At 67.2% G+C, this 452,670-nt stretch carries 432 protein-coding genes, 8 tRNA genes, 1 other RNA gene and 1 pseudogene; 203 read left to right on the plus strand and 239 right to left on the minus strand.

All coding sequences use genetic code 11. The features are described from left to right. The first annotated feature begins 476 nt into the window (after nucleotides 1–476). From ASD42_RS24870 to ASD42_RS24880, 3 genes are all read left to right on the plus strand, one after another. Entirely contained in the window at nucleotides 477–1,100 is a 624-nt protein-coding gene (locus ASD42_RS24870; protein ID WP_056821026.1) for a SanA/YdcF family protein, read from the plus strand. 85 nt (nucleotides 1,101–1,185) lie between these two features. Then, complete coding sequence (locus ASD42_RS35425) at nucleotides 1,186–1,671, plus strand: hypothetical protein (RefSeq protein WP_056821028.1); 486 nt, start codon at nucleotides 1,186–1,188, stop codon at nucleotides 1,669–1,671. 411 nt (nucleotides 1,672–2,082) lie between these two features. Continuing rightward, complete coding sequence (locus ASD42_RS24880) at nucleotides 2,083–5,373, plus strand: DEAD/DEAH box helicase (RefSeq protein WP_056821030.1); 3,291 nt, start codon at nucleotides 2,083–2,085, stop codon at nucleotides 5,371–5,373. On the opposite strand, the gene ASD42_RS24885 is transcribed toward ASD42_RS24880, so the two are convergent. From ASD42_RS24885 to ASD42_RS24900, 3 genes are all read right to left on the minus strand, one after another. Beyond that, on the minus strand, nucleotides 5,355–6,413 hold the full coding sequence (locus tag ASD42_RS24885) for a class I SAM-dependent methyltransferase (protein WP_056821032.1): 1,059 nt from the start codon (nucleotides 6,411–6,413) through the stop codon (nucleotides 5,355–5,357). The two genes, ASD42_RS24880 and ASD42_RS24885, sit on opposite strands and share 19 nt — an antisense overlap. Before the next feature lie 496 nt (nucleotides 6,414–6,909). After that, nucleotides 6,910–7,365: a PTS sugar transporter subunit IIA gene (locus tag ASD42_RS24895; protein WP_056821034.1), complete on the minus strand. Its 456-nt coding sequence runs from the start codon at nucleotides 7,363–7,365 to the stop codon at nucleotides 6,910–6,912. After that, complete coding sequence (locus ASD42_RS24900) at nucleotides 7,362–7,592, minus strand: glucose PTS transporter subunit EIIB (protein ID WP_056821036.1); 231 nt, start codon at nucleotides 7,590–7,592, stop codon at nucleotides 7,362–7,364. Before ASD42_RS24900 ends, ASD42_RS24895 begins: the two co-directional genes overlap by 4 nt. A 228-nt stretch (nucleotides 7,593–7,820) precedes the next feature. Here ASD42_RS24900 and ASD42_RS24905 point away from each other — a divergent pair, with 228 nt between their 5' ends. The 6 genes from ASD42_RS24905 to ASD42_RS24930 all read left to right on the plus strand — a co-directional run bounded on the left by ASD42_RS24905 (nucleotide 7,821) and on the right by ASD42_RS24930 (nucleotide 14,022). Further along, complete coding sequence (locus tag ASD42_RS24905; RefSeq protein WP_056821038.1) at nucleotides 7,821–9,167, plus strand: PTS transporter subunit EIIC; 1,347 nt, start codon at nucleotides 7,821–7,823, stop codon at nucleotides 9,165–9,167. A gap of 4 nt (nucleotides 9,168–9,171) precedes the next feature. Continuing rightward, nucleotides 9,172–9,435 (plus strand): HPr family phosphocarrier protein, encoded by a 264-nt coding sequence (locus tag ASD42_RS24910; protein ID WP_056821040.1) that lies wholly within the window; start codon nucleotides 9,172–9,174, stop codon nucleotides 9,433–9,435. Continuing rightward, the gene (ptsP, locus tag ASD42_RS24915; RefSeq protein ID WP_056821042.1) at nucleotides 9,435–11,099 is read left to right on the plus strand and encodes a phosphoenolpyruvate--protein phosphotransferase; all 1,665 of its coding nucleotides are present in this window, start codon (nucleotides 9,435–9,437) and stop codon (nucleotides 11,097–11,099) included. Before ASD42_RS24910 ends, ptsP begins: the two co-directional genes overlap by 1 nt. 214 nt (nucleotides 11,100–11,313) lie before the next feature. Continuing rightward, on the plus strand, nucleotides 11,314–12,480 hold the full coding sequence (locus ASD42_RS24920; RefSeq protein WP_056821045.1) for an N-acetylglucosamine-6-phosphate deacetylase: 1,167 nt from the start codon (nucleotides 11,314–11,316) through the stop codon (nucleotides 12,478–12,480). Next, a complete protein-coding gene (nagB, locus tag ASD42_RS24925) occupies nucleotides 12,480–13,259 on the plus strand; it encodes a glucosamine-6-phosphate deaminase (RefSeq protein WP_056821047.1) in 780 nt (259 codons plus the stop codon). The genes ASD42_RS24920 and nagB overlap by 1 nt, the downstream gene beginning before the upstream one ends. Before the next feature lies 1 nt (nucleotide 13,260). Next, the gene (locus ASD42_RS24930; RefSeq protein ID WP_056821050.1) at nucleotides 13,261–14,022 is read left to right on the plus strand and encodes a copper homeostasis protein CutC; all 762 of its coding nucleotides are present in this window, start codon (nucleotides 13,261–13,263) and stop codon (nucleotides 14,020–14,022) included. 116 nt (nucleotides 14,023–14,138) lie between these two features. On the opposite strand, the gene ASD42_RS24935 is transcribed toward ASD42_RS24930, so the two are convergent. Both ASD42_RS24935 and ASD42_RS24940 read right to left on the minus strand, forming a co-directional pair. Next, on the minus strand, nucleotides 14,139–14,780 hold the full coding sequence (locus ASD42_RS24935) for an HD domain-containing protein (protein ID WP_056821053.1): 642 nt from the start codon (nucleotides 14,778–14,780) through the stop codon (nucleotides 14,139–14,141). A 73-nt stretch (nucleotides 14,781–14,853) separates the two neighbouring features. Beyond that, nucleotides 14,854–15,522 (minus strand): methyltransferase domain-containing protein, encoded by a 669-nt coding sequence (locus tag ASD42_RS24940; RefSeq protein ID WP_235569817.1) that lies wholly within the window; start codon nucleotides 15,520–15,522, stop codon nucleotides 14,854–14,856. Between the two features lie 99 nt (nucleotides 15,523–15,621). On the opposite strand from ASD42_RS24940, the gene ASD42_RS24945 reads away from it, so the two are divergent. After that, entirely contained in the window at nucleotides 15,622–16,200 is a 579-nt protein-coding gene (locus ASD42_RS24945; RefSeq protein WP_056821055.1) for a TetR/AcrR family transcriptional regulator, read from the plus strand. Here ASD42_RS24945 and ASD42_RS34010 read toward each other — a convergent pair. Beyond that, on the minus strand, nucleotides 16,136–16,438 hold the full coding sequence (locus ASD42_RS34010; protein WP_063006120.1) for a hypothetical protein: 303 nt from the start codon (nucleotides 16,436–16,438) through the stop codon (nucleotides 16,136–16,138). The genes ASD42_RS24945 and ASD42_RS34010 overlap by 65 nt on opposite strands. Nucleotides 16,439–16,546: 108 nt before the next feature. Here ASD42_RS34010 and ASD42_RS24950 point away from each other — a divergent pair, with 108 nt between their 5' ends. From ASD42_RS24950 to ASD42_RS24960, 3 genes are all read left to right on the plus strand, one after another. Further along, a complete protein-coding gene (locus ASD42_RS24950; RefSeq protein ID WP_056821784.1) occupies nucleotides 16,547–17,497 on the plus strand; it encodes an NAD(P)H-dependent flavin oxidoreductase in 951 nt (316 codons plus the stop codon). A gap of 90 nt (nucleotides 17,498–17,587) precedes the next feature. Beyond that, on the plus strand, nucleotides 17,588–18,142 hold the full coding sequence (locus ASD42_RS24955) for a TetR/AcrR family transcriptional regulator (RefSeq protein WP_056821056.1): 555 nt from the start codon (nucleotides 17,588–17,590) through the stop codon (nucleotides 18,140–18,142). Nucleotides 18,143–18,212: 70 nt separating this feature from the next. Continuing rightward, the gene (locus ASD42_RS24960) at nucleotides 18,213–19,949 is read left to right on the plus strand and encodes an alpha/beta fold hydrolase (protein ID WP_056821058.1); all 1,737 of its coding nucleotides are present in this window, start codon (nucleotides 18,213–18,215) and stop codon (nucleotides 19,947–19,949) included. 52 nt (nucleotides 19,950–20,001) lie between these two features. Here the strand turns inward: ASD42_RS24960 and ASD42_RS24965 are convergent, their stop codons facing one another. Further along, a complete protein-coding gene (locus tag ASD42_RS24965) occupies nucleotides 20,002–21,648 on the minus strand; it encodes a CocE/NonD family hydrolase (RefSeq protein ID WP_235569818.1) in 1,647 nt (548 codons plus the stop codon). 7 nt (nucleotides 21,649–21,655) lie between these two features. After that, a complete protein-coding gene (locus tag ASD42_RS24970; protein ID WP_056821060.1) occupies nucleotides 21,656–22,612 on the minus strand; it encodes an SDR family NAD(P)-dependent oxidoreductase in 957 nt (318 codons plus the stop codon). 44 nt (nucleotides 22,613–22,656) lie between these two features. Between ASD42_RS24970 and ASD42_RS35750 the strand changes: the two genes are divergently transcribed. Continuing rightward, nucleotides 22,657–23,244, plus strand: a complete 588-nt coding sequence (locus ASD42_RS35750) for a TetR family transcriptional regulator (RefSeq protein WP_056821063.1) — start codon at nucleotides 22,657–22,659, stop codon at nucleotides 23,242–23,244. A gap of 194 nt (nucleotides 23,245–23,438) precedes the next feature. Beyond that, a complete protein-coding gene (locus ASD42_RS24980) occupies nucleotides 23,439–24,698 on the plus strand; it encodes a lipase family protein (protein ID WP_235569819.1) in 1,260 nt (419 codons plus the stop codon). Nucleotides 24,699–24,854: 156 nt separating this feature from the next. Here the strand turns inward: ASD42_RS24980 and glnA (ASD42_RS24985) are convergent, their stop codons facing one another. Beyond that, the gene (glnA, locus tag ASD42_RS24985; RefSeq protein WP_056821065.1) at nucleotides 24,855–26,291 is read right to left on the minus strand and encodes a type I glutamate--ammonia ligase; all 1,437 of its coding nucleotides are present in this window, start codon (nucleotides 26,289–26,291) and stop codon (nucleotides 24,855–24,857) included. A 288-nt stretch (nucleotides 26,292–26,579) separates the two neighbouring features. Here glnA (ASD42_RS24985) and ASD42_RS24990 point away from each other — a divergent pair, with 288 nt between their 5' ends. Beyond that, on the plus strand, nucleotides 26,580–27,035 hold the full coding sequence (locus tag ASD42_RS24990) for an RDD family protein (protein WP_056821067.1): 456 nt from the start codon (nucleotides 26,580–26,582) through the stop codon (nucleotides 27,033–27,035). 46 nt (nucleotides 27,036–27,081) lie between these two features. Then, the gene (locus ASD42_RS24995) at nucleotides 27,082–27,465 is read left to right on the plus strand and encodes a YrdB family protein (protein WP_082844365.1); all 384 of its coding nucleotides are present in this window, start codon (nucleotides 27,082–27,084) and stop codon (nucleotides 27,463–27,465) included. Nucleotides 27,466–27,518: 53 nt separating this feature from the next. Here ASD42_RS24995 and ASD42_RS25000 read toward each other — a convergent pair whose 3' ends face one another. After that, a complete protein-coding gene (locus ASD42_RS25000; RefSeq protein ID WP_056821069.1) occupies nucleotides 27,519–28,262 on the minus strand; it encodes a DUF4191 domain-containing protein in 744 nt (247 codons plus the stop codon). A 119-nt stretch (nucleotides 28,263–28,381) separates the two neighbouring features. Here ASD42_RS25000 and ASD42_RS25005 point away from each other — a divergent pair, with 119 nt between their 5' ends. Genes ASD42_RS25005 through ASD42_RS25015 form a run of 3 tightly spaced genes read left to right on the plus strand, consistent with a single transcriptional unit; the run spans nucleotide 28,382 to nucleotide 31,128 of the window. Continuing rightward, nucleotides 28,382–29,800 carry a M20/M25/M40 family metallo-hydrolase gene (locus tag ASD42_RS25005; protein WP_056821071.1) on the plus strand — a complete coding sequence of 473 codons (1,419 nt, stop codon included), beginning with the start codon at nucleotides 28,382–28,384 and terminating at the stop codon, nucleotides 29,798–29,800. After that, complete coding sequence (locus ASD42_RS25010; RefSeq protein ID WP_056821073.1) at nucleotides 29,797–30,633, plus strand: alpha/beta hydrolase; 837 nt, start codon at nucleotides 29,797–29,799, stop codon at nucleotides 30,631–30,633. Before ASD42_RS25005 ends, ASD42_RS25010 begins: the two co-directional genes overlap by 4 nt. Before the next feature lie 33 nt (nucleotides 30,634–30,666). Then, the gene (locus tag ASD42_RS25015; protein ID WP_056821074.1) at nucleotides 30,667–31,128 is read left to right on the plus strand and encodes a 6,7-dimethyl-8-ribityllumazine synthase; all 462 of its coding nucleotides are present in this window, start codon (nucleotides 30,667–30,669) and stop codon (nucleotides 31,126–31,128) included. Between the two features lies 1 nt (nucleotide 31,129). Here the strand turns inward: ASD42_RS25015 and ASD42_RS25020 are convergent, their stop codons facing one another. Together ASD42_RS25020 and ASD42_RS25025 are read right to left on the minus strand one after the other, a co-directional pair. Then, nucleotides 31,130–32,575, minus strand: a complete 1,446-nt coding sequence (locus ASD42_RS25020; protein WP_056821075.1) for a metallopeptidase — start codon at nucleotides 32,573–32,575, stop codon at nucleotides 31,130–31,132. A 74-nt stretch (nucleotides 32,576–32,649) separates the two neighbouring features. Continuing rightward, nucleotides 32,650–33,600, minus strand: coding sequence for an endonuclease/exonuclease/phosphatase family protein (locus ASD42_RS25025; RefSeq protein ID WP_063893736.1), 951 nt, complete (start codon nucleotides 33,598–33,600; stop codon nucleotides 32,650–32,652). A 61-nt stretch (nucleotides 33,601–33,661) separates the two neighbouring features. Here ASD42_RS25025 and ASD42_RS25030 point away from each other — a divergent pair, with 61 nt between their 5' ends. Then, nucleotides 33,662–33,943 carry a hypothetical protein gene (locus ASD42_RS25030; protein WP_131816891.1) on the plus strand — a complete coding sequence of 94 codons (282 nt, stop codon included), beginning with the start codon at nucleotides 33,662–33,664 and terminating at the stop codon, nucleotides 33,941–33,943. Here ASD42_RS25030 and ASD42_RS25035 read toward each other — a convergent pair. Continuing rightward, nucleotides 33,940–36,453 (minus strand): GmrSD restriction endonuclease domain-containing protein, encoded by a 2,514-nt coding sequence (locus tag ASD42_RS25035; RefSeq protein WP_056821078.1) that lies wholly within the window; start codon nucleotides 36,451–36,453, stop codon nucleotides 33,940–33,942. The two genes, ASD42_RS25030 and ASD42_RS25035, sit on opposite strands and share 4 nt — an antisense overlap. Nucleotides 36,454–36,556: 103 nt before the next feature. Continuing rightward, complete coding sequence (locus ASD42_RS25040) at nucleotides 36,557–37,579, minus strand: hypothetical protein (protein ID WP_056821079.1); 1,023 nt, start codon at nucleotides 37,577–37,579, stop codon at nucleotides 36,557–36,559. Nucleotides 37,580–37,800: 221 nt separating this feature from the next. Here ASD42_RS25040 and ASD42_RS25045 point away from each other — a divergent pair, with 221 nt between their 5' ends. The 11 genes from ASD42_RS25045 (at nucleotide 37,801) to ASD42_RS25095 (ending at nucleotide 47,374) form a co-directional block, all read left to right on the plus strand. Next, nucleotides 37,801–38,004, plus strand: coding sequence for a cold-shock protein (locus tag ASD42_RS25045; protein ID WP_056821080.1), 204 nt, complete (start codon nucleotides 37,801–37,803; stop codon nucleotides 38,002–38,004). 190 nt (nucleotides 38,005–38,194) lie between these two features. Continuing rightward, on the plus strand, nucleotides 38,195–39,001 hold the full coding sequence (locus ASD42_RS25050; RefSeq protein ID WP_056821081.1) for an ABC transporter ATP-binding protein: 807 nt from the start codon (nucleotides 38,195–38,197) through the stop codon (nucleotides 38,999–39,001). Then, nucleotides 38,998–39,756, plus strand: a complete 759-nt coding sequence (locus ASD42_RS25055) for an ABC transporter permease (protein WP_056821083.1) — start codon at nucleotides 38,998–39,000, stop codon at nucleotides 39,754–39,756. Before ASD42_RS25050 ends, ASD42_RS25055 begins: the two co-directional genes overlap by 4 nt. Further along, nucleotides 39,753–40,547: an ABC transporter permease gene (locus tag ASD42_RS25060; protein ID WP_063893746.1), complete on the plus strand. Its 795-nt coding sequence runs from the start codon at nucleotides 39,753–39,755 to the stop codon at nucleotides 40,545–40,547. The genes ASD42_RS25055 and ASD42_RS25060 overlap by 4 nt, the downstream gene beginning before the upstream one ends. Nucleotides 40,548–40,585: 38 nt before the next feature. Beyond that, complete coding sequence (locus tag ASD42_RS25065; protein ID WP_056821085.1) at nucleotides 40,586–41,641, plus strand: ABC transporter substrate-binding protein; 1,056 nt, start codon at nucleotides 40,586–40,588, stop codon at nucleotides 41,639–41,641. A 31-nt stretch (nucleotides 41,642–41,672) separates the two neighbouring features. Further along, nucleotides 41,673–43,046 (plus strand): allantoinase AllB, encoded by a 1,374-nt coding sequence (allB, locus tag ASD42_RS25070; RefSeq protein ID WP_056821087.1) that lies wholly within the window; start codon nucleotides 41,673–41,675, stop codon nucleotides 43,044–43,046. 40 nt (nucleotides 43,047–43,086) lie between these two features. Next, nucleotides 43,087–43,968 carry a hypothetical protein gene (locus tag ASD42_RS25075; RefSeq protein ID WP_056821089.1) on the plus strand — a complete coding sequence of 294 codons (882 nt, stop codon included), beginning with the start codon at nucleotides 43,087–43,089 and terminating at the stop codon, nucleotides 43,966–43,968. Continuing rightward, nucleotides 43,965–44,615, plus strand: a complete 651-nt coding sequence (locus tag ASD42_RS25080; protein ID WP_056821090.1) for a GntR family transcriptional regulator — start codon at nucleotides 43,965–43,967, stop codon at nucleotides 44,613–44,615. The genes ASD42_RS25075 and ASD42_RS25080 overlap by 4 nt, the downstream gene beginning before the upstream one ends. Nucleotides 44,616–44,630: 15 nt before the next feature. Next, entirely contained in the window at nucleotides 44,631–45,032 is a 402-nt protein-coding gene (locus ASD42_RS25085; RefSeq protein ID WP_200950515.1) for an allophanate hydrolase-related protein, read from the plus strand. Then, entirely contained in the window at nucleotides 45,029–46,096 is a 1,068-nt protein-coding gene (locus ASD42_RS25090; RefSeq protein ID WP_056821094.1) for an acetamidase/formamidase family protein, read from the plus strand. The genes ASD42_RS25085 and ASD42_RS25090 overlap by 4 nt, the downstream gene beginning before the upstream one ends. A gap of 15 nt (nucleotides 46,097–46,111) precedes the next feature. Continuing rightward, nucleotides 46,112–47,374 (plus strand): amidohydrolase family protein, encoded by a 1,263-nt coding sequence (locus tag ASD42_RS25095; protein ID WP_056821096.1) that lies wholly within the window; start codon nucleotides 46,112–46,114, stop codon nucleotides 47,372–47,374. A 62-nt stretch (nucleotides 47,375–47,436) separates the two neighbouring features. Here the strand turns inward: ASD42_RS25095 and ASD42_RS25100 are convergent, their stop codons facing one another. From ASD42_RS25100 to ASD42_RS25110, 3 genes are all read right to left on the minus strand, one after another. Next, complete coding sequence (locus ASD42_RS25100) at nucleotides 47,437–50,448, minus strand: bifunctional [glutamine synthetase] adenylyltransferase/[glutamine synthetase]-adenylyl-L-tyrosine phosphorylase (RefSeq protein ID WP_056821098.1); 3,012 nt, start codon at nucleotides 50,446–50,448, stop codon at nucleotides 47,437–47,439. A 132-nt stretch (nucleotides 50,449–50,580) separates the two neighbouring features. Next, nucleotides 50,581–51,921: a type I glutamate--ammonia ligase gene (gene glnA / locus ASD42_RS25105; protein WP_056821100.1), complete on the minus strand. Its 1,341-nt coding sequence runs from the start codon at nucleotides 51,919–51,921 to the stop codon at nucleotides 50,581–50,583. Nucleotides 51,922–52,042: 121 nt separating this feature from the next. Beyond that, entirely contained in the window at nucleotides 52,043–53,575 is a 1,533-nt protein-coding gene (locus ASD42_RS25110; RefSeq protein ID WP_056821102.1) for an alpha/beta hydrolase, read from the minus strand. Nucleotides 53,576–53,774: 199 nt separating this feature from the next. On the opposite strand from ASD42_RS25110, the gene panB reads away from it, so the two are divergent. From panB to ASD42_RS25130, 4 genes are all read left to right on the plus strand, one after another. Next, nucleotides 53,775–54,641, plus strand: a complete 867-nt coding sequence (panB, locus tag ASD42_RS25115) for a 3-methyl-2-oxobutanoate hydroxymethyltransferase (RefSeq protein WP_056821790.1) — start codon at nucleotides 53,775–53,777, stop codon at nucleotides 54,639–54,641. 142 nt (nucleotides 54,642–54,783) lie between these two features. Next, the gene (locus ASD42_RS25120) at nucleotides 54,784–55,188 is read left to right on the plus strand and encodes a hypothetical protein (RefSeq protein ID WP_235569820.1); all 405 of its coding nucleotides are present in this window, start codon (nucleotides 54,784–54,786) and stop codon (nucleotides 55,186–55,188) included. After that, nucleotides 55,188–56,150: a prolyl aminopeptidase gene (gene pip / locus ASD42_RS25125; RefSeq protein WP_056821106.1), complete on the plus strand. Its 963-nt coding sequence runs from the start codon at nucleotides 55,188–55,190 to the stop codon at nucleotides 56,148–56,150. Before ASD42_RS25120 ends, pip begins: the two co-directional genes overlap by 1 nt. 3 nt (nucleotides 56,151–56,153) lie before the next feature. Continuing rightward, nucleotides 56,154–57,011: a CHAD domain-containing protein gene (locus tag ASD42_RS25130; protein WP_056821108.1), complete on the plus strand. Its 858-nt coding sequence runs from the start codon at nucleotides 56,154–56,156 to the stop codon at nucleotides 57,009–57,011. Between the two features lie 13 nt (nucleotides 57,012–57,024). Here ASD42_RS25130 and ASD42_RS25135 read toward each other — a convergent pair whose 3' ends face one another. Both ASD42_RS25135 and ASD42_RS25140 read right to left on the minus strand, forming a co-directional pair. Then, a complete protein-coding gene (locus ASD42_RS25135; RefSeq protein ID WP_056821110.1) occupies nucleotides 57,025–58,461 on the minus strand; it encodes an RNB domain-containing ribonuclease in 1,437 nt (478 codons plus the stop codon). A 68-nt stretch (nucleotides 58,462–58,529) separates the two neighbouring features. Beyond that, complete coding sequence (locus ASD42_RS25140; RefSeq protein ID WP_056821111.1) at nucleotides 58,530–58,862, minus strand: hypothetical protein; 333 nt, start codon at nucleotides 58,860–58,862, stop codon at nucleotides 58,530–58,532. A 414-nt stretch (nucleotides 58,863–59,276) separates the two neighbouring features. On the opposite strand from ASD42_RS25140, the gene ASD42_RS25145 reads away from it, so the two are divergent. Beyond that, nucleotides 59,277–59,648 (plus strand): hypothetical protein, encoded by a 372-nt coding sequence (locus ASD42_RS25145; protein ID WP_056821114.1) that lies wholly within the window; start codon nucleotides 59,277–59,279, stop codon nucleotides 59,646–59,648. A gap of 63 nt (nucleotides 59,649–59,711) precedes the next feature. Here the strand turns inward: ASD42_RS25145 and rnpB are convergent. After that, nucleotides 59,712–60,119, minus strand: an RNA gene (rnpB, locus tag ASD42_RS27655) — RNase P RNA component class A. Between the two features lie 36 nt (nucleotides 60,120–60,155). Between rnpB and ASD42_RS25150 the strand changes: the two genes are divergently transcribed. Further along, a complete protein-coding gene (locus ASD42_RS25150) occupies nucleotides 60,156–61,043 on the plus strand; it encodes an alpha/beta hydrolase (RefSeq protein ID WP_056821116.1) in 888 nt (295 codons plus the stop codon). A gap of 40 nt (nucleotides 61,044–61,083) precedes the next feature. Then, a complete protein-coding gene (locus tag ASD42_RS25155; RefSeq protein WP_056821117.1) occupies nucleotides 61,084–61,620 on the plus strand; it encodes an NUDIX domain-containing protein in 537 nt (178 codons plus the stop codon). An 82-nt stretch (nucleotides 61,621–61,702) separates the two neighbouring features. Here the strand turns inward: ASD42_RS25155 and ASD42_RS25160 are convergent, their stop codons facing one another. The 3 genes from ASD42_RS25160 to ASD42_RS25170 all read right to left on the minus strand — a co-directional run bounded on the left by ASD42_RS25160 (nucleotide 61,703) and on the right by ASD42_RS25170 (nucleotide 64,417). Next, nucleotides 61,703–62,392, minus strand: a complete 690-nt coding sequence (locus tag ASD42_RS25160) for a S1 family peptidase (protein ID WP_056821118.1) — start codon at nucleotides 62,390–62,392, stop codon at nucleotides 61,703–61,705. Between the two features lie 140 nt (nucleotides 62,393–62,532). Next, the gene (locus tag ASD42_RS25165) at nucleotides 62,533–63,663 is read right to left on the minus strand and encodes a bifunctional RNase H/acid phosphatase (protein ID WP_056821119.1); all 1,131 of its coding nucleotides are present in this window, start codon (nucleotides 63,661–63,663) and stop codon (nucleotides 62,533–62,535) included. Between the two features lie 16 nt (nucleotides 63,664–63,679). Then, nucleotides 63,680–64,417, minus strand: coding sequence for a zinc ribbon domain-containing protein (locus ASD42_RS25170; RefSeq protein ID WP_056821121.1), 738 nt, complete (start codon nucleotides 64,415–64,417; stop codon nucleotides 63,680–63,682). A 134-nt stretch (nucleotides 64,418–64,551) separates the two neighbouring features. Between ASD42_RS25170 and ASD42_RS25175 the strand changes: the two genes are divergently transcribed. Then, nucleotides 64,552–65,154: a hypothetical protein gene (locus tag ASD42_RS25175; RefSeq protein ID WP_056821123.1), complete on the plus strand. Its 603-nt coding sequence runs from the start codon at nucleotides 64,552–64,554 to the stop codon at nucleotides 65,152–65,154. Nucleotides 65,155–65,160: 6 nt separating this feature from the next. On the opposite strand, the gene ASD42_RS25180 is transcribed toward ASD42_RS25175, so the two are convergent. Next, the gene (locus ASD42_RS25180) at nucleotides 65,161–66,276 is read right to left on the minus strand and encodes a Nif3-like dinuclear metal center hexameric protein (protein ID WP_056821126.1); all 1,116 of its coding nucleotides are present in this window, start codon (nucleotides 66,274–66,276) and stop codon (nucleotides 65,161–65,163) included. Nucleotides 66,277–66,321: 45 nt separating this feature from the next. Continuing rightward, on the minus strand, nucleotides 66,322–67,401 hold the full coding sequence (gene cobC, locus ASD42_RS25185) for an Rv2231c family pyridoxal phosphate-dependent protein CobC (protein ID WP_084787302.1): 1,080 nt from the start codon (nucleotides 67,399–67,401) through the stop codon (nucleotides 66,322–66,324). Nucleotides 67,402–67,454: 53 nt separating this feature from the next. On the opposite strand from cobC, the gene ASD42_RS25190 reads away from it, so the two are divergent. Together ASD42_RS25190 and ASD42_RS25195 are read left to right on the plus strand one after the other, a co-directional pair. Then, nucleotides 67,455–67,949: a low molecular weight protein-tyrosine-phosphatase gene (locus ASD42_RS25190; protein WP_084466101.1), complete on the plus strand. Its 495-nt coding sequence runs from the start codon at nucleotides 67,455–67,457 to the stop codon at nucleotides 67,947–67,949. Further along, on the plus strand, nucleotides 67,949–68,815 hold the full coding sequence (locus ASD42_RS25195) for an SURF1 family cytochrome oxidase biogenesis protein (RefSeq protein WP_056821132.1): 867 nt from the start codon (nucleotides 67,949–67,951) through the stop codon (nucleotides 68,813–68,815). The genes ASD42_RS25190 and ASD42_RS25195 overlap by 1 nt, the downstream gene beginning before the upstream one ends. Nucleotides 68,816–69,528: 713 nt before the next feature. Here the strand turns inward: ASD42_RS25195 and ASD42_RS34015 are convergent. Continuing rightward, nucleotides 69,529–70,470 carry a cobalamin biosynthesis protein gene (locus ASD42_RS34015; RefSeq protein ID WP_084787303.1) on the minus strand — a complete coding sequence of 314 codons (942 nt, stop codon included), beginning with the start codon at nucleotides 70,468–70,470 and terminating at the stop codon, nucleotides 69,529–69,531. A 117-nt stretch (nucleotides 70,471–70,587) separates the two neighbouring features. Between ASD42_RS34015 and sigJ the strand changes: the two genes are divergently transcribed. After that, nucleotides 70,588–71,514: an RNA polymerase sigma factor SigJ gene (gene sigJ / locus ASD42_RS25205; protein ID WP_056821136.1), complete on the plus strand. Its 927-nt coding sequence runs from the start codon at nucleotides 70,588–70,590 to the stop codon at nucleotides 71,512–71,514. 10 nt (nucleotides 71,515–71,524) lie between these two features. On the opposite strand, the gene ald is transcribed toward sigJ, so the two are convergent. Continuing rightward, entirely contained in the window at nucleotides 71,525–72,637 is a 1,113-nt protein-coding gene (gene ald / locus ASD42_RS25210) for an alanine dehydrogenase (RefSeq protein WP_056821137.1), read from the minus strand. Between the two features lie 745 nt (nucleotides 72,638–73,382). Further along, nucleotides 73,383–74,153, minus strand: coding sequence for an MBL fold metallo-hydrolase (locus ASD42_RS25220; protein ID WP_056821140.1), 771 nt, complete (start codon nucleotides 74,151–74,153; stop codon nucleotides 73,383–73,385). 71 nt (nucleotides 74,154–74,224) lie between these two features. Here ASD42_RS25220 and ASD42_RS25225 point away from each other — a divergent pair, with 71 nt between their 5' ends. The 4 genes from ASD42_RS25225 (at nucleotide 74,225) to ASD42_RS25240 (ending at nucleotide 76,630) form a co-directional block, all read left to right on the plus strand. Then, complete coding sequence (locus ASD42_RS25225) at nucleotides 74,225–75,181, plus strand: GlxA family transcriptional regulator (protein WP_056821142.1); 957 nt, start codon at nucleotides 74,225–74,227, stop codon at nucleotides 75,179–75,181. 8 nt (nucleotides 75,182–75,189) lie between these two features. Beyond that, a complete protein-coding gene (locus tag ASD42_RS25230) occupies nucleotides 75,190–75,705 on the plus strand; it encodes a gamma carbonic anhydrase family protein (RefSeq protein ID WP_056821791.1) in 516 nt (171 codons plus the stop codon). Between the two features lie 117 nt (nucleotides 75,706–75,822). Then, the gene (locus tag ASD42_RS25235) at nucleotides 75,823–76,005 is read left to right on the plus strand and encodes a hypothetical protein (RefSeq protein WP_056821792.1); all 183 of its coding nucleotides are present in this window, start codon (nucleotides 75,823–75,825) and stop codon (nucleotides 76,003–76,005) included. A gap of 13 nt (nucleotides 76,006–76,018) precedes the next feature. Next, nucleotides 76,019–76,630, plus strand: coding sequence for a TetR/AcrR family transcriptional regulator (locus ASD42_RS25240; protein ID WP_056821144.1), 612 nt, complete (start codon nucleotides 76,019–76,021; stop codon nucleotides 76,628–76,630). On the opposite strand, the gene ASD42_RS25245 is transcribed toward ASD42_RS25240, so the two are convergent. Next, on the minus strand, nucleotides 76,598–78,358 hold the full coding sequence (locus ASD42_RS25245; RefSeq protein ID WP_056821146.1) for an Eco57I restriction-modification methylase domain-containing protein: 1,761 nt from the start codon (nucleotides 78,356–78,358) through the stop codon (nucleotides 76,598–76,600). The genes ASD42_RS25240 and ASD42_RS25245 overlap by 33 nt on opposite strands. Nucleotides 78,359–78,552: 194 nt before the next feature. Here ASD42_RS25245 and ASD42_RS25250 point away from each other — a divergent pair, with 194 nt between their 5' ends. Further along, nucleotides 78,553–80,388 carry a vWA domain-containing protein gene (locus tag ASD42_RS25250; protein WP_056821148.1) on the plus strand — a complete coding sequence of 612 codons (1,836 nt, stop codon included), beginning with the start codon at nucleotides 78,553–78,555 and terminating at the stop codon, nucleotides 80,386–80,388. A gap of 114 nt (nucleotides 80,389–80,502) precedes the next feature. Continuing rightward, on the plus strand, nucleotides 80,503–81,195 hold the full coding sequence (locus ASD42_RS25255; protein ID WP_056821150.1) for a nitroreductase: 693 nt from the start codon (nucleotides 80,503–80,505) through the stop codon (nucleotides 81,193–81,195). A 1-nt stretch (nucleotide 81,196) separates the two neighbouring features. Here ASD42_RS25255 and ASD42_RS25260 read toward each other — a convergent pair whose 3' ends face one another. From ASD42_RS25260 to aceE, 7 genes are all read right to left on the minus strand, one after another. Continuing rightward, nucleotides 81,197–81,661 carry a winged helix-turn-helix transcriptional regulator gene (locus ASD42_RS25260; RefSeq protein WP_056821152.1) on the minus strand — a complete coding sequence of 155 codons (465 nt, stop codon included), beginning with the start codon at nucleotides 81,659–81,661 and terminating at the stop codon, nucleotides 81,197–81,199. Nucleotides 81,662–81,733: 72 nt separating this feature from the next. Next, entirely contained in the window at nucleotides 81,734–83,164 is a 1,431-nt protein-coding gene (locus ASD42_RS25265) for an acyl-CoA carboxylase subunit beta (RefSeq protein WP_056821154.1), read from the minus strand. Between the two features lie 118 nt (nucleotides 83,165–83,282). Next, a complete protein-coding gene (locus ASD42_RS25270; RefSeq protein WP_056821156.1) occupies nucleotides 83,283–84,539 on the minus strand; it encodes a KasA/KasB family beta-ketoacyl-ACP synthase in 1,257 nt (418 codons plus the stop codon). Nucleotides 84,540–84,548: 9 nt separating this feature from the next. Next, nucleotides 84,549–84,854: a meromycolate extension acyl carrier protein AcpM gene (acpM, locus tag ASD42_RS25275; protein WP_056821158.1), complete on the minus strand. Its 306-nt coding sequence runs from the start codon at nucleotides 84,852–84,854 to the stop codon at nucleotides 84,549–84,551. Nucleotides 84,855–84,935: 81 nt separating this feature from the next. Then, nucleotides 84,936–85,850 (minus strand): ACP S-malonyltransferase, encoded by a 915-nt coding sequence (locus tag ASD42_RS25280; protein ID WP_056821160.1) that lies wholly within the window; start codon nucleotides 85,848–85,850, stop codon nucleotides 84,936–84,938. A gap of 127 nt (nucleotides 85,851–85,977) precedes the next feature. After that, nucleotides 85,978–87,279, minus strand: a complete 1,302-nt coding sequence (locus ASD42_RS25285) for a PucR family transcriptional regulator (protein WP_174551937.1) — start codon at nucleotides 87,277–87,279, stop codon at nucleotides 85,978–85,980. A gap of 44 nt (nucleotides 87,280–87,323) precedes the next feature. Continuing rightward, entirely contained in the window at nucleotides 87,324–90,206 is a 2,883-nt protein-coding gene (aceE, locus tag ASD42_RS25290) for a pyruvate dehydrogenase (acetyl-transferring), homodimeric type (RefSeq protein ID WP_056821164.1), read from the minus strand. A 214-nt stretch (nucleotides 90,207–90,420) separates the two neighbouring features. Here aceE and ASD42_RS25295 point away from each other — a divergent pair, with 214 nt between their 5' ends. The 4 genes from ASD42_RS25295 (at nucleotide 90,421) to ASD42_RS25310 (ending at nucleotide 92,161) form a co-directional block, all read left to right on the plus strand. Continuing rightward, nucleotides 90,421–90,969 carry a hypothetical protein gene (locus ASD42_RS25295; RefSeq protein WP_056821167.1) on the plus strand — a complete coding sequence of 183 codons (549 nt, stop codon included), beginning with the start codon at nucleotides 90,421–90,423 and terminating at the stop codon, nucleotides 90,967–90,969. A 127-nt stretch (nucleotides 90,970–91,096) separates the two neighbouring features. Further along, entirely contained in the window at nucleotides 91,097–91,519 is a 423-nt protein-coding gene (locus tag ASD42_RS25300) for a DUF3052 domain-containing protein (RefSeq protein WP_056821168.1), read from the plus strand. Nucleotides 91,520–91,592: 73 nt separating this feature from the next. Continuing rightward, nucleotides 91,593–92,057 (plus strand): peroxiredoxin, encoded by a 465-nt coding sequence (locus ASD42_RS25305; RefSeq protein ID WP_056821170.1) that lies wholly within the window; start codon nucleotides 91,593–91,595, stop codon nucleotides 92,055–92,057. A 32-nt stretch (nucleotides 92,058–92,089) separates the two neighbouring features. Next, nucleotides 92,090–92,161, plus strand: a tRNA-Val gene (locus tag ASD42_RS25310). Nucleotides 92,162–92,424: 263 nt separating this feature from the next. On the opposite strand, the gene ASD42_RS25315 is transcribed toward ASD42_RS25310, so the two are convergent. Together ASD42_RS25315 and ASD42_RS25320 are read right to left on the minus strand one after the other, a co-directional pair. Then, entirely contained in the window at nucleotides 92,425–93,429 is a 1,005-nt protein-coding gene (locus ASD42_RS25315; protein ID WP_056821173.1) for an NAD(P)H-dependent flavin oxidoreductase, read from the minus strand. Nucleotides 93,430–93,472: 43 nt separating this feature from the next. Beyond that, on the minus strand, nucleotides 93,473–95,029 hold the full coding sequence (locus ASD42_RS25320) for a class I adenylate-forming enzyme family protein (RefSeq protein WP_056821176.1): 1,557 nt from the start codon (nucleotides 95,027–95,029) through the stop codon (nucleotides 93,473–93,475). 94 nt (nucleotides 95,030–95,123) lie between these two features. Between ASD42_RS25320 and ASD42_RS25325 the strand changes: the two genes are divergently transcribed. The 7 genes from ASD42_RS25325 (at nucleotide 95,124) to ASD42_RS25355 (ending at nucleotide 104,130) form a co-directional block, all read left to right on the plus strand. Then, the gene (locus tag ASD42_RS25325) at nucleotides 95,124–96,317 is read left to right on the plus strand and encodes a thiolase family protein (RefSeq protein ID WP_056821178.1); all 1,194 of its coding nucleotides are present in this window, start codon (nucleotides 95,124–95,126) and stop codon (nucleotides 96,315–96,317) included. Nucleotides 96,318–96,370: 53 nt separating this feature from the next. Further along, complete coding sequence (locus tag ASD42_RS25330; RefSeq protein WP_056821793.1) at nucleotides 96,371–97,312, plus strand: winged helix-turn-helix transcriptional regulator; 942 nt, start codon at nucleotides 96,371–96,373, stop codon at nucleotides 97,310–97,312. A 169-nt stretch (nucleotides 97,313–97,481) separates the two neighbouring features. Beyond that, nucleotides 97,482–99,143: an aldehyde dehydrogenase family protein gene (locus ASD42_RS25335; RefSeq protein WP_056821180.1), complete on the plus strand. Its 1,662-nt coding sequence runs from the start codon at nucleotides 97,482–97,484 to the stop codon at nucleotides 99,141–99,143. A 2-nt stretch (nucleotides 99,144–99,145) separates the two neighbouring features. Continuing rightward, nucleotides 99,146–100,342, plus strand: a complete 1,197-nt coding sequence (locus ASD42_RS25340) for a thiolase family protein (protein ID WP_056821182.1) — start codon at nucleotides 99,146–99,148, stop codon at nucleotides 100,340–100,342. 35 nt (nucleotides 100,343–100,377) lie between these two features. Then, complete coding sequence (locus ASD42_RS25345; RefSeq protein WP_056821183.1) at nucleotides 100,378–102,117, plus strand: class I adenylate-forming enzyme family protein; 1,740 nt, start codon at nucleotides 100,378–100,380, stop codon at nucleotides 102,115–102,117. Between the two features lies 1 nt (nucleotide 102,118). Further along, on the plus strand, nucleotides 102,119–102,652 hold the full coding sequence (locus ASD42_RS25350) for a PaaI family thioesterase (protein ID WP_235569821.1): 534 nt from the start codon (nucleotides 102,119–102,121) through the stop codon (nucleotides 102,650–102,652). Further along, complete coding sequence (locus ASD42_RS25355; protein WP_056821185.1) at nucleotides 102,649–104,130, plus strand: carotenoid oxygenase family protein; 1,482 nt, start codon at nucleotides 102,649–102,651, stop codon at nucleotides 104,128–104,130. The genes ASD42_RS25350 and ASD42_RS25355 overlap by 4 nt, the downstream gene beginning before the upstream one ends. A 112-nt stretch (nucleotides 104,131–104,242) precedes the next feature. Here ASD42_RS25355 and ASD42_RS25360 read toward each other — a convergent pair whose 3' ends face one another. Continuing rightward, nucleotides 104,243–105,481 (minus strand): acetyl-CoA acetyltransferase, encoded by a 1,239-nt coding sequence (locus ASD42_RS25360; protein ID WP_056821187.1) that lies wholly within the window; start codon nucleotides 105,479–105,481, stop codon nucleotides 104,243–104,245. Between the two features lie 253 nt (nucleotides 105,482–105,734). On the opposite strand from ASD42_RS25360, the gene ASD42_RS25365 reads away from it, so the two are divergent. Together ASD42_RS25365 and ligD (ASD42_RS25370) are read left to right on the plus strand one after the other, a co-directional pair. Beyond that, nucleotides 105,735–106,661, plus strand: coding sequence for a winged helix-turn-helix transcriptional regulator (locus ASD42_RS25365; RefSeq protein ID WP_056821189.1), 927 nt, complete (start codon nucleotides 105,735–105,737; stop codon nucleotides 106,659–106,661). Between the two features lie 222 nt (nucleotides 106,662–106,883). Next, the gene (ligD, locus tag ASD42_RS25370; protein WP_084465321.1) at nucleotides 106,884–107,867 is read left to right on the plus strand and encodes a non-homologous end-joining DNA ligase; all 984 of its coding nucleotides are present in this window, start codon (nucleotides 106,884–106,886) and stop codon (nucleotides 107,865–107,867) included. Nucleotides 107,868–107,913: 46 nt separating this feature from the next. On the opposite strand, the gene ASD42_RS25375 is transcribed toward ligD (ASD42_RS25370), so the two are convergent. Then, nucleotides 107,914–109,056 (minus strand): serine hydrolase domain-containing protein, encoded by a 1,143-nt coding sequence (locus ASD42_RS25375; RefSeq protein ID WP_084465322.1) that lies wholly within the window; start codon nucleotides 109,054–109,056, stop codon nucleotides 107,914–107,916. 648 nt (nucleotides 109,057–109,704) lie between these two features. Between ASD42_RS25375 and ASD42_RS25380 the strand changes: the two genes are divergently transcribed. Then, entirely contained in the window at nucleotides 109,705–110,328 is a 624-nt protein-coding gene (locus tag ASD42_RS25380) for a hypothetical protein (protein ID WP_156677582.1), read from the plus strand. A 126-nt stretch (nucleotides 110,329–110,454) separates the two neighbouring features. After that, on the plus strand, nucleotides 110,455–110,667 hold the full coding sequence (locus ASD42_RS25385; protein ID WP_056821195.1) for a hypothetical protein: 213 nt from the start codon (nucleotides 110,455–110,457) through the stop codon (nucleotides 110,665–110,667). A 379-nt stretch (nucleotides 110,668–111,046) separates the two neighbouring features. Here the strand turns inward: ASD42_RS25385 and ASD42_RS25390 are convergent, their stop codons facing one another. After that, entirely contained in the window at nucleotides 111,047–111,787 is a 741-nt protein-coding gene (locus ASD42_RS25390) for a GTP-binding protein (protein ID WP_056821197.1), read from the minus strand. Nucleotides 111,788–111,906: 119 nt separating this feature from the next. On the opposite strand from ASD42_RS25390, the gene ASD42_RS25395 reads away from it, so the two are divergent. Then, a complete protein-coding gene (locus tag ASD42_RS25395; RefSeq protein ID WP_371852098.1) occupies nucleotides 111,907–112,353 on the plus strand; it encodes a Zn-ribbon domain-containing OB-fold protein in 447 nt (148 codons plus the stop codon). Next, complete coding sequence (locus ASD42_RS25400) at nucleotides 112,346–113,545, plus strand: lipid-transfer protein (RefSeq protein WP_056821198.1); 1,200 nt, start codon at nucleotides 112,346–112,348, stop codon at nucleotides 113,543–113,545. Before ASD42_RS25395 ends, ASD42_RS25400 begins: the two co-directional genes overlap by 8 nt. 67 nt (nucleotides 113,546–113,612) lie before the next feature. On the opposite strand, the gene ASD42_RS25405 is transcribed toward ASD42_RS25400, so the two are convergent. After that, nucleotides 113,613–114,266, minus strand: coding sequence for an FMN-dependent NADH-azoreductase (locus tag ASD42_RS25405; protein WP_056821199.1), 654 nt, complete (start codon nucleotides 114,264–114,266; stop codon nucleotides 113,613–113,615). 134 nt (nucleotides 114,267–114,400) lie between these two features. Between ASD42_RS25405 and ASD42_RS35445 the strand changes: the two genes are divergently transcribed. The 6 genes from ASD42_RS35445 to ASD42_RS25435 all read left to right on the plus strand — a co-directional run bounded on the left by ASD42_RS35445 (nucleotide 114,401) and on the right by ASD42_RS25435 (nucleotide 119,312). Further along, a complete protein-coding gene (locus ASD42_RS35445) occupies nucleotides 114,401–114,742 on the plus strand; it encodes a winged helix-turn-helix transcriptional regulator (protein ID WP_252366969.1) in 342 nt (113 codons plus the stop codon). A 146-nt stretch (nucleotides 114,743–114,888) separates the two neighbouring features. Then, on the plus strand, nucleotides 114,889–116,736 hold the full coding sequence (locus tag ASD42_RS25415; protein ID WP_056821200.1) for a hypothetical protein: 1,848 nt from the start codon (nucleotides 114,889–114,891) through the stop codon (nucleotides 116,734–116,736). Beyond that, the gene (locus tag ASD42_RS25420) at nucleotides 116,733–116,921 is read left to right on the plus strand and encodes a hypothetical protein (RefSeq protein WP_165610175.1); all 189 of its coding nucleotides are present in this window, start codon (nucleotides 116,733–116,735) and stop codon (nucleotides 116,919–116,921) included. Before ASD42_RS25415 ends, ASD42_RS25420 begins: the two co-directional genes overlap by 4 nt. Nucleotides 116,922–116,971: 50 nt before the next feature. Further along, a complete protein-coding gene (locus tag ASD42_RS25425; protein WP_056821801.1) occupies nucleotides 116,972–117,286 on the plus strand; it encodes a hypothetical protein in 315 nt (104 codons plus the stop codon). After that, nucleotides 117,283–118,611 (plus strand): hypothetical protein, encoded by a 1,329-nt coding sequence (locus ASD42_RS25430; RefSeq protein WP_056821202.1) that lies wholly within the window; start codon nucleotides 117,283–117,285, stop codon nucleotides 118,609–118,611. The genes ASD42_RS25425 and ASD42_RS25430 overlap by 4 nt, the downstream gene beginning before the upstream one ends. A 56-nt stretch (nucleotides 118,612–118,667) precedes the next feature. Further along, nucleotides 118,668–119,312, plus strand: coding sequence for a GNAT family N-acetyltransferase (locus ASD42_RS25435; protein ID WP_056821203.1), 645 nt, complete (start codon nucleotides 118,668–118,670; stop codon nucleotides 119,310–119,312). A 51-nt stretch (nucleotides 119,313–119,363) separates the two neighbouring features. Here ASD42_RS25435 and ASD42_RS25440 read toward each other — a convergent pair whose 3' ends face one another. From ASD42_RS25440 to ASD42_RS25450, 3 genes are all read right to left on the minus strand, one after another. Continuing rightward, entirely contained in the window at nucleotides 119,364–119,636 is a 273-nt protein-coding gene (locus ASD42_RS25440) for a hypothetical protein (RefSeq protein ID WP_235569823.1), read from the minus strand. Beyond that, nucleotides 119,629–120,135: an RNA polymerase sigma factor gene (locus tag ASD42_RS25445; RefSeq protein WP_235569824.1), complete on the minus strand. Its 507-nt coding sequence runs from the start codon at nucleotides 120,133–120,135 to the stop codon at nucleotides 119,629–119,631. The genes ASD42_RS25440 and ASD42_RS25445 overlap by 8 nt, the downstream gene beginning before the upstream one ends. Nucleotides 120,136–120,369: 234 nt before the next feature. Further along, a complete protein-coding gene (locus tag ASD42_RS25450; RefSeq protein WP_156677583.1) occupies nucleotides 120,370–121,836 on the minus strand; it encodes a PucR family transcriptional regulator in 1,467 nt (488 codons plus the stop codon). A 364-nt stretch (nucleotides 121,837–122,200) separates the two neighbouring features. Here ASD42_RS25450 and ASD42_RS25455 point away from each other — a divergent pair, with 364 nt between their 5' ends. Beyond that, nucleotides 122,201–123,019, plus strand: a complete 819-nt coding sequence (locus tag ASD42_RS25455; RefSeq protein ID WP_056821208.1) for an alpha/beta hydrolase family esterase — start codon at nucleotides 122,201–122,203, stop codon at nucleotides 123,017–123,019. A gap of 61 nt (nucleotides 123,020–123,080) precedes the next feature. Further along, entirely contained in the window at nucleotides 123,081–123,776 is a 696-nt protein-coding gene (locus ASD42_RS25460) for a histidine phosphatase family protein (RefSeq protein WP_156677584.1), read from the plus strand. Between the two features lie 51 nt (nucleotides 123,777–123,827). Here ASD42_RS25460 and ASD42_RS25465 read toward each other — a convergent pair whose 3' ends face one another. Further along, nucleotides 123,828–124,589 carry a class I SAM-dependent methyltransferase gene (locus ASD42_RS25465; RefSeq protein WP_056821210.1) on the minus strand — a complete coding sequence of 254 codons (762 nt, stop codon included), beginning with the start codon at nucleotides 124,587–124,589 and terminating at the stop codon, nucleotides 123,828–123,830. A 126-nt stretch (nucleotides 124,590–124,715) separates the two neighbouring features. On the opposite strand from ASD42_RS25465, the gene ASD42_RS25470 reads away from it, so the two are divergent. Next, the gene (locus ASD42_RS25470) at nucleotides 124,716–125,606 is read left to right on the plus strand and encodes a ribonuclease Z (protein WP_056821211.1); all 891 of its coding nucleotides are present in this window, start codon (nucleotides 124,716–124,718) and stop codon (nucleotides 125,604–125,606) included. A gap of 40 nt (nucleotides 125,607–125,646) precedes the next feature. On the opposite strand, the gene ASD42_RS25475 is transcribed toward ASD42_RS25470, so the two are convergent. After that, complete coding sequence (locus ASD42_RS25475) at nucleotides 125,647–126,063, minus strand: hypothetical protein (protein WP_056821212.1); 417 nt, start codon at nucleotides 126,061–126,063, stop codon at nucleotides 125,647–125,649. 73 nt (nucleotides 126,064–126,136) lie between these two features. After that, nucleotides 126,137–126,790, minus strand: a complete 654-nt coding sequence (locus ASD42_RS25480; protein ID WP_056821214.1) for a TetR/AcrR family transcriptional regulator — start codon at nucleotides 126,788–126,790, stop codon at nucleotides 126,137–126,139. 93 nt (nucleotides 126,791–126,883) lie between these two features. Between ASD42_RS25480 and ASD42_RS25485 the strand changes: the two genes are divergently transcribed. Further along, nucleotides 126,884–127,255, plus strand: coding sequence for a nitroreductase family deazaflavin-dependent oxidoreductase (locus tag ASD42_RS25485; RefSeq protein WP_056821215.1), 372 nt, complete (start codon nucleotides 126,884–126,886; stop codon nucleotides 127,253–127,255). Nucleotides 127,256–127,301: 46 nt separating this feature from the next. On the opposite strand, the gene ASD42_RS25490 is transcribed toward ASD42_RS25485, so the two are convergent. Together ASD42_RS25490 and ASD42_RS25495 are read right to left on the minus strand one after the other, a co-directional pair. Next, nucleotides 127,302–127,838: a DUF3145 domain-containing protein gene (locus ASD42_RS25490; protein ID WP_056821216.1), complete on the minus strand. Its 537-nt coding sequence runs from the start codon at nucleotides 127,836–127,838 to the stop codon at nucleotides 127,302–127,304. A gap of 103 nt (nucleotides 127,839–127,941) precedes the next feature. Beyond that, nucleotides 127,942–128,757, minus strand: a complete 816-nt coding sequence (locus tag ASD42_RS25495; protein ID WP_056821217.1) for a serine hydrolase domain-containing protein — start codon at nucleotides 128,755–128,757, stop codon at nucleotides 127,942–127,944. Between the two features lie 39 nt (nucleotides 128,758–128,796). Between ASD42_RS25495 and ASD42_RS25500 the strand changes: the two genes are divergently transcribed. Further along, nucleotides 128,797–129,993: a serine hydrolase domain-containing protein gene (locus ASD42_RS25500; protein WP_056821218.1), complete on the plus strand. Its 1,197-nt coding sequence runs from the start codon at nucleotides 128,797–128,799 to the stop codon at nucleotides 129,991–129,993. A gap of 81 nt (nucleotides 129,994–130,074) precedes the next feature. Here the strand turns inward: ASD42_RS25500 and aztD are convergent, their stop codons facing one another. The 3 genes from aztD to aztB all read right to left on the minus strand — a co-directional run bounded on the left by aztD (nucleotide 130,075) and on the right by aztB (nucleotide 134,295). Continuing rightward, the gene (gene aztD / locus ASD42_RS25505) at nucleotides 130,075–131,235 is read right to left on the minus strand and encodes a zinc metallochaperone AztD (RefSeq protein WP_056821802.1); all 1,161 of its coding nucleotides are present in this window, start codon (nucleotides 131,233–131,235) and stop codon (nucleotides 130,075–130,077) included. 25 nt (nucleotides 131,236–131,260) lie between these two features. Continuing rightward, nucleotides 131,261–132,163, minus strand: coding sequence for a zinc ABC transporter substrate-binding protein AztC (gene aztC, locus ASD42_RS25510; RefSeq protein ID WP_084787332.1), 903 nt, complete (start codon nucleotides 132,161–132,163; stop codon nucleotides 131,261–131,263). Nucleotides 132,164–132,225: 62 nt separating this feature from the next. Continuing rightward, on the minus strand, nucleotides 132,226–134,295 hold the full coding sequence (gene aztB / locus ASD42_RS25515; RefSeq protein ID WP_056821220.1) for a zinc ABC transporter permease AztB: 2,070 nt from the start codon (nucleotides 134,293–134,295) through the stop codon (nucleotides 132,226–132,228). 48 nt (nucleotides 134,296–134,343) lie between these two features. Between aztB and aztA the strand changes: the two genes are divergently transcribed. Both aztA and ASD42_RS25525 read left to right on the plus strand, forming a co-directional pair. Beyond that, the gene (gene aztA / locus ASD42_RS25520) at nucleotides 134,344–135,021 is read left to right on the plus strand and encodes a zinc ABC transporter ATP-binding protein AztA (protein ID WP_056821221.1); all 678 of its coding nucleotides are present in this window, start codon (nucleotides 134,344–134,346) and stop codon (nucleotides 135,019–135,021) included. 10 nt (nucleotides 135,022–135,031) lie between these two features. After that, nucleotides 135,032–135,388, plus strand: coding sequence for an iron chaperone (locus tag ASD42_RS25525; RefSeq protein ID WP_056821222.1), 357 nt, complete (start codon nucleotides 135,032–135,034; stop codon nucleotides 135,386–135,388). On the opposite strand, the gene ASD42_RS25530 is transcribed toward ASD42_RS25525, so the two are convergent. The 3 genes from ASD42_RS25530 to ASD42_RS25540 all read right to left on the minus strand — a co-directional run bounded on the left by ASD42_RS25530 (nucleotide 135,389) and on the right by ASD42_RS25540 (nucleotide 138,284). Further along, nucleotides 135,389–136,519 carry an NDMA-dependent alcohol dehydrogenase gene (locus ASD42_RS25530; RefSeq protein WP_056821223.1) on the minus strand — a complete coding sequence of 377 codons (1,131 nt, stop codon included), beginning with the start codon at nucleotides 136,517–136,519 and terminating at the stop codon, nucleotides 135,389–135,391. It abuts the gene before it with no gap. A 104-nt stretch (nucleotides 136,520–136,623) separates the two neighbouring features. Further along, entirely contained in the window at nucleotides 136,624–137,148 is a 525-nt protein-coding gene (locus ASD42_RS25535; RefSeq protein ID WP_056821224.1) for a DinB family protein, read from the minus strand. Between the two features lie 71 nt (nucleotides 137,149–137,219). Further along, nucleotides 137,220–138,284 carry a phosphotransferase family protein gene (locus ASD42_RS25540; protein ID WP_084787306.1) on the minus strand — a complete coding sequence of 355 codons (1,065 nt, stop codon included), beginning with the start codon at nucleotides 138,282–138,284 and terminating at the stop codon, nucleotides 137,220–137,222. 70 nt (nucleotides 138,285–138,354) lie between these two features. On the opposite strand from ASD42_RS25540, the gene pabB reads away from it, so the two are divergent. Beyond that, the gene (gene pabB, locus ASD42_RS25545) at nucleotides 138,355–140,415 is read left to right on the plus strand and encodes an aminodeoxychorismate synthase component I (RefSeq protein ID WP_056821227.1); all 2,061 of its coding nucleotides are present in this window, start codon (nucleotides 138,355–138,357) and stop codon (nucleotides 140,413–140,415) included. Nucleotides 140,416–140,418: 3 nt separating this feature from the next. Here the strand turns inward: pabB and ASD42_RS25550 are convergent, their stop codons facing one another. Beyond that, a complete protein-coding gene (locus ASD42_RS25550; RefSeq protein WP_056821804.1) occupies nucleotides 140,419–140,913 on the minus strand; it encodes a hypothetical protein in 495 nt (164 codons plus the stop codon). A gap of 357 nt (nucleotides 140,914–141,270) precedes the next feature. On the opposite strand from ASD42_RS25550, the gene ASD42_RS25555 reads away from it, so the two are divergent. Then, nucleotides 141,271–143,037, plus strand: coding sequence for a TerD family protein (locus ASD42_RS25555; protein ID WP_056821228.1), 1,767 nt, complete (start codon nucleotides 141,271–141,273; stop codon nucleotides 143,035–143,037). Here ASD42_RS25555 and ASD42_RS25560 read toward each other — a convergent pair. Continuing rightward, nucleotides 143,034–143,324 (minus strand): hypothetical protein, encoded by a 291-nt coding sequence (locus ASD42_RS25560; RefSeq protein ID WP_056821229.1) that lies wholly within the window; start codon nucleotides 143,322–143,324, stop codon nucleotides 143,034–143,036. The genes ASD42_RS25555 and ASD42_RS25560 overlap by 4 nt on opposite strands. Nucleotides 143,325–143,529: 205 nt before the next feature. On the opposite strand from ASD42_RS25560, the gene ASD42_RS25565 reads away from it, so the two are divergent. Beyond that, nucleotides 143,530–143,802 (plus strand): hypothetical protein, encoded by a 273-nt coding sequence (locus ASD42_RS25565; RefSeq protein WP_056821231.1) that lies wholly within the window; start codon nucleotides 143,530–143,532, stop codon nucleotides 143,800–143,802. A 164-nt stretch (nucleotides 143,803–143,966) separates the two neighbouring features. Here the strand turns inward: ASD42_RS25565 and ASD42_RS25570 are convergent, their stop codons facing one another. The 6 genes from ASD42_RS25570 to ASD42_RS25595 all read right to left on the minus strand — a co-directional run bounded on the left by ASD42_RS25570 (nucleotide 143,967) and on the right by ASD42_RS25595 (nucleotide 149,346). Next, nucleotides 143,967–144,455: an FBP domain-containing protein gene (locus tag ASD42_RS25570; protein WP_056821232.1), complete on the minus strand. Its 489-nt coding sequence runs from the start codon at nucleotides 144,453–144,455 to the stop codon at nucleotides 143,967–143,969. A 106-nt stretch (nucleotides 144,456–144,561) separates the two neighbouring features. Further along, a complete protein-coding gene (locus ASD42_RS25575) occupies nucleotides 144,562–145,791 on the minus strand; it encodes a vWA domain-containing protein (protein ID WP_056821233.1) in 1,230 nt (409 codons plus the stop codon). Between the two features lie 60 nt (nucleotides 145,792–145,851). Beyond that, entirely contained in the window at nucleotides 145,852–146,472 is a 621-nt protein-coding gene (locus ASD42_RS25580) for a response regulator transcription factor (RefSeq protein WP_084465328.1), read from the minus strand. Then, nucleotides 146,469–147,611: a sensor histidine kinase gene (locus tag ASD42_RS25585; RefSeq protein WP_056821234.1), complete on the minus strand. Its 1,143-nt coding sequence runs from the start codon at nucleotides 147,609–147,611 to the stop codon at nucleotides 146,469–146,471. The genes ASD42_RS25580 and ASD42_RS25585 overlap by 4 nt, the downstream gene beginning before the upstream one ends. After that, nucleotides 147,611–148,423 carry an ABC transporter permease gene (locus ASD42_RS25590; protein ID WP_056821235.1) on the minus strand — a complete coding sequence of 271 codons (813 nt, stop codon included), beginning with the start codon at nucleotides 148,421–148,423 and terminating at the stop codon, nucleotides 147,611–147,613. The genes ASD42_RS25585 and ASD42_RS25590 overlap by 1 nt, the downstream gene beginning before the upstream one ends. Next, complete coding sequence (locus tag ASD42_RS25595; protein WP_056821236.1) at nucleotides 148,420–149,346, minus strand: ABC transporter ATP-binding protein; 927 nt, start codon at nucleotides 149,344–149,346, stop codon at nucleotides 148,420–148,422. The genes ASD42_RS25590 and ASD42_RS25595 overlap by 4 nt, the downstream gene beginning before the upstream one ends. Nucleotides 149,347–149,616: 270 nt before the next feature. On the opposite strand from ASD42_RS25595, the gene ASD42_RS25600 reads away from it, so the two are divergent. Beyond that, on the plus strand, nucleotides 149,617–150,078 hold the full coding sequence (locus tag ASD42_RS25600) for a nitroreductase family deazaflavin-dependent oxidoreductase (protein WP_235569825.1): 462 nt from the start codon (nucleotides 149,617–149,619) through the stop codon (nucleotides 150,076–150,078). Here ASD42_RS25600 and ASD42_RS25605 read toward each other — a convergent pair. After that, nucleotides 150,065–150,646: a hypothetical protein gene (locus ASD42_RS25605; RefSeq protein WP_156677585.1), complete on the minus strand. Its 582-nt coding sequence runs from the start codon at nucleotides 150,644–150,646 to the stop codon at nucleotides 150,065–150,067. The two genes, ASD42_RS25600 and ASD42_RS25605, sit on opposite strands and share 14 nt — an antisense overlap. A gap of 77 nt (nucleotides 150,647–150,723) precedes the next feature. Then, nucleotides 150,724–151,743, minus strand: a complete 1,020-nt coding sequence (locus tag ASD42_RS25610) for an aldo/keto reductase (protein WP_056821240.1) — start codon at nucleotides 151,741–151,743, stop codon at nucleotides 150,724–150,726. Nucleotides 151,744–151,867: 124 nt separating this feature from the next. Between ASD42_RS25610 and ASD42_RS25615 the strand changes: the two genes are divergently transcribed. From ASD42_RS25615 to ASD42_RS25625, 3 genes are all read left to right on the plus strand, one after another. Beyond that, nucleotides 151,868–152,440, plus strand: a complete 573-nt coding sequence (locus ASD42_RS25615; protein WP_056821241.1) for a TetR/AcrR family transcriptional regulator — start codon at nucleotides 151,868–151,870, stop codon at nucleotides 152,438–152,440. A gap of 115 nt (nucleotides 152,441–152,555) precedes the next feature. Continuing rightward, nucleotides 152,556–153,032: a hypothetical protein gene (locus ASD42_RS25620; RefSeq protein ID WP_056821242.1), complete on the plus strand. Its 477-nt coding sequence runs from the start codon at nucleotides 152,556–152,558 to the stop codon at nucleotides 153,030–153,032. 48 nt (nucleotides 153,033–153,080) lie between these two features. Continuing rightward, entirely contained in the window at nucleotides 153,081–153,608 is a 528-nt protein-coding gene (locus ASD42_RS25625) for an isochorismatase family cysteine hydrolase (protein WP_200950517.1), read from the plus strand. A 107-nt stretch (nucleotides 153,609–153,715) separates the two neighbouring features. Here the strand turns inward: ASD42_RS25625 and ASD42_RS25630 are convergent. Further along, nucleotides 153,716–153,789, minus strand: a tRNA-Ile gene (locus ASD42_RS25630). Nucleotides 153,790–154,151: 362 nt separating this feature from the next. Next, nucleotides 154,152–155,156 carry a zinc-binding dehydrogenase gene (locus ASD42_RS25635; RefSeq protein WP_056821245.1) on the minus strand — a complete coding sequence of 335 codons (1,005 nt, stop codon included), beginning with the start codon at nucleotides 155,154–155,156 and terminating at the stop codon, nucleotides 154,152–154,154. Nucleotides 155,157–155,676: 520 nt separating this feature from the next. Between ASD42_RS25635 and ASD42_RS25640 the strand changes: the two genes are divergently transcribed. Next, the gene (locus tag ASD42_RS25640) at nucleotides 155,677–156,180 is read left to right on the plus strand and encodes a hypothetical protein (protein WP_056821246.1); all 504 of its coding nucleotides are present in this window, start codon (nucleotides 155,677–155,679) and stop codon (nucleotides 156,178–156,180) included. Between the two features lie 5 nt (nucleotides 156,181–156,185). Here ASD42_RS25640 and ASD42_RS25645 read toward each other — a convergent pair whose 3' ends face one another. The 5 genes from ASD42_RS25645 to ASD42_RS25665 all read right to left on the minus strand — a co-directional run bounded on the left by ASD42_RS25645 (nucleotide 156,186) and on the right by ASD42_RS25665 (nucleotide 161,873). Continuing rightward, a complete protein-coding gene (locus ASD42_RS25645; RefSeq protein ID WP_056821247.1) occupies nucleotides 156,186–157,958 on the minus strand; it encodes an SDR family oxidoreductase in 1,773 nt (590 codons plus the stop codon). A 43-nt stretch (nucleotides 157,959–158,001) separates the two neighbouring features. Then, nucleotides 158,002–159,096 (minus strand): PDR/VanB family oxidoreductase, encoded by a 1,095-nt coding sequence (locus tag ASD42_RS25650; protein WP_056821248.1) that lies wholly within the window; start codon nucleotides 159,094–159,096, stop codon nucleotides 158,002–158,004. Next, on the minus strand, nucleotides 159,093–159,992 hold the full coding sequence (locus ASD42_RS25655) for a metal-dependent hydrolase (protein WP_056821249.1): 900 nt from the start codon (nucleotides 159,990–159,992) through the stop codon (nucleotides 159,093–159,095). The genes ASD42_RS25650 and ASD42_RS25655 overlap by 4 nt, the downstream gene beginning before the upstream one ends. Before the next feature lie 115 nt (nucleotides 159,993–160,107). After that, nucleotides 160,108–161,106 carry a YdcF family protein gene (locus ASD42_RS25660; RefSeq protein WP_056821251.1) on the minus strand — a complete coding sequence of 333 codons (999 nt, stop codon included), beginning with the start codon at nucleotides 161,104–161,106 and terminating at the stop codon, nucleotides 160,108–160,110. A 101-nt stretch (nucleotides 161,107–161,207) separates the two neighbouring features. After that, nucleotides 161,208–161,873: a rhomboid-like protein gene (locus tag ASD42_RS25665; RefSeq protein ID WP_327153527.1), complete on the minus strand. Its 666-nt coding sequence runs from the start codon at nucleotides 161,871–161,873 to the stop codon at nucleotides 161,208–161,210. Between the two features lie 117 nt (nucleotides 161,874–161,990). Between ASD42_RS25665 and ASD42_RS25670 the strand changes: the two genes are divergently transcribed. From ASD42_RS25670 to ASD42_RS25680, 3 genes are read left to right on the plus strand one after another with little or no spacing between them, the layout of a single operon-like run. Further along, a complete protein-coding gene (locus ASD42_RS25670; RefSeq protein WP_056821252.1) occupies nucleotides 161,991–162,275 on the plus strand; it encodes a plasmid stabilization protein in 285 nt (94 codons plus the stop codon). A gap of 21 nt (nucleotides 162,276–162,296) precedes the next feature. Further along, nucleotides 162,297–163,256: a TIGR03557 family F420-dependent LLM class oxidoreductase gene (locus ASD42_RS25675; protein WP_056821253.1), complete on the plus strand. Its 960-nt coding sequence runs from the start codon at nucleotides 162,297–162,299 to the stop codon at nucleotides 163,254–163,256. A gap of 27 nt (nucleotides 163,257–163,283) precedes the next feature. Then, the gene (locus ASD42_RS25680; RefSeq protein WP_056821254.1) at nucleotides 163,284–164,057 is read left to right on the plus strand and encodes a DUF72 domain-containing protein; all 774 of its coding nucleotides are present in this window, start codon (nucleotides 163,284–163,286) and stop codon (nucleotides 164,055–164,057) included. Between the two features lie 71 nt (nucleotides 164,058–164,128). Here ASD42_RS25680 and ASD42_RS25685 read toward each other — a convergent pair whose 3' ends face one another. After that, on the minus strand, nucleotides 164,129–166,162 hold the full coding sequence (locus ASD42_RS25685; RefSeq protein ID WP_056821255.1) for a CocE/NonD family hydrolase: 2,034 nt from the start codon (nucleotides 166,160–166,162) through the stop codon (nucleotides 164,129–164,131). Between the two features lie 156 nt (nucleotides 166,163–166,318). On the opposite strand from ASD42_RS25685, the gene ASD42_RS25690 reads away from it, so the two are divergent. Further along, the gene (locus tag ASD42_RS25690) at nucleotides 166,319–166,999 is read left to right on the plus strand and encodes a TetR/AcrR family transcriptional regulator (protein ID WP_056821256.1); all 681 of its coding nucleotides are present in this window, start codon (nucleotides 166,319–166,321) and stop codon (nucleotides 166,997–166,999) included. A 3-nt stretch (nucleotides 167,000–167,002) separates the two neighbouring features. Here the strand turns inward: ASD42_RS25690 and ASD42_RS25695 are convergent, their stop codons facing one another. Further along, nucleotides 167,003–167,920, minus strand: a complete 918-nt coding sequence (locus ASD42_RS25695; RefSeq protein ID WP_056821257.1) for an alpha/beta fold hydrolase — start codon at nucleotides 167,918–167,920, stop codon at nucleotides 167,003–167,005. Nucleotides 167,921–168,097: 177 nt separating this feature from the next. Between ASD42_RS25695 and ASD42_RS25700 the strand changes: the two genes are divergently transcribed. From ASD42_RS25700 to ASD42_RS25710, 3 genes are read left to right on the plus strand one after another with little or no spacing between them, the layout of a single operon-like run. Next, the gene (locus ASD42_RS25700) at nucleotides 168,098–168,316 is read left to right on the plus strand and encodes a three-helix bundle dimerization domain-containing protein (RefSeq protein WP_056821259.1); all 219 of its coding nucleotides are present in this window, start codon (nucleotides 168,098–168,100) and stop codon (nucleotides 168,314–168,316) included. A gap of 57 nt (nucleotides 168,317–168,373) precedes the next feature. Further along, complete coding sequence (locus ASD42_RS25705; RefSeq protein WP_056821260.1) at nucleotides 168,374–169,459, plus strand: S-(hydroxymethyl)mycothiol dehydrogenase; 1,086 nt, start codon at nucleotides 168,374–168,376, stop codon at nucleotides 169,457–169,459. Continuing rightward, nucleotides 169,453–170,079, plus strand: a complete 627-nt coding sequence (locus ASD42_RS25710; RefSeq protein WP_056821261.1) for an MBL fold metallo-hydrolase — start codon at nucleotides 169,453–169,455, stop codon at nucleotides 170,077–170,079. Before ASD42_RS25705 ends, ASD42_RS25710 begins: the two co-directional genes overlap by 7 nt. A gap of 12 nt (nucleotides 170,080–170,091) precedes the next feature. On the opposite strand, the gene ASD42_RS25715 is transcribed toward ASD42_RS25710, so the two are convergent. Then, entirely contained in the window at nucleotides 170,092–170,430 is a 339-nt protein-coding gene (locus ASD42_RS25715) for a DUF6223 family protein (RefSeq protein WP_056821262.1), read from the minus strand. 246 nt (nucleotides 170,431–170,676) lie between these two features. Between ASD42_RS25715 and ASD42_RS25720 the strand changes: the two genes are divergently transcribed. Beyond that, the gene (locus tag ASD42_RS25720; protein WP_056821264.1) at nucleotides 170,677–171,774 is read left to right on the plus strand and encodes a sensor histidine kinase; all 1,098 of its coding nucleotides are present in this window, start codon (nucleotides 170,677–170,679) and stop codon (nucleotides 171,772–171,774) included. Then, nucleotides 171,771–172,433: a response regulator gene (locus ASD42_RS25725; protein WP_056821265.1), complete on the plus strand. Its 663-nt coding sequence runs from the start codon at nucleotides 171,771–171,773 to the stop codon at nucleotides 172,431–172,433. Before ASD42_RS25720 ends, ASD42_RS25725 begins: the two co-directional genes overlap by 4 nt. 3 nt (nucleotides 172,434–172,436) lie before the next feature. Here ASD42_RS25725 and ASD42_RS25730 read toward each other — a convergent pair whose 3' ends face one another. Further along, a complete protein-coding gene (locus ASD42_RS25730) occupies nucleotides 172,437–172,880 on the minus strand; it encodes a MarR family winged helix-turn-helix transcriptional regulator (RefSeq protein WP_056821266.1) in 444 nt (147 codons plus the stop codon). 168 nt (nucleotides 172,881–173,048) lie between these two features. On the opposite strand from ASD42_RS25730, the gene ASD42_RS25735 reads away from it, so the two are divergent. The 3 genes from ASD42_RS25735 (at nucleotide 173,049) to ASD42_RS25745 (ending at nucleotide 177,296) form a co-directional block, all read left to right on the plus strand. Further along, the gene (locus ASD42_RS25735) at nucleotides 173,049–174,323 is read left to right on the plus strand and encodes an acyl-CoA dehydrogenase family protein (protein ID WP_084787334.1); all 1,275 of its coding nucleotides are present in this window, start codon (nucleotides 173,049–173,051) and stop codon (nucleotides 174,321–174,323) included. Beyond that, complete coding sequence (locus tag ASD42_RS25740; RefSeq protein WP_056821267.1) at nucleotides 174,320–175,753, plus strand: LLM class flavin-dependent oxidoreductase; 1,434 nt, start codon at nucleotides 174,320–174,322, stop codon at nucleotides 175,751–175,753. Before ASD42_RS25735 ends, ASD42_RS25740 begins: the two co-directional genes overlap by 4 nt. Nucleotides 175,754–175,913: 160 nt before the next feature. Continuing rightward, nucleotides 175,914–177,296 carry a styrene monooxygenase/indole monooxygenase family protein gene (locus ASD42_RS25745; protein WP_056821268.1) on the plus strand — a complete coding sequence of 461 codons (1,383 nt, stop codon included), beginning with the start codon at nucleotides 175,914–175,916 and terminating at the stop codon, nucleotides 177,294–177,296. A gap of 73 nt (nucleotides 177,297–177,369) precedes the next feature. On the opposite strand, the gene ASD42_RS25750 is transcribed toward ASD42_RS25745, so the two are convergent. Then, complete coding sequence (locus ASD42_RS25750; protein ID WP_056821270.1) at nucleotides 177,370–177,957, minus strand: TetR/AcrR family transcriptional regulator; 588 nt, start codon at nucleotides 177,955–177,957, stop codon at nucleotides 177,370–177,372. 86 nt (nucleotides 177,958–178,043) lie between these two features. On the opposite strand from ASD42_RS25750, the gene ASD42_RS25755 reads away from it, so the two are divergent. From ASD42_RS25755 to ASD42_RS25770, 4 genes are all read left to right on the plus strand, one after another. Beyond that, nucleotides 178,044–178,937, plus strand: a complete 894-nt coding sequence (locus ASD42_RS25755; protein WP_056821271.1) for an NADP-dependent oxidoreductase — start codon at nucleotides 178,044–178,046, stop codon at nucleotides 178,935–178,937. Nucleotides 178,938–179,086: 149 nt separating this feature from the next. Beyond that, nucleotides 179,087–180,754, plus strand: coding sequence for a fatty acyl-AMP ligase (locus ASD42_RS25760; protein ID WP_056821272.1), 1,668 nt, complete (start codon nucleotides 179,087–179,089; stop codon nucleotides 180,752–180,754). A gap of 11 nt (nucleotides 180,755–180,765) precedes the next feature. Then, nucleotides 180,766–181,032 carry an acyl carrier protein gene (locus ASD42_RS25765; RefSeq protein ID WP_056821273.1) on the plus strand — a complete coding sequence of 89 codons (267 nt, stop codon included), beginning with the start codon at nucleotides 180,766–180,768 and terminating at the stop codon, nucleotides 181,030–181,032. Next, on the plus strand, nucleotides 181,029–185,351 hold the full coding sequence (locus tag ASD42_RS25770; protein ID WP_056821275.1) for a type I polyketide synthase: 4,323 nt from the start codon (nucleotides 181,029–181,031) through the stop codon (nucleotides 185,349–185,351). The genes ASD42_RS25765 and ASD42_RS25770 overlap by 4 nt, the downstream gene beginning before the upstream one ends. 22 nt (nucleotides 185,352–185,373) lie before the next feature. On the opposite strand, the gene ASD42_RS25775 is transcribed toward ASD42_RS25770, so the two are convergent. Continuing rightward, nucleotides 185,374–186,630: a reverse transcriptase family protein gene (locus tag ASD42_RS25775; RefSeq protein WP_056821276.1), complete on the minus strand. Its 1,257-nt coding sequence runs from the start codon at nucleotides 186,628–186,630 to the stop codon at nucleotides 185,374–185,376. A gap of 288 nt (nucleotides 186,631–186,918) precedes the next feature. Here ASD42_RS25775 and ASD42_RS25780 point away from each other — a divergent pair, with 288 nt between their 5' ends. Beyond that, nucleotides 186,919–188,064 carry a DUF2254 family protein gene (locus tag ASD42_RS25780; protein WP_056821277.1) on the plus strand — a complete coding sequence of 382 codons (1,146 nt, stop codon included), beginning with the start codon at nucleotides 186,919–186,921 and terminating at the stop codon, nucleotides 188,062–188,064. On the opposite strand, the gene ASD42_RS25785 is transcribed toward ASD42_RS25780, so the two are convergent. The 7 genes from ASD42_RS25785 to ASD42_RS25815 all read right to left on the minus strand — a co-directional run bounded on the left by ASD42_RS25785 (nucleotide 188,059) and on the right by ASD42_RS25815 (nucleotide 198,978). Next, on the minus strand, nucleotides 188,059–189,375 hold the full coding sequence (locus tag ASD42_RS25785; protein ID WP_056821278.1) for a diacylglycerol/lipid kinase family protein: 1,317 nt from the start codon (nucleotides 189,373–189,375) through the stop codon (nucleotides 188,059–188,061). The genes ASD42_RS25780 and ASD42_RS25785 overlap by 6 nt on opposite strands. 9 nt (nucleotides 189,376–189,384) lie before the next feature. Further along, nucleotides 189,385–189,759 carry an amphi-Trp domain-containing protein gene (locus ASD42_RS25790; protein ID WP_056821279.1) on the minus strand — a complete coding sequence of 125 codons (375 nt, stop codon included), beginning with the start codon at nucleotides 189,757–189,759 and terminating at the stop codon, nucleotides 189,385–189,387. Nucleotides 189,760–189,863: 104 nt separating this feature from the next. Then, nucleotides 189,864–191,498, minus strand: a complete 1,635-nt coding sequence (locus tag ASD42_RS25795) for a serine/threonine-protein kinase (protein WP_084787307.1) — start codon at nucleotides 191,496–191,498, stop codon at nucleotides 189,864–189,866. Between the two features lie 114 nt (nucleotides 191,499–191,612). Continuing rightward, nucleotides 191,613–192,512, minus strand: a complete 900-nt coding sequence (locus ASD42_RS25800) for a DUF4231 domain-containing protein (protein ID WP_156677587.1) — start codon at nucleotides 192,510–192,512, stop codon at nucleotides 191,613–191,615. Between the two features lie 2 nt (nucleotides 192,513–192,514). After that, nucleotides 192,515–196,786: an nSTAND1 domain-containing NTPase gene (locus ASD42_RS25805; protein WP_056821283.1), complete on the minus strand. Its 4,272-nt coding sequence runs from the start codon at nucleotides 196,784–196,786 to the stop codon at nucleotides 192,515–192,517. 5 nt (nucleotides 196,787–196,791) lie between these two features. Continuing rightward, a complete protein-coding gene (locus ASD42_RS25810; protein WP_056821286.1) occupies nucleotides 196,792–197,946 on the minus strand; it encodes a S8 family peptidase in 1,155 nt (384 codons plus the stop codon). A 12-nt stretch (nucleotides 197,947–197,958) separates the two neighbouring features. Beyond that, nucleotides 197,959–198,978 (minus strand): trypsin-like serine peptidase, encoded by a 1,020-nt coding sequence (locus ASD42_RS25815; protein ID WP_131816491.1) that lies wholly within the window; start codon nucleotides 198,976–198,978, stop codon nucleotides 197,959–197,961. Nucleotides 198,979–199,388: 410 nt separating this feature from the next. Between ASD42_RS25815 and ASD42_RS25820 the strand changes: the two genes are divergently transcribed. Then, nucleotides 199,389–199,889 carry a hypothetical protein gene (locus tag ASD42_RS25820; protein ID WP_156677588.1) on the plus strand — a complete coding sequence of 167 codons (501 nt, stop codon included), beginning with the start codon at nucleotides 199,389–199,391 and terminating at the stop codon, nucleotides 199,887–199,889. A gap of 27 nt (nucleotides 199,890–199,916) precedes the next feature. Here the strand turns inward: ASD42_RS25820 and ASD42_RS34570 are convergent, their stop codons facing one another. Together ASD42_RS34570 and ASD42_RS25825 are read right to left on the minus strand one after the other, a co-directional pair. Next, on the minus strand, nucleotides 199,917–200,072 hold the full coding sequence (locus ASD42_RS34570; protein ID WP_156677589.1) for a hypothetical protein: 156 nt from the start codon (nucleotides 200,070–200,072) through the stop codon (nucleotides 199,917–199,919). 324 nt (nucleotides 200,073–200,396) lie between these two features. Further along, nucleotides 200,397–200,642, minus strand: coding sequence for a hypothetical protein (locus ASD42_RS25825; protein ID WP_056821808.1), 246 nt, complete (start codon nucleotides 200,640–200,642; stop codon nucleotides 200,397–200,399). A 210-nt stretch (nucleotides 200,643–200,852) separates the two neighbouring features. On the opposite strand from ASD42_RS25825, the gene ASD42_RS25830 reads away from it, so the two are divergent. Further along, nucleotides 200,853–200,925: transfer RNA gene (locus ASD42_RS25830), tRNA-Asn, on the plus strand. 57 nt (nucleotides 200,926–200,982) lie between these two features. On the opposite strand, the gene ASD42_RS25835 is transcribed toward ASD42_RS25830, so the two are convergent. The 12 genes and pseudogenes from ASD42_RS25835 to ASD42_RS25880 form a co-directional block, all read right to left on the minus strand. Beyond that, on the minus strand, nucleotides 200,983–202,149 hold the full coding sequence (locus ASD42_RS25835; protein ID WP_200950518.1) for a site-specific integrase: 1,167 nt from the start codon (nucleotides 202,147–202,149) through the stop codon (nucleotides 200,983–200,985). 466 nt (nucleotides 202,150–202,615) lie between these two features. Continuing rightward, the gene (locus ASD42_RS35755; RefSeq protein WP_442938674.1) at nucleotides 202,616–203,392 is read right to left on the minus strand and encodes a replication initiator; all 777 of its coding nucleotides are present in this window, start codon (nucleotides 203,390–203,392) and stop codon (nucleotides 202,616–202,618) included. A gap of 149 nt (nucleotides 203,393–203,541) precedes the next feature. Further along, nucleotides 203,542–204,484: pseudogene (locus ASD42_RS35910) on the minus strand (replication initiator); the annotation flags it as partial. After that, on the minus strand, nucleotides 204,481–205,083 hold the full coding sequence (locus tag ASD42_RS25845) for a hypothetical protein (RefSeq protein ID WP_056821294.1): 603 nt from the start codon (nucleotides 205,081–205,083) through the stop codon (nucleotides 204,481–204,483). The gene ASD42_RS25845 and the pseudogene ASD42_RS35910, both read right to left, overlap by 4 nt. After that, the gene (locus tag ASD42_RS34580) at nucleotides 205,080–205,304 is read right to left on the minus strand and encodes a hypothetical protein (RefSeq protein ID WP_156677591.1); all 225 of its coding nucleotides are present in this window, start codon (nucleotides 205,302–205,304) and stop codon (nucleotides 205,080–205,082) included. The genes ASD42_RS25845 and ASD42_RS34580 overlap by 4 nt, the downstream gene beginning before the upstream one ends. Continuing rightward, complete coding sequence (locus ASD42_RS25850; RefSeq protein WP_056821296.1) at nucleotides 205,301–205,492, minus strand: hypothetical protein; 192 nt, start codon at nucleotides 205,490–205,492, stop codon at nucleotides 205,301–205,303. The genes ASD42_RS34580 and ASD42_RS25850 overlap by 4 nt, the downstream gene beginning before the upstream one ends. 207 nt (nucleotides 205,493–205,699) lie before the next feature. Beyond that, the gene (locus tag ASD42_RS25855) at nucleotides 205,700–207,064 is read right to left on the minus strand and encodes an FtsK/SpoIIIE domain-containing protein (RefSeq protein WP_056821298.1); all 1,365 of its coding nucleotides are present in this window, start codon (nucleotides 207,062–207,064) and stop codon (nucleotides 205,700–205,702) included. Beyond that, complete coding sequence (locus ASD42_RS25860; protein WP_056821300.1) at nucleotides 207,064–207,453, minus strand: hypothetical protein; 390 nt, start codon at nucleotides 207,451–207,453, stop codon at nucleotides 207,064–207,066. Before ASD42_RS25860 ends, ASD42_RS25855 begins: the two co-directional genes overlap by 1 nt. Then, nucleotides 207,453–207,677, minus strand: coding sequence for a hypothetical protein (locus tag ASD42_RS25865; RefSeq protein ID WP_056821302.1), 225 nt, complete (start codon nucleotides 207,675–207,677; stop codon nucleotides 207,453–207,455). Before ASD42_RS25865 ends, ASD42_RS25860 begins: the two co-directional genes overlap by 1 nt. 1 nt (nucleotide 207,678) lies before the next feature. After that, nucleotides 207,679–208,290 carry a DUF2637 domain-containing protein gene (locus tag ASD42_RS25870; RefSeq protein ID WP_084787336.1) on the minus strand — a complete coding sequence of 204 codons (612 nt, stop codon included), beginning with the start codon at nucleotides 208,288–208,290 and terminating at the stop codon, nucleotides 207,679–207,681. A 2-nt stretch (nucleotides 208,291–208,292) separates the two neighbouring features. Next, nucleotides 208,293–208,574, minus strand: coding sequence for a hypothetical protein (locus ASD42_RS25875; protein WP_156677592.1), 282 nt, complete (start codon nucleotides 208,572–208,574; stop codon nucleotides 208,293–208,295). Between the two features lie 5 nt (nucleotides 208,575–208,579). Beyond that, nucleotides 208,580–209,023, minus strand: a complete 444-nt coding sequence (locus tag ASD42_RS25880; RefSeq protein ID WP_056821309.1) for a hypothetical protein — start codon at nucleotides 209,021–209,023, stop codon at nucleotides 208,580–208,582. A 231-nt stretch (nucleotides 209,024–209,254) separates the two neighbouring features. Here ASD42_RS25880 and ASD42_RS25885 point away from each other — a divergent pair, with 231 nt between their 5' ends. Continuing rightward, nucleotides 209,255–209,953, plus strand: coding sequence for a GntR family transcriptional regulator (locus ASD42_RS25885; protein WP_056821311.1), 699 nt, complete (start codon nucleotides 209,255–209,257; stop codon nucleotides 209,951–209,953). 67 nt (nucleotides 209,954–210,020) lie between these two features. On the opposite strand, the gene ASD42_RS25890 is transcribed toward ASD42_RS25885, so the two are convergent. Both ASD42_RS25890 and ASD42_RS35640 read right to left on the minus strand, forming a co-directional pair. Beyond that, nucleotides 210,021–210,851, minus strand: coding sequence for a hypothetical protein (locus tag ASD42_RS25890; RefSeq protein ID WP_056821314.1), 831 nt, complete (start codon nucleotides 210,849–210,851; stop codon nucleotides 210,021–210,023). A 1,101-nt stretch (nucleotides 210,852–211,952) separates the two neighbouring features. After that, on the minus strand, nucleotides 211,953–212,087 hold the full coding sequence (locus tag ASD42_RS35640; protein WP_268793552.1) for a hypothetical protein: 135 nt from the start codon (nucleotides 212,085–212,087) through the stop codon (nucleotides 211,953–211,955). Between the two features lie 507 nt (nucleotides 212,088–212,594). Between ASD42_RS35640 and ASD42_RS35450 the strand changes: the two genes are divergently transcribed. Further along, the gene (locus ASD42_RS35450) at nucleotides 212,595–212,762 is read left to right on the plus strand and encodes a hypothetical protein (RefSeq protein WP_235569826.1); all 168 of its coding nucleotides are present in this window, start codon (nucleotides 212,595–212,597) and stop codon (nucleotides 212,760–212,762) included. 323 nt (nucleotides 212,763–213,085) lie between these two features. Here the strand turns inward: ASD42_RS35450 and ASD42_RS25900 are convergent, their stop codons facing one another. Next, nucleotides 213,086–213,598 (minus strand): hypothetical protein, encoded by a 513-nt coding sequence (locus ASD42_RS25900; RefSeq protein WP_156677593.1) that lies wholly within the window; start codon nucleotides 213,596–213,598, stop codon nucleotides 213,086–213,088. A 282-nt stretch (nucleotides 213,599–213,880) separates the two neighbouring features. Here ASD42_RS25900 and ASD42_RS25905 point away from each other — a divergent pair, with 282 nt between their 5' ends. Continuing rightward, a complete protein-coding gene (locus ASD42_RS25905; protein ID WP_056821320.1) occupies nucleotides 213,881–214,468 on the plus strand; it encodes a hypothetical protein in 588 nt (195 codons plus the stop codon). A 177-nt stretch (nucleotides 214,469–214,645) separates the two neighbouring features. Here ASD42_RS25905 and ASD42_RS25910 read toward each other — a convergent pair whose 3' ends face one another. Beyond that, on the minus strand, nucleotides 214,646–214,999 hold the full coding sequence (locus ASD42_RS25910) for a hypothetical protein (protein ID WP_056821321.1): 354 nt from the start codon (nucleotides 214,997–214,999) through the stop codon (nucleotides 214,646–214,648). A gap of 1,072 nt (nucleotides 215,000–216,071) precedes the next feature. On the opposite strand from ASD42_RS25910, the gene ASD42_RS25920 reads away from it, so the two are divergent. Continuing rightward, nucleotides 216,072–216,602 carry a hypothetical protein gene (locus ASD42_RS25920; RefSeq protein ID WP_056821323.1) on the plus strand — a complete coding sequence of 177 codons (531 nt, stop codon included), beginning with the start codon at nucleotides 216,072–216,074 and terminating at the stop codon, nucleotides 216,600–216,602. 243 nt (nucleotides 216,603–216,845) lie between these two features. Here ASD42_RS25920 and ASD42_RS34585 read toward each other — a convergent pair whose 3' ends face one another. The 3 genes from ASD42_RS34585 to ASD42_RS25930 all read right to left on the minus strand — a co-directional run bounded on the left by ASD42_RS34585 (nucleotide 216,846) and on the right by ASD42_RS25930 (nucleotide 220,154). After that, entirely contained in the window at nucleotides 216,846–218,054 is a 1,209-nt protein-coding gene (locus ASD42_RS34585) for a hypothetical protein (protein ID WP_156677594.1), read from the minus strand. Then, entirely contained in the window at nucleotides 218,051–218,596 is a 546-nt protein-coding gene (locus ASD42_RS25925; protein WP_162256234.1) for a DUF4365 domain-containing protein, read from the minus strand. The genes ASD42_RS34585 and ASD42_RS25925 overlap by 4 nt, the downstream gene beginning before the upstream one ends. A gap of 652 nt (nucleotides 218,597–219,248) precedes the next feature. Then, on the minus strand, nucleotides 219,249–220,154 hold the full coding sequence (locus ASD42_RS25930; RefSeq protein ID WP_056821325.1) for an HNH endonuclease: 906 nt from the start codon (nucleotides 220,152–220,154) through the stop codon (nucleotides 219,249–219,251). A 499-nt stretch (nucleotides 220,155–220,653) separates the two neighbouring features. Here ASD42_RS25930 and ASD42_RS25935 point away from each other — a divergent pair, with 499 nt between their 5' ends. Together ASD42_RS25935 and ASD42_RS25940 are read left to right on the plus strand one after the other, a co-directional pair. After that, nucleotides 220,654–221,667 carry a protein NO VEIN domain-containing protein gene (locus ASD42_RS25935; protein ID WP_056821327.1) on the plus strand — a complete coding sequence of 338 codons (1,014 nt, stop codon included), beginning with the start codon at nucleotides 220,654–220,656 and terminating at the stop codon, nucleotides 221,665–221,667. Between the two features lie 25 nt (nucleotides 221,668–221,692). Continuing rightward, entirely contained in the window at nucleotides 221,693–222,055 is a 363-nt protein-coding gene (locus ASD42_RS25940; protein ID WP_056821328.1) for a nucleotide pyrophosphohydrolase, read from the plus strand. A gap of 642 nt (nucleotides 222,056–222,697) precedes the next feature. Here the strand turns inward: ASD42_RS25940 and ASD42_RS25945 are convergent. Together ASD42_RS25945 and ASD42_RS25950 are read right to left on the minus strand one after the other, a co-directional pair. After that, entirely contained in the window at nucleotides 222,698–223,282 is a 585-nt protein-coding gene (locus tag ASD42_RS25945) for a maleylpyruvate isomerase family mycothiol-dependent enzyme (protein ID WP_056821810.1), read from the minus strand. A gap of 64 nt (nucleotides 223,283–223,346) precedes the next feature. After that, nucleotides 223,347–224,363 carry an RNA polymerase subunit sigma-70 gene (locus ASD42_RS25950; RefSeq protein WP_084787311.1) on the minus strand — a complete coding sequence of 339 codons (1,017 nt, stop codon included), beginning with the start codon at nucleotides 224,361–224,363 and terminating at the stop codon, nucleotides 223,347–223,349. A 63-nt stretch (nucleotides 224,364–224,426) separates the two neighbouring features. Here ASD42_RS25950 and ASD42_RS25955 point away from each other — a divergent pair, with 63 nt between their 5' ends. Beyond that, entirely contained in the window at nucleotides 224,427–225,695 is a 1,269-nt protein-coding gene (locus tag ASD42_RS25955) for a glycosyltransferase family 87 protein (RefSeq protein ID WP_156677595.1), read from the plus strand. Between the two features lie 344 nt (nucleotides 225,696–226,039). Here the strand turns inward: ASD42_RS25955 and ASD42_RS25960 are convergent, their stop codons facing one another. From ASD42_RS25960 to ASD42_RS25975, 4 genes are read right to left on the minus strand one after another with little or no spacing between them, the layout of a single operon-like run. Beyond that, entirely contained in the window at nucleotides 226,040–226,408 is a 369-nt protein-coding gene (locus ASD42_RS25960) for a hypothetical protein (protein ID WP_056821332.1), read from the minus strand. 26 nt (nucleotides 226,409–226,434) lie between these two features. Further along, entirely contained in the window at nucleotides 226,435–227,715 is a 1,281-nt protein-coding gene (locus ASD42_RS25965) for a hypothetical protein (protein WP_056821333.1), read from the minus strand. A 6-nt stretch (nucleotides 227,716–227,721) separates the two neighbouring features. Then, nucleotides 227,722–228,000 (minus strand): WXG100 family type VII secretion target, encoded by a 279-nt coding sequence (locus tag ASD42_RS25970; protein ID WP_162256235.1) that lies wholly within the window; start codon nucleotides 227,998–228,000, stop codon nucleotides 227,722–227,724. A gap of 26 nt (nucleotides 228,001–228,026) precedes the next feature. Further along, a complete protein-coding gene (locus tag ASD42_RS25975) occupies nucleotides 228,027–228,371 on the minus strand; it encodes a WXG100 family type VII secretion target (RefSeq protein ID WP_056821336.1) in 345 nt (114 codons plus the stop codon). A gap of 266 nt (nucleotides 228,372–228,637) precedes the next feature. Between ASD42_RS25975 and ASD42_RS25980 the strand changes: the two genes are divergently transcribed. Beyond that, nucleotides 228,638–228,991 (plus strand): DUF4870 domain-containing protein, encoded by a 354-nt coding sequence (locus ASD42_RS25980; RefSeq protein ID WP_235569827.1) that lies wholly within the window; start codon nucleotides 228,638–228,640, stop codon nucleotides 228,989–228,991. A gap of 168 nt (nucleotides 228,992–229,159) precedes the next feature. After that, entirely contained in the window at nucleotides 229,160–229,915 is a 756-nt protein-coding gene (locus ASD42_RS25985) for a class I SAM-dependent methyltransferase (RefSeq protein WP_056821338.1), read from the plus strand. A 12-nt stretch (nucleotides 229,916–229,927) separates the two neighbouring features. On the opposite strand, the gene dnaG is transcribed toward ASD42_RS25985, so the two are convergent. The 4 genes from dnaG to ASD42_RS26005 all read right to left on the minus strand — a co-directional run bounded on the left by dnaG (nucleotide 229,928) and on the right by ASD42_RS26005 (nucleotide 234,755). After that, complete coding sequence (dnaG, locus tag ASD42_RS25990) at nucleotides 229,928–231,853, minus strand: DNA primase (protein WP_056821339.1); 1,926 nt, start codon at nucleotides 231,851–231,853, stop codon at nucleotides 229,928–229,930. Nucleotides 231,854–231,878: 25 nt separating this feature from the next. Beyond that, nucleotides 231,879–233,132: a deoxyguanosinetriphosphate triphosphohydrolase gene (locus tag ASD42_RS25995; protein WP_056821340.1), complete on the minus strand. Its 1,254-nt coding sequence runs from the start codon at nucleotides 233,130–233,132 to the stop codon at nucleotides 231,879–231,881. Between the two features lies 1 nt (nucleotide 233,133). After that, the gene (locus ASD42_RS26000; protein WP_235569851.1) at nucleotides 233,134–233,712 is read right to left on the minus strand and encodes a YdcF family protein; all 579 of its coding nucleotides are present in this window, start codon (nucleotides 233,710–233,712) and stop codon (nucleotides 233,134–233,136) included. 119 nt (nucleotides 233,713–233,831) lie between these two features. Next, nucleotides 233,832–234,755, minus strand: a complete 924-nt coding sequence (locus tag ASD42_RS26005) for a LysR family transcriptional regulator (protein WP_084787337.1) — start codon at nucleotides 234,753–234,755, stop codon at nucleotides 233,832–233,834. Nucleotides 234,756–234,838: 83 nt separating this feature from the next. On the opposite strand from ASD42_RS26005, the gene ASD42_RS26010 reads away from it, so the two are divergent. Next, nucleotides 234,839–235,255, plus strand: a complete 417-nt coding sequence (locus tag ASD42_RS26010; RefSeq protein ID WP_056821812.1) for a DoxX family protein — start codon at nucleotides 234,839–234,841, stop codon at nucleotides 235,253–235,255. A 14-nt stretch (nucleotides 235,256–235,269) separates the two neighbouring features. Here ASD42_RS26010 and ASD42_RS26015 read toward each other — a convergent pair whose 3' ends face one another. After that, nucleotides 235,270–235,947, minus strand: coding sequence for an MBL fold metallo-hydrolase (locus ASD42_RS26015; RefSeq protein WP_056821814.1), 678 nt, complete (start codon nucleotides 235,945–235,947; stop codon nucleotides 235,270–235,272). Between the two features lie 69 nt (nucleotides 235,948–236,016). Between ASD42_RS26015 and ASD42_RS26020 the strand changes: the two genes are divergently transcribed. Together ASD42_RS26020 and ASD42_RS26025 are read left to right on the plus strand one after the other, a co-directional pair. Continuing rightward, nucleotides 236,017–238,002 carry a TPM domain-containing protein gene (locus tag ASD42_RS26020; RefSeq protein WP_056821342.1) on the plus strand — a complete coding sequence of 662 codons (1,986 nt, stop codon included), beginning with the start codon at nucleotides 236,017–236,019 and terminating at the stop codon, nucleotides 238,000–238,002. 45 nt (nucleotides 238,003–238,047) lie between these two features. Beyond that, complete coding sequence (locus tag ASD42_RS26025) at nucleotides 238,048–238,866, plus strand: MerR family transcriptional regulator (protein WP_056821343.1); 819 nt, start codon at nucleotides 238,048–238,050, stop codon at nucleotides 238,864–238,866. A gap of 13 nt (nucleotides 238,867–238,879) precedes the next feature. On the opposite strand, the gene ASD42_RS26030 is transcribed toward ASD42_RS26025, so the two are convergent. Next, nucleotides 238,880–240,202 carry a phthiocerol/phthiodiolone dimycocerosyl transferase family protein gene (locus tag ASD42_RS26030; RefSeq protein ID WP_056821344.1) on the minus strand — a complete coding sequence of 441 codons (1,323 nt, stop codon included), beginning with the start codon at nucleotides 240,200–240,202 and terminating at the stop codon, nucleotides 238,880–238,882. A 102-nt stretch (nucleotides 240,203–240,304) separates the two neighbouring features. Continuing rightward, nucleotides 240,305–241,705 (minus strand): glycine--tRNA ligase, encoded by a 1,401-nt coding sequence (locus tag ASD42_RS26035; protein ID WP_174551939.1) that lies wholly within the window; start codon nucleotides 241,703–241,705, stop codon nucleotides 240,305–240,307. Nucleotides 241,706–241,894: 189 nt separating this feature from the next. On the opposite strand from ASD42_RS26035, the gene ASD42_RS26040 reads away from it, so the two are divergent. From ASD42_RS26040 to ASD42_RS26080, 9 genes are all read left to right on the plus strand, one after another. Beyond that, complete coding sequence (locus tag ASD42_RS26040; protein ID WP_056821345.1) at nucleotides 241,895–242,245, plus strand: ArsR/SmtB family transcription factor; 351 nt, start codon at nucleotides 241,895–241,897, stop codon at nucleotides 242,243–242,245. Continuing rightward, nucleotides 242,229–242,699, plus strand: a complete 471-nt coding sequence (locus tag ASD42_RS26045) for a Fur family transcriptional regulator (RefSeq protein WP_056821346.1) — start codon at nucleotides 242,229–242,231, stop codon at nucleotides 242,697–242,699. Before ASD42_RS26040 ends, ASD42_RS26045 begins: the two co-directional genes overlap by 17 nt. A gap of 106 nt (nucleotides 242,700–242,805) precedes the next feature. Then, on the plus strand, nucleotides 242,806–243,099 hold the full coding sequence (locus ASD42_RS26050) for a type VII secretion target (protein WP_235569828.1): 294 nt from the start codon (nucleotides 242,806–242,808) through the stop codon (nucleotides 243,097–243,099). Beyond that, complete coding sequence (locus tag ASD42_RS26055; protein ID WP_056821347.1) at nucleotides 243,099–244,958, plus strand: alpha/beta hydrolase; 1,860 nt, start codon at nucleotides 243,099–243,101, stop codon at nucleotides 244,956–244,958. The genes ASD42_RS26050 and ASD42_RS26055 overlap by 1 nt, the downstream gene beginning before the upstream one ends. A gap of 5 nt (nucleotides 244,959–244,963) precedes the next feature. Continuing rightward, nucleotides 244,964–245,461, plus strand: coding sequence for a hypothetical protein (locus ASD42_RS26060; RefSeq protein ID WP_156677596.1), 498 nt, complete (start codon nucleotides 244,964–244,966; stop codon nucleotides 245,459–245,461). Between the two features lie 56 nt (nucleotides 245,462–245,517). Beyond that, the gene (locus ASD42_RS26065; protein ID WP_056821350.1) at nucleotides 245,518–246,132 is read left to right on the plus strand and encodes a DUF3558 domain-containing protein; all 615 of its coding nucleotides are present in this window, start codon (nucleotides 245,518–245,520) and stop codon (nucleotides 246,130–246,132) included. A 47-nt stretch (nucleotides 246,133–246,179) separates the two neighbouring features. After that, complete coding sequence (locus ASD42_RS26070) at nucleotides 246,180–246,524, plus strand: hypothetical protein (RefSeq protein ID WP_235569829.1); 345 nt, start codon at nucleotides 246,180–246,182, stop codon at nucleotides 246,522–246,524. Next, nucleotides 246,521–247,837, plus strand: coding sequence for a hypothetical protein (locus ASD42_RS26075; RefSeq protein ID WP_056821353.1), 1,317 nt, complete (start codon nucleotides 246,521–246,523; stop codon nucleotides 247,835–247,837). The genes ASD42_RS26070 and ASD42_RS26075 overlap by 4 nt, the downstream gene beginning before the upstream one ends. After that, nucleotides 247,824–248,594 carry an ESX secretion-associated protein EspG gene (locus tag ASD42_RS26080; protein ID WP_056821355.1) on the plus strand — a complete coding sequence of 257 codons (771 nt, stop codon included), beginning with the start codon at nucleotides 247,824–247,826 and terminating at the stop codon, nucleotides 248,592–248,594. The genes ASD42_RS26075 and ASD42_RS26080 overlap by 14 nt, the downstream gene beginning before the upstream one ends. Nucleotides 248,595–248,678: 84 nt before the next feature. Here ASD42_RS26080 and ASD42_RS26085 read toward each other — a convergent pair whose 3' ends face one another. Both ASD42_RS26085 and ASD42_RS26090 read right to left on the minus strand, forming a co-directional pair. Further along, on the minus strand, nucleotides 248,679–249,782 hold the full coding sequence (locus tag ASD42_RS26085) for a DUF1152 domain-containing protein (RefSeq protein ID WP_200950519.1): 1,104 nt from the start codon (nucleotides 249,780–249,782) through the stop codon (nucleotides 248,679–248,681). A 36-nt stretch (nucleotides 249,783–249,818) separates the two neighbouring features. Beyond that, nucleotides 249,819–250,793, minus strand: coding sequence for a hypothetical protein (locus ASD42_RS26090; protein ID WP_056821359.1), 975 nt, complete (start codon nucleotides 250,791–250,793; stop codon nucleotides 249,819–249,821). Between the two features lie 103 nt (nucleotides 250,794–250,896). On the opposite strand from ASD42_RS26090, the gene ASD42_RS26095 reads away from it, so the two are divergent. Both ASD42_RS26095 and ASD42_RS26100 read left to right on the plus strand, forming a co-directional pair. Then, entirely contained in the window at nucleotides 250,897–251,505 is a 609-nt protein-coding gene (locus ASD42_RS26095; protein WP_056821360.1) for a TetR/AcrR family transcriptional regulator, read from the plus strand. A gap of 109 nt (nucleotides 251,506–251,614) precedes the next feature. Continuing rightward, nucleotides 251,615–252,367: an LGFP repeat-containing protein gene (locus tag ASD42_RS26100; protein WP_307592861.1), complete on the plus strand. Its 753-nt coding sequence runs from the start codon at nucleotides 251,615–251,617 to the stop codon at nucleotides 252,365–252,367. Between the two features lies 1 nt (nucleotide 252,368). On the opposite strand, the gene ASD42_RS26105 is transcribed toward ASD42_RS26100, so the two are convergent. The 9 genes from ASD42_RS26105 to ASD42_RS26145 form a co-directional block, all read right to left on the minus strand. Beyond that, complete coding sequence (locus ASD42_RS26105) at nucleotides 252,369–252,974, minus strand: response regulator transcription factor (protein ID WP_056821362.1); 606 nt, start codon at nucleotides 252,972–252,974, stop codon at nucleotides 252,369–252,371. After that, nucleotides 252,971–254,140, minus strand: a complete 1,170-nt coding sequence (locus ASD42_RS26110) for a sensor histidine kinase (protein WP_056821364.1) — start codon at nucleotides 254,138–254,140, stop codon at nucleotides 252,971–252,973. Before ASD42_RS26110 ends, ASD42_RS26105 begins: the two co-directional genes overlap by 4 nt. 82 nt (nucleotides 254,141–254,222) lie before the next feature. Further along, entirely contained in the window at nucleotides 254,223–255,008 is a 786-nt protein-coding gene (locus ASD42_RS26115; protein ID WP_056821366.1) for an ABC transporter permease, read from the minus strand. 1 nt (nucleotide 255,009) lies between these two features. Continuing rightward, nucleotides 255,010–255,933, minus strand: coding sequence for an ABC transporter ATP-binding protein (locus ASD42_RS26120; RefSeq protein WP_056821368.1), 924 nt, complete (start codon nucleotides 255,931–255,933; stop codon nucleotides 255,010–255,012). 75 nt (nucleotides 255,934–256,008) lie between these two features. After that, entirely contained in the window at nucleotides 256,009–256,362 is a 354-nt protein-coding gene (locus ASD42_RS26125) for a YbjN domain-containing protein (RefSeq protein ID WP_235569852.1), read from the minus strand. Between the two features lie 83 nt (nucleotides 256,363–256,445). Then, entirely contained in the window at nucleotides 256,446–257,267 is an 822-nt protein-coding gene (locus tag ASD42_RS26130) for an isoprenyl transferase (protein WP_174551932.1), read from the minus strand. A gap of 78 nt (nucleotides 257,268–257,345) precedes the next feature. Then, a complete protein-coding gene (gene recO / locus ASD42_RS26135; protein ID WP_056821370.1) occupies nucleotides 257,346–258,134 on the minus strand; it encodes a DNA repair protein RecO in 789 nt (262 codons plus the stop codon). 47 nt (nucleotides 258,135–258,181) lie between these two features. Further along, nucleotides 258,182–258,781, minus strand: a complete 600-nt coding sequence (locus tag ASD42_RS26140) for a TetR/AcrR family transcriptional regulator (protein ID WP_056821372.1) — start codon at nucleotides 258,779–258,781, stop codon at nucleotides 258,182–258,184. After that, complete coding sequence (locus ASD42_RS26145) at nucleotides 258,768–259,634, minus strand: alpha/beta fold hydrolase (protein ID WP_056821373.1); 867 nt, start codon at nucleotides 259,632–259,634, stop codon at nucleotides 258,768–258,770. The genes ASD42_RS26140 and ASD42_RS26145 overlap by 14 nt, the downstream gene beginning before the upstream one ends. A gap of 141 nt (nucleotides 259,635–259,775) precedes the next feature. Here ASD42_RS26145 and ASD42_RS26150 point away from each other — a divergent pair, with 141 nt between their 5' ends. Further along, nucleotides 259,776–261,203, plus strand: coding sequence for an amidase (locus ASD42_RS26150; protein ID WP_056821375.1), 1,428 nt, complete (start codon nucleotides 259,776–259,778; stop codon nucleotides 261,201–261,203). Between the two features lie 13 nt (nucleotides 261,204–261,216). Here ASD42_RS26150 and ASD42_RS26155 read toward each other — a convergent pair whose 3' ends face one another. The 9 genes from ASD42_RS26155 to hrcA form a co-directional block, all read right to left on the minus strand. Further along, the gene (locus ASD42_RS26155) at nucleotides 261,217–264,063 is read right to left on the minus strand and encodes an ABC transporter substrate-binding protein (protein ID WP_235569831.1); all 2,847 of its coding nucleotides are present in this window, start codon (nucleotides 264,061–264,063) and stop codon (nucleotides 261,217–261,219) included. A gap of 85 nt (nucleotides 264,064–264,148) precedes the next feature. Continuing rightward, nucleotides 264,149–265,060, minus strand: coding sequence for a GTPase Era (gene era / locus ASD42_RS26160; RefSeq protein ID WP_056821377.1), 912 nt, complete (start codon nucleotides 265,058–265,060; stop codon nucleotides 264,149–264,151). Further along, entirely contained in the window at nucleotides 265,053–265,388 is a 336-nt protein-coding gene (locus ASD42_RS26165) for a hypothetical protein (RefSeq protein WP_056821379.1), read from the minus strand. Before ASD42_RS26165 ends, era begins: the two co-directional genes overlap by 8 nt. Then, complete coding sequence (locus ASD42_RS26170; RefSeq protein ID WP_056821382.1) at nucleotides 265,381–266,742, minus strand: hemolysin family protein; 1,362 nt, start codon at nucleotides 266,740–266,742, stop codon at nucleotides 265,381–265,383. The genes ASD42_RS26165 and ASD42_RS26170 overlap by 8 nt, the downstream gene beginning before the upstream one ends. Next, on the minus strand, nucleotides 266,739–267,287 hold the full coding sequence (gene ybeY / locus ASD42_RS26175) for an rRNA maturation RNase YbeY (RefSeq protein ID WP_056821384.1): 549 nt from the start codon (nucleotides 267,285–267,287) through the stop codon (nucleotides 266,739–266,741). Before ybeY ends, ASD42_RS26170 begins: the two co-directional genes overlap by 4 nt. Before the next feature lie 82 nt (nucleotides 267,288–267,369). Continuing rightward, nucleotides 267,370–268,434 (minus strand): PhoH family protein, encoded by a 1,065-nt coding sequence (locus tag ASD42_RS26180; protein WP_056821830.1) that lies wholly within the window; start codon nucleotides 268,432–268,434, stop codon nucleotides 267,370–267,372. Nucleotides 268,435–268,602: 168 nt separating this feature from the next. Beyond that, entirely contained in the window at nucleotides 268,603–269,343 is a 741-nt protein-coding gene (locus tag ASD42_RS26185; RefSeq protein WP_056821386.1) for a 16S rRNA (uracil(1498)-N(3))-methyltransferase, read from the minus strand. Between the two features lie 4 nt (nucleotides 269,344–269,347). Continuing rightward, nucleotides 269,348–270,502, minus strand: coding sequence for a molecular chaperone DnaJ (dnaJ, locus tag ASD42_RS26190; RefSeq protein WP_056821388.1), 1,155 nt, complete (start codon nucleotides 270,500–270,502; stop codon nucleotides 269,348–269,350). A gap of 130 nt (nucleotides 270,503–270,632) precedes the next feature. Further along, a complete protein-coding gene (hrcA, locus tag ASD42_RS26195) occupies nucleotides 270,633–271,667 on the minus strand; it encodes a heat-inducible transcriptional repressor HrcA (RefSeq protein ID WP_056821832.1) in 1,035 nt (344 codons plus the stop codon). A gap of 294 nt (nucleotides 271,668–271,961) precedes the next feature. On the opposite strand from hrcA, the gene ASD42_RS26200 reads away from it, so the two are divergent. Together ASD42_RS26200 and ASD42_RS26205 are read left to right on the plus strand one after the other, a co-directional pair. Further along, a complete protein-coding gene (locus ASD42_RS26200; RefSeq protein WP_156677597.1) occupies nucleotides 271,962–272,435 on the plus strand; it encodes a hypothetical protein in 474 nt (157 codons plus the stop codon). Nucleotides 272,436–272,596: 161 nt separating this feature from the next. After that, on the plus strand, nucleotides 272,597–273,877 hold the full coding sequence (locus ASD42_RS26205) for a hypothetical protein (protein WP_156677598.1): 1,281 nt from the start codon (nucleotides 272,597–272,599) through the stop codon (nucleotides 273,875–273,877). 66 nt (nucleotides 273,878–273,943) lie between these two features. Here ASD42_RS26205 and ASD42_RS26210 read toward each other — a convergent pair whose 3' ends face one another. From ASD42_RS26210 to ASD42_RS26220, 3 genes are all read right to left on the minus strand, one after another. Continuing rightward, complete coding sequence (locus ASD42_RS26210; protein ID WP_056821395.1) at nucleotides 273,944–274,186, minus strand: hypothetical protein; 243 nt, start codon at nucleotides 274,184–274,186, stop codon at nucleotides 273,944–273,946. Nucleotides 274,187–274,418: 232 nt separating this feature from the next. Next, nucleotides 274,419–275,639, minus strand: a complete 1,221-nt coding sequence (gene hemW / locus ASD42_RS26215; protein WP_082844048.1) for a radical SAM family heme chaperone HemW — start codon at nucleotides 275,637–275,639, stop codon at nucleotides 274,419–274,421. A gap of 51 nt (nucleotides 275,640–275,690) precedes the next feature. Then, nucleotides 275,691–276,119 carry an SgcJ/EcaC family oxidoreductase gene (locus ASD42_RS26220; protein WP_056821397.1) on the minus strand — a complete coding sequence of 143 codons (429 nt, stop codon included), beginning with the start codon at nucleotides 276,117–276,119 and terminating at the stop codon, nucleotides 275,691–275,693. A gap of 435 nt (nucleotides 276,120–276,554) precedes the next feature. Between ASD42_RS26220 and ASD42_RS26225 the strand changes: the two genes are divergently transcribed. The 6 genes from ASD42_RS26225 to ASD42_RS26250 all read left to right on the plus strand — a co-directional run bounded on the left by ASD42_RS26225 (nucleotide 276,555) and on the right by ASD42_RS26250 (nucleotide 283,509). After that, nucleotides 276,555–278,339, plus strand: a complete 1,785-nt coding sequence (locus ASD42_RS26225) for a nitrite/sulfite reductase (protein ID WP_056821398.1) — start codon at nucleotides 276,555–276,557, stop codon at nucleotides 278,337–278,339. 44 nt (nucleotides 278,340–278,383) lie between these two features. After that, nucleotides 278,384–279,079 carry a phosphoadenylyl-sulfate reductase gene (locus tag ASD42_RS26230; RefSeq protein WP_056821400.1) on the plus strand — a complete coding sequence of 232 codons (696 nt, stop codon included), beginning with the start codon at nucleotides 278,384–278,386 and terminating at the stop codon, nucleotides 279,077–279,079. After that, nucleotides 279,058–280,035 carry a sulfate adenylyltransferase subunit CysD gene (gene cysD / locus ASD42_RS26235; RefSeq protein ID WP_228537684.1) on the plus strand — a complete coding sequence of 326 codons (978 nt, stop codon included), beginning with the start codon at nucleotides 279,058–279,060 and terminating at the stop codon, nucleotides 280,033–280,035. The genes ASD42_RS26230 and cysD overlap by 22 nt, the downstream gene beginning before the upstream one ends. Continuing rightward, nucleotides 280,035–281,330 carry a sulfate adenylyltransferase subunit 1 gene (locus tag ASD42_RS26240; protein WP_056821403.1) on the plus strand — a complete coding sequence of 432 codons (1,296 nt, stop codon included), beginning with the start codon at nucleotides 280,035–280,037 and terminating at the stop codon, nucleotides 281,328–281,330. The genes cysD and ASD42_RS26240 overlap by 1 nt, the downstream gene beginning before the upstream one ends. Beyond that, nucleotides 281,330–282,259, plus strand: coding sequence for a sirohydrochlorin chelatase (locus ASD42_RS26245; protein WP_056821405.1), 930 nt, complete (start codon nucleotides 281,330–281,332; stop codon nucleotides 282,257–282,259). Before ASD42_RS26240 ends, ASD42_RS26245 begins: the two co-directional genes overlap by 1 nt. 314 nt (nucleotides 282,260–282,573) lie before the next feature. Next, nucleotides 282,574–283,509: a hypothetical protein gene (locus ASD42_RS26250; protein WP_056821406.1), complete on the plus strand. Its 936-nt coding sequence runs from the start codon at nucleotides 282,574–282,576 to the stop codon at nucleotides 283,507–283,509. A 344-nt stretch (nucleotides 283,510–283,853) separates the two neighbouring features. On the opposite strand, the gene ASD42_RS26255 is transcribed toward ASD42_RS26250, so the two are convergent. Beyond that, a complete protein-coding gene (locus tag ASD42_RS26255) occupies nucleotides 283,854–284,477 on the minus strand; it encodes a TetR/AcrR family transcriptional regulator (RefSeq protein ID WP_056821408.1) in 624 nt (207 codons plus the stop codon). A gap of 103 nt (nucleotides 284,478–284,580) precedes the next feature. On the opposite strand from ASD42_RS26255, the gene ASD42_RS26260 reads away from it, so the two are divergent. Then, nucleotides 284,581–285,999: an MFS transporter gene (locus ASD42_RS26260; RefSeq protein WP_056821410.1), complete on the plus strand. Its 1,419-nt coding sequence runs from the start codon at nucleotides 284,581–284,583 to the stop codon at nucleotides 285,997–285,999. A gap of 14 nt (nucleotides 286,000–286,013) precedes the next feature. Beyond that, the gene (locus ASD42_RS26265) at nucleotides 286,014–286,709 is read left to right on the plus strand and encodes an SGNH/GDSL hydrolase family protein (protein WP_056821411.1); all 696 of its coding nucleotides are present in this window, start codon (nucleotides 286,014–286,016) and stop codon (nucleotides 286,707–286,709) included. 19 nt (nucleotides 286,710–286,728) lie between these two features. Here ASD42_RS26265 and ASD42_RS26270 read toward each other — a convergent pair whose 3' ends face one another. Beyond that, nucleotides 286,729–287,667, minus strand: a complete 939-nt coding sequence (locus tag ASD42_RS26270; RefSeq protein WP_056821413.1) for a helix-turn-helix transcriptional regulator — start codon at nucleotides 287,665–287,667, stop codon at nucleotides 286,729–286,731. 94 nt (nucleotides 287,668–287,761) lie between these two features. Between ASD42_RS26270 and ASD42_RS26275 the strand changes: the two genes are divergently transcribed. Then, nucleotides 287,762–288,160, plus strand: coding sequence for a VOC family protein (locus tag ASD42_RS26275; protein WP_056821415.1), 399 nt, complete (start codon nucleotides 287,762–287,764; stop codon nucleotides 288,158–288,160). Between the two features lie 4 nt (nucleotides 288,161–288,164). Here the strand turns inward: ASD42_RS26275 and ASD42_RS26280 are convergent, their stop codons facing one another. Together ASD42_RS26280 and ASD42_RS26285 are read right to left on the minus strand one after the other, a co-directional pair. Beyond that, complete coding sequence (locus ASD42_RS26280) at nucleotides 288,165–288,962, minus strand: HAD family hydrolase (protein ID WP_056821417.1); 798 nt, start codon at nucleotides 288,960–288,962, stop codon at nucleotides 288,165–288,167. A 488-nt stretch (nucleotides 288,963–289,450) separates the two neighbouring features. After that, nucleotides 289,451–291,694 carry an Hsp70 family protein gene (locus ASD42_RS26285; protein ID WP_056821419.1) on the minus strand — a complete coding sequence of 748 codons (2,244 nt, stop codon included), beginning with the start codon at nucleotides 291,692–291,694 and terminating at the stop codon, nucleotides 289,451–289,453. 526 nt (nucleotides 291,695–292,220) lie between these two features. Here ASD42_RS26285 and ASD42_RS26290 point away from each other — a divergent pair. Continuing rightward, entirely contained in the window at nucleotides 292,221–292,982 is a 762-nt protein-coding gene (locus tag ASD42_RS26290) for a glucose 1-dehydrogenase (protein WP_056821422.1), read from the plus strand. A 54-nt stretch (nucleotides 292,983–293,036) separates the two neighbouring features. On the opposite strand, the gene ASD42_RS26295 is transcribed toward ASD42_RS26290, so the two are convergent. From ASD42_RS26295 to ASD42_RS35760, 7 genes are all read right to left on the minus strand, one after another. After that, nucleotides 293,037–294,623 carry an FAD-dependent oxidoreductase gene (locus tag ASD42_RS26295; protein ID WP_063893741.1) on the minus strand — a complete coding sequence of 529 codons (1,587 nt, stop codon included), beginning with the start codon at nucleotides 294,621–294,623 and terminating at the stop codon, nucleotides 293,037–293,039. A 12-nt stretch (nucleotides 294,624–294,635) separates the two neighbouring features. Next, the gene (locus ASD42_RS26300; RefSeq protein ID WP_056821428.1) at nucleotides 294,636–295,640 is read right to left on the minus strand and encodes an AurF N-oxygenase family protein; all 1,005 of its coding nucleotides are present in this window, start codon (nucleotides 295,638–295,640) and stop codon (nucleotides 294,636–294,638) included. Nucleotides 295,641–296,010: 370 nt separating this feature from the next. Then, entirely contained in the window at nucleotides 296,011–297,006 is a 996-nt protein-coding gene (locus ASD42_RS26305; protein ID WP_056821431.1) for a sulfate/molybdate ABC transporter ATP-binding protein, read from the minus strand. Then, nucleotides 297,003–297,809, minus strand: a complete 807-nt coding sequence (gene cysW / locus ASD42_RS26310) for a sulfate ABC transporter permease subunit CysW (RefSeq protein WP_056821435.1) — start codon at nucleotides 297,807–297,809, stop codon at nucleotides 297,003–297,005. Before cysW ends, ASD42_RS26305 begins: the two co-directional genes overlap by 4 nt. After that, complete coding sequence (gene cysT, locus ASD42_RS26315; RefSeq protein ID WP_056821834.1) at nucleotides 297,806–298,651, minus strand: sulfate ABC transporter permease subunit CysT; 846 nt, start codon at nucleotides 298,649–298,651, stop codon at nucleotides 297,806–297,808. The genes cysW and cysT overlap by 4 nt, the downstream gene beginning before the upstream one ends. A gap of 98 nt (nucleotides 298,652–298,749) precedes the next feature. Then, the gene (locus ASD42_RS26320; protein ID WP_056821438.1) at nucleotides 298,750–299,799 is read right to left on the minus strand and encodes a sulfate ABC transporter substrate-binding protein; all 1,050 of its coding nucleotides are present in this window, start codon (nucleotides 299,797–299,799) and stop codon (nucleotides 298,750–298,752) included. Nucleotides 299,800–300,011: 212 nt separating this feature from the next. Beyond that, nucleotides 300,012–300,101: an Ms4533A family Cys-rich leader peptide gene (locus tag ASD42_RS35760; protein WP_019045829.1), complete on the minus strand. Its 90-nt coding sequence runs from the start codon at nucleotides 300,099–300,101 to the stop codon at nucleotides 300,012–300,014. 74 nt (nucleotides 300,102–300,175) lie between these two features. Between ASD42_RS35760 and ASD42_RS26325 the strand changes: the two genes are divergently transcribed. Continuing rightward, nucleotides 300,176–301,225, plus strand: a complete 1,050-nt coding sequence (locus ASD42_RS26325; protein ID WP_056821440.1) for a M48 family metallopeptidase — start codon at nucleotides 300,176–300,178, stop codon at nucleotides 301,223–301,225. A 111-nt stretch (nucleotides 301,226–301,336) separates the two neighbouring features. Here the strand turns inward: ASD42_RS26325 and ASD42_RS26330 are convergent, their stop codons facing one another. Beyond that, nucleotides 301,337–301,573: a hypothetical protein gene (locus ASD42_RS26330; protein ID WP_056821441.1), complete on the minus strand. Its 237-nt coding sequence runs from the start codon at nucleotides 301,571–301,573 to the stop codon at nucleotides 301,337–301,339. 141 nt (nucleotides 301,574–301,714) lie between these two features. On the opposite strand from ASD42_RS26330, the gene ASD42_RS26335 reads away from it, so the two are divergent. Then, complete coding sequence (locus tag ASD42_RS26335) at nucleotides 301,715–303,682, plus strand: glycoside hydrolase family 15 protein (RefSeq protein WP_056821443.1); 1,968 nt, start codon at nucleotides 301,715–301,717, stop codon at nucleotides 303,680–303,682. Nucleotides 303,683–303,685: 3 nt separating this feature from the next. Here ASD42_RS26335 and ASD42_RS26340 read toward each other — a convergent pair whose 3' ends face one another. Continuing rightward, nucleotides 303,686–305,488 carry a GTPase gene (locus ASD42_RS26340; protein ID WP_056821445.1) on the minus strand — a complete coding sequence of 601 codons (1,803 nt, stop codon included), beginning with the start codon at nucleotides 305,486–305,488 and terminating at the stop codon, nucleotides 303,686–303,688. 44 nt (nucleotides 305,489–305,532) lie between these two features. Then, nucleotides 305,533–307,575 carry a hypothetical protein gene (locus ASD42_RS26345; protein WP_056821447.1) on the minus strand — a complete coding sequence of 681 codons (2,043 nt, stop codon included), beginning with the start codon at nucleotides 307,573–307,575 and terminating at the stop codon, nucleotides 305,533–305,535. Nucleotides 307,576–307,852: 277 nt separating this feature from the next. On the opposite strand from ASD42_RS26345, the gene ASD42_RS26350 reads away from it, so the two are divergent. The 3 genes from ASD42_RS26350 to ASD42_RS26360 are packed head-to-tail and all read left to right on the plus strand — an operon-like array spanning nucleotide 307,853 to nucleotide 310,300. Further along, nucleotides 307,853–308,311, plus strand: a complete 459-nt coding sequence (locus ASD42_RS26350) for a hypothetical protein (RefSeq protein WP_056821448.1) — start codon at nucleotides 307,853–307,855, stop codon at nucleotides 308,309–308,311. A gap of 19 nt (nucleotides 308,312–308,330) precedes the next feature. After that, nucleotides 308,331–309,023, plus strand: a complete 693-nt coding sequence (locus tag ASD42_RS26355; RefSeq protein ID WP_056821450.1) for a response regulator transcription factor — start codon at nucleotides 308,331–308,333, stop codon at nucleotides 309,021–309,023. After that, complete coding sequence (locus ASD42_RS26360; RefSeq protein ID WP_056821452.1) at nucleotides 309,020–310,300, plus strand: HAMP domain-containing sensor histidine kinase; 1,281 nt, start codon at nucleotides 309,020–309,022, stop codon at nucleotides 310,298–310,300. The genes ASD42_RS26355 and ASD42_RS26360 overlap by 4 nt, the downstream gene beginning before the upstream one ends. 23 nt (nucleotides 310,301–310,323) lie before the next feature. On the opposite strand, the gene lepA is transcribed toward ASD42_RS26360, so the two are convergent. Beyond that, entirely contained in the window at nucleotides 310,324–312,198 is a 1,875-nt protein-coding gene (gene lepA, locus ASD42_RS26365) for a translation elongation factor 4 (RefSeq protein ID WP_056821454.1), read from the minus strand. A gap of 70 nt (nucleotides 312,199–312,268) precedes the next feature. Between lepA and ASD42_RS26370 the strand changes: the two genes are divergently transcribed. Continuing rightward, complete coding sequence (locus ASD42_RS26370; RefSeq protein ID WP_056821455.1) at nucleotides 312,269–312,820, plus strand: type II toxin-antitoxin system PemK/MazF family toxin; 552 nt, start codon at nucleotides 312,269–312,271, stop codon at nucleotides 312,818–312,820. A 55-nt stretch (nucleotides 312,821–312,875) separates the two neighbouring features. Here ASD42_RS26370 and ASD42_RS26375 read toward each other — a convergent pair whose 3' ends face one another. The 4 genes from ASD42_RS26375 to ASD42_RS26390 all read right to left on the minus strand — a co-directional run bounded on the left by ASD42_RS26375 (nucleotide 312,876) and on the right by ASD42_RS26390 (nucleotide 317,165). Beyond that, nucleotides 312,876–313,652 carry an aquaporin gene (locus ASD42_RS26375; protein WP_056821457.1) on the minus strand — a complete coding sequence of 259 codons (777 nt, stop codon included), beginning with the start codon at nucleotides 313,650–313,652 and terminating at the stop codon, nucleotides 312,876–312,878. Between the two features lie 66 nt (nucleotides 313,653–313,718). After that, nucleotides 313,719–314,561, minus strand: a complete 843-nt coding sequence (locus tag ASD42_RS26380) for a transglutaminase family protein (RefSeq protein ID WP_056821458.1) — start codon at nucleotides 314,559–314,561, stop codon at nucleotides 313,719–313,721. Next, complete coding sequence (locus ASD42_RS26385) at nucleotides 314,558–315,535, minus strand: alpha-E domain-containing protein (protein ID WP_056821459.1); 978 nt, start codon at nucleotides 315,533–315,535, stop codon at nucleotides 314,558–314,560. Before ASD42_RS26385 ends, ASD42_RS26380 begins: the two co-directional genes overlap by 4 nt. Before the next feature lie 4 nt (nucleotides 315,536–315,539). Further along, nucleotides 315,540–317,165 (minus strand): circularly permuted type 2 ATP-grasp protein, encoded by a 1,626-nt coding sequence (locus ASD42_RS26390; protein WP_056821460.1) that lies wholly within the window; start codon nucleotides 317,163–317,165, stop codon nucleotides 315,540–315,542. A 310-nt stretch (nucleotides 317,166–317,475) separates the two neighbouring features. On the opposite strand from ASD42_RS26390, the gene rpsT reads away from it, so the two are divergent. Further along, nucleotides 317,476–317,736 (plus strand): 30S ribosomal protein S20, encoded by a 261-nt coding sequence (gene rpsT / locus ASD42_RS26395; protein WP_056821462.1) that lies wholly within the window; start codon nucleotides 317,476–317,478, stop codon nucleotides 317,734–317,736. Between the two features lie 110 nt (nucleotides 317,737–317,846). Then, a complete protein-coding gene (locus ASD42_RS26400; RefSeq protein WP_056821463.1) occupies nucleotides 317,847–318,107 on the plus strand; it encodes a hypothetical protein in 261 nt (86 codons plus the stop codon). Here the strand turns inward: ASD42_RS26400 and ASD42_RS26405 are convergent, their stop codons facing one another. The 5 genes from ASD42_RS26405 to ASD42_RS26425 form a co-directional block, all read right to left on the minus strand. Next, nucleotides 318,108–319,337, minus strand: a complete 1,230-nt coding sequence (locus ASD42_RS26405) for an LCP family protein (protein WP_056821464.1) — start codon at nucleotides 319,335–319,337, stop codon at nucleotides 318,108–318,110. 144 nt (nucleotides 319,338–319,481) lie between these two features. Further along, complete coding sequence (locus ASD42_RS26410) at nucleotides 319,482–319,892, minus strand: bleomycin resistance protein (RefSeq protein ID WP_084787315.1); 411 nt, start codon at nucleotides 319,890–319,892, stop codon at nucleotides 319,482–319,484. Between the two features lie 6 nt (nucleotides 319,893–319,898). Next, nucleotides 319,899–320,870 carry a DNA polymerase III subunit delta gene (gene holA, locus ASD42_RS26415; RefSeq protein ID WP_056821465.1) on the minus strand — a complete coding sequence of 324 codons (972 nt, stop codon included), beginning with the start codon at nucleotides 320,868–320,870 and terminating at the stop codon, nucleotides 319,899–319,901. Nucleotides 320,871–320,925: 55 nt separating this feature from the next. Next, a complete protein-coding gene (locus tag ASD42_RS33515; RefSeq protein WP_063893742.1) occupies nucleotides 320,926–323,637 on the minus strand; it encodes a ComEC/Rec2 family competence protein in 2,712 nt (903 codons plus the stop codon). A 444-nt stretch (nucleotides 323,638–324,081) separates the two neighbouring features. Continuing rightward, on the minus strand, nucleotides 324,082–325,080 hold the full coding sequence (locus ASD42_RS26425) for a ComEA family DNA-binding protein (RefSeq protein WP_084787316.1): 999 nt from the start codon (nucleotides 325,078–325,080) through the stop codon (nucleotides 324,082–324,084). Nucleotides 325,081–325,258: 178 nt separating this feature from the next. Between ASD42_RS26425 and ASD42_RS26430 the strand changes: the two genes are divergently transcribed. Next, nucleotides 325,259–326,221, plus strand: a complete 963-nt coding sequence (locus ASD42_RS26430) for a DUF2332 domain-containing protein (protein WP_056821467.1) — start codon at nucleotides 325,259–325,261, stop codon at nucleotides 326,219–326,221. Between the two features lie 5 nt (nucleotides 326,222–326,226). Here ASD42_RS26430 and lexA read toward each other — a convergent pair whose 3' ends face one another. The 12 genes from lexA to ASD42_RS26490 form a co-directional block, all read right to left on the minus strand. Continuing rightward, complete coding sequence (lexA, locus tag ASD42_RS26435) at nucleotides 326,227–326,877, minus strand: transcriptional repressor LexA (RefSeq protein ID WP_056821840.1); 651 nt, start codon at nucleotides 326,875–326,877, stop codon at nucleotides 326,227–326,229. Nucleotides 326,878–326,910: 33 nt separating this feature from the next. Further along, entirely contained in the window at nucleotides 326,911–327,405 is a 495-nt protein-coding gene (locus tag ASD42_RS26440; protein WP_056821468.1) for a GNAT family N-acetyltransferase, read from the minus strand. A gap of 72 nt (nucleotides 327,406–327,477) precedes the next feature. Next, nucleotides 327,478–328,320 carry a DegV family protein gene (locus tag ASD42_RS26445; RefSeq protein WP_056821469.1) on the minus strand — a complete coding sequence of 281 codons (843 nt, stop codon included), beginning with the start codon at nucleotides 328,318–328,320 and terminating at the stop codon, nucleotides 327,478–327,480. 3 nt (nucleotides 328,321–328,323) lie between these two features. Then, entirely contained in the window at nucleotides 328,324–329,961 is a 1,638-nt protein-coding gene (octT, locus tag ASD42_RS35455) for a diglucosylglycerate octanoyltransferase (protein WP_235569832.1), read from the minus strand. Further along, nucleotides 329,951–330,610: a histidine phosphatase family protein gene (locus ASD42_RS26455; protein WP_056821470.1), complete on the minus strand. Its 660-nt coding sequence runs from the start codon at nucleotides 330,608–330,610 to the stop codon at nucleotides 329,951–329,953. Before ASD42_RS26455 ends, octT begins: the two co-directional genes overlap by 11 nt. Next, entirely contained in the window at nucleotides 330,607–331,023 is a 417-nt protein-coding gene (gene rsfS / locus ASD42_RS26460; protein ID WP_056821472.1) for a ribosome silencing factor, read from the minus strand. The genes ASD42_RS26455 and rsfS overlap by 4 nt, the downstream gene beginning before the upstream one ends. Nucleotides 331,024–331,069: 46 nt before the next feature. Next, a complete protein-coding gene (gene nadD / locus ASD42_RS26465; protein ID WP_056821473.1) occupies nucleotides 331,070–331,711 on the minus strand; it encodes a nicotinate-nucleotide adenylyltransferase in 642 nt (213 codons plus the stop codon). Between the two features lie 11 nt (nucleotides 331,712–331,722). Then, nucleotides 331,723–332,706, minus strand: coding sequence for a hypothetical protein (locus ASD42_RS26470; RefSeq protein WP_131817164.1), 984 nt, complete (start codon nucleotides 332,704–332,706; stop codon nucleotides 331,723–331,725). 281 nt (nucleotides 332,707–332,987) lie between these two features. After that, nucleotides 332,988–333,329 (minus strand): MmcQ/YjbR family DNA-binding protein, encoded by a 342-nt coding sequence (locus ASD42_RS26475; RefSeq protein ID WP_056821475.1) that lies wholly within the window; start codon nucleotides 333,327–333,329, stop codon nucleotides 332,988–332,990. An 11-nt stretch (nucleotides 333,330–333,340) separates the two neighbouring features. Then, a complete protein-coding gene (locus ASD42_RS26480; RefSeq protein ID WP_056821477.1) occupies nucleotides 333,341–334,732 on the minus strand; it encodes a vWA domain-containing protein in 1,392 nt (463 codons plus the stop codon). A 2-nt stretch (nucleotides 334,733–334,734) separates the two neighbouring features. After that, a complete protein-coding gene (locus ASD42_RS26485) occupies nucleotides 334,735–335,607 on the minus strand; it encodes an AAA family ATPase (RefSeq protein ID WP_056821846.1) in 873 nt (290 codons plus the stop codon). 2 nt (nucleotides 335,608–335,609) lie between these two features. Further along, complete coding sequence (locus tag ASD42_RS26490) at nucleotides 335,610–336,875, minus strand: glutamate-5-semialdehyde dehydrogenase (RefSeq protein WP_056821479.1); 1,266 nt, start codon at nucleotides 336,873–336,875, stop codon at nucleotides 335,610–335,612. A 173-nt stretch (nucleotides 336,876–337,048) separates the two neighbouring features. Between ASD42_RS26490 and ASD42_RS26495 the strand changes: the two genes are divergently transcribed. Further along, a complete protein-coding gene (locus ASD42_RS26495; RefSeq protein WP_056821480.1) occupies nucleotides 337,049–337,924 on the plus strand; it encodes a ribokinase in 876 nt (291 codons plus the stop codon). 18 nt (nucleotides 337,925–337,942) lie between these two features. Here ASD42_RS26495 and ASD42_RS26500 read toward each other — a convergent pair whose 3' ends face one another. Then, nucleotides 337,943–338,815 (minus strand): hypothetical protein, encoded by an 873-nt coding sequence (locus tag ASD42_RS26500; RefSeq protein WP_156677599.1) that lies wholly within the window; start codon nucleotides 338,813–338,815, stop codon nucleotides 337,943–337,945. 74 nt (nucleotides 338,816–338,889) lie between these two features. Here ASD42_RS26500 and ASD42_RS26505 point away from each other — a divergent pair, with 74 nt between their 5' ends. The 9 genes from ASD42_RS26505 (at nucleotide 338,890) to ASD42_RS35645 (ending at nucleotide 349,241) form a co-directional block, all read left to right on the plus strand. Further along, nucleotides 338,890–341,013: a RecQ family ATP-dependent DNA helicase gene (locus ASD42_RS26505; protein WP_056821484.1), complete on the plus strand. Its 2,124-nt coding sequence runs from the start codon at nucleotides 338,890–338,892 to the stop codon at nucleotides 341,011–341,013. 75 nt (nucleotides 341,014–341,088) lie between these two features. Further along, on the plus strand, nucleotides 341,089–341,478 hold the full coding sequence (locus tag ASD42_RS26510; RefSeq protein ID WP_235569833.1) for a hypothetical protein: 390 nt from the start codon (nucleotides 341,089–341,091) through the stop codon (nucleotides 341,476–341,478). 209 nt (nucleotides 341,479–341,687) lie between these two features. Beyond that, complete coding sequence (locus ASD42_RS26515) at nucleotides 341,688–342,149, plus strand: EXLDI protein (RefSeq protein ID WP_056821487.1); 462 nt, start codon at nucleotides 341,688–341,690, stop codon at nucleotides 342,147–342,149. 28 nt (nucleotides 342,150–342,177) lie between these two features. Then, entirely contained in the window at nucleotides 342,178–344,349 is a 2,172-nt protein-coding gene (locus tag ASD42_RS26520) for an MMPL family transporter (protein ID WP_084787318.1), read from the plus strand. Nucleotides 344,350–344,428: 79 nt separating this feature from the next. Continuing rightward, complete coding sequence (ligD, locus tag ASD42_RS26525) at nucleotides 344,429–345,388, plus strand: non-homologous end-joining DNA ligase (RefSeq protein ID WP_084787319.1); 960 nt, start codon at nucleotides 344,429–344,431, stop codon at nucleotides 345,386–345,388. A 142-nt stretch (nucleotides 345,389–345,530) separates the two neighbouring features. After that, a complete protein-coding gene (locus tag ASD42_RS26530; RefSeq protein WP_056821488.1) occupies nucleotides 345,531–346,481 on the plus strand; it encodes a D-isomer specific 2-hydroxyacid dehydrogenase family protein in 951 nt (316 codons plus the stop codon). Between the two features lie 107 nt (nucleotides 346,482–346,588). After that, a complete protein-coding gene (locus tag ASD42_RS26535) occupies nucleotides 346,589–347,320 on the plus strand; it encodes an ESX secretion-associated protein EspG (protein ID WP_056821489.1) in 732 nt (243 codons plus the stop codon). A 35-nt stretch (nucleotides 347,321–347,355) separates the two neighbouring features. Next, nucleotides 347,356–347,730 (plus strand): hypothetical protein, encoded by a 375-nt coding sequence (locus tag ASD42_RS26540; RefSeq protein WP_056821490.1) that lies wholly within the window; start codon nucleotides 347,356–347,358, stop codon nucleotides 347,728–347,730. Further along, on the plus strand, nucleotides 347,727–349,241 hold the full coding sequence (locus ASD42_RS35645) for a hypothetical protein (RefSeq protein ID WP_084787320.1): 1,515 nt from the start codon (nucleotides 347,727–347,729) through the stop codon (nucleotides 349,239–349,241). Before ASD42_RS26540 ends, ASD42_RS35645 begins: the two co-directional genes overlap by 4 nt. 14 nt (nucleotides 349,242–349,255) lie before the next feature. On the opposite strand, the gene proB is transcribed toward ASD42_RS35645, so the two are convergent. From proB to ASD42_RS26595, 9 genes are all read right to left on the minus strand, one after another. Further along, nucleotides 349,256–350,371, minus strand: a complete 1,116-nt coding sequence (proB, locus tag ASD42_RS26555) for a glutamate 5-kinase (protein WP_056821494.1) — start codon at nucleotides 350,369–350,371, stop codon at nucleotides 349,256–349,258. 106 nt (nucleotides 350,372–350,477) lie between these two features. Further along, nucleotides 350,478–351,941: a GTPase ObgE gene (obgE, locus tag ASD42_RS26560; RefSeq protein ID WP_056821496.1), complete on the minus strand. Its 1,464-nt coding sequence runs from the start codon at nucleotides 351,939–351,941 to the stop codon at nucleotides 350,478–350,480. A 118-nt stretch (nucleotides 351,942–352,059) separates the two neighbouring features. Beyond that, complete coding sequence (gene rpmA, locus ASD42_RS26565) at nucleotides 352,060–352,326, minus strand: 50S ribosomal protein L27 (RefSeq protein ID WP_056821498.1); 267 nt, start codon at nucleotides 352,324–352,326, stop codon at nucleotides 352,060–352,062. Nucleotides 352,327–352,350: 24 nt separating this feature from the next. Beyond that, nucleotides 352,351–352,662: a 50S ribosomal protein L21 gene (gene rplU, locus ASD42_RS26570; protein WP_056821499.1), complete on the minus strand. Its 312-nt coding sequence runs from the start codon at nucleotides 352,660–352,662 to the stop codon at nucleotides 352,351–352,353. Nucleotides 352,663–352,923: 261 nt separating this feature from the next. Then, entirely contained in the window at nucleotides 352,924–356,103 is a 3,180-nt protein-coding gene (locus ASD42_RS26575) for a translation initiation factor IF-2 N-terminal domain-containing protein (RefSeq protein ID WP_056821501.1), read from the minus strand. Nucleotides 356,104–356,636: 533 nt separating this feature from the next. Continuing rightward, entirely contained in the window at nucleotides 356,637–357,053 is a 417-nt protein-coding gene (gene ndk / locus ASD42_RS26580) for a nucleoside-diphosphate kinase (RefSeq protein ID WP_056821502.1), read from the minus strand. A 162-nt stretch (nucleotides 357,054–357,215) separates the two neighbouring features. Further along, entirely contained in the window at nucleotides 357,216–357,611 is a 396-nt protein-coding gene (locus ASD42_RS26585) for a DUF4233 domain-containing protein (RefSeq protein WP_056821503.1), read from the minus strand. Next, entirely contained in the window at nucleotides 357,608–358,978 is a 1,371-nt protein-coding gene (folC, locus tag ASD42_RS26590; RefSeq protein ID WP_056821848.1) for a bifunctional tetrahydrofolate synthase/dihydrofolate synthase, read from the minus strand. The genes ASD42_RS26585 and folC overlap by 4 nt, the downstream gene beginning before the upstream one ends. A gap of 107 nt (nucleotides 358,979–359,085) precedes the next feature. After that, entirely contained in the window at nucleotides 359,086–361,764 is a 2,679-nt protein-coding gene (locus ASD42_RS26595) for a valine--tRNA ligase (protein ID WP_056821504.1), read from the minus strand. Nucleotides 361,765–362,064: 300 nt separating this feature from the next. On the opposite strand from ASD42_RS26595, the gene ASD42_RS26600 reads away from it, so the two are divergent. Then, a complete protein-coding gene (locus ASD42_RS26600; RefSeq protein ID WP_235569834.1) occupies nucleotides 362,065–362,757 on the plus strand; it encodes an AAA family ATPase in 693 nt (230 codons plus the stop codon). Here ASD42_RS26600 and ASD42_RS26605 read toward each other — a convergent pair whose 3' ends face one another. Continuing rightward, the gene (locus ASD42_RS26605; RefSeq protein WP_056821505.1) at nucleotides 362,758–363,705 is read right to left on the minus strand and encodes a diacylglycerol kinase family protein; all 948 of its coding nucleotides are present in this window, start codon (nucleotides 363,703–363,705) and stop codon (nucleotides 362,758–362,760) included. It lies immediately after the preceding gene. Next, nucleotides 363,702–365,330, minus strand: a complete 1,629-nt coding sequence (locus ASD42_RS26610; protein WP_056821507.1) for an FAD-binding oxidoreductase — start codon at nucleotides 365,328–365,330, stop codon at nucleotides 363,702–363,704. The genes ASD42_RS26605 and ASD42_RS26610 overlap by 4 nt, the downstream gene beginning before the upstream one ends. Before the next feature lie 197 nt (nucleotides 365,331–365,527). Between ASD42_RS26610 and ASD42_RS26615 the strand changes: the two genes are divergently transcribed. Next, complete coding sequence (locus ASD42_RS26615) at nucleotides 365,528–366,145, plus strand: TetR/AcrR family transcriptional regulator (RefSeq protein WP_056821509.1); 618 nt, start codon at nucleotides 365,528–365,530, stop codon at nucleotides 366,143–366,145. After that, nucleotides 366,135–367,694, plus strand: a complete 1,560-nt coding sequence (locus ASD42_RS26620; RefSeq protein ID WP_056821511.1) for a glycerol-3-phosphate dehydrogenase/oxidase — start codon at nucleotides 366,135–366,137, stop codon at nucleotides 367,692–367,694. Before ASD42_RS26615 ends, ASD42_RS26620 begins: the two co-directional genes overlap by 11 nt. 28 nt (nucleotides 367,695–367,722) lie before the next feature. On the opposite strand, the gene ASD42_RS34030 is transcribed toward ASD42_RS26620, so the two are convergent. Then, entirely contained in the window at nucleotides 367,723–368,805 is a 1,083-nt protein-coding gene (locus ASD42_RS34030) for a GNAT family N-acetyltransferase (RefSeq protein WP_084787322.1), read from the minus strand. A gap of 181 nt (nucleotides 368,806–368,986) precedes the next feature. Here ASD42_RS34030 and ASD42_RS26635 point away from each other — a divergent pair, with 181 nt between their 5' ends. After that, a complete protein-coding gene (locus ASD42_RS26635) occupies nucleotides 368,987–370,171 on the plus strand; it encodes an FHA domain-containing protein (protein WP_056821513.1) in 1,185 nt (394 codons plus the stop codon). Nucleotides 370,172–370,249: 78 nt separating this feature from the next. On the opposite strand, the gene mihF is transcribed toward ASD42_RS26635, so the two are convergent. Beyond that, the gene (mihF, locus tag ASD42_RS26640; protein ID WP_019045768.1) at nucleotides 370,250–370,564 is read right to left on the minus strand and encodes an integration host factor, actinobacterial type; all 315 of its coding nucleotides are present in this window, start codon (nucleotides 370,562–370,564) and stop codon (nucleotides 370,250–370,252) included. A gap of 476 nt (nucleotides 370,565–371,040) precedes the next feature. On the opposite strand from mihF, the gene ASD42_RS26645 reads away from it, so the two are divergent. Beyond that, on the plus strand, nucleotides 371,041–371,856 hold the full coding sequence (locus ASD42_RS26645) for a hypothetical protein (RefSeq protein ID WP_056821515.1): 816 nt from the start codon (nucleotides 371,041–371,043) through the stop codon (nucleotides 371,854–371,856). Between the two features lie 67 nt (nucleotides 371,857–371,923). Here the strand turns inward: ASD42_RS26645 and clpX are convergent, their stop codons facing one another. From clpX to ASD42_RS26670, 5 genes are all read right to left on the minus strand, one after another. Beyond that, nucleotides 371,924–373,204 carry an ATP-dependent Clp protease ATP-binding subunit ClpX gene (gene clpX, locus ASD42_RS26650; RefSeq protein WP_056821517.1) on the minus strand — a complete coding sequence of 427 codons (1,281 nt, stop codon included), beginning with the start codon at nucleotides 373,202–373,204 and terminating at the stop codon, nucleotides 371,924–371,926. Between the two features lie 241 nt (nucleotides 373,205–373,445). After that, nucleotides 373,446–374,111 (minus strand): ATP-dependent Clp protease proteolytic subunit, encoded by a 666-nt coding sequence (locus ASD42_RS26655; protein ID WP_056821519.1) that lies wholly within the window; start codon nucleotides 374,109–374,111, stop codon nucleotides 373,446–373,448. Nucleotides 374,112–374,157: 46 nt separating this feature from the next. After that, a complete protein-coding gene (locus ASD42_RS26660; RefSeq protein ID WP_056821854.1) occupies nucleotides 374,158–374,733 on the minus strand; it encodes an ATP-dependent Clp protease proteolytic subunit in 576 nt (191 codons plus the stop codon). 167 nt (nucleotides 374,734–374,900) lie between these two features. After that, complete coding sequence (gene tig, locus ASD42_RS26665; RefSeq protein WP_056821855.1) at nucleotides 374,901–376,265, minus strand: trigger factor; 1,365 nt, start codon at nucleotides 376,263–376,265, stop codon at nucleotides 374,901–374,903. Nucleotides 376,266–376,424: 159 nt separating this feature from the next. Continuing rightward, entirely contained in the window at nucleotides 376,425–376,973 is a 549-nt protein-coding gene (locus ASD42_RS26670; protein ID WP_056821521.1) for an FKBP-type peptidyl-prolyl cis-trans isomerase, read from the minus strand. A gap of 164 nt (nucleotides 376,974–377,137) precedes the next feature. On the opposite strand from ASD42_RS26670, the gene ASD42_RS26675 reads away from it, so the two are divergent. Together ASD42_RS26675 and ASD42_RS26680 are read left to right on the plus strand one after the other, a co-directional pair. Beyond that, the gene (locus ASD42_RS26675) at nucleotides 377,138–379,606 is read left to right on the plus strand and encodes a phosphoketolase family protein (RefSeq protein ID WP_084787323.1); all 2,469 of its coding nucleotides are present in this window, start codon (nucleotides 377,138–377,140) and stop codon (nucleotides 379,604–379,606) included. A 44-nt stretch (nucleotides 379,607–379,650) separates the two neighbouring features. Further along, entirely contained in the window at nucleotides 379,651–380,451 is an 801-nt protein-coding gene (locus tag ASD42_RS26680; protein ID WP_056821523.1) for a metallophosphoesterase, read from the plus strand. Between the two features lie 12 nt (nucleotides 380,452–380,463). Here the strand turns inward: ASD42_RS26680 and ASD42_RS26685 are convergent, their stop codons facing one another. Beyond that, the gene (locus ASD42_RS26685) at nucleotides 380,464–380,868 is read right to left on the minus strand and encodes a DUF1801 domain-containing protein (protein ID WP_056821524.1); all 405 of its coding nucleotides are present in this window, start codon (nucleotides 380,866–380,868) and stop codon (nucleotides 380,464–380,466) included. Between the two features lie 193 nt (nucleotides 380,869–381,061). Here ASD42_RS26685 and ASD42_RS26690 point away from each other — a divergent pair, with 193 nt between their 5' ends. Beyond that, nucleotides 381,062–381,421 carry a hypothetical protein gene (locus ASD42_RS26690; RefSeq protein WP_056821525.1) on the plus strand — a complete coding sequence of 120 codons (360 nt, stop codon included), beginning with the start codon at nucleotides 381,062–381,064 and terminating at the stop codon, nucleotides 381,419–381,421. 7 nt (nucleotides 381,422–381,428) lie between these two features. Here ASD42_RS26690 and fabG read toward each other — a convergent pair whose 3' ends face one another. From fabG to ASD42_RS26705, 3 genes are all read right to left on the minus strand, one after another. Beyond that, nucleotides 381,429–382,187: a 3-oxoacyl-ACP reductase FabG gene (gene fabG / locus ASD42_RS26695; RefSeq protein WP_056821526.1), complete on the minus strand. Its 759-nt coding sequence runs from the start codon at nucleotides 382,185–382,187 to the stop codon at nucleotides 381,429–381,431. A 35-nt stretch (nucleotides 382,188–382,222) separates the two neighbouring features. Next, nucleotides 382,223–382,299, minus strand: a tRNA-Pro gene (locus ASD42_RS26700). A gap of 42 nt (nucleotides 382,300–382,341) precedes the next feature. Continuing rightward, nucleotides 382,342–382,412 (minus strand) — tRNA-Gly (locus ASD42_RS26705). 684 nt (nucleotides 382,413–383,096) lie between these two features. Here ASD42_RS26705 and ASD42_RS26710 point away from each other — a divergent pair. Further along, nucleotides 383,097–384,050 (plus strand): GGDEF domain-containing protein, encoded by a 954-nt coding sequence (locus ASD42_RS26710; protein ID WP_056821857.1) that lies wholly within the window; start codon nucleotides 383,097–383,099, stop codon nucleotides 384,048–384,050. Between the two features lie 42 nt (nucleotides 384,051–384,092). Here ASD42_RS26710 and ASD42_RS26715 read toward each other — a convergent pair whose 3' ends face one another. Next, nucleotides 384,093–384,899, minus strand: a complete 807-nt coding sequence (locus ASD42_RS26715; protein ID WP_056821527.1) for an Fpg/Nei family DNA glycosylase — start codon at nucleotides 384,897–384,899, stop codon at nucleotides 384,093–384,095. A gap of 4 nt (nucleotides 384,900–384,903) precedes the next feature. Then, on the minus strand, nucleotides 384,904–385,377 hold the full coding sequence (locus ASD42_RS26720; protein ID WP_056821528.1) for a ribose-5-phosphate isomerase: 474 nt from the start codon (nucleotides 385,375–385,377) through the stop codon (nucleotides 384,904–384,906). A 36-nt stretch (nucleotides 385,378–385,413) separates the two neighbouring features. On the opposite strand from ASD42_RS26720, the gene ASD42_RS26725 reads away from it, so the two are divergent. Beyond that, nucleotides 385,414–386,631 (plus strand): M48 family metallopeptidase, encoded by a 1,218-nt coding sequence (locus ASD42_RS26725; RefSeq protein ID WP_371852095.1) that lies wholly within the window; start codon nucleotides 385,414–385,416, stop codon nucleotides 386,629–386,631. Between the two features lie 41 nt (nucleotides 386,632–386,672). Here the strand turns inward: ASD42_RS26725 and ASD42_RS26730 are convergent, their stop codons facing one another. Further along, nucleotides 386,673–387,317, minus strand: a complete 645-nt coding sequence (locus ASD42_RS26730) for a mycothiol-dependent nitroreductase Rv2466c family protein (protein ID WP_056821530.1) — start codon at nucleotides 387,315–387,317, stop codon at nucleotides 386,673–386,675. Between the two features lie 151 nt (nucleotides 387,318–387,468). Here ASD42_RS26730 and ASD42_RS26735 point away from each other — a divergent pair, with 151 nt between their 5' ends. From ASD42_RS26735 to ASD42_RS26755, 5 genes are all read left to right on the plus strand, one after another. Continuing rightward, on the plus strand, nucleotides 387,469–388,689 hold the full coding sequence (locus ASD42_RS26735; protein WP_056821531.1) for an NAD(P)/FAD-dependent oxidoreductase: 1,221 nt from the start codon (nucleotides 387,469–387,471) through the stop codon (nucleotides 388,687–388,689). Between the two features lie 94 nt (nucleotides 388,690–388,783). Beyond that, nucleotides 388,784–389,182, plus strand: coding sequence for a YciI family protein (locus ASD42_RS26740; protein ID WP_062985225.1), 399 nt, complete (start codon nucleotides 388,784–388,786; stop codon nucleotides 389,180–389,182). Next, nucleotides 389,179–390,396, plus strand: coding sequence for an RNA polymerase sigma factor (locus tag ASD42_RS26745; protein WP_056821532.1), 1,218 nt, complete (start codon nucleotides 389,179–389,181; stop codon nucleotides 390,394–390,396). Before ASD42_RS26740 ends, ASD42_RS26745 begins: the two co-directional genes overlap by 4 nt. 54 nt (nucleotides 390,397–390,450) lie before the next feature. Continuing rightward, nucleotides 390,451–390,927, plus strand: coding sequence for an NUDIX domain-containing protein (locus ASD42_RS26750; RefSeq protein ID WP_056821533.1), 477 nt, complete (start codon nucleotides 390,451–390,453; stop codon nucleotides 390,925–390,927). 20 nt (nucleotides 390,928–390,947) lie between these two features. Next, nucleotides 390,948–391,379 carry a nitroreductase family deazaflavin-dependent oxidoreductase gene (locus ASD42_RS26755; RefSeq protein ID WP_056821534.1) on the plus strand — a complete coding sequence of 144 codons (432 nt, stop codon included), beginning with the start codon at nucleotides 390,948–390,950 and terminating at the stop codon, nucleotides 391,377–391,379. Here the strand turns inward: ASD42_RS26755 and ASD42_RS26760 are convergent. Then, nucleotides 391,363–392,319 (minus strand): AraC family transcriptional regulator, encoded by a 957-nt coding sequence (locus ASD42_RS26760; protein WP_056821535.1) that lies wholly within the window; start codon nucleotides 392,317–392,319, stop codon nucleotides 391,363–391,365. The two genes, ASD42_RS26755 and ASD42_RS26760, sit on opposite strands and share 17 nt — an antisense overlap. 123 nt (nucleotides 392,320–392,442) lie before the next feature. On the opposite strand from ASD42_RS26760, the gene ASD42_RS26765 reads away from it, so the two are divergent. Then, nucleotides 392,443–393,183, plus strand: a complete 741-nt coding sequence (locus tag ASD42_RS26765; protein ID WP_082844017.1) for an NAD(P)H oxidoreductase — start codon at nucleotides 392,443–392,445, stop codon at nucleotides 393,181–393,183. A 92-nt stretch (nucleotides 393,184–393,275) separates the two neighbouring features. Here the strand turns inward: ASD42_RS26765 and ASD42_RS26770 are convergent, their stop codons facing one another. Further along, complete coding sequence (locus tag ASD42_RS26770) at nucleotides 393,276–394,094, minus strand: NAD(P)-dependent oxidoreductase (RefSeq protein ID WP_084465352.1); 819 nt, start codon at nucleotides 394,092–394,094, stop codon at nucleotides 393,276–393,278. 126 nt (nucleotides 394,095–394,220) lie between these two features. Here ASD42_RS26770 and ASD42_RS26775 point away from each other — a divergent pair, with 126 nt between their 5' ends. Further along, a complete protein-coding gene (locus ASD42_RS26775; RefSeq protein ID WP_056821537.1) occupies nucleotides 394,221–394,577 on the plus strand; it encodes a winged helix-turn-helix transcriptional regulator in 357 nt (118 codons plus the stop codon). A 59-nt stretch (nucleotides 394,578–394,636) separates the two neighbouring features. On the opposite strand, the gene ASD42_RS26780 is transcribed toward ASD42_RS26775, so the two are convergent. Beyond that, nucleotides 394,637–395,473 carry a phosphoribosylaminoimidazolesuccinocarboxamide synthase gene (locus ASD42_RS26780; protein ID WP_056821538.1) on the minus strand — a complete coding sequence of 279 codons (837 nt, stop codon included), beginning with the start codon at nucleotides 395,471–395,473 and terminating at the stop codon, nucleotides 394,637–394,639. Nucleotides 395,474–395,658: 185 nt separating this feature from the next. On the opposite strand from ASD42_RS26780, the gene pepN reads away from it, so the two are divergent. The 3 genes from pepN to ASD42_RS26795 all read left to right on the plus strand — a co-directional run bounded on the left by pepN (nucleotide 395,659) and on the right by ASD42_RS26795 (nucleotide 399,651). Then, nucleotides 395,659–398,250: an aminopeptidase N gene (gene pepN, locus ASD42_RS26785; protein WP_056821540.1), complete on the plus strand. Its 2,592-nt coding sequence runs from the start codon at nucleotides 395,659–395,661 to the stop codon at nucleotides 398,248–398,250. A 164-nt stretch (nucleotides 398,251–398,414) separates the two neighbouring features. After that, a complete protein-coding gene (locus ASD42_RS26790) occupies nucleotides 398,415–399,020 on the plus strand; it encodes a ClpP family protease (RefSeq protein WP_056821541.1) in 606 nt (201 codons plus the stop codon). Nucleotides 399,021–399,060: 40 nt separating this feature from the next. Further along, nucleotides 399,061–399,651 (plus strand): ClpP family protease, encoded by a 591-nt coding sequence (locus ASD42_RS26795; protein WP_056821542.1) that lies wholly within the window; start codon nucleotides 399,061–399,063, stop codon nucleotides 399,649–399,651. A 113-nt stretch (nucleotides 399,652–399,764) separates the two neighbouring features. On the opposite strand, the gene ASD42_RS26800 is transcribed toward ASD42_RS26795, so the two are convergent. From ASD42_RS26800 to ASD42_RS26810, 3 genes are all read right to left on the minus strand, one after another. Further along, complete coding sequence (locus tag ASD42_RS26800) at nucleotides 399,765–400,598, minus strand: SDR family oxidoreductase (protein WP_056821543.1); 834 nt, start codon at nucleotides 400,596–400,598, stop codon at nucleotides 399,765–399,767. A gap of 76 nt (nucleotides 400,599–400,674) precedes the next feature. After that, on the minus strand, nucleotides 400,675–402,147 hold the full coding sequence (locus ASD42_RS26805) for a flavin-containing monooxygenase (protein WP_056821544.1): 1,473 nt from the start codon (nucleotides 402,145–402,147) through the stop codon (nucleotides 400,675–400,677). Between the two features lie 187 nt (nucleotides 402,148–402,334). Continuing rightward, nucleotides 402,335–403,327 (minus strand): patatin-like phospholipase family protein, encoded by a 993-nt coding sequence (locus tag ASD42_RS26810; protein WP_056821546.1) that lies wholly within the window; start codon nucleotides 403,325–403,327, stop codon nucleotides 402,335–402,337. 60 nt (nucleotides 403,328–403,387) lie between these two features. On the opposite strand from ASD42_RS26810, the gene ASD42_RS26815 reads away from it, so the two are divergent. Then, nucleotides 403,388–404,002 (plus strand): TetR/AcrR family transcriptional regulator, encoded by a 615-nt coding sequence (locus tag ASD42_RS26815; protein ID WP_056821547.1) that lies wholly within the window; start codon nucleotides 403,388–403,390, stop codon nucleotides 404,000–404,002. Nucleotides 404,003–404,070: 68 nt separating this feature from the next. On the opposite strand, the gene ASD42_RS26820 is transcribed toward ASD42_RS26815, so the two are convergent. The 8 genes from ASD42_RS26820 to ASD42_RS26855 all read right to left on the minus strand — a co-directional run bounded on the left by ASD42_RS26820 (nucleotide 404,071) and on the right by ASD42_RS26855 (nucleotide 411,400). Continuing rightward, a complete protein-coding gene (locus ASD42_RS26820) occupies nucleotides 404,071–404,472 on the minus strand; it encodes a helix-turn-helix domain-containing protein (protein WP_056821548.1) in 402 nt (133 codons plus the stop codon). Nucleotides 404,473–404,662: 190 nt separating this feature from the next. Beyond that, on the minus strand, nucleotides 404,663–405,862 hold the full coding sequence (locus tag ASD42_RS26825) for an alpha/beta hydrolase family protein (RefSeq protein WP_162256236.1): 1,200 nt from the start codon (nucleotides 405,860–405,862) through the stop codon (nucleotides 404,663–404,665). Nucleotides 405,863–405,972: 110 nt separating this feature from the next. Continuing rightward, the gene (locus ASD42_RS26830; RefSeq protein WP_056821551.1) at nucleotides 405,973–406,839 is read right to left on the minus strand and encodes an alpha/beta fold hydrolase; all 867 of its coding nucleotides are present in this window, start codon (nucleotides 406,837–406,839) and stop codon (nucleotides 405,973–405,975) included. A gap of 70 nt (nucleotides 406,840–406,909) precedes the next feature. Further along, nucleotides 406,910–408,016 (minus strand): MFS transporter, encoded by a 1,107-nt coding sequence (locus tag ASD42_RS26835; protein WP_162256237.1) that lies wholly within the window; start codon nucleotides 408,014–408,016, stop codon nucleotides 406,910–406,912. Nucleotides 408,017–408,261: 245 nt separating this feature from the next. Then, nucleotides 408,262–408,726: a DUF5130 domain-containing protein gene (locus ASD42_RS26840; protein ID WP_056821553.1), complete on the minus strand. Its 465-nt coding sequence runs from the start codon at nucleotides 408,724–408,726 to the stop codon at nucleotides 408,262–408,264. Further along, nucleotides 408,713–408,991: an aa3-type cytochrome oxidase subunit CtaJ gene (gene ctaJ / locus ASD42_RS26845; RefSeq protein ID WP_056821554.1), complete on the minus strand. Its 279-nt coding sequence runs from the start codon at nucleotides 408,989–408,991 to the stop codon at nucleotides 408,713–408,715. The genes ASD42_RS26840 and ctaJ overlap by 14 nt, the downstream gene beginning before the upstream one ends. A gap of 74 nt (nucleotides 408,992–409,065) precedes the next feature. Further along, nucleotides 409,066–410,667, minus strand: coding sequence for a glycoside hydrolase family 13 protein (locus ASD42_RS26850; protein ID WP_056821555.1), 1,602 nt, complete (start codon nucleotides 410,665–410,667; stop codon nucleotides 409,066–409,068). A 319-nt stretch (nucleotides 410,668–410,986) separates the two neighbouring features. Further along, on the minus strand, nucleotides 410,987–411,400 hold the full coding sequence (locus ASD42_RS26855) for a globin (protein ID WP_056821556.1): 414 nt from the start codon (nucleotides 411,398–411,400) through the stop codon (nucleotides 410,987–410,989). Nucleotides 411,401–411,564: 164 nt separating this feature from the next. On the opposite strand from ASD42_RS26855, the gene ASD42_RS26860 reads away from it, so the two are divergent. After that, nucleotides 411,565–412,278 carry an HNH endonuclease gene (locus ASD42_RS26860; protein WP_235569835.1) on the plus strand — a complete coding sequence of 238 codons (714 nt, stop codon included), beginning with the start codon at nucleotides 411,565–411,567 and terminating at the stop codon, nucleotides 412,276–412,278. A gap of 19 nt (nucleotides 412,279–412,297) precedes the next feature. Here ASD42_RS26860 and ASD42_RS26865 read toward each other — a convergent pair whose 3' ends face one another. Further along, nucleotides 412,298–412,867, minus strand: coding sequence for a helix-turn-helix domain-containing protein (locus ASD42_RS26865; RefSeq protein ID WP_056821558.1), 570 nt, complete (start codon nucleotides 412,865–412,867; stop codon nucleotides 412,298–412,300). A gap of 67 nt (nucleotides 412,868–412,934) precedes the next feature. On the opposite strand from ASD42_RS26865, the gene ASD42_RS26870 reads away from it, so the two are divergent. After that, nucleotides 412,935–413,627: an AzlC family ABC transporter permease gene (locus ASD42_RS26870; RefSeq protein WP_056821559.1), complete on the plus strand. Its 693-nt coding sequence runs from the start codon at nucleotides 412,935–412,937 to the stop codon at nucleotides 413,625–413,627. Then, on the plus strand, nucleotides 413,624–413,944 hold the full coding sequence (locus ASD42_RS26875) for an AzlD domain-containing protein (protein WP_056821560.1): 321 nt from the start codon (nucleotides 413,624–413,626) through the stop codon (nucleotides 413,942–413,944). The genes ASD42_RS26870 and ASD42_RS26875 overlap by 4 nt, the downstream gene beginning before the upstream one ends. Nucleotides 413,945–413,959: 15 nt before the next feature. Here ASD42_RS26875 and ASD42_RS26880 read toward each other — a convergent pair whose 3' ends face one another. The 7 genes from ASD42_RS26880 to ASD42_RS26910 all read right to left on the minus strand — a co-directional run bounded on the left by ASD42_RS26880 (nucleotide 413,960) and on the right by ASD42_RS26910 (nucleotide 425,683). Further along, nucleotides 413,960–414,631: a hypothetical protein gene (locus tag ASD42_RS26880; RefSeq protein WP_056821561.1), complete on the minus strand. Its 672-nt coding sequence runs from the start codon at nucleotides 414,629–414,631 to the stop codon at nucleotides 413,960–413,962. A 4-nt stretch (nucleotides 414,632–414,635) separates the two neighbouring features. Then, nucleotides 414,636–415,010: an acyl-CoA thioesterase gene (locus tag ASD42_RS26885; protein WP_235569853.1), complete on the minus strand. Its 375-nt coding sequence runs from the start codon at nucleotides 415,008–415,010 to the stop codon at nucleotides 414,636–414,638. Nucleotides 415,011–415,102: 92 nt separating this feature from the next. Beyond that, nucleotides 415,103–419,989 (minus strand): NAD-glutamate dehydrogenase, encoded by a 4,887-nt coding sequence (locus tag ASD42_RS26890; RefSeq protein WP_056821562.1) that lies wholly within the window; start codon nucleotides 419,987–419,989, stop codon nucleotides 415,103–415,105. 232 nt (nucleotides 419,990–420,221) lie between these two features. Then, on the minus strand, nucleotides 420,222–421,898 hold the full coding sequence (gene ettA / locus ASD42_RS26895) for an energy-dependent translational throttle protein EttA (RefSeq protein ID WP_056821564.1): 1,677 nt from the start codon (nucleotides 421,896–421,898) through the stop codon (nucleotides 420,222–420,224). Nucleotides 421,899–421,967: 69 nt separating this feature from the next. Further along, nucleotides 421,968–422,534, minus strand: coding sequence for a single-stranded DNA-binding protein (locus ASD42_RS34035; RefSeq protein WP_084787324.1), 567 nt, complete (start codon nucleotides 422,532–422,534; stop codon nucleotides 421,968–421,970). Between the two features lie 126 nt (nucleotides 422,535–422,660). Continuing rightward, nucleotides 422,661–423,638, minus strand: coding sequence for a serine/threonine dehydratase (locus ASD42_RS26905; protein ID WP_235569836.1), 978 nt, complete (start codon nucleotides 423,636–423,638; stop codon nucleotides 422,661–422,663). Then, on the minus strand, nucleotides 423,635–425,683 hold the full coding sequence (locus ASD42_RS26910) for a cytochrome c oxidase assembly protein (protein ID WP_056821565.1): 2,049 nt from the start codon (nucleotides 425,681–425,683) through the stop codon (nucleotides 423,635–423,637). The genes ASD42_RS26905 and ASD42_RS26910 overlap by 4 nt, the downstream gene beginning before the upstream one ends. Nucleotides 425,684–425,820: 137 nt before the next feature. On the opposite strand from ASD42_RS26910, the gene ASD42_RS26915 reads away from it, so the two are divergent. Next, nucleotides 425,821–425,894 (plus strand) — tRNA-Arg (locus ASD42_RS26915). 99 nt (nucleotides 425,895–425,993) lie between these two features. Here ASD42_RS26915 and ASD42_RS26920 read toward each other — a convergent pair. Together ASD42_RS26920 and ASD42_RS26925 are read right to left on the minus strand one after the other, a co-directional pair. Further along, complete coding sequence (locus ASD42_RS26920; protein ID WP_056821566.1) at nucleotides 425,994–426,965, minus strand: antibiotic biosynthesis monooxygenase; 972 nt, start codon at nucleotides 426,963–426,965, stop codon at nucleotides 425,994–425,996. A 1-nt stretch (nucleotide 426,966) separates the two neighbouring features. Further along, a complete protein-coding gene (locus ASD42_RS26925; RefSeq protein WP_056821567.1) occupies nucleotides 426,967–427,533 on the minus strand; it encodes a nucleoside deaminase in 567 nt (188 codons plus the stop codon). 278 nt (nucleotides 427,534–427,811) lie between these two features. Here ASD42_RS26925 and ASD42_RS26930 point away from each other — a divergent pair, with 278 nt between their 5' ends. The 5 genes from ASD42_RS26930 to ASD42_RS26950 all read left to right on the plus strand — a co-directional run bounded on the left by ASD42_RS26930 (nucleotide 427,812) and on the right by ASD42_RS26950 (nucleotide 433,016). Next, a complete protein-coding gene (locus ASD42_RS26930; RefSeq protein WP_056821569.1) occupies nucleotides 427,812–429,455 on the plus strand; it encodes an MFS transporter in 1,644 nt (547 codons plus the stop codon). A 59-nt stretch (nucleotides 429,456–429,514) separates the two neighbouring features. Then, nucleotides 429,515–430,054 carry an OmpA family protein gene (locus ASD42_RS26935; protein WP_056821570.1) on the plus strand — a complete coding sequence of 180 codons (540 nt, stop codon included), beginning with the start codon at nucleotides 429,515–429,517 and terminating at the stop codon, nucleotides 430,052–430,054. Between the two features lie 351 nt (nucleotides 430,055–430,405). Continuing rightward, nucleotides 430,406–431,194: an ABC transporter permease gene (locus tag ASD42_RS26940; RefSeq protein ID WP_063893743.1), complete on the plus strand. Its 789-nt coding sequence runs from the start codon at nucleotides 430,406–430,408 to the stop codon at nucleotides 431,192–431,194. Beyond that, complete coding sequence (locus ASD42_RS26945) at nucleotides 431,187–432,020, plus strand: ABC transporter permease (RefSeq protein ID WP_056821572.1); 834 nt, start codon at nucleotides 431,187–431,189, stop codon at nucleotides 432,018–432,020. The genes ASD42_RS26940 and ASD42_RS26945 overlap by 8 nt, the downstream gene beginning before the upstream one ends. 3 nt (nucleotides 432,021–432,023) lie before the next feature. Continuing rightward, nucleotides 432,024–433,016: an ABC transporter ATP-binding protein gene (locus tag ASD42_RS26950; RefSeq protein ID WP_056821873.1), complete on the plus strand. Its 993-nt coding sequence runs from the start codon at nucleotides 432,024–432,026 to the stop codon at nucleotides 433,014–433,016. A 2-nt stretch (nucleotides 433,017–433,018) separates the two neighbouring features. Here the strand turns inward: ASD42_RS26950 and ASD42_RS26955 are convergent, their stop codons facing one another. Continuing rightward, nucleotides 433,019–433,339, minus strand: coding sequence for a hypothetical protein (locus ASD42_RS26955; protein ID WP_056821573.1), 321 nt, complete (start codon nucleotides 433,337–433,339; stop codon nucleotides 433,019–433,021). Nucleotides 433,340–433,667: 328 nt separating this feature from the next. Between ASD42_RS26955 and ASD42_RS26960 the strand changes: the two genes are divergently transcribed. Then, the gene (locus ASD42_RS26960; protein WP_056821874.1) at nucleotides 433,668–434,198 is read left to right on the plus strand and encodes a DUF4254 domain-containing protein; all 531 of its coding nucleotides are present in this window, start codon (nucleotides 433,668–433,670) and stop codon (nucleotides 434,196–434,198) included. Between the two features lie 3 nt (nucleotides 434,199–434,201). On the opposite strand, the gene ASD42_RS35470 is transcribed toward ASD42_RS26960, so the two are convergent. The 3 genes from ASD42_RS35470 to ASD42_RS26975 are packed head-to-tail and all read right to left on the minus strand — an operon-like array spanning nucleotide 434,202 to nucleotide 436,870. Beyond that, entirely contained in the window at nucleotides 434,202–434,588 is a 387-nt protein-coding gene (locus tag ASD42_RS35470; RefSeq protein WP_056821574.1) for a hypothetical protein, read from the minus strand. Beyond that, complete coding sequence (locus tag ASD42_RS26970; protein WP_056821575.1) at nucleotides 434,589–435,740, minus strand: fatty acid desaturase family protein; 1,152 nt, start codon at nucleotides 435,738–435,740, stop codon at nucleotides 434,589–434,591. 38 nt (nucleotides 435,741–435,778) lie between these two features. Continuing rightward, nucleotides 435,779–436,870, minus strand: a complete 1,092-nt coding sequence (locus tag ASD42_RS26975; protein WP_056821577.1) for a ferredoxin reductase — start codon at nucleotides 436,868–436,870, stop codon at nucleotides 435,779–435,781. A gap of 143 nt (nucleotides 436,871–437,013) precedes the next feature. Here ASD42_RS26975 and ASD42_RS26980 point away from each other — a divergent pair, with 143 nt between their 5' ends. Further along, complete coding sequence (locus ASD42_RS26980; RefSeq protein ID WP_056821578.1) at nucleotides 437,014–437,661, plus strand: TetR family transcriptional regulator; 648 nt, start codon at nucleotides 437,014–437,016, stop codon at nucleotides 437,659–437,661. 52 nt (nucleotides 437,662–437,713) lie between these two features. Here the strand turns inward: ASD42_RS26980 and ASD42_RS26985 are convergent, their stop codons facing one another. After that, nucleotides 437,714–439,051, minus strand: a complete 1,338-nt coding sequence (locus ASD42_RS26985) for an MFS transporter (RefSeq protein WP_056821579.1) — start codon at nucleotides 439,049–439,051, stop codon at nucleotides 437,714–437,716. A 161-nt stretch (nucleotides 439,052–439,212) separates the two neighbouring features. On the opposite strand from ASD42_RS26985, the gene ASD42_RS26990 reads away from it, so the two are divergent. Continuing rightward, entirely contained in the window at nucleotides 439,213–439,767 is a 555-nt protein-coding gene (locus ASD42_RS26990) for a PadR family transcriptional regulator (RefSeq protein WP_056821580.1), read from the plus strand. Next, a complete protein-coding gene (locus ASD42_RS26995) occupies nucleotides 439,764–441,794 on the plus strand; it encodes an NADPH-dependent 2,4-dienoyl-CoA reductase (RefSeq protein WP_056821581.1) in 2,031 nt (676 codons plus the stop codon). The genes ASD42_RS26990 and ASD42_RS26995 overlap by 4 nt, the downstream gene beginning before the upstream one ends. Nucleotides 441,795–441,961: 167 nt before the next feature. Here ASD42_RS26995 and ASD42_RS27000 read toward each other — a convergent pair whose 3' ends face one another. Next, nucleotides 441,962–443,086, minus strand: a complete 1,125-nt coding sequence (locus ASD42_RS27000) for a phosphotransferase enzyme family protein (RefSeq protein ID WP_162256238.1) — start codon at nucleotides 443,084–443,086, stop codon at nucleotides 441,962–441,964. Between the two features lie 98 nt (nucleotides 443,087–443,184). Between ASD42_RS27000 and cmrA the strand changes: the two genes are divergently transcribed. Together cmrA and ASD42_RS27010 are read left to right on the plus strand one after the other, a co-directional pair. After that, on the plus strand, nucleotides 443,185–443,988 hold the full coding sequence (cmrA, locus tag ASD42_RS27005) for a mycolate reductase (protein ID WP_056821584.1): 804 nt from the start codon (nucleotides 443,185–443,187) through the stop codon (nucleotides 443,986–443,988). A gap of 155 nt (nucleotides 443,989–444,143) precedes the next feature. Beyond that, a complete protein-coding gene (locus tag ASD42_RS27010) occupies nucleotides 444,144–445,448 on the plus strand; it encodes a diaminopimelate decarboxylase family protein (protein WP_056821585.1) in 1,305 nt (434 codons plus the stop codon). Nucleotides 445,449–445,469: 21 nt separating this feature from the next. Here the strand turns inward: ASD42_RS27010 and ASD42_RS27015 are convergent, their stop codons facing one another. Continuing rightward, entirely contained in the window at nucleotides 445,470–447,155 is a 1,686-nt protein-coding gene (locus ASD42_RS27015; protein WP_056821587.1) for a helicase HerA-like domain-containing protein, read from the minus strand. 197 nt (nucleotides 447,156–447,352) lie between these two features. Between ASD42_RS27015 and orn the strand changes: the two genes are divergently transcribed. Then, on the plus strand, nucleotides 447,353–447,991 hold the full coding sequence (gene orn, locus ASD42_RS27020; protein WP_056821589.1) for an oligoribonuclease: 639 nt from the start codon (nucleotides 447,353–447,355) through the stop codon (nucleotides 447,989–447,991). Nucleotides 447,992–448,046: 55 nt separating this feature from the next. Further along, nucleotides 448,047–448,119, plus strand: a tRNA-His gene (locus ASD42_RS27025). Nucleotides 448,120–448,159: 40 nt separating this feature from the next. On the opposite strand, the gene ASD42_RS27030 is transcribed toward ASD42_RS27025, so the two are convergent. After that, nucleotides 448,160–448,687, minus strand: coding sequence for a CGNR zinc finger domain-containing protein (locus tag ASD42_RS27030; protein WP_056821591.1), 528 nt, complete (start codon nucleotides 448,685–448,687; stop codon nucleotides 448,160–448,162). Nucleotides 448,688–448,712: 25 nt separating this feature from the next. On the opposite strand from ASD42_RS27030, the gene ASD42_RS34975 reads away from it, so the two are divergent. Together ASD42_RS34975 and ASD42_RS27040 are read left to right on the plus strand one after the other, a co-directional pair. After that, nucleotides 448,713–448,883, plus strand: a complete 171-nt coding sequence (locus ASD42_RS34975) for a hypothetical protein (RefSeq protein ID WP_165610186.1) — start codon at nucleotides 448,713–448,715, stop codon at nucleotides 448,881–448,883. A gap of 109 nt (nucleotides 448,884–448,992) precedes the next feature. After that, on the plus strand, nucleotides 448,993–449,334 hold the full coding sequence (locus tag ASD42_RS27040) for a hypothetical protein (protein WP_056821595.1): 342 nt from the start codon (nucleotides 448,993–448,995) through the stop codon (nucleotides 449,332–449,334). A 70-nt stretch (nucleotides 449,335–449,404) separates the two neighbouring features. Here ASD42_RS27040 and ASD42_RS27045 read toward each other — a convergent pair whose 3' ends face one another. Next, nucleotides 449,405–450,613 carry a L,D-transpeptidase gene (locus tag ASD42_RS27045; protein WP_056821597.1) on the minus strand — a complete coding sequence of 403 codons (1,209 nt, stop codon included), beginning with the start codon at nucleotides 450,611–450,613 and terminating at the stop codon, nucleotides 449,405–449,407. A 315-nt stretch (nucleotides 450,614–450,928) separates the two neighbouring features. On the opposite strand from ASD42_RS27045, the gene ASD42_RS27050 reads away from it, so the two are divergent. Further along, nucleotides 450,929–451,004, plus strand: a tRNA-Lys gene (locus tag ASD42_RS27050). Nucleotides 451,005–451,140: 136 nt separating this feature from the next. Continuing rightward, a complete protein-coding gene (locus ASD42_RS27055) occupies nucleotides 451,141–451,737 on the plus strand; it encodes a TetR/AcrR family transcriptional regulator (RefSeq protein ID WP_063893754.1) in 597 nt (198 codons plus the stop codon). Here ASD42_RS27055 and ASD42_RS27060 read toward each other — a convergent pair. Continuing rightward, nucleotides 451,704–452,195 carry a hypothetical protein gene (locus ASD42_RS27060; protein ID WP_056821600.1) on the minus strand — a complete coding sequence of 164 codons (492 nt, stop codon included), beginning with the start codon at nucleotides 452,193–452,195 and terminating at the stop codon, nucleotides 451,704–451,706. The two genes, ASD42_RS27055 and ASD42_RS27060, sit on opposite strands and share 34 nt — an antisense overlap. Nucleotides 452,196–452,670 lie beyond the last annotated feature (475 nt).

Consider the following 452,670-nt stretch of genomic DNA (forward strand, 5'->3'; position numbering starts at 1 on the left):
ATCGACACACTATTGAGTTCTCAAAGAACACACGCACACACTTCTACCAACAACATGTCGTCGGGGTTTCGGTGAGGCAAGGGTTCAAACTTAGCTCAGACAACCAGCCGGAAGCAAATCCGATCCGAGTTGTACTGAACACGCAATCAGTCAGGCGCTCATCGTACTACCTCGTGTCCCGGCCGCTGGGCGGCTGAGTCGGTGTCCGTGTCGCTCTGACTCGAATAAAGTTACGTGCCGACAANAGGCAAGGGTTCAAACTTAGCTCAGACAACCAGTCGGAAGCAAATCCGATCCGAGTTGCACTGAACACGCAATCAGTCAGGCGCTCATCGTACTACCTCGTGTCCCGGCCGCTGGGCGGCTGAGTCGGTGTCCGTGTCGCTCTGACTCGAATAAAGTTACGTGCCGACAATTGCAATGTCAAATCCCCTAGTCAGGGGATATTTTCGCAGTGTTCATGTATGAAAGTGCGCATGGCGGAGGAACATAGCGGGACGCGTCGGCGGTTGCGTCGCATCGCGAAGGCCGGACTTGTCGTGGCGGGTGGCCTGGTGTTGGTGACGGCTGGGGCGAACATCGCTATGTGGACTTTGTCGTCCGGCCATAGAAGTGATGTGGCAGCCGCGACCGGTGCACCTGTCGTGATCATCCCGGGTGCCAAGGTCGCGCCGGACGGAACTCCGATGGCCTACTTACGGGGACGTCTCGATGTGGCGATCGAGTTGGTCGAGGCGGGCAAGGCCGCGGAGATTCTGCTGTCCGGGGATGCCGGCGGCTCGTCGGGCGACGAGATCGCGTCGATGACGCGCTATCTACTCGACCACGGTATCGATCCGGCCATTGTCCGGTCAGATCGTGCTGGGCTCTCCACACGGGAGACCTGTGAGCGGGCCAGGTCGATGTTCGGCATCGATCGGGCGATCATCGTGAGCCAGTATCAGCATCTCCCCCGTGCGGTGGCGTTGTGCCGGGCAGCGGGGATCGAGGCCGACGGGGTGGTGGCCTATTGCGAGTGCAGGCAGATCACCGAGGTACGCAACAACGTTCGTGAATGGCTTGCAGCACCGAAGGCCGTGGTGGAGATGATTCTGCGCTGATCGCGCGCCTCGACCGCAGAGAGGCGACCAATCGGCGCCATCTCGCAGGTCGTGCCGGCTGCTGCCCGGGAGGCGCAGTGACTATGTGCGCGTTCACCAGCGCGTAAGGCGGGCCCGCCAGGAGGTTGCGGCACCCCTGTCGAATCTGCTCTCGGATCATTGCCGGGTCGACGAACTCCAGGTACTCGGACAGCACCTCGAACTCTCTGGCGAGGTCTTCCAATTCCGGTGCGGGCGGATCCGGGTATCCAGCGAGCTCCATGAGTTGCACTGTGATCTCACCCAGGTGGGAGGCCGACGCGCCCTCGTCGGCCAGCAGAGCTGTCGCGTGATCTCGGGCCAGCCTGAGCCGGACATCTACTTCCCTCGCCCGCCAGTCGGTCACGACGTCCAGTTCGGCCATGGCGGTGCGGAAGAGTTCGGGGGCTCCACCGCAGTCCGTTCGGTGAAGGCAGGCGAGCTCGACCAATGCCGGACTCTCGAATCCACGCGCGAGTGCCTCGGCAGCGGCCATGGACAGGTCTGCACCGTTGAGCTCACCGAGCACGAACAGGTCTGCGGCGTGGGCTAAGTCGTCCATTATTCCAGCGTGCGCGGCCGAAGGTACACGGGTCAAAGGGTTTTCCGAACGGGCGGTAGAAGCTTCCGGGGGCTCAGGGCGGTCAACCTTGTTCGTCGGTGTGGACGGCGCTGATCGAGGAGCACGGACGGGAATCGTCAAGGCAGCTGGGATCACGGTGGCCGTGATAGCCGGGACGGTTGTTGGGGCGGGTTCTGCTGTGGCGGAATCGGAACCGAAGGAGAACATCGTCATCGACATCACCGTGCTGCGGGCGGCGGGGTGCTTGCCGCAACGGTAGGACCAGCATCGATGGTCTCGCCACGACCGACGCGACCGTCGGGGTGGCGTGCCAGCGGAATCCTGATCGCGTACCGTGATCGGGGTTGTCTGCAATGATCGCCGACCGGATTGGGGTGCATCGTGGGCGGTTCCGAGCACGCGGCGCGGCTCGTGCGTTTCTGGCAGACCGTGGAGTTGTTCGGTCCACAACTTGTACCGGACGCCGAGACCGACGGACTGGTGGTCGATCTCGCGGCGGATGAACGCGCGCCGTGGGAAAACCTTGCCGCCCTGCCCCCGTTGAAAACCGGGCGGGTGTGGCAGTTCGTCGTGTACGGCGGGTTGTTCCAGCTGGGGCGCGCGCGGGAATCGCTGGTGCGCACTTTCGGCGAGGATCAGCTCGAGGCCGACGCCCGACGGGCCGGGACCACAGCGGCTTTCGCGGTGACGCTCACCGACAGCGGGGTGGTTGTCGGGGGCTCGGCGACCCTGTCGGGGTTGGCGTGGGCCGTGAATCGGCTGCGAGCGCCGGGGCCCGACGATGTCGGCTGGGCCGACGGGTTCGACCACGACTCGGCGGCATTCACTGCCGCGCTCGACACGCTCACGCGAGACGCCCAGTCCGACAACGAACAGATGGGTCCGGCGCCGCGGTGGCGTGCGCTGGATGTGGCAGGCCGTGGTGTGGCGGCTTCGGTGATGGCGGCGGGGGCGGATGGAGTCATCTCGCCCGGGCTCGCCGGGATGTCGGCGTTGGCCTTCGCCGAACGGTTCGCCACCGCCGACGACGAGGATATCGCCGAGGCGCCCCGGTTGACCGGGCGCGACCTGCAAATATTCACCGGCGAACTGTGTGCCGCGCTGGGTATTCGATCGGAATTGCGGGCCGGTGGCGTGCGGGTGGCGTGCGTCCAGGTCGCGGCGCGTGACGCCGATAGCGATGCCGCCGAGGATCGGCTGAACAGCGGGCTGGGTCCCGATCTGGCCGAACTCGCGAAGGCGGTGGAACGCGGCGATATCGGCGCGGCGCTGCGGAGCTACCTCATGGCGGCGGAAGGGCTGGCTGTCGACGACCGGATCGATGTGCGTCGACGACAGGACGCAGTGGTCGAAGGACTACTCCCCCAGCTCGTTCCGGACGGTCGCTGGCCGGGTGACCCGCTGGTGTCGGGTCAGCAGTTCGCGGTCGACCGCGCGCTGTCTGAATTACGTGATGGTGCCGGGATTTTCGCCGTGCACGGCGCTCCCGGAACCGGAACGACAACGATGCTGCGAGACCTGCTGGCCGGGATTCTGGTCGAGCGGGCCGCGCAGCTGGCGGCATTCGACGATCCGATGGCGGTGTTCGCGGGGGTCACCGAGCAGGTCCAGGTGGCGAAGAACTACACGGTGGGCGCGCACCGGTTGGCGAACAGCGTGACCGGGTTCGAAGTGGTGCTCGCGACGGGCAGCGATGCCACCGCGGCCGATGTGGTCGCCGAGGTCCAGCATCGTGGCGCGATCGACGGCGAGCTCAATCACTTCACCGACCTGGCCGAACTCGTCGGCGGTGCACCCGCGTGGGGATTGGTCGCCGCGGCACTGGGCGGAACGCGACGAACATTCGCCGAACAGTTCTGGTTCGGAGATCGGTTCGCCGCCGAGCGGAAGACCGGGGCACCGAACGGTGGGATGCTCGACATCCTCAAACAGGCCGAGGCCGACCCGGATTCGATTCCGGATTGGTCGACCGCGGTGCGCGACTTCACCACGCGTCGGGCCGAGGTGCGCAGGCTCGCGCAAGACCGGCAGAACGTCGCCGATGCGGTTGCCGACTTGCCCACGATGAACACGGGGTTGCAGTCGACGGCGGTCGAGATCACCAATGCCGATGACGCACACGCGCATTGGCGAGAGCGTCATCAGCTGGCGACCGAACATCTGCGGGCCGCGCAAGCCGCCCATCATCGGGCAGGCAAGTTCCTCACCGAGCACGGTGGGCGCAAGCCCGGGTTCGTGGCATCGCTGTCGACCGGTTTCCGAGCGGGGCGGCGATGGAGTGCGCGCAGCAATGAGTTGCTGCGCGAACGACATATCGCCGAGGCGGAGATGCGGCGACGCCAGACCGAAGTCGAATACACGCGCGAACAGTGGGCGGGGGCGGCCGAGAACGGCCGCACGCTCATTCGCGAGCACGTCGAGTTGACCGAGCGGCGGGCGGCGGCGCTGGACATCATCGAGCGTGGGCGCGAGAACTGGGCGCGCACTATCCCGTTCGGTGATGTCGCGGGTGACGACGAGCAGTTCCAGCTGTGCAATCCCTGGGCGGACGAACAGTACGCGAGCGCGCGGCGCGAGTTGTTCCTGTCGGCGTTGAAGTTGCATCGCGCGTTCCTGCTCAACGCGGCGCCCCGGATTCGCGACAATCTGATCGTCGCCATCGCGTTGATCCGTGGTGAGCTCGCGGTCGCGCCGAAACCGGAAACCGTCGCGGCGGCGTGGCAGACGCTGTTCTTCGCGGTACCGATGATCACGACGACCTTCACCGCGCTGCCTCGACTGTTCGCCGGGCTCGGTCCCGAGGCGCTCGGATGGTTGTTCGTCGACGATGCCGGGCAGGCTGCGCCGCAGTCGGTGGCCGGCGGGTTGTGGCGGGCTCGGCGTGCGGTGATCGTCGGTGATTATCGTTCACTGGGACCTGTTGGCGTGCTGCCTACTTCGGCGCAGGAAGCGTTGGTGCAGCAGTACGGACTCGATGCGGAGTGGATGCCGGACCAGGCATCGGCGCGCCAGGCGGCTGATCGTGGGGCGCGGTTCGGAACGTGGCTGATGCCCTCGGATTCGGTCGCGCCGGTGTGGGTCGGTACGCCGTTGCGGGTCCATCGGCGCAGCGATCGGCCGATTTTCGAACTCACCCATCACATTGCCTATGGCGATGATCTGCTGGTGTTCGCCACCCCGGATCGGCCGGAATTCCCCGGGCACGATCGGTGGATCGATGTCAGATCCGTACGCGCCGAGGGTAATTGGATTCCCGGTGAGGGTGAAGCGCTCGCCGCGCTGCTCGCGCGGTTGACCGAGGACGGGGTGGCCGCGGCCGATATCCGGGTGGTCAGCCCGTTCCGTGACGTCGCCGGTGGCGCGCAGGAGGTCGCCCGTGAGGTGCTCGGTGCGGAGTTCGCGCAGCGGCAGGTGAGTACTGTCCACGCGATGCACGGCAGTTCGGCCGAGGTCGTGGTGCTGATCCTGGGGACATCGCCTGCCGCGGGCGGATCGCGACGGTGGGCGGCGACGAATCCGAATGTGCTCAATACGGCGGTGTCGCGGGCACGGCGGCGGGTCTACGTGATCGGCAACTACCGATTGTGGAGCAGCCAGCGGTATTTCGACGACCTCGCCAGGCGCTGGACGGTCGAGACCGAGCAGTTGGTCGATCAGACCGTGAGCCGGTAGAAGCGCCAGAATCCGAAGTCCTCGATCGGGAGCACGTCCACGGCGGTGAAACCGGCCTTCTCTGCATACTCCCCCAGCTTCGCCGAGCGCATCACTGTGCCGGTACCTGCCGAGCCGGGATGTGCCATGCCGTCGGGCAGGCAGACCAGCAGGCTGAACCCGTACATCAGGCGGTCGATATCGCTCGCGGGTGCGGTGAATTCCGGGGCGACGGCCTCATCCATGATGATCACCGAACCTCCTGGACGCAGGGCTTTGCGCATCGAGGTCAGCACCTCGACGGGGTGCGGCATGTCGTGCAGGCATTCGAAGGCGAACAGCGCGTCGTAGGTGGATCCGGGGAGGTCGGTGGCGGCGTCGGCGTGGTGGAAGCGGACGCGGTTGCCGAGCTCGGCGGCGTTGTCGGTGGCCATCCGCACCGAGGGTTGGTCGATGTCGTAGCCGTCGACCGCCAGCTCGGGGTAGGCGCGGGCAAGGGCGATCGCGGACCAGCCGCCGCCGGAGCCGATGTCGGCCGCCTTGGCATTCGGGCGCGAAAGCAGCGCGTGGATGTCGGGAACCCCCGCCAGATCGGTGGCGAGACGTTGTTCGAACCAGGGCCGGTTCATGTCGGACTGGGATTCGCGCATGTCAGCGCCGTATTCGGACCAGCCGACACCACCGCCGTCGCGGTAGGCGCGCACGAGCGCGGGCATCTGGGCGGCGGCGCCCGCCAGCATACGAGCAAGTGGCGCAAGATAATTGAGACTGGTCGGGTCGGTGAGAACTTCCGCAGCGCCGGCGGGCAGCGCGAACCGCCCGTCCGCGGTCACCGTCAGAATCTCGGTCGCCGCCTGCTGCTCGAGCCACTCCTGCGCATACCGGCGATCCCCACCCGCCCGCGCGATCAGCTCACCCGCATCCGCGGGACCACCCTCGGCCAACGCCCGATACCAGCCGAGCCGATCCCCGAGATGCACCGCGAGAATGTCGATCGCCCCGAGCGCGGCACCGAACAACCGGTCGGCGAACTGCTCACTGGTCTGATCCGCTCCACTCACCGGTCGTCCTCCTGTTGATGCGACACGAATCGGCATCGACCCGCTGGTACGGACTACGCGCCGCCGAGACCAACGGTTCACCCGCCCAACGATTCGATCTCCAACCTATCCGTTGCGGGAGGTTAGCGAGACAATGATCGATGAGCTTCTAATGATCGGATCAGTTATGAGAACAGTGCAATTACTCGGATCAGCCAGTTGCGCTGCCGTAGCTATCGCCATCGCGATGTCGCCGTCAGCCACCACTGAACCGATCACCGACGTACTTCGCAACAGTGAATCGAGCCAGTTCCGTGCAGCACCGGATCGCGACTGTCACTCGTCCTATGAACCTTGCGTCCCGATCGTCAGCGACGTGGACTGCGAGGGTGTCGGCGATGGGCCGGTGTACACCGGGCCCGTTCGCGTGATCGGGCCCGATGAGTACGGGCTCGACCGCGACGGTAACGGATTGGGGTGTGAACCTAGCTGATTCGCCGGTGTACAGCCATGCACCCTACGGCGAATCGAACAGAAGGGCTCCGGCTTCCACAGTGGTGCCGATGGTGTCGGTGTGGACGGAGTTCTTCGCTGAGTCCATGACTACGACGGGGCAGATGATCGAGTAGCCGGTGGCGGCGGTTTTCGTCGGGTCGAAGGTGACGATGGGGGCGCCTGCTTCTACCGTGTCGCCTTCGGTAGCGAGGAGGTCGAAGCCTTCGCCCTCGAGTTTCACCGTGTCGATGCCCAGGTGGACCAGGACGCCGACGCCTTGGCCGAGGATGACGAAGGCGTGGGGGTGGAGTTTGAGGATCTTGCCTGCGATGGGGGCCGTCACCATCAGGGGGCCGCGGGTGCGGTCGGGGTCGAGGGCGACGCCGGAGCCGACGATTTGTTCGGCGAAGACCTGATCGGGGACCTCGGACAGGGCAACGACCGTGCCGGGGAGCGGGGCGAGGACCGGGATGCTCACAGGATGTCCTCGATGTCGTCGGCCAAGGTGTCGGCTTCGGGGCCGACGACGACCTGCACGACCGAGCCCGACTTGAGCACACCGTGAGCGCCCGCGGCCTTGAGCGCGGCCTCGTCGACCTTGCTTCCGTCCTTCACCTCGGTGCGCAACCGGGTGATACAGGCCTCGATCTCGACGATGTTGTCGGCGCCGCCGAGGCCCGCAACGATCGCTTCCGCTTTGGACATGTGTTCTCCCTTTCCACGGTGGTTGCCGGTACCAGTATGGGAGCCTCGAATGTGCGCCACGTCATATTCAGCGGTTGACATCCGACCTCCACCTGGTCAAACTGGCAACTGGTTATGACCGGACAGTACCCGTCAGGTACACCGGTTCACAACAGTTAACCCGGATCGGCAGGCAAGCCGCTCCTCCCTCGCCGAGACCGCCGGGAAGCCGGCACGAAGAAGGTCGACATGACTGCCGTTACCGACACACCCAAACAAGAATCGAAGGTGTTCGCGGGATTGCAGCGCCTCGGTCGCAGCCTCATGCTGCCGATCGCGGTGCTCCCCGCAGCGGGCATCCTGCTGCGCATCGGCCAGGACGATCTCCTCGGCCGCTTCTCCGCGCTGGAGAGCACCGCCTCGGTCATCTCGGCAGCCGGGCAGGCCGTGTTCACCTGGCTGCCACTGATCTTCGCCGTCGGTATCGCGATCGGCTGGGCCAAGAAGTCCGACGGGTCGACGGCGCTGGCCGCGGTGGTCGGTTACATGGTGATCAACGGCGTCTTCGACGCGATGTCACCGATCGTGCTCGCGGGAAAGACCGACCCCAAGGGCGCGCAGGCGCTGATCAACTACGGCGTCCTCGCCGGCATCGTGATGGGTCTGCTGTCGGCGATCCTGTGGCAGCGGTTCTATCGCACGAAGCTGCCCGATTTCCTCGGCTTCTTCAACGGCAGGCGGCTGGTCCCGATCCTGACGGCGTTCACCGGCCTGATCGTCGGCGTCGGCATGGCGTTTCTGTACCCGGCGTTCAACTCCGCGCTCACCTGGGTGGGTGAGGCCGTCGCGGACAACGCGGTCGTCGGTGGCGGCATCTACGGCACGGCCAACCGACTGCTCATCCCGACCGGTCTGCACCACATCCTGAACTCCACGGTCTGGTTCCTCGTCGGCGATTACAACGATGCCTCCGGCCAGGTCGTGCGCGGCGACCTCAACCGCTTCTTCGCCGGTGATCCGACCGCGGGCACGTTCATGACGGGCTTCTTCCCGATCATGATGTTCGCGCTTCCCGCTGCCGCGCTTGCCATTTGGCGCAATGCGAGGCCGTCGCAGAAGAAGCTGGTGGGCGGCATCATGCTGTCGACCGGTCTGACCGCGTTCGTCACCGGTATCACCGAGCCGCTGGAGTTCTCGTTCATGTTCGTGGCGTGGCCACTGTATGTGGTGCACGCGATCTTGACGGGCACGTCGATGGCGCTGGTGAACGCGCTCGGCATCCATGACGGATTCACGTTCTCCGCCGGCGCGATCGACTACCTGCTGAATTTCGGCAAGGCGACCGACGCGTGGCTGCTGATCCCGATCGGGCTCGGCTACGCGGTGATCTACTACGCGCTGTTCAGCTTCGTGATCAAGAAGTGGAACCTGCGGACCCCCGGTCGCGAGTCGGAAACCGACGTCGAGGCCGGCGTGCCCGACACGGCCGCGGTCGAGGCGCAGGCCGCGCTGACCGCCACGGGCGATACTCGAACCGATGCGCCATCGGTCGCCGAAGTCGAATCGAAGTTGGACAAGAAACTGGAAGGTGAGTGAGGCCATGAGCACCCGCACCGTCATCGTCGGATCCGAGGTGGGGCTGCACGCGCGGCCCGCCGCGAAACTCACCAGGGCCGTGCAGGCCACGGGGGTGCCGGTGCGGATTTCGGTGGGAGGTGGCGAGCCGGTCGACGCGGCCAGCGTGCTCGCGGTGATGACACTGGGCGCCGACCACGGGGCCGAGGTGACCCTGCACGCCGAGGGTGCCGACGCGGTCTTGGACCAGTTGGCCGAACTCATCGCCTCGGACCTGGACGCCGCCTGATGCCGGAACAGGTGATCCGTGGGCTCGGTGTGAGTCCGGGCGTGGTGTGCGCACCGTGGTTGCGGTTCGGATCGCAGTTCGAGACCTCGGCGCACGATCCTGTCGGCGGCTCGCCCGCCGAGGAGCTGGCACGGGTCGAGGACGCGCTCGGTCGCGTCTCCGACGAGATGGCCGCGCGGGCCGCGCGGGTGACCGGTGTTGCGGCGGAGATCCTTTCGATGTCGGCGACGATGGCCCGTGATCCCGGCATCGTCGCCGCCACGCAGAAGGAACTCGAGGCCGGAATGCCGACGGCACACGCGGTGCACCTGGCGTTCGAGGGATTCTGCGCGAAGCTGGAAGCGCTCGGCGGGTACATGGCGGAGCGGGCGACCGATCTGCGCGATATCGGCGGACGCACTGTCGCGGTGCTGCTCGGGCTGCCGATGCCGGGTATTCCGGAGCCGGGGTATCCGTTCGTGCTGGTCGCGCGGGATCTCGCACCTGCCGATACGGCAATGCTGGGCGACAGTGATGTGGTCGGGTTGCTCACCACCGAGGGCGGGCCGACCAGCCATACCGCCATTCTCGCGAAGTCGCTCGCCTTGCCCGCGGTGGTGAGCTGTCCCGACACCGATCGGCTCGTCGAGGGTGTGCCGGTGCTGCTCGACGGCACGACCGGCGAGGTCGTGATCGATCCCAGTCCTGAGCATCAGCGGGCCGCTGTCGAGCAGGCCGCCGCGGACAAGGCGCGGATCGCGGCGGCCAGCGGGCCGGGACACACCGCTGACGGGACGCCGGTGCAGCTGCTGGTGAATATCGGCACCGTCGATGACGCGGTGAAGGCGGGCCCGGTCGACAGTGAGGGCGTGGGGCTCTTCCGCACCGAGTTCATGTATCTCGGGAAGGCGTCCGCGCCGTCGCTGGACGAGCAGACCGCTTCCTACACTGCGGTTCTCGAACAGTTCGCCGGACGGCGCGTGGTGGTGCGGACTCTCGATGCCGGGTCGGACAAGCCGCTGCCGTTTCTCGATCTCGGTAGCGAGGAGAATCCGGCGCTCGGTGTGCGCGGGCTGCGGATCGGCACGGTGTTCCCGGAGACGCTTGCCACGCAACTCACGGCGCTTGCCCGCGCGGGCAAGGCGACCGGGGCCGACCTGTGGGTGATGGCGCCGATGGTCGCCACCGCGGACGAGGCTGCCGGATTCGCCGCGCTGGCACGGGAATCCGGGTTGACGAAGGTCGGGGCGATGATCGAGATCCCGGCGGCCGCGTTGCGCGCCGCCGATCTGCTCGCGCATCTCGACTTCGTGAGCATCGGGACGAACGACCTGAGCCAGTACACGTGTGCGGTCGACCGGATGGCGGGCGGGCTCGCACAGCTGCTCGATCCGTGGCAGCCCGCGGTGCTCGATCTGATCGCTATGGTCGGTGCTGCCGGTGCGGCTGCGGGTAAGTCGGTCGGGGTGTGTGGTGAGGCGGCGTCGGATCCGACGTTGGCGCCGGTGCTGGTGGGGCTCGGGGTGACGAGTTTGTCGATGTCGGTGCCCGCTTTGCCCTCCGTGCGGGCGGCGCTGGCCGCGGTGGATATGCAGCGGTGCCAGGACGCGGCGGATGCGGCGTGTGCGGCACGGAATCCGCAGGTGGCGCGTGAGGTTGTTGCGGCGATCATCGGGCGGTCGTGAAAACGGTTGTTGTGTGTGGGGTCCGGCCGTCGGTCGGACCACGGTGTGGCTTCCGTCGTCGGTCGTCGAAGACGGTGGGGGCCACCCCTCTGTCGGCCATTGTCGTGCGGACCGAGCGTGCGTTTCCGGTGGTCGGTTTCGCGTCCACCTCCTCCTGGCGCTCGGGAGCTGCCAGCCGCTCCGGTGTCAGGCGTGGCCGGAAGGGTTGGTTGTAATGGGGGTTCTGCGCGGTCGACTCGTAGGAACGGCCGAGGGTGAGATCGCGGACGGGATCGTCGAATTCGATGACAATCGGATCACCTGGGTCGGCCCTGTCGCGAATCATCCTGACCCCGAGCAACTTCCGGCACCGAGCAATGAGCTTGTGCTTCCTGGGTTGATCGACCTGCACTGCCACGGTGGCGCCGGGTTCGGTTTTCCGAATGCTGATGCGCGGGGTGCTCGGGTCGCGGCGGCGCATCATCGAGGTCAGGGCACTACCGGGTTGATGGGGAGCCTGGTGTCGGATCAACCGGACGTGTTGGTCGCGCAGGCGGCGATTCTGGCTGATCTCGTCGAGGACGGGGCGTTGCTCGGGGTGCATCTCGAGGGGCCGTTCATCAATGCGAGCCGTTGTGGGGCACAGGATCCCGCGGCGATCATTCCCGGCGACCCCGCGCTGTTCGAGCGGATCTACGCGGCGGCGCGCGGCACCGTGCGGTCGATGACATTGGCTCCCGAGACCGCGCATTTCGATGAGCTGCTCGCCGCGATGCGCCGTCACGATGTGCTGCCGAGCCTCGGGCATACCGATGCCGATGCCGCGACCACCGTGGCGCGCATCGCCGATGCACGTGGCGGGCCGATCACCGCTACCCACCTGTTCAACGGGATGCCCGCACTGCACCACCGCTCCCCCGGTCCCGTCGCCGCCTGCCTGGCCGCGGCCGGGCGGGGCGAGATGGTGGTCGAATTGATCGCGGACGGTGTGCATTTGGCATCCGAGACGGTGGCGATGGTGTTCGATACCGTCGGGCCGGATCAGATCGCGCTGGTGTCCGACGCGATGGCGGCGGCGGGGATGAGCGACGGTGACTACCGGCTGGGCGCCCTCGATGTTCAGGTGCACGACGGTGTCGCCCGGCTCGCCACCGACGACGGTTCACCCGGGGCGATCGCGGGCGGCACGGCACGACTCATCGATGTGCTGCGCTGGACCGTCCTCGATGTGGGCATACCGCTGTCGGACGCGGTCATCTCCGCGACACGCACCCCTGCTCGCGTCCTCGGCCTCGAGGGCGAACACGGCAGTCTCATAGTCGGCGCACGTGCCGACATCCTTGTCACCGACCAGTCATTGCGGCCGCGGCGGGTCTTCGTCGCCGGAACGGAAGGAATCTGATGGAAATCGTGATCCGGGCTGATGAGAACGAGGTGGCGAGCACGGTCGCCGATATCGTCGGCGGCTATGTGACAGGCGGCAACGCGATCCTCGGGTTGGCTACCGGGTCGTCGCCGCTGGGGAGCTATCAGGAGCTCGCACGCCGCTATCGCGAGGGTGAGCTGGACTTCACGACCGCGAGCGCCTTCCTGCTCGACGAATACGTGGGGCTGCCGAAAGATCATCCGCAGTCGTACTTCTCGGTGATCCGGTCGGAGTTCGTCGACCATGTGAACCTCGATCCCGCCCGGGTGCTGAGCCCGAACGGCGAGGCAGGCGACGTCGCGGGGGAAGGCCGACGGTATGACGCGGCCATCGCCGCGGCGGGTGGGGTCGACGTGCAGCTGCTCGGCATCGGTACCGACGGGCATATCGGGTTCAACGAACCCGGGTCGGCGTTGACCTCGCGCACGCGGGTGAAGACGCTCACCGAGCAGACCCGTCAGGACAACGCGCGCTTTTTCGACGGACCGGAGGATGTGCCGCATCACGTGCTCACCCAGGGTCTCGGCACCATCAACGAGGCCGGACATCTGGTGATGATCGCGCTCGGCGCGGGCAAGGCCGATGCGATCGCCGCCGCCGCCGAAGGGCCGTTGTCGGCATTCTGCCCGGCTTCGGTCATGCAGTGGCATCGCCATGTCACCGTGGTGATCGACGAAGCCGCGGCGAGCAAGTTGAAATTGGCGGACTACTACAAGTACGCGCTGGCGAACAAGCCCGCCTGGCAGTCGTTCTGACGTGACCGCGCTCGAGTTCGCGGTGCAGGACGTGGCGGGTGCGCTCGGCGCTCGCCGCGCCGGGGCGGATCGGGTGGAATTGTGTGCGGCGCTGGGCGGTACGGGTGGGCTGACGCCGAGTATCGGGACGATCGAGGCGGTGGTGGGAACCGGGGTTCCCGTCCACGTGTTGATCCGGTGCCGGGCCGGCGGTTTCGTGTACTCCGACGCTGCTGAACTCGCGGTGATGAACGCTGATGCGCGCGCGGCGGTTTCGGCCGGCGCGTCCGGTCTGGTGATCGGTGCGCTCACCCCCGCCCACCAGGTCGATGACGAGGGTCTACGCCGTGTTCTCGATGGTGTCGATGTCGACGACATAGAGCTGACCTTTCATCGTGGGATAGATCAGATCCGCGACCGCGAGGCGGCGCTGGACACGCTCATCACCGAAGGCATGACCAGGGTGCTCACGTCCGGCGGGGCAGCCACCTGCGCCGAGGGCCTCGACGGACTCGCCGCACTGGTCGATCACGCCGCAGGGCGGATCCAGATCATGGCGGGTGGCGGAATCGCCGTCGGCGACATCCCGGCACTGCTTCGGACCGGCGTCGACGGGATCCACCTGTCGGCCCGACGTGTCATCGCTGACGACGGCGGACCCGGCGGGGGCGGCAAGACCGGCCACGAACAACTGGACGAAGAGCTCGCAGTCGCCGCTGCTCGTCAGCTACTCGCTGTAGACCGGCCGACTACCCCGAATCCCCGACCTGATTCAGGCTGCTGAACCACCCGCACGCGACGACCAGAAGGGCCAGCAGGAGTTCGGATTCCGCAGGCCACAATCGCGGTCGACATCTGCCCGAACCACTGCGGCGCCCGCCACGCCGTCAGCGACGCGTTTCAGGCGCGCTCGGCGAGGATCAACTCCGCTTCGCCGGGATTGCAGTCGAAGGCCGCTTGAACGGCCGCGACGGCCTTCTCGTGTTCGCCGGCCGCAACGAGCTGGTCGATCTCGGCCCACTGATCGGTGGGCGGGACCACGGAGGGGTCGAGGCGACGGTCGAGGCGTTCCCACATGCGGGCCACGGTGGGGTCGTCGGCGAGGAGTTCGCCGAGGTGGGCCTTGAAGGTGGGGTGCTCGGTCCGGTACATGCCCATCCAGCTGCTGGCGAGCGGACTGGCCTCGGCATTGGCGGTGCGGTCGGCGAGTTTGAGGATCACGGCCCTCGGGTGTGCGGCGATCTTGGTGTAGGCGTTCTGGTTTCGCGCCTTGCGGTCGGGGCCGATGCCGGTGACCGCCCAGACCAGGTCGAGAACCTCACGACCGAAACGCGATTCGACGTCCTCGGCCGTGATCGGAGTGTCTTCGACGACGTCGTGGAGCCAGGCGGCGAGGCCGAGTTCACCGCCGTAACCGAAATCGTCGAGGACACCACGAACGGCCGCGAGATGGGTGACGTAGGGATGCTCGCCATAGCGCTGATCGCTGTGTGCCGCGATGGCGAACTCCCGTGCTTCGATTTCGCGCTGATCGAACTCCATGCCGCACCCCCGTGCTCGATTGGTGATCGTGTCGAGATCGACCCTAACCGAGGGCACCGACAAGGTGCCGAGATCAGTGGTGGGCGACCGGCTTCAGCGCGGTCAGGATGCCCGTCTGATCGCGGCTCTGGGTGTAGCTGAGATCGGTGAAGCCGACCGCCTCGACCTGGCCGGTGTAGTGGCGGATATCGGCGTCGGCGAACGGATCGCCGCCGCGGCCGAGGAACAGCGAGAGCACTTTCCGCATGCGGGGTGATGGTGACGCGTCGGCGAGCAGGAGTCGTCCGCCCGGTCGCAACACCCGCCACATCTCGGCGATCGCGGCGTCACGGTGTGACTCGGGGATGTGGTGCATGACGAAAGTGCAGATAACTACGTCGAATTCGGCATCGGGTAGGGGCAGCGACTGCGCCGGGCCGACCACGTACCGATGGTGGGTGGCACGATCCCTGTCGCTGTTGTCGGCGACCGCGGTGGCCGAGGGGTCGACGCCGACGGCAGCGCCGCTCGGTCCGACCGCGTCGCCAAGCGCTCGGACGAGTTTGCCGGGACCACAACCGATATCGAGTGCGCGAGCACCCGGGTACGCACCGGAGCGCGTGACGAATTCGGCGAGCAGCCGACGGTGTCTGCCGAGGAAGAACACCGAGGTGAACAGGTTGTAGCGACGCAGGCCTGCGATGACGAGGCCCGTGTCGGCGTCGTCGACGAACATGGGGGTGAGAAGCTGATTTCGGGACATGAGTTCATGGTCGGACGCCGCCGCGCGCGTCACCAGGAGCAGAATCGCCGGAGGTGTCCGTTATCGAACAGATCCGGGGAAACCGTGCAGGAGGAAGCGATGGCCGAGCGCCCTGATCGCCGGGTTCGACGCACCAGGGACACACTGCACAAGGCGTTGATCGAGCTGATGATCGAGCGCGGCTACGACAAGGTGACCGTGAGCGACATCATCGCTCGCGCCGACGTCGGGCGGTCCACGTTCTACGCGCACTATCGCGACAAGGACGACCTGCTGCTGGTGAGCTGCACCGAATTCCTGCGTCGCGAGATCGTCCGCACCACCACGCCGGGTTCCCCGCTCCTGCCGCTGCGCGTGATGTTCCATCTCGCCGCGCAGTATCCCGAGGTGTACGGCCCGCTGATCGGGCCGAAAGCGACCGCCACCGTTGTGCGCGCCTACCAGCAATGCGTCACCGAACTGGTCGGTGAGCTCCTCGGCGAGCAGCCCGCGGGCACGATCGCGTTCGTGTCGTGTGGGTTGATCGGCGTGCTCGGCACAGTGATCGAACCGAGCGCGCCGACACCACCCGCGCAGGCATGGCAGCGATTCGAGACGCTCGCGCTCTACGGGCTCAGTGGGTCCGGCGGCCCAGATCCGGCCACGGCGGGCGGCGCAGAATCGCCAGTGCCGCAATGACCGCGGCGAGCAGGCCGATCCACTCACCCAATTGAGCGATGCGATTGGTGTCCATCGCGGGCGTCCAGTGCACACGTCCCTCGTGGACGACGAACAACCCGACCGGACGGGCGTGGCGCAGGACACCACTCCCGCGCGAGACGGTGATGATGGTCGTGCCGTCGGCCGTGTCGATCGGCTCGCCGAAGACCATCGGCGGCTCCACCACCATCTGTTCGAGGCGATCTCTGATCGTCATCGCATCCCCGTCTCGTCGTTCAGCAGTGCCGTCGAAGATACGCGCCTCGAGGATCCGCCGTCGGCTGCCATGATGATGAGTGTCACAGCCATGGCGAAAGGTGCACCGATGTCAGAGCAGTCATTGTCGACACCGTGGTCTCGATCGTTGGGTCTGCGCGTGCCGGTCGTGAACGCGCCGATGGGTGGCGCCGCGGGGGGACGGCTCGCGGCGGCGGTCAGCGCGGCGGGTGGGCTCGGGATGATCGGGATGGGCAGCGCGGGGTCGGTCGCGGCGTTGCGGCGCGAGGTGGCCATCGCGGGTACGCCGGACGGGATCGGGCTCGTCGACTGGGTCCGCGCCCGCGAAACCGGCCTGCTCGAAGCCGCGATCGCCGCACGTCCACGGCTGATCTCGGTCAGTTTCGGCACCGATTTCGCCTGGGTGCCGCAGGTACAGGACGCGGGCATCCTTACCGTCACCCAGGTGTACGACGCCCCCGGCGCGCACCGGGCTCAGGATGCGGGCATCGACGTTCTCGTGGCGCGCGGTAGCGAAGGCGGCGGTCACGGCGCCGACCGACTCGGCCTGCTGCCGTTGCTCGACGCAGTTCTCGAGATCGCTACCGTGCCGGTCCTGGCCGCCGGGGGTATCGGCTCCGGGCGCACGCTCGCCGCCGTGCTCGCAGCGGGAGCGGCAGGAGCGTGGCTCGGGACCTGCCTGGCCGCCGCCGAGGAATCACTGCTGCCCGAATCCGCCCGCCTGGCGATGCTCGCCGCGGACTCCAGCAGCACCACCGTCACCACCGCTTTCGACGAGGCGCTCGATCTGCCCTGGCCGCCGATCTATCCGGCGCGTGTCTTGCGCAACGAGTTCACCGACCCGTGGGTCCGACCCGACGCCGACGACCTACCCGACGCCGAACGCCTTCGCGCGGCGATCGCGGTCGACGATCCCAAGCTCGCGCCCGTGGACGCGGGCCAGAGCGTCGGCTTGGTAACCCATATCGAACCTGCCGCCACTGTCATCGACAGACTGTGCGGGGACGCGGCCGAACTTCTGGCATCACGCCACACGTAGTCGACTCGGCGCCCGCTGGTTGCGACAAACCAACCGACGCCGAGGTTCGCCACGGTTGCAAAAATATATAGATCGGTCTAGTTTTAGCGGGTGGGTAAAAAGGGAGCCGAAACCCGGTGCAAGTTGATCAGGGCGACGCGGTCGCTGATCGAGTCGCATGGTTACTTCGGCGCCGGGCTCAATCAGATCGTGCAGGAGAGCGGGGCGCCGCGCGGGTCCCTGTACTTCCACTTCCCCGGCGGCAAGGACGAATTGGTGGCCGCGGCGCTTGCCGAGAGCGGTAGCGACATCGCGGGGATCATCCGCACGATCGAGGCGACGGACGCACGAGATTTCGCGCGCAAGATGATGAACCTGCTGGGCGATCAGCTGGAAGCATCGGACTGGACCATCGGTTGCCCCGTGGCGGCTGTCGCCCTGGACACCGCGTCTACCAATGACGCCGTGCAGCAGGCTTGTTCAGCGACATATCGACTCTGGGAAGAGGCGATCCGGGAACGATTGATCGGATTCGGTCATCCCGAGCCCGAACGGATCACCACGGTCGCGCTCGCCCTGATCGAAGGCGGACTGGTGCTCGCACGCACCCACCGCTCACGCCAACCGCTGCGACACCTCGCCGACACCATCGACATTCTGGTCTGAACTCCTCCCGCCTCCACTCCGGACTTACGTCTCCAAAATATGTAAATCGGTCTACTGAAAGTAGGACACCATGGCACACCCCGACTCGATTGTTTTCGGCGCCGCCGGATTCATCGGCCGCTCGTTGGTCGCCGAGCTGCTGCGAACCGGGCACACCGTCGCCGCCGCGGTGCGTGCGGGCAGTCAGGATCGGCTGCGGACCTGGCTCGACACGCAGAGTGTCGACACGGCCGGATTGACCATCACCACCACCGATATCGCCGAACCGGATCTCGCGCTGGGCGACACGATCGACGGGGTGCGCGATGTGTACAACGCGGCCGCGTTGATGAAGTTCGGGCTGGATGCGGAGGTGGCGCGTCGGGTCAATCTCGACGGGGCGGTGCACGTACTGGAATGGGCCGCACGGCAACCGGATCTGCGGCGCGTCGTGCACATCACCGGCTATCGCGCCGCCGAGGACGGCGGCGAGCAGGACTACGGCAACGGCGCGTACGAGGCGTCGAAAGTCGAGGCCGATCTGCTGCTGCGGCGCATCGCGGCCGACCGTGACATCCCGCTGACCATGGCGAATCCCTCCGGAGTCCTCGGACCCGGCCAGTATTTCGGGCTCTCCGACATCATCGACAATCTCTGGCAGGGTCGTCTGCCCGCACTGCCGGGCTCCGCCGATACCTTCGTCCCGGTCGTCGATCTCGACTACGTGGCCCGGTTCATGGTCGGGCTGCCCACGCAACCCGATACGGTCGGCAAGTCCTATCCGCTGCTGGATGCCGCGACTCCCGCACTGCCCGAACTGATTCGGCTCGTCGCCGATCATCTGCACGTCGCCGCACCGCGCTTCACGTTGCCGACCGCGCTGGTCCGGCGACTGCCACGGGCGGTGACCCATGCCGATCCCGAAGCGCTGTCCTTCATCAGCAGCGACCGCTACGACACCGGCGACAGCGATATCGTCGCGCGACGGCTCGGCGTCGCTCATCCGCCGGTCGGCGAACTGCTGCGCACCTACGCCGACGGGATCGTCGCCAGTCGCAACGGCACCGTCACACCCGCGCCCGAATCCGGATTCCGCGACGGTACGTGGGTGGTAGGCGAGCAGGTCGAGCCGGAATATGTGCTACTGCACGGCATTCCGGTCGACAGTGATTCGTGGGCCGAGGTAGTGCGCGAATTGGATGGACCGGTACTGGCGGCCGATCTGCCCGGGCTGGGCCGTTCGGCGGCTACTTCGCAGTCGACCGGTGACTGGATGGCGGAGCTGATGGCGCCGGTGCGGACTCGACCGGTCATCGTGGGTCATTCGTTCGGTACCTGGCCCGCCATCGAATTCGCGCTTCGCCATCCCGATCGGGTGTCACGACTCGTGCTCATCGCCCCCGCATTTCTGCAACAGCCCGCCTCCTGGCTCACGGGTTCGCCCATCGCCGCCGAGGTCGTCAAGCGGATGTCTCCTGCGACATTGGCTGCGCGACTGAGCATTCCGGATGGACCCGCCGTCGCCTCCGCTGTGGCGAATCTGCGGCGGCCCGGCGTCGCCCAGCGGACCTTCGCGGCCTTGCGCGCCGCGGGTTCCTCGCGAGACGAGCTCGCCGCCAAGCTTGCGCGGGTCACGGTTCCGGTCGACATCATCGTGGGTGCGGACGATCCGCTGATCGAGCCGACCGATCGGCCGGTCACCACGATCGTCGGCACCGGGCACTACCCGCAGCTGACCCATCCTGATCTGGTCGCGCGTGTCGTGCGAGGCGAAGATGCCAGCGCCGCACCGCGATACGTGGAGAACAGCCCGACGATGAACCGTTAGCCAGGATGACCGCATCCGTGGAGACTCGGCCGTGCCACCGCGCGGATCACACTCACTCGGCACCGAGTTCGACGCGAAGTGCGGGGTCGTTCACCATCTCCGGCGGAAGTGCGATGGTCTCCTCGGTTCGCCACCGCGCGTGCCAAATGGGGACGCCGCCGGGCAGGTCCAGCTCGCGCGGGGTGGTGAGCAAGGGCAGGTCCAGGCGGGCGGAGGCGACGGTGACGGTCGCGTTCGTCGGCGTGTGCGACCACACGTCGTCGACCGCGTTGGTGATCCGGACGCCGAGGCGGTGGCCGGTGGCCAGGCGGGCGTCCTGCCAGAGCAACCGGATCTCGGATTCGGGGCGGACCGGGGCGATGCCACGGGTGATGACCGTGGCACGGCCGTCGGGGGCGATGTCGTAAAGCTCCAGTGCGACAGTCGCTTCGGGCGGGCCGGAGAGGGTCAGCGCAGCAGTGGCCCGGCCCGCCAGATGAACGGGCTCGGTGACCGGCGCCGAGATCGACCAGATTTCCCGGTCCGCGCCGGGCAACAGACCACGATCGTTGTAGTTCCCGGTGCGCAAGGCGACCGACGCCCGCCGGGAATCCGTAGGCGGCCACACGGTTTCACCGCGCCAACCGCCGTCGAACTGGCCGACGGTCACCGGAGGACCCGGCACCTCCACATCGGCGCCCGCCACGTGTTTGTCCAGGAATGCGTAGAGCTCCGAGCCGAATTGGGGTGTGCCGCACTTTTCCCGGCAGTCCGAGTGGCCCCATTGGCCGAACCAGGCGCGATGTTCGCCGGGGCCTCTGGCTTCCCATGCCTCGATGATGCGGTCGGCTCGGGTGTTGGAGTCGAGGAAGCTCTGGCCGAGGAACATCGGGGTGGTGTTGCCGCGGACGGCCTCGACCATGTCGCGCTCGCGCCAGTCCGGGTTGGCGGCGTTGTGGTCGGTGGTGAGGGCGAGGTAGCGGGCGGCGCAGTCCTGGGTCATCTGGATCGCATTGGCTTTGTACTCGTCGCCGTCGTCGGGGTGGCCCGGGGTCGAAGCGATGGCCAGGTGTTCCGCGCCCGCGGTGTCGGCGGGGCGAATCCCGTCCTCGGTCAACGGTTTTCCACCGAATTTCCACGCAGTGCCCTGCATGTAGAGGTACGAGTACGGATCGACCACCGGCTCGAACGCCGCCACCGCGGCCAGCCCCTTCGGCTTCGCGGCCAGCGCCATCATCCCGGTCCACCCCTCGTAGGACGTCCCGACCACACCGACCCGACCCGTCGACCACGGCCTGCTCGCCGCCCACTCCACCGCCGCCGCCACATCCGACCGCTCCCCCGGGCCACCGAAATCCGGGCATCCGTTGGACCCACCGAACCCGCGCAGATCGACGATCACATACGTGTATCCGGCCCGCAGCGCCCACTCGACCGGCAGGTTATCGGTCGACGGCCCACCACCGGGCCTAGGCTGGGACAGGTAGGCCAGATGGGCCCGGTACGGACTCGCCGTCAACAACACCGGAGTCCGCGCGTCAGCCGCCACACCCGGCGGCCGAAGGACATCAGCGTGCAGCCGAGTCCCGTCCGGCGCGGTGAAATACTCCTGCGTCCACGTGAACGCCACATTCACCGGCTCGGCCGTGACCGGCGCTGCCATCCCGAGCACCAACGCCACTCCGGCCACCGCCCGCGCCACCACAACACCCAATCGCACCCCCGGACTATTGCCGGTCGTCGCCTCGCCGTCCAGCCCCGATTATCCGGGGCGTGTCGCCCGGGTCACCCGCATCCAACTCGGTGAGCAACTCCAGGCTGTCTCGATACAGCGCCCGCTGCTCAGGTTCGTCATAGGACGCCGCAGAGGATCGGACCGGTGTACGCCGCACCAGATATTGACCAGTGATCCCCTCGCGGGCCGGCGCCGCGGCCAGCCATACGAGGTCCGCGCCGGATCCTTGCGGCGTGCGGACACCGGGGAGTACGACGAGGGCGCGGGCGATCGTCTTCCAGGCCAGCCGCTGGAAAGCGCCCGCGTCTCTGGCCAATCCGGTTCCAGGCATCAGACCTGGGTCGAACGCGTTCACCGTGATGTCACGCGGGGCCAACTCGCGAGCGAGGTGGTAGGCGGTTCGCAGGTTCGCCAGCTTCGAGGTGGTGTAGCGGCGACGAGCGTCGCGCTGTGCGGATTCGGTCGGCGGCGGCGGGTAGGCCAATTCGTGTGCTGTGGCGTGCAGTGGGTGCGGCATCCCGGTGAACTGGTCGGGGTCATGGGTTCCCGAGGACACCAGGAGAATTCGCGCCGGTGCGGTGAAGTGGTCGAGCAGATCGAGGATGAGGCCGAGATGGCCGAGGTGATTGGTGGCGAAGGTCGCTTCCATACCGTCTGCGGTGAGGGTCCGACGAGTGAACTGCACGCCCGCGTTGCACACCAGGCCGGCCAGCGGTGGCAGGTCGGCGGAGACGAGTTCGGCGACGAACGCGCCGACCGACGATCGCGAGGACAGGTCGAGCGCCATACCGTGCGCACCGATCGTCGCGGCCAGCTCCCGAGTTCGAGTCGCGTCGCGACCGGTGATCACCACCGTGTTGAGCGGGTCGAGCGCGAGGATCCTGGCGCATTCGTAGCCGAGCCCGCTCGTGCCGCCGGTGACGACGAATGTTCTGTCACTTGATGTCATATGGCACAGTCTGCCATATATGGCTGTCGTGCGACACTGTCTCGATGTCGCTGCGGGAACTCAAACGGGAACGGACCAGGCAGTCCATCGTCGACACCGCGTTCCGCCTGTTCGCCGAACGTGGCTTCGACGGCGTCACCGTCGCCGAGATCGCGGCAGCTGCGGAAGTCGGCACCCGCACCCTGCACCGCTACTTCACCAGCAAAGAAGAGCTGGTCTTCCCCGAAGACGATGACCTGCGCGCCGACCTGGCCCGACTCCTCGCCGAACGCCCCGAAGGCGAACACCCCGAAACCACCCTCGCCGTCGTCATCACCCCACTGATCAGCAGATTCGGCGGCGAACAACTCGCCCAGGCGCGCACCCGCGACGCCCTGATCACCAGCACGCCGGCGCTACAGGCCCGCGACCTGGCCAAACAGGCCGCCGTGGAAAAGCTCATCGAACACCACCTGGCCCGCCAACTGGGCGTCGCTGTCGACAGCGACGTGCGGCCTGCCCTGTGGGCGAAGATCGGGATGGCGTGCTTCTTCTCCGCGTACCGAGTCTGGCTCCACGAAGGCGGCGACCTCGACCGACACCTGATCGATGCCCGCGCGGCGTTGGCCGAATCCGTTCCCCGACGCACGTGACGCGCCACCAACCCGGCCAGATCGCTCGCTGCGGGCGAACTGATCGAGGGACCAACTTCGTCGTCGGTTCGGGCATTCATCCGGATCAGGGGATGTAATCTGGCTGCCTTCAGGGGGATTCGGAGCGGTCCCCTCCAGGGAGGGAAGTCCGAATGGTGGGCAGTGTCGTATCAGCCTGTGGTGCAAGGCGTTCAGTGGTCAAGCGCGGTCAGCTGCGCTCGGTTCTGATCGCAGTTTCGGCCGTGCTGTGCTTGACCGGTACTCCCACGGCGGTCGGTAGTGCGGATCCGCTGACCACTCCGCAGAACGACCCGTTCTACACCCCGCCGTCGGGCTGGGACTCGCAGGTACCGGGCGCCATCCTGAATTCGCGACCCGTCGAGGTGGCCTCGCTGACGCCACAGGCGCAGGACGCCGACGCCTGGCAGTTGCTGTATCGAACGACCGATACCGACGGCCGACCCATGGCGACCGTGACGACGGTGCTGCGCCCGCGAACCGGTCAGGTCAAAGGATTGATCACCTATCAGGCTGCCACGGATGCCTCGGCCCCACAGTGCGCACCCTCCTACGTGCTCCGGCAAGGAGCGCCGGACAAGTACGACTCCTCGTTGGATCTCATTCAGATCGAGCAGATGTTGTCGTCCGGTCATGCGATTTCCGTACCCGACTGGGAGGGGCCGAAGGGGACGCTGTTCGCCCCGAGACAGCCGGGTTACGCCGCGCTCGACGGAGTGCGCGCGGCCCAGGGATTCGCGCCGCTCGGCCTGTCCGGCACCGATACTCCGGTTGCCGCGATGGGCTACTCCGGCGGAGCGTACGGCACCAGCTGGGTCGCGCACGTGCAGCCGACCTACGCTCCCGAAATACGACTGGTCGGCGTCGCCATGGGTGGAGGGACAGCGCCCATCGGCAGTTACATGGGGACGCTCGATGCCGGTCCGTTCTCCGGTTTCCTGCCGTCGCTCCTGCCGGGCATGCTGCGCGCCGATCCACGTCTGGCGGCGGCCTTCGACAAATACCTGACGCCTGCCGGGCAAGCGCTGATGGCCGCCGGGGACAGCAAATGCGTGACGCCGAACGTGGCTCAGCACGCGTTCCTGCGCATGGACGACTACCTGACGATCCCTTTTTCGCAACTCATCGAGCAGATACAAGAGTCGTTGGCCGAGTTGGACTTCAGCCCCTCGTCGCAGACCGCGCCGCTGTTCCTCTACAACGCCGTGCACGACGAGATCGTCACCATCGCGGGGCCCGACAGGGCGGTGGCACAGTGGTGCGCATCGGGGGCCCGAATCACCTATACGCGGGACCAATTGAGCGAGCACGTCAGTCTCGCGATCAGCGCGACTCCCGCGGTCCTGCGTTGGATCGATGAGCGTCTGGCAGGGCAGCCCGCGCCGGACGGTTGCCCGACGCGCACGGTGACGTCCATGTCGCTCGGTGGTTCATAGCGCGCTACCTCGCCGGGCATCTGTGCCCGGATACAGACGAGTCCACCCGCCGCGTGATCGCGTTCTGTGATCACGGGGCGGGTGGACTCGACACCGTTTACTGCATACCCACTGCGTACGGAACGGGCCGATCAGGCCCGTTCCCACAGGTCAGGATCACACGTCGTAGTAGAGCTCGAACTCGTACGGGTGCGGGCGCAGGTTGACCGGGGCGATCTCGTGCTCGCGCTTGATGTTGATCCAGGTCTCGATGAGGTCAGGCGTGAAGACGTTGCCCTCGGTGAGGTAGTCGTGGTCCGCCTCGAGGCGATCGATGACCGTGGCCAGGCTGGTGGGGGCCTGGGGGATGTTCTTGGCCTCCTCCGGCGGGAGCTCGTAGAGGTCCTTGTCGACGGGGGCCATCGGCTCGATCTTGTTCTTGATGCCGTCCAGGCCCGCCATCATCATGGCGGCGAAGGCCAGGTACGGGTTGCCCGAGGAGTCAGGCGCGCGGAACTCGATGCGCTTGGCCTTCGGGTTGTTGCCGGTCACCGGGATACGCACGGCAGCCGAGCGGTTGCGCTGCGAGTACACCAGGTTGATGGGGGCCTCGTAGCCCGGCACCAGACGGTGGTACGAGTTCACGGTCGGGTTGGTGAACGCCAGCAGCGACGGGGCGTGGTGCAGGATGCCGCCGATGTAGTGACGCGCCAGATCCGAGAGGCCACCGTAGCCGGCCTCGTCGTGGAACAGCGGCTTGCCGTCCTTCCACAGCGACTGGTGCACGTGCATGCCCGAGCCGTTGTCACCGAAGAGGGGCTTCGGCATGAAGGTGACCGACTTGCCGGCCTTCCACGCGGTGTTCTTCACGATGTACTTGAACAGCTGCAGGTCGTCCGCCGCCGAGAGCAGCGTGCCGAACTTGTAGTTGATCTCGGCCTGACCGGCGGTGCCGACCTCGTGGTGCCCGCGCTCGAGCTCGAAGCCCGCGTTCTGCAGGTTGGTCGAGATCTCGTCGCGCAGGTCGACGTAGTGGTCGTACGGTGCGACGGGGAAGTAGCCGCCCTTGTTGCGGACCTTGTAGCCGAGGTTGCGGCTGCCGTCCGGGTTGAACTCCTTGCCGGTGTTCCACGAGCCCGAGACGGACTCGATCTCGTAGAACGAGCTGTTCATCTGCGAGCCGTAGCGAATGCCGTCGAAGATGTAGAACTCGGCCTCGGCACCGAAGTACGCGGTGTCGGCGATACCGGTCGAACGCAGGTACTCCTCCGCCTTACGCGCGATGTTGCGCGGGTCGCGGGAGTACGCCTCACGGGTGAACGGGTCGTGCACGAAGAAGTTCAGGTTGAGCGTCTTCGCGGCACGGAACGGGTCGATCCGGGCGGTGCTGAAGTCGGGGAGCAGGAGCATGTCCGACTCGTCGATCGACTGGAAGCCACGCACCGAGGAGCCGTCGAACGCCAGACCCTCTTCCGCCAGGTCAGCGGTGAACGCCTTGGCCGGGATCGAGAAGTGCTGCTGGACGCCGGGCAGGTCGGAGAAGCGGATATCGACGTATTCGATGTCCTCTTCCTTGATGTACTGGATGACCTCTTCGGCCGTGCTGAACGTCACTTGCTCTCCTTACGAATCGGTTCCCAGCCAGTCGCGATGCTGGCCCTTTCGAACGACCTGCGCGCAGTCGCCACGAAGGGGTTCGTCGCGACCTGACGCTAAGGACGCGGTGTTTCCCAACAGTCAAGGCTGTGTTTCGCCAGTGTTACGCGAGCCGGATACCTGGGTGATGTCAGCCATCCGGGCGCGACCTTCACGCTAATCCTGCCATCCGCGTGATCCCGCGCTGACGTGACCTCCATTAATGCGGTCGTGGGCGGCCGATCGCGCGCCACTATCCTGGGAGCCATGGCGCGTATTACCGGCACATGGCTATCCGGATCCCCGGGCGAACCCGGCGACTCGGACATCTCCGGCTACCCCGGTGAGCTGTACGGGTTGCCGCGCGAAGGAGCGGGCTCCCTCGCCCCCACTTGGCGCCGAGTCGTCGCGCTGTTCATCGACTGGTTCATCGCGGTCGGGATCGCCGCGGTGATCACCCGCAGCTTCGTATCGTCGTCGGTGCCGCTGCTGGTGTGGTTCGTGGTCGGCGTGGCCGCGGTGACGCTGTTCGGGTTCACCCCTGGCCAGTACTTCATGAAGTTGCGGGTGCTGCGCATCGACGCACCGGTGGCGGTGGGATTCGTGCGCGCGCTGGCCAGGCAGGTGCTGCTGGTGTTCGTGGTGCCCGCGCTGTTCACCGATGCCGACGGCCGCGGCATGCACGACCGGGCGACCGGGACGGCACTGGTCAACGCTCGCTGAGCTGTTTGGACCTGCTCGTAGTCGCGCACAGCAATACGATCAGGCCGTGTCACTGAATCCGGCCATGTTGGCCGTGCGTTTTCTGCTCGAATTGATCGCCATCGCCTCGTTCGGCGTCTACGGATGGCGCGCTTTCGACTCACCGTGGCGGTACCTGCTCGTGGTGGTGCTGCCGATCGCGGCCGCGACGCTGTGGGGTGTGTTCACCCTCCCCGACGATCCGGGACGCGGCGGCGGTTCGCCGGTGCCCGTCTCCGGCCCGGTCCGGTTGCTCGTCGAGTTCGCTGTGCTCTTCGGTGGCGCCGCGGCACTGTGGGCCGCTGCGCTGCCGCGCCTCGCCTTGATCTCGGCGGCAGTTCTCGTCGGTTACCACCTACTGGCGTACGACCGGGTTCTGTGGCTGCTGACCGGCCGCTCACCCAACGCCTGAAACGTCGCGAGCCCGTCACCTTCGCAAGGTGACGGGCTCGTGGCGGGAGTGGGTCAGCGGCGACGGATCGCGCGCTGCATGCCCTTCATTTTCGCGCCGGGGGGCATCGGGCCCTTCGGCATCGCGGGACCACTGCGCGAACTCAGGGCCGAGAGCCTGCCCTCGATCTGGTCGATCCGCTTGACGTCGATGTTGCGCGGCAGCTTGGTGAGGTATTTCTGCAGCTCCTTGAGGGGAGTCTGGCCTTCCTCGTTGCCGACGATCACTTCGTAGATGGGGGTGTCACCGACCAGGCGGGCGGTGCGCTTCTTCTCCTGCTGAATGAGCGATTTGACCCGCTGCGGCGAACCCTCGGCGACGAAGATCACCCCGGGCAGGCCGATGACGCGGTGCACGGCGTCGAGCTGGGTGGTCGCGGCGACGCCGTTGGCGACCCGCCACTTGCCCTGCAGGTTCTCCAGCACCCACGCCGCGGCGCCCGCCTGACCCTCGGCCTTGCGGTACACGTTCTTCTGCACGCGGCGCCCGAACAGGATGAATGCCAGCAGCACACCCAGCAGCAGACCCAGCGGCAGCAGGAACCACTGCATGTCGAAGATCAGCCCGATGAGGAAGAAGACCACCGTGGTGCCGACCAGTGCGCCGATCATCAGCGGCAGCAGCGCCTTGTCTTCCTTGCGCTGCATGTTGAACGCCTGCCACAACTGCTGACGTCGCTCGCGTGATGCCTGCTTACGGGCCGCTTTAGCCGCGGCCCTGGCTTCCTTCGACGGCTTGCCGCCCTTGCCTCCTGCCATGGTGCCAGCTTAGATGGCGCGTCGCCGGACCGTCTGACCGCATCACACCGCGCCACCATCTCGGCGGTTCGGACGCCTTTGCTGGGCGAAGGGCCTCGCCACGGGCCACAATGACTGAGATGCGCCCGATCACCGAGAACACCGCCATGTCCCCCGTCACCGAGGGCGTCGACGACGAGGTCGCACAGCGGCTGGCCGTCGCGTTGCAGTGCGCGACGGTGTCGACCGAGGATCCCGCGCACACCGCCGACGCGGAGTTCGTCCGCCTGGCCACCCACCTGGAGACCTCGTTCCCCCGCGTGCACGCCGAGCTGGCGTTGACGAGGTTCGGCCACAGCAGGCTCTACCGCTGGGACGGCGCCGAGCCGGGCGCGGTGTCGGCCATCCTGCTCGCCCACCAGGACGTGGTGCCCGCCGACGACGCGCAACGCTGGACCCATCCCCCGTTCGCCGGTGTCGTCGACGACGACTTCATCTGGGGCCGTGGCGCGATCGACGACAAGAGCCGCGTGCTCGCCGTCCTGGAGGCGGTCGAGGGGGCATTGGCGGCCGGAATTCGCCCGCGCCACACCATGTTCCTCGCCTTCGGTCACGACGAAGAGGTCTTCGGCGACGGCGGCGCGGTCCGGATGGCCGAGCACCTGCGCAAGGAGAACGTGCGCGCGGAGTTGCTGCTCGACGAGGGCGGGGTGATCACCGACGGCGTCGCCGACGGGGTCGACCGGCCGGTGGCCAGCATCATGCTCGGCGAGAAAGGCTATGCGACGATCCGGCTTTCGGTCACCGAGACCGGCGGTCACTCCTCGATGCCGGGCAAGCAGACCGCGGTGGGACGACTGGCACGTGCGGTCGCGCGCGTGCAGGATCATCCGATGCCGCTGCGGCTGACGCCGGTGATCAGCGACATGCTCGCCCGCATGCGCGAGGCAATGCCCGAACCACGGCGCAGACTGCTCGAACTCACCGACACGCGCGTACTGGCGACACTGGCCGGCCCGCTCGTCGCCCGGATCATGGCGGCGGGCCCGACCACCGAGGCCCTGGTCCGCACCACCACCGCACCCACGGTGATCAGCGGCGGAGTGAAGGCCAATGTGCTCCCACAGAGCGCCGAGGCGCTGGTGAACTTCCGTATCCTGCCCGGTGATTCGGTGGCGGCGGTGCTGGCGCACTGCGCCCGGGTGATCCGCGATATCGGCGTGGCGATCGACCTCGTCGGACCGACGTCGGAGCCCTCCCGGTTCACCGAGCCGGGTCCGGCTTACGACCTGGTCGCCGAACTGGCCTCCAGCGTGGTGCCCGGAATCGTGACCACCACCGGAATCGTGCCCGGCGCCACCGATTCACGCCACTACGACGGCTTGGCCGTGACTCGGTGCAACTTCGCGCCGATCGTGGTGAACGCGGCGGATCTGGAACGTATCCACGGAACCGACGAGCGGATCTCGCGGCTCAACTACGCTCGGCTGATCGAGTTCAACCGGCGTCTCATCGAGCGGCTCGCCGCGGCGCCCGGAGCAGGAGGAGCGCCACGATGACGACCGACACCGGCGAGTTCGCGGGGCACGGCGGCAAGATCGCTTGGCGCGCATGGCAACCCGAGACGGCGCCGCGCGCGGTGGTGGTGCTGGTGCACGGCGTCGCCGAACACTCGGGCCGCTACGAATACGTCAGCACCACACTGACCGACGCGGGTTTCGCCGTCTACGCGCTCGACCACATCGGGCACGGCCTGTCCGAGGGTGCGGCGGCCAATATCGGTTCGATGCAGGGCGCCGCCGACAATGTCGCGACTCTGCTCGGTCTCGCGAGCGCCGCCCATCCCGGTGTCCCCCGGTTCCTGCTGGGGCATTCGATGGGCAGCCTGGTGGTGCTGCACCTGGCGACTCGCGGGCCGCTCGACGTGGCGGGCGTCATCGTGTCCGCGCCACCCCTCGACATCCCGCTCGGCAATCCGATCCAGCGCCTGGCCGCTCCGCTGCTCACCCGGCTCGCGCCGAATCTCGGTGTGCTGACTCTGGATTCGTCCACGATCAGCCGCGATCCCGCAGTGGTTCGCGCCTACGACGACGACCCGCTGGTCTTCCGCGGCAAGCTGCCCGCGCGCACCGCGGTGGAGATCCTGCAACACACCGCACTGGTGAAACAGCGCCTCGGCGCGCTCACCGCGCCACTGCTGGTGCTGCACGGCACCGCCGACGTGATCGCGTCTCCGTCGAGCGCCGACCTTCTCGAACGTGACGCGGGCTCGACCGACGTGACAGTGCTGCGCTACCCCGGGCTCTACCACGAGGTGTTCAACGAACCCGAGCGCGCGCAGGTGCTCGGCGATGTCACCGACTGGCTGTCAGCCCATGTTACCGGTCAGTAAGTTCCCGTGCGGGTGACCTAGTAGACTCTGCTCATGACCACGTCTTCCGGCGCCGTTGCCTTCATCCGCGCGAGCTGGCACAGCTCCATCGTCAACAAGGCGCACGAGGGCTTCCTCGCCGAATACACGGGCTTCGGGTTCGATCCCGAGGTCGTCGAGGTGTTCGACGTCCCCGGAGCCTTCGAGATCCCCCTGCACGCCCAGCGCCTGGCCCGCACCGGCCGCTACGACGCCATCGTCGCCGCGGCCCTGGTCGTCGACGGCGGCATCTACCGCCACGACTTCGTCGCCTCCGCGGTGATCGACGGCCTGATGCGCGTGCAGCTCGACACCGATGTGCCGGTGTTCTCGGTGGTGCTCACCCCGCACCACTTCCACGAGCACAGCGAGCACGTGGACTACTACACCAACCACTTCGTGACAAAGGGAGCCGAGGCTGCCCGCGCGGTGGCGAACACCCTCAGCTCCCTGCGGTCACTGCCCGCTTCGCACTGACCTACTTGAACTGGTTCAGGCAGGCCTGTTCGCCGCTGAGGACGCCGGTGCGGAACGCCTCCAGGCGCTGATATCCGCTCGGCACCACCTTGCCGTTGACGTCGGAGGCCGCGAGGCCGTCGGCGAGCAGGCCCGAGACCGCTTCGTCGAGGTCACCGGCCGACAGGCGCGGATCACTGCTCGGCTCACTGAGTTTCGTGGTCAGCACGCCCGTCAGGCACGCGGTGCGCAGGCCCGCGGAATCGGCACCCGACAGTGAGAGCTTGCGATCCTGCTGCACCGCGAGGGCATAGCGGGACACGAACACCGCCGCCGCGTTGTAGTCGCCGGTGACGACCGCCGACAGCGGCTCCTCCTTGGTGCTGGAGCCCTCTCCCGCGCGCTTGGCCATGGCGGGAATGTCGGTGCCGATGGTGTTGGAACCCGGGCAGTAGGAGACCGGCTCGGTGGTGGTCGTCGAGGAGCAGTTGCGGGTGACGCCGACGTAGTCGAATTTCGGCGCGTTCTTCACCGGCATCGACTTGCCCAGCTGGGCGGCCAAGGTGGTCAACGTCTCCTTGTTCACCGGCAGCTGCTTGTCTCGTTCATCCTCCTCGAAGGTGACGGGCAGACCGGCGCGACGCTTCTCGATCTCGTCCTCGTTGATGTCCTTGCAGGACTTGGCGCCCTGGGTGTAACCCATCTGTACCGCGGTGACCCGCTCGAACGCCGAACCGTGGACGGCGTCGGGATCATTGGGGTCGCGGTCGCGTACGGCGACGGTGGCGCCGAGTACACCGTTGAGGCCGTCGGTGGTGTTGAGCGTGAAGTGCTTCGAATTGCCTTCTGCCACATGGCGAAGGAACACACCGGCCAGGCAGTCGGCCTGCTGCTCCTTGACCAGCGCGTCGGTGAGGAACCCGCGCAGCAGGTCGGCCTGAGACTGGATGGCGTGCCCGTATTCGTGGGCGAGCACCATCACCACCGACATCTCCTTGTACTTGTCGACCAGCAGCGGCAGCAGGACGGTACGGTCCCAGCCGATGGTGTGGTCGAGCGGGCAGTAGGCGGCGTTGACCAGCTTGTAGGTGCTGCTCTTGCAGAACTGCACCGACTCCGACTCCGGCGCTTTCGCTGACCACGAGATGTACTTCGAGGCGGGCTTGAAGTTGCCCCGGAAAGTCTTGGAATACTCGGTCTGCCAGTACTCTTCGATGTCGGCGATGGCATTGAGAGCCAGCTTGTCGATCTTGCCGTTGTCGCCGTTGTCGGCCTTCTTGTCCGTGTCGGGCACACCGGGACGCGACCCGCTGGGACCGGTGGACGACGCCGCCCCCGCCACCTCCCACGGGTTGTCCATCACCGGCTGCGCCTGGTCGCTGGCGACTGTTGTCGCGCCGCAACCGGATACGAGCACGCCGATGCTCACCAAAGCCGCCATGGTCGCGCCGAACCGATGTCTTCTCATGCGCTGTCCTCCCCGGAAAAGACGCGGACGCCGTGCGGTCCGCGATCGAGCGATCACATGGTAAACGACTACTGTCACAAGCCCATTCGGATCGTCGCCAGCACCGCGCGATGGTCGGAGCCGGGGATGGTGAGCGTGCGGATCTGTTCTGCCACCCCACCTGCGACGAGGATGTGATCGATCCCGATCACCGGTCCCCAGCGGCGATCCGCCGGATAGGTGAGCAGCACACCGTCACCGGTCTGGGCGGCGGCCGAGGCGAACGCGCCGTCGAGCAGCGCTCGGTAGGCCGAATGATCTTGTGTCGCATTGAAATCCGCGCCGACGATCGCGGGTGCGCTGGTCGCCGCGAGGATCTCGTCGACCTCGCGCATCTCCGCCGACCAGGCTCCGAAGTCGATGTTGGGCGGGATCGGATGGAAGGCGAACACCGGCATCGGGCCACGCTGCGGGTGTTCCATGATCGCGGAGATATTGCTCATGATGAAGCCGTCGTATTTCTTGGTGTCGCGCAACGGGTATCGGCTGTAGATGCCGGTGCCGCCACCGCCCGACTGCGCCGGTTCGAGATAGAAGTAGGGCAGCCGCTCTTCGAGTCCGGCCCCGCGCAGACCCACGATCGAGTCGACGGTCAATTCCTCGACGGTGAGTACGTCGACGTTGTTGTCACGCACCGCACCGACCACGGCGCCCGGGTCGGCCTTGCCGAAGAGGATATTCGACTGCATCACCACCAGTTCCGGCCCTTGCGCCGCCCTGGCCTCCGGAATGTAGGACGGCACCACCAGCCACGCTGCGCCCGCGAGCACCAGGACCGCGGCCCCCGAACTGCGCCATCCCCGCGCGAGCAGCATCAGCACCAGCCCCACGACCGCACCGAGCATCAACCACATCGCCCCCGACGCCAACAACACCATCGACTTCTGGCGCCAGTCCACGACGTGCAACACGATCCCGACGACCGCCGCGACCACCGCGCCCCACCCCAGGACGAGCAACGCTCGTTCCACCCATTTACGCATCATGGCGCCACCCTAAGCGGCCCCACTTGTCACTCCCTTGTGAGCGTCTTGAAGAGTGGAGGCCGTGTACATCGAAGAATTCACCGCCGCGGGACCGCTCACCGAGCAGGCGGTCGAGGCGCTGATGACCGTCGCGAACAGATACACCTCGGCGCTCACCCTGACCGTCGGCGAGCGCACCGTACAGCTACCGGTGCTGCCGGTGTGCTGGGACGAGCTGCCCGTGCGCGCGGGCACCACGATCACCGTCGAAGCCGATCGCGGTTACCGGCCCGCCGACCTCGAAGATCGCACCGCGCTGACCGACTTCGTCTCGACCTTCCAGCGCGCGACCGGGCAACCCTAGAGCGGCAGTCCTGCCTCGATCCAGTTGTAGGCCTGGATCTTTCGGGACTCGGGGTCGTTGACCACCTGGTTGATCAGGTCGTTGATCTGGTCGTTGGACAGGGGGTAGCCGTAGTGCTCGGCCGCGCCCGCCGACGCCCACAGGGACGCGAAGAGTCCCGGACCGCCGAGGATATGGGCCAGGGCGGTGGCGACCTCTTCGACGGTCTCGATGACGCCGTGCACGAGCGCGATCGCGATGTCCTCGTCGCCGGGCGGCATGCCGGGGGCCAGCGCACCGGATTCGACGGCGCGCTGGGCCAGCCAGGCGCGCGGAACCAGGGGGCTCGGGCCGATGGCGTCACCGAGGTAGTAGCGCCATTCGCCCGGGTTGCCCTGGTCGAAGGCGTGGATGTAGAAGGTGCGGGTGAGCGCCCACAGGGCGATGTAGCGCAGGGCGAGCTGTTCGGCGCCGAGCAGTGAATCGGGGCCGTCGGCGCGGTCGTGCTCCAGCTGATTCCAGGCGAAGCGGAACCAGACCTGTTCGGAGTTGCCGACCCAGGTGGCGGGCAGACGGTCGGCCAGTACGGCCAGGTCGCCTACCGGGCCGTCGACGGAGGTATCACCGGAGGCCTCCACGCGCAGGTTGTCGACGTACCCGCGCAGGGCGTCGACGGAGGTGAACACCGCGTAGCCCAGCTGGGCGAAGCGGGTGAGGTCGGCATTGGACGGTTCGAGCACGAGTACCACCGGCATGCCGACGCCCGGCTGCAGACCTTCGGGCCAAAAAGCCTCGGCGACAGCGAGTTCGCGCCCGGTGACCGGGTCGGAGACCTCGCTGTCGAGCAGCGGGAAGCCGAAGCCGTCGGCGACGAGGTCGTCGACGAGAGCGTTGACCTGGTCCACCGCGGGATCGCCGACGGTCACCCCGGCCACACCCACCGTCAGCAGGGTCGGGCGGTGCAGCTTGCCGGTGCGCAGCTTTTCGAGGAAGGCATCGGCCGAGGCAGAGAGCAGTTTGCGGCGGGCGCGCAGGAACTCGCGATAGTTCTCCACCCGCCACAGCGACGGGTCGGTCGGAATCCACTGCGAGGCGAGCGCACCCGGGTTGCGGCGCTCCACCTCGGCGAAGTATTCGGCGGGCTCGCGCTCGCCGAGCTCGGCCTCGGACCCGGGGCCGAGGAAGCAGAAGTTGGCGATCGCGTTGATTTCGTTGCGTTCGTAACCGGCATCGCGCAGCAGCGTTTTCGGGAACAGGTAGTGCACCTGCACGGGCGTGCGCTCACCGAACTGCTCGATACCGAGTTCCGAGCCGCTGCCGAGATCGCGCGAACCGTCGACGCGGGTCAGCATGTAGAGCAGCGGATAGAACCGGGACCCGCGGGTGGCGCCGGCGAAATCGTCGGCGCACAGGTCGAGCGAGCCGCCGCGCAGCCGTTCCAGCGAGCCGATCAGCGCGTCGATGCCGCCGCGCTCGAGCGTGTCGTAGTCCTGCTGCAGGAAGGTCTCGGTGGAGCCGCTGAACCGGCCCCACAGCGCCGAATGCACGTACCAGTACAGCACCCGGTCGCGGTGCAGATCGTTGTCGAATCGGCCGCCGTTGAGAAACAGCAGCCGAGTGATCACCGGAATCGCGTAGCGCCCCATCAGGACTCGGTCGTGGTCGAGTCCGAGCCTGCCCGCCACGGTGTCGAGGAAGGTATCGACCTGCTCGGTGGTGTCCACCAGCGCCTGTTCGAATTCCGCGGGCGCGAGATCACCGAGCGCGTCGAAGTGCGCGCGCCCGTTGCCGACCGCGATCACATTGCGCAGCAACCAGTCCAGGGTGAAGGTGTAGCCGTCTTTGTCCCAGCGGATCAGGTGGTCGCGCAGGTTGCCCCTGGCCTGCGGCCACTGCGCGCACAGCGTGGCCAGCGCGAGGTCGCCCTTGGACAGCTTGGTGCCGCCGGAGTTGACCCGGTTGAAGATGTCGACCACCTCGTCGACCGTGCGATCCGATCCGGTGATGGTCTCGACATTGAACTCGCGGTTGGCGACCTCGCGAACCTTGTTCAGCCGATCGAGATAGAGCGCAAGGGTTTCCGGCGACTCGTCCGGGAACCTGGACAGGTAGTGCATCGGGCCCTGGGCGAACAGTTCGGTGATGTCGATCCAGGCCGGCGCGGTATCGCGGCCGGGCACCTGGAATTCGAAAAGCTCACGCTCGACATCGAAATGCAAACCGGTGAAAGCGATCTCGTCGCCTTCGAAGAACGACGGCGCCGTCCCGCGCATGATCCCGTAGAGGGTGGTGATGCGCTGTTGCCCGTCGAGCAGCAACTGGCGCAGCCCCGAGCCGGTCGTCGACCCGCGGACCGCGATGTCCTCGGACCCGGTCTCCCACACCAGCAACCCACCGACCGGATACCCCAGGTACAGCGACCGCATGAGTCCGCGCACCTGATCGCGGTTCCACACGTAGCCACGCTGGAATTCGGGCAGCAGCACAGCACCGGAGTCGATCTGGTCGAGCAGGGAGGACAGACGTGTCACGGCAGCCTTTCGATCGAGATCCGGTGGCAGGCAAGCGCCCCATCGTTGCACGAATCGTACCGACACATCCCGACATGCCAGCGGCCGAATGGAACTGGTGCGGTCACTCCATCCCGGACACAGCGGCCCGGAAGGCGTCGGAGGCGTAGAACGGGGCCAGCCTGCGGCGCAGCACGGTATCGAGATAGCCACGCTCGTCGAGTGTTTCCAGGACCGGCGGGCCGAAACGCAGCGCCTCTTCGAGCATCTCCGCGCGCCCTACGCCCAGCTCAGCCAGCAATTCGGCAAGGGGGGTGTCGCCGTATTTGTCGAAGACGTGGTCGACGCCTTCGTCGAGCAGGGCGCGGAAGTAGTCGGTATCGCGGAAGGTGCGCCAGAATTCGAAGACGAGCACCACGATGTCTTCGACATCGGTGGCCGAGACCAGATCACGGAACGAGCCGACCGCGTCGCCGGTGTGTTTGCGCCAGGTCTCGCGGGCGCTGTCGAGCAGCACCTCGTCGACGTCACTGCTGTTGCCGCGCAACACGAATCGCGCGCCGGTGCGGGTGAGCCTGCCGACGCCGCTCTCGATCGCGGGCATCGCGGGTTCGGCCAACCGTGACAGCGCGCCGCGCAACGATCGGACCAGCCCTCCCCCTTCGGGGTGCAGGCCCTCGTCGACCGCGGTGACCACCGCGCGCTGGACCGCCTCGACGCACGCGTCGACGGTCACCGGGCTGTCGAGCACCAGCCGCACCAGACGGTGGGTGAGGTCCAGGTCGGCGACGGCGTCGACCAGCTCGTCGAAGCGGCGGTTGTCGACGAGCTCGCCGACTTCGATCTCGTCGTTGGCGCGATGGTTGTACAAGCGCGTCGCGATCTCGCCGACGAGTTCGGGAATCGCCCCCTCCACCGGAACCTGCACGGCGAACTTGTGCGCGACCGCCTTGATCTGCTCGCGGGTGACCGCCTCGGCCAGCGTCAGCTCCGCGGCCTCGTCGAGCGCACCGTCGATCTCCTCGGTGACGAACTCGAGGAACCCGGCGGGCTCACGCAGCTGCTGCTTGGTGAACGCCACATGCGCGTCGAGCACCCGCATGGCCAGGTCGACGTGCCCGCCACGCCCCGCGTTCGTCTCACCCATACCGCCCAGATTGGCACAGTCCGCGACGCGGTGGGAAAGGGGCACTCACATTGGTTGCCGAGCGACGCGACACGCCGGTTTTCCACCCCAGACTCCGCCCAGATCGCGTTGCGAGAAAGCGCTAGGCGCGGTTTGCTGGCGAGTATGGCATACTGGGTTGCTGAGACTGGGCTGATCGCAAGTGATCGCCATGGCTCACCTACGGAAAAGACTTTTAAAACATGACTCAAGGCACCGTCAAGTGGTTCAACGGCGAAAAGGGCTTCGGCTTCATCGCCCAAGACGGAGGCGGCCCCGACGTCTTCGTTCACTACTCGGCTATCGGCGGCTCGGGCTTCAAGTCCCTCGAAGAGGGACAGCGGGTGGAGTTCGAGGTCGGCCAGGGCCAGAAGGGCCCGCAGGCCCAGGACGTCCGCGCCATCTGATTTCGGCGTGAACTGAAAAAGCCCCGCACCACTGGTGCGGGGCTTTTTCATGTCCGGACCCGGTGAGCGGACGGTAACCCAGTCGTGTCAGCACGTCACTCCACGGAAATAAACGAGCTCTAGATTCCTGGATACGAGTTTGGATCCAAACTTGGATACAGATTCGACTTCCTTCCCTCTAGGAGCTCGCATGGTCCCGCCCACCGCGCCAGGAATCCATATCGGCAGCCTCACGAAGACCTTCGAGGTCGGCCGCAAGGAGGTCACCGCCCTCGACGGCGTAGACATCCATTCCGACGAAGGAGAATTCGTCACTCTGCTCGGCCCGTCCGGATGCGGCAAGAGCACCATCCTGCGCATTCTTGCCGGACTGGAGACCCAGACCGCGGGGACCGCACTCGTCCACGGCGAAACCCCTGTCGATATGCGCAAACACCATCATCTCGGCATCGCCTTCCAGGACGCCGCGCTGCTGCCGTGGCGGTCGGTGCGCACGAACATCCGGCTGCCACTGGAGGTCGCCGGTCACCGCTCCGACGACCTCGCCATTCAGGATCTGATCGACCTGGTCGGCCTCACCGGGTTCGAGAATGCCCGTCCCACACAGCTTTCCGGCGGAATGCGCCAGCGCGTCGCGATCGCGCGAGCACTGGTCGTCAAACCGAGGGTGCTGCTGCTGGACGAGCCCTTCGGCGCGCTCGACGACATGACCCGCCAGAACCTCAACATCGAACTGCTGCGGATCTGGACCGAGCGACCGGCCACCACGCTGATGGTCACCCACGGCATCTCCGAGGCGGTATTCCTCTCGGACAAGGTCGTCGTGATGAGTGCGAGGCCGGGTCGCGTCCAGAAAGTCGTCGATATCGACCTGCCACGCCCACGCACGCCCGCCATGATGCGCACGACGGCATTTCACGAATACGTGGATCTGCTGTCCTCGATCCTGTTCGGCACCGACATGGCCGCAGGGGACAACCTGGAGCCGGCCCGATGAGCGCCAGGCGGTATCTCGGACCGCTCGGCACGGCGATCGTGCTGGCGGTCTGGCAGCTCGTCGGCATGACCGGCGTTCTCGGGCCCGCCATCGCCGCTCCGGTGGCGATCGTCGGTGGACTCGTCGCCGACGGCACGGCCTTTTACAGCACCCATTTGCCCGTCACGCTCACCTCGGCGACCGTCGGGTACTTCTGGGGGAATCTCGCCGCGATCGCCTGTGCGGCGCTGGTGATGACCGTGCCCGCGCTGGAGAAGCTGGTGCTGCAGATCGGGATCGCGTCAGCCTGTATCCCGCTGATCGCGATCGCGCCGATCCTCGCGGCCTGCTTCAACGGGCCGGCCACCTCGGCGATCATGGCGGCGGTGTCGGTGTTCTTCGCGACGCTGGTCGGCACGGTCAACGGGCTGCGCCGGGCCGACCCCGCGGGCGAGGATCTGATCCGGGCCTACGGCGGCGGCCGCGTGCTGATCCTGCGCAAGGTCCAGTTCCTGTCCGCGCTCCCCTACATCCTGACCTCGCTGAAGATCGCGGTACCCGCTGCGGTGCTCGGCACCATCATCGGCGAATTCATGGGCCAGGAACGCGGACTCGGCGCCGCGCTGGTCGTCGCGCAGCAGTCGAGTGAGGTCGTGCGGGCCTGGGGCATCACGTTGGTGTGCAGCCTGCTCGCCGGTATCGCCTTCGCCCTCGTCGCCGGTGTCGAACGCCTGGCGACCCCATGGGCGCCCAGCTCCTCGGGAGGTACCCGATGACCTCGAACGTCATCGCGCGCAGCCTCGCGCGCACGCTGATCACCTTCGCAGGCGCGGGCGTAGCCATCGTGGCTGTCTGGACAGTGTTTCTGCGGCTGGTGAACGTGAGCCCGTTCGTCGCCAAATCGCCCAGCGATGTCTGGCACTACCTGTTCACCGAATCCGAAGCGGCGGCGAATCGTTCGGCGATCACCGCCGACCTCGCGCGGACCCTGATCGATGCCTCCTACGGCTTCGTCCTCGGGATGTTCCTCGCCGCGGTGATCTCGCTGGTCTTCTACTTCTCGCGCACCGTCGAGTCGATGTTCGTGCCGACCGTGACGGCGATGCATGCCGTCCCGATGGTCACCGTCGGCCCGATCCTGGTGTTGATCTTCGGACGCGGCGCGCTCGGCACCGCCGTCGTCGGCGCCGCGATCGTGGTGGTCCCCGCACTGCTGACGATGCTGCACGGCATCCGGTCGACCCCGCGCACCGACCTGGACATGATCACCGCGTTCGGCGGCTCACGGATCGCGACATTCTTCAAAGTGTCTCTGCCGCATGCTGTTCCGACGTGGTTCACGGCGGGTCGGGTCGCGGTCACCACCTCGGTGGTCGGTGCGCTGCTCGCCGAGTGGCTGGCGACCGGCGAGGGTCTCGGCGGCCAGATGCTCAGGGACGCCAACGAATTCCAGTTCGCGCGCCTGTGGTCCTCGGTCGTCGTCCTGACCGTGGTGTGCGTCGTCCTCTACCAGCTCGTCTCCGTCGTCGAAGACGCCGTCGGATCCCGTATGCGCGCGGCCCGCTGACCGCGCCCTCCCGTCACCTTCTCGACCATCGGAGCACCATGTCCTCTCAGTTCGACCGCCGAAAGTTCCTCACCCGTGGCCTCGCCGTCGGCGGATTCGCCCTCGCGGCGCCGACCGTGCTGTCGGCCTGTGTGTCCAGCGGTGCCGAGACCGGTTCCGGCGCCGGCTTCGGCGTCGCGTCCCAGCGCCTGGCCTGGATCAAGAACACCCAGTTCGCGGGCAGCTACTTCGCCGACAAGTTCGGCTACTACACCCAGGCCGGCTTCTCCGGCGCTGAACTCGTCGCCGGTGGGCCGACGGCGCCGCCCATCGAATCCGACGTGCTTTCCAGGACTTTCGCCGGTGTCTCACAGGTGCCGATCGTCGGCTCGGCGGTCGCCAAGGGCGCGCCACTGAAGATCGTCGGCGCGGTGTATCAGCGCTACGCGGGCTGCGTGATGTCGATGGGCACCAAGCCGATCAACACCCCGGAAGACCTGTACGGCAAAACTATCGGCTGCGCGTCGTCCAGCGAACCGGTGTGGCGCAACTTCGTCGCCGCACTCGGCCTCGACAGCTCACGCATCAAAACAGTTCCGGTGCAAGGCGATCCCATCGGAATGACCGCAGGCGAGATCGACGGCTACCTCGGGTTCATCAACAGCCAGGTCGTCGACTTGCGCGCCAAGGGATTCGACATCAGGACAATGCTGCTCGCCGACGTCGGCTTCCCCCTTGTCGGTCAGGTCTACATCACCACCCAGGACAACATCGACAACAACCGCGCCAAGCTGAAGGCGTTCCTGAAGGCCGAGATCCGTGGGTGGACCGACGTTCTCGCCGATCCGCAGCGCGCCGCCGACCTCACCGTCACCGAGTACGGCAAGACCCTGAACCTCAACCCGCAGAGCACCTACCAGTGCTGTCTGGCGGGCAACGAACTCATCCGCAACGGCAAACCGGGCCAGCAGATCCTCACCGTCTCCGACGAAGCCGCCGCCGCGAACATCGCCGCCATCGCCGCGGGTGGACTGAAACTGTCCGCCGACGACCTGTTCGAGCTGGGGCCGATCCGCGAGGTGTACCAGGAGAACCCCGAGCTCACCCTCGCCTGACCCTCGATCCACCGAACCGAAAGGACAACGAATGTCCACACCCGCCCCCTTCGACTGCGTCGTCACCGGCGCGACCGTCGTCTCCCACGACGGCAGGCGCCGCCACGATGTGGCCATCCGCGACGGCCGGATCGCCGCGGTCGGCGAACAACTCGCCACCGATGGCGTCCGCACCGTGGACGCGACGGGTCTGCTTCTGCTGCCCGGCCTGGTCGACATGCACGTCCACCTGCGCGAGCCGGGAATGACCGAGAAGGAAGACTTCGCCAGCGGCACCCGGGCCGCCGCCGCCGGCGGTGTGACCACGGTTGTCGACATGCCCAATACCAAGCCGCCGGTCGCTACCGCCGAGCGCTACCGCCAGAAGCTGGAACTGGTGCGCGACAAGGCCTATGTCGACTTCGGGCTCTACGGGATGCTCGACCACGACAACGCCGACGAGATCGCGGGCATGGCCGAACTCGGCGCCATGGGGTTCAAGCTGTTCATGGGCCAGACCACCGGTGACAATCGCTGCCCGAACGACGCGGCCATCTTCCGTGGTCTCGAAGCCGCGGCGGCAATGGATCTGGTCGTCGGGGTGCACGCCGAGAACGACCACTTGCTGCGAATGTTCGGCGAGCGCCTCCAGGCTTCGGGACGCAAGGACCCGCGCGCGCACCTGGAGGGCAGACCCGCGTTCGTCGAGGTCGAAGCCGTCACCCGGATCATCACCATGGCGACCGAGGCGGGCACGAAGCTGCACATCCACCACCTGTCCACTGCGGTCGGCCTGCAGCGAGTGATGGATCTGCGTGCCCAGGGCCACGAGGTGAGCGTCGAAGCGCTTGTCGCGCATCTGTTCATCGACGACGAGGGGTACGAGACCTACGGCAACCTGATCAAGCTCAACCCGCCCATCCGCCCCGCCCGTGACGTCGACGCGCTATGGGCAGGCATCGCGCGCGGTGACGTCGACATCATCGCCACCGACCACGCACCACACACCGCCGCCGAACAGGCCGAGGAAGACGTGTGGAAGGCCTACGGTGGCTTCATCGGGGTCGAAACGATGCTGCCGCTGCTGCTCACGGCCGCCGCCGAGGGCAAACTCACCGTCGAGGACATCGTGCGGCTGTGCTCATACCGGCCCGCCCAGCGGTGGTCGATGGCGAACAAGGGCCAGATCGCGCCGGGTTTCGACGCCGATTTCGTGCTGGTCGATCCAACCGCGGAATCCGTGCTCGACGCGGCGGCCCTGCATTCCAAGCACAATGTCAGCCCGTACCACGGGTGGCCGCTGGTCGGGTCGGTGATCGCCACGTACCTGCGCGGCCGGTTGGTCTTCGAGAAGGGTGACATCATCGGAACGCCGACCGGGCGCCAGGTCGTCCCCGTCCGGGCCGCGCACACCGTCGCGCCGTGACCGCACGACTTTTCCGCACACACATGACCGAGGGAGACGCGTGAGCGATCATCAGACAACCCTGCTCAGCGAGGGCGGCGACGGGGCGGCCACCCTGCGCAACGCCGTGACGCACTGCCTTGCCGAAGTGCCGACGCCATCGACCGCGGCCACCTCGCCCGCGGTGATCGCGGGCATCGGGACCACGGCGCCGCACGCGTTGCGGGGCACCTTGCTACTCGACGCGCTGGCACGTTACGAAGTCGCGGTCGACCGGACGCTGCCGTTCGCGAATCCGACCGAGCTGGTCGGCGACGATTCCTGGGATCTGGCATTGGTCCTGAGCCCGTGGAAACAGCAGCTGGGCGCGCACCTGACCGAGCTCACCGCTTCGGCCACCCGCACCGGCGTTGTCGACACGGTGGTGCGTGGCGGCGGCGCGACGGTCGGGGTGAACACCAACAGCTGGGCCGCGCAGGCGGCGATGGAAACCCTGCTCGGCGGGCAGGTTCCGACCTCGATCGTGGTGCTCGGTTCGGGTGGCTCGTCGAATTCGGTGGCACTGGCGGCCCGACGTGCTTGGCCGACAACACGATTGGTCGGCAGCGCCCGCAATGCCGACGCGTCGGCAGGCTGGGCCGACCGCTTCGCCGCGGAGACCGTGGCCCCCGGCGAACTCGCCGGGCTCTTCGCGAAAGACGCGCCGACCCTGCTCGTCAACACCACCACCTGGGGTGAGACCGACGTGTCGGAGGACCGACCGTTCGCGTTCGACTTCGCCGCGCTCACCGCGCCGGGGAACAGCTACTTCGATCTGAACAACCGGGTCTCGGCCCTGCAGATCGCCGCCCTGCAGGCCGGTATGAACGTGATGTCGGGAACGTTCATGCAGCGGGCCACCAACGCCTGCCGGGCGGCGCTGCTGAAGGCGAGGTCGCAGTGACGACCTTCGGCACGGCACGCGGCAGCGAGCCGACCAGTCTGCGCGAACGCGTGTATCGCTATCTGCGCCAACAGATCACGACGGGCGAGTACGCGGGCGGCATCCGGCTGACCGAGGAACAGATCGCCGACGAGCTCCAGGTGAGTCGTACCCCGATCCGGGAAGCGTTGCAGCGCTTGACCAGTGAGGGTCTCGTGGAGCGGGTGCGCCGCGGGCAACTCGTCGTCGTCGAGGTCGACGCGGCCGCGAGAGCCGAACTGCACGAACTCCGTGTCGCGTTCGACCAGGTGGCCGCCAGGATGATCAGCGCGAAAACCGAGACCGTCGACTGGGATTCGCTCTACGGCCTCCTCGACCCGCTGGCCGAAGCGCTGCGCGAACACGGTGTCGGGAGTGCACAGTATTCGATGGCCCATCTCGCCTTCCACATGGCCGTCAATCGGGCCGCGTTCACGCCGGTCACCTCGTCGTTCCTGGAGCGCCAGGCGTTCCTCTACCCGACCGACGACTATGTCCAGCAGCCAGGGCACGAGCCGATTTCACAGCACCGCACGCTGCTGGATGACCTGTCCAGCGGTGATGTCGAGCGCGCCATCACCGCCGCGCGAATCCACGCGCTGCGTGGGCCCGGCAACACCACTCTGTAGATGAGGAGCTCCACCATGTCCGATGACACCGTCCGCATGTTCGTCAACGGCCAGGCCATGCGCGGTGGGCAACTGCACGATGCGCTCGCCTCCGCCCGCTTCGTCGGCCGGGTCCGCACCGCGCCGGTCTACCGATTCTTCGACTTCGATGACGTATTCCCCGGTCTCGCACCGGTTTCCGAGGGTGGCTGGTGCGTTCCCGGCGAGATCTACGAGGTGTCCTACCGGGAACTGCGCGATCAACTGCTGCCGCGCGAGCCCGCCGAGCTCGAACTGTCGGTCATCGAACTGGAGGACGGCCGCGGCTCGCTGAGCATGGTGTGCAGGCGCCTGCCGGCTGGCGACGATTCCGTGCGCGAGATCACCGCGGCGGGCGGCTGGCACGAGCACCGCGCCGCCTCGGCCGACCGCCTATGAGCGAAATACTCACGGCGGGTATCGATCCTGGCTCCGCGGACCACTATCTGTGGTGCACGCCGGACACCGTCAGCTGGGGAACCCTGCCCACGCCGAACTCCCCCGCCGTGCTCACCATCGACAGCGGCGACACGGTCACCTTCGACACCGTCTCCCAGGAGGGGTTGATGGAGGACCAGGGTCGGGACCCGATTGCCTATTTCGAGCAGTACGGTATCGCCGCGGACGCGGTACTGCCCGACGCCGTCGAGCTGGCTAGGTCGGACCTACACCGGATGGCCGTGCCGCTCGGTCCGCATATCGTGCTCGGCCCGATCCACGTTCGCGGGGCGCGACCGGGTGACTGGCTGCGCGTCGATTTCCTCGATCTCACTCCCCGCGTTCCCTACGGCATCATTTCGAGCCGCCACCAACGTGGGGCGTTGCCGGAACTGTTGCCGCGCAGTGCCGATGGGGGCGCGGTGGCGGTGCTGAGCAAGTTCTGCGCGCTCGACGAGCCCGGCACCTCCGCGGTGTTCGGATTCGACGGCGGGCAGGCCTCGATCGAACTCGCGCCCTTTATGGGCCTGTGCGGGGTAACTCCCTCGGGCAGTGCGGCATTGAGCACAATTCCGCCCGGGCCATTCGGCGGGAACATCGATATCCGCGAGATCGTCGCCGGAACATCGCTGTTCCTGCCGGTGCAGGTCGACGGCGCGGGCTTCTATCTCGGCGACCCGCACTTCGCGCAGGGCAACGGCGAGATCGCCCTCACCGCCCTGGAGGGGTCGCTGCGGGCGACCGCCCGGCTCACGGTCGTGAATTCGGGCCTGCCCCAGCATGCCTCGTTCCCGTTCGTCGAAACGGACGACCACTGGGTGGTGCTCGGGATGGACGCCGACCTCGACGTCGCCATGCGGCACTGCGCCCGGCTCGCCGTCGAGTTCCTCTCCTCCTACACCGGGATGACACCGACCGACGCGTACCTGTATCTCAGTGCCGCGGGCGACTTCTCGGTGACGCAGGTCGTCGACCTCGTCAAGGGCGTGCACTGCTCGATCAGAAAGCGCGACTTCACCCACTAGCCACCGGAGCCATCCATGCTCGACACCGCTCTACAGCCCTGGTCCGGCACCCTGCGTCGCGCCGACGGCCTGCCCGTCCCCGCGCTGCGCAACGCGCGACTACCCGACGGTCACGTCGTCGACGTCGAACTCGCCGACGGCGTCGTCACCGCGGTGACATCCGCGACCGCGGCGACGCCCGGCGACCGCGACCTCGATCTCACCGGCCATCTGCTGCTCACCGCACCGGCCGAACCACACGCCCACCTGGACAAGGCACTGTCGTTCGACGAGATCCGGCCGCCCATGGGTGATCTCGGCGCAGCGATCCGCGCGTGGGAGGAGCACACCCCGCACCTGACGGTCGAGAGCATCGCCGATCGCGCGCGCCGTGCGGCGTTGCGCCTGCTCGCCAACGGGACAACGGCCGTGCGCACCCACGTCAACCTGCTGCGCGGTGACGACCCACTGCGCGGCGTACGCGCGCTCGTCTCGGTGCGCGACGAACTCGCCGATCTGATGGACATCCAGCTCGTCGCGCTGACGCCCTATGTGGTCGGCGACGATGCCCTGCACGAGGCGATCGATCTCGGCGTCGACTTCGTCGGCGGGCATCCGCACCAGACACCGGACCCCAGCGGAAATCTTCAGCGCCTGCTCGCGGTCGCTCTGGCTCGCGGGGTCGGTGTCGACATGCACACCGACGAACGGCTCGACCCCACCATGCTGACGCTGGAGGAACTGGCTCATACGGTCCGGGACTGGACATTGCCGGTCACCGCCGGCCACTGTGTGAGTCTCGGGATGCTCGACCCCGAAACCCTTGCGCGAGTTGTTGCTTCGGTCGAGGCTGCGGGCATCGGGATCGTCACGCTGCCGATCACCAACCTCTACCTGCAAGGTCGCGACCACGCCACCGCGACTCCACGCGGCATCACCGCGGCGCGCGCGCTGCTCGACGCAGGTGTCAGGCTCGCCGCAGGTGCCGACAACGTTCGCGACCCCTACAATCCGATGGGGCGCAGCGACGCGATGGAGACGGCGATGTTGCTGGTGACGGCCGCGCACCTCACTCCGTGGGAGGCCTACCGCGCGGTGAGTACGGGCGCCCGCGATGTCATGGGTCTTCCGGTCGCCGGTATCGAGGTCGGCGCGCAGGCCGATCTGCTGGCGATTCGCGCGGTGAACCTCGAGGACGCGATAGCCTGCGCACCGGTCGACCGCGTCGTCCTGCATCACGGCAGGCTCGTCTCGGTCAGCCGTTCCGAACTGTCGACGGCCGCGCCGCGTAGAGCCTGAGCCGCGCGGAACCAGGCAGGCGATCCGAGATACCTCGCCCGCACCCGCCGACGCCGCTGCTCCTATCCTCCGAAAACGCGCTCGACGACCGCTTTGGCGCGCCGGGTGATGCGCATGTAAGTGTCGAGGAATTCGCTGCCGTCGTCGTTGGGCCAGCCCGCTACCCGGGCGACCGCCGACAGCAGTTTGCCGGGACCGGGAAGCTGGTCGGTCGGTTTGCCCTTGACCAGGACGAGGGCGTTGCGGGCGGCGGTCGCGGTGATCCAGGATTCGCGCAGCAACGCGACGTCCTCGGATTCGAGGATCCCTTCGGCCTCGATCACGTCGAGCGCCTGCAGGGTCGAGGTGTTGTGCAGTGCGGGGACCTCGTGCGCGTGGCGCAGTTGCAGCAGCTGGACGGTCCATTCGATGTCGGCCAGACCACCGCGACCCAGTTTGGTGTGGGTGGACGGATTGGCGCCGCGCGGCAGGCGTTCGGCGTCGACGCGGGCCTTGATGCGGCGGATCTCGCGCACCGATTCCTCCGACACCCCACCGGTCGGATAGCGGATCGGGTCGATCACGTGCAGGAAGCGCACGCCCAGATCCTGATCGCCCGCCACCTGGTGGGCGCGCAGCAGCGCCTGCACCTCCCACGGCTGAGCCCATTGCGCGTAGTAAGCCTGATAAGCGGCCAGCGTGCGAACCAGGGGCCCGTTGCGGCCCTCGGGGCGCAGGCCCGCGTCCACCTGCAACGGCGGGTCGACACTCGGTGCGCCGAGCAGCCGCTGGACCTGCTCGGCGATCCCGTTGGCCCATTTCACGGCGGTGGCCTCGTCCTCGCCGGGGCGCGGATCGCAGACGAACAGCACGTCGGCGTCGGACCCGTAGCCCAGTTCCATGCCGCCGAGCCTGCCCATGCCGATCACCGCGAAGTCGGCGGGCGCAGGCCCACCACGTTCGGCCTCCGAAGCGCGAATGACCGCGCTCAGTGCTGCCTCGAGCACCGCGACCCAGACCGACGACAGCGCCGCGCACACCTGCGGCACGTCGAGCATGCCGAGCACGTCGGCCGAGGCGACCCGGGCGAGTTCGTGGCGACGCAGTGAACGTGCCGCCGCGACAGCGCGTTTCGGGTCGTCGTAGCGAGCGGCCGCGGTCTGCATGCCGCGCGCGACGTCTTCGGGGTTGGTGCTGAGCAGCTGCGAGCCACCGGGCCCGTCGGCGTACATGCGGATGGTGTCGGGCGCGTTGATCAGCAGGTCGGGCAGGTACTCCGAGGAGCCGAGCACGATCATCAGGCGCTGGGCGACGGCGCCTTCGTCACGCAGTTCACGCAGGAACCAGATCTGGTCGTCGAGCCCCTCGGAGACCCGGCGGTACGCGAGCAGGCCCGCGTCGGGATTCGGTGTGTCACCGAGCCATTCGAGCAGGGTCGGCAGCAACAACGCCTGGATGCGGCCCTTGCGCGAGACCCCGCCGGTGAGGGCTTTGAGGTGGCCGAGCGCGTTGGCCGGGGCGCCGTAGCCGAGGGCGGCGAGCTGGCGGACGGCGGCATCGGGGCTCAGGCGCAGGGCGTCGGAGTCCATCCGGGCGACCGCGTCCAGCAGCGGGCGGTAGAACAGTTTGGCGTGCAGGCGGCGCACCCGCACGGCGTTGCGGCGGATGTCGGTGTCGAGCACGCCGACCGCGTCCTGGCGGCCGTCGGGGCGAATGTGGGCGGCGCGGGCGAGCCAGCGCATGCCCTCCTCGTCGTCGGCGGCGGGCAGGGTGTGGGTGCGCTTGAGCCGCTGCAGCTGCAGGCGGTGTTCGAGCAGGCGCAGGAATTCGTAGGAGGCGGTGAGGTTGGCGGCGTCCTCGCGGCCGACGTAGCCGCGCGCGGCGAGCGCGGCCAGCGCCTCGACGGTGTTGGTGACGTGCAGTGCGTCGTCGACCCGGCCGTGCACCAATTGCAGTAGCTGCACGGCGAATTCGACATCGCGCAGGCTGCCCGCACCGAGCTTGAGCTCGCGCTCGCGCATGTCGGCGGGGACCAGGTCCTCCACGCGGCGACGCATCGCCTGGACGTCGGCGACGAAGTCGGGGCGTTCGGAGGCGGTCCACACCATCGGCATCAGGGCGTCGCGGTACTGGCGGCCGAGTTCCATGTCGCCGGTCATCGGCCGGTTCTTCAGCAGCGCCTGGAACTCCCAGGTACGCGCCCACCGCTTGTAGTAGGCGAGGTGGGAATCGAGGGTACGCACCAGGGCGCCCGCTTTGCCCTCGGGGCGCAGGGCGGCGTCGACCTCGAAGAAGGCCGAGCTGGCCACGCTCATCATCTCGGCGGCCAGCCGGGTCGCGGTGGCGTCGGCCGGTTCGGCGACGAACACCACGTCGACATCGCTGACGTAATTCAGTTCTCGCGCACCGCATTTGCCCATCGCGATCACCGCGAGCCGGACCGGCAGCTCGCCGTTCTTGCACACCCGCGCGACCGCGACCGACAGTGCGGCCGTGAGCGCGGCGTCGGCCAGATCCGACAGATGCTTGCCGACCACCAGGTACGGCGGGACCGGCTCGTTCTCGACGGTGGAGGCGAGGTCGACGGCGGCCAGCAGCATCAGCTGATCGCGATACCTGCTGCGCAACAGCGCCACCGCCTCGGGACCGGCGATGCCGGCGCGGAACAGCATCGGCCCCGCGTTCGGACCGGTCTCCGGGGCCGCGTCGACAGCGTCGAGCAGATCGGCGATCAGCTCGTCCCGGCTGGGAAGCTCCTTCTTGCGCAGCACTTTCCACGCGGCCGGGACAGCGACCAGGTGGTCGCCGAACGCCGTCGACGACCCGAGCAAACCGAACAGCCTGCCGCGCAACGTGGTGTCGGATCGGATCGCCGAATCCAGTTCGGGCCATGCGTCTTCGAGCGATTCGTGAAGCCGCACGAGCGTGCACAGGGCCAGATCGGCATCGGGCGAACGCGACAGGGCCCAGAGCACGGGCACCCCGTCGACGTTGTCCCAGCCGAGCTGACGCAGTGAAGCCGTCGCCGTCGGTTCGAGTAAACCGAGCCGGCCGACGCCGGGTACAGCGGAGCGGGCAGTCGGTGGCCGGACCATAGCTGTAACTCTAGCGGCTGGCGCCGCCGGGTTTTCGGCCTGGGAACCTTGATCTTCCCTCCCTACGGGCACTCCTTCGTCGCACCCTTCGGTCAGTCCAGATCAAGGCGGCCGAAAACCACCATGGAACGCTTAGAGACTCAGGTATTCCTTCAGCTCCCAGGGGGTGACCTGCGAGCGGTAGTCGGCCCATTCGCGGCGCTTGTTGCGCAGGAAGAAGTCGAAGACGTGTTCGCCGAGAGTCTCGGCGACCAGCTCCGAGCGCTCCATCGCCTGCAGCGCCTCGTCGAGGGTGCCGGGCAGGGTGCGGAAGCCCATCGCGCGACGCTCGGCGTCGGTCAGCGACCAGACGTCGTCTTCGGCCTCTGGGGGCAGGGTGTAGCCCTTTTCGATGCCGCGCAGACCGGCGGCCAGCAGCACCGCGAAGGTCAGGTACGGGTTGCAGGCCGAGTCTGGGCTACGGATCTCGACGCGACGCGAGGACGACTTGTTCGGGGTGTACATCGGCACACGCACCAGCGCCGACCGGTTGGACCGGCCCCAGGAAGCCGCGGTGGGAGCTTCGCCGCCGTGGATCAGGCGCTTGTAGGAGTTGACCCACTGGTTGGTGATCGCGCTGATCTCGGGGGCGTGCTCGAGGATGCCCGCGATGAACGAGCGCGCGGTGCTCGAGAGGTTGTTCGGGTCGTCGGGATCGGCGAAGGCGTTGTTCTCGCCCTCGAACAGGCTCATGTGGGTGTGCATGGCCGAGCCGGGGTACTGGGAGAACGGCTTGGGCATGAACGTCGCGCGCACGCCCTCGTCGATCGCCACCTCCTTGATGAGGTAGCGGAAGGTCATCACGTTGTCGGCCATCGAGAGCGCGTCGGCGTAGCGCAGGTCGATCTCCTGCTGACCGGGAGCGCCCTCGTGGTGGCTGAACTCGACCGAGATGCCCATCGATTCCAGCGAGTCGATGGCGTGGCGGCGGAAGTTCGGCGCCGCGTCGTGCACGGCCTGGTCGAAGAAGCCGCCGTTGTCGGCCGGGGTCGGCTCGTAGCCGTCCTTGAGCTGGTCCTTCAGCAGGAAGAACTCGATCTCGGGGTGCACGTAGCAGCTGAAGCCCGCGTCGGCGGCCTTGTTCAGCTGACGGCGCAGCACGTGGCGCGGGTCGGCCCAGGACGGCGAACCGTCGGGCATGGCGATGTCGCAGAACATCCGGGCCGAGTGCTGGTGGCCCTTGGAGCTGGCCCACGGCAGCACCTGGAAGGTCGACGGGTCGGGCCGCGCGACCATGTCCGCCTCGGACACGCGCGCGAAGCCTTCGATGGCCGAGCCGTCGAAGCCGATGCCCTCCTCGAAGGCGCCTTCGAGCTCGGCGGGGGCGATGGCGACGGACTTGAGGTAGCCCAGCACATCGGTGAACCAGAGACGGACGAAGCGGATATCCCGTTCTTCGAGCGTCCGCAGCACGAATTCCTTCTGGCGATCCATACCGGCGAGCGTAAGCACCCGGCGTTAAATCCGTGTTACATACACAGACGGGTTTGCGATCGCGTCACATCATTCGCACATCTCACCGGCCACGACGGGGCGTGGTGAGTAAATCTGGCTCTCAGCATGTGAGACCCGGAGCGGGCGTGGCGAGATCGACGAGGTAGTTGATCACCGCGTCGTCGAGGCACCGATCACCCGCGACGAGAGCCGCGGTGTGCCGATTGCCGCGGAAGGTGATCAGGTCGGCACCCAGCTGTGCGGCCAGGTCGACACCGGCCTGATACGGGGTGGCCGGGTCGTCGGTGGTGGACACCACGACGGTGGCCGGCAGGCCAGGGGCCGAGACCCGATGCGGGGTGCTGGTGTTAGGCACCGGCCAGGCGGCGCACAGTTCCAGCGGGGCGGCGCCGGTGCCCTTGCCGTCGTCGAGGAACGGGGCGGCCTTGCGGTATTCGGAGTCCTGACGGCCGGTCACCGCGGGATCGGTGATGCGGGGATCGTCGACGCAGCGGATCGCGTTGAACGCGTCCTGGGTGTTGGCGTAGGTGCCGTCTTGGCGGCGGCCGTCGTACATATCGGCCAGTTGCAGCAGAGTGTCGCCGTTTCCGCCGCGCAGTTCGGACAGCCCCTGGGTGAGGATCTCCCACAGCTCGTCGCTGTAGAGGGCCTGTTGGACGCCGGTGATCGCGTCGTTGTAGCTGAGGCCGCGCGGGTCGGCGGTCGGCGCCGGGGTCTGTTCGAGTGGGCCGACCAGCTCGCGGAAGCGGGCCACCGCCTGGGCGGGGTCTGTCCCGAGGGGGCAGTCGGCGTTCTTCGCGCAGTCGGTGGCGTAGGCGGTGAACACGCCCTGGAAGCCCGCTGCTTGGCGCAGCGATTCCTGGACCGGGTCCTGCGAGGAGTCGACCGCGCCGTCCAGGACGAGGGCGCGCACGTTCTGTGGGAACTTCTCCGCGTAGGCGGAGCCGAGGCGGGTGCCGTAGGAGTAGCCGAGATAGCTCAGCTTGGGGTCACCGAGGACCGCCCGCATCACATCCATGTCCTGGATCACCTCGCGGGTGCCGACATGACCGAGCAGGTCCACACCCGAGCGCTGGGCGCAGCGGTCGGCGTATTCGCGGTTGTCGGCCTCGGCGTCGGCGATGCCCGCCGGGGTGTTGTCGGTGGGCCGCTCGGCGCGTTCGGCATCGGCCTGCTGCGGGGTCAGGCAGACGATCGCGGGCAGCGACGAGCCGACACCGCGCGGATCGAACCCGACCCGATCGAACTTCTCCGCCAGTTCGGTGCGGTTGCCGACGCCGACCATCGAGAGGCCGGAGACGCCGGGACCGCCCGGGTTCATCAGCAGCGAGCCGACCTTCTTGCCGGTGGCCGGGATCCGCGAGAGCGCGATCTGGGCGGTCGGTCCGTCCGGGCGCGCGTAATCGATCGGCACGGTGATCCGCGCGCACTCGGTTTTGGGCGGCACCCGATCCTCCGGGCTCCCGTAGCCCTCACACGAGCCCCAGCTGATCTGCTGGTCGTAGAAGGTGTTCAGACCCGACGGTGGCGGGGGCAGCTCAGCGCGCGGTGTGCTGTCCTCGCCGGTGCCGCATCCGGTGACGATCAACGCGGAGACAGCGCCGAGGAGCACGACGAGCCGGACAGACTGCACGGTGGGCCCACCTTTCCGCGCCCTGCGGCGCACACGATGCGCCCGAATGGGCTTGCCTCACGGTAGCCGAATCGTCGATGTGACCGATCACACCGACGCCGGGCCTTAAACCCGTGCGGGCGCAGGTGGCACACTGGGATTGTCAGAAAAGCCCGGGGACCCGGTATGGGCCTCGAGGAACCAGACGAAAGGGACGATGATGTCCGTATCCGATGAGCAGAGTCCTGCCTACGGTGCCACTCCCGCCGAAGCTGTCCCCGCCGAGAAACCACGCCGCAAGACCCGCGTCCAGCATCTGCAGCAGATGAAGGCCGAGGGCGAGCGCTGGTCGATGCTGACGGCCTACGACTACTCGTCCGCGCGGCTGTTCGAGGAAGCCGGTATCCCGGTGCTCCTGGTCGGCGATTCCGCCGCCAATGTCGTCTACGGCTACGACACCACTGTGCCGATCACCATCGACGAGCTCATCCCGCTCGTGCGCGGCGTCGTACGCGGCGCACCGCACGCCCTGGTGGTCGCCGATCTGCCGTTCGGGACCTACGAGTCCTCGCCGCAGCAGGCCCTCGCGACCGCCATCCGCTTCATGAAGGAGGGCGGCGCGCACGCGGTGAAGCTCGAGGGCGGCGAACGTGTCGCCGAACAGATCGCGCTGATCACCTCCGCGGGCATCCCCGTGATGGCCCACATCGGGTTCACGCCGCAGAGCGTGAATACCCTGGGCGGGTTCCGGGTCCAGGGCCGTGGCGACGGCGCCGAGCAGCTGGTGACCGACGCGATCGCCGTGCAGGAAGCCGGTGCGTTCTCGGTGGTGATGGAAATGGTTCCCGCCGATATCGCGGGCCAGGTCACCCGCAAGCTGACCATCCCGACCGTCGGCATCGGCGCCGGCGCCGACTGCGACGCCCAGGTACTGGTCTGGCAGGACATGGCCGGCTACACCAGCGGCAAGACCGCCAAATTCGTCAAGCGCTTCGGCAACGTGGGCGACGAGCTCCGCACCGCCGCAGCCGCTTACGCCGCGGAAGTCCGCCAGGGCACCTTCCCCGGTCCCGAACACAGCTTCTGAGTTCGACCCGTGCGGCCGCTCCCGCGAGGGGGCGGCCGTCGCGTGTGAAAGGTGCTTGTCCGCGGCTGATGGCAGACTCGATGTCGACACTGTTCGACTAGCAGAGGTACCGATGCCGCGACGCCCTTGGAATTCTCGTTCTGTGCTGTTGATCGCGGGTGTGCTCGCCGCCGCGACCCTGACCGCGTGCGGAGGTGTGCCACCGGCTTCCACCGGCAGTGCGGGCAGCACCACCTCCTCTGCCGCGGCGGCGACCACAGCCGCACCGGCTGGGACTCTGACGATCAGCCCGTCGTCCGCCGCGCAGCTGTGCGACATGATCAGGCCGGAGCTGTCGAACTTCCGGGTGCAGGGGCCGACGCTCGGCAGGATCTCGCTCAACGCCATGGTGCACGACTGGGGGCTGCGCAACGGTGGCATCAACGGGCACATCCTCGCCGACAAGGCGATGGTCGACCGGGCGACCACCGAGAGCTGCCCCGAGGTGCGCACCGAGGCCCTCACCGCCCTCGAATTGCCCTCCCTCGCCGCGGGATTGGCGTTCTGATGCGCACCCTCCACCCCGAGATCGAGCCCGTCGAGCAGGGACTGCTCGACGTCGGCGACGGCCAGTCGGTGTACTGGGAGGTCAGCGGCAACCCCGACGGCAAGCCGGTGGTGTTCGTGCACGGCGGACCGGGCGGGGGCACCGGACCCCTGCAACGGCGCTTCTTCGACCCGGCGGTGTACAAGATCGTGCTGTTCGATCAGCGCGGCTGCGGAAAGTCCATGCCGCACATCGCCGATGGAGCTTCCCTCGACACCAACACCACGCCGAATCTGATCGCCGACATGGAGTTGCTGCGCGCACATCTCGGGATCGAGCGCTGGCAGGTCTTCGGCGGTTCGTGGGGCTCGACCCTCGGCCTGGCCTATGCGCAAGCGCACCCGGAGCGGGTGACCGAACTGGTGCTGCGTGGCATCTTCTTGTTGCGGCGCAAGGAGATCGACTGGTACTACAACGGCGCCGCGGGCAATGTCTACCCGGCCGAGTGGGCGAAATTCCTGGCGCCCGTGCCGGTCGAGCACCGCGATGACGACCTCGTCGAGGTGTATCACCGATTGCTGCATTCCCCCGATCCGCAGGTCGCACTCGATGCCGCGATCGCCTGGTCGACGTGGGAAGGCGCGACGAGTTCGCTGCTCCCGCAACCGGATCGGGTCGCCGAAACGGCCGAGGCGCGCTTCGCACTCGCCTTCGCCCGGATCGAAAACCACTATTTTCGCCACGGCGGATTCCTCGACGAGGGACAGTTGCTGCGAGACATAGATCGGATCGCCGACATCCCCGGCGTGATCGTGCAGGGCCGCCACGACATCGTGTGCCCCGCGGTGAGCGCCTGGGATCTGCACACCGCGTGGCCGGCCTCGACCTTGCACATCGTCGAGGACGCCGGGCACACCGCGCACGAGCCCGGCATCACCCACCACCTGGTGGAGGCGACCGACGCGTTCGGGAAGCGAGGCTGACACATGGCGACCAAGGCCGGAAAAGCCGTCGTCGCGGCACTACGCGAGGACATCGACCGGCTCTTCGACGCCGAGCCCGACGTCCGCGCCGACGCCGACGATTCGGTCCACCAGATGCGGGTGGCCACGCGCAGGCTGCGCAGCGTCCTTCGCTCCTACCGCAAGCTCTTCGACGCCGACGAAGCCGCCGCCACCGAGGCGGAGCTGAAGTGGCTGGCCGACCTGCTCGGCGTGGCCCGCGACGCCGAGGTCCGCGCCGAACGGTTCACCGACCTGCTGTCGGACTACGGCGATGCCCCCACCGAGATCACCGATTCCCTGGTCGGCGCGTCCCGCAGGGCCTACACCGATGCCCACGCGGAGGTATTGAGCGCACTGGATGCCAAGCGCTATCGTCGCCTGCGCTCAGTGCTGAAAACCTGGCGCACCGATCCCCCGCTCGCCCCAGAACTCGCCCGCGACAAGGCAACCGACGTCTTCGACCGGGTTCTGCGTCGCGACCGCAAACGCCTGCGCAAGTTGGTCTTCGCCGAACCCACCGCCACCCCCGCCGACAGGGTGGAACTGCTCCACGACATCCGCAAGGGCGCCAAGCGGTTACGGTATTCCTGCGAAGCGGCGACCACTGTCCTCGGCTCCGACGCAGGCGATCTCGGTACCCGCGCCAAACGCCTGCAAACCGTGCTCGGCGACCACCGCGACGCCGTCGAATCCCGCGAAGCGATCCTGGCGGTGGCCGCGCACGCGCACGGCCCTGCGGCCACGGTCTACGAACTTCTGGCCGATACCGAAGAAGCGGCCGCGGGCCGAGCCATCTCCCACTACCCCGCGGCCGCGGCCTTCATCTCCGTGCGGAACTGACAGTCCCCGACGATCAACGGGCCCCGTCGTATTCGAACCCGATCGTCCGAGTGCCCGGATCCGCGACAGCCAACCGCACAGCGACCGTCTGCCCTTCCGGCGGCCGTCCCTCACAGCGCGCGAGGATCGGCGGTTCGCTGACGAAGATCTCGGCGGGCCGAGACCCGTTGGCATCACGGAGAACCACGGCGGAGAACTCGGTGCCGACCCGAGGCGCGAGAACGGTGGCCTCGGTCAGATCGACGCACGCACGATCCACCTTGTTGGCCACCCCGTCGGTGCGCCGCATCGTCTCGGCGGCTCCCTTCAACCCGTCCACCACCCACTGCGGCACCTCGACCCCGGCGGAGTAGGCCAGGCAGATCTCGGTGGTGAACCGATCGGCCAGCCGTCGCAGCGGCGCCGTCACATGCGCGTACGGAGCCCCGATCGCACTGTGCGTCAACTGCTCCGGCGACGGATCGTCGAGTTCGGCGAGCAGCGTGTAACTGGCGCCCCGCAACAAGCCGGTAGCTTCCGACATCAAGACCAGCGCCGCGGGCGTATTCGCGTCGAGTCCGGCGAGCATCCGCCCAACCGGCACCTCGGCGGGCCACCGCACGCCCAGCGCCGCCGCCGTACGCCGCATCGATGCGATCGCGCTCTCCGGCGGCGGCGGCATCGTGCGCAGCAAGCCGATCCCCTTGTGCTCCACCATGATTCGCGCGGCGCACATTCCGGTGAGCAGCGAGATCTGCTCGTTCCAGTCGTCGGCGTCGGTGCGCGGCTCCAGCTGCAGGCGCCAGCCGTCACCGTCGGGAACCACTTCCTGGGCGGGCAACCGCAGCGAGATGGCGCCCTGTTCGAATCCCGCCTCGATCCGCAGCCGCCCGAATTCGGGCAGCGCGAGCAACGACGGATGCAACGTCGCCGCGTCGGCAGCGGCCTGAACCTGCGCGTAATCGAACCGCTCCCGGGAGCGCACCAGCGCGCGTGTCACCGAAAAACTCAGCGGCGCAGCATCATTGTCGAGTTCGATGGTCCACAACGCGGCGGGTCGGTCGACGCCGGGCAGCAGACTCGCTGTGCCCTCGGACAGCACCGTCGGATGGAGCGGGACCGTGCCGTCGGGCAGATAGAAAGTTTGCCCGCGCATTTCGGCCTCCGCGGCCAGAGCACTGCCCGGCACGATCACCGCACCGAGATCGGCGATCGCGTAGTGCAGGGTGAAGCCGGTGGGAGTGCGTTCGATATGCAGCGCCTGGTCCAGATCCAGCGCGCCGGGCGGGTCGATGGTCACGAACTCGATATCGGTCCGATCGACCCGAGTGCCCGCGAACGCGTCGACCGCGTCGCGGGCTTCGGAGACTGCCTCGGCCGGATATTCCGAGGCCAGTCCGAATTCGGAACGGATGGCGCCGAAGTCGACCGGCGCCGAGACGATCCGCTGGTGGAGTCGGAAACCAGCCATCCGACCCAGGTTCTGCGAACTACTCGTCGTGTGTGATCCGAAGTCCATAGCTCGCAGACTAGCGATTTCTACTTCAGGGCGAGCATGGTGCCGTTGAGCTGATCGAGCGGGCCGTACACCGTGAACGTGACCCGGCCGTTGGGAACGGCGGAGGACACGGTCGCGGCCGCGTCGAGCGCCTGACCGAACGAGGCCGCCGACGGGTGCGGCAGACCGGCGACAGTCAGGCCGAATCGAGACTGATGAACCCAGGCGGTATCAGCCGGGCTGAGGTCGACCTGGACCCCGCCTGCGAGCGGGGTCACCGCGACCGCGCTCGCCGAACCGGCACCCAGCGTTGCGAAAACCGCAGCGGCTCCGGCGATCAGTGCACCGGCGACAATGGAACGAACTACCCGCATGTAAATGTGACCTGCTTCCGCGATCGAATGTAATGGGCCCGAGGAAGTGGCAGCGAGCCCTGCCGACGGCGATCACTCTATGACCTCGCTCACGTTCCCGGCGAGTTCCAGCGCATTTTCGCTGTCCGGACACACGAACGCCATGACGTCGCGGGCAATTGTTACTGTGGCGGCGGCGCACTCGGCAGCTGCCGGGTTGTGCGGCACTCACGTCGATAAATGGGAGTTTGCGAACGTATGTCGTGGCTGATTTTCGATTACCTGTCGCCGATCCTCGGACCGGACGCGGCCAGCTATTGGGCGCATCTACTGGCGATTAACCCGGGATAGCTCACCGCTTCGATCCAGAACATGTCGCTTCCCGTTAACCACAGGGGAAGCGGCGTGTTTCCTGGGCCGCTAGCATCCCGCTGCGTGAGTAGAACTACCGCCGCCATCGCGGCCAGCGCCACCGTCTTCGCCCTGCTTCTGACCGGCTGCAGCGACGACTCTTCCTCCGCCGGCGCCCCCACCGCTTCCACCATGGCCGCGCCGACCTTCCAGGTCGAAGCCAGCAAGGCGGGCATGTTCGTGGTGAGTTACCGCAACGCCTTCCCGAAGCTGGCGCAGGGGCGTGACGATGCCGCCATTGCCGCGGTGCTGAACCATTCCTGCTCCGAGATCAAAGCGGGCAAGTCCGAGGCCGATACCGTCGCCACGATCATCAAGGCGGCCAAGAACGGCGACACCGCCGCGACCACCGAAGAGGCCACGGCCGTCTACCAGATGTCCAAGCTGATGTGCTGAGCCGTCAGCGGCGAAGCGAGGCGGCGGCTCCCGGTGGGAACCGCCGCCTTCTCGTTTCGTGGGCGGGCGAGCCGGCCTGTAAGCCGGATCCTGTCCCCGATTCGCATCGGGGGGCGACCATCCATCTGGACACACCGTTGCCGGGTGCCTCGAGCGGTCCACCCGCAGGCTCGGGCGAGCAGCCCTCGAACACCTGCGCAGCCGCACCGTTGCCGATGCGACCTTTGACCTTGCTCCGGGCGGGGTTTACCTAGCCGCCCCGGTCACCCGGGGCGCTGGTGCGCTCTTACCGCACCGTTTCACCCTTACCGCACTCGCGTGCGGCGGTCTGTTCTCTGTGGCACTGTCCCGCGGGTCGCCCCGGGTTGCCGTTAACAACCGCCCTGCTCTGTGGAGTCCGGACTTTCCTCGGTACCGGGCAGCGACACCGTTGGTGTCCGTTCCCGTTACCGCGGTCGCCCGGCCGACTCGCCCGCCGGTACAGAGTACTCGCTACGGTATTGACTCATGGAACGTGTCGACGTCAGTTTCCCTTCGGGTGACCAGCAGTGCGCCGCGTGGCTCTACCTGCCTGACGGCGCGCCTCGTCCGCGCCCGTTGGTGATCATGGGACACGGGCTCGGGGCCACCCGCGAGATGGGGTTGGATCGGTATGCGCGGCGGTTCGTCGCGGCGGGAATGGGGGTGCTGGCGTTCGACTACCGGAATTTCGGTGCCAGTGAGGGTTCGCCTCGCCAGGTGATCGGCATCGGCCGTCAGCGGGAGGACTGGAAGGCCGCAATCGCCTACGCGCGCAGCATCCGGGGCTTCGATGCCACGCGAATCGCGTTGTGGGGCACCTCGTTCGGCGGTGGACACGTGCTCGCGGTGGCGCCCGACGACGATTACCTCGCCGCGGTGGTGGCCCAGGTGCCGTTCACCAGCGGGTGGGCGTCGGGGATGGCGAAAGGCCCGATCAGCCTCACCAAGGTCGCCACCATCGCCGCCACCGACCTGCTCTTCGGCCCGATCCGCCGCAAGCCCATCCGCATCCGCCTGGCCGGACGCAAACGCTCCGCGGCATTGATGAGCGCCACCGACGTGCCGGAGGGCTACGGCCGACTAGCCGAGGAGAGCGCCACCTACGACCCCAAAGTCGGTGCCCGCGTGGCCTTCTCGACCCTCTTCGATTCCCCCGGCCGCCGCGCCAAGTCGTTGAAGGTCCCCGTCTTCTACGCGATCGCCGAAAACGACTCGATCGCCCCCGCCGGCCCGACCCACAAGGCCGCCGAACGCACCAAACACGCGGTGGTCAAGCAGTATCCGGTCGGCCACTTCGACGTGTACTTCGACGATGTCTTCGAACAGGTAGTGCGCGACCAGACCGATTTCCTGGTGTCGGTCCTTCGCCCCTGAACCGCCCGGATACGCCGCGGGGGTGGGGCACCATGGGGTGATGGAACAGATCAGCTCGCGCACGTTGTACACCAACCCGTGGATGCGGTTGCGGGAGGACACTGTTCGGCGGGCGGACGGCACGGTGGGGATCTACGGCGTCCTCGACAAGGTCGACTGGGCACTGGTGATCCCGTTCGACGGCACGGGATTCCACCTCGTCGAACAGTTCCGTTATCCGCTGGGCATGCGGTGCTGGGAGTTCCCCGCGGGCACACCACCACACGGCACCACTGCGACGCCGGTCGAGTTGGCGCACAACGAATTGCGTGAGGAGACCGGGCTGCGCGCCGAACACATGCTTCGACTCGGCGCCTTGGCCGCGGCACCCGCGCTGACCGACCAGCGCGGCCACTGTTTCCTGGCCACCGGCCTCACACCGGGCGAGCCGGACCGCGAACACGAGGAGCAGGACATGCGGACGGCCTGGTTCTCCCGTTCACAGGTCGAGGCGATGATCCTGCGCGGCGAGATCATCGACGCCCACACGGTAGCCGCCTACGGGTTGCTGCTCATGCACGAACGCGGTCTCGGCTGACCGCAGCGACTTGTTCGACCCCTCGACGACAAGGGGCGCAGCACCTGTTCGGTGTTGCGCCCCTTGTGGTTTCGCGGGTCTATCAGATGGGCTGGAAGCCCGCGCCCACGCCGCCTGCGCGGTTGAGCACGTCCAGGATCACCTGGATGGGCTGGAAGTAGGCGGGCGAGTGGATCGGGTTCGCGCCACCGGTGCACGGGACGTCGAAATCGACAGGGCCGAGGCCGGTGAGGCGGCCCTGGTTCATGCCGACGAGGCGGTCGCCGACCACAACGGGGCCGCCGGAATCGCCTGGCTGCGAGCAGTATTGGTTGATGGAGGTGCCTTCGAGCTCACCCCACACCACGCCGCAGCTACGACCGCTGGTGCGGCCATCCGAGCACACCGTGGTACCGGGGCCGGGCGAGGCGCCGATACCCGCGACGGTGGTCTGGCCGATGGTGCGCACCGGCACCACCTTCGACGCATCCAGTTGCAGCACAGCGAAATCCAGGTAGTCGCCGTCATCGGAATACGCGACCGTGCCGATCACGCCCGCCTTGAGCGCCTGCTCGGCGCCGACGCGCGAACCGGTCGGCGCGCAGTGCCCCGCGGTGAGACCGACGAGGCGGCCCGCGCCGTCATGGCCGATGGCCGTGAGCGAGCAACCGGAGTCGTTGTCGAAGACAATGCCCGAGGCCGCGCCGAGCACAACGCTCGGGTCGGCCGTCACGCTACCCGCGCCCGCGGACGCGGTGAGCACCCCCGCGATGGCCGCCGCAAACGCCGCCATCCGTAGAAACCTCATCAAGTACCTTTCCTTGTGGCCGCGGCATTCCGCATGCCCGAGAATCTTTCGGGAAATGCGGCGTCGTCGTTACGCCGACCGTGCGCCGGGGCGACCGTACCGTGCCCAGGTGACAAGCGGCTAGCTCACAGGTACGAGGTGTCGTTGACCAGGCGCACCGAGGCGCCACCGTCGGGATAGAACTCGGCGACGCACAGCGACGCGAGGTCGAGGTGCAGGCGGTACAGCAGCGACGGACCGACACCCAGCGCCAGTTGCAGCAGGGTTTTGATCGGGGTCACGTGGCTGACCGCCACCACGTTCTGGCCCGGGTACAGCGCCACCAGATCGCGGCGCACCCCTTCGACCCGTTCGCGGACCTGATCGAAACTCTCGCCGCCGGGTGCGGGGATCGACGGGTCGCCGAGCCACTCGCGGTGCAGCAGCGGATCACGCTCGGCCGCCTCGGCGAAGGTGAGACCCTCCCAGTCACCGAAGTCGGTCTCGGTGAGGCCGTCGAGGATGCGCAGCGGTACGTCGAGGGCGGTCGCGGCGGCTTCGGCGGTGGACCGGGCCCGCTGCAGCGGGGAGCTCACGACGGCGGCGATATCGCCTTTGGCGGCGAGCATTTTCGCGGCGCGTTCGACTTGCTCGCGACCGAGATCGGTCAGTGGCGGGTTGCCTCGGCCGGAGTAGCGGCGCTCCACCGACAGGGCCGTCTGGCCGTGGCGCAGCAACAGCAGGCGGGTCGGCTTGCCGACGGCGCCGGTCCAGCCGGGCGAAACCTTGTTCGCGTCAACCGATTTCGGCACCGCGACTTCGTCACCGGCGGCATGTCCGGCCGCGACGGCCTCGCGCACGGTTCCGGTGAGTCCACCGTCGTCCATCGCCTCGTTCGCGAGCCGGTCGGCGTGTGAGTTCTCCGCGCGCGGAATCCAGGTGAAGCTCACCCGATCGAATCCGGCGACCAGTGCCCGCGCCTGCTCGGCGAGCGGAATCATCGAGGCGTGCTTGATCTTCCAGCGTCCCGACATCTGCTCGACGACGAGCTTGGAGTCCATGCGCACCGTGACGACGCGCGCGCCCAGCTCGGCCGACGCCGCCAAACCCGCGATGAGACCACGGTATTCGGCCACATTATTGGTGGCGACGCCGATGAACTCCTTGCGTTCGGCGAGCACGCGCACGTGATCGGCGGCGAACACCACTGCGCCGTAACCGGCCGGGCCGGGATTGCCGCGCGAGCCGCCGTCGGCTTCGACGATCACCTCGGTCATCGACGCCCCGATCCGGTCACAGCCCCGATTCCTTGGTACGCACCATGATCGCGCTGCACTCCGGGCAGCGCAGGACCGCGTCGGGCGCGGCCTTGGCGATGCGCTGCATCTCGCCGCGGTCGATCTCGATCCGGCAGGCGCCGCAGCGACGGGCCTGCAGCAGGGCAGCGCCGACACCGTGCGCCGCGCGCTGCTTGTCGTAGACGGCGATCAGCTCGCCGGGGAACAGGCCGATCAGCTCGGAGCGATCCTTCTCGCAACGCTGCTGCGCCACTTCGAGATCGGCCATCGCCTCGTCGCGCAGGCATTCGGCGTCTTCGAGGTCGTGGTCGGCCTTGCTGAGCCGCGCACCCGCGTGGTCGTGGTCGGCGAGCATCGCCTCGCGCTGCTCCATCACGGTCAGCAGCTCGTCCTCGAGCACCGAGCGGCGACGCTCCAGGCTGCCCAGTTCGTGCTGGAGTTCGGAGAGCTGCTTGGCGGCGACGGTGCCCGCCGTGAGCATGCCGCGATCGCGGTCCTCACGCTTGCGGACGGCTTCGACCTCGCCCTCGAGCTTGCGGATGTCGCGGTCCAGATCGTCGATGCCGATCTCCACCGCCACGGCCGCGTCCTTGTAGCCGTTGCGCTCGGCCGCCAGACGTGTCACTTCCTGCTGCTCCGGCAGCGCGGAACGGCGATGGGCGATGCGCGTCAACTCGGCATCGACTCCTGCGAGCTGCAACAGCTTGGTCTGGACCGACGGTTCGACATTCAACGCGCACGAACTCCTGAACACAGTGGATGGATGGATCGATCAACCGTACCGCGCCGCGGGGTGTGATCACGCCATGACCCGAAGAGATCGCCGAAGGCGGGAACCGAACGCGTCCCAGCCGCGTCCAAGCAAGTGTGACCACATCGAACCCGAGCATTGACCTGGCACTGCCGCTGCGACCGCACATCTTCGACTCCCGTGCCGAAGCGCGCCAGCTTCAGCTGACCTTGGCAACGCCGCTACCCCCGGTGTGTCTCGTGCACGGGCTGGCCGCGATCGAGCCGAAGGAGCAGATGTTGCGGTTCTGGGGCAAGCCGGGCGCCTACCGCCAGGAAGGTGTCGGGCGGCTGCTGTGGGAGCGGCCGAAGAGTGCCCTCGGCGCCCTCGTGGTCGATTGCAACGAGCCCCTCGCCATCGTCAAGGCGCGGTGGCCCGACTGCGAGCGATGCGCGGCGCGGGCCGACGCGCGGGTCAAGAAACTGATCGCCTACTACGTGAGCAGCCTGATACCGCTGTTCGTCGGCGGCGCGCTGATGCTGGCTCGGCCGTCCGCGTTCGCGTGGATCCTCTGCGCGGCCGGAGTCGGGCTCGTCCTTCTCGCGGTGACGCTCGGTCCCGCGGTGTTCGCGCGCGCCGACCGTTACCTCGAAGCGGCCCTGGCACCGGACGCGAGCTCGGTCACCGTGCGCGCACATCCCGACTTCGCCCGATCGTGGGCCGGTCAGGAGCAGCGGTGACACCGATCAGCCGCTGACCGTCCACGGGTCGGTGCGCAGCGTCGAAACGCGGGTCCGCACCGCGGGGAGGGCGATGTTGACGAACTGCTCGGCCTGACCGCACCAGGGGAACTCGGTGGCCCAGTGCGCGGCGTCGATGAGGGCGGGGCCGCCGCGGCGGAGGTGTTCGTCGACGGGGTGGTGGCGCAGGTCGGAGGTGAGGTAGGCGTCGACGCCGGCGCGGATGGCCTTGTCGAGATAGGAGTCGCCCGCGCCGCCGCAGACGGCGACTCGTTCGATGACGCGTTCGGGATCACCCGCGGCGCGCACGCCCCAGACGGTGCGGGGCAGTCCGACGCCGACGCGTGCGGTGAATTCGCGCAGGGTTTCGGGCTGCGGGAGTTCGCCGATGCGGCCGATGCCGAGCGAGGACGGCAGGGGTGCGCGTTCGGTGACGTGGTAGGCCGGTTCCTCGTAGGGATGGGCGGCGCGCAGGGCGGCGAGTACGGCGAGGCGGGAAGTCGGGGGCGCGACCACCTCGACGGCGTCCTCGGTGACGGTTTCGACGGTGCCGATCGCCCCGATCGCCGGGTTGGCGCCCGCGATCGGCAGGAATTGGCCGGTGCCCGCGGTGTACCAAGCGGCTTCGCGGTAGTCGCCGATCGTGCCCGCGCCCGCGGTGAACAAGGCCGACATCAAGGAAGCCGTGTGGGTCTGGGGCACCTGGATGACCCACTTGTCCACGGAGGCGAGCGGTTTGGGATCCAGCGGGCCGGTGACGGTGAGGCCGACGGCGGCGGCCAGCGCGTCGGAGACGCCCGGGTCGGCGGAGTCGGCGTTGGTGTGGGCGGAGAACAGGGCACAGCCGGATCGGATCAACCGGTGCAGCAGTGCGCCTTTCGGCGTATCGGCGGCGACGGTGTCGACCCCGCGCAACAGCAGCGGATGGTGCACGACCAAAGCCTGTGCGCCCCAACCGATCGCCTCGTCGACAACAGCGGCGGTCGCGTCGACGGCGAACACCACCTTGGTGACCTCCTGCGCGGGGTCACCACAGACGAGCCCCACCGAATCCCACGATTCGGCCAGTCTCGGCGGGTATGCCGCGTCGAGTACCCCGATCAGTTCGGCCAGGTCGGTCACCGCTGCCTCCTTCTTTCCGTCGGAACTTTCGTCACTGTGGCCGAGTCACCACAGTGCCGCGCGCAGCGCGTCGATCAACCGGTCGACTTCGGCGGCGCCACGCACCGCGACGCGGAGGTGGTCGGGACCGAGCCCGGGGAAGGTGTCTGCGCGGCGGACAGCGATGCCGAGATCGGCGAGGTGTTTGCGCAGCAGGGCGCCGTCGGGGACGCGCAGGAGCAGGAACGGGCCGGTGGCCGGGGTGTGGACATCGACGCCGAGCGCGGTGAGTCGGTCGATCATGGCGGTGCGGTCCGCGGCGATGCGGTGTGCGTGCTGCCGGGATTCGGCGACGGCGGCGGGTTCGGCGGTGGCGATGATCGCCTCGAGTTGGAGGGTGCCGAGTGGCCAGTGCGGGCGGCCATGGGTGAGCCGTGCCAGGACTTCGGGAGCGCCGAGGGCGTAGCCGCAACGCAAACCGGCCAGTGCCCACGTCTTGGTGAGGCTGCGGAAAACGAGGACATCGGGAGCGGAGAGACCGGCCAACGACTCCGGTTCCTCGGACGCGGGGCCGGATCGCACACCATCGGCGCTGTGCCCACCGGCGACCGCATCGGCGAAGGCTTCGTCGATCACGATGATCCGGCCTGGTCGGCGCAGTGCCTGAATCGTCTCGGCGGGGTGCAGGATCGAGGTGGGGTTGGTGGGATTGCCGACGACCACGAGGTCGGCCTCGTCGGGGACCAGGGTGGGGTCGAGGGTGTACGGGCGTTCGAGGATCACCCTGGCGACCGGGACATCAGCCTCACGTAATGCGAGTTCCGGCTCGGTGAAGGACGGGTGGATGACGGCAGCGAGCCGGGGGGCCAAGCGAGGCAGCATCGCGAACCCCTCGGCGGCGCCCGCCAGCAGCAGCACCTCGTCCGGCGAGCGGCCGTGGCGGGCGGCGACGGCCGCGCGGGCGGCGCGTTCGTCGTCGGAACTCGGGTAGCGGCCGAGGTCGCCGAGCCGGGCGGCGAGGCGTTCGCGCAGCCAGTCCGGTGGGGCGACGCCCTGGACGTTCACCGCGAAATCGAGCATGCCCGGACGCGCCTCCACGTCGCCGTGGTGGCGCAACATCGCGGGGTCGACAGAGTCCTCAAGCACAACTGAACACCCTACGTGGCGGCGAATCGGCAGCACGAGCGACAATAGCTCCCGTGGGTCCCTTACATGTCTCGTTCATTTGCACAGGCAATATCTGCCGGTCACCGATGGCCGCGAAGATGTTCGAGGCACACCTCTACCGAGCCGGCCTCGCGAACCGGGTGCGAGTGAGCAGCGCGGGCACCGGTTCGTGGCATGTCGGCGATGCGGCCGACCCGCGCACCGAGGCGACCCTGCGCCGGGCCGGCTACCCGACCGAGCACACCGCGGCGACCTTCGGTCCCGAGCACAGTGACGCCGACCTGATCATCGCCTTGGACACCGGCCACGACCGCGAGCTCGCGCACCGCGGCGTCCCCACCGACCAGCGCAGGTTGCTGCGCAGCTTCGACCCCGCAGCCGACGGCCCCGACGTGCCGGACCCGTACTACGGCGACCAGTCCGACTTCGACCTGGTCCGCGACCAGATCGAGGCCGCCGTCCCCGGCCTGCTCGACTGGGTCCACGCCGAACTGGACGCCCGCAACCCTGCCGACGTGCCGCTCTGATGCGCAAAATCGCCTTCCTACTGCGCCCCAGCTGGCTGATCCTCGCGGTGGTCGTCGCCGCGTTCGCCTACCTGTGCTTCACCGTCCTCGCGCCGTGGCAGCTCGGCAAGAACGACAGCACCGAGCACCGCAACCAACTGATCGCCGACTCCGTGCAGGCCGATCCCGTGGCCGTGACCGAAGTCCTCGACGGCGACACCGGCACCCACACCGAATGGCGCAAGGTGACCGCGACCGGCGCCTTCGTCCCCGAGTCGACCGTCCTGGTCCGGCTACGCCACCTCGACGGCGCCCCCGGTTACGCGGTCCTGGCCGCCTTCCGTCTCGAAGACGGCCGCACCCTCCTGGTCGATCGCGGCCTGGTCGCCTCGGTAGACGGCACCCGCCCACCCGCGGTCGCCGACCCACCCACTGGCCCACAAAGCATCGAAGCCCGAGTCCGAGCCTCCGAGGGCGTGGTCCCCGACAAGACTCCCAGCACCCAAGACGGCTTCCGCCAGGTGTACACCGTCGACACCACCCAGGAATCCACCGTCCTCGGCACCCCCCTCACCCCCATCCCGACCGGCACCGACAAGGGCGGCTACCTCCAACTGGCCGCCGACCAACCAGGCGCCTTCACCCCCACCCCCCTCCCCCAACTCGACGCGGGCCCCTACCTCTCCTACGGCCTCCAATGGCTCGCCTTCGGCCTGATGGCCCCCCTCGGCCTCGGCTATTTCGTAGTAGCCGAACTCAAAGCCCGCCGCCGAGACCGAGCCCAACCGTCGGCACCGACCGACCCCACCCCCACCGCAGACACACCCACGCCCACCCAACCCACCACCGAAGCCCGCCTAGCAGACCGCTACGGCCGCAACCGCTGACAGCTGCCCCACCGCTAGGCGAGGCAGCACGTAATCCGGTAGCTCGACTGACTCTCGACCCCCGCGTGGGTGCGCCGCAGCTGGGACGAGATCGGCGAGCCACCCAGCCTGGTAATCAAGGCAGGCGCCCACCGCAACAAACGCCGGCACCCACAACCACACCGTGCACCCAGCCACACCACGCACTCCCCTGAAATCCGCAGCCCTAACGGACTCCCTCCCGCCACCCAGCACACCCCAAGTCCGCCCTGCCAGCCACACCCTGCACCCCAGGTCCGCCATAACCGCCGCCCTGCCAGCCACACCCTGCACCCCAGGTCCGCCATAACCGCCGCCCTGCCAGCCACACCCTGCACCCCAGGTCCGCCATAACCGCACTCCCAGCCCCCACCCGCGACCCCTAGGGAGCGGCGGCCACGAAGTGGCCGGTCCGCGGCCGGGTCGCCGGTCAGGCGCCGGTGCGTAGGCGACGAAGGAGCAAGCACCGGTGCCTGACCGGCGGCCCCTCAGGGCCGCGGACACGCGCGCGCCAGCGCGCCAACAAACACAGCGTCAAACCTCCTGGGACCACCGAACCCCCGACCAGCACCCANGCGTAGGCGACGAAGGAGCAAGCACCGGTGCCTGACCGGCGGCCCCTCAGGGCCGCGGACACGCGCGCGCCAGCGCGCCAAAAACACAGCGTCAAACCTCCCGGGACTACCGAACCCAGGTCATCTTTCTAACCACCCCCGCAACAAACTGACCCCCACACCCACCACAACCGCCCCCACCTGCACACCCGCCGACATCCGCACCGCCCGCCGCAAATCCCCAGCCGTAGGCGCAGCCCCATCCCCAAGAGTCGGCCGAAGCTCAACCCCATGCCGATACTCCGTACGCCCCCCGAGCCCGATCCCGAGAGCCCCCGCCATAGACGCTTCGACAACCCCCGCATTGGGACTCGGATGACCACCCGCATCACGTCGCCACGCCCGCAACGCCCCCGACGAACTCCCACCGACAAGCGGCGCAAGGCCAGCGGTAAGCAACCCGGTAACGCGAGCAGGAACGAGATTGGCAACATCGTCAGTCCGCGCCGCAGCCCAACCGAACCGCTCGTACCGCGCGTTCCGGTAACCGATCATCGCATCGAGAGTGTTGACCGCGCGATACCCGAGCACCCCCGGCACCCCCGCGACAGCACCCCACAGCAGCGGAGCAACCGTCGCATCCGAGGTGTTCTCAGCAATGGATTCCAGAGCGGCGCGCGCGAGTCCATCGGCATCGAGAACCGACGGGTCACGCCCACACAGCGACGGCAACAGTTCGCGAGCACCGGCGAGATCGTCGGCCTCGAGACGGTCGGCCATAGCGAACCCGGCGCGCACGAGGCTGCGACCACCCAGCGCGGTCCACGTCGCCAAGGCGGTCACCAGCACACCGCCACGCCCCCGACCGCGAGTGACGAGCAAACCGATTCCGACGACCGAGCCGACCGCGATCACCTCGTGCACCACCCCGGCGCGACGATCGTTTACGTAGGTCTTCGCTTCCAATGCCGCTGCCGCAGAACCGAATCCGGCCACGGGATGCCACCGCCGCGGATCGGCGAATACCCGATCGAGCACGAACCCCAGCACCAGCCCGACCGCCGTCGATGTCGCTTTCCGCACCGGCCGAGGGTAGCGGGCGGCGGGGATGTCACACCGGCGACCACTGGTTCGTCATCACTGTGACGGCACTTCTAGACTCGCCGGGACCGAGCAAGATCAACCGAACGGGCGCACACCATGACCTCATCGCAGCCTCTCGATCAGGCCGAACTGGCCCGCCGCTTCGAGGAACATCGCCCTTACCTGCGTCGACTCGCCTACAGCACGCTCGGCAGCCTCACCGACGCCGAGGATGTGGTGCAGGACGCCTGGCTGCGCTTGCAACGACAGTTCGAAGCGGGCAAGGCCGACGAGATCGACAACCTGCGCGCCTGGCTCACCACCGTCATCGGCCGCCTCGCCCTGGACCAGCTCGGGTCCGCGCGCGCCCGCCGCGAACAGTACGTCGGCGAGTGGCTGCCGGAACCGGAGGTCACTTCCTGGGACGATCCCGCTGACCGTATCTCCCAGGACGAACGCGTCACCACCGCGCTGCTGGTGGTCCTCGAGTCGCTCTCGCCCGCCGAACGCACCGCGTTCGTGCTGCAGGACGTGTTCGGCATGACCGGCCCCGAGGTCGCCGAGGTAGTCGGGCGTACTCCCGCCGCGGTCCGCCAGCTCGCCTCTCGCGCCCGCAAGCATGTCGAGAACGGCACGCCACGTTTTCCCGCCTCCCCGGTCGAACAGGAGAAGGTCGTCTCGGCGTTCGCGCTGGCCTGGCGTTCGGGTGATCTGAGTTCGCTGCTCGGCGTGCTCGACCAGAACGTGGTCCTCACCGCCGACGGCGGCGGCAAGGTGCCCGCCATCCGTCAGCCGGTGCGTGGCGCGGAGCTCATCGCCAAGATGCTGCTCGGCTGGTACAACACCGCGAACGGCTGGGGTCGGTCGGTGCTGGTCAACGGCATGCCCGGCCTGGTCGTCTTCGACGGCACCAATGTCGGCGTCTTCTCGTTCGTCATCGACGCGGGCCGCGTCGTGGCGATCAACGTCGTCCGCAATCCCGACAAGCTCCGCGATCTGCCCACCGAGGGCGACCCGGACTGGTACCTCGGCGGCGGTGAGTAGACCGTTCCGGTTATGCGCCGATCGAATACCCGTGCGCGGCAGCGACTTCGGCGGACAGCAGCTTGCCGTCGACAGCCGTGAGACCCGCGGCCAGACCGGGGTCCGCGGCGCATGCTCCGCGCCATCCCTTGTCCGCGATCACCAGCGCGAAGGGCAGGGTGGCGTTGGTGAGTGCCACGGTCGAGGTATGCGGCACCGCACCCGGCATATTCGCCACGCAGTAGAACAGCGAATCAGCCACGGGGAAGGTCGGATTCGCGTGCGTGGTCGGCCTGGTCGAGGCGAAGCAACCGCCCTGATCGACGGCGATGTCGACGAGGACCGAGCCGGGCCGCATCCGCGCGACGAGTTCGTCGGAGACCAATTTCGGCGCTTTGGCTCCCGGCACCAGGACCGACCCGATCACCAGATCTGCGGCGACCACGGCCTTGTCGATCTCCAGTGCGTGCGAGGCGAGGGTGCCCACCCGGCCGGCGAAGCGTGCGTCGAGCACACGCAGCCGCGCGAGATTCGTATCGAGCACATTCACGCGGGCTCCCATGCCGACCGCGATACTCGCCGCGTTCGTCCCCGCGACGCCGCCGCCGAGCACCACCACGTCGGCCGGTCGCACCCCGGGCACACCACCGAGCAGCACGCCACCGCCACCCATCGGCGCCATCAGGTGATAGGCCCCGACCTGCGCGCTCAGCTTGCCCGCCACCTCGCTCATCGGCGCGAGCAGCGGCAGTGATCCGTCGGCCCCGCGCACGGTCTCGTAGGCGATGGCGACGATCCCCGAGGACAGGATCGCGTCGGTGCATTCCTTCGACGCCGCCAGATGCAGAAAGGTGAACAGCACCTGATCGCGGCGCATCAGCGGATATTCCCGCGCGACAGGTTCTTTCACCTTCACCACCAGATCCGATCGAGCCCAGACCTGATCGGCGTCTGCCGCGATCCGCGCACCCGTGACGCGATAGTCGTCGTCGACGAATCCCGACCCGACCCCGGCACCGGCCTGCACGAGCACCTCGTGCCCGCGCGCGACCAGTTCAGCGGCGCCCGCCGGAGTGAGCGCCACCCGGAACTCCTGCGCCTTGACCTCCGTCGGCACCCCGACGACTACGCCCGTTCGCGTCATCCGGCAAGCCTAGGACCCGCACCGGAGCTCGATCGCCGCCTCGATCGCGTGTCGCGACCGCCCGTCTACGCCGGGGCCGCAGTGGCTGGGCTCGACGTGGTTTCCGGGACGGTCGCCGGAGCCGTAGTGGCGGACGGCGATGTCGTTTGCTCTGTTGTCGTCACCGGAGGCGGGGTGGTGGTAGTCGGGGCCACGGTTGTCGTGACCGGCGGGGCCGTCTCGCCGCACTCGTTGTGACCACAGGTGTCTGTTCCGCACTCCGGGCCCGGCATGCACGTGTGCCCGGGCGGGAGTCCACATTCGTTGTGACCGCAGGAATCCGTTCCACACTCCGGGCCCGGCACGCAGGTGTGCCCGGGCGGAATTTCGCCCTGCGCGGGCGCGCCCGGCGCAGCCTGGGTGGGCGAGTGATAGTACGACGACTCCGGCGTCGATCCGCCGCCCGAACCTCCCGGATCAGTCGAGGCCGCAGGCGAACTCGTCGGCGTCACCGATGTCGTCGCGGTCGCCGACGTCTTCGACACCGAACTCGATCCCGACCCACCGGAATCGCCGCCATCCGACGAACACGCACCGACCGCGAATACGACCAGGGCCAGCAGCAGACCGAGAACCACGCGAGACAGATTGCCCCTCAGTAACTTCCGCAACACGTCTTCTCCTCAGCACACGGACCCGCGCCTGCCGAAGACAGGCGCGGGTCGACGAAAGATGTTAGATAGCAGAACTATTCATTGATCGCCGCTCAGACCGAAAACATTTCACCCCGCACCGGAACGATCAGCTGGTGTGCGCGATCGGCGTAGGCGAAGGTGCGCTCGAGGTAGTCCAGCGACTCGCTGAAGTGACCCCAACCCTCCGCGTGCACGGCGACGATCACCGCGTCCCCGAGCGCCTCGGCGGCCGCGACGGCGGTGCGGGCATTCAACGTGACATCGCTGTCGCCGAACCGCCCCACATTGGCCCCGCCGATGTTCAACACCGCGGCATCGATGCGTCCGATTCGCTCGACGATCTGCTCCACCAACTCCACCGACGCGTTGTCACCGGAGACGTACACCGTGGACTCCCCCGGCGCACGCAACACGAATCCCGTGACCACACCGCTGAACGGCTCGCACCCCTGCGGCCCGTGCAGCGCGGGCACCGCGGTGATCTCCACCGCGCCGACGGTCGCCGTCTCCCACGGCACCAGACCGCGCACACCCTCGATCCGGGCTGCGGCGTCGGGGGTCGACAGGACCGTGTCGACTTCGGCGAGAAGCGCGCGACCCGCGTTGTCGAGATTGTCGGCGTGCTGGTCGTGCGAGAGGAGCACGACATCGATCGTCCCGATCTCCTCGACCGGCACCGCGGGACCGCTGAGCTTGTGCAGGGTGATCGGCCCCGGGTAGTCGCCGGGCTCGTCGAAAGTGGGATCGGTGAGCCAGGTCAGTCCGCCGTAGCGGAAACGCAGGGTCGGACCGCCGACATGCAGGGCGGCTGCCAGAGCTGGGCGAGTGATCATCTCGGTCATGTCGACAACTTTCGCCGAACGAGCCCCGTCCCGACAGTGGCCTGCAGGCCGTACACCGATAAGATCGGGCCATGACCTCGGTGGCCGTGATCGCGTTCGACGGAATCAGCCCGTTCCACCTGTCGGTGCCGACCCTGGTGTTCGGCAGATCCGGCATCGGCGTCGACAGCGCGTCGCCCTATGACGTGCGGGTATGCGCCGAGGAGCCCGGAACACTTTCTACGGCAGCCGGTTTCGACATCACGGTCCGGCACGGCCTCGACATCGTGAGCACCGCCGATCTGGTGGTCTTCCCCGGATGGCTACGCGGCCAAGGAATTTCGCCCGCGCTGAACGAGGCGGTCCACACCGCCCACGCGAACGGCGCCCGGCTGATCGGGCTGTGCCTCGGCTCCTGGGCGATCGCGGCGACCGGCCTCGCCGACGGCCGCGACGTCACCACCCATTGGGCCGCCGCCGACGCCCTCGCCCTGGCCTATCCCGCGATCAATGTGCGCGCCGACACCCTGTGGAGCGACCTGGGCGACGTGATCACCTCCGCCGGCGTCGCCGCGGCACTCGACTGCTGCCTGCACATCGTGCGCACCGACCTCGGCGCACGCGCTGCCACCGAACTGGCGCGATCGTTGGTCACCGCCCCGCACCGCAACGGTTCGCAGGCGCAGTACATCCCGATCGCGGTACCCGACGAAGACCCCGACGACCCGATCGAATGCGCGATGGCCTGGGCCCGCGCCCGCCTCGACACCGCCGTCGACCTCGACAACTGGTCCCGCGAGGCACTGATGTCGCGACGCACCTTCACCCGCCGCTTCCGCGATCGCACCGGCACCAGCCCCCAGCAGTGGCTACTGCAGCAGCGCATCGACCATGCCCGGCTACTGCTGGAGTCGACCGACGACACCGTCGACCGCGTGGCTCGCGACACCGGTTTCGGCAGCACGGTGAGCCTGCGCCACCACTTCCACCGCATGCTCGGCACGTCGCCCGCGGCCCACCGCGCGCAGTTCCGCGGCGCGGCGCAATAATGACGTTCATGATCATCAAGGTGAGCGGGTTCACTCCCGAGATCGACGACACGGCCTGGATCGCGCCGAACGCGACCGTGATCGGCCGGGTGCGCCTCGGCGCCGAGGTCGGCGTCTGGTACTCGGCGGTCCTGCGCGGCGACCTCGAACAGATCAGCATCGGCGCCCGCACCAATATCCAGGACGGCTGCGTGCTGCACGCCGACCCAGGTTTCGCCCTCACCGTCGGCACCGGCGTTTCCGTGGGACACAACGCGATTCTGCACGGCTGCACCATCGGCGACGATGTTCTCGTCGGCATGGGTGCGACGGTGCTCAACGGCGCGGTGATCGGTGCGGGCAGCCTGATCGCGGCCAATGCGCTGATTCCCGAGGGCGCGCAGATTCCGCCCGGCTCGCTCGTGGCGGGCGTGCCCGGCAAGGTGCGTCGTGAGCTCACCCAGGCCCAGCAGGACGGGATCAAGCTCAACGCGGCGGTGTACCTGCACAATCTGACGAATCACCGCGCCGCCGAGGTGTTGTGACTCGTCACACTGAGCAAGTGTCCAGTAGGTTTCCCTGATAGCATTTGTCCTGCGTATTGCGCGCTGATCATGAGAGTGGCGATCGGCAACCGGATACGCGAGGCAGGAGGTATCACGGTGGCATACATGCATTCCGGTGTGCACCGAGCGACGGGTCGGCTCAGCGTTGCCGATATCGCCGCCCAGCCCGGTGGCATCGAGGCACTCCACATCCGCGTTCACGAACTCCGTTCTTCCGGAGTGCATTTCGCGGCCAATGCGATCGAGCAGGAGATGGCCGCGTTGGATCTTTGCCCATAGGGATAATGGGGTAATGCCTACTGTTTCGTCGATCCTCGCGCGGATACTCGAGAAACCCGTCACCGATGGGGAAAAGCTGCTCGACAGTGCGCTGTCGGCGTTCCTGGACTACGGGATCAAACGCACGAGCATGGGCGAGATAGCGCGGCGGGCCGGCATCAGCCCGGCCACCCTGTACCGGCGCTACGAATCCAAGAACGACCTGGTCGAAGCCGTCGGCGTGCGCGAGGCGCAGCGCTATGTGACCGATATCGACGAGCGGGTACGCGCGGTCACCGCACCCGACGAACAGCTGGTCGAGATCTTCGTCGCCTTCGTCACCACCATCGCGGGCAACGAACTGCTGCGCCGGTTGCTCAGCACCGAACCGGAGATCATCCTGCCCCGCCTCACCACCGAGGCCGGACCGATTCTCGCCGTCGGGCGCGCGTATCTGGCCGAGAAGCTACGCGAGCTACCGGTCCCCGAATTCGACCCCGATCTGGTCGCCGAGATCATGGCGCGGCTGGCCCTGTCGCTGGCGCTGACCCCGGACGGGCTCATTCCGCTCGACGACGCGGAAGCCGGGCGGGAGTTCGCGCGGCGCACACTGCTACCGATGGTCGGTATCCGCGACCTCCCCTGACACGCCGAACGCCGCCGCCACCACCTCATCGATGCCCGCATCAGCTACCGGCACACCGTCTTCCAGCAGCGCGCGTACCCTTCGCACGATCTCACCGGCCGCCGCGCAGGCCGGATCGGGCAGCGGCAGTCGCGCTACGTACTGGGTGATCCAGCGGCGTCGGCCCGAGTACAGCCGGTTGCCGCAGACAGCATCGTAGAACCGCAGACCCAGTGCCGAATTCGCCACGCCCATCAGCAGATACGCCAGGTCAGTGGCTGATCGGCCACTGCCGAGGTCGGTGAGCGAGATCCAGTAGCAGTCACCGTTGACGACCGCGCCCGACCGATCGAGCGCGAAGCGTGGCCGTTCGCTGATGTCGGGGAACACCAATTTCGGGGCGCCCCAGAGGTGCGGGCGCTGCGGCACCCAGATCTCGAACCACTTCCGGCCACCGTCGAGGACATAGCGTCTGCCCGACAGCATCTGTTCGTGAGAGCGCAGATACGCGGCCGCACCAGGGAACTCGGCGAGATCGATCGGGGTGCGCCGTGGCTTGCGCAGATCGTAGGGATAGAGCACCCTCGTGCCACGCGCCATCGCGACTCGCCACGGTTGCAGATCATGGTGGGTGATCAACTCCCGCAGCAGCTCGGGCTCGGGCGTCGGATCCATCTGGTCCCACCGATCCGAGATGAACACCCGATCCGCCGTGGTCTTGATCCCCACCCTGATGCGTGCCGTCTCCCCGAACGAACGCCAGGTGCGATCGGCGATGCGGCCGAGCCAGTGATCGACCGAGGGGCGCGACATACGCCAGGCGGTGTCCCCGTGACGATCGGACCGGGCACTGTCGACCGGGTCCACCACCGCAGGGCCGGGTAACAGCCCGCCTGTCGGGACAGTTGCGATGCTCGCGGATTCGCCGGTCGCCAACACGCCGACCTCCACCGCGAACACCCGCCCGCCCTCGCGGACGAGACAGGCGTCCTCACCCGCGAGGGCGTCGAAAAGCTCGGTAGCGCAATCAGGTTCGACTCCCAGCTCCTCGTAGACCGAGACGTAGCGACAGTCGGGTGGGCCGGTGGCGCGCAGAGCCACGGTGATCGCGGGCAGCACCGCGGCGGCGAAGAGTTTGGTGTCACCGAGGTCGTAGAGCTCCACCGGTGTCAGTTCGCCGGTGAGGATCCGGCGCAGGTTCGCCCCGGCCCGCGTGGTGAGAAACCGGTTGGCACAGAGCAATCCGAGCACTCCCCCGGCAGTCAACAGCCTCGGCGCGATGGCCACGAAGGGATGGGTGAGGTCGATCCGGCCGCGGAGGCCGAATTGCTTGCTCAGCAGTTGGGCAGTCGCCCCACCCAATTGCTGGGTCCGGACATACGGCGGATTGCTGATGATCAGGTCGAAGGAGCCGTCCGCCAGATGAGCGGATGCCGCCAGGAAATCGCCCGCACGGCAGTCTATTTCGACGCCGAGCGTGGCAGCCCGCCCGGCGGTTTCGTCGACAGCCTGTCGATCCAGGTCATATCCCGTGAGATGAACCGTGACATCCGGTGCGCTCGAGACGATTTCCCGCTGTACCGCCAGTAACAGCTCGCCGTCCCCGCACGCCGGGTCGAGCACACGCAGCTCCCCGGCGCGTGGGGCGTAGCGCAGCGCCCGTCGCGCCAGGAACCGCGCGAGCTCCGGTGGCGTGTAGTGCCTGCCGTGCCGTTTGCGCTCCTGCGCGTCGCGGGCCTGCAAAGCCATGCGGTCGATTGTGCCCCGGAACCGACCCGATGCGGCGCAGGCGCGAGCCGGGCCGCACCGCGACAGTCTCACCTGCGCAAATGCGATCGAGTGTTTCAAACAGTGGTTTGCACCACTTCGTCAGGGGTAGAGCGAGAAGTGGTCGATAGGTAACGTCTGTCCGGTTTCACCCCGCTGCACCGAAGCCGAGGACGATGTCGAGACTCAGCACGCTGACCGCCGCACTCACCGCCGTAGCCCTGGCCGCGCTGCCCGCGTCTCTCCCGGTCCTCGCGCACGCCGACCCCGGGCACTACGCGCCGACCATGTTGATCCTCGACGCCTCCGGCTCGATGGAGCGCCCCGATCAGGGCGGCACCATGATGGATTCCGCCAAGCGGGCCGTCCGTAGTTTCGTCGCCTCGGCGCCTGCCGAATCCTCGGTCGGTCTCACCACTTACGGCACCGGCACCACCAATTCCGAGCCGGACAAGGCGGCGGGCTGCCGCGACGTGCAGGTGCTGCAGCAGCCCAGCACCATCGACAAGCCCGCCCTCACCGCCGCCGTCGACGGTATCCAGGCGCGGGGCTGGACTCCGATGGGCGTCGCGCTGCGCCAGGCCGCCGACGCGCTGCCCGATTCCGGGCCGCGTTCGATCGTGCTCGTCTCCGACGGTGACGACACCTGTTCACCGCCGGACCCGTGCGAGGTCGCCAGGGAGTTGAAGCAGCAGGGCCTCGACCTGATCGTGCACTCGATCGGGTTCGCCGTCGACGACAAGGCACGCGCCCAGCTCACCTGCATGGCACAGGCCACCGGCGGCACCTACAGCGATGCCGCCGACGGCGCGGCGCTGGAACGCATTCTGCCGCGGGTCAGTTCGGCCGCCCTGCGCAATTACCAGGCCTCCGGCACGCCTATCACCGGCACCGACGAATACCGGACCGCCCCGGTCGCGAAGCCCGGCCAGTACCTCGACACCATCGGCCAGCAGCAGAAGCGGTTCTACGCGGTCGACATGCCCGCGGGCGCCACCGCCTACTTCACCGGGATCGTCTCGTTCCCCCGGGCGAAGGGCGTTTCCACGACCGAGGACATGAACGCGCTGGAACTGCGGGTCTACGGCCGCGACGGAGTGGACTGCCATATCCGCGAGCGTGAACTCGAGACCAGAGCCAGCGACGGTGTGGCGCTCACCGTCGCGACAGCTTTCGAGGGAGCGACCGAGGAACCCACCAGCGCTGATTCGGCGAAGTGCAAGGGTGCGGGTCGCTACTACTTCGAGCTGAACTGGGATCTGGTGGCCAAGGGCTCGCCCGCGCGACTGCCCTTGGAAGTACTCGTCGGCGTCGAACCCGGGGTCACCGATCCCGGACCGGCCGCGGTGAGTACCCCGGTCACCTTCACCGACCCGGCCGGGCCCGCGCAACCGGTGAGCGGTGCGGGCTCGTTCACGGCCGCCACCACCTTGCCCGGCAGCGGCAACTTCACCGACACCCTGCAGTCGGGTGAGTACGTCTTCTATCGCGTGCGGCTCGACTGGGGACAGGGACTGGCCTACCGCGTGCGGTTCGCCGAGACCGGCGGCGCGAGCAGTACCGCCGCGTCGAATGTGGAAACCACCCTGTACTCGCCGCTCGGTCGCGAAATCGACTCCGACACCGCCGCGTACACCGGCAGGTCGAGCGCCGAACTCACGCTGGCTTCGGTGCCGGTGCGATACGCCAATCGGGAAGAGTCCGACGCGCAAGTCAAGCGGGAGTCGGTGGCCGGCTGGCACTACGTCGCCGTCAAACTCGGCATCCCCATGGGCGCGGACGCGATGCCGCCGACTCCGGTGCAGCTCGACGTCACCGTGTCGGGCACGGCCGAACCCGGGCCGACCTACGTCGGCGTCAGCGCGCAGGCGGCGCAAGAACAGCCTGTCGCCGTGAGCAGTCCGGCCACAGTCGCCCGGCCGTGGGCCATGTATGTCCTGATCGGGGCGGGAGTGGCGCTGGTCGTCGGCATCGGTGTCGCGATCTTGGTCGTCGCCCGTCGACGCGACTGATTCCGGCTCCGCCGACACCCGAATGCGCGGTGTCGGCGGGTTCCGCGGCGGTGACCCACCTGCTACGTTAGTCTCAAAATGAGACTAGTTCTCCGTAGCCAAGGGAGCCGCGCGATGGCGCAGACCGACCACGACAGCGATTTCGCCACCCTGCGGCGGTTGGCCGACGAACGCTGGACCTGCCGCCAGTTCGCCCCGGAACAGGTCGACCGCGCGACCATCGAACAGCTGCTGACCCTCGCGCAGCGCACCCCTTCGTGGTGCAACACCCAGCCGTGGCAGGTCGTGGTCACCACCGGCGAGGGCACCGACCGGTTCCGCAAGGAACTCCTCGACCACATCCAAACCGTCGGCACCGCACCAGATTTCGAATTTCCCGCCGCTTACGAGGGCATCTACCGCGACCGTCGCCGCACCTGCGGTTTCCAGCTCTACGACAGCGTCGGCATCGTCAAGGGCGACCACGAGAAGACCATGCGCCAGATGGTGCGCAACTTCGAGTTCTTCGGCGCCCCGCACGTCGCCATCGTCACCTCCGAAGCCGACCTCGGCATCTACGGCGCCATCGACTGCGGCCTCTGGCTCGAGAACTTCCTGCTCGGCGCCCAGGCCCTCGGCCTCGGTGCCGCCCCCCAGGCGGCCCTGGCCTCCTACGCCCCCTTCATCCGCGAGTACTTCGCCATCCCCGACACCCGCAAGGTCGTCTTCGGCATCTCCTTCGGACACCCCGACCACGACCACCCCATCAACACCTTCCGCACCGCCCGCGCGCCCCTGGAGGACCAGATCACCTGGCATACGTCCTGAGTCAGGCGGGACGTGCGGCCGAGGTCATTCCGGGACCGGCTTCCAGCTCGATATCGCGAGCAGTGACCTCCAGGTCGCACTTGTCGCACGTCAGATGCGCGTGCGCTTCACCCGTGCAGCCGCGATGCCGGTATTCCACCGGCGGCCCGTCCGGCGCCATGTAGGTGTCGCCCCAGTCGCGGATCGCCATCAGGATCGGATAGATGGCATGGCCCTTCTCGGTGAGGCGGTACTCCTCGTAGGCACCGTCCTCGGCCGGGCGTTTCACCAGGATCTCATGCTCGATCAGGCGCTCGAGGCGATCGTGCAACCGGCTGCGTGAGATGCCGAGCGCGCTCTGGAACGCATTGAACCGGCGCACTCCGGCGAAGCTGTACTTCAGAATCAGCAAGGTCCAGCGATCACCGAAGATCACCAGCGGCCGCGTGATCGAGCACGGGACATCTGCGAGTTCTTCATAGCGCACCCTGCCATTATGCGCGGTAACCCCCGTCGCTGGTTCGAACCAGCGACGGGGGTTACCGGAGAACGGGTCAGATCACAGCGGGATGTTCTTGTGGTGGCTCTTGCGTGCCGGCGCCGATGCGAGGGCCGCGGCGATGATGCTGCGGGTCTTGGCGGGGTCGATGACCTCGTCGACTACGCCGATGGCTACGGCGCGTTCGACGCCGCCTGCGAGCTGCTCGTGTTCGGCGGTGAGGCGCTCGTGGAGGGCTTCGCGCTCGGACTCCGGGGCGGCGGCCAGTGCCTTCTTGTGGAGGATGCCGACGGCGGCCTTGGCGCCCATGACGGCCACTTCGGAGCCGGGCCAGGCGTAGACGGCGGTGGCGCCGAGGGAACGGGCGTTCATGGCGATGTAGGCGCCGCCGTAGATCTTGCGGGTCACCAGGGTGACGCGGGGAACGCGGGCTTCGGCGAAGGCGTGCAACAGCTTCGCGCCGCGGCGGACCACGCCCTCGAGTTCCTGGCCGACGCCGGGCAGATAGCCGGGGACGTCGGTGACCACGACCAGCGGGATACCGAAGGCGTCGCACAGACGCACGAAACGTGAAGCCTTCTCGGCACTTTCGGAGTTGAGGCAGCCGCCGAGGCGCAGCGGGTTGTTGGCGAGGACGCCGACGGTGCGACCGCCGAGACGGCCGAGGCCGGTGACCATGCTGCGGGCGTAACCACCCTGGAGTTCCTCGAAGGAGGATTCGCCGTCGACGTTGTCGAGCAGCTCGTGCACGATCGGCTTCACGTCGTAGGCGCGCTTGGCCGACTCCGGCAGCATCGCCTTGAGGTCGACGTCGCCGTGCTCGGCCGCGATCAGGTCGAAGTCACCCTGCTCGGCGAACATCGACACCAGCCGACGCGCGCGGTGCATGGCATCGGCCTCGTCATCGGCGGCGATGTGGCAGACGCCGGACTTCTTGAAGTGTGTGGTGGGACCACCGAGGGTCTCCATGTCGACGTTCTCGCCGGTCACCGAGCGCACCACGTCGGGTCCGGTGACGAACACGCGGCCCTCGGGCGCCATGATGACCACGTCGGTCAGCGCGGGACCGTAAGCGGCGCCACCGGCGGCGAAGCCGAGCACCACCGAGATCTGGGGCACGAGACCGGACGCGCGAACCATGGCCTCGAAGACCAGGCCTACCGCGTGCAGCGCCTCGACACCCTCGGCCAGGCGCGCGCCACCGGAGTGCCACAGCCCGACGACGGGAATGCCGGATTCGATCGCGGTGTCGATCGCGTCGACGATGTGCTTGCAGCCCTCCACACCCATCGCGCCGCCCATGACGGTCGCGTCGGAGCAGTAGGCCACGGTGCGGACCCCGTCGACCTCGCCGATCGCGGCGAGCACGCCGGAGCGGTCGCGCGGATGCAGCGGCAGGACGGTGCCGGGGTCGAAGAAACGTTGGAGCCGACCCAGTGGGTCGCGCGGATCGGTGGTGGTGTCTTGAAACGCGGGAGCAATGATGGTCATCGCGCTCACTCCTTCGAAAGAGATTGCCGCTGCGGCGGCTGCTGTGGCGAACCGCCGGTGGGGGTCGAACCATTCAGTTGGCACGACCCCCACCGGGGATCGGAATGCAGTCGGCGGCTTATGCCCGACCGAAGGCGAGCGCGACGTTGTGCCCACCGAAACCGAAGGAATTGTTGATCGCGTACTCGATTTCCTGGCGACGGGCTTCCCCGTGCACCACATCGAGATCGATCTCCGGATCCTGGTTGTCCAGGTTCAGTGTCGGCGGAACGATGCCGTCCCGGATAGCGAGCACCGTGAGGATCGACTCGAGGGCGCCGACGGCGCCGATCGAGTGACCGAGTGCCGACTTCGGCGCGTACACCGAAGCGTGCTTGCCGATCGCCTTGTAGATCGCGTTCGCTTCGGCGGAGTCGCCGATGGGCGTCGCGGTCGCGTGGGCGTTGATGTGGGTGATGTCGCTCTTGGTCAGACCAGCGGTCTGCATCGCACGCGTCATCGCCCTGGCCGCACCGGTGCCCTCGGGATCGGGAGCGACCAGGTGGAAACCGTCGGAAGTGATACCGGCACCCAGCAGACGAGCGTGGATGGTGGCACCGCGAGCCTTGGCGTGCTCTTCGGTCTCGATGACCATGAGCGCGCCGGCCTCACCGAAGACGAAACCGTCGCGATCCTTGTCGAAGGGACGCGAAGCACCCTTGGGATCGTCGTTGCGGGTACTCATCGCACGCATCATGGAGAACGCCGCGATCGGCACCGAGTCGATGAAGCCCTCGACGCCACCGGTGACGACGATGTCGGCGTCACCCATCACGATCATCCGCCACGCGTTGGCGATGGCCTCCGAACCCGACGAGCACGCCGAGACCGGAGTGACCACTCCCGCCCTGGCCTTCAGCTCGAGACCGACGACCGCCGACGGACCGTTCGGCATGACCATCTGAACAGCCAGCGGCGAGATCTTGCGATAGCCACCGTTCTTCAGCTTGTCGACCGAGTCGATCAGGGCGTCGCCGCCGCCGAGTCCGGTGCCGATCGCGACGCCGAGACGGTCGTTGTCGACCTCAGGGCTGCCCGCGTTCTTCCACACCTCACGACCGAGGACGGTCGCCAGGCGCTCGACATACGCCATGCGGCGGATCTCGACCCGGCTCAACAGGGTGTCGGGGCTGACCTTCAGGTGACCGCCGATTCGCACCGGCAGGTCGTATTCCTCGATGAAGGAATCCTCGAGAACGTCGATTCCGCTCTCACCGTTGAGGAGTCCCTTCCACGTCGCATCGACATCACCTGCGATCGACGTGGTCGCCGCCATCGACGTGACGACGACGTTGGGGAAGTTCCCGTTCAAAGTACTGGGAGCAGGAGTGGTCAAAGTTCGGCCCTACTCGCCGGCGCTGTCGAACTTGGCCTTGAGCTCGGCGGCGACGTCGGCGTTCTCGGCCTCGAGCTTCTGGACGTAAGCGACGGAATCGCCGACGGTCTTCAGGCTGGCCAGATCCTCGTCGGGGATCTTGACGCCGTACTTGTCTTCCATCTGCACAGCGATCTCGACCATGGACAGCGAGTCGATGTCCAGGTCGTCGACGAAGGACTTCTCGAGGGTCACCTCGGAGGGTTCGATACCCGTAACCTCTTCGATGATCTTGCCGAGTTCTTCGACGATCTGTTCCTGGGTCAGAGCGGCCACTTTGGTGGCTCCCTTCTTGTTGCTATTTGTAGGGTTCGTGAACGGCCTGCACTTCGCTGTGCACGACCGCCGGGGGGAAAGCTAGCCCGAGGTGGTCAGTTCGACCAACGCGGGGAGGTCTTCGGGGGTCTTGAGGGCCAGATTGGGCGTGCCCTTCAGTTCCCGCTTGGCGATGCCGACCAGCGTGCCCGCGGGCGGCAACTCGACCACGGCCGAGACGGCCGCGGCGCGGATGGTCTCGTTGCACAGGTCCCAGCGCACGGGGCGAGTGACCTGAGCGGCGAGCTTTTCGATCGCGTCGGCGCCCGAGGTGACCGGTTGTCCGTCGAAGTTCGACAGCAGCGTCCGGATCGGGTCGCTAGGCGAGATCTGGGCGATGGCATCGGCGACAGCTTCCTGCGCCGGGGCCATGAAGACGGTGTGGAACGCACCGGCGACGGGCAACGCGCGGACCCGTGCCTTCTCCGGCGGGTTCGCGGCGAGCTCCGCCAGAGCTTCCAGGCTGCCCGCTGCCACGATCTGGCCTACCGCGTTGCGGTTGGCCGGGACGAGATCGAGTTCGGCGAGCCGTGCGAGCACGGTGGCTTCGTCACCACCGAGCACCGCGGACATACCGGTCGGCTCCAGCGCACAGGCCTTGGCCATCTCCCGGCCGCGGATGGCGGCGAGGGCGACTGCCTCGTCGGCGGTGATGACACCGGCGACAGCGGCCGCGGCGAATTCACCGACGGAGTGTCCGGCGACGACTGTATCCGCCGGAATCGACCCGGGGGCGATTTCGGCGAACGCGAGCAGTGCGGCGGCGACCACGAGCGGCTGCGTCACCGCGGTGTCGACGATCTCCTCGGCCGTCGCGGTGGTGCCGAGACGGACCAGGTCGAGGCCCGCGGCCTTCGACCAGAGCTCGAGGCGATCAGTCGCACCGGGAAGTGCGAGCCACGGCGTGAGCATGCCGGGTGTCTGGGACCCCTGTCCAGGGGTAAGCAACGCGATCACCCCCTAAGACAACACTGTGACCCCCACCGCATGAGATGTCGGCGCGAATGAAGGTTTCGGATCGCTTTTGTAGGGGTCCCACAAAATCCGAGGTGGGGTGTCGGGATCGACCGTTTCCCCGATCCCGTTACAGGGGGTCCTTGGCCATTGGGATGGGTGGGGTTTCTGTGACTGGGGGTGACGATTCGTTATGCGTTCGTGTCAAACGGCCCACTGTTGCTGCAATTCGGAGCACATACGCGTCCCGGGGATTCATCGGATCACGGCCGGTGACTTCGCCGATTCGCTTGAGTCGGTACCGGACGGTATTTGGATGGACGTACAGCTGCCGAGCGCAAGTTTCTACTGCTCCGCCACAATCCAGGTACGCGTCGAGTGTGTCGGATAACGAAGATCCGGCAGCGGCCAACGGGAGCACAAGATACTCGTTCAACGCCTCTATCGCAGCTCTATCGCCCAGCAACGCGCGTTCGGGCAACAACTCCGTGGCGTGAACGGGCCTTGGCGCCCCGCGCCAGCCGACAACGGCCTCCATTCCCGCCAATGCCTCGATCGCCGACGCGTGCGCGGCGCCGAGGGTGCGCATCGTGGGGCCGATCACCACCGGACCGTCGGAGAACACCTCGGCCAGCAGATCGGTGAGGAACGGCGAGCCGATGCCCGACTCCCCCAGGTGCCCGCTGACCACCATCACCAGGCGCGCGCCCTGCACCACCGCCAGCGCGGCCCTGCCGTGTTTGGTCGCGATGGTGTGCACGGCGCCGACCGTCGACACGCCCTGGTCCAGCGGCGGTGTGCCGACCAGCACCGTGGCGGGCGCGGTGGCGTCCCAGTTCAACGTGGCGGCCCGCGAAAGCATGTCCGGACCCGTGTCGCCACGGACCACCGCGTCGACCACCAGGGCCTCCAGGCGGGTATCCCAGGCGCCACGCGACTCGGCGGCGCTGGCGTACACCGAGGCGGCCGCGAAGCCGAGCTCACGCCCGTATCGCAGCACCGCCTCGGTGAGCGCCACCAGCTGACGATCGTTGCGCGCCAGCGCGGGCAGCCACTGTTCGAAGAAGTCCATGGCCACCCGCACCATGTCCACGGTCTGGCGCAGCGTGAGCCGCCGCGCCAGATCCTGCGGAATCACCTGGAACGCGTCCAGGCTGAAGCGGATATCGGAATCGGGATCCTGCAACCACTCCAGGAAGTTCACGACCGCCGTCTGCACCAGCATCTGCACGCCCGCTCGCTGCGCGGCGTCCAGATCGGCGAAGAACGGCAGCCGATCCTGCATCGACCCCACCGCCTCGGTGGACAGCCGGCCCGAGAACTGCTTGACCCGCTTGAGCAGCGTGTCGGGCAGCGGATCACGGGTCTGCCGGTTCGGGGACAGAGCCCCCGTCGGCAGATAGACCTCGTGTTCGCTGGTGCCCTCGGTGATCCGACGGGGCCGCGGCGGTTTGCGCTCCACAGTCCAATAGTCCGCTACGCGAGTTCCTCTGCCGCGTCCGCACTCGGCTTCGGCGCGGCGGACACGCTGTCGATGCCGTATTTCGCGGCCGCTTCCACCGCCTTGGCCTTGTCGAACGTGCCGTCCTTGACCAGGCCCTCCAGCACCGCGACCACGATCGACTGCGCGTCGACGTTGAACACCCGGCGCGCGGCCGTGCGGGTGTCGGAGAAGCCGAACCCGTCGGTGCCGAGGGTGATGTAGTCGCCGGGCACCCACTGCCGGATCTGATCGGCCACCGCGCGCATCCAGTCCGTCGCGGCGACCACCGGTCCCCGCGCTGCCGAGAGCGCCTGGGTGACATACGGCGAGCCCGAATCCGCGTCGGGGTGCTTGAGCGCCGCGATCTCCTTGTCGAGCGCCTCCCGGCGAAGCTCGCCGAACGAGGTCACCGACCACACATCCGCGGCCACACCCCACTCCTGCGCCAGGATCTCCTGTGCGCGCAGCCCGTCGGGCACGGTCACGCCGGAGACGAGGATCTGGGCACGAACCTCGCCCTCACCACCGTCCTGGTACAGGTACAGCCCCTTGAGCAGACCCGCCACGTCGAGATCGTCGGGCTCGGCCGGCTGCTGGTAGGGCTCGTTGTACAGGGTGATGTAGTAGAAGATGTTCTCCCCGCCGAACGTGCCGACAGCGGACACCTCGGTACCGGGCAGCTGACTGGCCGGGGCCTCGCCGCCGCCGTACATCCGGCGCAGACCATCGCGCACGATGTGCGCGATCTCGAACGAGAACGCCGGGTCATAGGTCACCACAGCGGGATTCGACGAGGCCAGCAGCAGCGACTGCCCGTCGTTGTGCTGCAGACCCTCACCGGTGAGGGTGGTGCGGCCCGCGGTGGCGCCGAGGACGAATCCGCGCGCGAGCTGGTCGGCCGCGGCCCAGAAGCTGTCGCCGGTGCGCTGGAACCCGAACATCGAATAGAAGATGTAGAGCGGGATCATCGGCTCGCCGTGGGTGGCGTAGGAGGTGGCGACCGCGGTGAACGAGGCGGTGGAACCGGCTTCGTTGATGCCCTCGTGCAGGATCTGGCCGACCGCGCTCTCCTTGTAGGCGAGCATCAGTTCCGCGTCGACCGAGGTGTAGAGCTGGCCGTTGCGGTTGTAGATCTTCAGCGTCGGGAACCACGAGTCCATGCCGAAGGTGCGGGCCTCGTCGGGGATGATCGGCACGATGCGCTTGCCGATCTCCTTGTCGCGCAACAGTTCCTTGACCAGGCGCACCAGGGCCATGGTGGTGGCGACCTTCTGCTTGCCCGAACCCTTGCGCACCGAGCGGTAGGCCTCGTCGCCCGGTAGCTTCAGCGGCTCGGCGGGCGAGCGTCGCTCCGGCACGAAACCGCCGAGCGACTTGCGCCGGGCCAGCATGTACTCGATGGCCGGATCGTTCATGCCGGGGTGGTAGTACGGCGGCAGGTACGGGTCCTTCTCCAGCTCGGCATCGCTGATCGGGATCCGCTGCAGATCGCGGAAGTCCTTGAGGTCCTGCAGCGCCAGCTTCTTCATCTGATGGGTGGCGTTGCGGCCCTCGAAGTGCTTGCCGAGGGTGTAGCCCTTGATCGTCTTGGCCAGGATCACCGTCGGCTGGCCCTTGTGCGCCATCGCCGCCGAGTACGCCGCGTAGACCTTGCGGTAGTCGTGGCCGCCGCGCTTGAGATTCCAGATCTCGCTGTCGGACATGTTCTGCACCAGCGCCTTCGTGCGCGGGTCGCGGCCGAAGAAGTGGTCGCGCACGTACGCGCCGTCGTTGGCCTTGTAGGTCTGGTAATCACCGTCGGGGGTGGAGTTCATCAGGTTCACCAGCGCGCCGTCGCGGTCGGCGCCGAGCAGCGCGTCCCACTCGCGACCCCAGACCACCTTGATCACGTTCCAACCCGCGCCGCGGAAGAACGACTCCAGTTCCTGGATGATCTTGCCGTTGCCGCGCACCGGGCCGTCGAGCCGCTGCAGGTTGCAGTTGATCACGAAGGTGAGGTTGTCGAGCGCCTCGTTGGCGGCCACCTGGATCAGGCCGCGCGATTCGGGCTCGTCCATCTCGCCGTCGCCGAGAAAGGCCCAGACGTGCTGGTCGGAGGTGTCCTTGATGCCGCGATCGGTGAGGTAGTGGTTGAACCTGGCCTGGTAGATCGCGTTCATCGGGCCGAGGCCCATCGACACCGTCGGGAATTCCCAGAAGTCCGGCATCAGCCGCGGATGCGGGTAGGACGGCAGGCCCTTGCCCAGGCCGCCGTGGCTGTATTCCTGACGGAATCCGTCGAGCCGGTCCGTGCTGAGGCGGCCCTCGAGGAAACCACGCGCGTAGATGCCGGGCGAGGCGTGGCCCTGGATGTAGACGTGGTCGCCGCCGCCGGGGTGATCCTTGCCGCGGAAGAAGTGGTTGAAACCCACCTCGTAGAGCGCCGCCGACGACGCGTAGGTCGAAATATGGCCGCCGACACCGATGCCGGGGCGCTGCGCGCGATGCACCATGATCGCGGCGTTCCACCGGATCCAGGCGCGGAAGCGGCGCTCGACTTCCTCGTCACCGGGGAACCACGGCTCGTTCTCGGTGGGAATCGTATTGACGTAATCGGTGGAGGTGAGCGCCGGAATCGAGACACGGCGTTCGCCGGCGCGCTCGAGCAAGCGCAACATCAGGTACCGGGCGCGGCCGGGGCCTTCGCGGTCGAGCATGTCATCGAAGGATTCCAGCCATTCGCTGGTCTCCTCGGGATCGATATCCGGTAGATACGACGCCACTCCTTCGCGGATGACCCGTACCCGTTCACCGGTGGGTTTGGTGGTGGATTCACCGCCCGCGGCGGAGGTCGCTACTGGATCGTTGGAAGCTGCAGAGTGGATCAGGTCGGTCAAATCTGCTCCTCGTGATGGGGGCTGAACTGCTTGGTCGGCGTCGCTATCCCCGGGCCTGCCCGCTTGGTGTGCGGACCACCCGTTACGAAAGGTTCGGGTGCACTCCCATCCTTACCGAAACGGCTGCCCAGGTCATCACCTGAGCGGGAATACCATTAGGTAGGTTCTGCGGGGAGTACGAGTCGCGCAGGTGAGTGAGAGGGAACGCCGAACGATGAGGGTGCTGCACGCGCGTCGGCTGGGGCTGATCTGCGCCTTTGTCGCCGTGACCGCGGGGTCGGTGATAGCCGGTTGTGCCGAGCAGATCCCCGGCACACCGACGACCGACGCGGCCGAAGTGGCCGCCTACAAAACCGCGGCCGCCGCGTCGTCCTCGGCAGCCGCGTCCTCGCGCGCCGCGGCGGCGCGAGAGCGGGCGATCACCGACAACTGCGGGCAGTTCGCCACCACCACCGGCGCCGGCGTCACCGCCTACAACGACTTCGTCTCCGCGCACGACGCCAACGCCCCCGACTACGCCGTCAAGCGCGAGTCCGCGGCTACCACCCTCGACAACGCGGCGACCAAGGTCGAGTCGGGCATCGTCACCGCGGCGGGCGCCTTGCCGACCGAATTGGCCGACAAGTTCACCGCCTACGTCGTCGCGGCGCGCGAGCTGGCCGTGCAGACCAGAAAGATGACCTACAACTCACCTGTCGGCAAGCTCAACGAGGCCAGTCGCGCCATCAACCAGGCTCGAACCGCAGTCCACGACGCCTGTTGAGACGGTCGATTTTGCCCTGCCGACACGCGGCATACGGTCCCAATTCATCCGATCAGCTTGCGCTGCGGCCGATAACCATGTTCGCTTGCACCTATCTTACTGTCGGAAGTTTAGGGAGGACACCACCGTGGTCGCCGCGGCGGACGCGCAGAACTACGCTCAGAAGCTTGGCATTTCTCACGGCTTGGTTGTTCAGGAATTGGGCTGGGACGAGGACACCGACGACGCATTGCGCGCCGAGATCGAGGAGGTCAGCGGCGGCGAAATGGTCGACGAAGACTCCGATGAGGTCGTCGACGCCGTCCTGCTGTGGTGGCGAGAAGGTGACGGCGATCTGGCCGACGAGCTGATGGATGCCATCAGCCCGCTGGCAGATGAAGGCTTCATCTGGGTCCTCACCCCCAAAACCGGTCAACAAGGCCATGTCGATCCGAGCGAGATCGCCGAAGCCGCACCCACGGCCGGCCTGACCCAGACATCGACCATCAGCCTCGGCAGTTGGACGGCCTCACGGCTCGTTCAGCCGAAGGCACCGTCCAAACAGCGCTGAATCCGCCGTTCGCTAGGGTCTCAGTTGGGCTCGCGAGCCCGGCTGGGACCCGACACGACGGAGGATTCGTAGTATGCCGCTAGAGGTTGGCACTCTCGCGCCGGATTTCACGCTCAAGGACCAGAACAACCAGCCCGTCACCCTGTCGGACTATCGCGGCAAGAAGAACGTGCTGCTGGTGTTCTATCCACTCGCTTTCACCGGCATCTGCCAGGGCGAGCTGTGCAAGGTCCGGGACGAGCTGCCCAAGTTCCAGAACGACGACGCCGAGATCATCGCGATCTCCGTCGGCCCTCCACCCACCCACAAGATCTGGGCCGCGGAACAGGGCTACCTGTTCCCCCTGCTGTCGGACTTCTGGCCGCACGGCGCCGTCACCCAGTCCTACGACGTCTTCAACGAGAAATCCGGCTACCCCAACCGCGGAACCTTCGTTGTCGACAAGTCCGGCTACATCACTTTCGCGGAAATGAACGGTCCCGGACAAGCCCGTGACCAGGCGGCTTGGGAGAAAGCCCTCGCCGCGCTAGATTCATAACCCGACACCGCCGGTACTCCCCGGCGGTGCCAGGGCGTATAGCTCAGCGGTAGAGCACTGGTTTTACACACCAGCGGTCGGGGGTTCGATCCCCTCTGCGCCCACCTACGAAACAGCAGGCACTGTTCCCGCCGCCCGTCTCCACTCCCCCGATATCACTTTGTCCGGTGATCGCCGCTCAGCGTGCGAGCACCTTCGTCGAGGCACGGCCGCTATTCGGCGAAGCTGGCTCCGGCGGCGGTGACGCGGACTACCGCAAGGAATCGGCAGCACGGGCGCCGACCGAGACACAGTCATCGGAGCAGCGCCGCGAGCACAGGTCGCCCGGTGGGTTCCACACAAGCCCGCGCCGCCCCGCGCTCCTACCTCACCACCTGGATCGCACCGGCTCCGCGTGCGCCGCACACGTGAGCGAGGTGGTCACGATCCGCTGGTTCGTCCGGTGCAGCGCCGCGACGTACTGCTCCTCGATCCGCTCGACGATCGTGCTCACCGGTTCGATCGCGCGGATGGGCTGGAGCCCCTGGCCGGCCGCCCACACGTCCTTCCATCGCTTCATCGATTCCGCACCGGCGGTGTAGTTCTTCTCCCCGGTCGGCGGTGTCAGGTTGTCCGGGTCGAGGCCGCAAGCGACGAGGCTGGGCGCGAGCCAGGAGGCGGGGGTGCCGGTGATCGCGGAGCTGATCACGAGGTCGTCGGGACCGTGGTCGACGACCATCTGCTTGTACCCGTCCACGGCCATGCTCTCCTCGGCCGCCAGGAACCGGGTACCCATGTAGACCAGGTCGGCGCCCGCCGTGATCGCCCCCGCGACACCGTGCCCGTCACTGATGCCGCCCCCGATGATGATCATTCCGTCGAAGAACTCACGCACGGCGGAGGTGAACGCGAAGGGCGACAGGTGGCCGGTGTGCCCGCCCGCGCCCGCCGACACGCAGGCCATGCCGTCCACGCCCGCGGCGGCGGCCTTGCGCGCCAGGCGCAGGTTCACCACGTCGGCGATCACCGTGCCGCCGTATCCCTTGACGATGTCCATCACGGGTTTCGGGGACCCGAGGGCGGTGATGACGATCTGCGGCTGATATTCGGCGATGAGGCGCAGATCGTCCCCGAGGCGGGCATTGCTGCTGTGGGTGATCACGTTCGCCGCCCACGGCGCGACCTGGCGCCCGGTGGCCTCCGCCGCGCGGAGCTGATCGGTGATCGATCCCATCCAGGTGTCGAGGTCGGTCGCGGTGCGGCAATTCTGCGTCGGGAAAGAACCGACGATGCCTGCGGTGCAGGCGGCGGTGACGAGCTCCGGGCCGGACACCAGGAACATCGGTGCCGCGACGACGGGCAGGCGCAGGGTGGACAGGAACGAGTCGGTCATGGTGTTTCCTCTGTCGGGTGTCGGTGTAAGTGCTTGTGTGCGTTCACGATGCGGCTCGGACGAGGGCGTCGAGCAGTTCGGCGGCCGCCGCCCGATCGACCTTTCCCAGCGCGGTCAACGGGAGACGGTCGACGCGGTGGGCGGACTTGGGGCGTTTGTAGTCGGGGAGTCGCGTGCGGCTCTGGGCCAGCACGACGCTGTCCTCGACAGTCGTGTCGGCCGAGGTGTACGCGGCGACGATGCGTTGCCCCCACACCTCGTCCGGCAGTCCGACGACGACGACATCGTCGACCCCGGGGATCGCGGAGATCGCCTCCTCCACCTCGCGGGGATAGACGTTGTACCCGCCGGTGATGATCATGTCCTTGCTGCGGCCGGTCAGGTGGATGTAGCCGTCGGGGTCCCGGTAGCCGAGGTCGCCCGAGTACAGGCGTCCGTCGACGTGGCTCTTGCCGAGATCCGTGCGCGTGCCCGCATTGTGATAGCCGGGGCTGACGGCGGGACCCGCGACGACGAGCTCGCCGATCTCCCCGTCGGGGACGGTGCCGCCGAGCGCGTGGAACGCGATGGCCGCCGCCGGGCAGACGCGCCCCACCGAACCGAGCAGATCGGCGTTCCCGAGCACGCCACGGCGGTGGTCCGCCGCGGTCAGCACGGTCAGGGGCGGGATCGCCTCGACCATTCCGTAGTACTGGACGAGATTCGGCGTGATGCGGCGATACGCCTGCCGGATGTGCTCGACCGGCATCGGGGCGCCCGCGTACGCGAGCATGCGCAGGCGGTGCAGCGCCGACAGCCGGTCGTCGTCGAAGTCCAGCAGCCGGGCGATGACCGTGGGCACCAGCGCGGTGTGGGTCGCGGCGTGGGTGGCGACGGCGTCGATCAGGCCCGCCGGGTTGATGTGGTCGAGCAGCACCTGACGCCCGCCGGCCTCGAGGAAAGGCAGCACGAACAGCCCGCTGGTGTGGATGACAGGGCCTGCGTGCAGGAACACCGCGGGCTCGGCGCCGTCGAGGGTGCCTGCGAGCACCTGGTCGCGCATCGCGCCCAGTGAAGCCAGCCGGTTCGCGTGGGTCCGCTGGGCGCCCTTCGGTACTCCGGTCGTCCCGGACGAATAGTGCAGCGCGCACAGCGAATCCGGCGCCGGCGTGGGCATCGCGGCGTGGCCCACGGCACCGGCCGCCAACTCGTCGAGCGACGGACCGGTCGACGACGTCGCGCCGACGGTGATCACGGTCGATGTGGTCGCCCGGGCGGCGAACTCGGCCGCGCCGTCGATCCGGGGGTCGACGATCAACGCGTCCGGCACGCAGTCCGCGGCGACGCGTTCCCAGTCCACCGGGCCCACGCGCGGATTGAGCGAGACCCGGACGAAACCGCCGATCGCCAGCGCGAGATCGACCTCGACCGCCGCGGTGCAGTTACCGAGCAGAACCACGACCCGGCTTCCCGCCGCGAGACCCAGGCCCAGCAGGCCCCCGGCCATGGCGTGTACCCGGTCGGACAGTTCGGTGAACGTTCGAGTGTCGCGGCTGTCCTCGATCGCGATCGTGGGCCCGTACCGATCGGCCGCGAGACGAACCACGTCGGCTATGGACATGAGATCCCTTTCATTCGCTACAGTTATTGAAGTAGACAACGGCGGGCGCGTTTCCGCAAGGGCCACGCAACCGACCGAACACCAGAGGAGACCCATGACCCGACGCCTTTCCCCCACCGACCGACGCGCGCCGTGGGTGATCGATGCGGTCCGCACGCCGTTCGGCGCAGTCCGCGGCGCGCTCGCCCACATCCGCGCCGACGATTTGGCCGCGCTGCCGATCGCCGACCTGGTCCGCAGGCATCCCACTCTCGATCCGAGCCGCATCGATGACGTCGTCTGGGGAAATGCCAACGGCGCGGGCGAGGACAACCGCAACGTGGCCCGGATGGCTGTGCTGCTCGCGGGACTCCCGCACACGATTCCGGGCGTGTCGGTCAACCGGCTGTGCGGATCCGGCGCCGAAGCGGTGTTGTCCGCGGTCAGACGGGTCGCGGTCGGTGACGCCGAGATCGCGATCGCGGGCGGTTCGGAGAGCATGAGCCGCGCACCGTACGTGCTCCCGCCGGTGGACACCGCGTTTCCGCGATCGATGGAACTGATCTCCACCACCGTCGGGTGGCGCATGCCGAACCCCCGTTTCCCGACGGCCTGGGTCGAGACGCTCGGCAGGTCAGCGGAGTTGGTGGCCGAGGAACTGGGCGTCGGCCGCGCAGAGCAGGACGCATGGGCGCTGCGGTCCCATGAGCTGGCTGGGCGGGCATGGACCGACCGCGTCCACGACGGCTTCGTCGTGCCACACCCGAACCTCGACCGCGACGAATCGATCCGCGAGCCCGACGCGGCGACCCTGGCTGCCCTACGCCCGGCCTTCTCCAGCGGTGGCAGCGTCACCGCCGGGAATTCGTCTCCGATCAGCGACGGAGCGGTCGCTGCCCTGGTGGGCACCGGAGCCGTCGCCGACGAACTCGGTGTCGAACCACTCGGCCGGGTGCTGGCCTCTGCGGTCGTCGGCGCCGAGCCCGACAGGTTCGCGCTGGCGCCGGTGGCCGCCATCTCGAAAGCGCTGGACCGCGCGGGTCTCGAGCTCGCCGATGTTCGAGTACTCGAGCTCAACGAGGCGTTCGCCGCGATGGTGCTGTCGTGCCTGCGTGAACTTCCCGGCATCCCGATCGATCGGATCAACCCGTTCGGCGGCGCCATCGCCCTGGGTCATCCGCTCGGCGCATCGGCGGCGCGGATGCTGGTCGATTGCCTGCGTCATCTCCGCAGGCTCGGCGGCGGCATCGGGGTCGCGGCGGCCTGCATCGGTGTGGGACAGGGCATCGCTATTGTGTTGGAGGCCTGAAGAAGCGAGCGCCGGAATGCGATCGTCGCAGGTACTACGGAGAGGTGGGTGAGGTGACCGAATCCGGTACCGCCGCACCTCCGAGCCCGGTCGCCCAGACGATCGACCTGCTCGGCGACCGGCTGACCCTTGCCATCCTGCGCGAGGCCTTCGTCGATCACGTGCGCCGCTTCAGCCAGTGGATCGACCGCACCGGCGCTCCGCCCGCCATGCTGACGGCGCGACTGAACGCGCTGGTCGAGGCCGGCCTGATGGAGCGAAGGCCGCAGACCGACGGCGGCGACCGTCACGACTACATGCTCACCGAACTCGGGCTGGCGACCTGGGAGATCCTGGCCAGCGTGTGGGCGTGGCAGCGCGAATGGTCCCCGGAAGGGCTGCTGCAACCCGAGCTGGTGCACATCGATTGCGGCCATCGGGGACCACCGGCGATGGCCTGCGCGCACTGCGACGGCACCGTCGGCGCCCGGGACGCGCGGCTGGAACTGGACCGCGATTCGCTGGTCCTCGTCGCACACAGCGGGCGACGGCGGTCGACCCGCAATGCCCCGTCGGTGAGCCGGGCCGACCTGCAGTTCACCGAGGTCATGGAGGCGATCGGCGATCGCTGGAGCGCCATGGTCACGGGCTTGGCGCTGTCGGGGGTGCGCCGCTTCGGCGAGTTCCAGTCGATCCTGAGCATCTCGCCGACGACCCTCACCGAGCGGCTGGGACGGCTGTCCGAGGTGCAGATACTCACCCGCAGCGACGGCGGTGGCGGGCGCGAATACGTGCTGACCCCACGCGGCCGTGGACTGTTCCCGATCTTCGCCTTCCTGATCTCGTGGACGCAGATCGCACATCCCGACGCGCTCCCGCTCGGTCCGAGACTCCGCCACCCCGAATGTGGTTCCTGGCTGCTCCCCGCGCTGCGCTGCCGCGGATGCGACGCCCGGCTGGATCGCACCTCCGTGCACTTCGAGCCCTTCCCGTTCGGCGCTCAGCTCCCGCGCTAGCCGACAAACCCTCCCCCTTCGAGCGGTTCGACCTCGTCGGCCGTTGACAATTCACGCTGTGTCCTGGTTCACTTCAATAACAGTAGTTATTCCGAGTGAGCGGACACACGCCCCGTCCTCCGATGACTGACTGATCTCGGCACAACTGTTGACACAGGAACGAGCGCCCATGTTCTTCGATTCCCACCTCGAACTGCTGCAGGCAGCGGCAGAGGCCAACCGCACCCGCACCGCGTGGACCGGGTACGCGCCCATCGCCCCGCCCGACGCCGCGCGAGCCGACGCCCTACTCGGCGCCTACGACGGCGCCACCCTGTCGCTGTCGTCGCCCACCCGCTCGGTGATCACCGCCGACGAGGTCTCCCCGTACACCGGGAAGTCGCTCAATGTCAGCTACAGCGCGCCGTCGGTGGACGAGGCGCTCGTGGGCGCGGCGGCCGCCGCCACCGCCCTGCGCGACGCCGGCGTCGAACGCCGGCTCGGCGTGTGCCTGGAGGCGCTGCACCGGATCCACCAGCGTGGCCAGGAGTTCGCGGCGGTCACCGCGCACACCACCGGGCAGAGCCTGGCCATGGCGTGCAGCGGAAGCGGGACCAACGCCCTCGACCGCGGCCTGGAAGCCGTGGCGACGGCCTGGTCGGCCATGACCCGGGTGCCCGGACAGGTGACCTGGCAGCAGCGATTCGGCAAGTCGGAGGTGACCCTGCGCAAGCGTTTCCGGGTCCGCCCGCTCGGCACCGCACTCGTCGTCGCCTGCGCCTCGTTCCCCGCCTGGAACGCCTATCCGGCGATTCTGGCCAACCTCGCGACGGGCAATCCGGTGCTGGTCAAGCCGCACCCCCGCTCGATCCTGGCGACCGCGCTCGCGGTGAGCGTGCTGCGCGAGGTACTGGTCGAGGCGCAGTTGCCCGCCGACGCCGTTCAGCTGGTCGTGGACACCGCCGACGCCCCCGTCGCTGGGCAGCTGGCCACCAGTCCCGAAGTGCGGATCGTCGACTTCACCGGCAGTCCCACGTTCGGATCGTGGCTGGAACGCAACGTCCCGAACGCCCTGGTGTTCACCGAGACCGCGGGCGTCAACACCGTCGTCCTCGATTCCGTTGCCGACCTGTCGGCGGCCATGCGCACGCTCGCCGGCGGTCTCTCGCTCTTCAGCGGCCAGATGTGCACCACGCCGCAGAACTTCTACATCCCGGACGCGGGCGTGCGCACCGACGACGGCGTGATCGCCCGGGACGACGTCATCGCCGCGCTCCTGTCGGCGATCGACGACCTGGCCGGTGCACCTCGCCGCGCCGGTGCGGTCTGCGGCGCGCTCCAGTCCGACGCGACGCTGCACTCGATCACCGCGCTCGCCGACGCGGCCGAGGCGAATGGAACCCTGCTCCGCAAGCCGGTGCCATACGCGCATCCCGACTACCCCCAGGCCCGGGCGGTGACGCCGCTGGTCATCCGGGTCGACCCCCGTCGGGGCGAGACGCTTCCCGAGGGCGAGCAGTTCGGTCCGGTCGCGTTCCTGGTCGACTGTGCCGACACCGCGTCGGCGGTGGCGCACGCGACCGCGAGCGTCCGCAACCACGGCGCGATCAGCTCCTACCTCTACTGCACCGACGACGCCGTCATCGACGAGGTGGCCGACGCGTACGCCGATGCCGGGGCCTCCCTGTCGGCGAATCTGGTGTCCTCGATGCCCATGCAGTTCGCGGCCGCCTACAGCGACTACCACGTCACCGGCCTCAACCCGGCGGGCAACGCGACCCTCACCGACGAGTCCTTCATCGCCGGGCGATTCCGCATCGTCCAGGATCGCCGCCAGGTCGAGGGGGAATGACCATGTCCCAGTTCACTTCCGGGGTCTACATCTACGACGCGGTCCGCACGCCGAAGGCCCGGGTCCGGCGTCAGGGCGGCACGTTCGCCGATGTCCCCGCCCACGAACTCCTCGCCCAGTTGCTGACCGCCCTGCAGGAACGCGGACTCCCCGCCGACACGGTCGACGATGTCATCGTCGGCACCAGCACGGCCGTCGGAGAACAGGGCGGCAACGTCGCCCGCGCCGGGCTGCTCTGGGCGGGCTGGCCGGACCAGGTCGGCGCCGGGGTGGTCTCGCGACTGTGCTGCTCGGGGCTGGAAGCGATCGAGTCCGCTGCGGCCAAGGTGGCTTCCGGCATCGCCGATGTCGTCCTCGCCGGTGGCGTCGAATCGATGTCGCGGGTACCGATGCTGTCCGACCGGCCTGCCTTCGTCGGCGACGAGGAGCTCGGCGATCGCACCGGCTACGTGACCATCGGGGTCTCCGCTGATCTCCTTGCAGCCCAATACGGTTTGACCCGAACCGATCTCGACGCCTACGCGGTGACCTCGCACCAGCGTGCCGCCGCGGCCCCGCTGTCGGAGTCGGTGATTGCGGTCCGCTCGGGCGGCACCACGATCCTCGAATCGGACGAGGGACCCCGACCGCAGGTCAGCCTCGAATCCCTCGGCGAACTCGCTCCCCTCTTCGGGGAGGATCCGTCGTGGAGCAGGGTGGCGATGCGGCTGCCCGCCGTCGGTCGGCCGGAGGGCGGGCTGCACACCGCAGCCACCGCTCCGCAGATGGCCGACGGTGCGGCGATGGCGGTCTTCGGGTCCGCCGCCGCGCGCGACCGAATCGGCCGGGAGCCGATCGGCGAAGTGGTGGGCGTAGCCCAGGTCGCCGTGCGCTCGCCGCTGCTGACGGCACCGGTCGCCGCCGCGCGGCGTGCACTCGAGAAGGCGGGAATCACCGCGGACCAACTCGACGTGATCGAGGCGAACGAATCCTTCGCCGCGTCCGTCCTGGTGATGACCCGGGAACTGGGGCTCGATCCGACCGCGGTGAACCCGCTCGGCGGATCGCTCGCCACCGGCCACCCACTGGGCGCGGGCGGTGGCGCACTGCTCGTCAACGCCCTGGACCAGCTCGCCCGCATCGACGGCGAGTACGCCCTCGTGACCATCCCGGCAGCGCTCGGGCTCGGTGCCGCCGTCGTCGTGCGCCGACTCCGTTGACCCTCCACCCCGAACCTCTCGCACCGAAGGACGCCATGCACGCCAACTCGGACGGCAACGCCGCCAACCGCTTACGCCCGTGCCATCCCGATCACCGAGTCCAGGACTACCTCGAACACCAGTGGTGGTCGCCACTGACCGTGCTGGACCTCCTCGACGACCAGGTCCGTCGCCGCGGGGATGCCCCGGCGGTGACCGATCCGACGAACCTGCCCGCGCTGTGCGGGATCGAGCCGACGGCACTGACCTGGCGCGAACTCGCCGCCCGCGTCGACGACCTCGCCGCCACGCTGCACGAGTCCGGTGTCGGTCCCGGCGATGTCGTCGCGGTGCTGATGCCCAACTCCGTCGCCCTGATCGCGACCTACTTCGCGCTGTGGCGCCTCGGCGCGATCGCGGCCCCCATGCCCGCCTCGTATCGACGGCACGAACTCACGCGGATCGTCGAATCCGCCTCGGCCGTCGCGGTGGTCACCGTCAACAGTCTCGGTGACCGAACACCGTCCGAGGAAGCGCTCAGCCTGATCGGCGAACTGCCCTCGCTGCGTTCGGTGTTCACCTTCGGCCCACCGGCGTCGAACGGCGGCTTGCCGCTGGACGCGGCCCCCGCCACCGGCGAATCGGTCGATGCCGTGCGTCGCGCCTACACCGCGCTGCCCCGCTCGGTGAACGACTGCATCACCATCTGCTGGACCAGCGGTACCGAGGCCGCGCCCAAGGGCGTGCCCCGCTGCCACGGCGACTGGATCGCGGTCGGGCAGGCGGTGCAGGACGGTCTGGAGACCGACGAGGCGTCGGTCATGCTCAACCCGTTCCCGGTGGTCAACATGGCCGGGTTCGCGACATCGCTGCTGCCGTGGCTGCTCGGCGGTGGCCACCTGGTGCTGCACCACCCGCTGGACATGGCCGTGTATCTCGATCAGCTCCAGCGCTATCGCGTCACCCACACGAGCATGCCGCCCGCGATCCTCACCATGCTGCTGCAACGAGAAGACCTGCGGGCCGCCCACGACCTGTCCGCGCTCCGCCGGGTGGGGTCGGGCGGCGCTCCGCTGCCCCCCGGCGTGGTGCGCGACTGGCAGTACTCGCTGGGCGTCGAGGTGCTCAATTTCTTCGGCTCGAACGAAGGCGTGTGCCTGCTCGGCGCACCGTCGGACACACCGGACCCGATGATCCGCGCCGAGTACCTGCCGAACTACGGTGCGCCGGACAGGTCCTGGGTCACCACCGTGGCCGAGCGCACCTCGGTGCGCCTGGTGGATCTGGCGACCGGCAGGCAGGTCACCGCCGTCGGCGGGCGCGGCGAACTGCGCCTGAAGGGACCGACGATCTTCGCCGGCTATCTCGAGGGAACAGCGGCGTCGAGCCCGTTCGACGACGACGGATACCTCTGCAGCGGAGACATCTTCGAGCTGTGCGGGGACAACGGCGAGTACCTCAGGTTCGTCGACCGCAGCAAGGAGATCATCATCCGGGGCGGAATGAACATCGCTCCGGCCGAGATCGAGGGAATCCTGATCGACCATCCCGCGGTCGCCGACGTGGCGATCGTCGGCTACCACGACGACGTTCTCGGCGAGAAGTGCTGTGCGGTCGTCGTTCCCGCCACCGGAGACGGGGTCGCACTCGAGGACCTGGTGAACTTCCTGCGCGCGAAGGAGGTGGCCTCGTTCAAGTTGCCGGAGCGGATCGTCACGGTCGACGAGCTGCCCCGCAACCCGATCGGAAAGCTGCAGCGGCGCGACATCCGCAGCGCGATCGAGCAGGCAGGCTGACGTGGGATCGCCAGATGGTGCCGACGCACCGGTGGGCCGACCACGCGAGACGCCGACCGGGTCCGACCGGCCCATCGCCGATGAGCTGACGGCGATGCTCGACGGGCGGTTCCCGGGCCTGGTCGGGATGCGCATCCTCGCGGCCTCGGCATCGGCGGTCACCGGCGACCTGCGGGTGCGCGAGGAGTTGCTGGCGCCGAACGGATACCTGCACGCGGCCACCGTCGTGGCTTTGGCCGACACGGTGTGCGGTGTCGGCGCGCGGCTGGCGCTGCCTTCCGAGGCGGCCGGATTCACCACACTCGAACTCAAGACCAACTATCTCGGCACCGCACGGTCGGGGACGGTCACCGTCGACGCGACGCTCGTCCATGGTGGCCGGCGCACCCAGGTCTGGGACGCCACCGTCCGCGACGACGCCGGGCGGGCGATCGCGCTCTTCCGCTGCACCCAGATGGTGCTCTACCCGACGGCGCCGCAACAACATTCGCACTCCCGAAGAGAACTCTGCAATACCGAAACGGAGCAGGCATGACTTCCACCCAACCCCGCGCGAACGGCGAGCCCATCGCCGTCGCTCGCCCGGTCGAGGCCACCGACGACAATCCGTACACCCTCGGAGTGTTCGCGCCCGTCCACGACGAACTCACCCTGGACGACCTCACGGTCATCGGTGAGATCCCCAAGGACCTCAACGGCGTGTACCTGCGCAACGGCCCGAACCGGCAGTTCGAGGCGCCGGGCCGCTATCACATGTTCGACGGCGACGGCATGATTCACGCCGCGCACTTCGAGAACGGGAAGGTGCGGTACCGCAATCGGTACGTCCGGACCAAGGCCTTCCACGACGAGTCCGAGGCGGGCCGCGCCCTGTGGACCGGACTCATGGAGAACCCCGAGGGCAATCCGTGGGGCAACGGACACGGCCTCGGGATCAAGGATTCCGCCAACACCGACGTGATCTACCATCGCGGCGAGGTCCTGGCGACCTGGTACCTGTGCGGAACGCCCTACAGCGTGGATCCGCTGTCGCTGGAAACCCTCGGCGCACAAGACTTCCTCGGCACCTTCGCGGGCGACATGATGGCCCACCCGAAGGTCGACGAGGCCACCGGCGAACTGATCTGGTTCGACTACGGCCCCGACCAGGACTTCCTGCGCTACGGCATCATCGGCGCCGACGGTCGTCAGACGCACCTCACGCAGATCGATCTGCCGGGTCCGCGCCTTCCGCACGACATCGGGATCACCGACAACTACTCGATCCTCATGGACCTTCCGCTGGTGCAGGATCACGATGCGCGCCGGGCAGGCAAGTACCGGATCTTCTACGATCAGGAACTTCCCGCCCGGTTCGCCGTCATTCCCCGGCACGGACAGGGCAGTGAGGTGCGCTGGTTCGAGGTGAAGCCCTGCTACATCTACCACGTAGTCAATGCGTGGGAAGCGGGCGAGGAGATCATCATGGACGTGTGCCGGGTGAAGAACCCTCAGCACCAGACGACGTTCGCCTCGCCGCTGTCGAACATGCTCGCGTACATGCGCCTCGATGCCCAGCTCTACCGGTACCGCTTCAACCTGCGCACCGGCGCCACCATCGAGACCGAACTCGACAACGCCAATATCGAATTCCCCAGCGTGGATTCGCGGGTCATGGGCCGCCCGCACCGGTACTCCTACAGCATGAGCCTCGGCAATGAGCCGACCCTGCTCTTCGACGGCCTCGTGCGCTTCGATTCGCAGACCGGCGCCAAGGAAGAACACAAGTTCGGTGCCGGACGTTGGGGTTCGGAGGCGCCCTTCGCTGCGCGCGACGGATCCACCGGCGAGACCGACGGCTACCTGGTCTGCTTCGTCAACGACGAGGCCGAGGACAAGGGCGAGATCAACATCTTCGACGCCGAGGACATCGCGGCGGGACCGATCGCGCGGGTGCTGCTGCCGCGCCGGGTGCCCTCCGGCTTCCATGCCACCTGGGTCCGCGCCGATCAGCTCACCGAGGCCCGCGCGTAGCGCGACGAGGATGAATCGAAAGTCTCCTGGTGCGAGGCGGTCCGAAACCGCTTCGCCCAGGAGACTTTCGTCGTTGGCGGCTAGGCCGGCGCCGGGCGGGCGCGGCCGCCGGTCACCGGGTACCCCGGACGACGACCGTGGACACCACGGTCGTGAACGAACCGCCGATATTGACGGTGAGGGCCCGGCGGGCGTCGTCGACCTGATGGTCTCCGGCCCGGCCGGTGACCTGCCGCGCCGAGTCGAGCACCATGCGAACTCCGGTGGCGCCCACCGGGTGGCCGTGCGCCATCAGCCCGCCGCTGGGGTTCACCGGCAGCCGCCCACCGCGTTCGATCGAGCCGTCCATCACCGCCTCGCCGCCCTTGCCCGGATCGGCCAGACCGATGTGCTCGAGCGTCACCAGCCCGTTGATGGTGAAGCAGTCGTGGATCTCGGCGACATCCAGTTCGGCTACGCCCGCGATCCCCGCGCGCCGGTAGGCGTCCTCGACGGCTCCGCGCAGGTGCGGGAACAGGTAGTCCTGGTCGGCGCTCGCGGCGAGTTTGTCCGTGAGCAGCAGGGTGGCCGTGCGATGGCCGAATCCGGCGATCGTGGCCTCCTGGTCCAGGTCGGCTCCGGTCCGCTGCGCCCATGCCCGCGCGAACTTCGGTCCGGCCAGCACCACGGCGGCGGCGCCGTCGGTGATGCGCCCGCAGTCGGTCTTGCGGAGCATCCCCTCCACGAGGGGGTTCACCTCGTCGTTCTCGTCGAAGGATCCCGCCGGGAAGTCCCAGTCCCTGGTCTGCGCAAGGCCGTTGCGGGATCCGTTGCCGAACGCGATCTCCGCGAATCGGCCCAGATGCGCGTGATCGAGGCCGTAGCGCCGCTGGTATTCCTGCGCGACGTCGGCGAAGAGCGCGGGCCACGGGTACTGCGCATCCAGCGCCTCGCGCCCCGCCCACGCCGCGGTCCCCAGATATCCGGCAGCCGTCTGTGCGGACACATTGCGCATCAGCTCGACGCCGACCACCAGCGCCACGTCATAGCGGCCCGATTCGATGTCCGCGCAGGCGGCGAGGATCGCGGTGCTGCCCGAGGCGCACGCCGCCTCGTGCCGGGTGCTCGGCAGCCCGTCCAGGCCCGGCACCGCCGCGACCACCATGCCGCCGAGCTGGGCCTGGCCAGCGAAGAGTTCGCCGGCGAGGTTGCTCACGTGGATCACGCCGACCTCGCGGTCGTCCACACGCGCGTCGGCCAGGGCGGCGGGCACGGTCTCGGCGAACATGTCGACCAGGCCGAGCCCTTCCTTCGACCAGTTCCTGGCGAAGTCGGTCTGGGCGCCTCCGAGCACGTACACGGGGTTCGTCATCTTTCCTCCTTGTTGTCGCATCTCAGGCTAGCTACGACCCGTTGTTACTACAAGATAAAGAGTTACTAAGACCCACCCGTTTCATCGGCGAATCGCCAGTATAAAGGCGAAACATCGCCGATAATGCCAGCAAACCCCTCCGGGATTGAGCCGTGCACGTTTTCGGTTACTTCTGAGTGAAGAGCTACTCGCGCAGACGCCCGGACACAGCGCCGTGGCGCCCGGCCGGACCTTGTTTGCGATGATTGAGGCCATGTCCTCAGTCCCGACCCACCCGGCATCGTCCGCGCTGGGGCACGCCCTGCTCATCGCGGGCGACAGATGGAATCTGCAGATCACGCGGGCCGTCTTCGGCGGCGCCGAACGTTTCGCGCAACTGCGTGAGGAGTTGGGGATCTCCGACGCCGTTCTGTCGCATCGCCTGGGCCGGCTGATCGAGGACGGGATCCTCGACGCGCATCCGTATTCGACCGCGCCGCCGCGCAACGAGTACCGCCTCACCGATCTCGGCGACGATCTGTGGCTGGCCTTCGTCGCACTGTGGAGTTGGGACCGCCACTGGGCGCCGTGGGCACCCGACCGGCCGACCACCCAGCTGCGGCACCGCACATGTGGGCACCTCATCACCCCGGTGTTCGGCTGCGGCGGGTGTCAGGCGATCGGGGTGACCGCCCGCGACGTGCGGACCGAGGTCGACGCGCCGCTACTCGTCGACGTCGCCGACCGCCGGTCCCGGCGCACCGCGAAGGCGGACGCGCCGGGGATGGACTCCAGCAGCGTGCTCGCCGATCGCTGGTCGACCTTCCTGCTCGCCGCCGCCCTCGAGGGCAACCGCCGGTTCGGCGATTTCCAGGACCGGCTCGGGTCGATCTCACCGGTCACCCTGACCGACCGCCTCGCGTACTTCGTCGACAACGGCATGCTGGTCCGCACGCCGATCGTGGACGGCGCGCGACGGCAGGAGTACCGCACCACCCCCAAGAGCCTCGACTTCTTTCCCGTGTTCGCCGCGCTCAACGCGTGGGCGGCGCGACGTTTGACCGAGGACGGACGGTCCGGTCTGACGATCGTGCACAGCGCGGGCGAGCACCTGCTCGAACCCCAGTACACCTGCAACGCCTGCAACGGCGTATTGCGCAGGGCCGACACCGAATTCAGCCGACCGGGGGCAGCATCCTGACGAGCCGCCCGGTCCCGTCGCACCACCAGACGAGCCCGGACACGCATGGCATACCGGAAAACGCCGAACGATCCGGGAAATCAGGTGACGTTGTGTCAGATCGAGACCGGACTACCGCGTTGGAAGCTGGGGCGGCACGAGGACGCGGCCCGATTGTGGCGGGTTGCCGAGCAACGCCGAGCATGACCGCCTGATCGGCCGGGACCGGCCTAAACTGATCTTGTGGGCTTCTCGGTGCCGGCACCGATGCTGGCCAAGGCCGGACGGCCACCACAGCCGCCAGGTGGCTGGTGCGCGGAAATGAAATGGGACGGCGTCCGCGCGATCGCCCACTGCACCCCGACCGGGATCAGCCTGTGGAGCCGCAACTTACGCGAGATCACCGGCTCCTACCCCGAGATCGTCACCGCGCTGACCGAGATCACCGACAGACGCACCATGCTGCTCGACGGCGAACTCGTCGCCCCCGACGACCACGGCGCCCCCTCATTCTCCCGGCTACAGCGACGCATGCACGTCCGACGCCCCTCAGCCCTACTGATCGACCAGGTACGAGTCGACTACATCGTGTTCGACCTACTCGGCGTCGACGACCAGAGCCTGCTCGACGACCCCTACCGCACACGCCGCGCCGAACTGGCCGACCTCACCCTCGACGACGGTGAGCACGTACGGGTTCCACCGATGTGGTCCTTGGCCGAGACCGACGCCGAGGAACTGCTCCGGATCGCCGCCGACTCCGGGCTGGAGGGAATCGTCTGCAAACACGGCGACTCGATTTACGAACCCGGCCGCCGCTCCTCAGCCTGGACGAAAGTGGTCTTGCGACTCACAACCGAGGCCGTGATCGTCGGCGCGGTCCCCGGCAACGGCGCCAACGCCACCACCTTCGGCGGCCTGGTCCTGGCCGGACACACCCCCGACGGACGCCTGCGCTGCATCGGCGGCGTCGGCACCGGCTTCACCGCGGCATCACGACGCAGCATCCGCACCGCACTGGACAAAGTCCGTCGCGAAACCAGCCCCCTCGACAACCCACCACCGCCGCCCATCGCACACGCCGCGTGGTGGGTCGAGCCAGTCTTCGTCGCCGACATCGAGTACCGCGAGATCAGCGGCGACGGCCTACTGCGACACCCCAGCTTCCGGGGAATCCGAACCGACAAGACTCCGCAGGAGATCACCCTTCCCAACACGGACGGATAGCGATAAGCCCCAAAGGCTCGCCCGGGGTGGGACTTCGACACGGGCCCTAGGGTGCCGCGCAGGCGGCAGCGTCCAAGGCCCGGGAGCCTTCGTCGTAGCGGTCGTCTATCAGGTCTTGGTTGAGGGCGATGGTTATGGCGCGGCCGGTGGTGGGCACTACGCCGTCGTAGGTCACTGTGCCCGAGAGACCGCCGGTGTGGCCCCAGAGTTCGTTGCCGCACGACATCGTGATCCGCGCCAGGCCGAGGCCGTATGCCCATGTGCTGTCCACTCCGGTCGGTCGGACGTTCTTCATTTCCGCCAATTGCTCGGGTGGGAGCAGCTTTCCGTCCAGCAAGGCGATGAAGAAGTGGTTCAGGTCCGCGCCGGAGGCGACCATGGCGCCTGCCGCGCCTGCCCACGAGACGTTCTGGCTGGTGTAGTCGACTCGCACACCACTGATGTCGGTGTAGCCCTTGGGATGTGGGCCGCGGATGTCGACTTCATCGGGACTCGGGTAGTAGGTGTCGCGCAAGCCGAGCGGCTCGATGATGCGGTGGGTGATCTCGGTGCCTATCGGATTTCCGGTGATCTCCTCGATCACCATCCCGGCGACGGCGTAGTTCGTGTTGGAGTACGCCCATTGCGCATCGGGCTCGAAATCGGCGGGCGTGGTGAGCACGTTGCGGACCGCCGCGGCGATATCCGTTGTCCCCCATCGGACTTCCTCCGTGAGGCCGGCAATCTGTCCCGGCTCGGGTGGCGTCCCGAACTCGGCCGCGTATTCGGGGAGTCCACTGGTGTGCTGCAAGAGGTTTCGGATGGTGATCCGATTGCCGTCGATGCCCGGCCCGTGCACCACGCCCGGAAGATACCGTTCCACCGGCGCGTCCAACTCGACCTTGCCCTCGGCCACCAATTGCAGCATCACGGTGGCGACGAATGGCTTGGTGTTGCTGGCTATCCGGAGCCGAGCATGGTCGGGGAACGGCAGGCCGGTATTCAGGTCCGCTACCCCCGTGGTGACCGTCCAGGTGTGGCCGTGATCGGTGATCACCGCCTGAGCTCCCGGATAGCCTTGGTGCACCGCACTGTTCAGCGCGTCGGTGATCTGCGCCCGGCCCGCTTCCATGGCATCGGGCGCATAGTCCACGCCGCACGATGTGGCCACCAAGACCGTCATCCCCAGCATCGCAAGTCTCATCCGCATCCCCTGAAACTAGGGCGAACGACCTGTCATGAGGAGCCTGCCGCCACCCCGATACCCGGTGGTGCTGGCACCACTACCGACCAGCCACCACTGGCTACCTGCCAGCTGGGCGATAGGGCGGAACTCGTCGCGGCACGCGCTGGAACTCAGTCGGGGAATCGACTATTACGTACAACAACTCACGCAACAAACATCGCTGGTGTTCCACTGACAATAAGCCACATAAAGACATGTGTTGCTGTGAACCGTCACTGAATTGCTCGGCGATGGCAACGAAATCGAGGAACTATGGAGGAGCATTTCCACGAGGCCGATCACCCTTCTCAGTGTGTCCTCGGTGGTACCGTCGCGACTTACGCACCCACAGGTGGAGCGGACTTCCAGCTCGGCCGTCGGGCCGGTGCGGACAGTTGCCATAGCCGTCCCAAAAGTAAAACGGTTCCGTTACACTTCCATTCTCGATGATGCCAGTTTCGGATAATCACTACGCGCCGTAGATATTTCGTTTGCGCGGTGGTTGCGTCGCAGCAGGCTTCGGCCTTTCGACCGAGCTTCGTCGGATCGCCACCTGAATGGGAGAACGCAACGATGCGTGAAGTTCGAATTGCACTAGCGTCGGCTCTGACCGGCGTCGCGATGCTGGGGACAATGGTGAGTGCTACCGGATCCGCCTCGGCAGCTCCGGTAGCGCAGATCAATTGGGATACCCGCGTCGACGGGGCGACTGTGGTTGCCGAAGTCAGTTCCGGGAGTTTTCGGCACGCTGGAAACGCTGTCGAGCTCACCGACTCGGCCGGGACGGTAGTCCTACGGGTGCCGTTGACGTTCGAGCTTGCCGGTCGGTCGATCCCGTTCGCCGCCGACATCAGCGACAGCACCCTGCGGTTGACGGCCGATCAGGCACAATCAGCCTCGCTCGGCCTTGCACCCGTGTCGCCGGTACCCGCCGAAACTCCGGTGGCCGCAGGCGTGACCGCGATCGATGACCCGTCAACCGAGGGCCGTCAGCGCGACATTCCCGGCGCTATCGAATTAGGGCGAGTCATCGGTGCCGCAGTGGGCGGTGCGATCGGCTTCGCCGCCGGCTGCGTGCTCGGCGGGCTCGGAACCGGTGCCGCAGTGGGTGCCACGACCGCTGGGATCTTGGCCATTGCCGGTGCGATTGTCGGCTGCGCCACGGCGGGGGTCAGCTTCGTGCAGGTCGGATCCGTAGCAGGCAGCGCACTCGGCGGTGGGGTCGGCGCCGTAGTCGGTGCCCTATTGCCCGCGTGATCTCCCAGCAGATTCGGCCGACCCGCAACGTCGTGCATGTCCCATGCGTCCGAAGGCTCTGAAATACACCGGTGCCCCAGGATTAGGGGGCGATCGGAATCAGCAGATCGCCCCTACGCTTCCGATATGACTCTCAACACCCGGGCATTGCACACCGGCATCGCAGCCCTCGCCATTACCGCCGGACTGGTCGCCGCCGCCGGTCCCGCCGTCGCGGAATCCCCCTCGGGCAGCAGCTCGTTGGGCACCGGCTCCTCCAGCCTGTTGCAGTCCGTGTTCACCGCGATCGGATGCGCTGTCGGCGCCAACTCCTGCGGGTCCATCATCATCCCCACGTAATCGGCCCATACAGAAGCTCCTTACCGCCCGCTGTCCGGCGGGCGGAGGACTTCGACCAGCGCAGACCTAGTGCTCGCAATCGGTGTGAATCGGCGGACAGTAGATGGTCGTGGAACAGGCGAGACAGGTGTGCGTTCGGTGATGTCCGCCGATCCGGAGGCAGGGCATCACACTGACGAGCGACCGCCCTGCCCCGAGTCGGTGCCCGTTCGGACAGAAGCGCGGCGCTGGTTCCGTCCAGCGTCCATTGCGCAGATAGAGCCGAATCGAGTCGCACATACGTTCGATTATGCACGTCGCCGGTCGGGTACTACGACTGGGCGCACCGACGCCGCAGCGGGCAAGTCACGCCTGTCCGCTCATGTGGCGAACGCGGCAGTCAGTAGTCGAGGGCGTGTTCCGGCTGGCAGACGTACAGGGGGGATGGCAGGTAGCGGACGATGGCGTCCAGGAGTGGGGCGATGTCGTTGCTCGCGAGGGGTGTACCGCACAGGATGGGCACGACGTCACCGTTGCGAGTGCGGCGGCGGATGCGGTTGTGCAGGTCCCCGAGGGTGCGAGAATCCGCAGGTTCTTGGTCAGTCAAGGTCTCGACGAGCTTGCGGTACCACCGCTCGGCGGGTTCCTCATGACTTCCTACGGATCCGGCCGACACCATCGGGACCAGGTCGATGACGTCGTCGAAGTCGGCACCGGTGCCGGCGGGGACCTGCAATACCAACGGCGCTGCCCCGCGAGTCTCGGCGATCGTGCGAACACAACGGTCGAAGTCCGCGCCGGGGTGATCGAGCCCGGTGATCAGGCACAGACGGGCGACCTGGTGATCGTCAGCGACTCGCAGCATGGTTTCGAGCCGCGGGGTGCTTTGCGCGGCGGCGTTCACGACCGCGATCACCCCGTCGGCTACGCGGATGGCGCGTTCCAGGTCGGCGACGGGGGCGTCGCTCGACAACGCGGCGACGCGAATCGTGTGCTCGACGTGATCCGTCGACCAGTGGACCGCGTTCTCCGTGTCGCCGAAACATCGGCGCAGACGATGGACCACCCGCTCCGTCTCGTCGGCATCGCCGATGATCGTGACGTTGCGAATCGACTGTGGGTCAATAGCTTTGGTGCCCATCGCGCGGTACTCCAGATCGATGTCATCGCATCCTCGATCCGCTCACCGTACCCGCGCCCGAGCAGCGCTGGAACGGAATTCCGCCCCAAAGTAGAACGTGTTCCTATACCGTCGGCCACGTGCAGAAAGAACAACGCCCCGCCGTGGCTGACTGGTTCACTGCGGACGACGGCCAGGTACGCCTCGTGGGAACTCGCTGCAATGACTGCGGCACGCCGTACTTCCCGAAGAACACCCTCGCCTGTCGCAATCCGCAATGCGCAGGTACCCATGACGGCTCCGAGCTCGTCGAGTACCTGTTCTCCACGCGTGGCCGGATCTGGTCCTACGCGGACGCTCGGTACAAGCCGCCCGCGCCCTACGTCTCGGCCGATCCCTTCGTGCCCTACGTCGTCGCGGCAGTGGAGCTCGAGGTCGAGCAGATGGTGATTCTCGGGCAGGTCGTACGCGGTCTCACGGTGGACGACCTGGCCGTTGGCATGCCGGTCGAACTGACCGTCGGCACGCTGTACGAGGACGAGGACGCAGAGCACACGGTGTGGATGTGGAGGCCGGTCAATGACTGATACGAATCGCGACATCGCCGTCCTCGGTGCGGGCATGCACCCGTGGGGCAAGTGGGGGCGCAATTTCGTCGAATACGGTCTGGTGGCAGCTCGTGCGGCCCTGGCCGATGCCGGGTTGAACCACCGCGACGTCGGCTACATCGCCGGCGCGGACACCATCCGCAACGGCTACCCAGGATTCGTCTCGGGCGCGACGTTCGCGCAGGCGCTGGGTTGGTCGGGTGCGCAGATCTCCAGTAGCTACGCCGCCTGCGCCTCCGGCGCACAGGCCATCGCCAACGCGCGCGCCCAGATCCTGGCCGGGCTGTGCGAGGTGGCGCTGGTGGTCGGCGCGGATACCACTCCGAAGGGCTTCTTCCAGCCGGTCGGTGGCGAGCGCCGCGACGACCCCGACTGGTTGCGCTTCCATCTGCTCGGCGCCACCAATCCCATCTATTTCGCGCTCTACGCCCGCCGCCGCATGGCATTGCACGGCGCCACCCTCGACGACTTCGCCGCGGTCAAGGTGAAGAACTCCCGGCACGGCCTGAACAACCCGAACGCCCGCTACCGCAAGGAAGTCTCGGTCGAGGAGATCTCCGCCTCGGCGATCGTGTCGGACCCGTTGCGGCTGCTCGACATCTGCGCGACCAGCGACGGCGGAGCCGCCTTGGTGCTGACGTCGATGGACTACGCCCGCCGCCACGGCATCGCGGATCCGGTGCGCATCTCAGCGCTGTCGACGGTCACGCCGACGTTCCCGAAAACCGTGCTCGACCTGCCGGATTTCTCGACGGATTCCGCCGTGGCCGTCGAGCCCCCGTCACGCACCTTCCGGTCGGCCATCGCCCACGCCGCCTACGAAGAGGCGGGAATCGGTCCCGCCGACCTGTCCTTCGCCGAAGTCTATGACCTCTCCACCGCCCTCGAGCTGGACTGGTACGAGGACATCGGGCTCTGCGAGACGGGCGAAGCGGAGGCTCTGCTGCGCAGTGGCGCAACGACATTGGGCGGACGAGTACCGGTGAACCCCAGCGGCGGTTTGGCCTGCTTCGGTGAGGCCATCCCCGCCCAGGCCATCTCCCAGGTCTGCGAACTCACCTGGCAGTTGCGCGGCCAGGCCGACGGCCGCCAAGTGGACAATGCCCGCGCGGGCATCGCGGTGAACCAAGGTCTCTTCGGCCACGGATCGGCGATCATCGCCACTCGCTGACCATGGAGATCTACCGAAACCCCGGGCTCTGTCCGGGGTTTCGGCATCACCGCGCACCAAGGTGCCTTCAGCCCGCGATTTCGGCTGGTTCGCGCTCGGCAGTCAGGTCGGCTACTTGGTTTCGAGCATGTTCGAGGGACCGCAGTAGGCGCTCACCGCCGAATTCATCGTTGCCCGTGTAGACGAACTCGACCTCATCGATGCCGATGAAACCCAGCGCCGTGCGCAGATACGGCTCTACGTGATTCATGCTCGCCAGCGGACCGCCCACCTCGTAGCCGGCGTCGCCGGTGCCGACGATGACGAAGGCGCGCTTGCCCGAGGTGAGTGGTGTGTACGGTGCCGCGGCATCGGGGTCGAAGGAGAAGGTGCGACCGACCCGGACGATCTGGTCGATATAGGCCTTCAGCATCGCCGGTACCCCGAAGTTGTACATAGGGACTCCGAGCACCAGCACGTCGGAGGCGAACAGCTCGTCCACCAACCGGTCGCTGTAGGCCAGCACCTCGCGCATCTGCGGGGTGCGCTGTGTCGGTGTGGTGAAAGCGGCGGCGATCCACTCCTCGGTGATGTGCGGTGGCGGTTCGTGGCCGAGGTCGCGGCGGATCACCGTGTCACCGACTCGGCCCTCGCTCCAGCGCGCGACGAACTCCCCGGTCAGCGTGCGGGTGTGGGAGCGCGAACGGCGCGGGCTCGCGTCGAGCTGAAGTAGCTGGGCCATCTCTGATGCTCCTGTCGGGACTGGGTCGGCTTACGGGATCGAGCCTGCCCGAGGGGGAATATCCGCGTAAGAACGCACATTTCTGTTACCCAGTACCCTTTTCCATACCTTTGCCGGTGAGACGAGGACGTGGCGTGACGAAACGTAAGCAGGATCTCGATTTCGACTGCCCCGTCGAGGTCACCCTCGATGTGATCGGCGGCAAATGGAAGGGCATGATCGTCTTCCATCTGAGTGAGGGAACGGCGCGGTTCAACGAGATGCGCCGCGCCATGCCGCACGTGACCCAGCGAATGCTGACCGCGCAGCTGCGCGAACTCGAGCGCGACGGCGTCCTCACCCGCACCGTGTATCCGGAGGTCCCGCCCCGCGTCGAGTACGAGCTGACCCACTTCGGCCGCGGTCTCGTCCCGATCATCCAGCTGATGGAGACCTGGGGCGAGCAGTACCGCAAGCAGCTCCCGCAGGCCGGGTAGCCAACCGGCACGCGCACCCCGACCGCTGGATCCGAACCCGCACCTGTGCGCGCGGGGTATCGGTGCCGCGCGGAATTCGAGATACTGTTCGATACCCCGCAGACCGGGCGCTTCGACACATCGGAGGAACTGCCGTGGCCACAGCGATGACCGATCCGTCCACCATCATGGTCGCGCAGGGCACCGAAGGCGGTGGCGCTGCTCTCGATCAAGTCGCGCTGATGACCGGCGCGTCCGCGGTGGTCGGTGCGGTTCTGCTGTGGGTGGCCTACCTGCATCGGACGCGGCGCATCACCTGGCTGCGGCGGCTGGCCGACTTCAGCGGTCGCATCATGAACCGTCCCGGCTGGGTGGCCCTGCCGATCGCGATGTTCCTCGCGACCATCCTGACCGCGTTTCTCGGCTTCATCTGGGATGTGAGCCTGCACGTGGGCAAGGGCCGCGACGCCGGACCGCTGGCCAATCCGGCGCACTACTTCATCCTGGTCGGCCTGTTCTTCCTCTTCATGGCAGGCATGCTGGCCGTGATCCTGCCGCTCGACGAGAAGCCGGGCAGAGCCGCGGTGAAGATCACCCGTGACTGGTACGCCCCTGTCGGCGGTATCTTGATCGCCGGTGCCGGTTTGTACGCGCTGATCGGCTTCCCGCTCGACGACATCTGGCACCGTCTGTTCGGCCAGGACGTCACGCTCTGGGGCCCCACCCACCTCATGCTCATCGGCGGCGCGGGTCTGTCGCTGATCGGCGTACTCCTGCTCGAACTCGAGGGCCGATACAACCGGCCCGATCCCGAGCGGATCGACGGACGGTTCCTCTGGGCGATTCAGGCCTTCGCCTTCGGCGGCCTGGTGATCGGACTGTCGGTGTTCCAGGTCGAGTTCGACTTCGGCGTCGAGCAGTTCCGGCTGGTGCTGCAACCGATGTTGATCGTCTTCGCCGCCACGATCGCCCTGATCTCGGCGCGGTTGACGCTGGGCCCACTCAGCACGCTGCTGCTCGTGGCCTTCGCCTTCTGTGTGCGCTACATCGTCGCGGTCCTCGTCGGCACCGGATTCGAGGCGCCGCGCAACGTGTTTCCGCTCTACCTCGGCGCCGCGATCGTGGTCGAACTGCTCGCCGTCGTGCCGCTGATCCGCCGACCGCTCTGGTGGGGCGCGCTCACCGGGCTCGGTGTGGCGACAGTGGGCATCTGGCTCGAATCCCTGTGGATCGAGCGGATGTTCGTCAATCCCTGGGTCGGCGGGATGTGGCTGGAACTGCTCGCGATGGCGGTGCCGGTGGGTGTGGCAGGCGGTGTGATCGGCGCGATGCTCGGCACCGTCTTGCGCGGCGAGGCACTGCCCAGGCCCGCGATACGGCGCGGGATCGTGGTCGCCGCCGTGGTGATCGCGGCCGCGGCGACCGCGAACGGTCTGATCATCCGGGTGCCGGAGAACGCGTCGGCGACCGTCGCGCTCACCGACGCCGATCCCGAACAGGGCGGGCGCATGGTCACCGCCGACATCCGGCTCTCCCCCGGAGATCTTATCGGCCCCGATCCGGAATGGGTGGAGATCCTGGCCTGGCAAGGCGGTATCGGCGACGACAGTCCCGGCCACGGCCTCGTTGTGGACAAGCTGCGTCGCGTCGGCGACGACCACTTCGTGTCCACCCGGCCCGTGCCCGTGCACGGCACCTGGAAAACGGTGCTGCGCTTGCAGGACGGGCGCATGCAATCCGCGCTTCCGATCTTCATGCCGCTCGATCCCGGGATCGGCGCCGCGGAGGTGCCCGCGCCCGCGAGCTTCACGCGGCCGTTCGTCGAGGAGATCTCGGTACTGCAGCGCGAGCGGTCCTTCGACCATCCGTCCTGGCTGATCGGCCTCGCGGGCCTGGTGGTGCTGGCGTGCTCACTGGCCTTGATCGCGGCGATGGCGTGGGGCGCTGCCCGGGTCAACGACCGCTATCTGGCGGCGGGCAGCACACCGGACCAGAAGGCAACGGTCGAACCTTGATCCGCCAGGAGAACGTCGACCTGCTCGCTGACCATTCCATCCTGCTGGCGATTCCGGCCTTCCTGCCCGCGGTCGCGCTGGTCGGTGTGGTGCTGTTCATCGCGCTCCGCGACCGGCGCGCGGAGAAACGCGAAAAGGAAGGCACAGAATCCGCGCCGACCGACCGCACCGAGGAGATTCCGTGACCCTTCATCGGCTCCGGTTCGGCCTACTCACGGTCGCCGCGGGTGCACTGATGGTGGGCTGCTCGTCGAGCGAACCGACCACCGAACCCGTGACAACAGCCCGCACCATCGACATCCGGATCGCGAACGGCGCTGTGTCCCCGACCAATACACGCACCGAAGCCCAGGTCGGGCAACGCATCGTGTTGCGGGTCGACAGTGACGCCACCGATGAACTGCACATCCACTCCGCCCCCGCGCACACCTTTCCCGTCGCCGCGGCTTCCGGCCAGGAGTTCGACTTCACGGTGACCGTGCCGGGCCAGGTGGAGATCGAACTGCACCAGATCGGACGGACGGTGACGACGCTGCTGGTCCGGCAGTGACTCCCCTCGCCCACGGCCTCAACGGCGCCACGGACCTGCCGATTCCGCTCACCTACGCGTTGATCGGCGCGGCGTGGGCGCTGACCTTCTCGTTCTCGCTGCTGTTCTTCGCCTGGCGTCAGCCGCGCCTGAACCCCGACTCGTCGGGATTCGTCCTGCCCGCGCCGGTACGGCGAATAATCGACGCCCGCGCGCCGCGGATGGTCATCGCCACGGCGAGTGTGATGGTCACTGCCTGCGTGATCGTCATCGCGATGTTCGGCTCCTCGGATCCAGCGCTGAATCCCGTGCCAGGAGTGCTGTACATCGGCGTCTGGGTCGGGGTGATGGTGGCATCCCTGGTGATCGGACCGGTCTGGAAGGTCTTCTCCCCCGTCAGGGCGCTGCATCGCTTCGGCTGCCTGCTGCTACGACGCCCGCCGGAGCACGGAATTCTCCGCTATCGCGACGAATGGGGTTATCTCCCAGCCGCTCTCGGCCTGTTCTCCTTCGTGTGGCTGGAATTGGCTTGGCGCGCACCAGGGTCGGTGGGCTCGGTGCTGACCTGGCTGCTCGGCTACCTGGTCGTGACCTCGATCGGGCTCGCGCTGTTCGGCACCGTCTGGGCAGAGCGGGCCGACCCACTCGAGGTGTACAGCACGCTGCTTTCGCACCTGAGCCCCTACGGCCGCGACCGCGCGGGGCAGCCGGTGTTGCGGATGCCGCTGAACAATCTCGCGGGGACTCCCGGACGCGCTGGATCTGTCGCGGTCGCGGCGACGCTGCTCGGATCCACCGCTTTCGACAGCTTCTCCAGCTTCCCGTGGTGGCGCGAACTGGTCGACGACCTGGCTCCGGTCGTCGACGCGACACTGGTGCGCACGGCCGGACTGCTGGTCTTCATCGGAGTGGTGGGCGGGCTGTTCTCCCTCGCCGCGCGTGCCACCGGCGGTGTCTCCCCCGCCGATCGCGCGCTGCTACCGCGGCGGCTGGCGCTCAGCCTCATCCCGATCGTGGCGGGCTATCTGATCGCCCACTACCTGACGTTTCTCGTCGAGAAAGGGCAGACGACGGCACTGCTGTTCGCGGACCCGCTCGACCGCGGATGGAACCTAGCGGGCCTGGCCGATCGAGACGTGGCCTACGTGCTGTCGAGTCATCCGACGGTGCTCGCCACCTGCAAAGTGCTGGCGGTCCTGATCGGCCACATCCTCGGCGTCGCCGCCGCTCACGACCGCTGCCTGCAACTTCTCCCGCCTCGTCACCGACTGACCGGCCAGCTCGCCTTGATGCTGACCATGGTCGGCTTCACGTTCACCGGGCTGTATCTGCTGTTCGGGGGTTAGCCGCGCCTGCGCGAAAAGGGGATGAGCGAGGTCGGGTTCGCCCCGCAGAATGACTCATGCTCACCGACCACTGGCCCCTGTTCGGACTCCGGCTCACCACACCCCGACTGGAACTCCGGCTGCCCTCCGATGAGGAGCTGGCCGCGCTGGCCGATCTTGCGGCAGAAGGCGTCCACGCCCCCGACCGCATGCCCTTCACTGTCCCATGGACAGACCTACCTCCTGTCGAACGAGCACGCTCGGTGTTTCAGCATCATTGGCTGCAACTCGGCAACTGGGCCCCCGACGACTGGACACTGAACTTCGCGGTCTTCGACCACGGCCGAATCGTCGGCCAGCAGGCCATCTCCGCTCGCAATTTCGCGACCCTGCACGAGGTCGGCACGGGCTCCTGGATCGGCCTTCGACACCAAGGGCGAGGCATCGGCACCGAGATGCGCGCAGCGGTCCTCCATCTCGCCTTTGCCGGGCTACAGGCCACCGACGCGGTCTCGGGGGCGTTCGCCGACAACCCGTCCTCGTTTCGAGTCTCCGAGAAACTCGGCTACGAGGCCGACGGGATTCAGCGCCTCGCTGTGCGCGAGAAAATCACCGTCATGCGCCGAGTACGGCTCTCGCGCACGAGATGGGAGAGCCACCAGCGAACAACCGTCACGATCGACGGACTCACGCCCTGCCTACCCCTGCTCGGCGCCGCGTGAACCGCCTTCGAGCGACCGGCTGGATCGTCGGCCGCTCGAAGGCGTCAGCTCCTAGGAAGTGACTCGATGGGTGTCGCCGACGGTCAGTGTGCACTGGCCGTCTTCACAGGAGCGCTGCAGCCGACCCCTCGACAAGGTCTGCATCAGCCCGATCGCCCAGCAGGTCGGGCATCCGCGCAGCGCGACCAAACCGACGGGCAGCAACAACACACTGAACGGCCCGACGACCGGGATCAGGGCCACCGATCCGACCAGCGCACCGAAACCCACCCCGCCACGCACCAGGTGCTCGGACATGGACTTGCTCGCGAAATCATCACTCATCATGTCCTCCAGCAACGTCGCCAGGCGTGGCCTGTAGAGCTTGTTGAACTGCCGCCCGCGCACGGTGCAGTCGCGATTTCATCGCCGCGGTACTGAGCCCGAGCGCATCGGCGACCATCCGGCCGCTGTAGCCCTGAATGTCGCGCATGATCAGCACGCTGCGCTGGTCCGCGGGCAAGTCGGCGACCGCGGCCGCCACCCGACCCGCCTCCAGACGTCGCAACACCTCGTCCTCAGCCGAAGCAGCCAAGATGTTGTCCGGCAAGACAATTCGCCCCGACAGACTCGTCCGCGCCCGACGCAGACACTCGTTGCGAACGATCCGGAACATCCACGACGCCAGCGCGCCAGAGGCCCGCAACATCCCGATCTTGCGATACAGGATGATCAGCGCCTCCTGCGCAGCGTCCTCGGCGTCTTCCGGTGTCGCACAGAGGGAATGAGCGAAGCGCTGGATATGCGGATGCGAACCCGACACCAACGCCGCGATCGAATCCACGTCACCGCCCTGCGCGGCGACGATCAACCCCTGGTCAGGCCAGCGCGACTCACCCACGCCCAGCTCGTTTGCGCCGCACGACGACCATGCACGTGCACAGCAGCACCACACCGACGACAACACCGATACCGATGACCACAACAAACCTCCGTGTCCCGTCCCGACGTCCGTCGCGACACACATAAGAGGCACCCGCGATGCGAAAGGATTCACCCCGCCCGAAATCAGCCCGCGCTATGTGCGCGCGTTCCGGTTCCCGCTGTCGGCGGTTTCCACAGTGTCCACGGTCGTGGTTCCTGACGGATAGGCGCGGGCGACGAGCGCGGCGCGCAGTCCCCACTGGCCATCGGCGCGAGCGGGATCGAGTCCGGTGATCCCCGCTATGCGCTTGAGTCGATGGTCGATGGTGTTCGGGTGGATGAACAATCGGCGTGCTGCTCGCTGGCGGTTCTGATCGCTGAGCAGGTAGACGGTGAGCGTTCGCAGCAGCAGGGGGTTGGCCACCAAGGGGTCCAGTCGGCGTGCCATGGACTCCCTGACCGCCCCCGGCCGGGTGAGCTGGTATTCGGCAGCCAGCTCAGCGAAATCGTAGAGGCGGGTCTCGGGCTCGGCCGACAGTACGCGGGTCAGCCGATTGGCGACGTCGACCATGTCGTGCAGAGTCGGTGACATCTGCGGGATCGCGTCGACGGCCACTTCGAGGTGGACGGCGGTGACGACGGCGTCGGCTGCCTCAGCGACTGCCCGGACGAGTGGTTCCAGCTGATCGGTGGGCAGCGCAGTGCTGGGGATCAGGATCGTTCCGCCACTGTTGCTCAGCAAGGACAAGACTTCGTTGCCGCCCCTTTCGGCAAGATCGGCTCGGATTCGCCGGAGCACGCGCCCGGAGGCTGCCCGGGGATCGACGCCGTCCTCGAACCCAGGGGAAGAAGGCAGGATGGACAGCGCCAGCAGGTGGTAGTGATCGGCGATCGACAAACCGCATTCGCGCGCCATCGCCGTCGTCACTCGACCGTTGAGCAGTGCGGTGGTGAAAGTGTTCACCGCACCTCGGTGTTCGTGTGCGGTGCCGCGATATTCGCGCAGGTAGGCCATGGTCACCGTGGTCGTCATCAGGTCGAGCAGATCGACGGTGCGCGCTCCGATGTCCACGCATTCGGCGACCGAGTCGATCGCTGACCTGCTCGCCACCAGCTCATGGGCCATTTTCGAACCCTCGTGCAGGGCATGCAGGATCACATCGATGGGCACACCGCCTCTGGCCCACTGCGCGGCAGCCGATTCCAGTTGCGCCACTTCGCGTTCGGTAGGAGCGCCGCGCCCGTCGAGAATCGTGGTGGCGATCCGCAAGCAGTTGACGGTCACCGCGGTGATATCGCCACGGAGCGCTTCGTCGGGCAGGGTCAGGCATCGGGCGACGGTCAGCCTGAAGTGCCGGACCATCTCCTCGGCGAGAGACCTGGTGTCACGCAACGATGTCGCGGCAGGTCCGAGAGATCCCCCGGTTCCGGAACCAGACGATACCGCTGCCGGCGACGGCGCGATCAGTAGACCTCGGCTTCGCCCGTGCGTCCCGTTGCGCTTGCGCTCCTCCATCGACAACTCCTCTTCGAGTCGTGTGGTCTCACTGGCCACACCATAACCGGACATAAGAATCCGGTTACTGACTGGTAGTGTGTCCGACATCACCTCATCAGTCAAGGTGCGACCTCCACCGTGACCACCGACCCACTCCACAGCCGCCTGTGATCACTACAGACAGGACCGCGGGGTGACAGTCCGGATTTCCGACAGATGTCGCGAACCCGGAAGAATCGGGTCACGATTTGAGAGTCTTTCTCTCATGTTCGAAAATGATATTTCGCAGGTCGGAGTTGGGACTTCCCGACGCCGAGGAAGCGTCCGGTCCGGGCTGCGGGTTGTTACCACGGGGGCATTGAGAACGATGTGTGTCGTTGCGTTGCTCGCCGCTGCCGGTGGCGTAGCGCACGCCGACGATCCGGGGCCCGCACCCTCGCCTTCTGCGGGGTGTGGCCGACCGGTTCCTGCTCGAGGCGAGACGACCGTGCAATTCCGGGGCACCGAAAAAACGGGCCAGTATCGGCAGCATGTCCCCGCCGGAGCCGATCGCCCGCTGCCGGTCGTTATCGCCCTGCACGGCCTCCTGGAAAATATCGACATCGCCGATGCGGGTAGCGGCTTCGGCGAATACGGATACCGAGAGGGGTTCATCACGATCACCCCCCAGCTCGATCGGCTCGGTTTCTCGCAATGGGAGTACGGTCGCGGTTCCGCCGACATGACCTGGGTCTCGGAAGTGCTGACCACAGTGGAGTCCAGCCTCTGCGTCGACAAACGCCGCATTTTCGTCGCCGGATTGTCGATGGGCGCCTTCGCCACCAGTTCCATCGGCTGCCAGTTCGCCGACCGCGTCGCCGCCATCGCCCCGGTGTCGGGGCTACGAGATTTCAGCTGGTGTCGCCCCACCCGGCCGGTGCCGGTCATCGCCTTCCACGGCACCGATGACGCCATCGTTCCGTATGCGGGACAATCGAATTCCGGTTCAGCATCCGGGCCGGCCGGTGGCGAGAACAGCGGCGTAGGTCAGCACCCGGTGACCGACAGTGCGGCGGCCTGGGCGCGCCGCGATGGCTGCACCGGCGCTCCGGTGCGCGCCACGATCGCCGCCGACGTCGTGTTGGATCGATACTCGTGCCCGTCCGGTATCGACGTTCAGCTGTACACGATCACCGGGGGCGGGCACATCTGGCCCGGGACCAGTTCCCCGCTGTACCCGGAGCTCATCGTCGGCAAGAATACGAACTCGATCAACGCCACCGCCCTGATCTGGGACTTCTTCCGCACTCATCCGATGAACACCTGAGCGAACCACCCCACGGACACACCCAACACCGGTTCCATCCCGCCACTCACTGTCCGGCGAGATGGAACCGCTGGCACGAGCTGGAGTCGGGCAACACAAGCACTCTTCGGGAGGACGGCAGTTGCGCAAGATCTACGTGGTCACACACCCCGAGGCGACGCATCACCTCGAGCGACTCGTCGGCGGTTGGTACGACTCCGAGCTCACCCCGGCCGGTTCGGTCGTCGCCGTCGCGGCCGCCGACGAGCTGCGAGCACGGATACCCGCAGACGTCGGAGTCGAGCTGTACTCCTCGGATCTGCGACGGACAGCGCAGACGGCCGCCGCGATCGGTGCGGGGCTGGGCGTCGAGCCGATCCTCGACGCGCGGCTACGCGAGAAGTCGTACGGGGAGGCAGGAGGCAGGCCGCAGCGGTGGCTCGATGACAGGTTCGTCGCGCCACCTCTCGTCGGCGAGCGCATGCGGCACGACGAAGGCATTCCGGGCGCCGAGACGAAAGAGGTCTTCGCACAACGCATCTACGCCGCTATGGACTCGATCGTGGCCAGCACCTGCCGACACCAGGTCATCGTGACGCACGGCGGCAGCCTCACGTTCGTGGTCGCGGCATGGATCGCGATGCCGATCGAGTCGGCGGGATATGCAGCCTTCCACGCCACCCCCGGCGGTATCACCGAGCTGAGAGAAGACGATTTCTTCCACAACCGTCAGGTGTTCCGCCTCGACGACACCGGCCACCTGCGTGACCCCGCGTGAAGTGTCTCGGGATGTCGCGCTGCGTCTGTCCACACCGCAACCTGATCTATTTCAAGGACGACGAGCGGAAATGAGCCAAGCGCGGGAGTCGAAGTACACGCCGCTGTCGGTCTGATGGTCGGCCAGGATCTCGTGGAGCCGAGCGCGGGCTTGTTCGGATTCGGTGGGCTCCAGGTCGGCGAGGAATGCTGTGAAGCCCGTCAGGCGGAGCAGGTTGTCGTAGGCGGCGCCACTGTCGGGGCCGTAGTACACGGGCTCATCTATCTCGGCGAAGCCGATGTCGGTGAAACCCGCTGTCGTCAGCATGGATTCGGTGGCGGCAGGGTCGGCGAGTGAAAACGGGCCGCGACCCGGCGTGGGGACTGTGGCGGCGAGAACCTCACTGAACACCGATGCCCATTCGTTGTGGTCGTGCCCTTGCCAGACCAACCACGCGAGACGACCCCCGGGACGCAGTGCGCGCGCGATATTGGTGAACGCCGCGACCGGATCGGCGAAGAACATCACACCGAACCTGCTGATACAGAGGTCGAAAGATGTTGCCGGAAAGGGATTCACCTGGGCGTCCGCCAGCTCGAAGCTGATATTCGACAGTTCCTCGTCGTCGCTGATCCGACGGGCCTGTTCGAGCATCACCTCCGAGATGTCGACCCCGACGGCGACCCCGTCAACGGCCGCGCGGGCGGCCTCACGGGTGGTCTGCCCTGTGCCACAGCCGATGTCGAGCACGCGATCACCGGCGCCGACCTTCGCGGCAGCGAAGAAGTGCGCAGTGTGCCGACGCAGTTCGGCGTCGTAGTCGAACAGATCCATTGTCGTCCTCCGGACGGTGTGTCACCGGTGCGAGCTTCGGCGCAGGCACGCACTCGGTCCATCTCACCATCGCGACAGCACTCATTTCTACGTGACACCGACGCGGCGACCCGCCAGGATGGGTCGATGTCGACACGAGAACTCGTCGTCCTCGGCACAGCCGGGGCTGTGCCCACCCGCCGCCGCAACCACAACGGCTACCTCCTGCGCTGGGACGGGCAGGGCGTACTGTTCGATCCCGGCGAGGGCACCCAGCGCCAGATGGCGCACGCGGGCGCTTCGGCGACCGAACTGCATTGGCTGTGCATCACCCATTTCCACGGCGACCACTCGCTGGGCGTCCCCGGCATCGTGCAGCGACTCGGCCGCGACGGGGTGCCCCATGACGTGCACGCCGTCTACCCCGCTGAGGGTGCCGAGTATTGGGAACGACTGAGATACGCGACGAGCTATTACGGCTCACCCAGCCTCGTCGAACACCCGGTGAGCGGTCCCCGCCAAACATTGCAGGGCAACGGCTTCACCCTCACCGCACTCCCGCTGGCCCACAGCATCCCGACCTACGGCTACCGCCTCGCCGAACCCGACAGCCGAACATTTCTGCCCGAGAAGCTCCGCGAGCACGGCATCTCCGGCGCCGCGATCCGTGAGCTGTCGGGGCCACTGCTCGAGGAATGCTCGGCACCGAGACCGGGCCAGAAGGTGGCTTTCATCATGGATACTCGCCTGTGCGACAACGTCTTCGAGCTCGCCGATGGCGTCGACATGCTGATCATCGAGTCCACCTTCCTCGACTCCGAGACAGATCAGGCGCACGAACGCGGCCATCTCACCGCGCGTCAGGCGGGCGAGGTGGCGCGCTCCTGCGGGGTGAACACCCTTGTTCTGACCCACTTTTCGGAGCGCTACACCGCGAGCGAGGATCACCTGTTCATCGAACAGGCCGGCTTTCCCGGCGCCGTTCTCGCCCACGATCTCGACCGCGTCGCCCTTCCGGCACGCCGCGCGGGCAGCTGAAGGCAGCCGCGGCATGGCGCTGCGGCTGCCTGCGGATCTGCTAGAAGCCGAAGCTTCCGGTCGACGGCGTAGCGGTCGGAACGTTGACGGTGACCAACTCCGAGAACGCGAACTCGGCGCCGTTGACGCAGCCGCCGCGTGCGGTGATCGTGGTGCCGGGCTCGAGGCCGTCGAGCGAGGTCACGACCGTCTTGCCGGGGTCGGCCAGCGATTCCGGTGCGCCGTCACCGAAGAAGACGTGGTTGTTCTCGGGGCCGACGCCCGCTTCGGCCCAGCACTGCCCACGGTCGTTGGCGTTGCGCAGGGTCGCGGTGACGGTGCCCGCCGCGGTTCCGGCGAAAGTGATCTCGGGTGCTACGAACGGCGTCGCCGCGCCCGCGGGTGCGATCGCGACAGGACCGAATGCGACTACGGCGGCGGATGCGGCGAGGAATGCTCCAGAAATTCGTCTGTTCATCACCTCTTCGATGCTGCACGACAACGGATTTCGACACAAGGAAAGTGGTGCCCCTGCAATCAGGGGCTGGCGCTCAGCGCTGACCTCGGCGCGCTTCGAGCGCGTCCAGGATCAGATCCAGCCCGAATCCGAACTCGCCCGAGTAGTCGTACCCCGGTCGCAGGGCGTGGTCGACGATCATCTCCGTGAGATAGGGCAGCTCGTCTGCCGGAAGGTTCGCGAGAATGCCGCCCGCGACTTCCTCGACGTCCGCCGGTACGGACACGGGCAGGTTCGCCTCCTGCAGGACGAAACCGCCCACATAGCTGTCGATCAGCGAGACCGCGTGCGCGGCCATCGGCAGCGAGAACCCGGCCTGCCGAAGAACTCCCAGGACCGCGTCGTGATGACGCAGAGTCGCCGAGCCCGGATTCCGACGCGAATCCATCAACCCGAGCGCCCAACTGTGTCGCGCCAGCACCGAACGCGCCGAGCGAGCCCGCGCCCGGATCGCCTCCCGCCAATCGGCACATCCGGCCGCAGGCAACTCGATCGCCGCGAACACCGAGTCGACAACGCCGTCGAGCATCGCGTCCTTGTTCGGCACATGGTTGTAGAGCGACATCGCCTCCACCCCCAACTCCTGCGCCACCCGCCGCATCGTGATGGCCTCCACTCCCCCACGGTCAGCGACCCGAATCGCGGCATCGAGCACACGATCGCGACTCAGCGGTTGCCGTACGGGCATGGGACCTCCTCGGTGACGAAGCGTTGACAAGCTTACAGATGTAAGTCAGCCTTACAGGTGTAAGTCACGCTGGCCCGAACAAGGGAGCACCCCATGCCTATGCCGATCTGGTGGGGCAAAATCAACAAACGCGTCTTCAATCCCCGCGCCGTCGCAGGCGGAAAATGGCCGGTCCTCACCCACACCGGCCGCACCTCGGGAAAGACCTACCGCACCCCGCTCGACGCCCACCCCGTCGACGGCGGCTACCTGTTCGTCCTCGTCTACGGATCGGCCTCGGACTGGGTGCAGAACATCCTGGCCACTGGCACCGCACAGCTCCGCAAAGACGGCGAGGAGATAGCCCTCACCACACCACGCGTCGTCGGAAGAGACGAAGCATTTCAGGCACTGCCCCCAGAAATCCCCCGCCCACCGAAACTCCTCCGCATCACCGAGTTCCTCCGCATGGACCTCGCCGACTGACTTCGCCCCTGATCATCGGGATCCCGCGATGGCCCCGGATCAGCTCTTAACCCACGTCCCGCCGCAACCAGGTGACTTCGGCGCCGACGCTGTCGGTCCCCTGCCGGTAGGCCTCGAGGTCCTCGTCCCACGGCGCGCCCAGTGCCCTGTCGAGTTCGGTGGAGAGGTCGAAGGTTCCGTGGACGTCGAGTTCTTTGGCGGCCTGGAGTAAGGCTCGTAATCGCATTTCGCCCAGCATCACGTCACCGTTGGCGCCGGTGGATCCGTGCCAGAGCCCGAGGGTGGGGACAAAGCTGTAGCGCTCGCCGTCGACGCCTTCGCTGGGGTCCTCGGTGACTTCGAAACGCAGCACCGGCCAGGTGCGCAATGATTGGGCAATCCGGGCCGCGGTGCCGACAGGACCGACCCAGTCGCTGCTGGCGCGGAGTTGCCCGTCGGCTGGTTGGGTGTTCCAGCGTAATTTCGCGGGGGACGACAGCGCGGTGGACAGCGCCCATTCCACGTGAGGGCACAACGCGGCGGGCGATGAGTGGATGTAAACCACACCCGCCGTCGCGTCAGCGAACTGACTCGATGCGCGCACTTACCAACACCTCCAGCCTCGACAAGGAACGTCTTCCCCAACGGCCCGTCGTGGTCTGGCGTGGCACGAGTGTACTGAAGTGTGCGGTGTTGCGCGTGTTACTTTACTGCGTGTTATGTGTCTCTGCGATAACGGAATCGCTGAATTTCGGCCACGCTGTTCTGGCCCAGTCACCAAAATTCTCGTCGCTCAGCGCGATTGTCGCCACCGCTATTTCCGGGTCGACCCAGAGGAACGTGCCGGACTGGCCGAAGTGCCCGTAGGTGCGGGCGGAATTGGCTGAACCCGTCCAGTGCGGGGTTTTTCCGTCGCGGATTTCGAATCCCAATCCCCAGTCGTTGGGACGCTGGGAGCCGTATCCCGGCAGGACTCCGTTGCGGTCGGGGAATTGCACCGAGGTCGCGTCGTCCAAGGTTTGCCGAGATATCAATTGAGGCGTCAGCAACTCAGTGGCGAATAGCGTGAGGTCGGCGAGGGAGGCGCTGCCCGCGTGGCCGGCGGAACCGTCGAGGACCGCGGTGGCCATGCCGAGCGGCTCGAAAACCGCTTCGCGCAGATATCGCGGAAATTCGATACCGGTCTGCGCGGTGAGGAAATCGGCGAGCAGTTCGAATCCCGCGCTCGAGTAGATGCGGCGGGCGCCGGGTTCGGCGAGAACTTCGGGAGTGGCGAACGCGACGCCGGAGGTGTGGGCGAGCAGATGGCGCACGGTCGAACCGGGCGGACCCGCCGGTTGGTCGAGTTCGACCGCGCCTTCCTCGAGCGCCACGAGCGTGGCATAGGCGACGAGTGGTTTGGTGACCGAGGCGAGCCGGAACACCCGCTCGGTATCGCCGATGGTCGACACACCGTCGGCGGTGACCACGGCGGCGGCGGCGTTCTTGACCGGCCAGTGCTGAACCTGCTGCAACGATCGCATATCGGCAGCGTACGAGACGCGGCTACGATCGAGGACACCATGAGTCCCGCACCATCGATCCACGGCGACGTGGCGGCCGGTTTCGGCCCCGTCGCCGACGCCTTCCGCCGCAACTTCACCCACCACGGCGAGATCGGCGCCGCCGTCGCCGTCTACTCCGGCGACCAGCCACTGGTCGACCTGTGGGCAGGCCATCGCGATCGCACACGCGAGGTGGCGTGGGAGCGCGACACGATCGTGCCGGTGTTCTCGTCGTCGAAGGGGATGTCGGCGTTCACGCTGGCGACGGCGGTGTCGCGGGGGCTGCTCGACTACGAGGCGCCGGTAGTGAAGTACTGGCCTGAATTCGGCGCGCACGGCAAGGAACGGGTCACCGTGCGTCAGCTGATCGACCACCAGGCGGGGCTGTCCGGGCTGGACCGGATCGTGAAACTGCGGGAACTGATCGATCGTGACGCCCTCGGCCAGCTGCTCGCCGCGCAGAAACCGGCGTGGGAGCCCGGCACCCGGCACGGTTATCACGCGCTCACGCTGGGCCTGTATCAGAGCGAATTGCTGCGACGGGTGGATCCGGCGGGCCGTAGTCTCGGCCAATTCTTCGCCGAGGAGATCGCGGGCCCGATCGGCGCCGATCTGTTCATCGGTCTGCCCGAGACCGAGCCCATGGAACGAGTAGCCCAGCTGTCGGCGACCAAGGGCTTGGACATCTGGCGCTACGAGCGTCGCGATATCCCGCTGCGGATCGGCGGCGAGGTCTACGCCAAGCGTGGATATTCCTATGCGGCACTGACCAATCCGCGCCCCGGCGCCCCGGCGCGTGCCGCCCGGCGGGAGTTCCTCGAGATCGAGTGGCCCGGCATGAACGGTGTCGGCAACGCCCGCGCGCTGGCGAAGGTCTACGGCGCCGCGGCGGGCCGCACCGGCGCGCTGCCCATCGACGACGATGTTCTCGACCTGCTCGCCGCCGCCGACACCGCCGACGATGTGCCCGCCGATGATCTGGTTTTGCACACCAAGAGCCGTTACCACCTCGGTTTCCGTAAGTCGCGCGGCACTTTCCGCTTCGGCTCGGACAAACGCGCCTACGGCACAACCGGTTTGGGCGGCTCCTTCGGATTCGCCGACCCGACAACCGGATTGGGCTTCGGTTACAGCATGAACCGCCTCGGCATGGCGATTCTCGACGATGTGCGCAGCCGCAACCTGCGCGAGGTCGTCATGCGGTGCGCCGACTGACCTGTCCATCAGGCGCGAACGAGGATCACCACGCTCTCGGCGGAGTGTTTCCGACCGGCGTGGTGACCTCGATCGGCGCGCTCAGTGCGCGGTGACGCCGGTGAGTTCGTTCGGCGTGCCTGCCAGAGTGGCGGTGGCGGTGATGTTTCCGGCAGTCAGGTCGACGCGGTGCACCTGCTTGGCGGCCGGGTCGCTCACGTAGGCGATGCCGTCGCGGACGAACAGAGCCGGGCGAGCGGCTTGCCAGTCGAGCGGCTCCTGCCAGGCGCCGATCACGGGAATGGTGCGAACGGCCTTGCCCGCCAACGGATCGATCACGTGGATCTTGCCGTCGGTGCCGAGTACCAGCGCCTCACCCTGCGGGCCGCGAGCCAGCGAACGGAAGGTGTAGCTGGTGCCGAGATCGACCAGGCGCAGTGTGCCGTCGGTGGTGTTCACCAGCGACACCTGCCGCGGACGTTCGAGTTCGGCGTCCTTGTCCTGCTTGTAGTCACCGAGCACGATCGGCGACGCCTCACTGCCGGACATGTTCCCGATCCGGCCGTAGGGGGTCGGGCTGGTGACCTTGGTGATCTTGCCGTCGCGGTACACGACGGCGCCGGTCTGGCAGCCGATCACGACCGCTTCGCCCTGGGCAGCGGCTTCGCCGTGCACACCGGGGCAGTCCTCGTTGCGGGTGAGTTCCTTGCGGCCCTTGTCGAGCGCGACGACGCCGACGCGCTTGTCCTCGGTGCCGAGAGTGAGCACCAGATTCCCGTTGCTCAACTCGATCGCGACGCCGTGGTGCGGCGCGGCAGCCTTGTAGACCTCTGTCGGCTTTCCGCTGTCGACCTGCGCGGTCTCGAGAATGGTGACCTCACCGGACCCGTCGGCGAACAGCACCGTCTTGCCCGCGTGGCGAACAACATGGCCCGGTTCGGCGGCAGGGAACTGAGTTCCGGTGAACGCGCCGTCGTAGGCGTCGAAGACGCGGAAGCCCTCCTTGGTCGACACCATCAGATGGTCGTCGTCGCCGACCGGATTGAGCCGGTTGTATCCGTCGATCTTCACGTCGGCCCGCTGGGTCAGTGACGCGCCGTCGAGGACGTAGATCCCGCCGTCGTAGGTCAGGGCGATCGGTTCGGCGCCCGGCGTGTGCTGATGTTCGTGGTCGGAGTCCTTTGTGCCACAACCGCTCAGCGCTACCACCGAGGCGAGAACCCCGGACATGGCCACCATCGTGGTGGTCCGTGACCTGTTCATGAAATGCTCCATCTCTTTGTGCGAATTAAGCTGTAGGCCCGGATAGACCACGGGCGATGGCCTCGGTGTTGACGCGGGCCATCTCCAGATAGGTGCCCGCGCCGTCACCGGGCGGGGTGAGCGACTCGGTGTGCAGGGCGATCACCCGCACCTGCAAACCGGTGTGTTCGGCGAGGACGCGCGAAAGCCGATCGGGCTGTGCGGAATCGGCGAAGATCGCCCGCACCCCAGCGGTCCTGATCGCGGTCGCGAGGTCGTCGAGATCGGAGGCGCTGGGTGAGGCGAGGGTGGTGCCGCTGGGAATCACCGCGCCGATCACCCGGAACCCGAATCGCTGTGCGAGATACCCGAAGACGTGATGGTCGGTGACCAACTGCCTGCGCTCTGCCGGAACGGCCGCGAACCGCTCGGTCATCCACCGGTCCAGCTCGTCGATCTCACCGAGGTAGCGCTGCGTATTTGCTTGCACCGCAGCGGCATCGACGCCGTCGACTCGTGCCAGCACCTCGGCACTGATCGCCTCGACGGCCATGCGCACCCGGCGCGGATCAGTCCAGAAGTGCGGATCAGGTTGCCCCGCCGACTCATCGGAGGTGTACGCGATCGGATCGACCCGCTCCGCCACGGCAAGCGTGGGGACCCCGGCGGCCGCGGCGGCCCCCACATGCCGCGCCACGCCTTCCTCGAGCCCGAGCCCGTTGTGCACCACCAGCGCGGCTCGCTCGATCTCGGCCGCTTGACGTGCGGAAATGGCGAACGAATGCGGATCGGCTCCCGCCTGCATCAACACCGTCACCGGGACCGTGTCACCGACAACGGCCCGGGTCAGATCGCCGAGAATGTTCGTGGTCACCACGATCCCGGACCGCTCGCTCCCGCTGGTACACGCGCTCACCAAGGGCACGAGAAGTGCTGCGGCAGCCAGCAACTGGATCAGCCTGCGTAGCCGATCGGTTCGTGAGGTCCAACGGTCGTCGGGGAACACGTGCTTCACAGGCCCGTCTCCACCATCAGCGAGGGCGCGATGTCCAGCGAGAACGTGCGCGCGACGCGGAGGTTGTCGTTGTAGGCGATCTCGTGGACGACGCGTGCCCGAGAATCGTTGATATAGGCCCGTTCCGAGTCGACGCAGATCACCGGATCGCCCTCGACGGGTCCTCCGAGCAGCGGGTTCCGCGCTGTCTCCGTGCCGGTCACGGGGTCGATCCCGTGCAGCACGCCGTCGCGGGTGAGGACCAACAACGCCGATCCCTCGCCCGCGGTGTTCACCGCGACCGGTTCGGCGATCAGTGTCCGCGTCCAGGTCTTCTTCCTGATGTCGAGCGTCCAGACGGCGTCGCGGCCCGCGATCGCGGTCAGGGTGGTGCTGCCGGGGCGATGGGTGAACGCGCTCGCACGCTCCGCCGTCGGCGCCGGATAGGGGATCTTCTCGGCGACGAAAGCGTCGTCGCGCTGAGCCACCACGAGTGCTCCGTCAGCACAACCGAAGACGACTCCGCGCCTGGTCACAGCCTGACCCTTCGGCTGCGGGCACGAGGTGGGCTGGACCTGCCCCGCCGCGCCGTCACGCCCGCGCACCTCGACCCGACCCGAGCTGTCGGCGACGACGATCCGCTCGGCATACGGCACCGCGATGCCATCGACCCGGCGTTGTGCTCGGGCGACACCGCCGGCCAGCTCCGCACGGTCGAACAGGATCGTCGCACCGGAGCCGAGCACCACCGACGCGACGGCGGCATCGCTGTACGCGCCGACCACCTCGGAACCACCCGCACTTCCGGGGCCTGCACCTCCCGGCTCGCTTGTCGCCGTATCGCCGACATCCCGGCTCGGCGCACGGTAGTAGTGCCGATGGTCGCCGTGGTCGACGGTCCACGCCCCGCTGTCCACGACCTGTACCGACGTACCCGCGCTCAGATACGCGAAGCGTCCGTCACCGACCGCGCCAACGGTAGGGACCCGCTGGTCACCACCGCTCGGCGACGGCGAGGGACTGGCCGATGTGCTCGGATCCGGTTGTGCTCGAACACTTTCCGGGCCGATCGGCGTGACCTCCTCGGTCAGCAGATCGATCACCCGAACAGCTCCGGTCGCATCGGCGACAACCACTCGTTTCTGGGCCTCGCTCGTCTCCTCCGCACCGGCGACGAACCCGTGCGGCGCCGCCTCCTCGACGACCGGCACCTCCCCCGCCCCACAGCCGACCAACGGCACGGCGGCGAGCGCGACCACTCCCACCCGACCGACCCGCTCCCGCAGCGCGGAGACGATCGCGGACAGGAAGAACGAGCCGACGGCCACGGCGGCGATGGTGGCCCCCGCCGCGGTTCCCGCATGCCACGAAATAACCAGTCCCCCCACGGTGGACAGCCCGCCGATCAGCGCGGCGACCGCCATGACCACCGGCACCCGGTTCGACCAGAACACCGCGGCGGCGGGCGGCGCGATCAGCAATCCGAAGACCAGCAGCGTCCCCACGACATGAAACGACGCCACGATCGCCACCGCCACCAACCCCACCAGCGCCGCGTGCGCCAGTTTCGGATGCAGTCCGAGGGTGTGCGCCTTGCGCGGATCGAAGGTCAGCGCCACGAACGCACGATGGCCGAGCACCGCCACCACCAGCGAGATACCAAGGGCCGCAACGAGATACCATAGGTCGACGGCTCGCACGGCCAGCACATCGCCGAACAGGAACCCGGTCAGATCCACCGCGAACGACTGCGAACGCGACACAATGATCACCCCGGCCGCGAGCATCCCGACGAACAACAGCCCGATCGCGGTATCCGGCGCGAAGCGCTTGCCACGGCTCAGCACCGACACCCCGGCAGCCATGGCGGTGCAGCTGACCGCGGCACCGAGCATCAAGTTCCCCCCGAGCAACGCCGCCACCGCGACGCCGGGCAGCATCCCGTGCGCCATCGCGTCGCCGAGAAATGCCATGCCGCGCACCACCACCCAGGTCCCGGCGAGGGCGCACACGCACGACACGAGCAGCCCACCCCACAGCGCGCGTTGCACGAATGCCACCTCGAACGGGGCGAACAGCCAATCCATAGCGCGAGACGATATACTGAAAATGATTATCGTTTCAATTGAGGTGAGATGACCCACACAGATGACGCAGCGATCCGGATCGAGCACCTGACGGCCGGTTATGCCCGACGACCCGTGCTCCGCGAGGTGACCGCCACGATCCCGCGCGGGCAGGTGACCGCGATCGTGGGGCCTAACGGCTCGGGAAAATCGACCCTGCTCGGCGTCCTCGCCGGAACCGTGCAGACGCAAGAGGGAGCGGTGCACCGGAGCACCACCCGGCGTCCAGCCTTCGTGGTGCAGCACACGGCGATTCCGCCGACCCTGCCGATCACCGTGCGCGAAGTGGTCGCGATGGGACGCTGGGCGCACCGCGGACCGTGGCGGCGACTGACTCGGGCAGATCGCGAGATCGCGCGAACCTGCCTGGAAAGAATGGAGCTCGCCGATTTGGCGACTCGGCGGCTCGACACCCTGTCGGGCGGACAACGCCAACGCACCCTGCTCGCACAGGCGCTGGCGCAGGAGTCCGATCTACTGCTGCTCGACGAGCCGGCGGCGGGCTTGGACGAGACCTCGCAGGCCGAGATCTCCCGCGCTCTGGCTCAGATCAGCGCGGCCGGTGTGACCGTGGTGCAAGCCACCCACGATCTGGACGAGGCAGGCAGGGCCGACCACTGCCTACTACTGCGCGACGGCCAAGTGAAAGCAGCGGGTCACCCGAAGAAAGTGCTGGTCAGAGCCTAGAGTCGAGAGCATGACCGAGAAACCTGACTCCGTCGACGCCTACCTGGCGGCCCAGCCGTCGGCCGAACGCGCCGTCCTGCAGCAGATCCGCGACACGATCCACCGCGCGGTGCCGGACACGGGCGAGAAGATCAGCTACGCCATCCCGGCCGCCACCATCGACGGCCGGGTGTTCATCTTCTTCGCGGGCTGGAAGTCCCATGTGAGCGTGTACCCCGTCCCCGAGGGGGACGAGGCGCTCGAGAAAGCCATCGAACCCTACAACTCGGGTCGTGGCACCTTGAAATTCCCGCTCGGCGAACCGATCCCGTACGACCTGATCGCTCAGGTGGCGGTTCGTCTCGCCGAGCGCGTCGGCAAGAGCTGACTACCAGTCGGCTTCGGTGTAGCGGATGATCCCGCGAATGTTCTTGCCGTCCAGCATGTCCTGGTAGCCCTGGTTGATCTCTTCGAGCGAGTAACTGCGCGTGACCATGTCGTCGAGATTGAGCTGGCCCGCCTTGTAGAGCGAGAGCAGTTGCGGCGCGTCCTGGCGGGCGTTGCCGCCGCCGAAGATGCAACCCTTCACCGTCTTCTGCAACATCGACAGCAGGAAGGTGTTCATCTTGACGTCGCCCGCGTCCATGCGACCCATCGAGGTGACGACGAGGGTGCCCGCCTTGCCGGTGAGGATCAGACCCTCTTCGACGTAGTCGCCGTGCATCTCACCCATGGTGAGGATGACCTTCTCGGCCATCCGTCCCTCGGTGGCCTCGATCATCGGCATGATCGCGGCGGCCATGCTCTCGTAGGTGTGGGTGGCGCCGAACTTCTGCGCCTGCTCGCGCTTCCACGGATTCGGGTCGATGGCGATGACCTTCGACGCACCGGAGATCACAGCGCCCTGCAGCGCGCTCATGCCGACGCCGCCGATGCCCGCGATCACCACGGTCTCACCCGGCTGCACCTGCGCGACATGGGTCGACGATCCGAACCCGGTCGGCACGCCGCAGCCCACGAGGCAAGCGACCTCGAACGGGATGGTGGGATCGATCTTCACCACGGAGGTGTGGTGCACCGTCATGTACGGGCTGAATGTGCCGAGCAGGCACATCGGGATGACGTTCTCGCCGCGCGCCTGAATGCGGTAGGTACCGTCCGAGATCGCCTGTCCCATCAGCAGTCCGGCGCCGAGGTCGCACAGCGCCATATTGCCCGAGACGCACGAGGGGCAACGCCCACACGCGGGGATGAACGACAGGATGACGTGGTCGCCCACGGCCAGGTCGGCCGGACAGTTGGGGCCGAGCTTGGTGATCACACCCGCACCCTCGTGTCCGCCCATGACGGGGTAGCCCGGCATCGGCGTCGCGCCGGTGACGATGTGATGGTCGGAGTGGCACATGCCCGCCGTTTCCATCCGGATCTGCACTTCACCGGCGACGGGGTCGCCGACCTCGATCTCCTCGACCGACCATTCCTGATCGATGCCCCACAGGATCGCGCCCTTCGTCTTCATGCCGGTAGACCTCTCGCCAAGCTCGTGCCTCGTTGTGACTGCACTCACCCTAGCCACAAATCACCGGTTTCTGAAACACGTTCTAGAAAATTTTCGAGAGTTTTCTATCCGCGCACGTCATGTACGTGATGGACGAGGTCGTGCAGGAAGTACCGACCCAGCGAGCTGACCGTGAACAGCGATCCATCGCTGCGCGCACCCCGCAGGCCGAGCTGATCCGACGGGACCGAGGCGAACGCGGCGGCCACCCGATCAGCGGCAACAATCAACTCCCGCGCGACGACCGCGGGGTCCTGCTCACCGTAGCGGTCGGCGACGGCGGTCGCGTCCTGATCCCAGTTCTCGAACCGCGGCGCCTCGACGCCGTCGCCGCCGAGCATCAGCGCGAGCCTGGTGTCGAAGATCCGGCACACGTCGCGCACGTGGGCGCCGTACTCGAGAACAGACCAGGTGAGCTCGTCGGGACGCACCCGAGCGTCGTCGCGTTCGAGCGCCGAGCCGATCCGGGCGGCGCTGTCGAGGACGATCTCGGGAACGGCCGCGTACGCGGTGTGCTCGGCATCGAATCCGCATTCGGAGCAGGCACGTTCGAGGACCCAGGTCCAGTTCTTGGTGTCGGGGACGATCATGGGAGTCAGCCTAGAGTGTCCGCTTCTTGTGCTCCATCAATATAAAGCCAACTATCGGCGAGATCCGGGCATCATTCGGCGAGCTGATTCGCTTGCTCGAAGAGTTCCAGCGTCACCGCGTGCAGGAAGTCACCGACCTGTTTGGGCGCCTTGCCCGCGAACGCCCGCGCATAGGTGCCCTCGAGGACGATGCCCAGTTTGAAGCAGGCCAGCACGGTGTACCAGGTGACCGCGCCGAGGTCGCGGTCGGAGAACTTGCCGTAGTGCTCGATCATCTCCGCCGCGCTCGGCAGGCCGCCGACGGTGCCGAGGGTGCCCATCAAGCCCGCGCCGACGGTGCCGGGTTCGGGTCGGGTCGCCAGCTGCCAGCCGAGGTCGAGCAGCGGGTCACCGATGGTCGACATCTCCCAGTCGACCATCGCCGCCACCTCGGGACCGTCGTAGTCGAACATCATGTTCGCCAGGTGGCAGTCGCCGTGCATGATGCCGGGCGTCCAGTCCGTCGGCCGGTGCCGTTCGAGCCAGTCGCCGGTCTGCTCGAGACCGGGGATCTGCGGGCCGGGGTAGCCCTCGTTGCCGCTGTAGGAGTCGAGCTCGCGCAGCCAGCGCGGTACCTGTCGTTCGAGGAAACCCGCGGGATGGCCGTAGTCCTCGAGGCCGAGCGCCTGGTAGTCGAGCGAGCCGAGCCTGGCGATGGCCTCGACCGCGGACAGGCCCATCTGGCGCCGGATCTCGGGATCACCGGCGTGCAGGGCGGGCAGTTCGGTCTGCGGGTTGAAGCCGTGGATGGGTTCCATCAGGTAGAAGACCGCGCCGATCACCGACTCGTCGTCGCAGGCGGCGATCACCCGTGGCGAACGCACCTCGGTTTCGGCGATAGCGGCGAGCAGCCGTGATTCCCGGCCGATCACGTCGTTGCTCTTGGCGCGCAGATGCTTGGGTCCGCGCCGCAGCACGTACTCGCGCCCGCCCCGGGTGAAGCGCAGCATCACGTTCTGTGTGCCGCCGCCGAGCGCGGTGACCGCCTCGAATTCCGTCCCGGGCAAGCCCTGTTCGTCCATCCACCGCCCGATCGCCGCGAAATCAGCGATCGCCGGGTCAACATCGACAGGTTGAGAAACAGCCATGGGGCACATTGTGCCCCGGCAGCGGTGGGGACTGCGCGGGAATGTCCACCCGCACGCCCGGCGTAATGTTTCTGCCACGATGCGCACGCTCTTGATCGACAACTACGACTCGTTCACCTATAACCTCTATCAGCTGATCAGCGAGGTCAACGGGAGCGAGCCGACCGTCGTGCGCAACGACGAGGCCGAGGGCGTCCTGAACCTGGACCACTTCGACAATGTGGTGATCTCGCCCGGCCCCGGGCAGCCGGACCGGGCACGGGACATGGGCGTGTCGACCGCGCTCATCGCGCAGACCGAGCTGCCGCTGCTCGGCGTGTGCCTCGGTCATCAGGGGATCGTGCTCGGCGCGGGCGGGACGGTGGAGCGCGCAGCACAGGCCAGGCACGGCTTTCTCGATCAGGTGACCCATGACGATCGAGATCTGTTCGCCGGTCTGCCGCAGGGCTTCACCGTGGTGCGCTATCACTCGCTCGCGGCGCGGAGCCCGCTGCCCGCGACGCTCGAGGTGACCGCCTCGACCAGCGACGGGGTGATCATGGGCGTGCGTCATCGCGAGCGGCCGCAGTGGGGTGTGCAGTTCCATCCCGAGTCGGTGTCGAGTGAATTCGGTGCCGCGCTGTTGCGCAACTTCGCCGACCTGACCAAAGCGCGCGCGCAGGTTTCCGCACCCGTCGTCGTGCGCGGCCCCTCGGCAGCAGTGCCCACCTCGCCCGAACGATCGTTTCGCTTGCAACACACGGTGATCGAACGAGCGATCGACACCGAAGCGATCTTCCTGCGCCGCTGCGCCGAAGCCGCGAGCGCGTTCTGGCTCGACAGCGAACACGTCGAACCAGGACTCGACCGATTCTCCTTCCTCGGTGACGCGAGCGGACCGCACGCCGAGATCGTCGGATACCGGGTCGGTGACGGCTCCGTCACCGTGACGGACGTCGAGGGCACCCGCACCGTCGCGGGCACGGTCCTGGACTATCTCGACCGCGAACTCCGGGCTCGGCACTGCGAGACCCCACCACTGCCTTTCGATTTCGCGGGTGGCTACGTCGGCTATCTCGGCTATGAGGTGAAAGCGGATTGCGATGGGCGCAGTGCGCACCGCTCCCCCACTCCTGATGCCCAGTGGATCTTCGCCGACCGGCTGATCGTCGTCGACCACGAGGCGGGACGAACCCACCTGCTCGCCCTGAGCGAACCCGCCACCGAGCACGACGCGCAGCGGTGGCTGCGCGAGACTTCCGACGCCCTCGACGACCTCCCGACCTGGGTCAACCCGGCCGACCTGCGCGTGCCCGCCGATCCCGACGCCGTGCAGGCACATCTGGTGCGTGGCCGCGACCGCTATCTGGCCGATATCGCGGTGTGTCAGGATCGGCTGCACGCGGGCGAGTCCTACGAGATCTGTCTCACCGACGCGGTCGCCGTCGCCGCGGCGCCCGATGACGGGCTCGACTTCTACCGGCGACTGCGCCGCTGCAATCCCGCCCCGTACGCCGCCTACCTGCGCTTCGACGGCCTCGATGTGGCCTGTTCCTCGCCGGAGCGGTTTCTCGAGATCGACCGGGACCGGGTTGTCGAGAGCAAGCCGATCAAAGGCACCGCCCCGCGCGGTCGGACCGCCGACGAGGACGAGCGCCTGCGTCGCGCGCTGGCCGACGACCCGAAAACGCGCGCCGAGAATCTGATGATCGTCGACCTGCTGCGCAACGACCTCGGCCGCGTCTGTGAAGTCGGTTCGGTGCACGTCCCGAAGCTGATGGACACCGAAACCTATTCCACCCTGCACCAATTGGTGTCGACCGTGCGCGGGACGCTGCGCCCCGACGCCAGCGTGATCGACTGTCTGCGCGCCTGCTTCCCGGGCGGTTCGATGACCGGCGCACCGAAGCTGCGGACCATGGAGATCCTGGACGAACTGGAGACCGAAGCGCGCGGGATCTATTCGGGGACCATCGGCTTCCTCGGCCTGAACGGCACCGCCGACCTCAATATCGTCATCCGCACTGCCGTGCGCTACGACGGCGAGTGGCGGATCGGCGCGGGCGGCGCGATCGTGCTGGATTCCGATCCCGAGGACGAGTACGCGGAGATGGTACTCAAGGCGGCAGCGACGTTCCGCGCGCTGCCGCCCGGAACGTGAGCATCATCGCCGCCGGCGGCCGCGCTTGTCCGGCTCCGGTTCCGGTGCGGGTTCCTCGCCCCCACGCCCGGTGATCCGCCCGAGCAGGCCGACGCCGGGCAGCTTCGCCACCGCACCCAACACGTCCTCACCCAGCGAGATCATCGCCTCGAGCCGCGGCAACAACCGGTCGTAGGTGGCGAACACCGGATCGGCCAGCGCCAATGTCCGATCGAGCCGATCGATGGTGCTGTTGAGCCGATCGACCGCGATCGAGAGGTTCTCCACCAGATCCGGCAACTGCGCGGCCAACTGCGCCGAAGCGGGCGGCAACCGAACCGCCGCGTCGAAGGCATACCCCGCCGTCTGCTGAGCGGCATCGATGGCCTGCCCCGCCGCGGTCTGCGCAGCCCCCACCGCAGCCTGCGCCGCCGACAACAATTCGGCCCCCGGCACCTTCCGCGCCTGCGCCGGCGGATCAGTCTCCTGCGCGCGCCCCCGCTTCCTCGGGTTCGTCATGACACCACTGTGCCGCAAGAACGCCATAGACGCAGGGAGGGCGCGCCCCACCCCACCGCCTCGCGTCACACCCGACATCCACCATGACCACACTCCCCTCAAATCCGCCATAACCGCCCTACCAGCCACACCGAGCACCTCAGCTCCGCCATGACCGCCCTCCCAACCCCGCACCCGCGACCCCTAGGGAGCGGCGGCCACGAAGTGGCCGGTTCGCGGCCGGGTCGCCGGTTAGCCGCCGTTGCGTAGGCGACGAAGGAGCAAGCAACGGTGGCTAACCGGCGGCCCGGCCGCGAACACGCGCGCGCCAGCGCGCCAATAAACTCTGTCGGACCCTCATGACATCATGCGAGCACCATGGAACTACGCAAGGGTGCGCACGCGCCGGTCCCGACATCGCTTCTCGCCGTGGTCGTTTCATGGCGGTCGGCACATGCCGTAGACGCGCACGCCCTGCTGGTCACCGAATCGGGCCTGGTCCGCGGTGACCGGGATTTCGTCTTCTTCAACGCGCCCCGCCATGCCTCCCAGGCGGTCACCCTCGACCAGGAACCCGCCCCCGGCACCGCGCGACTGAGCATTTCGCTGCCCCGCACCGAATCCGATGTGGCACGCATCGTCATCAGCGCGTCCCTCGACGACGCCACCTTCGACCAACTCCCCGACCTCACCTTGACCGTGCACGCCGCCGACGGCCCGATCGCCCAGTTCACCATCGACGGGATCGAGGACGTCCAGGCGATGATGTTCGGCGAGTTCTACCGCCGCGACGGCCAATGGCGCTTCCGTGCGATCGGCCAGGGTTGGGCGGGCGGATTGGCCGGGTTGGCCACCGAATTCGGGGTAACGGTGGACGAACCCACCGCCGGACGTGCCGTCACCGGATCGAGCACCCCCACGCGACCGACCCACGCCGTCATGGGCCAGTTCGAGGGCTCGCCCGACCAACGGCACCGGGCTGTTACCCCCGCTGCCGCCTATCCACTCGACGAAGTCCCGGCGCCGACCCACGCTCCCGCACTCACCCGCCGCGTCATCGACGTCCCCCCGCCACCACCGCCGGACCCGGAGCTCGCCGACTGGCACCCCGATCCGGAAACCCCCGATCAACTCCGCTGGTGGGACGGCGACGAGTGGACCTCCAGCGTCCACCCGCACATCCACGATCACCGCACCCGTTGCACCCGCTGCGGCAATCCCTTGCGTCGCAAGCTATTCGGCGGTCACGGACCGTGCAAGAACTGTTCCGAGGAGATCGAGGAATTCCTCACCCACTGGCGCAACAGGGCCAGGCGCGTGCTCGCGGGCCCCGGCACGATGTCGCAGGAATGGACCGAGGTGTGGGCCGCCCTGCGCTTCCAGCGCATCGACGAGGAGCGCGGCCGAACACTCCTGCGCGACGCGGGCCTGACCCAGGTCGAGCGCATGGTCGCCTTCGCCTTCGCCGACGGTGAGGTATTCGCCGACGAACTGGATGCCTTCGAACACGTCGTCAGCGAGCTGGCGCTGTCGGGCGCCATCGTCGACGATCTGCGCCGCCGAATGCATCGCGGCCGCACCCTCTCCCGCCTGCGCGCCGGCGAACTGCCCACCATCAACACCCCCGGCCTGCACCTCGACCCCGACGAGCGTGTTCACCTCGACCTGCCCGCCGTCCACATCCGCATGCTCGCCCGCGGTCCACGCAACACCGAGGGCCGACTCATCGGCAGCTCCAAGAAACTGCGTTTCGTCGGCGACGGTACCGGCATCGAATTGCCGTGGAACCGGGTGGTTTCAGTGCATCCCGAGCACGGCACCGTCGTGCTCGCCGCGACGTCCGCGCGGGGCGGCGCGACTTTCGGCGTCACCGATCCCGACTATGTGGCGGCAGCACTGGAGGGTGCGCTGCGCGTGTCGAAACGCCTGGTCCTGACGCCGGGACAGCTCGACAGCCGCAGCATTCCCCAGGATGTGAAAGCCCAGGTGTGGCAGCGCGACGGCGGCGCGTGCGTCGAGTGCGGCGACGGCCACTACCTGGAATTCGACCACATCATCCCGCTCAGTCGCGGTGGTGCGACGAGCGCGACGAATCTGCAGATCCTGTGCCGGGCCTGCAATCGCGCCAAGGGCGCGCGGATCTAGCTGAGGATCGCGTTCATGATGGTGCCGCCGCTGGTGGCGACCACACCGCCGATCATGGCGCCCGCGATCATCTTCGGCGACTCCATCGCGCTACCGTTCCACTTCTCCCAGGCGAACTTTCCACCGGCGACGGTGATGGCGAGCACGCCCGACAGGATCATGAACCAGGTCAGGTACTGGACCATTTTCATGATCTTGTCCGACAGCGGAGGCGCTTCCGGCGTCGGATTGCCGATCTGCGCGTACGTGGTGATGGTGTCGGCCATCGACGTCAGAATGATGCTCATAGCCTGCTCCCCTATCGCGTGACGCGAACTGCGTTCCAGCCCTGCCGTATTCGAACGTGGTCCAGGATACGGGCGCGAACCCGCTGCACACCAACAAAACCGATCGGTTCGGTCAGATGGGCGCCGACACGGTGGCACACGACCGGATACCATCAGTGCAGAGTTCATCGTCGTCCCGTTCCTCCGAGATACCGAGTGAGACCCCATGCTCCTGGCCGCCGTCACCGATACCTTGGCGCAGATCGGCAATCCGACCCCCGAAGCACCGCCACTGGCGGACAAGATCATGCAGCTGGTCAGGTACCTGACCTGGTTCATCTTGTTGTCCGGCATCATCGCCATCACTGTCGCGGGCGGAAAGTTCGCCTGGGAGAAGTGGACCGGCAGCTCCATGGAGTCACCGAAGATGGTCGCGGGCGCCATGATCGGCGGTGTGGTCGCCACCAGCGCGGGCACCATCATGCAAGCGATGCTCTAGGTTCCCGCTCCGCTCGGGTCGGTCCGGGATCAACCCGGCCCGACTCGACCGGCCAGGAACACATCGACCCGAGTTCTGTTCGGATTCAACAGAACTCGGGTCAGCTGGTTTGTCGAGTGTCGGCGCACAGCATCTACCTCCTGTCGTTCGGTGGTTCGGGTCGGCTAGGTGTAGAGCCGGTCCACGAAGGCGTTCAGGTTTTCCACCACGCGCTGGGCCTTCTCCTCCGGCGTCAGATCCTCGCGATAGCGGCTGCCCATCGACGGCCGCTTCTTGTTGCGCGCATACAGCGAACAGGCCAGATCGGTGCACATGTAGCTGCCGACCGTGTTCCCCTTGCGCCCTGACTCGCCCGTCTTGCTCGCGGTCATCAGCGAAACGCCGCCACCCGAGTGCGTGGTGAGGCAGATCGTGCACATCTGCGTCTTGCCCGATCCGCCGGTCTCGTGCCGCAGAGCGACGCTGACCAGCCCGTCCGCCCTCGGCACCGAGATATAACAGCGCCCCGCGTACGACGGGTCGGTCCAGCCGAGGAAGTCGAGGTCGTCCCAGGGCCGTTCACCCAGGTCACGCGGCACATTCAACCGCTTCGCGTCACCCTTCGAACAGTTGACGAACGACGACCTGATGTCGCGTTCGGTAATGGGTTCCATGCGTTGATCCTTTCAGTCTGCGAACAGCAAACGATAGACACGCTAACGATCCCCACCTGCGGAGACAACCGGATTTCCGACCGCCCAGCCGACGCTGGGCGACCCGTCAGCCGACGATCCCCGCAGTACGGGCGGCGCGCAGCCAGTCCGGGAATTCGCCGAGAAGGCGCCGGTAGAGCTCGGCGTCGTCGACCTGGTCGATATCGTCGAGGGCGAAGAAGCCCGCGTTGTCGACGATGCGGCCGTCGAGTTCGTCGAGGGTGCGCAGAACGCCGAAGTTGGCTTTGCCCAGGCCGATGAACTGCCAGAAGGCGGGCAAGTGGGCGGCCTCGCGCATCAGTGCGGCGATCTCGCGTTTCTTCGCGAAGCCGCCGTCGGTGAAGAACAGCACCAGGGTGGGCTCGGTCAGGGTTTCGATGATCGCGCGCATGATCGGCAGTTCGTCGTTGCGACCGCCCATGGCGTCGTAGTCGATGCCCTCGTGCGTGCCGGTGAGATGGAGGTAGGTCTGTGCCCACCGCTCCCCGTCCGCGACGGTGATATCGGGCAGCTTCGCGTAGGTCAGTGCGTAGAGGTAGGCCTCGAGCGTGCCGTCGTCATCGAGTTGGGTGGCAACCGGAATCATCCGTTCGACGACCCGATGCACGGTGCCGCCGCGATACATTTTCTGCATGCTGCCGGTCTTGTCGATCACCAGCACCACCCGCGCTCTGGCGCCGAAAGCGCTCTTGTCGATCAGCACCTTCGCGACTTCACGCTTGCGCATGTCCAGCGTCTGCCGCTTGTCGAACGACAGCGCCGCCTCGCCGGGCACGGTCCGAACCTCGGGCGCCGCGACGACTTCCGGCTCGTCGTCGACGCTCACCCCGTGATCGGTGACCAGGTCGGCGAACCCGCCCGCATAGCCCTGCCCGACAGCGCGGACCTTCCATTGTTCGCCCCGGCGATACAGCTCGAGCGCGATCACCACCGACTCGCGATCGAGTCCGTCGATCACGTATTCGTGCAATACATTCCCCGCACGATCAGCGACCGATGCCACCGGCGCCGCGGCAGATCCGAACGTATCGCCCTGCGCCGCGACAGTGATCACCGCGCGAATCTGCGCGATCTCGCCCGGCACCGCACCGAGTGAGATCTCGAGCCCCGCACCGTTGAGCCGAACACCTGGCGCCTGTGGCTGATTGAAGAAGACGAAGTCGGCATCCGAGCGCACTTTCCCCGCCTCGGTCACCAACAGCGCGGAGAGATCGGCCGCGACCCCGCCCCGAACCGACAGCACCACCTCGCCCGGCTCCAGTCCAGCGTTCTGTCCCTTCACCAGCGCAGCAGCCACTGTCGCTCCTCATCTCACACCGTGCTCGGCCGTAATGCCCCACACCCTAGCGAAAACGCGCTAGATCCAACCCTTCTCACGAGCTTTGAGTGCGGCTTCGTAGCGATTGGACACGCCGAGCTTGGTCATCGCCGAGGACAGGTAGTTGCGGGTGGTGCCCGGGGAGAGGTGCGCGCGTTTGGCGATGTCCTCCACCGACGCGCCGTCGGCGGCGAATTCGAGGACGTCGGCCTCACGGGCAGTGAGGACGGTGTCCCCCGCGCTGATGGCTTCGGCCGCAAGTTCGGGATCGACGTATCGGCCCCCGTTGTGCACCGACCGGATCACCTCGGCCAGCGTCGCCGCCGAGGTCGTCTTGGGCAGGAACCCGCGCACACCCGAGGAAAGAGCGCGCTTGAGATAGCCGGGCCTGCCGTGGCTGGTGACGATCAAAGTGCCTGCGCCAGGGGTGATCCGCAGCAGTTCGACGGCAGTGTCGATGCCATCGATGCCCGGCATCTGCAGATCGATGACGGCGACCGCGGCGGGCTCACCTTCCTCGGCCCTGCGACGCCAGGCCGCGACGAGTTCCGCACCGGAACCGACGTGGGCGACGACCTCGAGATCGGGCTCCAGGCCGAGCATCGTCGCCATCGCGGCGCGGATGAGGGTTTCGTCGTCGGCCAGGAATACGGGAATCACTGATTCTCCCAATGGATTTCGAGGGTGAACTCGTCGCTGGATGTGGCGATGTCGAGGGTCGCGCCGACGGCGGCGAGTCGTTCGCCGAGGCCGCGCAGCCCGGATCGTTCGCCGATCGCGCCCTGCGGACGATCGTTGCGCAGCGACATGCCCGACCCGCCGAGGGTGAGCGTCGCGGTCGTCGCCGCCGAGTGTTCGACGATATTGGTCGTGCCTTCCCGCACCACCCAGGCCGCGACTTCGTGGAATGCCGCGGGCACCTTGGCCGCGTCTCCCTCGACGACGAGTTCGCATCCCGCCGCCGACAGCAGTGACCGCGCCCCGGCCACCTCGCCACGCAGGTCGATATTGCGGTAGCCGCGCACCAGGGTGCGCATCTGTCCCATCGACTCGACCGCCAGCGTTCTGACCTCTTCCATCTCCGCTGTCGCCCGCTCGCTGTCGCCCGCTCGCGACAGCGCTACCGCCAGTTCGCTTTTCACCGCGATGGCCGAGAACCCGCGGCCGACGACATCGTGCAGGTCCCGAGAGAAACGCAGCCGTTCCTCGGCGACCTGGAGTTGGGCCTCGACACCTTTGGTTCGCTCCAATTCGTCGATGATTCCCAGTCCCCACACCGTGAGCCGGGTCAACACGATCGCGCAGATCCCGGTGATCACCAGCACCGCCGCCCCCTGAAGGCCTGCGCGTAGCGGCGTTCCGAAGACCAGCAGCGGGGTGGCCACACTGAGACCGATCAGAATCCACCACTTGTGGCGGGTGAACGGGATGACGGAGAAGATCGCCATGATCACCGCAGCCATGCCCACCATGCGCGCGCTGACGACAGTCGACTCGTTGCTCGCCACTCGGGCGACTACCCCACTGATCGCCCACAGTGTGGCCAGCACCGCGACGGCGATCGGCAACATCCGTGGCCGCGTCACCACGCCGGGGAAGGTGGCGAAATCAGGTTGCGCCTCCAGTGCGACAGCGGCCGCGAGGCCAGCGACGACGATCCCGAGCACCGACGGCACAGACTCGGCTTTGATCGCCAGCACTACGACCAGCACGGCGATCACCGCCTGGAACGAGACCCGGCTGTAGAGCCGGAACTTGGCCGCCCCCGACAACTCGTGCCACCAGGCGGTCGCGCGCATCACCCGCGATCGTCCCAGCGGAAGCTCTTGCGGGTCAGCGCGAGCGCCAGCACGGTCCATAGCGCCAGTGTCGCAAACGGTCGGCCGGATTCGGTGACGGTGTCCACGAAGCCCAGCGCGGCGTCGGATTCGGCGACCGCCGACATCTTGCCCGCCGCGCCGAGGGAGATGAGGTCGGAGACGGCGGCGAACGGGGTCAAGTCGGCCAACTGTGCCAGCCGGTCCGGCAGCACACCACGAATGGAGGACATGCCGAGCATCGCGATGATCATCACCGGCAGCGAGGTGATCTGCGCCGCCTCCGCGTTCTTGGTGTACGCGCTGGTCGCCAGGGCGAGCAGCGAGAACAGCACCGTTCCGCCGACGAGCGCGACCACGATCGCCAGCGGGTTGACCGGCGCGGGTGTGCCGGTTCCGTAGACCACCGCGGTGACGACGGCCGTGCACGCGACCGTCATGATCGCACCGGGTATGGCCGGAGCGAGCTGGATCTGCCAGTCGGTGGCCTCACCGGTGCGCAACCGTTTCAGCACACCTTCGCTACGGCGGGTGGTCACCATCGACAGCACCGAGTAGTACTGCACGAACAGCAAGGCGAGCAGCGCGAGCATTTCGAAGGTCACTGCCGCCATCGCCGCTGTCGGCTCGGCATCTTTGCGGGCGATGAAGAAGGTGACCACCGGAATGCCGATCGGGAACACCGTCGCCATGTAAACGAGAGTCTTGTTGCGCCGGAACTGCAGCCACTCGGCTTTGGAGAGAGCGGTGAGCGGTCGACGGCGGAATCCATTGGCGGGCAAAGTGGTAGTCATCGTGCTCCGATCAAGGTGGGAGTGGTGGCCTCGGCGATATCGAGGAAGACCGATTCCAGCGACGCGGCCCGTGCTTCGAGCCCGGTCAACCGCACGCCCGCTTCGCGTGCCCAGCCGAGCAGCTCGAACAGGTGGCCCTGTAAATCGTTGGTGCTGATGGTGACTCGCGCGCCGGCATCGACGCGGGCGCCACGGAACTGCGGCACGGGCAGTCCCGGGTGGTCGAAGGCGATACGCGCCGGATGGTCCTCGACGATGTCGCGCAGCGTGCCCCTGCGGGCGATCGCGCCCTTGTGCATGATCGCGATCTGATCGGCCAGTGCTTCGGCCTCGTCCAGATAGTGCGTGGTGAGCACCATCGTCACCCCCGACGCTTTGAGGTCGGCGAGCAATTGCCATGTCCCACGCCGACTTTCCGGATCGAGGCCGGTGGTCGGTTCGTCCAGGAACAGCAAGCGCGGCTGCCCGAGCAGGGCGCACGCCAGATCGACGCGGCGTTGCTCACCACCCGACAGCGAGCCGACCCGCACCCCGGCCCGATCGGTCAGGCCGACCTGCGCCAGCACAGCCTCGGCGGTGGTCGGATCGGTGCACGTCCCCCGCCACATCTCCAGCGTCTCGCCGACTGTCAGCTCGGCCGGCAACCCACCGGACTGCAACATGATGCCGACCCTCGCGCGGACCTGGGCGCGGTGCCGGAGGGGGTCGAGGCCGAAGACTTCGACCTCACCCACCGAGGGGGCGACGAGCCCTTCCAGCATGTCCAGCGTCGAGGTCTTGCCCGCACCGTTCGTCCCGAGCAGCGCGAACACCTCCCCCTCGTGCACCTCGAGGTCGACACCTTTGACGGCTTCGAATGCGTCGTCGCCGCGACCGTACGTTCGGCGCAGCCCGCGTGCGGTGATGACGTCTGTGTTTCCCATGCCTTCTACGGTGGTCGACGCGGGGTGTCACCAGTAGTAAGCGCAGTCACCGATGCGCGATGGGATTCGCATGGGTCGGTCATGACATACGTCATCGGTCCCAGCAGCGACCACCTCGTACCCGCCGCCTGCTCGCTTGACGATTCACCATCCGCCGGTCCATCGCAGGTCTACTATTGAACGTAGTAGAACGAGATCGGAGGGGCCATGAGCGATCCGAACAATGCCGATCCCAGGCGTGAAACCAAGAGGTAACTGCTGGCACGGCTGGTGGAATCGAGTTCTCAGTTCCTGAACAAGCGCGGGATCTTCCTGGGCCGCCGATCGACGAAACTTCATGTGGCCCTGTACCGCCGGACCAACGGCCGAGTGGGTGGCCACCTGCCCGCCTGGCCCGATGCCCGAATCCTGCTCCTCGACCACGTCGGCGCCAAGTCCGGCACCCACCGAACATCACCCTTGATGTACCACGCCGACGGCGACCTCATCGCCGTAGCCGCCTCCAAAGCCGGTCAACCAACCCACCCGGCCTGGTTTCACAACCTGAAAGCCAACCCGGACACCACCATCCGAATCGGCGCCCGCTCCCACCCCGTCCGAGCCCGCGTAGCAACCGACGCGGAACGAAACCTCCTGTGGCCGAAGTTCATCGAGTTCTTCCCGAGCTACGACTTCTACCAACGCCACGCAGGCAACCGCACAATCCCGATCGTCATCCTCATGCTCGTTTGACCGACTGGAGTAACTTCCACGAGAAGGTCAACCAGTATTCCTCGAGCTCTCCGCCGGAACCGTCGATCTGAAACTTGTACTCCGTGAACGGCGGCCAGGAATCGCCTTCCTCCACCGGTGGCCCGAAGCGCTCGACGACCTCGTCGTAGACACAGGCCCATGGACGAACGTCCTCGATGCCATTCAGCGTTGCGCGCGGAGCGTCTGCCGATCGCACGAATCCGCCGTCGAACGCGAGAATGACGTCTCGCGACGCGAGGTAGACGAAGACATAGTCCGGCCACAGGGGCAGCTCATACCCGAACCGCGTCATCGTGGCGGGTGCCGGGGGTGCGAAGCCTGTCGGCTCAGTGCTGAGGAATGGCGGTGGACCCAACAGTTCAGGAGCCGATTCGAACCACACCGACGGCTTGAACAGATCCCCGGTTTCTTCTGCAGCCAGCGCCATTTTGTCTCGGCCGACACCCAGTTTCCGCAGCGCGTCATCGACGATCGGATCGTTGCGACGGAACGTGGACAGGAGCCTGAGTTGAAAGGTGCGAACACCCACATCGGTACGACCTGCCACCATGCCCCCTAGAACTCGCGGTTCCCGCAGCCTACCTACCCGTTTCGAACATCGAGGAAGCCCACGAGCTTCTTGCCTCAGCGGCGGCGCAGGGATGGGTTGAGCAGAGAGGGTGGGGTGTCGTGCTTTTCGTGGGGGGCGAGGTCGGTGCCGGGGGCGACGATCGCATCGATGGCGTCGAGGACTTCGGGGGGCAGTACGGTGTCGGCGGCGGCCAGTTGGGAGTGCAAGTGGTCCATGGTGCGTGGGCCGATGATGGCGCTGGTGACGGCGGGGTGGGCGGTGACGAAACCTAGGGCGAGTTGGATCAGGCTCAGGCCGGCCTGGTCGGCCACCGTGGCTAGTTGTTCGACGGCGGTCATCTTGGCGTGGTTGGTCGGGGTGGTGGTGTCGTAGCGGTCGGGCATGAATGTCGAACGGCTGGTGGTTATTTCGCGGTCGGCGCGGATCGCGCCCGAGAGCCAACCCGAGGCCAGCGGGCTCCAGGCGAGCACGCCGAGGCCGTATTCCTCGGTGACCGGCAGGACGTGAGTTTCGATGCCGCGCTGGAGGATCGAGTAGCTGGGCTGTTCGGTGACGTATCGGCTCAGGTGATGCTCTTTGGCGGCCCACTGCGCCTGCACGATGCGGTAGGCGGGAAACGTCGAGGATCCGAAGTAGCGGATCTTGCCTGCGCGCTGCAGATCGGTCAGTGCCGCGAGAGTTTCCTCGTCGCTGGTTTCGGGGTCCCAGCGGTGGATTTGATAGAGGTCGACGTGGTCGGCATCGAGTCGGCGCAGGCTGTTGTCGAGCGCGGTGGTCAACCATCGGCGCGAACCGCCGCGATGATTGCGCTCCTCGCCCATCGGCATGCTCGCCTTCGTGGCCAGCACGATGTCGTCGCGACGGCCCGCGATGGCCTTGCCGACCAGTTGCTCAGATTCGCCCTGGCCGTACATATCGGCGGTATCGATGAGATTGATGCCGCCATCGATGGCGACGTCGATCATGGCGGTGACCTCGTCCTGTGTGGACTTTCCCAGCTTGCCGAAGTTCATCGCGCCGAGCACGAGCGTGCTGACCTGAACGCCCGTACGGCCCAGAGTGCGGTAGTGCATGGCGGTTCCTCCCAGATGAGCTTGGTTCGGTTCGCCGGTTCTGGCATCCTCGACCAAGCGGAACGATGTTCCGCTAATCAACATACGGAACACCGTTCCGTTTGCCAAGGGAGGCTTCGCGACCGTGGTCGACAACCCGATCGAGGCGCCGCGCAAACGCGCGGACGCCCGGCGCAACCAGCAAGCGCTGCTCGACGCCGCCGCGGCCGCCTTCGTCGCCTCCGGCGTCGACGTCCCCGTCCGCGAGATCGCCACCCGAGCCGGCGTCGGCGTCGGCACCATCTACCGCCACTTCCCCACCCGCGCCGACCTCATCGTCGCCGTCTACCGTCACCAGGTCGAAGCGTGCGCCGAAGCCGGCCCCGCCCTCCTTGCCGCCCACGGCTCCCCCCACGCCGCACTCGGCGAATGGATAACCCTCTTCGCCGACTTCCTCACCACCAAACACGGCCTGGCAGAAGCACTGCAATCCGACGCGGCCACCTTCGAAACCCTCCATACCTACTTCCTCGACCGCCTGGTCCCCGCCTGCGCCGCCTTACTCACCGCCGCCACCACCGCAGGTGAAATCCATCCCGACATCGACCCCTACGAACTGCTCCGCGCGGTCGGCAATCTCTGCATCGGCGGCGACACTCCCCGCTACAACCCGCGCCGAATGGTCGCCCTCCTCATCGCGGGACTGAGCGCGAAGTAGACCTGAGACGCGAAGCCTGGCGCCGCCAAACTCTAGCAGCGCTAGACAGACTAGCGGTCGAATGTTACCGTTGCTCCAGCTTCTAGCGTTGCTAGATATTGGAGAGGGACCCGAAATGCTCATTGTCACCGGCCAGATCATCGCCGTCGTCGCCGTTCTCGCGAATGCCGTTGTCTACGGCACCGATGTCTGTGGGGCCGTCATCATGCGGTCCGTGTACCGCAAGCTCGACGACGCGACCGTGACCGTGAGTGCGGGATGGGGTCACTACTACGGCGACAAGCGGATGCCGATCGTCGGGGCGGGCGGCGTGGTCGCCGCGGTGCTCACCCTGCTGATCGCACTGTTGGCCGGCCAGATCGGCGCCGCTGTCGCGGCAGGCATCACGGTGGCAGCACTGCTCACCTGGCTCGCCTTCTACGTCCGCATCGCCAAGCCGATCAATACCCAGCAGACCGCCGCCGCACTGAGCGGCATCATTCCGGCCGATGCCCGCGCGCTGCAGGACAAGTGGGACAGCATTCTGAAGTACCGGGTCGCCCTGCAGTTCATCGCCCTCGCCGGACTGTGTGCCGCGCTGATCCTGTTCTGATCCCAGAAGCCGCACCGCCGACTGGACCATGCCTACGGCCGTGGGATCGTGCCCAACATCAACCGGATCGCCGATGCCCTGCGAGCGGTCGGCGGGACGGTTGCCTGGGTTCTGCCCAGCGCCGGGGAACCCACCGACGCCGCGATCGAGTTCTTCGGCCCACGAGTCGCCGAAAGCTATAGCAGCACAGGAGGTTCCGGTCCGCTGCCCGACCGCCTCTGGCCTGGTCTGACCGTCGGCGCGGGTGACCTGTTCGTCGAGAAATCCGCATTCAGCGCGTTCTTCCCCGGCCGGTGTTCGTTGCCGGGACTGCTCGAACAACGCGCGATCGACACGATCTTGATCGCGGGCACCGTCACCAACGTGTGCAGCGAGTCCTCCGCCCGTGATGCCTCGACCCTCGGCTTCCGAACGATCATGGTCGCCGACGCCAATGCCGCACGGAATGACCACGAGCACAACGCAACCCTCCACACGATCTACCGCTCGTACGGTGACGTACGCCCGACGTCCGACGTACTCGAGATGCTCAACGCCTCTCCCCCGATTACGGAATCTCGCACGACCTCCGAATAGCTGCCGAAAGCCGCGAGGATGGTGGTTGCTGCAGTCGGAGATAGTGCGCCGCTCGGAGGTGGCACCGAGCCGACAGATAGGGATAAACCGCAGTTCAGGAGGGGAAGTGGGGCGGGTGGGGCTCGAACCCACGACCAGCGGATTATGAGTCCGCGGCTCTAACCGACTGAGCTACCGCCCCTCGCCGCGGGGGTCTCCGCGGGCGAGTCGCATGGTACCCGGCGGAGTGCGGGGTTGACCACTTGGCGCGGTGGTCGTGTCGGGCCGGATACAGGAACGGCGATCGGGGCGCGGCTTCCGAGGAAGACGCGGCGACCGATCGCCGTTGTGTGCTACACCCAAGGGTAAGGGTTACGAGCGCTCGGCTCGTTGGCCTCCCCGCACTCGAACATCGCGGTCGCGACGTTCGATGTTGCCCCCTGGGTTGCTGGCCAACTTGATCACTCCTATTACCAACAACAGAACCGCAGCTATCACTGCGACGATAATCAGTCCCTGCACGGAACATAACTTAACGTGTATTCCGTTGCGGCGCACAATAAGTTACACTGACGCGCCGATCGTCAACAAGGTACGACCAAGGGCGGAGCGGTCTTCGATCGCCGCGTGAGCCCGCCGCACCTCCTCGATCGGGAAGGTCTGCCCGATAACGACTTCGAGCGAGCCCGTAGCTACCGCTTCCTGAGCGCGGGCAGTGATGCCGACCCAATCGACGTCGCCGCCGACGATATCGAACAGGCCGAGTACCGTGACGTGGCGCGCGACCGCCGCATCGGTGTCACCCTGTGCGAAATCCCCTGCGGCGGAACCGTATCCGAGGAAGAGACCCTTGTCGGATGCGGCGACCATCGCAGCGCCACCGATGGCGCCACCCGCGCCGTCGAACACGACCGACGCTCCCCCGCCGGTGATCTCGCGGACTTGCTGCTCCCAGCCCTCGGCGGAGTAGTCGACCACCGCTGCAGCGCCCAATCGTGTTGCCAGCGCCAGCTTTTCCGGACCGCGGGCCGCGGCCACAACCTGCGCGCCGGCCGCGACGGACAGTTGGATGAGCAGGGTGCCGAGTCCACCCGCGGCGGCGGTGATCAACACCCACGAATTCGGTTGCACCGCAGCCCTGTCGAAGACAGCAAGAGCGGTGCGGCCGTCATGGGCGAGGCCGACAGCCTGCTCGGTGGTGAGCCCGTCGGGGATCTCGGTCAGAGTGGCGGCCTTGGCCAGGGATTTCTCGGCGTATCCGCCGATGGGCAAACCCCCGCCGATGCCGCTCGCCGCGGTCTGGGTGACGACGCGCTTGCCGATCCAGCCGGGATCGACCTCGGCGCCGACCGCGCTCACCACGCCACCGATCGCACCACCGGGGACGTAGGGCAGACTCAGCGGGAAGAAGTCCTGACCCCATCCGCTGCGCAGCCGGGTGTCGAGGAACATCACGTCGGCGACCTCGACGTCGACGACCACTTCGGCCGAATCCGGTTGCGGTACGGGGAATTCCAGCACTTCCAGGACCTCTGGCCCGCCGAATTCCTTGACCTGCACTGCACGCATGGCGACTCCTTCGTGACGTTGACCGAACGAGTCAAGGATGAAACCTCGAGCCGAGTTCAGGTCAAGGACACTAGGACGTACGTCACACGACTAGGAACCGCCACCGCAGCTGCTACTGCTCCCACCCCCGCAGCTGCTGCTACTCCCGCCGGAACAGCTGCTGCTACTTCCGCCGGAACAGCTACTGCTGCTCCCACCACCGCAGCCATTGTTCGAACCGCCGCCGCAGCCACTGTTCGAACCCCCACCGCAGCCACCGGACGGACTGCCCGGATCCCACGGCTGACTCGAAGTCCCGTCGACGTATCCGGTCACCCCGGCCGACCCGGCCACCCATCGCCGATCCAGCGGGGGCGCACCCTGCGACCGAATCGACCGCTGAATCAGCCACACGATGGTCGTCACCACCGCGCCGATACACACCACTATGAAACCGAGCAGCAGCATTATCACCATGCCCGCAGGCTAACGCCCGAACCCGCCCGCGGCACCCCCACCGCCAGTGGCCTTACAGTGAATTGTGGCGTTCTCTTTCCTCCGGCCCGGCACACGGCAAGTCGACCTCCCCACCGTCGACCGCACCGTCGCCGCCCTGCGTCTACCCGATGCGATCTTCAAGACCTCGCCCTGGCAACCTCGCGAACTCGTGGAAACCGGTCTGCGCCAATGGTTACGGTGCTGTGGAGCCGCCATTCGCGACGACCAGGTGATCGGCATGCCCTCGCACGCGGTCGACGAGGCGTGGCACGGCTTCATTCTCTGCACCCAGCTCTACGCGAGCTTCTGCGAGCAGGCTTACGGACGTTTCCTGCACCATTTCCCGGAGGGCGTCGGGGAGAGCACGCAGAATCACGGCACCATGGTCGAACAACTGGGCCGCACCGTGGTCGCCTGGTCGCTGGTGGCGCGACCGGACGAAGAGTGCGTGCTGTGGGACCTGGACCGCAAGGTCGGCGTCGAGGACCCATGGGGCGTGGACGCCCGGCACGTTGCCGCCGTGGAGGAGCAACTGCGCCGGGCGTAGCCGACTCAGACCAGCTTCATCCGGCGGGCGGCGAACCGCACCGCGCCGGGTGCGATCCGGTTGATCCGATACTGCACCCACGATTCCGGCGTCACCGGCACGATGTCGCGCCCGGTCCGCACCGCCTTCACGATCTGCGCCGCCACCCGGTCGGGGGTGTAACCGCGCCGCTCGTAGAGCTTGTCGAACTTCTGCTGCGCGGCCGCCTCCTCCTGTGCGGAGACACCCGAGATGCGGGTGGTGGCGACGATATTCGTATGCACGATGCCCGGGCACACGGTCGACACCGAGATGCCGCGGTCGGCGAGTTCGGCCCGCAGGCAGTCGGAGAACATGAACACCGCCGACTTACTGGTGGCATAGGCCGCCATGTCGCGCTGCGGGCTGTAGGCGGCCATGCTGGACAGGTTCACGATGTGCCCGCCGAGCCCACGATCGGCCATCGCCGCGCCGAAAGCCCGGCAGCCGTTGACGACACCGCCGAGGTTGATCCGCAGCACGCGGTCGAACTCCTCCGACGGAGTGTCGAGGAACCCGCCGGCCTGACCGACACCGGCATTGTTGACCAGCACATCGGGCACGCCGTGCGCGGCGATCACCATGTCGGCGTGCGCGCGAACCGCGTCCTCGTTCGACACATCGAGCGGATAGTAGTGCGCCACACCACCTTCCGATGCGACGAGCTCGGCGGTGGCCTTGGCGGCGAGCTCGTTGACATCGGAGACCACCACTTCGGCACCGAGCCGCGCGAAGGCCAGTGCGGTCTCCCGGCCGATGCCACTACCCGCACCGGTGACGACAACCAGCTTGTGCTCGAATTCCCTGCGCGCAGTGCCCACTTCGGCCCTGGCCAGTCCGCGCGAGATCCCCGCACCGTCGAGCGCGTCGATCAGCTCGGTGGTCGCGGTCGCGAGGAGCTCCGGATGCGAGAACGGCATCCAGTGCCCGGCGGGAACGTCTCGACGCCAGAGCCGGTCGGTCCATTTGCTCGAATCGTCGTAGCCCGCGGGCCGCACGGCGACATCGCGTCCGGCCACGATCAACTGCACCGGCACCTCGGTGTGGCGCTCGCGCGGGGACAGCATCCTGGCCACGATGTTGGCGCGATAGATGAGCAGCCCGTCGACCATGTCGCGGCGGAAGGTCGGGCCGAGCTTCACATTGGCGGCGGGGGTGTCGTTCATGAGGGAAACCGCGCGCTGCCACACCTTTTCGGTGCCGATGGCGTTGAACGTGGCGCGCGGAAGCCCGGGAGTCATGAAGAAGAAGGTGTAGGCCGAGGAGGCGAGCTGGGTCATCGGCTGCCACACATTGCGCAGGGTGGGACGGGAGAGCCGGTCGCGCACCCAGCTGGACAGGTGGTCGAGGTTGGGGCCGGAGACCGAGGTGAACGAGGCGACGCGCGCGGTGGCCTGCGGCTCGCACACCGCTTCCCACACCTGCACCGAACCCCAGTCGTGGGCGAGTACGTGCACGGGACGGTCGGGGCTCACCACGTCGATCACGGCGTAGAAGTCGCGCGCGAGTTCGTCGAGACGGAAGTCGTCGGTGCGCTGGGTGCGGGTGGATTCACCGTGGCCACGGGTGTCGTAGGCGACCACGTGGAAGCGCTCGGTGAGCAGCGGAATCACCCTGTCCCACAGGTGATGGGTGTCGGGCCAGCCGTGCACGAGCACGATGGTGTCGGCGGTCGGGTCGCCGTATTCGAACACGGCGATGTCGAAATCACCGCTGCGGACGGTGCGCTGGTTCGCAGGCTGCGGGCTGTCGTTCGTCATGATCTGTCGGACTCCCTGTCCACTGAGTTGTCCCCGAAAAGGTTCACAGGTCGAGCACCAATCGCTCACCGCGGGAACGGGATACACACGCGAGCATGGCGCCCTCGGCACGATCGGCAGCGGAGAGCACGGTCTCGCGATGGTCCGGTTCGCCGGAGCGGACCCGCACCACGCAGGTGCCGCAGAAACCCTGCCTGCACGAATAGGGCTGGTCGGGGCGCGTATCGAGAATGGTGTCGAGCACGGTGCGGTCGGCATCGACGGTGACCACCTCGCCGCTGGAGGCGAATTCGATCTCGAACGGCGTGCCGTCGACGACCGGCGGCGGCGAGAACCGCTCGAAATGCAGCTCCACTTCGGGCATCTCGCGCACCGCAGTGACGATCGCCGAGGTCATCGGGGTCGGGCCGCACGCGTAGACGGCGGTGCCGGGATCGACGCCGGTCAGCAGATCCGCCGCGACGGGCAGACCGTGTTCGTCATCGGTGCGCACGACGACATTCGCGCCGAAACTCTCGATCTCGGCCAGGAAGGGGATGGTGTCGCGGCTGCGTCCGCTGTAGACCAGCGTCCACGGCACACCCAACCGATGCGCGAGCCGGGCCATCGGCAGAATCGGCGTGATGCCGATGCCACCGGCGATCAAATGCAGTCGCCGCGAGGGCGATCCGTGCCCCGGCACCGCGAACGGGAAGGCATTGCGTGGCCCGCGGACCACCAATCGACTGCCGACCGGTAGTGCGTCGTGCACCTCGATCGAGCCGCCACCGCCGCCGGGAATCCGGCGCACCGCGACCCGGTAGGCGCGTTGGTACGCGGGGTCGCCGCACAGCGAGTACTGCCGCAGCCTGCCCGACGGCAATTCGAGGTCGAGGTGCGCGCCGGGCCGCCAGCGCGGCAGGACTCGGCCGTCGGGCGCCTCGAGGCGCAGGCTCACCACGTCCTGGTCGTGTGCTTCGATCCGGCGTTCGGTCACCACCACGGGCAGGCGGCGGTCGTCGACGCGCGGTCGCAGATCATTGCGGTTGACCAGCGCGGTCCAGCGCAGCCGGGCGGTCGCGACGGCATCGATGATCCTGATCGCCGGGTCGTGACGACGCTTGCCGTAAAGGTCGGCCGGGATGTCGTGAGTGGTCACGACGCGGCCGCGCGGGCACCCGGCGAAGCGGCCAGGTAGGCGATGGCCTGCGCCGTGGAGCCGACCGATTGTGGGTTGTATCCGGGCTGGAAGGTCGACAGCGCACTCACCAGCAACGACGGAACGCCGGGCAGCGCACCACGCCACATCGCCGCGAACACCCCGCCGAGCAGCCGCGTATAGCCCCGATCGGACAGCTGCGGGTCCTGCTGCACGAGGAAGCGCGCCCCACGCACCAACACCACGAGGAAGATCGGGAAAACCAGCGTCATCGCCGCGCAGCGGCGCACGTACCCGACCCCGAAGTACTCCGCGACATCGTGGGCGACATTGCGATGCTCGACCTCTTCGGCACCGTGCCAGCGGAACAGGTCGACCATTCGCGGGTCGGCGCCGAACTTCTCCAGGTCGGCGTTGAGAATCCAGTCGCCGAGCCAGGCGAAGAAATGCTCGAGGCAGGCGATGAAGGCGAGCCGTTCCACCAGCATCTGGCGGCCGACGCGATCGTCGCCGCGGGCTCCGAGCGAGATGCGGAACAGGTATTCCATCTGCCGCAGGTAGGGGTCCGCGTCGACGCCGTGCGCGGTGAAGACCTCCTCGAGCACCTTGCCGTGGGTCTGCGCGTGCATGGACTCCTGGCCGATGAAACCGAGCATGTCCTCGCGCAGCTTCTCGTCCTTGACGTAGGGCAACGCCTCGCGATAGGTCTCGATGAACATGCGCTCACCCTCGGGCAGCAGCATGTTCAGCGCGCTGATCAGATGACTGGCGATGGGTTCGGCGGACATCCACTGCAGGTCGACGCCGGACCAGTCGAAGGTGACATTGCGCGCGTGCAACGCCACCACGCCCGGATCGATCTCCGGACTTTCTCTTCCCCAAGGAAATAGCTTCATCGGTACTCCTCGATCAACCGCGCACGGTTACCCGCGCACCAGGTCGCGCCGTTGCGTCCTACTCGGTAGCTCCGATGATACAACTATCCATAACTTTACGTAACACCTAAATTCGTCAAGCGGCTTCACCGAAGATCGCCAGCGCGACCGGCACCGCCACCAACGCCGCGCATATCACGGCGTTGACGACCTTGTACTCGACCAAAATCCCGACGTATTCGCGCAGGACGGCGCTGGGGAGGTAGTAGCGTGCCGTCGGGGCGCCGACGGCCTGGGCGTCGAGCCCGACCTGACGGGCGAGCACAGCGGTCCGCAGGACATGGAAATTGCTGGTGACCAGCAGGATGCGCCTGTCGATCCCGCGCCGGGCGAGCAGTTCCCGGCTGAACAGGAGGTTCTCGCGGGTGGTCGTCGAGCGGTCCTCCCGCAGGATCTCGTCGTCGCGGACACCGTGCTCGACCAGGTAGTCGGCCATCGCGGCACTTTCGGCGACCCTCTCGTCGGAACCCTTGCCGCCACTGGTGACCAGCAGCGGCGACGGGCCGTGCGCGGCGCGCCAGATGCCGAGCGCGCGGTCGAGCCTGCTCGCCAGCAGCGGCGGGACCCGGTCACCGAGCAGGCCGGAGCCGTGCACGACGATCGCGACGGCGTCGTCGGTACGGGTCACCCCGCCGTAGACGACCGAGTACAACAGGAACGCGACCAGTACGAAGCCGAGATAGGCGGCGACGAGCACGACCGCCAGCAGCAACACGCCGAACACCGCCCCCTCGGCGATCACCGCCATCAGCAACAACACATACGGAACCAGCAGCGCGAAGCCGAGACCGAGGGACAGTAGATTTGCCAGGCGTACGCCCTCGCGGCGCAACATCACCACGCCGTTGAGCATCAACAGCCCTGCCAGGGCGAACACCAGCAGCGGCGACAGCGCGAGCGCGAAGAAGACCAGAGTTCCCAGGGCGGCTCCTTCGACGCCCGAACCGATCAGTGCGGCGCCGACACACAGAATTCCGAGCAGCAGCAACACTCCGTTGCTGAATCGGCGCCGCTCCTGACGGAAACACAGCGCGAAAACACCGAGCAGAACCACACCTATCGCCAGCAAGATCACCAGCCCACCCTAGTGAGCACGGGGCTCGCAGCGATCGCCAGTCCTCGACGGGTGGCCTGAGCGAAACACGAAAATGGACTCAACCAGCTAATAACAAGCAATCATCGCTCGGCGGTGAACCGTCGTTTCAGCAGTACGCCAGGATTCCACCGGCGTCCGCGACCTCGCGTCAGCGGGTAGCAGGCGAACCCGATGGCGGCCGCGCTCGCGTGCCCGATATCGGTGAACGTGCGGTTGAGGAAGATCGGCGGAACCACCACCGCGAGCACCCCGAGCACGTACCCCCAGCGCCACGGCGCCACGAACCGGTAGGCGAGCACCGCGGCGACACCGGCCAACGCGTAGCTGACGCCCACATCGAGGATGTACATCGCCCGTTCGGGCGCGTCCTCGCTACGGATCGCCCACAGCACCACGCCCTGGCTGAGATAGGTGGCGCCCACGTGCGCGAGCACGACGACCACGAGCCAGCGTAGGGTGCCGAGCCAGCGTTCGGCATTGGCGTGAAAGATCGTGAACAGCACCGCGTAGGCGAGCCATCCGCTGCCGTCGGTCCAGAACGCGCTGGTGATCAGCACGCGCACGGGATCTTGGCCGAGGTGGTGCAGGTTCGTCGACCGGTGATCGAGCCATTGCCTGGCTTCCTCCGGCGGGAGCAGATCGATGATCACCGTGGTCACGGCGAGAGCGGCCAGCCACAGGTAGGTACCGGGCGCGCTGCGGATCCACCGCCACCCGCGGTTCGCCATCCTGCTCGGTGCGCCCACCAGAACAGTGTGCCAGGCATGGATTGCCACAGTATTGCTGTGGACTCCTGTTTCCTCGGCGAATCTGCGGGTAGGCGGCCATCAGAGTCGACATCCCGATCGGAGGAGGAGCAGGTCATGCCCCAGCAAGCGTGGAGCGACAAGCGCGAACGGCAGTACAAGGACATCAAGAAATCGGAACGCGAGCGTGGCCGCGGCGAGAAACGCGCCGAGGAGATCGCCGCGCGGACGGTGAACAAGACTCGCGCCCAGCACGGCGAGACGAAGGGTTCGGGCGGCCAACGGTCCCAGGGCAGCGGCAAGACCCGCGATCAGCTCTACGAAGAAGCCCGTCGCCGCAATATCGACGGCCGCTCCAAGATGAACAAGCAGGAATTGGCCAACGCTCTCGGCCGCAGCTGACCCCACTGCGAAAGGTGCGCCATGCAGCTCGGATTCAAGTTGGCGGCCGAGGCTTTCGGCCCGAAAGAGCTTGTTCGACAGGCAGTTCGGGCCGAAGCGGCCGGTTTCGACTTCGTCGAGATGAGCGACCACTTCCACCCGTGGCTCGATAATCAAGGCCACTCACCGTTCGCGTGGACCGTCCTGGGAACGATCGCGGCCCACACCGAGCAGATCGGGCTGGCTACCGGCGTGACCTGCCCGATCATCCGCTATCACCCGGCGATCATCGCTCAGGCCGCCGCCACCACGGCGCTGCTGTCCGACGGGCGGTTCACCCTGGGAATCGGTTCGGGCGAGCGGCTCAACGAACACATTGTGGGCCATGAGTTTCCGCCGGTGGCGATCCGGCAGCGGATGTTGCGCGAGGCGCTCGAGATCATCCGATTGCTGTGGCGCGGCGGTTACCGCAGCTACTACGGCGAGTTCCTGGACCTGTCGGACGCGCGGGTATTCGATCTGCCGGAGACCCTGCCGGTTATCGCGGTGGCCGCGGGTGGGCCCAGCGCGGCGAAGATCGCCGGCGAACTCGGCGACGGGTTGTTCGCCACCGAGCCGGATCCCGAACTCGTGCGGACCTTTCAGCAGGAGGGTGGCTCGGGCCCACGCTATGTCGAAGTGGGTGTCGCCTTCGCCGAGACCGATCGCGAGGGCGCCGAAGCCGCGCTGTCGACGAACCGGTGGTCGACCGGGGGCTGGAAGGTGATGAGCGAGCTGCCCAATCCCGCGAACTTCGCCGCCGCCTCGAGCACCGTGCGAGTCGACGACATGCTCGAATCCTTTGTCTGCGGCAATGATCCGAAACGCTACGTCGAGGCGGTACGCAAGGCCACCGACGCGGGCTTCGATCATGTGGTGCTGATGAACGCGGGAGCCGACATGGACGCGTTCCTCGACTTCTACAGCAGCGAACTCGCGCCCCTGTTGCGTTCGGAGATCTGACCCGCGCTCCGGAGGGAGGCAGGCCGAATGACCATGCACGTCGGCACGTCCGGCTGGCAGTACCGCGACTGGCGCGACGTGCTGTACCCGCAGGGCATGCCCGTGCGGCAGTGGCTCGAGCACTATGCGCAGGAGTTCGCGACGGTGGAGTCGAACAGCGCGTTCTATCGGTTGCCGAGCCGGGAGAACTTCGCCGCATGGCGGGAGCGCACGCCCGCGGGCTTCGTGATGGCGGTGAAGGCGAGCCGCTACCTGACCCACATCAAGCGATTGCGGGATCCGGCCGAACCGGTGCGGCGCCTGCTCGACAGGACCGAGGGGCTGGGCGAGCGTCTCGGTCCGATCCTGCTCCAGCTGCCACCGACCCTGCGCGCGGACACTGATCTGCTCGACGACTGTCTGCGCTGCTTCCCCGACTCGGTGCGAGTGGCGGTGGAACCGCGCCACGAATCGTGGTGGACAGACGAGACCCGCGCCGTCCTCCGATCCCATCGCGCCGCGCTTACGTGGGCGGACCGCGATTCCCGGCCGATCACACCGCTGTGGCGGACCACCGACTGGGCCTATCTACGTCTGCACGCGGGCCGCGCTACTCCCCTGCCGTCCTACGGCAAGCAGGCGTTGAGCGGCTGGGCACATCGGCTGCTCGACACCTGGTCACCCGACGCCGACAGCTACGTCTATTTCAACAACGATCACGGCGGCGCGGCGGTGCGTGACGCCGTGACCTTCGCCCACCTGGCCGCGGGCGCGGGCGCGGATGCGACTCGAGTGCCCGAAGTACACGCGACCGCAGGATAAACAGCGAACCCCGCCTCGAGGCCGCGCGATCGAGGATCCGTCGCGCGGTCGGAAGCGGGGTCGACCGGATGTCACCAGCCGGGATCGGTGTCCAGGGGGACGTTGATCCAGCTCGGGCGGGACGGGTCCAGCTCCAGGTGCTGGGTGCGGAGGCCGCTTTCGTTCAGCAACGGGCGCAGCGGGATTCCGCTGGGGAAGTTGCTCGCGAAGACGTCGACGCGCAGGCGGTGGCCGGGCAGCAGGACACCGTCGGTGGCGCGGACGCCGATGTCGATCGTCGTCGGCTCGCCGGGCACGATCGGCTGACGGGTGTCCAGGGTGAGGTACGGGTACGGGTCGGTGTAGTCGCCGTTCGGTGAGCGGGTCGCCTTGGGCTCGTCGACCGTGCGCAACGAAGCCGTCAGCTGCCCCTGCGACCAGACCGTCGAAGTACCGTCGGGCGCTACATCGTTCACCGTCACCGTCCAGTAGCCGTCGGTGGCGTCGAGCACGGTGTTCAGGTGTGCGGCGATCGGCCCGGAGATCCTCGTCGGCTGCGAGACCGGCGCCGTGGTGAAGGTGAGCGCGGCCCCTTCACTGATCCGGGCGTCCTTCGAACAGACGTCGGGGAGCGGAACCAATCCGGCCGTGCCCTGTGCGGCATCACGCGCGCAGATGGTGGTCAGGCTCGGGTCCACCGAGAGACGCTGTGCTGCACCGGGAGCAGTGCGCAGGCTGCCGTCGTGGCGAGCGCCCGGCGCGGTGCCGGAGGAGGCCGCGTCGAGGTACATCCGCCGATGCTGCATGCCGGGTCGAGGGAAGGCGACGTCGGTGGTCCACTGCTTACTTCCCTGCTGCCACAACGTGACCGGGTCGTAGCGATCGATGCCGTTGTCGATTCCCTTGAGCCACTTGTCGAACCACGCGCGCTGCAACGATTCCAGCGGGGCGGGCGCACCCGGCTGACCGAGACCCGAGCTCACCGTCACGTGGTAGACGTCGTCCATGATGAGCTTCTTCTGCTCGGCGGGCACGTTCACCGCGTTGTAGATGCGCGGGGTGGAGTAGGTGAAGATGTCGTGCCAGCCGCCGTAGAGGAAGGTCGGCACCTGCACCTGTTCGGGCGCGCCGACCCAGGCGGTCCGCAGCGGGCTCTCGTCGTCGAGGATCGAGGCCATCTCCGGCGGGATCTGCTCGATGTTCGGGGTGGTCAGTGCGGCGATGAGCACGTTGAAGAAGGTGAACGGATCAGTCACCCGGTCGCGCAGCCAGACCCAGTCGAATTTCCCGTTCAGCATCGACATCAGGTCGGGCAGCAGCTTCGCGCCGTCGACGGCGAGCAGCCAGGCCGGGATGAACCCGATCCCGAGCGCACCACCGGGGGCCGCGACATCGCGGATCAGGTCGCTACCCGGCACGACCGGGAAGATCGCCTTGAGCGCCTCGGGATGACGCTGCGCGGTTTGCAGCTGGTTGATCCCCGAATAGGAGATGCCGCTCATCCCGATCTTGCCGTCGGACCAGCCCTGTTTCGCCGCCCAGTCGACGACTTCCACGCCGTCGATCTGCTCGCGTTCACCGAACACCTGCCAGGTGCCCTGCGAGAAACCGGTGCCGCGCACGTCGACGACCACCTGGGTGTAACCGCCGCGGATCAGGTTCCGGTCGACGCCGAAGGTGCGCGCCGCGCCGCCGGGCAGCGCGTGCATGATGTCGCTGAGGCTGCTGAAACCGAACGGCGTGAAGTCCAGGTTCTGCAGCACCGGCATCAGCAGGTCCGACAGGCCGGGCACCGCGAGCGCCGAGTCGGCGAGGTTGGAGACCAGCTTGGTGTAGGGCGTCATGTTGACGATGGTGGGCGTCGGCTCCGCGACGGGCTGACCGTCCGCACCGGCGGGGTGATAGACGTTGGCTTTCAATACGGTGCCGTCACTCATCGTGATCGGCACGTCCCACTCGATGAAGACGTTGGGGTACTGCTGCGGCCCGTTGTGGGTGGCGACGAACTGCGCGTCGAGACCCTCGGCGTTCGGCGATGCCTGCCCGAGCGGCGCGGATGCGACGGCGCCCGCCAAGACGACGACGGACGCGGCCAGCGCGGCCAGTCGCCCACGATGTTTGATCATGCTTCGGTTCAGCCCTCCACCATCGGGAACCACAACGTTCCCGTACCGGGAAGTAACGTAGCGTGGGTCACGTTCGATCGCAAGAACATGTTCTGGGCGATCCAAAATCAAGCGCCCGCGCGCACCCTGCCGCGGCCGCCTGAAACAATTGACACTGTGACAGCGTCCGAACTCGACGACGGTCGCCGCTACCGCGGCGCCGCACCGGGGCAACGTCAACAGGAACGCCGCGCTCGGCTGATCGAAGCGGCTACCGAGGCCTTCGGCGTCGACGGTTACCGCAACACCACGGTCACCACGATCTGCGCGGCGGCCGGCGTCGGCAAACGCTACTTCTACGAATCTTTCACCGATAGTGAAGATCTGCTGCTCGAGGTGTATCGCGAGACGGCCGCCAGGATGATCGAGGCGATCCATACCGGGCTCAGTGATCCCGGCGCCGACGTCGATACCCAGGTGCGCGTCGGCCTGACCGCGTACTTCCAGCTCATCCGCGACGACCCACGGGTTCCCCGGATCGCGTTCTTCGAGATCCTCGGTGTGAGCCCCGCGGTCGACCGGGCCTACTACGGCGTTCTCGACGCCTTGGTCGACATCTGCATGGCCCTGGTCACCCCGCATGTCGACCTGGAAACCCATCCCGCCGTCAGTGTGCGCACGGTGCTGTTCGGACTGGTCGGCGCCATCGTGATCATCGCCCAGAAGTGGGTGCTCGACGAATACCGCCAACCGCTGACCGATGTCGTCGAAAGCGGGTGTCTGGTGATCAGCGCGGTACTGACGCGAATCGGACCGGATGGCAAGGCGACCCGCTCTGTCGAGCGCGGCGCGAACTGACCGTCAGAGTCCCGAGGTGAATTCGGCGAATCGCCGGGCGATCCGCTCGGGGTATTCACCGTTGATCGCGTGCGACGCGTCCGGCCAGACCTCCACCTGCGCGCCGGGGATCAGGCGTGCCGTTGCGGCTGCCTTCGCCGAGTCGTGGACGATGCTGCGGCCCGCGAACAGGGCGAGAGTCGGCACCGTGAGTCCCCGCAACTGGTCCTCGGTGGGGCGCGCCAGCAACGGCTGCGCGCCCCGGTAGTCCTTCATTCCGGAGGCGATCAGTCGACCTTCCGGCACCGACTCGTCGACCGGGACGCCACCGGAGATCCAGCTCAGCAGCTTGTTGCGCAGACTCGCGGGCATCATCGGGATCGCGCTGCCGAGCGACACGACGATCATCTTCCAGCTCAACGACGCGAAGGTATTGGCCGGATCGAGCAGGGTGATCGAGGTCGTGCACTCAGGCCGGTGCAGCGCGGTCTGCACGGCCAGGTTCGCGCCGATACTCACGCCGAGCAGGTGCGCACGCGGAACACCCAGTCCCGCAATCGTTTCCGCTATCCATTCCGCCTGGTCGGCCCCGTCGGTCAGCTCGCGGCGCTGGGTGCTCGCGCCCGGCTCGCCGATGCTGTCGACCGACCACACCGTGCGCCGCTCCGCCAGACTCGCCAGGTTCGACCGCCACATCGGCGTCGAGGCCTGGCGTCCGGACAGGAGCACGACGGGAACGTCACCGCCGGGTCCGAATCGATACGCGCGGACCGGTCCGAAGGGGGTCGCGATCGCGGCCATCGCATCGGGTTTCGGCAGCAGCGCCATGCCGTCCACGTAGGCGGCGGCGAATCGGTCGAAGCCCCGCTGATCGGGGAAGTATCCGACCTTGCCCGTGGGTCGACCGATCGTGGGATCCAGGAACAACGAGTCCTCGGCCATGGGGCGAGGATAGCTGTCGGAGGTCCACGTCGAAGGCGGCCATCGCGCCTGTTCTCTGGCGGTGACGCCAGAACTCCGGCACCTGCGCTATCCGGCCACCGTCGCCGAACCCCTTCGACGCGACGAAAAGTAGGCAACGACCCGTTGATCGACGTCGTCTCCGGGTAACCCTGGAATATGACTACTCACGAGAACCGCCAACTCGACGAGGTCATCGAGCGGTTGATCATTCGGTACCCGACCATCGCGCCCGCCGAACTCGAAGACATCGTGCACCACGTGTACGACGCGTTCGGCAAGGTACACATCCGCGACTATGTTCCGTTGCTCGTCGAGCACCACGTCAAGGAAGAACTCGGCCCGCCGACGGGCGAGATCCCACCCATCCCGGACTGATCGGGCGCACGGCACCGCTAGCGTTGGCGTCGATACGTCAACCAAGAGGAGGTCCGCATGCCAGACACCGTCCGCGCGGTCATAGCCCGCGCGAAGGATGCGCCCGTCGAAACCGTCGACATCGTGATTCCCGATCCGGGACCCCATGATGTGGTCGTCCGCGTCCAGGCCTGCGGTGTGTGCCACACCGACCTGCACTATCGCGACGGCGGGATCAACGACGAGTTCCCGTTCCTGCTGGGTCACGAGGCTGCCGGTGTGGTCGAGACCGTGGGCGCCGCCGTGACCCACGTGGCCGAGGGTGACTTCGTCGTCCTCAACTGGCGCGCGGTCTGCGGTGAATGCCGAGCGTGTCGGCGCGGACGCCCCTGGTACTGCTTCGACACCCACAACGCCAGCGTCCCGATGACGCTCACCGACGGCACCCCGCTCACCCCCGCCCTCGGGGTGGGTGCCTTCGCCGACAAGACCCTCGTGCACGAAAAGCAGTGCACCAAGGTCGATTCCGAGACCGATCCGGCCGTTGCGGGTCTGCTCGGCTGTGGCGTGATGGCCGGGATCGGCGCCGCCATGAATACCGGCAATGTCTCACGCGGTGACAGCGTCGCGGTGATCGGCTGTGGCGGCGTGGGTGACGCGGCCATCGCCGGGGCGCGCCTCGCCGGTGCGAGCACGATCATCGCGATCGACCGTGATCAGCGAAAGCTGGACTGGGCCAAGGATTTCGGCGCCACGCACACCATCGACGCGACCAGCGAGGACGTGGTCGAGCGGATCAAGGAACTCACCGGCGATTTCGGCGCCGATGTGGTGATCGACGCGGTCGGCCGACCGGAAACCTGGCAGCAGGCGTTCTACGGGCGCGACCTGGCGGGCACGGTCGTGCTCGTCGGTGTGCCGACTCCCGACATGAAGCTGGAGATGCCGCTCATCGACTTGTTCTCGCACGGCGGCGCGCTGAAATCCTCCTGGTACGGCGACTGTCTGCCCGAGCGCGACTTCCCGATGCTCATCGACCTCTACCGCCAGGGCCGACTGCCGCTGGACCGGTTCGTCACCGAACGGATCGACATCGACGGGGTCGAGCAGGCCTTCGCCGCGATGGCTCAGGGCCAGGTGCTGCGTTCGGTGGTGGTCTGGTGACCCGCATCGAAAGAGTGGTCACCTCGGGCACTTTCGCGCTCGACGGTGGTACCTGGGATGTCGACAACAATGTCTGGCTCATCGGTGACGACAACGAGGTGCTCGTCATCGACGCCGCCCACGACGCCGACGCCATCGCCGCCGCGGTCGGCAACCGTCAGGTCACCGCCATCCTGTGCACGCACGGCCACAACGACCATGTGACCGTCGCCCCGGAACTGGCCGAACGCCTCGACGCCCCCGTCCTCCTTCACCCCGGCGACGAGCCCCTCTGGCGCATGACCCACCCGAACGCCGACTACCGCTCCTTGGCGGACACCGCGCGAATCACGGTGGCGGGCATCGACATCGACATCCTGCACACGCCCGGCCACTCCCCCGGCTCGGTCTCCCTGCACCTCCCCGATCTCGCTGCCCTGTTCACCGGCGACACCCTGTTCGCGGGCGGCCCCGGCGCCACCGGCCGCTCGTTCTCCGACTTCGACACGATCATCGATTCGATCCGTGACCGGTTGCTCACGCTCCCGGAGGAGACGACGGTCCACACCGGCCACGGTGACACGACCACCATCGGCACGGAGCGGCCCGCGCTCGCGGAATGGATCGCCCGCGGACACTGACCTGACGCCTGATCAGCGGTGGGTGCGGGCGCGGGTGCCGAGTGCGATGGCGGACAGACCGAGGAAAATCGCGATCGCCGCGCCGACGATGCCGTTTCCGGTGCCCGGACCGCCGTCCGCGGTCGCGAAGCCGATCGCCCCGACGACGGTCGCGACCGCGCCCGCACCGATCGCGATGAGCGATCGGGCGGGATTTCCGGTGCGCACCATTGCCCAACCACCCACGATCACGGCGGCCAGGCCGAGGAACGCGGCCGAAGTCGCGATGAGGCGGTCGGTCGTCAGGCCGTGTGAGTCGGCGAGCGTGGTCGCCGCGGTGACGGCGGCTGCGGTGAGCGGGCGGACGGACATGGGGTTGCTCCTCGTCGTGCGTAGCCGGTCGCTCGATGATGGCGCCGGTTCTGATCGGGACGGGTTCCATCGTCGGCGTCGATCGAGGTTCGGTCATCGTGCGGCGGTGGACAATTCGAGGTGGCGCGGGTGCGGTACGGACTACCGCCGATGCGGCAGGAGCTGGGCGGATACCGCATCCGTGGTAGTCGGTGGCTCATCCGTGAGCGGGATTCGCCACGACCGCGAGCGGGCTAGGGTTTGCGCATGGGCCGAACCGTCGACTGGGTGATCGCCGTCGGCGTGGCCGCGGTGCTTCTGGTCACCGGGCTGAGCCGCCAGCACTCCCCTGCCGATCTCGACTGGCTCGGCTACGCGTTGCTGGTCGCGGGCGGGCTGGCACTTGTCGCGCAACGCCGGGCGCCGGTGGCGGTGCTGGTCGTGACCGGATTGTGTGCACTGGGCTACCAGGCAGTCGGCGTCGACGTGCCCGCCGTCGCCTTCCTGTTCGCGGTGTATTTCGCGGTCCGCGCGGGCCATCGGACGGTCACCGTGCTGGTCTCGGTGGCAGTGCTCGCGACCCTTCCGCTCGCGGCGCTGGCCGCCCTGCACGACACCACCCAGGCGCTCGCCCGCGCTCGTGACGCGCTCGAGATCGCGTGGCTCATCGCGGCGGGCGCCGCCGGTGAAGCGCTGCGCCAAGCCGAGCGGCGAGCCGACCAGGCCGAACGCACCAGAGAGGAGACCGCGCGACGGCGGGCCGACGAGGAGCGCCTGCACATCGCGCGCGAGCTGCACGATTCACTCACCCACCAGATCTCGGTGATCAAGGTGCAATCCGAAGCCGCGGTCCACGTGGCGCGCAAGCGGGGCGAAGAGGTCCCGGAGGCACTGTTGGCCATCCGCGAAGCCGGTCGCGAGGCCGCCCGCGAGCTGCGCGTGACCTTGGAAGCGCTGCGCGACGACGACACCTCGCCGCGCCCCGGCCTCGCCCACGTCCCCGCTCTGGTGGAGCGCGTCCGCATCACCGGCTTGGACGCGACGCTCACAGTCGAGGGTGCGCAACAGAACCTGCCCGTCGCGGTCGACCGGACCGTCTATCGGATCGTGCAGGAGTCACTCACCAACGTCACCCGCCACGCCGCCGCCACGAGCGCCACCGTCCGCATCGATTACCGCCCGGACAGTCTCGTCGTCGATATCGAAGACGACGGCAGCGCGCAACCCACATCGGATTCGGGTCCCGGCGTCGGACTGCTCGGTATGCGCGAACGTGTCACCGCGCTCGGCGGCCACCTCCACGCCGCGCCGCGCACCCGCGGCGGCTTCGCCGTGCATGCCGAATTGCCGGTGGACAGGACATGATTCGCGTTCTGCTGGTCGACGACCAACCCCTCATTCGCAGTGGCTTCCGCGCACTCCTCGACATCGAGGACGACATCGAAGTGGTCGCCGAAGCCGCCGACGGCCGCGAAGGTGTCGAGCTGGCCCGCACGCATCTGCCCGACATCGCGCTCATCGACATCCAGATGCCGGTGGTGAACGGCATCGAGGCAACCCGCCGCATCGCCGCCGATCCGGCACTGTCCGGCGTTCACGTCGTCATCCTGACCAATTACGGGCTCGACGAATACGTCTTCGACGCGCTGCGAGCCGGCGCCGCGGGCTTTCTCGTCAAGGACATCGAACCGGAGGACTTCCTCCACGCCATCCGCGTAGCCGCCCGTGGCGACGCGCTGCTCGCGCCCTCGATCACCCGCCGACTGATCCACCGCTACGTCACCCAGCCCCGCCCACCGAGCCCCGGCGCCGCCCTGGACGAACTGACCACCCGCGAACGCGAGGCGGTCGTTCTCGTCGCGCAGGGCATGTCCAACGACGAGATCGCCGTCCACATGGTGATCAGTCCGCACACCGCGAAAACCCACATCAACCGAGCGATGACCAAGCTCCACGCTCGCGACCGAGCCCAATTGGTCGTTCTCGCTTACGAATCCGGCCTGGTCGTCCCCGGAACCCCGTGAAGCTCAGTCGCGCAGGTCGGCCACGGACTCCTGGTAGGCCACGGCCGCGCGCTCGAAATAGTCGAAGAGCACTTCGCGCTGCTGCGGGGTGTAGCTCGCGATGATCTCGCCGATCCGACGCCGAGCGGGGGCCAGCACCTTGTCGAGCTCGGCGGGCTGATCGATCGGTTCGACGATGACCTTGCGCCGGTCGCCCGGGTCGGCGGCGCGGCGTACGTATCCGGCCTGCTCGAGACGGTCGACGAGACGGGTGGTCGGGCCGGTGGTGAGTCCGGTGCGGGTGCCGAGCTCACCCGGTGTCATCGCGCCGGCGAGTGCGAGGATATTCAGTGCGTACAGGTCTGTCGCGTGCAGATCGACCGCCTTCGCGCCCGCCTGAGCATGCAGCACAACCGAACTCAGGTACCGGCGAAAGATCGCGCTCAGGTCGTCGTCGGGTGTCGACATGTTTGCCTCTCACTTTGTCCACGCAGACACTTCGTCGTCAATGATAGATCTTGTCCGCAGTGACCGGGGCACGTCAACGCTCTCACCGGTGCCCGCCGGCGCGCGTCCGTTGTGATCGCGCTGCGCGCAACCCGTGAATCCGGCATCCCTCTGCGCGATCGTGGGTGGATGACTTCCACCGCCGCGCCATCGACCACCGATTCCGAGCTGGACGCCATCTTCACCCCGATCTTCGACCGGATCGCCACGGGCGCGGTCGAGCGGGAGGTCGACCGGCGGCTGCCGTTCGACGAGGTGGGCTGGCTGAAGGAGGCCAGATTCGGGGCGTTGCGGGTGCCGGTCGAGTTCGGCGGGTACGGCGTGAGCGTGCAGCAGCTGTTCCGGCTGCTCATCGACCTGGCCGCGGCCGAGTCGAATCTGCCGCAGGCACTGCGGGTGCACTGGTCGTTCGTCGAGGATCAGATCCTGGCGGAGGCCGGTCCGGAGCGGGAGCGGTGGTTGCGGGCGGTCGCGGCGGGCACTCTCGTCGGCAACGCGATCACCGAGCCGGGGGTCGGCGCGGTCGACCGGTATCGCACTCGGCTGACCCGCGACGGTGACCGGCTGCTGCTCAACGGCGTGAAGTACTACAGCACCGGATCGCTGTTCGCCGATCACATCCTCGTCGCGGCCGACCGCGACGGTGAGCGGCTCGGCGTGCTGGTCGACGCGAATGCCGAGGGGGTTGTGCAACACGATGACTGGGACGGTTTCGGGCAGCGGCTCACCGCGAGCGGCACCACCGAGTTCACCGATGTCGTCGTCGCCGAAGACCGTGTCCTCGGCTCCGGTTACGGTGTCGCGGGCCCCACCTACGGCACCGCCTACCTGCAACTGGTGCAGCTCGCGGTGCTCGCGGGGATCGCCGCGCGCGCCGAACGCGATGCCAGGGAATGGGTGAGCGCGCGCACCCGCACCTATTCCCATGGCGCCGCCGATCTCCCGCGCGAAGACCCGCTCGTCCAGCAGGTGATCGGCAAGCTGTCGGCCGCGGCGTTCACCACGCGCGCGGCGGTGCTCGCCGTGGCGGATGTGCTCGACCGGGTGCTCGACGCCGGGGCGAAGGACGAGCACGATCTCGTGGCCGCCGAATTGGCCGCCGCGCAGGCACAACTCGGCGTGATCGACATCGTGCTCGCCGCCACCACCCAGTTGTTCGAACTCGGTGGGGCCTCGATCGTGTCCGAACAACTGCGCCTGGATCGGCATTGGCGCAACGCCCGCACCATCTCGGTGCACAATCCCGCCATCTTCAAAGCCCGTGCGGTCGGCGACTACCTGCTCAACGGCACCGAGTTGCCGTTCGGCTGGAGCGCGGGCGAGCGGAACACCGGCACGACAGCTTCCGCGAATCCGGAGCCGGCGGATTCGAGCACGGTGCGTCCCGAGGCGGCGTCGCGATGAGCAGGCCGATCCGGTTCAACGCCTTCGACATGAACTGCGTCGCCCACCAGTCGCCGGGGCTGTGGCGGCACCCCGAGGACCAGTCGCACCGCTACACCGACATCGGCTACTGGACCGAGCTGGCGAAACTCCTCGAGCGTGGGCGCTTCGACGGGATCTTCATCGCCGACGTCCTCGGCACCTATGACGTGTACGGCGGCAACGACATCGCCGCGCTGCGCCAGGGCGCGCAGACACCGGTCGCCGATCCGCTGCTGCTGGTGTCGGCGATGGCGGCGGTGACCGAGCACCTCGGTTTCGGGATCACCACCGGTACCGGTTTCGAGCATCCGTTTCCGTTCGCCCGTCGTCTGTCCACCCTCGATCACCTCACCGACGGCAGGCTCGGCTGGAATGTGGTGACCGGCTACCTACCCTCCGCGGCAAGGAATTTCGGCGCCGACGATCAACTCGACCACGACGAACGCTACAACCAGGCCGACGAATACCTCGAGGTGCTCTACAAGCTCTGGGAGGGTTCGTGGGAGGACGACGCGGTGGTGCGCGATGCCGAACGCGGCATCTACACCGATCCGGCGAAGGTGCACCACATCGGCCACTACGGCAAGCACTACACGGTGCCGGGGATCCACGTCTCCGAACCGTCGCCGCAACGGACGCCGGTGATCTATCAGGCGGGCGCCTCACCGCGCGGTGTGCGGTTCGCCGCCGAGAACGCCGAGGCGATCTTCATCGCCGGTCCGTCGAAACGAGTACTCGCGCAGACTATTTCACGCGTGCGCGACGCGCTCGAGGCGGCAGGACGTGACCGGTACGCGGCCAGGATCTACGCGCTGGCCACCATCATCACCGACGAGACGGACGAGGCGGCGCGGGCCAAACGCGAGGAATACCTGTCCTACGCGAGCATCGAAGGCGGGCTCGTGTTCATGTCCGGTTGGATGGGAATCGACCTGTCGCGGTACGACCTCGACGACCCGATCGGCGACGTGCAGAGCAACGCCATCCAGTCGGCGGTCGCGGCCTTCCAGGAATTCGACGACGACGGCCGCGAGTGGACGGTGCGCGATATCGGGCGCTGGGCGGGCATCGGCGGGATGGGCCCGGTGTTCACCGGATCCGGCGAGACGGTCGCCGACCTGCTGCAGGAGTGGGTCGCCGACACCGACCTCGACGGGTTCAACCTCGCCTACGCGATCACGCCGGGAACATTCGAAGACATTGTGCGCCATGTTGTTCCGGTGTTGACCGAACGTGGGGTCTACCGCACCGACTACGAGCCGGGCACCTTGCGCAACGCCCTGTTCGGGGCCGGTGACCGGCTCCCGCCCGAACATCGCGGCGCCGAATATCGCCTGGGCGGGCCTCGTTCGACCGTGCTGCCGCACTCGGAGTCGCGACCCGAATCCGTGGAGGCACCCGCCGGCTAGCCTGCCGTCTCCGCCGATGATCAGCGCCGGGACCGACCGTCCCGGCGCGATCGTCGCGTGCCGGTCGATTGTCCAAATACAGTGCGGCACCGAGTATTCGAATCGATTCCCGCTGATTGCAACACTCATCATCGAGCGAAGGTAAGCGCACCATTCCGGTATGACATCGCAGACTCCCGTTTCCCGCTCCATTCGTTCGGCCGCGGTAATCGGCGCCGGCCAAGCCGGCGTCACTGCGGCGCTAGGACTTCTCGACGCCGGTTTCACCGTCACCCTCTACAGCGACCGAGATCAACGCTCCCTCCGTAACGACGTACCCGCCACCGGCACCGCCCTGGAATTCGGCGAGACCCAGCAGGCCGAGGCCGCGCTGGGACTCGACAGCTATACCGGCCGCGCACCCCGCCACACCGGGCTCAGCGTGCGCATCGCCGGACCGGAGAACGCCGAACTGATCGCCTTCGACGGCACCTTCGACGGTTACGTCGGCGTCGCCGTCGACACCCGTCTCAAGGCCGACGAACGGCTCACCGCGTTCATCGAACGTGGCGGCGACTTCGTCGTCGAACCGGTCACTGTCGAATCCCTCGACGCGATCGCCGCCGCCAACGGGCTCACCCTCGTCGCCACCGGCCGCGGCGGACTGGCCGATCTGTTCCCGATCGACGAAGAGCGCACGGTCTACGACAAGCCGCAGCGCTCGCTGCTCACGGTCACCGTGACCGGCCTCGGCTTCGACTCCGGGGTGTTCGCGCACCGCAGCCCGGCGGGCGGCGCGCACAGCCTGTTCTCCATTCTCGCCGAACAGGGCGAGGCGTGGTGGGGGCCGTACCTGCACAAGGACGCGGGCCCGAGCTGGGCGTTCCTGGGCTGGGCCCGACCCGGCAGCGATTGGGAAACCCGTTTCGCCGCCGCCGATTCCGCCGAGTCGGCACTGCGGATCGTGAAGGATCTCTACCGCGACTACATCGACTGGGACCTGCCGGAAGTGCAGGCCACCCAGGTGATCCCCGAAGACCCGCACTCCTGGCTCAAGGGCGCGGTCCGACCGGTCGTGCGGGCCGGGGTGGGACGCACGGCGGGCGGCCATCTGGTCGCCGCCCTCGGCGACACCGCGGTCGCCTACGACCCGGTCGCGGGCCAGGGCGCGCAGAGCGGGCTGATCCAAGCCCAGCGCCTGGTCGCGGCCGCCGCCGTGCACGACGGACCGTTCGACGAGCAGTGGATCACCGACCAGTACGCCGCGTTCCTCGCCGCCCGCAGCGACGCCGCCGCCAAGGTGACCCGGCTGTTCCTCAGCGACCCCGAATTCGGCGACATCGGCGGCCAGTTCTTCGCCACCGCCGCCGTCGACCCGAAGTTCGCCTCGGCCCTGGTCGGCCTGCTGCACCGTCCACAGCCGTTCCTGCCCATCGACTCCCCCGCCGACGCCGCCGCCTACATCACCGAGGTGACCGGGGCGGACGCGGGCGAGTTGCTGGCGAAGTTCGCGCCGGCCGGCCGATTCGAACGCTCGACGTTCGCCCCGGCCGCCGTCGGATAACAGCCACGATCCGGCCGACCGTGGGCGTGCACGCCCACGGTCGGCTTGTTCCACAGAGGCTGAGCCCCGGGAACTATGAAGGAACTCCGGCGTGGGTGATCTCCCAGGCCGCCTCGATCATCCGGAAGATCTCATCCACCGCGGCTTCCGGATCGGCGGCCTCCCTCGCCACCGAATAAGCGTCGATCACGAATCTCGCGATCGTCGCGCTCGCCGTAACGGTCTGCGCCAGTTCGGGATCGGCGGCGATGGCCGCTGCCAGCGCCCGCGCATGACGCAGCCGCATCGACTCCTCGTACCTGCGCAGCGCGGACGATTCGTCGATCATGTGCCAGATCGGGGCGGCGCTGTCCGCCGTGCAATGTCGCACCATGGAATGGATTTCGCGACGCAGCGCGGGAATGAGCGGTTCGCCGGCCGTCCGGTCGGTGACCGCCTGCACGAGCCCTTGCTCGAAGTCTTCATCCCGCTCGAACACCAGCGCCTCCTTGGAGGCGAAGTGGGCGAACAGTGTCGTGACAGCCACATCGGCTTCAGTCGCCACTTCGCGGATGCCCACGTCGTCGTACCCACGTTCCAGGAACAGCCGCAGGGCGGTATCGGCGATCTTCTGGCGGGTCGCGGCCTTTTTGCGTTCACGACGTCCGGTCGGCACGGTCATGCCAGGAGGCTACCAGCTACGAAACTGCATCAGTTATGAAGTCATACCAGTTTCAAAACACTAACCGTTAGTGTTATGTTCGCGGCATGAAGAAGGTGAGCTTCGCCGAGTTCGGCGGTCCGGACGTCCTACAACTCATAGATGCCGAGGAGCCGCACGCCGGCCCCGGCCAGGTACGCATCGCGGTGCGCGCGGCGGGCGTGAACCCGGTCGACTGGAGGCTCCGCGAGGGCCAGATCCTCGGGGCTCATCCGATCGAATTGCCCGCCGGCGTCGGGCTGGATGCGGCCGGGGTGGTGGACGAGGTCGGCGATGGCGTCGACGGAGTCGAGATCGGCGACCAGGTGTTCGGCGAAGGCTCGAGCACCTACGCGCAGTTCGCCGTGCTGTCGGCCTGGTCGCGCATGCCCGAGGGCCTGACCTTCGAAGAAGCCGCCGGGTACCCCTCCGTGGTGGAGACCGCACTACGCGTCATCGGTGAGGTCGGCGTGCGGGGCGGTCAGACGCTGCTGGTCAGCGGCGCGTCCGGGGGTGTCGGATCGGCGGTGCTGCAGATCGCGCGCGAACGCGGCATCGCGGTGATCGGCATCGCCGGGGCCGCGAACCAGGACTACCTGCGGAGCCTCGGTGCCCGCACCACGACATACGGCCAGGGCTGGGTCGAGCGGGTGCGGCAGCTCGGCTCTGTCGACGCGGCCCTCGATCTGGCGGGCTCGGGGGTGATCCGTGAGCTGGTCGAGCTGACCGGGGACCCACAGACGGTTGTCACCATCGCCGATCTCGATGCGCCGAAGCTCGGGGTCAGATTCTCCGGGGTCGCCGGGAGTGTGCCGGACGCACTCGTCGAGGCCGCCGCCCTCATCGCGCAGGGAAAGTTGCGCATCCCGGTCGAGAAGTCGTACCCACTGTCCGAGGCCGCCGCGGCGCACATCGACAGCCAGGCCGGCCACACCCGTGGACGGCGGGTCGTCGTGGTGTGAGGCGCGAGTTCGGCTGCCACACCCAGGGGTGGACAGCGGCCACCCCTGGGTTCGCTGGGTGATACCTGCGGGCACTATCCCCGTCGCCACAGAGAGCGGATAGTCATAGTCAACCCCTATGACTTTCTCCCCTGTGAAGGAATGGCGACATGCAGCCCAGTTACGTGCACCACGTCAGGCAGCAAGTTCTCGCCTACGGAGAGACCCGCTCCTACACCTACCTCCGTGAGGCGGGCCGCGAGCTCGTCGAGGAGACCGCCACCTTCCGCGACCTCGATCGCGACGCCAGGGCCGTGGCCGCGTGGTTGGCCGCCCGCCCGGAATCGTCGGAACCCGTCGTCCTGCTCTACCTCGACGGTATGGCCTTCCTGCGGGCCTTCCTCGGCTGCCTCTACGCGGGCGTCATCGCGGTGCCCGCCCCCCTGCCGCACGACGAGCGCAGCACCCGACGCGTCGCGGGCATCATCGCCGACGCCGGCGCCCGCTTGGTTCTCACCACCGCCAACTTCCAGCCGATGGTCGCGGCGGCGACCACCGCCGTCGTCGCGGCGACCGACGAAGAATACGGCGACCCCGACGCGTGGCAGATGCCCGATATCGACACCGGGACCATCGCGTTTCTGCAGTACACCTCCGGCTCGACCGGCACGCCGAAGGGCGTCGTCGTCACCCAGGGCAACCTGTTGCACAACGAAGCCGCGATCTGCTCCTCGATCGGGATCGACGACGCCTCGACCGGCGTCACCTGGATCCCGCAATTTCACGACATGGGCCTGATCGGATCGCTGCTCGCCTCGATCTACGCCGGCGCGAACCTGGTGTTCATGTCGCCCACCACCTTCCTCAAACGCCCCGTGCGCTGGCTGCAGGCGATCGACAAGTACCGCGCGACCTGCACCGCCGCCCCGAACTTCGCCTATGAACTGATCGCCAAGCGCGTCACCGACGAGCAATTGGCCACCCTCGACCTGTCCACCCTCGAGGTGGCGTTGTGCGGCGCCGAGCCGGTCCGCGAACGGACCGTCGCCGCGGTGCGCGAACGATTCGCGAGCGCGGGGTGGCGCCCGACCGCGCTGCTGCCCGCCTACGGTTTGGCCGAGGCCACGCTGCTCGTCACCGCGGGACCGATCGACGCACAGGCTGTCGTCACCGAGGGGAACGACAGCTTGCTGGTCGGTTGCGGACAACCGGCGCGCGGTCTCACCGTCCGCATCGTCGACCCGCACACCGGGCAGCAGGCCGGCGACGACACCGTCGGCGAGATCTGGGTCCAGGGCGACAGCGTTGCCGCCGGCTACTGGAACCGGCCCGAGGAGACCCGGCACACCTTCGACGCGCATCTCGGCTCCGAAGGGCCGTTCCTGCGTACCGGCGACCTCGGAATGCTGCGCGAGGGCGAACTGTTCGTCACCGGACGACTCAAGGACCTGATGATCATCAACGGCCGCAACCTCTACCCGCAGGATGTCGAGGAAGCAGTGGAGCAGGTGCACCCCGCGCTGACCACCGGCGTCGCCGTCTCCGTCGAGGCCGGTGGCCGGGAACGACTCGTCGTCGTGCAGGGCATCAAGACAGCGCTGCTGCGCGGTACCACCCTCGCCGAGCTGACCTCGACGATCAAGATCGCGGTCGCCCGCGGTTTCGACGTTCCCGCGCCGAGCGTCGTCCTCGTCGAGAGCCGCTCCGTGCACCGCACCACCAGCGGCAAGGTCCAACGGGCCTCGATGCGCGGGGCCTTCCTCGACGACAGCATCTCGACCGTCCTGCACGAAGATCTCGAACCGGCCCTGACCCGATCATCGACCGCAACCCGCTGAGGAGCCGAAACATGTTCAGCACCATCGACACCCACTCCACGACCGTCCAGGACTGGCTCATCGACCGCGTCGCCGACTACACCGAACGCGCACCGCACCAGGTGGACCCCACGATCCCGCTCGCCGAACTCGGCATGGATTCGGTGTCGGCGGTGGCCCTGTGCGGTGAGATCGAGGACCGCTGGATGCTCGACATCGACCCGACCCTGGTCTTCGAATACCCCACCATCGCGGCCATCGCCACCTACCTCACCGCCGAAATCGCCGTCGCGGCATGACCGACATCGCTGTCGTCGGCCTCGACTGCCGCTTCCCCCACGCCGCCGACCCGGCGCAGTTGTGGCAGCTGCTGATCGAGGGCCGCGACGCGATCTCCGAGGTCCCCTCGAGCCGCTGGAATGCCGACGACTTCCACGACCCGGCAGGCGCACCCGGCACCATCAACACCCGCAGCGGCGGATTCATCGACGACGCCGACGCGTTCGACGCGGAATTCTTCGGCATCACCACCCACGAAGCCGAGTCGATGGACCCGCAACAACGCCTGCTCCTGCAGGCCACCTGGCGAGCCTTCGAGGACGCCACGCTCGATCCCCGCGCGCAAGCCGGCTCGCGGACGGGGGTCTACGTCGGGGTGATGGCCAACGAATGGGCCAACCTGCAGATGAGCGACTACGCCGCGATCACGCCGCAGCACGGATCCGGCAACGGATATTTCATGACCGCGAACCGGCTGTCCTATCAGTTCGACCTCGCGGGGCCGAGTATCGCCGTCGATACGGCATGCTCCTCCTCACTGGTCGCGGTCCATCTCGCGTGCAACGCCCTGGCGGCGGGCGATTGCGACCAGGCTGTCGCCGGTGGCGTCAATCTCGTGCTGACCCCGGCGGTCGGCGTGTTCTATACCCAGGCAGGTCTTTCTGCCCCGGACGCGCGGTGCAAACCGTTCAGCGGCAACGCCGACGGGATCGTGCGCGGGGAAGGCGTGGCGGTACTCGTCCTGCGACGCCTGGCCGATGCCGAGGCCGAGGGACTGCCGATCTACGCGGTGATCAAAGGCAGCGCGGTCAATTCCGACGGGCGCAGCAACGGCATCACCGCACCGAACCGCTGGGCCCAGCAGAAGGTGATCGGCGAGGCGTATCAGCGGGCCGGCGTCCAGCCCGATGACATCGACTTCATCGAGGCGCACGGCACCGGAACAGTTCTCGGCGACATGATCGAGGTCAAGGCGCTCGGCAAGCTGCACGCGAGCAACCGGGCGCGGCCCTGCGCAATCGGATCCATCAAGGGCAACCTCGGCCACACCGAGGGGGCCGCCGGTGTCGCCGGACTCATCAAAGCTGTCCTCAGCCTGCATCACGGCGTGGTCCCGCCGTCGAGATTCGCCGACCAGGAGAATCCGCGGCTACAGATGACACAGCACGGCCTGCGTCTGCTCGCCGACCCCATGCCCCTCGACGGACCCGCGCACTGCGGTGTGAGCAGCTTCGGCCTCGGCGGCACGAATGTGCACATGGTGCTGGCGAGTGCCCGCACCACCGAGACGCCCGCGACAGCCGGGGCGGGTGTACTCACACTCTCGTCGGACAGCGAAGACGGCCTGCGGCGCAATGCGCTTCGGATGTCCGAAGAGTTGAAGTCACTGCGGCACAACCACTTCGACCAGCTCTGCTGGACGAGCAATCAGGTGAAGGCGTCGGGCCGCCACCGGCTCGCCGTCGTCGCCCACGATCGCGACGAGGCGATCGCACAGCTGAGCGCCGGTCCGTTGTCCGGTGTCGCGCGGCCGGCTCGCATCGGCTGGATGTTCACCGGCCAGGGGTCGCAATTCCCCGGTATGGGGCGCACGCTGCACGAGGCGAGCCACGGGTTCCGGCAGGCGCTCGACCTGGTCGATGCCGCTATGACCCCCTATCTCGGCCGCTCGATCCGGGAGCTGCTGCTCGACGAGCACGCCGACACCGACCCCACCGCACTCGCCCAACCGGCGATCTTCGCCATGGAATACGCCATCGCCAAGACCCTCGCCGACCTCGGTATCCGGCCCGCCTGGCTGATCGGGCACAGCATCGGCGAATTCGCGGCCGCCGCCGTCGCGGGCGTGTTCGATCTCGACGACGCCTGCAAACTGGTCACCGCGCGCGGGCGGCTGATGCAACGTCTGCCTGCGGGTGGCGCGATGCTGGCCGTCCGCTCCACCACCGAGCGGATCGCCGATCTGCTCGCCGCCGAATCCGCTGTGGTGCTCGCCGCCGTCAACGGCCCGGAGGATCTCGTCCTCTCCGGCGAGGCCGAGGCGCTGTCCCGCATCAGCTCGGCACTGCGCGCGCGTTCGGTGATCGCGAAGCCGCTCACCGTGTCACACGCGTTCCACAGTCCGCTGATGGCGCCGATGCTGGCGGAGTTCGAAGCCGTCGCCAGTACCTGCGCCTACCGCGTCGCCGCCCTGCCGATCTACTCGACCGTGCACGGCCGACCTCTCGGCCCCGACGAAGTGATGGATGCCGAATACTGGACCGAACACGTCCGCGCCACAGTCCGTTTCGGCGATGCCGTGCACGCCGCGCTCGGCACGGACCCGACCCATCTCGTCGAGATCGGACCGCGCCGGGTACTCGCCGCGTCGGTGCGCAGGATCGATCCCGAGCTCGGTGCGCGCTACCTGTCTCCGAGTCCCGGCCCGAGCGCGACCGGCGACGAACTCGCCGCCACCGTGGCCACGCTCTACTGCGACGGTCTCGACCCCGAATGGAACGAACTCTACGAACCGGGGCAGCGTGTCCGTCGGCGCCTGCCGGTGTACGAGTTCTCTGTCGCGCACCGATTCTGGGTGGAACCACCCGCTGTCAGCGAGGTCGGCGCTTCGGCATTCGATCCGAAATCCCTACCGGCGCAAACACAGACCGAGGCAACCATGATCGATCCACTGATCGCGCTCTTCCGTGAACAGAACGCCGTGCTGGCAAGCCTGCTGGCAGCTCCGGCCGAGGCACGTGGCCCGAATATCGACATCGGTACCGCGCGCGGTGCTCTCGCGCCGGACGCGGTCGCGGGGATCGTCCGCGCGGAACTGGCCAGGGTGAGCGGGTTTCCCGCCGACCGACTGCACGACGCCCGAACACTCGGTGACGGACTGGGATTCGACTCGCTCATGCTCACCGACCTGTTCACCGGGCTGGCCCGCAAACTCCCCGGCACGACCATCGACCCGACCCTGATCACCGGGGAAACGACGCTGGGCGACGTCATCGCCCACTTCACCGGTCAACTCACCGATTCGCCCGCCGAGCCGAACACGCCTGTCGCCCCGCTCACCCACCCGCCCGAAACCGTCTCCCCCGCAACCGAAGCCAGGCCGACCACCGTCGAACCCGAATATCTGATATCCGACTTCGCCGAGGTGCGAGCCATCGCCGACCGGCTCGCGGGCGCCGAAGCGCTCGGCCTGTCGAACCCGTACTTCCTGATCAACGACGGCGTCACCAGGGACACCTCGTTCATCGACGGCACCCGGGTGGTCAACTTCGCCAGCTACAACTACCTGGGAATGTCGGGCCATCCCGCGGTCGTCGCCGCCGTCCAGGACGCCGTGGCTCGCTATGGCAGCTCGGTCTCGGCCAGCCGCCTGCTCTCCGGTGAGAAGCCGATCCATCGCGAACTCGAGGCCGAACTGGCCGCCCTGCTCGGCACCGAGGACGCGATCGCGCTGGTCGGCGGCCACTCGACGAACGTGACGATCATCGGCCATCTCGTCGGGCCCCGCGATCTGGTGATCCACGACAGCCTGGCCCACGACAGCATCTTGCAGGGCTGCCAACTATCCGGCGCGACCCGCAGACCGTTCCCCCACAACGACCACGCCGCGCTCGACGCGTTGCTGACCGAAATCCGTCATCAGTACCGCCGGGTGCTGATCCTCATCGAAGGCGTCTACAGCCAGGACGGCGACATTCCCGCTCTGCCCGCGATCATCGAGATCAAGAAGAAGCACCGCGCGCTGCTGATGATCGATGAGGCGCACAGCGTCGGGGTGCTCGGCGAGACCGGCGGTGGCATCGGCGAATACTTCGATGTCGACCGCCGCGACGTCGAACTGTGGTCCGGCACGATGTCGAAAGCGCTCGCGGGCTGCGGCGGCTATGTGGCGGGCAGCGCGGACCTGGTCCGGTTCCTGAAGTACACCACCCCGGGCTTCGTGTACAGCGTCGGAATGACCCCGATGAACGCCGCCGCCTCCCTGGCCGCGATGCGCCTGTTGCGGGCCGACCGCGAGCCACTCGACCGCCTGCGACACAACTCCGAACTCTTTCTGCGCCTTGCCCGTGAGGCGGATATCGATACCGGCGACAGCCTCGATACCCCGATCATCCCGTGCATTGTCGGCGACTCGATGCGGACGCTGAAACTGTCCACGGCGTTGCTGCGCCGCGGGATCAACGTCAACCCGATCATCTATCCGGCCGTCCCGGAAGACCTGGCCCGACTCCGCTTCTTCGTCACGGCCTGCCACACCGAAGATCAGATCCGCGAAACCGTCACCGCCCTCGCCGAAGAACTCGCCCGGATTTCCGCGCCCGATCTCGTCGACCACTAGGTCTCGGACGGTTCCGAACCCCTCAGCCGGTCCAGTCGACTCGCTCGGCCATGGCGAGGAGTTTGTCGCGGCGGTGCGGGCTCGTCTCGCCGATCCAGGAGATCAACCCGTAGACGTGAGCACGAAAGTCGTTGTGTTCGTCGCGGTTCTGCGCGGAAACGCCCGTACGCAGACAGTTGTGCAGCAGGGCGCGGACCGCGTCGTAGCGGTCGCGGGGTGCGGCCGGACGGTCGTTGACGACCAGACCGGCCAGCACCTGCCGCTGGTGGGCGCGACGGATCAGGGTCTTGCCGGTGTGCACGGTGAAGCCCTCGTCGCGGGCGATTCGGGTCACCGTCCAGATCAGCCGGGCGGTGTCGAGGTCGGCGTCGCCCGAGAGAGCGAGGTCGTCGGCGTAGCGGGTGTAGGTCAGGCCGTGACGGTTCGCGTAGCCGGTCAGGCGGCGGTCGAGGCCACGCGCGACGAGGTTGGCCAGTCGGGGCGAGGTCGGTGCACCCTGCGGTAGGTGGCGGGCACCGAGCAAGGCGCGCTGGGAGTAGTCGAGTCCGCGCAGTTCGGCCACCGGTGACGTGGTTGTGCACAGCTCGGCGAGGACGCGGGCTACCACGGTGGAATAGCCGCAAGCCGCGAACACCGCGCGCACCCGCGCTACCGCGACAGTCGGAAAGAAGTCACGGAGATCCTGTCTGATCACCACCGCGGCACCGGCATGGGGAGTGGCGAAAGTCGCGGCGTTGCAGCCTTTCTCGAAGCCGTGGCACGCGGGGTCGGCGGGAATGCCCGCGAGAACCCGATGCAGGATCCGTCGCTGGATCTCGCGTAAACGCACCTTCGGCGCCTCGACCAATCGCACCCCGGTCGCCTTCGGCAACCGCCGATATCGGTAGTGCGACAAGGGCTGCGACGCGCGCCGCAACCAGCCGCCCCGATCGGCGAACCAGTCGAGCTCGGCCGGCGTCACATTCAGCAGCAGGGCCAGCGCGGCGAGATCCGGGATCTCGACCGCGCCGAATCGCATCGGCACGACTACGGGATCGAGAGCGACGACGGTCGTCGGCAGCTTCGGCAGGTCGACCAGTACCCGGCGCAGCGTGTTCACCGGATCGACCGGCTCGATCGGGATGAGGTCGATCACCCGTCCCGCGATCTCCTGTGCCGAACCCGGCTCGATCACCTCGGCGAATGCCTCGGCCAGTGGCGACAGACCCCAGTCGTCGTCGAGCAGCTCGAACGAGCGCGCCAGCCGCACAGCCAGCTCGAGCCCGATCGCCCGACTCATCGGCGTGCGACGGTGGCGGGGCGACCAGAATCCTTCGTCCGCGGTGCTGCGAGGCACGCGAAGCGTGCGCCCTTGCTCCGGACGCTGAGCCCAACTGACAAGACGCTCCCAGGGGTTACCCCTGAGGTGGGTCGACCCGACCCGCTCTCGCCCCGCCACCGTCGCACCGGGCCACTGTAGCCACCACAGCGCACAGGGAGTCATCCGTTTCGGGTGAGTCGATCCCGATGGTCGATGTGTGACCATCGCAGAGTCCGCATTGTCCTTTTATGCCGACAGGAGCTGAGAGTGCGCGCCAGGGTAGTCCGCACCCGCCGCCTGCGAGCCGGCCTGTCCCAGCTCGCCTTCATGTTCGTCGGGCTCGGGATGGGACTGGTCGTCCCGAGAATCGACTCGGGACCGCGCGCGCCGAGCGCCCAGGTGGCGGGCGCGCTGCTCTCGATCGGGATCGGCCTACTCGGCGCGGTTGCCCTCATCTTCTCGATGCTTTTCCTGGTGGTGCAGTGGGTGGCCACCACTTTCACACCCCGGTTGATGATGTTCCGCGACGACCCGATCGTCTGGCGGACCTTCGGCTTCGCCCTCGGATTGGTCGCCTTCTGTGTGACCGCCGCCATCGCCATCGGCAGAAATCCCGAGGTCTCGGTATTCGTACCGATCTTGGCGATGCTGCTGTTGCTCTTGCTGATCGAGCAGTTGCGGACACTGCAGTTGAGAGCCTTCTCCGCTATTCAATTGGCGCCCGCGCTCGGCACGATCGCCGACCGCGGGCGCATCGTGCTCGACGCCGTGTACACCGGGCACGACCTCGAATCGCAGTCCCTGCCGCCGTCACCGACGACGATCGTCTGGCAGCGGCCCCCCGTGGTGCTGCAACGGGTCGACGTGACCCGGCTGATCGATGCCGCTACAGCGGCGAACGCGGTCATCGTCCTGCGTGCGACTCCCGGCGCCACACTGCATCACGGCAGTCCCGTGGCGGACGTGCACGGCGGCGAACTGTCCGCCGCGCCGGTGCTTCGAGGGCTCGTCGTCGGCGACGAACGGATTTTCGACCAGGATCCGCTCCTCGCGTTTCGACTGCTGTCCGATATCGCGCTCCGCGCGTTGTCCCCGGCGGTGAACGACCCGGCGACCGCCGTGCAGGCCTTCGACGAATTGGAAGATCTGCTCGGCTGGGTGGCCGCGAGACGTCTGGAACCGACGCGCCACACCGACCACGACGGCGTCGAAAGACTTGTCGTTCAACGGCCCGGATGGGAGGAATTCCTCCGGACGAGCGTCGACGACATCGCGTTCGTCGTCGGCTCGCCGATGGTCGTCACAGGTCTGCGCGACGCGCTACGGCGAGTACGCGAGCGGGCCCTGCCCGAGCACACCGCACAGCTCGACAGGCGATTGGCTCTGCTCGACGACAAGGTGGCCGCGCTATGACCCGGAGCGAGCCGTTCGCCACAGTCGGGCCCAGTCGAAGGCCGCGCTGGCGGGGCGCACTCCCGGTCTGTTCCTCGGCACTCGCACTCGCAATGCCGCCGGTCGGATGGTGCACCGCACCGGAGTGTCGAGGAGCAGGGATTCGCCGTCGATGCCTGCCGGAATCTCGGGGGCGTCCGCGTCGATGGTCAGCTCGATCGCCGTTGCCTGCGCCAGGCCGCGAAGGCGGGTTCGGCGGAGCAGACCGACCGCGTCCCTGGTGCTGGTGACCGACAGTGTGACCGCGCCGAGCACACCGCGATCGAGGCGAACACGACGGCTCAGTCCCGCCAGATCGTTGCTGCCGTACGGGTTGTTGCTCACCAGAATCGCCTGTGGTCCCTCCACCGTGATCTCACCGATCCGGGCGACCAGTTTCGGCCCGCTGTGCCCGTTGAGCAGATCGGGCAGCAGAGCCAGCACCGTCGCGGTCTTGTCATCGCGGTAAGCCGGGCTACGCACGATCTCCGCGTACACCCCGAACGAGGCGTTGTTGACGAAGGGACGCCCGTTGACGATGCCGAGGTCGACGCGCAACTCCACACCGTCGCGCAGCGCGTCGAGTGACCGGGTGGGATCGGCGCGATCGAGTCCGAGGTCCATGGCGAAGTGATTGCGGGTTCCGGCGCTGATCACCAGGAACGGCAGATCGTGTTCGACGGCCACCGCCGCGACCAGCGCCTGGGTCCCGTCGCCGCCCGCGACCCCGAGCAGATCGGCCCCCTCCGCCACCGCGCGTTGGGCCAATGCGGTGACGTCGATTTCCTCCGGCCCTTCGAGAAGAACGACTCGGGCGCCCAACTCTTCGGCTTTGCGCACGAGGTCGAACTTCGACACTTTGCCGCCACCGGAGCGCGGATTCATGATCAGGAACGGACGCTGTGCCGGTGGAACGGAGTATTCGGGCATCGTCGTGTCCGCGCCGCTGCCGCGCAGGGCGATGCGAGCGGCGACGACGGTCACCAGCGCGAGCACACCGGAGACCAGAACGACCCACAGCAGATTCGCCCGCACGAACGAGACCACGACGACGATCGGCGCGAGCAGTGCGACGCCGAGAGCGATCCACCGCAGTATTCCGAACCGGGTGACAAACGAGTAGAGCGCCGCCACCGCGACCACGACGCCGCCGGTGCCGACGATGAGCAGCGCCATGGCGCCGAGGACGCCCGCGGCGAGCACGGGCACCACCGCCGCCGCGGCGGCGCAGACGAACGCCAGCCATGCCCACCAGCGTCGGGCGTGGCTATCGGTCGTGTCGGTGTTGGTCATGGAGGCGGATCACTTGGCGGTCGTTTTGCGCGCCCTGGGGCGGCGCGCGGGCTTGGCCGGTGTCGACTTCGTTGCCGACTTCGTTGCCGTCCTCGGTACCGACTTCGTTGCCGACTTCGGTGGCGTCTTCGGTGCCGCGGCGGCCGATTCGGTGGCGGGATCGTCACGCCAGCTGATCTCGATTTCGATTTCGGTCTCGTCGCCGTCGACTTCGATCTCGAATTCCCATCGAACCCGGTCGGCGACAACGATCTCGATCGAGTCGCCACCGGTCTCGAATTCCACTTCGGAACCGTGGGCGATAGCTCGGCCGATCGTGATGAGCCGCTCGCCTACCTCTTTGCGGGAGAGCTCGGATTTCCTCTTGATCTCCAACTTCGGCACGGCAACTCCTGACTGGATTCAGCGTGGATGTCTACTCACGCTAGCCGCGTCGGCGAGTCGGACGGATCACCCTTTTCGGATGAGCTGCGCCTGCCACCGGACGCTCAACCTGCTCGGTCGATGCGCGATACGCAGAATCCGTTCGCGGCATGGTCGAGAGTGAGGTCGACCGCTGACGTCACACCGTCGGCGCTGGTCACCGGCGCGCTGACGGTCACGACCGAGCCCGTGGAACCACGGATCGTGAGTGCCTTGTCCTCGAAGCGCCGCACTCCGGACAGGGTGTCGCCCGGCTGCGCGCCGTCGCACAGCAGCGGGTAGTCCGGTTCTATGTCGGCCGGGTTCACGGGGTCACCGACGACCCGGCTCAAATAGCGCTCGGCGGTATAGCGCGCTTGCTCCTCGGTGAGCCGGGTCGCCGATCGGTCGCTGACGATCGGGCAGCCGTCGCCGGACCGCAACTCGCTGGGACGCAAACTGACGTGAAGCGCGTCGTTCTCCCAATACGGTCCGAACTGGCCGAGGACGCCGGGCCGACGCACCGCGTCGACGATCTGCTCGACGTCGCCGTACATCCCGGGAATCTCGGCGGGCGACTGGGTCCAGCACTTGCGGATCAGCGCGCTCATATCCCCGGCGAGAACATCGTCGAGCCAGGGACGCAGAACCGTCGCCGCCTTCGGACTGCCCGGGACCGCACCGATCTGCGCGACCGGCGAGGTCATCGGCGCGTCCGATCCACCCCGATCCTTGGCGGTGAGCACAGCGAACGCGGTCACCCCGGCCACCACCGCCGCGCCGCCCACCCCGAGCAGGACTCTCCTCGTCAGCGATGCGCCGGACGCACGCGAGAGTCGCGTTTCTCGCTGCAGCACAGCGGTATCCCCCACCACCGGCCTGCCGGTGAGGGCAGCGATCGCCGCGGCGGCGAGCTCCCCGCAGCTGGCGTACCGGTCGTCCGGGTTCTTCGCCATCGCCCGCGCGATCACCGCGTCCATGGCCTGCGGCAGCGCCGGATTACCGGCCGACGGGCGCGGCGGCGGCTCGATCAGATGCGCGCTGATCAACGCGGCCGGACTCTCCCGCTGGAACGGAACGAAACCGGTGAGCAGCTCGTAGAGGGTGCCGCCGAGGGCGTACACATCGGTACGCACATCGAGCGGATGCCCCTCCAGCTGTTCGGGCGCGGCGTACGCGAGCGTGCCGAGCACCGATCCCGCGGAGGTGAGACTGGTCGTCTCCCCCATGCTTCGAGCGATCCCGAAATCGGTGACCAGTACCTCGTCGGTGCCGTCGTCGGCACGCGCGATCAGCAGGTTCGCCGGTTTGATGTCGCGATGCAGCAGTCCCTGCCGATGCGCGTAGTCCAGTCCCTCGGCCGCCTCGGCGACGATGCGAACCGCCCGCTCCGGCGTGAGCACCGACAACCCGTGCCGTAGCAGCTGCGCCGCGTCGAGCCCGTCCACGAACTGCATCGCGATCCACAACCGGTCACCATCGACCCCCCGGTCGAAGATCTGCACAACATTCGGATGCCGCAGCCGCGCAGCCAGATCGGCCTCACGCTCGAACCGCGCCCGAAACGTCGGCTCCACCGCCAGCCGCGCGTCGAGCACCTTCAGCGCGTCCTTGCGCGGCAGCCGCGGATGCTGGGCCAGATACACCGCCCCCATCCCCCCACCGCCGACCCTGCGCTCGATGCGATACCCCGCGAGGATCGCCCCAGGCCCGAACTCCATCACCGCTCCTTCGCGTCACGACCACCCACGTGACTGCGATCAGGCTATCCGCCCCGGCCGACGACTGCCGGAAGTCGATTCGCCTGCGCTGGTTCAGCGATGACGGCGAGTTCACTACGTGCCGTTGACCTCCGCGCGCTCGCCCCATTTCGCCATCCAGCTCGCGTTCTCCAGCGAGATGGTGTTCTCGCAGTCCGCGACGAACTCCACCCACCGGACCTGGTCGGTGGGCGATCCGTCGGTGCGCCAGCGATCGAGCCGCCGCTGCAGACGATTCGCGGTGGCGAGGTAGGTCATCACCAGGAAGTCGTACCGCTTGCCCGCGAGGTAGGCCAGCAACGATCCGCTCAGCGTGGTCATGACCGCGACCCAGGGAGCGATCCGCCCCGACGCTTCCGCGCCGACGCCGGTGTTGATCGCGGCGACGATCGTGGCTGCGAGGCCGAGGCCGATGGCGGCGCGGCGCAGCCGGGTGGCACGGGTGCTGTAGCAGCGGGCGGCGGGTAGGTAGTAGTCGTCGATCTGGGCCCTTATCCGATCGCGGACGTACTCGTCGGGGTGCATCGACGGTGGAGCCTGGACGGCTTCGCCACCGGGTACGAGCAGTGGCAGCAGGTCCTCGGCCGACTGCTCGATGCCATCGATGTCGGCCTGCAATCGCCTGTACTGTCGCGCGTCGCCGGTGGCGCGGTAGGTGAGAATGCGGTGCTTGATGCCTTCGGAGACCGCCCGCGCTCGGGTCCAGCGGCGGGTCGATTCCGCGGTGAGGAACTGGGCGGTGAGGAACGTCGCCACCGCCAGCGCCACCGCGCCCGAGAGCGCCACGATGCGGGTCGGGGTGCCCGCCGCGCGGAGGATGGTGGTGGTCGAGGCCGTGGCGATCGCGCCCCAGCTCCCGAGGAACAAGACTGTGAGGCGCACGCGATCCAAGCGGCGCTTCATCCGGGTAGCGGTGCTCGACCAGCGAGTTCGCCTCTGCCAGAGAGTGTTCAGAAGGTCCTCGTCGGTGAGCATCACTACTCCTCCTCACCGGCGATCGGCAGTCCCTCGCACAGCACGACGTAGTCGATCTCCGAAGAGACCCAGCTCCGCCACATCTCTCGGCTCATGTTGTGGGTCAGCTTGGCGCAGAGTTGCTCGGGCGAGGCGGTTGGTACGGGCCATATCCGGATGGTCTCGTCCACGCTCGCCGACATGATTCGAGATCCGTCGGAAGTGAAGTCGACAGCGGTAATCGGGGCACCGTGACCGACCAACGGAGGACCGATTTGGTTGTGCGTCTCCACGTCCCACAGCCGCAGCACGTTGTCGGTGCCGACCGTAACGATTGTGCGGCCGTCCGGAGAGAATCGGATCTGACTGGCGGGGCCGTCCTGCCACATAGGCTCGCCGATTTGTTGGCTGGTGTCGGTGTCCCAGATGCGAACCGATTTGTCCTCGTAGCCGACGGCGAGCAGGCGACTGTCCGGGCTGAAGGCGGTGCTTTTGACCCACGCCTGTCCAGCCATCGGCTGGCCGACCGACTGGCCGGTGTTCGCATCCCACAACCGCACCGAGTAGTCCGAGGCACCGGTGGCGATATGGCTTCCGTTGTTGTCGATCGATATCGCTAGCACGGAGCCATCGTCATGGCGCAGTTCCAGCCCGATCGGCCGCATACTCGTCATGTCGCGGATCTGGGTATGGCCGTCGGAGGTGGTCACCATCCTGCGTCGACCCGAATCGTGCACCACGTTGGTCGTTTCCGGCGGCAGAGTGATCGGCGGCCCGATCGCCACGCCCGATACGGCATCCCAGAACCGAATGTCGGTCAAGGTGAGGGACTCCTTGCTGAACCCAACGGACTCGACCTGTGTGCCTTCGGCGGCGTATTCCGGGAGGGGGATTCCGTGTTCACCTCGGATCGAGGGGCCGATCTGTGCACCGGTTTCTGTGTCCCACTGCCGGATCGTGCCGTCCACACCGCCGGAGACAATCTGTCGGCCGGTCGGACTCACGTCCGCGCTGGACACTTTGTCGCCGGGGTGGATAACTCGCCCCTCGCGCACATCCCACTCACGGACGGTGGAGTCGTAGCTCCCGGACAGGACTCGACCCGAGTCGGGGTGAAATGCGATGCTGGACACGATGAGTTCGTGTCCTTCGAGTGGCTCACCGAGGGATCGGCCCGTCTTCGCATCCCACAGCCGAATCGACTTGTCATCGCTTGCCGAGGCGATCTCGGAGCTGTCGCGACTGTAAGTTACTTGTTCCACAGCCGCTGTGTGCCCACGCATCGGCTCCCCGATCGGCTGGTGGGTCCTCGAATCCCACTGCTGGAGATCGAATCCCGCGACCACGAGTCGGTCACCGTTCCAGTCGAAGGCAAGACTGTTCACCGCACTGTGCGTGTAGGCGGTCAGCGGCTCGCCCGAAAGCAGTCCCGACTGGGCGTCCCACAGGCGCACGCTGCCGCCGAAGTCGCCTGAGGCGATCAGCCCACCCCCGCCGAATGCCACCGCTGTCACCGGCATCGTGTGCCCGGTCATCTCGCTGATCTGCTGCTGCGTGTCGGCATTCCAGAGCCGGACAGTCTTGTCCCAGCCCGCCGATGCGATATGGCGGCCGTCCGGGCTGAACGCGACGCCGACGACCGCTCCGGTGTGGCCGCGCATTTCGGCACCGATCTGCTTCTGAGACCCGATGTCCCACAGCCGCACCGTTCGATCTCGGCCCGCGGACACGAGGCGGGCACCGTCCGGACTGAACGCAATGCGTGCCACCTCTGACTTGTGACCTGACATCGGATCGCCGATCGGCTTCCATGTGGCGGCGTCGAGTAGTTCGATCTCGCTACCTTTGGCGGCCGCAATCAGCTTCCCGTCCGGGCTATAGGCAACGCTCGCGACCTCGGCCCCGTTCATACTGACAATCTTGCGGAGCTTGCCTTGCTGGTAAATAGCTTCGAGCAGGGCGAACTCCTGCCGGGCTCCCGCATCGAAGCGGTGCGCGGCGATGACCATCTGCATGCCGAGGATGTCGTTGCTCTTGCCCGGCCACTTGCCCGAGAGCATACGATGCGAATGCGCCGACAATGCCATGACGGTCGCATGACGGTTCTCGGCGACGGCCTTTTCCTGCGCCCGATCCGCACGCACCCACAACAGCCCCGCAACCAACGCGGCAACCATGGTCAACACCAGCGCCACCCGCAGAATCCGCGACCGCCGGTGCAACGCCCGCGCGCTGCGCTGCGCGTCTTCTTTTGCCCGACTCTCCGTGGCCGCCAACGTCTCCGCCGCGAGCTGACGTTCCCTCGCCGCCCGCAGCTCATCCTCCTGGTGCCGACGTTCCTCCTCGATGCGCTGATCCTCGGCGCGCCGCGAGTCCAGCAACAAACTCCGCATCGGGTTGAGCCGCTCGCGGAATCCTGGTGCGGCGGCGAGTGATTCGGCGTCGGTGAGTCGCGACCCCGCCAGCAGCCATTCCTCGCGCCGCCCGTTTTGCTCCCACGCCTGCGCGGCCCGCTCGAGATTGTCGGCGGCCTCGAGATCGGCGGCCTCCACCCGCAGCCAGTCGGCGAGCGTATCCCATTGGCGCAGCAGGCTTTCCAAGGCGACCTCGACGACAACTGCCCCGTCGCGCTCGTCCTTGACCAGCAACCTGCGCGCGACGAACGCCTCGAGCAACGGATGACTCTCCGGCGGCAGATCGAACCAGCGGGCGGGGCGGCGCATCGGCTGGTCGTTGCCGGAGTTGATCGTCGCCAGCCACGGCACGAACGCCCGTCGCAAGATCGCCAACTGCCCGGCGCGGACCTCGGGATCGTCGTCGAGCAGTTCGTCGACCTCCCGCTGCACCACGCGCCGCAATCCGCCGAGGGATTCGTAGTGCGCGAGGGTGATCTCCCCGTCACCGTAGTCCTGATACAGCCGGGCGAGGGTGAGCGAGAGCAGCGGCAGGGTGTCGGCGCCGCGCGACCAGTCGTCGAGCAGACGTTCCACCAAATCCGGGGCGAAGGACAACTCCGCGCCCGCTTCGCTCGCCCGCCGCACCGGCCCGACGATGACCTCCTTGAACTGGGCCTGTGGCATCGGCTTCAGATCGTCGAACGGCCGCACCGCGACCGACGCCAGCATGGGTGCGGTCTGCAGCGGTTCGTAGCGGTCGGAGCGGATCGTGGCGACCGCGATCATCGTGATCCCGCGCTCGCGGTCGAGCAGGCCGCCGAGCAGGGTGAGCAGCACGCCTGCCTGCTCGCCGGCCTCGGGGCCGAACAGTTCCTCGGCCTGGTCGATCGGCAGGATCAGCGTCGGCACCGGATCGTCGTCGGAGTCCAGGACGCGCTCCCGCGCGGCCTGCTGGGCCTCGATCAGCCAAGCCCGCACCTGTTCGATATCGCGGACACCGTCCTCGATCTCGGTGAGCCCGGGCCGACGCAGCCCGACGCCGACGCGCAACGCATGGATCGACCGTGCGAATCCGGCGTCGCCGGTGAGCGCTCTGCGGTGCGGACGCACGATGTCCATGGTGAGGAAGTGTCGGTCGTCGCGAGCCAGACGAGGCAGCAACCCGGCCCGCACGAACGACGACTTACCGACGCCGGAGGGACCGAGGACTACGAACAGGTGGCCGCCACCAAGGCTACGCAGGCCGCGCACCGCGTCCATCGCTCGCCCGATCTGCGCGTCGCGGCCGAAATATACTGCGGCATCGACGGATTCGAGCGGTTCCCACCCTCGGTAGGGTGCACGGCCGGGGTCGCCGGGCGGTGGCCAGGCGAAGGTGTCGGCGCCGATGCCCGCGGCCCGCAGGCCGTAACGGAGCCGCTGCAACCCCTCGGTCAGGAACTCGACCGTTTCCCCGTCCACCGAGATCGCGGTCTTCGGTCCCTCCCCGAACAGGTCGCAACGCTGCCATTCACTGGTCATGTCGCGCCCCGTCAGCGGTTCGAGGCGGACGGTGAAGATCGGCTTGTTCATGGACTCGGCATGGCGGTATTCGACCTTGCACTCATGAGAGCTGTCCCAGTTGTCCGACAGCAGACAGATCACCGCCTCACAGCGGTCGCCCGCCCGGCGCAAAGCGTCCTTCCACCGAACACCGGCCGGAATCCCGGTGTCCTGGTCGAGATCGAGGAAGATCTCGCCTGCCAGACCGGGCTCCGCCTCGATCAGCCACGCCCGCAGCGCGACCGCCTCGCGGCTGTCCCGGCTCGAATGGCTGAGGAACAGCCTCGCGATCTTGCCGGAATGCGCTCGCGCCGAGCGCGGGTCACCCTCGCGCTCGGCCGAACGATCGGCGTTCATGGCAGCTACACCCGCGAACGGTCGATGCCCGCTTCGACCAGCGCCGACCTCGCCACGTCCTTCGCGCACGCGGTGAGCGCGCCGAACGCGCTGATCCGGCTGAACGTCTGCCCGGTGTGGACGACGTTGTCGTTCTCGTCGTCGCCATCCACGATCGGCACGGCACCCGCCAGCAGCCATTTGCGAACATCGGCGACCGACGGCATCGTCCCGGCCACCCGCAGATGGAATTGCTGAATCAGCAACACGATGCCGGCGACCACGGGCGTGGCCTGACTGGTGCCGTGCTGGATCGACTCGCCGCTGTCGTTGCGGATCCCCGAGGAGGTCGTCGGGGCGCCCGGCGCGAAGATATCGGTCGCGCAATCGCCGCCCACGCTCGCGTGCAGACGCTGCGAGAACGGCGTGATCCGGTCCGGCGCCGTCGAGAGAGCGGTTGCTCCGGAGCCGTAGCTGAACGATCCTTCGTCGGCGTCGTAGACCGCACCGACACTGATCGTCTGCCGGAAGATCGCCGGGTAGCTCATGCCTTGGCCACTGTGGTGGCCGAAGTAGTCGTTACCCGCCGCCACACAGCAGGCGACGCCGACGTCGGTGAGCTTCCGCATCGCATCGCCGATGCCGTCACCCGCGAAATCCGCGTCCGAGGTGTTGTTGTCCGAGGCGCCGAGCGACATACACACCGCGGAAATACCGAGCGATGTTCGATTGGCCAGCACCCAGAGCAGTGCGTCGCGAATCGCCAGGAAACTACCGCCGCCGGAGTTACCGAGGACCTTGACGGGCACGATCTTCGCGCGCGGCGCCATCCCGGTGTGCACGCCGCCGGCGCAGATGATCCCCGCGACGTTGGTTCCGTGCCCCTGCCCGTCGGTCGGATCGGTGGGCGAACCGTTGTTGTCGGACGTGAAGTTCCGGCCCGCCCGCACACGGCCGGAGAAGTCGACGTGGGTGGTGCGGAGCCCGGTATCGAGGACGGCGACCGTCATGCCGGATCCGTCGACGTTGAACTTGGTGCGCGCCTCCGCCGCGCGCACCAACAGATCGACCTCGAGCAGTTCGGGCATCACCGTCAGGTCGGTCTGCAGCGGCTTCTCGACGGGTACCACGGAGTCGAATGCGACGCCGGCTACCGGCTCGGCAGAGATGGTGTCGGACATGATGATTCCTTCCTACAGAGCCGAGTACGCGACGATGAAGTCGTAGACGTCGCGAGTCATCCGCCGCCCGAAGTTGGGCTTGCTGTTGTCGCCGATCGCGCCGGTGGCACCGCGCAGCACGCCCACGACGTAGGGCCATCCGTCGGTGTCGTACACATAGAGCCCCGAACCGCTGTCGCCGTACCAGGCATCCATGAAGAAGTTGATGTACTGACCGTTGAGGATGCCGTTGCCCTCGTTGCCCCAGATCTGAGGTTGCGCCTTGTCACTCGGATGGCCGTAGAGGTACATCCGGTTGCCGCTCACCACGTTGTCGGGCGCGACCCACAGCCCCTTCCACCCCGATGCACGGCCGGGGAAGTCGCCGTATCCGGAGAATTCGATGACGGCGTAGTCGAACCGCGCGTCGCCGCCCGCGTTGTTGACCCAGCCGCCGGGGACCGTCACGTTGTATCCGCCATGGCTGCCGAAGGGCATCGGCGTCGGGTCTTGGCGATCGGTACCGGGTGCGACGGAGGCGAACGGAAGCCAGTTCGTCCCGTTGTGCACCACGTGCGCCGCGGTCACGGCGGTCGACGGCCCGACCATCGTCGCTGACCCCGAGTATCCCCCGTTCGCGAGCGCGAGATAGGCGACCGTGCTCATCGGATACACCGTGTTGTCGCGGCGCACGACGCGGTTGTCCGAGCCGATGATTCCCGACAACGCGTGCAGCGACGAGGAATCGAGCTGTTCGGACCGGGAGCGCGACAGCGCAGTGTAGGACGCTGTGCGGCGTTCCCGGTCCTCCCGAAGCAGCTCGACGAACGTGGTGGTCGGCGCCTCGGTCGTGTACTCCTTGCCGTCGTTGTAGATCACCGGCCGCAAGGCTTCGGCGAGCTCGTAGTCCGACATCTCCAGGACAGGGCCGAGTTCGTCGCCGTACGGCGGTTCGACACGGGGATACACCGAGTTCGGTGAGAACTTCGCGTCGCCGACCAGAGTCAGCGGTTGACCTTTGGGCGAAGTCAGCGTGGTCATTGCGGTAGACATTCGTGCTCCTCGATACTCGAGCGGCTCCGATGTCCCAAACGCCAACGTCAGCCGCAGATTTTCAGGCTGTTTTCGAACGTACGAGGATGTGCGCGAGCTGACACGAGTACCCGGCTACCCCAATTTCTCGCGCAGTACTACGTGCTGTGAATCCCACCTCGCACTTGCCGCGTATCGCGCCCCTGACCGATCGTCGGCGAATTCTTCTGCTAGGCAGAAACTTTCGGTCGAAGCCGGTAGCCTTTCCGCTGCGCGGGCTTCGAGCCGTCGGCTGTGTCCGCGGGGGCGAAGATCAAGCAGGGTCTGCTGGGGAGCTGAAACGGGGGTTCGGTGGTCGATCCACGCGTTATCGCGGTAGTCATCCCCCGATCGCCGAGCAGCCATGATTGCCGGACACGAAGGTGGAGACCGTGACAAGCACTGCCAAGCGCCCAGGATCGCGCATTCTCATCGTCCTACTGCTCGCCCTCTTCGGCCTCTGCCTCGGTTCCGTGGCCCTGTTCTCGATCACCCAACCGGTCAACGTCGTCGCCTACTGGCTCGGCTACGGGGAGACCATGCGGGTGAAGGTAACCACAGGGTCTTCGGGTTCCAGCTTCGGAAGCGACGGCAGGCCCGGCGAAGGACGGGTGGACGCCGATGGCCGGACAGTGCGGCTATACGGGGTGGACGCGGGCGATGTCGTCACCGCGCGGCCACGGCTCATCGACATCGGTGCTGAGCCGTACGCCTACCACAGTGCGCTCCGGGCAGCCGAGGACCTGGTATGGCTGATCCCCACCGCACTGTTCGGGTTTCCCTTCGCGCTCTTGCTTCTCGGCGTATTCGCGCCACAGCGTCTATCGCGCGTCACTCAGTGGCTCAACAACCGATCCGGTAAACCGGGAGGATCGCCGCCGGCTACGCAGTGAGGCCGAGAACGCGGCGTAGCGGGCCGGTCAGGTGAGGTCTGGGTCTTCGACAGCGGCCAGGAAGGTCGGCAGATGGTTGCCAGGGACCGTCTCGACGGGTTCCGTACTTACGTCGCTGAGATTCTGGGCGCTGAACAATGACACCGGTGCGGTGCCGATAACGTTCAGTTGCGGATCGGTCATAACGATTCCCCCGTGTATCGGTTTGTCTGAGCTGTAGTTTCGCCGAGCCTAGTGGAGGGACATCACGGTGCTCGCGCAACGGCTCACCGAACTCGAAGCCCGGCAGCCAGGCCCCGAGACCCGAGACCGAGGACTCGCGCGCTGTGCCTGTCGAATGCGCTGAACCGCAAGGAATCTCGCAAACCACAGCGATCCCGGCGCTGATCAGCCAGTTCGACCATGAGTCAGGCGGAATCGGATCGAGCCGTCCCCGACGTCGAAGCTCCCTTGGTATCGGCGCAATGCGGACCTACCTGCCACCATCCGACACCGGCCCGAGTGGGCTCAGCGGCGCAGCTGGTTGTGCGGGATCAGCACCGTGGTGCGCTCGTCGATCGGCTCCATCGGCTCCAGCTTCGGCTGGGTGCTCAACTTGTCCGACAGCTTCTGCCGGCTCACCGACACCAGCTTCCTGGTCACCGGACTACCCGCGACCGCTCGCGAGGCCGCAGTGATCTGTTCGTAGCGCGCCCGACCGGCCTTCGTACCAAGCACATAACCGGCCGCTACGCCGATGATCAACCGCAGCATCTCCTGGAGCTCCTCCCACGTCTGTGTGCGGGTCCATCCTGCCCCAGCCGCCCCACCCCTGTCGATCCGGCCACCGTTCGACAGCACATCGTTATACGCCGCATGTCCGCAGGTAGCGCCCCGATTTGGGTTCCCGCGACACGATGCGCTAAAGTTTCATCTCGGTCAGCCCGCCAAGGCAGACCGCCTGAGTCTAACCACCCAGGGCAATCCCCTATAGCTCAATTGGCAGAGCAGCCGACTGTTAATCGGCAGGTTTCTGGTTCGAGTCCAGATGGGGGAGCATAAAAAGCCCCTGACCAGCGCTTCTGTGCGGAAGTCAGGGGCTTTTCTCGTACCATCAGGCGCTAAAGTTCCGGAAAGTCTCCGAAAAGTCGCCCCGCGTCGGTCTTCGACCATCAGCCGGTCCCATGCCACCCATCACGGCATCATGGATCACCGCCGCGGCGTCATGGTGCACCTTTCCACGCCGCATGTACTTGCGCTGAGTCATCGCCGGATCGGCATGCTGGAGCACATCCGCGGTCACTCGGGCCGACAACTTCGCATCATCGAGGACCATCGCCACAAGCTTGCGGAAGGCATACGGGCTCAGATCGTCGGGCAGTTCGAGGGCTTCACGCACTCGCTGCCACTGGTGCGAGACGTTGACAGGATCCCGCAAGGTCCATTCCGTCGACGGAAAGATCAGATCCACGTCGTAGCCGATCGGCGGAGGGCAATCCCGCTTGCGCTGCTCCATCCGCTCACGACGCCGGTCGAGCATGTCCACCGCGTAGCCGGGAAGGGCGATCGTGCCCTGCGGGTTCTTGGGGTCCCTGTCACGAACCACTCGGACCAGGCCCTTGCCCTTGACCCGGATGACCTTGCCCACGGTCCGGATCTCCTTCTTCTTGCTGTCGTAGAACGGCCACGCGAGTCCGAGGACCTGGCTGGGACGCTGTCCGATCGCGCTCATCATCACGATCACGTCGGCCAGGTCCGCATCGTCGCAGTACTCGGCGACCGTGGGCGGGGTGTAGGTGCGGATACCGCGAGCTTGCTCAGCCTTGGTCAACTTGCGAGGGCACGGCACCGTGGACCAGTACACCGAGGCGAGGATGAATCGCAGGTCGTCTATCTCGATATGGCCCGCTCCCCCGGTCCTGCCTTTGGCCTCCACGTTCTCGGGAATCTCGGCTTCTCGAACAGGATTCACCTCCAGCGCGTTCTTGCGGACAGCGAATCGGAACATCCCCGACATCATCGACCGGGCATTGAGCATCGAGCCCCGACCATGCCCAGCGGCGACGGTATCCAGGAAGGTCTCCGCCGTGCTCGTCTTGAATTCCTCCGGACCGATACGGCGAAATCCGTACTCGGCGATCAACATTGCCGCCCAACGGTCGTACAGCGCGAGCGTGCCTTCGGCGCGGTCCTTTTTGACCAGATAGACCCGGTACGCCGTCCACAGCTGAGAAACAGTCGTCGCCCTGGTGATCTCACTTTCGGAGTCCGGGGCAAGCATGGATACCGCCTCACGCACGGCCACCTCGGCACGACTTCCGTCCTTGTCCGGAATTCGCCGGCCCCGGCTGTCGTAGCGGTCCGGTGACACTCGGCTGACTCGGCGTGGTCGCCCACTACGGTCCCGGACCCACGTCTCAGCTTCCCAATGACCCGGACGGAGCTCAGTTCGCCGGACATTTCCAGGAACGCCGACAGGACGCGGCGGTCGACCAGTTCTAGCCATCGGTCCCGGTGTACCGCTCGTCGGTCTGCATTGCATCCATAGCCGCATGCAGGGCATCGATGTCCCAAAAATATTGCCGCCCACGACGTTTCGGAGTGGGAAGCGCGAACGGTGCAGAGCCTTCGCGATGCCAGCGCCGAAGCACCTCCGGATGGCAATGGATGATTGCCGCTGCCTCTCTGGTGTCGGCCCAGCGCGTAGCGGTGAGTCCAGTCTGTAGGCGTTGCATCGTGATCCCCTCTCAGGCTGCTTCGTGTTGCTGAACGGAAGTCGTTGGGTCTGGCGGTTCGGGAGCAAAAGCCATTCGTGCGGCGGTGTATTCGACCCGCCATATCGAGCGGGCATTCACCAGCGCCATCACGAGGTGTTCGCGCGGTGGTGCGTCCGGATCGCCCGGCGGGACCGGGTACACGCGCACGTGTGAGAGCTGTTGCCGAACAAACTCCGCGCGTTCGGCCTTGTGGTCGGGCAAGGTCTTGCCGGTCCACTTCTTCGAGTTCAGGACCCGGCGACCAGGCAGACCGAGGGTGTCGCGGCGGTGCGCTTTGCCCTTGCAGTAGCCGGGCTGGGTCTTCTCGCTGGCACCCTTGGGGACGATCCCGTAGCGCAACCACACCCCGCATTTCGGCGAGCAGGGCGTCACGCACATCTCCGCGTGCAAACGGTCGTAGTGTTCGGCGACACGACGCGAACCCGGTTCGAGCAGGTCGGCGACACTCTTGGTGAGGTACTTGGTCAGGTAGCGCACCCGTCGTTCCATCTTGTCGGTGCCACCGAGGATCTGAATCGGCTTGGCCTGCAAACCGAACCGGATCACGTGAGCCGGTTCGAGGTCGTCTACCTCGTCCATCACCGCGAGAGCGTCATCCCAGGAAGTCAGCGGGTCGCCGGTTTGGGGGTCGACGAAAGTGCCGGCGACGTAATCCCATTCGGGCATCTGTCCGTCGCGGTAGACCGGCTTGTCGAAGTGCGGCCACCAGATCTGGCGGTAGGTCGCCGCGGTGACCGCCTTGAGCATCTTGTTCGACACCGACCCACGAATAGCGATGTGCGCGTGCGGGGCCCCACGCTTCTGCGGTTCGACACTGCCGAAGTACTGCACGTCCCAGCCGACGGCCCGTCGCAGGTTCTGCACCCAGCGATCGACCAATGCGGCGAAGTGGATGNTCGACACCGACCCACGAATAGCGATGTGCGCGTGCGGGGCCCCACGCTTCTGCGGTTCGACACTGCCGAAGTACTGCACGTCCCAGCCGACGGCCCGTCGCAGGTTCTGCACCCAGCGATCGACCAATGCGGCGAAGTGGATGGCGTCACGGGCAGCGCGGGAGTAGTCGTAGGTTTCGGGGTCGACCGGGGAACCATCCGAGACCAACGCACCCTTGCCGTCTTTGCCTGCCTTGGGGTCCCACACCTGGTTAATTGCGCCGTAGCTGCCGAGGGTGACCGTCAGGAACGTGGAGGGCTGGTAGCCGTTGTACACCTGACCCAAGGTCCGCTTTTCGACCTTGCGGCGAGGCAGGTTCGGCACGTCCTGGCGACGGCGAGTGGACTTCGCCTTACGACGTGGCTTCTCATCCAGAGACGGAAACCTGCCCTTCACACCGAGGTCCCGCAATTCGGTATCTATCTCGGCGACCAAGGCCCGGATCGAGTCGGCGAGGTCGGTGTCTTCGTCGTCGAGGGCCAGGCGGAACTGGTCGAACAGGAGTCCGCGGGCACTGAGCAAGTCTGTTTGTTCCTGAGTCGGCTCGACGGTCTCGTCGACCGGTTCCTTACTCAGGCACCACCCTTCACGGAGCTGGTTCATGCGAAGGGTGCGGTAGGCCTTGGCGCAGGCCGGGCAGATCGCTTCGAAGCGGCATTTGCACGGGGCACCGACGTAGGAGATCTTGCCAGTGGAATCGTCGACGGCCCGCATCGGAATGACCCGAGCACACACGCCTTCCTTCTCGGCGGCCGATTCGGCGATGTCCTTGAGCGACGGCATCGCCCGACGCTGAGCGGCAGTTGTACGGCCGAGGGAAGCCGCGGGCACGGATTGGGCGGTGTTGGTGGTGGTGTCCATGGTGCGGCCTCCCTCAGCTAGGTGATCGTTGGTGGTGTTCATGCGGCCTTGCGCGACGGCAAGGTTTTGAATCCGGCCATCGATTCGAAGTCGACGACGATCGGTTCGGCCAGCGAATCGGAGCGGCGGAATGTGATCTCGAGGAGGCTGGCGCCGACGATCGCAACTCGGGCGTGGCGGGTACCGAAGGCGTGGGCCAGGTGCTCGACACGGTTTTCCCAGTCGGCGGGGGCATGTCCGGGCAGCATCTTTACCCGGACCGTGTCCAACGATTCCCCGATCCGCACACCCATCAGCCGCGGGACGCTCACCCGGTCGCCGTCCTTCTTGGTCAGCAGGCAAGCATCCATCACAGCGGCCCAGCGGCGGCGGTAGCGGAACCAGGCCAACCAACGAGACCGGATGCGACCGGTGAGCCAGCGCTCGAAGGTCTGCGGGCTCAACACTCGCCACAGCACCATCCCCGCGACAGCCACACCAGCCACCCCGACCCCGGGAACCGACACCATCGGGAACAGGACCGCCAACCACACCAGGTGGAACGCCGCGGTGACGATGGCGACCAAGAGGTTGCCGAGCATTTCCATGACCACGTCGCCGAAGTCGGTGTCGTTCGTGGTCGTGGTGGTTGTGCGAGTCATGCTGGGGTCCAATCGAATTCGAGCTGGGTGGGAGCTTCTTCGTCACTGGAGAAGGTGAGCCACGGGTCAGCTGTGTTGTGTCGGTAGACCACTTCGGGGCTTCGACTGTCCTTGCCAGCGGCTATGTAGGCATCTCCCGCCACGCGAGCTTTGGGCAGCGGGTGGACTGTCTCGCCGACGAGCAGGCCCCAATGCGGGGCGTAGGCCGGTCCTTTCGTCATGCTGCGTCGTCCCATCCGTCCGTGCCGTAGTCGTTCCAGGCGGGGGCGTGGCCGGTCTCGGCGAGCATCGTGACCGCGACGGCGAGGGGGTCCAGGCCGCGGGCTTCGGACCGGCAACGGCTGCGGGTCTGGAAGTCGATGACGTCGGCGAGACCGTTGTCGGTGCGGGTGTTGTTCTTGCGTGCCATGGTCAGTACTCCTTGTGATCGGCGGGGAAGATGCCGCAGACGGTGCATTCGAGTTCGGTGAACCGATGGCCATCGCGCTGGCACTGCTGAGTCGCGACGCAGATGTCACAGACGACGGTGTCGCCGTCGTAGACCCAGCCGCTTGCACGGTCGGCGGTGAGGAACGAAACGGCTTGGTTGGTGGAGTCGAAGCAGATCGATTCCCCGTCAGCGTCGGTGAGGATGTCGCCGCAGGTGTCGCAGTAGGTGACGACGTGGGATTCGGTCCGCCTGCCCGAGGTCGTCGTCTTCGCCGGGGATGTAGTCGGGGTCGAAGTCGGTGTAGTCGGCTTGGGGTGTGTAGTCCGGTGCGGGTGGGCCGTAGACGGCTACCAGGGTGTCGATGTCATCATCGGTGACCATGAACGCCCGGACCCGCGCGAATCCTTCTTTGCCGTCCTCGGCGACGTAGCCGACACCGGGTGTGTCAAAGGGGATTTGGTCGCAGCGGGCACCCCTGTCCTTGGCTTCTTCGCCGTGGATCATCCTGATCTGGTTGGACTCCTCGAGGCGCAAGCCGATGCGGATCGGAAACAGTTGCCGGTTCGGCATCGTCTCTTTCGAGGGGTCCTGCACAGCCGCAGTGACCGAGTAGCCGACCGCACGGCCCTGGGTTTGCAACATGCCCGTGTGCTGACGGAACTGCTCCTGCTCCTCGCGAGAAGCGAACGAGGACAGGGCCGCGCCTTCGTCGATGACGATCCACACCAGCGGCATATCGGGTGACGGCGTGAACTTGCGGATCCGGGCAGCCTTGAGCTGGGCGGTACGTTCCTGCATCTGCGCGACCGCGTCGGCGAGCATGCCCAGGATCCCGGCAGCGGTCCATTCGAACCGTGTCCACAGCTCCTCACCACGGGAAAATTCCATGCCGCCCTTGGGGTCTGCCACCCACACATCGACATATCCAGCGGTGATCGCGGGACCGATTCCAGCGACCAGCGACCACAACACCGAGCCCTTACCCGATCCGGTGGCACCGGCGAGCAAGATATGGGTACCGAGCAACCGGACCAGCCACAGTTGACCGTCCTCACGCACACCCACCGGGACCGCCGACAGATCGACACCGGTAGCGGTGAACGCATCGGGATGGACGACTACGGGATCGGCAAGAGTGTCCCAGCACCGCAAATCCAGAGCCAGGAAGCCTGGACCTGTTTGTGTAACAAGTACTTTCGGTACACCGAGGTACTGGGCGAGCTGGTCGCGGGTGTCCTCGTTGGTCCAGTCCGTGACCTTCTGACCGCCGAGCATCTGCACCTCAGCGACAGCACCGGACGGCACCCGAGTCATCGTGAGAACGTTCGGCCAACCGCGGTCAGGACCTCCGAGTCCGATCGCGACCCACATGTAGGCGAGCTGGCGGGAGTCGGTCATGATCATGACCGCAGTACGCAGTTCGGTCGGCACATGCGCCAACGGGTCAGATTCCGAAGCCGAAGCCGCAGGACGTACCCCATCGAGGCGACGCCACCACAGCATCATTCCGGTGGCCAGGATCGTCGACAGAGCGACAACAGTGGTGCCCATCAGAGGACCCGCTCTCGGCAGCAACGCCACTGGCAGGGCTCCGCGGTCACGTCCACGAACGGGATCGGCGGGATCGGCTCCACAACCTCGCCACGCTCGACCTCCGCCTTGGCCGCCACCATCGCGATACGCCCGTCAACGACAGCAGCGGCCAGGATGTCGATCAGCTGCATGGCATCGTCGACACCGAGTTCCATCCGGAAAGATGGTGTTCCCGGCACATGACCGAGGCTGAGCACAATTCCGCCGTGGCCGCGGTTGACGTAGTCGAAGTACCGGGCAGCGGGAACGCCGGTGTCGAGGTAGAGACGGCTACCGACCTGCATCTCGGCGCGAACCCAATTCGGTTCCTTGTTGAAGACCCAGTGACCTTCCTGCTGGTGCAGCATCACGCCACCACCCGCAGAGTCGAGGTGCGAGCTTCCAGCGCTTCGGCGAGCTTGTCCACCAGGTCAGCGGCATCGGCGAAGGTGAGCAGCAGACAGGAAGCACCCAGCTTCACCTCCACCGTGTCGAACCGGTGGACAAACCTTGCGTCGATCGCCTCGACGGTGCGCAGGGCGGTCTTTTCGCCCAACGGGATCAGAACTGAATGTGGCAGCGGGTATTGCATGTCAATGACCTCCTGAAGGGACCGCGACCGGAACAGGGCGCGGAGGTTGGAATGGCTGGACCACCCGCACAGGTGGCGGTGTGGTCGGCCGGACAGGTGCCGGGAGAATCGGCGAACTCGTCGGCATCGGAGCCGGAACGGGTTCGGGGGTAGGGGTTTTGGCCGTTTCGGCCACGACAGGTGGCGTAGTGGGTGCGAGCTTTGGGGTGTTGCGAGAGCGCAGCAGCACAGCCAGACCGTGGGTGTCGAGCAGCAGTGCGGCGGGGGCGATCACCGCGAGGATCGCAGCCAAAGCACCATGACCCGAGACCAGTGCGTGAGCGATGTTCCCGCCGATCGAGACCGTGGCCCCGGCGATCAGCACGCGGGTGAAGAAGGTTCGTTCGGGGCTGTCGGCCAGGGCCAGGACCGCGATCGTGGCTTGAATGATGGTGCCGTCCACGATCACCGGGAACAGCCACGCCAGTCCGTTGGGAGTGTGAGCCCTGATCGCGAGGTCACGCAGAGCCGCGAACGAGAGAACGAACGCGGCCCCACCGATGACTAGGACGATGAGAACGGCGGACCAGCGAGCCCACCGAACACTTTTGGGCTGCTGATCCGCCGTACTCACGGTCACGCCGCCTTGGGCTCAGTCGCGGACTTCTCAGCGGCCACCTGCTCGGCGCGGACATGCTCGGCGGCATCGTGTTCCATCACCAGGCGCGGAAGTTGTTCGAGCAGCGCCCGTGCATCTTCGGCCGTCAGAGCCAAGCGTGCGCCGCCGTACTTCATGTCGAGCTCGATGCTGAAGTAGGCGGGGATGGTGGTGTTCTCGTCATAAGACGCCGGACGCGGTGCGGTGTAGCTGACGAGGATGCCCCGCGACAACGAGGTGTGAGTGGTGATGAAGGACATGACGATCACGCGGCCTTGCGCTCGACGGTGACGTTGCGGGCACCGGAGTTATCGCCCTCGATGCCACCGGCATAGAACTGGTAGCCCAGGTACTTGAACTCGCCCTGCCCCATCACCTTCGGCTCCGCGAGCAGGCCCTCCAACACGATCTGACGCATCCCCGGCAACACCTCCGGCGTCGAGGGAACCGGCGCGTGCTCGGCCAGGAAGATCAGGTCGAAGCTGGCGCGCTTGGACTTGGTCTCGTCCGGGTCGGTGACCGTGGCACGCCACATCAGCAGCTGAGTGCCCTCGTTGGTCTTGGGGTCGTAGTCGCGTCGCTGCTCGGGAACCGCGTTGCGGTCCGGGTTGTACTTGATCAGCGGCTCGATCTGGCCCTGCAGGATCAGGCCCATCGGGAACGCCTCGGTGTGCGAGACGGGGAAGCGGTTACCGCGCTTGAAAGCCATGATCTTTTCTCCTTGGTGTCGGGGGCTTCGGTGGGTGTCGATTCGGTTGGTCTGTGGGCCCCGTAGACCTAGTGTATGTGCAGTTGTGTATACACACAAGGACTTGATGAAAAGTTGCGAATGCCGGACGTTTGCCACGTTGGGCGTATGTGGGGATTGACCTGTGTGTATGACTAGTTGCGTATACTGAGGAAAGTAGGTACACGCTCAACGCGAGAGGGATGAGAATTCATGTCCGAGCCGCAGTACGTAGCCATCGCCGGTAAGTTCGCCCGCGACATCCGCAGCGGCAAGCTGATGCCTGGCACCCAGCTACCCAGCTACGCGGAACTCACGGCAAAGCACAACGTTTCGGCCATCGTCATTCGCGCGGCGATTGACCTGCTGATCAGTCAGGGGCTTGTTAGGACAGTGCCCCGCCGAGGGACATTCGTCGCTGATCGCCCGAATCTGGTGCGCGTGTCCCCGGAGCGACAGCTCGAGGACCCCGAAGAGACGTTCCGCAGCGAGTCGGATGACGAGTCTGAGCAGAAGGTCGTAATCGACCGGCACGTCCAGCAGGTCAGTGCCAGCGACGAGGTGGCCGCTGCGCTGGGACTGAAGCCAGGGACCCGGGTGACGCACACAATCACTCGTGCGAGCGAAGACCGCCGGCCTATTTCCATCTCGGACACCTACCAGCCGATCGGCATCGAGGGCATTTCCGGCGCGACGTTCCTCGAAGAGACCCTCTCCGACAGTCTCCCGACGGCGACGCATGCGGAATGGTTGAGGGCTTCGCCTGGTGGCCTGGTGAAGTCAGTCTATCAGCGCTTCATCGCGCCAGGCGATCAGGTCGTGATGATCTCGTACGTGTCGTACCCACGCGATCGCTACGAGGCGTTTGTCTTTCGAATGTCGTTGAATCCTACGGCTGCGACGGAGTCCTAGCGCACGTCGAAATCGAACGGCCCGGTCACCTCACATTGCTGGGGTGACCGGGCCGTTCTGGTGTGTTCTACCGATGCAAGACCCATCCTTGCGCGACGTCGCAGTTGCGGAACCAGGTCACGTAGTCGGCGTCCTCCGCGACGAGCTCCCACCGATCCGCGAGGCCCGCGAAAAATGCGTCATCGCCGGTCTTTCCGCCCTGCGGCTCCCCGATGAACACCAGCTGATTGCCACCGTCGCGCTCGAATGCGGCTAGTGCTTCGGACGCCATCGGATCTCCCCACCCGGGCGGCCAGCACAGGAACAACACGGCATCGGACTTGTCCGCAGTTGCGTATGCTTCGAGACCCTCAACCGGGTGCCATATGGCCTTCTGCCCGCTCTTCACGGGGAACGACGGGTTCACCGCCTCATTCGGAGGCTCGGAATCGTAAGCCATGACCCGGCATCCAGTGTTGGCGAGTTGACTGGCCCAATATCCGCGACCGGCTCCCAGTTCCAGCAGCGTGCGGCCAGCGGCGAAGTCCCCGACCCACGCCAGGGTTTCAGGTGATGGAATCGCGTACGCGTAGGTGGACTGGAGAACCGTCTCCGCGTAGGCGAGTCGGGCCTTACCCGACTGGCCATGGATGACACGGTGTCCTTCGTCGTCTCGTGAGACGACTGGTGCCACGACTTCCCAATACGGGTTGCCGGATGGCGTCGATCCTCCAGTCAGGAAATGCACCATCCTGAGATCGAACGATGCGTCCCGCTCCGGATCACCCGAACCTGGAAGGCGCATCACGGTATCCAGATAGTCCGCGACGTGGGGAAACGTGGCGTCCAACCTCGCTTCGTCGTTGAGTAGCTCTGTCAATTCTGCTTGTCGCTCTGTCGTCAGTGCTAGCCCGCTCATCGTTCGATTCTGAGTCATCGCGCGACGAACCGGTGACGTTGCTGAACGATTGGCTGCGCTGCAACACCGACGATCGATGCTGACCTGACGATTGATACAGGCACCGTGGATCCCGACGAAGCGGCACATCGGATCGACTCGGCGATCTAGACACCTACCCAGGTGATCTAGACACCCAATCAGGTGATCCAGACCCCTACCTGGGTGTTGCTTGTCAAGTACAATCGGACGCATCACGCGAGTGATGCCGAGCGGGTGGACGCCGTTGCACCGACGCCCACCCTGATGAACTACCTAGCCCGTCGAACTCGGCTGACCAGGAACAGAGCCCCGGCGATCACGGAAGCTGTCGCAAGCAGCAGACCGTAATCGACCGGGGTTTCTTTCATGCTCCGGCGGTGTTTAGGCATGTTCCTCACCTCCTTTCCCGGCACGGCACGGTGACCAGGTCCCGTACCGCCCCTGAGCTGGAGGTGATCCCAGGGTACTCGAGGCATCACGACACGGAACCGTTTGCACCCCACACACTTCCGGCATCCGAGTCATGTTCTCGACGGGCGAACGACTCTTCGAGCTACGGCGACCGAGCACGTAGCCGGTGTCCGCAGCTCCCGCACAATCACCACCCAGCACAATCACCACCGAGCCAACGAGCCTCAGCCCGTCGTCACTTCGATCGCGGAGCAGCAGAGTCGGGGAATGTCCCAGTTGCTGAGCACCCGTCACTTCACGAAGTTATTGCTGAATTTGGCTATATAGAGTCAAGGCGCCTGCGGCGGTGCGTGCGCGCCGCCGCCGCGCTACGACGCGCAACCGGTCTTGCTCGTACCTCACCGCCCGGCGCGTCGGCACGTCGGCGACGAGCACGCGCTATCAGCAGACGCCAGAACTCCTGAAAGCTCACCACAGCATCGGCCCCGAGCAATGGACGAGGCCGACGAGAGCCAGGCCGCGGATTGCTGAACGGAATTCCCGAGCCCGATTCGGCCGGCATATGCCCCCGATCGACGGCCACCAGCACACCGATTCCCGAACGGTGCTGCCGCACGAGCTTCGCTCGATTGCCTCATAAGGCCCTGCCTACCGAACCCGCGTCGACGGTCACCACAACGTCACCAGCCCACCCCGAATCCGCAGCATGGTCCCGATCACCAAGCCGCTCACCAGGTGCGCCGAATTGCTGAACGGAATCCGCGGTAGTTGGTACCGGCGTAGGTGTCGGTGCGGTGCTGCCATCACTTCCGGTGGGTGGCGGGGTCGGTGCAGCCGCGGGGGATGCCGCAGATCGTGGCGGGGGTGATGGCCGAGGGCCTTCCGTGTCGACAGAATCTGCCGATGGCGTACCAGACCACCCCCACCCCGGCAAGGACCAAGCGTTGTCACCACCCGAGGGGGTCACCCGCGGCGGCGTCATTTTCAGCGGGTGTCATCTCACCTTTGGGTTGGTCAGCCGGGTGACCCCCTCGGGCGGTGAGCCCTTGCCGGGGTGGGTGCGGCCTGGTCCGGGNCGTCATTTTCAGCGGGTGTCATCTCACCTTTGGGTTGGTCAGCCGGGTGACCCCCTCGGGCGGTGAGCCCTTGCCGGGGTGGGTGCGGCCTGGTCCGGGCGAGCCCAGATCCCACCGACACGGAAGGCCCCCGACCATGAACATCACCCCCGCCACGATCTGCGACATCCGCGACTGCACCGACCCCGCCACCCACCTCGCCGNCAGATCCCACCGACACGGAAGGCCCCCGACCATGAACATCACCCCCGCCACGATCTGCGACATCCGCGACTGCACCGACCCCGCCACCCACCTCGCCGAAGCCGAGTGGCAGCACCGCACCGCCACCTACACCTACTGCCCCACCCACTACCGCGCCTTCCTCACCACCGAACGTTCCCTCGCCGCCCTCGACTGCTGACCGGGAGGGGGCTTCGGCCCCTTTTCTCACCGCCTGGCCGCCGTCAACGAAGCCGGTAGTAGGTCGCCAACGACGTCGACCCCGGGCCCGGCGCCCCTATCCAGCGAATTGCTGAACGGAAATCGGTACCTCACCGCCTGGACGACGAGCACCGAACACGCAGGTCAGAGGATTCCAGAGTCGCCGTTCGCGCGGTTTCGGATCACCAGCCGTCAGACCGGGGCCGATTGCTGAACGGAATCCGCCGGCTGAATCGGTGGTATCGCGACCGGTGGCCGCGTGACCTTGTTATGGGTTGGCTCGCATTGTGATCCGACGCCCTCTTATCTCAAGAGACGTACGCTGGCATCCTTGACGTAGTTGCTCCTTGCGGTGACCGTTGCTGCCCACTTCTCTTTCGCAGTCGACATGCGTTGCTCCTCGGGAACGCTCCGACCGTTGGTCTCGAGGAAATCGTGCAACTCGTTCAAAGCGATCTGGAACGGGCTCATGGTCTGAAGGAGTTCGTTCGGACCAGCCATCTGTGCCCCAGCGCGTGAGTCGAGAAGGCCGTTCCAGCTTTCCGAAAGACGTGTCAGTTCAGCTCCTTCCGACACATAGAGGGTGGTGCTGCTCGACAACTTCATGACGCGTCGGCATTCGCCCAGCACATGGTCGGCGGTCTGCAGATAGCGCATATGCAACTCGAACTGGCGATCCCGTACACCGTGAGTCCTTGCGGCTCCGGCGAGGTTGACTTGATGTCGCCCGGTAAGCCAGCTTCCGACCAAGGTCACCCCACCGCCTACGAGCGCTCCAGAGAGACCGACTATCGCAGGTGCGAGTTCGAATGCCATGTAGCGCAGGCTAGTACGCCCCACAGGCGGCGGACAGGAGTTTCGCGACCTCGGGCCGAGGGCCCTGAATCTAGCGGTAGATTTCGCACGTGGGGCGTGGCTGGTTGCGTAACCTCTGCCTCCTCATGGCCCGATTATCTGACCTCGCTCTGCCGAGTCAAGGGATAGAGCGCCCTTGACACGACCTCCCTCAGTTCAGGGATGGCCAGTATGAGGAAGCCGGAGAAGGAAGTCGCAGAGAATGTGCACAGACCCAGGTCCGAAGGGCGGCATACTTTCCCAGTGAAAGAACACGCCGATGAAGTACGAATCAACCTTCGGATCCACAACCACTTGGACGATCCGCCCAGCGACGACTGGACACTCGTGTTCCGCGCGCGCAGCGTCGACCAAGTCGAGGTGCGGCAGTTCATCGAGAGCCAGTTCCCCAAGCAGGACCAGTTCGTACTGGATGAGCGCCGCTACCAGTACTCCTGGGGCAGCTCAGCGATGGCTTGGTCCTTCGCCGCAGAGATGGCACCTGTGGTGGGGTCCGCGATTGCGACCGGTGTTGTCGGTAATGCCGCATGGGACGCCATCAAAGGAATCGGAAAGCGACTGCCACGCCTTTGGGGTGGCGCTGAGACCGACGAGACTTTGCCGATCACCGATGACTCCGCCAAGCGCGAGGCAGTCCGACTTGTCACCGCGCGCTATCGACTGGGGCCGGAAAGCGCACCCCGTCCCGTGAGCGTCACAGCCGACCTCCAGTCTCTGCGATCGACCGTCGTGCTCGACTCACCCACCGGTGTCCGGTACGAGGTAGAACTGCAGCGTATTGCGGACGACATCAGCCTCGCGAAGATCACGGTCATAGAGCCCACGAACTAACGCCGAGGCCCCCGAGTGTCACCACGTTGTCACAAGTACCCCGAACAACCCCGGATGTGGCCGGACAGAATCGGCAGGTCACGGTACTCCGGAAGATTGACAAGTACCGGTACGAACGGGCCGAGGCTGCCTCCGGAGCAGACGCGCGCCCAGCGGCATGAGCGAACATTGATTCCCCTAGACGGGACGATTGGGCGGCGGTAGTCGGTCAGTTGGACCGAGTGTGTCCAGTCGTACGTCAAAGACGAACGGCACATCGTCGGGGCCGCCGGATAGCCACCATGTACTGACGGTAGCTATGTCGTCGTCGATGTTCTCGATGGTGCACTGGATTGTGGTGGGACATGGGTAGGCCGATGTGGGAAGCAGTTCCCCGCCGAAGTAGGCGCTCTTACCGACCAGTTGGTGAGGTCGGCCGTGTACATCTACCAACTCGACCAGCACGATGCCCGGTTGCGGATCGTAGCTGAGCCAATAGACAGCGACGGCAGGCAATTCACAGCTATCACCGCTTCCCAAGATCTCTTTCACTGCAACAGCGTATCGATCCGACGGTCCGCAAGCGGACAGGAGCGTGCGCGATACTCGGCATGAGCGGACGTTCGATTGCCGAGTGCCGTCCGCGTGGAGTCGTCTTCCTTACGCGGACGGCAGGGCACCAATCCGCCGGCTACCGATCCTCGGCGTGGTCGACCGCGGCCGGAGCGGCTAGATACCGTGCCCAGATCGCCGCGGTATCAGTGGTCGGTTCCGATCCCAGCGCCGGTTCGTACTGCGGCACTGGCCGAACTACTACGTGCTGTGTCTCTGTCATGCCTGGTTAGACGTTGCCGAACGGAAAACGGTTCCATCGAGTTTCGTAGCGACCTGCGGGCGTGGCCGAGGCCGGATCGAAACTGCTGACAGATCGATGGATAATCGAACGTATGTGCGAATCGCTCCGACTCTACCTGCGCAACGGGCGCTGGACGGAACCGGCTCCCCGCTACTGCCCGAACGGTCACCGGCTCGGTCCAGGCCAGGTGCTCGTCGGCGCGGTGCCTTGCCTGCGGAGCGGTGGTCACCACCGAACGCACACATGCCGAGTCTGCGCCACGACGACCTACACCCCACCGCTGCACACCGACTGCGATCACTACTCCTAACCGAGGTCTCCGGACACGCGAAGTTGTCACGGCGTTGCCACATCTCACCCAAACGACCCCGGACACAGCAGGACCCCACGGAAGCATTTCGCCACTTCACGGAGGGGTGCGGACGCCAGCAGATCACCAGCAGACACGAGCTTTTCTACTCGTAATGAAGAGGCGCCGGAATACTTCCCGATCACCAAGCCGCTCACCGGGTACAAGGTCGGCGGTATCGCGACTGGTGGCCGCCTCGGTTCGCCTACATTTTGCGTTCGTGCGCCCTCACGCGCCACTGCGCTGTTGACCTACCAGTGATGGCTTCGCCACCCATGACTCGCCCTGCCCTCGGTGCAGAGATTCCCAGCACGAGGAAGCAGGAAGGGAAGTGTGTTGCTGAAGCCCTCGTAGGGCGCCCCCGGCCTGGGTGCGTGTTGAACAATAACGGTACCGCGAAACAATGCGACGATTCGACGGTGACGTGGACCGAGTCCCTGGTTGTGGGCGGTATTGCCGTAGTCAGCTCTGCCGCGACCCTGACCATTCAATCGCTGTTCCAAAGTTCGCTGGCGGCTACCGAACGCCAGCATCGGCTGGTCATGGTCAACGATGAGCGACTATGGCTGCGGCGAGCCGACCTATACGTCGAGATGCTAGGTCAGCAAGGAGGTGGCATGGCCGAGGGATATAGGGGAGCGCGCACAGAGAAGGAATGGGCAGCGCAAAGGGAGCTAGTCCCCCGAGTCCTTGCGTTCTCATCAAGTTCCGTTCGAACGGCCTGGAACGCCTCCGCCGAAGCATCGCGAGAGCTGGGCGACTACGTTGACAATTTTTGGCCCCAGTGGCACGCCGCTGAGCCCGAAGACCGCGAGGCGATCGAAATCGAGATGCATCACGACACGCATCTTCGTCAACTGGAAAGTGCCAGTGCGGAATCCGCGAAGAATCTCGAAAATCTAATCCGCAGCGAGCTGAAGACGGCCCATGAAGATGCCGCTGGGCAATGAAGGTTGCACGACTTGCCCGAGTGTTGAGGCTGGAGCGCAGCGGGGACCAGAACGGGACCACACGCTACGAACGATGGTGAACAACCACAATCTCAGTACAAACTGGCGCGCACCACTGGAAAGCACCTCTGACCAGGCGATTTAACCCGCCGGCTGAACTGGGAGTTATGTGACTGGGGTTTACACCTTCGACTCAGCACATGAAAACCCCTTCCGAACTGGGCCGGAAGGGACTTCCAGCTGTTAATAGCGTCCGGGCGCATGCTCGAACGGCGCGGGGACGAGGTTGACTTCGCCTGTCATCCAATAATCTCGGCCGATTTTCTCGACGTCACCCGTCAGCAATACTGGTGTTCTATTTTGATACGCAGAAATGGCCGCCAGGTTAAATGAGTCACTAACCGCTACTCGCACTTGACGCCTGCTCCTACCGATAACACCCCGAACCAATGCGATAGAAGTATTGTCATCATCCGGAAACTGATCTCGCTCAAGACGAAGTACATATCCGTAGAGGGTCTGCCGAATCGCTGCGACGTCCTGTTGCTTAAATCGCGACGTTAGCGGTTGCAGACCCGGAATGTTATCGCGATCCAGAACGATTTTATCAACCCGGGGGCTATGCGCCTCTGCTGGCGCCCATTTGAAACTCATATCGAGCGAGCGCAGACCTTCATAGCGGGTCATCAATTGCAAAGACTCACACAATTCAGCGCTAACCCCAGCGTCTACTGCCGATTCTAGGTTTGCATTCGCGCTAGCCATGCTCAGATTCGGTACAACCGATAGTGCATTCGCAAGCGTGGACATAACCCGGCGTTGAAACGAAGCAATTGAAAGATCGGGAGTAGCGGTTGTATCCGCAAGCTCCTCAGTTGGCAGATCATCTGCACCATCAGTATCGGGGTAGGTGTCTATGACGCCGTCGTCTCCCAGCGCGGTCAAGATCGTTACAACAAAGCTGCCGCGTTGCGTGTGTCCCATGCGGACGTCGTCGTCGATAAATCCCCGGACGGCGTTTGATGGACGACCGCGATGGTTCGGCCGAGGCTCAATTGTTGACCGCGCTGCCGCAGTAATCATCTTTATTGCGCCAGTAATGAGGTCATCAGCCTGCCTGATGGGAATGCTGTCATATCGGATGAATTCATCCGCGCGCAACAGTAGTATGTCTGATCTTACGCGAATTACCGCGTTCGCAAGCTGTTCAATCGGCCAGTCATTAACTTCACAAAGCGCCGACAGGGACTCATTGAAACGAAGTTCGAAATCGCGCAAGCGTGTAGACGTGGGCAATCGAATACTCGCCCCGTCAAGTCCATGACCACTATGCCAGGTTTCTGATATTGCATCAGAATCCCACAGTTCCCATCCGGAGCTAGAAAGGTAGGCTCCGATATTTCTTGGGGTCAACTGAAGATCAGCCGGGAGAGTTTGATTCAGCAACATCATGGAGCACCTCCGTCGCCGACTCGTTTCATAATGCTAAGGAGGGATGATACATCGTAGATATTACTTTTCGGTATCTTTACGGTGATCGTGTCGGTGGCAGACTCCGGCCGATCCCTCAGCGACACCCAGTACCCGCGCGCCTGGATGCTCATCCGCTCGGCGTCGAGACTGACCCAAGACTCGAATTCCTTGGGGACCAACACCAGTACCAAGATGATGGGGTTCATCCTGAACGGGTCGCGCAAGTCGTCGTAGTTGTCAGACTTCAGGCGCCAGCGAACCGTATCGTCGTCCTCTACTGCCGAAGATGAGCACTTCAGCTGGACATCCAATGACGTCTTGGAGTACCTGGCATGGCTCGCGACCTGCCGAACGGTGGCGTCGACCGTCTCGTCGTCGATGCGGATGTGCTCCAGCTTGCAGCGAGCCGAGGTCGCGATCGCGTGTGCATAGACGATCGAGAGCTGTTCCTTGCATTGTGGCGATGCCAGCCCGCCGTAGGGCACGTCCGAGGCGTGCACAGTTGGTAGGGCATCGGTCACCAGCCAACCTAACCATACTGAGGGCCCGTGCGCGGGCTGATGCGAAAGTTGGCGGCCGCCGCACGATCACTCAAAGCTCCTCTGGCGTAAATCATTTCGCAGAGCAACGAATCGTACGGTGGCAGATCTGCACAACAGCACGAGGCCATCGACGGCAGTCGTCTTGATCCCGGTGGTGTGTAGCGGCATGACATGACGGACCTCGTAGAGCCATCATCCCGCCACACTAAAGAGCGGCGGGCCAGTTCGCCGCTTTGTGATCCCGCGCCCCTGCGCGTGAGGGGCAGGCAGGACCAGACAGGTGGCGAGCCACGGCCCCTTCCCAGAGGTGCGCGGGATCGGCTGCTATCTGCCGGGATCAAGGCGGGTTCGCGTGGGAGCACGCTGTGAGCACCATACGGTTGCCATCCCTATGTCTCTCAGCCAAGTGAGATGGCCGCGGACCAGGCCGCGCTTCTGCAGCCGTTTCAGGCATCGATACGCAGAGCGTTTTTCCTCGTCTGACGGTCCACCGTCGCAACCACACAGCTCTGATGCGATCTCGTAAACCGGCAGCATGAAGTCGTCGCCCTCGAGGCAGTCAAGGACTCGTTGCTGGAGAGATGTTAGTCGGACCGATGGGCAGAGCTCCGATGCTGGCTGAGCTGGCACGTCAGTTGCCCGCGGTTCGGTGCATCGACCAGTGCAGTCGGAACCATTCAGCTTGCTTGGTATTCGTGTCGACTGCCAGCGGCTTTCCGTGCAGCTCGCCATAGACCGAAAAGTCTCGGAACTGTTCCGAGACGTCGATCAGGCCGGCGTTGTCCACGGCCAGGTCGCCCCGGTCGAACAAGGTGTGTAGGTCGCGGCGAAGCAAGATCCCGCCGTGTTCGTGGTGTTTGCCGACCCTGGCGTAGCTGTAAAGATGGCATGCCTCCAGCACTGCACGGTGAAGGTCGCCGGTGAAGGCGCAGCGAGGTCCGTAACGATCGAGGAGCCTCTTGCGAAAATCGCTTTGGCCCAGACGAACCCGGACAGGGCGCACAGCATGTCCGCCGCGGATTTGTTCCGCCGTGACGTCGACGGGCGCGAGGTAGTCACCACCCAACTTTTGGCTGATAGCCGCGCGGAACTTGCCCCAGTTCAGTTCCCGAAAACTGTTCTGCGAGCTGTCTTTCAAGCACAGCGCTCGAAGCTCCTTGCCGTTCAATACCCCCGATAGGTCCACCCACGCTTGCCCGTAGTCCGAGCGGAACAGCGTCGCGGACACCTCCTCCTGGATCGGGTCATCGAACACCGCACCGCAGTCACAACGGAAGGTCGGCGTCTTGCGCAAGCGTCGTTTGAACCCCGTTTCGTTGCAACCACGGCAGCGTCCGCGGTGCTTGGTCCCATCCCAAGAATCGATGTTCTCGATCACCGAGACCCCGAGTAACTCAGAGTTGTCCCAAACCGCGATCATGTGGCCCGCTTCGACCTGGCGGAAGTTCGGAACGAAGCTGTCCCAGCTGTAGTGACGCGACGGATCATCATCGTATTTCCGCCCGCCACCCAGCCGCATGTACACCGATTTCGACATCACCAACCACGCACGACGATCCGCGGTCCCGGTCCCGGGATCAAGTACAACGCCGCTACCCATAACCCCCAACGCCTCCTATCTGCCGACCCTTCGGTACGGCTAGTTCAGTATGTCGACGCCCTCTGACAAGAACGCCGCTCGCCAAGCCGGGACCGGCAACCGGACGTGGGATAGGCAGCGCGAGCAAGCCCTAAAGGCTCGCATTCTCTGCGGGTGTTCTACCGGTGTGGATGATCGCCAATGCGGGACCGTAGCGGAACCAGAACGGGACCACACGCTACGAACGAATGCCGAACCACCCCTTATCAGCGACAATCGGTGCGGCACCGAAAAATGCTTCTGACCACACGATTTAGCTCACAGGACTGGACTGAGGGTTGAGGTCGGCTGCCGTATGGAGTTAAGAGCTGTGAGCCATTGTGACGCGGCAAATCTGCTAGGCCACAGCGTCTTTGGGCCACGGCGGTTGTCAGCGCCTTGGAATAGGCTGTGTTGCATGCCTGTCAGAGTGGTTGTCACGTTCGTGCCGAAGAAGCTCACGTCGAACGTTGAGTGGGGTCTCCGCGAACAGGTTTGGGGCCTACCGGAGCGGCATGGCAAGAGCATCGGTGCAGACTTCGAGTGGCTTGTGATCTGCTCCGAGGTGAATGGACTGCCGCACGGTCCGCGGGCGCTGGCCGACCTGTGGAGGGAACGTGCCTTCGTAACGTTGAACATCGCACGTCGCGACTCGGGTGTCGTCACGGAGGGGCTGCAGCCGTTGTGGCCGGACGAGGTGGATGCCGGCGAGGTGCGATACACCTACCGGTTCGCGATCTCGTCCTACGCCGAGGTCGTGCAGATCAGGGCGGCGGAGCTGCCTGAGGATCTGCTCCAAGCGGTCAGCGTTGCGCACGCCAAGCCCCGGCATCTGGAGTTGACCGATGATGACTTTGTCCGCCTCCTCGAACGCGGGGGCTGGGAAGGTAGCGAACTCTCCTCGGTCCCGCTGGGGCAAGACTCGATCCCCTCAGTCCCGCAACGCGGCAGCCGAGGTCAGGGCTACATCAATGATCCGCGAAAGCGCAAGGCCATCGAGCTGCACGCCGAAGACACGGCAATCCACTACCTCGAGACGGTGGAAGGCTGGACCGACGCCGTGCGCGTGGGGAAGCCCTACGACGTGAGGTTCACCCGCAACGGAGCCGAGAAGCGTGTCGAGGTAAAAGGCACGACTGGTGCTGGGTCATCCGTCTTTCTGACTACCAATGAAGTCGATCATGCGCGCGGAAATGATTCCGGCCAACCGATCGACTTGGTCGTCGTTTCAGGTATCCAGCTCGCTCGCTCAGACGACGGGGGCTACGTCGCAAGCGGCGGTCGGCTCGCCCACTATCGGGACTACATCCCGGCTGACGAAGAGCTCCGGCCGACGCAGTTCGAGGCTGCCCTCACCATGGCTCCTTCCGATGTCGTCGACGTCGCTTCGTTGACAGTGCCGACGGCAAGCGCGCTCCCAGTGGGGAACTGATCAGTCGAGCTGCTAGAACGTAGGCATGTCAATCGACAGGCTGCAGCGCATGGTCGCGGACTTCGCCGCGGAGCGGGAGTGGGAGCGTTTCCATACTCCAAAGAACCTGGTCATGGCCCTTATGGGTGAAGCGGGTGAGCTGTCCGAACTGTTCCAGTGGCTCACACCAGAGGAGAGCGCGGCAGTCGGAACGGATCCGACGCTACGCGGCCGCGTGGAGGACGAGGTCGCTGATGTGTTCATCTATCTTCTGCGGTTGGCGGATGTACTAGATATCGACCTTGTCGGAGCCGTCGAAAACAAGATGCAGAAGAACGCTTCGCGCTACCGGGTCGACTTGGCCCGTGGCGTCGCAACCAAGTACACCGAGTTCGGAAACAACGCTTGACCTGGACGACTTCGTCACGACATGCGTTCCGCCCGCTAGTCGACGGGCTGCAGCGGGACCAGAACAGGACCTTGTCCCCCGCTGCCCCAGCCGACCTAGACCGCCGAAATGTCTCCAAAAAGTCGCTGGCCGTCACCGTTTTGCCGGGTTGTGTCGGGTTGCATCCTGCAGCCTGGCCGCTGCCGTTCACCCTGATCAGGGTAGCTATTCGGGTCGCGGTTGACCGCCTTGGGTTGCCTGTAGTAGCAAGCCCGCCTGAAACTCGGCAGGTTTCTGGTTCGAGTCCAGATGGGGGAGCATAAAAAGCCCTCTACCAGCGCAAGCAGGTGGAGGGCGTTTCGGTTGTCCGGGAAATCTCCCCGTATCCACTACTTTCCGACCACAAACGCGGGACTACTTTCCCCTCCACGAACTGGTCGAGGGCCTTTCTTGCGTCAGGGCCGACAGTTCGCCGTTCGAGGTAATGCCGCTCCGTTGTCGCCAGTTTGCATGTGACAGTTGAGCCTGTGCTTCCGAAGCGCCTAGGTCGTCACGGACCCCGGAGGAGTTCTTCGTCCGGAAGGCGTCCGCCGAGCCGCGGTGATGGCCGCAGCCAGCAGACTGTCTCAGCTTGGAGCGCGAATCCCACCCCCATTGTGTCATTCACTGCGGCAGTAGGCGTCGTCCGGTGATTATGAGCAGAATGTCCTTGGCGGGCAGGGTAATCGGAGTTCCCTCACCGATGGTGTAGTCGGCGTCGGTGGCCTGCAGTCGGATTCCGGTGAGGTCGACGCCGAAGAAGGACAGGCCCTTGGGCTCGACGTGGGCCAACACCGTGGCGATTCGGTCGGTCGGGGCGGCGGGCAGGCCGAGAGGTTCGGTGATGTCGAGGCCGTGGATGACGTAGTGGGACAGGGCGCCCGCGGTGCCGCCGCCCGGGGGTCGCCAGGGGTGGGTGATGTTGTCGCGCAGGCTGTTGAGTAGTTCGGCGTCGCTGAGGCGGGCGGTGTCGGCGCGGGCGGCGATGTCGCAATAGCGGTTGATGTTGAAGCCGGCGCGGGCTAGGCCGAGCATCATCCGGGGCCCGCTGGTGCGGTACGGGACGGTGATGTGGGCGACGACTTCACGGATCGCCCATCCCTCGCACAGAGATGGTGTCCCCCACTGGTCGGCGGACAGGTCGGCGAGCAGGTCGGCGAGGCGGGCACGTTCGGCGACGGAGTGGTCGAGGATACTGGTGTCGGGCATGAGTTGTCCTTGATCGATCGGCAGTGTCACCAGTGGTACGTGCGCGGCCGCCGGAATTCATCGGTCAGGTCAGAACGGTCGGCAGCCCGAATTCGGGGAATCTCGGGCCACTGCCGAAGAAGGTGATCAGCCGGGCGATCCGACCGTCGAATATTTCGAATGCGACCAGCGCGAAGGGGCGCGCCACGCCATCCTCGTCGAGCCGGTACTGCGCCGCGCCCGCTGCCCCGTTGAAGGTGACCGGCAGGAGGCGGTCGCCGCGACAGTCGTCGGAGGTGGTCATGACGGCCGCGATGGACGCGCCGCCGTCCAGACGCCAACCGAAAGGCGGCATCGACACTCGCGCGTCCTCGTGTAGGACGGCGGTGAGTGCGGTGATGTCGTGGGCTTCGAACGCGGCGATGTAGCGCTGGAGCAGGTCACGGTCGTGGGGCGCGTCGGGGTCCAGCGCGGTCGGAGTGTCGCGGGTGGTTCGCAGGGTGGCACGGGCGCGTTGCAGGGCACTGTTGATCGCAGCGGGGGTGGTGTCGAGGATGTCTGCGGTCTCGGCGGCAGTGAAGGCGAGCACCTCGCGCAGGACCAGGGCCGCGCGCTGTGTGGGTGGCAGGTGTTGCAGGGCCGCGAGGAAGGCAAGGCGGACGGTGTCGCGGCGGGTGACGATGTCGGCCGGGTCGGCGCCGAGGGTGTGGCTGTCCGGGGCGGGGCTGATCCAGTGCTGGTCGGGGAGGACGGCGTCCGGGTCGAACGCGGCGGCGGGGCCCTCCCAGTGCAGCATGCGACGTTGGGCGGCTCGCAGCATGTCCAGGCAGATGTTGGTGGCGATGGCGTGCACCCAGGTGGACAACCGGGCTCGGGTGGGGTCGAAGGTGTCGAGACGGGTGTAGGCGCGCAGCAGCGTTTCCTGGGTGGCGTCCTCGGCGTCGGCGGAGCTGCCGAGCATGCGGTAGCAGTAGCCGGTGAGCGGGACGCGCAGGGCCGCGAGGTCGGTGCTGCCGGCGCCGGAGGTCACTCCCCGATAGTGGCACGGCGGCAACCGCACTCCAGCATTGACGTGGGTCTTACCTGTGATCGCGGTGGTCATTACTCGCGTTTGTGGAAAGAGCAGTTCTACAAAACCGGACAGGTACGGATAGCGTCGGGAGCCGTGTCACCAGAAGATGTAGCGCAGTCCGGCCGTCTCACCGCCGCCATACGGGTGGTGGCAGGGCTGCTCGTGCTCGCGTCGATCGTCGAGGTGGTGCGGCGCTTATCGAACCCCTACCCGCTGGTGGCGCCGCTGTTGTCCGACGATGTCTACGCGGTGCACGTCGACTTCGACACCTTCTGGAACTCGGCCGTTGCCCTCACCCACGGCACCGATATCTACGAGACCCCGGCGAAGCTGAGCAATCTCAACCCGCCGCTGGTCTCGATGCTGCTCACGCCGTTCGCCGCGCTGGATGTGGTCACGGCCTATCGCGTCTTCGCGGTGCTGACACTGCTCATGATGGTGGGCTCGGTGTTGGCGGTGTGCTCGGAACTGCGGCTGCGCCCGGCTGTCACTGCGCTGGCCACGCTGGCTGTGCTCGCGTCGTCGCCGCTGTACGGAACGCTGATGCTCGGCCAGATCTACCCGCTGCTGTTGGTCGGGCTCGTTGCCGGGTGGATCGCGCAGCGGCGGGGGCGACCGGTGCTCGCGTCCGTTCTGTTCGGCATCGTGGTGGCGCTCAAGCCGTCGCTGGCACCGATATTGCTACTCGCGGCCGTGCAGCGGCAGTGGTTGCCGTTCAAGGCCGGAATCGCCGGCGCGGCTGTCGCCTCGCTGGTCGGGGTGCTCGTCGCCGGGCCGTCGAGCGCGGGGGGCTGGCTGCGTATCGCTTTCTCAGCGCCGGTGCCGGGCTGGGTGGACAACGCATCACTGCCGGGGCTCGCGGTGCGCTTCGGGCTGCCCTCCGAGATCGGGACGGTACTCGGGCTGGCGGTGCTGGCAGGCACGCTGTGGTGGTGTGGGCGCCACCGCGACCGCATCGACCCGGGCGGCACCGCTCTGTGGGCGGTACTCGCCGCAGCCCTGCTGTTCTCGCCCATCGCGTGGCACAACTACCTGATGCTGCTGTGGCCGGGCGTGCTCGTGCTGATCACGCTCGGCCGCGGCGAGATCACCGCCATCGCGCTCGCGGTGCCGGTCTTCCCGGTGTCCTTCACCGTGGAATTGCCGCCCCACAGCAGCGTCACCGCCGCCGTGGCACGGTCGTTCTACTGCGCTGTCCTCGTGGGCTACTGGGTGTTTCTGGTGCGCGGAGCGACACTGTCCGAGCTGGGCCCCTCGCGGTCGTCCGGCACGGCGGCCACCAGCAAGCCACCGGCGGCCGCGGCGTGCCCCGTACCCAAGGAGCCCTCCGCGGTGACACACGTTGCCGCCTCCGAGCCCTGACCGTTCACGCCGCCGACCACTCCTCCGTCCGCCCGCTCCAACCCAGAACAGGACCTTGCCACCCGCTGCCCCGGCTGCACTGGACCGCCGAAATGTTCGCAACAGTCTTGCCGAAGGTCTTAGCGTGATCCACGCGAACTTCTCACCGCGAGCTTGCTTCCCACGCGGTTGAAGTTATGCAGTCCCAAATGCCGCCGTCCCGGTTGGGTAAGACCAAGTCAAGATCGTTGGGAACCGCTAGGTCCGAGCGCAACACATCCGACACCGAGCCGTTCTGCATCCAGCTGTCGGTACGCTGACAGTCAAGTTGTGGGCACACCCGACTGTGTCACCGCGCAGCCGGGTCAGAGGACTTCGATCTGGGCCGACTCCGGCAGAGTGCGAGGTCGCTCGTCGGTGTACCAGGCGTACTCGATGCTGCTGAGCCACCCTTTCTCAACCCAGAGAATGATCTCGCCGACTGGTGACCCGTTGCGGTCGGTGACGGCGCCGTTGGCGAAGATCCCATCGGCGGAACCGGATCCTTGCACGGCCCCTGGCTGCACGACCAGATCAACGCTGGGTGACCCGGCGCCCCAAGTCGCGACGACCTGCGAATGCGGGATCTGGGCGCGGAGTTCGTCAGCGCCCGCACCGCCGCCAGACAGCATTTTGGTGACGACTGCGGATTCGAGATCGGTCAGCGGTCGTGGCTGAATGGGTGTGTTGCTCATCGGTCTCCTCGGATCTTGCACTGTGGTCAGGGGATGTAGGCGGTACCGATTTTGAAGACACCGTTGATCATCGCGCCGCGGATATGAACGGTCTCACCATTGATGGTGCGCACCAGAGGATTCGAAGCATTATATACGCCATCGGGAACGCCCTGAACATTCTCGATGATCTTGGTCATCGTCGCCTCTTCGCCGCCCAGTGACTTCACGAGATTATCCAGCTTGTGCTTCGGTACGAAGACATGACCCATCGCCTCCTTGTCGAGCGCGTAATCCAGGGATCCCTTGAGCTTGTCGCGTGCGGCCTTGGCGATATCGGCTGTTCGTTGCGCGAGCAGGTTGGCGATGCGCTGCATTTCCGTGCGTCTGGCGTCGAGATCATCGCCGGTCTGGACGACTTTCTCGACAAATTTGGCTGCGCGTTTGGCGGTGAGAACGCGGTCGACGTAAGTCTTCATTTTCAGTGCGAGCTTGCCGGCCTTGGCAGCAGCGATGGCGGCGGCGCCGAATCCCGCAGTCAAGGCACCCGCGATGACACTGAGGACGACGGTCTCGGCGATTTCCTGGGCGAGGTCCTTCGCTAGATCGACAAGCAACTGGCCGAGTTGTGTCCGGAACTCCAGGATCGCGGAGCGGTGCTCGCGGCAGGACTTGGCGAGGTCCTTGTAGAGGGTAAGGACCCCTTCAGCAGACTTCTTCAGCTCGCGAATGTCGTCATCGACATGTGCTGCGTCGGGCGCGGTTTCGCGTTCGAAGGTCTTTGACAGCTGGTCCAGAAGGGCGGGCAGGTTGCCCACACCCGTCTCACTGCCGAATTTGTCCCAGGTCTCGGCTGCGGTCAGGAGATCATGCGGTTCGCCGTCGGGCATCGAAACGCCGAAGTTCTCGAGCGCCGACACCGCGAATCCGACGTCGTCGAACAGACCACTGCCCGGGCCACCTGCCGATGGTGGCGGCACAAGGCACGGAGCCCACACCGGCGCGAGCTGGGTCGGCTTTGTCGGTTCAGGTCGGCCGGTGCCAGCGACATAGTCGGCCAAGGCATGGTTATAGCCGAGCTCGAGCAGGATGTTGGAGTAGTTACCCATTGCGGTGATGAGCAGCTCGGTCATGCTCATCGCCGTCGTGACGGTCGAATCGTAGGAAGTTGCCCACGCTTTGGACTCGCCGACGTTGCCGCCCATATCAGCGGTGTCGCTCAGGGCAGCGATCCGTGTGGAGTACACCCGCTGATACTCGGTTGCGTAGGAATGCATCGAGGCCCCGGCCAATGAGTACACGGTGGGGTCGACAACCAGGGTCGACATCGGGTGTTACGCCCTGCCCAGCATCGAGAGATTCGCGGCTATAGCGGCGTTGTATCTACCGTGAGCGTCGAGGACTGCTTGCCGCATGATGGCAATACCATCGGCGACATCGGTGGCACCGGTGTGCCATTCACGGAACGCCTCGGCCTGAGCATCGGCGGCGGCGCCGTTCCAGTTCTGCTGGACGGCAGAAACCCGCTGCTGCAAACCGTCGAGGCTGTCGTTGAGGAAGCCGACGAATCCGGATACACGGGCGACGATCTGTTCGAGTTCGTCGAGATCCACGCGGAAGGGTTGTGCGTTCTCGACCATCAGAGTTCCGGCAGATCGAGGGATCCGAAAAGCGAGGAGGTGGCTACCGCGCGTGCATTGTCCAGGTCATCGAGTGTCTTGCTCGTGACACCGAGCAGTTCGGCCATGTCGGCCAGCGCTTCGAGGATGGTATCGGCGCCCTGCTTGGTTTCGGTCCAGCCTGCGCTGAACGAATCAGCGGACACACCACGCCAGTTGGCCAGCAGGGTCGTGACGTCGGTGTCGAGGGAGGTGAGTCCGTTGACGAGGGTCTCGGCGACTTGCTGAAGATAACGCCCGGCGTCGGTGACCTCGTCAGAGACCAGGGCGAAGTCGGTGTTGGTAGAGCCAGGTTGGCTTGTCATAGGCGTTCCTCGAATATTGGCCAGATCACTCTGAGTTAGACGGGAGCCGAGGCGGTTCGGTTCCATCGGATGGGCGAATGGTGTCGGCGCTCACGTCCCAGGGCGTAGTTCTAGAGGCTCGCCACGTTGACGTCGGGCCTTGCTCGTTGCCTCGGCCGACCCGCGACCTGTGGTTTCGTGTTGAAAGTTGGGATCGGTAGGGGGCGAGTGCGGCATCTACTTACCCCATGACATCTTCTCCCTCGAACCACACACAGCCTTCTGGCTTGGACAAGAAGACCAGCGCGATCCTGTCGTACGCGCTGGGCTGGCTCACCGGAATCATCTTCCTCTTCGTGGGAAAGAACGATCCGGATGTGAAATTCCATGCCGCACAATCGATCATCTTCTTCGGGGCGGTCTCGGTGCTCAATATTGTTCTGAGCATCGTCGGCTCGCTGCTCGGAGTCCTGGGGATCGTCTTCAGCCTCGCCGGGCTCGTACTCGCGGTCTTCGCGGTTGTCGTCTGGATCATGGCCATGGTCCGGGCGAACAACAGCGGCGGTGTCCGCGTGGAGCTTCCCATTGTCGGGAAATTCATTGCCCCCTATGCCGATCAGTTGGCCGGTTCGGTCAAGTAGCGGCGTACTCGAAGTCGCGCACGGCAGTCACACCCAACACTCCGAAGATCAATGGCCCGAGGCTATCTCGGGCCATTGGCGTCTGTGCATCTACCAGGGCCAACGCCATAATCTGACCGCGGTTTATGCATTCGTGGTCTGGGGCCGTCGCTGGCATAGTGATTCCACATGGGACGGACTTTCGAGGATCTGGTCGATGAAGCAGCGTCGGCGACAGTGGAGGGGTGGGACTTCTCCTGGCTCGATGGGCGGGCCAGCGAAGCGCGGCCTTCGTGGGGTTATCAGCGGCTGATGAGCAGTCGGCTGAAGACCGCCTCCGCTGCTCTGGACATTCAGACCGGTGGTGGCGAGGTTCTGGGTGAGGCGGAGTTGTTTCCGCGGACCATGGTTGCTACCGAGTCGTGGCCGCCGAATATCGCCAAGGCGACGGCGTTGCTGCACCCGCGCGGTGTGGTTGTCGTGGCCGCACCCGACGAGCCACCGTTGCCGTTTGCCGATAACGCGTTCGACCTGGTCACCAGTCGACATCCGGCCACCGTCTGGTGGACCGAGATCGCCCGCGTACTGCACACGGGCGGAACGTATTTCGCGCAGCACGTCGGGCCTGCCAGCGTGTTCGAACTGGTCGAGTATTTTCTCGGTCCGCAACCAGAGGCCCGGCGAGGCCGCCACCCCGACGACGAAGCCGCTGCCGCGCGCGCCGCCGGCCTGGAGATCATCAGCCAGCGGACCGAGCGCCTGCGCACAGAATTCGATGACATCGGTGCCGTCGTGTACTTCCTGCGCAAGGTGATCTGGATGGTCCCTGGGTTCACCGTGGAGGGCTACCGCGACCAGTTGCGTCGGCTCCATGATCGAATCCAGCAGGAGGGGCCGTTCGTCGCGTACTCCAGCCGCACACTCACCGAGGCCACCAAACCATGACCCACAGGGCTGTCAGGCTCCGGCCGCGTAGCCCTCGTTGCCCATCGCCTGGGCCGCGAGGCTCTTGCGGTACTGCTCCAGCGCCACCAGGTCACCGAACAACGCCATGTAGGTGTCGGGCTCCTCGCTGGCGGACAACCGCTGCAGCTTCGATTTGAGCTCGGCGATCTGGCGGCCCACCCAGGCTTCCTGGGTGCGGGCGAGGATGCCGGTGATGAAGCGCGGGGTGTCGTTCTGGGTGCGCACCGGGAGCTGCTCGTTGGCCAGTTCGGAGACCAGGGCGCGGATCATCAGGTCGTCGGTGTGGTCGGCGACGGCGGCAACCCATTCCGCGCCGCTGAGCCCGGCCGCCGTGCCGCCCGCCTGGGCGATCATGATGCGCACAGCCACATACGCGGGGTGGGTGAAGGCGGCGACGTCGATGGCGTCGAAGGCGACGCCCGCGATGCCTGGGTATTGCAGTGCGGCGCTGAGGGATTGGCGCTGCGCGAACAGCACCGGATCATTGGGGGCAGGCCGCACCGAGGAACTCTCCTCGACGCGGGGCACGGGAAGCGCCGCGGCACCCGACTTCAGGGCAGGCGTGACATTGCCGCCCGTCCGGTTCTTCTTCGCCTCTTCACCGACCCGGCGCACGACCAGCTGGATGTCGTCCCAGCCGACCCAACCGGCCAGCTTGGTGGCATACCCCTTGCGGGTGGCGTTGTCTTTGATCTGGGCCACCACGGGCACCGTACGGCGCAACGCTTCGACGCGGCCCTCGACATCGTCGAGATTGTGTTCGGCGAGCAGACCACGAATCACGAACTCGTACAGCGGGGTTCGCCGTGCCACCAGATCGCGCACAGCGCTGTCACCGGAGTGCTGGCGCAACTCGCACGGATCCTGCCCGTCGGGAGCGACCGCGATGTAGGTCTGTCCGGCCAGCCGCTGATCGCCGCTGAACGCCTTCAACGCCGCAGCCTGGCCCGCCGCGTCACCGTCGAAGGTGTAGATGATCTCGCCGCGCCAGAAGTTGTCGTCCATCAGCAGCCTGCGCAGCACCTGCAGGTGCTCTTCGCCGAAAGCGGTACCGCAGGACGCGACCGCGGTCTTCACCCCGGCCAGGTGCATGGCCATCACGTCGGTGTAGCCCTCGACGACCACGGCCTGATGACCCTTGGAGATATCGCGTTTGGCGTGGTCGAGTCCGAACAGCACCTGAGACTTCTTGTACAGCAACGTCTCCGGCGTGTTCACGTACTTGCCGGGCATGGTGTCGTCGTCGAACAGCTTGCGCGCGCCGAACCCGATCACCTCACCACCGAGATTGCGGATCGGCCACAGCAGGCGACGATGGAACCGGTCGATCGGACCGCGCTTGCCCTGTTTGGACAACCCCGCCGCTTCCAACTCCTTGAACTCGAAACCGAGGCGCTGCAGATGCTTGGTCAGACCGTCCCAACCCGCGGGCGCGTAACCGCAACCGAACTGCTGCCAGGACGCCTTGTCGAAGTTGCGGTCGGTCAGATACGTGCGGGCAGCCTCGGCTTCGGGTTCGTGCAGTAAGGCCATGTAGTACTCGTGCGCGGCGGCATTGGCGGCGACCAACCGCGAGCGGGTGCCGCGGTCGCGCTGCACCGAGGTGCCGCCACCCTCGTAGTTGATCTGGTAGCCGATGCGATCGGCCATCTGCTCGACGGCCTCGACGAAACCGATGTGTTCCATCTGCTGCAGGAACTTGTAGACGTCCCCACCTTCACCACAGCCGAAGCAGTGGAACAGCCCGTGGTTGGGACGCACATGGAACGACGGCGACTTCTCGTCGTGGAACGGGCACAGACCTTTGATCGAGTCGGCGCCCGCGCGCTTGAGCGCCACGTACTCACCGACTACATCTTCGATCCGGACACGTTCACGGATCGCCGCGATATCGCGATCTGGGATTCGTCCGGCCACGATGAGCGAGTCTAGTCGGGTCTGCTCAGCGGCAGTCCAGCGAGGCGGCGACGCGTTCGAACCGGCTCTCGGTGTAGGAGGCGATCTGGTCGATCACCACGCGCACGCGTGCGGCCTCGGTGGCGGCGGCGTTGAACCAGGGCAGCATCTGATCGTCGAGGTGGGCGGGTGCGGTGGTGAGCAGGCGGTCGGCGACGGCCTGTACGCGGTCGCGCTGGGTCTGCTGGCGGGCGAGGTGGCCGGGGTCGGAGCGCACGTACCGCAACGCCACGGTCTTGAGGACGGCGACCTCGGCGGCCACGATCGGCGGCACGATCAGATCGGCCTCGTAGCGGATGAGCGGGCCTTGGCCGTAGCGCTCGTGGGTGGCCGAGATCGCGGCGGTGGCGAAGCGGCCGACCAGTTCGCTGGTGAGCCGCTTCAACGCCACCGAGGCGGCGAAGCTGCCGTCGTAGGTCGCGGCGTCGGCCACGATGTCGAGTTCGGAGAGCCGTTGGGCGGCGGCGGCCAGCGCGTCGATCGACTGGTCGGGATGCTGGCCGTGGCCCTGTTCGGCGAGCGCGGCCTGCTCGGCCGGGTCGGCGAGGGCGCGCAGGTCGATACGGCCGACGATCACGCCGTCCTCCACGTCGTGCACCGAGTAGGCGACGTCGTCGGACCAGTCCATGATCTGGCATTCCAGACTCTGCTTGCGGTCGGGCGCGTCTTTGCGGACCCAGGCCAGGCGCTCGAGGTCGTCGTCGTAGGCGCCGAACTTGGTGCCGGAACCGCTTCTGCCCCAGGGGTATTTGAGGGTCGCGTCCAGGGCTGCCCGGGTCAGGTTGAGCCCGAAGCTTTCGCCGTCGGCGTCGAGGATCTTGGGTTCGAGACGGGTCAGGATGCGCAGGTTCTGCGCGTTGCCTTCGAAACCGCCGTACTCGTCGGCGAATTCGTCGAGCGCGCGTTCACCGTTGTGACCGTAGGGCGGGTGGCCGATGTCGTGGGCAAGGCCCGCCAGGTCGACGAGGTCGGGGTCGGCGCCGACACCGTCGGCGATACTGCGCCCGATCTGGGCCACTTCGAGGGAATGGGTCAAGCGGGTGCGCGGGGTATCGCCCTCGCGCGGGCCCATGACCTGGGTCTTGTCGGCGAGGCGACGCAACGCGGCGGAATGCAGCACACGGGCACGATCACGGGAGAACTCACTGCGATGACCCTTGTCCGCGGCACCGGGCCATGCGGTCTTGCCCGGCTCGTGGACCATGCGTTCCTGGTCGTGCGAGGTATAGGTCCGTGTCATCTCACTGTCCCGCCTCATAAGAGAAATCTGCCGAGAAATGAGTGAGCTGGTACCAGAGCAGCGCGCCGGTCTCGCGGGCGATGCCGTGGAATTGCGACTCCCTCGTGTAGACGGCCGGTCCGGTGCGGGTGGGTGCGGTCCACGCCTCCAAACCTGCGTCGCGAGCCATCGTCCTGGTTCGCAGTGAATGCCACGGATCGCTCACGAGTACGGCCGATGACATGTCGCGCTCCCCCATCGCTGTCGCGACGGCTTCGATGCTGCGCAGGGTGTCGGAACCTGTCTCCACGGCGAGGATGTTCTCGCTGGGAACGCCCTTGTCCTCCAAATACTGTTTGCCCGAGGCGGCTTCGGTGTAGAGGTCGCCCTCTTGCTTGCCGCCCACAGTGATCACCGTGGGCGCCACACCGGCTTCGTAGAGTCGCCACGCCTGATACAACCGCGCTTCGAACACCGACGACGGCGTCCCCGAATACTGCGCCGCGCCGAGCACCACGATCGCGTTCGCGGGGGTGTAGTCGTCGATCCGCGCGACCTGCCAGACCCGGACCGCCGTCCCGGCCACCAACACCAACCCCATCAGCACCGCCCCGGCGATCAACCGGACGAACCACACCGAGACCGTCGACACCAGCCCGCGCGGATGCCTGACATCCTGGGCGGGCGCTGACGTTCGCGAGAAACCCGATTTCACCCTCGTCAGTCTGCCAGGTCGGTCCGACGCGTCGTGTGGTCAGCGGTCACCAGCGGATTCCGTTCCGGTGAACTACCGATCGGTGTCCACGAGATCGACGCCGCGAGGTCGACGAACGAGCGGATCAGCGGGGTGTGCGCGGCGCTGTTCCAGGCCAGCACGAGGCTGCTCGGCGGCTTGTCGAGCAGCGGGACCACCACCAGACCGTCCGGAACCGGATGGCCGAGCGGGGTGAGTCCCACGGTGCCGTTCCACAGGACGGTTTGCTGACATTCGTGGACGGTCCGCACCACCGGCCCGGTGTCGGGATCGGTCGGGTGCGACCAGTAGCCGCGCCAGATCGGGTCGGAGTCGGGAGGCAGCTGGAACCAGTGTCGATCTGCCAGCTCTCGCAGGTGCAGGTTCGGGCGGTCGGCGAACGGATCATCGACGCGCAGTACGACGCCGACGGGGTCGGTGCGCAGAACCTGTGTGGTGATGCCTGTTTCGTCGAAGGGCGTGCGGGTGAGAGCGATGTCGACGCGTCCGGCGCGCAGTCCCGCTGTCGGGTCGGCGAAGTCACCTTCTCTGATGTGCACCTGCACGTCCGGGTGCGCGGCTCGGTAAGCGGCCGTCAGTCGGGCGCCTGCCTGTTCGGCCAAGGTGCCGATGGTGATGGTGGTGTCCGCCCCTGCGGCGACCGCGACCTTGGCGCGCACTCGATCGGCCTGGGCCAGCAGGTCGCGGGCCTCGTCATAGAGTGCGACGCCGGCGGGCGTGAGGGCCACGCCGGTCGATGAGCGGCGCAGCAGTTCGTAGCCGAGGTCGGCCTCGAGCTGCTTGATCGCCCTGCTCAGCGGCGGCTGGGTCATATACAGCCGAGCGGCGGCGCGGCCGAAGTGGAGTTCCTCGGCCACCGCCGTGAAGTATCGCAGGAGACGGAGGTCCATGAGCTGCGACGATACCCGCTCGGTATCGGCCACGTCGGATCGGACTTGGACGTAGTCCGTCTCCCGATGGTCAGGTGGAAGCCATGAGCGTCATAGTCCTGATCGGGCGAATCCTGTTCTCCGCGTTGTTCATCGGCGCGGCTGTCGGCCATCTGAGTGCGGCGAAGGACACCGCGCGATATGCCGCGAGCCGTGGAGTGCCGTCGCCCGCCCTGGCGGTGTACGCCTCGGGTGCGGCCATGCTGGTCGCGGGGACGAGCGTGCTACTCGGGGCGTGGGGCGATCTCGGATCGCTTGTCCTGGTGGCGTTCCTGGTGCCGACGGCCTTCCTGATGCACGCTTTCTGGAAGGAGACCGATGCCGAGACCAAGCAACACGAGATGGTCCATTTCAACAAGGACCTCGCCCTAGCCGGTGCCGCGCTGGTCATCTTCGCGGTCTTCGCCTACACCACCGACCTGGGCCTCACCCTCACCGGACCAGCTCTCACGCTGCGCTGACTCCCGAAGCAGCCTCACCAACCCCGCGCACGCCATTCGGGCAGATTCGCGCGATCGGCGCCGAGAGTGGTGTCGTCGCCGTGGCCCGGGTAGACGTCGGTCTCGTCGGGGTAGCGGTCGAAGAGTTTGGTGGTGACATCGGTGAGGAGGGTGTCGAAGTCGGCGGGACTGTGAGTTTTCCCCACTCCACCTGGGAAAAGTGAATCGCCGGTGAAGAGGTGGGTGTGGCCTGCGTTGTCGGTGAGGGCGAGGGCGATCGAGCCCGGGGTGTGGCCGCGCAGGTGGATGACGTGGAGGACGAGGTCGCCGATTTCGAGGGTGTCGCCGTCCTCGAGCAGGCGGTCGGGGCGGACCGGGATGTGGTCGGCGTCGAGGGTGTGAGCGGCGGTGGGGACGTCGAGGGACTTGGTGACCTCGGTCAGTGCCTGCCAGTGATCGGGGTGGCGGTGGGTGGTGACGAGCTGTTCGATCTGGCCGGGGGTCTCGAGCGTGGTGAGTTCGATGATGCGCTCGGCGTCGTTGGCGGCGTCGATCAGCACGGCGGCGCCGGTGGCGGTGCTCTGGATGAGGTAGGTGTTGTTGTCCATCGGTCCGACGGACATCTTCACGATGCGAGCGCCGGGGACGTCGCGCTGCTGGGCGTCCTCGCCCGCGGTGACGTGACCTGTGTACTGGCGAGCGACTGTGACCATGCGTCCGATCGTAGAAGCCACGCGCTGCGATGTCGCGCTCGTGTCGGTCGCGACGGTTAGATTCGACACATGCCGCTGTCGAGTTCGGCCCCACGTTCGGTTTCCGTGCTCTGCGCGGTGTTCGCCGTGTTGAGTCTGCTGTGCGCGCCGAGTGCCGTCGCCGAACCGCCCGCGCGAATGGGTCCGCAGGTGGTCGACACCGCGAACGTGCTCAGCGCGGGCGACGAGGAGCGCGTGCTCGACGCGGTCGATACCCTCTACCGTGATCACCAGGTCAAGCTGTGGGTGAACTATGTGCGCACCTTCGGGTCGATGGCGCCACGCGACTGGGCTGCCCGCACTTCCGACCTCTCCGGCTTCAGCGATCACGATCTGCTGCTGGCAGTGGCCGTCGACGACCGCGGCTACTGGCTCGACGGCACCCTCCCCGAAGGGGTGAGCGACTCCGAACTGGACTCGCTGCTCGCGGGTTCGGTGGAACCCGATCTGCGCGAACAGAAGTGGGCACAGGCCGCGGTCGACACGGCCGAGGGAATCGGTTCGGCGATACGGGGCGGTGGGGTCCCGTGGGGTGTGCTGATCCTCATCGGACTGGCTGTGATCGTGGTGGCCGGTGGTCTGATGTTGTTCTCGCGCAAGCGCCGTGGCGACCGGGCTCGCGCTGAGCTGACCACCGCGCGCGAGGTGGACCCGACCGACTCCGCAGCACTGGCGAGATTGTCGCTGCCGACCCTGCACGCGCTCTCCCGCGAGCGACTGGTCGAGATCGACGATGCCGTACGGACCAGCGCCGAGGAATTGACCTTGGCCACCAGCGAATTCGGTGACACCGCGGTGACGCCGTTCCGCTCCGCGCTCGATGCCGCCCGCGCCGCCACCGCGAAGGCGTTCACGATTCGCCAGCAACTCGACGACGCGATTCCGGAGACGCCGGACCAGCAGCGCGCCATGCTCATCGAGCTGATCGCCACGGCGGGCAAGGCCGATCGCGAACTCGACTCGCAAGTCGCCGATTTCGACGCCATGCGCGATCTGCTCATCGACGCGCCCGCTCGGCTGGACACGCTCACCCGCGACATCGTCGAGCTGACCGCGCGCATGCCGGGCTCCGAAGCCGAACTCGCCCGCCTGGGTTCGACCTATCCGCCCTCGGTCATCGCGCCGATTCACGACAACGTGCGGATGGCGCAGGATCGGATCACTTTCGCCGAGAACAACATCGATTCCGCTCGCACAGCGCTCACCCAGCCTGTCGGGCAGCAGGGTGGTGCGGTCGCGGCGATCCGTGCGGCGGAGGGTGCGATCGGGCAGGCCAGGACTCTGCTCGATGCGGTCGACCAGGCCGCGACGAATATCCAGCAAGCGCGCGATGGTCTCCCAGCCGCCCTCGAGGAACTGCGCACCGACTTGGGCACGGCCAAGAGCCTCACCGAATTCGGCGCCCCCGACCTCGCCGCCGCGGTCTCGTCCGCCACCGCAGCCCTCGATGCCCCGAACGCTGACAGCGATCCCCTCGGCACCTTCCACACTGCGGTCACCGCTGATGCCGAACTGGACCATGCGATCGCGGCGGCCTCGGATCGCAAACTCGCAGTGGAGGATCTGCGACGCCGACTCGATCGCACCCTCACCGACGCGTCCGCACGCATCGATGCGGCGTCGTCGTTCATCACCACTCGGCGCGGCGGCGTCGACGCGGAGGCGCGCACCCGGCTCTCCGAGGCGCAACGCCACCTCGCCGAGGCACGCGGACTCGCAGGCAGTGACCCCGAAAGGGCACTCGTCAGCGCACAGACCGCCGCCGACCTCGGCGGCCGGGCCATGCAGCAGGCGCAGGCCAGTGTGCAGGCATGGGAGACGCGCCAGCCGATGTCGGGCGGCGGCTCCCAGACCGGTGCGGTGCTGGGCGGAATCCTCCTGAACGAGCTCCTGCGCGGAGCGATGAGCGGCGGTTCGCGCCGTGGCGGCTACGGCGGAGGCGGCGGTGGCTACCGCCCGGGCTCCTACGGCGGCTCGTCGGGATCGCGACGGGTCAGCCGGGGCGGCAGATTCTGAGCGCTTGACTCTCTCACCGTGTGAGGCCGTACACCGGAAGGCGTCATGTTCAGTATCGGAGATTTCGCCAGGCACGGTCAGGTGTCGGTGCGCATGCTGCGCCACTACGACGCGGTGGGTTTGTTGCCGCCTGCCAGGGTCGACGCGGCCACCGGGTACCGGTTCTACGCGGCGGCGCAACTGGCTCGCCTCAACCGGCTCATCGCGCTCAAAGAGCTCGGGTTCACCCTGGAGCAGGTGGGCAGAATGCTCGAGCCGGGGCCCGACGCGGCAGAACTACGCGGCATGCTCACCTTGCGCCGAGCCGAGTTGGAACAGCGGATCGCGGCCGACCGTTCGCGGTTGACCGAAGTCGAAGCGAGACTCCGAATCATCGAAAAGGAGGGCGTCATGCCCGATCAGGATGTGGTGATCAAGTCGGTGCCCGCGGTCAGGGTGGCCGAATCGTCCAGCTGGGCTTCGGGATTCGAACCCCAGGCGATCAGCCCGGTGATCGGTCCGCTGTTCGGCGAACTGTCCGACCGGCTGGCGAAGGCCGGGATCACGATCGCGGGTCCCGCGATCGCCTACTACGACGCTCGGGACGACGGGACGGTGGGCGTGCACGCCTGTGTGCCGGTGAACGTGGAACCCGCTGCGGCACCGGACTTCTCGATCGTCGATCTGCCCGCGCTCGAACACGTGGCGACCACCGTCCATCACGGGAATGTGAGCGGAATCGGCTCAGCGTGGCAGGCGCTCGGCCGCTGGGTCGAGGACAACGGGTATCGGACCGGCGCACCGGTCCGCGAGGTCACCCTGCAATGGACGCCCGATCCCGATGGCTGGGTCACCGAACTGCAGGAGCCCCTCGCTCCGCGGTGAGGTGCCGCTGAACTCACGCGGTGGCGGCTTCCTGACCGGCAGACGACCAGGACAGCTCTGAGGCCACGGCATCCAGCAGTTCGGAGGCGAGCGCGCCGCCGCCCAAACGGCCGATGGTCAGCCTGCCGAGATAGGTGTAGACGAGGAAGGTGACGGCCGCGGACGCCCCCGTCGACGGGCGGGGGTGTGCGGAGAGGTAGACGATCTCGTAGTCGTCGAGGATCACCCCGGCGGGGGCGCGGAACGTGGGCACCGTTCCGGTGTTGGTGAGGGCGATGTGGCCTGCGGTGGAGTGGATCCGGTGGGATCCGAAGAAATCGGGGAAGTGCAGGACGGACTGTTCGATCACGCCCTCGGCCAGGTCGTCGTGCAGGCTCGTGCCGATCCGGCGAGCGAGGACGACGAGGTCCTCGGTGTCGGCGGCATCAGCGCGGAACGCGGCAAGGCCGGACAGGTTGGTACCCGCTACCGCCTCGACCGGCGGGTCGAGGCGCCTGCGCAGATCGACCGGATACACGCACGAGATGCTGTCCGCACCGGAGAGATCGGCATAGGCCCGCAACACCGCCGCGGTGACCAACCCGTTCACGCTCACCGCGTGCGCACGAGCCAGATCGAGCACCCGCGCGGTCGCGACGGTGTCCAGCTGAATCCGCGCCGGCCGCGCCAGCGAGGCCGGCGCCGCTTCCGACCGCTCGGCCCCGCTCACCGAGTCAGCGGCGACGAGCGGACGCGTCACCGGCTCGAGCCCCGACCGCCGCGCACGCCGGATATCACGCTGTGCCAGCAACGCCTCGAGCGACACCGGATACTCCCCTGTCACGCCGCCGGTCGCCGAGTCCGCTTGAACCGCGATCTTCCCGGTCTCCACGTAGTCGGTGTAATAGCCCCACAACCGCGCGAACAGTTCCACACAGTGCCCCGCGTCGGCCACGCTGTGGTGCACGAACAACGTGACCCGTGCCCGATCCTCCTCGGCGAGAACAACATCCAGATAGGCCAGCTGATCGCCGGGGTCCATGGACTCGGCCGGAACCCTGACCTCGTCGGGATCGCCGAAACTCACCCAGGCCCCGACGGCCTCGATATCCCCGGGACGCATCAGGATTCCGTTCTCGTCGGCATCCTCGACGATCCGGCACACCAAAATCGGGAACCTCCGCTGCAGCGCCGCGAAGGCCGCGCCGAGCCCGGCCGCGTCCAGTTCCCCGAGCACCGTGACCGACCTTCCGGTGAAGGTGGCGTGCCGCACGAATCGTTGTTCCGACGGGTCGAGCACCCGCACCACGTCTTCCGGTTCCCACAGCACAACGAAGATCGTGAGGCAAGCACGCATCCAACGCAAACCGTCAGCTACGTGGTGTGATCAACCGCCCACACCGCAGGCGTGAAAGAGCCCGCACCGAGTTGCCGGTGCGGGCTCTTTCGACCTGAAGAATCAGGCGCCGATCAGACGGGCTGCCAGGTAGGACTCGACCTTGTCCAGGGCGATGCGCTCCTGGGCCATCGAGTCGCGCTCGCGGATCGTCACCGCCTGGTCGTCGATGGTGTCGAAGTCGACGGTGATGCAGAACGGCGTACCGATCTCGTCCTGACGACGGTAGCGGCGGCCGATGGCGCCCGCGTCGTCGAAGTCGACGTTCCAGTTGCGACGCAGCTGGGCGGCGAGATCCTTGGCCTTCGGAGTCAGATCGGCGTTGCGCGAGAGCGGCAGCACCGCGGCCTTGACCGGCGCGAGGCGCGGATCGAGGCGCAGGCTGATCCGCTCTTCGGTGGTGCCCTTCGCGGTCGGCACCTGATCGACGGTGTAGGCGTCGACCAGGAAGGCCATCAGCGAACGGGTCAAACCGGCCGCGGGCTCGATGACGTAGGGCGTGTAGCGGTCACCGCTGGCCTGGTCGCGGTAGCTCAGGTCGACGTTGGAGTGCTCCGAGTGCGTCTTGAGGTCGTAGTCGGTGCGGTTGGCGATGCCCTCGAGCTCGCCCCATTCGCTGCCCTGGAAGCGGAAGCGGTACTCGATGTCGGTGGTGCCGGCCGAGTAATGCGACAGCTTTTCCTTCGGGTGCTCGAACAGGCGCAGGTTCTCCGGATCGATGCCGAGGTCGGTGTACCAGGCCAGGCGGGTCTCGATCCAGTACTTGTGCCACTCCACGTCCTCGCCGGGCTTGACGAAGAACTCCATCTCCATCTGCTCGAACTCACGCGTGCGGAAGATGAAGTTGCCCGGCGTGATCTCGTTGCGGAAGCTCTTGCCGATCTGGGCGATGCCGAACGGCGGCTTCTTGCGCGCGGTCTCCTGCACGTTCTTGAAGTTGACGAAGATGCCCTGTGCCGTCTCCGGACGCAGATAATGCATGCCCTCTTCGTCGTCGACCGGGCCGAGGAAGGTCTTGAGCAGGCCGGAGAAGTTACGCGGCTCGGTCCACTTGCCGGGCTGGCCGGTGTCGGGATCGTTGATGTCGGCCAGGCCGTTGGCGGGCGGGTGGCCGTGCTTGGCCTCGTAGGCCTCGATGAGATGGTCGGCGCGGTAACGCTTGTGCGTGTGCAGCGACTCGACCAGCGGATCGGAGAAGGTGGCCACGTGGCCCGAGGCCTCCCAGACCTGGCGCGGCAGGATCACCGAGGAGTCGAGGCCGACGACATCGTCACGGCTGGTGACCATGGTCCGCCACCACTGCCGCTTGATGTTGTCCTTCAGTTCGACGCCGAGCGGACCGTAGTCCCACGCCGACTTGGTGCCTCCGTAGATCTCACCGCACGGGTAGACCAGACCCCGGCGCTTGGCGAGGTTGGCAACGGTGTCCACCTTCGACTTGGGTGCCACGCGAGATTTCTCCATCCACTGCGAGTCGGAATTGTTCGGCATGCCGTACCGGTGTTCGATGCGGCCTACCGTACGTAAGTGGGTCCAGCGTATCGGGACCCGTCCAGTGGGTTTGCAGCAGCCGAGGTGTCCGCGCGGCGCGTCATTTGACATGCGCAATTATGCATATCAAAATGGAATCTGTTTCCAATAAGGAGTTGGTTCATGACCACCGAGGCTGCGCCCGCGCACCCGCACAACCCGTACCACTCCCCCGCGCCCGCCGCCGTGCCGTCGCGCACGGTGCTCGAGGACGCGGGCGAGCTGCTGCGGGCACTGGCCGCGCCGGTACGCATCGCCATCGTGCTGCAGTTGCGTGAGTCGCCGCGATGCGTGCACGAGCTGGTCGACACACTCGGCGTCACCCAGCCACTGGTCAGCCAGCATCTGCGCATTCTCAAATCGGCGGGCGTCGTACACGGCGAACGCTCGGGTCGCGAGGTGCTCTACGAACTCGTCGACGACCATCTGGCCCATATCGTGGTCGATGCCGTCGCCCATGCCGAGGAAGGATAAACCGTTGGCAGACAACACCTCCGCGAAGCAGGTCGGGGTTCGCAGCACCCGTCAGCGCAGTGCCATCTCGGCCCTGCTCAGCGATACCGACGAGTTCCGCTCGGCACAGGAATTGCACGACGAGCTCCGTAAACGCGGCGAGGGCATCGGCCTGACCACCGTCTACCGCACCCTCCAGTCCCTCGCCGACGCGAACATGGTCGACGTGCTGCGCACCGACACCGGCGAATCCGTCTACCGCCAGTGCTCGAGCGGGCACCATCACCACCTGGTCTGCCGCCATTGCGGGCGCACCGTCGAGGTCGAGGGTCCGACGGTCGAGGCGTGGGCCGAGAAGATCGCGAGCGATCACGGGTTCACCGAGGTGAGCCACACACTCGAGATCTTCGGCACCTGCCGCGAGTGCGTGCACAGCCGGACCGACGCGGACGAGGACGCGCCCGCCTCGGTGTGACTCACCTCACATGATGGAACCTTCGCTTCGTGTGCCCCGTCCAACCTTCACGAAGGGACCGGCCCGCACGGGCGCGTAGTCCTTCGGCATCGAAGGAGGGGCCATCGTGAGTCCGACTTTGGGCGTCGAGCCCGATCAGTTGAAGACCATGGCGACGACCTGGCGTCGGGAGGCAGGCGAAGTCGATGCGCTGAGCTGGGCGGCTTCGGCCGAGGCGACCGGTGACGGCAGCGACGTACTCGCCGCGGTACGGGGGCTGTCCGACCCGGCTTCGCAGGCGATGGACTCGATCGCGACCCGGTACACAACGCTGGCCGACCTCGTCGACAAGTTCTCGGCCGACATCCAGGCCAGGGACGTCGAGACCGCGAGCGAGATCGGGAAGCTCGGTACCCGCTGATGCGGCCCACGATCCCCCAACTCGACACCTGGAATCTCGAGGGCCTGCACCGCGCGGCCGAAGCGGCCCGCGCCAATGCCGATGCCCTCTCGACCTCGGTCGACGACTGCTCACGCGCGGTCTCGGCGGCGGGTAGCTGGCACGGCCAGACCAAGGACGCGGCCTCGCGACGCATCGATGAGGAAGTCGATCACGGGTACGAGGTGCGCACCGTGCTGCTGCGGGTCGCCGACGATGCCGAAGATGCCTATCTGGGCCTCAAACACTCCAAAACCTATGTGCTGGACCAGAAGAACCTCGCGGTCGCGCAGGGTTTCGCGGTTGGCGCCGACGGGCGGGTGACTCATCCCGATCCGGGCAAGGAAGGCGACGCTGGGGTTTTCCAACTCAACCTGTTGAGTGGGTTGGACGAAATCGAGCGCCTGGACAATCTGTTCGGTGCGCGACTGCGCGAATCCGTCGGCGACCTCGGCGCGATGCGCGACGGTCAACCCGACATCACTCTCGCCGACGGGTCGGTCCAGGATCCGGATGCGGTGGCGATCCAGTTGGCAGCGATGTCGCCGGATGAACGGGCGACTTTCCTGGCCGGCTCGAGTCTCGAAGCGCAACGCCAACTGGTGATCGCGGCGCCGGAGAAGCTGGGCAACCTGAACGGGGTGCCGTTCGTGATGCGGATCGAAGCCAACGAGATCAACGTCCGCAACGCGCTGACGTCGGAGAAGGCGAAGCCGAACCGCGACGAATCCCGGATCAAGCAGTTGGAGGCGATGCTGGCGCCGGTCCCGAACCCCGAAGGTGCGGGCACTCTCGACACCATCGCCGCGTCGACCGGCGACAAGGCGACGGCGCAACTGGGCATGGTCGACCGCAAGTTCGTCATGTTCAGCACCGAGGGCAACGGTCGAATGATCGAGATGGTCGGTGAGATGAAGTCGGGTGCGCCCGGGGTCGGGGTATATGTGCCCGGCACCAGCACCAATCTCAACGGTTCGGGGTCGAATCACGTAGCCGCATGGAATCTCGCCGATCAGACGGGCGGCCCGATCTTCCTGTACATGGAGGGCGACTTCCCGCAGAGTCTGACCAGCCTTTCCGATGGTGCGCCCAGCCCGAAATTCGCGGCCGACATGGCGCCTCGGCTCGTCGACTTCGGCCGCGAGATCGACCGGGAGGTAGGGGCGACCGCACCTGGAACGCCGGTCTCCTACGTAGGACATTCCTACGGCGGCTCGATCGTCGGGTCAGCCGAGCAGTTGGGCCTTCGGGCCGACCGTGTACTGCACGCCTCGTCGGCGGGAACCGGCGTGTTCGACGGTGGTTGGAACAATCAGAACCCGGATGTCCAGCGCTATTCCATGACCGCGCCCGGCGATCTGATCGGCGTCGTGCAGTCCTACCCTGAAGGCGGGCTGACCATTCCCGGCGGGATTCATCTGCCCGGCAATCCTCACGCCTCGGACGTCCTCGGTGGCGATCCCGATGAAGTACCCGGCGTGATCCGCCTGGACACCGGCTATTACAGCGACGAATCGACCGACCACCGCAGCGAGGTCGTCTTCGGAAGCGACGGGCACGGCAACTACTGGGACGACCCAGGCTCGACAGCGTTCGAGAACATCGTCGGCGTCATCAATGGATCGGACGCGACAGCCTACGTCGAGCGTGGGATCGAAACACGATATGTCGACATCGGTTTGGGCGACAACGGCGACGGTGGCAAGGAAGGATTCGATGCCGCGAAGGCCGCCGCTGCCGCGGCCCTCGCGGATGCCTTCGGCAACCCGAACCTCAACCCGTACGCGAACCCTCGCGTCACCGACAACCCCCAACTCGGCGAGAAGATCGACATCACATGAGGATGATGGCCGCACTCGCGGTGCTTGCCACCGCGAGTCTGACCGGGTGCAGCGCCTTCATCAACGAAGGTCCGACCAACCAGAAGATCAAGGACACAACGGGGCTGACCGTCGCCGAAGCGGGTCCGATTGTCGAGCACAATCTCGAACTCGTCTGGCCGCAACAGGTTCGGATCCAACGCGCCCCGCTGCCCTATTCTGGCGTCGGCTGTCGAACCAACAACTCGATGATGTCGGAAGGGCCGCCGTGGCGGGTCCGCGTCACGATGGAGGAGGTGAACCCGCCCCAGGAGTTTGTCGACCGCGCGATGGCCAACCTCGAAGTGATGACCACACGGGGATTCACACTCGAACCGAGCCGGCGGCCGGACGACGACCCGGCGAATCGGTTCTACCGCGATTCACACGGCTACACCATCTCGTCGTCCCGCGACACCTCCGTTGGGCCGACAAAAGAAGTGCGGTTCTCGATGACCGCGACCTCACCTTGCGCGACGGAGTAGGACGGAACTGTCGTGATGAGCATCGCAGTGACTACGATCTCGGAGGCGGGGACGTCATGAACGAGCACCGGTTCTGTGGGAGGGACGAAGACATGGCAGTTCGAGGTGCGGTGGCGAGAACGTTCGGTGTTGTCGTGATGGCGGGGTTGGCTGTGACGGGGTGCGGGGATGGGAAGCAGGGGACGGCTGCTCCGCAGACGAGCGGTGTGAGTGTGGCGGCGAGTCCTACTTCCGTGGACACCGAGGCGAAGGTCTGGGATCCGTGCTCCTTGCCGGACTCGGCTGTTGCCGCGGTCGGGATGAACTTGGGAAGTAAGAAGAAAGATGTTGCTGGGGTGGACTTCACTGGGTGGAAGGTCTGCAGCTGGACGGATTCCGCCAAGAAGTACACCTTCTCTGTGATGTCGTCTGAGCACACGCTTGCCGAATCCAGGCAACGAACCAGCGAGTACACCGGATGGGTTGACCTGCAGGTCGGGTCCCACAATGCGCTCGAGTTCCGACCCATCGGCTCCGCGAACGACGTCGCTTGCTACATCAGTGTCGAAGTGCCAGCCGGGTCGGTCGATTTCAAGGTGCAGAACCGTGTCAGCGCCGAAGGGGCCAGCGAGCCTTGCGGCGAGGCCCGGCGACTGAGCGCTGCTCTGGTTCAGTACCTGCCCGCAGGCTGAGGGGACAGCTAATGGTTCGCGGCATAGACCCGACTCAATGGAGCCAGTTGAGAGGCCAGGCAGAGGCCGGTCAACTGTCACTCGATCCCGAGACCGGCAAAGGTTTGGATCGCGTGTGCGACGACCACCTGGACCGACTCGAGGAGGTCTACGAGATGGTCGAAAGTGTTCGGCGGGTCGGCGGGTTCGGCTCGTTCGACTCGAGCGAGATCCTCGAGAACAAGTTCTCACTCACCGCGGCCGGAGGTGATCGCGCGTTGGATACAGTGATCAGGCAGCACATCGAAGCGGTCAAAACCGCGAAAGAGGTTGTTGCCAAGGCGATTGCGAACTTCGTCGCCCAAGACGAAGCGACCGGCGCCGAGATCTCCGCGACGGGAGAACACCTGTGACCTACGAGGACTACAAGAGCAAGGTGATCGCCGCACAGGAGCAGTGGAATACCGAACGGGCCAAGATCTACGAGCGACAGGTCGCGGGCAACTACTCCACGATCTTCGACGGCGACATCCAACCGCCGCATATCACCACCCCTGACAACTACGACAGCATGACGCTCGAGCAGATGCAGGCGGCGGTAGCGGCGATGAAACCGCGACTCGTCGATGACGCCGTCACCGCGTGGGCGAATATCGGTGGTGCGCTGATGGGCACGTTCACCGGTTTCAACCAGCAGTTCGCGCGCACCGTCACCGGTGCCGACGGACACAGCGGGTGGACAGGCGCGGCGGCTTCCGCCGCTGTCGCCGCTGTGAACAACTATGCACAGCAATCGATTCCGCTGTCTCAGGCCGCGACCGCGATCAGTCTTAAACTCAGCGAGATGCGCACCGGAATCGAACAGACCCAAGCGTTGATGCCCGGCCTCACCGAGCGCACCAACGTCACCGGCAAGTCGCTGCCCGCCGACGGCGTGATGAAGGTCGACGACCACAATCGCGACGAGGCCACCCAGGAGGGCAGGCGGATCCTGCGCTCGGTGTACGGCCAGGTCGCCGGTCAAACCGACAACGGCGTCCCCTTCCTGCCCACAGCACCGACCATCGTCGGCGATGACGGCGGACCCGGCAGCAATGGCGACACGAACACCTTTGGTAACCAAGGCGATTCGAACACCGACGGCAGCAAAGCCGAAGACCCGGCAACGGAAACGCCCGGAGACGGCGCGACGTCCGAGGAATTCGGCACCGAACCATCTCCCACCACAACGTCTTCGACCGACCCCGGCTCGACCGCACCCCAAAGCACAACCACTACACCGCAATCCATCGCACCAACCACGACAGCGCCGACCGCCACAACGCCGACCAGCCCCGGCGTAGCGACGCCGGTCGTCGGCAGTCTCGGCGTCGGCGGCTCGGCCGTCGGCCGCCCTGGTGGCAGCAGCCAGGGCGGGAGCGGCTCTCCCCGGGGCAGCAGCGGAACCCCGACCAGCGCGTCCCCCGGCAAAGCAGTACCGGGCGGCCAGTCCCCCGCAGCGGCAGCGGCAGCTGGAACCCGCTCGGGCACAACTGGTCGCGGCGCGGCGGGTATGGGTGGCATGGGCGCCCCCGGCGCGAGGCGTGGCACCTCCGACGAGGACCGAACCAAAGACATCCCCGACTACCTGATCACCCAGGAAAACGGTGAGCTCCTGCTCGGCACGAACGAGATCAGGACCGTACCCCCCGTGCTCGGCGGAGACGGCGACAGTGCACCGAACTGAATTCACCGGAATCGAGTTCGAGATCCTGTGGTCCGGCTACGGGCGCGACCGCCTCCCCTACCCCCTCCAATACCGCAGCGACATAGCCGCATTCGACGAGCTGAAGCAGCACCGAGAAGCGGCCGTCGACACGCTGCTCCGCAAGTACGACCCCGCGGTGGAGCGCGCACTGTCCGTCCTGCTCGACCCCGAAGCCAGGGTCGAGTCCAAAGGCTATGTGGGCCAGGACAACGCGAACATCATCCGCTTCCACGGCGCGGTCCGCGGCACGGTCGGCGCCACCCTGCAACAGGCGCCGGGCACCACCGAGGACACCGGCGCCGACGTCACCCTCACCTACTGCACCCCCATCCAGGTAGCCGCCCTCACCGTCGCCGCACTCCCCCGCACGAAACCGGGTAAGAAGCCCCCGGTCGAGGTCCGCCGAGACCAACTGGCCGCCGAAGAAGACCACTTCGAATACCGAGCAGGCCGCCTCAGCTCCGTCGACCAACTCAACCGCATCTTCCACCGGCCCCGCCGAGCCTTCGGCGAAATCTCCGCACTCTCCGGCCCCGCCCTGGACTCCCGCCCCACCCCCGCCCGCACCTTCTGGTGGATGGACTACCCCGACGGCCGCTACTACGTGAAAACCGGCGACCCCATCGTCGCCGAACCCCTCCCCACCGACCGCATGATCGCCGGCGTCCACCGCATGCTCACCCGAGCCCAGCGCTACCACCAGGAATTCGGCACCGACGACTACCGCACCGGATAGTCGGGCAGCGTCCGGTGCAGCGAATGCGCGATTATTCGCTGCAAATTCTGCAGCGAATAGAGGCACTATCGCTGCCCGCTCGGCTCACACCGGGATGTTTCGCCACGGGCGCAGTGGTACCTCGCTCCGGAAGGCCTCTATGGCAGCGGCGACTTCGAACGGCGTGGCAGCGTGCTCGATATGGCTGCGGTACAGAACGCGCTGGGCGACAGCATCGAGATCGAATCCCCACACCATCGACATCAGCGGGTTGATGAACAGTTCAGCGCCGTCGGCGCGGGTGCGGGCGAGCGAATGATGGTTGCCGAACTCTCCGCAAGACGCATCGGTGATCGACGCGCACACAATGCTCTCGCGGCCAGGGGTGTGGCGCTGCGCCCAGGAGACGACGTCCAGCCAATCGTCCACGGCCGGGATCCCCGGCGTAAGCGCGAAAACACCGTGATAGGCACCAGCTTTGGCAAGGGCCGCCACGTTCTCCAAGAAGTGGGCGTGGCAGACACCGTGGAAGGTGTCGACACCGAATCCGACGCAGACAGCTAACTTGACCGGCAAGTCCAACGCCGAGGCGGCCAGCAAACTCGTGACATCTTCCACCGGGGTCCCGAGTCCCGCCTCGTCACCGGTCATCAGCAGATCGGTACCGCCATCGACGAGCACGATGCTGTCGAGGTCCAGCTCACGCGCCAGCCATTCGTAGGCTGCACGAACCGAGACGGTGCCACCCTTACGAATCATGAACACCGTGTCGGCGTGACCGTGGTCGGCAAGCCAAGTCGCAACATGCTTCTCCGGAAAATATTCCGATTGCCCCTCCGTATGGGCATCCACCGCGAACAGGTCCGGTGCGACCGAGCGTGCAGTGGTGCGCGTGGCGGCGGTGAACGTGAGATTCGCCAGGTACACGGTCTTGCCCCGCTCCCGCAGAGCGAAGGCGATAGGCAACCCACTGAGCAGGTCGAAGCCGCCACCAGCACCTACCACGAGGACACGCTCGGCGTCGGCGAGCCGAAACAGCACTGAGGTGTCCAGCAATGAAGGGGTGAGCATCCGTGTTCTCAGTTCTGTCGAACAACCATCTCCGCCTGTTCGGGCGAATACCGTATCGAACCATCCCCGCATACCGAGGCCACGAAGACTTGCGATATAGCGGTCGCGGTGACGAATCAACAGCGAAATGCTCCGCACGAAAGTCGTTCGTGCGGAGCATTTTCGCGGGCATGGTCAGGCGGGAACCGCCACCGGTTCAGGAGCTGCGGTAGGGGCGCTCGTCTGGCGGGAGCGCAAGGCGCCGACGCCGAGGAGGGCGACACCACCTGCTGCCCAGGCGAGTAGGACGGCGAGCGGGGCGATGGCACCCGCACCGTCGAAGTAGGCGACCGAGCGGAGGAGCGAGGCGGCGGCGCCAGGGGGGAGCACCTGGCCGATGGTGCCCCAGGGCTGGGGTAGGAGTTCGGGGGCGGAGGTGGCGGCGGAGAACGGGTTGCCGATCAACAGCATGGTGAGGGCGCCGATGCCGATGCCGGGGCGGCCGATGACAGCGGCCAGGCCGACGATGACGGCGGCGACGGAGAAGGAGGCGAGGCCCGCGATGGCTGCCAGTTCGAGGTAGGAGCCGGGCAGGATCGAGAGCCAGGTGTGGAAGATGAGGGTGCTCAGGAGCCCACCTGCGATGCCGAACGCGGCCAATCCGGCGAAGCGGGCGCCGAAGGCAGGGATCATCAGGGTGAGCAGAACCCCCGCGGCCATGCCGGACATGACGAGCGGTAGGACCATCGAGCCGAAACCGGCGCCGCGCTGGTCGTCGGGATCGATGGCGATCACGTCCTGAACGGGAGCGGTGGGAACACCGCTGAGCTGCTGGGCGACAGCGGTGAGCTGCTGGGCGACGGCCGGCGAGGCGGCGGAGGCGACCAGGACCTGCGGTGCGCCGTTGCCGGTGACGATGGCGCCGTAGATCTCGTTGTCGACCATCGCCTTTCGCGCCTGCTCCGCGTTGGCGACGGTGGTGATCTCGAAGGCATCGGGATCGCGCTGCTGCAGTTGCTGGGCGACCTGAGCGGAGGCGGGGCCCGCGACGGCGATCGGCAGATCGCGCGGGCTGATATTGACGGCGGGCCAGGCGAAGGCGATCAGCATCAGGGCCTGGATCGCGGTGGCCGCGAGGCCGAGAGCTACGGCTCGGCGGGTGATCGTCATGCGGTTTCTCCCGTTAAAGCGAATGTTCGTTCTTTTTGGTGTTTCTACCGTGACACCGCCCACCTCGCTTGTCAAGAACGGACATTCGTTTTACGTTTGTCCCATGCCCCGCGTCAGCGAAGAACACCTGGAACGCCGCAGACAGCAGATCCTCGACGCCGCGCAGCTGTGCTTCGCCCGCAAGGGCTTCCACGAGACCTCGATGCAGGACGTATTCGCCGAATCACAGATGTCGGCGGGTGCGGTCTATCGGTACTTCACCAGCAAGAACGAGATCATCGGCGCGCTCGTGAACCGGACGATGGGGCCGTTGCGCGAGCGGCTCGCCGAGATCATCCGCGGCGAGACCCTGCCTCCCCCGGCAGAAGTCATCCGCCTGCTCACCACCGAGATCGTCAAGCGGAGTGGACCCGACGGGCCGCTGCGGCTGGCCCCGCAGGCGTGGGCGCTGGCCCTGGTCTCGCCCGAGGCGGCCGTCCCGGTGCGCGGGGCCATCGCGGCGATGCGCGAGCTGTGGTTCGAGTACGCGGACCGGCTGTGCGAAACCGGCTGGCTGCCCCCAGGCACGGATTCCGACGTGATCGCCAAGACGATCATCGGCTTGCTGCCCGGGTTCATCCTGCAGCACCTGCTGCTCGGGGATGTCGAACCGGACGACTTCGCCCGCGGGCTCGCGATCATGCTGCCGGGACCACCGCATCCCCCCAGGTGAGCAACGCCACTGTTGCCACCGGCGCCCAACGGGTAGGTTCGGGTGCGGCACCGGAGGGGGTCCCGAGCGCCGGACATCGTTGAATATCGATCCGACCAGGGAGTTTCCTGTGACATTGCATCGTCGAACCCTTCGATCACGCGGCTTGGCCGCACTGGCGACAGTTACCGTCGCGGCCGCGCTGCCCGCGGCCATGGCAGGCACCGCGCAGGCCAGGATGATCGGCGGATTCGAGGTGGGCGGCGCGATCGAGGCCGAATACGACCAGGCGGGCGGACCTTCGCTGGGCGAGCCGACCTCCCCGGAAGCCGACGCGGCGGCCGGTGGCAAGTACCAGACCTTCGCCAACAACGCGGCCATCTACTGGCACCCCGACACCAACGCCAACACCGTCGCGGGCCAGATCCGCGACAAGTTCGCCGAGACGGGCAACGAGTCGGGCAAGCTCGGCTACCCGACCACCCGCGAGCAGAGCACCCCGGTCGGCGGCGGTCGCTACAACCACTTCCAGAAGGGCTCGATCTACTGGTCCGTCGGCACCGGCGCGCACCAGATCAGCGGCCCGATCCGCGACAAGTGGGCTGCGCTCGGTTGGGAGTCGAGCCCGCTGGGCTTCCCGCTCACAGACGTCTCCGCGGCGGGCAAGGGCGACGGCCAGTTCACCATGTTCCCGACCGGCGCCATCTACTGGACGGCGAAGACCGGCGCGCACGCGGTCTGGGGCAGCATCCAGGCCGACTGGATCCGCGCGGGCGGCGAAAACGGCCGCTACGGCTACCCCACCAGCGACGAATACGACTACCAGGGCGGCAAGGCCCAGGATTTCACGGGCGGCAAGATCACCTGGAAGCCCGAGCGCTGAGCTACAACCAGCCCTGACGTTGCGCCACCAAGATCGCCTCCGCGCGGTTGCGGGTGCCGGTCTTGCCGATCGCGGCCGAAAGATGGTTGCGCACAGTTCCTTCCGAGAGGTGTAAACGCTGGGCGATGACCCCGGCCGCCGAACCGTCGGCAGCCGCGGCCAGCACTTGACGTTCCCTCGCCGTGAGCGGAGAGGTTCCGGCGGTGAGGGTCTCGGTCGCCAGCGCCGGGTCCACAACGCGTAGTCCCAGGTGTACCCGGCGGACCGCGTCGGCCAGTTCCCGTGCGGGAGTGTCCTTCACGACGAAGCCGCTCGCGCCGGCATCGATAGCGCGGCGTAGGTAGCCGGGGCGCCCGAACGTGGTGACCATGAGGATCCGCACACGCGGGTGTTCGGCGTGCAGGCGGGCGGCGACCTCGATGCCGTCCAGGCCGGGCATGTCGATGTCGAGGAGTGCCACGTCGGGGCCGGTGCGGGTCACCGCGGCCAGGACTTCGTCGCCGCGGCCTACCTCGGCGACCACCTCGAGGTCGGATTCCAGACCGAGCAGGGCGACGAGCGCGCCGCGCACCAGTGCCTGGTCGTCGGCGAGCAGCAGCCGGATCATCGAGCACTCCCTTCCGCGGGCACCGCCGCCAGCAGGCCGACGCCGCCGCCCGGTGGCGTGGACACGGTCAACGTGCCACCGGCCGCGCGCAGTCGCTCGGCCAGCCCGCGCAAACCCGCGCCGGACGGTGCGGTGACATCGAAGCCGCGGCCGTCGTCGGTGATCTCGATGCTGTTCTCGGTGACGACGACGGTGCAGTGTTCGGCCGCACTGTGGCGCACGACGTTGGTCACCGCTTCGCGCAGTACCCAACCGAACAGCTCGCCGTGCCGAGTGTCCACCATCGTCGAATCAGGCAGTACAGCAACGATTTCGGCGGCGGTCAGCGCGGTGTGCGCGGTGGCGAGTTCGCGGTGCAGACTCACCTCACGCAGACCACCGACGGTATCGCGTACCCCGGCGAGCGCCTCGCGGGCCAGTCGTTCCACGTCGGCGAGTTCGGCCTTGGCGCGCGCCACGTCGACATCGATAAGGCGTTGCGCGAGTTCGGTTTTGATGGTGATGACCGTGAGGGAATGGCCGAGGATGTCGTGCACATCGCGGGCGACCCGATTGCGCTCGGCCTCGATCGCCAGGTCGGCGCGCTGACTGCGGGTAATCGCCTGGAGTCGCCTGCCACGCAGGCCGATCTCTCTGGCGAGCCAGATCACCGGCGGTATCACCGCGAGCACCAGCGCTGTGCCGCCGAGCCACCAACCCGGCGCGAACACGGGTACTGCCACCATCGCCGCCGATACCGCCACCACCACGGCCAACGAGAGCCGGGTCGGCAGCGAGAATATCGCGACCACGGCGATGTAGAGGGCGGTCGGGAGCGCGGACGCGCCGAGCAGCGCCATCATCGCCACCGACAACGCGGCCATGCCGGCCAGCAGTGGCCAGATCCGCGGATCGACGGATCGCGGATCGTCCTGCTCGTCCCAGTCGAGTCTGCGGAAGACGACGAACGCCGTCACGATCAGCCCGCCGAACGCGAGCACGGCTGCCGTCGCACCGGCCGCCCGCACCGTGCCGTGCTCGACCCAGCTGTCGTAGATCTGCGGCACCAGGTACAGCAACCATCCCGCCGCGAGCGCGGCACCGAACCACCCGCGGCGCATGCCGCTGGCGTCGGCCGCCCCGGTGCCGAACACCCGGTCGACGAAGTCACCCGAACTCACGAACATTCCCCTTCTCACAGCACTTGCGCAGCCACGCGGGCCGGCGAGTACCGACGGTACCCACGAATCGGCCCGCGTGATCGTTCGTTCAGCGGGCGGTGTCCCGGCGGAACAGTGCGGCCGCGCCCATGACGAACACCGCGGTCCACGCGACGACATTCACCACGGCCAGCGCGATGGTGCCCGCACCGGTGCCACCGAACGGGGTGCGCACCAGCGTGGCGACCCCGTTGGTCGGCAGCACCTTCGACACGGTGGCGAACCACCCGTGGATCGGGAAGAACAGCCCACCCGCGAACGACAGCATCGCCAGTCCGGGGCCGAGCAGTTGCATGACGTTCTCCGAGGGCAACAGATAGCCCATGAGCAGACCGAAGGCCGCGAACACCAGCGAGCAGACCCAGGCGAGCAGGAAGCAGGCCACCCACGCCACCGGCGTCAGAACGGCACCGGAGAACGCGCCGACGACGAACACCGTCGCCACCGCCGCCAGCCCCAGCGACATCGCGACCGCGACCTTCGTGGCCACGTAGGCCACCGGCCGCAGCGGCGTCAGCCGTAGCTGGCGGGTCCAGCCGTGGGCACGTTCGACAGCCACCATCGCGCCACCGCTGGTGGTCGCGAGCAGGGCGCCGTAGAGCGCCATCGACACCATGATGTAGCCGGTGATGTTGCCCGAGCCGAAGGATTCGTCCCGATTTCCGCCCTGGAGACCGAAGATCACGAAGAAGACCGGCGGCATGACCAGGGTGAAGATCAGGGTGCGCCGGTTGCGGAGCATGCGGCGGAGTTCGAGCGAGAGAAAGGCCGGGCTGAAGCCGCCGAGGCGAGGTGTGCCCATCGGTTTCGTCGCGGTGCGGGTTGTCTCGATCATGTCAGCGCTCGCCTTCGGGTGCGGAGGTCAGCGCGAGGAACGCCGATTCCAGGTTGTGGGTGGTGATTTCGATGTCGTGGGCCGCGGTGTGGGTGAGCAGGAAACGGGCGATGTCATCGGAGTCTCTGGCCTGCAACAGGATTCGATCGCCGCGCAGCTCCACATGCTCGACACCCGGTAGCGCCGACAGGTGCGCCGGGTCGGCGCCGGGCAGGGTGGCCGCCACGGTGCGGCCGACGGCCAGGTTCTTGATCTGGGCGGCGCTGCCGTCGGCGACGATGCGACCGGCACGCACCAGCACGATCCGGTCGGCGTAGGCATCGGCTTCGTCGAGATAGTGGGTGGCGAACAGCACGGTGCGGCCGCTTCCGGCGTCCTCGCGCATGGCCGCCCAGAAATCGCGCCTGCCCGACACGTCCATGCCGGTGGTGGGTTCGTCCAGCACGATCAGGTCCGGGTCGGGCAGCAGTGCCAGCGCGAACCGCAACCGCTGCTGCTGGCCGCCCGAACACTTTCCGACGAGGCGGTCGGCGATATCGGCGATCCCTGCCCGCTCGAGGACTTCCGCCACCGGCCGCGGCCGGGCGTGCAGGGCGGCGACCAGACGGACGGTTTCGCCGACGGTGAGGTCGGGCAGCAGCCCGCCCGACTGCAGCACCGCGGCCACCCGACCGGCCTGCACGGCATCCTCGGGCGCCTCGCCGAAGACCGTGACTGTGCCGGAGTCGGGGGTGGCCAGGCCGAGGAGCAAGTCGATCGCGGTCGACTTACCCGCGCCGTTGGGGCCGAGGAAGGCGACGATCTCCCCCGGCGCGACGGTCAGGTCGAGACCGTCGACGGCACGGACCGGATCCGTCGTTCCGGGAAAGGATTTACGCAGGTCACGCAGCTCGATGGCCGCGCGGGTCGTTCGTGGTGAAGGCATGGTTCAAGATTCGCGCGAACGGGGCCGCGAAACCTGAGCCGACTGTCACCCTTCGCCCATGACAGGTGTCACGGGCTAGGGCGCGAGCAACCCCTGACGGGCTCGGCTCGCACCGGACAGCGCGAGCAGCAGCATGGTGGTGAGTGCCCCGTCGTCCAGGCCTTCGGCGGGGAAGGTGTAGCGCAGGATGACATCGCCCAGTTGGCCACGGGCGATCAGCGTGACCGAGCCGAACTGGATCTCGTTGTTGCGTTCGGCGACACGCTTGTGCAGGGCCGCCTTGAGCGGACGATCCCAGGCCAGGACGCTGGTCAGGGACAGCACGGTGAGGCCGGGGGCGAGGGTGACGGCGCGGATCGAGCACAGTGCGCCGTCGTATTCGAAACCCAGCGACCTGTCGGCGTCGACGCGGACTTCGATGTCCTGCATCTGCAAGCAGGCACCGGCCCGCGCCTGCAGGTCGAGTTCCGGGGTGAGTAGCGCATCCATGTCGGCTCCGTCTTGACTGTCGCTCATTTGGCGCCACCGAAGCGACGATCGCGCTTGGCGTATTCCAGGCACGCGTCCCACAGGTTACGCCGGTCGAAGTCGGGGAAAAGCGTGTCCTGGTAGACGAATTCGGCGTAGGCGGCCTGCCAGATCAGGAAGTTCGAGCTGCGGAACTCGCCGGAGGGGCGAAGGAACAGGTCGACGTCGGGCATATCGGGTTCGTCGAGATATTTCGCGACGGTGGCCTCGTCGACCTTCTCCGGGTCGATCTCGCCCGCGGCCACCCGGCGCGCGATTTCCCTTGCGGCGTCAGCGATTTCGGCACGGCCACCGTAGTTGACGCACATGGTCAGCGTCATCACGTCGTTGTCCTTGGTGAGCTCTTCGGCCACCTCGAGTTCCTTGATCACGCTGCGCCACAGACGAGGTCGGCGACCGGCCCAGCGCACGCGCACACCCATCTCGTGCATCTCGTCACGGCGGCGGCGGATCACGTCGCGGTTGAAGCCCATCAGGAAGCGCACCTCGTCGGGACTGCGCCGCCAGTTCTCGGTGGAGAAGGCGTAGGCGGACAGCCACTTGACGCCGATCTCGATGCAGCCTTCGACGGAGTCCATGAGCACGGCCTCGCCGCGTTCGTGTCCGGCGGTGCGCGGCAGACCACGTTCCTGGGCCCAGCGGCCGTTGCCGTCCATCACCAGCGCGACGTGGTTGGGCACGAGCTCCGGCGGGATCGCGGGCGGGCGCGCGCCGGAGGGATGCTGGGACGGCGGGCGCACGGTGCGGGTGCCGCCGTCCGGCTTGCTCGCGGGAGAAGAGTCACGACGCAGGATCACGGCATCCATCCTGCCTGATCGCCAGGTGCGGGCTGCACGGGCTCCGGATTGAGAGGAGCGCGGCGGTAGGTGTGGAGCGTCGACCTGTCAGCTGACCCGCCCGACGACAGCGGCGTCGGACCGGTCCGTGGACGGGGATTCGATGCGGGATCGCTCGATCAGCGGCAGCGTGCGCAGCTGACGTTCCAGATGCCACTGCAGGTGGGCGGCGACCAGACCGCTGGCCTGGCGGCGGACATTGTCGGGGACGCTGTCGACATAGGCCCACTCCCCCTTCAACAGGGCGACGAGCAGATCGAGCACCCCGGTGACAGGCGTGCTCGCGCCCGGCGGGCGACAGTGCACGCAGACCGCGCCGCCCGCTGCCACGTGGAATGCGCGGTGCGGGCCGGGGGTCGCGCAGCGGGCGCATTCGTCGAGCGCGGGCGCCCAACCGGCAAAGCCCATGGCGCGCAACAGGTATGCGTCGAGGATCAGTTCGTGCGGGCGCTGCTTGGCGGCGATGGCGCGCAGGGCGCCCGCGGTGAGTACGTGCAGCTTCGGGGCGGGTGCGCGTTCTTCGCCCGCGAGGCGTTCGGCGGTTTCGAGGATCGCGCACGCGGTGGTGTAGCGGCCGTAGTCGTCGATGATGTCGGCGGCGAACGCCTCGACGGTGATGACCTGGGTGACGATGTCGAGTGTGCGACCCGGGTGCAACTGCACGTCGATGTAGGAGAACGGCTCGAGCCGCGCCCCGAACTTCGACTTGGTGCGCCGCACCCCCTTCGCCACCGCCCTGACGAGCCCGTGTTGCCTGGTCAGGAGCGTGACGATGCGATCGGCCTCGCCCAGCTTGTGCTGGCGAACCACTACCGCCTCATCCCGATACAACCGCACGTGGCCAGTCTTGCACGCGGGCCCGACACCGCGGTCACGGACACGGATCAGGATCGGAGCAGGCCGGCGATGAGCAGCAGCAGCGATTGCTGGGTTTCGAGGCGGGCACGGTCGGGGTCATCGGCGTGGGCGACGATGAGCGAGGCTTCGGTGATGGCGCTGAGCAGTAGTTGCGCGAGTACCGGGACCGGGGCGACCGGGATAAGGCCCGCGTCGGTGGCGCGTTGCAGTTCGGCGGTGATGAGGCCGAGTCCGTGGCGCGCTTCGAATTCACGGAAGGCGGGCCAGCCGAGCACGGTCGGGGCGTCCATCAACACGATGCGCAGCATCTCCGGGCGGGCACAGATGTCGAGGAACCGCGCCAGACCAGCGGTCATGCCGCCGATGATGTCGGCGCGGTCGACAGCGGCCACGGCGCTCGCGATCTCCTCGGTGGCCTCGGTCTCGACCTGCTCGAGGACGGCGAGGAACAGTCCGCGCTTGTCGCCGTAGTGGTGGTGCAGGGCACCGCGGGTGACGCCGGCGGCGGCCACCAACTGCTCGGCCGACGTACCGGCGAAGCCGCGCTCGGCGAACAGGCTACGGCCTGCCTGCTCGAGCGCGGCTCGGGTAGTGCGGGAACGATCCTCCTGACTACGGCGCTGCATGCAGCCGAGTGAACTCCACGATCAGTTCGGTGAGCAACTCCGGCCGGTCCTCGGAGACGAAAGTGTAGGAATTGTCGATGGTGCGCAGGCTCGCCCGCGGTAGATCCGCGACCAGTCGTTCGGCCAGCGCCATCGGGAACAGCTTGTCCTCGGTGGACCACACCACGAGCACCGGCAGATCGACCGTGGGGAAACGCTGTGCGGCGGCGATGGTGCACCGGTTGTCCACACCGGCGGCGAACCGGCGCAGATCGTCGCGAATGGCGGCGTCATGTCGGGCGGGCCCCAGGTAGGACTGCGCGATATCTTGCGGCAGTGCGCGTTTGGTCACCCAACCGAAGCCGAGCGGCAGGCGCTGCGCGAACTTCCAGCGCATCGGTGCCAGCAGTGGGCGGATCACGCCGGGAATCTTCGCCACCTTCAGCAGTCCCGAGAAGGGCCGGGGCGGGAACACTTCGTAACAGTCGACGGCGGCCAGCACGACGCGACCGATCCGTTCCGGTCGGCGGGTCATCAGAATCTGGGTGAGCGCGCCGCCGGTGTCGTTGGCGACGACGGTGACATCGGTGAGGTCGAGTGCGTCGAGGAACTCGGCGATCAGGTCCGCGATGCCGGTGGGGCTCAGGTCGGCGGCGGGCAGCGGGATGGTGTGGGATCCGAGTGGCCAGTCGGGTGCGAGGCAGCGGTGTCCGGCGGCGACGAGGCCGGGCACCACCCCGCGCCAGATATCGGCGTTGACGAGCAGTCCGTGGACGAAGACGACCGGCGATCCGGTGCCGGTGTCGTGATAGCGGATGCGGCCGGTCGACAGGGCGATCTCGTGCGCCGGGCCGAGTGCTGAGCTGATTCCCATGGGTCCTCCCCTGGTCGAATGCTGGACTCCTCCACTGTTACATACATACCGTATGTATGTCTATACCCACCCTAGGGGATGTGGACGGGTGACCAGCTTCGGGTTACCGTCGAGCCAAGTACCTGCAGAGATGGAGCTCACATGTCCGCGCCCGACCACATCGCGCCGAATTCCTCGGCCGACCTCGGTCTCACCGACCTGTCCGCGGCCATCGCCGAGGGCAGCATCTCCTCGGTTACGGCCGTCGCCGACGCGCTCGAGCGGATCGAGGCGTCGCAGCCGACGCTCAACGCGTTCCGGGTCGTGCGTCGCGAAGCCGCGCTCCGGGAGGCGGCCGAGGCGGACGCGCGCGTGGCGGCGGGTGTGCGGCTGCCTCTGCTCGGTGTGCCGATCGCGGTCAAGGACGACACCGATATCAGCGGCGAGGTCACCGCGTTCGGGTGCGGTGGGGAATTCGCGCCGAAGACCGCCGACGCCGAATCGGTGCGCCGGTTGCGCGCGGCGGGTGCGGTGATCGTCGGCAAGGCCAATACCTGCGAGCTGGGGCAGTTGCCCTTCACCAGTGGTGACGCGTTCGGATACACCCGTAACCCATGGGATCGCACGCGCACGCCGGGTGGGTCATCGGGCGGGTCGGCGGCGGCGGTCGCGGCCGGATTGGTCCCGGCGGCACTGGGTTCCGATGGTGCGGGGTCGGTGCGTATCCCGGCCTCGTGGACGAACCTGGTCGGGATCAAGCCGCAGCGTGGGCGCATCTCCACCTGGCCGCTGGCGGAGGCGTTCAACGGGCTCACCGTCAACGGCCCGCTCGCGCGCACCGTGCGTGACGCGGCGATGCTGCTCGACATCGCCGCCGGACCGCACGACGGCGACCGGCACAGGCCCGCGCCGATCGATGCGAGCGCAGCGGTCGGGCGCGATCCTGGCAGGCTCAGAATCGCTCTCTCCCTGAGCATTCCGTACACCGCGACCAAGACCGCACTCGATCCGCAGATCGCGGCGGCCGTGCACGCGCTGGCGGGCACTCTGCGCACGCTCGGCCATACCGTCACCGTGACGGACCTGCACTACGGGTTGATGATCGGCGCGTCCTTCCTGCCGCGCTCGCTGGCGGGGATCAGTCGCGTGCACCGGGATATGCCCGGAGCCGTTGTCGACCCACGGACCACGGCCAATGCGCGCATCGGCCGAGTACTCAGCGGGCCCGCACTCACCGCGGCGCGACTCGCGGAACCGCTGCTGCACAAGCGAATCGGTTCGTTCTTCGACGACTACGACCTCGTGCTGGCGCCGACCACCGCGACCCCTCCCCCGCAGGTGGAACAGATCGATGGCATCGGCGTCGGCGCGACCAACAGCCTGATCACCGCCGCGTGCCCGTATACGTGGCCGTGGAACGTGCTCGGCTGGCCGAGCGTGAACGTACCGGCGGGCTTCACCGAATCCGGGCTGCCGATCGGCGCGCAATTGATGGGCACCGCAGACAGTGAACCGCTGCTGATTTCGCTTGCGGCCCAGCTGGAATCAGAACTGCACTGGGACCGCAACCGTCCCGTGCGGTGGTGGTGATTCACCGGGTGCGCTAACGCCCCGGTTCGATCCACCCTTCGAGATCGCTCTTCGTGCCCGACGGACAACCGTCCTGGCCGGTCTGCCGAGGAAACATCACCAGGCAGCGCTGCGGGCCCGATCCGCCGACCGCGGCGGTGACCAGGACCGCGATCGACGAGCCGTCGGCGACGCGGCTGGTCGAGAAGCCGAGCGTGCCGGTGACGCCGCGATAGTCGGACTCGCGCAGCTGGACCGCGATGGCGGTTCGGTTCGGCGGGAGGTCGGCGAGGACGCCACGGCTGTTGCGCACAGCCTGGACGAACAGGCCGCTCACGTCGAAAGCCAGACCGGTGCGGTCGCCGGCCCAGGTGGGCCGGTAGTCGGTGAGCCCGGCATAGCCACGGAGGTCTTCGATCAACCCGGCCAGCTCGGTACACAGCTGCTCGTGTTCGAACGGCACCGGCTGGCCGCCGAGTTTGCCGATGCCGCTGACACAGTCGGCCCCGCCGAGCATGACCGGCGACGCCTTGGACACGTAGCGCACGGTGAGGTTGGCGGGAAGTGCGGCGGTGGCTTTCGGATCGGTGATCAGCCTGGTCACCGCGTCGTTGCCGAGGATCGCCGGGCCCGCGCCGCTGAGGCAGCCGCGACTCACCGATTTGGCGAAAGTCGGGAAGTCGTCGTTGCGGCCCGCGAAGAACAGCAGGGTGCGGCGGCCGAATCCGGCGGTTTCGCACGGCGCGGGAAAACGGTAGAGCTGCTGTTGTTCGCGCCAGCTCATACTCTCCTGCGCCACCCCGCGTTCGGTGAGTTCTTTCTGCACGTCCTCGACCAAGGTGGTCACGTACAGGTCACCGGCGGCCTCGGGGTGATAGATCGCCACCTTGTCGTAGCGGGGCGCGCCGTTGAGATCGCGAGCGCCCTGCACATAGTCGGCGACGAGGCGGGCCTGCACCCTATTGCTCGGTGCCGCTTGGAAGTACAGCGGAGATGCCTCTTCGAGACCATCAGCGGACAGCGTTGTCGCTACCGCGGGCACACCAAGCTCGCCGAGACGGGTGATGGCTCTGCGGGTTTCGTCGTTACTGCGATCGATCCCGACGACGCCGAGCACGCTGGGGTCATCGGCCACGAGCTCGCGCAGCGGATTGTCGACCACCCACCCGGCATGGCGCATATCGGAGCCGCCGTTGGCGATGATGATGCGCAGCAACGGTTCCGATTCGTCGGAGGCCAGTAACGCGCGACGCTGCTGCACCGCCAGACCGGCGAGTTCCTCCACCTGGGCGTGCGGGTAGCGCACATTGGTGTCGACGTAGCTGAGGCCGGCGAAGTACACCAGCGAGACCAAGGGGCGGTTCGGATTGCTCGCGCGCGCGTCGGACGCGGCAGCGTTGAGCCGGAACACCTCTCGTTGCATCGCCGACAACTCGGGGTCGTCGGCGAAGGTCTGCCGGGGGTTGTCGCTGTAGCCGACACATTCGCCGCCGCGCAGACTCACCGAGACACCGCCGGTCCACGGCCAATGCGAACACTGTGCCCCGCGCAACGGCGGAAAGTAGACCAGCGTCGCGGCCACCGCGATCACGATCGGGATCAGCACGCACAGACCGACGAACCAGCTGCGCGCGGCGAGCGGCGGCGCGGGCGGCAGTGCGAGACCACGGAATCGGGCATCGCTCACACGCGGGGTGGTGTCGGGCGGCAGGATCGCGCGCAACGGCAGGAACCACGCGTCGGCCTGACGATGAGTGCGCCGGTTGTCGATCTCGCGCACCCACTCCTGCAGCGGATCGGGCGGTTGTGGGGACGGCGTGTCGGCGAGACTTTCCAGGGTGCGCAGCGGGCGCAGATCACTGATGTGCGAGAGCTCGCCGACCTCGCGGATCGGCCCCTCGTCCCGCAACGCCACGACCACCAGCGGATCGAAAAGGCCCGTCTCGTTGCGGATTTCGTTGATCCAGGTGAGGATGCGCGCACCGTCGCTGCCCTCGGCGAGACCGCCGAGCAACGCCACCGGGTACGCGGTGCGCCGCCAGCTCGACGGGCGCCAGATCCGGCGCCGGTAGGCGTCGCGCAGGTCCTCGAGAAACGCGTGCACGAGGAGCTTGGCGACCTGCTCCTCGTTCTCGTCGACCCGGTGCGAAGCGGTGAGCCGGGACGCGAAACCCAGGAAGCTGCCCGACAATTCGGGCGCCAGGTAGCGCTGGTGCAGGAACCACCGCGTCACCTTCGACATACCGGGGATGCGCCCGGACACCCACAGCCACAACCGCAGCACCGGCCACAGGGCGAGCACGCCGAAGACCACGCGTGAAATCGTGTCGCCCGCAACACCTTCGGCGGTGTCGGAGCGGCTCGTCGGCGAACCGCTGCGCAGTAGTTTGGGCAGCCTGCGGCGCAATTCGTCGGGCGCCTCGGATTCGTCGGAGGTCACCCGCTGGCGGGTCAGCCAGTCGGCGGTGCGATAGCGCGGGAACTTGATCGCACCCATCGCGGTGTCGTCGGCCGCGAAACCGGCGACCAGATGCTGGACGATCGGCAGGCAGTGGCCCGGGATCTCCTGATCATTGGCGTGCGGGCCCGCGTCGATCGCATTGAGGTCGGGGGTGAGCTGGGTACGCGGCAGGTCGGGCGCGTGCAGGTCGATCTTGACGCGCGGGGTCGCCCGCCTGCCACCGGATTCACTGAGCCAGCTGTAGATTTCGCCGACCAACGCCGTATGCCCGGTGACGCCGACGATTTCGACGATCGGGCGGGGCAGCGCACGCCGCCTGCGTACCAGGGTGCGCAGCACGCGCGGACGGGCGTCGGGAATCTCCAGCGCCCGCAGCAGCTCGAGCAGCTTGCCGACATCATTGGCATCTGGCACTTCCACGGCCTCCCCCGGACGTTCAGCGAACCACGTCGAACGAACCGGCGTGTTCGCCGAACGATACCCCGAACCGCCGACACTCAAACGGTCAAAAGCCCAGCTTCCCCAGCTGTTTCGGGTCGCGCTGCCAATCCTTGGCGACCTTCACGTGCAAGTTCAGGTAGATGCGAGTACCGAGAATGTGCTCGATCTGTTTGCGGGCATTGGTGCCGACCTCTTTGAGGCGGGCGCCGTTCTTGCCGATGATGATCGCCTTCTGGCTGGGCCGCTCGACATACAGCAGGGCATGCACTTCGAGCATGTCCTCGTTCGCCGCGTACGGCTCGATGTCTTCGATGACCACGGCCAGCGAGTGCGGCAGTTCGTCGCGCACGCCCTCGAGCGCGGCCTCGCGGATCAGCTCGGCCATGAGGGTTTCCTCCGGCTCGTCGGTGATCTCACCGTCGGGGTAGAACGCCGGGCCCTCGGGCAACTGCGAGGCGATCAGGTCGACGAGCACCTCGACCTGTTCGCCCTTCACCGCCGAGACCGGAATGACCTCGGACTCGGGGCCGAGCAGCTTCACCAGGGCCATCAGCTGATGGGCGATCTCGTCGCGGCCCACCTTGTCGATCTTGGTGACCACGCCGAGGATCTTGGTCTTGGGCGCCATCATCTTGATCTGCTCGACGATCCAGCGGTCACCGGGGCCGATCTTCTCGTCGGCCGGAATGCACAGTGCGATCAGGTCGACCTCGGAATAGGTGTCGCGGACCAGGTCGTTGAGGCGCTGGCCGAGCAGGGTGCGCGGGCGGTGCAGCCCGGGGGTGTCGACCAGGATCAGCTGGGCGTCCTCGCGGTGCACGATGCCGCGGATGGTGTGGCGGGTGGTCTGCGGGCGCGAGGAGGTGATCGCGATCTTGGTGCCGACCAGCGCGTTGGTGAGCGTCGACTTGCCGGTGTTCGGGCGGCCGACGAAACAGACGAAGCCGGAATGGAATTCCTTGCCGGAGTCAGCCACCGTGCACCTCGCTCAGCACGGCACCGGTGCGGTCGGTGCGGACGATCGAGGCCGAAGGCGAGACCTCACGGACCGCGCCGATACCCGCGTCGTCGGCGTCACCGGCGACGACGACCGCCGCTTCGAACCCCTCCGCGCCACTCGAGATCGCGGCGGCCACAGCGGCCTGCAACGCGGTCAGGCGCAGGGCGGTCAGCGCTACCTCGCCCGCGGCGTAGGTGCGCCCGTCGGTGTCGCGCACCGCGGCGCCGCTCGCGCCGCCGGTGCGCCCGAGCGCGCCACGCGCCAGTACCAGCAGCTTGTTGTCCTCGGCGTCCAGTTCACTCATGGTTTTCTCCGTTGTCGTCGGGCACGCGCACCTGGTCGGTGTCGGCGGTTGCCTCGTCGGTCGCGCCCTTGCGGGGCTTGTCGGTCTTCTTCTCTGCTTTATCCGCGGCCCGGCGCACCAGCACGGTGTTGACGCGCATGCGCCCGCGCGCGTCGGCGCCGCCCTCGCCGCGCAGCACCAGCCCGTAGACGGTCACCTTGGAGCCGGGCAGCGGGACGCGGCCCAGCTCGTGCGCGAGCAGCCCGCCGACGGTGTCGACGTCGTCGTCCTCGATGTCGAGGCCGTACAGCTCCCCCAGGTCCTCCACCGACAGCCGCGACGAGATGCGGTAGCGACCCTCACCGAGGTCCTCCACGGGCGGAGTCTCGTCGGTGTCGTATTCGTCGTTGATCTCGCCGACGATCTCTTCCAGCACGTCCTCGATGGTTACCAGTCCCGCGATGCCGCCGTACTCGTCGACCAGCAGCGCCATGTGATTGCGCCGCCGCTGCATCTCGTCGAGGAGTGCGTCGAGCGGCTTGGAATCGGGGACGAAGATCGCGGGCCGCATGACGTCACGCACCGATACCTTGCGGGCGCGATCGGCATAGGGCACCAGGTCTTTCAGGTAGACCACGCCGCGCACGTCGTCGACGTTCTCACCGATCACCGGGATCCGGGAGTGGCCGGAGCGCACGGCCAGCGACATCGCCTGGGCGGCGGTCTTGTCGTCCTCGATCCACACCATCTCGGTGCGCGGCACCATCACCGCGCGGGCCGGGGTGTCGCCGAGTTCGAAGACCGACTGGATCATCCGGCGTTCGTCATCGGCCACCACGCCGCGCTCGCGGGCCATGTCGACCACCTCGCGCAGCTCGATCTCGGAAGCGAAGGGGCCGTTGCGAAATCCCTTACCCGGGGTGATCGCGTTGCCGAGCAGAATCAGCAGCCGACTGACCGGGCTGAGCACCGCGCCGATGATCTGCAACGGCACGGCGGCGGCCAACGCGATCGAGTAGGCGTGCTGGCGGCCGAGCGTACGCGGGCCGACGCCGATCACGACGTAGGAAACCACCACCATCAACGTGGCCGTGACCAGTAGTGCCGTGGTCTCGTTCCACAGTTCCAAGGTCGCCGCGGCCAGCAGCACGGTGGCGGTGATCTCGCACAGAATACGCAGCAGGACAACGAGATTCACATAGCGCGGACGGTCGTCGACGATCGTGCGCAGCCGGGCGGCACCGGAGCGCTCCTCGCGGACCATGTCGTCGAGCCTGGCCCGCGACACCGTGTTCAGTGCCGAGTCGACGCCCGCGAACACCCCGCCGATGCCGATCAACACGATCGCCAGCGAAATCAGGGTCAGTACTGTCACGCGGGGCCTTCACCGGGTGCGGTGAAACCTGCCTTGCCGAGTAGTCGGTCGTCACGCTCGGCCAGCTCCGCACGGCGCTGTTCCTCACGCAGGCTCACGTACCACTCCTCGAGCAGCTGGGCCTGCAGCGCGAACATCTCCTTCTCCTCCTCCGGCTCGGCATGGTCGTAGCCGAGCAGGTGGAGCACGCCGTGCACGGTGAGCAGGGCCAGCTCGTGGTCGAGCGAATGGTCGGCCTTCTGCGCCTGACCCATCGCGAACTCCGGGCACAGCACGATGTCGCCGAGCATGGACGGGCCGGGCTCGGGGCTGTCGGGACGGCCGCCGGGCTCGAGCTCGTCCATCGGGAACGACATCACGTCGGTGGGGCCGGGCAGATCCATCCAGCGCACGTGCAGGTCGGCCATGGTGTCGAGATCGACGAGCACCATCGACAGCTCGGCGGCCGGATGGACGTCCATCCGAGCGATCACGAAACGCGCGACGCTGACCAGGTCTTCTTCGGGAACGTCCATACCCGATTCGTTGGCGATCTCGATGCTCACCCGTTCAGGGTACGGTGCCGACCCGACGCCGCCGGGAGCGGCATCGGGCCAGCTTGATCGTGTCCCGCCCCGGTTCCGCCGGTTAGCGACGGTCGGTGCGGCCCGCTGCCCGGCGCTGGGCTCGATTGCCCGGGTAGTGCGGGCCGGGGACCGCGCGGGTCTCGGATTCGAAGCGGTCGTAGGCGTCGACGATGTCGGAGACAAGTCGGTGGCGCACCACGTCGGCGCTGGTGAGCTCCGAGAAGTGGATGTCGTCGATATCGGTGAGGATCTCCGCGGCCGCCCGCAGACCCGAGCGCTGCCCGTTGGGCAGGTCGACCTGCGAGATGTCACCGGTGACCACCATCCGCGAACCGAAGCCGAGGCGGGTGAGGAACATCTTCATCTGCTCGGCCGTGGTGTTCTGCGCCTCGTCGAGAATGATGAACGAATCATTGAGGCTGCGGCCACGCATGTACGCCAGCGGCGCGACTTCGATGACACCGGATGCCATCAGCTTGGGAATCGCTTCGGGGTCCATCATGTCGTGCAGAGCGTCGTAGAGCGGACGCAGATACGGGTCGATCTTGTCGTTGAGCGTGCCGGGCAGGAAGCCGAGCCGCTCGCCCGCCTCGACCGCGGGCCTGGTCAGGATGATGCGCGTGACCTGCTTGGACTGCAGGGCCTGCACTGCCTTGGCCATGGCCAGGTAGGTCTTGCCGGTGCCCGCGGGGCCGATGCCGAACACGATGGTGTTGTCATCGATCGCGTCGACATAGCGCTTCTGGTTGAGCGTCTTGGGGCGGATGATCTTGCCGCGCCGCGACAGGATGTCCAGACTCAGCACCTCGGCGGGCGATTCGGACACGCCCTCGTCGGTGAGCATCGAGATGGTGTGGCGAACCGCCTCGGGGGTGATCACCCGGTTGCGGCCGGTCAGCGCCACGAGCTGCTCGATAACCCGCTCGGCCAGCGCCACGTCGCCGGCTTTACCGGTGATGGTGACGGTGTTGCCGCGGACATGGATATCGGCCGGGAGCAGTTTCTCCAGCTGACGCAGGTTCTGGTCGGCCGAGCCGAGGAAACCGAAAACCGACTCCGGGGCGAGCTCGATGCTGGAACGCACGGTCCGCGCCGCGGGACCAGCATTGTTACCGCCTGCGCCGATGTCTGATACGGGGTTGGTGGGGTTGCCGATCTCGCCTGAGTTCTTCAAAAGTGGCTACAGCCTGCTTCCGGTTTCGACCTGGTGTTCGATGAGATCAGTTTACCGCCGAGCACTGACACCGCACAGTGGTTAAAAATGTGCCCGTGGTATGCGGCGGCCCATTCCTGCTCACCAGCGCGAAGTCAACGCTCCCAGCGCACCGAGCGCGACGGCCGCCGCGGTGGAGGTGCGCAGCACGGTGGGGCCGAGTAGCACGATGTCGGCACCGGCCTCTTCCAGCGCTGCCAGTTCGGCGTTGTCGAGGCCGCCTTCGGGGCCGACGATCAAGACCACGTCGCTCGCCCGCGCCAGCGGAAGCTCGGTGAACTTGCCCGCGCCGGATTCGTGCAGGGCCGCGACGATCGCGCCGTCCGCCTTCGCTTTTCGCACCAGCTCGACCAGGTCGCGGGTGCGGTGCAAGCCTGCGATCTCGGGAATGTAGGCGCGACGGGACTGCCGGGCCGCGGACTTGGCGGCCGCGCGCCACTTGTCGATTCCCTTGCCGGCCTTGGCCTCCCAGTTCGCTACGCAGCGCGCGGCCTGCCAGGGGACGATCAGGTCCGCGCCCGCCTCGGTCATCAACTCGACGGCCAGCTCGGAGCGATCGGACTTGGGCAAGGCCTGCACCACAGTCACCTGCGGGGTGGGCGGGGTGGCCAGACGGCGGTCACGGACCGCCAGCTCCAGGCGATCCTTCTGGGCCGCGACGACTTCGGAGTCGGCGAGCACACCGTGCCCGTCGGACAGGGTGATCGGCTCGCCGACCTTGATCCGGCGCACGGTCGCCGCGTGGCGACCCTCCGGACCGTCCAGCACCGCGACGGCCCCGGGTTCGGGCACCTCGTCGAGGTAGAAGACCGTCGCGGCCACGGCCTCAGCGTCCGCTGAACGACGCGCGCAGCCGGGCGAACAGGCCGCTGTTGTGCTCGGACTGGGTCGACATCACCTCGGCGCGATCCTTGTCCCGCATGCCCTTGAACTTGCGCAGCAGATCGGTCTGCCTGCCGTCGAGCTTGTTCGGCACCACGATGTCGAGGTGGGCGAGCAGGTCGCCACGCGCGCCCGAACGCAGGCGCGGCATGCCGTGGGCACGCAGCTGGATGACCTCGCCGGGCTGGGTGCCCGCCGCGATGGTGAGCTCGGTGGGGCCGTCGAGGATGGTGTCGACGACCACGGTGGTGCCGAGGATCGCGTCGACCATCGGCACCCGGACGGTGCAGTGCAGGTCGTCGCCGTCGCGAACGAAGGTGTCGTGGGGCTGCTCGACGACCTCGACGTAGAGGTCACCGGCGTGGCCGCCGCCGGGGCCGACCTCGCCCTGAGCGGCCAGGCGAACCCGCATACCGCTGGCGACACCGGCCGGGATGGGCGCGGCGATCTCGCGACGAGCACGCACTCGGCCGTCGCCACCGCACTTGTTGCAGGGGTCGGGGATGGTCTCGCCCGCGCCACGGCAGGTGGGGCAGGGACGCGAGGTGAGCACCTGGCCGAGGAACGAGCGCTGCACCGACTGCACCTCGCCCGCGCCGTCGCAGGTCTCACAGCGGATCGGCTTGGAGTTGCCGTTGGTGCCGGAGCCCACGCAGACATCGCACAGGATCGCGGTGTCGACGGTCAGATGCTTGGTGACGCCGACCGCGCATTCGGCCAGGCTCAGCCTGGTGCGGATCAGCGAGTCGGCGCCGGGCTGCACGCGGCCACGCGGCTTGCGCTGGCCACCGCCCTGGCCGCTCATCCCGCCGAAGAAGGCCTCGAAGACGTCGCCGAGACCACCGAAGCCTGCACCGTTGAATCCTGCTCCACCGCCGCCGTTTTCGAGCGGGTCACCGCCGAGGTCGACGATCCGGCGCTTCTCGGGGTCGGTCAGCACCTCGTAGGCGGTGGAGACTTCCTTGAAGCGGGCCTGCGCGCCCTCGTCCGGGTTCACGTCGGGGTGCAGTTCGCGGGCCAGTTTGCGGTAAGCGCGCTTGAGCTCCTGGTCGGTGGCATTCTTGCCGACGCCGAGCAGTCCGTAGTAATCCCGTGCCACGTGAGTTCTCTAGTCCTTGGTCGGTGTGGGCCGGCCGAGCGCCGGGCGCATCCTTTAGTCGAATCCACTCAACTTTACCGGCCGAAGTATCGACCTTAACAGTCCGGTTGTTGTCGTTCCCGCGCTGGCTTCACCTTTCGGCGAGCACCTCGCCGATGTAGCGGGCGACGGTCGCCACCGATGCCATGGTGCCCGGGTAGTCCATGCGGGTGGGGCCGAGCACGCCCATACCGCCCAGTACGGCACCGGCGGCGCCGTAGCCGGTGGAGACCACCGAGGTGCCGCGCATCTGCTCGACCTGGGTCTCCTCGCCGATCTGCACCATCACCTGACCCGGCTGCTGCGCGGCGGCGAGCAGTTTGAGCACGATGACCTGTTCTTCCAGGGCTTCCAGCACGGTGCGTAGGGAGCCGGGGAAGCCGAAATCGGCGACATTGCGGGTGAGGTTGGCGGTGCCGCCGAGGACCAGCCGTTCTTCGGGATGCTCGACCAGCGTCTCCACCAGGACGGTGGAGACCCGGATCAGCACGTCGCGAATCTTGGCCGGTGCGCGTTCCGGCACCCCGGCCACCGAGGCGCTGGCCACCGAGAGCAGTTTTCCGTCCATGGCGCCGCCGAGCAGACCGCGCACGGCGACGAGGTCCTCGTCGGAGATCACCGCGCCCAGGTCGACGATGCGTTGGTCGACGCGGCCGGTGTCGGTGATCACCACCAGCAGCAGACGAGCCGGGTTGAGTGCGACGACCTCGATGTGGCGCACGATCGCGGCCGAGACGGTGGGGTACTGCACGACGGCGACCTGGCGGGTGAGCTGGGCCAGCAGGCGCACGCCGCGACGCAGGACGTCGTCGAGGTCGACACCGGATTCGAGAAACTCCATGATCGCCCGGCGTTCGGCGCCGGAGAGCGGTTTCACCTCGGCGATCCGGTCGACGAATTCGCGGTAGCCCTTGTCGGTGGGGATACGCCCCGAGCTCGTATGCGGCTGGGTGATGTAGCCCTCGGCCTCGAGCACCGCCATGTCGTTGCGGATGGTGGCGCTGGAAACACCCAGGTTGTGCCGTTCCACGAGGGACTTGGAGCCGATCGGTTCCTTGGTGGCGACGTAATCCGCGACGATCGCTCGCAGGACCTCGAAACGTCGATCCTCGGTGCTCGACGCCATCGACCCCACCTTCCTCGCTCGTGCCTGGTACGTCACGCCTGCCGTGCTGCGTTCGCACAGGGTCGCACGTCGACGCTCGCAGCGTCTTGTTCTCCAGTCTAATTGTCTTGTTCTCGATCCCCGGACCGCACGGCTGTCCGGCATCGAACTGTCACACGGGGATATCCGGCCGCGGGGGCGGCGTCCGGCCCGCCGACTCGGTCGAGCGCGGCGGCGAGTTATCCACAGGCCCTAGTTGTCCACAGATGCGGTTCCTGGGGTTGTCGGGTTCGGGGAGCGGGCGTAGTTTCGGGAGTGAATCAGGGGATCTACCAGCAATTTTCAACTATCGACACGTGGCGCGGGGAGGGAACTGTGGTGCATCAGGGCGGGGTCGGCGAGGCGTGGCAGATCGGGTCGAGCGCGGTCGCGGTGCGGCCGGCGGAGTTCGCCCGGATCGACGATGCGTGCGCGGAATTTCTGCGGGTGATCGCGCGGATTCGGGTACTTGCCGTGGAAGTCGGCGATCAGACGCAGTGGGGATTGGGCGAGAGGCATGCGCGGTTGATATCCGGTTCCGCTCTGGTGGCGCGATTGCGTTCGGTGGCAGCGGCGAAGGAGAACAGCATCGTTGCCGTCTCGGATGCGCATTCGCGGGTCGTCGGCGATATTCGCCGGTCGTTCCGGGAAGCGCGCGATCTGATGGTGGTTGCCGACGAAGAGTGGGCTTATCGGCTTCGATCTGCGGAAACCTATGCAGGACAGCAGATTTCCACGGAGCCAGTGTGACCGGCCACGCGCCGAGCGGTATTCGGGGCGGCGGGAACACATATTCGGACTATTCGAGCGACGCCATGGAATCGGGTGTTCCCGGCGGAGGAGAGAACACACATTCTTGGCGACACCGGGAGATCGTCGCGGCATTCGCGGCACTCGAGGTGACCGACGCGTTGACGCAAGCGGACAGGTTCGAGCAGATCGCGCGGTGGTGGGACGACGGCTTACACGCCTTCCGGCACGCGGTGGAGGGATCGCTCGCACTGGCTTGGTCGGGCGCGGGCGCCGGCGCGGCAGGTTCCGCGGTCGCAGGCTATGTCGCGCGAGCGCACGATCTGACGCTCGCTTTGGAGGAGTTGCCGGGCGTGGTTCGGGCGGCGGCCGAGGCGATCGCGGCGACCAGATACGCGGTCGGGTCGCCGGATATCGAGGAATCCGACGCTGCGGCGTGGTCGGTGAGCAAGGCGGTTCATGCCACGGGCTCAGCATCGGCGCACGGTGCGGCGTCGGCCGCGGAGGAGGATGCGCGAGCCGCGATGCGGCAGCGGTATGTGTTGCCGTTCGCCGAGTTGGTCACTCGCATTCCCTTGCTGCCCATGCCGCTTCGGTCCTTCGACTCCGACGCGACAGGCGATCGACAGTTGCTGATCGGCACCGCGGGGCAGTCGCGGGGCGAGAGACGTATACAGCCGCCGGACGAGATTTCGACCGGCGGCGCAGAGAACGAGACCACAGCGACCGGGAGGGGCTCTGCACTGCACGAGGTGATCGGGGATTCGGAAACCATGGGACGCGATGGTCGCGGAACGGACGTTCCGAACGATGGTTCGGATGGGTTCGACAACCTGTCGGCGAAATCCGATGACGGGGCGGTGGGTTCCGGCTCCGCTACGACGGTGACCTCGACATCGACTGCTGCCACCGGCATGACTCAGCCGGGCGGTACGCCTGCGTTGACAACACCCGGCGGCTCCGGATTACTCACCGCGCCTACCGGGACTTCGGCCGCAGCCATCGACCCCGCGGTCGTTTCGGCAGGGCGCGGTCCATCGGCTGGCTCAGTAGCTGGGCGTGCGTGGCCGAACGTCAACCCGAGCGGGGCCCGTGGCCGAATGCCGGGTAGCTCCGCGCAGTATCGACCGCCCGGTCAGCGTGACGTTTCCGGGCCAGGGATCGAGAACAGCATCCCCGGTTCCACAGGCCCGGTCATCGGCGCCAACCCGCGGTCAGGGCATACCCCAACCAGGTCGGGCGATCGCTACTTCCATTGCGGCGGAGCACTACCGGCAGCACCAGGCGTGGACGCCACACGTGGCCTGCCGGAGTACTTGATCACTCTGGCGAACACCGCGGAACTGCTCGGCGAGCCACGACCGGCAGTAGCAGGTGGCGTGATCGGGGGTGGCGATGATTTCGTGCCCGGCGAGCAGCGCTCACCGGCGACTCGGGGCTGACGGCGATGTCAGCGAGTCGACGGGACTCTTCAGCAATGGCCGCCCGGTCGGGCGGCCGATGCCGAATCAGACTCGGGCAGCTGCGCCGCAGCGAGCGGCCGAGTCGGGAGCGCCGACCTCTTTGCCCGCGAGGGCATCCAGGCCGAGCATCGCCAGCAGCGAGCCGCAGTCGTCGGCGTCATTGGAGTGCGACGCGACCGTCCTAGCGGCGACCGCGCACTGACGCGCGTTCTCCGCCTTCTCAGCGGAGCGCGCTTCAGCGAATTCGCTCTGCTCGTGGACGAGGGTGATGTGCCGTTCGGTGGACATATAACTCCCTAGGATCGAGTTGAAGCCTACGCCCCTAATCGTTATCTTCCACCCCGAACCCACCGAACATACCCTTAGAGCACCCACTGTTCCGAGCTCCTCATCAGGTGTGCATTGGTTTGTTCCCCCACTATGACCGGGCATTTTCTGGTATCGATCCCAGGGCTGAAAAATCTCGAAATTCAGATCACGATGACATCACCGCCGCGCGATTCCTCAGCGGACGAAATGATCAGTCGAGAAGGTCGCGGACGATGCCGTCGGCAAGGAGACGACCTCGGTCGGTGAGCACCAGGTTGTCGCCGGTGATGCGAACGAGGCCGTCGGCGAGGATCCGGTCGAGGGCGGGGGCGGCGGACGGGGCCAGGTCGGCGAGGGGCAGGCCGGTGCGCAGGCGGACCGTGAGCATGAGGTGTTCGGTGTAGCGCTCCTCGTCGGTGAGGGCTTCCCAGCCCGCGGCGGGGAGGCCGCCCAGAGCTACCCGGTCGGCGTAGCGGGCGGGGTGTTTGACATTCCACCAGCGAACTCCGCCGACGTGGCTGTGCGCGCCGGGGCCCGCGCCGAGCCAGTCACCACCGTCCCAGTAGCCGAGGTTGTGCAGGCAGCGGGCGGAATCGTTTGCGGCCCAATTGGATACCTCGTACCACGTCAGACCGGCGGCGGCGAGGCGGGCATCGATGCGTTCGTAGCGGGCGGCGAGGACATCATCGTCGGGTGCGGGCAGTTCACCACGGCGGACCTTGCGTGCCAACGCGGTTCCGTCTTCGACGATCAGGGAGTAGGCAGAGACATGATCGACACCGGCCGCCAGCACCGCGTCCAGACTCAGGTCCAGATCGGCGTCGGTCTCACCGGGAGTGCCGTAGATCAGGTCGAGGTTCACGTGATCGAACCCGGCCGCGCGCGCTTCTTTCGCCGCGGCGACCGCGCGCCCCGGCGTATGCGTGCGGTCGAGCACCTTCAGCACGTGCTGTGCGGCGGACTGCATACCGAGCGAGATCCGGGTGTATCCAGCCGCGCGCAGCCGCTCGAAGAACTCGGGCGAGGTGGATTCCGGGTTGGATTCGGTGGTCACCTCGGCGCCGGCGGCCAGGGTGAAGTTCGCCCGCACCGCATCCAGCACCGAGGCCAGACCATCGCCACCGAGCAGCGACGGCGTCCCACCGCCGACGAAGATCGTCGATACTTCGGGGGTCGCGCTCGGCAGAGCACCGAACTCGGCCGCGGCGGTCGCGAGCTCGCCGCGCAATGCCTCCAGCCACGACTGTGGAGAAGCCGAAGTACCCAGCTCCCCCGCCGTATAAGTGTTGAAGTCGCAGTACCCGCAGCGCGTGGCACAGAACGGCACGTGCACGTACACCCCGAACGCGCCGCCCCCGAAATCGCGCAGCACCGGCCGATCGGCATCGGCCGGTGTCACGCCGGGAGCCCCGGAAGCAGCGCTGGTAGTCACCCCTCCAGTCTGCCGGGCCCTGGTACCGCGCCCCGCGCGACCCCTCTCGCGTCAGTCCGCCACGACAGGGGTGTTCTGGTTGGCGGTGAGCACCCAGGCGCCGTCCTCCTTCGTCATCACATACATCGGCGTGCCCTGACCGGACAGCTCGCCGTCGAGGGTGAAGTAGCTCTGGCGGATCTTGACGGCGGCGACATCGGGCCGCAGGAAGAGCACGTGCTCGACGTCGTAGGTCGCGGAGCCGTGCGTCGTCGCGCCGGGCAGCACCTGAGCGGTGAACTCGGCGATGGCCGGGCGGCCGAACAGGCGCTTGCCATGGCCGGTGGTCCAGATCGCGTCTTCGCGGAAGACTGCGACGAACTCCTCGGCCAGTTCGTTGGCCTGGGCATGCGCGATGGTGTCGACGACGGCGCGGATGGCCGCGAGTTCAGCGTCGAGATCGGCGGGGGTCTGACCGGTGGCAGTGGCGTCGTTGCTCATGCGACTACTGTGCAACCTCGAGCGCGCTCCAGGTCAACCGAGCTGTGCGACACCGCACGCGCGCCCCCTCGGGCGTATCACAGGCCGGTTCCGGGCGATGGGCTATGACCCCCGTCACAGAACAGGACGGCCGTCCAGGGAATTTCCCCCAAAAGTGCGGGAAATATCTCCTTGCGGTCGGAACGACCCGGCTGACGTGGCACAATAGGCACATGCACGCAACTGGAGTACGACTCGTGGCCCGTCGCCACGTCGACTTCCAGCGTGTCTGTAGCGCCTGTTGTCGGCCCGGTTTCCACCGGTAGCGCAGCGGCGTCCACGCCCGGGTATCCCCCGGTGCCTTCGACTTTCATCGGCCCGCTGACCGCCTGACGCGAGCCAGCCCCTCGCGCCTTCAGCACGGATGTCCAACCACCCCGCAGGAGCGACCCCACCATGACGTCGAGCACCGACGCCGGTTCGACCGAACAGTCGACGGCGCAGGCCCGCACTGAGCGTTCAGCTGCCCAGCGCCCGGCCCGCCCGAGCACCGATGCCCCGGTCGCACCGCGCGCCCGCACCGGAAAGCCGGTCCGCCGCCGCTCCGAAGGCCAGTGGGCCCTCGGCTACCGCGAGCCCCTGAACCCGAACGAACAGTCCAAGAAGGACGACAACCCGCTCAACGTGCGCGCGCGCATCGAGAACATCTACGCCAAGGGCGGCTTCGACTCGATCGACAAAGCCGACCTGCGTGGCCGTTTCCGCTGGTGGGGTCTCTACACCCAGCGTGAAGAGGGCTACGACGGCACCTTCACCGACGACGACAACATCGACCTGCTCGAAGCCAAGTACTTCATGATGCGGGTGCGTTGCGACGCGGGCGCGCTCAGCGCCGCCCAGTTGCGCACCGTCGGGCAGATCTCCACCGAGTTCGGCCGCGACACCGCCGACCTGTCCGACCGCGAGAACGTCCAGTACCACTGGATCGAGGTCGAGAACGTCCCGGAGATCTGGCGTCGGCTCGAGTCGGTCGGTCTGCACACCACCGAGGCGTGCGGCGACTGCCCGCGCGTGATCCTCGGTTCGCCGCTGGCCGGTGAGTCGCTCGACGAGATCATCGACCCGACCCCGGCGATCGACGAGATCGTCAAGCGCTACATCGGGAAGAAGGAGTACTCCAACCTTCCCCGCAAGTTCAAGACCGCGATCTCGGGCCAGCAGGACGTGGTGCACGAGATCAACGACATCGCCTTCGTCGGCGTGAACCATCCCGAGCACGGCCCCGGTCTGGATCTGTGGGTCGGTGGCGGTTTGTCGACCAACCCGATGCTGGCCCAACGCGTCGGTGCGTTCGTGCCGCTCGACGAGGTGCCCGATGTGTGGGAAGCGGTCGTCGCGCTCTACCGCGACTACGGCTACCGCCGCCTGCGTACCAAGGCCCGCCTGAAGTTCTTGATCAAGGACTGGGGCATCGAGAAGTTCCGTCAGGTCCTCGAAGACGAATACCTGAAGCGCAAGCTGATCGACGGCCCCGCCCCGGAGCAGCCTGCCAAGCCGATCGACCACGTCGGTGTGCAGAAGCTGCGCAACGGCCTGAACTCCGTGGGGTTCTCCCCCATCGCCGGTCGCGTCTCGGGCACCATCCTGAGCAAGGTCGCCGACGCCGCGGAGAAGTACGGCTCCGATCGCATCCGCTTCACCCCGTATCAGAAGCTGATCGTCCTCGACATCCCCGACGACCAGGTCGACGCGCTGATCGACGAGCTCGAACCACTCGGTCTGCAGGCCCGCCCCTCGGTCTGGCGTCGGAACCTGCTGGCGTGCAGCGGCATCGAGTTCTGCAAGCTCTCCTTCGTCGAGACCCGCAAGCGTTCACAGGTGCTCGCACCGGAGCTCGAGCAGCGCCTCGCCGATATCAACGCCGAACTCGATGTGCCGATCACCATCAACATCAACGGCTGCCCGAACTCGTGCGGCCGGTCCCAGATCGCCGATATCGGCTTCAAGGGCCAGCTCGTCGACGACGGCACCGGGAATCAGGTGGAGGGTTTCCAGGTTCATCTCGGTGGCAGCCTCGGCCTGGACAGCGCGTTCGGCCGGAAGTTGCGTCAGCACAAGGTGACCAGCGTCGAGCTCGGTGACTACATCGATCGCGTCGTCCGCAACTTCGTCAAGAACCGGGAATCCGGGGAACGCTTCGCGGTGTGGGCTGTGCGCGCCGACGAGGCCGACCTCCGATAGTCGATGAGGAGATCCCCACTGTGACAACGAATCTCGCGGCAAAAATGTCCGAAGAAGAACTGCGCACGCTCGCCGAGCAGGGCGCGGCCGAGCTGGGCCCCGATGCCTCGCCCGCCGACCTGATCGCGTGGACCGACCGCAACTTCGGCAACGGCTACATCGTCGCCTCGAATATGCAGGACGGCGTGCTGGTCCATTTGGCCGCGCAGACCCGACCCGGTGTGGACGTGCTGTTCCTCGACACGGGCTACCACTTCGCCGAGACCATGGGCACCCGCGACGCGGTCGAGGCCGTGTACGGGGTGAACGTGATCAACGTGCGCCCCGAGGCCAGTGTCGCCGAGCAGGACGAACTGCTCGGCAAGGATCTGTTCTCCCGTGACGCCGCCGAGTGCTGCCGGCTGCGCAAGGTCGTCCCGCTGAAGAGGTCGCTGAGCGGCTACAACGCGTGGATCACCGGCATCCGCCGCGTCGAGGCGCCCACCCGCGCCAACGCGCCGCTGATCTCGTTCGACGAAGCTTTCGGCCTGGTGAAGATCAACCCGATCGCACCGTGGTCCGACGACGAGATGCAGGCCTACATCGAGGCCAACGGCATTCTCGTCAATCCCCTGGTGGAGGAGGGTTACCCGTCCATCGGCTGCGCACCGTGCACGCGCAAGCCCGAGCCGGGATCCGATCCGCGCAGCGGCCGTTGGGCCGGTATCGCCAAGACCGAATGCGGATTGCACCAATCATGACCATCACCACCACTGGGAGTGAGCCTGTGAGTACCAACACCACCGAACGCGAGCTCGGCCTGACCGAGTTCGACACCCTCGCGGCGCTGGAATCCGAGGCGATCCACATCTTCCGTGAGGTCGCGGGCGAATTCGAGCGCCCCGTGATCCTGTTCTCCGGCGGCAAGGACTCCACCGTCCTGCTGCACCTGGCGCTCAAGGCCTTCTGGCCCGCGCCGCTGCCGTTCACGCTGCTGCACGTGGACACCGGGCACAACCTCGACGAGGTGCTCGAGTTCCGCGACAAGGTGGTCGAGCGCTACGGCCTTCGCCTGCACGTCGCCTCGGTCGAGGAATACCTCGCCGACGGCCGCCTGACCGAACGCCCCGACGGCATCCGCAACCCGTTGCAGACCGTGCCGCTGCTCGACGCCATCACCGAACACCGCTTCGACGCGGTCTTCGGCGGCGGGCGCCGCGACGAGGAGCGTTCGCGCGCCAAGGAGCGGATCTTCTCGCTGCGCAACGCCTTCGGCCAGTGGGACCCGAAGCGTCAGCGGCCCGAGCTGTGGAACCTGTACAACGGCAAGCACGCCGCGGGTGAGCATGTGCGCGTGTTCCCGCTGAGCAACTGGACCGAGCTCGATATCTGGCGCTACATCGCCCGCGAGGACATCGACCTGGCGTCGATCTACTACGCGCACGAGCGTCCGGTGTACTCGCGTGACGGCATGTGGATGACCCCCGGCGTGTGGGGCGGCCCGAACGAGAACGAGGTCCTGGAAACCCGTTCGGTGCGCTACCGCACCGTCGGCGACGGTTCCACCACCGGCGCCATCATCTCCGACGCCGCCGACAACCAGGCCATTCTGGCCGAGGTCGCGGCGTCCCGACTGACCGAACGCGGTGCGACCCGCGGCGACGACCGCGTGTCGGAAGCCGCCATGGAAGACCGCAAGCGAGAGGGTTATTTCTGATGTCCGACCTATTGAGGCTGGCCACCGCCGGTTCTGTCGACGATGGTAAGTCCACCCTGGTCGGACGCCTTCTCTACGACACGAAGTCCGTGCTGGCCGATCAGATCGACGCCGTCACGCGCGCCTCGGTCGACCGTGGGCTGTCCACGCCTGACCTGTCGCTGCTCGTCGACGGCCTGCGCGCCGAGCGCGAGCAGGGCATCACCATCGACGTGGCGTACCGCTACTTCGCTACGCCCAAGCGGTCTTTCGTGCTCGCCGATACCCCGGGGCACGTGCAGTACACGCGCAACACGGTCTCGGGCGCGTCCACCGCGCAGCTGGTGATTCTGTTGACCGACGCCCGCAAGGGCGTCATCGAGCAGACCCGTCGCCACGCGGCCGTGCTGGCGCTGCTCGGTGTGCCGCGTCTGGTGCTCGCCGTGAACAAGATCGACCTCGTCGACAACCCGGCCGAGGTGTTCGCCGAGATCTCCGCCGAGTTCAACGATCTCACCTCGAAGCTGGGCTGGGCCACCGAAGACGTCATCGAGATCCCGGTCTCGGCGCTGCACGGCGACAATATCGCCAGCCGCTCCGAGAACACCCCGTACTACGACGGTCCCTCGCTGATCGAGCACCTGGAATCGGTTCCGGTGGACGCGGATTCGACCGGAACGCACGCGCTGGGTCTGCGTTTCCCCGTGCAGTACGTGATTCGCCCGCGCACCGCCGAGTACCCCGACTACCGGGGCTACGCGGGTCAGATCGCGGCGGGTTCGGTCTCGCCCGGTGACGAGATCGTGGTGCTGCCCTCGGGCAAGAAGACCACCGTCGAGCGCATCGACACCCCCGACGGCGAACTGGCCGTGGCACAGGTCGGGCGCAGCGTGACGCTGATCCTGGCCGACGAGGTCGACATCTCGCGTGGCGACATCATCGCCTCGGCGCACGACGCGCCGGAGCCCATCGACGCCTTCGACGCGACCGTGTGCTGGCTCGGCGACAAGGGTCTGCGTCCCGGCGCTCGGCTGCTGCTCAAGCACGGCGCCAAGACCACGCAGGCCATCGTCGGCGCGCTCGTGGAGCGGTTCGACGAGCAGACGCTCACCGCGCAGCCGAACCCGGAATCGCTGGAGCTCAACGACATCGGTCGTGTCTCGCTGCGGCTGGCCGAGCCGATCCCGGCCGACGACTACCGCACCAACCGGCACACCGGGTCGTTCCTGCTGATCGACCCCGCCGGTGGCAACACCCTCGCCGCCGGCCTGGTCGGCGACGTGCTGGCTTCGGTCGAGGTCGGTACCGCGGTCTGATGTATCGCCTGTCCGCCCCGCCGCGTGGCGCCGTTTCGGCGCCACGCGGCGCAGGCGGGCCCGCGTTGATCGCGGTCGCCCACGGCAGCCGTGATCCGCGTTCGGCGGCGACCATGGCGGCCGTGGTCGCCGAAGTCGCCGCCGCCCGGCCCGATATCCCGGTTCGGCTGGCTTTCCTCGATCTCAGCGCCCCTTCGGTGGACGAGGTGGTCGACGATCTCGCCGCGCAGGGGCACACCGATGTGATCGTCGTTCCCCTCTTACTCGGCAGCGCTTTTCACGCGCGTGTCGACCTCCCGGCCCTACTGGCCGATGCCACCCGTCGGCACTCCCGGCTACAACTCACCCAGGCACCTGTTCTCGGCCCCGACCCGCTGCTCATCTCGGCACTCGCCGATCGGGTCGCGACGGCGTGCCGACTCCCCTCACTTACGGCCCCGATGGCGACGGATTCGCAACCGGCCGCGCAACTGTCAGCGAACCATGGCTCGACGGCGACCACACTTCACGCCTCGATGGGATCGTGGCTCGCGCCGCTCAGCGTGGTGACTCCGGTGGCCGAGCCGATACGTGGACCTTCGCTGGGGATCGCCGTCGCCGCTGTCGGATCGCGCGATGCCGCGGCCAATCGGCGGACCGCCGTCGTGGCGCGCCGACTGGCGGCCGTCACCGGCTGCCCCACCGAAATCTGCTTCGCGACAGTCGAACCCGGCCTCGCTCCGGCCCTGGATCGACTGCGCGCTCGCGGCGCGGAACGCATTGTCGTCGCGCCGTGGTTCTTGGCGCCGGGGCTGCTGACCGATCGGCTGGTCGCCGCCGCGCCCGAGGTCGTGCATGCCGACGTCATCGGCGCGCACACCGCGCTGGTCGACGTGATCTGGACCCGTTACGACGACGGCGTCGCCGCCGACCTCGAACTCTCCGCCTGATTCCTGCGCGATCCCGGCTGCCGACTTCCCCACGAGTAGTAGGTCGACCCGCGTTCTACGCCGAACCCGCGGAGGCGAGTGCGAGGCCATCCAAGTCCTCCCACGACCCGCTTCGCCCTCTGATGGACACCGTCGGCAGCAGGGCCGCTCGTACCGAGGCCCCCATACGCAGAGCAGCTGGTAGCGCGGCGGATCTATAGCTCCGAGCGTTCGGCACTCCAGTGCCGCAGCTCACATGCCTCCACCTCTTTACTGCATACCCCATGGGGGTATATGTTCGAGTCAACGCACAGCGAACCGAGAGAGGCGAAACAATGACCACCCACGCCCACGCCGGACACACCGACCACGCCGCTACCGCAGCCGAGCCCGCTCACGGCGATCACCTGAACCACGCCGCTCACGGAACCCCTACCGACAACCACGACCACGGCCGACATGCGGTCGCCGAGCAAGCCACGCACGCGCACGCAGGACATGCAGCCGGTCACGCCGGGCACGATGCGGGTTCACCCGGCGGATTACAGATCACGCAGGACGGATACACGCTCGATCTCGATACCACGATCGCCGAACCGGGCAGGATCGACTTCCGGTTTCGGATCCTCGGACCGGACGGAGCAGCCGTGACCGACTTCGACACGATTCACGATCGGGAACTACACCTGATCGTGGCACGACGGGAGTTGACCGGGTTCTGGCACGTGCATCCACAGCGGGAAGCGGACGGCACCTGGGCGATCCAGCTGGAACTGCCAGAGGCGGGGGCTTACCGGGTGTTCACCGATATCGCCCCGCGGGCACTCGGCCGGACGATCACGATCGGCGCGGACCTGGCCATCGCCGGACACTATGCACCACAACCTGTTCCAGCGGTAGCTCGCGTCACCGAGGTCGACGGCTACGAGGTGACCGTAGACGGCGAGTTGCGCACCGAGGGCGATCTGTTGACGCTCACCGTGCGCAAGAACGGCGAGCCGGTCACCGATCTACAGCCCTACCTGGCGGCTTTCGGCCACCTCGTCATCCTTCGCGCGGGAGACCTCGCCTACGTCCACGTGCACCCCAACGGCGAACCCGGCGACGGCGTTACCCCCTCGGGCCCCGAAATCACCTTCCACACAGCAGTTCCCGGCCCCGGCACCTATCGACTTTTCCTCGATTTCGAACACGACGACGCCGTCCGCACCGCCGCCTTCACCCTCACCACCGCTCCCCAGCACGCCCCCGCTCACAACCACCACCAGTGATCCCTGCCGTACCCACGCACCACACGGGCTCATCACACGGAGCACAGGCGGCGCCGCTGCCCTCACCGGTGGCGGCGCCGTTCTGTTCCGCCTCCCCGTCGGAACAGTGTCATCTCCCGCTGCGGCCCGACCACCCTGGAATCCCCAGCCATCACTATCGCAGAACTCCGCGCCGCGTATTCCGGCCGGAATCAGGCGCCACCTCGGCAACATGGGCGAGCTCGCCAGTGCCCGGCGAGTGGCCCATACTCTCCGGAATCACTGACCGAAGCGGGTCGACGAAGCAGCGTTTCCCGTCGCGTCAGCGCTGAATACGCGCGCCGACATACCGCGAGGGCGCCCGGCTAGGCCCCACTCGCCGCGTCCGACAACAAGCGGGTCGCGATGGTGCGGGCCGCCTTGACGCGGGTCGAGTCACCGGTCTGGCGGGCGATATTGGCGGCGCTCACGATCGCATCCAGCTCGAAGACCAGCAGGTCGGGGTCGACGGCGGCGAGTTCGCCCATGGCTTGGGCCTTGCGGACCTCGTCGGCAAGGAAGGACAGCCAGCTGTCGTGGTCGGCGACGACGGCGTCGCGCACGGGGCCGGGCTTGCTGCTGAATTCGGTGAGGGTGGCCACCCGGAAACAGCCGCCGGGGAAGGGGGGATTCTCGATGTGGGCGAACCAGCCGTCGATCATCGCGCGGACCCGGGTTCCGCCGCGCGGGGTGCGCAGGCCGGGGGCGACGACTCGTTCGATGAAGATGTCGCGGCCTGCCTGGACGGCGGCGAGTTGCAGGGCCTCCTTGGTGCCGAAGAGGGTGGCGATGCCGCTTTTACTGATGCCGAGGTCGATGGCGAGTCGGCCGATGCTGAGGCCGTCGAGGCCTTCGACAGAAGCGAGTTCGACGGCGCGACGGGCGATAGTGGCGCGGGCGCGGGCGCCCTTGGCCAACCGCTGGTCGCTCGGTTCCGTCAGCTGGGTCATAGGGATCATTGTTCCACCGCGGGGTTGCAAAGGCGAACGATCGGTCGTACTTTTATTTACGAACGATCGTACGTTCTTATTTCTCCCCCTCGAAGGACTCCGCATGACCGACGTGTCAGCTCGGCCCGAAGATCCGCTCGACACCGTGACTCCCGACTCCAGCGCCGCGGGCCGCACCCTCGCAGTCGCCGCAGGTGCCGCATTCATCGCCTTCCTCGATCTCTCCGTCGTCAACATCGCGTTCCCGACGATCGCCCTGAGTTATCCCGGCACCTCCACCGGCACGCTGACCTGGATCGTCAGCGGCTACGCGATCGGGTTCGCCGCCCTACTCACCCCGGCCGGTCGCATCGCCGACGCCCTCGGCCGTCGGCGTCTGTTCGCCCTGGCACTGGCCGGATTCGCCGTCACCTCACTGCTGTGCGGGCTCGCGCCCGGCGCGAACTGGCTCATCGCGGGACGAGTTCTGCAGGGCATCGCAGCGGCATTCATGGTGCCCGCGGCACTCGGACTGGTCTTGGAGGCCACGCCCCGGGCAAAGATCGGCGCCGCCATCGGCGCCTGGTCGGCGGCCGGCGGGTTCGCGGCGGTGGTCGGTCCGGCGCTCGGTGGCGCGTTGGTCGAGGTGTTCGGCTGGCGTGCGGTCTTCCTGATCAACGTGCCGATCGCCGTGGCGTTGATCGTGCCGGGGCTGCGACTGCCCGGCGGCGACAAGGCTGCGGGCGAGGCGGAACTGCCCGATCCGCTCGGCACGCTCGCCATCGCGATCGGACTCGGCGCGATCGTCGCCGCCGTCACCGAAGGTCAGTCATGGGGTTGGACCGCGCCCGGCACGCTCGTCGCCTTGCTCGGCGGTAGCGCGTTGACGGTGTTCGCGCTGGTTCGCTCGCGTCGACATACCAACCCCGCGGTCGCCGTTCAGCTCTGGCGTGAGCGGCAATTCGCGCTCGCCAACGCGGGTTCGTTCCTGTTCGGCGCGTCGATGTTCGCGTGGCTGCTGGCCGGGCCGCTCTTCCTGAACGCGATCTGGGGCTACTCCGTACTCGAGTCGGCGGCGGCGCTGACCGTCGGTGCCGTGGCATCGATGGTGACCGCCGTTGTGACCGGACGGATCACGACACCGCGTGGCCAACGGTGGGTGGGAGTGCTCGGTGGACTGATGTCGACGGCCGCGCTGGCCTGGATGAGCACCGACGCCTTCGGGCCCGAACCCGCGCTGTGGACGGCGTGGATTCCCGCCGGCGTGCTCGGTGGCGGCGGGATCGGCATCGTCGTGACGGTGCTCGGCACAGCGGCGGCGAATTCTGTTCCACCGCAGCAGTTCGCGGCGGGCATCGGGATGAACGTCACCGCTCGCCAGGTGGGCGGCGCGCTCGGCATCGCCGTACTGGCGGCGATCTTCTCGGCGACCTCCGACGACCCACTCAGCGGTTTCCACATCCTGTTCGCCGTGTGCGCGGGGATCAATATCGCCGTCGCCGTGGTACTCGCCTTGCCTTCGCCGGCCCGTTCGACCGACTGAACCAGGAGATCGACATGTCTACCAGCACACCACTGTCCGTAGAATTCACCGTCGAGGCCGAGGACCCGCTGGTGCCGGCGCCGGAGCGGATCACCGCACTCCTCGCGGGGGCACCGTGGCAGCGTTTCGCGGTGCTCGGCGATTCCATCGCCGCGGGGACCGGGGATCGGAGCCCCGGTTACGCCCCGACCGGCTGGGCCGACCGGGTCGCGGCAAACCTCGCCTCGGTCAATCCCACACTGGCCTACCGCAACACGGGCCGCATCGGTGCGACCAGCGGCCAGGTCATCGACCGGCAACTATCCGAAATCCTGGATTTCGCACCGGATCTCGTGCATGTCAGCTGCGGCGGCAACGATCTGTTCACGGCCGGCGGCAATGTCGATCAGCTGCGGGAGAATCTGTCGACGATTTTCACCGCGCTGGCCGCAACCGGGGCACAGCTGTCGATCTTCACGATGGCCGACGTGTGGGACGTCGAACGGATGGCGCCGATGCGACCCATGCGGTCACAGATGATGGCGCTCAACGAGGTGCTGCGGGCGGTCGCCGACGAGTTCGATGCGGTAATCACCGAATTCTGGACGCATCCACTGCGGTCGCGACCCGAGTTGATGAGCGCCGATCTCATCCACTTCACCACGAGCGGGCACGCGGTCGTGGCCGGTGAGGTGGCCAGATCGCTGGCCGCGCGCATCGACAGGGCGTAGTGGATGCACCGCCCAACACTCACCCGTTGTCGCGCACCAATCGAGTGCCGAGTGCTACCAGTTCTGATCTGACCTCGGCTGGGCCGACGACCTCGATGTCCCCGGCCCAGCCCGCCAGCTGCCGGGCGAGCATTTTCGCGGTGTCGGCGGTGATCCGCGCCCGCACCCGGCCGTCCGGGGCCGGGCCGAGCAGGGTGCAATTGCGACCCTGTTGGTCGGCCAGGATGGGGGCGAGACCGGCGGAGACGAGGACCGTCGCGGCGACGGCGGCGCGACGGCCCTCCATCCGCTCGACAATCCGCGACCACTGCGCCTGAAGATAGAAATCTGCTGGGCGGTCAGCTGTTTCATCGAGGATGACCACCTCGACGACACGGTCCAGCCGGAAGGTGCGCTGCCCGCGTTCGGTGCCCGCGACGAGGTACCAGACCGTTTCCTTCTCGACCAGGCCCCATGGATCGATCGTGCGGACCGTGCGTTCACCCTTGCTCAGATAGTCGATGCGGACGCGGCGGCGTTCTACCACCGCCCGTTGCACAGTCTCGAGCACCGCGGGTGCTTGCGGGTCGGGGCGCCCCCAGCGGGCCGGATCGACGACGACGGCGTCGGCCGCGGCGGCCGCATCGGCACGGAAGGTGTGCGGGAGGGCCCGAACCAGTTTGCGAAGCGCCGACTTCAGTTCGGGCGCGGCCTGGGCCGCCGGACCCGCGAGCAGGAACAGCGCCCTTGTCTCCCCTGCCGTGAGTCCGGACAGGTCTGTGCGTGCGCCGCCGATCAGCGACCAGCCACCCCCGCGACCAGATTGCGGGTAGACCGGGATGCCCGCGGCCGACAAGGCCTCCAGGTCACGCCGGGCCGTCGCCACCGAGACTTCGAGCTCGGCGGCGACCTGGGCGGCTGTCACCCGCCCGCGCGCCTGCATCAACAACAGGGTCGCTACCAATCTATCGGCTCGCATACTCGGCAATTCTGCCGAACAAAGTGCTCATTCGGTGAGCACTTTGCCTGGCAAAGTCGTTTTCACACCGAAGCGACAACCGAATGGAGCAGACATGCTGCGCGGAATGGCCACCACCACCTACTACGCCGACGACCTCACCGCCGCCAAGGACTGGTACAGCGCATTCCTCGGCATCGCGCCGTATTACGAGGTTCCCGGTGGGTACTACGAGTTCCGGCTCGGGCCGTTGCAGGCCGAGCTGGGAATCATCAACCGCGCGTACGCCCCGGCGGGCGCGCGCAATGCACCGGGCGGGGGTGGAGTGGTGTTCTGGCAGGTCGACGATCTCGCGGCCACCTTCGCCCGGCTGCTCGAGCTGGGCGCCACCGAGTACGAGCCGATCACCGAACGCGGGGAGGGCACGGGTTTCGCGACCGCGGCGGTACTCGATCCGTTCGGCAATGTGCTCGGGATCATGGCCAACCCGCACTTCGTGGCGATGACGACCTAGGAACTCAGGCGAACCAGCGTTCGAGGACGGTGGCGACACCGTCCTCGCTGACGTGACCGGTCACTTCGTCGGCCAGGGCCAGCACGGCATCGGGCGATCCGGCCATGGCCACCGAATGTGCTGCCCAGCGCAGCATCTCGCGGTCGTTGAAGCCGTCGCCGATGGCCAAGGTCGCCTCGGCCTCGATGCCGAGAAGGAGCCGAAGTTGTTCCAGCGCCCAGCCTTTGGATACCCCACGGCGGGAGACGGTGAGCCAGGGGCCGTACTCACCGTGCACCCAGGACGCATCGGGAACGTCGAAGGCCTGCAGCAGGCGCAGCATTTCATCGGGGCTGCCGTCGGGCCACCAGCCGTTGAGGCGCGGCGTCGGCACACTGCTGAGCTCGCGGTGGTCGACGAGCTGGAAGTCACCGATCGAGAACTCCCCCGGCCCGTGCCCGGTCGCCCAGATCCCGATGCCGACCCGTTCCGCGGCGAAGACCATCTCCGGGAACAACGCACGCAGAGCGAGCACCGCCGGTCCCGGATCGAAGGATTGGACCGCGACCGGCTCGCCCCGCGCCACGTCGATGTGCACAGCACCGTTGGAACACAACGCATGCCCCTCGGCGAGCCCGAGCTCGCTCAGCACCGGACGTGTGGTGAGCAGAGTTCGCCCGGTGGTGACCACCACATGCGCCCCCGCCGACACCGCCGCACGCACAGCCGCCCCCACCCGCGCGCTGATCTCGAACCCTGTTGCCAGCAGAGTCCCATCCACATCGAGCGCGATCAGCTTCGGCGCTCCCCCGACTTCAGCCACTGTCCTATTGTGCCCGCCCCCCACCGACACCCACGGCGTTTCACCACCGCCACGATGCGGACAACCCGGCATCCGGTGCGGCACTTGCCGTCGCGGGCCTCGGCGATTGCCTAGCGTGGACCCGAACCGAGGACGCGCGCGACGGTACTCGCCGCGGCACCGGTAGTTGCCGGTCCGCAGGTGAAGTGCCCAGTGGCCGCGTCATCCCACCGATGAGGGCCTGGTGCACCGGGCCTGACGCTGGAAGGGCTCGTCTCGTCGACCCTGACGACACATCGTTACTGGCTCGGGATCAGACAAGCACGTTCGTCACGACGATGGAGGCAAGCGCCTTATCGCTGATCGGCGGCACTCCACCAACGCACTAGCGCTGTCAGCCTCTGGTCACGACCCAAGACCTGAGACCGACTCGCAGTGACACAACAACTGCCGTTGCGCGCCAGCATGTTCCGTCGCGGCAACACCGATCTGCCAGCGTGACCGGCTAGTCAGCGGCGAGAACCGCCACCACCGCCACCGCCACCGCCACCGCCTGCGGAACCGCCCGAAGAAGCTCCACCCTTGGAGCCGCCAGAGGAGGCTCCACCAGCAGACGCACCGCTCGAGGAGGCACCGCCGGAAGAGGCAGCGCTCGAGGAGGCACCGCCGGAGGACGCACCACTGTCCGATCCGCCACCGGACACACCGCCGCCCGATGCGCCACCACCGGACGCACCACCACCCGAGGCACCACCACCGGACGCACCACCTCCGGAAGCACCGCCACCCGATGCGCCACCACCGGAAGCACCGCCACCCGACGCACCGCCGGAGTACGCACCGCTGTCCGACGCACCGCCGCCGGCTCCACCGCCGGACGCACCACCGGCCCCGGCACCACCTGATGCGCCACCACCGGAGCCACCTCCATCAGATTCGCCACCGGTCGACGCACCCCCACCGGATGCGCCACCACCGGCAGCGCCGCCGGAAGGACTCGTGCCGCCGGTGGTTCCACCGCCGGTCGAGCCTCCTGAGGCACCGCCGTCAGTGGTTCCGCCGGTCGCTGTTTCTCCCGAGGTGCTTCCACCAGGATCGGAAGCTGGTGTGCCGGTATTCGTTCCACCCGTCGACGCAGATCCTCCGACTTCGACGGAGGCACCACCCGTACTCGGTGTCGATGGCCCGCCGGTCGACGCGGACGTGCCATCCGTCGGAGCGGTGCCCGGCGCGTGCGCGGCACCGGCCGCCGGAACAGTGCCAGGGTCTGTCGCACCGGGCGCGGTGGGAGTGCCCGGGGATTCCGGCGTGCCGGGGGTCGAGATCGGTCCGCTGTGGGGAAGTTCGGGCGTCCCGGGTGCGGTCGGAGTGTTCTGGGGTTGGGCGGCCTGCTGGCCGAAGGGTAGGGGGTTGATGAAGCGGGCCGGGTCGCCATAGGTGGTGCGGGCCAGGAACGGCGACTTGCAGTCGTCGCGGACGTCCGGACGCCCGAGACCGCTACGGTCGGCGCCGCTCCCGTTGTGCGCGCCGGGACGTGACTTACCGCCGGGCGCTGTCGCGGGCGCGATGAAGTTCTCATAGGCGCTGCGGGCCGCGGCCACGCCCGCGACCTGGATGCGGCCGGTGACCGGGTCGACCTCGCTGACCAGGCCTGCGGTTCGAGCGGCGAGGAGGTCGGCGCTCATGTCGTAGAGCAGCGCGTCGACCGGGGCGCCGAGAACCGGGAACCGGTCGAGGACCGGCATCAGGCCGGGATCGAAGGGGCTGCCGAACACCGTCATCGCCGACATAGCGAGCGCGGAAACGACTGCCGCGCTGGAGAACACCGCGACGTGCGGCACCGGACCACCGCTCTGCTGCTCGGGCGCGAAGGTGCGAGCCGCCAAACCCGCTGCGCCTGAGGCGATCACCTGGCCGGGGTCGGCCACGGTGACCAGCGGAACGCCGAGCTCGGCGAGGGTGCGAGCGACTTCGGGTGGGCGCGAGGCCCCGCCGACGACGAGGATGCGCGACAGGTCGGCCAGCCGCAGGCCTGCCGCGGCGACGCTCTTGCTGACCAGCGGGAAGGTGTCGCGGATGTGTTCGGCCCGCAGCGCGTCGATGTTCACCATGGAGGTGAGGGTCTGGGTCGCGCGGCCGAGCCCTGGTTCGCCCGCGTAACGGGCGACCATCTCGCCGAGCGGCTTGCCGCCGAAATCGGTGGACCGCGTGGGAGTTCCGACCATCGGGTGGTGCGGCCAGTCGGGACCGACACGCAACACCGTGAGGTCGAGGCTGGTGGCGCCCAGGTCGTAGACGAGCACGAAGCCCGGCTCCAAGGGGCCGCGACCGATCTCCAGCCATTCCGCGGCGGCGACCGGTTCGGGCACCAGCAGGACCTCACCGGCGCCCGCGAGATGCAGCGCCTGGCCGAGTAACGAGACCTGCTTATCGGTGTAGACCGCCGGATAGGTCAAGACGATCCCGGCCGGCGTCTCGGCCAGCTCGATCAGACCGGTGACCACCGCGGCGATCAGGTTGGTCGCCGAGTAGAACCGCCCACCCATCACCATCGGCTCCGGCTCGCGGGTCAGATCCGCGAAATCCGTGATCGCCGAGGCGAATTCGTTGATCGCGCCGATGCGGGGCCTGCCCGCGTCGTCGAATGTCAGTGCGGTGCGTCGTGTGCGCACCGCCGGTTTGGCCGGATCATCGGCGACTACCGCCGAAATCGCATTGACCGCACCGATACTCAAGCCCAGACCTCTGGTCATGTTTTTGCTATCCCGTCAACGCACCGTGACCACGTCCAGCACGCGAGCGCACCATGTGGCCGCGGTCGTTTTCCAAACAGCTCGCCTAGATTAACTGGCACGTCCGCGAATTGCTGCCAGATTGATACGGAATCCGCAACCACGCGCCGCCACAAGGTGATTCATGCAGGTGAGATGGTTGAAGGTTAGATATCCACCCCCCTGAACACACCACCGGCAATGTGCAGACTCCGAGAGACAGCTACCTGTGAGTAATCGGACAGAGCGCCCAATTAATACATTCCTAGGGTTTGTTATCCCTGCCAATAAGTGCACTTACCGACCGGTAACCAATTCGTTTACTACCGGCATGATTTCCCTGACGGCGAATCACATTCCCTCACATCGAAATAGACCCCCTTAATTGGTGACACGTCAACGCAGCGACCGATTCCCGCCAGCACGGCCCAGCGCCCGCCGGTTGACTGAAAGAGCGGACAGATACCGACCGTTTCTTCGAAACACCAAGGGAAAGCAGGCACTACGCATGTCCACTCGATTCGCCGACCAGGTCGTACTCATCACCGGGGCCGGCTCCGGCATCGGCAAGGCGGTCGCACTGCGGGTCGCGTCCGAAGGTGCGGCCGTTGTCCTCGGCTCTCGCGGCAAGGACCAGGGCGAGCAGGTTGCCGAGCAGATCAGAGCGACCGGCGGACGCGCGCTGTTCGTCGCGACCGATGTCACCGTCGACGCCGATGCCGAACGGCTCACCCAGGCCGCGCTCACCGAGTACGGCCGCCTCGACGCGGCCTTCAACAACGCGGGCGCGGTGAATGCCTTCGGGCCGATCGCCGAGATCGACGACGCCTCATGGCGCGCCGACATGGATCTGAACCTCGACGGCGTCTTCTACGGTCTGCGCCACCAGGTTCCGGCCATCACCGCCTCCGGCGGCGGCGCGATCCTGAACAACGCCTCCAACCTGGGCGTGGTCGGGATGGCACAGGTGGCGCCGTATGTGGCGGCCAAGCACGCCGTTGTCGGACTGACGAAATCGGTGGCGCTCGAGACCGCGGCGACGGGCGTGCGGGTCAACGCCCTGGTCTCCGGCGCGGTCGACACCCCGGCGTTCCGTGCGTCGATGGGCGCGACACCGGAGGGCGAGGCCGCCATCGCGGCGCTGCACCCGCTGGGGCGGATCGCGCGGCCCGACGAGATCGCCGCGCTGTGCGCCTTCCTGCTCAGCCACGAGGCATCGTTCGTCACCGGCGCGGCCATCGCCGCGGACGGCGGCTTCACCGCGCAGTAGAAAACAGAAGGCCCGCAGCGTCCAGTGACGTTGCGGGCCTTCTGTTTCAGATGATCAGCTGCGAGCGAACAGTCGCCGCACCGAGCGATCGCGCGGCACTGCGGCGCCACCGGCGACCGCCTGCGGGCGACGGGCGCGCACGAGTCGGTCGAACTCCTGCGCGTCACGAGTGGGCTCGCGCAGCGTGCCACCGTTGAAATCGTCGGCGAGCTGCTGCACGGTCTCCTGCGCACACGACTTGTTGGTACCGATGAAGCCGGTCGGGCCACGCTTGATCCAGCCGGTCACATAGGTGCCGGGGAAGATCTCGCCACCGGGCGCGGTGAGCACCCGGCCCGCGTCGTTCGGGATCACCGCGCGGGCGTCGTCGAACGGCAGATCCACGGTCGGCACGCCTCGGTAACCCACCGAGGTGAGCACGACACCAGCCTCGAGGAGCGCGGTATCGCCGGTCGGCCTGGCGGCCACGCGACCTTCGGCGTCGGTGACGAGCTCGTTGCGCTCCACCCGCACCCCGGTCACCGTGTCGGCGCCGACGATCTCCACCGGCGAGGACAGGTAGCGGAACACGATGCGCTTGCGCGCACCGAACGGGCGATTCGCGACGCTGTGCAGCAGGCGCAGCTTCTGCTCGACCTTGTAGGGCAGATCGGACGTGACCGCGGGCAGTTCACCCTCGATCGCGATGTCGATGTCGGCGGCCAGCAGGCCGACGAACTCGGGCACCGTGAACGCCGACTCGGCCGGACCGCGACGGCCCAGGATCACGACCTCTTCGATCTTGCTCTCGCGCAATGCCTTCAGCGCGTATGGCGCGATGTCGGTGTCGGCGAGCAGGGCCGGATCGACGGTCAGTATGCGGGCGACGTCGAGGGCGACGTTGCCGTTGCCGACGATGACGACCCGCTTCTGGTCCAGATCGAAACGGTCGTCGACGTGGTCGGGATGGCCGTTGTACCAGGCGACGAAGTCGGTGGCCGACACATTGCCCGCCAGACCCTCGCCCGGGATGTCGAGCTTGCGATCCGAGGACGCGCCGACGGCGTAGATCACACCGTGGAAGTGCTCGAGCAGCTCGGCATGGCTGATGTGCTTGCCGATCTCGACATCGAGGTAGGTACCGAAGTCGTCCTGCTTCGACATGATGTCGAACAGATCCGCGACCTTGCGGGTGTGCTTGTGATCGGGCGCGACGCCGAGGCGTGCCAGGCCGTAGGCCTGCGGCAGGCGGTCGAACATCGTGACCGCGACGCCGGGCTGGGTGAGCAGCTCGTCGGCGGCGTACATCGCCGACGGACCCGACCCCACGATGGCGACACGCAGCGGCGAGGGCTGGGTGTCGATCGCGGGCGGCATCACCGGTACGGCCAACGTCGGCCGGTCCCGCTGCACGCGGTAGAAGTCGGCGTTGATCTCGATGAACGGCTTCTGTTCGTCGGTCAGCTTCTTCGACGAGGTGATGGCATCGACGGGGCACGCGGTGGCGCAGGCACCACAGTCCACGCAGGACGCCGGATCGACGTAGAGCATTTCCGCGGTACGGAAATCCGGCTCATCCGGGGTGGGATGAATGCAGTTGACCGGGCACGCGTAGACGCACGAGGCGTCACTACAGCATGACTGGGTGACAACGTATGGCATCGATCTACCGGCTCAGGCAGCGTGCTTCGCGGAGCGCTTGGGCTCCGAGCGGTACCGGCTGGACGGGCCGTCGATGCCGAGCAGCTTCCACACCTTGCGGGCGACCGGGTTCATCAAACCGATCTCCTCGGCCAGCGCGCGCACGTCGACGTAGTAGTCGGCGAACGTCCGCTTGGCTTCCTTGGAACCGTAGAACAGGTCCTTGCGAACCTCGGCGGGCATGTCGAACTGCTTGAAGAAGGTCTTCGGCGGCGTCGCGATGGCGCGGCCGAGGATGAACATCACGATCGGCATGGCGATCGAGAGAACAGCCTTGTTCAGTGCGGGCTGGGCAGGCACGTTCTTCTTCAGGAACTCGTGGGCGAAGGAGATGTGGCGAGCTTCCTCGGCCACATGGATCGCCATCACGCCGCGCATGATCGGGTGGATGTCGTCACCCGAGCGCAGGATGTCCTTCTGGATGTGGTCGATCGGCTCTTCGCCTGCGAGCACGGCCATGAAGAAGAAGTTCGGGAACAGCGCACCGGCCGGGGCGGCCAGGTGACGCAGCTGACGCACGAGCGGGTTCATGCCCGGCACGTCGGCGACGCGGTTCACCATCTCCTGGAACATCAGAGTGTGGTTGTGCTCTTCGATCATCTCGTGCGAGCAGTACCGGAACTCCGGGTCGTTGTTGTCCAGGTTGAAGATGTGCTGCATCATGCCGATGATCAGGATGGCCTCGAACTGCAGGCCGACCTTGGCGACGTTGGCCTGACGGACCTTGCCGATCTCGATCTTCTGCTCCAGCGGCAGCGCCTGGTACCAGGGGTGGCGACCGATGGGGTCGGCCGAAGTCACCAGGACCCAGCGCTCGGGCTTGCAGTTCGGGTCGAAGTCGGGGGCGTCCCAGTCGATGTCCTCGAACGGGTCGAAGTGGCGATCGACCGATGCTTCGGACAGCATCAGCAACTTCTCGGCGTACGCCTGAGCCTCCGCGACTACAGGATCGACGTCAGGGGTGGTGGGCGCAGACATCGTCGTCACTGCCTCTCCTCTAGGGACGTTTACTGTTTCCAATGGTTACACCTACAGCGAGTCACGTCAACTCCGTGCATCGCCGGATTTTGCGTGTTCGGCGCGCCGAAAGCCCTGTTGAGAAAGCTACTGGCCAGTAAAAGCGCTTCTACCTGTGACACTGCGTCATGCACAATCCGCGAAGGTCTGGTGTGCGAGGCGGAAAATAGTTGTCCGCCGAGCGCGGCGTGTCGGCCGACGGACCGCCGGTACCGGTTAACCTGCGCCGATCCGCGTCCGGCGGCGGATCGCGGACCGTCGGCGAATCCCTCGACAACGCGACCGGGGCCCCGCGACGTATGTCGCGGGGCCCCGGTCGCAGCAAGGTGGATCAGGCGTGGGGAAGGTCCGGGATCCGGGTGGCACGGGCATAGACCGTCTCCCCCTCGGCCAGGCGCAGCGCCGCCGCGTCGCCACGGGTGACCTGGGCGGCGAACTGGTCGCCGGTCGCGGCATTGCGCAGTTCCAGGCGCACCTCGAAACCGAGACGCACGATCCGCTCGACCGTGGCCCTGGTGACGCCCGCCGATTCGGCGGTGCCCTCGTGTTCGGCCATCGCCATGCTCGGATCGCGGCCGACACGGATGTCGTGCGGGCGAACCAGATGACCGTTGAGCCGGGCGACCGCGCCGAGGAACGACATCACGAACTCGTTGGCAGGCCGGTCGTAGACCTCCTCGGGCGAACCGACCTGCTCGATACGGCCCTTGTTCATCACCGCGATCCGGTCGGCCACATCCAGGGCCTCCTCCTGGTCGTGGGTGACCAGCACGGTGGTCACGTGGACCTCGTCGTGCAACCTGCGCAGCCACTGCCGCAGATCGGTGCGCACTTTGGCGTCGAGCGCGCCGAACGGCTCGTCGAGCAGCAGCACCTGCGGGTCAACGGCCAGCGCACGGGCCAGCGCCATGCGCTGACGCTGACCGCCGGAGAGCTGCGCCGGATAACGGTGCTGGAAACCGTCGAGGCCGACGATGCCGAGCAGTTCGTCGACGCGCTTGTCGATCTCCTTCTTCGGCCGCTTGCGGATGGTCAGGCCGAAGGCCACGTTGTCGCGCACGGTCATGTGCTTGAACGCGGCGTAGTGCTGGAACACGAAGCCGATATCGCGCTTCTGCGGCGCCACATGAGTGACGTCGTTGCCCGCGATCACCACCACACCCGAGTCGAGGGCCTCGAGTCCGGCGATCGAGCGCAGCAGCGTCGACTTGCCCGAGCCCGAAGGGCCGAGCAGGGCGGTGAGCTGGCCTGCGGGGATATCGATACTGACATCGTCGAGGGCGGCGAAGGAACCGTAGTTCTTGCGCCCGTTGGTCACGGTGATCATTCGGTGCCCCGCTTGCGTTCGAGGAGAGTCATCAGGAGAAGGACGATCAGCGCCATACCCATCAGCAGGGTGGCCGCGCTGTAGGCGCCGAAGGTGTTGTGGTCGTTGATATAGCGGCCGTGCACCAGCAGGGTCAGCGTCTGGGATTTTCCGGGCAGCGCGGTGGAGACCATGATCACCGCGCCGAATTCGCCCAGCGCGCGGGCCACGGTGAGCACGACGCCGTAGGTCAGACCCCAGCGGATGGCGGGCAGGGTGATGCGCCAGAACGTCTGCCAGCGCGAGGCGCCGAGGGTGGCCGCGGCCTGCTCCTGATCGTCACCGATCTCGTGTAGCACCGGCTCCACCTCGCGCACCACGAACGGCAGCGTGACGAAGATGGTCGCGATCACCATGCCGGGCAGGCTGAAGATCACCTTGAACCCGAGTGATTCCAGCCCGCCGAACCAGCCGCCCGCGCCCCACAGCAGGATCAGCGACACACCGACGACGACCGGTGACACCGCGAACGGCAGGTCGACGATGCCCTGCATCAGGCTGCGGCCGGGGAACTTGCTCCGGACCAACGCCAGCGCCGTCACCACACCGAAGACCACGTTCAGCGGCACCACGATGATCACGATGATCATCGACAGCTGGAACGCCGAGATGGCCGCGGGCGTGGTGATCGAGTCGATGAACGCGCCGATCCCCCGCTCGAACGTGCGCAGCAGGATGATCACCAGCGGCAGCACCAGCAGGATCAGCAGGTAGCCCAACGCGACCGTGCGCAGCGAGATCCTGGTGAACGCGGACAGTTTCATCGAGCCGCCTCTTCCTTGCGCGACGTGCGTTCGGCGAGGATCCGCAGCACGAGCAGGCTGATGAACGAGATCGCCAGCAGCACCACCGACACCGCGGCCGCGTTGACCGGCCGGTCGACTTCGATCTGCTGCTGGATGTACTGCGAGGTCATCTGGGTCTCGCGCGGGATGTTGCCGCCGATCAGCACCACCGAGCCGTATTCCCCGATCGCCCTGGCGAAGGCGAGCCCGCCGCCGGAGATGATCGCCGGAGCCAGGGTGGGCAGCACGATGCGGCGGAAGGTGATCCAGTTGCTCGCGCCGAGGGAAAGCGAGGCCTGCTCCACTTCCTTGTCGACCTCGATCAGCACCGGCTGCACCGACCGCACGACGAACGGCAGCGTGACGAAGGCCAGCGCCACCACCAGACCGGCCTGGGTGGCGTTGAGGTGGATGTCGACCGGGCTGTTCGGGCCGTAGAGCGAGAGCAGCACGATCGAGGCGACGATCGTGGGCAGCGCGAACGGGAGGTCGATCAGCGCGTTGACGATGCCCTTGCCGGGGAACTCGTCGCGCACCAGCACCCAGGCGATCAGGGTGCCCATCACGACATTGATCACGGCGACGATCACCGAGACGCCGACCGTGATGCGCAGCGAGTCGAGCGCCGAGGGCGCGGTGACCGCGTCCCAGAAGCCCGACCAGCCGTCTTCGAAGGAGCTGACGGTGAGTGCCGCCAGCGGCAACAGCACGATGATGCTGAGCCACATCACGGCGACACCGATGCCGAACGGGCCCACCGAGCCGGTGACGCGCAGCCACGACGAGCGGGGTCCGCGCGGGGTCGGAGGCTTTTTGTCCAGTTTCACGGCCACGCCGGGATCGGGGGTTTCCCCGGTCCCGGCGGGCCCACTGCTGTCAGTCACAGTTTTCCAGTATCACGTGTGAGCCGGGTCACCGACTACTTGGTGGCCTTGTCGTAGATGACAGCGACCTTGCCGGTGCCCTGCGCGAACAGATCCTTGTCGACGGCCTTCCAGCCACCGAGGTCATCGATGGTCCACAGCTTGGCCGGGGTCGGGAAGTCCTTGGCGAACTCGGCGGCGACCTTCGGATCCACCGGGCGGAAGCCGGCCTGCGCCCACGCCTTCTGGCCGTCGGCGGTGAACAGGAAGTCGCGGAACGCGGTGGCCTTGGCCAGGTTCTTGGAGTTCTTCAGCACCGCGACCGGGTTCTCGATCTTGAAGGTGGTCGGCGGGTTGATGTGCTCGATCGGGTCGCCGTTGCGCTCGGAGAAGATGGCCTCGTTCTCATAGCTCAGCAGCACGTCGCCGGTGCCCTGGAGGAAGGTCTCGGTGGCTTCGCGGCCCGACTTGGGCTGCACCTTCACGTGCTCGGGCGAGACCAGCTGCGACAGGTAGTCCAGACCGGCCTGCTGGTTCTTGCCGCCGTCGCTCTTGGCGGCGTAGGGCGCGAGCAGGTTCCACTTGGCCGAGCCCGAGCTGAACGGGTTCGGGGTGACGACCTCGACACCCGGCTTCAGCAGGTCGTCCCAGTCCTTGATGCCCTTGGGGTTGCCCTTGCGGACCACCAGGGTGACGACCGAGCCGAAGGGGATGCCCTTGGTGGCGTCGGCGTTCCAGGTGGACTCGACCAGGCCCGCGTCGACCAGGCGGGTGATGTCGGGCTCGACGGAGAAGTTCACGACGTCGGCCTCGGCGCCGTCCTTGACCTTGCGCGACTGGTCACCCGAGGCGCCGTAGGAGGCCTGGACCTGCACACCCTTGCCCGCGTCGGTCTTGTTGAACTCGGGCACGACCTTGTCGAAGCCGGGCTTGGGCACAGCGTAGGCGTAGAGGTTGATGGTGCCCCCGCTGCCGTCGGCGGTCGCTTCTCCGTCGGTCGAGTCGCTGGCGCCACCACCGCAAGCGGTCAGGGCGACCGCGGCGACAGCAGTGAGAGCGATGGCGGCGGCGCGGCGGCGCGAACCGATCCAGGTGTTGCGAGACATCGGGGTGAACCTTTCGGGAAAGGACCTGCGGCACAACGAATTTCGTGTGCGGCAGGGAATGCTCATGTCGATCGGTAGACCTGCCGCATATGGAAACACGACAGTTGGCGCGACTCGGGCCCATCGGGCCCCGGAGTTACGGACAACGACTGCGAAAGGAAAGCGCGCGCCAGTCTACTGGGCAGAAACGCGCAGACGAGTCCGGAAGCCGATCATCGACAGAGAATGTCCGCGACCGCGAGGTTGCCGACAGCGATCAACGCCAACTCATGGCGGATCTGCGGGGCGACACTCGACGACACAGGCAGACTGTAGCAGATTGCGCCATGATGATCGCAATCGACGAGAGTTCTCTAACCAGGGGGGATTTCATCCTATGACCATGGCTCCAGACCGGGTTCGCGCGCGTTTGCCGGAGATCAGCACGCGCGCTTGGGAACACCCGGCCGACCGCACCGCGCTCGTGGCGCTGCGCTCGCTCAGCGGCTTCGACACGGTGCTGCGTGCGCTGTCGGGATTGCTGCGGGAGCGTCAGCACCGGTTGATGTATCTGGCCACCGCGGTGCGGGTCGACGATCGACAGTTCCGCACGCTGCACCAGTTGCGCGCGGACTGCGTCGGCGTGCTCGACGCGCAATCGACCCCGGAGATGTTCGTACTGCAGGACCCGTCGGTGAACGCGTTCACCATCGGGATGGACAAGCCGTTCATCGTGCTCACCACCGGCCTGCTCGAGTTGATGGACACCGAGGAACTGCGGTTCGTCGTCGGCCACGAACTCGGCCACGCGCTGTCGGGGCACGCGGTGTATCGCACGATGCTCATGCACCTGATGCGGCTGTCGGCCTCGGTCGGCTGGATGCCGGTCGGCGGTTGGGCGCTGCGGGCGATCGTGGCGGCGCTGATGGAGTGGAGCCGCAAGTCGGAGCTGTCCGGCGACCGGGCGGGGCTGCTGTGCTGCCAGGACGTGGAGGCCTCGGTCCGGGTGCACATGAAAACCGCTGGTGGTGCGTGGCTACACGAGATGAACCACGGCGCGTTCCTCGACCAGGCCGACGATTACATGCGCTCGGGCGACCTGCGCGACGGCGTGCTCAAGCTGCTCAACCTGGAGCTGCAGTCCCACCCGTTCTCGGTGCTGCGCGCGGCCGAGCTGCGCCGCTGGATCCAGTCCGGCGACTACGAGCGGGTGCTCGGCGGCAGCTACCCGCGTCGTGGGCAGGACAAGAACGCGAGCATCGGCGACGAGGCCAAGGAGGCCGCGCGGCACTATCGCGAGACCTTCGATCAGTCCGAGGACATGCTGGTTCGCACGGTCCGTGATCTCGGTCGCGACGTGGGCTCGGCGGTGAACACGGTCGGCCAGGAATTCGGACGGACGGTATCGGACCTGGGCAAACGGTTCGACGACTGGCGTAAGAACTAGTCGCTGGGTCGGCGCGGGCGAATGCCCGCGCCGGTCACCGCGTGAAGAACCAGGCGATGACGACGAGAACGAGCAGGGCGATGAGCGCGAGCTGAACGCGAGAACGTGGCATCAGCGGGCACCGCTGCCGACGGCCGGGCGTTCGGCGAGGGTGACCGGCATCGGCGGTTCGGTGCGATCGTCGCGGCGCAATACGCGGAAGGCCATACGCAAGCCGCGATCGAGCAGGAAGGCGATGGCGAAGCTGATCGGGACCATGCCGACCAGCACCACGAGAAACTGGGGAATGAAGGGCAGCCCGGCTACCCAGAGTTCGAAGCCGTCCCACCAACCTGCGATGCGTTGCACGTCGACCAGCCTAGTCGGTCACCGCCAACGCCCTCGCCGTCCGCATCGGGTGCAGAGGAATTCCGGGCCACAACCAGCCGATCCACCGAGATCGCCGTTCGCAGCGGTGGACGGGCGCCCGTACCGCCGTGATGATGGGGTATGGAGTCTTCCAGCGCTGACAGCCTGCCGATTCTGAGTCCGGTCTCCGCCATCGGCCGCCGTGGCGCGTTTCCACCGATCGACGACTACGCCTTCCTGTCCGACTGCGAAACCAGCTGCCTGATCTCCAGCAGCGGCTCGGTGGAGTGGATGTGTGTGCCACGTCCCGACTCCCCCAGCGTTTTCGGCGCGATCCTGGACCGCAGCGCCGGGCATTTCCGGATCGGCCCCTACGGAAAGAATGTGCCGGCGGCACGGCGGTATCTGCCCGGCGGGATGATCCTGGAAACCACCTGGCAGACCGAAACCGGCTGGCTGATCGTGCGCGACACACTGGTACTCGGCCCGTGGCACAACAACATCGCCCGATCCAAGACCCACCGGCGCACCCCGATGGACTGGGACGCCGAACACATCCTGTTGCGCACGGTCAAGTGCGTGAGCGGCACCGTCGAGCTCGAAATGAGCTGCCAGCCCTCGTTCGACTATCACCGGGGCGGAGCCAAGTGGGAGTACACGGGCAAGGTCTACGAGCAGGCGACCGCACGGGCGTCGAGCGATCCCGAGAGCGGGCCGTCACTGGTTCTCACCACCGATCTGCGCCTCGGCTTGGAGGGCAGGGAGGCGCGCGCCCGCACCAGGATGGCCGAGGGCGACCAGGTGTTCGTCGCGCTCACCTGGTCGGAACTGCCCGCGCCCGCCACCTACGACGAGGCCGCGCAGAAGATGTGGGCGACCACCGAGTGCTGGCGACGCTGGATCACCCAGGGCGATTTCCCCGACCATCCGTGGCGCAGCTTCCTGCAGCGCAGCGCGCTCACGCTCAAGGGCCTCACCTACGCGCCGACGGGCGCGCTCCTCGCCGCCTCCACCACCTCACTGCCGGAAACCCCTGGCGGACAACGCAACTGGGACTACCGCTACACCTGGGTGCGCGACGCGAGCTTCGCGCTGTGGGGCCTGTACACCCTCGGTCTCGACCGCGAGGCCAACGACTTCTTCGCCTTCCTCGACGACGTCACCACCGGTGAGAACGGGGACGCGGTCCCCCTTCAGGTGCTCTACGGGATCGGCGGCGAACGCCACATCACCGAATACGAGCTGCCGAATCTGGCCGGCTACGACGGCGCGCGTCCGGTCCGCATCGGCAACGCCGCCTACGACCAGGACCAGCACGACATCTGGGGCACCATGCTCGACGCGGTGTACCTGCACGTGAAATCGCGTGGGCAGGTGCCGGAATCGCTGTGGCCACTGCTCGAACGCACCGTGCACGCGGCCATCGCCAACTGGCGCCGACCCGATCGCGGTATCTGGGAGGTGCGCGGCGAACCACAGAACTTCACCTCGTCGAAGGTGATGTGCTGGGTGGCGCTGGATCGTGGTGCCCGACTGGCGCAGCTACACGGCCAGCACGAGCGCGCGGCCGAGTGGTTCGCGATCGCCGAGGAGATCCGCGAGGACGTCCTCGAATTCGGCGTCAACAAGGACGGCATCTTCACCCAGACCTACGGCGGCGACACCCTCGACGCCTCGCTGCTGCTGGTGGTGCTGACCCGGTTCCTGCCGCCGGACGACCCGCGTATCCGGGCGACGGTGCTCGCCATCGCCAACCATCTCACCGTCAACGGGTTGGTGCTGCGCTACCACACCGATACCACTGACGACGGCCTCGACGGCGAGGAGGGCACCTTCACGATCTGCTCGTTCTGGCTGGTCTCGGCGCTGGTGGAGATCGGCGAACTCGAACGGGCCACGAATCTGTGCGAGCGACTGCTCGGTCTGGCCAGCCCGCTGCGGCTCTACGCCGAGGAGATCGACTCACGCACCGGCCGGCACCTGGGCAACTTCCCCCAGGCTTTCACCCATCTGGCGCTGATCAACGCGGTGACCCACGTGATCCGGGCCGAGGATCAGCGCAACGCGGGTCAGTTCCAACCGGCACACACACCGGCCAACCGGTCGTAGGGGTCAATACCCGAGACGTTCGGCGCGGGCTCGCAGCCCTGCCACGGTGCGCAGGCCCGCGTCGATCTCGGTGATGCGCAGTTCGCGATGGTCGCCGTAGCGTAGGCCGGTTTCCTCGGCGGCGCGCAGCGCCTCGTCGGCGGTGCGGCCCACTTCGGCGGCGATCTCGGTGTAGTGGTCGCGCAGCACCCGCTGTAGCGCGCGCAGGCGGTTACGCGATTCTTTGCCCACCTGGAAGATCACGTCATCGGCCAGCCGGGCGACGGCCACCTTGGCCTCGGCCTGCCTGCGATGCTTGCGGTTCTTGCGGTCGTCCCAGAGCGCGTTGACGCCGAGCAGCACACCCGCGCCCGCGGAGTACCAGTTGACCAGCGACATGCCGAGCAGGCTGGTGGCCAGACCGACCATCAGGATGCCGCCGTAGGAGCCGCGCAGCGCGGTGAGCAGCTGTTGCCCCACACCGGCTTTGGCACTTTCCAGCGGTTCCAGCGGCTGTACCGGCTCCAGCACCTCGCTGGGGTTGGTCAGTCGCAGTTCGGGCAGCGGCGGGGTGCGGTTGTCGGGCGGGAACTTCGAGGCCACCTGCTCGGTGAGCTCGACGGCGCGGTAGTGCGCCATCACGAAGTTCTCCTCGACCGCCTCGCAGATCCGCGCGTCGAGTTCGGAGGCGAAATCGGACCACTTGCGGGCGGGATCGGTGCGGGTGATCTCGGCCTCGGCCTCGCGGACCAGGCTGCGTAACCGGTGCCGCAGATCGTGTTCGATATCGGCGCTGAGCTCGGAACTACCGTCGACGAGAGTGACCTGCCAGGTGGCAGTGCGCTGGCGCAGCTGATCGGCGGTGGTGCGCGCGGCGGCCAAGCGCTGGGTGATCTCGGCGCGCCTGCGCGGGTCGCGCAGCGTGTCCGACTCGGCCCGCAGGGTGACGGTGAGCTGGTCGGTGATCAGCACGATATCGCGCACCGCGGCCGTCACGGCCACCGAATCAGCCTGGGCGACAACATATTCACGCAGGTGATCGAGAAGCTGAGGCACCCCCGACTCGGCATCGCGCTGCTGGTCGCCGCGCTCGGTGGCCTCCCGATGCAGCAGAGCGGAAACGGGAGCCACCGCGAAGTTCAGCCCGGCACCGTCGAGCAGCGCGCGATTGCGCCGCTGGGTCAGCGACCAGTGCGGGTTGCGGTCGATCTTGGTGAGCACGCAGACCACCGACGGACACACCTGCTCGACCCGACGTAGGTAGTCCAGCTGGGCTTCGGTGAGTTCGGCGGCGGCATCCGCGGCGTAGAGGACCACGTCGGCGGCGGCGATCATCGACCAGGCGGCCGCCTCGTGGGCGGTCGAACCCGGGGCGTCCATCACGACGAGACCGTCGGCCAGCAGGGCGCTCGGCTCGGCGAATTCGGCGCGCAGCACGCCGAGAGCGGTCAGCGCGGGAAGGGGGTTCAGCGGATCGACGGGTACCCGTTCGACCCGGCTGCCGGGCGCCGATTTCACCAGCGTCGCCTTCGGCGCCTGGCCGTATTCGACGATCACCGGAACGCTCGGCTTGCCCTCGGTGGCACTGACCGGGGATCCGACCATACTGTTGACCAGCGTGCTCATCCCCGCCTGCGGCTCACCGACGACGACGATCCGGACCCGCGGATCACTGAGCCTGGCCCGCACCATGCCGAGGCGCGCATCGAGGTCGTTGCGGCCGCCCGAGCGGACCAGTTCCCGCAGTTCGTCGACCAGCGCGACAACGGGAGCCATCACATCCGGATGCTTCACCGTCGCGGTCTGCAGTCCGGCTGCGGCAGACAACTGTTCCTCACTCTCGTCGCATCGACACGGCCGAAATCGTCGTGTCAGACCACGAAGTCATACCCATGGTGCTCGACGGGAAACGCGGAAGCGAGCAAATCCCCGCCACCCAGGCCCGTGTCGAACAATCCGGCCGAAACGCCATGGTAGCCGCTATCGTGCTGGTCGAATTCGGCGGCGATCGGCTTGGTCTCGATGACCGGGGGTTTTACCGGTGCGACGGTCGGCTGCACGGTAACCGCCGGTGGGGTGACCACCGACGGCGGATCGATATCGACGGTGGGCTGCTTGGTCGGCGCATCGATGGTCGGCTGCTTCGTGGGAGCGGTCGACTGGGTGGTCGGTACCGGCACGGTCGTGTGCGGCGTGGTCTGGCTCGGCACGTCGACGGTCGGGGTGCTCGTGCCGGTCGAGGGTGTCACGCCGCCGGAGGTGCCCGGCTTGGTGGTGAGGTCGTCGTCGGGGACGGTGGGCTTGGCCGGACCGGTCGGCGAGACGGTGGTCGGCACCGGCACCTTGGTGATTTCGGGCACGGTCGGGACCGTGGACGAACCGGGCAGCTTCACCGTGGTCGGGGTGTCGAGATCGACCGTCGGGACCTTGGACGGGACGGTGACCGGCACGGTCGTCGAGGGGTGAGAGCCACCGGTGACATCGGGCAGCACAACGGGTTTCGTCGGCGTGGCCGGGGTGAACAGCGCGGGCACCGAGGCCGCGGGCGCGGTGAGCGGCGAAACACCCTGGTGGCCGAACACATTCGCGATCGGGGTGGACGCGGCTTCGGGCTGGATGGTGGTCTGCAACGGCGTGCTGACCACGGGGCTGACAGCCACCGGCGCGGGCGCGGCGGGTGCGATCGGGGCCGGAGCGGGGGCAATCGGGGCCGGAGCCGGGGCGAACGGCGTCGCGGCGACGGGTGCGGGGGCAGGCGCCACAACGGCAGGGGCCGCGGGCCCTGCGACGGCAGGGGCGGGGGCCGCGGGCGCACCCGGCAGACCGATGCCCGAGGACGAGGATCCGGGCAGACCGGGGGCACCCGAGGACGAGTTGCCGAGGCCGGTACCACTGGACGAGGAACCGCCGAGGCCGGGCCCGGTCGGCGAGGTGGCCGCCGGGTCACCGGGAACCTTCAGTCCGTCGCCGAGCCACTGGCCGTAGTCGTCGAGCTGATCGCCGACCTGGCCGACCTGCACGTCGACCTTCATCTGCGAGGTCGCCCATACTCCGTCGAGCCCGACGTGGACGTCGACCTGCCAGTCGGTGGTCACCATCGCGCCGACGCCGTCGAACATGCCACCGACACCGTCGAACATGCCGTCCAGGTTGCCGATTCCGTCGAACATGCCGTTGGAGCCGCCCGGACTGCCACCGGGCATACCGACGCTGTCATAGCCGGGGATGCCGAAACCCTGTCCGGGCAGGCCGTCGTAGCCCGGAATGCCGATGCCACCGCCCGGCAGACCGTCGAAACCGGGCAGGCCGTTGCCGACGCCGGGCAGGTCGAAACCGGGGAAATCGCCCCCACCGGGCAGACCCTCGAAACCGGGGAGGTCGAAGCCCGGGTCCGGAGTGGTGCCAGGTAGCGGGTGCGGGTTGTCGTTGTATCCGGGCCCGACCGGGGTGTGCCCGTAGCCGGGAATGCCGATGCCGCTGGACGACTCGTCGTTGGCGGGGATCCGGAACTCACGATCACCATCGGAGCCGGGAATCTCTGGGCGCCAGCCGGATTCGTCCGGCGCGGCGACCATCGAGACATCGGGATTCGGCGGCGCGAAGAACGTGTGCGGCACCACGGGAGCAGGCGTGGGCTCGACGGCCAGATCGGGGAAGGTCACGATCGGGCTCGGTGCGTCCGGGCTCGGGTCGGTGGGCACGGTCTGCTGCGACCAGCCCGCGTACCGGCTGTCGGCATTACTGGTGCCCGGTTCACGCGAAGTCCCGTTGGCGGCGACCAACGCACCACCGGTGACATAGGCGCCCGCCCTGGCCACCCTGGCTACGCCGTTGGCGATCCGGTAGGCCGTGTCCGACCCCTCCGACCCCTCTTCGCGCGCGGCACCGTCGTCGAAAGGCAGATCACGCGTCATCAAAGCTCCAACACTCGCATCGCTGTAGTTCCCCACCACAACAGCGGCGAAGTGAGGCCCATCCAACACTATTTTCCGAACCTCGGCCTGTCATTTCGTGCAGGCCGGTTGGTACTCACCTTATGGCGAACAACATGTTTCGGCGAGCCCGGGGAATCAGGGGCGCCGACATCCCAAGAGAACTCTAACGATTGCTCAACGGAGTGTGAAGTTCGGCGCCATAACGTCGGGCTCGCCGGCCGAGGGGCCGGTGAAACTGCCAGTCAGGAGCCCGACCATGACCGTATTCTCGACCCGCAATCGCCGCGCGGCCCTCGCGCTGCTCGGTGGCGCCGCCGTGATCACCGCCACCTCGGCGGGCATCGCGACCGCCGATCCGGGCGCACCGTCGCACGGCGGCGAGCGCACGACGATCATCTGCACCGATCCGGGCGGCGGCGTACCAGACCTGCCGCCGCTGCAGGACGGGCCGGACATCGGTTTCCACCACGCCGTTCCCGCCCAGCCGCGCGTCGAATTCCGCCACGTCGCGCCCGGTGAGCCGGGCCGGGGGCAGTCGGTTCCGGGCAAGGTCGGGCCGCGGGTGGACGGTCCGGTCGAGTGCACGCGGATCGACCCCGACGGAGGGCGGACCATCGTGATCGCGCCGCGCGAGTTCTCCGAGACGGTACCCGCGCCGGGTAGTGGCTCCGCCGAATCGACCCCGCGCACCCTTTCTGACCAGCGACAACAATGACCAACACTAGGGTGAGCGCATGACCGGACAGCAGATCTTGGTCGTCGACGACGAGGTCCGCGTGCTCGCGTCATTGCGGCGCGGCCTCGAGCTCTCCGGGTTCGACGTGATCACCGCACCCGACGGCGCTCGCGCGCTCACCCTGGTGGGGTCCGCCGCGCCGGACGCCATGGTGCTCGACGTGAACATGCCCGAACTAGACGGCGTCGGTGTGGTCACCGCCTTGCGCGCGATGGGCAACGACATCCCGATCTGTGTGCTCAGCGCGCGCAGCGCGGTCACCGATCGGATCGCGGCACTCGAACGCGGCGCCGACGACTACCTCACCAAACCGTTCGATCTGGGCGAGTTGGTCGCCCGGCTGCGCGCGCTGTTGCGTCGCAGACCGGTGACAGCGGCCGGCACGGCCGACACGATCCAGGTCGGCGAGGTGATGATCGATCTGGCCGGGCATCGGGTGCACGCGGGTTCGGCGCCGGTCGACCTCACCAAACGCGAGTTCGAACTGCTGGCGATGCTGGCGCGCAATGCCGGGATCGTGCTCGAGCGCGAACAGATCCTGTCGACCGTGTGGGGTTACGACTTCAGCACCGACACCAATGTGGTCGATGTGTTCGTCTCGTATCTGCGCCGCAAGCTGGAGGCCGACGGCGTCGCGCGGGTGGTGCACACCGTGCGCGGGGTCGGATTCGTGCTGCGGGATCAGCCGTGAAGGCCTCGTGGTCGTTGCGGGTCCGGGTGGCGCTGGTGTCGGCCGTGGTCGCCGCGATCGTGGCGGTCACCCTCGGCCTGACCTATGGCGCGTTGCTGAAGGTGGCGGGTACCAGCCAGCTCGATCAGACCGTGTCCAGCATGCGGGTGCAGGTCGCGCAACGATTCGACGGTGATCCGGAGAATCCAGGAGCTCCGTCCCTACCCGGACCCCCGGTCCTCGCACCGCCCTTTCCCCGTGAACACACGATCGTGGTCCCCGGCAGTCCGACGGACCAGTCGCTCGCGCAGGTGCAGGGCGCGCCGGGGCTGGTGGTCCGGCTCGACCCCGATCGCGAACTCGTCGACGCCGCCATCACCCGTAGCCAGCTGATCGGGCTCGGCATCGGCGTGGCCGGGGTGATCGCCGCCGCCGTATTGGGTTGGGTGCTGGCCGGATTCGCCGCCCGCCCGCTGCGCAGACTGGCCACGGCCACCCACGAGATCGACACACTCGACGAGTTGCCGCCGCTGTCCGGACGCGGCGCCAAGGAAGCCGAGGAACTCTCCGACGCGATCAACCGGATGCTCGCGCGTCTGGAGACCGCGCACGGCGAGACCCGGCAGGCGCTGGCGAGTGCCCGCGACTTCGCCGCCGTCTGCGCCCACGAACTACGCACCCCGCTCACCGCCATGCGCACCGACCTGCAGGTGCTGGCGGGCACCGAATTGCCCGCCGCCCAGCGCGGCGCCGTGCTGGCCGACGTACTGGCCGCCGAGGGCCAGATCGAGCGCACCCTCACAGATCTGGAACGTCTGGCCGTCGGCGAGCTCACCGATCATGACGCGTTCGAAGATTTCGAACTGTGTGAAACCCTCGACCGCGCGGTGCAGAACGCGTGCCGCGCGAACCCCGGCGTCGAGGTCACGCTCGCCGCCTGTGACCCGGTTCCGGTCAACGGGTTGCCCGGCGGGATCATGCTGATCGTGACCAATGCCGTGGCCAACGCGGTGCTGCACGGGCACGCCACCGAGGTCACCGTCGCCGCGCGAACCACCGGGAACGGCGCCGAGATCACCATCGACGACAACGGCGCCGGCATACCGGAACACCTGTCCCCCACCGCTTTCGACCGTTTCGCCAAACGCCCCGGCTCCCCCGGTTCCGGCCTCGGCCTCGCGCTGGTTCGCCAGCAGGCCGAACTACATTCCGGCACAGCCGAACTCGACCGCAGCCCGCTCGGCGGTGTCCGCCTGCGGGTGGAAATAGCTCAGGCGCCGGTGAGCACCGGCGCCTGAGAGTCGTTCTGGGACTTGCCTACTTACTTCTTCGGCTTGTCCGAATCCGAGGACAGTGCCGCCACGAAGGCTTCCTGGGGGACCTCGACGCGACCGATGGTCTTCATGCGCTTCTTGCCCTCCTTCTGCTTTTCGAGGAGCTTGCGCTTACGACTGATATCGCCGCCGTAGCACTTGGCGAGAACGTCCTTGCGGATCGCCCGAATGTTCTCGCGGGCAATGATCTTCGCGCCGATCGCGGCCTGGATCGGCACCTCGAACTGCTGACGCGGGATCAGTTCGCGCAGCTTGCTCGTCATCTTGTGGCCGTAGGCCTGTGCGGCGTCGCGGTGCACGATCGCGCTGAACGCGTCGACGGCCTCGCCCTGCAGCAGGATGTCGACCTTCACCAGATCGGCTTCCTGCTCGCCCGCCTCTTCGTAATCGAGGCTGGCGTAGCCGCGGGTGCGCGACTTCAGCAGGTCGAAGAAGTCGAAGATGATCTCGGCCATCGGCATGGTGTAGCGCAGCTCGACGCGGGTCTCGGACAGGTAGTCCATGCCGCCCAGCTCACCGCGGCGCTGCTGGCACAGCTCCATGATCGAGCCGATGAACTCACTCGGCGAGATGACGGTGCACTTCACGATGGGTTCGTACACGTGCCGCGACTTGCCTTCCGGCCAGTACGACGGGTTGGTGACGACGTGTTCGGTGCCGTCCTCCATCTCCACCCGGTACACCACGTTGGGCGCGGTGGAGATGAGCTCGAGTCCGAACTCGCGCTGCAACCGCTCGCGGGTGATCTCCATGTGCAGCAGACCGAGGAAGCCACAGCGGAAACCGAAGCCGAGTGCCACCGAGGTTTCCGGCTCGTAGGTGAGCGCGGCATCGTTGAGCTGCAGCTTGTCCAGCGCGTCACGCAGATCCGGGTAGTCGGAGCCGTCGACCGGGTACAGACCGGAGTACACCATCGGGCGCGGCTCGCGGTAGCCGGTGAGGGCTTCGGTGGCGCCGTTGCGGGCGCTGGTGACGGTATCGCCGACCTTCGACTGACGCACGTCCTTCACGCCGGTGATCAGGTAGCCGACCTCGCCGACGCCGAGCCCCTGGGTGGGCTTGGGTTCGGGCGAGACGATGCCGACCTCGAGCAACTCGTGGGTCGCGCCGGTCGACATCATCTTGATCTTCTCGCGCGGGGAGATCTTGCCGTCGACCACGCGGATGTAGGTGACCACGCCCCGGTAGGTGTCGTAGACCGAGTCGAAGATCATCGCGCGGGCCGGTGCGTCGGCGTCGCCCACCGGGGCGGGAACCGTCGCGATCACCTTGTCCAGCAGTTCGGTCACGCCGACGCCGGTCTTGCCCGAGACGCGCAGCACGTCGCCCGGCTCGCAGCCGACGATGTGGGCCAGCTCGGCGGCGTAGCGATCGGGATCCGCGGCGGGCAGATCGATCTTGTTCAGCACGGGAATGATCGTGAGATCCTTCTCCAGCGCCAGATACAGGTTGGCGAGAGTCTGCGCCTCGATGCCCTGGGCGGCGTCGACCAGCAGGATCGCGCCTTCACAGGCCTCGAGCGCGCGGGAGACCTCGTAGGTGAAGTCGACGTGGCCCGGGGTATCGATCAGGTGCAGGACGTAGTCGGTGCCGTCGACCTGCCACGGCAACCGCACGTTCTGCGCCTTGATCGTGATGCCGCGCTCACGCTCGATATCCATCCGGTCCAGGTACTGGGCGCGCATGGCCCGCTCCTCGACCACACCGGTCAGCTGCAACATCCGATCGGCCAGGGTCGACTTGCCATGGTCGATGTGGGCGATGATGCAGAAGTTCCGGATCCGGGACGGATCGGTGAACGTCGTATCGGCAAAACTGGAAGCCACTCCACTCCTCGCGGGGTATAGGCGAACTGCGCCCATCGTCCCATGCGCGCCACCGCGACTGTGCCACCGGTGCGCTCCAAGGGTGGGTCGGCGTTATATTTCAGGGATGGCCAGCAGTTGGAACAGTCTCGGCAAGCAGCTCGGCGTCATCGCCAAGGAGCAGGGGCCCAAAATCGTGCGCAAGCAGGGGCCGCGACTGCTCGAGAAGCTGGTGGACGCCCTAGCGACCAAGTCCGGACCCGCCGTCGCGGTTCGCCCGACGGCCTCGACCCCCGTGCCGACGGCTCATCGCGCCCGCCAGATCGTCTACTGCCCGCAGCTCGACGGGCGCGCCGACCCCGGCGAGATCGTGTGGACCTGGGTGCCCTTCGAAGAAGACCCGACCAATGGCAAGGACCGACCGGTGCTGGTGGTCGGACGCGACCGCAAGACCCTGCTCGGGCTGATGCTGTCGTCCAAGGCCGACCGCGCACACGACCACAACTGGGTCGGGATCGGCACCGGGCCGTGGGACCACGACGGCAGGCCGAGCTGGGTGCGGCTGGACCGGGTGCTCGACGTCCCGGAGGACGGCATCCGGCGCGAGGGCGCGATCGTCGAGCGCAAGACCTTCGACCTGGTCGCGCACCGCTTGGTCGCCGAATACAGCTGGAGCTGAACGACAATCGACCCCCGACCCGGGTGCACCGGATCGGGGGTCGAGTGTTCGGTCGCTAGGTGAGCACGTCCTTGGACCGGCCGAAGATCAGGCCGTAGAGCAGTGCACCCAGTGCCCCGCCGATCAGTGGGAACACGATGAACGCCCACACCTGCCCCATCGCCCCGACCTGATACGGCGCGACGCCGAGGCTGCGCGCCGGGTTCACCGAGGTGTTGTCGATCGGCAACGAGACCAGGAAGACCACGGTGAGGGTGACGCCGATCGAGAGCCCGGCCAGCGGCACGTCGGAGATCTGATCGGTCGAGGCCAGCACCACGAATACCAGCAGCGCGGTCAACATCACCTCGATGATGATGGTGGCCGCCAAGCCGTACCCGTTCTGCACGACGACCTCACCGAGTGGCCCGGTCACCGCCGACGGGCTGTGCGCACCCCAGCCGTTGGCGCCGAGACCGTCGACGGTGCGGTCGTAGGCGGGCAGATTGTTGGCCAACGCGAACAGCACAAGTCCGGCGAGGAACGCGCCGACCAGCTGAGCGATGACATAGCCGACCGCGCCGATCGCGCTGATCCGCCCGAGCAGCAGGTGCCCGAGCGTGACAGCCGGATTGACGTGGCACCCCGAGATCGGCCCGATCGCGTAGACCAGGAACATCAGCGACAACCCGAAGGCGAAGGCGACGCCGAGCGAGCCGACCCGATCGCCCGCCAAGACCATCGTGCCGACGCCACAGATCACGAGGATGAAGCTGCCGAGCCCCTCGGCCGCCCACTTCTTCGGCTCGGGGACGACTTCGATTTCGACGAGTTCCTGTGCAGTGGGAGACATCGGCTGCCACCTCTCCGGGAGGAATCAACCCCGCGGCGAGCGGGGTCCGCACGAGCCTCTCGGACACTACGCGAGGCGGGTGACCTCCACAACGACCTCGAGGTCTGTCGAGCCGCCGCCGGAGAACACGCCTTTCAACGGCGGCACGTCGGCGTAGTCGCGTCCGACACCGACCGACACGTGCTGTTCGTTGACGGCGAGATTGTTGGTCGGGTCGTATCCCCACCACTGCCCGGTCCACGCCTCGATCCACGCGTGCGACTGGCCCGCCACCGTCTCGCCGATCTCCGCGCCCGGCTTCGGATGCAGATACCCGGATACGTAGCGACTGGGAATTCCCATGCTGCGCAACAACACCAGCGTCAGGTGGGCGTAGTCCTGGCACACGCCTCGACGCTCGGCGAAGGCCTCCAACGCCGAGGTGTGCACCGAGGTGGTGCCCGCGATGTAGTCCATTTCCTTGTGCACCCACTCGGCCGCGCGCACCACCGCCTTGGCCGGCTCCTCACCGCGCGAGAGCTGGCGCGCCACGGTCGACAGTTTGCGATCGCGCGGCACATAGGCGGTGGGACTGAGCATCTCGTCGAACCGGTCGATGACCCGCCCGCCCTGCAGTTCGTCCCAGCTCAGTTCCTCGGTGGGTTCGGCGAACGGTTCGGTCTCGACCACCGAGGACCCGGTCACCTCGAGTTCGGTGTGCGGCGCGTGCAGGTCGAAGGCCGTGACCGCGGTGCCCCAGTAGTCGGTATAGCGATAAGCCCTTGTCGCGGGCACGGTTTCGACGCGATTGAGGATCACGTTCTGTCTGCTGTCGGCGCGCGGGGTGAGCCTGGCCTCGTTGAACGATCGCGTCACAGGCGCGTCGTAGACATAACCGGTGGTGTGCACCACCCTGATCCGCCAACTCATAGCTCTCCCTCTACCTGCACGCGGCTGTCCTGCTTGCTGCGCACATCGGTCCACGCCACCCACGGGGCGGCATGGAAGTACTGGCGTGACACGGCTTCACTGAGCTCGCGGCACGATTTCTGCAGGGCAAGCAGGCGGCTCTGCAGATCTTCCAACAACACTCCCGGCGGCAGGAATTCGAGTTCGCTGCGCGCGCGTCCGAGCACCCGTTGCGCCTCGTGCCGCGCGCCGACGCGGCTGCCGGGTCGCTGATCGAGTTCGGTCAGGCAGGCCTCGGCGACCCGCAGCGTGTGGAACACCGAACGCGGGAACAGACGGTCGATCAGGATGAACTCGGCGACCCTGGCGGCGTCGAGGGCGCCGCGATGGGTGCGCAAGTAGGTGTCGTGCGCGCCCGCCGAGCGCAGCACGGTCACCCACGCGGGCGAGGAGGTCTTGTCACCGGCACGCGAGAGCAGCAGTCGCACCATCATGTCGACGCGTTCGATGGAGCGCCCGAGCAGCAGGAAGCGGTAGCCGTCGTCGCGACTCAGGGTCGAGTCGGTCAGTCCGGTGAACATCGCCGCCCTGCCCTTGATGTAGGAGAAGAACTCGTGCGGGCCGAGGCCGCGCGCGGCCCGCTCCGCCGCGGCCATGCCGTTGTAGGTGGCATTGAGGCATTCCCACATCTCGCTCGAGGTGACTTCGCGTGCGCCGCGGGCGTTCTCGCGGGCCTTGGTGATGGAGTCGCTGATCGAGACACCGTGGTCGTGGCTGTAGGCGACGAGATCGGTGACCGACCACACGTCGAGGCTCAGGCCCTCGGGCGGTTCGATCCCGAGCACCTTCAGCAGCACGCGGGAGGTGCGGTCCGCGTCGACGGTAGCGTCTTCGAGCAGTTGGTGGACTGCCACGTCCAGGATGCGCGCTGTATCGTCGGCGCGCTCGACGTATCGACCGATCCAATAGAGGGATTCGGCGTTTCGAGCAAGCATTTCCCTATTCCCCGATCAACCGCTGTGTCTGCTGTTGTTGCTGCTGTTGCTGATTGGCCTGCGGCGTGCTGAGTTCGCGACCGAGCTCGAACGAATCCGTTTGCGGCGGTTCGCTGACGAGTTCGGGTCCGGCCAGTTCTCGGTCGACCGACCCCGCGCGCCCGGCCAGCACCCAGGTGTCCTTGCTGCCGCCGCCCTGACTGGAGTTCACCACCAGCGAGCCCTCCGGCAGCGCGACCCGGGTGAGACCGCCGGGCAGCACCCAGATGTCGTCACCGTCGTTGACCGCGAACGGACGCAGGTCCACGTGGCGAGGCGCGAGATCGTCACCGATCTTGGTCGGCACCGTCGAGAGCTGCACCACCGGCTGAGCGATCCAGCCACGCGGGTCGGCCTTGATCTTGCGCTTGATCGCCTCCAGCTCGCGCGCCGACGCGTCGGGCCCGATCACGATGCCGTAGCCGCCGGAACCCTCGACCGGTTTGACCACCAGTTCGCCGACCCGATCGAGCACTTCCTCGCGTTCGTCGTCGAGCCAGCAGCGGAAGGTGTCGACATTGGGCAGGATCGGCTTCTCGCCGAGGTAGTACTCGATGATCTTGGGCACATAGGTGTAGATGAGCTTGTCGTCGCCGACGCCGTTGCCGACCGCGCTCGAGATCACCACATTGCCCGCGCGCGCGGCGTTGAGCACCCCGGCGACGCCGAGTACGGAGTCGGGGCGGAAGTGCATCGGGTCGAGGAAGGTGTCGTCGATGCGCCGGTAGATCACGTCGACCTGACGCTCACCCGCCGTCGTGCGCATGTAGACGACGTTGTCGCGGCAGAACAGGTCGCGACCCTCCACCAGCTCGACGCCCATCTGCCTGGCCAGCAGCGAATGCTCGAAGTAGGCGGCGTTGTGCACGCCCGGCGTGAGCACCACCACGGTCGGGTCGACCTCGTTGGGCGCCGCCGAGGCCCGCAGGGCGCGCAGCAGATGGCCCGGATAGTCGCCCACCGCGCGCACCCGGTGCGAGGAGAACAGATCGGGGAAGACCCTGGCCATCGTGCGCCGGTTCTCCATCACATAGGACACCCCCGACGGCGAGCGCAGGTTGTCCTCCAGTACCCGGAAGTCGCCCTTCTCGTCGCGGACCAGGTCGATGCCGGAGACGTGGATACGCACGCCGTTGGGCGGCACCAGCCCCGCGGCCTCGCGATGGAAGTGTTCACACGAGGTGACCAGTCGCTTGGGGATCACCTGATCACGCAGGATGTTCTGCTCGCCGTAGACGTCGGCCAGGAACAGCTCCATCGCGGTGACCCGCTGTTTGATCCCGCGTTCGAGCTTGGCCCACTCCGCGGCGGCGATCACCCGCGGCACCAGATCCAGCGGGAACGGCCGCTCCTGACCGGAGAGGGAGAAGGTGATGCCCTGGTCGATGAACGCGCGGTCCAGCGCGTCGGATCGTTTGGCCAGGTCATCGACGTCATTGGCCGCCATCGCGGCGTGGATTCCCTTGTACGGTGCCCGTACTTTTCCCGACCCGTCGAACATCTCGTCGAACGCGTCGGCGAAGCGGCCGGGGCCGTACCCCTCGAACAATCCGGTGTGCGTGGTTGTCGGATGGCCGTTCGTTCTCACCATGGCCGGTGATGCAGATCGAGCCGTACTCGGCGCAGTGGTGGAGGTCATGACAAAAACTCTGCATCACCCGGCGGCAGGGTCGTGTGTGACACAGGTAAATTCTTTGCATCACCTGAAACGGGTGAAATCGGCGTCGTCTCCCCGGTCGGAGTGGATCGAGGGCCGATTTCGCCGGGGGGTGCCGAGCTGGTAACCTCGATCTTCGGCGCGGTGTTACCCGTAGTTCAGCACCATCTGCTGCATCGTGGGCGCGCGCCCGACGAGCTTTCAAGGAATACCACCCAGCGACAGGAAACCAGAGGATACAGGCGTGGCCAACATCAAGTCCCAGATGAAGCGGATCCGTACCAACGAGGAAGCGCGCAAGCGTAACCAGTCGGTCAAGTCCGCGCTGCGCACCGCGATCCGCAACTTCCGTGAAGCTGCCTCCAGCGGTGACAAGGAAAAGGCTGCTGAGCAGCTGCAGTTCGCGAGCCGCAAGCTCGACAAGGCCGCGTCCAAGGGCGTCATCCACGCCAACCAGGCGGCCAACAAGAAGTCCGCGCTCGCGCTGGCTCTGAACAAGATCTGATCGTCGGCGAGCCTGCTGCTCGCTGGTAATACCTCGCAAGACGCAGCCGCCGTGGCCTCGATGACCACGGCGGCTTTTGTCGTTCCTTCCCACCGGCTACCATTCGCGCCATGTTGACGGTGTACGCGAATCAGACGGTGGTACGAGGCGATGACCTGGCCGAGGTGATCCGCGCGGCGGAGATCCTCGGCATCGGTCTCAAGGTCGAAAATGTGATGGTGCCCGACGAGGAGGGTGGTTACGGCGCCGCGTGGATCGTCACCCGTGAAGACGAAGTCCCCCTCTACGACGAGTGGGAGGGACGCTACGACGATCTCGACGACGCCGACGACGAGGAAGTGGACGTCTCGCTCGTCGTCGCCGGCGAGTAGTCAATTCACGCAGGGCACCTGCCCCGAGGTGATATCGCTGCGGACCGGCTTGCCCGCGTCGGGAGTCTCCGTCTCCGAGGTGGTCGTGCTGGTTCGCCAAGCGCCCGCGGTCGACTCCGACGACCAGGCGGCAGGCGGTTCCGTGCGTTGCCCGGTGCGCTTGGCGGTGGCGGCTGTCGGTACCGGCATTCCGAAGGCCGCGGCGATCTCGCGGCGGATCGCGGGCCGGTCGACGATGTTCACGTCCTGGCCGTTGATCACGTCGTAGCGCAGCACCGGCAGGGTGCGGAATTCGACCTGCGGATCGTCGGCGGCGCCGAGGGTGCGGACGAATTCGGTCATGTTCCAACCGTCCGACAGCACGATGTTGCGATGCGCCACATCCATCAGCGCCGAGAGCTTGCCCGGGTCGGTGAGCGTGCCCGCGCTACGTAGCTGCCTGGCCACCGAGGTCAGGAACGCCTGTTGCCGGTGCGTTCGGTCCAGGTCGCCGTTCTCCAGCCCGTGCCGCTGCCGGACGAAGGCCAGCGCCTGTGCCGGATCCAGCTGCTGTCGGCCCGCGGGGAAATCGGCGCCGGAGAACTCGTCGTCCTTCACCGGCTTGTTCAAGCAGACCTCCACGCCGCCGAGCGCGGCGGCCAGATCGTAGAATCCCCCCAGGGTGACCTCGGCGAATCTGTCGATCGGCACCCCCGTCAGATCCCGGACCGCGGCCACGGTCGAAGCTCGCCCCGCCTCCCTACCCGCCTGTTCCAGCTTCCGCTGATCGGTGACGCCCCGCGCGATCAGCTGGTCCTGCACGGCGGCCTTCTTCAACCCGTACGTCTCCTTGATCTTGGCGTGGGTGTAGCCCGGGATGCCGCTGACCGGCACATAGTCGTCGCGGGGAATCGATACCGCGACGATCTTGTCCATCGCGGCCGGAATGTGTACCAGGATCAGGGTATTGGCGTTGTATCCGCCCTCGTCACCGTCGCCCGCGTGCAGTTGGTCGAGGACTTCGGACGGCAGCTCGTTGCCGTTCTGATCGCGCCGGGTGTCCAACCCGATCAGCAGGATATTGAGATCGCCTCCGAGTGAATGCGGTGCGTCGTCACCGATCGCCCGCGACCGCAAGAACCCCGCGTCGAAACTCCCCGCCGTCGACCACCCATACGCCGTGACAACCACCACCGCGGCCGACAACACCGCCGCGACAACCTTCACCACCTGCCGTGCTGTTCGCCCCACCGAGCCCCGACCGCGTCGACCGCGCCCGCCTCTTCCATCCCGGCTACCACTCGGCTCAACCATCTCATGATCAACTGTGCCAGCCGCGATAGTGACCTGGTATCGCGATTCGATCCCGATTGGATGGAGGTGCGGCGCGCCTGTTCAGTGGGGCCGGGTGCCAAGATCCTGGGAAATCCGCAGCAGATAGCCGTCCGGATCCTGCACTGCGAACTGGCGCACCCCGACCGCGTCGGTGGCCCGCCGGTACCTGCGGTCTTCCAACGGGAGGTAGAGGTCCCGGCCGGTCGAGGTGATCGCCGCGTGCAGTTCGGCGACGTCGTCCACGTCGATGGTCAGGTTGATGCCTCGCCCGTATGGATGCTCGAGCGGTGCGCGTGGGTAGAGCCGGTCGTGGTCGGTCGGTTGTTCGAGCATGAGATCGACGCCGTCACGTTCGAGGTAGACGAATCGCTCTTCGGGCCGCTCGTATCGGATGCGGAACCCGAGTACGCGGTAGAAAGCCAGGCTGCCCTGTAGGTCCGAGCAGATGAGTTCGGGGATCAGGCGGGGCACCTGGGCTCAGCCGGTGGTGCGGAGGTCGAGGATGCGGGCGAGGGCGTGTTCCACAGCGTAGGTGGCGTCGGCGGCGCCGCCCTTCACGTCGGCGTTGAGGGTGGCGACTACCTGTAGGGCGGTGCCGATGGTGGTGGGGTTCCAGCCGCGGGCTTGGGCCTGGGCTTTTTTGATCTTCCAGGGGGGCATGCCGAGTTTCTGGGCGAGCGCGAACGGGTCGCCTCGGCCTGCCGAGCCGACTTTGGCGATGGTGTGGACGGAGTCGGCGAGGGCGTCGGCCAACAGGACGTGTGGGACACCGCGGTCGGTAGCCCAGCGCAGGGCCTCCATCGCGCCGGGGCGGTCGCCGGCGACGGCGAGATCGGCAACGTCGAAGCCGGTGACCTCGGCTCGGCCGGAGTAGTAGCGACGGACCGCGTTCGCGTCGACCTTGCCACCGGTGTCGGACACCAATTGCGAACAGGCGGCGGCCAATTCGCGCAGCTCCGAACCGACGGATTCGAGCAGGACCTGCACGACTTCGGTCGGTACCTTGACCCCGAGCGCCCGGAACTCGCCCCGCACGAACTCCGCCCGCTCGGCGCCCTTGTTGAGCTTCGCGCACTCGTGGACGGTCGCGCCCTTCTTCTGCAGCGCGGGCGCCAGCGCCTTGGCCCGGCCGCCGCCCGAGTGCAGGACCATGAGCACCACACCGTCCGGCGGATCGGCCGCGGCCTCGGTGATCACCGCGACCGCGTCCTTGCCCGCTTCGGCCGCCGACTCGAGCACGATCACCCGGTCCTCGGCGAACAGCGACGGACTGAGCAACTCGGCCAGCTCAGCGGTGCTCGCGTCACCGGCGCGCAATCGATCGACCGGCACCGAATCCGGGTCGGGCGCACAGGCCCGCACCTGTGCGGTCACCTTCGCAACCGCACGTTCGACCAGCAGTTCCTCGTCGCCGAGGACCAGGTGCACCGAGGCAGGGCGTTCGCTCACCAGGCGATCCTACGTACGCCCACCGACAACCCGGACACGCGCCACCTCCGGCGATTCACCCCGAAACCATGCCAACGCCATCGGGGCGCGGTCCGTGGCGCGCAGGTGGCGCGCGTCGGCGGGACGTGACAGTCCGCAGTTCGGAGGCGGTGCCCACGATCACGATGTCACCGTCGACGTCGGTCCGAGCCACGGTGGTGCCGAGCGCGGCAAGGGCGGTGGTCACCATCGGGTGCGGGTGGCCGAAGGTGTTGTCTGACCCAGCGCTGATCAAGGCCAGGCGCGGGCGGACGGCACGGAGGAATTCCGCTGTGGTGGTGCGCGATCCGTGATGCGGCACCTTGAGAATGTCCGCCCTGACATCACCGCAGCGCACGATCCGGTCCTGCGCCTCGGCCTCGATGTCACCGGTGAACAGGATCGTCCCGGCCGGTGTACGAGCCCGCATCACCAGCGACCGATTGTTGGCCTCATCGGCCGCCAAGGATGTCGGCTCCTCCTTGCTCGGCGCCAGCACACGTAATCCGACTGTCCCGAAGGTTATTTCGTGCCCTGCGTGGAGTTCCATGAGCGGAATACCGGCCGCACCAGCGAGTTGCGCCACCCGCTCGACTCCCCCGGAGTCGTCACTGTGGCCGGGCGATTCTCGTTGGGAAACACCGTGGTCCGTTGACCGCCCATCACCCTTCGCCAGGCTCTCCCCCGGGGCTCCACTCGGGCAGACGACCTGATCGCTCCCCGTCCTCGGACGCGTATCGCCACCCGCAGTCGGTGCTCGCTCCCTCTGGTGTGAGGCCGCAGCCAGGTGCGGTTCCCCGGACGTGGTCGGTGTCGGTACCGGGGCCGACGTCGGCTCGTGGGTTCGGTTCGCGACGGCGCAGGTTCGGGCGATGGCTGGGCGGAGTTCACCCGGGGCGGTGGCAATCGCGTCGACGGTGCGGCCGCGGAGGGCGCCTGCGAGTCCGTTGATGTGGTCAGCGTGAGGGTGGGTGAGGACGAGTAGGGGGATGTGGGTGATCCTCAGGCGGTCCAGGCACGCCCGCATCGGGCGAGGATCGGGGCCGACGTCTATGACGACCGCGGCACCAGGAGCGACCGACAAGGCCAGGCCATCACCTTGGCCTACATCACACATCGCGAGCACCCAACCCGGTGGCGGCCAACCCGGCTGCAAGAAGCGCACCGGGACCAGCACTATCGACACACCCAACGCCGCTACGGCAAGGAATCTGCGGGTGTGCGACCAGCGCAAGGCTGCCACGACCGCCACGACGACCACTGCCGCGACCGCTCCCCCGGCAGCACCTCCTGGCACAGTGACCGCGGCGCCCGGCACTGAAGCAGCCCGATCGGCGACGCCGAGCAACCACCACATCGGTGGGCGGGCACACCAGAGCACCCATACCGCACCACCACCCCACCCGCACGCCACGACCGCGCCCACCGCACCGATCACCGTGATCAGCCCCACCACCGGTGCGACGAGCGCGTTCGCCACGATCGCCACCAGGCTCACCCGCCCCGACAGGGCGACCATCAGCGGCAGGGTGACGACGAACGCGGCCGCCGATACCGCGACGATCTCCGCGGGTGCGCGCCACCATCCGCGCGCTCGCAACCAGTCCGCCCAGCTGGGCGCCAGCAGAATGAGCCCCGCCGTAGCGATCACGGATAGTGCGAATCCCGCGCTCACCGCCAATTGTGGTGCGACGGCGAGCAATCCGATCACGGCCGCGCACAGCGCGGGTAGCGCCTGTTTGCGCCGTCCGGTGAGCAGAGCCAGCACTGTCACCGAACCCATCGCTGCCGCGCGCAGCACACTCGGGTCGGGACGCGCGATGACGACGAATAGTACGACGACCCCCGCCGCCGCGGCGGCGCTGATCCGGGGACCTGCCGTGAGCAGTCGGGTGAGTGCCAACAGAGCCGTCAACAGGATCGTGAAATTGGCTCCGCTGACAACACAAAGGTGCTGCAGCCCAGCCACTTCGAACGCGTCACGCACATCTTCTGACAATGCGACGGTATCGCCCACGACGAGCGCCGGCAGCAATCCTGCCGCGGTAGGTGGCAGTGCCACGGCAGAGGCTTCGACCAGGTCCGATCGCACGTTCGCCGCAACGCGCTGCCACCACGGCGGCTCGCCGATCCGATTGGGCGCATCGGTGGCGCGCAACGTGGCAACAGTCAGATCCGCGCGGCTCGGCTCGCTGACCTCTGCCCGGAACCGCACCAGCTGTCCAGGTGACAACTCCGCCCATTCGCGCCCCTGCGCGAGCACCACGATCGAACCGCTCGCCTGTGTCCACTCCCGACCCTGACCGAACTCGCGCAGACCCGCGCGAACAATCCACCGTCGCTCGCCACCGAACCCACCGGCGCGCATCGGCTTCGCATCGTCGGTGACGACCGCGAACACACTTACCGAGCGACCGAACGACTCTCGCAACGGGTGCGACTGGATATGATGCTCCTGCCAAGCACCCGCAGCCGCGAAGCCTGCGCTGAGCAACATCGTCGCCAACCCGGTAACCGCGACAACCCGCCACCGCTCCCGCCGATGCGCCATCGCCCACAACAGCACCACCCACAGCCCGATCGCCACCACCACGGCACCTACGGCCGACACCGAGCCCGCAACCCACCCCACGGTCACCGCGACGATCGTCGCCACCCAGCACCCGAGCGCCGCGGGCACCAGCCGCATATCGAGCACCTGATGCTCCACGTCGGCACCGACTGCCTCCCCCTGCGCCCCCGCGCTCATCCGCCGATCCCGTTCCGGTCTTCCCACTGCGTGCCAGAACCGCGCTACCCATGTCCGCCGAAGCTTCTCGGCCCTCACCCGCGGCGCGGCCCTCGATGCTCGCCGCTCGGCTGACTCCTCCCGAACTGTCTCCTCGCCCAGCGCCGCCCTCATCCGCCGGCCACGTCGTCACGTCTGGACCTGCCGCTGTCCGAATTCCCCGTGGGCATGTGTGCGGCGCACTGTGTTTCGCCGAGTCCGATCGCGCATGCCGCGGGAAGCTCGCCCGGCTCTGAGGCCCGGTCGTCCAGCGTTCCCGCGGATCGGTCTGTGGCGCGCAGACTTTCCTGCCGCACGCACGGCCACATCGGGCAGGTCATGCGGTCGCCTCCGCTGCATCAGCGACCATTTGGTGATCAGTCGCGGTGCAACGGCTTTCGTGTTGTCCGCTACAGCGCGGAGGCATCATGTCGTCACCAGCTCGCGCAGTCGGGCCAAGCGCGCCGGGCCGATGCCGTCGACCTCGCCGAGTTGAGCGACATCGGTGAAACGGCCGTTTGTCGAGCGCCACGCGAGGATCGCTTTGGCGGTGACCGGGCCGACTCCGGGTAGTGCGTCCAATTCGGCTTCGGTCGCGGTGTTCAGATCGAGGCGGGATTCGGCGCCCGTACCACCCCCGGTGCTGGGACCTGCGGAATCAGAACCCACCCTGCTCGGGCCCGCACTGTTCGGCGCGGGTGGGGAGGCGCGACCGGCACCGATCATGATGCTGCCGAGGCGTGGTTGTCCGACCTGGGGGTCGGTCGCACCGACGACGACCTGGTCACCGTCGGCAAGCCGTTGGGCCAGGTTCAGCCCTGCCAGATCAGCACCTTCTCGGGTCCCGCCGGCTTTTTCGAGAGCGTCGGCGATCCGAGATCCGTCCGGCAGTCGGTGCAGCCCAGCCCGCTCGACCAAACCGACCACACTGACAACAACCTCAGCACTCGTACTCGGTCCTCGGCCCGACACGGCCGCAACCGCAACGGTCGGATCGGCTTGCACCGCGATGCTCTCCGCCCGGAGTGCCGGCACCGGTGGCACCGCCCGCGCAACGGGCTGATCGCGCAGCACCATCACGCCGGTCAGCACCACGGCGATGACTCCCACCAGGCCGAGGACTATCACTCCACGACGACCCGGATCCAGCCGTGCTTCACGAAAGCGCTCGGGCACCAGCCGGTTTCGCCCTCGCGAAGCACCGTCGTCGAGCCACACTGGTGTCGCGACCGTTCCCGGCGGCCCGGACGAGGGCGCGAGTCCGTCTTCGTCCCACTGCCCTGCGTCGTCGTCGACGCGCGAATCAACCGTCCCGGAACCCCTCCCGGACTCGCGCGGCGGTTGACTGCTCGGTCGTCCTCGATCGCGGACCGCCAGACCACCCAGCCGCCGCCGTACCCGTTCGTGCTCCTCGTGTCGTGACATGGCAGCGACGCTATGCCGACGCCGGGCCGGCGAAGACTCGCTGACCTGGGCCGGAAAGAAACCTGTGGATAACTCCGAGCCTGTGGACAACCCACCCTCGGCGGCCCTCGCGCACGGATTCCGGCCGGCCCGGGTGGATACCGTGCGCTCATGGCCAACTCGAAGTACTCAGGTACGTATGGAACTCGCACAACGATTCCGCGACTTCGCACTCCGCGAGGCGCGCGACAATTCCCCGCTCTATCACCGACGGGCCCTGGATATCAGCACGGATCCGGCGACCCTGGCGCTGATCGCCGGATTGCCGACGGACAAGCAGCAACCCAACCTGATCCTGGCTGCCGCGCGAGTGAACGGTGCGATCGCGGTTCCCTACAGCGAGTTCCGCGAACAGCTGCGCGAGAACTGGCCGGCGATCTCGGCCACGGCACTGACCCGGCGAACGCAGACGAACGAAGCGGGCCGGGCAGCGACCTTACTGCCGGTACTGGCCCGGCTACCCGGGCCCCTGTCACTCATCGAGGTCGGCGCCTCGGCCGGACTGTGCCTGTACCCGGACCGTTTCAGCTACCGCTACGACGGAGCCGCGTTGGATCCGTCCGACGGTCCGTCGCCGGTTGTGTTGACCTGCGAGACAACCGGTCCGGTGCCGATCCCGGACCGGCTCCCCCGAGTCGTCCATCGAGCAGGAGTGGACCTGAACCCGCTCGATGCCGGCGACGAGGACGACCAGCAATGGCTGTCTGCCCTCGTCTGGCCGGGTCAGGACGAGCGGCTGACTCGGCTGCGCGCGGCCTGTGCGATCGCCGCCGCGGATCCCGCGACCATCGCGACCGGCGACTTGAACGAGCAGGTCACCGAGTTGGTACACGAGGCACCACGCGACAGCACGGTGGTGGTGTTCCACAGCGCCGTGCTCACCTACCTCTCGCCGAGGGCGCGCGCGGACTTCCGAGCGACGGTGCAGGATCTGCCCTGCCACTGGGTTTCGCAGGAGGGCACCGGGGTGATCGCCTCGCTTGTCGATCGGCTGCCGACTCGCGAGTCGGAAGCGGCCCGGTTGGTGCTCGCCCTCGACGACGAGCCGTTGGCTTACGCCGGGCCGCACGGCCAGTCGCTGGACTGGTTCGGCCCGGCGTAGCGACCTCAGAGTCGGCGCATCACCGACACGACGCGACCCAGGATGACCGCTTCGTCGCCGTCGATCACGGAGTAGGCGGGGTTGCGCGGTTCGAGGTGGACGTGGCCGTTGCGGCGGCGGTACACCTTGACTGTGGCCTCCTCGCCGATCATGGCGGCGACGATGTCGCCGGAGTTGGCTTCTCGCTGACTACGGACCACGACGAGATCGCCGTCGCAGATCGCGGCGTCGATCATCGAGTCACCGCGTACCCGCAGACCGAAAACCTCACCGCGGCCGACCAGTTCACGCGGCAGCGTCAGGACGTCGTCGGGGTTGTGCTCTGCCAGGATCGGGGCGCCCGCGGCGATGTCGCCCACGACGGGCACCGACACCGAGGCGTCGGAGTCGGCGGCGGGTGCGCCACGCAGGAACAGGCGCACGTCGATGGGACGAGCCACGGTGGCTGCACGGCGCAGGAAACCGTCCTCCTCCAACGCCTTCAGGTGTTGGGAGACCGCGGATGTGGAGCGCAGGCCCACCGCGTCGGCGATCTCCCGTGTGCTCGGCGCGTAGCCGTGGGCGAGCACCGAATCCCTGATCACGGCGAGGATGTGTTGCCTGCGGGGAGGCAGGTTCGCGGCGTCGAGCTGGTCGAAGTCGTCGTATCCGGTCATCGGGGAATCGTAGATCCCCACGCGATCACCACTTCAGTGCAGGTTCCTCGCGAAACAGTTCGACAACGGCAGGACGTGATACGGCGCGAACAACGGAATCCGGTGATACCCGCTGCGTTCGTAGAAGCGCACCGCGTCGGGCTGCAAATGCCCGGTCTGCAGGATCATCCGGGGCCTGCCCGCCGCTCGGACAGCCGCCTCGGCCGCGTGCAGGAGCGCGGTCGCGGTTCCGGTGCCGCGATAGGCGGGGCGGACGAACATCCGCTTGAGTTCCAAATCATCGGAGTTCCACCGCAATGCGGCGTGGCCGGCTGGTTCTGCCGCCGCGTAGGCGACGAAGGTTCGGTGCACGCTGGAAAGATCGACCGCATTGGGCGCGAGCCCACGCTCGGCGAGCTCGAGGTAGGCGTAGCGAGGGCCGACCTCCGCCGACATCTCCGCGCGCAGCGTCTCGGCGTCGGGATGGTCCCAGTCGACTTCGAGTACCCGCAGTGGGAGGTCGGTTCGTGGAGAGGTGGTGCCAGCCATGCCACCTACGGTAGGCACCGGATCGCCGGCACCGAAGGGTTTACCCTCAGCGAGATTCTGAACCGGCACCGCTCAGACACATCCGCCCGGCAACACCGCGACGGCGACCGCGCCGACACCGAGGTGCACGCCGAGCGCGGGGCCGAACTCGGCGACATAGAGTTCCCGAACCTCCGGCAGCTGCTCACGCAGTTGCGCCGCAATGTTCTCGGCGGCCTCGGGAGCACCGAGATGCTGAATGCCGAGGGCCGCACCGTCGGACGCGGCCGCGTCCACCGCGGCGGCTACCAGCTTGGTGTAGGCGCGCGATCTGGTGCGCACCTTCTCGCGCATTTCGAGCTTGCCCTCCACCAGCTGCAGCAGCGGCTTCGTCACCAGTTCGCTGCCGAAGAACGCAGCGGCGCTACTCAGCCTGCCGCCCTTGCGGAGTTGTTCGGTGCGGTTGACCAGGATGAACGTGCGAGAACGGGTCGCGGCCGACACCGCGCAATCGTAGACATCGTCCAGCGCCTCGCCTGCCATCGCTCTGCGCGCGGCGGCCAGCACCGGCAGACCGGTGGCAAGACCGGCACCGAGCGAATCGACCACGCGCACACGATCTTCGGCGCCCATGTCGCGCACCGCCTGACGACCCGATTCCCAGGTCGCCGACAACCGGCGCGACAGATGCACCGCGACGACCCCGTCACCATCGCTATGGCTCAACGCGCGTTCGTAGGCTTCGCGCAGTTCTCCGGGCGAAGCGGCCGAGGTGGTGACCGAGTCCGCCGTGTAGTCGATCTCGATCGGATCGACGCCCTCCCGGATCTCCCGCTCACCGACGAGCACATGCAACGGCACCACTTCGATACCGAACTCGGCGACGAGATCAGCGGACAATCCCGCCGCCGAATCGGTGACCACCACAACGGCCACGGACTACCGGACCTCCTGCAGCGCCTTGGTCATCGCCGTCGCCACTGCCGCGTGCCCAGCCCAGCCCCAGTGGATGCCGTCCGGGTTCGCCGAGCCCGACTCGATGTCGTCACGCACGGCCTCGCCGAGGTCGACGAGCGGCACCGAGGTGCGACCGGACCACGCCTGCAAGGCCTTGACCGCCCGTGCCCTGCCGCTGTGCACCCGCCCGTAGGCGTCGCACTTGTGCACCGACGGCAGCACCGCCACGACCGGCAGCTCCGGCCGCAGATGGTTCAACGCAGTCCGCGACTGCTCCAGGTAGTCCACGCTCACCCTCGGCGGAAGGGCAACCGGGCGACCGAGTTTCGACAGCTTCGGCTGCAACCAGTTGTAAGTCGCTCGCACGCCACGGCGCAGACGCGGCGGACGGATGTAGCGGATCATCTCCCGCAGCGCGGTGGGCAGCGGAGACGGCAGGGTGTCCATGCCGCCGACGGCGAACACGACCGCCCCGGCACGCGGCACCGCGGCCCATACCCGCGGATCACCGATCAGTGCCCAGTACGCGTCGCGACAGGTCCAGCCGATCCGCGCGATCAGCTCGACATCCCAATCCAGTTCCGCGGCGACCATATTCGGCCAGATCCGCGGATCGTCGGCGGGCAGGCCGCCTTTCGGACCGTAATAGGCGAGCGAGTCCGCGATCACCAGCAGCACGGGGCGCGGTGCGGCGGACTCCACCGGCCTCGGCGAACCGGCTTCCTCGACGAGCGAAGAACCGGCGGTTGCCACCGCTACCGATTCGCCCTGCGGTGCAACCGCGTTCGTGGACGCCGCGACAACGAGATTCGCGCCTGCGGCAGGCGAAGTCGTCAGCAAGCTGTCTGCGGAGTCCAGGTCCTGGCGTGCAGCGGCGGGATCGGCCTGTGCATCAGCAGGATCGATTCCGCCGGCGGCTGCCGCGACCTCGATCGAAGCAGCTCCGGAATCGTCGACCGAGGTAGTGACCTCGGCGTCGGACCGAACCGGATCAGCCGTTTCCGGTCGGAGTGTTTGTGGCACAGCCGGATCGATCGAATCGGTGGCATCCGCGAGCGACTCGGCGACTACCGCCGGAGCCTCAGCGGAGACGTCGCCGACGGGAGCCGAATCCGCAGCCGGATCGGCCGCGATGGCCTCCGCAGGCGACTGGTCGGTATCCGTAGCTACGACAGCGGAGTCCACGTCGCCGGGTTCGGCTTCCCGCACAGCGGAACTCGATGCGATCTCGACCGCGTCGAGTCCACCCTCGGCCTCGTCACCGATCGCGGTCACCGCGCTGTCGGCATCGACGCTGCCGTCCGAGGGAACCTCGACGGCCGGCTCGGAATCCGCTGCCTCCGAGCCGGACTCGACGGCTGCTGCCGCCGAGTCGACCGGCTCGGGTTCAGCGACGACCGGCGGGGGAAGCGGGCCGAACAGGGCATCGGGCAGCGATCGTTCGCTGCGCGCGGTGACCTGCTTGAAGAGTTCGTCCGGTACCGAACGGATCGGTTCCTCGCGCTCTGCGCGAGCAGGTGGCGGACCGAATAGCGCGTCCGGCAATTGCCGTCCGGCTTTGGCCGTCACCTGCTGGAACATCTCATCAGGTACCGATCGGACGGGCTCTTCATTGGACATCGGGAGCTACCTTCGCCGCTGCGTTCCAAACATCGAGGCGCCAGCCGGGTCGATCGACATCCGGGCCGTGACTGGAAAGCTGCACCCAGCTGGTATTGGCCAGCCCGCCGAGGGCAGGCCAGTTCTCCGGTGGCAGTTCCAGCAACGCGGCCGTCAGAGCAGCGATCAGCCCGCCGTGCGCAACCAGGATGATAGTCCGACCGGGCCAATCCTGCCGCTCGTTGTACAGTTCGCGCACCACAGGCAGGGCCCGCGCACCGACCTCGAGCTTGCTCTCGCCACCGGGCGGTGTGTAGGTGGCGTCCAGACGCCACTGCACACGCGCGCCGGGGTAGTCGGCGTCGACTTCGAGGTGGGTCAGGCCTTCCCAGTCACCCAGGTTGGTCTCGCGCAGCCGCTGATCGGTGAGGACAGGCAGATCGCTGATGTCGCCGAGCGCCTGCGCGGTTTCCTTGGCGCGGCGCAGATCGGAGGCGTGGATCGCGATGGCGTTGCGTGAACCCAGTTCGCGCGCAGCCTCTTTGGCCTGTTGGCGACCGAGTTCGGTGAGATCGGTGTCGATCTGGCCCTGCATCCGGTCGGCCGCGTTCCATTCGGTCTGCCCGTGCCGCAACAGGATCAGGTTGCGCACATGGGCGTACTTACTCACTCGTTGATTCCCTCTACCTGCGCGTCGTCGTCCGCTGCCGGAGTCGGGAGTGCGGCGATGCCCTCGACGGGGACTGCCGGGCAGTCACGCCACAGGCGCTCGAGTGCGTAGAAATTGCGCTCGTCGTTGTGCTGGACGTGTACGACGATGTCGACATAGTCGAGCAGTGCCCAGCGACCCTCACGGGTGCCTTCGCGACGGACCGGCTTGTGACCGGCTTCGCGCAGCTTGTCCTCGATGTTGTCGACGATCGCGTTGACCTGGCGCTCGTTGGGCGCCGAGGCGATCACGAAGCAGTCGGTGATCACCAGCTGCTCGGAGACGTCGAGCACGACGACATCGGTGGCGAGCTTGTCGTCGGCAGCGAGTGCGGCGACCGTTGCCATCTCGATCGCTTCGGTAGAGGCACTCATACGGTCTCCTCCTGTGGGGTCAGACCCTCGCTCATGTGGCTCAACGTCAGCTACCTTCCGTTCCTGCGGGCACATAGAGGTGCCGCTTCGATATGTACTGCACCACGCCGTCGGGGACGAGGTACCAGACCGGCCGACCATCCGCTGCGCGGCGGCGGCATTCGCTCGACGAGATGGCCAGCGCGGGGATCTCGACCATCGTCACGGCGTCGGCGGGAAGGTCCCGCAGATGCTCCTCGAGATGATCGGTGTTCAGTTCGTAACCCGGTCGGCTCACCCCGACGAACTTCGCCAGTTCGAACAGTTCGGTCCAATCCTGCCATGTCAGGATGTTGGCCAGCGCGTCCGCACCGGTGATGAAGTACAGCTCCGCGTCGGGGTGCGTGTTTTGCATCTCGCGCAGGGTGTCCACCGTGTAGGTGACCTTGTTGCGTTCGATGTCGGCCCGGCTGACGGAGAACCTCGGGTTGGACGCGGTGGCGATGACCGTCATCAGGTAGCGATCCTCGGCGGGGCTGACCTGCTTGTTGACCTTCTGCCACGGCTGACCGGTCGGGACGAAGATCACTTCGTCGAGCTCGAACCGGTTCGCGACCTCGCTCGCCGCGACCAGGTGGCCGTGGTGGATCGGGTCGAAGGTGCCGCCCATGACGCCGAGCTTGCGACGCGGCCGAGCTGTTTCGTGCATGAGGTCTGAGCTTAATCCGGCCGACCGGACCGGGGCGGACCGGACTGCTCCGGGCCGCCACGGCGCTCGCGAGGTGGGGACGCCTGCGCGCACATCTGGGCGAACTGGGCGCGGGTGTGTTTCAGCTCTTCGACGAGATGCGCGGCCGGATCGGCGGCGACCCGGCGGTTCAGTTCGGTCAGCAACACATCGATCGTCACCCACCACGGTCCGCGCACGCGCCCCTCGGGTCCGCGCAGTTGCAGCCAGGCGGCGGCGCGCAGGCAGCGGGCCCTCGGCACGATCTTGTCCTGTTCACCCCACAGCCCCGCGGCGCGCAGGTAGCCCCCGAGCGCCTCGGACTCCTGCCCACAGCACTCGCGGGCGACCGCGGCCGACCACACCAGATCGGCGTGGCGGCGGCGCTGCGCGGGCGAACCGGCGATCAGCCGGGCCGCCTCGGCGAACTGCCACGCGGCCTGGCGGTAGCGACCGAGGTGATTCAATGATTCGGCGAACTGGGCGCGGACCCGCGCGAGCTCGGCGGGTGGATAGCCGACAGTTCCGGTCAGCAGCGGACGGTCGAAGGCGACCACCGCCTCGCCGTGCCTGCCCGCCCGATGCCAGGCGCGCCCGGCGACCAGCCACAGATGGACAGCATCGGCCTGCGAGATCGGCTGCCAACTGGCGGCGGCCGACGCGGCGGCACGGGCCATCGCACGGTCGCGCCCCGGCTGGGCGGCGACGGCGGTGACCAGCTGGGTGCGCATCGCGGCGAGTTCTCGACCGTCCAGTTCACCGGCGCCGACGACGAGCGCCCGCCGCAGCTGTTCCTCCGCCGCGGCGGGGGCATCCGCAAGGCGGGCCGCAGCGATCCCGGCCAGCCGCCGCGCGGCCCGTGCCCCCGAACCGGGCGCGGGGGGTCGAAGGGCACCTTCCGTGGCGGCTGCGTCCCACGCTGCGACAGCATCGCTTGTCAGCCCTGGCGCGCGTTGTCGTCCCAGTTCTGCGGGCACGGCTGCATCCGGCGCTGCGATGGTTCGACGTCCTGGATCTTTCACCGAGTCGGCAGGACCGCCGATGATGATGGGTTCGTCCCGAGGTCGATCGGTCTCGTTCGTGAGCGGGTCGGTCACCGAGCGAACCACGCCCAGCCGGTGGGGGAATGACCCGATCGCACCTTCCCTACGTCCGATATTCGTCGATCGGATCGCTCGTCGTCGCGCGACGCCCCTGCCAGCATGGGCGTGATCTTCGTTGTGGTGCCATGTGAGGCGCTTAACGTCGGCTGAAAAGCTCAGGCAGTGGGGCGCTTCGACTTCGGGAGTTTGGCGACGACCGCGTCGTAGGAGGCGTCGATCAGTTCGCGCAGTTCGTCGTCGGGGACCGCGCCGCCGACGCGAATACTGTTCCAGCCGTAGCGGCCGATGTAGGCCGACACGGTGACATCGTCGGGGTAGATGTTGACCAACTCGTCGGCTTCGAGGCGGTCGCGCCCGCATTTGAGGCCGATCGACGTGCCCGCACCGAGGAACGCGAACACTTTGTCGCCGACCTTGGCGACAGTGTCGCCCTCCCACGGCTCGTCTTCCCAGGCACCCGGTTTCGCCAGGCAGTAGGCCAAGACGTCAACACTCATCGCCAGCTCCTTCAGACGGGCAACAACCTGGAGACCACCTCGGTCAGCTGCCGAGCTGATCGACATTCGTGCATCTCGATCACCGAACCGTAGTCGCGAGCCGCCGAATCGCCTGTCCCCCATAGATTCTTGGGTTCGGGATTGAGCCAGTGCGCGTGCCGGGCGGTACCGACCAGTTCGCGCAGCGTGTCCAGTTGCGGGTTGCGGTAGTTGGTGCGGCCGTCGCCGAGGACCAGCAGCGAGCTACGGCTGGTGACGGCTTCGCCGAAGTTCTCGGCGAAACTGGTCAGCGCGTAGCCGTAATCGGAATGCCCGTCGGCGTCGATGATGCGCGACTCGGTGAAGATCCGGGTCATCACATCGTCGAGGCCGGCGTACGGCTCGAAGAAACCGGTGACCTCGTCGGTGCGGTCGACGAAGGCGAAGATCCGCACCCGCGAGAACTGCTCACGCAACGCGCTCACCAGCAGCAGCGTGAAGTTACTGAACCCGGCCACCGAGCCCGAGATATCGCACAGCAGCACCAGTTCCGGTCGGCCGGGGCGAGGTTTACGGTTCACCAGGTCGATCGGCACCCCACCGGTCGACATCGACGCGCGCAGGGTTTTGCGCAGATCGATCTCGCCGCGCCTGGCCCGTTTGCGCCGCACCGCCAGTCGGGAGGCCAGGATCCGAGCCAAACGCTGAGTGCCGCGCCGCAATTCGGTGAGCTCGCGTTCGGAAGCACGGAGGAAGTCGGCGTCCTCGGCCTGACGGGCGACACCATAGGTCGCGACGCGTTCGCGCCCGATCTGCTCGGCCACCCGCCGGTTGGTCTCTGCTTCCACGCTGGCCCGGAACCCCGCGATGCGTTCCCTGGCGACGCGACGGGCGACCTCGGTGTCTCGCTCACTCGCATCCGGCGGCAGGCCGAGACCCGCGAGTATCTTGGCCAGCAAGGACTGGGGCGCAACGTCTTTGAGCGCCTGGTACGCGGAGAACGACGGCCCGCGCGCCGACTGGTATTGCCCGAGTTGCTCGACTATCTGCCCGGCCAGCAATTGCTGTTGGGGGCCGCTGTCCTCGGCGGCGAGCAACTCGGCCAGTTGCTCGCGTAGCGCGGCGAGGTCGACCTGCCCGTCGGGGGTGCGCGGCAGGTCTGGAGCCTCGCCGGTGCGATCACCGACGGCGACGGGAAACCACAGGTCGAACAGTCCGTCGAAGGTGGCGCGATGGGTGGGTCTGCGCAGTAGCGCACAGGCCAGCCCCTCGCGCACGGCCTCACGATCGAGCAGGTCCAACACGGTCAACACCCGACCGGCGTCGACGGTTTCCGACGGGCCGACCGGCACGCCACGGGCCCGGAGCGCACCGACGAAACCGGCGACGTGGCCGCCGATTCCGTGCGGTGCCGGTGCGGTCATGATCAGGCCAGTTTCAGCTCGGCCAGCGCGCGCTGGTGATCGCTGCGGTGCTTGAGCACCACGCCGAGCGTGGCGCGCACGGTCGCGTCGTCGAGATCGGCGGCGCCGAGGGCGAGCAAGGTATTGCCCCAGTCGATCGTTTCGGCGACCGAGGGCAGCTTCTTGAGTTGCATGCCGCGCAGTACGTGCACGACCCGCACCAGTTGCTCAGCCACGGTGTTCGGGAGTTCCGGTACGCGGCTGGCCAGGATTCGGCGCTCGAGGTCTTCGTCGGGGAAGTCCAGGTGCAGATACAGGCAGCGGCGTTTGAGCGCCTCCGACAGTTCCCTGGTGGCATTCGAGGTGAGCACCACGAACGGCTTGCGGGTGGCGGTGATGGTGCCGAGTTCGGGCACGGTCACCGCGAAATCGCTGAGCACCTCGAGTAGCAGGCCCTCGATCTCGACATCGGCCTTGTCGGTCTCATCGATCAGCAGCACCGTCGGCTCGGTACGGCGGATGGCGGTGAGCAACGGGCGCGAGAGCAGAAACTCCTCGGTGAAGACGTCGGCTTTGGTTTCGGCCCAATCGTTTTCACTCGACGCCTGAATTCGAAGAATCTGCTTGGCGTGGTTCCACTCGTAGAGCGCGCGGGCTTCGTCGACGCCTTCGTAACACTGCAGGCGAACCAGTTCGGCGTCGGCGACCTGGGCCACCGCTCGCGACAGTTCGGTCTTGCCGACACCGGCCGGGCCTTCGATGAGCAGCGGCTTACCCAGCCGATCGGCGAGGAAGACCGACGTGGCCGTTGCCTTGTCGGCCAAGTAGCCGGTGGTCGCGAGCCGGTCGATGACATCGTCGACCGAGGTGAAGATCGGATCCTGTACGAGAGTCATGATCACACCGGCCGAGTCTGGCCGTCGCCCCACACGATCCACTTCGTGGAGGTGAGTTCGGGCAGTGCCATCGGACCGCGGGCATGCAGCTTCTGGGTGGAGATGCCGATCTCGGCGCCGAAGCCGAACTGCTCGCCGTCGGTGAACGCGGTGGACGCGTTCACCATCACCGCGGCGGCGTCCACGCGAGCGGTGAACTCGCGGGCGGCGGCCAGGTCGGCGGTGATGATGGCCTCGGTGTGGCCGGTCCCCCAGGTGTTGATGTGCTCGACGGCGGCATCGAGGTCGTCGACGACCTTCAGCGCGATATCCATGGTGAGGTACTCCTCGCCCCAGTCGGCATCGGTGGCCGGGACCTGACCGGGCAGATCACCGTGGATGGTGACGCCCGCGTCGTCGAGTGCCTTGCTGAGGCGGGGCAGCGCGGTCTCGGCGACGGCGGCGTCGATGAGTACGGTCTCGGCGGCATTGCAGACGCTGGGACGGCGGGTCTTGGCATTGAGCACGATGGCCTCGGCCATGTCCAGGTCGGCGGCCGCGTGCACGTAGACGTGGCAGTTGCCGGTGCCGGTCTCGATGGTGGGCACCTGCGCGTCGCGGACGACGGCGTTGATCAGGCCGGCACCGCCGCGCGGAATCACCACGTCGACGAGGCCGCGGGCCTGGATCAGGTGGGTGACGCTGGAGCGGTCGTTGCTGGGCAGCAGCTGCACGGCGTCGGCCGGGACACCCTGGGCGACAAGGGCTTCGCGCAATACCTCGACCAGCGCCGCGTTGGAGTTCGCGGCCGAGGACGACCCACGCAGCAGCGCCGCGTTGCCCGATTTGAGGGCGAGGCCGAAGGCGTCGACGGTGACATTGGGCCGTGCCTCGTAGACCATGCCGACCACGCCGAGCGGAACACGGGTCTGGCGGATCTCGAGGCCGTTGGGCAGGGTGGAGCCGCGCACGATGACGCCGACCGGATCGGGCAGCGTGGCGACCTGACGCAGACCCGAGGCGATGCCGTCGATGCGGGCCTTGGTGAGCCGCAGCCGGTCGAGCAGATTCTCCTCGGTACCGGCGGCTTGCGCGGTCGCGATGTCGGCGGCATTGGCCGCGAGCACGCGATCGGCGGCGGCGAGCAGAGCGTCGGCCGCCGCGTGCAGTGCGTCGTTCTTCTGCGCCGTGGTCAGCTGAGCCAGCACACGGGACGCGACGCGAGCCCTGCGGGCGGCGTCGTGCACCGCTGCGCGGATGTCCAGCTCGGGGGTCACTTCTACCGTCATGGGTATCAGCGTACGCAGCCCGCCTCGCGCACTCGACGCCGCCCGCCACGCGGAATACGGCTCCGACCGGCGGCGGGACCGAGTTATCCACAGGTTCGGCGGAGCTGTCGACGCCGATATCCACACCGATGCCCCGCAGGTGGGGCGGAGCCGTCACCGCTAGATTCAGCGCTATGGATCGCACCGATTCGCCGACCGTCGTCGTGCTGGGCAGCGTCAACATGGACCTGGTCACGACTGTCTCGTGCAGGCCCGCACCGGGTGAGACGGTGCTCGGGACCGAGTTCGCGACGGTGCCCGGCGGGAAGGGCGCGAATCAGGCGATCGCGGCGGCGCGGTCCGGGGCGCGGGTGCGGTTTCTCGGTGCGATCGGCGATGACGCGTTCGGGGCGGAACTGACGACGACGTTGTCGGACGCGGGCATCGATACCACCCTTGTTCGCAGGGTCGACGGTGCCAGCGGGATCGCCTCGATCATCGTCGACGACACCGGCGAGAACAGCATCATCGTGGTGGCGGGAGCCAACGGCCGGGTGACCGATCTGTCGGCCGCCGAACTCGCGGCGATCGCGGCGGCCGACATCCTGTTGTGCCAGTTGGAGATTCCGATCGACACCGTGCTCGCCGCCGCCCGACATGCTCGCGCGTCGGGCACCGTCGTCGCCCTGAATCCCTCGCCGGTTCAGCCGTTGCCCACCGAACTGTGGACTGACGTCGACCTCGCGATCGTGAATTCCCTGGAGTACGAACAGTATTCGGCCGAACTGGCCCAGGTCGCGCACGTGGTGCGCACGCTCGGCGGTGACGGGGCGGTGTATCGCGGCGAGGACGGGACCGAGCTCTCCGTCACGGGACTCGCCGTCGATGTGGTCGATACGACCGGCGCCGGCGACGCGTTCACCGGCGGACTGGTCGCAACCTGGAACCAGGGCGCGGATACCGCACTGAACTGGGCGAATACCACCGGCGCCCTGGCGACCACCAGCCTCGGCGCAAGCTCGTCGATCCCCAATCGCGAAGAAATTGCGGCAGCGCTACGCGCCGAGTGACCGAGGAAGCCCACAGAGTCAAGCAGGACCATTCCGCAATCGCCAACGCCGCGCCGATACGCTGGAAACGGTGCGGCCCAGCAGCTCAGCAGCTTCCGCCGACCCGAACTCAAAGACGACGCCGTCGTCTGCCGCTGTCCACGGCTTCCGCAGAACGCCATAACGCCCTGCTTTCTCTAGTGGCGGGGTCCAACGAGCAACGCGAGCTGCGATGGTGCGCTTACGGTCCACTCCTATGACATCAGGCGAGTACCACGCCCAAGCCGCGAGCCGGGCAGCAGCGTGATTGAGCACCATCACGTTGGCGACACCATCGCGACGGTTCGGGCGAAAGCTCCGCTCCACCCCGCAGACATTTCGCACAGCGCGGCAAAAGAACTCCGCAGCTGACGGGCTGGCGGTCACAAAGCTCACGAACGGCTCACCCTTTCCGGTGAATCCGATCGAGCCGTCCCCATCCAGGAGCCCCCGCAGGTAGTCGGCCTCCGAAAAGGGCGTCAGCGGCGGCCGGATCTCCGTGGCCTTCCGACCGACTGTCACCCCGAGTTCCGCGAAGGCACGCCTCGTGGCACGGTCATAGAACCGCAGGGTGGCGGTTTCCGAGCGGGCCGCGAAATTTGTCGCCCGAATTCGATGACCGATCGATGAATAGCACGGAAGAGCCTCGGCTAGATGCGTCAGGACGCTCTCGTCCCGGACCGCGAGCTCGAGCGAGATGCGCCCTTTCCGATCCAGATTTCCCTCGTGCGAGCCATCGGTTTGGAGCAGGCCGATCGCGTACGCCACCACGGGTATTTCCGGGTTGAGCACCACTTCAGAGTCGCTTGTGCGGCCTGTCATACCGAATTCCCCGATCGCTTCGTCACTCCCCGCGAAACCAGATGCGGCCATCCTGCCAGCCCCGTGCACGCCCCCTGTCTGTGTTGCCGATCGAACCTGTCGGAGGGGTGCGGCACGATAGGCGCATGACCTCACCCGCAGGCAACGATGTGCTCGACCTGACGGCTCCTGACCTGCGCGAACGAGCCGAGGAGCTGCTCCGTGAGCTCGCCGGGCCCGACGCGCGGTTGCGGGAGGATCAGTGGATCGCGATCGAAGCGCTGGTGGTGCAGCGCAGGCGGGCGCTGGTGGTGCAGCGGACCGGGTGGGGAAAGTCGGCGGTGTATTTCATCGCGGCCAAGCTCTTGCGGGGGGCGGGGCGCGGGCCGACGGTGATCGTGTCGCCGCTGCTGGCGTTGATGCGCAACCAGGTGGCGGCCGCCGAGCGGGCCGGGGTGGTGGCGGCCACGATCAACTCGGGCAATGTCACCGAGTGGGACGAGATCCATCAGCGCGTGGCCGACGGCGAGGTCGATGTGTTGTTGGTGAGTCCGGAACGGTTGAACAATCCCGACTTTCGCGATCAGGTGCTGCCACGTCTGGCCGCCGACGCCGGGCTGGTCGTCATCGACGAGGCACACTGCGTGTCGGACTGGGGGCACGACTTCCGGCCCGATTACCGCCGCATTCGCACGCTGATCGCCGACCTGGGATCCGATGTGCCGGTGCTGGCGACCACCGCGACCGCCAACGACCGGGTGGTCACCGATGTGGCCGGACAGATCGGCACCGACACGCTGGTGTTGCGCGGCACGCTGGATCGCGAGTCGCTGCACCTGTCGGTGGTGCGGTTCGACGACGCGGTGCAGCGCACGGCGTGGCTGGGTGAACAGCTCACCCGGATGCCGGGCTCGGGCATCATCTACTGCCTCACCGTCGCCGCGGCCAACGATCTCGCCGACCTGCTGAATTCACACGGCCACACCGTCGCCGCCTACACCGGTCAGACCGACCCCGCCGAACGCGAGCTGCTCGAAGCCGCGCTGCTGAACAACGAGGTCAAAGCATTGATCGCGACGTCGGCGCTCGGGATGGGCTTCGACAAGCCCGATCTCGGTTTCGTCGTGCACGTCGGGGCCCCGTCCTCACCGATCGCGTACTACCAGCAGGTCGGTCGTGCGGGCCGCGGCACCGAGCGCGCCGAGGTCGTCCTGCTGCCCGGCCCCGAGGACGCGCGGATCTGGAGTTACTTCGCGTCCGTGGCCTTCCCGCGTGAGCACATCGTGCGTTCGGTGCTCGCCGCGCTGGACACCGACAGGGCGATGTCGACAGTGGCGCTCGAACCGCTCGTCGAACTGAACCGATCGCGGCTCGAGATGGTGCTGAAGGTGCTCGATGTCGACGGCGCCGTGCGGCGGGTGCGCGGTGGGTGGCTCTCGACCGGCCAGGACTGGACCTATGACACCGAGCGCTACGAGGGCTTGGCCGCGGCACGCGACGCCGAACAACAGGCGATGATCGACTACCAGTCGACGTCTACCTGCCGGATGACCTTCCTGCGCCGTCAACTCGACGACCCCGGCCTCGCCGGGCTGGCGACAGCGGAACTCGATTGCGGCCGCTGCGACAACTGCACCGGCACCCGCGCCGACACCACCGTCGACGACGCCGCGATCGCCGCCACCCGAGCCCGCCTCGACCGACCCGGCCTCGACCTCGCACCCCGCAAGCAGTGGCCGAGCGGCATGGCGAAATTGGGAATCCCGTTGTCGGGCAAGATCTCCGGCGGCGCCGAAACCGGCCGGGTACTCGGCCGACTCACCGACCTCGGCTGGGGCATGCGTTTGCGAGCCCTGCTCGACGCCCCCGACGCACCGGTCCCCGACGCGGTCTTCGACGCCTGCATCGCCGTGCTCCGCGACTGGACCTGGACCACCCGCCCCACCTCGGTGCTGGCCCTGGAATCCCCCCGCTATCCCCAGCTCACCACCAGCCTTGCCGCGCGTCTGGCCCAGATCGGCAAACTCGACGATCTCGGCACCCTGCACACCAGACCTGATCGGCCGCCGGTCTCCGCGGCGAACTCCGCCCATCGAGTAGCCGGGCTGTTCGACTCGTGGGAGGTTCCCGACCTCTCCGGGGTCGACGGGCCGATCCTGCTCGTGGACACCCTCACCGATACCGGCTGGACCATGACCGTCGCCGCCCACGCCCTACGCGCCAGCGGCGCCGACGCGGTCCTCCCCTTCGCCCTGGCGACCCCTACCTGACCCACCCACAAGCCAAAAGTCCAACACGCCGCCCAGATTGTGTGCGCCCACCATCTCCGGTGCTTGAATGCGCCTATGACCAGGACCACATTTGCTCGAACCCTGATGGCCGTTGCCGCGGGCTGTGCGGCCGGATTCACCCTCTTGACCGTTCCCGCCCAGGCGTCGAACGAGAACCCCCTCGACTGCGCCGGCGTCCCCGGCGCCCAGGCTGCCGCCGACCGCGAGAGCGCCATCCGCGGCATCGCCATCACGCCGTTGTGCTTCAGTGGCGGCCTCTACAGCGGCGTGCACGCCGGCATCCCGCTGGCCGTGCTCAATCCGCTGACCATGCCCGGTACCGCGAGCGTGTGCATCGCGGAACGCGAAACCGTCGAGGCGGCAGCCAGATTCGAATGGACCGAACGGGTTCATGTGATGCCGATGTGCATCCAGAACCGGGCGTTCGGGGTCTACGAGCTGTAGTTCGGCCCCGAAAGTAGCGGTCCGCGCGGAGTTGATCCGTGCGGACTTTTTTTGCCCCTTGATCTATACGTATACATCTACTTATAGTGAGTCAGGCGGAACACACGTACCAACCGACACAGACCCACGGCGACGGCCCGCAACGAGGGGCACGCCGCTCGTACACCCATGCCCATATGCGCACTACCTTATCGAAATCGGAGCGATCGATGACCACCGAACCCCGTCCCACACCCGACACCGACCTGGCTGTCGTCGACACAACCAAGCCGAACACCACCGACCCGGACACCGACGGGTTCGCCCCGATTATCGTCAAGGTCGGCCCCGGCGGCGGCCGCACCCAGCGCTTCACCGGCCGACAGGTCGGCGAATCACGTCAGGTAACCCGCAAGGCCATCGACACCGTCCGGGTCTACCTCACCCGCAAGGGCAACTACCTGGTGCACAAGCAGACCTCCGCGTGGTCGGACTACAACGAGCTCGGCGACTGGACCGAGGACTGGAAGAACTGGCGGTCGATCCTCGGCAAAGGCGAGCAGAGCTGGGGCGACTACACCACCGAGGTGGTCGATTCGCTCGACGCACTGCGCCCGCTCGTCTCGCCGAAAGTCCACCTGATGATCGTCGACCGCGCCCAGCACCCGCTGAACCACGACCTCGACGTCTGACCAGCAGGCCAGGAAAGGACCTACCACCATGTTCGCCAGACTGGGACGCGTCGTCGTTCACCATCCCTGGAAAGTGATCGGCCTGTGGGTGCTCGCGATCGTCGCCGTGTTGTCGACGGCCCCGACGCTCACCGCGACCACCGACCAATCCGAGTTCCTGCCTTCGCATTACGAGTCGATTCAAGCGATGAAGTTGCAGGAGCAGGCATTTCCGCAGTACGCCGCGCCTGCCGCTCTCATCGTGGTGGTCCGCGCGGACGGCGCGGCGCTGACCGATGACGACTCGGCCGCGGTCACCGCGACCGCCGACGCACTCACCGCACGCAACATCAAGGGCGTCAACGGCATTCAGGTGACGCCGCCGTCGGAAAACCGTCTGGTCCAGGTCATCGCGGTACAGATGACCAAGCTGACCGACGCCGCCGACAAGACACAGGGCGAGGCGGTGAAGAGCCTGCGCGAGCAGCTGCGGGAACAGGTGCGGGATACCGGGTTGAAGGCAGGCATCACCGGAACGGCGGCGCAGACCCTCGATCAGACCGAGGAGGGTGAGAAGGGCATGGCGATCATCGGCATCGCCACGATCGTCCTGATCCTGGTGCTGCTGCTGATCATCTTCCGCAGCCCGGTCATCGCCTTGCTGCCGGTGATCACCATCGGTGCGATCTCGAGTACCGTCAGCGGCCTGATCGCGATGGCCGCCAAGGCATTCGACCTCGACATCGACACCTCGATCAGCGCGATCCTGCTGGTCGTACTGTTCGGTGTCGGTACGGACTACATCCTGTTCCTGATGTTCCGCTACCGGGAACGGCTGCGGGCAGGCGACGAGCCGAAGACTGCGATGGTCAATGCCGTGGCCCGCGTCGGTGAGGCCATCACCTCGGCGGCGGCCGCCGTGATCATCGCGTTCATGGCGCTGACGCTGTCGAGCCTCGGGATGTTCCGGGCGCTGGGTCCGGCGCTGGCGATCGCGGTCGCGGTGGCGCTGCTGGCCGGCCTCACGCTGGTGCCCGCGATCGTCTCGCTGCTGGGTACCAAGGTGTTCTGGCCGTCGAAAGCCTGGCAGGTCGAGCCGCGGGGCGCCCGATTCGGCGCGATCGGCGCGGCGATGGGCAGGCGGCCCGGCGTGTTCGCCGTCGCCTCCGGTGGCGTGCTGGTGGCGCTCGGGGTGTTCGCGATCGGCTTCAACCCGACCTTCGATCTGAGCTCGGGGTCCACCTCCGACGCCTCCGAATCGGTGGTCTTCACCACCGAGCTACTCAAAGGCATGCCCGCGGGCGCCACCCAGCCCTCCGATGTGTTGTTGCACTCGCCCGGTGGGCCGCTGGGCGATGACCAGCTTACGACCTACCGGACAGCGTTGACCCAGGTCGAGGGCGTCGGACAGGTCGGGCAGGCGCAGGTGTCGCCGGATCGGACCATCGCGAGCTTCCAGGTGACGCTCACCGAGACGCCGGAATCCGATGCCGCACTCGACACGGTGGCCGGTCCGCTGCGTGAGGTCGCGCATCAGGCGGCGCCCGAGGGGGCCACGGCGGCGGTCGGCGGCATGACCGCGGTCTTCGTGGACTTCAAGGATGCGATGAACCACGACTACGCGATCGTGTTCCCGGTGGCCGCGATCCTGATCATGCTCGTACTGGCGCTGCTGCTGCGCAGTCTCGTCGCCCCCTGGTACCTGATGGCCTCGGTGTTCCTCGGCTTCGCCGCGACGCTGGGTGCGACGGTGCTGGTGTTCCAGCAGATCCAGGGTGAGAACGGCCTGATCTTCACGCTGCCGGTGATCATGTACCTGTTCGTCGTCGCGCTGGGCACCGACTACAACATCCTCATGGTCGCCCGTTTGCGGGAAGAAGCCCGCGAGGGGCACACACCACGGGAAGCGGCGGCGCTGGCCGTGCGCCATACGGGTCCGACGGTGGCCGCGGCCGGTCTCATCCTGGCGGGGACGTTCGCCTCGATGATGTTGGCGGGCAACAGCACTCTGGCGCAGATGGGCTTCGCCATCTCGGTGGGTATCGCGATCGCCGCGTTCGTCATGGCGCTGTTCTTCACTCCCGCGGTGACCGCGTTGCTCGGGCGCCGTGCGTGGTGGCCCGGCCACGGTGGTGACAGCGACGAGGACACCGAGTCGCGCTGGGCACAGCACTCCTACACCGAGAGCTACTACACGCCGCCGACGGAGCACAGCCGCTGACAGCGAGCAGTCCGACGCACCACGCGACGCAGGTCCGCTCCCCCGTCGGGAGCGGGCCTGCTCGTCTATCGTTGGGCGGGTGGCCAAGTCTGCGGTGCCCGCGGTCGAACTCTCGGTGGGTGAGCACACGGTGCGGGTCAGCAATCCCGGCCGGGTGTACTTTCCCGAGCTCGGCGTGACCAAGCTCGACCTGGCGCAGTACTACCTGAGCGTCGGGGACGGGATCGTCAACGCCTTGCGGGATCGGCCCTGCATGCTGCACCGATTCCCCAAAGGTCTCCCTGGCGGAAAGGTGCATCAGAAGCGGGTGCCCGCCGGTGCGCCGGACTGGATTTCGACGGTGCGCGTGCATTTCCCGCGCTACGGCAGGCATGCCGACGAGCTGTGCGTGCGCGAGCTCGCGGACGTGATCTGGGCGGTGCAGATGTCCACGGTGGAGTTCCATCCGTGGAATTCGCGAGCTTCCGATACCGAGTCACCCGACGAATGGCGCATCGATCTCGATCCGATGCCGGACTGCCCGTGGTCGCGCGTGCAGCGAGTCGCCGGAGTGGTGCACGAGGTACTCGACGAGCTCGGGGCCGTCGGCTGGCCGAAGACCTCCGGTGGGTCCGGGCTGCACGTGTATGTGCGGATCGCCCCGGAGTACGGGTTCGGGCAGGTCCGACGGGCGGCGCTCGCGTTCGCGCAGGAGGTGCAGCGGCGCGCGCCCGAGGACGTGACGACGGCCTGGTGGCGCAAAGACCGCGATCCCGCGCAGCTGTTCGTCGATTACAACCAGAACGCACGCGACCACACCATCGCGGCGGCCTACTCCGTGCGGGGCGTCCCGGAGGCGACCGTGTCGACCCCGGTTCGCTGGACCGAGATCGACGACATCGCCCCGCGCGACTTCACCATCCAGACCGTGCCCGCCCGATACGCCGAGCTCGGCGACCTACAGGCCGACATGGACCAGGCCGTCTTCGACATCGCTCCCCTGCTGGAACTGGCCGATCGGCACGGCGTCGAGGAGCCCGTCGACCTCGACGAAGCGTGAACCGTCCGTGCACGGGGAGGGTGCGGCTGCGCCGTCGACGGCGACGAGGAAGAATCAGAGTCCGGCGACCGTGTGCGGCGCCGATGACAGCGCTCGAGCCGCGCAATGCGGCGCAGACAGCCGATCGACCCAGGAGGCTTCAGTGCAGGATTCCGCGACCACGATCGCGATCGCCCCGGACCAGCCGGCGCCGCGCTTGCTCGAGAAAGCGGTAGTCGGGGCGGGCGCTCGGGTCGGTGAGCTCGCGGAGGCCGACGCACTGATCTGGACCGGCAAACCCGGCGACTTTCCGACGACCCTGCCCGCGTCGGTGCGCTGGGCGCAGTTGCCCGCCGCGGGGATCGAGGACTTCTTCGACGCCGGCGTGTTCACCGCACACCCGGATGTGCTGTTCACCTCAGCGGCCGGGGCGTTCTCGCACAGTGTCGCCGAGCACGCGCTGATGATGTTGCTGGCCGGGGTGCGGTATCTGCCCGAGCAGTTGCGCGCGACATCGTGGCAGCAGCGCGAGTTCTTCCCGCACATCGGCTCGCTGCGCGGCAAGACCGTGACGATCGTCGGCGCGGGCGGGATCGGGCGCGCGTTGATCCCGATGCTGGCACCGCTGGGCGCCCATGTGATCGCGGTGAACCGTTCGGGACGCCCGGTGAGCGGTCACGGCATTCCCGCCGATGTCGAGACGGTGTCCACCGATCAGCTCGCGCGGGTGTGGTCGCATACCGATCATGTGGTGGTCGCGGCACCGGCGACGGCGCAGACCCGCCACCTCATCGGCGCGGACGAACTGGCCAGGCTCAAGCCGTCGTCGTGGGTGATCAATGTGGCCCGTGGCAGCCTGATCGACACCGACGCGCTGGTCGACGCGCTCACCGGCGGATTGATCGGTGGCGCCGGACTCGACGTCACCGACCCGGAACCGCTGCCCGACGGGCATCCGCTGTGGACTCTGCCGAACGCGATCATCACCCCCCACGATTCGAACCCACCCCAGCTGCGGTTGGCGGCGTTCGCCGATCATGTCGGCGCGAATGTGGCGCGATTCGTCGTGGGTGAGCCATTGGAGGCGATCATCGACACCGCGCGGGGTTACTGAGCGGCAAAAGATTCCATTCGGGCGGATGGGACCTGATCGGCACGCCGGAATCGGATACCGCGGGTTAGGCTGTCCCTCGTCCTGGTTCGGTAAGGATGGGATCGGCAATGGGATGGACCTTCACCGCTGACGAATTCGCGCACGTCTGGCGGGAATCGGGTCAGGACCGCATGCCGTTTCCGCTGCGCGTGCTCGAGTCACCCCGCACCGAGAACGACGCGGCCCGATTGCGCGCGGGACTGCGCGACCGACTACCCGGGGGCGACCCCGACCTGGCCGCCTGCCTGCGGATCATCGCCGAACCGCACGTCAGGGTCGTGCTGGTGGGCGGCGCCCATACTCCCGGCAGCGAAGTCCGGCTACTCGCCTGCGCGGTCTACGACCATGCGGTACTGGTGGTGCAGGATCCGAGTACCCGGCCCGATTACGGTGGCAGCGTGCGTGTCTCGATCGGGCACACCGCGGGGATCGGCGCCCGCGTGGCGGCCTGTCTGCCCGATACTCCGCCCGGTCGCGAACCCGCGCGCGAGGCCGCGACCGACGCTGTGCGCGACGAGGAAGCGGTGCTCGCGACCCATCCCGCCGTGCCACGCATCCAGCGATTACTGCGCAGGCCGCACACCGCCGAGGGCCACATCCGCATCGAAACCGGGCTCGACCGTCCGGCGCCGAGTCCGCCGGTGCACTACAGCTGGATCGATGTGGCCAACGATGGTCGATACCTACTGCGAGCGGGCGAAACCGTGCACGTGGTGCCTGCGTCCACTGGGCAGCTAGCGGCACAGTTACAGCGAAGGTTGGTGCCTGCGCACAGTTCACACAGCAGAAGGTCCGGCTAATCTGGACTCCACGCTTCATCTGGAGGGGAGACGCGATGACGATCGAGAGCAGCAGAGCCGAGATCTCCCGGTTCCGCAGTGCCGCCGCGGCGGGGACATTCAGTTTCGACCCCGATGCCGCACGTCGGTGCGCCGACCTCTACGAACAGCAGGCCGAGCATCTCGCCCAGTTGCGTCAGGGGCTCGAGAATGCCGCCGAGGCAGAGGATTTCGGTGGTTTCGTCTCCGCCCAGCAGTTGCAGGCGGGCTTCGCGCACAAGGCACGTGACGCCGCCGAACTGCTCGACCGCTACATCGAGGCGGCCTACCGGATGAAAGAGGCGTTCCTGCTCAGCGCCGGCCTCTACGAGGAGGCCGATGCCGCCGCGGCCGCCGCCCTGCGCGCCGTCGATACGAGGGTGCGCGGATGAGCACCGACCCCACCTACATCAGTGCGATGGAACATTTCGAATCCATGCCGCACGAACAGATCTACACGCGCGCCCAGCAGATCGACGCCGGCGCCATCCTCGGCGCATCGATGACCTGGCTGGAGACCGCCGCTACTCTCACCAGCTCGATGCCACTGACCAAATCCGGCGCCGACCGGGTGATCAACGAAACCGGCTGGACCGGAACCGCCGCCGATGCCGCCGCCGCGAGCACCCGCAGCTTCGCCGCCTCCATCGACGAACTCGCTGTGGTGATGGCCGAAGTCGGCGCCCGCCTCGGTGGTGTCGCCGCGGCCGCCGAAGCCGTGAAGCTGGCCGTCGTCGCGCCGGGCGGGTCGGGTCCGATCGGGGCGATCGCCCGTCTGCTCGAGTCCGCGCGGGTGATCGACGCGCAGATGGCGGCCGAGGCGCTGCGCCAGGAAGCGGTGCTGGCGATGAACATGATCTACAAGCCGGCGTATTCGCTTGCCGGAACGGGTGTTCCAGCGTTGCCCATCGCGCCCGCTGAGCCGGAAGCGCCGTCGGGTCGAGGGGGCTCGCCCTCGCCGGGCAACGGGTCGACGCCGAGCCCTGGCACGAGTCCCTCGGCGCCACAGGGTAATTCGTCGGAATCGCCGCAGAACCCGGGGTCCACTGAGACCCCAGCGCCCGGCACCACTGTGACGCCGGGCGAAGAACCTACAGACCGGACCCCGACACCGACGGAAAGCCCTGCGCCCCAGGGCTCTACTCCACCGTCTCCGACACCGGACACGCCTGCTCCCACTACCGAGCCGCCCGCGCCAACTACTCGAGCGCCGGCTCCTACCACCGAGCCGCCTGCGCCATCCACTCAAGCGCCCGCTCCCACTACCGAGCCGCCCGCACCGCCCACCGAAGCGCCCGCTCCCACAACCGAAGCGCCCACGCCGCCCACCGAAGCGCCCGTACCCACTTCCGAAGCGCCCGCACCACCGAGCGCGCCATCCACCCAAGCTCCCGTGCCGCCTTCGGAAACGCCCGCGCCGCCCACCGAAGCGCCAGCACCCGCACCACCCGCACCCTCCAGCGAACCGCCCGCTCCGCAGAGCCAGGCCCCGACGAGTTCGCCCAGCGAGACACCCACGCCCCCGCCTTCACCGCCGAGTCAGCTACCGACACAGCAGGATTCGAATCCGCCTGCCCCGAAGCCACCGACCGTGGAGGCTCCGCCGACGACGGAAACCCCCGCGCCACCGCCGGTCTCGCCGTCCCCACAGCCGCCTGCCACCGATTCGACGCCGCAGCCGAACGTGCCCCCGCCGACCTCGGAGCAACCGGCCTCCCCTGCCCCGCCCGGTCGCCAAGCGCCACAACCACTTCCGCTGCCAGGCATGCCCGACATGTCCGACCCCGGAGGTCAGCCGGGCGTCACCGGACCGGTTCCCGGGACCGAGGGCCCGCCGGAACCTGTCCGGCCCGCACCACCTACCGACACCGCACAGCCTGGAGTGGTACCACCACGGCGGTAGTTCGTCGGTGCGGATCAGACCTTGACGAGGTCGTCGGCGTGGATGACGGGGCGTTGCATGGTGTCGGGGAGGTCGGTGGTCGAGCGACCGAGCATGGTGGTGAGTTCGGTGCTGTCGTATTCGATGACACCACGGGCGACGACCTCGTCGTCGGGGCCGACCAGATCGACCACATCGCCACCGAAGAAGCGGCCACGAATGCCGGTGATGCCTGCCGCCAGCAGCGAATGGCGTTGCGCCACCGCGTCCACCGCACCCGCGTCGAGCATCACCGCACCGCGGGGGTCGGCGGCGTGCCGGACCCAGAACTTGCGGCCGGACAGCCGGATCGGGCGCGCGGCGAAAGCGGTACCCACCATGCCGTCGGTGAGCGCGGACGAGGCGTCGGCGGCCGAGGCCAGCAGGACGGGGATGCCCGCGTCGGCGGCCAGGCGGGCGGCGGAGAGCTTGGAAGCCATGCCGCCGGTGCCGAGCGCGCCACCGCTGCCCGCGATGACGCCGTCGAGATCGGCGCTGCCGCGCACCTCGGGGATGAAGTTGGCGGCGCCCTTGCGCGGGTCACCGTCGTAGAGGCCGGCCACATCCGACAACAGGATCAGCGCTTCGGCACCCACCAGGTGCGCCACCAGAGCGGCCAGTCGGTCGTTGTCGCCGAAGCGGATTTCCTCGGTGGCGACGGTGTCGTTCTCGTTCACCACCGCGATCGCGCCGAGCGAACGCAACCGGTCGAGGGTGCGCTGGGCGTTGCGGTGATGCTCGCGACGGGCGAAATCGTCGGCGGAGAGCAGGATCTGGCCGACGGTGCGGTCATAGCGGGCGAACGACGTACCCCAGGCGTGGGCGAGAGCCAGCTGGCCGACGCTGGCCGCGGCCTGCTTGGTGGCCAGGTCCTTGGGCCGCTTCGACAGGCCGAGCGGTGCGAGTCCCGCACCGATCGCGCCCGAGGACACGACCACCACGTCCGATCCCGCCCGCATGCGGGCTTCGACCGCGTCGGCCAGTAGATCGAGTCGATCGGTGTCGAGCCCGCCTTCGAGGCTGGTCAACGCCGACGAACCGATCTTCACCACGACGGTGCGCGCCGACACGATCGCCGCGCGCCCCTGACTCAGCTCCGAATCCACCTGCATCGTCCAACTCCCTGCACCGTGATCACCGAGCTACCTCGCCAACCCATCGCAGTATGCCCATCCAATGGTCTTGTCCGACAGCGAATTTCGCCGAACGCGACCACTCTCACTCTTTTCGCTCACCGTTTTCGTCGAGCAGACCGCGCCGCGCCTGCGAGGCGAGCTTGCGCTCGGCCGCACCGATACGGTCGTTGGTCTCGAGCCGGAGGTCGGTACCGCGGCCGGTCGGCTGCATATCGACGCCCGCCGAGATCATCGGCTCCCATTCGAAGGTGACACCGGCGATGGTGACCGGGCAACCCGGCTGCGCGCCCTGCTTGACCAGCTCGGCTTCGACACCGAGGCGAGCCAGGCGGTCGGCCAGATAGCCGACGGCCTCGTCGTTGTTGAAGTCGGTCTGCCGGATCCAGCGCTCGGGGCGAGTGCCACGCACGATGAAACCACCCGCCTCCTCCGGATCGGCGATGACGCTGAAACCGGTCTCGTCGGTCGCGATCGGGCGGATGATGGTGCGCTTGGGCGCGGCCTTGGGGTGATCCTCGCGATACTGACGAACCATGTCGGCCAGCGCGAAAGTCAACGGGCGCAGGCCCGCGCGGCTCACGGCGGAGATCTCGAACACCGGCCAGCCACGTTCGGCGAACTCGGCGGACACCATGTCGGCCAGCTCGGCCGCATCGGGCACGTCGGTCTTGTTGAGGATCACCACGCGCGGGCGGTCGGCCAGATCGCCGAGGCTGGCGTCACCGGACAAAGCCGGCTTGTAGGCGGCGAGCTCGGCTTCGAGCGCGTCGACGTCGGAGACCGGGTCACGGCCGGGTTCCAGGGTCGCGCAGTCGACGACGTGGGCGAGCACCGCACAGCGTTCGATGTGGCGCAGGAAGTCCAGGCCGAGGCCGCGGCCTTCGCTGGCGCCGGGGATCAGGCCGGGCACGTCGGCGATGGTGAAGGTCGTGTCACCGGAGAGCACGACGCCCAGGTTGGGAACCAGCGTGGTGAACGGATAATCGGCGATCTTCGGCTTTGCCGCGGACAGCACCGAGACCAGCGACGACTTGCCCGCGGACGGGAAACCGACCAGTCCGACGTCGGCGACCGACTTCAGCTCGAGAACGACATCGACCTCGTCGCCCTCTTCGCCGAGCAGCGCGAAACCGGGCGCCTTGCGGGCCTTCGACGCCAGCGAGGCGTTGCCGAGGCCACCGCGGCCGCCACGGGCGATGATGAATCGGTTGCCCGCGCCGACGAGGTCGCAGACCACCTTGCCGTCGTCATCGACGACGACCGTGCCGTCGGGGACCTGCAGCACCAGATCGGCGCCGTTCTTGCCCTCCCGGTTGCTGCCCTCGCCCGGCTTGCCGTTGCCTGCCTTGGCGTTGGGATGGAAGTGGAAATCGAGCAGGGTGTGGACGTTGGCGTCGACCTCCAGGATCACGTCGCCACCGCTGCCGCCGTTGCCGCCGTCGGGCCCGCCGAGCGGCTTGAACTTCTCACGATGCACCGAGGCGCAACCGTGTCCACCTCTACCGGCACGAACATGCAGCACGACGCGGTCGATGAATTTGGACATGGGTTGATCCTCCTCCTTCTGACTTGTCGTTTTCGGTAAGGGTGGACGAACACGACAGAGCGGGTCAGGAAATCCCTGACCCGCTCTGGTGTCCGTGGGGAGCGAAAGCTCCAGGCGGTCAGGCCTGGACCGGCTCCGGTACAACGATGTTCACGGTCTTGCGGCCACGCTTGGTGCCGAACTCGACCGCGCCCGCCTCGAGGGCGAACAGCGTGTCGTCGCCACCACGGCCGACGTTCACGCCCGGGTGGAAGTGGGTTCCACGCTGACGGACCAGGATCTCGCCCGCGCTGACCTTCTGGCCGCCGAAACGCTTCACGCCGAGGCGCTGGGCGTTCGAATCGCGGCCGTTCCGGGAGCTGGATGCGCCCTTCTTATGTGCCATTGCTTCGTCTCCTCGGGAAAATTCTTACTTGATGCCGGTGACCTTGATGACCGTCAGCGGCTGACGGTGACCCTGGCGCTTGTGGTAGCCGGTCTTGTTCTTGAACTTGTGGATCCGGATCTTCGGGCCCTTGGTCTGGTCGATGACCTCAGCGGCCACGGAGATCTTGGCCAGCTTGTCGGCGTCGGTGGTCAGATCGGCGCCGTCGACGACGAGAACCGGGGTCAGCGCCACGGCGGTGCCGACGGGACCCTCGATCTTCTCGACCTTCACCAGGTCACCGACCGCGACCTTGTACTGCTTTCCGCCGGTCTTGACGATTGCGTACGCTGCCATCGGTCGGCTTCCTCCACTCACATTGGTCCTGCACATGTCCACGCCGCAGCTGCGACGCGTATTCCTGGGCTCATCCCCGCAGAGCGGGGGAAGAACGTTTGCTGCCTGCGGTATACACCCGGCCTGTTCGGCCAGATGCTCAATCACTGGGCAGCGACCGACCTAGGTTACCAGAGCGGTATCCACTCCCCCAATTCGGCCGGTCAGGGCACGAATCGAGAGCTTGCGTGCGCGGGGTGATCCGCGCACGCAAGCGTCGGGTTACTTCGATTCGGCGGCCGGAGCGCCCGCGGGACGACCCACGGCGCGACGGCGCGGCTTGCGTTCCGGGACGACGACGGGCTCCGCGGCGAAGTCCACGACAGCCGCTGCGGGCGGCTGCTCGTTCGCCGACAGGACGAACACGGCTCCCGCGCTGTCCGGTGCGGGCGCTGCCGTCGACCGGGCCACGCGACGCCTACGAGGCGCCCGCGGTGCGGGTTCCTCGGCGACCGGAGCCGGTTCGGGCTCCGGCGTCTCGACGACCGCGGCCGGTTCGGGCTGCGGGGTCTGCACGACCGGAGTCTCGGCGGCGGCCTCGGCGGGCGCCGAGCTCACCGCTTCCTCCTCGACCTCGGCGGCCTCGGGTTCGGCCTCGCCGGAGATGACCCCGGTGAGCGGACCCTCGGTGCTCTGCTCGGTGTTCGCGGCAGCGGCTCCACGACCCGCCCGGCGCGAGCGCGACCGCGAACGCGACCTGGTCGGCTCGGCGGGCGCTTCCTCGGCGGCCTCGGTGTGCTCGTCGCCGTGCTCGTCGTCGTGATGACCTGCCATCGCGAGCACGACCGGGTGGGCACGCTTGACCGCGATGTCCTCTTCGGCGTGTTCGGCGGCCGGTGCGGTGCCGTTGGTCGCCGGTGCGGCGGTGGTGGCCGGCTTGTCGCGTTCCTTGCCGCGGCGACGGCGCGAACCGCTCTCCTTCGCCCGCGGTTCCTCGACCCCGGACCCGGAGTCCACCGGGTAGGAGTGCACGAGAATGCCGCGACCGTGGCAGTGCTCACAGGTGGTGGAGAACGCCTCGACCAGTCCGGTGCCCAGCTTCTTGCGGGTCATCTGGACCAGGCCAAGCGAGGTGACCTCCGATACCTGGTGGCGGGTGCGGTCGCGTCCGAGTGCCTCGGTGAGACGGCGCAGCACCAGGTCACGGTTGGATTCGAGGACCATGTCGATGAAGTCGACGACGATCATGCCGCCGATATCGCGCAGCCGCATCTGGCGCACGATCTCTTCGGCCGCTTCCAGGTTGTTCTTGGTGACGGTCTCTTCGAGATTCGACGAGCCCGAGCCGGTGAACTTGCCGGTGTTGACGTCGACGACGGTCATCGCCTCGGTGCGGTCGATCACCAGGGTGCCGCCCGAGGGCAGCCACACCTTGCGATCGAGCGCCTTGGCCAGCTGCTCGTCGATCCGGTAGGCGTCGAACACGTCGACACCGTTGTTCTCGTGCCGGTTGACCCGGCCGAGTAGGTCGGGCGCCACGGTGCGGACGTAGGTCTCGACGGTGCTCCACGCGCGCTCACCCTCGATGACCAGCTTGGCGAAGTCCTCGTTGAACAGGTCGCGGATGACCTTGACCAGCATGTCGGGCTCTTCGTAGAGCGCCTTCGGTGCGTTGGTCTCCTTGGCGGCGGCCTCTTCGATGGTGCGCCAGGCAGCCTGCAGCCGCTCGACGTCGCGAGCCAGCTCGGGCTCGCTGACGCCCTCGGACGCGGTCCGGATGATCACACCGGCGTCGGACGGGACGATCTCGCGCAGGATCTCCTTGAGACGCTTGCGCTCGGTGTCGGGCAGCTTGCGGCTGATCCCGGTCGACGTGCCACCGGGCACGTACACCAGGAAGCGACCGGCGAGCGAGATCTGGGTGGTCAGACGGGCGCCCTTGTGCCCGACCGGGTCCTTGGACACCTGCACCAGCACCTGATCGCCGGGCTTGAGCGCCTGCTCGATCTTGCGCTCACGACCACCGAGACCGGCGGCCTCCCAGTTCACCTCACCGGCGTAGAGCACGCCGTTGCGGCCGCGGCCGATGTCGATGAACGCCGCCTCCATGCTGGGCAGCACGTTCTGCACCTTGCCGAGGTAGACATTGCCCACCATCGACGCCTGACCGGAACTGGTCACGAAGTGCTCGACGAGGATGTTGTCCTCCAGGACCGCCACCTGGGTGGTGGTCTGGTGGCCCGGCGCGTGTTCGGCGGGGTCGAACGCCTTCTCGCGCACGACCATCACCCGGTCGACCGCCTCGCGGCGGGCCAGGAACTCCGACTCGGTCAGGATCGGCGGACGGCGACGCCCGGCTTCCCGGCCGTCACGGCGGCGCTGACGCTTGGCTTCCAGGCGGGTGGAGCCGGAGATGCCCTGTACTTCGTCGGGGTTGTTCGCGCTGGAACGTTCGCGACGCTTGTTGCGGGGCTCGCGCTCGTGCACGACGGTGTTCGGCGGATCGTCTTCGGTGGCCGCCTCGGCGTCGCCGGACTCACCACCGACCTTGCGGCGGCGACGACGACGGCGACGACGGCTCGCGCCATCGGAGGAGCCGTCTTCGTCATCGGTCTCGGATTCGGTGTCGTCGGCCTGTTCGGCCTCGGCGCCGGCCTGCTCGGCCGGCTGCTCGGCCTCGTCGGTGTCGTCGTCATCGGTGTCGGACTCGTTGTCCTCGCCGTCGGCGGACTGCTCGCCACGACCGCGACCACGGCCACGGCGGCCACGGCGACGGCGGCGCGGCTGGCCGTCGGCGTCGTTGTCACCGGACTGATCAGCGGACTCGTCGTCGCCCTCGGCTTCGGGCTCCTCGGCCTTCGGCGCGACGGGCTGCTCGTCGACCGACGGTGCGGCGGGCTCTTCGGTCTTCTTGGGGGTCCGCTCGGCGCGACGTCGCTTGCGGGCCTCCTCGGCGGCGGTGGCGTCCGGCGGGAGGAACAGCGGCATGCCCACCGAGGCGGGCGCCTCGAAGGTGACCGGCTCGGCCTGCGCGGGGCTCTCGGACACCCGATGGGTGAACAGGTCGGTGTGCGCGTCGTCGCGCATCGCGGCGAACACCTCGTCGGTGCGCGCGACGTGCGGCGCGGAGAACAGCGACGCGGGCGCCGCTGAGGTGTCGGCCGGCTGCTCGGCGACGGGTGTGGACGCGGCGCGCTTCTTCGCGCGCGTAGTCGGTGCTGGTGCTTCGTCGGGGGCGCCGGGTTCGGCGTCAGCGGCGGCGATCGCGTCGCGCACCGTTTCGGCGACCGAGCGGTCGACGTTGGATTGAACGCTGCGCGCCTCGGCGCCCAACTCGGCCAGTTTGGCCAGGATGCGTTTGCTGGTCACTCCCAACCGTTTGGCCAGTGCATGAACTCGAATTCGCTCCGGCAATTGATCGGCATCCTGTTGTGTTGTGTCCAGCGGCTCTTTTTCGGCCACGAAGTCTCCTCGGGCCCCCGGGCGCGTCCTTCCCCGGTACGGGAGTGACGCGGCCGACGCGGGGGCATCGTCCGTGCACCTCGTACCCGATGGTACGAGGGTCATCTGGTCTCGCCCCGCGTGTCCGGTCGCACCTTGATCGATCGTCTGGCGCGCCAACCGGTCACACGGCGCCTGGCTGTACGGCGTGGCACCGCGCTTTCGAGCGCTCATCCAGCGTGCCGGTGCGGGCAACCCCAGCAACAGGGCCGTCCGTGGCAGCGATGATCGGCATCAACCGCGGTGTCAATCCGGTCATGTCCGCCGCCGCGTCACGTACCTGCGCGACAGGTCGGCGTCGAACACATCCATAGTCAGTATCCCATACGGTTCGCGCGGGGATCGCCATCGGCGCAACTCACGCGAACTCCGCCCCGCTCGCGGCCGTCGTTCATCCGGCGGATCAAGCGAGCGAGGGCGACCCGGCCGAGCGGAGTTCGATACCGCCTGACCGGGTGTCCTACTACCTTTGGTGCGCTACTGACCGCTGCGGGTCAGGCAGGAAATTCGGGGAACCAGAGGGCGATCTCGCGCTTGGCGGACTCGGGCGAGTCGGATCCGTGGACCAGGTTGAACTGGGTCTCCAGGCCGAAGTCGCCGCGGATGGTGCCGGGCACGGCCTTCTCCACCGGGTCGGTGCCACCGGCGAGCTGACGGAACGCCGCGATCGCGCGCGGACCCTCGAGGATGGCCGCGACGACCGGGCCGGAGGTGATGAATTCGATGAGCGAGCCGAAGAAGGGCCGCTCGGCGTGTTCGGCGTAGTGCTCGGCCGCGAGTTCCGCGGACACGTTCTTCAGCTCCAGCGCCTGGAAAATGAGGCCCTTGCGCTCGATGCGCGCGAGGATCTCGCCGGTGAGGCCACGGGAGACACCGTCCGGCTTGATGAGTACCAACGTCTGCTCAGTCACGGGGTAACCCTAGCGTCGGCCGTGTCAGCACGCCGATCGGGCCCTCGAGCGGTCAGGACTTGGTGCCCATTCGCTGGCTGGGGAGTAGACCTGCGTACCAGCAGCCGTCAGGACTTCGTACGCATTCGCTGGCTGGGGAGTAGACCTGCGTACCAGCAGCCGTCAGGACTTCGTACGCATTCGCTGGCTGGGGAGTAGACCTGCGTCCATGCGGCGCTGGACGTCCGAGCGCAGGACGAGGATGAATGCCCAGACCGCGATGAACACCACCGCGATCACGCCGATCGACAGGTGGATGAACGCGCCCGCGAGCAGCAACACCTGCAGACCCAGGTTGAACGGGATCGCCCACGGCTTGCGCTGCACACCCGCGCCCAGAATCATCAGCACCGAGAGCACCACGAGGTAGGTCCCGGACAACCAGGTGACACCGCCGCCGACATCGGCGACCACCGGCAGCGCCAGCAGGACCACGATCGCCTCGAGGATCAACGTCCCCGCCATGACCCCGCGCAGACCCTTCCACGGATCGTTGGCGGGAGGAGGCACTTCACTCATGCCGGAGCCTTTCCGAACAGGGCGCGCGCGGCGCCCGCGGTGACGACCGACCCGGTGACCACCACGCCGGCGCCGGAGATCACGTCGCCCTCGTCGCCCGCCTGCTCGGCCAGCGCGATCGCCGACTCCAGCGCGTCGGGCAGGGTGTCGGCGGTGATCACTCGTTCGTCGCCGAAGCGCTGCACGGCCAGGTCGGCGAGTGCGTCCACATCCATGGCCCGCGGTGAACCGTTGCTGGTGACGACGATTTCGTCGAAGACCGGTTCGAGCGCGTCGAGAATCCCGGCGGCGTCCTTGTCGGCGAGCACCGCGACCACCCCGACGAGCTTGCGGAAGTCGAACTCGCCGGTGAGCGTCGCGGCCAGCGCCTGCGCACCCGCGGGGTTGTGGGCGGCGTCGACGAAGATGGTCGGCGCGTTGCGCATCCGTTCCATCCGCCCCGGGCTCGACACTGTCGCGAAACCGGTTCGCACGGCCTCGATATCGAGCTGGCGATCCGCGCCCGCGCCGAAGAACGCCTCCACCGCGGCCAGCGCCAGCGCCGCGTTGCGGGCCTGGTGCTCGCCGTGCAGCGGCAGGAAGATCTCGTCGTAGACCCCGCCGAGTCCCTGCAGGGTGAGCAGCTGTCCGCCGACGGCGACGCCCCGTTCCAGCACCCGGAACTCCGCGCCCTCGCGGGCCACCGCGGCATCCTCGGCCACAGCCCGGCGCAGCAGCACGTCCATCACCTCGGGCTCCTGCTCGGCGATGACCGCGACGGTGTCGGTCGGGATCAGCGCCTCGGGAGCGCGCTTGATGATCCCGGCCTTCTCCTTGGCGATCGACTCGAGGTCGGGGCCGAGGTAGTCGGTGTGATCGAGGCCGATCGGGGTGATCACCGCGACCTGCGCGTCGATCACATTGGTGGCGTCCCAGGTGCCGCCCATGCCGGTTTCCACGACGGCCACGTCGACCGGCGCCTCGGCGAACGCGGCGTAGGCCATGCCGGTGAGCACCTCGAACTTGCTCATCGCCGGGCCGTCGGATTCGGCGGAGCGCTGGTCGATCATGCCGATATAGGGCGCGAGCTCGTGATAGGTCGCTACGTAGTCGGCCGGCGAGATCGGCGCGTTGTCGATGCTGATCCGCTCGGTCGCCAGCTGCAGGTGCGGGCTGGTGATCCGGCCGGTGCGCCGGTGCAGCGCGGTGAGCAGGGCGTCGATCATCCTGGTCACCGAGGTCTTGCCGTTGGTGCCCGCGATGTGGATCGCCGGATAGTTGTTCTGCGGGTTACCCAGCAGATCCATCAGGGTGGCGATCCTGGTGAGCGACGGCTCGATCTTGGTTTCGGGCCAGCGCTTGTCGAGTTCGGCCTCGACCAGGGCCATCTCGGCGAGGTCGACCGGTGACGGCCCGGTGCTGAGCTGGGCCGCGCTGTAGTCGGTGCCGCCGAAGTCGGCGTCTTCGGGGTCGAGGTCGCCGGGGCCCGTGTCGCTCACTTGGCGCTCAGCTCCGCCAGGCGGGCGCCGATGCGCGTGACTTCGGCCGCGGCCACATCACGTCGCCCGGTGATCTTGTCGACCACCGGCTGCGGCGCCTTGGCCAGGAAGGCCTCGTTGCCGAGTTTCGCCGTGGTGGTATCGAGATCCTTCTGGGCGGCCGCGAGGTCCTTCTCCAACCTGCGGCGCTCGGCGTCGAGGTCGATCGCGCCGGAGGTGTCGAGCTGCACGGTGACGGTCGCGGTGGACAGCCGGACCTGTACTTCGGCGGTGGTGGCGAAGTCCTCGCCCGGTTCGGTGAGACGGGCCAGGTTGGCCACCGAGTCGGCGAACGCGCCGAGCCCGGCCTCGTCGATCCCGACGAGGGTGGCCTTCACCTTCTGCTTGTCGGCCAGTCCCTGATCGCCGCGGAACCGGCGGATCTCGGTGATCAGCCGCTGCGTATCGGCCACGCGCTGGGCCGCGACTTCGTCGGTGGCGATGCCACTGGCCTGCGGCCACGGGGCGATCACCAACGATTCGCCGCCGGTGAGCGCCTTCCACAGCGTCTCGGTGACGAACGGGATCACCGGGTGCAGCAGGCGCAGCACCGCGTCGAGCACACTGCCGAGCACCACCGCGGTGCTCTCGGCGCGCGCGTCGGACTCGGCGAACTGCACCTTGGAAAGCTCCAGGTACCAGTCGCACAGCTCGTCCCACGCGAAGTGGTAGAGCGCCTCGCAGGCCTTACCGAATTCGTAGGCGTCGAAGGCGGTGTCGACCTCGGCGCGCACCGCGTCGAGCCGGTCGATGATCCAGCGGTCGGCGTCGGTGAGAGTCTCGCGCGGGGGCACCTCGCCGGAGCGCGCGCCGTTCATCAGCGCGAACTTGGTGGCGTTGAACAGCTTGGTGACGAAGCTGCGCGAGGCCAGCGCGTGCGCGTCGCCGACGGACAGATCGCCGCCGGGCTGGGCGCCGCGGGCCAGGGTGAAGCGCAGCGCGTCGGCGCCGTAGGAGTTGATCCAGTCGAGCGGGTCGATGCCGTTGCCGCGCGACTTCGACATCTTCTTGCCGTGCTGGTCGCGGATCAGGCCGTGCAGGAACACGTCTTCGAACGGCACCTGCTTCTGGGCGCCCTTACCGGCGGTGAGCACCGGATCGTCGCTGACGTACATGCCGAACATCATCATCCGCGCCACCCAGAAGAACAGGATGTCGTAACCGGTGACGAGCACGCTGGTGGGATAGAACTTCGACAGCTCGGGGGTCGAGTCGGGCCAGCCCATCGTGGAGAACGGCCACAGACCCGAGGAGAACCAGGTGTCGAGCACGTCGGGGTCCTGCACCCAGCCCTCTGGCGCTTCCTCGCCGGGGCCGAGGCACACGATCTCGCCTTCGGGGCCATACCAGATCGGGATGCGGTGACCCCACCACAGCTGCCGCGAGATGCACCAGTCGTGCATGTTGTCGACCCAGTCGAACCACCGCGGTTCCTGGCTGGCCGGGTGGATCTTCACATCGCCTTCGCGCACGGCGTCGCCGGCGGCCTTGGCCAAGGTGTCGACCTTGACCCACCACTGCATCGACAGGCGCGGCTCGATCGGCTCGCCGGAGCGCTCCGAGTGACCGACCTGGTGCTTGTAGGGGAACTTGCGGCCGACGATGCGCCCTTCGGCCTCGAGACGTTCGCGGATCTTCACGCGAGCCTCGAAGCGGTCCATGCCGTCGAATTCGGTTCCGCTGTCGGCGATCCGGCCGGTCTTGTCCATGATCGTCGGCATCGGCAGGCCGTGGCGCAGGCCGAGTTCGAAGTCGTTGGGGTCGTGGGCAGGGGTGATCTTCACTGCGCCGGAACCGAATTCGGGGTCGACGTAGTCGTCGGCGACGATCGGGATCTGGCGGCCGGTGATCGGGTGGTAGAGCGTGGTGCCGATGAGCGCCTTGTACCGCTCGTCGTCCGGGTGGACCGCGACGGCGGTGTCACCGAGCATCGTCTCCACGCGGGTGGTGGCCACGATCACGTGCGGTTCGTCGTCGTTCAGCGAGCCGAACCGCATGCTCACCAGCTCGCCGTCGACCTCCTTGTGGTCCACCTCGAGGTCGGAGATGCCGGTCTGCAGCACCGGCGACCAGTTCACCAGGCGCTCGGCGCGGTAGATCAGGCCCGAGTCGTAGAGCCGCTTGAAGATCGTCTGCACAGCGCGCGAGAGGCCGTCGTCCATGGTGAAGCGGTCGCGGCTCCAGTCGACGCCGTCACCGAGGCGACGCATCTGCCCCTGGATCTGCCCGCCGGATTCGCGCTTCCAGTCCCACACCTTGTCGATGAACAGCTCACGCCCGAAGTCCTCCTTGGACTTCCCGTCGACGGCGAGTTGCTTCTCCACCACCGTCTGCGTGGCGATGCCCGCGTGGTCCATGCCCGGCAGCCACAGCACCTCGTAGCCCTGCATCCGCTTGCGGCGGGTGAGCAGGTCCATGATCGTGTGGTCGAGCGCGTGGCCCATGTGCAAGGTGCCGGTGACGTTCGGCGGCGGCAGCACGATCGAGTACGGCGGTTTGCCGGAGGAGGCGTCGGCGGCGAAGTACCCGGCGTTTACCCAGCCCTCGTACAGGTCGGCCTCTACCTCGCTGGGGTTCCAGCTCTTGGGCAGGGCATCGGCACGATTACGCGAGTTGTCAGGGGCTGCGCTGGTCACGTCCCAATCCTAAGGGGAGCGGCAACCAGCTTTTTCCCCGCCTACCCGAGGACAAAAAAAGACGGAATCTTCGGTGGATGAGGGACACCGAAGACTCCGCCTACAGCCCTGATCCTACCGGCGATCAACCCCGCCGAGCAGAATCCATATGCAATTCTCAGCTTCTGCACCGCGCTGGTCGGCAAGGCTTGTGACGCGCCACTACGACACGCGGAAACCCTTGTCCCCCAAGCCTCGAACCCGAAATATCCAGGTAACCACGGATTGCCGTTTTGTCCGTTTTACCGGACCCTGGAGAGGGTGACGCCCCCGCTCGATTCCTCGTCCCCCGTTTCCCCGTCGGCGCCGAAGATCATCACCCCGATCGCGCTGGTGGACCTGCGCGCGAGCCAGGTAGAAGAACTGCGCTACCCCGGCACCACCGTGCTGGTCTTCGCCGGCGTGCCGGGCGCGGGAAAGTCCACCGCACTACACCGCTTCTTCGGCGTGGGCCCCGACGCCGAACATCCGGTGCGCACCGCGTCCGGCGCCCTGGTTCTCGACTCGAACCACACTCGCAATCGTCTGCGCCACCGGTTGGGCTGGGCGCCGTATTCCCTGTGGCGCCCGCTGGTCCACCTCGCGCACTACCGCGCGATCCGCGCCGCGATCCGCGCCGGTGACGGACCGGTCGCCATCCACGACTGCGCGACCTTCCGCTGGAGCCGTCGCCTGATCGCCCGCTGGGCCGAGCAGGGCCGCCGCGAACTGCACATGGTGCTCATCGACGTGCCCCCGGAGCAGGCCAGATCCGGTCAGATCAGCCGAGGGAGAAGCGTCAACAGCGTTGCCTTCACGGGACACTGCCGCCGCTGGGAAACGATGATGGATTCCCTCGGCGCCCGCGACGCCACCCTCGCGCCGGACCCACGACCGCTGTCCTCGACATCGGTGGTGATCATCGACCGCCCGACGCTGCACGCCGTGTCCCGCATCGCCTTCGACGCGGTCTGATCAGGGCACCAGCAGGCTCAGCGCCCCCGGCATCGCCTGCACCGTCACCGGCAGCATCCCGGCGGGCTCACCGTCGGCTGTCGCGTACCCGCCCTCGGCGCCGACCGTGATCCGCCGGGCCCGATATCGCTTCGTCGCGGGATGGTCGATCCGTTTGCCCGCCGACAACGCGGGCAGCAGCCGCGCCATCTCCAGCCGCGACACCGCACCGACCACGGTGATGTCGAGATAGCCGTCGTCGGCGAGCGCTTCCGGACACACCAGCATCCCGCCGCCGTAGGTGCGGGTGTTGCCGATCGGCGCCATCACCGCGTCGGTGAGGATCACCACGTGCGAGTCGGGTGGATTGTCGAGCGCACCGGGCGCGAGGCCGGACAACTCGATCCGGAACGGCAGTGTGTAGCCGCGCATGAGTTCGACGACAGCGGCGGCGGTGTAGCGGAGGGGTCCGCGGGGGTAGCGCATCTTGTTGGCGCGCAGGGTGACTCGTGCGTCGAACCCGGTGCCGACCACGGTCGCGAACCAACTGGGTGTGGCGTCCGGCGATTCGATCCGCCCCAGATCGATGGTCCGAACTCGACCACCCAGCACGATCTCGACGGCCGCCCTCGGGTCTCCGGTCGGTATGCCGAATTCGCGTGCCAGGTCGTTGCCGGTGCCCGCGGGCACCAGTCCGAGCGGCACCCCGCTGTGCGCGAGCGCCGCCAGCAGCACGTTCATCAGACCGTCACCACCGACGCAGATCACCGCGTCCGGCCGGTCCTGGCCCGCGACGAGCCTCCTGACCTGCGTCACCGACTCGTCCGCACTCGGCGCCCGTACCTCCACCACCTCGACACCGCCGGCCAGTAGTTCGGCCAGCACCGTTTCGGCGACACCGTCGCCGCGCCCCGCCCCGGAATGCGGGTTCGTGACAACCACCACACGCCGCACCGACTGTTCGCTCACGGCACCAGCTTCCCAGGGTTGAGCACTCCGGTGGGGTCGAGTTCGCGCTTCACCGCGCGCAATACCCGAACTCCCAGGTCGCCGATTTCGGCGCCCATCCACGGCCGGTGGTCGGCGCCGACGGCGTGGTGGTGGGTGATGGTGCCGCCCGCGGCGACCATCGCGTCGCTCGCGGCGGATTTGGCGATGCGCCACTGCGCGATCGGATCGTCGAGCTGTTTGGCCACGACGGTGAAGTACAGCGACGCCCCGGTCGGATAGGTGTGCGAGATATGGCACATGACCAGCGCGGGTGTGCCCTGCGAACCCAGCGCGTCCATCAGCGCGCCGGTGACCTTCACCTTGAGATTGGCCAGATTTGCCCAGCTGGTGGCGGTTTCGAGGGTCTCGCACAGCACACCGACATCGAGCAGCGCGTCACGCATGTAGGGCGCGGCGAACCGACCGTGCTCCCACTGCCGTGCCGGTGCCTCGCCGAGCGCGGTGCCACCCGAGGCCGCGAGCAAGGCACTCGCTTCCGCCGATCGGGCGGCGACGTGGGCGCGGCTGCCCTCGAAGGTGGTGATGGCGAGACAACCCGAGACCGGGTTGCCGCCGACATCGGCGGAACGCGCCAGGTTCAGGCCCGTCTCGGCCTCGTCGGACAAGCGCATCACCGTCGGCGCGGCGCCTGCCTGCACCACTGTGCGCAGCGCGGCGGCTCCGGTGGCGAAGTCGGGGAACGACCAGGCCTGGTAGCCAACGGTTTCCGGCACGGGGTGTACCCGCAAGGTGACCGAGGTGATGATGCCGAGTGCGCCCTCCGACCCGACGAACAACTCGCGCAGGTCGGGTCCGGCCGCCGACGCCGGGGCGCGACCGAGGTCGAGGGTGCCCTGCGGGGTCGCGATCACCAGGCGTTCGACCATGTCGTCGAACCGGCCGTAGCCCGCCGACGCCTGACCCGACGACCTGGTCGCGGCGAACCCGCCGATGCTGGCGAATTCGAAACTCTGCGGAAAGTGCCCGAGCGAGAGCCCGTGCGCGCCGAGCAACTCCTCGGCCTGCGGCCCGGTGAGTCCGGCGCCGAGGGTAGCGGTGCCGCTGGCCGGATCGACCGCGGTGAGTGTGTCGAGCCTGCGCAGATCGAGCGCGATCACGGTGTCGAACTGTCCGCGCACCGGATCCACGCCGCCGACCACGCTGGTTCCGCCACCGAACGGGACGACCGCGATGCCGTGTTCGGCGCAGTACCCGAGCAGTGCGAGGACCTGTGGGTGGTCGGCGGGGAAGACGACGGCGTCGGGGGCGTCCTGCGGTGTGCTCGCGCGGCGGCGCAGCAGGTCGGGGGTGCTCTTGCCGCCGGCGTGCCGGAGCCGGTCGATGTCGTCGGTAGTGAGATATTCGTCACCGACGATCCCGGTCAGGCCCGCCCGATCGGCGTCCGTGAGCGTGGTGGGGATCAGCGGCACCTCGTTCTCGTCACGGCGCGTGACCGGCTCACCCGAGATCCCGAACACCTGCGCGAGCAGGCCACGGATCTGCGCTGACAGCGCCTGATGACCGGCGGCGACGCCCCAGGCGTCCCACACCATGTTCGGCGCCAGGGTGGCAGACCCGGATTGTTCGCGTTGCGTCTCGACCATGCGTTACATAATGACATATAGTGTCAAGAAGTAACCAACGATATGTCCCAGAGTCGACATCCCTACCGCTGTCGGATGTCACTACCGGCCATTCACGACGGCAACCCCGCTGGTCCGCTCGATACCCTTGGGCGATTCCAGCCCGACCACGGCGCTTCTGTTCCCGGCGCCACCGAACACACCGGCGGTGAAGCACGATGATCGATCTCGCGACCCACGCTGACCAGCTTTCGCCCACAGACGTGGCGATTCTCGATGCCACGCGGGCCTGCGTCGTCGATTTCGGCGTTCGCCGGACCACGCTCACCGAGGTGGCGCGGCGGGCGGGTGTGAGCAGGCCGACGGTCTATCGGCGCTGGCCCGACACCGGGTCGCTGATCGCCGAGCTGCTGGTCCGTGAACTGCGCACGATCGTCGCCGAGACCATGCCCGACACCGGCCTCGGCCGGGATCGGCTGGTCCACGGCATCGTGTCGGGTGCGGCGGCGATTCGGTCGAACGCGGTGTTCGCCAAGATCTTCCGCACCGACACCGACCTGATGCTCACCTATGTGTTCGGCCGGTTGGGCCGCAATCAGCGCACGCTGATCGGGCTGTTCGCGACCGTGATCGAGCTCGGCCACCGCGACGGGTCGATCCGGGCGGGTGATGCCGAGCACATGGCCACCATGCTGCTGCTCATCACCCAGTCCGCGGTGCAGTCGGCGGGCACGGTGGAGTCGTTGCTGGCCGGTGCGGAGTTCGACGCCGAATTGTCCAGGGCTATCGAGGGTTATCTGCTCCCGCTACCCGACAAGGACCCAGATGTCTGCTGACTCCCCCTCTTCCGGCGCCACCCTGAACGCGGCGCGACGCACCACCGACCTCACCGCGCTCGGCGAGAATCCCGAGGTCGACGTGGTGGTGATCGGCGGCGGCGTGACCGGAACCGGCGTCGCCCTCGACGCCGCCGCGCGCGGTCTGCGCACCATCCTGGTGGAGCGCAACGACTTCGCGTTCGGCACCAGCCGCTGGAGTTCGAAGCTGGTGCACGGCGGGCTGCGGTATCTGGCGAGCGGACGGGTCGGGATCGCGCACGAGAGCGCGGTCGAACGCGGCATCCTGTTGCGCACCACCGCACCGCATCTGGTGCGTCCGCTCCCCCAACTCGTTCCGCTGCTGCCCGGCATCAAGCTGGCCCAGAGCTCGCTCATCCGCGCGGGGTTCGCCGCGGGCGACGCGCTGCGGATCGCGGCGCACACCTCCGTCGACACGTTGCCGCGCTCGCGCCGGGTGGCCGCCGCCGAGGCACTGCGCCTGGCGCCCACCGTGCGGCGCGACGGGCTGCGCGGAGGCTTGCAGGCGTGGGACGGTCAGCTCGTCGACGATGCCCGCTTGGTCGTCGCCCTGGCTCGCACCGCCGCCTCGGCAGGCGCGACGGTTCTCACCCGCGTGGAAGCCGTCACTGCCACCGGTGATTCGGTCCAGCTGCGCGACACCCTTTCCGGCGAGACCCTGGCCGTGCGGGCGCGCGCGGTCGTGAACGCCACCGGCGTGTGGGCGGGCGAGGTCGACCACAGCATCGAGCTGCGGCCGAGCCGTGGCACCCACCTCGTCTTCGACGCCGCGGCCTTCGGTGGACTCAGTGCCGCGCTGACGGTGCCGGTACCGGGCAGCATCAGCCGGTTCGTCTTCGCGCTGCCCGCCGCGCACGGCCGGGTCTATCTGGGCCTCACCGACGAGGACGCGCCAGGCCCGATCCCCGACGAGCCCCAGCCCACCGAGACCGAGATCGACTTCCTGCTCGACACCATCAATACGGCCCTGCGGGAACCGTTGACGCGCTCCGATATCCGCGGCAAGTTCGCCGGCCTGCGCCCACTGCTCAAAACCGCCGACGACAGCACCGCCGACATCTCCCGCGAGCACGCGGTCCTCACCGCCCCGGACGGTCTGATCACCGTCGTCGGCGGCAAGCTCACCACGTACCGCCAGATGGCCCAGGACGCGGTCGACGCGGCGGTGGCGCAGTCAGCGCTTACGGCCGGTCCCTGCCGCACCACCCAGTTCCCCCTTGTCGGCGCGGTGTCCGGAGCCGCCCGCGACCGCATCGACGCCCCGCCGGTCCTCATCGAGCGCTACGGCAGCGAAGCGAGCCGCATCGTCTCCGCCTGGCTCGCCGATCCCGCCCTCGCCGCACCGGTCGCCCCCGGAATCGATGTCACCGCAGCCGAATTCGACTTCGCGATCACCCATGAGGCCGCCCTCACCATCGACGACCTCCTCGACCGCCGCACCCGCATCGGCCTGATCCCCACCGACCGCGAAGCCGCCGCCCCCGCGGCCGAAGCCGCTTTCGCCAGACACGCCGCGATCACCCGCTGAGCCGCTGCGGGTCAGGCCGAGAGCGTCGTCAGTCGAATCTCCATGTCGCGAGCTCGGCCCGCATGCACGCGCGAGGCCATTCGTCGAGGCCATGGGCTATTTCGGTGGCACGGATCGCGCGCAGTCCCGGCGGCTCGTCCGCCACCGGGATGTAGGCGAAGCCGAGGCGTTCGTAATACGGCCCGTTCCAGGGGACTTCGGCGAACGTGGTGAGCGTGATCTCGTGGAGGTCGTGGTCTTTCGCCCACCGCACCGCGTGGTCGATCAGTCGCTTGCCGATCCGCGCGCCCGCGTGGACCGGGTCGACGGAGACCTGGTCGATGTGGGGCTGACCGTCGACGAGACCGAGAACCAGGTAACCGACCGGGTGATCGTCGTCGTCCGGCCACACCCACGCGCGCCCCTCGACGACGAAGGCCCGCAACACTTCCCACGACGGCGGGTCGTCCTCAGCGATCGCGATCATGCCCACCTCGCCGAACGGCGCGCCCGCCCGTCGCTCGATCTCCTGCAGGTCCGCGATCTCGTCCTCACGCGCGAGCCGAGCAGGTCCACCGGCCACCGGGGTGGCGACGATCCCATTGAGCAGCGTGCGCAGAGCCCAGCGCGCCCGGACGTCACCGGCGGGGTGGGTGGCGCGCTCCACCGACTCGGCCGCGATGTGCCGGTAGATCAGATCGACGGCCCAGGTGGCGGTCGCGGGGGTGAGGCCCCCTTCGCGCAGGAGGGTGCGCAACTGTTCGATCAGGCCGAGGGCGTGCTCGGTGGTCGGGAAGCGGCCGAAGGTGACGAGCGCGAGACCGTCGTGGCGGCCGAGAGCCTCGATCGCGTTTTCGACCAACTGGGTCACCCGCGCACGCCAGTCGCCCTCGGTGGGCACCCGAACCTGGGACAGGACGTGATCGAGCATGCCGGTCAGCAGGTCGTCGCGATGGGCGACGTAGACGTAGAGCGACGCGGCGCCGGTGTCGAGTTCCTTGGCGACCCTGCGCATGGTGAGCGCGGCCGAACCTTCGGTATCGAGGATGCGCAATCCGGTCTCGATGACGAGATCGCGGCTCAAGGGCACTTTCGCCGGTCGAGCCCGGCGGCTGACGGGTGCGGCGTTCATGCGCCGATCCTACGCGTCCGACGAACATCGTTTGGCACGAACGCTGTTCGAAATTTGCCTTCGGACCTTATCCCCGGGCGTCGGGCCATCTATGCTGGCGGCGGAGAGCTAGGTCGCGGTCTGACGCACAGCGGGGGTCGGCCGAGGCGGCGGTAAAGGCCAGTCCGACAAGGAGGCGTTGATGCACGCGCATTCGTCCACCGTGGCCATCGTGCCGGGGACCGGGATCGTCGCCAGATTCGGCGACGTCGTCGTCTATCTGGCCGGGGAGACGCCGTCGACCGATCGGTTACTCGGCGCGGTGGAAACCGTCGCCAACAACACCGCGGCGAGCGCACCCGGTGCGGCCCTGGCACAGCGGCTGGCGGGCGTGGTGTTCGGCGGAGCTTCTGCCCCACCACCTTTCGGCGTGCTCGCCCCGACGGCCGACGGCATGCTGATCCTGTTGCGCGGCGCGGTGATCGCCGAGATCTCCGGCGCGGAGGGCAACCGCCGCCTCGCTGGCGACCGGGCTTTCACCTGGGTCGACGAGATCATCCGCGAACCTGTCCGACGCATCGCGGTGGGCGCTGAGTTGGCCGATCCCACCAGCGCCAATCCACGCACCGACCTGCGCGCCGGCATCGTCACCGGCAACGGTTTCGTGCTCAACCTGGGCCGACGTCGCAATCCCCCGCCCCGCCGGGTCGAATCCGTCGACGAGCCCGCACCCACCGAGGCCACCGGCTTCCAAGCCCTTCGCGCCCCGACCTCGCGACCCACCGACGCCGGCGACGCGCTCCCGGCCACCGCCGGGTTCCCGGCACCGACGCCGGAAAAGCCCGCGACCTCGGGTTTCCAGCCCGATGCGGGCCGACCCGACAGCGAAACGGTGAGCACGGGCAGCCGACCGAGCACCGGCGACGGTGCCACCGTGAGCACCGGCCCGCGCAACTCCCCCAATGCCGACGCGCCCCGCGCCTGGTCCCAACCACTCGAAGCCGCCAAGCGCGCCGAACCGGTCGCGCTGAGCAAAGGCACGGCGCCCCACAGCAGTTCGCGTGGCGCACTGGTCACCGAAGAAGGGCTGAGCTACCCCTTGGACCGGCCCTATGTCCTCGGCCGCAATCCCTCGGGGGAAGAATCGGTACGCGCTTCCGCGGCGACGCCGATCCTGATCGAGCGCGATCGGCTCGTCTCGCGGGTCCATGCCTTCGTCGCCCCCGACCGTGGCAAGGTGTTCGTCCGCGAGGCCCCCGCGACCTCCGGAACGTTCTTCGCCGCCCCCGACAGCGAACGCTGGTCTCGCGTCGGCACCCTCCCGATCGAATTGCAACCGGGATGGCGCCTGCGGATCAACGACTTCCTGCTGACCTATTGCGTGTAATTCACTTATTCCAGATCACTCACAGACCATCCCGACGCCCGTGCATCCAGCACCACGGGCGTCGGATCGCTAATCGGCTCAGGCCTCGAGGGCGTCGAGCAGGGCCGCGCGCTGACGAGCACCGAGGCCACCGATACGACGATCTTCGGGAATCTCGGCCTGATCCATCAGCTTGGCGGCCTTGACCGGACCAACGCCCGGCAGTGCCTTGATCACGGCAGCGACCTTGGTCTTTTTCACCAGGTCATCGCTGTCGGCTTTCTTGAGCAGATCGGCGACGGTGACCTTGCCCTCCTTCACCTTGCCGATCAGTTCCGAGCGCGCCTTGCGCACGGCAGCCGCTTTGGCCAACGCCTCGGTGCGCTGTTCGGCGGTCATCGTAGGCAGTGCCATGTCTCCTCCGCTTCCACTCGTCACTCGAACATCTGATTGACGGACCGAGTAAACAGCACGAAATCGGCAGCACCAGTCCGACACACCGCGAGGATACGCCGATGAGTTTTGTGTGCCGAACCCGTCGTAATCGATGAAGGCCCTGCAAGACGGACCAAACGGACGAAAAGACCGACCGGTTCAGGCCGGAGTAACACCCCGATGACCAGCAACGACACATCATCAGAAGCACTTTTACGGGATCAAGGTTCAACGGCGAACCACGGAGGATCAACGAAGCTCCTCGGCCCCGGGCGCGACCGATTCTCGAACGGTCGTCACCGTCTCCCGTACCGCTCCGTCAACAGCTACACAGTTGTGCGCCAGACATTTTCAGCGCCTTCGGACCGAGTAATTCGGGCCCACGGGTGTTCTCCCCCCGCTCGATGCGCAACAATGACGCGACCCGGCGAACCCTTTTGCTACCTGGAGTTGCGATGCGCGAGGAACACCCGCTCGATCACGAGGTCACCGCACTGCCTGTGCGGGTGGAACGGGCCAGGCGCCGCATCGCCTATCAGTCCGATCCGGCCCTGACCGACGCGCTGTCCGAAGACGAGTTGAGCGCCGAGCGCGAACTCGCCGAGAAGATCCGCACCTACGAGCGCGACCAGCGCTGGAAACAGATCAAGGCCGCCTCCTCCCACGCCGACCGCCTGCGGGACACCACCGCGGAGCTGGAGCGCGCCGAGATGTCGGACCTGATGCTGGCCCGCAAGGCCATCGCCGCGCAACGCCGCGAGTCCAACCCACGCGCTCGCCTCGCCTCGCTCTATCAGCACCGCACCTGGTCGCTGCGGGCGCTGGCAGGCGTGGTGATCACGGGCATGCTGTGGTCGGCGGTGAACGTCCAGCACAACATCGCCCCTGGCGGGCCCACCGATCCGCTCTACTGGGCCAGTTTCGGCCTGGAGGCGATGATCAGCGTGTGCCTGATCATCATCATGATCGGCACCACGCGCGTGGCCGAGTGGGGCGTGATGGGCAATCGCAACCAGGTGCTGATCGCCGAGCTGTTCCTGCTCACGCTGACCATCGCCCTCAACACCTATCCACACCTGAGCGCACAGCACTGGTACGACGCCGCTGTGCACGCGGTGGCCCCGGTGATGATCGGTGTCGCGCTACTCATCCACAATGCCGCCAGCGCCCGCTACAGCACCGCGATCGTCCGTGCCAGCGCGGAGATCCCAGCAGACGAGGCCGACAATCTCCTGTCCGCGCCGAGCATGGGTAACCCGGCCGCCACCTAGCATCCACCGACACACAGCGAAGGGCCCCTCCGGATCAGATCCGAAGGGGCCCTTTGCCGTTGGTTTGTTACGCCGACTTCTCGCGACGCTCGGGACGCTGCGCCTTACGCGGCACGATCGTCGGGAGGACGTTGTGCACGACGGTGTCGGCGTTCACGACCACCTTGGCGACGTCGTCGCGGCCGGGGATGTCGTACATCACCGGCAGCAGGACCTCTTCCATGATGGCGCGAAGGCCGCGAGCACCGGTGCCGCGCAGGATCGCCTGATCGGCGATCGCTTCGAGGGCGTCGGTGGTGAACTCGAGGTCGACGCCGTCCATCTCGAACAGGCGAACGTACTGCTTGACCAGTGCGTTCTTCGGCTCGGAGAGAATAGTGACCAGCGATTCCTTGTCCAGGTTCGTCACCGAGGCGACGATGGGCAGGCGGCCGATGAACTCGGGGATCAGACCGAACTTGATCAGATCCTCCGGCATCACGTCGGCGAAGTGGTCATCGGTGTCGACCTCGGCCTTGGAGCGCACCTCGGCGCCGAAGCCGATGCCGCGGTGGCCGGTGCGGTCGGAGATGATCTTCTCCAGGCCCGCGAAGGCACCCGCGACGATGAACAGCACGTTGGTGGTGTCGATCTGGATGAACTCCTGGTGCGGGTGCTTACGACCGCCCTGCGGCGGCACACTCGCCTGGGTGCCCTCCAGGATCTTCAGCAGCGCCTGCTGCACACCCTCGCCCGAGACATCGCGGGTGATCGACGGGTTCTCGCTCTTGCGGGCGATCTTGTCGACCTCGTCGATGTAGATGATGCCGGTCTCGGCGCGCTTGACGTCGTAGTCGGCGGCCTGGATCAGCTTCAGCAGGATGTTCTCGACGTCCTCACCGACATAGCCGGCCTCGGTGAGGGCGGTGGCGTCGGCGATGGCGAACGGCACGTTCAGCATCTTGGCCAGGGTCTGCGCGAGGTAGGTCTTGCCGCAACCGGTGGGGCCGAGCATCAAGATGTTCGACTTCATCAGTTCGACGGCCTCACCGCGGCTGTCGCGGCCCTTGTCGCCTGCCTGGATGCGCTTGTAGTGGTTGTAGACCGCGACGGCGAGGGTCCGCTTGGCGGTGTCCTGACCGATCACGTAGTTCTCGAGGAAATCCCGAATCTCCGAAGGCTTGGGCAACTCGTCGAGCTTCACTTCGCTCGACTCGGCCAACTCTTCTTCGATGATCTCGTTGCACAGATCGATGCACTCGTCGCAGATATAAACCCCAGGGCCCGCGATGAGCTTCTTGACCTGCTTCTGGCTCTTTCCGCAGAACGAGCACTTCAGCAGATCGCCGCCGTCTCCGATGCGCGCCATCTCGTAGGTCCCTACTTCCTTGTCCGAGTGCGACCGTCGTCCCCCGATTGGGCCGGAAATACGTCTCGGTGCCGTCAATCAGAGCAATGGTCCCTGAGTCGACCGTACCTGTTGTGCGCGAATGAGGTCGACAACTCGCGCATGTTTGTCGTGAGTGCTGTGCGGGTCATCACCATTGTGAGCCACCGCGGGTGAAAAAGCCGGGCCCGCCGCCCAGATCAGGACAGCGGGCCCGGGCGTGTCACTTCTGTCCGCTGAGCTTGCGGTAGTCGAAGACCTGATCGATGATGCCGTATTCCTTGGCTTCCTCGGCGGTCAGGATCTTGTCGCGGTCGGTGTCCTTGCGGACCTGCTCCTCGGGCTTGCCGGTGTGGCGCGAGATGGTGACTTCCATCAGGCGACGCATCCGCTCGATCTCGGCCGCGGCGATCTCGAGGTCGGACACCTGACCCTGCACACCGCCGGAAGACGGCTGGTGGATCAGGATGCGCGCGTTGGGCAGTGCGGCACGCTTGCCGGGAGCACCGGCGGCCAGCAGCACCGCGGCGGCCGAGGCGGCCTGACCCAGGCAGACCGTGACCACGTCGGGGCGCACGTACTGCATGGTGTCGTAGATCGCCATCAGCGCGGTGAACGAGCCACCGGGCGAGTTGATGTACATGGTGATGTCGCGGTCGGGGTCCTGGGACTCCAGCACCAGCAGCTGCGCCATGATGTCGTTCGCCGAGACGTCGTCGACCTGGTTGCCCAGGAAGATGATGCGCTCCTCGAACAGCTTGTTGTACGGGTCGGAGGTCTTGACGCCGAACGAAGTCTGCTCGGTGAACTGCGGCAGGATGTAGCGCGACTGCGGGTTGGCGGCAGCAGCGCCGCCCAAGCCTGCGCGCGGGTCGATCAGATTGGCCATCTTGGTCTCCAAGCTTGTCTCGAGTGTGATGGGGCGCGGGCCTGCGCTACTTCGCCTGGTTCGCGTGGGCGACCACGTGGTCGATGAAGCCGTATTCCAGGGCTTCCTTCGCCGTGAACCAGCGGTCGCGGTCCGCGTCCTCGGTCACCTGCTCCACCGACTTGCCGGTGTGCAGCGACTGCAGTTCGTTGAGCTCACGCTTGGTGTGGGCGAACTGCTCGGCCATGATCGCGATGTCGGCGGCCGAACCACCGATGCCCGCCGAGGGCTGGTGCATCATGATCCGGGTGTGCGGCAGCGCGAAACGCTTGCCCTTGGTGCCCGCGGTGAGCAGGAACTGTCCCATCGATGCGGCCAGACCCATCGCGACGGTCTTGATGTCGCACTCGGCGAACTGCATCGTGTCGTAGATGGCCATGCCGGCAGTGACCGAGCCACCGGGCGAGTTGATGTAGAGCGCGATGTCCTTCGTCGCGTCCTCGGCCGAGAGCAGCAGGATCTGCGCGCAGATCTTGTTCGCGATCTCATCGTCGACCTGGGTGCCCAGGAAGATGATGCGCTCGCGAAGCAGCCGTTCGTATACGGAATCACTGAGGTTGAGTCCAGCGGTAGCGGCTGTCATGACCCCTGCCTGGTTGATCGTCACGGATACCTGCCTTCTCTTCTCACCGATTGCTACGGCCATACGAATACGGTTCGTCGTCACAAACACTAACGAAGCAGGGCGGCACCGAACTCCCGGTACCGCCCTTCTTCGCTCACAGCGCAATCAAATCACGCCGCCGAAACCTACTCAGCAGCGGCTTCGTCCAGCTCGATTTCAGCGGAATCCGCAGGGTCACCGAACATTTCGGTGGTGTCGACCACGTTGCCGTCGGAGTCGGTAACCTTCACCTGACCGACAACTCCGGCGAGCGCCTTGCCGCGTCGCACGTCGGCGAAGACCGCGCCGAGCTGGCCGGCCTGCTGCACCTGCTGGATGAACTGCTCCGGCGACATGCCGTAACGCTGTGCCTGGAACAGGATTCGCTCGGTCAGCTCCTGCTGGCCGACCTGGGTGTTCTCGGCCTCGGCGATGGCGTCGAGCAGCAGCTGGGTCTTCACCGACTTCTCGGCGGCTTCCTGGGTGTCCTTGTCGAACTCCTCGCGGGAGGAGCCCTGCGCCTCGAGCGCCTCGGCCAGCTTGGCCTCGTCGTGGTCGAAACCGTGCACGGCGTCGTGGACCACGGCGTCGACCTCGGCCTTGACGACGGCCTCCGGCAGCGGCACCTCGACGGTCTCGAGCAGGGTGTCGAGCACCTTGTCGCGGATCGAACCGGCCTGCTCGACCTTCTTGACGCGCTCGACGCGGCCCTTCAGGTCTTCCTTGAGCTCGTCGATGGTGTCGAACTCACTGGCAAGCTGAGCGAACTCGTCGTCGGCCTCGGGCAGCTCGCGCTCCTTGACCGACTGCACGGTCACGGTGATCACGGCTTCGGAGCCCGCGTGGTCGCCGGCGACCAGGGTGGAGGTGAACTCGGCGGACTCGCCGGCCTTCAGGCCGATGACCGCCTCGTCGAGACCCTCGATCAGCTGACCCGAACCGACCTCGTGCGACAGGCCGGTGGTGGCCGCCTCGGGGACGTCCGCACCGTCGACGGTCGCCGACAGGTCGATCGACACGAAGTCGCCATCGGCCACGGCGCGCTCGACACCGGTGAGGGTGCCGAAGCGCTGACGCAGCGAGGTGAGCTGCTCCTCGATGTCGTCGTCGCCGATGGTGAAGGAATCGACACTCACCTCGATGCCCGAGTAATCGGGCAGGGTGATCTCGGGGCGCACGTCGACCTCAGCGGTGAACGCGAGCTCTTCGCCGTCTTCGATCTTGGTGATCTCGATCTCGGGCTGGCCGATGACCTTGACCTCGGTGGCCTGCACGGCCTCGGCGTAGCGGGCGGGCAGCGCGTCGTTGACGACCTGCTCCAGCACGGCGCCACGGCCGACACGGGTCTCGATCAGCTTGGCCGGAGCCTTGCCGGGACGGAAGCCGGGGATCTTGACCTGCTGCGCCAGCGCCTTGTAGGCCTTGTCGAAGTCGGGCTTCAGCTCCTCGAAGGGCACCTCGACGTTGATCCGGACCCGGGTCGGGCTCAGCTGCTCGACGGTGCTCTTCACGGACATACTCCTTGGTTCGTAGTTCATGGTGGTGTCCCCACAGGGGCGACGCGCCATAGTCAGGCACGGCTAAGCCAGGTGCGGCGCATAAAGCGCATCCCGACCAGGGTAGTTGACCGCCCGCGCGGTCGCGCAATCGGTGTTTGGTTGAGGGTGCCGCTAGCGGCCGACCTGCACGGCGTCGGTCACGAAGACCAACGTCTCGTTCGGCGGCACACCGTTGCCGCCTTCGCCGTAGCCGAGGTTCGGCGGCACGATCAGCAGCCTGCGGGTGCCCTGTTGTACGCCGATCAGGCCCTCGTCCCAGCCCTGGATGACCTGGCCCGCGCCGAGGGTCAGCCCGAACGGCTTGCCGCGCTGGAAGGAGCTGTCGAGTACCTGCTTGTCCGACCAGGTGACCAACTCGTAGTTCATGGTCAGCGGCTGTCCGGCCGCAGCGCCGGGCCCGTTGCCTGCCACCAGATCCTTGACGATCAGGGTCTTGGGCGGATCGCAGGTCTCGGGGATGGTGATCTTGGGCGCCTCACCGAAACCGCCGCTGACCTTCACGTCGTCGGCGGTGCATTCGAGACCCGTACTCGCGGGATTTCCGCCGACCGAGCTCGAGCTCGGCGAGCTGGTCGAATCCGCGTCGGAGCCGCAAGCCGCTGTCGTGATCGCGGCGGCCGCGACGAGTCCGATTCCGATGATCCTGGCGAGAGAATGCATGGCCCGCACAGTAATCGACTGTCGTAGCCGGGGCGGAAACCGGCACGACGGTAGGCTCGGCGGTGCGATTCCCCACCGGGTGTCACCGGTCCTCGATCGGCACCCGTGCATGTACCGCGGCGCGGACGGCGCTGCGAACTCACCGATTTCGAGGAGAGTCCGCGATGACCGGGAACAGCTCGGGCGACACCGCCGCCGACAACGTGGGAGACGGCCGGGGCGAGACCATCGCTCCCACGCCCTACGTCCTCACCGACGCACCCGGTCCGCTCTCGCGCGAGGAGCTCGTCGCGGTCGACACGTGGTGGCGGGCGTCGAACTATCTCGCGGTCGGCCAGATCTACCTGATGAGCAATCCGCTGCTGCGCACCCCGCTGGTCGCCGAGGACATCAAGCCGCGCCTGCTCGGCCACTTCGGCACCGTGCCCGGCCTGAATCTGGTGTGGGCCCACGCCAACCGGGTGATCCGGGATCGCGGCCTGAACGCGGTATACGTCGCGGGCCCCGGGCACGGCGGGCCCGGGCCCAACGCCTGCGCGTGGCTCGAAGACGCCTACACCGAACTGGAGCCCGACATCCCGCGCGACGTCGACGGTATGCGCAGATTCTTCCACCGGTTCTCCTTCCCCGGCGGCGTGCCGAGTCACTGCGCGCCGGAGACGCCGGGGTCGTTCCACGAGGGCGGTGAGCTCGGCTACAGCCTGCTGCACGCCTTCGGCGCCGCCCTGGACAACCCCGACCTCATCGTGTTCTGCGTGGTCGGCGACGGCGAGGCCGAAACCGGGCCACTCGCGGGCAGCTGGCACGCGAACAAATTCCTCAACGCGGGCCGCGACGGGGCGGTGGTGCCGATCCTCGCGCTCAACGAGTACAAGATCGCCAATCCGACGATCCTCGCCCGCATCCCCGTGGCAGAGCTGGTCGAACTGCTGCGCGGCTACGGTTACGAGCCGCTGATCGTCTCCGGCGACGACCCCGCACCGGTCCACCAGGCGATGGCCGACGCGATGAATACCTGCATGGACCGGATCGCGCAGTTCCAGCGGGCCGCCCGCGAGGACGGTGACACGACACGTCCCCGCTGGCCGATGATCGTGATGCACACTCCGAAGGGCTGGACCTGTCCCCCGGTGGTCGACGGCAAACAGGTCGAGGGCACCTTCCGCGCCCATCAGGTGCCGTTGCCCAACGCGCGCACCGACGCCGAACACCGGCGGGTGCTGGAGTTGTGGTTGCGGTCGTATCGGCCGGAGGAATTGTTCGACCACGACGGCTCGCCGGTGCCCGCCCTGCTGGAACAGGTTCCGGCGCATCCGATGAGCCTCAACCCCGTCGCGAACGGCGGCTCCCTGATTCGCGATCTCGACCTGCCCGATTGGCGCGACTACTGCGTGGATGTCGTGGCGCCGGGCGCGGGTCAGCACGAGGCGACCAGGGTGCTCGGCGGCTGGCTGCGCGATGTCACCGCCCGCAATCCGCACAATTTCCTCACCTTCGCTCCCGACGAACTGGCCAGCAACCGGCTCCAGGACATCCTCGAGGTGACCGGGCGCGACTGGCAGGAAGAAGTCGGGCGCTGGGATGTCGATCTCTCGACGGTGGGTCGCGCGGTCGAAGTGCTCTCCGAGCACATGTGCGAGGGCCTGCTGGAGGGTTACCTGCTGACGGGCCGCCACGGCGTCTTCACCTGCTACGAGGCGTTCATCCACATCGTCGACGCCATGTTCAACCAGCACGCCAAATGGCTCGACGCCAGCCTGAAGGTGGGGTGGCGGCGCAAGATCCCCAGCCTGAACTACCTGCTCACCTCGCACGTGTGGCGCCAGGACCACAACGGGTTCACCCATCAGGATCCCGGATTCCTCGACGTGGTGGCGAACAAGAGCCCCGATATCGTGCGCGTGTATCTGCCGCCGGATGCCAATACCCTGCTGTCGACCTACGACCACTGCCTGCGGTCGCTGCACTACGCGAACGTGGTCGTGGCGGGCAAACAGCCGGGGCCGGACTGGCTTTCAGCCGAGGAGGCCGGGCTGCACTGCACGCGCGGTCTCGGGATCTGGGCGTGGGCGTGTCACAACGACGACCTCGGGACCACGCCCGATGTGGTGCTGGGGTGCGCGGGCGACGTGCCGACCCTGGAAGCCCTGGCGGCGGTGGCGATTCTGCGAGATCGACTGCCGGACTTACGCATTCGGTTCGTCAATGTGGTCGACCTGATGCGCATGCTGCCCGCCGACGAACACCCGCACGGCCTGCCCGATGCCGAGTTCGACGCCCTGTTCACCACCGACCGCCCGGTGATCTTCGCCTTCCACGGCTACCCGTGGCTGGTGCACCGGCTCACCTACCGCCGCACCAATCACGCCAACCTGCACGTGCGCGGTTACAAGGAGAAGGGCACCACGACCACCCCCTTCGACATGGTGATGCTCAACGATCTTGACCGCTTCCATCTGGTGCTCGATGTGATCGACCGCGTGCCCGGACTGCGTGAGCGGGCGGCGGGTCTGCGCCAGGAGATGGTCGACGCCCGATTGATCGCGCGCCGCTGGACCCGCGAACAGGGCGCCGACATCCCGGTCGTCGCCGACTGGGTCTGGCCCGACTCGGCGATCCCCACCGCGGGGTAACGCGGTTGCGGCGCGGGCCCGCCCTACACGACGATGGAGGGGATATGACCGAACCTCGCCGCACCGACCTCCTCCCCCGCGACCGCCGCGACCTGACCGGACCGTTCGACGTGATCGGCGACGTCCACGGCTGCCGCAGCGAACTGGAGACCTTGCTCGGCGAACTCGGCTACACCGTGGACCGCGACGACCGCGGCCGTCCGATCGACGCCTCCCACCCCGACGATCGCACCGCGGTCTTCGTCGGCGATCTCGTCGACCGTGGTCCCGACACCCCCGGCGTGCTGCGCCTGGCGATGGGGATGGTCGCCGCGAAGACCGCCCTGTGTGTCACCGGCAACCACGACCACAAGCTGATGCGCGCCCTCGACGGTCGCAACGTCCGCATCGCGCACGGCCTCGAACAGTCACTGTCCCAGCTGGCGGACGAAGACCTCGAGTTCCGCACCGCCGCACACACTTTCCTGCGCGGCCTGCCGAGCCACTACCTGCTCGATCGCGGCAGGCTCGTCGTCGCCCACGCCGGTCTCCCGGAAAGCCTGCACGGCAGCACCTCCGGCCGAGCCCGCTCCTTCGCCCTCTACGGCGCCCCCACCGGCGAACTGGACGAACACGGCTACCCCATCCGCTACGACTGGGCCCAGGACTACCGAGGCGCCCCGACCGTCCTCTACGGCCACACCCCGGTGCCCACCCTCGCCTGGGTCAACAACACCCTCTGCCTCGACACCGGCGCCGTCTTCGGCGGCACCCTCTCCGCCCTGCGCTACCCCGAGCTGACCACGATCTCGGTCCCCGCGGAACAGGTCTGGAGCGAACGCGCGGGCATCACCCCGACTGTGTGACGGGCACGAACCCTAGCCCTCGCCGCGCTCCTTCTTGATCTTGCGCCAGCCACCCGCCCGGTTGTCGGCGATGATCTGTTTCAGCATCGTCGACAGCGCTCGTTCGTTGAGGGTCTGACCCTCGTACACGGCGACCGTACGGGCGGTTTTGTTGTCGTGACCACCGGTGATGATGTGGTCGGGGTCGGGGACGATCGCGCCGTCGTAGAGGAAGATGTTGACGTGCGTCTTGGCGGCGAGCAGCGCGCAGATATTGCCGTCGAGCACGAAGTAGGGCTGGATTCGACGTTTGACCGTTTCGGTGACCGCCGGGTCGGCGGCGTGGACGAGCTCACGCACCTGGCGACAGATTCCCTGCTGCCAGACAGGCAGCGCGTCGATATAGGCGTCGACTCGCGGATCGGCGACATAGGTCATCGACCGATCCTGACACATCGGATGTCGCTGTCCGCCTAGGTCGGACCAGCGGTTTTTCACCGGGCGACAGGTTCGCCGGTCACGGATCGTCGCCGAATCGTCAACGCCGAATCCGGGTGTGACGTGCGGATTCGGACCCGGATGGGCCTACCATCAGCAGCGGACGACCCGACTCATCGATGAGGAGAGGTTCATGCGCCGTACATTTCTCGCACTGTCCGTACTCGCTCCGCTCATGGTCAGCGGTGTCGCGAGCGCCGATCCGGTACCCGTGGGGACGGGGTCGCTGACGGTGTGGACGTTCACCGGCCGGGAGCCGATGCCGGTGAATCGGGCCGATATCGAGGTCACGCCGTGCGATGCGAAGCAGGTGGTCGCCACGCTGGTCAGTGGTGCCGACGGGCGGGCCACGGTGGCGCTGCCGGTGGGCTGCTACGAAGCCGAGGTGGTGACCGTGCCCGGCGGCTGCGGGTTGGCCGTCACGGAGCCGGTCAGGGTCACCGTGGCAGCGGGCACCGAGGCGCGAGCGGACTTCCGGTTCGGCTGCGCCTGAGGCGACCTCAGTCCTTCGGGCCGCCTGCCACATAGATGACCTGACCCGACACGAAGCCGGCGCCCTCGCTCGCGAAGAACGAGGCGGTGTTGGCGATGTCGTCGGGCGTGCCGACCCGGTTGACCGGGATCTGCGCGGCGGCAGCCGCTTTGAACGCCTCGAACTCGACGCCGACGCGGGCGGCCGTCGCGGCGGTCATCTCGGTTTCGATGAAGCCGGGAGCGATCGCGTTGGCGGTGACGCCGAATTTGCCGAGTTCGAAGGCGAGAGTCTTGGTGAAGCCCTGCATGCCCGCCTTGGCCGCGGAGTAGTTGGCCTGGCCGCGATTGCCGAGCGCCGAGGTGCTCGACAGGTTGACGATGCGGCCGAACTTCGCCTCGACCATGTACTTCTGCACCGCGCGGGTCATCAGGAAGGCGCCGCGCAGGTGCACGTTCATGACGGTGTCCCAGTCGTCTACCGACATCTTGAACAGCAGGTTGTCGCGCAGCACGCCCGCGTTGTTGACCAGCACGGTCGGCGAGCCGAGTTCGGTGGCGATCCGCTCCACCGCGGCGGCGACAGCCCCTTCGTCGGCCACATCGGCGCCGACCGCGAGAGCTTCGCCCCCGGCGGACGCGATGGTGGCGACGGTGCCCGCGCAGGCGGCTTCGTCGAGATCGAGCACGGCGACGGCATATCCGTCGGCAGCGAGCTTGACCGCGACCGCGGCGCCGATGCCACGGGCTGCTCCGGTGACGATCGCGACCTTACGTTGCGTGGGCATCCGTCTCCTACAAGCCTGAGCTGGGCGAATGGTGATGGTCGGGGTGACAGGATTTGAACCTGCGACCCTCCGCTCCCAAAGCGGATGCGCTACCAAGCTGCGCTACACCCCGATACCTCACCGGCGAGAGCACCGTCGAGGCAATACATGTTTGAGCGGGTGACGGGAATCGAACCCGCACCATCAGCTTGGAAGGCTGAGGTTCTACCATTGAACTACACCCGCAGGCATACGACATCGATGGGATCGCCACGATGTCGTGTGCGCCACGACTGTACCGAACCCCGCGCGAAAAATGCCAATCCGGCCCCTGCCTGCCCGATTGATGCGCCTCGGCCGCCGGTGTACCCAACTTCTCTGCGATCAATCGCCGCTATGCCCGATTAGGGCCTAATGACCCTAGCCCCGAAACGTCCTCCCGGCGACGATGGATCGGTGCGCCCATGGGGACCGGCGCCTGCTCCACCGGGGGGATTAAATAGGAGAATTATCCTTGAAAACCCGCCACGTGGGCGGCGAGTAGGCCACCATGAGAGTGCGCGTGACGACTACTGCCACATCGTCACAACTCGCACCCCGTGCCAGGAGGGACCCATGGCGACACAACGTCCACCGCCCAGCGGAGGGCATCACGCTGCACGTTTCGGGTTTCCGAAAATTCTTTCGGAAAATGTGTAACGCCGAAGGCTCTGCAGCGATGTCATAGCCGATCGCCATTCGCGAGAGACCAGAGAACACGTTCCAGAACGTGAATTTTCGGTCTCGGGTGGCTTGCTAGGATCCTTTTTGCCGGACGGGGGTATCTGGAAAGGGGGCGGTGAGCGTGTGCCGAACTCGGTGGACCCAACCGCGTAGCAGTGCGAATGATCGAGGTGGCAAGACCGTCGCCACCTATCGCCGGTGATCTCGATGACCCACATCGAGCCACCGGTCGCCGCGATGGCCCGCGCCTGGGCCCGCGCGGTATGCGCCGAACCGGGCTCTTCCACGGCGCCGCACCAGTTGGAGCCGGTGCTCGTCGACATCGTCGAGCGGCTGCTGCACCTGGCTCGGACCGAACCGTTCCCGGTACCACAGGCGCGCAAGCTCGGCGCGCGGTTGGCCGAGGCGCCTTTCGAACGCACCAGGATGCTGGCCCATGCCAGTCGCTGGCTGCTCGGCTTCCCCTCGGGGGTTCCGGGCTCGCTGGTGGCGACCCGCTGGCCGCTGGTGGCCAGCCAGGCCATCGACAGCTACGCACAGGCACTACAGGAACGCGCTCTGGCGCAACAGGAACAGAACATCTCGGCGAAAGTGTCACTGCGCGTACAGGAGATCGCCGCGCTGCAGCACCGCTTGCGCCACGAGGCGACCCACGACGCACTCACCGATCTCGCGAACCGCACGCTGCTGCAGGAACGGGTACGTGCGTTCGCCGCCGACCCGAGCCGCGGTGTCGGTGTGCTGGTGGTGGACCTCGACCGCTTCAAACAGATCAATGACGGCTACGGACACGCGATCGGCGACGAGGTACTGGTCGAACTGGCCAACCGGCTGCGTGAGGTGTGCCCGCCCGACACGGTGATCTGCCGATACGGCGGCGACGAGTTCGTGGTGGCGGCCAACCCGCGCCGCGACACCCTCGGCGAGCTGGCACACCGGGTAGTCGCGGCACTGCGCGACCCGGTGTGGTCGAGCGCGGGCCCCGTACCGGTTTCGGCCAGCGTGGGCACCGCTTTCTGCCCACCGGGAAAGACGTGCGATTTCACCGACCTGTTGCGTCGCGCCGACCGCGCGATGTACTCGGCGAAGTCGGCGGGCGGGCGGCGTTTCGCGCTCGCTGAATCGGGCGACCCCGAACTGGGAACGGCGGTCGCCGGCTGAGTCGGATCGCGAAGCCTGCACTTCGCGGTCCGGCTCAGCCGATTACTCTGCCGGCTGACAGGTGGGGCACCAGAAGAGGTTTCGGGCTTCCATGACCTTGTGTGCGATGGGGGTCGCGCACACTCGGCACGGTTCGCCCTGACGGCGGTAGACGTAGGTGCGGGGGCGGTCTTTGGTGTACGACGGTGCGCCGGTGTCGTGTTCGGGGCGGACCACGTGCATCCGGCCGGTGGTGACGCCGATCGGCATGAGCTCGACCAGGTCGGCCCAGAGGGCGTCCCATTCCTCAGCGGTGACCGAGGTGCCGGGGCGGAACGGTGAGATGCCGTGGCGAAACAGGACTTCCGCGCGGTAGACGTTGCCGACGCCGGCGATCAAGGCCTGATCCATCAGCAACGCGCCGATCGCCCTGCGGGAACGCCGAATTCGCGCGCCCGCGCGTTCGTGGTCGGCGTCGGCACGCAACGGGTCGGCGCCGAGGCGCGCGGTGAGCGCGTCCACTTCGGGCGGCGACAACACTTCACACGCCGTGGGTCCGCGCAGATCGGTACCGAAATTTGTTGCGGCACCGAGCATTCGCATCCGTACCTGCCCGACCGGCGCCGCCATCGGCAACTCGACCTCGCTGAAGATGCCGTACAGCCCGAGATGCACATGCACCGTCAGCCCGGACGCGTAGTGATGCAGCAGATGCTTGCCGTAGGCCTCGGCCTGCTCGAACACCTGCCCGTCCACGAGCGCGGCGCCTTCGGTGAACCGCCCCTGCGGACTCGAAACCCGTACCACCCCACCGGAAAACCGCTGCTGATGCAGGTCGGCGATCCGGTGGAGGGTATGTCCTTCCGGCACTACCTCAGTACGCGGGAATCTCGGGAGCGATGCCGGTCTTCTCGAAGTCGGCCAGGATGTCGATGCGGCGCTGGTGGCGCGCCTCGTCCGACCAGGCCGCCGCGAGGAACGCGTCGACGATGGCGAGGGCTTCGGCGGTGGAGTGCATGCGGCCGCCGATGCCGATCAGGTTGGCATTGTTGTGTTCGCGGGCCAGCACGGCGGTTTCGACGCTCCAGGCCAGGGCGCAGCGGGCGCCCGCGACCTTGTTGGCGGCGATCTGCTCGCCGTTGCCGCTGCCACCGAACACCAGGCCGAGCGAGCCCGGGTCGGCAACGGTGCGCCGAGCCGCCTCGATGCAGAAGGCGGGGTAGTCGTCGAGAGCGTCGTATTCGAGGGCGCCGCAGTCGACGACCTCCACTCCGGCCTCCTGCAGATGGGCCTTCACGTGATTCTTCAGTTCGAAACCGGCATGGTCGGCACCCAGGTAAACGCGCATGGCTGCGATTGTCGCAGGCCTGCTTAGAGTCGTTTCATGCACCCGCACGAACCGCATTCCCCGCATTCGGCGGGTTCCCCGCCGGAGCACACGGGCAGCCAGCCCGAGCGAACATCGTCACCGAACTCCGACACCGCACCGCCGTCGCCGTGGGCACAATCTGATCCACGGACCGGCGGTTTCCCCGCGCACGACAGCCCACCGCAGCCGCCGACCGGCTCGTATCCGCCCGTCGCCCCTGGTCAGTACGCTCCGGGCCAGTACGCCCCCGGCTACTACCCGCCGAGCGGTCCGCCCGCGCCACCGCAGCACCGACCGCGCGGGCTGATGCCGTGGGATCGCCCCGCCCGGCATACATGGGAGATCCCGCTGCTGATCGTGGTCATCATGATCACCGCGGTCGCGTACCTGTTCGCGCTCCTGCTCATGACGGTCGAACTGTTCACCGATCCCGTCGTCGACGAGAATGGTGTGGAGCAGACCAGTTCCCTCGTCACCAGTCCGTATGTGCTGCTGCTGTTGTTCGCCCCGGTGCTGCTGTGGGCCGGTCGTGGTCTGAACTTCGCGACGCAGCGCGTGAACGGCGTGAAGATGTCGCCCACCCAGTTCCCCGAGGGGTACCGCCTCGTGCAGGAGGCGGCGGCGCGATTCGGGATGCACAAAGCGCCGGACGCCTACGTGATCCTGGGCAACGGCCAGATCAACGCCTTCGCCTCCGGACACGGGTTCCGCCGGTTCGTCGTGGTCTACAGCGACCTGTTCGAGATCGGCGGCGCCGCACGCGAACCGGACGGGCTCGCGTTCATCATCGGCCACGAAGTGGGTCATATCGCCGCGGGCCACGTGTCCTATTGGCGTCAGCTCGGCATGTTCGTCGCACCGTGGTTGCCGGTGCTCGGGTCGTCGCTGATCCGCGCCCAGGAGTACACCGCCGACAATCACGGCTTCTGCTTCCGACCGCACGGCGCGCCCAGCGCGATGGCGACCCTCGCCGCGGGCAAGTACCTCAACAGCGATGTCGGCGTCGACGAGATGGCCGACCGGGCCGCACTCGACAGGGGCGGTTTCATCTGGCTGGTCAACGCCATGGCCAGCCACCCGGTGCTCACCTGGCGGATGTGGGCGCTGCGTGATCGCAGCAAGCCAGGACCGATGTTCTGGCGACCGAGCGCGCCGCACCCCGGCATGATCCCGCCGCAGCGCGGATATCCGCTGAATTCGGCGCCGCCCCCGCTGCCGCCGAAGCCGGTCTGATCGCTCGGGGGTGCGGTGAGCGGCACCCCCGACCCGCACGATCAGTCGAAGACCGGGTCCTCGGTCCTGGTGCGCTTGAGCTCGAAGAAGTGCGGGTACGAGGCCAGCGCGACCACGCCGTCCCACACCCGGCCCGCGTCCTCACCGCGCGGAATGCGCGAGAGCACCGGCCCGAAGAAGGCGGTCCCGTTGATGTGGATGGTCGGCGTGCCGACATCGGGGCCGACCTTGTCCATGCCCGCGTGATGGCTGGCCCGCAGCGCCTCGTCGTAGTCGGTGCTGTTCGCGGCCTCGGCGAGTTCGGCGGGCAGGTTCAGTTCGGCGAGCGCGTCGGCGACGACCGCGACGAAGGTCTCCTGCGGCGTCTCGCGCTCGTACTCGGCCTTGCGGTCGTGGATCCGGGTGCCCAGCGCGGTGTAGAGCGGCGACAGGATCTCGTCGCCGTACTTCTGACCAGCGGCGGTGACGACTCGAACCGGGCCCCACGCGGCGGCCATCATGTCGACATAACGCTGCGGCAGGTCGTCTTTGCCCTCATTGAGCACCGCCAGACTCATCACGTGGAAGTGCGCCTCGATATCGCGCACCTTCTCGACTTCCAGGATCCACCGGGAGGTGATCCAGCACCACGGGCACAGCGGGTCGAACCAGAAATCGGCGACATCCTTGGTGGCCTGCTCGCTCACGATGGGTTCCTCTCGGGTCAGCTGTGGCGGGTCGGGTCTGCCCCACCGACTGGTGCAACCGCATCACCGCCGGAATCGTTCCCGTGGGCGAAAACGCGCACTAAGCTCGGGTTGCGAGGAGTCCGGGTCGTCCGCGAGAAGGGGTCCGTTCATGAGCTCGAATCAGCATTTCGTCGTTATCGGTGGAGGTCTGGGCGGAGCGAAGATCGCCGAAGCCCTCCGCGCCAACGATTTCGACGGTCGCGTCACTCTGCTGGCCGCCGAAGAAGAGCTGCCGTACGAGCGCCCGCCACTGTCCAAACAGCATCTGGCGGGCACCCAGGAACTGCCCGATTTCACCGTAGACACGGCCGCCTGGTACCGCGATCACCACATCGACCTGCGGCTCGGCACCACCGCCACCGCGTTCGATCCGATCGCCAAGACGGTGACGCTGCCCGACGGTTCCACCCTCGACTACGACAAGCTGGCCCTCGCCACCGGCTCGCGAGCCCGCACCCTCGACATTCCCGGCGCCGACGCCCCGAATGTCTACACACTGCGCACCATCGGCGATTCGAACGCGCTGCTCGAGATCCTGCGCACGGATCGGCGCCTCGTCATCATCGGGGCCGGATGGATCGGACTCGAGGTCGCCGCGCAGGCCCGCGCCAAGGGCGTCGAGGTGACGGTGATCGAAACGGCCGAGCTGCCGCTGGTCGGTGTGCTCGGTCCGGAGATGGGCAGGTTCTATGCCGATCTGCATCGCGCGCACGGCGTCGACCTGCGCGTGCACACCTCCGTCGACGAGATCCTGACCGACGACGGCGAGGCGACGGGCGTGCGGCTCGGCGACGGCACCGTGGTGCCCGCGCAGGCGGTACTGGTCGCGGTGGGGGCGCAGCCCAATATCGAGACGGCGACCGCGGCCGGACTGGCCAGCGACGGCGGCGTGCTGGTGGACGCCGCGCTGTGCACCAGCAACCCCGATGTGGTCGCGGTGGGCGATATCGCCGAGCAGGAGCATCCGCTGTTGCACCGGCCGGTCCGCGTCGAGCACTGGGCGACCGCGCTGAACCAGCCCGCCGTCGCCGCGCAGACGATGCTGGGCAAAGCCGCTGTCTACGACCGGCTGCCCTACTTCTTCAGCGATCAGTACGACGTCGGGATGGAGTACTCCGGCTATGTCGGGCGCGGCGACGACGTGCGGGTGGTGGTGCGCGGCGATCTGGACGAGCGCGAGTTCGTCGCGTTCTGGCTCGACGCGCAGCACAGGGTGCGCGCGGGGATGAACGTCAACGTCTGGGACGTGACCGACCGGATCAAGGAGTTGATCGGATCGGCGCAACCCGTCGATCCCGACCGGCTGGCGGACACGAACATTCCCCTGTGATCCAGTTCATAGAGACAAGAGTGTCGAAGACCGCGGATCTGCTCCGACCAACAGTCGAACGCGCCACACGGGCGCACCGAACAGGAGCCGAACCGTGAAATTCATGCTGGTCAAGACCTATTCCGAAGCTGCCTACTGCGACATCGCGCTGCCGGATTGGGCACCCGAGGACATCGCCGCCCACATCGACTTCCAGCGGGCACTGGGCGAACAGCTCGCCGCCGCGGGCGAACTCGTCGACGCGCAGGGCCTGGCCGCACCGGATCAGGCGATGATCGTGTGCTCCGACGGCCGCTCGGCGCCGGTCGTGACCGACGGGCCTTTCCCGGAGACCAAGGAGTTCCTCGCCGGTTTCTGGGTGGTCGATGTCGATTCGGTCGAGCGCGCGGTCGAGATCGCCGCGCAGGCTTCCGCGGCGCCCGGCCCCGGCGGCAAGCCGATCGGTGAATACATCGAGGTGCGTCAGATCATGAGCGCGCCCGACGTCGCGTGACCGAGACCCTGCCACGCATCGAGGACCTGCTGCGTGAACTCTCGCCGCAGGTCCTCGGCGTCTTGGTCCGCCGCTTCGGCGATTTCGACCTCGCCGAGGACTCGGTGCAGGATGCGCTGCTGGCGGCGGCGACCCAGTGGGATCGCGACGGGCTTCCGGACAATCCACGTGGCTGGCTGATCCAGGTCGCGCAGCGGCGGATGGCCGATGCCGTGCGGGCCGAGGTGGCGCGGCGACGCAGGGAGACAACGGTTTTCGTGCGGGATGTGCCCGTCGACGCGATCGAGCGGGACGACACCCTCGACATGTACTTCCTGTGCTGTCACCCCGACCTGCCGCCCGCCGGTGCTGTCGCGCTCACCTTGCGCGCGGTCGGCGGGTTGAGCACCGCCGAGATCGCCACCGCCTTCCTGGTACCGGAATCGACCATGGCGCAAAGGATCTCGCGGGCGAAGAAGCGCTTGGCCGAATCCGACCGACCGTTCGCCGACGGCGCGCACGACAGCACTCGGGTCGGTGCGGTGCTGCATGTGCTGTACGTGATCTTCACCGAGGGCCACACCAGCAGTTCCGGTGCGGGATTGCGGCGCGGCGATCTGTCGGCCGAGGCGATCCGGCTGACCCGCGCGCTGCGCCGACTCCTGCCCGACAACACCGAGGTCACCGGCCTGCTCGCGCTGATGCTGCTCACCGACGCCCGCCGGGCCGCCCGCTCCGGACCGCACGGCGAACTGATCCCGCTCACCGAACAGGACCGCTCCCGCTGGGACCGCCCGCAGATCACCGAGGGCTTGCGGCTGCTCACCGCGACCATGCCCGCCGGGCTGACCGGGCTGTACCAGATGCAGGCCGCCGTCGCGGGTCTGCACGCCGAGGCCCGCCGCCCCGAAGACACCGACTGGGCACGAATCCTGCAGCTCTACACCATGATCGAGCGCTCGACCCCCAACCCGATGATCACCCTCAACCGGGCCGTCGCCACCGCGATGGTGCACGGTCCGGCCGCGGGGCTGGCGGTAGCCGACAGCGTCGCCGAACCGCTGTCCCGCTCACACCGCCTCGCAGCCGTCCGTGGACACCTCCAGGAGATGGCCGGTGATCACGTTGCGGCTGTCGCCGAATATCGCCGCGCCGCACAGCAAACGGCGAGCGTGCCCGAACGCGACTACCTGCTGCTGCGTGCCGCCCGCCTGCGCGTCGGCGACGCGAAGTGACACCGGGCGATCGAGCGGCACGGCGCACGGCAGGCACCTGGCAGACTCGCTCGGATGACGGACGTTTTCAGCGCGGGCGTACTGGTGTACCGCCGAGGCGAGGCCGGAATCGAAGTGCTGCTCGGGCACATGGGCGGGCCGCTGTGGGCGAAGAAGGACGCGTCGGCGTGGTCGATTCCCAAGGGCGAGTATGTGGCCGAGGAGGAGTCCGCGCGCGATGCCGCCCGGCGCGAGTTCACCGAGGAGCTCGGGCTGCCGGTGCCGGAGGGCGAATGGATCGGCCTCGGCGAGGTGAGTTATCGCAGCGGAGCCAAGCGCAAGTACCTCACCGTGTGGGCGGTCGAGGGCGAGCTCGACCCGGCCGAGGTCGTGCCGGGGACCTTCGAGATGGAGTGGCCGCCGAGGTCGGGCCGGGTCGCGGAATTCCCCGAGATCGACCGGGCGGACTGGTTCGACCCAACCACCGCGGCGGAAAAGCTCGGCAAGGGCCAGCGGCCCTTCCTCACCCGACTCGTCGATCAGCTGGACTGAGGTCGGAGTAGATTTCGACTATGCCCACTGACCTGCAGCTGAAGATCACGAACAGAGTCCACCGCGCGCTGCTCACGCTGAGCGGCGGCTGCCTCGGCAACTCGTTCTTCGGGATGCCGTCACTGCAACTCACCACGATCGGCCGCAAATCCGGGGAACCGCGCAAAGTCATGCTGACCGCGCCGATCATCGACGGCGACATGATCGTGATCGTCGCCTCGCGCGCCGGAGATCCCACCCACCCGGCCTGGTTCCTGAACCTACGCGACAATCCGAGCGTCGAGGTGTCGTTGCGCAACGGCCCCGAGCAACCGATGACAGCCCGCGTAGCCACCCCAGACGAACGCGCGGCATTGTGGCCGCGAGTCACCTCGTCCTACCATGGATACGCCGACTACCAGACCAAAACCACCCGCGAGATCCCCCTGGTCCTGCTCACGCCGAGGAGCTGAGCCCCACCCGGAACTCGGTCGGGCTGGTGCCGCGCAACCGCTTGAACGCCGCACTGAAACCGAAGGCATCGGAATAGCCGACGGTCGTGGCCACCTGTGCGACGCTGCGCGCGGGATCGGCGAGTAGTTCCTCGGCCTCGGCCATGCGCCATTCCGTGAGGTAGGCCAGCGGGGGTTCGCCCATCACCTCGGTGAACCGCCGGGCGAACAGGGCGCGCGAGACCGCCGCCTCGGTGGCCAGGCTCGCCACGGTCCAGCGGTCGAACGGTCTGTCGTGAATGGCCGACAGCGCCGGGCCGACCACCGGATCCGACATTCCCCGATACCAGGCCGGGGCGCAGTGCTGCTGTTCGGCGAGCCAACTGCGCAGTGTGCAGACCAATGCCCAGTCCAGCAGCCGGTCCATCAGCGCCTGCGAGCCCGCGCTCAGCCGGACGGCATCAGCGGCGGATTGCTCCAGCCACAGACATGTTTCGGCGTCTTCGTGGACCACCATCACCTGCGGTAGCGCCCGCAACAGGCGTTCGTGGCGGCGACCGGCTGCCCGGTAGGCGCCGACGAGAAGCGAAGTCTCTTCGGGCGCTCCGGTTGTCGACGGCGTCACGATCAGTTCCGGTGTCGCGCAACTGATATCGGCGGGCCCGAAGCCGTCGGGCACGAAACAGGACAGCTCGTAGCGCGTATGGGGGCGATCGAGCGCGGCGGCGGTGTCGGCCAGGTGGAACGGTTCGCCCGCCTGTACCAGCGCGGTGTCGCCGGCCACCAGGCAACTCCGTGACCCGTCGGGGAGGACGAGCGTGCCGCCGCCGCGCAGCACCGTCACCATGATCAGCGGGGCGCGGTCGGCGAAGCGAATCGTCCACGGCGGGCGCAGCACGGTATGGGCCACGATCGACCCCTCGGCACGAATGCCACTCAGCAATGAACTCAGGGGATCCACGCCACCAGCGTAGACGAATTCCTATCGAGTGGAGATGATCACCCATAGATCGTCCACATGATTCGCGGTTGACTCAATGGACCGGGCCGACCAGCCCGCACCACGATCGAACAGGAGCTCCCCGTGCCGCAGTCTGTCGCCACCACGACCGAAACCGCCGAACTCGTCACCACCGGATCGAGTGTCGCCGATTCCGTCACCCCGGGCGCGACAGCGCTCGTGGTGCTCGGTCACCACCGCTCCGACTCGCTGTCGGCCCATGTCGCCGACCGCGCCGTCGGCCGTCTCACCGCCGCCGGGTACACGGTGGACTTCCTCGATCTGCATGCCGAGAATTTCGACCCGAGGATGACCGTGGCCGACCAGCCCGAGTGGGGCAATCGCGACAAGGTCTACTCCCCCACCGCCGAGGCGCACATGCGGCGACTGCTGGCCGCCGACGTCGTGGTCGTCGTGTTCCCGGTCTACTGGCAGAGTGTGCCCGCCTTGCTCAAGGGCTGGATCGATGCCGTCTGGAACTACGGTTTCGCCTACGGTCGCAGCAAGCCGCGACTGGCGGGCAAGAGCATCCTGTGGCTCGGATTGGCCGGCGCGACAGCCGATGACGCGATCGTCCCCGGTATGCAGCAGCTGCTGGAAGCCCAGCTCAACGAGGGCTTGGCCTACTACAGCGGTTTCGCGGATTCCCGGGTCGGCCTGCTTCCCGATGCCGAGGAGCAGCCCCAAAGTCTCGACGCCGAGGGCAATCTCGTGATCGGCGAGGCGATCAGCGGAGACGCGCGGACCACCCACTACGCCGCCTTCGACGCCAAGGCCGAGGGCTTCGTCGACGCACTGCTCAGCGCGAGTCGCGTCGCCGCCTGAACCGACCGTTCGGCCGACCGGGAACCTGCTCCGGTCGGCCGAACACGGCGAGGGGGCCCGACCTGCCCGGGGTGTCTCGGCAGCGGCTCAGCTCAGAGCCCGGTGAGCGTGCGGCGCAGCACGCCGTAAAGCTCTGTGGGCGTGCCGGATTCGACCGCCGCCCGGTCGATCAGATCGAGGGCGGCGGCGGTGAACTCGTCGCTCTGGACCTGGACGAAGTCGGCGGGGGTGTCGATGCCGGGCGCCTGCGCGGCGAGCATCGTGGCCATGGCGTGCAGGAACGGCGTCATCAACTCGGCCAGGCGCGCCGCGGAGCCGCCGGTGGTGCGGACCATCGCACCGCCCTGTCCGAACGCGGCGAACATGGCGTACATGCCGCCGAGGATCGACACGTCGTACATCGCCGCGGCGCCGAGATCGTCGCCGACGAATTCGGCCCGGCCGAACAGTTCCAGCACCGACCGGTAGCGCTCGACTGCCGCGGTCGCGCCGCTGTAGAGCACGAAGGCGCCGGGCCCGCCGATCATCGCGGGCACCGCCATGATGCCGCCGTCGACCAACTCGATTCCGTGGGCTTCGGCCCACGCGCCCAGCGACCGTGCCTGCTCGGGCGTGGTGGTCGTCAGGTTCACCACCGTGCGCCCCCGCAACCGGTCGACAGCGGGCTCGAGGTGCTCGCGGACCGCGGCATCGTCGAGCACACACAGGATCACCAGATCGGCCGCGGCCATCGCCTCGGCAGAACTCGCCGCCACCTTCGCGCCGTCGGCCACCAGCGCTTCGGCACGCGCCGGGGTGCGGTTCCAGACCGTCACCTCATGGCCGCCCGCCAGCAGCGCCTTGGCAAGCGCGGTGCCCATCGCGCCGAGGCCGATCAACGAAACATGTTGTGCTGCTGCCGAATCAGTCACGATTCCCCTTGTTCCAGAGCCTGTCACCGCCGATCGGCAGCGCCCTCCTAGATTCGTGGGTTACGGTGGACTCCACAAGTACCGACTATCAAGTGCAATACTCACCAAAAAGTAAGTGAGGCGAGCATGAAGCAGCGAGAGCGCCCGTATTCCTGCGGTATCGATGCCGCGCTCGACGTAGTCGGCGGCAAGTGGAAAGCGCTGATCCTGTGGGCCCTGTCCACCGGCACTCAACGCTTCGGCGACCTGAAACGCCTGGTCCCAGGCGTGACGGAGAAGATGCTTATTCAGCAGCTGCGCGAACTCGAGCACGACGGCATCGTCCACCGCGAGGTCTACGCGCAGGTACCCCCGAAGGTCGAGTACTCGCTCACCGAACGCGGACTCTCACTCAACGGCGCACTGTCCACCCTCGGCGCCTGGGGCAACGAGAACATGGTGCATATCTGCGCAGTCAAGGGCGTAGACGCACCCGTGCACTGACGCGACATCCCCGGTCAGAAGTAGTGCGGCGCCGCAACATCGACCGGCGCCGCCTCGGGTCAATCCTGGATCCCGGTCCATTTCTGGCCGGTGATGCGCTCGTAAGCCTCTTCGTACTTGCGGCGAGTGCCTTCGACGACCTCGGCGGGGATCTCCGGGCCCGGGTATTCCTTGTTCCAGCCGGTGGAGGTCGACCAGTCGCGCACGAACTGCTTGTCGAAGGAGCTCTGGGCGCGGCCCGGCTCCCACTCGTCGGCGGGCCAGAAGCGCGAGGAGTCCGAGGTCAGCACCTCGTCTCCGAGGGTGAGCACATCGCCGTCCCAGCCGAATTCGACTTTCGTATCGGCGACGATCACGCCCGCCTTCGCCGCGTGCTCGGCCCCGCGCGAGTAGATCTCGAGGGTCAGATCGCGCAGCTTCTCGGCGACCTCGCGGCCCTCCTGGTTCACCACATCGGCGAAGCTGATCGCCTCGTCGTGCCCCTCGGAAGCTTTGGTCGACGGCGTGAAGATCGGCTCGGGCAGCTTGTCGCCGTCGCGCAGACCCGCGGGCAGCGCGATCCCTGACACCGTCCCCGACCGCTCGTACTCCTTGAGCCCCGACCCGGTCAGGTACCCGCGTGCGATGCACTCGACAGCCAGCATCTTCAGCGGCTTCACCCGAATCCCACGCCCCGCGAACTCCGCGGGCACATCGGTCGCCGAGATCACATGATTCGGAATCCCGGTGAAGTACTCGAACCACCAGTTCGACAGCTGCGTCAGCAACGCGCCCTTGTCCGGAATCGGCGTCGGCAGCACCACGTCGTAGACCGAAACCCGGTCCGACGCGACGAGCAGCAGGGTGTCGCCGTCCTCGTAGAGGTCGCGAACTTTCCCGGCGTGCACATGCTTCAACGTCGAGCCTCCGAATCTCCGGTGCGGTACCTGCGGGTTTCCCCGAACTCTACCGGCCCACCCGTAGCCGCTCTCAGGCCTACCCGGCCCACCCGCCGCCGGAAACTCGTGAGCGGGCGCCGACGGCAAGTGGCATTGTGGACGCCGAACTACCGTGCCGTGTTCGTCGACGACGAAGGAGATCAATGTCCGCCCCGAATCTCACCCGCGACCAGGCGGTCGAACGCGCGGCCGTGGTGGCCGTGCAGAACTACCGGATCGAACTCGACCTCACCGATCAGCCGCGCGGAGCGGGGTCCGAGGTGTCGGACACCTTCGGATCGAAGACCACTGTCAGCTTCACCGCCACCCCTGGCGCGAGCACCTACATCGATCTGGTGGCGCAGCGAGTGCGGTCGGCGGCGCTCAACGGGGTCGCGCTCGATGTGAGCGCCTATGACGAGTCGACCGGCATCGCGTTGCCGGGGCTGGCCGAGAACAACGAGCTGGTCGTCGAGGCCGATTGCGAGTACTCGCACACCGGTGAGGGCCTGCACCGGTTCGTCGATCCGACCGACGACAAGGTGTACCTGTACTCGCAGTTCGAGACCGCTGACGCCAAGCGGATGTTCGCCTGCTTCGATCAGCCCGATCTCAAGGCCACCTTCGACATCGTCGCCACCGCGCCCGCGGACTGGGCCGTCATCTCCAACGGCGCCGATATCGAGCAGCACGAGATCGGCGCGGTCGTCCGCCACACCTTCGCCACCACCCCGCGGATGAGCACCTACCTGGTCGCCCTGATCGCGGGCCCGTACGCGAAGTGGTCCGACACCTTCACCGACGCGAGCGGCGAGATCCCGCTCGGCCTGTACTGCCGCGCCTCGCTGGCCGACCACATGGACGCCGAGCGGCTGTTCACCGAGACCAAGCAGGGTTTCGAGTTCTACCACAACAACTTCGGCGTGCCGTATGCCTTCGGCAAGTACGACCAGCTGTTCGTGCCGGAGTTCAACGCGGGCGCGATGGAGAACGCGGGCGCCGTCACCTACCTCGAGGACTACGTGTTCCGGTCCAAGGTGACCCGCGCGTCCTACGAGCGTCGCGCCGAGACCGTGCTGCACGAGATGGCGCACATGTGGTTCGGCGACCTGGTCACCATGAAGTGGTGGGACGACCTGTGGCTGAACGAGTCGTTCGCGACCTTCGCCTCGGTGCTGTGCCAGGCCGAGGCCACCGAATACACCAGCGCCTGGACCACATTCGCGAATGTGGAGAAGTCCTGGGCCTACCGCCAGGACCAGCTGCCCTCGACCCACCCGATCGCCGCCGACATCCCCGACCTGCACGCGGTGGAGGTGAACTTCGACGGCATCACCTATGCCAAGGGCGCTTCGGTGCTCAAGCAGCTGGTCGCCTACGTGGGGCTGCAGCCGTTCCTGGCCGGTCTGCGCGACTACTTCGCCGATCATGCCTACGGCAACGCCACTTTCGACGATCTGCTCGCGGCGCTGGAGAAGGCGTCGGGGCGTGACCTGTCGGACTGGGGCACGCAGTGGCTCAAGACCACCGGGCTCAACATCCTTCGCCCCGATTTCGTCGTCGCGGCCGATGGCACGTTCTCGAGCTTCGCGGTCGTGCAGGAAGGCGCCGCGCCGGGCGCGGGCGAGTACCGCGTGCACCGGATCGCCGTGGGTATCTACGACGATGTCGACGGCAAGCTGGTGCGTACCAAGCGAGTCGAACTCGATCTCGACGCCGCCGGGCGCACCGAGGTGCCCGAGCTCGTCGGCGTGCCGCGCGGTGCGCTGGTGCTGGTCAACGACGACGACCTCACCTACTGCTCGCTGCGCCTCGACCCCGACTCGCTCGACGTGGTCGTGCAGCGCGTCGGTGACATCGCCGATTCGCTGCCGCGCACGCTGGCTTGGTCGGCGGCCTGGGAGATGACCCGGCAGGCCGAGATGAAGGCCCGCGATTTCGTCGCGCTCGTGCAGCGCGGAATCGGCTCCGAATCCGAGATCGGAGTGGTGCAGCGGCTGCTCATGCAGGCCAACACCGCCATCTCGAGCTACGCCGACCCGGCGTGGGCCGACCAGGAGGGCTGGGCGGCATACGCCGACCGGCTGCTCGAGCTGGCCCGCGGCGCCGAGGCGGGTTCGGATCATCAGCTCGCCTTCGTCAACGCATTGACCGGAGCGAAGCTGGAAACGCGCCACACCGAGGTGCTGACGCAGCTGCTCGACGCCGACCCGGCGGCGGCCGGTCTGCCCGGTCTCACCGTCGACACCGACCTGCGCTGGCGCGTCATCACCGCGCTGGCCGCGGCGGGTCGGATCGACGCGGACGGTCCGGCCTCCCCGACCATCGACGCCGAACTGCAGGGCGATCCGACCGCGGCGGGCAAGCGTCAGGCGGCCACCGCGGCCACCGCGCGCCCGATCGCCGAGGTCAAGGCACAGGCGTGGGACACGGTGATGGGCGACGACTCGGTGCCCAATATCACCGCCCGCGCCATCGTCGGCGGGTTCGCCCCCGCCGGTCAGGGTGACGTGCTCGCGCCGTACGTGGACAAGTACTTCGCCGAGATCCCCGCGGTGTGGGACCGCCGCTCGAGCGAGGTCGCGCAGACCGTCGTGATCGGCCTGTACCCGCACTGGGCGATCACCGAGGAAGCGGTCACCAAGGCCGACGAGTTCCTGGCAGGCGACCACCCGCCCGCCCTGTACCGCCTCGTCTCCGAGGGCCGAGCGGGCATCGAACGTTCCCTGCGCGCACGGGAATTCGACGCCAAGTAGTTCGACCGAAGGGCCCGGTGCGCGATGTTGCCGCACCGGGCACTTGCCCTGTCCGGAGCCTTCCCGAGAACCGCGCGTGCGCTGGACGATCTTGCTGCTGTGGGCAGATCTGCTGGGGGCAGCAACGGCGGCGCGCGGGGGTGGGCGCGAGGCACCGTGGACTCATGGCACACGACGACAAGACCCCGATGTTCAGCTGGCGAGCCCGCGAGCAACTGTTCGGCCGCCGAATCCTCGTCCTCGACGGCCCTCTCGACGACGACAACGGCACCCTCCTCATCACCCAATTGCTCACCCTCGCAGCACAATCCCCGGAGGCTGGAATATCGCTGTGGATCCACTCCCCCGGCGGTTCGGTGCCCTCGATGCTGGCGATCCGTGACGTGATGCGACTCGTTCCCTGCGAGGTCTCGACGCTGGCTCTCGGATTGGCATGCAGCGCAGGACAATTCCTGCTCTCCTCCGGCACACCGGGTAAGCGCTACGCCCTGCCCCACGCCCGCGTCCTCATGCACCAGGGGTCGGCGGGAATCGGCGGCAGCGCGGTGGAGGTGGAGGTGCAGGCCGACGATCTGCGCCACACCGTCGACACGGTGCTCGGCCTCATCGCCGCCGACACCGGCCAACCCTTCGACCGCATCTACGAGGACTCGCTGCACGACCGCTGGTTCACCGCGCCCCAGGCACTCGAGTACGGGTTCATCGACCACATCGTCGAATCCTTCGACCAGGTCGTCCCGAACCGCCACCGCATCGGGATCACCGCATGAGAGCCGGCCCCCGAAACACCATCGTCAGGAAGGCGAGCTCATGACCTACACGATTCCCAATGTCGTGTCGCAGCATCGCGGCGGCGGTGAGCGGATCACCGACATCTACTCGCATCTGCTCAGCGAACGCATCGTCTACCTGGGCACCCCCATCGACTCCGGTGTCGCCAACGCGCTCATCGCCCAGCTGCTGCACCTGGAATCCGACAGCCCCGGCCAGGCGATCAGCCTCTACATCAACTGCGAAGGCGGCGACCTGTCCGCCATGCTCGCCGTGTACGACACCATGCGATTCATCAAGGCGCCGGTGCACACCACCTGTGTCGGCCAGGCGATCGCCGTCGGTGCCGTCCTGCTCGCCGGCGGCGCGCCCGGCCACCGCGCGATGCTCCCGCACACTCGAATCGTGTTGCACCAACCGGCGACTCGCGGCCAGGGCACCATTCCCGACCTGATCCTGCAGGCCGACGAGATCGTCCGGATGCGCGCGGCGATCGAGGCGATCCTGTCCAAGCACACCGGCCAGACCCCGGAAACCCTGCGCCGCGATACCGACCGGGACCGGGTCTTCACCGCCGAGACCGCGCTCGAATACGGTCTGGTCGACCAGGTCCTGCACGAGCGGGAATGATCCCGCTCGGGGACACGCTGGACTGTCACCTACCCTTAGGTCCGACCCGGTGACAGTCCAGCGTGGCAGTTCCGGTTCGAGCACCAGACACCCGAGACGTGTTCACCTGCCGCTCACTGCTTTTCGATGCGGTCCAGGTAGACCCGACGGACACTGTCGTCGACGCCGTTGATCGCGGCGTCGTCGTGGGCCATCTTGCGGAATGCCCGCAATACCCTCTCCGGCACCAAACCGGACGCGTTCGCCATCAGTCCCACATAGCCGGGCACCGCGGTCTCGGCTGCCCGAGTCCTGACGGTGCGGACAACCGCGGCGGCGATGTCCTCGGGATCGACGGCAGGCAAGATGCCGTAGTCGATGCCGGAACTGAGTTCGGTCCGCACCGCCGACGGCAGGACCGCACTCACGCTGACGCCGGTGGCATCCATTTCCAGCCGGGTGGCGGCGGTCAGGCCGACCACCGCGTACTTGCTGGCGTTGTACACCGCGAGGCCCTTGAGCGGGAACTTGCCCGCCAGCGAGGCGACGTTCACGACGTGGCCGTAGCCGCGTTCGACCATCCCGGGCAGGGCCAGCCGCATGCCGTGGATGACGCCATAGACGTTGACGTCCATCGTGAGCTGGTCGATCCGGTCGGACTGCTCCAGGAACGGGCCGTTCGGCATCACGCCGGCATTGTTCACCAGCACGTCCAGCGGGCCGTGCCACCGGGTGGTCGCGTCGAGAAACGCCGCGTAGGAAGCCTTGTCGGTGACGTCGAGCCCGTGGCCCATCGCGTGGTCGCCGAGTTCGGCGGCGGCCTGCACGGCCATCGCCTCGTCGAGGTCACCGAGCGCGACATAGGCGCCCGCCTCGACGAATGCCGCGGCGGTGGCCAGCCCGATGCCACGGGCGGCGCCGGTGATCGCGATCGTCGCGCCCGCGAGATCGATCCGTGGGTAGCTCATGGTGTGGCCTCTCGTCGGGTGGTCGGTCTACGGGTCGCGCACCGTGGGTCGCTCGAGGTGCGCGCGATGGAAGCGCTCACGCGGGCACCGTCACGTCGGTGATGGTGAAGTCTGCGGGGTCGAACGCACTGACACGGGTGGTGAGCTCACCGGTCGACCATGGCCAGCTGAAACTGTTGCGGCCGTTGGCATCCATGTAATAGCTGTGGCAGCCGCCCGCGTTGTAGACGGTGCTCGCCAGCGCGGCTTGCACCTGATCGACGTAGCGCGCCTGCACTTCGGGACGCACATCCAGCCCCGCCCAGCCTTCGCGCCGGGCGCTCTCGATCGCCGAGACGAGGAAGGCGACCTGGGCTTCGAGGATGGCGAACGCCGAGGAGTGGCCGGTGCCGAGGCTGGGGCCGAGCACGGTGAACGCGTTGGGGAAACCGGTGGTGACGGTGCCGAGGTAGGCCTCGGGCGAGCCCTGCCAATGCTCGGCCAGCGTGCGGCCGTCGGCGCTGCGGACGATGTCGGCCAGGGGGGTGTCGAGGATGTGGAAGCCGGTACCGAGGATGACGGCGTCGACCTCGGCGGTGGTGCCGTCGACACCGACCACGGTGTTGCCACGGAATTCGGCGACCCCGGTGGCGTGCACGTCGACGTTGCTCTTGGTCAGCGACTGGAGATAGCTGTTGGAGAACAGGATTCGCTTGCAGCCGAGCAGATAGTCCGGCCGCAGCTTCGCCCGCAGTGCTGGATCACGCACCACGGCACGCAGATACGCCGAACCCACGGCCTGCACGGTCTGCATCAGCGGTCGCGGATGCCGGAACGCCACCCCGAGACCTTCCATCAGGGCGTACTCGGTCGAGCGCAAGGCCTTGTGCGCGAACGGGAATCGGCGCATCACCTTCTTCTCGAAGCCGGGTACGCGGTGATCGAGTTTCGGCAGCACCCACTGCGCGGTGCGCTGGAACAGGTGCAGTTCGGCGACCTCGGGCTGGATCGCGGGCACGAACTGCACCGCGGACGCGCCGGACCCGACCACCGCGACCCGCTTGCCACGCAGGTCGTAATCGTGGTTCCAGCGCGCGGAATGGAAGACCTCGCCGGGGAATTCGGCCAGACCCGGAATCTCGGGCAGGCGTGGTTCGTTCCACGGACCAGCGGCCGAGACGACGAAACGGGCGCTCAGCGGGCCTTCGCTGGTTTCCAGCCGCCACAGCTGCGCGGCATCGTCGAACCGCGAACCCTCGACCGTCACGCCGAAGCGGGTGTGCTCGGCCAGCCCGTGCTCGCGCGCCACCCGGTCGACATAGTCGAGGATCTCGGGTTGGGTCGCGAACAGCCGCGACCACTCGCTGTTCGGCGCGAAGGAGAACGAGTACAGGCCGGACGGAACATCGCACGCGCAGCCGGGATAGGTGTTGGCCCGCCAGGTGCCGCCGAAGGTGTCGGCCTTCTCGACGATCACCACGTCCTCGACCCCGGCCTCGATCAACTTGATCGCGGCACAGATGCCGGACACTCCCGCTCCGATCACAACGACCTCGTGGTGGCGGCTCATACGATTTCTCCTTCGAACGAAACGAGCGGCGCGCCGATCACGGCGCGAGTAGATACGGAACCGATTACCTGACACGAGGGACCGACGCAGCGACGGCGTCGGCCGACCCGACCCCGAGTCGGGAACGCGCTGCGTGGTCGTCGACCGCTTCCGAGAGCTCTCGGAAGGCGCTTCGCGAGAGGGTGATTCACGCGAGTCGGCCCGCGGAACCGCGCAGCGCATCGGCGACTCGGGTTTCCATAGCGCGACGGGCAGCGGCGAGGGTGGCCGGGCGGCGGGCCGAATCCATGAAGTTCGGGCCCATGGCGGCGAGTTCTTCCGGGCCGGGTTCGACGCGGATCACCCGGGTGCCCGCGGCGCGCAGCAGGGCCACTTCTCGGTCGAGGCCGCGGGTCATCTGCGTGCGGAGCAGGCGTTCGACCCGGTCCAGGCCGGTGGCCGGTGCGCCACCCTCGGACGTCATCGGGGCGATGACCACCACCTCGTCGAGTTCCAGCGGCACCAGCAGATCGGCCGACACCGACGACACCGAACCACCGTCGACGTAGTCGTTGCCGCCGATCCGCACCGGGGGAAACCACCCGGGGATGGCCCAGGACGCGGCGATCGCGTCACCCAGTTCGACCGGCTCCGCACCGGCAGCGCCCGATGTCCCGTCCGTCACGATGCCATCGGCCGCTTCGTTCGCACCGAAGGCGACTCGCGCGCCCGTTGCCGCGTCGGCGCCGACCACCCAGGTCGCGGGGTGACTCACCCAGCCGCTCGGCCCACTCAGCGCCTGACCGAAGGAACGCAACCATCCGGCGTCACCGCGGCCGCGCGGCAGAAGTCCGGCCAGCGCGGTGTAGGACGAACGAACGCGCAGACCGGCGCCGACCAGACCGAGGCCGGGGAATCCGAGCCCGGGGAGCGGGGGCATTTTGCCGGGGTCGACGGCGACGTGCGCGGCCAGGATCGGGTCGGCGTCGGGAGCCGCGTCGAGGGCGGCGAGCAGGTCGGCGGGGGTGCGCCCGGAGCCGAGCACCGCCACGAGTTCCGCTCCCGCGGAGGTGCCGATCAGGACATCGGCGGTGCGGGTGTCCCAGTTCAGCGCGCGTTCGACGGCGTCGAGGGCTACGGCGGTCCAGGCGAAGCCGAGGAGGCCACCGCAGCCGATCGCTAAGCCACGTCGTGTTGTCATATTTCGAATACTAACGGTATTCGAATTCCAGCGGTAGTCCATCTTGCTAAACTCCTGCACATGGCCAGGATGACGCGCAAGGAGTCGCACGCTCTCACGCGTGAACGACTGGTCGAGACCGCCAAGCGACTGTTCATGGCCGACGGCTACAACGTGACCCCGCTGGAGAAAGTGGCCACCGAGGCCGGGTTCTCCAAGGGCGCGGTGTACTCCAACTTCGCGACCAAGCACGAATTGGGCCTGGCCGTGATCGACGTCGTCCACGTTGAGCGGGCGCAGTCGCTCGTGGACGCGATGCTGCCGCACGACAACATGGCCGAGCGGATCGAAGGTTTCGCGCGGTGGGCCGACGAGAACATCGGTGATGTCGGCTGGACCGCGCTGGAAGTCGAGTTCGCGACGAGCACCCGGCACATGCCCGAGATCCGCACCGAGCTCGCCGATCGCCGACGCACCCTGACGGCGATGCTCGCCTCCGTGATCCAGACACAGGCCGATCAACTCGGCCTCGAACTCCCACTTCCCGCGGAAGACGCCGCGCTGCAACTACTCTCGCTCGGTATCGGCCTCGGCGTGCAACGCGCGATCGACCCCGAGCTCCCCGTGAGCGCGATCGTCGATCTACTCCGCAGCCAGATCGCCGCCGCCCGGACGAGCACGTCGGTGGACAGCTGATCGCCAGGGCGTCACGCGAACATCGCCCGAGCGCGAAGGCCGGTTGATCGGCCGGCGAGTCAGGTGGATCAGGCCGCGAGCAGGACGGCGTTCGGGGCCGGCGCGATAGGAGCGGAGCTCGAGGGGGCGATCTGGCGTTGCCCGCCCAGCACGACCGCGCGCGTCGGCACGAGGGCGTGCCTGCGCATGGATTCGGCTACCTGCGCGACTAGATCCCCCAGTGAGGTACCGAGGGCGCCGGCCAGGGCCGCGATCATCTCGCTCGACGGCTCCTTGCGACCGCGCTCGACCTCGGAGAGGTACTGCGGCGAGATGCCCGCGCGCCCCGCCGTATCGACAAGGGTGGAGCGCTGTTCCAGGCGCAGCGCGCGCAGCCGTTCACCCAGCGCCTCACGCCAGAGTGGTTCCGGCCGCGACTGCTGTTCGCCGCGTCCGCCTGGAATCACCCGCAACCCGCTGTGCTCGCCCATACTCCGAGCGTAAGGATGCCGCGCCCGAAACACCCGGCTCTTCTGCTCTGGGCGTAACCGAAGGAACACCGAAGGAACAAGGGGCCCGCCCTGATCTGGACTGAGTGGAGGGTGCGACGAAGGAGTACCCGGAGGGAGGGAAGATCAGGGGCCCGAAGGGCCCCGCTCGAGCGCGCCAGCGCTCCAAAACTCAACGGGTGATGCCGAAGCGGGTGTCTGCCCAGCCGAGCGCGTCAGCGAAGGACGCGGCGACGATCTCGCTGTGGTCGACGTCGTCGTATTTGCGGTAGTCGACCGACTCGCCCCGCCCCTGTTGCTCGGCGACCATCGCGTCGGTCGCTTGCAGCGGGACGGTGAGGTCGGAACGGCCCTGGAGCACGAGAACCGGGACGGTGAATCGCAGCCCGCTCGGGTCGTTGTCGTCGAGTACTCGCAACAGCCCGGAGACATCGCCGTCGGCGGTGAACACATCCTTCGGCGACAGGCCGCCCCACTTGTCCTTGTCGCGCAGCCCGCCGGTGCATTCGGAGTCGGCGACCGGCAGCAGGGACTGCGCACGGCCGGTGAGGAACCGGGCGGGGTCCACATCGGTCACCGTCTGGGCGCCGCGCACCAGCAGCGGCAGGTACACCGACACATCGCCGGTACCGAGCTTGCCCAGTGGATTCGACGCCGCCCACTTCGCCATGCGTACCTGGTCGCCGAGGTGCGAGGCGGGCGCCAGCGCGATGGCGCCGAGCAGGGGTGTGTTCGGCGTCCACCCCGCGGCGTCGACGGCGGCGAACAGGGCCGCGTGGCCACCCTGCGAATGCCCCATCGCCACCCAGCGCGAGCCGACGGATTTGTCGACACCCCTTGCCGCCGTAGCGATATCGGCCATCGCGCGCTGCTCGGTTTCGCCGATCATGTACCCGTGACCGCCCGGTGTACCCAAGCCCTGGTAGTCGGTCCTGGCGACCGCGTACCCCTTGGCTACCCAGCGAGCCTGTTCGTCCCGGCTCGGGGACGATCCTTCCGAGCGCGAGGCCGCGCAGACATCGGCGACTCCGGTACTACCGGGCCCCCAGGAAATGAGCGGCCAACCACCCTCGGGCGCATCCCCTTCCGGCACCGCGAGCGTCCCCGACACCGCGACGGGCTTCTCCTGCGCGTCCAGCGACCGGTACAACGTGAGGTAGTTGCGGGCGCCGGGCACCGCCTGCGGACCGGTGAGCGACTGCGCGCGGATCACCGAACCGCGCTGTCCCGGAATCGATTCCGCACCGGGGTTGTAGAACACGGAAAGTGGTGCGGCCGAGGCGAATTCGGCTGGCCGACTGTCCTGGGCGCAGGCCGATGCGAACAGCGCGAGGCACCCCGCCGCGATCACCCGAGCAATACGTGTGTGCAAGTTTCCCCCGATACGCCGACGGCCCATGACGTGGCCGATAAACCGCCGACCAGGTTACTCGATGCCATCCGGACGGCTGGGCGCCCCAGGAGCCCAGCCGTCCACCGGACTCAGCTCAGAACCCGGCCGAGGAAGTCGCGGATCAGCGCGGCGATCTCGGGTCCGTGCGTCTCCAGCGCGAAGTGACCTGCGTCGAGCAGGTGCAGTTCAGCATCGGGCAGGTCGCGCAGATACGCCCGGGCGCCATCGGCGCCGAAGATCTCGTCGTGGGAACCCCAGGCGATGAGCGTCGGCGGCCGGTGCTCGGCGAAGTACTTCTGGAAGGCGGGGTAACCGTCGAGGTTGTTCTTGTAGTCGAAGAACAGTTCCAGCTGGATCTCCTTGTTGCCCGGGCGGTCGAGGTAGGCCTGATCGAGGGTCCACGCATCCGGGCTCACCAGCGCGAGCCGGTCGGCCGGAACACCGTGCGTGTACTGCCATTTCGTCGCGTCGAGCTCGAGCAGCTCGCGCACCTGGGGCTCGTGGGTGACGCGGTCGTTCGCGTGCGCGAACAGTACCTCCCAGAACGGAGTGAACCCTTCGAGGTAGGCGTTGCCGCTCTGGGTGATGATCGCGGTGATCCGCTCGGGGTGACGCGAAGCGATGCGCAGGCCGATGGGGGCACCGTAGTCCTGGATGTAGATCGCGAATCGGTCGACGCCGAGGGTGTCGAGCAGTTCCAGGGAGATCGCGGTGAGTGCGTCGAAGCTGTAATCGAATTCGTCGACCGACGGCATGGCCGACTGGCCGAAGCCGAGATGATCGGGCGCGATCACATGATAGTCGTCGGCCAGTGCGGGGATCAGGTTGCGGAACATGGCCGAGCTGGACGGGAAGCCGTGCAGCAGAAGCAGAGTCGGCTTGTTCGAGTCGCCTGCCTCGCGGTAGAAGACCGAGTGGCCCTGGATCTCGACGGTGCGGTGGCTGATCTGGTTCATCGTGGATCTCTTTCTGTGGGGGTGATACTCGCGCCGAGCCCGGGATCTCCGGCACGCTCGGTCGGGGGATTCAGACGGTGACCGGTTCGCGACGGCGAACCGGGGTGATCAGTCCGACGGCGACGACGGTGAACACCAGGCCGAGGGCGAAATAGCCGCGATAGCTGTCGGTGAGGGCGTGCACGACGGTGGCCACGCCGAGCCCGGAGGCGGCGGCGAGCTGGTGGATCACCCAGGCGGGCGCCAGTGTGCGGCCCATCCGAGCGGGGTCGAGACCACGCGACAGGATCGCCATGGTCAGCGGGACGACCGGGAACGAGGCGATGCCGAACAGCACGGCGACCACGACCAGCACCCGCGTCCCCGGCACGAACACCGCGGGCAGCAAGGCGGCCAGGCGCACCGAATACAGCACCCGTAGTAGTGATTCCGGTGGGTAGTGCCGCAACAGCCGCACCATCGCGGCCGAGGTCAGCCCGGCCGCCAGCGCGGCCGACGCCACGAGCCTGCCCGCACCGGCCACCGACCAGCCTTGTTCCACCGCGTGTTTCGGCAGCATCAAGACGACCACGTACATGGTCGCCGCGTGGAAACCGAAGGACACCAGCACTTTCCACCGGTCGGCCAGCGATTCTCCGACGCCCGCGCCGGTGCTCACCCGCTGACCGGCGGGCAGCAGCAGCCACAGCACGGCGGTGGCGGCCAGGCCGATCGTTCCGAGCAGCGCGAAGGTGGCGCGCACACCGATCGGGTCGAACAGCGCGGTCGCCGCCCACGGCGTGATCAGCTGGCCCAGGTTGATGCCGATCGCGGCCCGTGCCATGGCCGGGCCGACCTGCGCACCGTGTGCGCGCCCGAGCAGGGTGGTCACGGTGAGGGTCGACGAGGCCGCGAAGCCCAATCCGCCGAGCACCATGTAGGCCGCGACGAACTGCCAGGTCTGGGTGACCGAGGCCAGCACCACGTAGCTGCTCGAGATCAAGGTGAGCCCGCCGATCAGCACGCGTTCGGGACCGAGCAGGTCGAGCAACCGGCCGATGCCCTGTTGGACCAGGCCGGTGACCGCGGTGCTCAACGCCGCGGCCACGGCCAGCGCAGTCGCCGAAACGCCGTACGCGGCGGCGGTGGGGGCGAAGAACACGCCCATGGTGAAGTTCAGGCCGAATGAAACGGTCATCGCCGCCAGTCCTGCCCACGCGAGATGCTCACGCCGCATACCCGTCACGTCCTAACTTGCTAAATCAATTTCAGCGGTTAGAACACGACGATCAGGAATCCTATTCCTTCGTCACGAATGTCATCGGCGCGAAAACGGTTCGCAGCCGGGCAATCTCGGATTCAGCGGCGTGCAGGTCTCCTACGCCGCAGACACGAACGGCGCGTTCACCAGGAGGTGAACGCGCCGGACGGTGGAGAAACGAACTAGCGGCCGATCGCGGCGGCCATCACGCGGGTGGCCGAGATCAGACCGTCGATCAGGTTGCCCTGACGGAACGAGGCCAGGGCGGCGGTGACGCCGAGCTGGCAGATGCGGTCGTTGGCGCGCTCGGTCACGTTCGCACCGGAGCGGACCTCGATCGCGCCCTGGTTCGGAGACACGGCGATGAGCACCGAATCGGCCGACTCCGGGGTGTTCGGCAGGATCGCGTCGGCACCGGCCGCCGGATCGGAACCGAGGTCGCCGAGGTAGATGTTGAAGCGGACCTTGGTGGCGCGGGTCGCCTCGGTGAGCGCGTTGTCGAGGGAGATGCGCTCACGATCGGTGAACGGCACCTCGTCGAACACGGTGCCCGGCTCGTGCACGCCGGACACACGGCCGCTACTGGTCAGGGCGAACCCGTGCGGCAGGTCGGCCTCGACCACCGCGGGCCAATTAGAACTTGCCACTTGCCCGGCCTCCGATCAGCTCCGCATGCGCGGTTTCGAGAGCCGCATGATCGCCATGCGGCTCGGCGGTGTGGTGCCCCGCCGCGGCGGTCACCTCTTCGGTAGCACTCCACAGCACCGGCCGGTGGGTCCACTTCTGCCCGAGTGCGAAGTGGGCCGGCTTCTCACCGGGGAATGGCTTACCGAGAAAGGACAAACCCGCGATCGCGAAGTAGATCACGGCCGGGATGCCGACGAAGATCAGCACTGTCTCGAGAATGCTCACGCTCCAACGGTAGACGATGCTGTGTAGTAGTTCATCCTCCGGCTGGCAGTTCCCGCACCGCGTGTCCGGCGCGGCTACACCAACCAGGCCGCCGCATTCGGTGGCAACCGATCGTCGGCGACCGGTGCGCTCGACAGCAGCACCTCCCCCGGCGGCAGCTGGATCGGGCCATCGGAGGCGTTGAGCACGCAGATCAGCCCGCCCGGACGGCGGAACGCGAGACAGCCGTCGGGACTGCCGTACCACTCGATCCGCTGGCCCGCGAACTCCGGCCGGGTGGCGCGCAGGTCGATCGCCAGGCGGTACAGCGACAGCGTCGAGTGCAGGGTTTCCAATTGCGCTTCGACGGTGCGGTCGGCCCAGTCGGCGGGGATCGGCAGCCACGGCTTGCCCTCGGTGAAACCGAACGGCACGGCCGCGCCCTCCCACGGCATCGGGACCCGGCACCCGTCACGACCGCGTTCCTGGTGGCCCGTGCGCTCCCACACGGGGTCCTGCAAGACCTCGTCGGGCAGATCGTCGACATTGGGCAGCGCCAGTTCGGCGCCGTTGTAGATGAACACCGCACCGGGCAGGGCGAGCTCGACCATCATCATCGCCCGCGCCCGCGCGACGCCGGTGTTGCCGCCGCCGTAGCGGGTCACCTCGCGTTCGATGTCGTGGTTGGACAGCGTCCAGGTGGGTGGGGCGCCCGCGTCGGCGACGGCCTCGAGCGAGTGCGTGATCGCGTCGTGGACGCCCTGCGCGGTGAAGGGGGTCTCGGCGAGGCGGAAGTTGAACGCCAGGTGCAGCTCGTCGGGGCGGACGTATTCGCCGAAGCGGACGTTGTCGTCGACCCACACCTCACCGATCGACACCGCGTGCGGGTAATCGTCGAGGACCGTGCGGATGCGGCGATGGATGGCGTGTACGCCGGGGTTGTTGAAACGGGGATCGTCGTCGTCGTGCACCAGCATCTTGGTGTCGACCTTGTCCATGTCGGGCAAGCCCTCGGGTTTGGCCATGCCGTGCGCGACATCGAGGCGGAAACCGTCGACGCCACGGTCGAGCCAGAAGCGCAGGGTCTTCTCGAAATCGTCGGCGACCTCGGGATTATCCCAGTTCAGGTCGGGTTGTTCGGGCGCGAAGATGTGCAGGTACCACTGCCCGGGGGTGCCGTCGGGCTCGACGATCCTGGTCCAGGCGGGGCCGCCGAAGATGCTGGGCCAGTTGTTGGGTGGCTCGTCCCCGTTCTCGCCGCGACCGTCGCGGAAGATGTATCGGGCGCGTTCGGGGCTGCCCGGCACCGCCTCCAGCGCCTCGGCGAACCACGCGTGCTCGACGCTGGTGTGGTTGGGCACCAGATCCATCGTCACTTTGATCTCGCGGTCGTGCGCCTCGGCGATCAACTCGTCCAGCGCGGCCAGACCGCCGAAGAGCGGGTCGATATCGCGCGGGTCGGAGACGTCATAGCCGCCGTCGGCCTGCGGTGACCGCATCACCGGACAGATCCACAGCGCGTCGACGCCCAATAGCTCCAGGTACCCCATCTTCTCGCGTACACCGCCCAGATCGCCGACACCGTCACCGTCGGAGTCGGCGAACGAACGTGGATAGACCTGATAGAACACGGCGGTTTTCCACCACGGAGCGGTGCTTGCTTCCCCCGGCACCGGCGAGGCAGGTGTCTGTGTCACACCCGCAATATTGCCAAAGATCGCCCGCAATATTCATATGGGGCGAGACTTTCTGCGAATCTGGCAAATCACCAGCGTTCGCCACGCCATGACGAAACATCATGGTAAAAGGCGGAATGAGCGCGAAACCGGCCCGCTATCCCCCGGTCATCAGCGAACAGCGGGCACCCGTCGGCTCAGGCGAGGCCGGAAAGTCGGTGTACGCCTGGTCACATCGGGGCGTTCTGTGGGGAGGCTGCGGGAGACTCGCTGTACGCCCCTAGGTCACATCGGGGCGTTTTGCAGGGAGGCTGCGGGAGACTCGGTGTACGCCCCTGGGTCACATCGGGGCGTTTTGCAGGGAGGCTGCGGCCATTTGGAAGTAGTCCAGCAGGGCCTTGCGGTGTTCGTCGTCCAGGATCGACGGTTCGATCTCACCGACGGCGATCCGCATGCACCGCATCCAGGCGTCGCGCTCGAGCGGCCCGATGACGAACGGGTTGTGGCGCATGCGCAGGCGCGGGTGTCCGCGCTCGTCGGAGTAGGTGCGCGGACCACCCCAGTACTGTTCGAGGAACATCCGGAACCGGCGCTCGGCCGGACCGAGGTCCTCCTCCGGGTACAACGGACGCAGGATCTCGTCGGCCGCGACCTCGCGATAGAAGACCGACACCAGACGGCGAAACGTCTCCGCGCCGCCCACGGCTTCGTAGAAGGAGGTCGTTGTCTGCTCACCGGAAGTCACGCGTTCCATTGTGCCCCGATCGCCACGGTCACGAACGCGCTGCCCTTCAACCACAGTTCATCCGGAAGTTTGAAAAATAGCCGTGCAATACCGCCGGAACCATGGTCAACTGAGGGCAGTATCGGCCCCAGATACCACATGATCCTGCCAATCATGAAATTGAGGTCAAGAGGATGAAGCAGCGACCGGGCGCCCGTTCACACGAGGCGCGAACGCACCGACAACTCCAGCCCGCCGACGTCCACAATCGTGGCTCGGGGGCTGTTCCGCTGCATATCCTGTCCGATCACCATCCGGGCGCACACGGTCTTCACGACCTGCCGCATATCCCCGCGCCGCTGCATCTCGCCGGAGACCACGACGCCGCCGCATGGCGCAAACGCCGGGTCCTCCTCCTCAACGCCACCTACGAGCCGCTCACCGCGCTGTCCGCGCGTCGCGCTGTCGTGCTGCTGATCTGCGCCAAGGCCGACGCCGTCCACGACGATCCCGAAGGCCCGGTCCTGCACTCCGCGGGCTCCGAAGTAGCGATTCCGTCCGTCATCCGCCTGCGCACCTACGTGCGGGTGCCCTACCGCGCCCGCGTGCCGATGACCCGCGCCGCGCTCATGCATCGCGACCACTACCGATGCGGTTATTGCGGCGGCAAAGCCGAGACCATCGACCACGTGATCCCCCGCAGTCGCGGCGGCGAGCACTCGTGGGAGAACTGCGTCGCCAGCTGCGCCCCCTGCAATCACCGCAAGGCCGACAAGATGCTGGCCGACCTGGGCTGGCACCTGCGCCACCCGCTGGTCTCCCCCAAGGGCCCGCACTGGCGGCTGCTGTCCACCACCGCCGATCTGGACCCGATCTGGTTGCAGTACCTCGGCGAAGGAGCCGCCTGACACACCGCGCTCGAGCAGTTCAGGCGCTCTCGATGACCATCGTCGCCCAGGTTCCTGGTTCGAGGGCTTCGAAGATGTGTGGGAGATCACCCAGGTAGCGAATGTAGTCGCCGGGGCGCATTTCCACGGGCTCGTCGGCCGGGCCGGCCATGGCGCGCCCCGCCGCGAGCACGACGTGTTCCACGACGCCGGGAGTGTGCGGCTCCGAGCGCCGGGTGTGACCGGGTTCGGCCGCGATGCGATAGACGTCGCAGCGGGTGAGTGACTGGCCTGCTGCGAGCAATGTCACCCGATAGTCGGCGTCGGCTGCCGGGACCGGCGAACCCTCGTCGGCGCGGATCACCTGGACGTTGGATCGAGGCGGGTCGAGCAGCCGGGAGAACGGCATCTCCAGGGCAACGCACAGTGCCCACAGGGTTTCCAGGCTGGGATTGCCGGTACCCGATTCCAGTTGGGACAGTGTGGATTTCGCGACGCCTGCCCGATTGGCGACCTCGGTCAGCGATAAGCCCGCGCGGGCGCGTTCGCGGCGCAGCGCCGCGGCGATCACCGCCTGGGGCGGTCCGACGACAGGGTCCTGCCGGTCCATCTACGCCTCCTGAGGGCTGGCGATACCGCGTTGACTTTACCCACCTTGTGCGTTCAATATAAACAACATGCGTTCGATCTGGCGAACACTCGACCGGGGAACCGTGGCTGCCGTAGCCGCGGCATGCTTTGCCGTCGGCCTGTTCGGTGTGTCCTACGGCGCGTCGACGATCGCGGCCGGGTTCCCGATGTGGATGCCGATCGTGATGGCGGTGACGGTGCTGGCAGGCGGGTCGGAGCTGCTGTTCTTCGGGATCATCGCGGCCGGGGGCAGTCCGCTGGCGGCGGTGGTCGCCGGACTGCTGCTCAACGCGCGACACCTGCCGTACGGGTTGTCGGCGCCGGAGGTATTCGGGCGCGGCTGGAAACGGGTGCTCGGCATCCACGTCCTCAACGACGAGTCGGTGGCCTTCGCCGCCGCGCCTGGCGATCAGGAACGTAAACGCGCCGCGTACTGGGCCTGCGGGATCGGAGTCGCGCTGTGCTGGCCGCTCGGGGCGACCCTCGGTGCGGCGCTGGGTTCGCTGGTGCCCGATACCTCGGCACTCGGACTGGACGCGGTGTTCCCGGTGATTCTGCTGGCGTTGATCCTGCCCGCACTGCGCGATCGAGCCACGTTGCGGCCGGTGCTCGTCGGTGCGGGGTTGGCGGTGGTGGTCGCGCCGTACGTACCGGCCGGACTTCCGGTCCTGATCGCCTTGGGCGGGCTGGTCTTCGCACTGCGCCCGCCGACGCCTACCGCCGAGCCGGTCACGGCGTGAACGCGCCATACCTGCTCCCCGCCATGCTGGCGCTGGCCGTGGGAACGTACGCCCTGCGATGGACCGGCCCCGCGATGCGCCATCGACTGCGACTGTCCCCCAGGACAATCCATCTCCTGGACACCGGCGCCCTCATCCTGCTCGCCGCCCTGGTCGCGACAGCCACGCTGCCGACCGGCTCCGGCCACCTCGGCATCGCCCTGCCCGCCGGTGTCGGCGTCGGCGGAGTCCTAGCCTGGCGGCGCGCTCCCCTGCTCGTCACGGTGCTCGCCGCCGCCACGACAACCGCCCTGCTGCGACTGGTCGGCGTGCACTGACCCCGACCGCCGCATTCAGCTGGGCGACAACGGTATTCCCCCACCCAGCCGTCGCGCGACGGACCCGTACCGAGCATCCAACCGCAACCAGGTGCGGGTAGCACGGACCCGAACCAGCTCCGAGGGCTGGATCCGTCGCGACTCCGTCTTCTCCCCCGCGTGCGGAATGAAATCCATCGCGGTGAGCGCGAAGACGACGCGCATCGGTACCTGGACCTCGATATCTTCGGGGCCGGTGACGGTGAGAACCGACTGGTCGAGCAGCGAGGCGGGCGGCCCCTTGGGACCGCCGTGTTCGCGGGCCACATCCGCGCCGCGCTCGGCCAGCTCGACCAGGGTGCGCGCCGGGACGTCGTCGACATGGGTGAAGCCGTCGGTGGGCGGAAGGGCGCCACGCCAGGCGGAATCCATCGAGTAACCGAGGTCTATCGGGTGGCCGGTTCCCAGGCCGGCGAGGACCGCGTCCGCACCGACAGTGACATCGTCGACGCCGAGTTCAGCGGTGATCGTGCGCACCGCGAGAGTCTCGAACCCCGTTGCCACCCAGGCCGATACGAGGCTGGATCCCCGCCGCCGCAACCGGACGACAGCGGCCGGGTCGAGGCGGATGGCGCGGGTGAGGAAGGTGGCCAGGTTCTCGCGTTCGGCCGGGTCGGGCGTGTGTAGCACCCGCTGCTCGGAGCTCACGAAATCAGGCCCGCCACAGTGACAGGTAGTCGCGTTCGGACTCGCTGAGCCTACGCAGCCGCTGGGTGTCGATGTCGAACGCGGCGAGCTGGGTGGTCGCGAGGACCGCGGGCGGCGAATCGGGGGCCGCGCCGTTGGCACGCACCTCGTAGCCGACGGTGAAATCGACCGCGCGCAATTGCTTGACCCACATGGCGATGTCGAGCGGGGTGTCCTCGTGACGCAACTGCCCGCGGTACTTCACATGCAGGTCGACCAGCACACAGCCCTGCCGCCCCATCGACGCCGTCGGCTTGTCGTCACCGAACAGCCACGGAATCCGCGCCTCTTCCAGCAAGGTCACCATCCGAGCGTGGTTGACGTGCTGGAACACATCCATATCCGACCAGCGGATCTCGACCTTCGCGTGAAAACGCTGCGGCAACACCAGATCCGGTGCAGACGTGGCGATGTTGCCGTTCGGCGAACTCGTCACCGTGGTACCTCCGATTGGGCGCCCACCCCGCTCACCATGCTCCGCACCTGTCGCGCGGCAACCGACAGTGTGGCGAGGTCGTGGGTCCCGGACTCGAACAATTCCGACAGTGCCGCGCGCGCACGGCCCAGCCGGGACTGGTTCTTCGACTCCCAGTATGCAATTTTCTCGTCCGGCGTTTCCTCCGGGTCACCCGCGGACAGCACATCGAGGGTGAGCGAGCGCAACGAACCGTACATGTCGTCGCGCAGAGCGAGCCGGGCCAGCGCATGCCAGCGGTCGCCGCGTTCGAGGTGGCTCACCGCCTCGAGCAGCCAGTCGATCTTGAGATGGTCGTTGAGCGCGTAGTACAGGGCGCCCACCTCGGCACCGTCGCGATCGGTGATATCGGCGATATCGACGATGTCGAGCAATGGGAACATTCCGAGCAGCCCGAACACCTCGGTGGCCAGGTCGGTCGGTGCGCCATCGGCGATCAACTCGGCGGAGCCCTGGGTGAGCGAGGTGACGTGATGCCCGCGCAACCACCCCGGTACCTGCGGCGCCAGCTTCTGCACCCGGCGGTGGTACCGGTTGATCTCGGCGCCGACCGCGATCGGCTGTGGCCGGTTGCTCAGCAGCCAGCGCGATGCCCGATCCAACGTCCGCTTGGATTCCAGTTCCAGCAGGTCACAGACCCCGGCCGGAGCGTCGGCGCTGCGGATGCGCGACCACACGTCGTGCAGCTGGAAGATCTCGGAGGCCGCGGCGAACGCGCGCACCGTGTCGGAGGTGGTGGCGCCGACCTCTTCGTTGAGCCGATGGGCGTAGGTGATGCCGCCGTAGTCGACGACCTCGTTGACGATCATCGTGGTGATGATCTCGCGACGCAGCCGGTGCTTCTTGATCGCCGCACCGAACTGTTCACGCAGCGGTGTCGGGAAGTACAGCGGCAGCTTGCTCGCGAAATAGGTGCTGTCGGGCATGTCGGTATCGAGCAGGTCGGCCTTGAGTCCGAGCTTCACGTGCGCGAGCAGGTTGGCCAGTTCGGGTGAGGCGAGCCCGGCGCCCTCCTCGACGCGGCGAGCCAGTTCGGCCTTCGACGGCAACGCTTCGAGCTCCCGATCCAGGCCGCGTCGCTGCTCGAGGTCGGCGATCACCCGGCCGTGCACATTGAGCATCCCGGGCGCGTCGGTGCGTGCGATGCCGATCAGCACGTTCTGATCGACGTTGTCCTGCAACACCATTCGGGCGACCTCGTCGGTCATCGAGGCCAGCAGCGGATTACGGTCGGCGGCGGCGAGGTCACCGGCGCTGACCACGCCGTCGAGCAGGACCTTGATATTGACCTCGTGGTCGGAGCAGTCGACGCCCGCCGAGTTGTCCAAGGCATCGGTGTTCATCTTGCCGCCGCCGCGGCAGAACTCGATTCGGCCGAGCGCGGTGGCGCCCAGGTTGCCGCCCTCACCGATCACCTTGACCCGCAACTGGTTTCCGTTGACCCGCACCGCGTCGTTGGACTTGTCGCCCACCTCGGCATTGGATTCGGTGCTCGCCTTCACATAGGTCCCGATGCCGCCGTTCCACAGCAGCTGCACCGGCGCGAGCAGAATCGCGCGCACCAGCTCCGGCGGCGAGAGCGTCTGCACCGAGTCGGGCAGGCCGAGCGCGGTGCGCGCCTGCGGCGAGATCGGCACCGACTTCACGGTCCGATCGAAGACGCCGCCGCCCTCGCTGATCAGGCTCCGGTCGTACTCGGCCCACGAGGATCGCGGCAGCGCGAACAGCCGCTCACGTTCGGCGAAGGAACTCGCGGCGTCGGGGGTCGGGTCGAGGAAGATGTGCCGGTGGTCGAACGCGGCGACCAGCCGGATGTGCGGCGAGAGCAGCATGCCGTTGCCGAATACGTCACCGCTCATATCGCCGACGCCGACAACGGTGAATTCCTGGCTCTGGGTGTCGATGTCCATCTCACGGAAGTGGCGTTTGACCGCTTCCCACGCGCCCTTGGCGGTGATGCCCATCGCCTTGTGGTCGTAGCCCGCGGAGCCGCCGGAGGCGAAGGCGTCGCCGAGCCAGAAGCCGTAGCGCATGGCCACATCGTTGGCGATGTCGGAGAAGCTGGCAGTGCCCTTGTCGGCGGCGACCACCAGGTAGGTGTCGTCGCCGTCGCGGCGCACCACCCGCTCGGGCGGCAGCACCGCGCCGGTGGCCAGGTCGACATTGTCGGTGACATCGAGCAACCCGGAGATGAAGGTGCGGTAGCAGGCCACGCCCTCGGCGATGCTCGCCTGGCGGTCGACGGCCGGGTCACCGACCGGAGCGGGCGGACGCTTCACGACGAAACCACCCTTGGCGCCGACCGGCACGATCACCGCGTTCTTCACCGCCTGCGCCTTGACCAGCCCGAGAATCTCGGTGCGGAAGTCTTCGAGCCGGTCCGACCAGCGCAGACCGCCACGCGCCACCGAGCCGAAGCGCAGGTGCACGCCCTCGACGCGGGGCGAGTACACGAAGATCTCGAATTGCGGTCGCGGCTTGGGCAATTCGACGATCTCGCGCGGCTCCACCTTCAGCGCCAGGTATTCACGCGGGCGACCTTCGGCGTCGAGGACGTAGTTGTTGGTTCGCAGCGTGGCCTTGATCAGCCCGAGCATGGCGCGCAGGATGCGGTCGGCGTCCATGCTGACCACTTCGTCGATCCCGGCCCGTACCCGTGTCTCGAGCTCGACGACGGCGTCGGCGGAAACCGTTTCCGGGTCGAATCGAGCGGCGAACAGGTCGACGAAATCGCGTGCGACCTCGGGATGAGCCAGCAGCACCCGCGCGATATTGACCTGCGAGTACGGGAACCCGGCCTGCTGCAGGTATTTCGCGTACGCACGCAGGATCGCGACCGACCGCCACGGCAGGCCCGCGCGCAGCACGAGTTCGTTGAGACCGTCGGCTTCGGCCCGGTCGTACCAGACCGCTTCGAAGGCATCGGTGAACCGGGTGCGCAAGGCGTCGACCTGACTCGGCGCTTCGAGCAGTGCGGCGTCGAGGTCGCCGCCGAGTGCGTTGCGCACCAATTCGGGACGGGCTTGCAGGCCGAAATCGTAGATCCAGCGCTCGGTGCCGCCCTCGCATTCGAGCTGGTAGGGCCGTTCGTCGACCACCTCGACGCCCAGGCTCTGCAGCACCGGGAGCACCTGGCTCAGCGATACGCCGGAGCCGGCGATGTAGAGGCTGAACCGCCATGAACCGGGCTCCGCTTCGGGCCTGCGGTACAGGTACTGGTCGATGCCGCCGTCGGTGAGCTGTTCGAGGCGACCGATGTCGGCCAGCGCGCGAGCGGGCGCGAAGTCCTCCTTGTAGCTTTCGGGCAGTGCGTCCGAATACCGTTTCACCACAGCGGGATCGAGCACGGTGGAGGAGGCGACCGCGTCACCGATCCGGTCGTCCCAGGTGTGGCTGGCCGCGTTGAGCAGGTTCTGCAGGCGCAGCCGGTTGTCCTCGGAGGTGTCGGGGGCGGCCTCGCCGGTGGCTTCGCCGGGCAGCATCACCGTGAAATACACACTGGCGAGCTCGCTTTCGCTCACCCGCGCCGAGTAGTCGATATCGACACCGCCGAGCTCGGCGACCAGGATCTCCTGCATCTCCAGACGCACCGCGGTGGTGTAGCGATCGCGCGGCAGGTACACCATGCAGGCCACGAAGCGGCCATAGGCGTCGCTGCGCAGGAAAAGCCGGACCTGCCTGCGCAATCCGACGCCGAGCACCGCGACGGCGGTGCGGCGCATGGTCTCGGTGTCCGCGGAGAACAGTTCGGTGCGCGGGAAGGACTCGATCACCTCGAGCATCGCCTGCCCGGAGTACGAACCCTTGTCGAACCCCGCCCCCTCGATCGCCGTGCGCACCCGGCGGTTGATCACCGGGATGTCGAGTACGTTCTCGTGCACCGCGCTCACGGTGAACACCCCGATGAACAGGTGCACACCCACCTCGACGCCCGCGGCGTCGATATCGGCGACACCGACGAAGTACGGGTACACCGAGCGGTGCACGGTCGCGCGCACCAGGCCCTGGGTGAGCAGCAGCAGCGGGCGGTCTTCACCGTTGATGGGCACCTGGAAATCGGTACCGACATCGGGGCGAAGGACGCCCAGGCTCGCGCCGGGCACCGAGGTGGACACCGTGTGGCCTGCCTCGACGCCGCGCTGATAGCGGGCATAACCGAGCAGGGTGAAGTTGCCCGCGGCCAGCCAGCGCAGCAGCTGAGCGCAATCGGCCACATCGACGCCGGGGAACGGCGTGGAGCCCGCGGCGGCGGCACGGTCGAGCTCATCGGCGAGCGAGCTCTGCACCGCGGCCATGGCTTCGGTGTCGTCGATCACCTGGCGGACATCGTCGATCACCTCGGGCATGGTGCGTTCGATGTGATCGAGCTGGGCCCTGCTCGTCGACGGGTGCAGCTGCAGGTGCATCCACGATTCGGTCAGCCCGGTCGCGCCGTGGCCGTCCACCTCGTGCGCCGCGGCGCCGGTGAGATGGCCGTTCTCGTCGCGGGTGACCTCGAAGATCGGGTGGATCACCTCGGAGACACTCACCTGCATCCGGCCCAGCGCCGCGGTGATCGACTCCACCAGCAGGGGCATGTCGTCGGTGACGACCTGTACCGCCGCGCCCATCCCGGTCCCGTCGTCGGGGTGGTGCACTCGCACCGTGGCCTTGCCGGGGCGACGAACGGCGGCCAATTCCATGTGGTGCCGGAAGATCTGGGTGATTCCGGGGATCGGGAAGTCCACGTCACCGGCGTCGACGTGTCGGAAATACGCCTCCTCGAGAGTCGCGAGATCGCCGCGCAAACTCTGCGGCATCCCCGCAGCCCACGCAGCGCTGGAGATTTCCGACGAGACCGTCATCGTTTAGCCCACTCCCATGGATTGTGGTTCGCTTCGAGTTCGCAACTCAGGTGACGCATTTTCGAGACTAGCTCCGGCTACTCGAACCTGCTCAGGGAATTCGGGCTTGCCGCGCCGGTAACTTGCGGAATGCTGGGTGAACGCCAGGGGCTCCGATCGGCACAACGCCGACGGCCCGGCGGAGCGACCGTTCACAGATCGTTCCACCGGGCCGTCATGCGGGCCACGAGAATCAGTCGCGCGTCAGCTTGCGGTGCGTAACACGGTGTGGGCGAGCGGCTTCGGCGCCCATACGCTCGATCTTGTTCGCCTCGTACGCTTCGAAGTTGCCCTCGAACCAGTACCACTTGGCGTCGTTGTCGTTGTCGCCTTCCCACGCCAGGATGTGGGTGCAGGTGCGATCGAGGAACCACCGGTCGTGGGAGATCACGACGGCGCAGCCGGGGAACTGGTCGAGCGCGTTCTCGAGCGAACCGAGGGTTTCGACGTCGAGGTCGTTGGTCGGTTCGTCGAGCAGGATCAAGTTGCCGCCCTCCTTGAGAGTCAGCGCCAAGTTCAGGCGGTTGCGCTCACCACCGGAGAGCACACCGGCCGGCTTCTGCTGATCCGGTCCTTTGAAGCCGAACGCGCTGACGTAGGCGCGCGAGGGCATCTCCTGGTTGCCGACCTGGATGAAGTCCAGGCCGTCGGAGACAACCTGCCAGACGTTCTTCTTCGGGTCGATGCCTCCGCGGTTCTGGTCGACATAGCTCAGCTTGACCGTCTCGCCGACCTTCACCTCACCGCTGTCGGGCGATTCGAGACCGACGATGGTCTTGAACAACGTCGTCTTACCGACACCGTTGGGTCCGATGACGCCGACGATGCCGTTGCGCGGCAGCGTGAACGACAGATCCTTGATGAGCTGACGATCGCCGTAGCCCTTGTCCAGGTGCGAGACGTTGACCACGATGTCACCCAGTCGCGGACCCGCGGGGATCTGGATCTCCTCGAAGTCCAACTTGCGGTGCTGCTCGGCCTCGGCCGCCATCTCCTCGTACCGACCCAGTCGAGCCTTGTTCTTGGCCTGACGGGCCTTGGCGCCGGAGCGGACCCAGGCCAGCTCGTCCTTGAGGCGCTTCTGCAGCTTCTGGTCCTTCTTGCCCTGGACCTCGAGGCGCTGCGCCTTCTTCTCCAGGTAGGTGGAGTAGTTGCCCTCGTAGCCGATCGCGCGACCGCGGTCCAGCTCCAGGATCCACTCGGCGACATTGTCGAGGAAGTACCGGTCGTGGGTGACGGCCAGCACGGCGCCCGGGTAATCGGCGAGGTGCTTCTCGAGCCAGAGCACACTCTCGGCGTCGAGGTGGTTGGTCGGTTCGTCGAGCAGCAGCAGATCGGGCTTGCTCAGCAGCAACTTGCACAGCGCGACACGGCGACGCTCGCCACCGGAGAGGTTGGTGACCGGCTCGTCCGGCGGCGGGCAGCGCAGCGCGTCCATGGCCTGCTCGAGCTGGGAGTCGACATCCCAGGCGTCGGCGTGGTCGAGGAACTCCTGGAGCTTGCCCATCTCATCCATGAGCTCGTCGGAGTAGTCGGTGGCCATCAGTTCAGCGATCTCGTTGAACCGATCCAGCTTGACCTTGACCTCGCCGAGGCCCTCCTCCACGTTGCCGCGGACGGTCTTCTCCTCGTTCAGGTCCGGTTCCTGCATGAGGATGCCGACCGTGGCGCCCGCGCCGAGGAACGCCTCACCGTTGTTCGGCCGGTCGATTCCCGCCATGATCTTCAGCACGCTGGATTTACCCGCGCCGTTGGGCCCCACCACACCGATCTTGGCGCCGGGAAGGAAGTTCAAGTACACGTCGTCGAGGATGACTTTGTCGCCGTGTGCTTTGCGAACCTTGATCATCTGATAAATGAACTCAGCCATACGCGGAAGCCTATCGGTGGGAGAAACGGGGACGGGATACGGAAGGGTCGAGTGCCGCGGAAACGACCCTCATGCGTCGACCTGCTCGGCACCGTTGGTGCTGGACACCACGTCCGGCGATCGCGCGGGGACAGCATCCGCCACGGTCGTACAGGCTACGGCAACGGCTTCGGTCGACGCATACCCGGTGGCAGCGTCGTCGGCCTCCGGTAGGGCAGCGCCGCGAGGGTCGGAAATATTCCGCACCGCCGCGTGCGGCAGCGACCGCATGCCTTCGGCCCGGCGAACAACGCTCGCGTGGCATCGCGCCAGATCCGGCCCGACCGCGATCGCGCGCATCTCCAGATCCCGCCGCTCGGTGCCGTCCTTGCCGCGGTACTCGTGCGAGCGGAGTTGCCCGTAGGCGATGACCGGGTCGCCACGGTGCAACGATCGATCCACCCCTGCCACCAGCCTGCGCCAGCACGAAACCGTGAGATACAGCGTGCCGCTGTCGGTCCACTCCCCTGTTTCGGCGTCGAAGCGGCGCGAATTGCTCGCCATCCGGAAGGTCAGCATCTGCTCGCCGTTCCGGAGATCGCGCCGCATCGGATGGGTGATGACGGTCCCGACCACCGTCGCGTGTGCCTCGTACATCGTGTTCGCCCCCGCTCGAATACACCGTTGTTGCTCTGACCACTCAACAATGACGTGGCGAACGGGGGTGTGGGAGGCGCGGAGTGAATCTGTGGATGAATCGGGCGTGTGTGGATATCGACCGTGTCAGAGGACGGGAAGCTCGGTATTCGCCCCGCACAGGACCACAATCGGGCGTACGCCGGGCTCCGGCAGGTACACGCCGCTCTGCACAGCGGCCAGCGCGGCGGCGCCTTCGAGCTCGACCACCACGCGGAATTCACGCCACAGGTATTCGCGAGCGGCGCCGACCGCGTCGTCGGCGACCGCGAGAGCGGGCATCTGGTGTCGGCGGGCGATATCGAAGGCGATATCGCCGACCCGGGTCGCGCACAGCAGCTCGGTAGCCCGCGGCGGTACGTCGATATCGACCGGTCTTCCTGCCGCGAGGGCCGCCGACAGCACCGGGATGTGCTCGGATTCGATGCCGACGATCTCCCTGCGCTTGCCCAACGCGGCGCCGAGGCCCGCGATCAGCCCTCCCCCACCGACCGCGGCCAGCACCGGTGGCCTGCCGCGTACCTGTTCTTCCAGCTCCAGCCCGATGACACCGGCGCCGGCCACCACAGCAGGCATGTCGTAGGCGTGCAGGTGGTCGGCCCCGCGCTCGGCGGCCAAGGTGAGGGCCCGACGTTGCGCCTCGGCATAGCTCGTTCCGTGCCACAGCACTTCGGCGCCGTGCGCCCACATCGCGGCCACCTTGGTGTGCGGCGCGGACTCCGGCACGACGATCGTGCATTCCTTGCCCAGCTGCGCGGCGGCCAACGCGACCGCTATGCCCGCATTGCCCGCCGAGGCGACAACCACATGGTCGGCGCCGCTCTCGGTGGTCAGCAGGGCATTGAGCGCGCCGCGCACCGTGAATGTGCCGCCGTGCTGCAGGAATTCCATTTTCAGTGAGACCGGCACCGGCCCGTTCGGCCCCTCCACACTCGTGTGGAACACCGGCGTCTTGCGCACCCGCCCGGCCAACCGCCGTCGCGCCGAGCGCACATCGGTGCGCAGCACCCGCTCCGGCTCGGCTCGCTCGGTCGATTCACTCGCCGACACACCGGATCGGCTCACCGGCGGACCTCGCCGTCCCGACGCGCCAGTTCGGCGTACATCGCGTTGTAGGCGGTCAGGTCTGCGTCGTTGTCGCGGTCGGCGGCCCGGTCGGTGCGTTTGGCCAGCTTGCTGTCGCTGCGTGACCACTGGATCAGCAGCGCGAGCATCACCACGACCAGCGGAACCTCACCGCTGGCCCAGGCGAAACTGCCGCCGTTGCGCTGATCGGCGAGCAGGTCGATGTTCCAGCCCAGGTCGAGGGTGCGATAGAACCAGTCGCCGAGCACGGTCGTCATGCTCATCAGCGCGATGCCGAAGAACGCGTGGAACGGCAGCGTGCCGAACACCATCGCGAGCTTGGTCAGCGGCGCCACCTCGCGCGGCTTGGGATCGATGCCGATCACCACCCAGTAGAACAGGTAGCCGCTGAGCAGGAAGTGCGTGTTCATCATCAGATGGGCGGCGTGCGAGTCGACGTAGGTGTCGAAGATGCCGCCCAGGTACAGCGCGTAGAACCCGGCGACGAAGATCACCGATGCCACCACGGGCTGGGTGAGGAAGCGTGAGACCGGGTTGTGCACGGCCGCCAGAATCCACTCGCGCGGGCCGGGCACACCGCCGCGTCCGGCGGGTGGGAGCGCGCGCAAGGCCAAGGTCACCGCTCCACCGAGGGCGAGCAGGATCGGCCCGAGCATCGACAGCGCCATATGTGCGCCCATGTGCACGCTGAACATCGCCGGTGCGTAGCGCCCGACCCCCGACGACGTGGCCAGCAACAGCACCAGGCAGCCGCTGCACCAGGCGATGGTGCGGCCGACCGGCCAGGCGTCCCCGCGCTTGCGCATTCGATGGACACCGAGCAGGTAGAGCGCGGCGAGCACGATAGCCAAGGTTCCGAAGATCAGGTCGAAGCGCCAGTCGAACAGCAGGCGGCTCACCGTGGGCGGGCCCGCGAGGTTGTAGCCGAGTTCCACTTCGACCGGCGTCGGCACCGTGGTCGGTGGCGGCGGCGGAGTACGGCCGAGGCCGACGGCCAGCCCGATGGTCGCGGCGAAGATCAGCATCTCCACGCCCGCGAAACGGATGAGCGCGCCGCGGTCGCGCGGGTCGGCGGCCAGCGCGGGCAGCGAGGCCCGGCGCTGCAGGTAGCCGATGGCGCCGAGCACCAACAGCGCGGCTGCTTTCGCGAGGACGAGTCTGCCGTAGGTGGTGGTGAAGAGGTCCGATACCGGCACTCGCACCCAGGCGTTGACCACACCGCTGATGCCGATCACCACGATCGAGATGGTCGCGGCCACCGAGAATCGCCGGGCGGCGATATCGGTATTCGCGCCGCCGCGCATCGCGTGCGCCAGGACCGCGACCAGGCCGCCCACCCAGACCGAGGCCGACACCATGTGCAGGATCAGCGAATTGGTCGCCACATCGTGGGACCCGCCGGAAGACGAATGCCCGGTCAGCGCCAGCGGCATCATGGTCACGAACGCGCCGACCAGCAGCACCGGCGTCCAGCCCCACCGCAGCGCGCAGCGGCAGCCGATCGCCACGATCAGCGCGAACAACACCGTTGTCCGCCAGGCGCCCGCCACCTCGACCTGCGTGATCACCGGCCACAGCACTTCGGGTCGCCAGAGGGCGCTCACCGGCTGACCGGTCGTATCCGACACCGTCAACGGCACCAGCAGCGCAGCACTCGCGGCCCACACCAGCGCGGCGTCCGAGGCCCGCCGAACCGCCCGATATCCACCGACGTCGAGCAGACCCCCGCCCCGCGGGGGCAGCAGAAACGCCGCGAACAACAGGGACCCGACGGTCACCGCGGCAGCAAGATCGGCCACCGCGCGCAGCGCGGGCAATCCATATGTTGTCAACGCCCCGGGATCGGGTATACCGAGCAAACTGAGCGCGTGCGCCGCCGACAACCCGACCACCATGGCCGCGACCACCGCGGCGATACACCCGGCCACGACGCTGAGCACACCGAACGACGCCGCCGGACCCGATTCCGCCGGTGGTCCGCCGTCGACGGCGGGTCCCGCGGTGGAGTCCTGCGATAACGACATGACAACGAGGGTAGTTCGGCGTGCCCGGCCACGCCCTCATGGGGCGTCACACCCGAGCCCCCGCTCGACGATCCGGTCAGTCGCTATACTTTTCGAGCTGGACAGCACGGCCGACTTCGGCCAAGGTGGATGCGACTGCCTCCGTAGCTCAGTTGGATAGAGCAAGGGCCTTCTAATCCCTAGGTCGCAGGTTCGATTCCTGCCGGGGGCGCAAAGCGGCCCTGACCTGCATGAACATGGGGTCAGGGCCGCCGCGGGCTCCGAGCGCGACGCTCTACCAGCCAGGGACTTTCGCACCAGCGAGTACACGTCACGGAAGCGTCCAGAACACCCTTGTCACCAGGTAGAAGAAGAGTGCGGCGAAGGTCAGGAAACCCACCGAACAGGCGAGTCCGACCAGGTCGGTTCGGGGGTCGGGGCGTGGGCCCGATCGCATCCAGAATCCCAGCGCGCGGGTGACGATCGGCATCACCACCCAGGTCAGCAGGCTGACCGACAGGATGTTCCCGACCAACAGGCTGATCCACAGCTGCGCGCCCGGCCAGATCTCGGCGATGACCACAGTCAGGATCACGACCGTCGGATACAGCCCTACCAGGACCGACAGTGCCGTCTTCCACGCCGCGGGACCGCCTTCCGCGCCGGTCTGACTCGGCGGAAACCACGACCCGTAGGGGTTGGCGATGCGGTGAACCTCGAACTCGCTGAAGTCCGGCGCTTCCTCGAGCAGCGCCTTGCGCTGGGGTGATTCGAGCCAATGGTCGAGATGCTCGGCCGAGGCGAAGGAATAGATGATCGTCCAGTCACTCTGGACACCGGGAATCGGCCGATGCAGCCCGGATCCGCGAAAGCCTCGAAAGGTCCGCTCGACCTCGGTCACGCGGTCCTGCCAGGCGATGAATTCCGTCTCACGTTCGGGCGCAACGGGATGCGAGACGACGACGGTCACCACCTCTTCGTCCGGTTCGTCGACCAGCACATGCTGCGTCGACGGCTGCTCGAACAGCGCCGTTCCTCTCGCGATGAGTTCGTCGCGGGTATCGCTGGCGAGCCAGCGCTCGAGGTTGATGATGCTGTCGAACCGATACACGACCGACCAGTCGGACTGGGCGTCACCCGGTGGCGTCACCTCGGCGCCGAGGAATCCCGGGAAGGCCGCCGCAGCGTCGTTGACCTCGGCCTGCCACCGTCGGAACTCGACCTCGCGGCCGACTCGAGGCTGCTGCGTGATGACCACCGTCGCCGAGGCCGGCCTCGGCGACGGTGCTGTCGACGCCGCCATGTCAGTACGGGTGCTTATCGGGTTTTTCGGCCCAGGTCTTGTACGCTTCGGCGCCCAGATCCCTGCGGAACTGCTCGATTTTCACGGACCGTTCGGGCAGCGGCCTCGTGAAGTCCTCGTATTGATACGCGTCGTCGAAGCCGATTTCGCTGGTGTCGGCCAGATCGCTCGCGAAATGCACGGCATCGAGTCGCGCCCAATAGATGGCGCTCATACACATGGGACAGGGTGCGCCGCTGATGAATATCTCCATCCCCATCAACATTCTCGCGCGTTCCGGGACCTTGTCGGCCGATCCCTCGGGTCGCGGGACCATTTCGAGCGTCGCCTCGTTCTGGTGCTCCTTGGCAATGGTCGGGGCCTCGCCGTTGAGTACCAGGGCAGCCTTGCGGATGGTTTCTATCTCGGCGTGCGCGGTGGCGTCACCAGTGAGTAGCACTCGATTCTGCCCTCGCGCGACGATCTCTCCATCCTTCGCGATGACGGCGCCGAACGGTCCGCCCCAATCGTTGTCGACAGACTCTTTGGCCAGTCTGCAAGCCTCTTCCATGAGTTGATCCGGTGTCATCGGACATTGCACCTCGCAGTGTGGTTCGGACGTCGTTCACCTGACGGCCTTTCGATGCCGTCGCGGCTCCGACCACACGCATAATTTCGGCCTATGCCGCACATCGAATCTACCTCCGGCCGGGCCGCTGCGGAATAGCCGTGAAATAGCGAGGCGTTGACGTCGGGTTCTGCCGACTCACCCTTTTCGGGTGAGCCGCGCACGCTGTCGGTGTGTGAATCTGAGCATCGTCCCTCTGGTCACAGAAGCGAGGCCCCGATGCCCGAGAGCCCCGGCTCATGAGTTCGAGCGGCCCGTCGCGTGCGGTGGCCGCCGGATCCGGGGTGGTGCTGCTGGTGCTGGCGTCCGGTCAGTTCCTGATGACGCTGGACACCTCGGTGATGAACGTGTCGATGGCGCAGGTCGCCGAGGACCTCGACACCACCATCACCGGCATCCAGACGGCCATGACCTTGTACACGCTCGTCATGGCGACCTTGATGATCACCGGCGGCAAGGTGGGCACCATCATCGGCCGACGTCGAGCGTTCGCGATCGGTCTCGTCATCTACGGGGCGGGTTCGCTGACCACCTCGTTGGCGCCGAGCCTGCCCGTGTTGCTGCTGGGCTGGTCACTGCTGGAAGGCATCGGCGCCGCCTTGATCATGCCCGCGATCGTCGCCCTGGTCGCGGCCAACTTTCCGCCCGAGCGCCGCAGCGCCGCCTACGGTATGGTCGCCGCGGCCGGTGCGATGGCCGTCGCCGCGGGGCCACTGATCGGTGGCGCGGTGACCACATTCGCGTCGTGGCGGTATGTGTTCGCCGGCGAGTCGGTCCTGGTCGTGATCATCCTTCTCGCACTACGTCGGATCAACGACGTCGCGCCGGCGAAGGTCCGGATCGACCTGATCGGTTCGGTGCTCTCCGTCCTCAGTCTCGGCATGATCGTCTACGGCGTGCTGCGGTCGAGTGAGTGGGGTTGGGTCCAACCCAAACCCGGCGGCGCCACTATCGTCGGGCTCTCGCCGGTCGTGTGGCTGCTACTGAGCGGAATGCTGCTGCTCTATGTCTTCGCGCGCTGGCAGAACCACCTCGCCGATACCGGCGGCGAGCCGTTGGTCGACCCCGCGCTGTTCCGCAATCGGCAGCTCACCGGCGGGCTCACGATGTTCCTCGGCCAGTTCACAGTGCAAGCCGGGGTGTTCTTCACCGTTCCGCTGTTCTTGACCGTTGTCCTGGAACTCAGCGCTTTGCAGACCGGACTGCGCCTGGTTCCGCTGTCGGTGGCATTGCTGCTGTCCGCCGTCGGAATACCGAAGATCTGGCCGCGCGCCAATCCTCGCCGCGTCGTCCGGGCCGGAATGGCCGCCATGATCGTCGGCATCCTCTTCCTCGTGGCAGGCATGGATCCCGGCGCCGACGCGGGTGTGGTCGCCATCCCCATGTTGTTGATGGGAGTGGGATTGGGAGCCTTGGCATCTCAGCTCGGCGCGGTCACCGTGTCGGCCGTGCCGAACGAGCAGAGCGCCGAGGTAGGCGGGTTGCAGAACACGGCGTCCAATCTCGGTGCGTCCCTGGGAACGGCGTTGGTCGGATCGGTACTCATCGCGACGCTGAGTGCCTCGGTCGTCGCCGGGATCAACGACGACCCCGATGTGCCGCCCGCGGTGAAACAACAAGCCACCACCGAATTGGCCGCAGGCGTCCCCTTCCTGTCCGACACCCAACTGCGGGAGGCGTTGCGCGACAACGCAATTCCCGAGCCGCAGGCCACCGAGATCCTCGAGGTCAACGAGGAGGCCCGCCTGGACGCGCTGCGAGTCGCGTTCTCCCTGACCGCCCTTCTCGCCATCGCGGCACTGTTCGGCACCGGGCGGATCCCCCGGCACTCGCAGGTCGGATCCGCTCCAACGAGTTCGAAGCCGCCTGCTCCGGGCGACTGATCGAAGCACCACGCACGCAAGGCCCACTTGTCCGCCATTCGACAGACCAGGAGACTCCGATGAACGTCAGAAACAGCATCTGTGGGATCGCATCGATCGCGGTGGTCGTGCTGCTGACCGCGGCGTGCAGCTCCGACGATGACGCGTCCGCCCCGGCGGTCACCTCGACCGTCACCTCGACGACGACCGACACCGACCCCATGCGCAGCAGCGTCGCCTCGACGGCGTCCTCGGTCGTCAGCTCCGTGCGCGCCACCGCGCAACAAGCGGTTCAAGACGCGATCAACACGGTCTTGTCCGCCGCACCGATCACCTTCGACGAGGGCAGTTCCGACCTCGGCGCCGTCGCCGCCGCGACCCTCCAAGCGGTAGCGCTCCCGTTGCAGGGCAACGACACCGAGATCCAGATCACGACCTACGCCCAGGATTCGAATGTCGCCGAGGCCAAAACCCTGGCCGAGGCACGCGGTGACAACATCGCGGCCGCGCTCGAGGGCGCCGGCGTCGACAAGTCGCGCATCACGGTGAAGTCCGACGCGAATCCCTCCGACCCGGAGGTCGACGCCAACGAGGCCACGATCACGGTGGTCGACAAATAACCGGTCGTCGCCACCACCCGCATATATCGTCGTGACCTGCACCGATGCTGACCACGGTGATGCGATGCCGGGAGAGGGTCCGGGGCCGGGTAATCTTTCGCCCCATGTGGATCATCCTTGCCATCTCCGTGGTCAGCTCGGTCGCCATCGCGATCTTGTTCGCGACGGGCTTCCCCAAGGACTGAGCATGTCCCGATAGCCCCGCGCGCGGCGAGCACCAGCGATACGTGCCGTTTCCGTCCTGATTCTGGGCGATCGGCATAGAGTTGACTGATTGTGCGGGGCAATGTGGTGGGGGATGGTGGGCTTGCTTTCGCAGTGCGGCGTCGTCGCAAGCCTGGGGCTTTCCGGGTGTATTGGACGTTGGCGCGGGCGGGGTTCAAGCGGCAGGCGCAATACAAGCTGGCGATGTTCGCCGGGCTGTTCACCAACTGTGTGTTCGGGTTCGTCCGTGCGGCCGTGATGGTCGCGGCGGTGCGTGCCGCCGGTGATTTCGGCGGGTACGACGAGGGAACCATCGGCGCCTATGTGTGGTTGTCGCAGGCGCTGTTGGGCGCCACCCAGTTCATGGGGCCGCAGATCGATCTGGTCGACCGGATCAAATCCGGTGACGTGGCGATCGATTTCCTGCGCCCGATCGACGTCCAACTCGGCTACCTGGCCACCGATATGGGCCGCGCCGCCTGCACGATCCTGCCGCGTGGGGTGCCGAGCATCGTCATCGGCGCTGCCACCTTCGGCCTGTCGATGCCGAGCACGCCGGTGGCCTACGTACTCGGCCTGATCAGTGTGCTGCTGGCGGTGGCGTTGTCGTTTCTGTGCCTGTTCGCGGTGGCGCTGATCGGGTTCTGGGTGGTCGAGATCCGCGGTATCCGGGTGCTGTATCAGATCGTCGGAACGTTCCTGGCCGGGCTTTTCGTCCCGGTGCACATGTTCCCCGACTGGCTGCGTGTCGTGGCCATGTCTACGCCGTTTCCCTCCATCCTGCAGGCCCCGATCGATACGCTGTCAGGGCGGGCCGCTGGGTCGGAGGCCATGATCATCGTTGCGATACAAGGCTTCTGGGTGCTGGCGATCGGACTGCTCGGCAGGGTGTTGCTGCGGGCGGGACAACGCAGGCTGGAGGTACAGGGTGGCTGAACCGGATTCCGCGCGCGTTGTTGCCGGGACCTGGTTGACTCCCTATCTCGCAGTATTGCGTTCGCGTGTGAAAGCCCAGCAGGTGTACCGACTCTCGTTCGCCACCGAGGTGTTCAGCGCCTTCCTGATCGGGCTGGTGGAGTTCGGTGAGGTGTGGGTGATCTTCCACAATGTCGGCACCCTCGGCGGCCTCGATGTCGACGCGGCGCTGCTGCTGTTCGGGTTGTCCAACACCTCGTTCGCGCTGGCCCAGGTCGCGGTCGGGCACCTGGACTCGCTGCCGTCGATGATTCGGATGGGCACCCTCGACGCATATCACCTTCGCCCGCAACCACTGCTGTTGCAGCTGGTGACCAGTGACATCTCGTTACGCAGACTCGCACGGGCCGCGGTCGCGGTGATCGTGCTCGGGATCGGGCTGTGGCGCAACGATATCGATTGGGGCATCGCCCCGGTTACCTTGATCGTGATCACCCTGCTCAGTGGAATTGCGCTGTTCTGTGGCCTTTTCGTATGCGCAGCCGGACTACAGTTCTTCTTGATAGACGGTGCCGAGCTCACCAACAGCTTCACCTACGGCGGGTCGTTCGCCGCGATGCAGCCGGCCTCTGTGTTCCCGACACCGCTGAAACTGTTGTTCGGGTTCGCGATTCCCGTCGCGTTCACGGCGTACGTGCCGACCATCGCCCTACTCGGACTGCCGGGGCCGCCGCTGCTGCCCGCGTGGTCGGCGTGGCTCACGCCACTCGCCGCGGCGTGGGTGTGGCTGCTCGCATCGGCGGCATGGCGGATCGGTACGAGGCACTATCAGGGAGGAGGGGGATAGATGATGGACGAGCACGAGCACCAGGAACCGATCATCGACATCGATGACCTCACCCGGCAATTCACCGTCTACCGCAAGAACGGCCGACGCTGGCGCAGACATCGCGACACCATCACCGCCGTCGACCGCATGAGTTTCCGGATCGAACGCGGCTCCGCGGTCGGCTATATCGGCGCCAACGGCGCGGGCAAGTCGACGACCATCAAGATGCTCACCGGCATCCTCGTGCCGACCACCGGAACTGTGCGCACCTGCGGCCTCGAGCCGGTGCGTCAGCGAAAGGAACTCGCCTCGCGCATCGGGGTCGTGTTCGGGCAGCGTTCGCAACTGTGGTGGGATCTGCCACTGCACGAGTCGTTTTCGATCCTGGCGGCGATCCACCGCCTCGATCCCGATATCGCCGACAAGCGGACCCACGAACTGGTGGAACAGCTGGAAATGGCCGACACCCTCGACACCCCGGTCCGCCAGCTCTCGCTCGGTCAGCGGATGCGCGCGGAAGTGGCGGCCGCACTGTTGCATTCGCCCGAATTGGTGATCCTGGACGAGCCGACGATCGGCCTCGATGTGCTGTCCAAACAGCGATTACGTGAGTTCCTGCGCGCCGAACGGATCGAGCGCGGCACCACGCTGCTGCTCACCACCCACGATATGGGCGATATCGAACGACTCTGCGATCGGGTGCTCGTCGTCGATTACGGCAGGTTGGTGTACGACGGTTCACTGGCCGGGCTCGGCGCCACCGTCGGCGCGCGCCGGGTACTGGTGGTCGACCTGGCCGCTCCCACACCAGATCTCGATGACCTGCCGTGCGGGGCACAGTTGCTGTCCAGCGAGGCGGGCGGCATGCGCCAGCGCCTCGCCTTCGACGCCGAGAAGACAACCGCGGCGGCTTTACTGGCGGCGGTGTCGGACCGGGCGCAGGTGCGCGATCTGTCGATCGAGGAACCCGATATAGAAGACGTGGTCCGCCGGATCTACGAGTCGACCCGCTGAATTCAGCTTGGCCCGTCCGGGTTTCCCGCGTACATGCTCACCTCGCCGCCCTCCCCCAGGAAGGCGTTGACCAGCATGATCCGCTGCGCGCGCAGTTCCTCGTCGGCGGGTGCTCCGGTGGTGATCGAAATCTGCGGGATGGCCGCCCAGTTCACGACGTAGCGCTCGGGTGGGCCCTCGTCGTCGGACAGGCGAGCGAGCCGGAACACCGACACCGCACGACGTTCCATGAGGCCGCGCACGACATCGGCGATGCGCTCCGGGGATTCCAGGGCGAACAGGAACCCGAAGGTCAGCTCCGGCGAGGACACGTAGGCGGGCACAATTATCGAGGTTAGTGCATTCGGCGCCGAAATGATTGCCGGAAATGTGCCCCGGGGTTATCGGGGAGTACTCACGGGGAGACCCGGCCGTAATGGTGGATAACAATTTCTGCCGACAGCCGGGTTTGTTCACCGCACTATTGCGCGTCGCCGCCGGATCGCGCTTTCCTGGGAGGGTCCCGATTTTCCCCGGGCCGTCTTCTCCACCCGCAGCGTCGCGGACATTTGTCGACGTCCGGGCGGGGCTACGCCGGTGCCGGGGAGCGCACACCGACACCTCCTCCTCGGCCCTGGCGTATCCATGTACACAGCGTTGTCAGGGGCCACCATGCCGATCGATCACGGCCACCGTCTGGACGCCGCGCAGTTACCGACACCCTCGGCACTGTTGCGGGCTTTCCTCGGAACCGACCACCCCGACCCGACGCGACACCGCGTTCTCGACGCCGCCCGAGACCTCGCGAGCTGCCACGATCGCCGCCGCCGAGCCCTGGAGCAGGCACGCGACCCCGCCGCGTCGAGCAGCACCGGCGCGGCGTGCGGACGCCTCGTCGACGACATCGACAACGACCGCGTCGCGCTCATCGCCCACATCGACGAGTGGGTCGCCACCCATGTGGAACACCGCGTCGGCGCCTCGCTGCACACCGAGACCCTCGGCGCGGTGATCGACCGGATGGCCGCGAAATGGGTAGCCGCCCAGCAGGCCATGGCCGGACCGGCACCAACGAAGACGACACCACGGCAGCGGGAGGCTCGCACCCATCTGCAATGGTGTCGTCTTGCCGAACTGACCGACGGCTATCGGGATCTGATCACCGATGTCACCGAGCACCGCAGGCGGTTGCCGGTGTGGTGAGGATCAGGCCTGCTCGCCCGTAACCGGGGCCTTGTCCGTAGCCGGGGCCTTGTCGCCTGTAGCCGGGGCTTTGTCGTCGTCAGCCGGGGCTTTGTCGTCCCCGACCGACTCCGTGAACGAGGCCCGCGCGCCGAAGTCGTCCGCTACCGGAGCGTCGAGGTCGACGAACTCGGTCTCGGTCTCGACGAAAGCCGCATCCCGCTCGGCATCTCGACGAGCGGCCGCCGCGGCTTCGCGCATCTCGATCACATCGGTGACGAACTCACCGATCTCACGAGCGACCTCGGCGACGGTCCCGGTGATCAGCGAGGCGATTTTGCCGACCCGCTGCGCACCGGAAGCCGTCAAGTCCTGGACCAGATCCTTGTTGCTTTCGAATTTCCCGACCATTTACCCGCTCACAGTGGAGGTTTCCGGCTGATTTCGCATAACGATAACACCGGGCTTGGGGTCACTCTTCGTCAAACGATCGGGCAGCGCGAGCTTGAAGATCTTGCCCCAGACCGAGCCGATCTGCTTGGAGAAACGACCGGTGTTGTAAGGCAGGCCGTACTTCTCGGCCAGCGCCTTCACCTCGGGCGCGATTTCCGGGTACCGGTTGGCCGGGATATCAGGGAACAGGTGATGCTCGATCTGGTGCGAGAGGTTGCCCGACATGATGTGGAACAGCCGCGAGCCGGTGATGTTGGCCGAACCGAGCATCTGGCGCACGTACCACTCACCGCGGGTCTCGACCTCGGTCTCCTCCTTGGAGAACGTCTGCACGCCCGAGGGGAAGTGACCGCAGAAGATGATCGAGTAGGTCCACACGTTGCGCACCAGGTTGGCCGCCACGTTGCCCGCCAGGGTGGAGACGAACAGCGGGCCGGTCAGCGCCGGGAACATCACGTAGTCCTTGAGGACCTGCTTGCCGGCCTTCTTACCCTGTCCCTTGAGCAGCGGCTTGATGTCGGACCACTTGCGCTTGCCCTTGATGATGTTGTCGGCCTCGAGGTCGTGCAGCATCACGCCCCACTCGAAGAACGTCATCAGCAGGAAGGCGTAGAGCGGGTTGCCCAGGTAGTACGGGTTCCACTTCTGCGCCTCGTCGATGCGCAGGACGCCGTAACCGATGTCGCGGTCCATGTCGACGATATTGGTGTAGGTGTGGTGCATGTAGTTGTGCGAGTGCTTCCACTGGTCAGCGGGGCAGACCGTGTCCCAGTCGAATTCGCGGGAGTTGATGCCGCGCTCACGCATCCAGTCGTACTGGCCGTGCATGACGTTGTGGCCGATCTCCATGTTGTCGAGGATCTTCGACACACCGAGCGCGGCGACGCCGGCCAGCCAGAACGGCGGCAGGAAGCCCAGGTACATCAGACCGCGGCCGGCGATCTCGAAGCCACGCTGGGTCTTGATGATGTTGTAGATGTAGTCACGGTCGCGTTCGCCGAGGTCGTCGACGACGCGGGCGCGCAGCGCGTCGAGCGCGGCGCCGAGCTCTTCGACCTGATCCGGGCTCAGGATGACCGGACCGTCTTTGCCTTCGGTGAGGATCGTCATGGCTGTATCTCCCCTTGTTGGTTCTGGGTATCGGTTGTCTAGAGCGCGATGTCGACGTCGCCGACAGGGGCGTTGATGCAGATCTGGATGGGCTTGTCGGGGTCGGCGTCGAGCTCGCCGGTACGGACGTTGCGGGTGCAGCCGGAGACCTTGGTCGCGGTGCAGGAGAAGCAGATCCCCATGCGGCAGCCGTATTCGGGGGTCAGGCCGGATGCTTCGGCCTGCTCGAGCAGCGTTGCTCCGGTGTTGTCGGCGGCGACGTCGCTGCCGGAGAAGGTGACGGTGCCGGTGGCCTCGGACGGATCGGTCGGGACCGTGGTGAGCGTGAATTCCTCACTGAGCACCCGGTCTTCGAGACCCTCGGCTTCGAATATCGTCTTGACCGCCCGCATCAGCGGCGGCGGCCCGCACACGAAGGTCTGCGCGTCGGCGTACCAGGGTGCGACCCGCTCGAGCTCCTCGTAGTCGAAGAAACCACTGCCGGTAGAGGTCTCACCGTCGATCACCGTGCCCGGCTCGACCGGGTAGCGGTACTCGATGCGGAAGTTGGCGCGACGCTGCGCGATCGAGGACAGCTCGGCCCGATGCGGCACCATCTCGGGCTGACGGGCGTAGTGCAGGAAGGTGACCTGCCCGGTGTAACCCTCGGCGTCGAGGGTCCGCAACATCGACAGTACCGGCGTGATGCCGCTGCCGCCGCTGACCAGCAGCACCTTGTCGGGCCGCTGCTGCGGTAGGTGGAACACACCGGAGGCGGGCGCCAGGTCGACGACCATGCCGGGCTTGGCATTGGCGTGCAGGTAGTTCGACACCAGCCCGCCCGGGTGCGCCTTGACGGTGAGCTGCAGGTAGCGCTCGCCCCGGCTCTCGGGGTCGATCGGCGAGTAGCAGCGGGTGTGGCGCACGCCGTTGATCGAGACGCCGATCTGCACGTATTGACCGGCGGCATGGCCGCGCCACTGCCGCGAGGCGCGCAGGGTGAGGGTCACCGAGCCCGGCACCGCGTGCGAGACATGGGTGACTTCGGCGCGCAGCTCCCGGGCGGTGAGCCCGGGGTTGACGAGTTCCAGGTACCGGTCCAGCGGGTGCGGCGTCGTCAACGTCTGCACCAGGTCGATCAGTCCCACCATGTCGCGTTGCCCCTTTGAGAAGTCCTTCGACGTGCGCTCCAAATTTCAGTGCACGTCTGTACACTCACCAGTGTGCCCGATGACCCCGGGCCACTGTCAACCGGCAATAATGTGAGGCGGACAACATAATGACAAAGGCCGCTATGGTGAACGGATGTATGCTCACCGATGTGACTGAGCAGGCAGGAACCCGCAACGAGCGCAAAGCGCATACCCGGGCAGCCCTCCTCGACGGCACCTTGGCCTTGGCCTCGGAGCGCGGATTCGCGGCATTGAGCCTGCGTGAGATCGCCCGTTCGGCCGGCATCGTGCCGACGGCCTTCTACCGCCACTTCGCCTCGCTCGACGACCTGGGCGCGACGATCGTCGATGAGGGTGTCACCGCATTGCGTTTGGCATTGCGAGAGGTCAGGCGCAAGCCCGACGCCCATCTGGCCGATACGGTCCGCTTCGTCTTCGAGCAGGTCCGCGTCAAACGCGCACTGTTCGGTTTCCTCATTCGCGAGCGTCACGGTGGGCCTGCCCCGCTGCGTCAGGCGATCGCGATGGAGATGCAGCTGATCGTGCGCGAGATCGTCGCCGATCTCTCTCGCCTGCGCGCGCTGGATTCGTGGAGCACCACCGAGCTGGAGATCGCCGCAGATCTGCTCGTTACCACTGTTACCGACGGTATTGCCGCTTTCGTCGCGTCCACCTCCCGTGAGGAATCGGCGATCGTGGAGCGCACCGTCATGCAGATGCGCCTGATCGCGTTGGGCATCGCGGGCTGGGTACCCAAAAACGCGGACTGAACTCAGAGCACGGGCGTTCACACAACGCGGCGGCGTCCCCGCCGGTGATACGTCACATATCGGCGGATACCGCGCGCGACGGCGCGTGTACCGGGAGCAGTACCAGCAGACCCACCGCCAGCACGACCAGAAGTCCGGCGATTCCGGCGCGGTCGCTGTGGAAGACGGAGACGAAAACGCCGAACAGGGCGGGCGCCAGGAACGACACGGCCCGACCGGTCGTGGTGTACAGGCCGAACAACTGACCCTCCCGTCCCGGCGGCGCCAGGCGCGCCAGGAACGACCGAGCCGAGGCCTGCGCGGGACCGACGAACACGGTGAGCGAGAGCCCGAAGATCCAGAACATCGTCGAGCCCGACACCAGCAGCAGCGCGACGCCGCAGACGAGCATCCCGACCAGCGACGACACGATCACCCGCTTGGGCCCGATCCGGTCGTCGAACCGTCCGGCCACCACCGCGGCCAGCCCGGCCACGACATTCGCGGCGATCCCGAACAGCAGCACATCGGCGTCGGCGAACCCGTACACCGTCACCGCGAGCACCCCGCCGAAGGTGAACACGCCCGCCAGCCCGTCCCGGAACACCGCACTGGCCAGCAGGAAGTACACCGTGTGCCGATCCTGGCCCCACAGTTCCCGCACGTCACGCCACAACACCCGGTAGGAACCGAGGAAGCCGACCTTCGCCGCCCCCGGGTCGGCGCCGGTGCGTGGCATCTCGGGCACCGCGAACAACACCGGCAGCGCGAACACGGTGAACCACACCGCCGCGAGCACGATGACGAGCCGGACATTGAGTCCCTGATCGGTGGGCATCGCGAGCAATCCGCGGGTGTCACCGTCACCGGCGAGGAATCCCACGTAGCAGATCAGCAGCAGCACGATGCCGCCGAAATAGCCCATCGCCCAGCCCAATCCGGAGACCCGGCCGACCGTGGCCGGTGTCGACACCTGCCGCATCATCGCGTTGTAGGGCACGCCGGCGAGCTCGAAGGTGGCCGAGGCGAACGCGAGCAGCGCCAGACCGAGCCAGAGATCGTTGTAGTCGTCGCGGACGAAGAACATCAGCGACATCGCGCCGACCGTCAGCGCCGTCAAGGTCGCCAAGGCCCGTTTACGCGAGCCGACCGCGTCGAAGTACTGCCCGCAGACCGGTGCCGTCAGCGCGACGACCAACCCGGCCCCCGCCAGCGCCCAGCCAAGCCACGCACTCGCCGGTGTCGTACCCGGCAGATCCTTGCCCACCTTGTCGGTGAGATACACCGAGAACACGAAGGTCAGCGTCACGGCCTGGAACGCCGACGACCCCCAGTCCCACAGCCCCCACGCCAGTACCTGCCCGCGTCCGGCCGCCTCGCCGACGGTCTCGGCCGCGTTCACCTCGGTCATAGGCCGAAGACTATCGGCGAACGAACATCCACGCCGCCTATAACGCGTGCACCCGTGATTCCGCCGATGCGGTAACCGCCCCACGCCGTCTACCGCATCGGCGCCGTCAACTCATATGAACCTGGTTGCATAGTACCCAGCGTTCCGGATACTCTCGTCCCATGGCACTGGAGCATGCGCTACTGGTTTCGCTCACCGAGCGGGCCGGCTCGGGGTATGAGCTCGCACGCCGATTCGACAAGTCGATCGGCTACTTCTGGAGTGCCACCCACCAGCAGATCTACCGGGTTCTCAAGCGGATGGAGTCCTCCGGCTGGGTCACCGTCGAATCGGTGAACCAGCAGGGAAAACCCGACAAGAAGGTGTACTCGGTGGCTCCGGCCGGTCAGGCCGAGATAGCCCGCTGGCTCGCCGAGCCCACCGACGCCACCCCCGCTCGCGACGAACTCGGCGTGAAGATCCGCGCGGCCGCGTACGGCGACATCGATGCCATCTGCGCCGAGGTGGAGCGCCATCGCGGCCAGCACGCCCAGCGCCTCGACGAGTACCGCCTCAGCGAAAAGAAATTCTTCCCGGTGCCGGACCAGCTCTCCGGCACCGCTCTGCACCAGTATCTGGTGCTTCGCGCGGGCATCCGCGCGGAGTCCGGCTACCTCGAATGGTGCGACGAAGTACTGCAGGCCCTGCGACCGCGAAAAGGTGACGACCGCCCATGACTGCCTATCCCCATCTGTTCGAGCCACTCGATCTCGGCCACACCACGCTGCGCAACCGCGTAGTCATGGGCTCCATGCACACCGGTCTGGAAGACCGCGCCTGGGACACCAACAAGCTCGCCGCCTACTTCGCCGAACGCGCCCGCGGCGGCGTCGGCCTGATCATCACCGGCGGCTACGCCCCCAACCGCACCGGGTGGCTGCTGCCGCTCGGCGGCAAACTCACCAACAAGACCGAGGCGTACCGGCATCGCACGATCACCAAGGCGGTGCACGCCGAGGGCGGCAAGATCGCCATCCAGATCCTGCACGCGGGGCGTTACTCCTACATGCCGACCAGCGTTTCGGCGTCGGCGATCAAGTCCGCGATCAACCCGTTCAAGCCCCGGGCGCTGTCGTCGAAGGGTGTCGAACGCACCATCGACGACTACGCGCGCTGCGCGGGCCTGGCCAAGTTCGCCGGGTACGACGGCTGCGAGATCATGGGCGGTGAGGGCTACTTCCTCAACCAGTTCCTGGCGCCGCGGGTGAACAAGCGCACCGACAAGTGGGGCGGCTCACCGGAGAACCGGCGTCGGCTGCCCGTCGAGATCGCCCGGCGCATCCGGGCCGAGGTGGGTCCCGATTTCATCATCGTGTTCCGGTTGTCGATGGCCGAACTCGTCGAGAAGGGGCAGACCTTCGACGAGATCGTCGCTCTGGCACAGGAATTGGAGGCTGTCGGCGTCGATATCCTCAACACCGACATCGGCTGGCACGAGGCGCGGGTGCCCACCATCGTCACCTCGGTGCCGCGCGCGGCGTTCGTGGAGTTCACCGCGAAGATCGCGCGCAAGGTGAACATCCCGGTCTGCGCCTCGAACCGGATCAATATGCCCGAGATCGCCGAGGAGATCCTCACCCGCGGCGACGCGGCGCTGATCTCCATGGCCCGCCCGCTGCTGGCCGACGCCGAATGGGCCAACAAGGCCGAGCAGGATCGGGCCGACGAGATCAACACCTGCATCGCCTGCAACCAGGCCTGCCTCGACCACGCCTTCGGCAACAAGAAGGTGTCGTGCCTGGTCAACCCGCGTGCGGGTAGCGAGACCACCCTCAACCTGCTGCCGACTCGCCGGGCCAAGCGGGTCGCTGTCGTCGGCGCGGGTCCGGCCGGTCTGTCGGCGGCGGTGAGTCTGGCCGAACGTGGCCACCACGTCGACCTGTTCGAGTCCGACGACAAGATCGGCGGCCAGTTCGACATCGCCCGCCGCATCCCCGGCAAGGAGGAGTTCGACGAGTCGATCCGCTACTTCCGCCGCAAGATCGACCTCACCGGCGTCACCCTGCATCTCGAAAAGCGGGTCAGCGCCGAGGAATTGATCGCGGGCAAGTACGACTCGGTGATCCTGGCCACCGGCGTGCGCCCGCGCATCCCCAACATCCCCGGTATCGACCACCCGATGGTGCTGTCCTACGCCGAACTGGTGAAGGAGGAGAAGCCGGTCGGCAAGAAGGTCGCGGTGATCGGCGCGGGCGGTATCGGCTACGACGTGAGCGAATACCTCACGGTCGAAGGGCATCCCACGCTCAAGCTCGACGAGTGGAAAGAGGAATGGGGCGTCGATTCCGAGAACGAGCAGGTTCCCGGACAGCTCCGCAAGCCCAATCCCTCCCCCGCGGCGCGCGATGTGGTTCTGCTGCAACGTAAGTCGACCCCATTCGGCAAGGACCTCGGCAAGACCTCCGGGTGGGTACACCGCGCGGCTCTCAAGGCGAAAGGCGTCGAGCACGTCGGCGGCGTGAACTACGACCGCATCGACGACGCGGGCCTGCACATCAGCTTCGGTGAGAAGCACGAGAACCCCCGCGTGATCGAGGTCGACAACGTGATCGTCTGTGCCGGACAGGAATCCGTCCGCGAACTCGAAGAGCCCCTGCGGGCAGCGGGCGTCGACCTGCACCTCATCGGCGGCGCCGACCTGGCCGCCGAGCTCGACGCCAAGCGCGCGATCGACCAAGGCACCCGCCTGGCCGCACGCTTGTAAATTTGGAGCGCTGGCGCGCTCGAGCGCGGCCCCTGAGGGCCGCGAGTCAGCCACCGTTGCTGGCGGCTGCGCCGCGGACGCAACGGCGGCTAACTCGCGGCCGGGCCGCTACGCCGCTGCGCGGCGGACCCTCCTCGAGGTCGGGTCGTACGGGGCCGGGAGTGCGGTCAGCGCAGGGAGAGGTCGCGTATCGCATCGCGTAGTTCGCGGCCTTCGTCTGCTTCGTACCAGCGAAGATGTCCGAGAAGCCAGTCGTGATAGGCGATTTCGGCGTTGCGCGGGTCGTGGGCAACGGTGAGGAAGTAGTCGATTTCGGAGAGTTCGTAGCCGATGTGGACCAGCGGGAGCAGGTCCGGAAGCAGGTTCTGTTCGGCGGCAGTCAAGGGCCGTACCGATCGATATCCCTGGATCAGCGCGGCGATCTGGTCCGCGCGGACGTGCGCGGGTCCGCCCTCGCGCAGCGAAACCCAGTCGACCGCGCTGCGTTCGATGGCGGTGGCGAGGTCGAAGACGGCCGTCGTCCGATCCGCCAGCCCGAAATCGATCACCGAGGTCACCTCGTGGTTTTCCCACAGCAGGTTGGTTCCGTGCCAATCCCCATGCGTCCACAGCGGTTCGACATCGGCGAGCTCGGCCCGGAACTGGGGAACCTCAGCGCGCCAGTCCCTTTCCCCTAGAAACCGAGCGACGGCCGGTCGGCGGGCGATATGCCACTCGAACGCGCTCACCACGTCACCGTGCATGCTCGCCAGCAATGGTCGGGCGGGTCGGGCTGGAGCGTCGAAACCCGTTGCGGCCTGGTGCAACCGGCCCAGCATCACTCCCGCGCCCACCGCATCGTCGACGTCGCGATAGGGCGACCACGAGAAGTCCGCACGATACCGATCCTCCCCCGCCCCCGCGCGATGCACCTCGTACACGAACTCCGGCGCAGGATGATTGTCAGCGTGCGAGAGCTGCGCCCAGTCACCTACGGCGGCAAGCACTTCGGGTACCGGAATCCCCCGGTCACGCAGATGCGCCGTGAACCGATGTTCCTCGCCCAGCGCCGCCTCGTCGCGCAATCGCACCGGCATCCGCTTCACGACGAACCGCGCCCCGTCGGCCGAGCGCACCCCCACCGTGGACGACAGCGGTCGCGCACCACGCCATTCGATCTCCGCGAGCGCCGATCCGTCCCAGGTCGCGGCGATCGCGCGAGCGATCTCGTCCTCGGTGAGCGCGGGCCACGTCGGCTCGGCCAGCGGGTCGTCACCCATGCCGAACACCTGCGGGCTCGAGTCAGTTGCCATATTGCCACTCATGCTATCGCCGGGTGCCCGAGTTCCCGCTCTGCCACCCGTCGACGCGGGCACCGCGCGGCCTGACCCGATCCCTTAAGCTCCCCCTCGTGAGCTTGCCCTCCCCCACTGCAGACAATCGTGCCGTCGTCACCGGCGCGTCCTCCGGCATCGGCACGGCGCTGGCCGCCGAACTGGCCGGGCGCGGCTATTCGCTGATCCTGGTCGCGCGCCGCGGTGAGATCCTCACCGAGCTGGCCCAGCGGCTGACCCTGGCCCACGGCATCACCGCCGAGGTCCGCGCCGTCGACCTGGCCGATCGCACCCAGCGGGCCGGCCTCGTCACCGAGCTCGCGGTCCGCGACATCGCCGTCCTCTGCAACAACGCGGGCATCGCAACCTTCGGCCCGGTCGCCGAACTCGACTTCGCCTACGAGCGCATGCAGATGGAGCTCAACGCCACCGCCGTGCACGACCTGTCCCTGGCCGTGCTGCCCGGCATGATCGAGCGCAAGGCGGGCGGGATCCTGATCAGCGGTTCGGCCGCGGGCAATATGCCGATCCCGAACAACGCGACCTACGCGGCGTCCAAGGCGTTCGCGAATACCTTCTCGGAGTCGCTGCGCGGCGAGCTCAAGGGCACCGGCGTGCACGTCACGCTGCTGGCCCCGGGCCCGGTCCGCACCGAGACCCCCGCCCCCGAGGACCAGTCGATCGTCGACAAGATGGTCCCCGATTTCCTCTGGGTCTCCTCCGAGTACACCGCCAAGGTCTCCATCGACGCGCTGGCCCGCAACAAGATGCGCATCGTCCCCGGCCTGATCAGCAAGGGCATGAGCGTCGCGGGCAACTACGGCCCCCGCTCGTTCACCGCGCCGATCGCGGGCGCGTTCTACAAGAAGCTGGGTAGCTGAGCACGGCCTGACGACTCGCCTGTGTCAGCAACCCGTCAGGATGGACTCGCAGGTGGTCAAGGACCCGTAAACACCGAGTTCAGCGGCCCGCGCGGGGCGTAATCCTGGAGTATGCCCCGCCGGTCCGAATGCGGGGGCGTCCTCAGGAGACCACAGTGACGTTGCTCGAGATCTTCCCGTCGTTGCGCGCGACCACCGTGCCGCGGCTCGATCCCGCGGTCTGGCCGACCGATACCCACTACGACCACGACGGCCGGATCGCCCTCGGCGCGGTGGCGCTCGCCGATGTCGCCGACCAGTTCGGCACTCCGGTCCAGGTGGTGGACGAAGCCGAGGTGCGCGAGCGCTGCCGCGCCTACCGCAAGTATTTCCCCGAAGCCGAGATCGTCTACGCGGGCACCGCGTTGATGGTCGGCGCGGTGGCGCACTGGGTCGCCGACGAGGGTCTGTCGGTGCAGGTCGGGTCGAGCGGTGAGTTGTCGATCGCGCTCGCCGCCGGCATCGATCCGCGCCGGATCGTGTTGCACGGCAACGGCAAGACCCTCGACGAACTGAAGACCGCCGTGCGCTGCGGCGTCGGCCGGATCGTGGTCGGCTCGCTCACCGAGATCACGCTCCTCACCGCCGTGGCGACCCACCCGCAGCAGGTGCTGCTCCGCGTCGCCACCGGCATCGACGTTCCCGGTGCCGACCAGTTCGGCTTCCCACTCGGCAGTCGGTCGTTCGAGACCGCGGTCGCCCGAATCGCGGGCCGGTGCAACCTGCAGCTCGTCGGCCTGCACTGCCACCTCGGCCCGCAGATCCACAACCCCGACCACTACGGCGAGGCGATCCGCCGGATGATCGGCGAGATGTCCTGGATCGAACGCGAATACGGCCTCCTGCTCTCGCATCTCGACATCGGCGGCGGGCACGCGGTGGCGCTGCGGAGCGGCGACGCGGAACTGAACCTGCGCGAACTCGCCGACATCCTCGACGACGCGCTGGACGCCGGGTGCGCACGCCACCGCTTCCCGCGGCCCGTGCTCGCGATGGAACCCGGGCGCGCGATCGTCGCGAGGGCGGGCGTCACCCTGTATCGGGTGCTCGCCGTCAACGAGACCGCCGACGGCGGCACCCGCGTGATCGTCGACGGCGGCGGCTGTGGCGGGCAGGGCCGCGGACCCGGTGGCGCGCTGGTGGTCAACCGACATCCGATCGGCCCGCAGCTGACCGCGTCCATCGCGGGCAAACACAGCGAGTCCGGGGCGCTCATCGCCACCGAGGTGCGGCTACCGGCCGATCTGCGCCCCGGCGAAGTTCTCGCGCTACCGTGCACCGGCGCCTACCACCACGGTCTGGCGACGACCTACAGCACCGTGGGCAGGCCACCGCTCGTCGCCGTCGCCGACGGCCGCACCAGGCAGTTGCTGCGCCGCGAGACGACCGCCGACCTGCTGATGCGCGAGCTCGTGGACTGAGTTACCGCCGAGCCCGCGCTGTCACCTGCGGCGGGTGCCGAAAATACTGCGGCTGATCTCACGCCCGGCCGCACTCGCCGCCGAACGCAGGAAGCTCTTCACCGCCGGGTTGGCCATGATCCGCTCGGCGGCCGAGTCCTCTTCTTGCTGGGACGCCGAACGCCCCGGTGCCGGCGCGGATTCGGGTGCGGGCGGCGCGGCCGCCACGCTGGCCAGCAGCATCTCGTAGGCCGATTCCCGGTCGACGCTCTGTCCGTACTTGCCCTGCAGCGCACTCGACAGCGCCTTGGACTTGATCGCTTCGTCGCCGACGGTGTCCATCAGCGAGCGCGGCGGCGCGATCTTGGTCCAGGCGACAGGTGTGGGCGCACCGGTTTCGGAGAGCACGGTGACGATCGCCTCGCCGGTGCCGAGCGAGGTCAGCGCCTCTTCCAGGTTGTACACCGACGACTTCGGGTAGGTGCGCACCGTCTTGGACAGCGCCTTCTGATCGTCGGGGGTGAACGCGCGCAAGGCGTGCTGGACACGGGCGCCGAGCTGGGAGAGCACGGGGTTGGGGATGTCGGTGGGCAACTGGGTGCAGAAGAACACACCGACGCCCTTGGAGCGGATCAGCTTCACCGTCTGCTCGACCTGTTGCAGGAACGCCTTGGACGCCTCGGCGAACAGCAGATGCGCCTCGTCGAAGATGAACACGAGCTTCGGCTTGTCGACGTCACCCACCTCGGGCAGCGTCTGGAACAGATCGGCCAGCACCCACATCAAGAACGTCGAGAACAGCGCGGGTCGCGCCGCCTGCTGACCGAGCTCGAACAGCGTGATCACGCCGAGCCCGCCCGCGGTGCGCAGCAGATCGGCCGGGTCGAGTTCGGGTTCGCCGAAGAAGGTATCGCCTCCTTCGGCTTCCAGATTCACCAGCGACCGCAGGATCACCCCGGCCGTCTGCGAGGACACGCCACCGATGCCCTTGAGGTCTTCCTTGCCTTCGGGGCTGGTCAGGTGGGTGATGACCGCGCGCAGGTCCTTCAGATCCAGCAGGGCCAGGCCGCGCTGATCGGCCCAGTGGAAGATCAGGCCCAGTGTGGATTCCTGAGTGTCGTTGAGGCCGAGCACCTTGCTGAGCAGGATCGGGCCGAAGGAGGTGATCGTCGCCCGGATCGGCACCCCGATGCCCCCGGTCCCGAGCGAGACGAACTCGGTGGGGAACGTACTAGGAGCCCAGTCGGTCGCGCCGGTCTCGGCCGCGCGCGCCCGGATCTTCTCGGTGTCGGCGCCGGGCTCGCTCAGGCCCGACAGATCGCCCTTGACGTCGGCCATCACCACGGGAACACCCGCGCGGGACAGATGTTCGGCGATGCCCTGCAGGGTCTTGGTCTTGCCGGTGCCGGTCGCACCCGCGACGAGGCCGTGCCGGTTCATCATCCGCAGCGGAATACGCACGCGCGCACCAGGATCGGCGACGCCGTCGACCATCACCGTGCCGAGTTCCAACGCAGGTCCGCTGAAGGCGTAGCCCTCGGCGATCGCCGCGGCGGCGCCGGATGCGCTCGGCTCGCCGGATGACGGTGGCTTCGAGGCGGATTCCGTGCTCGCCGCCGCGGCTTCCTGCTCGGCGGCCTCCGCGGCTGCCATCGCCTCGGCGGCGACCCGTGCCGCGTCTTCGGCCGCCTTGCGTGCCGCTGCCGCCTTCTCCTGTGGGGTGGTCATTCGCGCGTCCTCCGTCTGCTCACTGGCATGTACGCAAGAAATGCTCGAAACGTCTGCGGTCAATTCCAGGCAAACTGTATCCGGGCCGGTCACCAGGGTGGCGAACATCCGTTGATGTCGTCGGCAAACCTCGTCCGCCTCGCCCACGCGACACACCTGCCGACCCGGTTCACGGACCCACCATTAGGGTGACTCCCGTGTCAGACAAACTCCTGGTCTGGATGGATTGCGAAATGACGGGGCTCCGTCTCGACAGCGACAAGCTGATCGAGATCGCCGCGCTCGTAACCGACAGCGACCTCAACATTCTCGGTGACGGTGTCGACATCGTCATCCACGCCGACGACGCCGCCCTGGCCTGCATGCCACCGGTCGTCGCCACCATGCACGCGAAATCCGGTCTGACCGAAGAGGTTCGGCGTTCCACCGTCACCCTCGAGCAGGCCCAGCAGCAGGTACTCGACTACATCCGCGAGTACGCGCCCACCGCGCGCACGGTGCCGCTGTGCGGCAACTCCATCGGCACCGATCGCGGCTTCATCGCTCGCGACATGCCGGAACTCGACGCGCACCTGCACTACCGGATGGTCGACGTGAGCTCGATCAAGGAACTGTGCAGGCGCTGGTACCCGCGCATCTACTTCGGTCAGCCGGAGAAGGGCCTGGCCCACCGCGCGCTGGCCGACATCAAGGAATCCATCCGCGAGCTCGAGTACTACCGTCGTACCGCGTTCGTGCCGCTGCCCGGACCGACCACCACCGAGATCGCCGCCGCCGCACAGGACGCCACCGATGCCGTGGATGTCACCGGTTCAAGTCCTCTACCAGCGGATTAGGGCCTGACGCCAAAGTCACGCTAGTATCGACGGCGCCGGTGATTCACCGGTGATGGTGACCGTAGTTCAGTTGGTAGAGCACCAGGTTGTGATCCTGGATGTCGCGGGTTCGAGTCCCGTCGGTCACCCCGAAGAGAAGGCCCGGTCCCCAGGACCGGGCCTTCTTTGCTATCCGACGCCTGCGCGGCCCGCTCGGTGCCGTCGGACGGCGGACCGGTTCGCACAGGCCGGGCTGCAGAACCGTTGCCTGCCGTTGCGCGAGGTGTCGGCGTACACCTGCGAGCACCCGTCCGCCGCGCAGGCGCCGAGGCGGTCCATCCCGAGCCCGGTCAGGTGCAAAGCGGTACCGACGGTGATCAACGCGGCGATCTGACGATCCGTCGCCACCCCGGGGTCACGGAAGTGCAGATGCCAACCGTCGCCCACATGGTCGGTCAGGCGGGGTGGAGACGCGTACTCGGCCAGCAACACATTGAGCAGCGCCGCTCGCTCGGCGCGGTCCGCGCACTCCACCACCCCGCGCCAACGCCCCAGAAAGGCCGTCACCGCCACGAGATCACCCTCGGACACCGGCGCCCTCAGCACCACACCGGCGCCCACACAGCGCCGCGCCAACTCCGCGGCGCTCGAACACGGATTGTTGAGCAGGTCGACGCCGAGCAGCACCGGCTCCCGCCCGTAATGGTTGTAATGCACAATGCCATTACATCAGACTCGAACCATGAGCAGCCACCCCGCACACACCTGGCAGATCGAGTCGCGCCACCGGACCAGCGAGGGCCTCGTGGCCTATCAGCGCTGCCGCTGCGGCGCCCGCAGGGTGGTCGTCGACCACCTGAGCGTCGCGTCGGAGATCCATCGCGACGAACCCGACCTCGCCGAGGCCGGATAACCCGCACCACCATGACGAAGGTCACGTTTGACCGCTACACTTTGGACCGCTGCCCAGATGTGGGGCAGATCTCGCCATCGCGTCAGCGCTCGACCGGAAAGACCCCTTGATGAAGCGTTCCACCGTCGTCGCCATCCTCGCCGCCACCGTGCTCGGCCCCGTCGCGGGTACCGCAACGGCATCGCCCGGCCTGCCCCTCACCGACTTCGCGGCGGAGACCCCCATCGGCGACTTCGGCCTGCCGAGTGATCAACCCGAATCCGGTTCGGCGCAGAGCGGCTCCACCACCGGCCTCGAGACCACCGGGTCCTCCGGCACCGGCTCGGCCGGCCTACCCAACCTCGACCGCATGCTGTTCGGCGGACGCATCCTGTGCGGCGCCCTCGGCAGCGCGCTCGCCGTCGCGGGCGAGGCGATGATGGACTGCAGCCAGCTCCCCACCCCGCAGTGAGACAGTCACGGACACAACGAAGGGGCACCGGAAACTTCCGGTGCCCCTTCGTTTTTGGTGCGTAGCGCGACTACGGAGCGTCGGCGTTGCCCGCCTTCCATTCCGGCCACGCGATGTTCCAGTCACCCAGCCCGTCGACACCGGACAGGGTGCCGCCGACCGTGTTCTTGATCACCGTGATGTCGCCACGCTTGGCGTTCTCGTACACCCAGCGCGCGTTCGCCGGACTCAGATTCAGGCAGCCGTGGCTCGCGTTGGAGTAGCCCTGCTGCCCGACAGACCACGGCGCCGAGTGGAAGAAGATGCCGCTGTAGGAGATTCGCGTCGCGTAGTCGACCGGCGTGCGGTACCCGTCGGACGAGTTCACCGCCACACCGTAGGTCGAGGAGTCCATGACGATCTTCTCGTGCCGGTCGCTGACGATGTAGACGCCGTTGTCGGTGGGCGTGCTGTCCTTACCCATCGAGGTGGGCATGGTCATGATCACCTGACCGTTCTTCTCCACCACCACCTGCTTGGTGTTGTCGTCGGCGGTGAAGACCACCGCGTCACCGATGGTGAAGAACGAATGGATGTTGTCCTGGCCGTACAGGCCCTTGCCCAGGTCTTTGCCGTAGACGTTCACATCGATGGTCACCTTGGTGCCCGGTGTCCAGTAATGCTCTGGGCGCCACCGCACTTCGCGATTGTTCACCCAGTAGAAGGCACCCTCGACAGCAGGCTCGGTGGTGATCTTGATGGCCTCTTGCACGGCACGGCGGTCGGGGATGTTCTCGTCGAACTGGATCGCCACCGGCTGACCGATACCGACCACCTCACCCTCACCGGGCAGCAGGTACGGCTTGGTCTGGCTCTTCGGCGAGCTGGTGGTGAAGCTCAGCGTCGAGGAGTTCGCGCCACCGAGCCCGATGGCCGCGGCGGTGAGCTTGTAGGTCTTGCCGTAGCCGAGCACCTCGGCGGTCGACCAGGAACGCCCGTCCGCTGCCAGCTGACCCGCGACCGCGGTGCCCTGCTGATTGGTCAGCGTGACGTCGGTGAACTTGCCGTCCTCGACCTGGAAGGCCATCGGCATACCGGGCGAGACGCCGACCTGCCCGTCCTTGATGGTCGAGACCAGCTTCGGCTTGATGAGCTCGGCGAGGGGGTTGCGATCGATCGCTACCTCCACCCCGGTGCCCTCCGCGGCCGAGCACGCCGACGCGCCGAGCGCGAACACCGCCAACAGCACCACCGGAACGATCGTCCGTAGCGACCGAGGTCGCCCCCGCTTCTTACCCATGTCAACCCCGTTTCCGTACCGACGCGATTACAGTGCGCCGCAGATCCCACCGACCGAATCGCTAAAGCCATCCGTGTAGGCGGGGGGCGTTACGAACTCGACGTCTCGCCCATTCTGCCAGCTAGTCCGGCCGGTTCCAACGGGAAAGCCCCCGCGACACGACCAAGTCACAATCGTTAGATACGCACGAAGGCCGTCGGCGTTAACAACGGCTAGTATGCGGCATTGTTGCTGGTCAGCGCCCGATTTCACTTTCCGCCCCACGGCCTGCTAATGTTTGTTCCGCACCGGAGACGGGGCAAAGAACAAAGACATGCGCCATTAGCTCAATTGGCAGAGCAGCTGACTCTTAATCAGCGGGTTCGGGGTTCAAGTCCCTGATGGCGCACCACAACGAGGCCCTTGAACAGGTAATACGGTCAAGGGCCTCGTTTGTTTTCGCTGCCGGATCGGACCGTTACCGAAAGTTCGCCATCCGCGCTTCGAGGCCGACACCCCGCTCGACCATTCGGTAGCGTATGGCGGTGATGTCGACAGGGAAGCCGTCCCGCAGGCTCAACGCCGAGGACTGGATCACCGCTGCGATCGCGGCGCTCGGCGAGAGCGGGCTCACCGGTGTCGCCGTGGAACCGCTGGCGAAGCGCCTGGGAGCCACCAAAGGCAGCTTCTACTGGCACTTCAAAGACCGCGGCGCCCTCGTCGACGCAGTGCTCGCCCGATGGGAACAGCTGGGCACCGACGACGTGATCGCCCGGCTCGACGAGCTGTCGGACCCCGTCGAGCGGCTGCGCCTGCTGTTCACCGAAGTCATCGAGTACGCGACCGAGGGCAGAGAAGAACTCGCCCTGCTGGCCGCCATCGACCAGCCCGTGGTGGCAGACGCCATGCAACGGGTCGCGGCGCGGCGGATCGAGTACGTAGCCGCCCAGCTACAGCTGCTCGCGGTGCCCGCGGCGCAAGCGAGTACGCGGGCTGCGGTAGCCGTCGGCATCTATCACGGCATCAACCAGCTGGCACGTGTCGCACCCGACACCTTGCCCGCTACCGGCGAACTGGTGGACGACATCGTCGGACGGCTACTCGAGTCCGCTCAGTCGAGCCCGAGACGCAGCGAGACCCAGTAAAGAAACTGCGCCCGCACCGGCCGGCGATACGGCTCGGGTGGGGTGCCGACGGCAGTCTCCGCGTTGTCCAGCAGCTCTTCCAGCAGGGCGTCGTGCAGTGGGCGAACAGCCAGATGCCAGCCGAGCAGACCCGACAAACCCCTCGTCTCGGCGCGGATCACGTGGCGCAGGGAACTGACCGCACCCTTGTCGATCACCTCGAAGACATGAGTGCCGTCCAGCATGAATCCCGGCGCGAAAGTGAACTCGACGAACTCACCGGGGCGATAGGCGGTGCAGGTGTACGGCACGGAGCCGTGGCCGCCCGCCGCGCCCGCGGCCAACGGTCCGTCCAGCTCGAGCGGCGGCCAGGCGGGGCTGGGCCACAAAGAATTTCCCGGGACAGCGACCTTGTCGATCAGCTCGCCGACCTGCGCGGCGGGCGCACTGATCGTTCGCTCGTGGATGTTCTCGATCATGATTCGACCTCTCAGCAACCGTCCGCCAACCATACGCATGCGTACGGAGTGCGTCCAGGCCGATCGGCCCCTTCGACTGCCTGCCGAACAACGGTCACGGTCTCGTTATCGAACCGCCATGGATGAACCCGTGCTAGTGCGCTCAGGCCCCGATTCGAACTCCCCCGAGCTGCGCAAACCCCCGCGAAACCTGATTCGGGCAAACTTTTTCTGTGACGGCCGCCACGCAGATCAGGGTCGCAAACCTCCTGCATACATAACGATTCTGCAACTGCCCGGCAATGAACCAAGATCGGCAACGTTTGCCGTTCAAGTTTCGTTCACCTTGCGTTAACCCGTCGTGACCATTCTGTCATCAGGTCACAAACGGACCTGCGGTTTGGTTAGCCCGGGAGTATCCAACCTCCGATAGCACCGAACAGCGCGTGGTCTCCCCGCAGCCAGCTGTGGAGCACCGTGCGGCGCCAGCGATGAA

The sequence above is a fragment of the Nocardia sp. Root136 genome, assembly GCF_001427185.1.
In the GTDB taxonomy this organism is placed as follows: Bacteria; Actinomycetota; Actinomycetes; order Mycobacteriales; family Mycobacteriaceae; genus Nocardia; species Nocardia salmonicida.

What these genes read in the sequence shown, in the direction of transcription:
- ASD42_RS25645 (WP_056821247.1), bottom strand. Translation starts at nt 157,958, where the DNA reads ATGACGAACGACAGCCCGCAGCCTGCGAACCAGCGCACCGTCCGCAGC.
- ASD42_RS25320 (WP_056821176.1), bottom strand. Translation starts at nt 95,029, where the DNA reads ATGTCCATAGCCGACGTGGTTCGTCTCGCGGCCGATCGGTACGGGCCC.
- ASD42_RS25785 (WP_056821278.1), bottom strand. Translation starts at nt 189,375, where the DNA reads ATGACCAACACCGACACGACCGATAGCCACGCCCGACGCTGGTGGGCA.
- ASD42_RS26305 (WP_056821431.1), bottom strand. Translation starts at nt 297,006, where the DNA reads ATGATCACCGTGACCAACGGGCGCAAGAACTACGGTTCCTTCGCCGCC.
- ASD42_RS25000 (WP_056821069.1), bottom strand. Translation starts at nt 28,262, where the DNA reads ATGGCAGGAGGCAAGGGCGGCAAGCCGTCGAAGGAAGCCAGGGCCGCG.
- glnA (WP_056821100.1), bottom strand. Translation starts at nt 51,921, where the DNA reads ATGGATCGCCAGAAGGAATTCGTGCTGCGGACGCTCGAAGAACGGGAT.
- ASD42_RS25875 (WP_156677592.1), bottom strand. Translation starts at nt 208,574, where the DNA reads ATGTCCTTCATCACCACTCACACCTCGTTGTCGCGGGGCATCCTCGTC.
- ASD42_RS25885 (WP_056821311.1), top strand. Translation starts at nt 209,255, where the DNA reads ATGTCCGAGCCGCAGTACGTAGCCATCGCCGGTAAGTTCGCCCGCGAC.
- ASD42_RS26370 (WP_056821455.1), top strand. Translation starts at nt 312,269, where the DNA reads ATGGCCAGCAGTTGGAACAGTCTCGGCAAGCAGCTCGGCGTCATCGCC.
- rsfS (WP_056821472.1), bottom strand. Translation starts at nt 331,023, where the DNA reads ATGAGTGCCTCTACCGAAGCGATCGAGATGGCAACGGTCGCCGCACTC.
- ASD42_RS25220 (WP_056821140.1), bottom strand. Translation starts at nt 74,153, where the DNA reads ATGACCGAGATGATCACTCGCCCAGCTCTGGCAGCCGCCCTGCATGTC.
- ASD42_RS25805 (WP_056821283.1), bottom strand. Translation starts at nt 196,786, where the DNA reads ATGAACGCCGATCGTTCGGCCGAGCGCGAGGGTGACCCGCGCTCGGCG.
- ASD42_RS26920 (WP_056821566.1), bottom strand. Translation starts at nt 426,965, where the DNA reads ATGGCGGCGTCGACAGCACCGTCGCCGAGGCCGGCCTCGGCGACGGTG.
- ASD42_RS26130 (WP_174551932.1), bottom strand. Translation starts at nt 257,267, where the DNA reads ATGGATGCCGTGATCCTGCGTCGTGACTCTTCTCCCGCGAGCAAGCCG.
- ASD42_RS26150 (WP_056821375.1), top strand. Translation starts at nt 259,776, where the DNA reads ATGTCCGCGCCCGACCACATCGCGCCGAATTCCTCGGCCGACCTCGGT.
- ASD42_RS26125 (WP_235569852.1), bottom strand. Translation starts at nt 256,362, where the DNA reads ATGCAGGACATCGAAGTCCGCGTCGACGCCGACAGGTCGCTGGGTTTC.
- ASD42_RS26815 (WP_056821547.1), top strand. Translation starts at nt 403,388, where the DNA reads ATGGCCAGGATGACGCGCAAGGAGTCGCACGCTCTCACGCGTGAACGA.
- ASD42_RS26045 (WP_056821346.1), top strand. Translation starts at nt 242,229, where the DNA reads ATGCCGAGGAAGGATAAACCGTTGGCAGACAACACCTCCGCGAAGCAG.
- ASD42_RS25850 (WP_056821296.1), bottom strand. Translation starts at nt 205,492, where the DNA reads ATGGCACGCAAGAACAACACCCGCACCGACAACGGTCTCGCCGACGTC.
- ASD42_RS25940 (WP_056821328.1), top strand. Translation starts at nt 221,693, where the DNA reads ATGTCAATCGACAGGCTGCAGCGCATGGTCGCGGACTTCGCCGCGGAG.
- ASD42_RS26040 (WP_056821345.1), top strand. Translation starts at nt 241,895, where the DNA reads ATGACCACCGAGGCTGCGCCCGCGCACCCGCACAACCCGTACCACTCC.
- ASD42_RS26655 (WP_056821519.1), bottom strand. Translation starts at nt 374,111, where the DNA reads ATGGCCAATCTGATCGACCCGCGCGCAGGCTTGGGCGGCGCTGCTGCC.
- ASD42_RS34570 (WP_156677589.1), bottom strand. Translation starts at nt 200,072, where the DNA reads ATGACCGATCCGCAACTGAACGTTATCGGCACCGCACCGGTGTCATTG.
- ASD42_RS25865 (WP_056821302.1), bottom strand. Translation starts at nt 207,677, where the DNA reads ATGCAATACCCGCTGCCACATTCAGTTCTGATCCCGTTGGGCGAAAAG.
- ASD42_RS24905 (WP_056821038.1), top strand. Translation starts at nt 7,821, where the DNA reads ATGACTGCCGTTACCGACACACCCAAACAAGAATCGAAGGTGTTCGCG.
- ASD42_RS26210 (WP_056821395.1), bottom strand. Translation starts at nt 274,186, where the DNA reads ATGTCCACCGAACGGCACATCACCCTCGTCCACGAGCAGAGCGAATTC.
- ASD42_RS25250 (WP_056821148.1), top strand. Translation starts at nt 78,553, where the DNA reads ATGTCGAGACTCAGCACGCTGACCGCCGCACTCACCGCCGTAGCCCTG.
- ASD42_RS26725 (WP_371852095.1), top strand. Translation starts at nt 385,414, where the DNA reads ATGCACCCGCACGAACCGCATTCCCCGCATTCGGCGGGTTCCCCGCCG.
- ASD42_RS25965 (WP_056821333.1), bottom strand. Translation starts at nt 227,715, where the DNA reads ATGTCGACCCTGGTTGTCGACCCCACCGTGTACTCATTGGCCGGGGCC.
- ASD42_RS35470 (WP_056821574.1), bottom strand. Translation starts at nt 434,588, where the DNA reads ATGGTCGGGAAATTCGAAAGCAACAAGGATCTGGTCCAGGACTTGACG.
- ASD42_RS35645 (WP_084787320.1), top strand. Translation starts at nt 347,727, where the DNA reads ATGAGCACCGACCCCACCTACATCAGTGCGATGGAACATTTCGAATCC.
- cysW (WP_056821435.1), bottom strand. Translation starts at nt 297,809, where the DNA reads ATGAAACTGTCCGCGTTCACCAGGATCTCGCTGCGCACGGTCGCGTTG.
- ASD42_RS25245 (WP_056821146.1), bottom strand. Translation starts at nt 78,358, where the DNA reads ATGGCTTTGCAGGCCCGCGACGCGCAGGAGCGCAAACGGCACGGCAGG.
- ASD42_RS26610 (WP_056821507.1), bottom strand. Translation starts at nt 365,330, where the DNA reads ATGGTCGAGACGCAACGCGAACAATCCGGGTCTGCCACCCTGGCGCCG.
- ASD42_RS26430 (WP_056821467.1), top strand. Translation starts at nt 325,259, where the DNA reads ATGGAACTCGCACAACGATTCCGCGACTTCGCACTCCGCGAGGCGCGC.
- ptsP (WP_056821042.1), top strand. Translation starts at nt 9,435, where the DNA reads ATGCCGGAACAGGTGATCCGTGGGCTCGGTGTGAGTCCGGGCGTGGTG.
- ASD42_RS34585 (WP_156677594.1), bottom strand. Translation starts at nt 218,054, where the DNA reads ATGATGTTGCTGAATCAAACTCTCCCGGCTGATCTTCAGTTGACCCCA.
- ASD42_RS26830 (WP_056821551.1), bottom strand. Translation starts at nt 406,839, where the DNA reads ATGAACCAGATCAGCCACCGCACCGTCGAGATCCAGGGCCACTCGGTC.
- ASD42_RS26345 (WP_056821447.1), bottom strand. Translation starts at nt 307,575, where the DNA reads ATGACGCGTGATCTGCCTTTCGACGACGGTGCCGCGCGCGAAGAGGGG.
- ASD42_RS26860 (WP_235569835.1), top strand. Translation starts at nt 411,565, where the DNA reads ATGAAGCAGCGACCGGGCGCCCGTTCACACGAGGCGCGAACGCACCGA.
- ASD42_RS26865 (WP_056821558.1), bottom strand. Translation starts at nt 412,867, where the DNA reads ATGGACCGGCAGGACCCTGTCGTCGGACCGCCCCAGGCGGTGATCGCC.
- ASD42_RS26615 (WP_056821509.1), top strand. Translation starts at nt 365,528, where the DNA reads ATGATCGATCTCGCGACCCACGCTGACCAGCTTTCGCCCACAGACGTG.
- ASD42_RS25460 (WP_156677584.1), top strand. Translation starts at nt 123,081, where the DNA reads ATGGAACCGCTGGCACGAGCTGGAGTCGGGCAACACAAGCACTCTTCG.
- ASD42_RS25265 (WP_056821154.1), bottom strand. Translation starts at nt 83,164, where the DNA reads ATGACCATCATTGCTCCCGCGTTTCAAGACACCACCACCGATCCGCGC.
- ASD42_RS26010 (WP_056821812.1), top strand. Translation starts at nt 234,839, where the DNA reads ATGAGCGTCATAGTCCTGATCGGGCGAATCCTGTTCTCCGCGTTGTTC.
- ASD42_RS26645 (WP_056821515.1), top strand. Translation starts at nt 371,041, where the DNA reads ATGCGCGAGGAACACCCGCTCGATCACGAGGTCACCGCACTGCCTGTG.
- ASD42_RS25415 (WP_056821200.1), top strand. Translation starts at nt 114,889, where the DNA reads ATGACCGATCCGTCCACCATCATGGTCGCGCAGGGCACCGAAGGCGGT.
- ASD42_RS25155 (WP_056821117.1), top strand. Translation starts at nt 61,084, where the DNA reads ATGGAACAGATCAGCTCGCGCACGTTGTACACCAACCCGTGGATGCGG.
- ASD42_RS25340 (WP_056821182.1), top strand. Translation starts at nt 99,146, where the DNA reads ATGTCCCAGTTCACTTCCGGGGTCTACATCTACGACGCGGTCCGCACG.
- ASD42_RS25400 (WP_056821198.1), top strand. Translation starts at nt 112,346, where the DNA reads ATGACTGATACGAATCGCGACATCGCCGTCCTCGGTGCGGGCATGCAC.
- ASD42_RS24935 (WP_056821053.1), bottom strand. Translation starts at nt 14,780, where the DNA reads ATGGAGTTCGATCAGCGCGAAATCGAAGCACGGGAGTTCGCCATCGCG.
- ASD42_RS25760 (WP_056821272.1), top strand. Translation starts at nt 179,087, where the DNA reads ATGCAGCCCAGTTACGTGCACCACGTCAGGCAGCAAGTTCTCGCCTAC.
- ASD42_RS26380 (WP_056821458.1), bottom strand. Translation starts at nt 314,561, where the DNA reads ATGAGTTGGCGGATCAGGGTGGTGCACACCACCGGTTATGTCTACGAC.
- pepN (WP_056821540.1), top strand. Translation starts at nt 395,659, where the DNA reads ATGTCCGCCCCGAATCTCACCCGCGACCAGGCGGTCGAACGCGCGGCC.
- ASD42_RS26110 (WP_056821364.1), bottom strand. Translation starts at nt 254,140, where the DNA reads ATGTTCGTGAGTTCGGGTGACTTCGTCGACCGGGTGTTCGGCACCGGG.
- ASD42_RS26105 (WP_056821362.1), bottom strand. Translation starts at nt 252,974, where the DNA reads ATGATCCGGCTGCTGCTCGCCGACGACCAGGCACTGGTGCGCGGCGCG.
- ASD42_RS25150 (WP_056821116.1), top strand. Translation starts at nt 60,156, where the DNA reads ATGGAACGTGTCGACGTCAGTTTCCCTTCGGGTGACCAGCAGTGCGCC.
- ASD42_RS25060 (WP_063893746.1), top strand. Translation starts at nt 39,753, where the DNA reads ATGACCTCGAACGTCATCGCGCGCAGCCTCGCGCGCACGCTGATCACC.
- ASD42_RS25390 (WP_056821197.1), bottom strand. Translation starts at nt 111,787, where the DNA reads ATGGGCACCAAAGCTATTGACCCACAGTCGATTCGCAACGTCACGATC.
- ASD42_RS25945 (WP_056821810.1), bottom strand. Translation starts at nt 223,282, where the DNA reads ATGCCCGACACCAGTATCCTCGACCACTCCGTCGCCGAACGTGCCCGC.
- ASD42_RS26020 (WP_056821342.1), top strand. Translation starts at nt 236,017, where the DNA reads ATGCCGCTGTCGAGTTCGGCCCCACGTTCGGTTTCCGTGCTCTGCGCG.
- ASD42_RS26245 (WP_056821405.1), top strand. Translation starts at nt 281,330, where the DNA reads ATGTATCGCCTGTCCGCCCCGCCGCGTGGCGCCGTTTCGGCGCCACGC.
- ASD42_RS26265 (WP_056821411.1), top strand. Translation starts at nt 286,014, where the DNA reads ATGTCTACCAGCACACCACTGTCCGTAGAATTCACCGTCGAGGCCGAG.
- ASD42_RS25355 (WP_056821185.1), top strand. Translation starts at nt 102,649, where the DNA reads ATGACTTCCACCCAACCCCGCGCGAACGGCGAGCCCATCGCCGTCGCT.
- ASD42_RS26015 (WP_056821814.1), bottom strand. Translation starts at nt 235,947, where the DNA reads ATGGTCACAGTCGCTCGCCAGTACACAGGTCACGTCACCGCGGGCGAG.
- ASD42_RS27015 (WP_056821587.1), bottom strand. Translation starts at nt 447,155, where the DNA reads ATGACCACCCCACAGGAGAAGGCGGCAGCGGCACGCAAGGCGGCCGAA.
- ASD42_RS35640 (WP_268793552.1), bottom strand. Translation starts at nt 212,087, where the DNA reads ATGGCAGCACCGCACCGACACCTACGCCGGTACCAACTACCGCGGATT.
- ASD42_RS26335 (WP_056821443.1), top strand. Translation starts at nt 301,715, where the DNA reads ATGGAGTCTTCCAGCGCTGACAGCCTGCCGATTCTGAGTCCGGTCTCC.
- ASD42_RS34580 (WP_156677591.1), bottom strand. Translation starts at nt 205,304, where the DNA reads ATGACGAAAGGACCGGCCTACGCCCCGCATTGGGGCCTGCTCGTCGGC.
- ASD42_RS25565 (WP_056821231.1), top strand. Translation starts at nt 143,530, where the DNA reads ATGCTCCTGGCCGCCGTCACCGATACCTTGGCGCAGATCGGCAATCCG.
- ASD42_RS26490 (WP_056821479.1), bottom strand. Translation starts at nt 336,875, where the DNA reads ATGACGGTAGAAGTGACCCCCGAGCTGGACATCCGCGCAGCGGTGCAC.
- ASD42_RS25775 (WP_056821276.1), bottom strand. Translation starts at nt 186,630, where the DNA reads ATGAGTCGGGCGATCGGGCTCGAGCTGGCTGTGCGGCTGGCGCGCTCG.
- ASD42_RS25685 (WP_056821255.1), bottom strand. Translation starts at nt 166,162, where the DNA reads ATGATCAAACATCGTGGGCGACTGGCCGCGCTGGCCGCGTCCGTCGTC.
- ASD42_RS26690 (WP_056821525.1), top strand. Translation starts at nt 381,062, where the DNA reads ATGCGCCGTACATTTCTCGCACTGTCCGTACTCGCTCCGCTCATGGTC.
- ASD42_RS26480 (WP_056821477.1), bottom strand. Translation starts at nt 334,732, where the DNA reads ATGACCGCACCGGCACCGCACGGAATCGGCGGCCACGTCGCCGGTTTC.
- nadD (WP_056821473.1), bottom strand. Translation starts at nt 331,711, where the DNA reads ATGCACGAAACAGCTCGGCCGCGTCGCAAGCTCGGCGTCATGGGCGGC.
- ASD42_RS25610 (WP_056821240.1), bottom strand. Translation starts at nt 151,743, where the DNA reads ATGCACTACCGCACTCTGGGCCGTACGGGCGTTCAGGTCAGCACGCTC.
- ASD42_RS26585 (WP_056821503.1), bottom strand. Translation starts at nt 357,611, where the DNA reads ATGAGTGAAGTGCCTCCTCCCGCCAACGATCCGTGGAAGGGTCTGCGC.
- ASD42_RS25045 (WP_056821080.1), top strand. Translation starts at nt 37,801, where the DNA reads ATGACTCAAGGCACCGTCAAGTGGTTCAACGGCGAAAAGGGCTTCGGC.
- ASD42_RS26670 (WP_056821521.1), bottom strand. Translation starts at nt 376,973, where the DNA reads ATGCATTCTCTCGCCAGGATCATCGGAATCGGACTCGTCGCGGCCGCC.
- ASD42_RS26255 (WP_056821408.1), bottom strand. Translation starts at nt 284,477, where the DNA reads ATGACCCAGCTGACGGAACCGAGCGACCAGCGGTTGGCCAAGGGCGCC.
- ASD42_RS26710 (WP_056821857.1), top strand. Translation starts at nt 383,097, where the DNA reads ATGACCCACATCGAGCCACCGGTCGCCGCGATGGCCCGCGCCTGGGCC.
- ASD42_RS25065 (WP_056821085.1), top strand. Translation starts at nt 40,586, where the DNA reads ATGTCCTCTCAGTTCGACCGCCGAAAGTTCCTCACCCGTGGCCTCGCC.
- panB (WP_056821790.1), top strand. Translation starts at nt 53,775, where the DNA reads ATGTCCGTATCCGATGAGCAGAGTCCTGCCTACGGTGCCACTCCCGCC.
- ASD42_RS27000 (WP_162256238.1), bottom strand. Translation starts at nt 443,086, where the DNA reads ATGGCAACTGACTCGAGCCCGCAGGTGTTCGGCATGGGTGACGACCCG.
- ASD42_RS25085 (WP_200950515.1), top strand. Translation starts at nt 44,631, where the DNA reads ATGTCCGATGACACCGTCCGCATGTTCGTCAACGGCCAGGCCATGCGC.
- ASD42_RS25975 (WP_056821336.1), bottom strand. Translation starts at nt 228,371, where the DNA reads ATGACAAGCCAACCTGGCTCTACCAACACCGACTTCGCCCTGGTCTCT.
- ASD42_RS25375 (WP_084465322.1), bottom strand. Translation starts at nt 109,056, where the DNA reads ATGCGGATGAGACTTGCGATGCTGGGGATGACGGTCTTGGTGGCCACA.
- ASD42_RS25315 (WP_056821173.1), bottom strand. Translation starts at nt 93,429, where the DNA reads ATGACCGACTCGTTCCTGTCCACCCTGCGCCTGCCCGTCGTCGCGGCA.
- ASD42_RS25800 (WP_156677587.1), bottom strand. Translation starts at nt 192,512, where the DNA reads ATGCTCACCGACGAGGACCTTCTGAACACTCTCTGGCAGAGGCGAACT.
- ASD42_RS26035 (WP_174551939.1), bottom strand. Translation starts at nt 241,705, where the DNA reads ATGGAGAAATCTCGCGTGGCACCCAAGTCGAAGGTGGACACCGTTGCC.
- ASD42_RS25985 (WP_056821338.1), top strand. Translation starts at nt 229,160, where the DNA reads ATGGGACGGACTTTCGAGGATCTGGTCGATGAAGCAGCGTCGGCGACA.
- ASD42_RS26250 (WP_056821406.1), top strand. Translation starts at nt 282,574, where the DNA reads ATGACCACCCACGCCCACGCCGGACACACCGACCACGCCGCTACCGCA.
- ASD42_RS26275 (WP_056821415.1), top strand. Translation starts at nt 287,762, where the DNA reads ATGCTGCGCGGAATGGCCACCACCACCTACTACGCCGACGACCTCACC.
- ASD42_RS26855 (WP_056821556.1), bottom strand. Translation starts at nt 411,400, where the DNA reads ATGGAACGCGTGACTTCCGGTGAGCAGACAACGACCTCCTTCTACGAA.
- ASD42_RS25935 (WP_056821327.1), top strand. Translation starts at nt 220,654, where the DNA reads ATGCCTGTCAGAGTGGTTGTCACGTTCGTGCCGAAGAAGCTCACGTCG.
- ASD42_RS26775 (WP_056821537.1), top strand. Translation starts at nt 394,221, where the DNA reads ATGAAGCAGCGAGAGCGCCCGTATTCCTGCGGTATCGATGCCGCGCTC.
- aztB (WP_056821220.1), bottom strand. Translation starts at nt 134,295, where the DNA reads ATGGATTGGCTGTTCGCCCCGTTCGAGGTGGCATTCGTGCAACGCGCG.
- ASD42_RS26910 (WP_056821565.1), bottom strand. Translation starts at nt 425,683, where the DNA reads ATGTCGTTATCGCAGGACTCCACCGCGGGACCCGCCGTCGACGGCGGA.
- lexA (WP_056821840.1), bottom strand. Translation starts at nt 326,877, where the DNA reads ATGACCGGATACGACGACTTCGACCAGCTCGACGCCGCGAACCTGCCT.
- ASD42_RS27045 (WP_056821597.1), bottom strand. Translation starts at nt 450,613, where the DNA reads ATGGGTAAGAAGCGGGGGCGACCTCGGTCGCTACGGACGATCGTTCCG.
- ASD42_RS25705 (WP_056821260.1), top strand. Translation starts at nt 168,374, where the DNA reads ATGCCAGACACCGTCCGCGCGGTCATAGCCCGCGCGAAGGATGCGCCC.
- ASD42_RS25810 (WP_056821286.1), bottom strand. Translation starts at nt 197,946, where the DNA reads ATGTCCGACACCATCTCTGCCGAGCCGGTAGCCGGCGTCGCATTCGAC.
- ASD42_RS34010 (WP_063006120.1), bottom strand. Translation starts at nt 16,438, where the DNA reads ATGACGATCAGAGATCGCCTCGAACAGATGGTGGTGGAGCCGCCGATG.
- ASD42_RS25165 (WP_056821119.1), bottom strand. Translation starts at nt 63,663, where the DNA reads ATGACCGAGGTGATCGTCGAAGCCGACGGCGGCTCGCGCGGCAATCCC.
- ASD42_RS26425 (WP_084787316.1), bottom strand. Translation starts at nt 325,080, where the DNA reads ATGTCACGACACGAGGAGCACGAACGGGTACGGCGGCGGCTGGGTGGT.
- ASD42_RS25255 (WP_056821150.1), top strand. Translation starts at nt 80,503, where the DNA reads ATGGCGCAGACCGACCACGACAGCGATTTCGCCACCCTGCGGCGGTTG.
- ASD42_RS24950 (WP_056821784.1), top strand. Translation starts at nt 16,547, where the DNA reads ATGTCAGAGCAGTCATTGTCGACACCGTGGTCTCGATCGTTGGGTCTG.
- ASD42_RS26890 (WP_056821562.1), bottom strand. Translation starts at nt 419,989, where the DNA reads ATGACGGTCTCGTCGGAAATCTCCAGCGCTGCGTGGGCTGCGGGGATG.
- ASD42_RS24870 (WP_056821026.1), top strand. Translation starts at nt 477, where the DNA reads ATGGCGGAGGAACATAGCGGGACGCGTCGGCGGTTGCGTCGCATCGCG.
- ASD42_RS26800 (WP_056821543.1), bottom strand. Translation starts at nt 400,598, where the DNA reads ATGAGCTACCCACGGATCGATCTCGCGGGCGCGACGATCGCGATCACC.
- ASD42_RS25560 (WP_056821229.1), bottom strand. Translation starts at nt 143,324, where the DNA reads ATGAGCATCATTCTGACGTCGATGGCCGACACCATCACCACGTACGCG.
- ASD42_RS25725 (WP_056821265.1), top strand. Translation starts at nt 171,771, where the DNA reads ATGATTCGCGTTCTGCTGGTCGACGACCAACCCCTCATTCGCAGTGGC.
- ASD42_RS25695 (WP_056821257.1), bottom strand. Translation starts at nt 167,920, where the DNA reads ATGGCCGAGGACTCGTTGTTCCTGGATCCCACGATCGGTCGACCCACG.
- ASD42_RS26925 (WP_056821567.1), bottom strand. Translation starts at nt 427,533, where the DNA reads ATGACACCGGATCAACTCATGGAAGAGGCTTGCAGACTGGCCAAAGAG.
- ASD42_RS24960 (WP_056821058.1), top strand. Translation starts at nt 18,213, where the DNA reads ATGGCACACCCCGACTCGATTGTTTTCGGCGCCGCCGGATTCATCGGC.
- ASD42_RS26930 (WP_056821569.1), top strand. Translation starts at nt 427,812, where the DNA reads ATGAGTTCGAGCGGCCCGTCGCGTGCGGTGGCCGCCGGATCCGGGGTG.
- pip (WP_056821106.1), top strand. Translation starts at nt 55,188, where the DNA reads ATGCGCACCCTCCACCCCGAGATCGAGCCCGTCGAGCAGGGACTGCTC.
- ASD42_RS25825 (WP_056821808.1), bottom strand. Translation starts at nt 200,642, where the DNA reads ATGCTGCGGTTGATCATCGGCGTAGCGGCCGGTTATGTGCTTGGTACG.
- ASD42_RS25735 (WP_084787334.1), top strand. Translation starts at nt 173,049, where the DNA reads ATGACTTCCACCGCCGCGCCATCGACCACCGATTCCGAGCTGGACGCC.
- ASD42_RS25015 (WP_056821074.1), top strand. Translation starts at nt 30,667, where the DNA reads ATGACCACGTCTTCCGGCGCCGTTGCCTTCATCCGCGCGAGCTGGCAC.
- ASD42_RS26820 (WP_056821548.1), bottom strand. Translation starts at nt 404,472, where the DNA reads ATGGGCGAGCACAGCGGGTTGCGGGTGATTCCAGGCGGACGCGGCGAA.
- ASD42_RS25425 (WP_056821801.1), top strand. Translation starts at nt 116,972, where the DNA reads ATGGTGGGCTGCTCGTCGAGCGAACCGACCACCGAACCCGTGACAACA.
- ASD42_RS25025 (WP_063893736.1), bottom strand. Translation starts at nt 33,600, where the DNA reads ATGATGCGTAAATGGGTGGAACGAGCGTTGCTCGTCCTGGGGTGGGGC.
- ASD42_RS26790 (WP_056821541.1), top strand. Translation starts at nt 398,415, where the DNA reads ATGGCACACGACGACAAGACCCCGATGTTCAGCTGGCGAGCCCGCGAG.
- ASD42_RS25765 (WP_056821273.1), top strand. Translation starts at nt 180,766, where the DNA reads ATGTTCAGCACCATCGACACCCACTCCACGACCGTCCAGGACTGGCTC.
- ASD42_RS25570 (WP_056821232.1), bottom strand. Translation starts at nt 144,455, where the DNA reads ATGGAACCCATTACCGAACGCGACATCAGGTCGTCGTTCGTCAACTGT.
- ASD42_RS25325 (WP_056821178.1), top strand. Translation starts at nt 95,124, where the DNA reads ATGACCCGACGCCTTTCCCCCACCGACCGACGCGCGCCGTGGGTGATC.
- ASD42_RS25890 (WP_056821314.1), bottom strand. Translation starts at nt 210,851, where the DNA reads ATGAGCGGGCTAGCACTGACGACAGAGCGACAAGCAGAATTGACAGAG.
- ASD42_RS26505 (WP_056821484.1), top strand. Translation starts at nt 338,890, where the DNA reads ATGACCTCACCCGCAGGCAACGATGTGCTCGACCTGACGGCTCCTGAC.
- ASD42_RS26025 (WP_056821343.1), top strand. Translation starts at nt 238,048, where the DNA reads ATGTTCAGTATCGGAGATTTCGCCAGGCACGGTCAGGTGTCGGTGCGC.
- ASD42_RS26970 (WP_056821575.1), bottom strand. Translation starts at nt 435,740, where the DNA reads ATGACGATCCTCACCGAAGGCAAAGACGGTCCGGTCATCCTGAGCCCG.
- ASD42_RS26500 (WP_156677599.1), bottom strand. Translation starts at nt 338,815, where the DNA reads ATGGCCGCATCTGGTTTCGCGGGGAGTGACGAAGCGATCGGGGAATTC.
- ASD42_RS26975 (WP_056821577.1), bottom strand. Translation starts at nt 436,870, where the DNA reads ATGGTGGGACTGATCGACCTGGTGCAGACGTTGACGACGCCGCACCCG.
- ASD42_RS35755 (WP_442938674.1), bottom strand. Translation starts at nt 203,392, where the DNA reads ATGCTCAAGGCGGTCACCGCGGCGACCTACCGCCAGATCTGGTGGCCG.
- ASD42_RS24940 (WP_235569817.1), bottom strand. Translation starts at nt 15,522, where the DNA reads ATGTCCCGAAATCAGCTTCTCACCCCCATGTTCGTCGACGACGCCGAC.
- ASD42_RS26935 (WP_056821570.1), top strand. Translation starts at nt 429,515, where the DNA reads ATGAACGTCAGAAACAGCATCTGTGGGATCGCATCGATCGCGGTGGTC.
- ASD42_RS26620 (WP_056821511.1), top strand. Translation starts at nt 366,135, where the DNA reads ATGTCTGCTGACTCCCCCTCTTCCGGCGCCACCCTGAACGCGGCGCGA.
- sigJ (WP_056821136.1), top strand. Translation starts at nt 70,588, where the DNA reads ATGACCTCATCGCAGCCTCTCGATCAGGCCGAACTGGCCCGCCGCTTC.
- ASD42_RS26090 (WP_056821359.1), bottom strand. Translation starts at nt 250,793, where the DNA reads ATGACGATCACCCGCCGAGCCGTAGCTCTCGGCCTCGCGGCCACCGCG.
- ASD42_RS26285 (WP_056821419.1), bottom strand. Translation starts at nt 291,694, where the DNA reads ATGACCAGAGGTCTGGGCTTGAGTATCGGTGCGGTCAATGCGATTTCG.
- ASD42_RS25465 (WP_056821210.1), bottom strand. Translation starts at nt 124,589, where the DNA reads ATGGATCTGTTCGACTACGACGCCGAACTGCGTCGGCACACTGCGCAC.
- ASD42_RS26535 (WP_056821489.1), top strand. Translation starts at nt 346,589, where the DNA reads ATGGGATGGACCTTCACCGCTGACGAATTCGCGCACGTCTGGCGGGAA.
- ASD42_RS25590 (WP_056821235.1), bottom strand. Translation starts at nt 148,423, where the DNA reads ATGACTACCACTTTGCCCGCCAATGGATTCCGCCGTCGACCGCTCACC.
- ASD42_RS26515 (WP_056821487.1), top strand. Translation starts at nt 341,688, where the DNA reads ATGACCACCGAACCCCGTCCCACACCCGACACCGACCTGGCTGTCGTC.
- ASD42_RS26375 (WP_056821457.1), bottom strand. Translation starts at nt 313,652, where the DNA reads ATGTCTCCCACTGCACAGGAACTCGTCGAAATCGAAGTCGTCCCCGAG.
- ASD42_RS25485 (WP_056821215.1), top strand. Translation starts at nt 126,884, where the DNA reads ATGCCTATGCCGATCTGGTGGGGCAAAATCAACAAACGCGTCTTCAAT.
- ASD42_RS35750 (WP_056821063.1), top strand. Translation starts at nt 22,657, where the DNA reads ATGTCGCTGCGGGAACTCAAACGGGAACGGACCAGGCAGTCCATCGTC.
- ASD42_RS26270 (WP_056821413.1), bottom strand. Translation starts at nt 287,667, where the DNA reads ATGCGAGCCGATAGATTGGTAGCGACCCTGTTGTTGATGCAGGCGCGC.
- ASD42_RS25845 (WP_056821294.1), bottom strand. Translation starts at nt 205,083, where the DNA reads ATGACTCGCACAACCACCACGACCACGAACGACACCGACTTCGGCGAC.
- ASD42_RS26000 (WP_235569851.1), bottom strand. Translation starts at nt 233,712, where the DNA reads ATGGGGTTGGTGTTGGTGGCCGGGACGGCGGTCCGGGTCTGGCAGGTC.
- ASD42_RS26750 (WP_056821533.1), top strand. Translation starts at nt 390,451, where the DNA reads ATGACGGACGTTTTCAGCGCGGGCGTACTGGTGTACCGCCGAGGCGAG.
- ASD42_RS25345 (WP_056821183.1), top strand. Translation starts at nt 100,378, where the DNA reads ATGCACGCCAACTCGGACGGCAACGCCGCCAACCGCTTACGCCCGTGC.
- ASD42_RS25635 (WP_056821245.1), bottom strand. Translation starts at nt 155,156, where the DNA reads ATGCGTGCAGTGCAGGTCAAGGAATTCGGCGGGCCAGAGGTCCTGGAA.
- aztA (WP_056821221.1), top strand. Translation starts at nt 134,344, where the DNA reads ATGACCCACACAGATGACGCAGCGATCCGGATCGAGCACCTGACGGCC.
- ASD42_RS24945 (WP_056821055.1), top strand. Translation starts at nt 15,622, where the DNA reads ATGGCCGAGCGCCCTGATCGCCGGGTTCGACGCACCAGGGACACACTG.
- ASD42_RS26540 (WP_056821490.1), top strand. Translation starts at nt 347,356, where the DNA reads ATGACGATCGAGAGCAGCAGAGCCGAGATCTCCCGGTTCCGCAGTGCC.
- ASD42_RS25295 (WP_056821167.1), top strand. Translation starts at nt 90,421, where the DNA reads ATGAGGGTGCTGCACGCGCGTCGGCTGGGGCTGATCTGCGCCTTTGTC.
- ASD42_RS26720 (WP_056821528.1), bottom strand. Translation starts at nt 385,377, where the DNA reads ATGCGCGTTTACCTGGGTGCCGACCATGCCGGTTTCGAACTGAAGAAT.
- ASD42_RS26115 (WP_056821366.1), bottom strand. Translation starts at nt 255,008, where the DNA reads ATGATCGAGACAACCCGCACCGCGACGAAACCGATGGGCACACCTCGC.
- ASD42_RS25730 (WP_056821266.1), bottom strand. Translation starts at nt 172,880, where the DNA reads ATGTCGACACCCGACGACGACCTGAGCGCGATCTTTCGCCGGTACCTG.
- pabB (WP_056821227.1), top strand. Translation starts at nt 138,355, where the DNA reads ATGCGCACGCTCTTGATCGACAACTACGACTCGTTCACCTATAACCTC.
- ASD42_RS25020 (WP_056821075.1), bottom strand. Translation starts at nt 32,575, where the DNA reads ATGAGAAGACATCGGTTCGGCGCGACCATGGCGGCTTTGGTGAGCATC.
- ASD42_RS25005 (WP_056821071.1), top strand. Translation starts at nt 28,382, where the DNA reads ATGCGCCCGATCACCGAGAACACCGCCATGTCCCCCGTCACCGAGGGC.
- ASD42_RS26290 (WP_056821422.1), top strand. Translation starts at nt 292,221, where the DNA reads ATGTCCACTCGATTCGCCGACCAGGTCGTACTCATCACCGGGGCCGGC.
- allB (WP_056821087.1), top strand. Translation starts at nt 41,673, where the DNA reads ATGTCCACACCCGCCCCCTTCGACTGCGTCGTCACCGGCGCGACCGTC.
- ASD42_RS26440 (WP_056821468.1), bottom strand. Translation starts at nt 327,405, where the DNA reads ATGGCTGGCACCACCTCTCCACGAACCGACCTCCCACTGCGGGTACTC.
- ASD42_RS26885 (WP_235569853.1), bottom strand. Translation starts at nt 415,010, where the DNA reads ATGGATGTGTTCCAGCACGTCAACCACGCTCGGATGGTGACCTTGCTG.
- ASD42_RS25140 (WP_056821111.1), bottom strand. Translation starts at nt 58,862, where the DNA reads ATGCGGGTAGTTCGTTCCATTGTCGCCGGTGCACTGATCGCCGGAGCC.
- ASD42_RS25405 (WP_056821199.1), bottom strand. Translation starts at nt 114,266, where the DNA reads ATGGCCCAGCTACTTCAGCTCGACGCGAGCCCGCGCCGTTCGCGCTCC.
- ASD42_RS25480 (WP_056821214.1), bottom strand. Translation starts at nt 126,790, where the DNA reads ATGCCCGTACGGCAACCGCTGAGTCGCGATCGTGTGCTCGATGCCGCG.
- ASD42_RS26795 (WP_056821542.1), top strand. Translation starts at nt 399,061, where the DNA reads ATGACCTACACGATTCCCAATGTCGTGTCGCAGCATCGCGGCGGCGGT.
- octT (WP_235569832.1), bottom strand. Translation starts at nt 329,961, where the DNA reads ATGTCCAATGAAGAGCCCGTCCGATCGGTACCTGATGAGATGTTCCAG.
- ASD42_RS25950 (WP_084787311.1), bottom strand. Translation starts at nt 224,363, where the DNA reads ATGACCACCGCGATCACAGGTAAGACCCACGTCAATGCTGGAGTGCGG.
- ASD42_RS25855 (WP_056821298.1), bottom strand. Translation starts at nt 207,064, where the DNA reads ATGGGCACCACTGTTGTCGCTCTGTCGACGATCCTGGCCACCGGAATG.
- ASD42_RS26985 (WP_056821579.1), bottom strand. Translation starts at nt 439,051, where the DNA reads ATGACCGAGGTGAACGCGGCCGAGACCGTCGGCGAGGCGGCCGGACGC.
- ASD42_RS25305 (WP_056821170.1), top strand. Translation starts at nt 91,593, where the DNA reads ATGCCGCTAGAGGTTGGCACTCTCGCGCCGGATTTCACGCTCAAGGAC.
- ASD42_RS25755 (WP_056821271.1), top strand. Translation starts at nt 178,044, where the DNA reads ATGAAGAAGGTGAGCTTCGCCGAGTTCGGCGGTCCGGACGTCCTACAA.
- ASD42_RS24900 (WP_056821036.1), bottom strand. Translation starts at nt 7,592, where the DNA reads ATGTCCAAAGCGGAAGCGATCGTTGCGGGCCTCGGCGGCGCCGACAAC.
- ASD42_RS25160 (WP_056821118.1), bottom strand. Translation starts at nt 62,392, where the DNA reads ATGGCGGCGTTTGCGGCGGCCATCGCGGGGGTGCTCACCGCGTCCGCG.
- ASD42_RS25500 (WP_056821218.1), top strand. Translation starts at nt 128,797, where the DNA reads ATGAGTCCCGCACCATCGATCCACGGCGACGTGGCGGCCGGTTTCGGC.
- nagB (WP_056821047.1), top strand. Translation starts at nt 12,480, where the DNA reads ATGGAAATCGTGATCCGGGCTGATGAGAACGAGGTGGCGAGCACGGTC.
- ASD42_RS26675 (WP_084787323.1), top strand. Translation starts at nt 377,138, where the DNA reads ATGACCGGGAACAGCTCGGGCGACACCGCCGCCGACAACGTGGGAGAC.
- ASD42_RS25700 (WP_056821259.1), top strand. Translation starts at nt 168,098, where the DNA reads ATGACTACTCACGAGAACCGCCAACTCGACGAGGTCATCGAGCGGTTG.
- ASD42_RS26095 (WP_056821360.1), top strand. Translation starts at nt 250,897, where the DNA reads ATGCCCCGCGTCAGCGAAGAACACCTGGAACGCCGCAGACAGCAGATC.
- ASD42_RS25740 (WP_056821267.1), top strand. Translation starts at nt 174,320, where the DNA reads ATGAGCAGGCCGATCCGGTTCAACGCCTTCGACATGAACTGCGTCGCC.
- ettA (WP_056821564.1), bottom strand. Translation starts at nt 421,898, where the DNA reads ATGGCTGAGTTCATTTATCAGATGATCAAGGTTCGCAAAGCACACGGC.
- ASD42_RS26835 (WP_162256237.1), bottom strand. Translation starts at nt 408,016, where the DNA reads ATGACCGTTTCATTCGGCCTGAACTTCACCATGGGCGTGTTCTTCGCC.
- ASD42_RS25440 (WP_235569823.1), bottom strand. Translation starts at nt 119,636, where the DNA reads ATGAGTGATGATTTCGCGAGCAAGTCCATGTCCGAGCACCTGGTGCGT.
- ASD42_RS25620 (WP_056821242.1), top strand. Translation starts at nt 152,556, where the DNA reads ATGCTCATTGTCACCGGCCAGATCATCGCCGTCGTCGCCGTTCTCGCG.
- ald (WP_056821137.1), bottom strand. Translation starts at nt 72,637, where the DNA reads ATGACGCGAACGGGCGTAGTCGTCGGGGTGCCGACGGAGGTCAAGGCG.
- ASD42_RS27055 (WP_063893754.1), top strand. Translation starts at nt 451,141, where the DNA reads ATGTCGACAGGGAAGCCGTCCCGCAGGCTCAACGCCGAGGACTGGATC.
- ASD42_RS26005 (WP_084787337.1), bottom strand. Translation starts at nt 234,755, where the DNA reads ATGGACCTCCGTCTCCTGCGATACTTCACGGCGGTGGCCGAGGAACTC.
- ASD42_RS26805 (WP_056821544.1), bottom strand. Translation starts at nt 402,147, where the DNA reads ATGAGCCGCCACCACGAGGTCGTTGTGATCGGAGCGGGAGTGTCCGGC.
- ASD42_RS25240 (WP_056821144.1), top strand. Translation starts at nt 76,019, where the DNA reads ATGCCTACTGTTTCGTCGATCCTCGCGCGGATACTCGAGAAACCCGTC.
- ASD42_RS25335 (WP_056821180.1), top strand. Translation starts at nt 97,482, where the DNA reads ATGTTCTTCGATTCCCACCTCGAACTGCTGCAGGCAGCGGCAGAGGCC.
- ASD42_RS25655 (WP_056821249.1), bottom strand. Translation starts at nt 159,992, where the DNA reads ATGAAGCTATTTCCTTGGGGAAGAGAAAGTCCGGAGATCGATCCGGGC.
- proB (WP_056821494.1), bottom strand. Translation starts at nt 350,371, where the DNA reads ATGCAGGTGGATTCGGAGCTGAGTCAGGGGCGCGCGGCGATCGTGTCG.
- ASD42_RS25090 (WP_056821094.1), top strand. Translation starts at nt 45,029, where the DNA reads ATGAGCGAAATACTCACGGCGGGTATCGATCCTGGCTCCGCGGACCAC.
- ASD42_RS25595 (WP_056821236.1), bottom strand. Translation starts at nt 149,346, where the DNA reads ATGGGAAACACAGACGTCATCACCGCACGCGGGCTGCGCCGAACGTAC.
- ASD42_RS26400 (WP_056821463.1), top strand. Translation starts at nt 317,847, where the DNA reads ATGTTGACGGTGTACGCGAATCAGACGGTGGTACGAGGCGATGACCTG.
- clpX (WP_056821517.1), bottom strand. Translation starts at nt 373,204, where the DNA reads ATGGCGCGCATCGGAGACGGCGGCGATCTGCTGAAGTGCTCGTTCTGC.
- ASD42_RS25960 (WP_056821332.1), bottom strand. Translation starts at nt 226,408, where the DNA reads ATGAGCAACACACCCATTCAGCCACGACCGCTGACCGATCTCGAATCC.
- ASD42_RS26680 (WP_056821523.1), top strand. Translation starts at nt 379,651, where the DNA reads ATGACCGAACCTCGCCGCACCGACCTCCTCCCCCGCGACCGCCGCGAC.
- ASD42_RS25670 (WP_056821252.1), top strand. Translation starts at nt 161,991, where the DNA reads ATGCCCCAGCAAGCGTGGAGCGACAAGCGCGAACGGCAGTACAAGGAC.
- ASD42_RS25900 (WP_156677593.1), bottom strand. Translation starts at nt 213,598, where the DNA reads ATGGCATTCGAACTCGCACCTGCGATAGTCGGTCTCTCTGGAGCGCTC.
- ASD42_RS25680 (WP_056821254.1), top strand. Translation starts at nt 163,284, where the DNA reads ATGACCATGCACGTCGGCACGTCCGGCTGGCAGTACCGCGACTGGCGC.
- ASD42_RS35450 (WP_235569826.1), top strand. Translation starts at nt 212,595, where the DNA reads ATGAACATCACCCCCGCCACGATCTGCGACATCCGCGACTGCACCGAC.
- hrcA (WP_056821832.1), bottom strand. Translation starts at nt 271,667, where the DNA reads ATGGCGTCGAGCACCGAGGATCGACGTTTCGAGGTCCTGCGAGCGATC.
- ASD42_RS25550 (WP_056821804.1), bottom strand. Translation starts at nt 140,913, where the DNA reads ATGACGAACCCGAGGAAGCGGGGGCGCGCGCAGGAGACTGATCCGCCG.
- ASD42_RS26350 (WP_056821448.1), top strand. Translation starts at nt 307,853, where the DNA reads ATGACCGTATTCTCGACCCGCAATCGCCGCGCGGCCCTCGCGCTGCTC.
- ASD42_RS26980 (WP_056821578.1), top strand. Translation starts at nt 437,014, where the DNA reads ATGGTGAACGGATGTATGCTCACCGATGTGACTGAGCAGGCAGGAACC.
- ASD42_RS25470 (WP_056821211.1), top strand. Translation starts at nt 124,716, where the DNA reads ATGTCGACACGAGAACTCGTCGTCCTCGGCACAGCCGGGGCTGTGCCC.
- ASD42_RS25715 (WP_056821262.1), bottom strand. Translation starts at nt 170,430, where the DNA reads ATGTCCGTCCGCCCGCTCACCGCAGCCGCCGTCACCGCGGCGACCACG.
- ASD42_RS27060 (WP_056821600.1), bottom strand. Translation starts at nt 452,195, where the DNA reads ATGATCGAGAACATCCACGAGCGAACGATCAGTGCGCCCGCCGCGCAG.
- ASD42_RS25535 (WP_056821224.1), bottom strand. Translation starts at nt 137,148, where the DNA reads ATGATCGTCCCCGACACCAAGAACTGGACCTGGGTCCTCGAACGTGCC.
- ASD42_RS26060 (WP_156677596.1), top strand. Translation starts at nt 244,964, where the DNA reads ATGGCCGCACTCGCGGTGCTTGCCACCGCGAGTCTGACCGGGTGCAGC.
- ASD42_RS25435 (WP_056821203.1), top strand. Translation starts at nt 118,668, where the DNA reads ATGCTCACCGACCACTGGCCCCTGTTCGGACTCCGGCTCACCACACCC.
- ASD42_RS26390 (WP_056821460.1), bottom strand. Translation starts at nt 317,165, where the DNA reads ATGGTGAGAACGAACGGCCATCCGACAACCACGCACACCGGATTGTTC.
- ASD42_RS26995 (WP_056821581.1), top strand. Translation starts at nt 439,764, where the DNA reads ATGACTGCCTATCCCCATCTGTTCGAGCCACTCGATCTCGGCCACACC.
- ASD42_RS26660 (WP_056821854.1), bottom strand. Translation starts at nt 374,733, where the DNA reads ATGACAGCCGCTACCGCTGGACTCAACCTCAGTGATTCCGTATACGAA.
- ASD42_RS25385 (WP_056821195.1), top strand. Translation starts at nt 110,455, where the DNA reads ATGACTCTCAACACCCGGGCATTGCACACCGGCATCGCAGCCCTCGCC.
- ASD42_RS25720 (WP_056821264.1), top strand. Translation starts at nt 170,677, where the DNA reads ATGGGCCGAACCGTCGACTGGGTGATCGCCGTCGGCGTGGCCGCGGTG.
- ASD42_RS25475 (WP_056821212.1), bottom strand. Translation starts at nt 126,063, where the DNA reads ATGAACAGACGAATTTCTGGAGCATTCCTCGCCGCATCCGCCGCCGTA.
- ASD42_RS26120 (WP_056821368.1), bottom strand. Translation starts at nt 255,933, where the DNA reads ATGCCTTCACCACGAACGACCCGCGCGGCCATCGAGCTGCGTGACCTG.
- ASD42_RS26030 (WP_056821344.1), bottom strand. Translation starts at nt 240,202, where the DNA reads ATGCGTGCTTGCCTCACGATCTTCGTTGTGCTGTGGGAACCGGAAGAC.
- ASD42_RS25995 (WP_056821340.1), bottom strand. Translation starts at nt 233,132, where the DNA reads ATGACACGGACCTATACCTCGCACGACCAGGAACGCATGGTCCACGAG.
- ASD42_RS26055 (WP_056821347.1), top strand. Translation starts at nt 243,099, where the DNA reads ATGCGGCCCACGATCCCCCAACTCGACACCTGGAATCTCGAGGGCCTG.
- ASD42_RS25360 (WP_056821187.1), bottom strand. Translation starts at nt 105,481, where the DNA reads ATGACGAACCCCGTGTACGTGCTCGGAGGCGCCCAGACCGACTTCGCC.
- ASD42_RS25100 (WP_056821098.1), bottom strand. Translation starts at nt 50,448, where the DNA reads ATGGTCCGGCCACCGACTGCCCGCTCCGCTGTACCCGGCGTCGGCCGG.
- ASD42_RS26385 (WP_056821459.1), bottom strand. Translation starts at nt 315,535, where the DNA reads ATGCTTGCTCGAAACGCCGAATCCCTCTATTGGATCGGTCGATACGTC.
- ASD42_RS25225 (WP_056821142.1), top strand. Translation starts at nt 74,225, where the DNA reads ATGACCTCGGTGGCCGTGATCGCGTTCGACGGAATCAGCCCGTTCCAC.
- ASD42_RS25040 (WP_056821079.1), bottom strand. Translation starts at nt 37,579, where the DNA reads ATGGGTGAGACGAACGCGGGGCGTGGCGGGCACGTCGACCTGGCCATG.
- fabG (WP_056821526.1), bottom strand. Translation starts at nt 382,187, where the DNA reads ATGCCCACGCAACGTAAGGTCGCGATCGTCACCGGAGCAGCCCGTGGC.
- ASD42_RS25540 (WP_084787306.1), bottom strand. Translation starts at nt 138,284, where the DNA reads ATGTGCCCCATGGCTGTTTCTCAACCTGTCGATGTTGACCCGGCGATC.
- ASD42_RS25835 (WP_200950518.1), bottom strand. Translation starts at nt 202,149, where the DNA reads ATGCTTGCCCCGGACTCCGAAAGTGAGATCACCAGGGCGACGACTGTT.
- ASD42_RS26225 (WP_056821398.1), top strand. Translation starts at nt 276,555, where the DNA reads ATGACGTCGAGCACCGACGCCGGTTCGACCGAACAGTCGACGGCGCAG.
- ASD42_RS25770 (WP_056821275.1), top strand. Translation starts at nt 181,029, where the DNA reads ATGACCGACATCGCTGTCGTCGGCCTCGACTGCCGCTTCCCCCACGCC.
- ASD42_RS25795 (WP_084787307.1), bottom strand. Translation starts at nt 191,498, where the DNA reads ATGGAGTTCGGGCCTGGGGCGATCCTCGCGGGGTATCGCATCGAGCGC.
- ASD42_RS25745 (WP_056821268.1), top strand. Translation starts at nt 175,914, where the DNA reads ATGACATCGCAGACTCCCGTTTCCCGCTCCATTCGTTCGGCCGCGGTA.
- ASD42_RS25585 (WP_056821234.1), bottom strand. Translation starts at nt 147,611, where the DNA reads ATGCGCGCGACCGCCTGGTGGCACGAGTTGTCGGGGGCGGCCAAGTTC.
- ASD42_RS26260 (WP_056821410.1), top strand. Translation starts at nt 284,581, where the DNA reads ATGACCGACGTGTCAGCTCGGCCCGAAGATCCGCTCGACACCGTGACT.
- ASD42_RS25010 (WP_056821073.1), top strand. Translation starts at nt 29,797, where the DNA reads ATGACGACCGACACCGGCGAGTTCGCGGGGCACGGCGGCAAGATCGCT.
- ASD42_RS26520 (WP_084787318.1), top strand. Translation starts at nt 342,178, where the DNA reads ATGTTCGCCAGACTGGGACGCGTCGTCGTTCACCATCCCTGGAAAGTG.
- ASD42_RS25525 (WP_056821222.1), top strand. Translation starts at nt 135,032, where the DNA reads ATGACCGAGAAACCTGACTCCGTCGACGCCTACCTGGCGGCCCAGCCG.
- ASD42_RS26495 (WP_056821480.1), top strand. Translation starts at nt 337,049, where the DNA reads ATGGATCGCACCGATTCGCCGACCGTCGTCGTGCTGGGCAGCGTCAAC.
- ASD42_RS24970 (WP_056821060.1), bottom strand. Translation starts at nt 22,612, where the DNA reads ATGACATCAAGTGACAGAACATTCGTCGTCACCGGCGGCACGAGCGGG.
- ASD42_RS25495 (WP_056821217.1), bottom strand. Translation starts at nt 128,757, where the DNA reads ATGCGATCGTTGCAGCAGGTTCAGCACTGGCCGGTCAAGAACGCCGCC.
- ASD42_RS25055 (WP_056821083.1), top strand. Translation starts at nt 38,998, where the DNA reads ATGAGCGCCAGGCGGTATCTCGGACCGCTCGGCACGGCGATCGTGCTG.
- ASD42_RS33515 (WP_063893742.1), bottom strand. Translation starts at nt 323,637, where the DNA reads ATGAGCGCGGGGGCGCAGGGGGAGGCAGTCGGTGCCGACGTGGAGCAT.
- ASD42_RS26950 (WP_056821873.1), top strand. Translation starts at nt 432,024, where the DNA reads ATGGACGAGCACGAGCACCAGGAACCGATCATCGACATCGATGACCTC.
- ASD42_RS27040 (WP_056821595.1), top strand. Translation starts at nt 448,993, where the DNA reads ATGAAGCGTTCCACCGTCGTCGCCATCCTCGCCGCCACCGTGCTCGGC.
- ASD42_RS24910 (WP_056821040.1), top strand. Translation starts at nt 9,172, where the DNA reads ATGAGCACCCGCACCGTCATCGTCGGATCCGAGGTGGGGCTGCACGCG.
- ASD42_RS25365 (WP_056821189.1), top strand. Translation starts at nt 105,735, where the DNA reads ATGTCCTCAGTCCCGACCCACCCGGCATCGTCCGCGCTGGGGCACGCC.
- ASD42_RS34030 (WP_084787322.1), bottom strand. Translation starts at nt 368,805, where the DNA reads ATGAACGCCGCACCCGTCAGCCGCCGGGCTCGACCGGCGAAAGTGCCC.
- ASD42_RS25860 (WP_056821300.1), bottom strand. Translation starts at nt 207,453, where the DNA reads ATGCTGCACCAGCAGGAAGGTCACTGGGTCTTCAACAAGGAACCGAAT.
- ASD42_RS26810 (WP_056821546.1), bottom strand. Translation starts at nt 403,327, where the DNA reads ATGACAACACGACGTGGCTTAGCGATCGGCTGCGGTGGCCTCCTCGGC.
- obgE (WP_056821496.1), bottom strand. Translation starts at nt 351,941, where the DNA reads ATGTCCAAATTCATCGACCGCGTCGTGCTGCATGTTCGTGCCGGTAGA.
- ASD42_RS26990 (WP_056821580.1), top strand. Translation starts at nt 439,213, where the DNA reads ATGGCACTGGAGCATGCGCTACTGGTTTCGCTCACCGAGCGGGCCGGC.
- ASD42_RS25555 (WP_056821228.1), top strand. Translation starts at nt 141,271, where the DNA reads ATGGAACTACGCAAGGGTGCGCACGCGCCGGTCCCGACATCGCTTCTC.
- ASD42_RS26685 (WP_056821524.1), bottom strand. Translation starts at nt 380,868, where the DNA reads ATGACCTATGTCGCCGATCCGCGAGTCGACGCCTATATCGACGCGCTG.
- mihF (WP_019045768.1), bottom strand. Translation starts at nt 370,564, where the DNA reads ATGGCACTGCCTACGATGACCGCCGAACAGCGCACCGAGGCGTTGGCC.
- ASD42_RS26145 (WP_056821373.1), bottom strand. Translation starts at nt 259,634, where the DNA reads ATGGGAATCAGCTCAGCACTCGGCCCGGCGCACGAGATCGCCCTGTCG.
- ASD42_RS25130 (WP_056821108.1), top strand. Translation starts at nt 56,154, where the DNA reads ATGGCGACCAAGGCCGGAAAAGCCGTCGTCGCGGCACTACGCGAGGAC.
- ASD42_RS26300 (WP_056821428.1), bottom strand. Translation starts at nt 295,640, where the DNA reads ATGTCTGCGCCCACCACCCCTGACGTCGATCCTGTAGTCGCGGAGGCT.
- folC (WP_056821848.1), bottom strand. Translation starts at nt 358,978, where the DNA reads ATGGCCCTGGTCGAGGCCGAACTCGACAAGCGCTGGCCCGAAACCAAG.
- ASD42_RS26240 (WP_056821403.1), top strand. Translation starts at nt 280,035, where the DNA reads ATGTCCGACCTATTGAGGCTGGCCACCGCCGGTTCTGTCGACGATGGT.
- ASD42_RS34975 (WP_165610186.1), top strand. Translation starts at nt 448,713, where the DNA reads ATGAGCAGCCACCCCGCACACACCTGGCAGATCGAGTCGCGCCACCGG.
- rplU (WP_056821499.1), bottom strand. Translation starts at nt 352,662, where the DNA reads ATGGCAGCGTACGCAATCGTCAAGACCGGCGGAAAGCAGTACAAGGTC.
- ASD42_RS25380 (WP_156677582.1), top strand. Translation starts at nt 109,705, where the DNA reads ATGGTGAGTGCTACCGGATCCGCCTCGGCAGCTCCGGTAGCGCAGATC.
- ASD42_RS25135 (WP_056821110.1), bottom strand. Translation starts at nt 58,461, where the DNA reads ATGGCTGGTTTCCGACTCCACCAGCGGATCGTCTCGGCGCCGGTCGAC.
- ASD42_RS25195 (WP_056821132.1), top strand. Translation starts at nt 67,949, where the DNA reads ATGCGCAAAATCGCCTTCCTACTGCGCCCCAGCTGGCTGATCCTCGCG.
- ASD42_RS25880 (WP_056821309.1), bottom strand. Translation starts at nt 209,023, where the DNA reads ATGGCTTTCAAGCGCGGTAACCGCTTCCCCGTCTCGCACACCGAGGCG.
- ASD42_RS26510 (WP_235569833.1), top strand. Translation starts at nt 341,089, where the DNA reads ATGACCAGGACCACATTTGCTCGAACCCTGATGGCCGTTGCCGCGGGC.
- ASD42_RS26230 (WP_056821400.1), top strand. Translation starts at nt 278,384, where the DNA reads ATGTCCGAAGAAGAACTGCGCACGCTCGCCGAGCAGGGCGCGGCCGAG.
- ASD42_RS24990 (WP_056821067.1), top strand. Translation starts at nt 26,580, where the DNA reads ATGGCGCGTATTACCGGCACATGGCTATCCGGATCCCCGGGCGAACCC.
- ASD42_RS26485 (WP_056821846.1), bottom strand. Translation starts at nt 335,607, where the DNA reads ATGACTCTCGTACAGGATCCGATCTTCACCTCGGTCGACGATGTCATC.
- ASD42_RS26635 (WP_056821513.1), top strand. Translation starts at nt 368,987, where the DNA reads ATGCACGCGCATTCGTCCACCGTGGCCATCGTGCCGGGGACCGGGATC.
- rpmA (WP_056821498.1), bottom strand. Translation starts at nt 352,326, where the DNA reads ATGGCACATAAGAAGGGCGCATCCAGCTCCCGGAACGGCCGCGATTCG.
- ASD42_RS25230 (WP_056821791.1), top strand. Translation starts at nt 75,190, where the DNA reads ATGATCATCAAGGTGAGCGGGTTCACTCCCGAGATCGACGACACGGCC.
- ASD42_RS25095 (WP_056821096.1), top strand. Translation starts at nt 46,112, where the DNA reads ATGCTCGACACCGCTCTACAGCCCTGGTCCGGCACCCTGCGTCGCGCC.
- lepA (WP_056821454.1), bottom strand. Translation starts at nt 312,198, where the DNA reads ATGGGCGCAGTTCGCCTATACCCCGCGAGGAGTGGAGTGGCTTCCAGT.
- ASD42_RS26320 (WP_056821438.1), bottom strand. Translation starts at nt 299,799, where the DNA reads ATGTCTCGCAACACCTGGATCGGTTCGCGCCGCCGCGCCGCCGCCATC.
- ASD42_RS26220 (WP_056821397.1), bottom strand. Translation starts at nt 276,119, where the DNA reads ATGAGCAACGACGCCACTGCCACCGGTCAGACCCCCGCCGATCTCGAC.
- ASD42_RS25750 (WP_056821270.1), bottom strand. Translation starts at nt 177,957, where the DNA reads ATGACCGTGCCGACCGGACGTCGTGAACGCAAAAAGGCCGCGACCCGC.
- aztD (WP_056821802.1), bottom strand. Translation starts at nt 131,235, where the DNA reads ATGAACAGGTCACGGACCACCACGATGGTGGCCATGTCCGGGGTTCTC.
- ASD42_RS24920 (WP_056821045.1), top strand. Translation starts at nt 11,314, where the DNA reads ATGGGGGTTCTGCGCGGTCGACTCGTAGGAACGGCCGAGGGTGAGATC.
- ASD42_RS26960 (WP_056821874.1), top strand. Translation starts at nt 433,668, where the DNA reads ATGCCGATCGATCACGGCCACCGTCTGGACGCCGCGCAGTTACCGACA.
- ASD42_RS26755 (WP_056821534.1), top strand. Translation starts at nt 390,948, where the DNA reads ATGCCCACTGACCTGCAGCTGAAGATCACGAACAGAGTCCACCGCGCG.
- ASD42_RS25930 (WP_056821325.1), bottom strand. Translation starts at nt 220,154, where the DNA reads ATGTCGAAATCGGTGTACATGCGGCTGGGTGGCGGGCGGAAATACGAT.
- ASD42_RS26140 (WP_056821372.1), bottom strand. Translation starts at nt 258,781, where the DNA reads ATGCAGCGCCGTAGTCAGGAGGATCGTTCCCGCACTACCCGAGCCGCG.
- ASD42_RS26295 (WP_063893741.1), bottom strand. Translation starts at nt 294,623, where the DNA reads ATGCCATACGTTGTCACCCAGTCATGCTGTAGTGACGCCTCGTGCGTC.
- cysD (WP_228537684.1), top strand. Translation starts at nt 279,058, where the DNA reads ATGCGGATTGCACCAATCATGACCATCACCACCACTGGGAGTGAGCCT.
- ASD42_RS26870 (WP_056821559.1), top strand. Translation starts at nt 412,935, where the DNA reads ATGCGTTCGATCTGGCGAACACTCGACCGGGGAACCGTGGCTGCCGTA.
- ASD42_RS34035 (WP_084787324.1), bottom strand. Translation starts at nt 422,534, where the DNA reads ATGTACGAGGCACACGCGACGGTGGTCGGGACCGTCATCACCCATCCG.
- ASD42_RS26325 (WP_056821440.1), top strand. Translation starts at nt 300,176, where the DNA reads ATGACCATGGCTCCAGACCGGGTTCGCGCGCGTTTGCCGGAGATCAGC.
- ASD42_RS25815 (WP_131816491.1), bottom strand. Translation starts at nt 198,978, where the DNA reads ATGTCTACCGCAATGACCACGCTGACTTCGCCCAAAGGTCAACCGCTG.
- ASD42_RS26165 (WP_056821379.1), bottom strand. Translation starts at nt 265,388, where the DNA reads ATGAGTGAACTGGACGCCGAGGACAACAAGCTGCTGGTACTGGCGCGT.
- ASD42_RS25675 (WP_056821253.1), top strand. Translation starts at nt 162,297, where the DNA reads ATGCAGCTCGGATTCAAGTTGGCGGCCGAGGCTTTCGGCCCGAAAGAG.
- ASD42_RS25530 (WP_056821223.1), bottom strand. Translation starts at nt 136,519, where the DNA reads ATGAAGACGAAGGGCGCGATCCTGTGGGGCATCGATCAGGAATGGTCG.
- ASD42_RS26735 (WP_056821531.1), top strand. Translation starts at nt 387,469, where the DNA reads ATGAGCTCGAATCAGCATTTCGTCGTTATCGGTGGAGGTCTGGGCGGA.
- ASD42_RS26475 (WP_056821475.1), bottom strand. Translation starts at nt 333,329, where the DNA reads ATGAGTGTTGACGTCTTGGCCTACTGCCTGGCGAAACCGGGTGCCTGG.
- ASD42_RS26355 (WP_056821450.1), top strand. Translation starts at nt 308,331, where the DNA reads ATGACCGGACAGCAGATCTTGGTCGTCGACGACGAGGTCCGCGTGCTC.
- ASD42_RS25050 (WP_056821081.1), top strand. Translation starts at nt 38,195, where the DNA reads ATGGTCCCGCCCACCGCGCCAGGAATCCATATCGGCAGCCTCACGAAG.
- ASD42_RS26065 (WP_056821350.1), top strand. Translation starts at nt 245,518, where the DNA reads ATGAACGAGCACCGGTTCTGTGGGAGGGACGAAGACATGGCAGTTCGA.